The sequence below is a fragment of the Glaciecola nitratireducens FR1064 genome (genome assembly GCF_000226565.1).
Taxonomy (GTDB): Bacteria; Pseudomonadota; Gammaproteobacteria; order Enterobacterales; family Alteromonadaceae; genus Glaciecola; species Glaciecola nitratireducens.
In genome coordinates this window covers 3,690,978-4,134,229 of sequence record NC_016041.1, presented here as the reverse complement: position 1 = coordinate 4,134,229, position 443,252 = coordinate 3,690,978, and the positions used below count along the sequence as shown (strand labels likewise).

The 443,252-nt window shown below is 42.7% G+C and carries 380 protein-coding genes; 216 read left to right on the top strand and 164 right to left on the bottom strand.

Annotated elements, in window-relative coordinates; translation table 11 throughout:
- The first annotated feature begins 638 nt into the window (after positions 1-638).
- The 22 genes from rpmH (at position 639) to GNIT_RS17485 (ending at position 20,191) form a co-directional block, all read left to right on the top strand.
- On the top strand, positions 639-773 hold the full coding sequence (gene rpmH, locus GNIT_RS17985) for a 50S ribosomal protein L34 (protein ID WP_014110684.1): 135 nt from the start codon (positions 639-641) through the stop codon (positions 771-773).
- A 55-nt stretch (positions 774-828) separates the two neighbouring features.
- Entirely contained in the window at positions 829-1,161 is a 333-nt protein-coding gene (rnpA, locus tag GNIT_RS17580; RefSeq protein ID WP_014110683.1) for a ribonuclease P protein component, read from the top strand.
- Positions 1,161-1,487, top strand: a complete 327-nt coding sequence (gene yidD, locus GNIT_RS17980) for a membrane protein insertion efficiency factor YidD (RefSeq protein ID WP_085948150.1) — start codon at positions 1,161-1,163, stop codon at positions 1,485-1,487. The genes rnpA and yidD overlap by 1 nt, the downstream gene beginning before the upstream one ends.
- A 12-nt stretch (positions 1,488-1,499) precedes the next feature.
- Positions 1,500-3,203, top strand: a complete 1,704-nt coding sequence (yidC, locus tag GNIT_RS17575; RefSeq protein ID WP_014110681.1) for a membrane protein insertase YidC — start codon at positions 1,500-1,502, stop codon at positions 3,201-3,203.
- A gap of 162 nt (positions 3,204-3,365) precedes the next feature.
- Positions 3,366-3,848: a YajQ family cyclic di-GMP-binding protein gene (locus GNIT_RS17570; protein ID WP_014110680.1), complete on the top strand. Its 483-nt coding sequence runs from the start codon at positions 3,366-3,368 to the stop codon at positions 3,846-3,848.
- Positions 3,849-3,878: 30 nt separating this feature from the next.
- Positions 3,879-5,246, top strand: a complete 1,368-nt coding sequence (gene mnmE / locus GNIT_RS17565) for a tRNA uridine-5-carboxymethylaminomethyl(34) synthesis GTPase MnmE (RefSeq protein ID WP_014110679.1) — start codon at positions 3,879-3,881, stop codon at positions 5,244-5,246.
- Positions 5,247-5,390: 144 nt separating this feature from the next.
- Positions 5,391-5,822: a flavodoxin domain-containing protein gene (locus GNIT_RS17560; RefSeq protein WP_014110677.1), complete on the top strand. Its 432-nt coding sequence runs from the start codon at positions 5,391-5,393 to the stop codon at positions 5,820-5,822.
- Positions 5,823-5,839: 17 nt separating this feature from the next.
- Positions 5,840-6,490 (top strand): DnaT-like ssDNA-binding domain-containing protein, encoded by a 651-nt coding sequence (locus tag GNIT_RS17555; RefSeq protein WP_014110676.1) that lies wholly within the window; start codon positions 5,840-5,842, stop codon positions 6,488-6,490.
- The gene (locus GNIT_RS17550; RefSeq protein ID WP_014110675.1) at positions 6,487-7,302 is read left to right on the top strand and encodes a DnaA ATPase domain-containing protein; all 816 of its coding nucleotides are present in this window, start codon (positions 6,487-6,489) and stop codon (positions 7,300-7,302) included. The genes GNIT_RS17555 and GNIT_RS17550 overlap by 4 nt, the downstream gene beginning before the upstream one ends.
- A gap of 1,221 nt (positions 7,303-8,523) precedes the next feature.
- Positions 8,524-10,425, top strand: coding sequence for a tRNA uridine-5-carboxymethylaminomethyl(34) synthesis enzyme MnmG (gene mnmG, locus GNIT_RS17545; RefSeq protein ID WP_014110673.1), 1,902 nt, complete (start codon positions 8,524-8,526; stop codon positions 10,423-10,425).
- On the top strand, positions 10,425-11,087 hold the full coding sequence (rsmG, locus tag GNIT_RS17540) for a 16S rRNA (guanine(527)-N(7))-methyltransferase RsmG (protein ID WP_014110672.1): 663 nt from the start codon (positions 10,425-10,427) through the stop codon (positions 11,085-11,087). Before mnmG ends, rsmG begins: the two co-directional genes overlap by 1 nt.
- Positions 11,088-11,208: 121 nt before the next feature.
- Positions 11,209-11,979 (top strand): ParA family protein, encoded by a 771-nt coding sequence (locus GNIT_RS17535; RefSeq protein WP_014110671.1) that lies wholly within the window; start codon positions 11,209-11,211, stop codon positions 11,977-11,979.
- A gap of 105 nt (positions 11,980-12,084) precedes the next feature.
- On the top strand, positions 12,085-12,996 hold the full coding sequence (locus GNIT_RS17530) for a ParB/RepB/Spo0J family partition protein (RefSeq protein WP_014110670.1): 912 nt from the start codon (positions 12,085-12,087) through the stop codon (positions 12,994-12,996).
- A gap of 177 nt (positions 12,997-13,173) precedes the next feature.
- Complete coding sequence (locus tag GNIT_RS17525; RefSeq protein ID WP_041246507.1) at positions 13,174-13,557, top strand: ATP synthase subunit I; 384 nt, start codon at positions 13,174-13,176, stop codon at positions 13,555-13,557.
- A gap of 56 nt (positions 13,558-13,613) precedes the next feature.
- The gene (atpB, locus tag GNIT_RS17520) at positions 13,614-14,447 is read left to right on the top strand and encodes a F0F1 ATP synthase subunit A (protein WP_014110668.1); all 834 of its coding nucleotides are present in this window, start codon (positions 13,614-13,616) and stop codon (positions 14,445-14,447) included.
- 65 nt (positions 14,448-14,512) lie between these two features.
- The gene (gene atpE, locus GNIT_RS17515) at positions 14,513-14,737 is read left to right on the top strand and encodes a F0F1 ATP synthase subunit C (RefSeq protein ID WP_014110667.1); all 225 of its coding nucleotides are present in this window, start codon (positions 14,513-14,515) and stop codon (positions 14,735-14,737) included.
- Between the two features lie 46 nt (positions 14,738-14,783).
- Positions 14,784-15,254 carry a F0F1 ATP synthase subunit B gene (gene atpF, locus GNIT_RS17510; protein WP_014110666.1) on the top strand — a complete coding sequence of 157 codons (471 nt, stop codon included), beginning with the start codon at positions 14,784-14,786 and terminating at the stop codon, positions 15,252-15,254.
- A gap of 12 nt (positions 15,255-15,266) precedes the next feature.
- Positions 15,267-15,800, top strand: a complete 534-nt coding sequence (gene atpH, locus GNIT_RS17505; RefSeq protein ID WP_014110665.1) for a F0F1 ATP synthase subunit delta — start codon at positions 15,267-15,269, stop codon at positions 15,798-15,800.
- A 14-nt stretch (positions 15,801-15,814) separates the two neighbouring features.
- Positions 15,815-17,356 carry a F0F1 ATP synthase subunit alpha gene (gene atpA / locus GNIT_RS17500; RefSeq protein ID WP_014110664.1) on the top strand — a complete coding sequence of 514 codons (1,542 nt, stop codon included), beginning with the start codon at positions 15,815-15,817 and terminating at the stop codon, positions 17,354-17,356.
- 69 nt (positions 17,357-17,425) lie between these two features.
- Positions 17,426-18,286, top strand: a complete 861-nt coding sequence (gene atpG, locus GNIT_RS17495) for a F0F1 ATP synthase subunit gamma (RefSeq protein WP_014110663.1) — start codon at positions 17,426-17,428, stop codon at positions 18,284-18,286.
- 56 nt (positions 18,287-18,342) lie between these two features.
- Entirely contained in the window at positions 18,343-19,725 is a 1,383-nt protein-coding gene (gene atpD, locus GNIT_RS17490) for a F0F1 ATP synthase subunit beta (RefSeq protein WP_014110662.1), read from the top strand.
- A 52-nt stretch (positions 19,726-19,777) separates the two neighbouring features.
- A complete protein-coding gene (locus tag GNIT_RS17485; protein ID WP_014110661.1) occupies positions 19,778-20,191 on the top strand; it encodes a F0F1 ATP synthase subunit epsilon in 414 nt (137 codons plus the stop codon).
- A gap of 103 nt (positions 20,192-20,294) precedes the next feature.
- Here the strand turns inward: GNIT_RS17485 and GNIT_RS18140 are convergent, their stop codons facing one another.
- Positions 20,295-20,408 carry a hypothetical protein gene (locus GNIT_RS18140; RefSeq protein ID WP_274377744.1) on the bottom strand — a complete coding sequence of 38 codons (114 nt, stop codon included), beginning with the start codon at positions 20,406-20,408 and terminating at the stop codon, positions 20,295-20,297.
- Positions 20,409-20,418: 10 nt separating this feature from the next.
- Positions 20,419-20,832: a site-specific integrase gene (locus GNIT_RS18135; protein ID WP_148261736.1), complete on the bottom strand. Its 414-nt coding sequence runs from the start codon at positions 20,830-20,832 to the stop codon at positions 20,419-20,421.
- A gap of 681 nt (positions 20,833-21,513) precedes the next feature.
- Here GNIT_RS18135 and GNIT_RS17475 point away from each other — a divergent pair.
- From GNIT_RS17475 to GNIT_RS17410, 13 genes are all read left to right on the top strand, one after another.
- The gene (locus tag GNIT_RS17475; RefSeq protein WP_014110659.1) at positions 21,514-22,746 is read left to right on the top strand and encodes a tyrosine-type recombinase/integrase; all 1,233 of its coding nucleotides are present in this window, start codon (positions 21,514-21,516) and stop codon (positions 22,744-22,746) included.
- Entirely contained in the window at positions 22,724-23,548 is an 825-nt protein-coding gene (locus GNIT_RS17470; RefSeq protein WP_014110658.1) for a hypothetical protein, read from the top strand. Before GNIT_RS17475 ends, GNIT_RS17470 begins: the two co-directional genes overlap by 23 nt.
- A 131-nt stretch (positions 23,549-23,679) precedes the next feature.
- Entirely contained in the window at positions 23,680-23,877 is a 198-nt protein-coding gene (locus tag GNIT_RS17465; RefSeq protein WP_014110657.1) for a helix-turn-helix domain-containing protein, read from the top strand.
- The gene (locus GNIT_RS17460; protein WP_014110656.1) at positions 23,878-24,165 is read left to right on the top strand and encodes a hypothetical protein; all 288 of its coding nucleotides are present in this window, start codon (positions 23,878-23,880) and stop codon (positions 24,163-24,165) included.
- Complete coding sequence (locus GNIT_RS17455) at positions 24,152-25,951, top strand: replication endonuclease (RefSeq protein ID WP_014110655.1); 1,800 nt, start codon at positions 24,152-24,154, stop codon at positions 25,949-25,951. Before GNIT_RS17460 ends, GNIT_RS17455 begins: the two co-directional genes overlap by 14 nt.
- Positions 25,952-26,232: 281 nt before the next feature.
- Positions 26,233-26,619 carry a hypothetical protein gene (locus GNIT_RS17450; protein ID WP_041246506.1) on the top strand — a complete coding sequence of 129 codons (387 nt, stop codon included), beginning with the start codon at positions 26,233-26,235 and terminating at the stop codon, positions 26,617-26,619.
- A 1-nt stretch (position 26,620) separates the two neighbouring features.
- Positions 26,621-28,363 (top strand): glycosyl hydrolase family 28-related protein, encoded by a 1,743-nt coding sequence (locus GNIT_RS17445; protein WP_041246505.1) that lies wholly within the window; start codon positions 26,621-26,623, stop codon positions 28,361-28,363.
- A 555-nt stretch (positions 28,364-28,918) separates the two neighbouring features.
- On the top strand, positions 28,919-29,101 hold the full coding sequence (locus GNIT_RS18565; protein ID WP_083822469.1) for a CPBP family glutamic-type intramembrane protease: 183 nt from the start codon (positions 28,919-28,921) through the stop codon (positions 29,099-29,101).
- 136 nt (positions 29,102-29,237) lie between these two features.
- A complete protein-coding gene (locus GNIT_RS18225) occupies positions 29,238-29,411 on the top strand; it encodes a hypothetical protein (protein ID WP_014110651.1) in 174 nt (57 codons plus the stop codon).
- A gap of 1,104 nt (positions 29,412-30,515) precedes the next feature.
- Positions 30,516-30,815: a DUF2845 domain-containing protein gene (locus tag GNIT_RS17435; protein WP_041246504.1), complete on the top strand. Its 300-nt coding sequence runs from the start codon at positions 30,516-30,518 to the stop codon at positions 30,813-30,815.
- A gap of 759 nt (positions 30,816-31,574) precedes the next feature.
- Positions 31,575-31,928 (top strand): hypothetical protein, encoded by a 354-nt coding sequence (locus GNIT_RS17425; RefSeq protein WP_014110647.1) that lies wholly within the window; start codon positions 31,575-31,577, stop codon positions 31,926-31,928.
- Positions 31,929-32,740: 812 nt separating this feature from the next.
- A complete protein-coding gene (locus GNIT_RS17415) occupies positions 32,741-33,019 on the top strand; it encodes a hypothetical protein (protein ID WP_014110646.1) in 279 nt (92 codons plus the stop codon).
- A gap of 90 nt (positions 33,020-33,109) precedes the next feature.
- Complete coding sequence (locus GNIT_RS17410; protein ID WP_014110645.1) at positions 33,110-33,394, top strand: hypothetical protein; 285 nt, start codon at positions 33,110-33,112, stop codon at positions 33,392-33,394.
- 244 nt (positions 33,395-33,638) lie between these two features.
- Here the strand turns inward: GNIT_RS17410 and GNIT_RS17405 are convergent, their stop codons facing one another.
- Positions 33,639-34,589 (bottom strand): IS110 family RNA-guided transposase, encoded by a 951-nt coding sequence (locus GNIT_RS17405; protein WP_014110643.1) that lies wholly within the window; start codon positions 34,587-34,589, stop codon positions 33,639-33,641.
- 349 nt (positions 34,590-34,938) lie between these two features.
- Between GNIT_RS17405 and GNIT_RS17395 the strand changes: the two genes are divergently transcribed.
- From GNIT_RS17395 to GNIT_RS17330, 13 genes are all read left to right on the top strand, one after another.
- The gene (locus GNIT_RS17395; protein ID WP_014110641.1) at positions 34,939-35,208 is read left to right on the top strand and encodes a hypothetical protein; all 270 of its coding nucleotides are present in this window, start codon (positions 34,939-34,941) and stop codon (positions 35,206-35,208) included.
- A 170-nt stretch (positions 35,209-35,378) separates the two neighbouring features.
- Positions 35,379-35,861 carry a GNAT family N-acetyltransferase gene (locus tag GNIT_RS17390; protein WP_014110640.1) on the top strand — a complete coding sequence of 161 codons (483 nt, stop codon included), beginning with the start codon at positions 35,379-35,381 and terminating at the stop codon, positions 35,859-35,861.
- Positions 35,862-36,762: 901 nt separating this feature from the next.
- A complete protein-coding gene (locus GNIT_RS17380) occupies positions 36,763-37,278 on the top strand; it encodes a GNAT family N-acetyltransferase (protein WP_041247012.1) in 516 nt (171 codons plus the stop codon).
- 56 nt (positions 37,279-37,334) lie between these two features.
- Complete coding sequence (locus GNIT_RS17375; RefSeq protein ID WP_014110637.1) at positions 37,335-37,718, top strand: DUF4870 domain-containing protein; 384 nt, start codon at positions 37,335-37,337, stop codon at positions 37,716-37,718.
- The gene (locus GNIT_RS17370) at positions 37,708-38,253 is read left to right on the top strand and encodes a DUF7010 family protein (protein ID WP_014110636.1); all 546 of its coding nucleotides are present in this window, start codon (positions 37,708-37,710) and stop codon (positions 38,251-38,253) included. The genes GNIT_RS17375 and GNIT_RS17370 overlap by 11 nt, the downstream gene beginning before the upstream one ends.
- 385 nt (positions 38,254-38,638) lie before the next feature.
- Complete coding sequence (locus tag GNIT_RS17365) at positions 38,639-38,824, top strand: hypothetical protein (RefSeq protein WP_014110635.1); 186 nt, start codon at positions 38,639-38,641, stop codon at positions 38,822-38,824.
- Between the two features lie 82 nt (positions 38,825-38,906).
- A complete protein-coding gene (locus tag GNIT_RS17360; RefSeq protein ID WP_014110634.1) occupies positions 38,907-39,122 on the top strand; it encodes a TIGR02450 family Trp-rich protein in 216 nt (71 codons plus the stop codon).
- A gap of 65 nt (positions 39,123-39,187) precedes the next feature.
- Positions 39,188-39,490, top strand: coding sequence for a hypothetical protein (locus tag GNIT_RS17355; protein ID WP_238526919.1), 303 nt, complete (start codon positions 39,188-39,190; stop codon positions 39,488-39,490).
- 73 nt (positions 39,491-39,563) lie between these two features.
- Complete coding sequence (locus GNIT_RS17350; protein ID WP_014110632.1) at positions 39,564-39,923, top strand: hypothetical protein; 360 nt, start codon at positions 39,564-39,566, stop codon at positions 39,921-39,923.
- A gap of 109 nt (positions 39,924-40,032) precedes the next feature.
- A complete protein-coding gene (locus GNIT_RS17345; RefSeq protein WP_014110631.1) occupies positions 40,033-40,725 on the top strand; it encodes a pirin family protein in 693 nt (230 codons plus the stop codon).
- A gap of 159 nt (positions 40,726-40,884) precedes the next feature.
- The gene (locus tag GNIT_RS17340; RefSeq protein WP_014110630.1) at positions 40,885-41,091 is read left to right on the top strand and encodes a hypothetical protein; all 207 of its coding nucleotides are present in this window, start codon (positions 40,885-40,887) and stop codon (positions 41,089-41,091) included.
- Positions 41,092-41,168: 77 nt separating this feature from the next.
- Positions 41,169-41,435, top strand: a complete 267-nt coding sequence (locus GNIT_RS17335; RefSeq protein WP_014110629.1) for a hypothetical protein — start codon at positions 41,169-41,171, stop codon at positions 41,433-41,435.
- A 23-nt stretch (positions 41,436-41,458) separates the two neighbouring features.
- Positions 41,459-42,433, top strand: a complete 975-nt coding sequence (locus tag GNIT_RS17330) for an FAD:protein FMN transferase (protein ID WP_014110628.1) — start codon at positions 41,459-41,461, stop codon at positions 42,431-42,433.
- A 151-nt stretch (positions 42,434-42,584) separates the two neighbouring features.
- Here GNIT_RS17330 and GNIT_RS17325 read toward each other — a convergent pair whose 3' ends face one another.
- Genes GNIT_RS17325 through GNIT_RS17315 form a run of 3 tightly spaced genes read right to left on the bottom strand, consistent with a single transcriptional unit; the run spans position 42,585 to position 48,078 of the window.
- Positions 42,585-44,252, bottom strand: coding sequence for a hypothetical protein (locus GNIT_RS17325; protein WP_014110626.1), 1,668 nt, complete (start codon positions 44,250-44,252; stop codon positions 42,585-42,587).
- A gap of 22 nt (positions 44,253-44,274) precedes the next feature.
- Positions 44,275-46,815, bottom strand: a complete 2,541-nt coding sequence (locus tag GNIT_RS17320) for a LamG domain-containing protein (protein ID WP_014110625.1) — start codon at positions 46,813-46,815, stop codon at positions 44,275-44,277.
- Positions 46,816-46,818: 3 nt separating this feature from the next.
- Entirely contained in the window at positions 46,819-48,078 is a 1,260-nt protein-coding gene (locus tag GNIT_RS17315) for a hypothetical protein (RefSeq protein WP_014110624.1), read from the bottom strand.
- Between the two features lie 753 nt (positions 48,079-48,831).
- Here GNIT_RS17315 and GNIT_RS17310 point away from each other — a divergent pair.
- From GNIT_RS17310 to GNIT_RS17230, 17 genes are all read left to right on the top strand, one after another.
- Positions 48,832-51,558: an HzsA-related protein gene (locus tag GNIT_RS17310; protein ID WP_014110623.1), complete on the top strand. Its 2,727-nt coding sequence runs from the start codon at positions 48,832-48,834 to the stop codon at positions 51,556-51,558.
- A complete protein-coding gene (locus GNIT_RS17305) occupies positions 51,558-52,307 on the top strand; it encodes an SH3 domain-containing protein (protein ID WP_014110622.1) in 750 nt (249 codons plus the stop codon). Before GNIT_RS17310 ends, GNIT_RS17305 begins: the two co-directional genes overlap by 1 nt.
- A 144-nt stretch (positions 52,308-52,451) precedes the next feature.
- Positions 52,452-53,153, top strand: a complete 702-nt coding sequence (locus GNIT_RS17300) for an outer membrane beta-barrel domain-containing protein (protein ID WP_014110621.1) — start codon at positions 52,452-52,454, stop codon at positions 53,151-53,153.
- A gap of 16 nt (positions 53,154-53,169) precedes the next feature.
- Positions 53,170-53,733, top strand: coding sequence for a TlpA disulfide reductase family protein (locus GNIT_RS17295; RefSeq protein ID WP_014110620.1), 564 nt, complete (start codon positions 53,170-53,172; stop codon positions 53,731-53,733).
- Positions 53,734-53,738: 5 nt separating this feature from the next.
- Positions 53,739-54,011, top strand: a complete 273-nt coding sequence (locus GNIT_RS17290) for a DUF4266 domain-containing protein (protein WP_014110619.1) — start codon at positions 53,739-53,741, stop codon at positions 54,009-54,011.
- Positions 53,998-55,188 carry a DUF3570 domain-containing protein gene (locus tag GNIT_RS17285; RefSeq protein ID WP_014110618.1) on the top strand — a complete coding sequence of 397 codons (1,191 nt, stop codon included), beginning with the start codon at positions 53,998-54,000 and terminating at the stop codon, positions 55,186-55,188. The genes GNIT_RS17290 and GNIT_RS17285 overlap by 14 nt, the downstream gene beginning before the upstream one ends.
- Positions 55,189-55,190: 2 nt before the next feature.
- Positions 55,191-55,865 (top strand): hypothetical protein, encoded by a 675-nt coding sequence (locus GNIT_RS17280; RefSeq protein ID WP_014110617.1) that lies wholly within the window; start codon positions 55,191-55,193, stop codon positions 55,863-55,865.
- A gap of 12 nt (positions 55,866-55,877) precedes the next feature.
- A complete protein-coding gene (locus tag GNIT_RS17275) occupies positions 55,878-57,875 on the top strand; it encodes an FAD-binding oxidoreductase/lyase (protein ID WP_014110616.1) in 1,998 nt (665 codons plus the stop codon).
- Between the two features lies 1 nt (position 57,876).
- Positions 57,877-61,170: a tetratricopeptide repeat protein gene (locus tag GNIT_RS17270; protein ID WP_014110615.1), complete on the top strand. Its 3,294-nt coding sequence runs from the start codon at positions 57,877-57,879 to the stop codon at positions 61,168-61,170.
- Positions 61,157-62,029 (top strand): tetratricopeptide repeat protein, encoded by an 873-nt coding sequence (locus GNIT_RS17265; RefSeq protein WP_041246501.1) that lies wholly within the window; start codon positions 61,157-61,159, stop codon positions 62,027-62,029. Before GNIT_RS17270 ends, GNIT_RS17265 begins: the two co-directional genes overlap by 14 nt.
- Positions 62,022-62,513 (top strand): hypothetical protein, encoded by a 492-nt coding sequence (locus GNIT_RS17260; RefSeq protein WP_083822468.1) that lies wholly within the window; start codon positions 62,022-62,024, stop codon positions 62,511-62,513. Before GNIT_RS17265 ends, GNIT_RS17260 begins: the two co-directional genes overlap by 8 nt.
- Positions 62,514-62,674: 161 nt before the next feature.
- Positions 62,675-63,331: a MotA/TolQ/ExbB proton channel family protein gene (locus GNIT_RS17255; RefSeq protein ID WP_014110612.1), complete on the top strand. Its 657-nt coding sequence runs from the start codon at positions 62,675-62,677 to the stop codon at positions 63,329-63,331.
- Positions 63,332-63,342: 11 nt separating this feature from the next.
- Entirely contained in the window at positions 63,343-63,933 is a 591-nt protein-coding gene (locus tag GNIT_RS17250) for an ExbD/TolR family protein (RefSeq protein ID WP_014110611.1), read from the top strand.
- A complete protein-coding gene (locus tag GNIT_RS17245; RefSeq protein WP_014110610.1) occupies positions 63,930-64,514 on the top strand; it encodes an ExbD/TolR family protein in 585 nt (194 codons plus the stop codon). Before GNIT_RS17250 ends, GNIT_RS17245 begins: the two co-directional genes overlap by 4 nt.
- Positions 64,511-65,536, top strand: coding sequence for an AgmX/PglI C-terminal domain-containing protein (locus tag GNIT_RS18130; protein ID WP_041246500.1), 1,026 nt, complete (start codon positions 64,511-64,513; stop codon positions 65,534-65,536). Before GNIT_RS17245 ends, GNIT_RS18130 begins: the two co-directional genes overlap by 4 nt.
- Positions 65,537-65,559: 23 nt before the next feature.
- Positions 65,560-66,036 (top strand): VF530 family protein, encoded by a 477-nt coding sequence (locus GNIT_RS18560; RefSeq protein WP_014110607.1) that lies wholly within the window; start codon positions 65,560-65,562, stop codon positions 66,034-66,036.
- 17 nt (positions 66,037-66,053) lie between these two features.
- A complete protein-coding gene (locus tag GNIT_RS17230) occupies positions 66,054-66,800 on the top strand; it encodes a DUF4919 domain-containing protein (RefSeq protein WP_238526918.1) in 747 nt (248 codons plus the stop codon).
- Positions 66,801-66,900: 100 nt separating this feature from the next.
- Here GNIT_RS17230 and GNIT_RS17225 read toward each other — a convergent pair whose 3' ends face one another.
- The 4 genes from GNIT_RS17225 to GNIT_RS17210 all read right to left on the bottom strand — a co-directional run bounded on the left by GNIT_RS17225 (position 66,901) and on the right by GNIT_RS17210 (position 70,531).
- Positions 66,901-67,188, bottom strand: coding sequence for a TIGR03643 family protein (locus tag GNIT_RS17225; protein WP_238526917.1), 288 nt, complete (start codon positions 67,186-67,188; stop codon positions 66,901-66,903).
- Positions 67,189-67,246: 58 nt separating this feature from the next.
- Positions 67,247-67,708, bottom strand: coding sequence for a hypothetical protein (locus GNIT_RS17220; RefSeq protein WP_014110605.1), 462 nt, complete (start codon positions 67,706-67,708; stop codon positions 67,247-67,249).
- Positions 67,709-67,829: 121 nt separating this feature from the next.
- Positions 67,830-70,064: an exonuclease domain-containing protein gene (locus GNIT_RS17215; RefSeq protein ID WP_337999074.1), complete on the bottom strand. Its 2,235-nt coding sequence runs from the start codon at positions 70,062-70,064 to the stop codon at positions 67,830-67,832.
- 230 nt (positions 70,065-70,294) lie between these two features.
- A complete protein-coding gene (locus GNIT_RS17210; protein ID WP_238526915.1) occupies positions 70,295-70,531 on the bottom strand; it encodes a hypothetical protein in 237 nt (78 codons plus the stop codon).
- Positions 70,532-70,784: 253 nt separating this feature from the next.
- Between GNIT_RS17210 and GNIT_RS17205 the strand changes: the two genes are divergently transcribed.
- The 3 genes from GNIT_RS17205 (at position 70,785) to GNIT_RS17195 (ending at position 72,316) form a co-directional block, all read left to right on the top strand.
- Positions 70,785-70,976: a zinc ribbon domain-containing protein gene (locus GNIT_RS17205; RefSeq protein ID WP_014110600.1), complete on the top strand. Its 192-nt coding sequence runs from the start codon at positions 70,785-70,787 to the stop codon at positions 70,974-70,976.
- A 1-nt stretch (position 70,977) separates the two neighbouring features.
- Complete coding sequence (locus GNIT_RS17200; protein WP_014110599.1) at positions 70,978-71,670, top strand: flavin reductase family protein; 693 nt, start codon at positions 70,978-70,980, stop codon at positions 71,668-71,670.
- A 352-nt stretch (positions 71,671-72,022) separates the two neighbouring features.
- Positions 72,023-72,316 (top strand): high-potential iron-sulfur protein, encoded by a 294-nt coding sequence (locus tag GNIT_RS17195; RefSeq protein ID WP_014110597.1) that lies wholly within the window; start codon positions 72,023-72,025, stop codon positions 72,314-72,316.
- A gap of 167 nt (positions 72,317-72,483) precedes the next feature.
- On the opposite strand, the gene GNIT_RS17190 is transcribed toward GNIT_RS17195, so the two are convergent.
- Positions 72,484-74,223, bottom strand: coding sequence for an amidase (locus GNIT_RS17190; protein ID WP_014110595.1), 1,740 nt, complete (start codon positions 74,221-74,223; stop codon positions 72,484-72,486).
- A 269-nt stretch (positions 74,224-74,492) separates the two neighbouring features.
- Between GNIT_RS17190 and GNIT_RS17185 the strand changes: the two genes are divergently transcribed.
- Entirely contained in the window at positions 74,493-74,876 is a 384-nt protein-coding gene (locus tag GNIT_RS17185) for a VOC family protein (protein WP_014110594.1), read from the top strand.
- 16 nt (positions 74,877-74,892) lie between these two features.
- Here GNIT_RS17185 and GNIT_RS17180 read toward each other — a convergent pair whose 3' ends face one another.
- Positions 74,893-75,582 carry a tRNA-uridine aminocarboxypropyltransferase gene (locus tag GNIT_RS17180; protein ID WP_014110593.1) on the bottom strand — a complete coding sequence of 230 codons (690 nt, stop codon included), beginning with the start codon at positions 75,580-75,582 and terminating at the stop codon, positions 74,893-74,895.
- A 131-nt stretch (positions 75,583-75,713) separates the two neighbouring features.
- Between GNIT_RS17180 and moaB the strand changes: the two genes are divergently transcribed.
- Positions 75,714-76,226 carry a molybdenum cofactor biosynthesis protein B gene (moaB, locus tag GNIT_RS17175; protein ID WP_014110592.1) on the top strand — a complete coding sequence of 171 codons (513 nt, stop codon included), beginning with the start codon at positions 75,714-75,716 and terminating at the stop codon, positions 76,224-76,226.
- A gap of 162 nt (positions 76,227-76,388) precedes the next feature.
- On the opposite strand, the gene GNIT_RS17170 is transcribed toward moaB, so the two are convergent.
- From GNIT_RS17170 to GNIT_RS17145, 6 genes are all read right to left on the bottom strand, one after another.
- Positions 76,389-77,699: a sensor histidine kinase gene (locus GNIT_RS17170; RefSeq protein WP_014110591.1), complete on the bottom strand. Its 1,311-nt coding sequence runs from the start codon at positions 77,697-77,699 to the stop codon at positions 76,389-76,391.
- Positions 77,699-79,057 (bottom strand): sigma-54-dependent transcriptional regulator, encoded by a 1,359-nt coding sequence (locus tag GNIT_RS17165; protein WP_014110590.1) that lies wholly within the window; start codon positions 79,055-79,057, stop codon positions 77,699-77,701. Before GNIT_RS17165 ends, GNIT_RS17170 begins: the two co-directional genes overlap by 1 nt.
- 94 nt (positions 79,058-79,151) lie before the next feature.
- Positions 79,152-80,357, bottom strand: a complete 1,206-nt coding sequence (locus tag GNIT_RS17160; RefSeq protein ID WP_014110589.1) for an ABC transporter permease — start codon at positions 80,355-80,357, stop codon at positions 79,152-79,154.
- Positions 80,358-80,365: 8 nt separating this feature from the next.
- Positions 80,366-81,679 (bottom strand): ABC transporter permease, encoded by a 1,314-nt coding sequence (locus GNIT_RS17155; protein ID WP_014110588.1) that lies wholly within the window; start codon positions 81,677-81,679, stop codon positions 80,366-80,368.
- A 1-nt stretch (position 81,680) separates the two neighbouring features.
- Positions 81,681-82,412: an ABC transporter ATP-binding protein gene (locus GNIT_RS17150; protein WP_014110587.1), complete on the bottom strand. Its 732-nt coding sequence runs from the start codon at positions 82,410-82,412 to the stop codon at positions 81,681-81,683.
- Between the two features lie 54 nt (positions 82,413-82,466).
- A complete protein-coding gene (locus GNIT_RS17145) occupies positions 82,467-83,723 on the bottom strand; it encodes an efflux RND transporter periplasmic adaptor subunit (protein WP_014110586.1) in 1,257 nt (418 codons plus the stop codon).
- 391 nt (positions 83,724-84,114) lie between these two features.
- Between GNIT_RS17145 and GNIT_RS17140 the strand changes: the two genes are divergently transcribed.
- Both GNIT_RS17140 and GNIT_RS17135 read left to right on the top strand, forming a co-directional pair.
- Positions 84,115-85,059, top strand: a complete 945-nt coding sequence (locus tag GNIT_RS17140) for an MBL fold metallo-hydrolase (RefSeq protein WP_041246498.1) — start codon at positions 84,115-84,117, stop codon at positions 85,057-85,059.
- A 106-nt stretch (positions 85,060-85,165) separates the two neighbouring features.
- Complete coding sequence (locus GNIT_RS17135) at positions 85,166-85,636, top strand: BamJ family beta-barrel-assembly machinery protein (protein WP_014110582.1); 471 nt, start codon at positions 85,166-85,168, stop codon at positions 85,634-85,636.
- Positions 85,637-85,668: 32 nt separating this feature from the next.
- Here GNIT_RS17135 and GNIT_RS17130 read toward each other — a convergent pair whose 3' ends face one another.
- The gene (locus tag GNIT_RS17130; RefSeq protein WP_014110581.1) at positions 85,669-86,505 is read right to left on the bottom strand and encodes a phytanoyl-CoA dioxygenase family protein; all 837 of its coding nucleotides are present in this window, start codon (positions 86,503-86,505) and stop codon (positions 85,669-85,671) included.
- A gap of 110 nt (positions 86,506-86,615) precedes the next feature.
- Between GNIT_RS17130 and GNIT_RS17125 the strand changes: the two genes are divergently transcribed.
- The 3 genes from GNIT_RS17125 to tmpT all read left to right on the top strand — a co-directional run bounded on the left by GNIT_RS17125 (position 86,616) and on the right by tmpT (position 88,446).
- Positions 86,616-87,050: a DUF1294 domain-containing protein gene (locus GNIT_RS17125; protein ID WP_014110580.1), complete on the top strand. Its 435-nt coding sequence runs from the start codon at positions 86,616-86,618 to the stop codon at positions 87,048-87,050.
- 59 nt (positions 87,051-87,109) lie between these two features.
- Positions 87,110-87,718, top strand: a complete 609-nt coding sequence (locus GNIT_RS17120) for an acyl carrier protein phosphodiesterase (RefSeq protein ID WP_014110579.1) — start codon at positions 87,110-87,112, stop codon at positions 87,716-87,718.
- Positions 87,719-87,804: 86 nt separating this feature from the next.
- Entirely contained in the window at positions 87,805-88,446 is a 642-nt protein-coding gene (gene tmpT / locus GNIT_RS17115) for a thiopurine S-methyltransferase (RefSeq protein ID WP_014110578.1), read from the top strand.
- Here tmpT and GNIT_RS17110 read toward each other — a convergent pair.
- The 4 genes from GNIT_RS17110 to GNIT_RS17095 form a co-directional block, all read right to left on the bottom strand.
- Complete coding sequence (locus GNIT_RS17110; protein ID WP_420492364.1) at positions 88,432-88,797, bottom strand: acyl-CoA thioesterase; 366 nt, start codon at positions 88,795-88,797, stop codon at positions 88,432-88,434. The genes tmpT and GNIT_RS17110 overlap by 15 nt on opposite strands.
- Before the next feature lie 112 nt (positions 88,798-88,909).
- Positions 88,910-90,088, bottom strand: a complete 1,179-nt coding sequence (locus GNIT_RS17105) for an iron-containing alcohol dehydrogenase (protein ID WP_014110576.1) — start codon at positions 90,086-90,088, stop codon at positions 88,910-88,912.
- Between the two features lie 97 nt (positions 90,089-90,185).
- Entirely contained in the window at positions 90,186-90,866 is a 681-nt protein-coding gene (locus GNIT_RS17100) for a Fe2+-dependent dioxygenase (protein ID WP_014110575.1), read from the bottom strand.
- 19 nt (positions 90,867-90,885) lie between these two features.
- A complete protein-coding gene (locus GNIT_RS17095) occupies positions 90,886-93,186 on the bottom strand; it encodes a TonB-dependent receptor (protein ID WP_014110574.1) in 2,301 nt (766 codons plus the stop codon).
- Between the two features lie 282 nt (positions 93,187-93,468).
- Between GNIT_RS17095 and GNIT_RS17090 the strand changes: the two genes are divergently transcribed.
- Positions 93,469-93,789 carry a DUF3703 domain-containing protein gene (locus GNIT_RS17090; protein ID WP_049787022.1) on the top strand — a complete coding sequence of 107 codons (321 nt, stop codon included), beginning with the start codon at positions 93,469-93,471 and terminating at the stop codon, positions 93,787-93,789.
- Positions 93,790-93,860: 71 nt separating this feature from the next.
- On the opposite strand, the gene GNIT_RS17085 is transcribed toward GNIT_RS17090, so the two are convergent.
- Positions 93,861-94,724, bottom strand: coding sequence for a YicC/YloC family endoribonuclease (locus GNIT_RS17085; RefSeq protein ID WP_014110572.1), 864 nt, complete (start codon positions 94,722-94,724; stop codon positions 93,861-93,863).
- 382 nt (positions 94,725-95,106) lie between these two features.
- On the opposite strand from GNIT_RS17085, the gene rph reads away from it, so the two are divergent.
- The 3 genes from rph to tusA all read left to right on the top strand — a co-directional run bounded on the left by rph (position 95,107) and on the right by tusA (position 96,883).
- A complete protein-coding gene (gene rph / locus GNIT_RS17080) occupies positions 95,107-95,820 on the top strand; it encodes a ribonuclease PH (RefSeq protein ID WP_014110571.1) in 714 nt (237 codons plus the stop codon).
- Positions 95,821-95,946: 126 nt separating this feature from the next.
- Positions 95,947-96,603: an orotate phosphoribosyltransferase gene (pyrE, locus tag GNIT_RS17075; RefSeq protein WP_014110570.1), complete on the top strand. Its 657-nt coding sequence runs from the start codon at positions 95,947-95,949 to the stop codon at positions 96,601-96,603.
- A gap of 28 nt (positions 96,604-96,631) precedes the next feature.
- Positions 96,632-96,883: a sulfurtransferase TusA gene (gene tusA / locus GNIT_RS17070; protein WP_014110569.1), complete on the top strand. Its 252-nt coding sequence runs from the start codon at positions 96,632-96,634 to the stop codon at positions 96,881-96,883.
- A gap of 38 nt (positions 96,884-96,921) precedes the next feature.
- Here the strand turns inward: tusA and GNIT_RS17065 are convergent, their stop codons facing one another.
- From GNIT_RS17065 to GNIT_RS17040, 6 genes are all read right to left on the bottom strand, one after another.
- Positions 96,922-98,073, bottom strand: a complete 1,152-nt coding sequence (locus GNIT_RS17065; RefSeq protein ID WP_014110568.1) for an alkaline phosphatase D family protein — start codon at positions 98,071-98,073, stop codon at positions 96,922-96,924.
- Positions 98,066-99,286 carry an alkaline phosphatase family protein gene (locus GNIT_RS17060; protein WP_014110567.1) on the bottom strand — a complete coding sequence of 407 codons (1,221 nt, stop codon included), beginning with the start codon at positions 99,284-99,286 and terminating at the stop codon, positions 98,066-98,068. Before GNIT_RS17060 ends, GNIT_RS17065 begins: the two co-directional genes overlap by 8 nt.
- Before the next feature lie 102 nt (positions 99,287-99,388).
- On the bottom strand, positions 99,389-101,740 hold the full coding sequence (locus tag GNIT_RS17055) for a TonB-dependent receptor (protein ID WP_014110566.1): 2,352 nt from the start codon (positions 101,738-101,740) through the stop codon (positions 99,389-99,391).
- A gap of 286 nt (positions 101,741-102,026) precedes the next feature.
- Entirely contained in the window at positions 102,027-102,785 is a 759-nt protein-coding gene (locus tag GNIT_RS17050) for a class I SAM-dependent methyltransferase (RefSeq protein WP_014110565.1), read from the bottom strand.
- Between the two features lie 70 nt (positions 102,786-102,855).
- Entirely contained in the window at positions 102,856-103,401 is a 546-nt protein-coding gene (locus tag GNIT_RS17045) for a YqaA family protein (protein WP_014110564.1), read from the bottom strand.
- Positions 103,402-103,610: 209 nt separating this feature from the next.
- Positions 103,611-104,921, bottom strand: a complete 1,311-nt coding sequence (locus GNIT_RS17040) for a metal-dependent hydrolase family protein (RefSeq protein WP_014110563.1) — start codon at positions 104,919-104,921, stop codon at positions 103,611-103,613.
- Between the two features lie 164 nt (positions 104,922-105,085).
- Between GNIT_RS17040 and GNIT_RS17035 the strand changes: the two genes are divergently transcribed.
- Positions 105,086-106,636 carry a methyl-accepting chemotaxis protein gene (locus GNIT_RS17035; RefSeq protein WP_014110562.1) on the top strand — a complete coding sequence of 517 codons (1,551 nt, stop codon included), beginning with the start codon at positions 105,086-105,088 and terminating at the stop codon, positions 106,634-106,636.
- Between the two features lie 20 nt (positions 106,637-106,656).
- On the opposite strand, the gene GNIT_RS17030 is transcribed toward GNIT_RS17035, so the two are convergent.
- Positions 106,657-107,220, bottom strand: coding sequence for a DUF1285 domain-containing protein (locus GNIT_RS17030; protein WP_014110561.1), 564 nt, complete (start codon positions 107,218-107,220; stop codon positions 106,657-106,659).
- Position 107,221: 1 nt separating this feature from the next.
- Complete coding sequence (locus tag GNIT_RS17025; RefSeq protein ID WP_014110560.1) at positions 107,222-108,109, bottom strand: DUF3014 domain-containing protein; 888 nt, start codon at positions 108,107-108,109, stop codon at positions 107,222-107,224.
- A gap of 309 nt (positions 108,110-108,418) precedes the next feature.
- On the opposite strand from GNIT_RS17025, the gene GNIT_RS17020 reads away from it, so the two are divergent.
- Positions 108,419-108,730 (top strand): DUF6482 family protein, encoded by a 312-nt coding sequence (locus tag GNIT_RS17020; protein ID WP_238526914.1) that lies wholly within the window; start codon positions 108,419-108,421, stop codon positions 108,728-108,730.
- A 36-nt stretch (positions 108,731-108,766) separates the two neighbouring features.
- Here GNIT_RS17020 and GNIT_RS17015 read toward each other — a convergent pair whose 3' ends face one another.
- From GNIT_RS17015 to GNIT_RS16990, 6 genes are all read right to left on the bottom strand, one after another.
- Entirely contained in the window at positions 108,767-109,237 is a 471-nt protein-coding gene (locus GNIT_RS17015; RefSeq protein ID WP_014110558.1) for an EVE domain-containing protein, read from the bottom strand.
- Positions 109,234-110,271 (bottom strand): mechanosensitive ion channel family protein, encoded by a 1,038-nt coding sequence (locus GNIT_RS17010; protein WP_014110557.1) that lies wholly within the window; start codon positions 110,269-110,271, stop codon positions 109,234-109,236. Before GNIT_RS17010 ends, GNIT_RS17015 begins: the two co-directional genes overlap by 4 nt.
- 74 nt (positions 110,272-110,345) lie before the next feature.
- The gene (locus GNIT_RS17005; RefSeq protein ID WP_014110556.1) at positions 110,346-111,677 is read right to left on the bottom strand and encodes an ABC1 kinase family protein; all 1,332 of its coding nucleotides are present in this window, start codon (positions 111,675-111,677) and stop codon (positions 110,346-110,348) included.
- A gap of 25 nt (positions 111,678-111,702) precedes the next feature.
- Positions 111,703-111,978 (bottom strand): hypothetical protein, encoded by a 276-nt coding sequence (locus GNIT_RS17000; RefSeq protein ID WP_014110555.1) that lies wholly within the window; start codon positions 111,976-111,978, stop codon positions 111,703-111,705.
- A 64-nt stretch (positions 111,979-112,042) separates the two neighbouring features.
- Positions 112,043-112,660, bottom strand: coding sequence for a DUF6702 family protein (locus tag GNIT_RS16995; protein WP_014110554.1), 618 nt, complete (start codon positions 112,658-112,660; stop codon positions 112,043-112,045).
- A gap of 8 nt (positions 112,661-112,668) precedes the next feature.
- Complete coding sequence (locus GNIT_RS16990) at positions 112,669-115,152, bottom strand: M1 family metallopeptidase (RefSeq protein WP_014110553.1); 2,484 nt, start codon at positions 115,150-115,152, stop codon at positions 112,669-112,671.
- 313 nt (positions 115,153-115,465) lie between these two features.
- Between GNIT_RS16990 and proB the strand changes: the two genes are divergently transcribed.
- From proB to GNIT_RS16960, 6 genes are all read left to right on the top strand, one after another.
- Positions 115,466-116,578: a glutamate 5-kinase gene (gene proB, locus GNIT_RS16985; protein WP_014110552.1), complete on the top strand. Its 1,113-nt coding sequence runs from the start codon at positions 115,466-115,468 to the stop codon at positions 116,576-116,578.
- 55 nt (positions 116,579-116,633) lie between these two features.
- On the top strand, positions 116,634-117,884 hold the full coding sequence (locus GNIT_RS16980; RefSeq protein WP_014110551.1) for a glutamate-5-semialdehyde dehydrogenase: 1,251 nt from the start codon (positions 116,634-116,636) through the stop codon (positions 117,882-117,884).
- 64 nt (positions 117,885-117,948) lie between these two features.
- A complete protein-coding gene (locus tag GNIT_RS16975; protein WP_148261734.1) occupies positions 117,949-119,283 on the top strand; it encodes an energy transducer TonB family protein in 1,335 nt (444 codons plus the stop codon).
- Positions 119,284-119,308: 25 nt separating this feature from the next.
- The gene (can, locus tag GNIT_RS16970; protein ID WP_041246493.1) at positions 119,309-119,899 is read left to right on the top strand and encodes a carbonate dehydratase; all 591 of its coding nucleotides are present in this window, start codon (positions 119,309-119,311) and stop codon (positions 119,897-119,899) included.
- Between the two features lie 130 nt (positions 119,900-120,029).
- Positions 120,030-121,949 carry an alpha/beta hydrolase family protein gene (locus tag GNIT_RS16965; RefSeq protein ID WP_014110548.1) on the top strand — a complete coding sequence of 640 codons (1,920 nt, stop codon included), beginning with the start codon at positions 120,030-120,032 and terminating at the stop codon, positions 121,947-121,949.
- Positions 121,950-122,021: 72 nt separating this feature from the next.
- A complete protein-coding gene (locus tag GNIT_RS16960) occupies positions 122,022-123,242 on the top strand; it encodes a multidrug effflux MFS transporter (protein ID WP_014110547.1) in 1,221 nt (406 codons plus the stop codon).
- A gap of 75 nt (positions 123,243-123,317) precedes the next feature.
- On the opposite strand, the gene GNIT_RS16955 is transcribed toward GNIT_RS16960, so the two are convergent.
- Positions 123,318-123,656: a hypothetical protein gene (locus GNIT_RS16955; protein ID WP_014110546.1), complete on the bottom strand. Its 339-nt coding sequence runs from the start codon at positions 123,654-123,656 to the stop codon at positions 123,318-123,320.
- Positions 123,657-124,048: 392 nt separating this feature from the next.
- Complete coding sequence (gene ilvC / locus GNIT_RS16950; RefSeq protein WP_014110545.1) at positions 124,049-125,533, bottom strand: ketol-acid reductoisomerase; 1,485 nt, start codon at positions 125,531-125,533, stop codon at positions 124,049-124,051.
- A gap of 232 nt (positions 125,534-125,765) precedes the next feature.
- Between ilvC and ilvY the strand changes: the two genes are divergently transcribed.
- The 3 genes from ilvY to GNIT_RS16935 all read left to right on the top strand — a co-directional run bounded on the left by ilvY (position 125,766) and on the right by GNIT_RS16935 (position 127,430).
- On the top strand, positions 125,766-126,629 hold the full coding sequence (ilvY, locus tag GNIT_RS16945) for an HTH-type transcriptional activator IlvY (protein ID WP_014110544.1): 864 nt from the start codon (positions 125,766-125,768) through the stop codon (positions 126,627-126,629).
- Between the two features lie 175 nt (positions 126,630-126,804).
- On the top strand, positions 126,805-127,233 hold the full coding sequence (locus GNIT_RS16940; RefSeq protein ID WP_014110543.1) for a hypothetical protein: 429 nt from the start codon (positions 126,805-126,807) through the stop codon (positions 127,231-127,233).
- Positions 127,230-127,430, top strand: coding sequence for a helix-turn-helix transcriptional regulator (locus GNIT_RS16935; RefSeq protein ID WP_014110542.1), 201 nt, complete (start codon positions 127,230-127,232; stop codon positions 127,428-127,430). The genes GNIT_RS16940 and GNIT_RS16935 overlap by 4 nt, the downstream gene beginning before the upstream one ends.
- Position 127,431: 1 nt before the next feature.
- Here GNIT_RS16935 and GNIT_RS16930 read toward each other — a convergent pair whose 3' ends face one another.
- A complete protein-coding gene (locus GNIT_RS16930) occupies positions 127,432-129,003 on the bottom strand; it encodes a YifB family Mg chelatase-like AAA ATPase (RefSeq protein WP_014110541.1) in 1,572 nt (523 codons plus the stop codon).
- Between the two features lie 344 nt (positions 129,004-129,347).
- Here GNIT_RS16930 and ilvD (GNIT_RS16925) point away from each other — a divergent pair, with 344 nt between their 5' ends.
- Positions 129,348-131,195 carry a dihydroxy-acid dehydratase gene (gene ilvD / locus GNIT_RS16925; RefSeq protein WP_014110540.1) on the top strand — a complete coding sequence of 616 codons (1,848 nt, stop codon included), beginning with the start codon at positions 129,348-129,350 and terminating at the stop codon, positions 131,193-131,195.
- 20 nt (positions 131,196-131,215) lie between these two features.
- Entirely contained in the window at positions 131,216-132,790 is a 1,575-nt protein-coding gene (ilvA, locus tag GNIT_RS16920; RefSeq protein WP_041247003.1) for a threonine ammonia-lyase, biosynthetic, read from the top strand.
- A gap of 12 nt (positions 132,791-132,802) precedes the next feature.
- Here the strand turns inward: ilvA and plsB are convergent, their stop codons facing one another.
- Together plsB and GNIT_RS16910 are read right to left on the bottom strand one after the other, a co-directional pair.
- Positions 132,803-135,238 carry a glycerol-3-phosphate 1-O-acyltransferase PlsB gene (plsB, locus tag GNIT_RS16915; protein ID WP_041247002.1) on the bottom strand — a complete coding sequence of 812 codons (2,436 nt, stop codon included), beginning with the start codon at positions 135,236-135,238 and terminating at the stop codon, positions 132,803-132,805.
- A gap of 451 nt (positions 135,239-135,689) precedes the next feature.
- Positions 135,690-139,634 carry a S8 family serine peptidase gene (locus tag GNIT_RS16910; protein WP_014110537.1) on the bottom strand — a complete coding sequence of 1,315 codons (3,945 nt, stop codon included), beginning with the start codon at positions 139,632-139,634 and terminating at the stop codon, positions 135,690-135,692.
- A 703-nt stretch (positions 139,635-140,337) separates the two neighbouring features.
- Here GNIT_RS16910 and lexA point away from each other — a divergent pair.
- From lexA to GNIT_RS16880, 5 genes are all read left to right on the top strand, one after another.
- Entirely contained in the window at positions 140,338-140,958 is a 621-nt protein-coding gene (gene lexA / locus GNIT_RS16905) for a transcriptional repressor LexA (protein WP_041246492.1), read from the top strand.
- Positions 140,959-141,405: 447 nt separating this feature from the next.
- On the top strand, positions 141,406-142,530 hold the full coding sequence (gene coxB / locus GNIT_RS16895) for a cytochrome c oxidase subunit II (RefSeq protein ID WP_238526981.1): 1,125 nt from the start codon (positions 141,406-141,408) through the stop codon (positions 142,528-142,530).
- A gap of 12 nt (positions 142,531-142,542) precedes the next feature.
- Positions 142,543-144,153, top strand: coding sequence for a cytochrome c oxidase subunit I (gene ctaD, locus GNIT_RS16890; RefSeq protein WP_014110532.1), 1,611 nt, complete (start codon positions 142,543-142,545; stop codon positions 144,151-144,153).
- A gap of 18 nt (positions 144,154-144,171) precedes the next feature.
- Positions 144,172-144,831 carry a cytochrome c oxidase assembly protein gene (locus GNIT_RS16885; protein ID WP_014110531.1) on the top strand — a complete coding sequence of 220 codons (660 nt, stop codon included), beginning with the start codon at positions 144,172-144,174 and terminating at the stop codon, positions 144,829-144,831.
- 11 nt (positions 144,832-144,842) lie between these two features.
- On the top strand, positions 144,843-145,742 hold the full coding sequence (locus GNIT_RS16880; RefSeq protein WP_014110530.1) for a cytochrome c oxidase subunit 3: 900 nt from the start codon (positions 144,843-144,845) through the stop codon (positions 145,740-145,742).
- 82 nt (positions 145,743-145,824) lie between these two features.
- Here the strand turns inward: GNIT_RS16880 and GNIT_RS16875 are convergent, their stop codons facing one another.
- Positions 145,825-145,992 carry a DUF2909 domain-containing protein gene (locus GNIT_RS16875; protein WP_238526980.1) on the bottom strand — a complete coding sequence of 56 codons (168 nt, stop codon included), beginning with the start codon at positions 145,990-145,992 and terminating at the stop codon, positions 145,825-145,827.
- A 114-nt stretch (positions 145,993-146,106) separates the two neighbouring features.
- On the opposite strand from GNIT_RS16875, the gene GNIT_RS16870 reads away from it, so the two are divergent.
- From GNIT_RS16870 to GNIT_RS16845, 6 genes are all read left to right on the top strand, one after another.
- Positions 146,107-146,928, top strand: coding sequence for an SURF1 family protein (locus tag GNIT_RS16870; RefSeq protein WP_014110528.1), 822 nt, complete (start codon positions 146,107-146,109; stop codon positions 146,926-146,928).
- Between the two features lies 1 nt (position 146,929).
- A complete protein-coding gene (locus GNIT_RS16865) occupies positions 146,930-147,493 on the top strand; it encodes a hypothetical protein (RefSeq protein ID WP_014110527.1) in 564 nt (187 codons plus the stop codon).
- Positions 147,494-147,510: 17 nt separating this feature from the next.
- Positions 147,511-148,494 (top strand): COX15/CtaA family protein, encoded by a 984-nt coding sequence (locus GNIT_RS16860; RefSeq protein WP_014110526.1) that lies wholly within the window; start codon positions 147,511-147,513, stop codon positions 148,492-148,494.
- A 42-nt stretch (positions 148,495-148,536) separates the two neighbouring features.
- Positions 148,537-149,439: a heme o synthase gene (cyoE, locus tag GNIT_RS16855; RefSeq protein WP_014110525.1), complete on the top strand. Its 903-nt coding sequence runs from the start codon at positions 148,537-148,539 to the stop codon at positions 149,437-149,439.
- Between the two features lie 67 nt (positions 149,440-149,506).
- Positions 149,507-150,166: an SCO family protein gene (locus GNIT_RS16850; RefSeq protein WP_014110524.1), complete on the top strand. Its 660-nt coding sequence runs from the start codon at positions 149,507-149,509 to the stop codon at positions 150,164-150,166.
- A 14-nt stretch (positions 150,167-150,180) separates the two neighbouring features.
- Positions 150,181-150,777, top strand: a complete 597-nt coding sequence (locus GNIT_RS16845) for a GNAT family N-acetyltransferase (protein WP_014110523.1) — start codon at positions 150,181-150,183, stop codon at positions 150,775-150,777.
- Between the two features lie 66 nt (positions 150,778-150,843).
- On the opposite strand, the gene GNIT_RS16840 is transcribed toward GNIT_RS16845, so the two are convergent.
- Complete coding sequence (locus tag GNIT_RS16840; RefSeq protein WP_014110521.1) at positions 150,844-151,992, bottom strand: polysaccharide deacetylase family protein; 1,149 nt, start codon at positions 151,990-151,992, stop codon at positions 150,844-150,846.
- Positions 151,993-152,088: 96 nt separating this feature from the next.
- On the opposite strand from GNIT_RS16840, the gene GNIT_RS16835 reads away from it, so the two are divergent.
- Together GNIT_RS16835 and rhlP are read left to right on the top strand one after the other, a co-directional pair.
- The gene (locus GNIT_RS16835; protein ID WP_014110520.1) at positions 152,089-153,465 is read left to right on the top strand and encodes an MATE family efflux transporter; all 1,377 of its coding nucleotides are present in this window, start codon (positions 152,089-152,091) and stop codon (positions 153,463-153,465) included.
- Positions 153,466-153,699: 234 nt separating this feature from the next.
- The gene (gene rhlP / locus GNIT_RS16830; RefSeq protein WP_014110519.1) at positions 153,700-154,524 is read left to right on the top strand and encodes a rhombotarget lipoprotein; all 825 of its coding nucleotides are present in this window, start codon (positions 153,700-153,702) and stop codon (positions 154,522-154,524) included.
- A 113-nt stretch (positions 154,525-154,637) separates the two neighbouring features.
- Here the strand turns inward: rhlP and GNIT_RS16825 are convergent, their stop codons facing one another.
- Both GNIT_RS16825 and nfuA read right to left on the bottom strand, forming a co-directional pair.
- Entirely contained in the window at positions 154,638-154,922 is a 285-nt protein-coding gene (locus GNIT_RS16825; RefSeq protein WP_014110518.1) for a hypothetical protein, read from the bottom strand.
- A gap of 96 nt (positions 154,923-155,018) precedes the next feature.
- Positions 155,019-155,597 (bottom strand): Fe-S biogenesis protein NfuA, encoded by a 579-nt coding sequence (gene nfuA, locus GNIT_RS16820; protein WP_014110517.1) that lies wholly within the window; start codon positions 155,595-155,597, stop codon positions 155,019-155,021.
- Positions 155,598-155,850: 253 nt separating this feature from the next.
- On the opposite strand from nfuA, the gene GNIT_RS16815 reads away from it, so the two are divergent.
- Positions 155,851-158,478: a M14 metallopeptidase family protein gene (locus tag GNIT_RS16815; protein WP_014110516.1), complete on the top strand. Its 2,628-nt coding sequence runs from the start codon at positions 155,851-155,853 to the stop codon at positions 158,476-158,478.
- A gap of 97 nt (positions 158,479-158,575) precedes the next feature.
- Here the strand turns inward: GNIT_RS16815 and GNIT_RS16810 are convergent, their stop codons facing one another.
- Positions 158,576-159,415 (bottom strand): ComF family protein, encoded by an 840-nt coding sequence (locus GNIT_RS16810; protein ID WP_238526913.1) that lies wholly within the window; start codon positions 159,413-159,415, stop codon positions 158,576-158,578.
- 89 nt (positions 159,416-159,504) lie between these two features.
- On the opposite strand from GNIT_RS16810, the gene bioH reads away from it, so the two are divergent.
- The 7 genes from bioH to GNIT_RS16775 all read left to right on the top strand — a co-directional run bounded on the left by bioH (position 159,505) and on the right by GNIT_RS16775 (position 165,842).
- Complete coding sequence (gene bioH / locus GNIT_RS16805; protein WP_148261732.1) at positions 159,505-160,323, top strand: pimeloyl-ACP methyl ester esterase BioH; 819 nt, start codon at positions 159,505-159,507, stop codon at positions 160,321-160,323.
- Between the two features lie 175 nt (positions 160,324-160,498).
- Positions 160,499-160,756 (top strand): hypothetical protein, encoded by a 258-nt coding sequence (locus GNIT_RS16800; protein WP_014110512.1) that lies wholly within the window; start codon positions 160,499-160,501, stop codon positions 160,754-160,756.
- Between the two features lie 69 nt (positions 160,757-160,825).
- A complete protein-coding gene (locus GNIT_RS16795) occupies positions 160,826-161,695 on the top strand; it encodes a putative metalloprotease CJM1_0395 family protein (RefSeq protein WP_014110511.1) in 870 nt (289 codons plus the stop codon).
- Between the two features lie 222 nt (positions 161,696-161,917).
- Positions 161,918-162,316, top strand: a complete 399-nt coding sequence (locus tag GNIT_RS16790) for a type 2 periplasmic-binding domain-containing protein (protein WP_014110510.1) — start codon at positions 161,918-161,920, stop codon at positions 162,314-162,316.
- Entirely contained in the window at positions 162,303-163,574 is a 1,272-nt protein-coding gene (locus GNIT_RS16785) for a porin (protein ID WP_014110509.1), read from the top strand. The genes GNIT_RS16790 and GNIT_RS16785 overlap by 14 nt, the downstream gene beginning before the upstream one ends.
- 18 nt (positions 163,575-163,592) lie before the next feature.
- Positions 163,593-165,245, top strand: a complete 1,653-nt coding sequence (locus tag GNIT_RS16780) for a GGDEF domain-containing protein (protein WP_014110508.1) — start codon at positions 163,593-163,595, stop codon at positions 165,243-165,245.
- Between the two features lie 114 nt (positions 165,246-165,359).
- A complete protein-coding gene (locus GNIT_RS16775) occupies positions 165,360-165,842 on the top strand; it encodes a P-loop NTPase family protein (RefSeq protein WP_014110507.1) in 483 nt (160 codons plus the stop codon).
- A gap of 65 nt (positions 165,843-165,907) precedes the next feature.
- Here GNIT_RS16775 and GNIT_RS16770 read toward each other — a convergent pair whose 3' ends face one another.
- Together GNIT_RS16770 and GNIT_RS16765 are read right to left on the bottom strand one after the other, a co-directional pair.
- Positions 165,908-167,113, bottom strand: a complete 1,206-nt coding sequence (locus GNIT_RS16770; protein WP_014110506.1) for an MFS transporter — start codon at positions 167,111-167,113, stop codon at positions 165,908-165,910.
- A gap of 84 nt (positions 167,114-167,197) precedes the next feature.
- Complete coding sequence (locus GNIT_RS16765) at positions 167,198-167,779, bottom strand: acyloxyacyl hydrolase (RefSeq protein ID WP_014110505.1); 582 nt, start codon at positions 167,777-167,779, stop codon at positions 167,198-167,200.
- Positions 167,780-168,039: 260 nt separating this feature from the next.
- Here GNIT_RS16765 and GNIT_RS16760 point away from each other — a divergent pair, with 260 nt between their 5' ends.
- Positions 168,040-169,221, top strand: a complete 1,182-nt coding sequence (locus GNIT_RS16760; protein WP_014110504.1) for a JmjC domain-containing protein — start codon at positions 168,040-168,042, stop codon at positions 169,219-169,221.
- A 205-nt stretch (positions 169,222-169,426) separates the two neighbouring features.
- On the opposite strand, the gene GNIT_RS16755 is transcribed toward GNIT_RS16760, so the two are convergent.
- Together GNIT_RS16755 and GNIT_RS16750 are read right to left on the bottom strand one after the other, a co-directional pair.
- Positions 169,427-170,269, bottom strand: a complete 843-nt coding sequence (locus GNIT_RS16755; RefSeq protein WP_014110503.1) for a YiiX/YebB-like N1pC/P60 family cysteine hydrolase — start codon at positions 170,267-170,269, stop codon at positions 169,427-169,429.
- A 2-nt stretch (positions 170,270-170,271) separates the two neighbouring features.
- Positions 170,272-172,608, bottom strand: coding sequence for a Tex family protein (locus tag GNIT_RS16750; protein WP_014110502.1), 2,337 nt, complete (start codon positions 172,606-172,608; stop codon positions 170,272-170,274).
- 286 nt (positions 172,609-172,894) lie between these two features.
- On the opposite strand from GNIT_RS16750, the gene greB reads away from it, so the two are divergent.
- Both greB and GNIT_RS16735 read left to right on the top strand, forming a co-directional pair.
- Complete coding sequence (greB, locus tag GNIT_RS16745; RefSeq protein WP_014110500.1) at positions 172,895-173,374, top strand: transcription elongation factor GreB; 480 nt, start codon at positions 172,895-172,897, stop codon at positions 173,372-173,374.
- A gap of 197 nt (positions 173,375-173,571) precedes the next feature.
- Entirely contained in the window at positions 173,572-174,123 is a 552-nt protein-coding gene (locus GNIT_RS16735; RefSeq protein WP_014110498.1) for a BON domain-containing protein, read from the top strand.
- Positions 174,124-174,238: 115 nt separating this feature from the next.
- Here GNIT_RS16735 and GNIT_RS16730 read toward each other — a convergent pair whose 3' ends face one another.
- A complete protein-coding gene (locus tag GNIT_RS16730) occupies positions 174,239-175,885 on the bottom strand; it encodes an amidohydrolase (RefSeq protein ID WP_238526912.1) in 1,647 nt (548 codons plus the stop codon).
- 523 nt (positions 175,886-176,408) lie between these two features.
- On the opposite strand from GNIT_RS16730, the gene GNIT_RS16725 reads away from it, so the two are divergent.
- On the top strand, positions 176,409-179,129 hold the full coding sequence (locus GNIT_RS16725) for a TonB-dependent receptor plug domain-containing protein (protein WP_014110495.1): 2,721 nt from the start codon (positions 176,409-176,411) through the stop codon (positions 179,127-179,129).
- Positions 179,130-179,241: 112 nt separating this feature from the next.
- Here GNIT_RS16725 and GNIT_RS16720 read toward each other — a convergent pair whose 3' ends face one another.
- From GNIT_RS16720 to GNIT_RS16685, 9 genes are all read right to left on the bottom strand, one after another.
- Positions 179,242-179,775 carry a hypothetical protein gene (locus tag GNIT_RS16720; RefSeq protein WP_014110494.1) on the bottom strand — a complete coding sequence of 178 codons (534 nt, stop codon included), beginning with the start codon at positions 179,773-179,775 and terminating at the stop codon, positions 179,242-179,244.
- Positions 179,776-179,855: 80 nt separating this feature from the next.
- The gene (locus GNIT_RS16715; RefSeq protein ID WP_014110493.1) at positions 179,856-180,284 is read right to left on the bottom strand and encodes a hemerythrin domain-containing protein; all 429 of its coding nucleotides are present in this window, start codon (positions 180,282-180,284) and stop codon (positions 179,856-179,858) included.
- 46 nt (positions 180,285-180,330) lie between these two features.
- A complete protein-coding gene (gene gdhA, locus GNIT_RS16710) occupies positions 180,331-181,665 on the bottom strand; it encodes an NADP-specific glutamate dehydrogenase (protein WP_014110492.1) in 1,335 nt (444 codons plus the stop codon).
- 212 nt (positions 181,666-181,877) lie between these two features.
- Entirely contained in the window at positions 181,878-183,545 is a 1,668-nt protein-coding gene (locus tag GNIT_RS16705) for a response regulator (RefSeq protein ID WP_049786955.1), read from the bottom strand.
- Positions 183,526-183,864 (bottom strand): response regulator, encoded by a 339-nt coding sequence (locus tag GNIT_RS17780; RefSeq protein ID WP_049786954.1) that lies wholly within the window; start codon positions 183,862-183,864, stop codon positions 183,526-183,528. Before GNIT_RS17780 ends, GNIT_RS16705 begins: the two co-directional genes overlap by 20 nt.
- Before the next feature lie 26 nt (positions 183,865-183,890).
- Positions 183,891-184,373, bottom strand: coding sequence for a response regulator (locus GNIT_RS16700; protein ID WP_014110491.1), 483 nt, complete (start codon positions 184,371-184,373; stop codon positions 183,891-183,893).
- A gap of 15 nt (positions 184,374-184,388) precedes the next feature.
- On the bottom strand, positions 184,389-185,879 hold the full coding sequence (locus GNIT_RS16695) for a sensor histidine kinase (RefSeq protein ID WP_014110490.1): 1,491 nt from the start codon (positions 185,877-185,879) through the stop codon (positions 184,389-184,391).
- Positions 185,876-186,121: a histidine kinase dimerization/phospho-acceptor domain-containing protein gene (locus GNIT_RS16690; RefSeq protein ID WP_014110489.1), complete on the bottom strand. Its 246-nt coding sequence runs from the start codon at positions 186,119-186,121 to the stop codon at positions 185,876-185,878. The genes GNIT_RS16695 and GNIT_RS16690 overlap by 4 nt, the downstream gene beginning before the upstream one ends.
- Positions 186,118-187,455: a sigma-54-dependent transcriptional regulator gene (locus tag GNIT_RS16685; RefSeq protein WP_014110488.1), complete on the bottom strand. Its 1,338-nt coding sequence runs from the start codon at positions 187,453-187,455 to the stop codon at positions 186,118-186,120. The genes GNIT_RS16690 and GNIT_RS16685 overlap by 4 nt, the downstream gene beginning before the upstream one ends.
- A gap of 285 nt (positions 187,456-187,740) precedes the next feature.
- On the opposite strand from GNIT_RS16685, the gene GNIT_RS16680 reads away from it, so the two are divergent.
- Positions 187,741-188,184, top strand: coding sequence for a DUF2177 family protein (locus tag GNIT_RS16680; protein ID WP_014110487.1), 444 nt, complete (start codon positions 187,741-187,743; stop codon positions 188,182-188,184).
- A 73-nt stretch (positions 188,185-188,257) separates the two neighbouring features.
- On the opposite strand, the gene GNIT_RS16675 is transcribed toward GNIT_RS16680, so the two are convergent.
- The 5 genes from GNIT_RS16675 to GNIT_RS17950 form a co-directional block, all read right to left on the bottom strand.
- Positions 188,258-189,619 (bottom strand): DUF2254 domain-containing protein, encoded by a 1,362-nt coding sequence (locus tag GNIT_RS16675; RefSeq protein WP_014110486.1) that lies wholly within the window; start codon positions 189,617-189,619, stop codon positions 188,258-188,260.
- 145 nt (positions 189,620-189,764) lie between these two features.
- Positions 189,765-190,664, bottom strand: a complete 900-nt coding sequence (locus tag GNIT_RS16670) for a mechanosensitive ion channel family protein (RefSeq protein WP_014110485.1) — start codon at positions 190,662-190,664, stop codon at positions 189,765-189,767.
- Positions 190,665-190,708: 44 nt separating this feature from the next.
- Positions 190,709-190,855, bottom strand: coding sequence for an entericidin A/B family lipoprotein (locus GNIT_RS17955; RefSeq protein ID WP_014110484.1), 147 nt, complete (start codon positions 190,853-190,855; stop codon positions 190,709-190,711).
- Between the two features lie 61 nt (positions 190,856-190,916).
- Positions 190,917-191,114: a hypothetical protein gene (locus tag GNIT_RS16665; RefSeq protein ID WP_014110483.1), complete on the bottom strand. Its 198-nt coding sequence runs from the start codon at positions 191,112-191,114 to the stop codon at positions 190,917-190,919.
- A 92-nt stretch (positions 191,115-191,206) separates the two neighbouring features.
- Positions 191,207-191,383, bottom strand: a complete 177-nt coding sequence (locus GNIT_RS17950; protein ID WP_014110482.1) for a DUF1328 domain-containing protein — start codon at positions 191,381-191,383, stop codon at positions 191,207-191,209.
- Between the two features lie 344 nt (positions 191,384-191,727).
- On the opposite strand from GNIT_RS17950, the gene GNIT_RS16655 reads away from it, so the two are divergent.
- Complete coding sequence (locus GNIT_RS16655) at positions 191,728-192,780, top strand: mechanosensitive ion channel family protein (RefSeq protein WP_014110481.1); 1,053 nt, start codon at positions 191,728-191,730, stop codon at positions 192,778-192,780.
- 76 nt (positions 192,781-192,856) lie between these two features.
- The gene (locus tag GNIT_RS16650; protein WP_014110480.1) at positions 192,857-193,450 is read left to right on the top strand and encodes a DUF502 domain-containing protein; all 594 of its coding nucleotides are present in this window, start codon (positions 192,857-192,859) and stop codon (positions 193,448-193,450) included.
- 84 nt (positions 193,451-193,534) lie between these two features.
- Here GNIT_RS16650 and GNIT_RS16645 read toward each other — a convergent pair whose 3' ends face one another.
- Complete coding sequence (locus GNIT_RS16645) at positions 193,535-195,073, bottom strand: DUF3612 domain-containing protein (protein ID WP_041246488.1); 1,539 nt, start codon at positions 195,071-195,073, stop codon at positions 193,535-193,537.
- Between the two features lie 175 nt (positions 195,074-195,248).
- Between GNIT_RS16645 and GNIT_RS16640 the strand changes: the two genes are divergently transcribed.
- Both GNIT_RS16640 and GNIT_RS16635 read left to right on the top strand, forming a co-directional pair.
- Positions 195,249-196,253 (top strand): aldolase/citrate lyase/malate synthase family protein, encoded by a 1,005-nt coding sequence (locus GNIT_RS16640; RefSeq protein WP_014110477.1) that lies wholly within the window; start codon positions 195,249-195,251, stop codon positions 196,251-196,253.
- Between the two features lie 255 nt (positions 196,254-196,508).
- The gene (locus tag GNIT_RS16635; RefSeq protein ID WP_014110476.1) at positions 196,509-197,036 is read left to right on the top strand and encodes a prepilin-type N-terminal cleavage/methylation domain-containing protein; all 528 of its coding nucleotides are present in this window, start codon (positions 196,509-196,511) and stop codon (positions 197,034-197,036) included.
- 1 nt (position 197,037) lies between these two features.
- Here the strand turns inward: GNIT_RS16635 and GNIT_RS16630 are convergent, their stop codons facing one another.
- Complete coding sequence (locus tag GNIT_RS16630; RefSeq protein ID WP_014110475.1) at positions 197,038-197,253, bottom strand: hypothetical protein; 216 nt, start codon at positions 197,251-197,253, stop codon at positions 197,038-197,040.
- A gap of 1,089 nt (positions 197,254-198,342) precedes the next feature.
- Here GNIT_RS16630 and GNIT_RS16625 point away from each other — a divergent pair.
- On the top strand, positions 198,343-198,582 hold the full coding sequence (locus GNIT_RS16625; protein ID WP_014110474.1) for a hypothetical protein: 240 nt from the start codon (positions 198,343-198,345) through the stop codon (positions 198,580-198,582).
- 122 nt (positions 198,583-198,704) lie between these two features.
- Here GNIT_RS16625 and fkpA read toward each other — a convergent pair whose 3' ends face one another.
- A complete protein-coding gene (gene fkpA / locus GNIT_RS16620; protein WP_014110473.1) occupies positions 198,705-199,493 on the bottom strand; it encodes an FKBP-type peptidyl-prolyl cis-trans isomerase in 789 nt (262 codons plus the stop codon).
- Between the two features lie 99 nt (positions 199,494-199,592).
- Here fkpA and GNIT_RS16615 point away from each other — a divergent pair, with 99 nt between their 5' ends.
- Positions 199,593-200,570 (top strand): WD40 repeat domain-containing protein, encoded by a 978-nt coding sequence (locus GNIT_RS16615; protein ID WP_014110472.1) that lies wholly within the window; start codon positions 199,593-199,595, stop codon positions 200,568-200,570.
- Positions 200,571-200,612: 42 nt separating this feature from the next.
- A complete protein-coding gene (locus GNIT_RS16610) occupies positions 200,613-200,864 on the top strand; it encodes a SlyX family protein (RefSeq protein WP_014110471.1) in 252 nt (83 codons plus the stop codon).
- Here the strand turns inward: GNIT_RS16610 and GNIT_RS16605 are convergent.
- From GNIT_RS16605 to GNIT_RS16585, 5 genes are all read right to left on the bottom strand, one after another.
- Positions 200,861-201,340, bottom strand: coding sequence for an acyl-CoA thioesterase (locus tag GNIT_RS16605; RefSeq protein WP_014110470.1), 480 nt, complete (start codon positions 201,338-201,340; stop codon positions 200,861-200,863). The genes GNIT_RS16610 and GNIT_RS16605 overlap by 4 nt on opposite strands.
- Position 201,341: 1 nt before the next feature.
- A complete protein-coding gene (locus GNIT_RS16600; RefSeq protein WP_014110469.1) occupies positions 201,342-202,037 on the bottom strand; it encodes a rhomboid family intramembrane serine protease in 696 nt (231 codons plus the stop codon).
- A gap of 77 nt (positions 202,038-202,114) precedes the next feature.
- Positions 202,115-202,792, bottom strand: a complete 678-nt coding sequence (locus tag GNIT_RS16595; protein WP_014110468.1) for a spermidine synthase — start codon at positions 202,790-202,792, stop codon at positions 202,115-202,117.
- A gap of 184 nt (positions 202,793-202,976) precedes the next feature.
- Positions 202,977-203,801, bottom strand: a complete 825-nt coding sequence (locus GNIT_RS16590; protein WP_158307657.1) for a substrate-binding periplasmic protein — start codon at positions 203,799-203,801, stop codon at positions 202,977-202,979.
- A gap of 100 nt (positions 203,802-203,901) precedes the next feature.
- On the bottom strand, positions 203,902-204,105 hold the full coding sequence (locus GNIT_RS16585; protein ID WP_014110466.1) for a YheV family putative zinc ribbon protein: 204 nt from the start codon (positions 204,103-204,105) through the stop codon (positions 203,902-203,904).
- Positions 204,106-204,309: 204 nt separating this feature from the next.
- On the opposite strand from GNIT_RS16585, the gene GNIT_RS16580 reads away from it, so the two are divergent.
- The 5 genes from GNIT_RS16580 to GNIT_RS18500 all read left to right on the top strand — a co-directional run bounded on the left by GNIT_RS16580 (position 204,310) and on the right by GNIT_RS18500 (position 211,053).
- The gene (locus tag GNIT_RS16580; protein ID WP_014110465.1) at positions 204,310-206,280 is read left to right on the top strand and encodes an ATP-binding cassette domain-containing protein; all 1,971 of its coding nucleotides are present in this window, start codon (positions 204,310-204,312) and stop codon (positions 206,278-206,280) included.
- Between the two features lie 100 nt (positions 206,281-206,380).
- Positions 206,381-207,436 carry a hydrolase gene (locus GNIT_RS16575; RefSeq protein ID WP_014110464.1) on the top strand — a complete coding sequence of 352 codons (1,056 nt, stop codon included), beginning with the start codon at positions 206,381-206,383 and terminating at the stop codon, positions 207,434-207,436.
- Positions 207,433-207,639: a YheU family protein gene (locus GNIT_RS16570; protein ID WP_014110463.1), complete on the top strand. Its 207-nt coding sequence runs from the start codon at positions 207,433-207,435 to the stop codon at positions 207,637-207,639. Before GNIT_RS16575 ends, GNIT_RS16570 begins: the two co-directional genes overlap by 4 nt.
- Positions 207,640-207,761: 122 nt before the next feature.
- Positions 207,762-209,129, top strand: a complete 1,368-nt coding sequence (locus tag GNIT_RS16565) for an MFS transporter (RefSeq protein WP_014110462.1) — start codon at positions 207,762-207,764, stop codon at positions 209,127-209,129.
- A gap of 220 nt (positions 209,130-209,349) precedes the next feature.
- Positions 209,350-211,053 (top strand): alpha/beta fold hydrolase, encoded by a 1,704-nt coding sequence (locus tag GNIT_RS18500; protein ID WP_337999073.1) that lies wholly within the window; start codon positions 209,350-209,352, stop codon positions 211,051-211,053.
- Between the two features lie 76 nt (positions 211,054-211,129).
- On the opposite strand, the gene GNIT_RS16550 is transcribed toward GNIT_RS18500, so the two are convergent.
- The 4 genes from GNIT_RS16550 to GNIT_RS16535 all read right to left on the bottom strand — a co-directional run bounded on the left by GNIT_RS16550 (position 211,130) and on the right by GNIT_RS16535 (position 216,767).
- Complete coding sequence (locus GNIT_RS16550) at positions 211,130-212,257, bottom strand: patatin-like phospholipase family protein (RefSeq protein WP_014110460.1); 1,128 nt, start codon at positions 212,255-212,257, stop codon at positions 211,130-211,132.
- A 130-nt stretch (positions 212,258-212,387) separates the two neighbouring features.
- Positions 212,388-212,972 carry a YceI family protein gene (locus GNIT_RS16545; protein ID WP_014110459.1) on the bottom strand — a complete coding sequence of 195 codons (585 nt, stop codon included), beginning with the start codon at positions 212,970-212,972 and terminating at the stop codon, positions 212,388-212,390.
- Between the two features lie 121 nt (positions 212,973-213,093).
- On the bottom strand, positions 213,094-215,205 hold the full coding sequence (gene mdoH / locus GNIT_RS16540; protein WP_083822463.1) for a glucans biosynthesis glucosyltransferase MdoH: 2,112 nt from the start codon (positions 215,203-215,205) through the stop codon (positions 213,094-213,096).
- The gene (locus GNIT_RS16535; RefSeq protein ID WP_014110457.1) at positions 215,181-216,767 is read right to left on the bottom strand and encodes an OpgD/OpgG family glucan biosynthesis protein; all 1,587 of its coding nucleotides are present in this window, start codon (positions 216,765-216,767) and stop codon (positions 215,181-215,183) included. Before GNIT_RS16535 ends, mdoH begins: the two co-directional genes overlap by 25 nt.
- Before the next feature lie 837 nt (positions 216,768-217,604).
- Between GNIT_RS16535 and GNIT_RS16530 the strand changes: the two genes are divergently transcribed.
- The 5 genes from GNIT_RS16530 (at position 217,605) to GNIT_RS16510 (ending at position 225,448) form a co-directional block, all read left to right on the top strand.
- Entirely contained in the window at positions 217,605-218,285 is a 681-nt protein-coding gene (locus GNIT_RS16530) for an SDR family oxidoreductase (RefSeq protein WP_014110455.1), read from the top strand.
- 233 nt (positions 218,286-218,518) lie between these two features.
- On the top strand, positions 218,519-218,911 hold the full coding sequence (locus tag GNIT_RS16525) for a hypothetical protein (protein ID WP_014110454.1): 393 nt from the start codon (positions 218,519-218,521) through the stop codon (positions 218,909-218,911).
- A gap of 182 nt (positions 218,912-219,093) precedes the next feature.
- Complete coding sequence (locus tag GNIT_RS16520; RefSeq protein WP_014110453.1) at positions 219,094-220,581, top strand: TolC family protein; 1,488 nt, start codon at positions 219,094-219,096, stop codon at positions 220,579-220,581.
- Between the two features lie 116 nt (positions 220,582-220,697).
- A complete protein-coding gene (locus GNIT_RS16515) occupies positions 220,698-222,308 on the top strand; it encodes a copper-binding protein (RefSeq protein ID WP_420492362.1) in 1,611 nt (536 codons plus the stop codon).
- Positions 222,305-225,448 carry an efflux RND transporter permease subunit gene (locus GNIT_RS16510; protein WP_014110451.1) on the top strand — a complete coding sequence of 1,048 codons (3,144 nt, stop codon included), beginning with the start codon at positions 222,305-222,307 and terminating at the stop codon, positions 225,446-225,448. Before GNIT_RS16515 ends, GNIT_RS16510 begins: the two co-directional genes overlap by 4 nt.
- Positions 225,449-225,591: 143 nt before the next feature.
- On the opposite strand, the gene GNIT_RS16505 is transcribed toward GNIT_RS16510, so the two are convergent.
- On the bottom strand, positions 225,592-226,143 hold the full coding sequence (locus GNIT_RS16505) for a YkvA family protein (RefSeq protein ID WP_014110450.1): 552 nt from the start codon (positions 226,141-226,143) through the stop codon (positions 225,592-225,594).
- A 213-nt stretch (positions 226,144-226,356) separates the two neighbouring features.
- Between GNIT_RS16505 and GNIT_RS16500 the strand changes: the two genes are divergently transcribed.
- Positions 226,357-227,118: a PepSY domain-containing protein gene (locus tag GNIT_RS16500; protein ID WP_049786951.1), complete on the top strand. Its 762-nt coding sequence runs from the start codon at positions 226,357-226,359 to the stop codon at positions 227,116-227,118.
- Positions 227,115-228,233 carry a 2Fe-2S iron-sulfur cluster-binding protein gene (locus tag GNIT_RS16495; RefSeq protein ID WP_014110448.1) on the top strand — a complete coding sequence of 373 codons (1,119 nt, stop codon included), beginning with the start codon at positions 227,115-227,117 and terminating at the stop codon, positions 228,231-228,233. The genes GNIT_RS16500 and GNIT_RS16495 overlap by 4 nt, the downstream gene beginning before the upstream one ends.
- A gap of 230 nt (positions 228,234-228,463) precedes the next feature.
- Here GNIT_RS16495 and cysQ read toward each other — a convergent pair whose 3' ends face one another.
- Both cysQ and nudE read right to left on the bottom strand, forming a co-directional pair.
- Positions 228,464-229,279 carry a 3'(2'),5'-bisphosphate nucleotidase CysQ gene (cysQ, locus tag GNIT_RS16490; protein ID WP_014110447.1) on the bottom strand — a complete coding sequence of 272 codons (816 nt, stop codon included), beginning with the start codon at positions 229,277-229,279 and terminating at the stop codon, positions 228,464-228,466.
- The gene (nudE, locus tag GNIT_RS16485) at positions 229,280-229,846 is read right to left on the bottom strand and encodes an ADP compounds hydrolase NudE (RefSeq protein ID WP_014110446.1); all 567 of its coding nucleotides are present in this window, start codon (positions 229,844-229,846) and stop codon (positions 229,280-229,282) included.
- A gap of 69 nt (positions 229,847-229,915) precedes the next feature.
- Here nudE and yrfG point away from each other — a divergent pair, with 69 nt between their 5' ends.
- Both yrfG and yjjX read left to right on the top strand, forming a co-directional pair.
- Complete coding sequence (gene yrfG, locus GNIT_RS16480) at positions 229,916-230,581, top strand: GMP/IMP nucleotidase (RefSeq protein WP_014110445.1); 666 nt, start codon at positions 229,916-229,918, stop codon at positions 230,579-230,581.
- 78 nt (positions 230,582-230,659) lie between these two features.
- A complete protein-coding gene (gene yjjX / locus GNIT_RS16475; RefSeq protein WP_014110444.1) occupies positions 230,660-231,181 on the top strand; it encodes an inosine/xanthosine triphosphatase in 522 nt (173 codons plus the stop codon).
- Positions 231,182-231,198: 17 nt separating this feature from the next.
- Here the strand turns inward: yjjX and GNIT_RS16470 are convergent, their stop codons facing one another.
- The 13 genes from GNIT_RS16470 to gspC form a co-directional block, all read right to left on the bottom strand.
- Positions 231,199-232,152, bottom strand: a complete 954-nt coding sequence (locus tag GNIT_RS16470) for a GGDEF domain-containing response regulator (RefSeq protein WP_014110443.1) — start codon at positions 232,150-232,152, stop codon at positions 231,199-231,201.
- Between the two features lie 132 nt (positions 232,153-232,284).
- Positions 232,285-233,052: a type II secretion system protein N gene (locus GNIT_RS16465; protein WP_014110442.1), complete on the bottom strand. Its 768-nt coding sequence runs from the start codon at positions 233,050-233,052 to the stop codon at positions 232,285-232,287.
- Positions 233,053-233,529, bottom strand: a complete 477-nt coding sequence (gene gspM, locus GNIT_RS16460; RefSeq protein ID WP_014110441.1) for a type II secretion system protein GspM — start codon at positions 233,527-233,529, stop codon at positions 233,053-233,055.
- Positions 233,530-233,566: 37 nt separating this feature from the next.
- On the bottom strand, positions 233,567-234,820 hold the full coding sequence (gene gspL, locus GNIT_RS16455; protein ID WP_014110440.1) for a type II secretion system protein GspL: 1,254 nt from the start codon (positions 234,818-234,820) through the stop codon (positions 233,567-233,569).
- Positions 234,820-235,869 (bottom strand): type II secretion system minor pseudopilin GspK, encoded by a 1,050-nt coding sequence (gene gspK, locus GNIT_RS16450; protein WP_014110439.1) that lies wholly within the window; start codon positions 235,867-235,869, stop codon positions 234,820-234,822. The genes gspL and gspK overlap by 1 nt, the downstream gene beginning before the upstream one ends.
- Positions 235,866-236,498 (bottom strand): type II secretion system minor pseudopilin GspJ, encoded by a 633-nt coding sequence (gene gspJ, locus GNIT_RS16445; protein WP_014110438.1) that lies wholly within the window; start codon positions 236,496-236,498, stop codon positions 235,866-235,868. Before gspJ ends, gspK begins: the two co-directional genes overlap by 4 nt.
- Complete coding sequence (gspI, locus tag GNIT_RS16440) at positions 236,491-236,895, bottom strand: type II secretion system minor pseudopilin GspI (protein WP_014110437.1); 405 nt, start codon at positions 236,893-236,895, stop codon at positions 236,491-236,493. The genes gspJ and gspI overlap by 8 nt, the downstream gene beginning before the upstream one ends.
- Entirely contained in the window at positions 236,892-237,503 is a 612-nt protein-coding gene (gene gspH, locus GNIT_RS16435; protein ID WP_014110436.1) for a type II secretion system minor pseudopilin GspH, read from the bottom strand. The genes gspI and gspH overlap by 4 nt, the downstream gene beginning before the upstream one ends.
- Positions 237,504-237,526: 23 nt before the next feature.
- On the bottom strand, positions 237,527-237,967 hold the full coding sequence (gene gspG / locus GNIT_RS16430; RefSeq protein WP_041246981.1) for a type II secretion system major pseudopilin GspG: 441 nt from the start codon (positions 237,965-237,967) through the stop codon (positions 237,527-237,529).
- 60 nt (positions 237,968-238,027) lie between these two features.
- Positions 238,028-239,242, bottom strand: coding sequence for a type II secretion system inner membrane protein GspF (gene gspF, locus GNIT_RS16425; RefSeq protein WP_014110434.1), 1,215 nt, complete (start codon positions 239,240-239,242; stop codon positions 238,028-238,030).
- Position 239,243: 1 nt separating this feature from the next.
- Positions 239,244-240,818: a type II secretion system ATPase GspE gene (gene gspE, locus GNIT_RS16420; RefSeq protein ID WP_014110433.1), complete on the bottom strand. Its 1,575-nt coding sequence runs from the start codon at positions 240,816-240,818 to the stop codon at positions 239,244-239,246.
- Between the two features lie 2 nt (positions 240,819-240,820).
- On the bottom strand, positions 240,821-242,893 hold the full coding sequence (gspD, locus tag GNIT_RS16415) for a type II secretion system secretin GspD (protein ID WP_014110432.1): 2,073 nt from the start codon (positions 242,891-242,893) through the stop codon (positions 240,821-240,823).
- 16 nt (positions 242,894-242,909) lie between these two features.
- On the bottom strand, positions 242,910-243,917 hold the full coding sequence (gspC, locus tag GNIT_RS16410; protein WP_014110431.1) for a type II secretion system protein GspC: 1,008 nt from the start codon (positions 243,915-243,917) through the stop codon (positions 242,910-242,912).
- Positions 243,918-244,020: 103 nt separating this feature from the next.
- Between gspC and hslR the strand changes: the two genes are divergently transcribed.
- The 3 genes from hslR to GNIT_RS16395 all read left to right on the top strand — a co-directional run bounded on the left by hslR (position 244,021) and on the right by GNIT_RS16395 (position 246,481).
- Positions 244,021-244,473: a ribosome-associated heat shock protein Hsp15 gene (hslR, locus tag GNIT_RS16405; RefSeq protein WP_014110430.1), complete on the top strand. Its 453-nt coding sequence runs from the start codon at positions 244,021-244,023 to the stop codon at positions 244,471-244,473.
- A 27-nt stretch (positions 244,474-244,500) separates the two neighbouring features.
- Positions 244,501-245,397, top strand: a complete 897-nt coding sequence (gene hslO, locus GNIT_RS16400; RefSeq protein ID WP_014110429.1) for an Hsp33 family molecular chaperone HslO — start codon at positions 244,501-244,503, stop codon at positions 245,395-245,397.
- A gap of 133 nt (positions 245,398-245,530) precedes the next feature.
- Positions 245,531-246,481 carry a DUF808 domain-containing protein gene (locus GNIT_RS16395; protein WP_041246486.1) on the top strand — a complete coding sequence of 317 codons (951 nt, stop codon included), beginning with the start codon at positions 245,531-245,533 and terminating at the stop codon, positions 246,479-246,481.
- Between the two features lie 2 nt (positions 246,482-246,483).
- Here GNIT_RS16395 and envZ read toward each other — a convergent pair whose 3' ends face one another.
- The 5 genes from envZ to purH form a co-directional block, all read right to left on the bottom strand.
- A complete protein-coding gene (envZ, locus tag GNIT_RS16390) occupies positions 246,484-247,779 on the bottom strand; it encodes a two-component system sensor histidine kinase EnvZ (RefSeq protein WP_041246485.1) in 1,296 nt (431 codons plus the stop codon).
- 5 nt (positions 247,780-247,784) lie between these two features.
- Entirely contained in the window at positions 247,785-248,510 is a 726-nt protein-coding gene (gene ompR / locus GNIT_RS16385; RefSeq protein ID WP_014110426.1) for an osmolarity response regulator transcription factor OmpR, read from the bottom strand.
- Positions 248,511-248,864: 354 nt separating this feature from the next.
- The gene (locus tag GNIT_RS16380) at positions 248,865-249,770 is read right to left on the bottom strand and encodes a phosphoribulokinase (protein ID WP_014110425.1); all 906 of its coding nucleotides are present in this window, start codon (positions 249,768-249,770) and stop codon (positions 248,865-248,867) included.
- A 65-nt stretch (positions 249,771-249,835) separates the two neighbouring features.
- Complete coding sequence (purD, locus tag GNIT_RS16375) at positions 249,836-251,128, bottom strand: phosphoribosylamine--glycine ligase (RefSeq protein ID WP_014110424.1); 1,293 nt, start codon at positions 251,126-251,128, stop codon at positions 249,836-249,838.
- Between the two features lie 138 nt (positions 251,129-251,266).
- Positions 251,267-252,871 (bottom strand): bifunctional phosphoribosylaminoimidazolecarboxamide formyltransferase/IMP cyclohydrolase, encoded by a 1,605-nt coding sequence (gene purH / locus GNIT_RS16370; RefSeq protein ID WP_014110423.1) that lies wholly within the window; start codon positions 252,869-252,871, stop codon positions 251,267-251,269.
- Between the two features lie 245 nt (positions 252,872-253,116).
- Between purH and GNIT_RS16365 the strand changes: the two genes are divergently transcribed.
- Entirely contained in the window at positions 253,117-253,752 is a 636-nt protein-coding gene (locus GNIT_RS16365) for a DUF2799 domain-containing protein (RefSeq protein WP_014110421.1), read from the top strand.
- Between the two features lie 258 nt (positions 253,753-254,010).
- Here GNIT_RS16365 and fis read toward each other — a convergent pair whose 3' ends face one another.
- The 9 genes from fis to aroQ form a co-directional block, all read right to left on the bottom strand.
- On the bottom strand, positions 254,011-254,304 hold the full coding sequence (gene fis / locus GNIT_RS16360; RefSeq protein ID WP_014110420.1) for a DNA-binding transcriptional regulator Fis: 294 nt from the start codon (positions 254,302-254,304) through the stop codon (positions 254,011-254,013).
- A 31-nt stretch (positions 254,305-254,335) separates the two neighbouring features.
- On the bottom strand, positions 254,336-255,334 hold the full coding sequence (gene dusB / locus GNIT_RS16355; RefSeq protein ID WP_014110419.1) for a tRNA dihydrouridine synthase DusB: 999 nt from the start codon (positions 255,332-255,334) through the stop codon (positions 254,336-254,338).
- 258 nt (positions 255,335-255,592) lie between these two features.
- Positions 255,593-256,492, bottom strand: a complete 900-nt coding sequence (gene prmA / locus GNIT_RS16350; protein ID WP_014110417.1) for a 50S ribosomal protein L11 methyltransferase — start codon at positions 256,490-256,492, stop codon at positions 255,593-255,595.
- A gap of 173 nt (positions 256,493-256,665) precedes the next feature.
- The gene (locus tag GNIT_RS16345) at positions 256,666-256,965 is read right to left on the bottom strand and encodes a hypothetical protein (RefSeq protein ID WP_041246484.1); all 300 of its coding nucleotides are present in this window, start codon (positions 256,963-256,965) and stop codon (positions 256,666-256,668) included.
- A gap of 217 nt (positions 256,966-257,182) precedes the next feature.
- Positions 257,183-257,359 carry a DUF6435 family protein gene (locus tag GNIT_RS18125; RefSeq protein ID WP_014110415.1) on the bottom strand — a complete coding sequence of 59 codons (177 nt, stop codon included), beginning with the start codon at positions 257,357-257,359 and terminating at the stop codon, positions 257,183-257,185.
- A 68-nt stretch (positions 257,360-257,427) separates the two neighbouring features.
- On the bottom strand, positions 257,428-257,934 hold the full coding sequence (locus tag GNIT_RS16340; protein WP_014110414.1) for a hypothetical protein: 507 nt from the start codon (positions 257,932-257,934) through the stop codon (positions 257,428-257,430).
- Positions 257,935-258,206: 272 nt separating this feature from the next.
- Positions 258,207-259,553 carry an acetyl-CoA carboxylase biotin carboxylase subunit gene (gene accC / locus GNIT_RS16335; RefSeq protein ID WP_014110413.1) on the bottom strand — a complete coding sequence of 449 codons (1,347 nt, stop codon included), beginning with the start codon at positions 259,551-259,553 and terminating at the stop codon, positions 258,207-258,209.
- Positions 259,554-259,563: 10 nt separating this feature from the next.
- Positions 259,564-260,019 carry an acetyl-CoA carboxylase biotin carboxyl carrier protein gene (gene accB / locus GNIT_RS16330; RefSeq protein ID WP_014110412.1) on the bottom strand — a complete coding sequence of 152 codons (456 nt, stop codon included), beginning with the start codon at positions 260,017-260,019 and terminating at the stop codon, positions 259,564-259,566.
- Between the two features lie 64 nt (positions 260,020-260,083).
- On the bottom strand, positions 260,084-260,542 hold the full coding sequence (aroQ, locus tag GNIT_RS16325; protein WP_014110411.1) for a type II 3-dehydroquinate dehydratase: 459 nt from the start codon (positions 260,540-260,542) through the stop codon (positions 260,084-260,086).
- A gap of 612 nt (positions 260,543-261,154) precedes the next feature.
- Between aroQ and GNIT_RS16320 the strand changes: the two genes are divergently transcribed.
- On the top strand, positions 261,155-262,693 hold the full coding sequence (locus GNIT_RS16320) for a GGDEF domain-containing response regulator (RefSeq protein ID WP_014110410.1): 1,539 nt from the start codon (positions 261,155-261,157) through the stop codon (positions 262,691-262,693).
- Between the two features lie 85 nt (positions 262,694-262,778).
- On the opposite strand, the gene GNIT_RS16315 is transcribed toward GNIT_RS16320, so the two are convergent.
- Together GNIT_RS16315 and dsbD are read right to left on the bottom strand one after the other, a co-directional pair.
- Complete coding sequence (locus tag GNIT_RS16315; protein WP_014110408.1) at positions 262,779-263,060, bottom strand: STAS domain-containing protein; 282 nt, start codon at positions 263,058-263,060, stop codon at positions 262,779-262,781.
- A gap of 87 nt (positions 263,061-263,147) precedes the next feature.
- Positions 263,148-265,439 (bottom strand): protein-disulfide reductase DsbD, encoded by a 2,292-nt coding sequence (dsbD, locus tag GNIT_RS16310; protein WP_041246978.1) that lies wholly within the window; start codon positions 265,437-265,439, stop codon positions 263,148-263,150.
- A 256-nt stretch (positions 265,440-265,695) separates the two neighbouring features.
- Here dsbD and GNIT_RS16305 point away from each other — a divergent pair, with 256 nt between their 5' ends.
- The 4 genes from GNIT_RS16305 to GNIT_RS16290 all read left to right on the top strand — a co-directional run bounded on the left by GNIT_RS16305 (position 265,696) and on the right by GNIT_RS16290 (position 270,318).
- Complete coding sequence (locus tag GNIT_RS16305) at positions 265,696-266,319, top strand: FxsA family protein (RefSeq protein WP_014110406.1); 624 nt, start codon at positions 265,696-265,698, stop codon at positions 266,317-266,319.
- A gap of 164 nt (positions 266,320-266,483) precedes the next feature.
- Positions 266,484-266,774 carry a co-chaperone GroES gene (locus GNIT_RS16300; RefSeq protein WP_014110405.1) on the top strand — a complete coding sequence of 97 codons (291 nt, stop codon included), beginning with the start codon at positions 266,484-266,486 and terminating at the stop codon, positions 266,772-266,774.
- A 121-nt stretch (positions 266,775-266,895) separates the two neighbouring features.
- A complete protein-coding gene (groL, locus tag GNIT_RS16295; protein ID WP_014110404.1) occupies positions 266,896-268,533 on the top strand; it encodes a chaperonin GroEL in 1,638 nt (545 codons plus the stop codon).
- 342 nt (positions 268,534-268,875) lie between these two features.
- The gene (locus tag GNIT_RS16290; RefSeq protein WP_014110403.1) at positions 268,876-270,318 is read left to right on the top strand and encodes a diguanylate cyclase; all 1,443 of its coding nucleotides are present in this window, start codon (positions 268,876-268,878) and stop codon (positions 270,316-270,318) included.
- A gap of 64 nt (positions 270,319-270,382) precedes the next feature.
- Here the strand turns inward: GNIT_RS16290 and GNIT_RS16285 are convergent, their stop codons facing one another.
- On the bottom strand, positions 270,383-271,564 hold the full coding sequence (locus tag GNIT_RS16285; RefSeq protein ID WP_014110402.1) for a serine hydrolase domain-containing protein: 1,182 nt from the start codon (positions 271,562-271,564) through the stop codon (positions 270,383-270,385).
- 431 nt (positions 271,565-271,995) lie between these two features.
- Between GNIT_RS16285 and GNIT_RS16280 the strand changes: the two genes are divergently transcribed.
- Together GNIT_RS16280 and GNIT_RS16275 are read left to right on the top strand one after the other, a co-directional pair.
- Complete coding sequence (locus tag GNIT_RS16280; protein ID WP_014110401.1) at positions 271,996-272,559, top strand: HD domain-containing protein; 564 nt, start codon at positions 271,996-271,998, stop codon at positions 272,557-272,559.
- Between the two features lie 270 nt (positions 272,560-272,829).
- Positions 272,830-274,500 carry an acyl-CoA dehydrogenase family protein gene (locus tag GNIT_RS16275; RefSeq protein WP_014110400.1) on the top strand — a complete coding sequence of 557 codons (1,671 nt, stop codon included), beginning with the start codon at positions 272,830-272,832 and terminating at the stop codon, positions 274,498-274,500.
- Positions 274,501-274,640: 140 nt separating this feature from the next.
- On the opposite strand, the gene GNIT_RS17775 is transcribed toward GNIT_RS16275, so the two are convergent.
- From GNIT_RS17775 to GNIT_RS16250, 5 genes are all read right to left on the bottom strand, one after another.
- Positions 274,641-275,471: an alpha/beta fold hydrolase gene (locus tag GNIT_RS17775; RefSeq protein WP_014110399.1), complete on the bottom strand. Its 831-nt coding sequence runs from the start codon at positions 275,469-275,471 to the stop codon at positions 274,641-274,643.
- 15 nt (positions 275,472-275,486) lie between these two features.
- Positions 275,487-276,083: a VOC family protein gene (locus tag GNIT_RS16265; protein WP_014110398.1), complete on the bottom strand. Its 597-nt coding sequence runs from the start codon at positions 276,081-276,083 to the stop codon at positions 275,487-275,489.
- A gap of 89 nt (positions 276,084-276,172) precedes the next feature.
- Positions 276,173-278,398 (bottom strand): TonB-dependent receptor, encoded by a 2,226-nt coding sequence (locus GNIT_RS16260; RefSeq protein ID WP_014110397.1) that lies wholly within the window; start codon positions 278,396-278,398, stop codon positions 276,173-276,175.
- Positions 278,399-278,597: 199 nt separating this feature from the next.
- Positions 278,598-279,401, bottom strand: coding sequence for an IclR family transcriptional regulator domain-containing protein (locus tag GNIT_RS16255; protein WP_014110396.1), 804 nt, complete (start codon positions 279,399-279,401; stop codon positions 278,598-278,600).
- Between the two features lie 69 nt (positions 279,402-279,470).
- Positions 279,471-280,592: a CaiB/BaiF CoA transferase family protein gene (locus GNIT_RS16250; RefSeq protein WP_041246483.1), complete on the bottom strand. Its 1,122-nt coding sequence runs from the start codon at positions 280,590-280,592 to the stop codon at positions 279,471-279,473.
- A gap of 178 nt (positions 280,593-280,770) precedes the next feature.
- Here GNIT_RS16250 and GNIT_RS16245 point away from each other — a divergent pair, with 178 nt between their 5' ends.
- The 4 genes from GNIT_RS16245 (at position 280,771) to leuD (ending at position 284,229) form a co-directional block, all read left to right on the top strand.
- Positions 280,771-281,565 carry a citryl-CoA lyase gene (locus GNIT_RS16245; protein WP_014110394.1) on the top strand — a complete coding sequence of 265 codons (795 nt, stop codon included), beginning with the start codon at positions 280,771-280,773 and terminating at the stop codon, positions 281,563-281,565.
- 13 nt (positions 281,566-281,578) lie between these two features.
- Entirely contained in the window at positions 281,579-282,187 is a 609-nt protein-coding gene (gene wrbA, locus GNIT_RS16240; RefSeq protein ID WP_014110393.1) for an NAD(P)H:quinone oxidoreductase, read from the top strand.
- A 75-nt stretch (positions 282,188-282,262) separates the two neighbouring features.
- On the top strand, positions 282,263-283,645 hold the full coding sequence (gene leuC, locus GNIT_RS16235; RefSeq protein WP_041246481.1) for a 3-isopropylmalate dehydratase large subunit: 1,383 nt from the start codon (positions 282,263-282,265) through the stop codon (positions 283,643-283,645).
- Positions 283,645-284,229, top strand: coding sequence for a 3-isopropylmalate dehydratase small subunit (gene leuD, locus GNIT_RS16230; protein ID WP_014110391.1), 585 nt, complete (start codon positions 283,645-283,647; stop codon positions 284,227-284,229). The genes leuC and leuD overlap by 1 nt, the downstream gene beginning before the upstream one ends.
- Positions 284,230-284,471: 242 nt before the next feature.
- Here leuD and GNIT_RS16225 read toward each other — a convergent pair whose 3' ends face one another.
- Positions 284,472-285,047: a YceI family protein gene (locus GNIT_RS16225; RefSeq protein ID WP_014110390.1), complete on the bottom strand. Its 576-nt coding sequence runs from the start codon at positions 285,045-285,047 to the stop codon at positions 284,472-284,474.
- 286 nt (positions 285,048-285,333) lie between these two features.
- Between GNIT_RS16225 and GNIT_RS16220 the strand changes: the two genes are divergently transcribed.
- Positions 285,334-286,299, top strand: a complete 966-nt coding sequence (locus tag GNIT_RS16220) for a DUF4350 domain-containing protein (RefSeq protein ID WP_014110389.1) — start codon at positions 285,334-285,336, stop codon at positions 286,297-286,299.
- Between the two features lie 134 nt (positions 286,300-286,433).
- On the opposite strand, the gene GNIT_RS16215 is transcribed toward GNIT_RS16220, so the two are convergent.
- On the bottom strand, positions 286,434-286,976 hold the full coding sequence (locus GNIT_RS16215; RefSeq protein WP_014110388.1) for a manganese efflux pump MntP: 543 nt from the start codon (positions 286,974-286,976) through the stop codon (positions 286,434-286,436).
- Between the two features lie 276 nt (positions 286,977-287,252).
- Here GNIT_RS16215 and GNIT_RS16210 point away from each other — a divergent pair, with 276 nt between their 5' ends.
- From GNIT_RS16210 to GNIT_RS16200, 3 genes are all read left to right on the top strand, one after another.
- A complete protein-coding gene (locus GNIT_RS16210) occupies positions 287,253-289,607 on the top strand; it encodes a heavy metal translocating P-type ATPase (protein WP_014110387.1) in 2,355 nt (784 codons plus the stop codon).
- A 12-nt stretch (positions 289,608-289,619) separates the two neighbouring features.
- Positions 289,620-289,973 carry a cupredoxin domain-containing protein gene (locus tag GNIT_RS16205; protein ID WP_014110386.1) on the top strand — a complete coding sequence of 118 codons (354 nt, stop codon included), beginning with the start codon at positions 289,620-289,622 and terminating at the stop codon, positions 289,971-289,973.
- 95 nt (positions 289,974-290,068) lie between these two features.
- Positions 290,069-292,627: an excinuclease ABC subunit UvrA gene (locus GNIT_RS16200; RefSeq protein ID WP_014110385.1), complete on the top strand. Its 2,559-nt coding sequence runs from the start codon at positions 290,069-290,071 to the stop codon at positions 292,625-292,627.
- 70 nt (positions 292,628-292,697) lie between these two features.
- On the opposite strand, the gene GNIT_RS16195 is transcribed toward GNIT_RS16200, so the two are convergent.
- The 4 genes from GNIT_RS16195 to GNIT_RS16180 form a co-directional block, all read right to left on the bottom strand.
- A complete protein-coding gene (locus GNIT_RS16195; protein ID WP_014110384.1) occupies positions 292,698-293,909 on the bottom strand; it encodes a M24 family metallopeptidase in 1,212 nt (403 codons plus the stop codon).
- Between the two features lie 52 nt (positions 293,910-293,961).
- Positions 293,962-294,870, bottom strand: a complete 909-nt coding sequence (locus tag GNIT_RS16190) for a cation diffusion facilitator family transporter (RefSeq protein WP_014110383.1) — start codon at positions 294,868-294,870, stop codon at positions 293,962-293,964.
- Between the two features lie 158 nt (positions 294,871-295,028).
- Positions 295,029-296,108 (bottom strand): NADH:flavin oxidoreductase, encoded by a 1,080-nt coding sequence (locus GNIT_RS16185; RefSeq protein ID WP_014110382.1) that lies wholly within the window; start codon positions 296,106-296,108, stop codon positions 295,029-295,031.
- A 52-nt stretch (positions 296,109-296,160) separates the two neighbouring features.
- On the bottom strand, positions 296,161-300,462 hold the full coding sequence (locus tag GNIT_RS16180; RefSeq protein ID WP_014110381.1) for a DEAD/DEAH box helicase: 4,302 nt from the start codon (positions 300,460-300,462) through the stop codon (positions 296,161-296,163).
- A 435-nt stretch (positions 300,463-300,897) separates the two neighbouring features.
- Between GNIT_RS16180 and GNIT_RS16175 the strand changes: the two genes are divergently transcribed.
- Complete coding sequence (locus tag GNIT_RS16175) at positions 300,898-302,508, top strand: PAS domain-containing sensor histidine kinase (protein WP_014110380.1); 1,611 nt, start codon at positions 300,898-300,900, stop codon at positions 302,506-302,508.
- 175 nt (positions 302,509-302,683) lie between these two features.
- A complete protein-coding gene (locus tag GNIT_RS16170; protein ID WP_014110379.1) occupies positions 302,684-303,208 on the top strand; it encodes a GNAT family N-acetyltransferase in 525 nt (174 codons plus the stop codon).
- A gap of 44 nt (positions 303,209-303,252) precedes the next feature.
- Here GNIT_RS16170 and GNIT_RS16165 read toward each other — a convergent pair whose 3' ends face one another.
- Genes GNIT_RS16165 through GNIT_RS16155 form a run of 3 tightly spaced genes read right to left on the bottom strand, consistent with a single transcriptional unit; the run spans position 303,253 to position 307,600 of the window.
- Entirely contained in the window at positions 303,253-304,440 is a 1,188-nt protein-coding gene (locus GNIT_RS16165; protein WP_014110378.1) for an acetate/propionate family kinase, read from the bottom strand.
- The gene (locus tag GNIT_RS16160; RefSeq protein WP_014110377.1) at positions 304,437-305,849 is read right to left on the bottom strand and encodes a bifunctional enoyl-CoA hydratase/phosphate acetyltransferase; all 1,413 of its coding nucleotides are present in this window, start codon (positions 305,847-305,849) and stop codon (positions 304,437-304,439) included. Before GNIT_RS16160 ends, GNIT_RS16165 begins: the two co-directional genes overlap by 4 nt.
- Positions 305,850-305,866: 17 nt before the next feature.
- On the bottom strand, positions 305,867-307,600 hold the full coding sequence (locus GNIT_RS16155) for a PHA/PHB synthase family protein (RefSeq protein WP_014110376.1): 1,734 nt from the start codon (positions 307,598-307,600) through the stop codon (positions 305,867-305,869).
- Positions 307,601-307,944: 344 nt separating this feature from the next.
- Here GNIT_RS16155 and GNIT_RS16150 point away from each other — a divergent pair, with 344 nt between their 5' ends.
- The 7 genes from GNIT_RS16150 to GNIT_RS16120 all read left to right on the top strand — a co-directional run bounded on the left by GNIT_RS16150 (position 307,945) and on the right by GNIT_RS16120 (position 314,608).
- The gene (locus GNIT_RS16150; RefSeq protein ID WP_014110375.1) at positions 307,945-308,565 is read left to right on the top strand and encodes a response regulator transcription factor; all 621 of its coding nucleotides are present in this window, start codon (positions 307,945-307,947) and stop codon (positions 308,563-308,565) included.
- 98 nt (positions 308,566-308,663) lie between these two features.
- Complete coding sequence (locus GNIT_RS16145; protein WP_014110374.1) at positions 308,664-310,151, top strand: bifunctional 2-methylcitrate dehydratase/aconitate hydratase; 1,488 nt, start codon at positions 308,664-308,666, stop codon at positions 310,149-310,151.
- Positions 310,152-310,267: 116 nt separating this feature from the next.
- A complete protein-coding gene (locus GNIT_RS16140; RefSeq protein ID WP_014110373.1) occupies positions 310,268-310,471 on the top strand; it encodes a hypothetical protein in 204 nt (67 codons plus the stop codon).
- 115 nt (positions 310,472-310,586) lie between these two features.
- Positions 310,587-312,266, top strand: coding sequence for a dihydroxy-acid dehydratase (gene ilvD, locus GNIT_RS16135; protein WP_014110372.1), 1,680 nt, complete (start codon positions 310,587-310,589; stop codon positions 312,264-312,266).
- A gap of 163 nt (positions 312,267-312,429) precedes the next feature.
- A complete protein-coding gene (locus tag GNIT_RS16130; protein WP_014110371.1) occupies positions 312,430-313,236 on the top strand; it encodes an alpha/beta fold hydrolase in 807 nt (268 codons plus the stop codon).
- Positions 313,237-313,242: 6 nt separating this feature from the next.
- Entirely contained in the window at positions 313,243-314,187 is a 945-nt protein-coding gene (locus tag GNIT_RS16125) for a sensor domain-containing diguanylate cyclase (protein ID WP_014110370.1), read from the top strand.
- 211 nt (positions 314,188-314,398) lie between these two features.
- Positions 314,399-314,608, top strand: a complete 210-nt coding sequence (locus GNIT_RS16120) for a cold-shock protein (protein ID WP_014110369.1) — start codon at positions 314,399-314,401, stop codon at positions 314,606-314,608.
- A 104-nt stretch (positions 314,609-314,712) separates the two neighbouring features.
- Here GNIT_RS16120 and GNIT_RS16115 read toward each other — a convergent pair whose 3' ends face one another.
- The 6 genes from GNIT_RS16115 to GNIT_RS16090 form a co-directional block, all read right to left on the bottom strand.
- Positions 314,713-316,314: a GMC family oxidoreductase gene (locus tag GNIT_RS16115; protein WP_014110368.1), complete on the bottom strand. Its 1,602-nt coding sequence runs from the start codon at positions 316,312-316,314 to the stop codon at positions 314,713-314,715.
- Positions 316,315-316,396: 82 nt separating this feature from the next.
- Positions 316,397-317,953 carry an AMP-binding protein gene (locus tag GNIT_RS16110; RefSeq protein WP_014110367.1) on the bottom strand — a complete coding sequence of 519 codons (1,557 nt, stop codon included), beginning with the start codon at positions 317,951-317,953 and terminating at the stop codon, positions 316,397-316,399.
- A gap of 20 nt (positions 317,954-317,973) precedes the next feature.
- On the bottom strand, positions 317,974-319,392 hold the full coding sequence (locus GNIT_RS16105) for a coniferyl aldehyde dehydrogenase (protein WP_014110366.1): 1,419 nt from the start codon (positions 319,390-319,392) through the stop codon (positions 317,974-317,976).
- Complete coding sequence (locus GNIT_RS16100; RefSeq protein WP_014110365.1) at positions 319,385-321,766, bottom strand: efflux RND transporter permease subunit; 2,382 nt, start codon at positions 321,764-321,766, stop codon at positions 319,385-319,387. The genes GNIT_RS16105 and GNIT_RS16100 overlap by 8 nt, the downstream gene beginning before the upstream one ends.
- Before the next feature lie 9 nt (positions 321,767-321,775).
- Complete coding sequence (locus tag GNIT_RS16095) at positions 321,776-322,930, bottom strand: WD40/YVTN/BNR-like repeat-containing protein (RefSeq protein ID WP_014110364.1); 1,155 nt, start codon at positions 322,928-322,930, stop codon at positions 321,776-321,778.
- Between the two features lie 152 nt (positions 322,931-323,082).
- A complete protein-coding gene (locus GNIT_RS16090; RefSeq protein WP_014110362.1) occupies positions 323,083-324,105 on the bottom strand; it encodes an AraC family transcriptional regulator in 1,023 nt (340 codons plus the stop codon).
- A 167-nt stretch (positions 324,106-324,272) separates the two neighbouring features.
- Here GNIT_RS16090 and GNIT_RS16085 point away from each other — a divergent pair, with 167 nt between their 5' ends.
- The 4 genes from GNIT_RS16085 (at position 324,273) to GNIT_RS16070 (ending at position 330,027) form a co-directional block, all read left to right on the top strand.
- Positions 324,273-326,132, top strand: a complete 1,860-nt coding sequence (locus GNIT_RS16085; RefSeq protein ID WP_014110361.1) for a DUF1302 domain-containing protein — start codon at positions 324,273-324,275, stop codon at positions 326,130-326,132.
- Between the two features lie 16 nt (positions 326,133-326,148).
- Positions 326,149-327,507 (top strand): DUF1329 domain-containing protein, encoded by a 1,359-nt coding sequence (locus GNIT_RS16080; RefSeq protein ID WP_014110360.1) that lies wholly within the window; start codon positions 326,149-326,151, stop codon positions 327,505-327,507.
- A 61-nt stretch (positions 327,508-327,568) separates the two neighbouring features.
- Positions 327,569-329,545 carry an alkyl/aryl-sulfatase gene (locus GNIT_RS16075; protein WP_014110359.1) on the top strand — a complete coding sequence of 659 codons (1,977 nt, stop codon included), beginning with the start codon at positions 327,569-327,571 and terminating at the stop codon, positions 329,543-329,545.
- Between the two features lie 74 nt (positions 329,546-329,619).
- Positions 329,620-330,027 (top strand): hypothetical protein, encoded by a 408-nt coding sequence (locus GNIT_RS16070; RefSeq protein WP_014110358.1) that lies wholly within the window; start codon positions 329,620-329,622, stop codon positions 330,025-330,027.
- A gap of 270 nt (positions 330,028-330,297) precedes the next feature.
- Here the strand turns inward: GNIT_RS16070 and GNIT_RS16065 are convergent, their stop codons facing one another.
- Together GNIT_RS16065 and GNIT_RS16060 are read right to left on the bottom strand one after the other, a co-directional pair.
- A complete protein-coding gene (locus GNIT_RS16065; protein WP_014110357.1) occupies positions 330,298-331,344 on the bottom strand; it encodes an NAD(P)-dependent alcohol dehydrogenase in 1,047 nt (348 codons plus the stop codon).
- A gap of 250 nt (positions 331,345-331,594) precedes the next feature.
- Complete coding sequence (locus GNIT_RS16060; protein WP_014110356.1) at positions 331,595-333,625, bottom strand: TonB-dependent receptor plug domain-containing protein; 2,031 nt, start codon at positions 333,623-333,625, stop codon at positions 331,595-331,597.
- Between the two features lie 118 nt (positions 333,626-333,743).
- Between GNIT_RS16060 and GNIT_RS16055 the strand changes: the two genes are divergently transcribed.
- From GNIT_RS16055 to GNIT_RS16040, 4 genes are all read left to right on the top strand, one after another.
- Positions 333,744-334,136 carry a MerR family transcriptional regulator gene (locus GNIT_RS16055; RefSeq protein WP_014110355.1) on the top strand — a complete coding sequence of 131 codons (393 nt, stop codon included), beginning with the start codon at positions 333,744-333,746 and terminating at the stop codon, positions 334,134-334,136.
- A gap of 155 nt (positions 334,137-334,291) precedes the next feature.
- Positions 334,292-335,572, top strand: a complete 1,281-nt coding sequence (locus tag GNIT_RS16050) for an MATE family efflux transporter (protein WP_148261731.1) — start codon at positions 334,292-334,294, stop codon at positions 335,570-335,572.
- A gap of 288 nt (positions 335,573-335,860) precedes the next feature.
- Positions 335,861-336,091: a ribbon-helix-helix domain-containing protein gene (locus GNIT_RS16045; protein WP_014110353.1), complete on the top strand. Its 231-nt coding sequence runs from the start codon at positions 335,861-335,863 to the stop codon at positions 336,089-336,091.
- Positions 336,092-336,379 carry a type II toxin-antitoxin system RelE/ParE family toxin gene (locus GNIT_RS16040; protein WP_014110352.1) on the top strand — a complete coding sequence of 96 codons (288 nt, stop codon included), beginning with the start codon at positions 336,092-336,094 and terminating at the stop codon, positions 336,377-336,379. It begins immediately after the preceding gene.
- A gap of 440 nt (positions 336,380-336,819) precedes the next feature.
- On the opposite strand, the gene GNIT_RS16035 is transcribed toward GNIT_RS16040, so the two are convergent.
- Together GNIT_RS16035 and GNIT_RS16030 are read right to left on the bottom strand one after the other, a co-directional pair.
- Complete coding sequence (locus GNIT_RS16035; protein ID WP_014110351.1) at positions 336,820-338,169, bottom strand: sensor histidine kinase; 1,350 nt, start codon at positions 338,167-338,169, stop codon at positions 336,820-336,822.
- Positions 338,166-339,560, bottom strand: a complete 1,395-nt coding sequence (locus GNIT_RS16030; protein WP_041246966.1) for a sigma-54-dependent transcriptional regulator — start codon at positions 339,558-339,560, stop codon at positions 338,166-338,168. Before GNIT_RS16030 ends, GNIT_RS16035 begins: the two co-directional genes overlap by 4 nt.
- Before the next feature lie 212 nt (positions 339,561-339,772).
- On the opposite strand from GNIT_RS16030, the gene GNIT_RS16025 reads away from it, so the two are divergent.
- From GNIT_RS16025 to GNIT_RS16015, 3 genes are read left to right on the top strand one after another with little or no spacing between them, the layout of a single operon-like run.
- Positions 339,773-341,035: an efflux RND transporter periplasmic adaptor subunit gene (locus tag GNIT_RS16025; protein ID WP_041246965.1), complete on the top strand. Its 1,263-nt coding sequence runs from the start codon at positions 339,773-339,775 to the stop codon at positions 341,033-341,035.
- Positions 341,036-341,060: 25 nt separating this feature from the next.
- Positions 341,061-341,768, top strand: coding sequence for an ABC transporter ATP-binding protein (locus GNIT_RS16020; RefSeq protein ID WP_041246964.1), 708 nt, complete (start codon positions 341,061-341,063; stop codon positions 341,766-341,768).
- Positions 341,761-344,154 (top strand): FtsX-like permease family protein, encoded by a 2,394-nt coding sequence (locus GNIT_RS16015; protein WP_014110346.1) that lies wholly within the window; start codon positions 341,761-341,763, stop codon positions 344,152-344,154. The genes GNIT_RS16020 and GNIT_RS16015 overlap by 8 nt, the downstream gene beginning before the upstream one ends.
- A 354-nt stretch (positions 344,155-344,508) precedes the next feature.
- Here the strand turns inward: GNIT_RS16015 and GNIT_RS16010 are convergent, their stop codons facing one another.
- Both GNIT_RS16010 and GNIT_RS16005 read right to left on the bottom strand, forming a co-directional pair.
- The gene (locus GNIT_RS16010; protein WP_014110345.1) at positions 344,509-346,599 is read right to left on the bottom strand and encodes a S8 family serine peptidase; all 2,091 of its coding nucleotides are present in this window, start codon (positions 346,597-346,599) and stop codon (positions 344,509-344,511) included.
- A 190-nt stretch (positions 346,600-346,789) separates the two neighbouring features.
- Positions 346,790-348,676: a hypothetical protein gene (locus tag GNIT_RS16005; protein ID WP_148261730.1), complete on the bottom strand. Its 1,887-nt coding sequence runs from the start codon at positions 348,674-348,676 to the stop codon at positions 346,790-346,792.
- Between the two features lie 584 nt (positions 348,677-349,260).
- On the opposite strand from GNIT_RS16005, the gene GNIT_RS16000 reads away from it, so the two are divergent.
- The 5 genes from GNIT_RS16000 to ppsA all read left to right on the top strand — a co-directional run bounded on the left by GNIT_RS16000 (position 349,261) and on the right by ppsA (position 357,571).
- On the top strand, positions 349,261-350,244 hold the full coding sequence (locus GNIT_RS16000; RefSeq protein ID WP_014110342.1) for a permease: 984 nt from the start codon (positions 349,261-349,263) through the stop codon (positions 350,242-350,244).
- Between the two features lie 9 nt (positions 350,245-350,253).
- A complete protein-coding gene (locus tag GNIT_RS15995; RefSeq protein WP_014110341.1) occupies positions 350,254-350,487 on the top strand; it encodes a thioredoxin family protein in 234 nt (77 codons plus the stop codon).
- Positions 350,488-350,643: 156 nt separating this feature from the next.
- Positions 350,644-351,702: an efflux RND transporter periplasmic adaptor subunit gene (locus GNIT_RS15990; RefSeq protein WP_014110340.1), complete on the top strand. Its 1,059-nt coding sequence runs from the start codon at positions 350,644-350,646 to the stop codon at positions 351,700-351,702.
- Positions 351,699-355,016 (top strand): efflux RND transporter permease subunit, encoded by a 3,318-nt coding sequence (locus GNIT_RS15985; protein ID WP_041246478.1) that lies wholly within the window; start codon positions 351,699-351,701, stop codon positions 355,014-355,016. The genes GNIT_RS15990 and GNIT_RS15985 overlap by 4 nt, the downstream gene beginning before the upstream one ends.
- A gap of 131 nt (positions 355,017-355,147) precedes the next feature.
- The gene (gene ppsA, locus GNIT_RS15980; protein ID WP_041246477.1) at positions 355,148-357,571 is read left to right on the top strand and encodes a phosphoenolpyruvate synthase; all 2,424 of its coding nucleotides are present in this window, start codon (positions 355,148-355,150) and stop codon (positions 357,569-357,571) included.
- A 117-nt stretch (positions 357,572-357,688) separates the two neighbouring features.
- On the opposite strand, the gene GNIT_RS15975 is transcribed toward ppsA, so the two are convergent.
- On the bottom strand, positions 357,689-359,767 hold the full coding sequence (locus tag GNIT_RS15975; RefSeq protein WP_014110336.1) for a sensor domain-containing protein: 2,079 nt from the start codon (positions 359,765-359,767) through the stop codon (positions 357,689-357,691).
- Between the two features lie 474 nt (positions 359,768-360,241).
- Here GNIT_RS15975 and GNIT_RS15970 point away from each other — a divergent pair, with 474 nt between their 5' ends.
- Positions 360,242-363,592, top strand: coding sequence for a TonB-dependent receptor domain-containing protein (locus GNIT_RS15970; RefSeq protein ID WP_014110335.1), 3,351 nt, complete (start codon positions 360,242-360,244; stop codon positions 363,590-363,592).
- Positions 363,593-363,674: 82 nt separating this feature from the next.
- Here the strand turns inward: GNIT_RS15970 and GNIT_RS15965 are convergent, their stop codons facing one another.
- Positions 363,675-372,542, bottom strand: a complete 8,868-nt coding sequence (locus GNIT_RS15965; protein ID WP_014110334.1) for a glycoside hydrolase family 94 protein — start codon at positions 372,540-372,542, stop codon at positions 363,675-363,677.
- Between the two features lie 275 nt (positions 372,543-372,817).
- On the opposite strand from GNIT_RS15965, the gene GNIT_RS18020 reads away from it, so the two are divergent.
- The 10 genes from GNIT_RS18020 (at position 372,818) to GNIT_RS15910 (ending at position 380,387) form a co-directional block, all read left to right on the top strand.
- Positions 372,818-373,258 carry a universal stress protein gene (locus GNIT_RS18020; protein WP_014110333.1) on the top strand — a complete coding sequence of 147 codons (441 nt, stop codon included), beginning with the start codon at positions 372,818-372,820 and terminating at the stop codon, positions 373,256-373,258.
- Between the two features lie 21 nt (positions 373,259-373,279).
- The gene (gene atpD / locus GNIT_RS15950) at positions 373,280-374,734 is read left to right on the top strand and encodes a F0F1 ATP synthase subunit beta (protein WP_202945466.1); all 1,455 of its coding nucleotides are present in this window, start codon (positions 373,280-373,282) and stop codon (positions 374,732-374,734) included.
- Positions 374,727-375,131, top strand: coding sequence for a F0F1 ATP synthase subunit epsilon (locus GNIT_RS15945; RefSeq protein ID WP_041246475.1), 405 nt, complete (start codon positions 374,727-374,729; stop codon positions 375,129-375,131). Before atpD (GNIT_RS15950) ends, GNIT_RS15945 begins: the two co-directional genes overlap by 8 nt.
- A gap of 148 nt (positions 375,132-375,279) precedes the next feature.
- A complete protein-coding gene (locus tag GNIT_RS15940; protein WP_014110330.1) occupies positions 375,280-375,729 on the top strand; it encodes an AtpZ/AtpI family protein in 450 nt (149 codons plus the stop codon).
- 11 nt (positions 375,730-375,740) lie between these two features.
- Positions 375,741-376,082, top strand: a complete 342-nt coding sequence (locus tag GNIT_RS15935) for an ATP synthase subunit I (protein WP_014110329.1) — start codon at positions 375,741-375,743, stop codon at positions 376,080-376,082.
- Complete coding sequence (locus tag GNIT_RS15930; protein ID WP_041246474.1) at positions 376,072-376,758, top strand: F0F1 ATP synthase subunit A; 687 nt, start codon at positions 376,072-376,074, stop codon at positions 376,756-376,758. The genes GNIT_RS15935 and GNIT_RS15930 overlap by 11 nt, the downstream gene beginning before the upstream one ends.
- Positions 376,759-376,841: 83 nt before the next feature.
- On the top strand, positions 376,842-377,123 hold the full coding sequence (locus GNIT_RS15925; RefSeq protein ID WP_014110327.1) for a F0F1 ATP synthase subunit C: 282 nt from the start codon (positions 376,842-376,844) through the stop codon (positions 377,121-377,123).
- Between the two features lie 3 nt (positions 377,124-377,126).
- The gene (locus GNIT_RS15920) at positions 377,127-377,930 is read left to right on the top strand and encodes a F0F1 ATP synthase subunit B family protein (protein WP_014110326.1); all 804 of its coding nucleotides are present in this window, start codon (positions 377,127-377,129) and stop codon (positions 377,928-377,930) included.
- Positions 377,927-379,474 (top strand): alternate F1F0 ATPase, F1 subunit alpha, encoded by a 1,548-nt coding sequence (locus GNIT_RS15915; RefSeq protein WP_014110325.1) that lies wholly within the window; start codon positions 377,927-377,929, stop codon positions 379,472-379,474. Before GNIT_RS15920 ends, GNIT_RS15915 begins: the two co-directional genes overlap by 4 nt.
- A gap of 10 nt (positions 379,475-379,484) precedes the next feature.
- On the top strand, positions 379,485-380,387 hold the full coding sequence (locus tag GNIT_RS15910; protein WP_014110324.1) for a F0F1 ATP synthase subunit gamma: 903 nt from the start codon (positions 379,485-379,487) through the stop codon (positions 380,385-380,387).
- 32 nt (positions 380,388-380,419) lie between these two features.
- Here GNIT_RS15910 and GNIT_RS15905 read toward each other — a convergent pair whose 3' ends face one another.
- The 4 genes from GNIT_RS15905 to GNIT_RS15890 all read right to left on the bottom strand — a co-directional run bounded on the left by GNIT_RS15905 (position 380,420) and on the right by GNIT_RS15890 (position 387,796).
- Complete coding sequence (locus GNIT_RS15905; protein WP_014110323.1) at positions 380,420-382,135, bottom strand: two-component system response regulator; 1,716 nt, start codon at positions 382,133-382,135, stop codon at positions 380,420-380,422.
- 247 nt (positions 382,136-382,382) lie between these two features.
- Entirely contained in the window at positions 382,383-382,817 is a 435-nt protein-coding gene (locus tag GNIT_RS15900) for a response regulator (protein ID WP_049786948.1), read from the bottom strand.
- Positions 382,814-385,510 carry a PAS domain S-box protein gene (locus GNIT_RS15895; protein ID WP_014110321.1) on the bottom strand — a complete coding sequence of 899 codons (2,697 nt, stop codon included), beginning with the start codon at positions 385,508-385,510 and terminating at the stop codon, positions 382,814-382,816. Before GNIT_RS15895 ends, GNIT_RS15900 begins: the two co-directional genes overlap by 4 nt.
- A gap of 204 nt (positions 385,511-385,714) precedes the next feature.
- Positions 385,715-387,796, bottom strand: coding sequence for an EAL domain-containing protein (locus GNIT_RS15890; RefSeq protein WP_014110320.1), 2,082 nt, complete (start codon positions 387,794-387,796; stop codon positions 385,715-385,717).
- Between the two features lie 277 nt (positions 387,797-388,073).
- Here GNIT_RS15890 and GNIT_RS15885 point away from each other — a divergent pair, with 277 nt between their 5' ends.
- Positions 388,074-389,057 carry an LLM class flavin-dependent oxidoreductase gene (locus tag GNIT_RS15885; protein ID WP_014110319.1) on the top strand — a complete coding sequence of 328 codons (984 nt, stop codon included), beginning with the start codon at positions 388,074-388,076 and terminating at the stop codon, positions 389,055-389,057.
- Positions 389,058-389,145: 88 nt separating this feature from the next.
- On the opposite strand, the gene GNIT_RS15880 is transcribed toward GNIT_RS15885, so the two are convergent.
- Both GNIT_RS15880 and GNIT_RS15875 read right to left on the bottom strand, forming a co-directional pair.
- Positions 389,146-390,783 (bottom strand): methyl-accepting chemotaxis protein, encoded by a 1,638-nt coding sequence (locus GNIT_RS15880; protein ID WP_014110318.1) that lies wholly within the window; start codon positions 390,781-390,783, stop codon positions 389,146-389,148.
- 373 nt (positions 390,784-391,156) lie between these two features.
- Positions 391,157-393,061, bottom strand: a complete 1,905-nt coding sequence (locus GNIT_RS15875) for a propionyl-CoA synthetase (RefSeq protein ID WP_014110316.1) — start codon at positions 393,059-393,061, stop codon at positions 391,157-391,159.
- A gap of 242 nt (positions 393,062-393,303) precedes the next feature.
- Between GNIT_RS15875 and GNIT_RS15870 the strand changes: the two genes are divergently transcribed.
- The 6 genes from GNIT_RS15870 (at position 393,304) to GNIT_RS15845 (ending at position 400,506) form a co-directional block, all read left to right on the top strand.
- Positions 393,304-394,146: a DMT family transporter gene (locus tag GNIT_RS15870; RefSeq protein WP_049786947.1), complete on the top strand. Its 843-nt coding sequence runs from the start codon at positions 393,304-393,306 to the stop codon at positions 394,144-394,146.
- A gap of 148 nt (positions 394,147-394,294) precedes the next feature.
- Entirely contained in the window at positions 394,295-394,642 is a 348-nt protein-coding gene (locus GNIT_RS15865; RefSeq protein WP_148261729.1) for a hypothetical protein, read from the top strand.
- Between the two features lie 161 nt (positions 394,643-394,803).
- Positions 394,804-397,053, top strand: a complete 2,250-nt coding sequence (locus GNIT_RS17770) for an ABC transporter substrate-binding protein (protein WP_158307656.1) — start codon at positions 394,804-394,806, stop codon at positions 397,051-397,053.
- Positions 397,054-397,266: 213 nt separating this feature from the next.
- Positions 397,267-398,499, top strand: a complete 1,233-nt coding sequence (gene moeA / locus GNIT_RS15855; protein ID WP_014110312.1) for a molybdopterin molybdotransferase MoeA — start codon at positions 397,267-397,269, stop codon at positions 398,497-398,499.
- A 6-nt stretch (positions 398,500-398,505) separates the two neighbouring features.
- Entirely contained in the window at positions 398,506-399,264 is a 759-nt protein-coding gene (gene moeB / locus GNIT_RS15850) for a molybdopterin-synthase adenylyltransferase MoeB (RefSeq protein ID WP_014110311.1), read from the top strand.
- Between the two features lie 111 nt (positions 399,265-399,375).
- Complete coding sequence (locus tag GNIT_RS15845) at positions 399,376-400,506, top strand: aminotransferase class V-fold PLP-dependent enzyme (protein WP_014110310.1); 1,131 nt, start codon at positions 399,376-399,378, stop codon at positions 400,504-400,506.
- A 94-nt stretch (positions 400,507-400,600) separates the two neighbouring features.
- Here the strand turns inward: GNIT_RS15845 and GNIT_RS15840 are convergent, their stop codons facing one another.
- A complete protein-coding gene (locus GNIT_RS15840; RefSeq protein ID WP_014110309.1) occupies positions 400,601-401,548 on the bottom strand; it encodes a GGDEF domain-containing response regulator in 948 nt (315 codons plus the stop codon).
- A gap of 272 nt (positions 401,549-401,820) precedes the next feature.
- Between GNIT_RS15840 and speA the strand changes: the two genes are divergently transcribed.
- Positions 401,821-403,746 (top strand): biosynthetic arginine decarboxylase, encoded by a 1,926-nt coding sequence (speA, locus tag GNIT_RS15835; RefSeq protein ID WP_014110308.1) that lies wholly within the window; start codon positions 401,821-401,823, stop codon positions 403,744-403,746.
- A 108-nt stretch (positions 403,747-403,854) separates the two neighbouring features.
- On the opposite strand, the gene GNIT_RS15830 is transcribed toward speA, so the two are convergent.
- The gene (locus tag GNIT_RS15830) at positions 403,855-404,997 is read right to left on the bottom strand and encodes a serine hydrolase domain-containing protein (RefSeq protein WP_014110307.1); all 1,143 of its coding nucleotides are present in this window, start codon (positions 404,995-404,997) and stop codon (positions 403,855-403,857) included.
- Positions 404,998-405,202: 205 nt separating this feature from the next.
- Between GNIT_RS15830 and GNIT_RS15825 the strand changes: the two genes are divergently transcribed.
- Genes GNIT_RS15825 through GNIT_RS15815 form a run of 3 tightly spaced genes read left to right on the top strand, consistent with a single transcriptional unit; the run spans position 405,203 to position 408,180 of the window.
- The gene (locus GNIT_RS15825; RefSeq protein ID WP_014110306.1) at positions 405,203-406,705 is read left to right on the top strand and encodes a DNA-3-methyladenine glycosylase 2 family protein; all 1,503 of its coding nucleotides are present in this window, start codon (positions 405,203-405,205) and stop codon (positions 406,703-406,705) included.
- Positions 406,698-407,321: a methylated-DNA--[protein]-cysteine S-methyltransferase gene (locus tag GNIT_RS15820; protein ID WP_014110305.1), complete on the top strand. Its 624-nt coding sequence runs from the start codon at positions 406,698-406,700 to the stop codon at positions 407,319-407,321. The genes GNIT_RS15825 and GNIT_RS15820 overlap by 8 nt, the downstream gene beginning before the upstream one ends.
- Entirely contained in the window at positions 407,293-408,180 is an 888-nt protein-coding gene (locus tag GNIT_RS15815) for a DMT family transporter (RefSeq protein ID WP_041246473.1), read from the top strand. The genes GNIT_RS15820 and GNIT_RS15815 overlap by 29 nt, the downstream gene beginning before the upstream one ends.
- A gap of 24 nt (positions 408,181-408,204) precedes the next feature.
- On the opposite strand, the gene GNIT_RS15810 is transcribed toward GNIT_RS15815, so the two are convergent.
- A complete protein-coding gene (locus GNIT_RS15810) occupies positions 408,205-409,677 on the bottom strand; it encodes a cache domain-containing protein (protein WP_238526911.1) in 1,473 nt (490 codons plus the stop codon).
- A 123-nt stretch (positions 409,678-409,800) separates the two neighbouring features.
- Between GNIT_RS15810 and glmU the strand changes: the two genes are divergently transcribed.
- From glmU to glmS, 3 genes are all read left to right on the top strand, one after another.
- Positions 409,801-411,159, top strand: a complete 1,359-nt coding sequence (gene glmU / locus GNIT_RS15805; protein ID WP_014110302.1) for a bifunctional UDP-N-acetylglucosamine diphosphorylase/glucosamine-1-phosphate N-acetyltransferase GlmU — start codon at positions 409,801-409,803, stop codon at positions 411,157-411,159.
- A gap of 86 nt (positions 411,160-411,245) precedes the next feature.
- Positions 411,246-412,016, top strand: a complete 771-nt coding sequence (locus GNIT_RS15800; protein ID WP_014110300.1) for a DeoR/GlpR family DNA-binding transcription regulator — start codon at positions 411,246-411,248, stop codon at positions 412,014-412,016.
- Between the two features lie 118 nt (positions 412,017-412,134).
- A complete protein-coding gene (glmS, locus tag GNIT_RS15795) occupies positions 412,135-413,967 on the top strand; it encodes a glutamine--fructose-6-phosphate transaminase (isomerizing) (RefSeq protein ID WP_014110299.1) in 1,833 nt (610 codons plus the stop codon).
- A gap of 329 nt (positions 413,968-414,296) precedes the next feature.
- On the opposite strand, the gene GNIT_RS15790 is transcribed toward glmS, so the two are convergent.
- The 3 genes from GNIT_RS15790 to GNIT_RS15780 all read right to left on the bottom strand — a co-directional run bounded on the left by GNIT_RS15790 (position 414,297) and on the right by GNIT_RS15780 (position 416,678).
- Positions 414,297-414,506, bottom strand: coding sequence for a hypothetical protein (locus GNIT_RS15790; RefSeq protein ID WP_014110298.1), 210 nt, complete (start codon positions 414,504-414,506; stop codon positions 414,297-414,299).
- A 196-nt stretch (positions 414,507-414,702) separates the two neighbouring features.
- Positions 414,703-416,199, bottom strand: coding sequence for an amidohydrolase family protein (locus tag GNIT_RS15785; protein WP_014110297.1), 1,497 nt, complete (start codon positions 416,197-416,199; stop codon positions 414,703-414,705).
- A 23-nt stretch (positions 416,200-416,222) separates the two neighbouring features.
- A complete protein-coding gene (locus tag GNIT_RS15780; protein WP_014110296.1) occupies positions 416,223-416,678 on the bottom strand; it encodes a GNAT family N-acetyltransferase in 456 nt (151 codons plus the stop codon).
- A 122-nt stretch (positions 416,679-416,800) separates the two neighbouring features.
- Between GNIT_RS15780 and GNIT_RS15775 the strand changes: the two genes are divergently transcribed.
- Positions 416,801-417,643, top strand: a complete 843-nt coding sequence (locus tag GNIT_RS15775) for an AraC family transcriptional regulator (protein WP_337999072.1) — start codon at positions 416,801-416,803, stop codon at positions 417,641-417,643.
- 80 nt (positions 417,644-417,723) lie between these two features.
- On the opposite strand, the gene GNIT_RS15770 is transcribed toward GNIT_RS15775, so the two are convergent.
- The 3 genes from GNIT_RS15770 to GNIT_RS15760 form a co-directional block, all read right to left on the bottom strand.
- Positions 417,724-417,993 carry a hypothetical protein gene (locus GNIT_RS15770; RefSeq protein WP_041246472.1) on the bottom strand — a complete coding sequence of 90 codons (270 nt, stop codon included), beginning with the start codon at positions 417,991-417,993 and terminating at the stop codon, positions 417,724-417,726.
- Positions 417,994-418,083: 90 nt separating this feature from the next.
- The gene (locus tag GNIT_RS15765) at positions 418,084-418,788 is read right to left on the bottom strand and encodes a phytanoyl-CoA dioxygenase family protein (RefSeq protein WP_014110293.1); all 705 of its coding nucleotides are present in this window, start codon (positions 418,786-418,788) and stop codon (positions 418,084-418,086) included.
- 83 nt (positions 418,789-418,871) lie between these two features.
- A complete protein-coding gene (locus tag GNIT_RS15760) occupies positions 418,872-419,780 on the bottom strand; it encodes a GGDEF domain-containing protein (RefSeq protein WP_014110292.1) in 909 nt (302 codons plus the stop codon).
- Positions 419,781-420,160: 380 nt separating this feature from the next.
- On the opposite strand from GNIT_RS15760, the gene moaA reads away from it, so the two are divergent.
- Positions 420,161-421,135 (top strand): GTP 3',8-cyclase MoaA, encoded by a 975-nt coding sequence (moaA, locus tag GNIT_RS15755; RefSeq protein ID WP_041246950.1) that lies wholly within the window; start codon positions 420,161-420,163, stop codon positions 421,133-421,135.
- A 101-nt stretch (positions 421,136-421,236) separates the two neighbouring features.
- Here moaA and GNIT_RS15750 read toward each other — a convergent pair whose 3' ends face one another.
- From GNIT_RS15750 to GNIT_RS15730, 5 genes are read right to left on the bottom strand one after another with little or no spacing between them, the layout of a single operon-like run.
- Entirely contained in the window at positions 421,237-421,452 is a 216-nt protein-coding gene (locus GNIT_RS15750; RefSeq protein ID WP_014110290.1) for a formate dehydrogenase subunit delta, read from the bottom strand.
- Positions 421,445-422,287, bottom strand: a complete 843-nt coding sequence (gene fdhD, locus GNIT_RS15745; RefSeq protein ID WP_014110289.1) for a formate dehydrogenase accessory sulfurtransferase FdhD — start codon at positions 422,285-422,287, stop codon at positions 421,445-421,447. Before fdhD ends, GNIT_RS15750 begins: the two co-directional genes overlap by 8 nt.
- Before the next feature lie 2 nt (positions 422,288-422,289).
- Positions 422,290-425,196, bottom strand: a complete 2,907-nt coding sequence (gene fdhF, locus GNIT_RS15740) for a formate dehydrogenase subunit alpha (RefSeq protein ID WP_014110288.1) — start codon at positions 425,194-425,196, stop codon at positions 422,290-422,292.
- Entirely contained in the window at positions 425,189-426,775 is a 1,587-nt protein-coding gene (locus GNIT_RS15735) for a formate dehydrogenase beta subunit (RefSeq protein WP_014110287.1), read from the bottom strand. Before GNIT_RS15735 ends, fdhF begins: the two co-directional genes overlap by 8 nt.
- 2 nt (positions 426,776-426,777) lie before the next feature.
- The gene (locus GNIT_RS15730) at positions 426,778-427,266 is read right to left on the bottom strand and encodes a formate dehydrogenase subunit gamma (RefSeq protein ID WP_014110286.1); all 489 of its coding nucleotides are present in this window, start codon (positions 427,264-427,266) and stop codon (positions 426,778-426,780) included.
- Between the two features lie 213 nt (positions 427,267-427,479).
- Here GNIT_RS15730 and GNIT_RS15725 point away from each other — a divergent pair, with 213 nt between their 5' ends.
- Positions 427,480-428,562: a substrate-binding domain-containing protein gene (locus GNIT_RS15725; RefSeq protein ID WP_014110285.1), complete on the top strand. Its 1,083-nt coding sequence runs from the start codon at positions 427,480-427,482 to the stop codon at positions 428,560-428,562.
- Between the two features lie 193 nt (positions 428,563-428,755).
- On the opposite strand, the gene GNIT_RS15720 is transcribed toward GNIT_RS15725, so the two are convergent.
- Positions 428,756-430,501, bottom strand: a complete 1,746-nt coding sequence (locus GNIT_RS15720; RefSeq protein ID WP_014110284.1) for an OFA family MFS transporter — start codon at positions 430,499-430,501, stop codon at positions 428,756-428,758.
- Positions 430,502-431,227: 726 nt separating this feature from the next.
- Between GNIT_RS15720 and GNIT_RS15715 the strand changes: the two genes are divergently transcribed.
- Positions 431,228-433,024, top strand: a complete 1,797-nt coding sequence (locus GNIT_RS15715; RefSeq protein ID WP_014110281.1) for a methyl-accepting chemotaxis protein — start codon at positions 431,228-431,230, stop codon at positions 433,022-433,024.
- A 329-nt stretch (positions 433,025-433,353) separates the two neighbouring features.
- Here GNIT_RS15715 and GNIT_RS15710 read toward each other — a convergent pair whose 3' ends face one another.
- Positions 433,354-434,130, bottom strand: a complete 777-nt coding sequence (locus GNIT_RS15710; protein WP_014110279.1) for an EAL domain-containing protein — start codon at positions 434,128-434,130, stop codon at positions 433,354-433,356.
- A gap of 357 nt (positions 434,131-434,487) precedes the next feature.
- Between GNIT_RS15710 and GNIT_RS15705 the strand changes: the two genes are divergently transcribed.
- The 4 genes from GNIT_RS15705 (at position 434,488) to GNIT_RS15690 (ending at position 440,366) form a co-directional block, all read left to right on the top strand.
- Positions 434,488-436,326 carry a S8 family serine peptidase gene (locus GNIT_RS15705; protein WP_041246949.1) on the top strand — a complete coding sequence of 613 codons (1,839 nt, stop codon included), beginning with the start codon at positions 434,488-434,490 and terminating at the stop codon, positions 436,324-436,326.
- A gap of 398 nt (positions 436,327-436,724) precedes the next feature.
- Positions 436,725-437,933: a PQQ-dependent sugar dehydrogenase gene (locus GNIT_RS15700; RefSeq protein ID WP_014110276.1), complete on the top strand. Its 1,209-nt coding sequence runs from the start codon at positions 436,725-436,727 to the stop codon at positions 437,931-437,933.
- A gap of 431 nt (positions 437,934-438,364) precedes the next feature.
- Entirely contained in the window at positions 438,365-439,585 is a 1,221-nt protein-coding gene (locus tag GNIT_RS15695; RefSeq protein WP_014110275.1) for an NfeD family protein, read from the top strand.
- A 34-nt stretch (positions 439,586-439,619) separates the two neighbouring features.
- Positions 439,620-440,366: a slipin family protein gene (locus GNIT_RS15690; protein ID WP_148261823.1), complete on the top strand. Its 747-nt coding sequence runs from the start codon at positions 439,620-439,622 to the stop codon at positions 440,364-440,366.
- Positions 440,367-440,404: 38 nt separating this feature from the next.
- Here the strand turns inward: GNIT_RS15690 and GNIT_RS15685 are convergent, their stop codons facing one another.
- The gene (locus GNIT_RS15685; RefSeq protein ID WP_014110273.1) at positions 440,405-441,355 is read right to left on the bottom strand and encodes an alpha/beta hydrolase fold domain-containing protein; all 951 of its coding nucleotides are present in this window, start codon (positions 441,353-441,355) and stop codon (positions 440,405-440,407) included.
- Between the two features lie 10 nt (positions 441,356-441,365).
- Positions 441,366-443,144 (bottom strand): GMC family oxidoreductase, encoded by a 1,779-nt coding sequence (locus tag GNIT_RS15680; protein WP_014110272.1) that lies wholly within the window; start codon positions 443,142-443,144, stop codon positions 441,366-441,368.
- Positions 443,145-443,252 lie beyond the last annotated feature (108 nt).

Here is a 443,252-nt window from a genome sequence, read left to right as displayed (position 1 = left end):
TCAACTGACTATCTCCATTATACGTCTACCATAAAAGCTAACTGCGTCCGTGTGATAAAAAATGTAACCAAAACCTTGAGCAACAAACTCGTATTCGTGGATTACTAACCTGAACTTGAACGTAAATTAAATGTACTCATGTTCATTCTGCATATATTGGAAGAATCAGCACATTTTTATCCGTTCAAAAGCGCACCCGCTTTGTTAGCCTTTAAAAAAAGGGCGATAAGAATAGGGGATTTTCATTTATTTATCCACAGATAATTGGCAATTCTTTTAGTACAATTACCTCTATACAGTGTTGAAATGCTAAACAACTGTTATATAACAACTTTATCTGGGGATAACCTTATGTATTCATTCAATTAAATGAATTGTTTAGGCCGTTATGCTGAAAATTTGCGCATATATCATGCCAGAATGGCGTACCTACAATACAAAATACACAGCAAAATGTGGATAAAAGCAAGCAATGCGCAATATTTATGCACAATTCAAATAAATAGCGCTTTTAAAGCCGATAAACGTTGACAATGACTATTTTGATCTCTATCATTCCGCGTCCATTTCCAAGCAAGGTTTCATTTTAGTTGAAACTCATGCTTCAACGTTAAACTGAAACAAGTAGAGATTAGGCCATGAAAAGAACTTTTCAACCAAGCAATTTAAAGCGTAAGCGCTCTCACGGATTTCGTGCTCGTATGGCCACTAAAAACGGTCGTAAAGTACTAGCAAACCGCAGAGCAAAAGGAAGAGCTAAATTATCAGCTTAATGTGTGAGTAAAGCATATTAAACCGGTAGATAACTCATTTCCCAGGGAGTCACGTTTGTTGACTCCCAAAAACTTCTCCTTTGTATTCGATAAAGCTATTCCCGCAGTTTCTAATCACATCACCATACTAGCAAGACACAACGAACTCGAAACAGCTCGTCTAGGTATTACTGTGCCTAAGAAAAAAGTCAAAAATGCGACCGATCGCAACACAATAAAAAGAATTATACGAGAAAGCTTCCGATTACGGAGACATCAGCTACCAAATGTTGATATTATCGTGATCGCGAAACAAGGTATAGGTCAACTGGACAACCAAGAGATGGTCGTTCAACTAGAGAAATTATGGCGAAAACTAACCAATCGATGCAATCAAAGCGCAAGTTAATGACACAAAATAAGGCTTCAACCCCTTTTTCTTTGTTAACCCTGCCCTTTCGACTGTTGATAAAAGGTTATCAAGTCTTCATATCTCCCATGTTAGGCCAAAACTGTCGTTTTCATCCAACTTGCTCTTGTTACGCACATCAAGCTTTGGAACGACATGGATTAGTTAAGGGAACTTGGCTTTCTATAAAAAGAATAATGAAATGTAACCCAATGCATCCGGGTGGGTTTGATTACGTACCCGGAACAAGTGAAGATAACGTAACGCATTCACATAATGTGAACAACGAAGCATCGTCATTAGCAACACCTAAAAATAAACTTTAAAACGAGAAAAATATGGAATCCCAAAGAAGTCTCTTAGTTATCGGCTTATTGTTAGTCAGTTATCTATTATGGGTTGAATATCAGGACGCATATGGCCCTAAACCAGCTACACCACCTGTTCAACAAACTACGGCAAGTCAAGGTATACCAAGTGTATCCTCTGCCGATGGCGAAATCCCGAGCAATTCTTCAGTTCCCGCTATTGGAAATAATACCGCTTCGGATGTTCCGGTAAGCCAAACCGCTGTGCCACAAATTAGCACATTGGAAACTAACAGCGATCGTTTCATTAATGTCACCACTGACACTCTGGACCTTACCATTGACCTTGTAGGCGGCGACGTCGTTAGAGCTGATTTGGTAAAATACCCAGTAACTCAAGGTGCAGACGACTCGTATCAGTTACTAAAACCTGATATTGGCAGACTGCATATTGCCCAAAGCGGCTTGGTCGGTAAATCCGGTCCAGACTCAAATCCAAAAGGGCGTCCTCTATATAGCACCTCAAAGGCTGACTTTACATTGGACGGCGATACCTTAAACGTTCCTTTAACGTGGTCATCCGCTGAAGGTTTAAGCGTTACAAAAACCTTCGTATTTAGACGCGATCAACACGTTGTTGACGTTACCTATGACGTAAAAAATAACACTAACGCTGCCGTTACTATGGCGCAGTTTGCACAGTTAAAGCAAACTACTTTAGACCAGCCAGGCGGCAGTATGTTTATGCCTATTTATCGCGGTGGAGCTTACTCTACTCAAGATGACAAATACGAAAAATTTGGTTTCGGTGACTTTGAAGACGAAAAACTAAATGCCGTCACCATTGGTGGTTGGGCTGGCATGATTGAGCATTATTTTGTGACTGCTTGGGTACCACCACAGGAACAAACCAATACTATTACGAGTCGTATTGTTGATAACACCTTCGCCATTATTGGCTATACAGGCAAACCTGTAACAATAGCAGCAAACGGTGAAGACACTATATCTAGCCAATTATACATGGGACCTAAAACGCAAAGCGTATTAGCTGCAATTGCACCAGGCCTTGACCTTACCGTTGATTACGGTTTCTTATGGATGATTTCACAACCGTTATTTTCTCTATTAACCTGGATTCAAGGCATTGTTATTAACTGGGGTTTAGCGATTATTTGTGTGACGATTGTCGTGAAGGGTGCAATGTATTGGCTAACTAAAAAGCAATATGAGTCAATGGCGAAAATGCGTAATCTTCAGCCAAAAATGGCCCAATTAAAAGAACGTTTCGGTGATGACCGCCAGAAAATGTCTCAAGCAATGATGGAAATGTACAAGAAAGAGAAGGTAAACCCTATGGGTGGTTGCTTCCCGCTTCTTTTACAAATGCCAATTTTCTTAGCGTTATACTGGGTTCTACTGGAAAGCGTTGAATTACGTCATGCAAGCTTCATTTTCTGGATCACTGACTTGTCAGTTGCCGACCCGTACTATGTGTTGCCAATTCTTACAGGTGCAAGTATGTTCCTGCTGCAGCGTTTACAGCCGATGACAATCACTGACCCGTTACAGCAAAAGATAATGACGTATATGCCGGTTGCTATGAGTATTTTCTTCTTCTTCTTCCCTGCTGGATTAGTTTTGTACTGGTTAATAAGTAACGTTATTACACTTGTTCAAGCAAAAATAATTTATGCGTCAATGGAAAGAAGAGGCATAAGTAGCAAAGCATAGATATACACTATTAAGGCTGTTATTCAGTTTCAATAGCACCCTTTTGAAAAGCCTGCTAACTGCGGGCTTTTTTGTCTACACAATTTAAGATTTACTAAACTGTGTAGAACTTACGAGATACAATCAAATCTCTAACGTAAAATAACTTTAGGAAGAACGCCCATGCCTACATTTGATATTGTTTCAGAATTAAACGAAGAAGAAGTAAAAAATGCAACTGAGAATGCTAACCGTGAATTATCAACGCGATTCGATTTCAGAAACGTTGAAGCCTCATTTGAATTCAAAGACGCATCGGTGATCATGAGCGCACAGGATGACTTCCAACTTAAACAGATGATGGATATATTACGTAACGCTTTGGTTAAGCGCGGTGTAAATACATCGGCAATGGATCGTAATGATAGTAGCCACACAGGAAAAACACATCGCCAAACCGTTGGCTTCAAGCAAGGTATTGATCAGCCCTTAGCTAAAAAAATAGTGAAACTAATAAAAGATAAGAAGCTGAAAGTTCAAGCTTCTATTCAAGGTGAACAGCTTCGCGTTACCGGTAAAAAGCGTGACGATTTGCAGGACGTGATGGCAATGTTGAAACAAGAAGACTTAGGCCAGCCGCTGCAGTTTAATAACTTTCGTGACTAATCTCTTGCTTAAATAGGTTATTAATTAAAAATGTCGTTGAATAAAGAAACCATCGTTGCACAAGCCACCGCACCCGGTAGAGGCGGTGTTGGTATTGTGCGTGTGTCTGGTCCTAAAGCAAAGGAAGTGGCATTGCGTTTATTGGGTGAATGCCCTGCCGTGCGCCAAGCTCGCTATTTGCCCTTTAAAGACCAACACAGCAACGTAATTGACCAAGGCATTGCACTGTACTTTCAAGCGCCTCATTCATTTACGGGAGAGGACGTATTAGAACTGCAGGGCCACGGCGGCCAAGTTGTTATGGAACTCTTGCTCGACGCTTGTGTTGCTAAATCAGACGTTCGATTAGCCCGACCGGGTGAGTTCAGTGAGCAAGCTTTCTTAAATGACAAGCTAGATTTAACACAAGCAGAAGCCATTGCCGATTTAATCAACGCTACTTCTAAACAAGCTGCCAAAAGTGCTCTTCGTTCACTGCAGGGTGAATTTTCACAGCAAATCAATATGCTGGTTGAACAAGTTATTCACTTGCGCATGTACGTTGAGGCTGCCATTGATTTTCCGGAAGAAGAAATCGACTTTTTGAGTGATGGTAAAGTGCAGGGTGACCTACTAAAAATTTGCGAACAACTCGACAAAATAAAGCACCAAGCCAAGCAAGGTAGTTTATTGCGCGATGGCATGTCGGTAGTAATTGTCGGTAGGCCAAATGCGGGTAAATCTAGTCTACTTAACGCGCTTTCAGGTAAAGAGTCTGCAATTGTTACCGAAATAGCTGGTACTACACGAGATGTACTAAAAGAACATATTCACATAGATGGTATGCCTTTGCATATTATCGATACTGCTGGCCTGCGCGAAAGCACCGATGAAGTTGAAAAAATTGGTATAGAAAGAGCTTGGAGCGAAATTGAAAAAGCCGACCGTATTTTGTTTATGGTTGACAGTAACGAAGAAAAAGCCGACCAGCCTGGCGATATTTGGCCAGACTTTTATGCTCGCTTGCCAGCAAATGCAAATATTACTGTTATTCGCAACAAGTGTGATGAGAGTGGTGAAACGATAGGATTGTCGAGCACTTCTACCTATCCTGTATTGCGTATATCAGCAAAACAACAGCTTGGTATTAATGAACTTCGAGATCATTTAAAACAATGCATGGGCTTTGAGCAAGCAGGCGAAGACCAAGTTATAGCGCGCCAACGACATATCATCGCGCTGCAACAAGCAGACGAACATATCAATCAAGGCAAAGCGCAACTTGAAGACAATATGGCCGGTGAGCTACTTGCAGAAGAATTACGAATTGCACAACAATACCTAAATGAAATAACCGGTGAATTTAGCTCTGACGATTTATTGGGTAAGATATTTTCATCGTTTTGTATTGGTAAGTAATTCGATTTTTATTTGTTCAACGGAACGTTTATTTATTAAGGTTTGAACATTGATAAACTGAACAATTAGCGCGATCAGACGTAAAACGGTAATAACAGCTTGCAAACTAACTCTACGAAATTATTACTAATTTAAGGTAACTTTATGCATTTTGATATTATGGTTGGTTCCGTACTAGGTGCTTCAGAATATGTCGCTGAAGCATTATTGGCGGCTATTAAAGAAGCTGGTCATGACGGCAATTGTCATTTCGACCCTTCAATATCGACATTAAATAAAGACAACGTTTTGTTGATATGCACATCAACCCATGGTGCTGGTGATTTACCCGACAACATAGAGTCGTATGCAAAATCACTTGAAAACCAAGATCTACAGGGTGTAAACGCTATTATAGTTGGCCTGGGTGACAGCAGCTATGATACTTATTGTGGTGCTGCTATGAAAATGGAAACTCTTATCGTGAACCAAGGCGCGACCCTATTAACAGAGCCTTTACACATAGATGTATTGAACCACCCTATTCCTGAAGATATTGCTGTAGACTGGTTTACTGCACAACTAGAAAAACTATAGGGAAAATAGCCTAAACCATGAATAGCCTAGAAATAGATGCACTTCAATTATCCATGAGTAATCATGCGAGAGCCCTCTATAGCATCTACTTAGCGCCAAAAGGCTACGCTTCAAAAGGCAAGCTAACGCTTTCTTATCAAGATATTATGCAGTTTCTCAACAGCAAAGAAGAGATCGTGACTCTAGGACGACAAGTCAATTCACTTCTTAAAGAGTTAGATAATGTTGGGCTAATTAGAATTGAAGATGATCAATCGTATAAACGCAGCTTAAACAAACAGGTTATCCATTTACCTTTGAGTGTCAGTAAGGAAATTTCAAGTATTGCCACCGACAAACACCAAAGTTTTGTTAAGATGAATGTTAGCTGGCGTCCAGACGCCGATTTATTTGAGCAGCTTTGTCAGCTTGTTGGTGTTATCGACAAAGGGTATTCTGCTGACGAGCTCGGAGAGTACATAGCTTACTGGTTAGGTTATCCTGAGAAACAGTTTACTGATTATCAATGGACACAAAAATTTGTGTTAAACATAAAACAGCGCCGTCAGAGACAGCCTGTGAATAAAGAACAAACTAAGATTGGCCATCAATGGATAACACCCCAAGCAGGTCTTGAAATAGATGATAATGTTAAACAACTAGTTGAAAAATACAGCGGAAAATCATGAAAAGTTTAAACGATAGAATTAATGAATTGGCAAAGTCATTGGGAAAAGATCCTGAGCCTGAAGCGCAATTTAACTATAAAGAGCGCCGCGAGGAATTCGATCGTTTAGCTAATCAGGATGTTCAAAAACTGCAGCAAGAAACGCGACTTCAGCGAGTTCAACAAATACACGGTAAATCTGAGCTTAATCCAAAATGGACCTTTCACAACCTCGTTGAAGATGCACAAGACGTTGTTGAAGCAATTAATATCGCAAAATCGTTTATTGCTGCCCATGCCGATCCTAGCTGGCGCAACAGTCGTGCTCATATGATGATTTTTTACGGTGACTATGGTCGCGGTAAGTCACATATAGCCGGTGCCATTGCGCATCAATTAATTGACCAGTACGAAACAACCGTCATGTATCGTCAATTACAGACCCTGCTTGAAATGCGTTTTTCCTCATATGATTTTCAATCAAATGATAGCGCACCTGAAAAATTCAGAGAAATAAACAAACAGCTGCAAGATGTTGATTTACTAATATTAGATGAAGTTTGCGTGAATGAAACCATGCTGAAAAAAACGACTCAAAGCTGGTTAGGTAGTCTGTTAAGACAACGTCTAATTGAAAATAAAAACTGTATTCTTATTACTAACCACAATCTGAAAGACTTAGAAACCGCGCTAGGTAGATATTGTTTCGAGTCGATAAAAGAATACGATACTTACAAAGTCAGATTCCAAGGCCCTAGCAGACGCAAGCAGGTTGTTCCTGACTATGCTGAACCCAGCAGCGGCAACCAATACCAACCTAATCAGGTTCGCTAGACGCAACTAGACAACCTTCGTTGCGTTAGCCCAACAATGGCAAGCGCAAATTCAATAAACTGGTATCTAGTACACTAGTATGTAGTCTCATTATGTTTATCATTTGTGTATCCGGAAATTATTTCAACGATGCTTTGGCATCATGAAGCTTGCAACAGTCAGCCTACTAGAAACGCACAATTTAAAAAAATGACCTAGTTAACAATATAATATTCTCCTTTCTCACCATAATTGTCTTTAGTGTCTATAGCAAAGTAGGCCAAATTGAATGGATTTAGATGTTAATTATGGCTGTTTCTTCTGCAGTGGGAGCTTATACAGACCCTGGAACTGGCTATAAAATCAAAGATAAATGGCTTATTTAGGCTGTTTTATCTGCGAGTTTCTTTTTATTCTCTACTTTATTTAGCACATCCCATTCTGTGTGTAATTCAGACACCTTTCAAAATGTGCATAAGTAGCATGAAAGTTGATCATAGTGTGTAGCTGATATATTAAAAGCAACAAAGTAAGATACTTACAGTGAATAACTTAACAAATATTTCTATTTAATGTACAAGTTATACACAATATCCACACCTGATCTTCAGTGCTGTGGATAAGATCGATCCTAAACTGTACGAAAGTTATGATCACTCACTGGACAGTTTTTACGATTATTTTGCCTGTGGATAAAAGGCCTACTTATACCGAGTATATACCGATGTTACACCTTCTTGTTAACAGGGTTTGAAGTGATATAAATTATTGTTATTTATATTAAAAAAAGGCTTATCAACAGAAAACGGCTTGCTTAATAATAATAATAATAACCTATATATCTAAGATCTCTATATTTATAAGGAAATCGAAACACCTAAATTTATCCACTTTTTTTTAAGGCCCAAATTAACCTAAAAACACAAACTACGATCAAATTTACCAACAAAGCGAAAATGTATTCATGCTTATCAAATATGAACGTGTTTTGCTGAACAACAATATCTTCTAAAAGTTTAACCAAGCAAAGTTAATGTTCAAATAATAAGCATTCCAAAAAGACCTAAACTCGTATAACATATGCGCCCCGTTTTTTAAGGGATGTTTTAAGCAAATATTTGTTAGTATCTACGAGTTACGTTTAGACTTTGCGATTCAAACCCTAAAGAAATTATCGATTTTAGGGTAATAGTTATCAGCAAGGTGAAAAGTTGACCCTGGTTTAAATTGAGGCAAGTGCAAATGTTTTATCAACAAGATTTTGATGTCATTGTTGTCGGTGGTGGGCATGCAGGTACAGAAGCTGCAACTGCAGCCGCACGCATGGGCGCAAATACACTATTGCTGACGCACAGTATTGAAACACTTGGACAAATGTCATGTAACCCTGCGATAGGTGGCATTGGTAAAGGTCATTTGGTAAAAGAAATTGATGCTCTCGGCGGTGTTATGGCCAAAGCAGCCGATAAAGCTGGCATTCAATTTAGAACATTAAACTCAAGCAAAGGACCTGCGGTAAGAGCGACTCGCGCTCAAGCTGATAGAAGTTTATATCGTATCGCTGTTCGACAAGTACTTGAAAACCAACCTAACTTAACCTTATTCCAACAGTCTTGTGACGATATCATCGTTGAAAATGATCGTGTTGTTGGCGTAGTTACTCAAATGGGTTTGAAGTTTAGAGCAAAAACCGTTGTACTCACTGTAGGTACCTTCCTTGGCGGCACCATTCACATTGGTATGGAAAATTACAAGGGTGGAAGAGCCGGTGATCCTCCCTCAATCGCCTTAGCACAAAGACTACGCGCGCTTCCATTTAGAGTTGATAGACTCAAAACAGGTACGCCAGCGCGATTAGATACGCGGTCATTAGATTATTCAAAAATGCAGGAACAACCTGGCGATACTCCACTACCTGTATTTTCGTTTATGGGAAAAGTAGAGGACCATCCTCGTCAAATTCCTTGTCACATTACGCATACAAATGAAAAAACGCATGACATTATTCGTTCTGGCCTAGATCGCTCACCAATGTACACCGGTGTCATTGAGGGAATTGGACCAAGATATTGTCCGTCAATTGAAGACAAGATAATGCGTTTTGCAGATAAGAATTCGCATCAAATTTTTGTTGAGCCTGAGGGCTTAACTAGCGTAGAAGTTTATCCAAATGGTATATCGACTAGTTTGCCGTTTGATATTCAAATGGCGCTAGTGCGCTCAATCAACGGGTTTGAAAATGCACACATTATTCGCCCAGGCTATGCAATTGAATATGATTTCTTTGACCCACGCGATCTAAAACAAACGCTGGAGACAAAGTTTATATCGGGTTTATTTTTTGCCGGTCAAATTAATGGAACCACTGGATACGAAGAAGCCGGTGCACAAGGTTTAATTGCCGGTGCTAATGCGGCTTTACAGTGCCAAGAAAAAGATGGTTTTGAATTACGCAGAGATGAAGCGTATATGGGCGTGCTGATTGATGATCTAGCCACCATGGGTACAAAAGAACCATATCGAATGTTTACTAGTCGCGCGGAATATCGTTTGTTGTTGCGCGAAGATAACGCTGACGTTCGTTTAACTGAAAAGGGTCGAGCAATTGGTTTGGTCAATGACGAACAGTGGGCCTATTTCCAAGAAAAAATGAATAGTGTAGAACTCGAAAAGCAACGTTTAAAATCGCAGTGGGTGCATACCAAACATGAAGCATTGGATGAACTCAACAGCATGTTGAAAACGCCTATTAGCCGCGAGCACTCGTTAGAAGAATTAATTAGACGACCAGAAATGACTTACGCGAAACTAACTAGCATTAAGAGTTTTGGGCCGAGCATCAGTGATCCTAAAGCGGCTGAACAAGTTGAGATTCAAATAAAATATGCGGGTTACATTGAACGCCAGAAAGATGAAATAGCAAAATCGTTACGACATGAAAACGCTTTATTACCGATGGATTTTGACTTCTCTCAAATTTCAGGCCTTTCGAATGAAGTTGTATCAAAATTAAAAGATGCTCGTCCAGAAACTATTGGTAAGGCGTCGCGTATTTCAGGCATTACACCGGCTGCAATTTCTTTGTTATTGGTATATTTGAAGAAACACAATATGTTGTTCAAAGCAGAGAAACAATCAGCCTAATGAATTTGACTAATACATCATCGCCGCTATTTGATGCGTTGTCAGCTTCGTTTGACAAAGTAGCTGTAAATTTAGAATTTTCTATTTCTGAATTACAAAAACAGCAACTCATCAATTATGTGCTGCTCATCGACAAGTGGAATAAAACGTATAATTTAACCTCCGTAAGAAACCCGCAAGATATGTTGATTAAACATATTTTTGATTCAATTGTTGTTTCGCCACACTTACAGGGTAGTCACTTTGTCGATGTAGGCACAGGACCCGGTTTACCCGGTATTCCCTTAGCAATAATGAACCCAGATAAAACGTTTTTACTGATAGATAGTTTGGGTAAACGCGTTCGCTTTATAAAACAAAGTTTGTATGAACTAAAAATGAGCAACGTGACTGCAATGCAGATTCGTGTCGAAGATCTTGAAATAGCCGAACCATTTGACGGCGTATTGAGTAGAGCCTTTGCATCACTTAAAGATATGCTGCATTGGTGCCAAAATATGACAGATGAAAATGGATTATTTTTGGCATTAAAAGGGCAAGTTAATCAACTTGAACTTGACGAAATTCCTACAGGCTTTACAGTGGTAGATTGTGTTAACCTTGCGGTGCCAAATTTGCAAGGTGAGCGACACTTGATTAAAGTAAAAAAAATATCTAACTAGCTTAATTCCCCACTAGCTACCAAGAAATATTATTTTTATAAAAAACAAGTATGTAAAATAATCTAAAATGAAATGTGGCTTAATCACAGTCGTTTTCAACTCATAACTAACGGAATTTATTTTGGCGAAAGTCATTTCTATCGCGAATCAAAAAGGTGGTGTTGGTAAAACAACAACTGCGGTTAACGTTGCTGCGTCGATGGCGGCGACAAAACGTAGAGTACTGCTCATTGACCTTGATCCACAAGGCAACGCTACGATGGGTAGCGGAGTTGACAAGTACGATGTTGAAAATACCTGCTATGAATTGCTCATTGAGGATGTACCAGCCAAAGACGTCATTATCAAGAACACTGCTGGGAAATACGATTTAATTGCAGGCAATTCAGACATCACCGCTGCTGAGATTAAATTAATGGAAGTATTTGCACGCGAGCTAAGATTGCGCAGAGCGCTTGAAAGCGTCCAAGATGACTATGATTATATTTTTATTGACTGCCCACCTTCCTTGAACCAACTTACGGTCAATGCAATGGCCGCTTCAGATTCAGTCCTTGTGCCCATGCAGTGCGAGTATTATGCGCTGGAAGGTTTAACTGCGCTGATGGATACAATCCAAAAACTAGCGTCGGTAGTTAATCCCAATTTGAAAATTGAAGGCGTACTTCGAACGATGTACGACCCGCGAAATAGATTAGCCAATGATGTATCAGAACAATTGAAACGTCATTTTGGTGACCAAGTTTACCGCACCGTGATCCCGCGTAATGTTCGCTTGGCCGAGGCACCCAGTTTTGGTACTCCCGCCATGTATTACGATAAATCTTCAACGGGTGCTAAGGCTTATTTGGCTTTGGCCGGTGAGATTTTGCGTCGACGAGTTGCTAAGTAGTAAATATAAGTAAGTGAGAACTCACTTACGCTTAGTGTCCCGACATTAAAAACATTAAATTTAGAGTGGCGTCAATTAGGCCACAAAGAAATATCAGAGGTTAGGATGTCACCAAAGAATAAAGGCTTAGGTAGAGGCTTAGATGCGCTACTCGCAACGAGTCGCAGCCATGCAGACAAGCAAAGGCAGGATGCGGATAACACCTCAGGTGAACAAAGTGAATTAAAAAATATTCCCATCGAATTTATGCAGCCAGGCAAATATCAACCTAGAAAAGATATGTCACCTGAAGCGCTTGAAGAACTGGCTGCTTCCATTCGTTCACAAGGCATTATTCAACCTATCGTTGTGCGTCAAATTGACAATAAAAAATACGAAATTATCGCGGGCGAACGCAGATGGAGAGCGGCTCAGATAGCCAAGCTTGAAGTTATGCCCTGTTTGATCAAAGACGTTCCTGATGATGCCGCTGTAGCAATAGCGCTAATAGAAAATATTCAGCGTGAAGACCTTAATGCAATGGAAGAGGCACAAGCCTTAGACCGTCTCATGGTTGAATTTAATTTAACTCATCAGCAAGTAGCCGATGCGGTCGGTAAATCAAGAACGACTGTTACCAATTTAATGCGTTTGAACAGCTTACAAGACGATGTTAAACGTTTGCTTGAATATGGTGATATCGATATGGGTCACGCACGAGCATTGTTATCATTAGACGGAAATGTTCAATCAGACACCGCAAAACTGGTTGCTGATAAAGGCCTAACGGTCAGAGAAACAGAAAATTTGGTGAAAAAGACGCAATCTGAAATTGACAATCCACAGCCAGAAAAAGATAAAAAAGAAACAAAAATCGACCCAGACGTTAAACGGTTAGAAACGTCACTTTCAGAAAATTTCGGTACACATGTTCAGATTGCACATAATCACAAAGGTAAGGGAAAACTAGTCATCAACTTTAGTGACTTAGAACAACTCGATGGGATATTGCAAAAAATGGCCTTGGAACAACAGTAAAAACTGACAATCAGTTCGGTTTTTTTTGCGATGTTCAACATGTTGCCCATTTCGGTGCTAAAAGTGCACCACGAAAGGGAAAAAATTGCGAATTAGTTGAATTTTTCTGTCATAACAGTATACTCATGCCGCCTTTCATTAGGTATGTATTTTTATGATCGACTGACGCCTGTGAGAATGCTTTTGAATTTGGCCGACAACGGAAAAAAAGTAGCCAAAAAAGGGATTTTTGCGCAATGTATATCATCACTTGTTTTAGTAGTGATAGTGTTAATTTTAAAACCTGAATATACAGTAGCAACAGTTTTCGGCGCACTATCATTTATAATACCGCATAGTTTTTTTGCTTATTGGTCATTCCGATATGCAGGCGCAACGAAAAGTAAGCTCGTTGTGCAGAGTTTTAGCCAAGGTTTAAAAATAAAACTGGCTTTAACTGCTATATTTTTTGCTATTGCATTTTCTCAACTAAATGCACCGCCTTTTCCTTTGATGGGTGCGTATGCAGTAGCAATGGTAAGCCAATGGTTTGCCATGTACCGTCTAAGCCGAATGTCTTAAAGACCGGCAGGCGTTACCATGTAACAATTTTTAAATTATACAATTTGGGTTGAACAATGGCTTCTGAATATACTACTACAGAATATATCCAACACCATTTAGCGAATGCGACGATGTGCAATACCGACACTGGTGTTGCTTTCAACAAGGCATGTGCTGACGCTGGTTTTTGGGCTATACACATTGATACTATGGCTTGGTCGATAGGTCTTGGTATTTTGTTTCTTTACTTCTTCCGTCGCGTTGCTAAAAAAGCATCGACTGGCGTGCCTTCTAAAACTCAAGCGTTTGTTGAGTTAGTTGTTGGCTTCGTTAACGATAACGTTGTTAGTACATTCCACGGTAGGAGTGCGCTAATTGCGCCATTGGCACTAACCATATTTGTATGGGTGTTGCTAATGAACTTGATGGATCTAGTACCCGTTGACGTTATACCGACAATTGCCGGTTGGATAGGTCAATATGGCTTCGGCATGGACCCACATGATGTTTACATCAAAGCGGTTCCAACAACCGATTTGAATTTAACGTTAGCGTTAGCGCTAGGTGTTTTCGCTCTCATTATATTCTATTCAATTAAAATGAAGGGCGTGCTTGGTTTTGCAAAAGAGCTTAGCTTCACGCCATTCAATCATTGGGCATTTATTCCAGTTAACTTAATTCTTGAATTAGTGACTTTATTCGCACGCCCACTTTCACTTGCACTTCGTTTATTCGGAAACCTGTACGCCAGTGAATTGATATTTATTCTTATCGCTACTATCGGTCTATGGCAGTTGCCATTGCACTTTATGTGGGCGGTTTTCCATATTCTAGTTCTTCCATTACAAGCCTTTATCTTCATGATGTTGACTATCGTGTATTTAAGTTTGGCTAGCGAAGACCACTAGGAAAAGCGTTTAACAACATTTTATTTTTTTAACTTTAAACTTTAACTAAAACTCGGAGATAAGTAATGATCGCTATCGCAGTTGCTATATTAATCGGTATGGGTGCCCTAGGTACTGCTATTGGTTTCGGTATTCTTGGTGGTAAATTTCTAGAATCTGCTGCACGTCAGCCAGAGCTAGCACCTCAACTACAGGTCAAAATGTTCATCGTAGCAGGTCTAATCGATGCAATCGCAATGATCGGTGTTGGTATCGCTCTATATCTATTATTCGCTGTTGGCTTAGGCTAATTAATACTAATTTTAGTTTAGCGAATTTAATAGAGGAGGAGTCGAAATGAACATGAATTTCACTCTTATAGGTCAGTTAGTCGCATTTGCTGTGTTTGTGTGGTTCTGCATGAAATATGTATGGCCGCCGTTGATGGCAGCAATTGAAGAACGCCAAAAAATCATCGCTGATGGTTTAGCCGCTTCTGAACGCGCAGCTAAAGACCTAGAACTGGCTCAAGCGAAAGCGACTGACCAGTTAAAAGAGGCGAAAGCACAGGCTGCTGAAATTGTAGACCAGGCAAAGAAACGCGCGAATCAACTTGTTGAGGAAGAAACACAGCGTGGACATGCGGAGCGTGAGAAAATCATCGCTCAAGGTCATACAGAAATCGAAGCTGAGCGTAATCGCGTTAAAGAAGATTTACGTAAACAGGTGGCTATTTTAGCTATATCTGGTGCCGAAAAAATTCTAGGACGTGAAATCGATGCACAGGCACAGAACGACATTGTTGAAAAACTTGTCGCTGAGCTATAAGGGAGATGAGCAATGTCTGAATTGACAACCGTAGCTCGCCCTTACGCCAAAGCCGCTTTTGATTTCGCGGTTGAGAACACGGACATCGCAAATTGGCAAGAAATGTTGGCCTTTGCAGGTGAGGTCGCAGTAAACGACACCATCCGCAGCGTGTTAACCAGCGCGTTAGCTGCTGAGAAACTTGCTGAAGTATTTGTAGGCGTTTGTGGTGAACAACTCAACACTCATGGTCAGAACTTTATAAGAGTTTTGGCTGAAAATAATCGTCTATCGGTTCTGCCTGATATATCGAAACAGTTTAACGTCTTTAAGGCGGACTACGACAAAGAGATTGATGTAGATGTTACTTCTGCCATTGAACTGTCGAGTGAACAGCTAGATAAAATGAGTGCGGCGCTAGAGAAAAGATTAGCACGTAAAGTGAAGCTTATATGTAACGTGGATCCTGCATTGGTCGCTGGTGTCATTATAAAGGCCGGCGATACAGTGATAGATGGTTCCGTAAATTCTAAATTGAACCGTCTTTCAGACGCGTTGCAAGCATAAAGGGGATAAAGAGCATGCAACTTAATTCCACTGAAATTGCAGAACTGATCAAGAGTCGTATTGAACAGTTTAGTGTAGTAAGTGAAGCTCGAAATGAAGGAACGATCGTTAGTGTATCTGACGGCATCATTCGCGTACACGGCCTAGCCGATGTTATGCAAGGTGAGATGATCGAACTTCCAGGCAGTCGTTACGCAATCGCATTGAACCTTGAACGAGATTCAGTTGGTGCGGTAGTAATGGGTCCATACGCCGATTTGCAAGAAGGCATGAAAGTGCAGTCTTCTGGTCGTATCTTAGAAGTACCAGTAGGCCCAGGTCTATTAGGTCGTGTTGTAAACACGCTAGGTGCACCAATCGATGGTAAAGGCGCAATTGAAGCGGCAGGTTATGAACCTGTTGAGAAAATTGCACCAGGCGTTATCGAGCGTCAATCAGTAGATCAACCAGTACAAACGGGCTATAAGTCAGTTGACTCAATGATCCCAATCGGTCGCGGCCAGCGTGAGTTGGTTATCGGTGACCGTCAGACAGGTAAAACTGCACTTGCGATTGATGCAATCATCAATCAAAAAGGTACGGGCATTAAATGCGTATACGTAGCAATCGGTCAGAAAGCATCGACTATCGCTAACGTGGTTCGTAAGTTAGAAGAGCACGGCGCGATGGCTCACACCATTATCGTTGCAGCCTCTGCTTCAGAATCAGCAGCATTACAATACTTGGCACCTTATTCAGGTTGTACAATGGGTGAATATTTCCGTGACCGCGGTGAAGATGCACTTATCGTATATGATGACTTGTCAAAGCAAGCCGTAGCATACCGTCAAGTATCACTACTATTGAAGCGTCCACCAGGTCGTGAAGCATATCCAGGTGACGTATTCTATTTGCACTCAAGATTGTTAGAGCGCGCAGCACGTGTAAACGCCAACTATGTTGAAAAATACACAAATGGTGAAGTGAAGGGTAAAACAGGTTCATTAACTGCATTACCAATCATTGAAACACAAGCTGGTGACGTTTCGGCATTCGTACCAACTAACGTAATCTCAATTACCGATGGTCAGATTTTCTTAGAAAGTGACTTGTTTAACGCGGGTATTCGCCCAGCTGTTAACGCCGGTATTTCAGTATCTCGTGTTGGTGGTGCTGCTCAAACCAAGATTGTTAAAAAGCTAGGCGGCGGTATTCGTTTAGCACTTGCACAATACCGTGAATTAGCGGCGTTCTCTCAGTTTGCATCTGATCTTGATGATGCTACTCGTGAGCAGCTAGAACATGGTGAACGTGTAATGGAGCTTATGAAGCAGAACCAGTATGCACCGTTATCGGTTGCAGAAATGGCTGTTTCTTTGTTCGCAGCTGAAAAAGGTTTCTTGAAAGATATAGAACTAAACAAGGTTCTTGATTTTGAAGCAGCCCTTCACTCGTACATGACCAGCGAAAAAACCGAGCTCATGAACACAATCAATGAAACTGGTAACTACAACGATGATATTGAATCACAGTTGAAACAAGCGTTTGATACGTTTAAATCAACACAAACGTGGTAATCAATATGCCTCAACAGGTTTTAATTAACCAAAGTTGGGGCACATCGTTTAGTAATTGGAGAAAGTGTCATGGCTAGCGGAAAAGAGATAAAAGGTAAGATTGGGAGTATTAAAAATACTCAAAAAATTACCAGTGCTATGGAAATGGTAGCGGCTTCGAAAATGAAGAAGGCCCAGGAACGTATGGCCACAGGCCGTCCATATGCACAAAATATGCTAAAAGTGATTGGTCACATTGCTAACGGTAATTTGGAATATCGCCATCCCTATTTGGAAGAGCGAGAAGTCAAAAATGTAGGGTACATTGTTATTTCTACAGATCGTGGTCTTTGTGGTGGGTTAAATACCAATGAATTTAAAGTGGTCGCAAAAGACGCGAAGAAATGGAAAGAGAAAGACGTAAATATCCATTTTGCAGCGTTGGGTGCTAAAGCTTGTGCCTTTTTTGGTCGTTTTGGCGGTAACGTCATGGCAGCCGAATCAGGTATAGGTGATAAACCAAGTGTTCAAGACGTAGTTGGTATTGTGCGTGTTATGCTAAATGCATACGACGAAGGTAAGCTAGATAGAGTTTTCTTAGTTTACAATGATTTCGTTAACACCATGACTCAAGAACCCGTGGTCAATCAATTGTTGCCTTTGCCTAAATCAGAAGATAAAGCATTAAAACATCGTTGGGATTACATTTACGAACCCGATCCAAAGCAGATTTTGGAACAATTAATGGTTCGCTACATTGAATCTCAGGTCTATCAAGGTGTTGTTGAAAACGTAGCATCAGAGCAAGCCGCAAGAATGGTTGCAATGAAAGCTGCTACAGACAATGCCGGAGACCTAATTGATGATTTGCAATTGGTATACAACAAGGCTCGTCAAGCAGCGATTACGCAAGAAATTAGTGAGATTGTTGGCGGTGCCGCTGCAGTTTAAGCGCGCTACGAGCTATTTAGGTAAAGAACATATTTTAGGAATTAAGAGGACAAATTATGAGTCAAGGTAAGGTCGTCCAAATCATTGGTGCTGTCGTGGATATCGAATTTCCACAAGATTCAGTTCCAAGAGTGTATGACGCACTAAAAGTGACCGAAGGTGGCTTAAAGGGCTTAACTCTAGAAGTACAACAACAATTGGGTGGCGGCGTAGTTCGTACCATCGCAATGGGTAGTACTGACGGTTTACGTCGTGGTTTACTAGTTGATAACAGCGGTGAAGCAATCCAAGTACCTGTAGGTACAGCTACTTTGGGTCGTATCATGGATGTTCTTGGTAACCCAATCGACGAAGCAGGCCCTATTGGTGAAGAAGAGCGTATGTCTATTCACCGTGAAGCGCCTAGTTATGAAGATCAATCAAGCTCTGTAGAACTATTAGAAACTGGTATCAAAGTAATCGACCTCGTTTGTCCATTCGCTAAGGGTGGTAAAGTAGGTTTGTTCGGTGGTGCTGGTGTTGGTAAAACAGTAAACATGATGGAACTTATCCGTAACATCGCAATCGAGCACAGCGGTTATTCTGTATTCGCTGGTGTTGGTGAGCGTACTCGTGAAGGTAACGATTTCTATCACGAAATGAACGAATCAAACGTACTTGATAAAGTATCGCTTGTATACGGACAGATGAATGAGCCTCCAGGTAACCGTTTACGTGTTGCTTTGACAGGTTTGACAATGGCTGAGAAGTTCCGTGATGAAGGTCGCGACGTACTTTTCTTCGTTGATAACATCTATCGTTATACGCTAGCCGGAACAGAAGTATCTGCACTTCTTGGTCGTATGCCATCAGCGGTAGGTTACCAACCTACTCTTGCTGAAGAAATGGGTGTACTACAAGAGCGTATTACCTCAACTAAGACTGGTTCAATCACATCTATCCAAGCGGTATACGTACCTGCGGATGATTTGACGGATCCATCACCTGCAACTACCTTTGCTCACTTAGATGCAACGGTTGTATTGTCTCGTGATATCGCTTCGTTAGGTATTTACCCTGCTGTTGACCCACTTGATTCAACATCTCGTCAACTTGACCCATTAGTTATTGGTCAAGAACATTACGATGTTGCACGTGGCGTTCAAACGGTACTTCAACGTTATAAAGAACTTAAAGACATCATTGCTATCCTAGGTATGGATGAGCTATCTGAAGAAGACAGACAAGTAGTATCACGCGCTCGTAAAATTCAGCGTTTCTTGTCACAGCCTTTCTTCGTAGCAGAAGTCTTCACCGGTTCTCCTGGTAAGTATGTTTCATTGAAGGACACCATTAGTGGCTTTAAAGGCATTTTGGATGGCGAGTACGACAGCCTACCAGAACAGGCTTTCTACATGGTTGGTTCAATAGAAGAAGCACAAGAAAAAGCGAAGAAGTAAGCTTCTAGCTTATTACTTATAGTGCAGCGAAAGCTGCCTTAAAGGAGACCCCATGGCAATGACAGTACATTTGGATGTAGTAAGCGCAGAAGTAGAGATTTTCTCTGGTCTCGTTGAAACAGTTCAAATCACAGGTAGCGAAGGTGAGCTAGGTATTCATCCTGGTCACGCTCCTTTGATAACTGGCTTACGACCTGGCATGGTTAGAGTAGTTAAACAGTATGGTGATGAAGAGCTGATTTATATCGCTGGCGGCATTTTAGAAGTGCAACCTGGCAGTATTACAGTTCTAGCTGACACCGCTGTTCGTGCAGAAGATTTGGACGAACAAGCGGCTGAAGATGCTAAGAAGCATGCGGAAGAAACCATCGCTAAAGGCGGTGCAGACTTCGACTACGCTGAAGCAGCTATTGAGCTTGCAGAAGCTATTGCACAGTTAAGATTGATTCAAAAATTGCGCAAGTAAAGTAAGTTAGTATTACAATGATTTAAAAACCCAGCTTAGCGCTGGGTTTTTTGTTTCATGTGAAACACTTTTGCCATACCTCTAAAACCTTTGATCTAAATGTTTACTGTAAAAAAAGATTCTTCAAAGGACTGGTCACTGCATTCCCTCCTCGCTGTAAAATATGTGTATAAATCTGAGTCGTGCGCAAATCTGCATGGCCTAATTGATCTTGCACCGGTCTTATATCAGAGCCATTTCGTAGAAGATGAGTCGCAAACGAGAGTATTAAGGTGTTGACCAATCTTCTTATCGATTTTTGCTGCTATTTGAGCCGCTGTTGTAGCCTTCCTTAAGCTCGACTCATCTATATGTTGCCCTGATATAAATTTGGATTCTGAGTCAACAGAAAGCGTTTTAGACGGGAATAGATAGTGCCAACCAATTGTGAATCGACTATTTGGAGACTTATTACGCAAACCTAAGGGCACATATACGCCATCGTAAGTTGAATTGCCGCAGTCAAGGGATGGATAATGATTAATCAATTGATTTTGGGAACGCAAAGGACTCATTAATTCTTCAGCCAAGGTTACTATGCGGTGCCTATCCCCCTTTCCTATCCCAAACACGAATGTTTTTGAAATAAAAATCAATGTCAAGGGCTCTTCGTCGCAAACATTCCATTATGTGTAGTCCACTCCCATACAACAAGGCTGCCGGTAATTTATAATGTATGTTTATTGGTGCAAACAACTGATGTATTTCAGGGACGGTTAATACAGTTGGGAGTTTCGCTTGCCAATCACTTTTAACAAACTTCAAATTAAGTGAAAGGGGGTGTTTAATGATCTCTTTATACAAGGAGCTTATCGCATTTAATGCAATAGATTGAGTATTAGCAGCGACCTTTTTGCATAACGCTTGATATACATATGTTCTTCAACAAACGCGAAAAATTGTTTATTCATGCAATATTCCTTTACAGCAAAAGTGACTGTTGATGTTTACAGTAAAGCGACAATTCCGGTAAAGACCAATACTTTGCAAAAATTCCGTACTTTGGTACAGTGAGTGAATAAGGAAAATTCAACGGCAATCAATTTGGTCGCGTTCTGGAGCCAAACTAAAGGGATTTTAGATATGGATTATAATAGGTATAACGAGCCAAATACGTCATCATCATACCTGGAAGTTTGTTGGGTAATAGGTTGTTTTATTTCTATCTGTTTTAACAAGTTTGACTAACTTTTAAAATACCCTTAAATCCTTATTTTAATTGACATTAAACCCCTTTCTCGTTTTAATCTGTTTCACCTTGTTTTAACTTTCGTGACTACATAGTGTCTACATTTAAAATAACTAAATCGTTTGTTGACCACGTTTCGCTACCTGAAAAAGGGCAGGCGTTTTATCGAGACAGCGTGTTAAAAGGTTTTGCTTTGCGCGTGACTCAGGGAGGTAGCAGAGCATTTATCCTTGAGAAGCGCATTCACAAAAAGCTTAAACGCATAACGCTTGGAAGATATCCAGAAATTACCGTTGAGATGGCACGTAAAGAAGCTTTGAAGTATTTAGGCGAGATTGCGACAGGAGAGGATCCAATTGCGAATCGACAACGTGATGCCGTTTCTCAATTAACCTTGCATGATGCATATCAGGATTATAAGCGCGTCAAATGCAATCTTAACCCCAATACATACCAACAATATGAAATGTACTTTAAGGGTGAGCTTAAGGATTGGATGAATAAAAGGCTGTCAGACATTAATAAAGACATGGTACTGGCAAAGCACAATGATATTTTAAGTCGAAAGAGTCCATCTTATGCAAATGTTTGTCTACGCGTAGTCAGCGCTATTTTTAAGTTTGCAAAATTTAACTATGAAGATTCAAATGGTCATAGCTTGTTTCCTGTTAACCCTATTGAGCGACTAGGACACATGAAGGCGTGGGCGAAAGAGCCAAGAAGACAAAATATCATCAACGACAGTCAGCTACCGTTGCTATACGCCACTATTCAAGGAGTAAAACACGAAACTATCTCAGATAAAAAAACTGTGTTTATGGACTACTGTGTATTTTTGTTGCTCACAGGGCTTCGTAAGAATGAAGCAGCAACGCTAAAGTGGGAATACGTCAATTTTGATGAGCGCACTTTCCATATTGTAGATACAAAGAACAAAGACCCTCTCACATTGCCTATGAGCGATATCGTGTATGCAATCCTTAAAGAGCGACATGCAGAACGTATGAATGACTATGTGTTTTACACGAAGAAATCAGGATATTTAAAACATACTGATCTTCTTTTAAAAGAGCTCGTGGATGCGTCAAAGGTTCAATTTTCATGTCACGACTTAAGGCGAACATTTATCACCGTGGCAGAGTCATTGGATATCTCAATGTATGCCATCAAAAAACTAGTGAATCATCGAGGCGGTAACGATGTGACGCAGGGTTATGTGATTACCACACATGAACGACTGCGAGCGCCGATGCAAAAAATTACCGATTACTTTAAAAACAAAGCTAATATAAAGCTTGAACATTATGGTGCAGACAAAGCTCATTGAACTTACTAATAAATCATCAAGTGAAAAAACACCGATTGATCCCTTGCGTAAAAATGTGTTTGAACGTAATGAGTTATGCCCGTTTAGCTTTGAACCAAATGAAGACGATATTGAGGCAGTACTAATAGCGCGTCATGTACTAAGTAAGCGTAACGATAAAGATGTCTCGAGCATTTCCTCTCTTATTTCAAGGCTTATCGATTTTGGTGAAGAATTTTCGGCAGAAATGACGCGCAATAGACTCAAGTCAATGCATGCGTTAAACAGTGTTCGTCTTCTTGAAGCCAGAACACTTTTTACGTTGCGTCAATACTTCACCCTAGAATATGCATCCATCAAACGTTTGTTATGGTCTGAAGTTTTTGCTGTATTGGTGTTAACGCAAGCAGCTGAAAAAATTACATTGTCAAAACGCATTGAGCCAAAAGACAAAGATGATGTTGTAGCGCAGTCTATTTGGCATGCAGGCACATCGTTTCTAAACGAATTGCCAGATGAGCTAGTAGACAGTTTAGCCAGGCTTGAATGCATTTATGAGTTTGAGAGGGATACCATCAAGCGAGTGAGTAAAGGAGGAAAAGCTAAGTCTGAATATATTGAGCCATTACGACAAGATGTTTTTAAAGCCTTTATCGAACATTACTCCAATTTGCCTGCAAAAAAAGCAGCGCTAAAAATAAAGGCTGATTTTGAGCGAGACAATAACAACAATTTGTTAAGAAGCGCTGCAGAAGACCTTCATCTTCAATTTGCCAAATGGATAAATGCGCTCAAGCAAGGCAAGATGAAATATAACGCTTAATCTTCAAAAAAGTTCCAGTGCTTAGCACTGGAATTCTTTTGCTTAGCACAAGAACATACATTCAGACGCACATCCGCATAATTCCTATTACTGCAAAGAGCAGCTTAAAAGATAAATAGGAATTAATATCCATGAACACAAAGCTACTAACCACTAAAGAAACTGCAAACATCTTAAGCGTGAGCGAAGCCTTTCTTGAGCGAGACAGATGGGCAGGTGCGCGCATTCCCTTTATCAAAGTAGGTACAAGAGCCATCCGATATCGCATGCAAGATATTGAACGCTATTTAAATGAAAACTTGTGTTGGTCTACCAGTGAGGGCGCATAAATGAAGCCATCATTAAGTAAAGCAAACATTGATCATCTTGAATACTTTTACCAAGGCGCAAAAGCCTATCTATGTGTCGACACGTGCAATCAGTTTGGCGAGGTCATTATTAAACGAAACGGCATACTGATTAATCTTGATTTAAAAGTGGGTACTTTGGGGCAGTTAAAAGCAAAAGGTGTCATAGAGGTCAGTTCATTAATGATTTATGGCGTGGCTTATCACGTGTTTCAAATCTCATCATTGGGTAACGAATTGATGGACGGAGGTATGCGTGATATCTCCTAATAACCGAGTGCGTGAAACGATAGACGATTTACATAATGCGTCTTCGTCTTTTCTGTTCGCCAATGTCGAACAACATACGAACAGAGTCGCAAGAGATAATGCTAGATTTATTAAAGCGCAAGTATCACCTTTACCTGTCAAATTACAAAAGGCAGTGCTGCAAGGTGCAGAGAAAATAGCGGACGAGGTTGAGCGCAATGTATTTGTGCGCCAAACGGTTAAACGTATTAATGAAAGCTTTCCAGAAGAACTGCGGCATATATCAATTGAAGACGATGACGATATTATGCGTGTTGCCAAGAATTGCGCAGCAAGCGTGACGCGAATTCGTAACAACGAATATCATTGGTTATATAAGCGAAAGTCAGCAAATAAATGCGTAAAAAGGCAAGCCGTTAACGCAAACACACACAATGAACCGTTAACGAATGTCCCAAGGTCAATGCGCGACCAAAATGCGCAACAAAGCGAATCTACGCCTATTATTGCGTTAACGGATGTATGTGACGCAAAGCGAGAGAAAGTGCTACTTGCGGCGCAACCATTTTTAGCTGACTACGGGCTAGCCGTTCCGTATGACGGCGTAACGCTTGAAGGCGCAGTTAAACGCATTTGTGACAAAACATGGTGGAAGCGAAAATTAAGTAAAATAATCAAGCAGTGTTATGAAGCGTGTTTTATTCAATTAGGTCAAGTCAGTAAGCACAGACAAATTTATGCCAGTGACTTCACCACTAAAAATAGACAAGCGCAAAAGCTTAGAAACGACAACTTATTAAATTCAATGTATGTCACTAATGATATTGGGCAGCAATTCACGTTAAAAGAGCTGTCCGATTTAAATGTATCGAATCCCAAGATAAGAAAAGCGGAGTTGATGGTCAGGATGCGCGGTTTTGAAGAGTTATCAAAACAAGCAGGCGACCAAGGTATATTCATCACCATCACCTGTCCCTCAAAATATCATGCTGTATACGCAAAATCAGGTCAACCCAACCCTAGATATGAAGGCTTTACGCCGTTTCAGGGCAATCAATACCTAGGTGGCTTATTTGCCAAAATACGCGCCGCTTGGCAAAAAAAAGACCTTGCACCTTATGGTTTCAGAGTGGCAGAGCCGCAACATGACGGGACACCGCATTGGCACATTCTATTGTTCACTAAACCAGAAGATATAGAGTCTGTTCAATCTATCGTTCGTCACTATGCGCTATTGGAAGACCCAGGCGAACAAGGCGCGCAAGAAAACCGGTGTGACTTTAAGTTAATCGACCCTAAAAAAGGCAGTGCAACAGGGTATATTGCAAAATATGTGTCTAAAAACATCGATGGTGAGGGATTAGATAAAGGTATCTACGGAGAAGACCCCATCACTGCCGCACAACGTGTTGATGCGTGGGCTTCATGCTGGTGTATCCGCCAGTTTCAGCAATTCGGGGGGGCGCCTGTCTCAATATATCGAGAATTAAGACGTTTAAGAGAGCCATTAGCGAAAGACAGTCCGATAGAACAAGCCAGACAAGCGGCAGACGAATCAAACTGGGCTGCATACAATGAGGCATTAGGTGGTCTTAATATTAAACGCAAAGACCGCCCAGTATCGATTGCCTATGAAGCATCATTTAATGATGAAACAGGAGAGTGCAAAACGGGCTACTTCGACGGTGAAATCATCATGAAAATTAAAGGATTGGTTTATCTGGGGCAAACTTACGTCACTCGTTTTTATAATTGGACAGTTATGCGCGCAGCGCAAAAGCCCTTTAACTTGGAGTTCTGTAAATAACTGTACTGACCTTCAATATTTCAATAGCAAGGAGGTGCTTCGATAAAATAATGGTTTGAAAAGTCATGAAAACAATAAATTTGATTTAAAAATCTCGTACCAATCAAATAATAGGCGCAGCAATTGCCCACAAAGGAAAATCTAGAAGTACCTTTTGATTGAATATTGAGAGGTTTTGTATTGATTGATATTTTTAAGATTTGCTTGTACCAAAGACATTCTATAACATATCGTTTTGGTTAATATAAGAGCAATTGAAAGCATTAAGGGAGTAATGTCAAATGAATAACTTTTCAATTATCAGATCTGGGTCATGCGCTGCTTGCCTGATGAGTTTACTAGTTGGATGTGGTGGCGGTTCGTCTGATAGCTCACCTGCTCCTGTTAATCAAAATCCCCCAGTATTATATTCAACTAACCTAAATTGGGTAGCTCCAGAAAATAGAATGGATGGCAGCTCGATTTCATTTAGTGAAGTTGCTGGATATAAAGTTTACATGGGGCAATCAAGAGCAAAGCTAAATTTAGTTAAAACAATTGATGATCCACAAGTGCTTTCTACTGAGATAATCGATATCACCAAAGGAAAGTATTATTTCGCTATTGCAGTTTATGACTCGGAAAATTTAACGAGTCCTTTATCCAAAACGATAGTTAGAGAATTTTAAAATGAATTGGATAATCTCCCGCTTACTATTGATTATGGGTCTAATCTTTTCATCCAATTTAGTTATAGCTGAAACAGCAGATATAATGTGGCAAAAATTTGTTGATGAGGGACCAGTCGACTCTAATATCCCTGACTTTTCTTATACTGGCTTTTTCGCAAAAAATAGCGCGGTTAATGCCCCTCCAGAAATGATATTTAATGTGTTAGATTTTAATGCAATACCAGACGATGGAATAGATGATAGTCAGTCTATTCAGGCTGCCATTGATGCTGCAAATGAAAATGGCGAAGGGATAGTCTTTTTACCCAAAGGTAGATACCTAATAACAGGGGGGGAAGCAGCCAACATATTGAAGATTTCTTCTTCTAATATCATCATCCGAGGGGAAAGCGATAGAGGAGAAAATGCATCAGTTTTATTTCTCAAAAACCCGAGTAGTGGTAAAGAGTTTGGCTTGATCGGCCAAAATAACGCTGATTTAAGAAGCATCGCTGCAATCTCTATAGAAGGAGAACAAGACAATACTGTGTTAGCGAGCTTTACAGATAAGGACTTTTCCAGAGGGACGCGAATTATAGAAGTAGGCAGCACTGCAAATTTTCGCCCTCATCAAACTATTAGAGTTCTCTTATCTGAGGCGCAGGATGATGCAACATCGCCTAGTCAAGATAACGATAGCTTAGTTAACTTGCTAACGTATCCGTTTGAGTTTACCGAAGAACAAAGCCTCACATTAGGACGCTATGGACAAACTGTAGAGTATATTACTAAGATCAGAAAAGTTGTTGACGATACTCACATTGAACTCTATCAACCATTGAGGTTTGACCATTTAAAACAGCATTCACCAACCATTATGGCATTCACAGGGCTAACAAATGTAGGTATTGAACACATACGTTTTGAGAGTGCATGGCTTGGTCAGTATATACATCATGCCCCTTATCCAGCAGATTCAGTTGGTTCAGATATAATACGTTCAGAGCGAGAGCAAGACTACGGTTGGGTTGCATTATGGGGAACTTGGCTTAGCGATAGTTGGATCAGTAACGTGACGTTTAACAACTTTACTCAAAACATAATTTTATCCAATAGTTCGTTCACTGATATTAATGATATAACGCTTCAAGGTAACGGTGGCCACGCGGGTATTACATATTCCAGTGCCTATAATATTTTGACAACAAACGTTCATATACAAGGAGATTTTGTTCACCCATTATCCATTCGGGCTTGGACAAGTGGCTGTGTATTCAAAGATATTTCGATTGATACAACTAAGTTTAACGCGCTCGATAGAACTGGTCCTTTCATTGATTTGCATGGCCTTTATCCATATGAAAACCTTTTTGAGAATTTAACTGGTTTTTACGTTCACTCTGGAGGTGATTTAGGAGTTCTTCCTCATTCAGGAGTAAGAAATACATTCTGGAATATTCAAGCACCGGACGAAATTGAACGCTTCGACTATGCAATTGGAGAATTTTTTAATACCGCAGCAACTCAAGTCAACAAGATGTACCAATATTACCCATCATCAATAGTAGTAGGTGTTTATCGCGTTAGTGGCGGAGAGGTTACAATTAATCGAAATCCTAATGATAGGGTTGAGCCGTTTATGCAAATTTATAACCTTAATCAAAGAGTTGTCTCTGTGGAATCTTTATTTAATTCTCAAGTATTACTACGGCAGGCTGCATATCCTCTGCTGCCAGAGCCTCCTATTTTACTTTTAAATTAAACGTAAAGATTGCCAGTTTATAATGCAAATTATGTGTCAAGGAGTGCGTGTCAAATAAACCCCGATGACGCCTGATTAGCTTTAAATTAGGGAGCTGAAACACTGCGACGTCAGAGCCGATGAAACATCTGCTATATTCCGAGTTTTTACAAAGTCTGTGCCCAAAGGCGACCCAGAATTATTAAGTTTTGATATCCAATTCATGCGTATTAAAATCATGTTTGCTACTTTGGATTAATTTTAAGATTCTCTTATATTTATGACAAAATTCTAGCGTCGAAAAGTCGCGCGCTCGCAGGCGGTAAACTGTGGGTCTTTGCTTTAGAAGTGTTGTGATCATATTAAAAGTGTTCTTTCATAGCTCATACTAGAAATACTGATTATTCGATGAAAATACATTTATACGACTACATATAGTCTACATATAAAATTAATAAAGCTTTAAAATACTGAATTTTATTAAGTTTATATACTTTTCAAATATAATAGGTTGTTAGTTCTACACAAGGATGATTACCATGCAAACGTTGGAGATTACTTTACTGCCGATGGCACATATACCTTGGTTGGAAGCATGTTATTAAAACCGCCTTTGTTGGTGTTTTACTATGTGGTATATATTTGTATTTCGAAAGCATTGTTGTTGTTATATTGGCACATATATTTATGGATGTTTACTCAGGTTCAGTCGCATTTGTTGCGAGGAGAGCGCAAGATGCAAAGCTAACAAACGCATAAACTGGCTCGCGGGCTCGCAGGGACAATAACACGTAGGTTCAGTCGCTTCGCTCCAATTTTAGCCTACGTGTTATTGCCCTTTATGCGAGTGTTATCTGTAACACGAGCAACTAAGTCAATTCAGCAAGGAAGGTGTATGAATACAATCACGAAATGGTTAATTCTTTTGGCGTTAATTTTTACTGCTATTAGTTTCTATAGTTACGGAAACTCAACAGGCATGTTTATTTTTATTATTTTAGGCTTTCTTTTTGAGGCCGCGTTTTGGCTAAAGCTAATTAATCGTAAAAAGAAACGAAGTAGCACGTAACAGCATTATTTGTTAGATAGTCCCTTCGGGTTCGCGAGCGCATGATGCCTATTCGCGCTGGCATATTAACTATAGCGCTGACTCTATCGTTAATACAGTAAACTCATCTCAAGTGGATAACTGTTTCAATGTTCGCGAGCATTTGTAGTTTGGTTTCCGCTAAATAGCATCTGTTGTCGTCGCGAAAGTTCTGTTGATGCTCGCCCTTTTAAGACTGACTCTTAATTGTTTTTAACTAGCTATTTTTGGGTGCGCGCGCAATTGCTGTTTGGTCTTCGTCACGATAATTCAGTTGTTGTTTTAATCAAAGTTGGGTAATGTTTACATTGAAACAAAGCATCAAATAACAACATCAAAGGAGTGAGGCTTGTTAATTCAAAATCGTGTAAAGCCTGTCAATTATGACAAACGCATCAGTTCACTCTCTTCGGTCTCTGGGACAAGCTTACGGGCGCATTTCCCTTCGCTCAGGAGCTGCATCCATAAACTTGCCCTCTATGCGTGGTGTTATGTGTCTACAAATGGAGAGTAAAAAGCAATGAATATCAATGCAACATTAGCAGGTCAATTTATAGTTTTTTTAGCAATAGTAATGGCAATAATTTGTTTCTATCTGGGTAAGCGAAAAACGGAGAATCCGGTATTAGCCTCGTTAATAGGATTCTTCTCTGCATTAATTCCCCCAATAGCATTGGTCTATCTAATAGTCTTAGTTTTAAGGAAAGACATTACTCCAAATAACGATGTTGCTGACTCCTCTAGTAGATAAAAATTAGACGGTTGCTCCCTCTCTCAAGAGTTCCGTTTATGTGTTTTTAAAACGCTTTTTTCGGGTTCGCGAGCTCTAGCTGTATGGTTTCTGCCAATTAACATCACTTGCTGTATCAGATTCAAACGAGTATTGTTTTACTTAAATGGTTAACGCAAAGGGGCATGGAATGTTTAGTCAAAACCGTAAAACATTGGGCAGCATAACAAACGCGTCAGTTCACTCCCTTCGGTCGCTCGAACAAACTTACGGGGGCATTTCACTACGTTCAAAAGCTGCACCCATAAACTTGCCCTCTATGCGGGGTGTTATATATATTTATTGGGAAGATTAATATGAAACTTAAAAGTAGCACTATTCTAACGGCGTTAATAATTGCATTTTACACAAGTCCTGCCCATGCACTCAGGTGCAAGAATGGTAGTCTTGTTCTTAAAGGTGATACAACTTTCGAAGTTAAGGCAAGTTGTGGGCAACCTGATGATGAAGAGTACGTGGGCTCAGTAAAAAAGGGAGGTAAATATGTTAACGTAGAACGTTATTTGTATATTCCACCAAAAGGACAATTTTTAAAAATTGTAGAGTTTCACGACGGTGTCGTAGCTGAAATAATCAATGGTAGCAGGGTTCAGTAGTCGCATTGTATGTGCTCGTTCTTTCAAGAGTCACTCTCATCTGCTTTTAATGCGCCATCCTCGGGTTCGCGAGCATTGGTTGTTTGGTCTTCGCTGATTAACGTCAGTTGTTGTTTTGAGTTCAAACGAGTATATTTTTACCTAAATGGTTAACGCAAGGAGACAAGGATTGTTTTATAAAAACCTAGTTGAATCAACCAAATATAACAAACGCATCAGTTCACTCCCTTCGGTCGCCGAGACAAGCTTCCGGCGCATTTCCCTTCGCTCAAGAGCTGCACCCACAAACTTGCCCTCTATGCGGGGTGTTAGGTGTCATGGGTAGTTTAGCTGATTATTTTAATAGAAATCCTATCACTAGAAACATATTGATATTTAGTGGGCTATTCGTTTTGTTAATAGCAGTATTTTCTTTTAAAGGGTTTGAACAGGTTAGGCTTTACGGAGAAATTTTATCAACGAATCAGAAAATTTATGGTGGAAGAAGCATTGGGGTCGAGGATAGGGCAAAAGCTTTATTGTCAAACGGAAACATTGTGATAGTGACATGCGATCAGCCTTGCCCTGTTGGTAAGAATGTAGAGCTCGTTCAATATTTAACTGTATTCGGCAAAAAAGTGTATTCGTATGAGGGCATCTAACAAAAACTGAACGCACTCCCTTCGGTCGCTGGGACACATACATGGCGCGCCTTCGGCATTTTGCGCGCCATGTATGCGCCCGTTAGTTAGGTGTTATGCTCATTGATAAGGAACTGATTTGAGAAAAGCAATATGGGTTTTTGGGATTGTAGTTTTAGTGACGTATATCATTTATCAGGCATACTTCGTTTTTATGCCTAGAGTCGTTGTAGAAAACATTTCAGGCGAAGAAATTAAGCTGGTTGAAGTGAAGTTGCCAAATAATAAGCTTGTTTTTGATTCAATTGCAGTGCCAAGCGTACACACAATATACTACTCACTAAATCAAGGCGATGGTGTCTATAAGTATCGTGTCGTTTATATGGATGGGAAAATTAGAATGGGTGAGTGTGGTTATGTTACCGCCAATGAGTTTGGTAAATCGTATCGGTTTGTATTGCGTCCGAATCGAGTAATTACCTGTAATCATTGATAAGGTAGTAAGTCACTCTTGTGGGAGCTCTTTCTTTCAATAGTCACTCTCATCTGTTGTTAATAAGTTAATTTAGGGTTCGCGAGCATTTGTTATTTGGTTCTCGCTGGTCAGCATCAGTTGTTGTTTGAGCGCCAAACGAGTATATTTTTACCTAAATGGATAACGCAGGGAGACATGGATTGTTTTATCAGAATAGTAGTAATTCAACCAAGTATAACAAGCGCATCAGTTCACTCCCTTCGGTCGCCTGGACAAGCTTACGGGCGCATTTCTCTTCGCTCAAGAGCTGCACCCATAAACTTGCCCTCTATGCGGGGTGTTATGTCAGAGTGGATTTTAAGCTCAAAATAAAGCGCGATCATCATGTGATTTGCACATAGGAAAATGATTTGAAACACATTATATTATTTTTATTTTTTTTGGTATTCATACAAGGTTGTCAGGCAAACCATGATCTAACTGATAAATATAGGAAAGATGGGGCTCCACCCAGGGTTGAATTTGGAGCTACTTGTAATCTGAATTACAGTAGCGAATCTCGGGTTAGAACTTGCCCAATCGGTGGTCAAGATCTATTAGGAGCGACTTGCTCATGCAACACTGAAAATGGTATCCAATATGGGGTTGTGGGTCGATGATGTAAAAGACTAGCAAGGGGAGGCTCGTTCTTTCAAGAGTCACCCTTATCTGCTTTAATTGAGCAATTTTCGGGTTCGCGCGCATTTCGCGTTGCTCAAAAGCTGCACCCATAAACTTGCCCTCTATGTGGGTTGTTATGTTTCTCAGAAAATTGATAAAAAGGAGTTTAAATGAAGCCATATAAAAGAATTTCGTCGCAAAACTTAAGGTTATTGCTTCTTCTGGCCAGAATCACAGCAGTATTGGGGATCATACTTTTTGTAATCTCTATTATTGCTATTGTATTCATGTTTATTGGGTCGGGCTTTCACGCGCTAACAACAAGCCTTGTCTTTATTCCAATGTCAGTAAGTATCCTTTTTATTTCTGGGATAATGGCAGCTATTGTTGCATTTGAAGAAAATTACAGAATTAGAACCGAGTACCTTGTACGTGAAGATGAAACATGACAAAAACATAAACATAAAGACGGATTTGTTGGAAGAACCCCGCGAAACCGCTGATGCAAAGTCAAAGTGTTATTCATAAAAGGATAAATCATGAGTATTAAAAATTCTCAAGATGTTGATGGTTTAATTTCTCTTCAGAAAAATAAAAGAATCGTCAAAATTGAGAAAGAAATTATTAGACTATATTACATGCCTGCATTTTCCTTTTTTTGTATGCTTACCTATATCGGATTTGTTTACTTCATTGATGGTGGAAGTTCTTGGCTGTTAACTTCCATTTTTTTTGCTGGATTTATTGCGGGTATTGGTCAAGCCGCGATGAGAAGAGTTGATTTATCAATCGAGCTGTCTGAGTTAAAATCAAGTGGCCGTTGAGTATAGCAAACCACTATGGCGCAAACCGTTCTCTCAAGAGTCACTCTCATCTGTTTTTAATACGCTATTTACGGGTTCCGAACATTTGTTGTTTGTTTCTCGCTGGTCAACATCAGTTGTTGTTTGAGCGTAAAACGAGTATATCTTTACCTAAATGGTTAACGCAGGGAGACATGGATTGTTTAGTCAAAACCGTACTAACATTAAGCAACATAACAAACGACTATGGCGTCAATAACTAAATTTACGCCATATTTTCTTCCCATTTTTTCCCATCTCGAACCATCGAATTCAAGATAACCACCATCTTTCTCACGCAGGCAATAATCGCCACTTTTTTAGGTTTCCCTGCGGCAAGAAGGGCTTGATAGGTGCGCTTAAAAACGGAGTTGCACTGCATGGCTGACATCATCGCCATGTACAAAACGGTTCTCACCTGAGGACGTCCACCTTTGATTGTTCGTTTGCCTTGGTAGCGTCCACTTTCTCTGTTCATAGGGGCGACACCGACAAGCGCAGCGGCTTGTTTGTTGCTCACATAACCTAACTCAGGAAAGTAGCCGATGAGTGCAGCTGCAGAGACTTTTCCAATGCCAGGCATGCTTTGTACAATGTCATTTTTTTCCTGATAGTCGGGACAGCTTTCGATGAGCTTAACGAGTTGCTTTTCAATTTTAGCAAGCTGGTTTTTGTAAGCAGTTAAGATGGGGTTGATGGTCGAATGCAGCCCTTTGGGCATAATCTGTAATCGATTCTTCTCCATGGTTTGCATGTTGAGTATTTGGTTTCGTCGCGCGACCAAATCGGCCATCAGGCGCATGCTTTCTGGTTTTAGCGTGGATAGCTTAGGTTGTATCGCTTCACCGTAATGCGCAATCAACTGGGCATCTAACTTGTCTGTTTTTGCATTCAAACCGATAGCCCCAGCGAAACGGCGCACGTGAACCGGATTGGCAACCACAAAAGGTAAATTGGCTTTTGCACATGCCATCACGAACAGCAGTTCAAGGCGGCCAGTTGCTTCAATCACAATGCGCTGTGGGCAATGTTTCTTGATTAGACTGATTGCTTCTTTAACGCCTTTTTCATCGTTTGTGACGGTGAAATAAACGTCCAGCGGGCGAATGAATATATCGAGGGATTGCTTGCCGGTATCGACACCGACATTAATGTTTTGCGAAGTGACTGTTTTCATAATAAGCTAACTCTTGTTTGCGTAATGCGAGCTTGAGGCCCAGTAGACTATTCGAGTCTTGTGCTTGGAGTTCTGTGAAGCGCTCATGTTTGTTATCGGTCTCTCAATTGAGGAGCCTTGCATCAGGCGAACTGCTTCACAGAAGAATATTGGTTGCAGCCAATATCTGGGTCTCACTTTACCACTTTGGAGAAAGGATCTTGCCATACAAACGCATCAGTTCACCCCCTTCGGTCGCTGGGACAAATTTACGGGCGCATTTCGCGTTGCTCAAAAGCTGCATCTATAAACTTGCACTCTTTGCCGGTTGTTATGCGTGCTAGATGGATTATTTAAAGGGAAATTAGAAATGAAAATTAAGCTGTGCGCGCTGCTATCATTGATATTAGTTTCAGGTTGTGTGGTTTTACCTACTGATGACCTTTCATCGGTAAATAAGTGTGAAATTTCAACTGATCGCAAAACTCTTAAAATTGTAAATGGTTTCGAGGAAACCAATACATACTATTCAATAAGCGGGGTATTATTGATCCCAATTACAGGCGTTGTTTCTGGCACTTATGTAGCAATCAATAATATCTACCATATTGGAGAAGAAGCAATTGTTTGTGGAAGATGAGCATTAAAAATGGTTATGAAGAACGCTCATTCTTTCAAGAGTCCCTTTCATCAGTTTTTAATGAATAAATGTTCGTATAACAAACATCATGCTGGGAATTTTACTCGCTGAAATGGCGCTCCTAAGTTCTCCATATGTTAAACGTTATGTCTCAGGTAGATTTATGTCTAATGAAGATTAGAGAAATAGACAAGTCGGAATTCGAAGCCATATGGCCTATTTTTAAAATAGTCGCCAGAGCGGGCGAAACTTACGCTTTTCCAAGGGATATCTCGGAAAGTGCGGCTAAGAAAATTTGGGTTGATACGCCACGCAAAACCTTTGTTGCTGAAGCAGATGGGCAGATTATAGGAACTTACTACCTTAAAACTAACCAAGCAGGTCCTGGGATGCATGTTTGTAATTGTGGTTACATGGTTTCACCTTCGGCGCAAGGCAAAGGGGTAGCCACTGCCATGTGCAAGCATTCTCAGCAGGTAGCAATAGGTTTAGGATATAAAGCAATGCAATTTAACTATGTCGCATCAAGCAACGATGGAGCTATTCGGCTATGGTTAAAACTCGGTTTTGATATCGTAGGACGTTTACCACGGGCTTTTAATCATCCAACAAAAGGATATGTAGATGCATTGGTTATGTACAAATGGCTTTAGACAAAAAAATAACATTAATTGGACACTGGCGAGAGTGGCCAGCGCCGGTTATGTAAGGAGTTGGTAATCGGTATGAATAGGCTTGAACTTTCACAATCTAAATACCAAGGCGTCTTTTGTCGCTTCTATGAAATGATCTCTAATTTGCTTTGGTATATTGTTTTAGCGGCCGTCATTTCAGTTTTATTCTCAACAAAATTTGACCCGTTAATCTTAGTTCTTACTACGTTTGTTTGCACATTTATGTTTGCCGCTTACATATGGTTTTTTTATTCTGGTCGCTCTAAGAGGATTGTGTTTTTAAAAGATGGTTTTGAGTTTTATAACTACGAAAATAAAAGAACAGTAAACTGGTCCGAATATGAAGGTTACAAAATCACGAAATCAATACCCTCTGAAATTCGTATTAAGGTTCACGACCGCACAGATGTAGTTTTTAGTTACTATACCTTTTCTTCAGCTCAGCGGACGAAATTGTTCGACATACTTGACGAGTGTCGAGAGTAAGTCATTGTGCTCTTTTTATGTTTCAATATCAAACATAGTCAGGGAGCGACTCGTGGTTAATTCCAATTAAAACAACTGAAAAAATATAGTGTATTGAAATACACATCACAAATGACTGTGGTTCAGGCTCGTTCTGCCAAGGATCACTTTCAACTCTTTCTAGTTTTCCACCTGAAATCGAAAGGCACAGTAGAATTGTGGTTGTTGGAAAGTTCCAATATTGCCAAAGTTAAAGATAGGGAAAAAAGAATGCTAACAAGAACTTCAAACGGACAAAATACAGTTGCTTGCTTCCACTCGATTCATCAGTATAACCAACCGCATTCACTCTGGACCAAAAAATGCCGTTTCGCCCCAGGCAGACTTTGATTCAACCTTAGGTGCTTTTAGAGCTATGAAACTTATTAATCCTAATACCGACCTCCAAAAAAGCTACGTTTCATATATTGAAGAGTTAGGAGATGAAGAACGGTATCCATATCCACTCGATTTGAAGCACAAAGATTTTAAAGCGTTGGTTCGCAAACTAGAATTATACTCAAAGGGTTTACATCTTCCTGATTGGTTAGTTCCGAATACAACATTTTGGCTGGTTGAGGGTAATAAAATCCTCGGCTGTTCGCACTTGCGTCATTGTCTAAATGCTGAACTTGAGAAGGCAGGAGGGCACATAGGTCTTGGCATAAGACCGAGTGCAAGAGGCAAAGGACTTGGTAAAATACTGCTTAATGCTACAATTGATAAGGCAGTAAAAATGGGTATCGAAAAAATTCATATTCATTGCTACGCTGACAATATGCAATCAAGACGAATGATAGAATCCATCGGTGCAGTTTTAGAATCGGCAATTAATTTGGACTTACCTCAAAAGACAGTGATGAGGTATGTTCATGACGGCAGCAGCTACTAAAAAAATCTAGCTCCTTATTTGGGGTTTTTAGTTTCAGCTAATACATGGAGAGTTATATGAACGAAAATAGAGAAGAATATTGGGGAATGCCCTTAAACACGTACTGCATGCTAATTCACCTAAGCCAGTTGAGCAGCATTGTCATTCCTGGATTAGGGTTTATCTTACCTATTGTCATGTGGGCTACCAATAAGGATAAAAATGTCGCAATTGATAATCATGGGAAAGCGACAGTTAATTGGCTTATTAGTCTTTTTATTTATTCTATCGTTTGCGGTGTTTTAGTGTTTTTAGTTATCGGTATATTTGGTCTCATTCTCTTGGGAATACTTAACTTTATCTTTGCCATTATCGCAGCAATCAAGGCTAACGACGGTCAAGTGTGGGTCTATCCTCTTAGTATTCAATTTCTTAAGTTAAGGAATATTCATGATATTTAAAGACGCCCAACAAGATATGAATTTTTCGTATTTTGGCGGTGGAGCGGGTGTTTTAGTTTCTGGTTTAATTTGGTGTGCTGCAGGTATCGTTGCGCTACTGTATTCAAACCAAGCAAGTATGTTGACTCTTTTTTTTGGTGGTATGTTTATTCATCCGCTAGCTGTACTACTATCAAAAACGCTTAAACGTTCAGGTAATCATGCTCCTAAAAACCCTTTGGGTAAACTTGCTTTAGAAAGCACAATTATACTCTTTGTAGGTTTGTTTTTAGCTTTCTATGTCGCAAAGTTGAAAATTGAATGGTTTTATCCAATTATGCTAATGATTATCGGTGTCCGTTACCTAGCTTTTAACACCCTATATGGTGTAAAAACATATTGGGTTTTAGGAGGTGTTCTGATACTTTCTGGTATGTTGTGCATACTTTTAGGCGGTAATTTTGTTATTGGTGCATTCGTTGGTGGCATAACAGAAATTATATTTTCATTAGTCATTTTTATGCAATCCAAAGGCTTGGTTTTAAAAGCCGTTTAAGTAAGCAATCGAAATCTTAAATCAACGATTAAAAATGAGAAACGATAATCTTAGTTTGCGTCACGAGGACAAAATTACTCGCTAGCGCGCCTATTTTCCTGTCTTCGATAGCGTTATATTATGCAAATGCATGAGACTTATGCCTTTAGATTAGTTTAATCTCGCTCCGTTGGAACCATTTCATACTTTTGCTATAGTTGTTATAAAGCACCATAGACACTTGTGAGTGCTTCTCTTTATAAAAGGGCGTATCACCTCGGCTCTGTTTGGGGTTTTCTGATATTTATGGTTATATGAAGCACACGCTGGTTAAAATTTTAGAGTAACTAGTCGAGCCTTATTTTGGTTTTTAATTACCAATAAGTAAAAGTGAAAGGAGTTTTAAATGTCAGATATAGTATTTAACAATGGTTCATTTTTTGTCGGCTGGGGCACACTCGCTCTGATCAATGCAGGCTTGGCGCAAGGGAAGGGGCGAACCGGGCTGCTGTGGTTTTTCATATCGTTATTTTTAGGCCCAGTTGCAACCTTCCTTTTGGTTGTAATGCCTGATGCTAGTTGGCATTCTTAACGAACGGAATGTTTACCTAAATCAAGCGAATAGCCTCGACGTTGGGTCATGTCCTGCGTTGGCACCTTTTAATTGAGTCATAATGAATAAAATAAATCCTAAAAAATTACTCAATAGTAAGTGGACAGCCGTTACGCCTGTTAACAAAGAAAAGCATTTTATTATTTCTGACCTTGAATTTGATGAGGAAGGGATTGTTGTCGCTTGCTGCATAGAACCTGTTATGTCTAAACGCCCTACCCCGATTAATTGGCTCGATCTGAAAGATGATAATCGTTGGCTGCAAGGCTGGAAGTAACGTTTAAATATTTGCAATTCCACTATGAGGGAAATATGACTCTTTTTGCTTTGATAAGAAAAAAGTTGACTGAATTTAAGTATCAATACTATGGACTTAATATCATTCAAGAGGTTTCGGCTGAGCGTTTCCACCTCATTATTTCTCAATATATCGAACGCGGCTGGGAATTAAGCGGCGAATATAATGAACTCGGAGCCGGCCTAAGTCATTGGTCGTGTAGGCTAAGGAAAGGCACCAGTACCCTAAACTGTGAATGGCATGAAGCGACCCAAGGCAATTTCATTGGCCCTCAACGAATTGTTTTTGGTTTAGGACAAGAGTTTGGTTTTACAGCAAACAAAGTACCTCAGTTGCTGGATAGTTAAACACTAGTGGGCAATTGTAATTAAATTTACAGTTCAATAAAACGATAGTTCAATTTTTCAAGGAAGTTCACCTATGTTCTACATCGCGCTTGCGGGCTTTATATTATTCGGTGTGTACAAGCTGTTTGATAAGCACTACGGAAAAAAAGACACGTTCCATGTTGATATGGACTGGTACGTTAGTTTTGCTATATTTATTACCTGTTACTTTTCAGTGATTCTTTTGGGGATTGCGATTGCTAGTATGAATATTCCTCCCTCTTTATCACTTGCCCTTGGCGGTTACATACTCTATCTAATTCTGCCGTTTTTGATCATAAAATTGATGTTAAGTTATTCAGCTAAGAAAGCGATTATTTACTCTTCTGTTGTTCCCTTAGTCGCTATTTTAGCTGAGATTCCTTTTGTCTTGATTAGAGGCGCAATGGGCTAGTGAGTACTTTGATGATTAAAGAGTTGCTTGGATACATACCGTTCAACCTCACTATGTTTTGTTTGCACCAAGCGACTCTTGGTCAATGAATTAACACAGAGCTCAATGTATGCAATATATTAGAAAATCAGAAGACCGAGGCGCAGCGAACTTTGGTTGGTTACAAAGTAAACATAGTTTCTCGTTTGGCAACTACTATGACCCTAAACACATGGGTGTGTCAGTGCTACGCGTTATTAATGACGACATGGTTATGCCTGGGCAAGGTTTTGGTACGCATGGTCACCGCGATATGGAAATTATTTCGTACGTCACTGAGGGGGCTCTTAAGCACGATGACAGCACCGGCAATAGCTATGTTGTTCCCGCTGGTGATGTTCAGCGTATGAGCGCAGGCCGCGGCGTAACACACTCTGAATTCAACGCTTCAAGCACTGACAAAGTGAAGTTCCTACAAATCTGGATCCAACCAAACGTGAAGGGCATTGAACCTAGCTACGAGCAAAAAAGCTTGCCACAACAAGGCGCATTAACAACCTTAGTAGCACCTAATGGCGAGAATGGGGCTTTATTAATCAATCAAGATGCAAGTATCTCGCGCTTAGTCTTGGGAAAAGACGAAAGCATTCACTTGGCTATCGAAAAGCGTTTAGGTTACTTACACATTATAAAGGGCCAAGTAACGATTGATGGGCAGACGTTCAAAGAAGGTGACGCAATTGGTATTGAGCCAGAACAAACGTTAGCTATAAAAGCCGAGCTAGCACTTGAAGCGCTGTGGTTTGATTTACCAGCATCGTAGATAAGGCATGGGAGATAGTTAAAATAGCGCCAACAGTGACGATTGCCTTTTTACAACGCTTGCCGAAAAGAGCTCAAGCTGTTTTACTAATTACAGAATAATAATTTATCCCCTAGCTCATGATGACAAGCATATGAGATTGTAAAAAGAGAAAATACATTGCTACTAAAAGAAAAAGGAAAGCTGTCTTTAACCGTGCGAATTATTGTGGGTTTGCTTGCACTTCCCTCATTGCTTCTCGCTTTTATGTTGATCTCAGAAGCTATTAACGGCCGCTATGACGGAATAGGCATATTTGAGCTTGTTTATTCGGTAGTGGGCTTTTTTGCTATTTATATAGCGTTAACAGGTAAGAAGTTTTTTTAATATACTTTCATGCAGCGCTTACTTATCGAGACTAGATAGTTTCATTCTCAAGAAATTACCAAAAAGGTTTAGTATTAGTGGAATTAGCAGCAAATGTCATTTTGATCATATTAATAGGGATCGGTGCGGCCTTGTTCTTCGTTGGTTCGCTTATTGTTGTCGTGACAGCGTTTGGTCACAAACAGTATGCCTACGGTGTGCTTTCGCTATTGTTTTTCCCTTTAAGTATTGCTTACTGTGTGCAGTATCGAGAAAAAGGGGCTTATGCGTCTAAGTTTCTGATTAGTGGAGTACTGCTCGTTGCTGTCTCCTATGGTTTGGCCACCCTATTCTACAAATTTTAATTATTTACTACAGGCAGCTTTTCATGAATATACGTGCCATCAACAGCATTCTGCTTTTTCTAATATTGGCTTTTTCTGCCTCTCTTAAAGCTGAGTGGTATTCTGATAGTGCAGGTATTATGGGCACTAATATCTATGTTGAAGTGTGGGCAGAAACCCCGGTGCAAGGGCAACTTGCGTTGAAAGCTGTTATGGCAGAAATGGAGCGCATTAACCAACTCATGAGCCCTTACATTGAGACCAGTGAGCTTAGTCTGATTAATGCATCAGCAGGCAAACAAGCAATGGTGATCAGCGATGAAATGTTTGAGCTACTCGATAAGTCTATTAAAATTTCCGACTTAACCAAAGGCGCGTTTGATATTACTTTTGCAAGTGTTGGTTATTTATATAATTACAAAGAAAATAAACGTCCAGATGAAGCAACCATCGCCTCTTTGTTAGACGCCGTTAACTACAAGCACATTGTCCTCAAGAAGGAGAATAAGACGGTCGCGTTTAGCAATGAAAAAGTCAAAATTGATTTGGGCGGAATTGCAAAGGGTCACGCGGTTGATAATTCCATCTCACTGTTAGAGCGTATGGGAATATTACATGGATTAGTTACTGCCGGTGGCGATACTCGTCTCATCGGTGACAGACGTGGCAAACCATGGATTGTGGGAATACGCGACCCGAGAAATAAAGAGAAACAAGCGGTAGTCATGCCTTTACAAAACTCTGCTATGTCCACATCCGGTGATTACGAGCGTTACTTTGAAGAAGATGGTAAACGCTATCATCATATTCTATCGCCTAAAACGGGTAAGTCGACTTACGATGTGCAATCGGTGTCTATTATCGGGCCCAGTAGCACATTTAATGATGCGCTTTCTACCGCAGTTTTTGTGATGGGTTTGCGAGAAGGCTTGGGTATGATTAATCGTATTGATGGTTATGACGCAGTAGTAATGGATAACCAGCGCAAAATGCATTATTCGAATGGATTGCAGCAGTAATGGTGAGGCAGCAAAAAGCGCTCGATGGTTTCCAACGTGAAGAAGTTAACATCCCTGTTTGCCATTCATCCCTGACTGGCGTTCCATTTCGAAATCGTCGAGCATTTTAACCTAATAGGCTTTGAGTTGGGTTAGTGCAAGCTAGCATTCGCTAGGCACCAATCACACCGTTAACTATTGGCTCAAACGCCGTCAGAGAATCCATTAAAGCAGCGTTACCTAAACCCGTTTGCGGAAATAAGGTGCGCATGCGGCCTTGCTCACCGTGCAGCGCTAGGTAATTCAGAATTACCGTTTCAACGAGTAGGTTGACGTTATTGGCTGCCGGTGTCGCTGATGTTTCAACGGAGCCATCGCTACGCATATAACCAATTTGCTGGCTAACGGCTTGCTCTTCTGGCGTACCGCCAATTAATTGAGGCGTACCGTTAGGATTATAAACCATAAAGAAGGAGGCAGCGGTGGACGAGTTATCACCCGTCCATACGCCTTTACCGCGACCAAACTCAGAGTCGTCAATCATACCGTTACTGGCAACCGAGCCATCACTGACAACATACATCATTACAGGAACGCCAACGCGAGCGGCATATTCCAATACCGCGCCCATGCATTTACCTGCACGTAAATCTCTTACTTCACCTGACGAGCGGTTACCCGTATGGTAATCGTAACCGCCCATAGCGATTGTGCCCGCTCCTGCGAAACCGTTCATGACTAATTTCATCACAGACGCGGTTTTTTGGAATTCGCGATCGCCGTCAAATTCTTCCTGAGTGAAAATTCCATTTTCGCCCACAATATTCGGGTCAAGCTCTGGATTCAAAGAAGAAGGGTCGCCGAAGCGATCAGCGATATCTGCACTTTTAACGTAGCCGCAGCGCACCAGTTCTTTGAGGTCTGCGTCGCTATTAATTTTGGTATCAACGCGATTAAGCTTCATGTCACTGATGCGCTGTACCGATTCCATTACTGAGACTGCATCTTCTTGACTTAGTAGGCCAACGAGATCGCCAGTATCAACCAAACCTGTGACGTCTGAGGGACGGTCTACTTTAGTTGGGCGTTTGCCTGGATCAATCAACATGGCAGGAGCCATAGAGCTGCCGCCGCTATCAGAATTTCTTGAACCAATTAGGGTCAATAACGAGCCGTCGGAACCTGCACGATTAATACCGTACATGGGATTGTGAGGGTTGTTACCCGTGTCATTTTCTGAACGAGCTGGGATAACGGCGCCATTCACGTTGGCTCTATTGCCGACCGCTAGCTTTTCCTGAATACCGCGTAAAAAAGCACTGTCAGCATGAAATGCTAGGCCGAGTTCATTGTTGATAAAGTCAGACATACCGGCCATCGGATTAGCAATACTCGGTACCATGTCACCTGGTAAACCTTGACGGCTGTAGCCCTGGGTGCTCAAAAAGTCCATTTGTCCGCCGCGTCCACCGATCAATACGTTTGAACCTGCAATGTTGGCTCCGCCGGCTAGATCGAAAACGATAAAGGGAATTTTCCCAGCGCCTTGCGTGGCAATGCCACAGCCAGCTTTTAATGCTTCTAAATCAGACGACAGTGATGCGTGCGCTTTGCTAGAACCGGCTAGCATGCTCAATACTGAACCGCCAACTACTGCGCCCATACCAGCTGTAAAACCTTGAGCTAGGAAGTCGCGCCGCGTTACTGGTCTGCCGTGGTCCTGATGAAATAAGGGAGCGTCTGCATCAGCACCATTTTTTCCGCCCATACCGCCATGGTCTGTTTTAGCGCTAGCGCCGACGGTGTATTTCTTTGAGAATGTACGTATTGTCTTTTTCATTTTAATCACCTATTCGCATCTGCTATTGCATAACAACAGCAGCACTGGCGAGCACGGCTGCGCAAGTTGCTTTTGCTACTGTGGGTGTAGTTTGCGCTGAACATGAATTGTTACTTGAACAAGTCGTTGTTAAGCGATCGATTAAGTTGTTTAGTTCGGTTGCCACATCTGCTGATGCTGGCTGGCTGCTTAAGCCACTGCCGATCATGCGATCAATCAGAGGGTTGACGAGTGCCGCGCGGTCATTGCTATCAAATCCGCTGTTTGCTGACTTGCCGAAGTCAAAGCTTGGGAAGTAGCTTGCTCTTAAGCTGCTGTCCTCAATCAGCGCATCGCAATAGCGAATTGCCATTTGCGTAATTGCCATTTGATTTGATGCCAAGAAGCTTTGCATTTCAGTCACGCTCGGCAATTGTTGACGCAGCTGCAGGTAGGTATTGTTTACCGCAGTTTGCGAAGAAGGAACTCCTGTCAACGCCGACATACTTGCATTCACTTCTGCAAAGTTTCTGATACCAATATCAGACTGAGGTTCTAAATCGACAGGCTGCGCTGCTACTGGAGCCTCATCCTCTTGCCGCACCGATACGGCATCTCCTAGCACTTCGAAAGTGAGGAAGAATTCGTCTTGAACCGGTCCTTTTTGTACAGGAATGATAGTACCTTGTGATGAAAGCTGCTGACCTAATTCATTGCTAGCTGCTTCTACGCCATCAACCGTTAAATTTAATGTCGCGAACACCTGACCACCCTCCGATTCACGGCCATTTACGCCGATACGAATGCCAGTCAATGTAATGCCATCGAGGTTTGCACCTTCATCAAGGCTGATCATTGAGGGTTCAGTGAACAAGTAGCTATAGGTATCGAACTGACTCACTTCGAACACAACATAGCTTTGCGGTACATTAATGATTTCTGAAATACCAAATAGTAGGAAGAACTTTTCGCCCACACCGGCATCAAAGTTCTTGACGATTTGCTCTGCTGTTAACACTCGATTGTGCATTGCCGCCATTCTGATTGTACCCGCCCATGGCACATCGCCTGAAACTTCATTACCGAGCACAAACGCAAAGCTATCATCCCAATCACTTAGACCCGCTGCCTCAACGTCGTCTTCATCGTCAGTAAATTCACCGTTTACATAAATTTGACGACCGCCAACACCGTCATAGTTAACCACGACGTGCTGCAGAGCGGCTTGTAAATCCTCGTCGGCGTCACGGGTGCTTAGCATTGGCATGCCGTTGGTATCTGTGTTGCCATGGCGCAACAACATGTCGTAGTTATATAACGATTGACCCAAAGTAAAGTTGCGTCTGTCACGGCCACCTGAGTAACTAACGATACGCGCTGGGCCTTCTTGCGTAACGTTAGCTGGAGCAACCCATGCCTCTATGGCAAATTCGCCAGTAGAAACAATTAAGTCATGAATTTTTTTGCTGTCGGTGGTTGAGCCTTGAGCCTTACCGTCAGTAAGTTGAATACCGTTACCGCCTACCCATTCGTAACCGCCGCTGAGGGTAAGATTGAGCGCAGGCTCTATGCCGCTGGTGTCAAAAGCAATATTGCCTGAAGCTGTTTTAAACTCCCATTTAGCTATAAGGTTAGACTCAAAACGGCCGCCGCCTGTCGCTAGCGTGCCATCATACAAGGTGAGCGCGTGAGAGCTCACGAGGTTGGTGTCTAACTCGGTTACGTCAATCGCTTCTGACATTGCGCGGATAGCGTCAGCTAGGGCTTGACCATCGGCTCTACAATTATCTGTCCAGCAGTTGTGGAATTCATCTCTAAGCCTTGCCACTAATCTTGAGTCTTCAGGGAGGTCTAGGTTCATCTTCGCAGTTGCAGCGGCGTACGCTTCAGCAATATCGGATGATGCTAAGTAAGGTGAAATAGGGATGGCTGCACTTGACTGATGGCAGTCAGCGCAATGCTCACGAAGCGTTGGGTAAACGTTTGATTCGAATAGACCTGAGTCGGACGGAAAGTTTTTGTTGGCTCCAGGAATTTTCACAACTGGCGCGTTTAACTCGATGGTTGTCGCAACTTCTTCGTTACTTGCCCAATTACCTATCCACGTAGTAAGAATGTCGGCACATGCTTCAGGACTGCTCAACCAGCAGTTGTGTCCGCCGGCAACTTTGGTGACCAGTTCAGATTCACTGATACGAGAACTGTTGATTAGATTGTTTACTTCAGCATAGGCAAGATTGATATCATCGAAGCGAGCAAAAGGCGGTGACTGTTGACCTTGAATGTGACAAGCCCCGCAGCGATCTGGCTTTGCCAGATTATCCCAAACTGATAATTTAAAATTTTGTACGTCGGGAGTCGCTGGTGCAGGTCCCGTATAATTGACCACTGGTTGCTGAACCGGTGGTGGTAAAGGCGTTGATTCTACTTGTGCATCACTACCACCACCGCAGTTAGCAAGCAGCAAAACGGCCATACTTGCAGCACCTAAACGACGAAAGGCTTTCAGAAAGGCTGAAGATTGTGTGTTAACAGTGTCGATTGATACTGATTGCAAAATCGAATATGGAGTTGAAGTAAACATGTTCTATTCTCCCTTGCAGTAGTCTGCAGTAGCGGCAAACACGTTTTTAATGTTGTAGTTGTCACCCATGAATTCAGATTGAATCTGAGCGATGGCTGTTCGATCCGTTTGATCTTGCGGCGCGCGTAGGCATACGTTCTTAAATACTTTTGTAACTTGGCAACTCGCAAAGGTTTGGCTGTTGGCAAGCTCTTGGCCCATTGATTTAGCGCCGCTGCCAGAGCCAGGAAGTTCGGATGACCAACCAATCGTTTGGTTCTGGCCTTCACGCCAATAGTTATCCCAGTCATCGTTGGGGGTGACATAGCCGAAGGGAAAGTTATTCGAATTTATCCAATACTTTGCTTGTACTCTTAGCTGCGTTTCGGGGTCAATTTGGCCTTCTGCGTTATACACAATCCTACCGTTGACGCCATCGGGGTCGCCTTCAACGTCGTAGTCGTAGTTGTAATAAGCAAAAGCTTGAGTTAGCGGGTCCATGCCTGAATGGCATCCAGAGCATGAGTTGGTAAAAATACGGCTATCGCCGCCGGGGCTGCGACTTAAATCTTGACGAATTCTATCTGGTGGAAGACTGGTATCCTTGAATGCTTCAAGGTCAGCACACATGTGATTCATCAGAGTAAAACGAAACATGGCGCGATTAGTGCCATCTTTAAAAAAGGATTTTGCGGCGCCTCTAGTTGTCATTACGCCAGCAGTTGCTTCTGCGGGTATGCCGGTAAGTGAGGATTGCGTAGTAGCAATTAACACTGAAGATAGGTCGGCACCTTCCCCTTCTAGTGCTTCATAATGATTATTGTTATTTGTGCTGTAGGCAGGTACTCCTGCACTTGAATCTGCTACATACAGAATGTCGCCGCTTAACACTTGGCGAAAATCAACGTCATCTCTCACCATACCGATAACGGTTGCGGTGTAATCATTGAGTGGCGCGAATACGTCAAACTCTTCATTCGTCCAAGGTGTAACCCAGTTTTTTACGGTAATGTTATAAAAACTTGGTGACTGCATCGCTATTTGTGCAGCGCCTCGAGCATCACCCGCATCTATTAAGTCAGCCATTTGTTGAATGACAGCCGTTGTGCCGGGGACGCCAGCTAAACGGTCATGCATACGCTTGGCTTGTTCTAACGGTCCGGCTGCGGCCAATGCACTCGCTATAAGGAGAGGAGCTGATAAGCAGATTATCTTTAGTGTCTGCTTGATGGTCATGGATACGTTATTAATTGGGCTTCTTGATTCATTTGTTAACAAGCGCATCGAATCAACTCCTTTTTTGAATGTGACCTACGTTATACCTGTGATTTACGTATCATTAGTTATTCTCTACTAACAATAAGTGTTCGCCTGTATACCGATTAACCAGTACTAAAACCGATAGTCGAAATACAAAAGGCAATTGGGCGCGTAACCCTTCTGCCTATCAAAAAGCGTGCCGCTGATTTTAAGTGTATGTTTTAAAACGGTTTAATATCGTACGTGACTCTTTTTTAAGGAGCTTACATGAATAAATAGCTTGAAAAGTGTTGCTCATACGCAACAGTTGATAAGTATCTTTTTCAATTATTTAGCAAGGATATGTCAGCTTTGAAGGCGGCCTTTCCGATGCTTGACGGGCTAGCGGGCGTATTTCCTAATACTCTTGATATTAATGTGCTTACGAAAATTGCCGACAAAGAATGAGTGACTCAATAAATTCATATATCAATTGGTTATTTAAAGGTCGTATATTTGTTTTTTTAGTTATACGTTGTCGCGATTGCGGGGAGAGATAAGTATACTTAAACAGTCGGTATAATAATTAATCCTTACATATACATAACGAGATTGTTGTATAAACCGCATGGTGTCACGCTGTCATTCTAACGTAAAAGTGCGCATAGCCTAGGTGCAAATAAATATACCTTTAGCGTCCAGCCAATAAAGGCGTTGCACTTCAGTGACAGTATAAATATGTAGGCTAACTAGGTATTGTAATGATGCCGATTTAATCTTCAAAATGAGCAGAGTAATATGATGACTCGCAGGCCAAACATTGACTATTTTTTAACGAAGTCACTAAAAAATGTGATGTTGTGCTCATGTGTCTTAGTACTTGCTGCTTGTGGTGGTGAAAATATAACAGGCGAAGAACAAGCACCGGACCCAGTTGTTATTGACGTTCCCATTGCGGTTATTAAGCGCGATTTAAGTATTGAAGATGCCGATATGCAGCGTTCTATTACTGAACCTTCGCTATTTATTCCCGGCGCTTCATTAATACTAAAGGCACGCGCGAATGCAAGTGCCGTGGAAGTTGATATAAGCGCAAGCGCATTTACTGATCGACTTGATGACGAAGGTAATCGCCTCCCCATTGATATTAAAGATTTAGAAAGTTCCTACGATGGCTCTCGCCTTATTTTTAGCATGCGTGCTCCGGCAGATGAAGATGCCGATGACAATGAACAACCCACTTGGAATATTTGGGAATACATTGTTGAAACACAGGAGTTACGCCGCGTTATTTCCTCTGACATCGTAGCTGAAACTGGTGAAGATACAGGTCCTGTCTATTTGGCAGATGGTCGCATCTTATTTAGTTCAACACGCCAGCGCGGTAACCAAGCTCGATTGCTGGATGAGGGTAAGCCTCAATACGCAGGCTTAGAAGAAGGCCGAGACGTACATGCCTCTGTGCTTCACGTAATGGATGCAAATGGCGAGAATATTGAGCAAATTTCGTATAACCAAAGTCACGACCTCGATCCTTTAGTCATGCCTAATGGAAAAATTATATTCAGTCGTTGGGACCAATTTGGGGGGAGCAAGGGTGTCCACCTCTATCAAATGAATCCAGATGGCAGTGATCTGGAAATATTATACGGTCGTCATAGCCATATCGATTCTGAGGGCAACAACGCTGATATTCACTTTACGCAAACCCGTGTTACGCCTGATAATCGCATCCTGGTTGCGCTTACGCCTTTTGAAAAAGAAGAGTTAGGAACTGATTTTGTTGCGATTGATGTGGCTAATTACATTGATAACTTTACGCCCATCGCATCCGCAAATTCGTTAACCGGCCCAGCACAAGAAAAAGCGCTATTTGAGAATATTGATATAGAAGTTGAGATTTCGCCGGGGGGTTATATTGCTGCCCTGTATCCTTTATTTGATGGCAGTGGTCGCCAGTTGTTTAGTTGGAGCCAGTGCCGTTTATTAGCACCACTGCCTGAAAACTCGGCGGATGACGCTGCGCCTTCAGTCGTGCCGTGTAGCGCAGAGAGTCTAGTGGACCCTACTTATGAGAAAGCGCCGCCGCTATATGGTTTGTGGATGTTTGATCCAGCCGAAGGCACACAGCTTCCTTTAGTTGTGCCACAAGAAAATGTGTCTTACTCAGAAGTGGTTGCGCTTGAAAGTCGTCCATTTCCAGCTAACCCTTCATCGACTATTGATACTAGCAAGACAGCATTAATCGATGCCAATATGGGCGTTATTCATATTCGCAGCGTGTATGATTTTGCCGGAGATGATTTGAGTCCTCAGGGTATCGTAAATATGGCAGACCCAACTGTAGTTGCAGTCGAACAACGACCCGCTCGCTTCCTGAGAATCATAAAAAGTGTATCTCTTCCGGATGAAGATACTTTGGATATCGAAAATGAAGCATTTGGGCGTTCAAGAAACCAGTTAATGCGTGAAGTGCTAGGGTATACGCCGATCCAACCTGACGGCTCAGTGAAAGTTGCCGTGCCCGCGAAAGTCCCTTTCGGTATCAGTATTGTTGATGCGCAAGGCAGACGTATTTCTGCACGCCATGAGAATTGGCTACAGGTTGCGCCTGGAGAAACCAAAACATGTAACGGTTGCCACGACGGCAGCAATAATTCGGCTATTACACTGCAACCGCACGGCAGAGCGGATGCTGAATATGCCTCCATCAACACAGGCGCGCCAAGTACAGGCGTTCCGTTTCCGAATACTAATCCTGTGCTTTTCGCTGATTTAGGCGAAACTATGGCTGAAACGTTTACTCGTATTAATGGCGTACCTGACTTAACGCTCGATATTTTGTTTGAAGACGTGTGGTCTGATCCTGCTGTGCAAATCCCGGCGGATAATATTGAATATCGCTATGCTGATTTGCAAACAAGCCTGCCTATTACACAAAGTTGTGCGCAAAACTGGACGTCAATTTGCCGGGCCGTGATTAATTTTCCAGACCATATTCAACCCTTATTTGAACTCGACCGTTCAACGCTTGATGCCGAGGGAATGGTGGTCGCGGACAACACCTGTATAGCTTGCCATAATCGTTTTGATGCTGAAAATCAACTGCAAGTGCCTGTCGCGCAACTAGAATTAACTGGTAATCCGTCGCCAGTCAATGCAGACTTGTTAACGAGTTACCGCGAACTCATGTTTAATGATGTTGAATTGGAATTAGTTGATGGTGCGCTATTGCCACGACTAGTGCTTGTTTTCGATAATAACGGTAATCCCGTATATGAGCTCGATGAAGAAGGTGAACCTATTCTTGATCCAGAAGGCAACCCAATTCAGGTAACACAGCAAGTTGGTGTGGGTAGTACAATGAGCGTCAATGGTGCGCGCAGTAGCGCAGGTTTTTTTGCACCATTTGAAACCGGTAGTCACCAAGGTTGGTTGAGTCCAGCCGAATTGAAAATGATAAGCGAATGGCTCGATGTCGGTGGCCAAAACTACAATAACCCATTTGATGCACCAACAAATTAATGAAATTAAACACCTACTTTTTATTCGTCGTTGTTATTGTCTTTGTCTTATTTAGCCAGTCAGCTAAGGGCGAGTATCTTCTGGTTAATATTGTTGAACCCTACGTTGATTTCCGAACAGGTCCCGCTAGCGAATATCCTATTTTTCACGTTGCTGAGCAAGGTGAAAGCATCACCATACTGAAAAAGAAAACCGGCTGGTACAAAGCGATCACTCAAAAAGGCCAAGAAGGCTGGGTGTCAGCTGAACAGCTTGGTAAAACGTTGAAACCTAATGGTGAACAACTTTATGTGCCCACAGGTAGTTTTGAAGACTACACCAATAGAACTTTTGAAGTCAGTGCGTTTGGCGGTTTACTGGAGAGTGTAAATGCCCTCTCGGTAGCAGCTGCATGGAACGTTACTGGTAACTTAATCGCTGAAGCAACTTATACTCAAGCACTCGGCGATTTCTCTGAAAACAAATTATGGTCAATTCGATTGCAGCACCATACGTTCCCTGAGTGGAAAGTAAGTCCTTACTTGACGATAGGCGCTGGCGGCATTAATACTCGTCCTCGCTCCAACCTAGTACAAAGTGGCGACGAAGTTCGCAAGAGTGATTTTTACGAAGTGGGTGCAGGCCTGCGTTATCACTTTGCGCGTAACACCCTTATTAAACTTGAGTACCGAAATATTATTGCGTTGACTGATCGCGATGAGCAAGAGCGAATTGAAGAGTTTAGGTTAGGCTTTTCTGTATTTTTTTAGTGGGTCAAATGCGTTTCGAAAAACATTTCGAACGCAAGAATTACTGCAAAAAAAGACTAGAAAGACAGTTACATGAAATAAAAAATTGATGGGCGGTAGCGAACAGTATCGTATAAGCACGAACCCCATACTATGGTGAAATGAATGAAAGTTAATAAGAATGTAATATTAAGCGTATTGGCCGTATTGAATATTGTGTTATTCAACGGTTCGGCGTTTGCGCAAGGCTCGTTAATAGAAAGTGCTTTTGCAAAGAAAGCGGCAAACCCGATGCAAGAAAACACAGAACAGCCTCCCGCATTGATCGACCCAAATATAGAACGCCGTGAAATTAGTGAGTCCGATATTGATACCGAAGATATCGAAATAGGTATTTTTGGCGGATTTATTAGCATTGAAGATTTTGAGTCAAGCGAGCTTATTGGTGTGTCCTTGGCTTATCATATTAATGAGAACTTATTCCTTGAAGCTCGCTACGCCCAAGCTACTGCAGGGCAAACTAGTTTCGAAAAACTGTCGGGCGGTGCGCCCTTTTTAACCGATGATGAACGTGACTATACGTATTATAACTTATCACTAGGTTACAACATCAATGGTGAAACCTTCTTCACAGATAACTTAGTCTTTAACTCAGATTTTTACTTCACCTTGGGCGCCGGAAGCACAAATTTTGGTGGTGACGAGCGTTTTACGGTAAGTGCGGGTGCAGGCTATCGACTGCTATTGACCGATTTTTGGGCATTGAAAGTAGACGTGCGCGATCACGTTTTCACCAGTGACATTATCGGCGTTGAAAAGGACGTGCATAACTTAGCGATTACGCTGGGGACAACGTTCTTCTTTTAAATAACGAGACCATATAATGACAGACATAAATACGACTTTAGCAACAATAAAATCAGTAAAAAATATATCAGCCGTGGGTCTGCGTCAGTATTTAGTAACAAGCGTTGCCGCTATCGCTCTGAGTTTCGCCAGCGTTGCCGCCATAGCAAAACCGACATCGGGTGAAAAGTCGCCAGACTTCACTTTAAAAAGCCGAGACGGTGGAAACATCAAATTATCAGAGCAGCGCGGTAACATAGTCCTGGTAAATTTTTGGGCTTCATGGTGTGGTCCTTGTCGCGAAGAGCTTCCAGCATTTGAAGAACTATATCAAGAATACCAAGACATGGGTGTAGAGATACTAGCGGTAAATGTGGACGATGAAGCGGAAAAAGCCAACGTACTGTTGCAAGATATTGAGGTAAGTTTTCCAGTATTGTTCGACACTTCGGGCGACGTCAGTCAGCTCTATGACGTCAGCGCGATGCCCACGACGGTGTTAGTTGATCGTGACGGCAACGTGCGTTTGATCCATCCAGGTTATCGCTCGGGTGACGAAAAGAAATATGAAAAAGCCATTAAAATGTTAATGCGGGAGTAGTGCTAATGAAATTATTCAATAAAGCCTCTGTTCGATTATTACTTGTGTGCTGCGTCGCTACATTAGGCAGTGGTTGCGCAAGTACCTTTGAAAGCATCAATCCACTGGCTAATCTCGAGCCTTGGGTCAAGCCTTATGAGCGCAGCAATCTAGCCGATCCGATTATGAGCATGAATCGCAACCCAGTCGCTTTGGCATATGCGAAGCACGTGTTTGAATCACGTGAAGGTGCGCGCGGTGCTGACGGTGGTGCAGGTGGTGGTTGTGGCTGTAACTAAACGTCAGGCTGCTAAGGCCATTCGACAAAAACTGAATTCGCTCAAGGTTACCTTATGCACCTTGGGTCTCGTCGTCAGCACATTATTTATTGGTGCTGCTAAGGGCGCTGTTTTGCCGATTGAACGCGCTGACGTGCTGTATCATTCCTACGAAGGCGACGGTGTGACTATTGACGGCCCTTCAGTGTTGCTGCGTAAAAATATAGGCGGCAAAGTGTCGGTATCAGCAAACTATTATGTTGATACGGTTTCTGGCGCGTCAATCGATGTGCGAGCAACGGCAAGTCCTTACGAAGAAGTACGCAAAGAAAAAACCGTTGGCGTTGATTACCTTAATAACAAAACCTTGTTAAGTACGAGTTTCACCAACAGCAGTGAAAACGACTTTGAAGCAAATTCGGTTTATGTGGGTATTAGCCAAGACTTTTTTGGCGACTTAAGCACTATTTCCCTGAGTTATTCGAAAGGTTGGGATGTTGTCGGTCGCCGCGGTGATGAAAGCTTTGAGGAAGAAGCGGATCGTCAAAAATACGGCTTAGGCTTTAGCCAAGTGGCGACAAAAAGCTTAATTGTTGGTTTCAATATTGAACACATTTCAGATGAAGGTTATTTAAATAACCCCTATCGCTCTGTGCGTTTTTTGGATGCTAGCACCGATCGTGGATTTAGTTTTGCGACGGAAAAATATCCGAATACCCGCTCTAGTACCGCTTACTCTATAAACGCAAATTATTATCTGCCTTATCGCGCTGCGATTTATGGTGATGCAAGAACATATAGTGACACTTGGGGCATAAAAGCACAAAACTTCAAGGTAGGCTATATTCATCCAATTAAAGACGATTGGATTTTTGAAGTTTTTGTACGTCATTATAAGCAAGATAAAGCTGATTTTTATCAAGATTTATTTAGTCGCCCCGATGAATTTAACTTCATGGCGCGCGACAAAGAAATGAGCTCATATACAGGCCTAACAGCCGGTATTAGTGTGGCTTACGAATGGCAATTCTCTCAAACCGCTACTTTCAAAAAGAGCGCGGTGCATTTTGAATGGGATTACATGAAATTTGATTACGATGACTTCAGAGATGCCACAGCAGAAGCGCCTGTGGGTGAAGAGCCATTGTTTGGATTCTCGGCAAATGTGTTACGCATCTTTGCATCAATTTGGTACTAGATATGACAATTACAAATGTATCGGGCGCTACAGCTCCTAGCCTACACAGCACTGCACGGGTGGTCGCTGTGCCGATCTTTAAGAATGTATTGGTGCAGGCTGGTTTAGCTATCGTTTTGCTGGTTACAGCGACGATATTTACAACGGCGTCAAACCCCGCACACGCGCAAGAAGCCGACAACAATCAACAAACACCAGCATTATCTGAGGTTAAAAACGAATCGCCGGTTCCTGATAGTGATCTAGCTGCTGAAATGGAAACGCTAAAGCAAGCACTGGTTAATTTGAATCGTGATTTGTTTATTTTGGAAGAAGACTTATTGTTTCCATCAAGCACTCAGGTTGCGGTTTACTTATCCATGGACGTGGGTGAGTACTTCAAACTTGATGCCGTTGAATTAAAAATTGACGGTAAATTAGCCACAAATTATTTGTATACCGATCGTCAAGTGAATGCTTTATACAAAGGCGGAGTACAACGCTTGTTCGTTGGTAATATAAACCAGGGTAGCAGAGAACTAACCGCTTTCTTCATCGGCACAGGTCCAGAAAATAGACCTTACAAACGAGCGGTGACTTTGGAATTCGAAAAAGATGACGAAGCCGCCACGGTAGAACTTAAAATTGTTGATTCGACGTCAAAGCAACAACCTACTTTCTCAGCCACATTACTTTAGGTCGCATTGCTTTTGTTAATAAATCAATTCAAGGCCACTAAATTTGTTTGTGTTGCCATCGTTTCGGTAGCACTCAACGGCTGCGTTTCAACATCAGAGCCGCCTGCAGTTGCTGAAGATACACGCAGCGCTGAACAAATTTTAGCGCAAAAACGCCAAGACCTTGCCTTTGGTCAGGTGGTTTACAGTTATTTTCAAGACGCACCGGATCAAACGCTGCTACAGGGGGCACTTACGCGCCTGAACCAAGAGACCGCGCAAACACCTTATTCAAATGAAAACCAAGACAGACTAGACCTAATGAAAGGTGCTGTGAGCCTGCAACTAGGTATGACGCAACAAGCTGAAAGTATTTTTAGACGCCTATTAGCGCAATCAGCTGATCCTTATATTCAAGCAAATACATGGTTTTGGCTGGCTAAGTCAAGCTTTGCACAAAAGCGCAGAGGCGTGAGCGAACGCGCGTATGCCGCAATTCTCGAAAATGATTTAGAAGATGAATTAAGTGAAGAGTATTGGGAAGAGCTTATCTACCAAGTTAGTCATGAACGCATGAGCAATGGCGGTGATTGGGAAACACTCGCGGAAGAATTAAACAGCGATTCTATTTATCAAACCTACCTCATCGCAAATCAAGCGGTTATACAGCACAACCAACAGGATTATGACGCTGCGAGCGACGCGTTTATTGCTGCGAAATTACAGCTTAATGACACGCCAGCTGAAAAATCAATACAAGAAGACGTCAGCGCAAGCTGGTGGTCTTGGTTTAACTGGTTTGGAAACGGTTTGACCGATAGCCAGGAAGAGCGTGCATTTTTAGAACGTAATGCGTTATTTGACCGCTTAAACTATGGTTTAGGCGTGACATTGTTGGAACAAAAAGATTACACAAATGCGCTTATAGCACTTAAGTTGATTGGCCGTGAGTCGCTGCACGCCGAGCAAGCAATGTTGACCTACGGTTGGACGCTTGCAAAGGAGAACAGATGGCCTTTGGCAATGGCAGCTTGGCAATATTTACGTGACAATAGTCAAGGCATTTACGCAATGCAGGCAAGTCACGGTTTAGCTTATGGCTATGAGCAACAGGGAGCTTTGGCCGAGGCTTTCCATTCGCTGCGAGATTCTTCTCGGCAACTGGATTCCGCAATTGCCTCGTTGAGCGAATTCGGTTTAAAGGTTGAGCAGGCCGATTTTTTGGATACTGTGGCTAATGGGAATTGGCCAATTGAACATCGCGATCTGCACGTGTTGTTACTGAGTGGCGATGAACAAATTGATAGCGCATACCTTCTTGAAGTTCGACGCCAAGCCAAACAGCTGCTGAATACGCTGGATGACAATTTGGTGCAAATTGACAGTATGTATCGGCTACTGGATGAACGCGAACAAGCTTTTTCGCGTCGAGTGAATGCTCTATCGCTTACCGATGCGCAGGCAATATTGGATAGCACCGAGACACGCATCCAGAGTTTTGAAGCTGCGCTAAATTCAGACCAGATATCTGACAAGTTGTTCGCAACCAGTGAGCAAGTATCGGCTATGGAGCGTTTAGAGAAGGCCGAGCAAAGAATTGAACGGATCAATGCCGAGCGAGCGCGCAAGTTACCTAAAAAATATGCGCAGCGTGTTGCTCGCTTGAAAGGATTGCTGCAGTGGGAATTATCGGAGGCTTTTCCAGAAACTCGTTGGCAACATCAAAAACAGTTATCAAAGCTGAAAGTTGCGTACGCGGATGCCAATGAACAATATCAACGTCTTAAAAAGCTGCAGAGTGATACCCAAATAATTGCTGAACAGCGCGCGCGTGTCGACGCTATGGCCTTAAGCGCAAAAGCTGACTATGCACGCACCAAAATCCTAGTTGATTCAATAACCCGACGTTTAACTGAGTTCCTACAAGTCAACATGGCCTTGAGAATGCAAGAATTGTCGGAACAGCAGGTGGCTACAAGGCTCGCGATCATTCGTATACAAGATTTAGCGCAACCGGGAAGTGGTCGATAAGATGAAAAAAATCCTTATACTTTCTCTTTCTATCGTGCTGACCAGCTGCAGTATGTTTAGCGCTGAAGAAGAAACGTCGATAATTAACGAAGGTATCAGTAACCGACCTACTTTAGCGGAGCTGGATCTTCAGCCTTTAAAAGTTGAACCCTCAATTGCGCCTCGACTTTCACTCAAGGAAACTCGCGATGAATATGCGGCGTTATTGCCGTTTTTAAAAGATGAAAAGCAGCGTCAACAGGTGTCATTTAGACTAGCTGATATTGAAATGCAGCTCGCCGAAAAAGCGCAAGAGGAAGGTATTCCATTGGAGGCTTTGCAGGCTAGCAAGCCAAACAACAATAGCGTTGTCGGTTCAACAGTCAGCAGCACCGCTGCAGGTATTGGCCAACTGCAGCCCGCAAGTTATTTCAATCAAGCTATTTCGCGTTACCGAGAAGTATTAGCGCAGCAGGCTCAGCTTGTTGCACAAGCCGACTTATTGTCTGATGACCCTGCAATAGTCGCGGATGCGAAACGCACAGAAACAAAGTACATGGACGCAATGTATCAACTGTCGCGGGCCCTTGATTTAGATGGTAAACCAGACGAGTCAGTTGAGATAGCACAACGTTTTCTAGCCACATTTCCGACCGACACTAACGCCGTAACAAACTATCATATTGAACTGTATTTTCGTATTGGTGAATACTATTTTAATCGACAAAAATACGATAAGGCCGTAGTTAACTATGGCCAAGTGCTCGCATTGTCGGAACAAACAGCCAACATAGCGTCGAATAACTTTTATGGAATTTCCGCGTACATGCAGGGTTGGAGCTACTTTAAGCAAGAAGAACATGGCAGTGCGTTGGTGTCATTTTCTAAAATGCTAGATGAAACCTTAGATCAAAATAGCTACACACAATCACACATTAAAATAAGCACACTGCCTTTAGGTCAGCAAAAACTAGTGCAGGATACGCTTCGTATAATGGCGCTGCTGTTCTCTTACCAAGGCAACGGCGAAGCAATTAAAGACTTTTTTATCGTCAACGGTCAGCGAGCTTACGAAAATCTTATTTACGAAGAGCTCGCGCAGCAGCATTTGAACGATGGTCGGTATAAAGATAGCGCTGATACTCTGCTCGTTTTTGCGAATACCTATCCTCAGCATGAGCGTGCGGTCGAGTTCTATGTAAAGCACATTGACGCTTACATCCTAGGAAACTTCCCGCCATTGGTATTAGAAGGTAAGCAGAGTTTTGTCGAAGCTTATGGCGTTGATGGGCCTCATTATTCGGGACTTCAAAGCTTGATTGGCTTACAAACAGCTTCGTACTTAAGACAGTATCTAAAAGAACTGGCACAAAACGAACATAGCATTGCCCAAACTGTTGAGAATATGCTCGCATCGAATGCTGAATTGCTTGATGGCGAGACGGCGGAAGGGGCTTTTGTAGGATCGTCGATATCTGATGCTCAGAGTGCTTCTTGGAGCACGGCGTCAGTCAGTGACTTAAATAATATTAAACAAACCGCTTTTGAAAATGCTGCAGGCTATTACGACCAGTTTATTCGTACTTTTTCACCAGATGACGAAGTGCCACAAATGCGCTTTTATCTCGCTGAAGCTTTAAGTTCTGCGAATAAATTCAACCTAGCTATTGAAAGCTTTGAAATTTATGCGTATCAAGATATTCCTAACCCATTAGCCAGCGAGGCAGCGTATGCAGCGTTATTGTTGTTTGAAAAGTTAAGCGAAAATGCGCTTAACCGCGATGCTGACTTTAAGCAAAAGTTAGAAACCAGAAAGATGTTCAGCCAACGCTTGTTTGTTAATACATTTGCTGCCGACTCGCGTACCGTAAATGTGGCGCAGTCACTCATGCAACGTTTGTTTGAACAGCAACAATATCGAGATGCCATGGAGTGGAGTGACTGGCTGCTGTCCAGCGATAAACTCAAGGGCTTGGCCTACGCTGAAGCAAATCTGCCCCAAGCAAGCTTAGTTGATAAGCACATTGCGGTGCACGATGTCAGCGCCGAGGCTTTAATTTCAGCCAGATTAGTTTTCGCGCACGGTAATTTCGCGTTGGAAAATTATCAAGTTGCACAAGCTGGTTATGAAACATTGTTAAACATCCTTCCAGCAGACGATGAGCGTGTTCAAGAGTTGACGAATCGCTTAGCCGCCACCTTTTTCCAACAGTCAGAACAGTTGTTAGCCAGAGCAAAAGTAAAGCAAACCTTAGATGCGCCCCTACCTGAAGGTAGAGACTTTGCGCAGCTAAGTGAAACCCAGCGCTTGGCTATGCTGGAAAGTGTGGCCCTACTGCGACGCATTCTTCAGGAGACGCCATCTTCAACCTTCAGAGCAGCTGCACAATATGATGCAGCTACGTACCTACTAGCGCTTGAAGATTTTAGCCAAGCACTGCCCCTGCTGCTTGATTTTCAAACTCGTTTCGCAAACAACCCATTAACGAAGACTATCCCTGGAAAGCTGTTGCTAGCTTATGAAAAGTCGGAACAATGGCAGCCAGCCGCAGCATTATTAATGGCTCAGCATCAGGCTCAACCTGATACTGAATTAGGTAGAGAGTCTCTTTATGTGGCGGCGGATTATTACTTAAAAGCAGGCGACAAAGAAACATCGTTAAACACCTACAGAAGCTACGCTCATCGCTATCCGAGACCGCTAGCCGATGCAAATGAAGCGCACTTTAAACTGACCGAATTTTACAGTGAAAGAGGGGATGCAACGAAGCGTCGTTTCTGGCTTAACAAGCTGATTGAAGCAGATCAAAAAGCAGGCAGTGAACGCTCAGCTCGCTCTCGTTATTTAGCCGCAATGGCATCAATGGTATTTGCCACCGACGCCGATACTGCATATCAGAAAATTAAACTCACCTTACCATTGAACAAGAGTCTGCAGCGTAAGCAAAATGCCCTTAAAAATGCCATTTCTCGATATGATGGCGTTATGGCATATGGCATCGCTGAATACACGACACAAGCAAATTATTCATTGGCTAATTTGTACTCGGTATTGGCAAAAGACTTGATGGAATCGAGCCGTCCAAATGGGCTTTCTGCACTAGAGTTAGACCAGTATGAGTTGTTATTAGAAGAACAAGCCTTTCCGTTTGAGGAAACCTCAATTACCTTGCATGAAAACAATGCTAAACGCGCCCACGGTGGTTTATACGACGACTGGGTAAAAGAGAGCTTGAAGAAACTCGAAAACTTATTGCCCGTGCGTTACCGCAAACCGGAACAAATTCAGGAGTTGAGCGCTAATGATTTTGAATAATACCAAATTACGGCTTTTGGCTGTTATGGTTGTTCTTTCTGCTAGCTTGTCGGGTTGTTCGAGTATGCCTACCTTCCCCGTCTTTTCGAGCGGGGAAGATGAGAAAACACAAACGAATGAAACGTCACCTAGTGTGACAGCGCAATCAGAAGAAAGTGGCGTTGAGACTGAAGGTCTTAAAGGGGCAACGCCGCCCGTTCCACTTACAGCCGAGGAGCTAGAAGAACAAGCGCTTGCAGCTAAGGCGCGGGCCTTAATGGGCACCATGAATGCTTTTAAATTGGACAAAGAAAAACAAGCGAAACTCAATTCAGGTCAGTTACGCGATGTGCAAAGTGCGATTACTCAACTCGCTAATGGAGAACCAGATCTAGCGCTAGTTGCTGTGCAGCGGGTTCTTGACGACCCTGATTTTATTGCATCACCGAACACCGCAGTGTGGGTTTTGCGCGGTGATGTTTATCGTGGGAAGGAGCAAAACGAAAAAGCGATAGTTGACTATGAAACGGCCCTCAAGCTAGTGGGCAGTAATTACCACGCGCACAATCGACTTGGGCTGATATATCGCAATGCCGGTAAATTTAACTTAGCCAAAGCTCACTACACACAGGCAATAGATGCATGGCCTGGAAACGCGGATAGTTATCGAAATCGAGGTATTTTATACGACCTATATGTCGGCGATAAAGCTGCAGCACTAGACGATTACAAGATATATAAAGCTTTGCTTGATTTCCAAATTCAAAGTGTTGAAGCCGCGCCAAAATCGTTGGTGAAGGAGCAAAAGCTGACTAGTCAGTGGATACTAGATATCGAGCGCCAAATAAAAACCCTCGAGCGGGAGCAAGCGAATGGATAATTCTCTATTACTAAAAGCTACTTGTCAGAAATTGACGTTTCAAACACTCATCATACAAAGAAAACCAATAGTGAAGCGTTTTGCCGCGCTTAGCGTGCTTTTATTTTGCGCACACACTCAGTTATATGCTCAAGTTCCTGCAGCGCAAGCTCAAGAGTTAACACAAAAGCCAGTACAAGAAACAGTGCAAGAACAAACCCCATTAGACATAACCGTCGCATCTGACGGAAATGCTTCCGCTACAGACGATATTTTGCGCTTAGAAGAAACCATCCGTGGAAATAAAGAGCAGCCAAAGGTATTGTCAATTGTACCTTGGCAATTACCTTTGTATCAGCGTATCGATCGAAATGAACAACGATGGGCGCCCGTTAAAACTAAGCTTAAACCTATGGAAAGAAACAGTTTTTTAAAGGAAATAAAACTTCTTAAAGGGATTCAAAATAACCAGGCTAGTATGAAGGCCGAAACATCAATTAATTGATTGGGTATAAATTCAACAACAGGTAGATGTTTCACAATACATAATATTAAAACGTATTCGAATAGACTACTAACAACCTATTTTTTAGCGCTCAACTGCTGTGTTCATCCTGAACTATTGAGACTAGATTACTAAATAATTACTATTTTAAAGAGGATATCATGGATACTATCGTTCGCTTTTTCCAAGAAGGGGGCTCGTTTATGTTCCCTATCTCAATTGTATTAGCTATAGGACTGGCTATTGCGCTGGAACGGTATTGGTTTTTGGGTGCGGCAAAACGCACCAATAAGAAGGCATTCCGTGAAATCGAGCCTTTGTTAGCGAGCTCAAACTTCGACAGAATTATTCAAGTAACGCAGAACAGCACAGCGCCGATTGCACGTGTTATTGGTGCCGGTATTACACGCTTAGGCGTTAGTCCGCGGCGTGAAGATATTGAATATGCAATGGAAGAAGGATTGATGGAAACCATTCCTCGTCTCGAAAAACGCACACAGTATTTGGGTATGCTAGCAAATATTTCTACGCTGCTTGGTCTACTCGGTACGATTATCGGTTTGATCGCCGCATTCTCCGCGGTTGCAAACGCAGATCCATCAGAGAAAGCGAGCTTGCTGTCACAAAGTATCTCCGTGGCGATGAACACGACTGCATTCGGTCTAATAGCTGCAATTCCATTACTGTTACTACATTCTCTGTTGAATACAAAAACGGCTGAAATTGTGGACAGCATGGAAATGGCAGGCGTGAAATGTTTAAACACGCTGATTGCTAAAGAGAATTTAGGCCCTAAAACGCGCCATTCAGACGAGTAGGAAGACTTCCCATGATTGGACGACGCCACGGGCGTAACGCCAAGAAAGAAGACGCTGAATTAGACATCACCTCTTTCATGAACTTGATGATTGTACTGGTGCCTGTTTTGTTAATGATGATGGTGTTCTCAAGAATTACAGTTGTGGAGCTAAGGCTCCCCGGCATTGAGGCACTTGGGGCTGATGAATCTGTTGAAGATCAACGCTTGGAGATTTTGGTTTCTGATGAGTCATTAAACATCTTTTTTCCACAGGGTTATTTGGTAAAAACAATTACCAAAATACCTGCTGTGGATGACGACGGCGAGCCTCTTGTTTCCACTGGCGCAGAACCTGCTTTGCAGCACGACTTTACAGGCTTGCAGAATACCTTGAAGTTAGTGAAGCAAACACTTTTAGCCAAGGCAGTAGATAAAAAAGACATTATCTTAATGCTGCCCGATAGTACCGACTATCAAACCATTATTAGCTTGATTGATGCAACGCGCTCTTATAAAGACGTGGTCGCAGCATCGGTTGTTGATGCTGAACTTTTTCCGGAAGTGTCGCTAGCAGAAGCGCCAGCGCGATACGAACTGAAAAATGCGGGGGGTGCTGAATGAAGAAGTCAGCCCGAGCTAAACGAATGGATCGCAACCACAAACGCGGCACCACTAAGCTTAGTCTAGTGTCGCTGATGGATATTTTTACTATCTTGGTTTTCTTCCTGATGCTTAACGCTTCAGATGTGCAGGTATTGCAGCGTGACGACTCGGTAGAATTACCCAAGTCGACCGTAAAAACACCGGCCAAAGAAACCTTGTTATTGATGATCAACGCCAACAATATTTTACTGCAAGGTAAACCCGTTGCCAAAACAGCGGATTTGTATGCGCAACAAGATTATACAATTCAAGCATTAAAAGAAGAGCTGCTTTACCAAGCGTCTCGCACCGTGAGAACGCCAGTAAAATCAACAGATGACAATACTGAAGACCTTGGCGACGACGATCCTGGTTTATCGATCACCATAATGGGTGATAAGTCGGTGCCGTATGAAATTCTTAAAAAAATCATGCAAACCAGTGCTGAAGCTGGGTACACCAATATTGCACTTGCAGTAGAGAACCAACTGGAAGCGAATAGCGATATTGCGCCTGCTGATGCAGAGGCTGACGTTAACGTCGATGGTGATGGCTCATGAGTACCTCTAACTTGTCATCAACGTATTTTCATTCTCAGCTTCCTTGGGAAAGCAGTAGCAAAGAAAATACGATATTTACGGGCATTACTATTTTTGTATTGCTCTGTACTTTGGCTATTGCGATTTTTGTGAAAATAACTGAATTACCAGAGGTGCCGAGAGCTGAACGTGAGCAGTTGCCGCCCCAGTTGGCAAAGGTCATCAAGGCGAAAGAGCCTCCTCCACCACCAAAAGTGATTGAGCCAGAACCTAAACCAGAGCCCGTGCTTGAACCTGAAAAGCCAAAGGAGGAGCCTAAGCCTGAGCCGAAGCCAGAACCAAAACCTGAGCCTAAGCCCGAGCCTAAACCCGAGCCTAAACCGAAGCCCAAACCCAAGCCGAAAGAACCAACGCTGGAAGAAAAGACCAAGCAGGCGCGTGAATCAGCTAAAAGTAAAGGCGTATTGGCATTACAAGACCAGCTTGCGAGTATGCGAGAGGCCGCTAATTTGAATAATTTAGCCAATACTGAGCAAACTCAAGGTGGTGGACAAACCGACACATCTCAGCGCAAAATTTTGGGCAGAGAAACGAATAAAACCAGTGGTGGTATTAAGCTGGGAAGTTTAAGTTCAGACGTTGGTGCTGCTGGTGAGCTTGAAGGGCGTCGGAATACGGAATTTGTTGCCGCTGAAATGGGTGAAGCGTCATTGGCTACTCAGCAACGCATTGAAGAAACACAAGAAGTGATTGGTAGCCGCGACTTGGATAGTATTAGGCAAACCTTAGATGCCAACAAAGGCGCTGTGTATTCTTTATATCGTCGTGCGTTGCGTCAAGATCCGTCTATCGAAGGCAAGCTAACAGTGCGCCTAACCATTGAGCCTGACGGGACATTATCATCAGTGAAATTGATTAACAGCGAATTAGAAGCCCCCGACTTAGTCGAGAAATTGATAGGCAGAATAGGATTAATTAACTTTGGGGCTCAAAATGTCACCACAACTGAGTTAGAATACGCGTTTAATTTCTTACCTTTTTAATTAACGCTAGGTTGTGTGCCGATATGAGTGACAAAGAAAGCGATAAGCAGCGCGACATAAAATGCGATAAAACACCAAAGGTTGAGGCGGATGACGCTTCAACCTTTTCTGCCTCAACTAAACCCCGTGATAATGCAGTTGATGCCGAAGCTGAGGGCCTAGTGGGCAAAAACATAGAAGAAGCTGCACCTGTCGATAACGATGCATCTCAAGCAGCGAACTCGCCGAGTAGCAGTATGACCAACATTGCCCCTGAAACTAAACCGACTCAAGCAAATAACCCACTACACGGCGTTAAGCTGCAGACTATTGTTGAGGAGTTAGAGGCTGAATATAGTTGGGATGGTTTAGCCTATCGTATCAACATTAATTGCTTTAAATCTGATGCTTCTGTGAAGAGTAGCCTAAAATTTTTACGCAGAACTCCTTGGGCTCGTGAAAAAGTAGAGCGGCTTTATTTAAAAACATTTCACAAGAAGTATCGCCCGGAGTCATATTAAGCATGAAGGCACCCTGTTTGCTCTTTAAGATGGCTATTACACTCTTTGCTATTTTCATTATTGCTGCTTGCGGCTCAACCGGTAATCAAGCAACTGAGTCTGTTGGTGCAAATAAAGCGCTAACTGCCTCAAAGACCGAAAAAAATGACGGCAAGCGTGACGATAAACAGCAAATTCTTAACTACGATAAAGCAGACAATGATTACATCGCGCTTGTGGCTAAATTCAAACGCGAAGAAGGCTCGAACCTCGACTTCGATGCGATTGTTCGAATTTATCCACTCACTTCGAATTACAGTCCCTATGCGAACGTGGAACAAGCACAAAAGCTGCTCGCATTTGAAAGTATGGAACAACAAAATTGGGAAGCTTGCTTAACAGCAACCTCGTTAATATTGGAAGAGAACTACACAAGCCTAACTGGGCACTATGGGGCTATGGTCTGTCACAGCGAGCTAGGCCAAAGTGACCTGAGTCAGTATCATAATGTTATGTTGGATGGCTTCATGGACGCTATATGGCGCTCTGGCGATGGCAAAACACCTGCGACAGCATTTTATATTACTAGCAGCAACGATCTGTATGCGTTTGTGCAACTGAACGGCTTAATGACCACAAGCCAGTCGCTAGTTTATTACGAGCAAAGGCCGATTGACGCGATTCAAGTTGAAGATCCTCAAACTATGCAAGAAAGCACGTGGTACTTTGACGTTACCGCTCAATTTCGCCGCGGTATTTTTGACGACATCGAAAGCCGTCAATAGCAGTTTGTCCAGTTACTCTTCGCAAGGATGAAGGAAGATATAGTTGGGAGGTCCTTGCCTCCGCAAGGATGACGGACGATGTGTCAATGACCTTAGGTATTTAGCGTTTGCGCACGGGTTTGTACTGGGTTGAACAGTAACCACGGCTGACGTCGGGGCTTCGGAGTTTTAGATGCTTTGTTTTGCGCCCGCTCACCCTCGCACGCCAATTGTTGAACGTTTTACGCTTAATATTGCGGCGCATAATTTCGATGACTTCTGGCTCACCTACTCCGAATAGTCTCTCTATCGCTTCAAAAGGAGTACGGTCTTCCCAGGCCATCTCAATAATGCGTGAGGTTTCCTCTTCGGTGAACTGATTCATTTTTTGCTTAAAGTTTGTTTTCATGGTGTTTATTACTGTGTTTGTGATGGTTTGGATTCATTGAATACCCGCTTGATGCAGTTTACCTAGCGGATTTACGGAGGTGATAAAGCCACTGAGGTGTTACCACTAAGAAAATAAGTAAGATGAAAGGCGCTAATATTGATGCAGAAACGCTGAATAACATGTAACTCATAACGTATCCATGCTCCGGATATTCTTTGGCGTAAGAAACCAGCATTTTTTCGCCTGTGTTAAGCATTCCCATAGCAGAATAAGCGTGTGAATTTACTAAAATCCAGTAGGGTTGGTCATTTACCGCGTACTCAACTAGTATCTCGTGACGCTCTGGCGTTCTATCTGAAGCCGTGTAATAACTCGGTCTATCACGTGCTACGGTATACTCAACAATTTCACCATAAGTGCTTTGTCCGAATAAATACGCTGATATTGCGTTGTAACTGAGCGCGGCGAATACTAGCAAACACAATAGGCCAATTAGCATGCTGATGCTGAGTTCTTTTAGCTTATTTCTTTGCTGCATAGGAATTCCCTTAATCCTTTGGTTTGCTAGTAAAGCACGCATTAAATGAATGTTCTAGCAAATTAATAGCAGGCTTATCGCTTATGTAAATTAGACCGATTTTGTTTAGTCTAAGCCGTTGTCAGCGTTCATTGTCTTTTGCTAATCGTTTTTCATTTACCATATTTAGCAGCTCACCAGCGGCCACGGCATCCGACATTGCTCTGTGATGGCGCTGCATATCAATGCCAAAATGCTTGGTAAGGTTGGCCAACGAATACGAAGATAAGCCTTTGTAGTGCTTGCGCATTTCTCTTACCGTACACAGCTTTGGTCGGCGATAGTGTCGCTCTAGTCGGTTAAATTCCTCTTTGATAAAGCCGTAATCGAAATTAACGTTGTGTGCCACGAATACACAGCCATCGGTGAATTCATCGATATCATCGGCCACTTCCGCAAACAGTGGCGCATCGGCAACCATGTCGTTGTCGATACCCGTTAATGAGGTAATATTATGCGGAATGCGTCGCTCAGGATTAATTAGCGATTGCCATTCGGCAACAACTTCGCCGCCGATCATTTTAACTATTCCTACTTCTGTAATACGATGATGTTGTGCTCGCCCGCCGGTGGTTTCAATATCAATCACAGCGTATGGCTGAAGAGGGTCGATAGTCCAAGTTACATTGGTAATTCGCACATCAAAACCCAAGCTTTGCAGCTTTTGAATGCTGAGCAACTGATTGCGTCGAAGTTGATCACCTTCAGATTTCACCTCTTCAAAACGCAGTTTATCGTTTTCAATCAGCATTAGGTCTGGAAATCCGTCGCTTAAATTTTTCCAGTCTTGTGTCATCGCTTTCAATAAAGCCAACATGGCATCGAGCTTACTATGATTAATCAAGAGTATAAGGCGTTCTAATATGTTCTTTCGCCATCTAAAAACAATATTGCCTTGGCCGTAGTACTTGGCTGCGGACATAGATAGCTGCTGAATTAGAGTCGCCTTTGTATCCGTAGTGCTTAAGCGAGCTTCAATTTGCTCTGAAGCGAACTCATAGAACTGGTTGGTTTTTAGAGATGTTGGAACATGCTCAAACTCGTTGCTGAGTCCTAGGCCATCTAGCTCATAGATTTCACGCCAAAAGTACAGTCCGAAAAGTGCTCGCCAAATTTCGTTTTCGGTTCGAAATGCACGGCATTCTCGCTGCTCATAATAAGCTACTACACCGCGTTCGACAGCGCCCTTGTGCATTTCATCGATTTGGATAGTTTGGCTGTTTTCACGCAGCATATCGGTTAACACACTCGTGCGTTTTTTGTGATATTTACGTGCTAAAAAGTCTTCAGCGAAAGCCAATAAATCTTCTGATAGAGGGGACTGTATAATGCGCTCTAGTTCAGTCTCTACCTGTTCTGTTAAGCCAAGTTTGTAGGCTTCTCGTACCCATTTTTCTTGTGCGGCGTCAGTGTTTATGGATTTTAAAAGTTGAACAGCATAGGCTGCGTCGAGGCTCAGCAGTTCACTTGCTAATAAAAACTGTAGTTTTGCGTCTAAATCAAGCGCTTTGGCTCCAATTGCCTCAGGCAGATTGCTTATGTGGGACAATATGAAAACGTGTTTTTCGGATTGTCCATTGTCAGGATTGAGTGCAGTGCCTGAAGAGGAATATGCCTGTATTATTTGCTCTTCAACGACCACAGGCGTTGGCTCTTCCACTACATTTGCAGCGCTGCTTAACAAAGGAAGTTGAATGCGTATTTCATTGAGCAGAGAGTGCAGAGAAAATGCTGATTTAGCGCTTTCTATGTCTGCAAATCTAGCCATGACTTGAGCTTGTTCTTTGCGTGTGCGCATTACACCAAGATCGCGCATCGAAAATTGATTCAATTTTGAGTGAAAATTGCCAAAATATAAATACAGGAAATAGCTGATGTGTTTATCAAAACTTCCTTGCCAATAGCTTTTTGCAAGCTCAGTTTTGACGATGTCTTTGCTGCTAGCCCCAGTTAAAAGGCAGTCAATTAGCGCTGCTTTTGCTTGTGATTTCTTGTAAACCAACTGATTAGAACTGGCGTTGCTGTGCGCCTTTACATCATCGATTATTTGAATGATCTCGTCTTTTGTCAGGTGCTCAACAAATGCAGCCGCGTTTTTTGGTTTGAGGGGGGAAAACCATTCTGCGTGAAATAGAAAATCGAAATTATCAGCGATGTTTTCAATTTCTTCATAAATATAAGAAGCGGGTTTAACGAAAATTGACTTGCGATTAATGAAGCGCACAATTAAGCACTTTTGAGGCTTGGAAAGTGACATGAATCTTTCTATGAATAGCCTGTCGTTGGAGTCTAATAAGCTCTCACAGGGGCCAGTCACAAATTTTAAAAACTCATGAAAGTGGCTTAAGTAATAGTAAGTTGGTAACGGTCGCAATATTTGTGTGCTCTTCTCTTTATCGTAGTTTTCACATCAATTGGGCTAATGCAATCAGTCGGCGCGCCCGTTGGGCAAGGATGTGACTTAGCCGCAGCTTGTGGTGAATATTCAGTGATAGCAAGCATACTAAATAACTGTTTGCATATACAGTATTTTGTTTTGTTGTTCATCTATTGGACTTTTTGTTTACTCACCCAGTTAAAGTATTCAGCCAGTGCAGGTTCATTTTGAATAGCGTCGATGTTATTAAGCTGTTTGGCTAGCTCCATTTCTGAAAAGCGCTTGTGTAAACCGGTGTGACACTGCCTGCAAATATCAATGCCAGCTGCGAGTTCAGGTTTGCTGTAGTGCTTTTTGAAAAACGTACGGCGATGCATTTTCTTTGGGATCAAATGATGAAAGGTCAAAAACGTTTTTCGTTTGCATAGTAAGCAAACACCGAAATCGGACCTTCTTGGAAATTTTCTAGTAAGCAATACGTCCAACTTAGTTTTATATTCGTAACACAACAGGTAAAGATGAATTAATATCAACTGCCGGCAATATACAAATGAGCGCTGCAGCAGAGTAGACCAATATTCTTTACGCCGGCAAAGTCAAAAAAGTGCAGTGTTTTTTTGAGTAAAGTATTTAAGAGATACATATTAACAAGGTAGAGAAATGAGTCTAACTAATGCTGAGAAATTTGAATGTCCGTATTGTATGACATACAACGATTTGGAGATTGATGAAGCGAACGACGTTGGTCAACAGCAAATAGTTGATTGCCAGATTTGCTGCTCTCCTATCGAGTTAAGCATCATAGATAACGGATTTGGAATTGAAATTATCGCCAAAAGGGACGATGACTGAGATGAATAAAAAGTTGGTTAATGCACAAGCAAAACACTTTAATGCGAGTGACATCGATAATATGGTACAGCGCGTTAGAGCCAATTTTATCAATTCATTATCCGGCTTTAAGAGCGGTAACTTGATAGGCACTCGTTCTGCTAGCAAAAAAGACGGTACAAAAGGCGTCGATAATCTTGCCGTGGTGAGCTCGGTATTTCACATTGGGGCGCACCCGCCCCTTTTGGGCATGATAATGCGCCCGCACACTGTGCCTCGCGATACGCTGCAAAATATTAAAGATACCGGCGAATATACAATCAACCATATTTGCGCTTCAATGGTTGAAAAGGCGCATCAGACGTCAGCCAGGTACGATTTCGAAGAAAGTGAATTCGAAAAAATAGGGTTAACGCCGCAAATGACTGACCAAGTGAAGGCGCCTTATGTCTTAGAGTCACACATTAAACTGGGCATGCAGGTGCAGGATATACAGCTTCTGGCAATTAACCAGACAGAGCTTGTGATTGGGCAGATTGTTGAGGTAATTGTTGAACCTCAATGGGTGAGTGATGATGGCTATGTTGATATTGAAGCTGCTGGTTCGGTGGCAATTTCTTCATTGGACTCGTATCATTCCACTCAACGGATCGCTCGGTATGGATATGCTAAAGCGAATGAGAAATTACATACCATTCCGGTAAAGAAGACCTAACGGGAGCATCAGCATGATACCAAATTTAGATCAGTTATTATTAGTTTGCGGCATTGCTATCGGCGTTGTCGCGCTCATCGTTTGGTTACTCGTCAAGCTACCCAGCGACGAAAGCTCTGTTGATGATGAATAGTTATTTGTTGCACAATTAGAAACACAAATTGACGTATTCGCAGCAATTAACTTTTTATTTAACTAGATCGATCCGGATTGTTTGTGTATAAGTATATATAGAAGTAATTAACAACTTCGTTAGACTCACGAACTCGCCTTTATTGGCGAGTTTTTGCATTTTAGGGCTAACGTAAAAGAGAATCATTATTATTTTCGTCTACAAATTGGGATACGCACTATGAACAATGTTAATCGTCGCGACTTTTTAAAATTATCAGGCTCAACTCTTATCGGTTTAACTTTAGGCGGCGTTGCACTTCGCGCGAACGCACAAGAACAAGTTAAATTAGATGACCCAACTGCTGTTGCTTTAAAGTACGTGCATGAGTCAAAAGTAGAAGGCAACAACTGTGCAAATTGCCAATACATACAGGGTGAAGCAGGCCAAGAATGGCGTCCATGCGGTATCTTCCCAGGTAAAGTAGTGAACGCGAAAGGCTGGTGTTCTGCTTGGATGAAAAAAGCAGGCTAATTTGCGAAACGCAAACCGCTAGCTCCAATGATAAGAAAGGCTGCTTTATTACAAAGCAGCCTTTTTTGTTTCTATTTGACGAGATAACGAGTCATACAGCTAAAACGTAAGCAGCGAGCTCGCAAATAATGAGCTCGACGCTGAGCGCTTGAACTGCTTTATCAATTTTACTTCAAAGGACGCATCGCCTCTTTAAAATACGGTGTTTCATATGCGCCACTCGCAAAGCTAGGCTTCACCATCGCTTTGGTTTCTTTTTCATACTGATGCGCTAAGTTCAATAGTAATGCCTCGTCCCACGCTTTGCCTATAAAGCTCAGGTTAATCGGCAGCCCTTTCATTGTTCCCATAGGGACACTTACATGAGGGTAACCTGCAACCGCTGCCAACCAACCTGCCCCGGCAGAGCCGCCAGCAAAACTATCACCATAAACTGGGTCAATTAAGAATGCAGCTGTTTGGCTAGGCATTATTATCGCATCTACTTTGTATTTTGAGAGCAGTAAGTCAATACCTTCCTTTCTAGTCGCGTTTTGCAAAAAAGCCACGTTTTCTTGATATTCATCATCGTAACCTGTGGTCGCTTGCGAACGGACAAACAAGCTTTGGTCAAAAATAACCAACTCACGCTTGCTATTATCATTGAAGGTAATGAGGTCGGCTAATGAGCGCGTTTTAACTGCAGGCGCTGCATTTTCCAAATACAAATTTAGCTCATGCTTAAATTCAGTTAATAGTACGTTTAGTGCTTTGCCCCAAAAACCTTCCGGCGTCTCGAACTTGTCGATGGTTACCAATTCGGCACCCAATGCTTCCATGGTCTTTGCTGAAGATTCGAAAGCGTTGATAATCGCAGGGTGATTACCTTGCACCGCCGTAAATACACCAATACGCTTGCCCTTTAGTGGTTTGTCTAAGCCAATTGTATAGTCGCTCTTGCGCTCGTCAGCTAAGCTTGTATAAGGGTCTGCTTTATCCGTGCCGGCCATGATTGACAGCATAAGTGCGGCATCTGCAACAGAACGCGTCATTGGGCCCGCTGTATCTTGCGTGACAGAAATCGGCACGATATGGGTGCGCGACAACAATCCCACGGTTGGCTTCACGCCCACTATGCCATTCATTGCTGATGGGCAAATGATAGAGCCGTTGGTTTCTGTACCAATTGCTAGTGAGGCGAACTGAGCGGCCATTGCAGCACCCGAGCCAGACGATGAGCCACATGGTGTGCGATCAAGGCTGTGAGGGTTGCGTGTTTGGCCGCCGATGGCGCTCCAACCACTTACCGAATCGTTCGAGCGAAAGTTTGCCCACTGTGACAAATTAGTTTTACCTAAGATTATTGCGCCTTCTGCTTTTAAACGAGCAATGATCGGTGCGTCGCGCTGGGTATTATTGTCAGTCAAAGCAGTAGAACCTGCGGTTGTGGGCAGCTCACTGGTTTCAATATTGTCTTTAACTACTATTGGAATGCCGTGCAGTCGACCTACGGGTTTACCTGCCGCTAGGTCAGCGTCTTTCTGTTTTGCTTCTGCTTGTGCGTTAGGATTTAGCGATAATATCGACTGAACATTTGGCCCCTGTCTGTCCATAGCGTCGATGCGAGCTAAATAAGCCGAAACAAGTGCGCTTGAGCTAAGTTTGCCCTCCCTGATTAGTTTTGCCTGTTCGCTTGCGCTAAGTTCTAAAATTAAGCGTGTATCCACAGTATCAGCGTTAATCATGTCTGTAACGTTTGGCGCAATTTGAGCACTCATTGGGGCACCAATAAATTGCTGTTGTTCGTTATTTAATGCGAGAGCGTTCATTGAGAATAAGCTCGTTGAACTTAACAAGCAAAACAGCAGTGTTGGCTTATTTAAGCGAAAACTACCATTCTCTTTCAATATATTGGCTAATGGATTCATCCATATTCCTTATTATAGTTTTTTGTATGGGCCTTTTTGGCGATTTATTGTGACTTGCGTAATTTCGTGACTCACGTAATGTAATCGAATCTGGTGGCGCGGGCTACCACTAGAAGATTATAAATAAGTGTAAATAAAAGCAAGCATATAGAAAAACTCCGCACCGGACAGTGTCAACCACAAAGGCAGTCCCAGCAGTTATTTGTGGCACAATAGCTGATTTCAAGACTGTGTTTTGACGGTATAAAAAAGGGCAAGGAAGAAGCACTATGACTAAAACAACGAATCAAGATAAGCATGAAAAACTCAACTATGTTGAGTTTGCGGCAAAGGATCTAAAAGCCACAAGCGGCTTTTTTCAAAAGGCCTTCGCATGGCAATTAACTTGGTATGGTGATGATTATGTCTCATTTAGTAACGAAGGGCTTGATGGGGGCTTCTATTGTGCAGATTTGCAAACGCGCGAAGATCAGGGCGGAGCTCTTCTCATTTTTTATTCTAATGACTTAGAGTCTACGATGCAGAAAGTTGAAAATGCGGGTGGGGAAATTACTAAACCCATATTTGCTTTCCCAGGAGGCCGACGTTTTCATTTTCATGAGCCAAGTGGCAATGAGTTTGCAGTATGGTCTGATCTCGGCTTAGAAGATTAATTTCTGTGTGCAGGGATCAGCTTTCTGGCCAGTGCGACTGCATTTTTTCAAATAAGTCATGCAGTGCTTGTACATTGGCATCATCGGTTTTTGATAATACGTAGGCCACGGCTTCAAGTGTAGAGAGGCCATTTTTTACACTGGTTTTGCGAATACGATACTGTCTTGGTATTGACTCGTCGAAATGATAATTGGGTAAACGCTGCAGCCAATCATGACTCAAATAAAGACGCTTGGCTTTGCGCCAAGTGCCATCAATGAAAAATACATGTTTGATTGAGCAAGTGGTTTCCGGCGCTTTTTCCTGTACCTCATTTAAAGCTGTTTCTGAATTTGACGAAACATGGATTTCAAATGCGCTGCTGCTGTTTGATGGAAAGAACAGGGCAAAGTCGGCTGGATTTTTAATGCAGGCTGTTTCAAGCTTGCGCATACTTTCGATATCGTCGCTTTTCACAATGGATATCTTGCTCAAACTTAATGCCAATAGACGGGCCGTATTCTTCGCATTATTAACTTCATTTTTATCTTGCAGGATAATCACGTTCGTCTCATTTTCAATATGAGTCAATACCGAACAAACACAGGTTTTGAGTGGGTATTGGCAATTACCGCAAACTTTTCGCCTGCTAGGCTCTTTTTGTCCACCAAGTGAATCTGGTGTTCGGCCCGTTGTTTCTTGAGGGCAAATTGTGGGTTTGGACAAAGTATAGGTATCCTTATGACCTGATCGCTTGTTTGGCATTGATGGCGATTTCTGCATAAAACCGTTGTAGAAAAAGCCGATGGCATTTAGGCTATGCTTATCGTAACAATCACAGTATATAGAATTAGATAATGACAGAACAAACCTATTTAAATATTGCGGTGCTGACTATTTCAGATACTCGCAGTGAAGAAACCGATACGTCAGGTCACTACTTGGTTGAAGCCGTGACCGACGCTGGCCATCGCATCGCAGACAAACAAATTGTGGTTGATGATGTGTATAAAATTCGCGCGGTCACCTCAGCTTGGATTGCGGACGAAAATATTCACGCTATTGTAACGACCGGTGGCACTGGGTTTTCAGGTCGCGACTCAACACCTGAAGCTATGTCCGTGTTATTCGACAAGCACGTTGAAGGTTTCGGTGAAGTGTTTAGAGCTATTTCTTTAGAAGAAATTGGTGTGTCGACTATTCAGTCCCGAGCTCTAGCTGGATTAGCCAATAACACCGTGATTTTTTGCGTTCCTGGTTCAACGGGCGCGTGTAAAACTGCATGGAATAATATTATTGAAAAACAATTGAACAGCGCGTATCGACCTTGTAATTTCGTTGGTCACTTAACTGAGAAGTGGACTAAATAAGCGAAACACCGTGTCTTATTTATGCGTGAATGAAGAACGCTGAGTAAGAACGCGGAGTAAGAACGCGGAGTAAGAGTGCTGCTTAAATGCAGAAAGTCGCTTATGTGTAGAGCGTAGCTTAGGTGTAGAGTTCGAAAGGTGCAGCTTAAATCGTTTGTCGGCTTAGTGAAACGGCAACACAACTCTCACGGCTAAACCGCCTTCATCTTGATTGTACAAACCTATTTGGCCGTGATGCGCGTCGGTGATTTCGCGACAAAGCGCAAGGCCGAGGCCGCTACCGGCTGGTTTGGTCGAATAAAAGGGAATCAGCGCATTGGCCATAACAGCATCGGATATGCCTTTACCCTTGTCTATAACGGTAATACACGACTCTGATTTTCGTTGTTCAAGTTTAATGCTTATCTCATCTGGATTTGAACCTGATTCGTACGCATTTTTAAGTAAATTTATCAGGAGTTGCTCTAATTGAACTGGATCAGCATAAACAGTCTCTGCATAAACAGTCTCATCTTGCTCTGACAAGTCGATAAACTGCCACTGTGACTTAAGTTTACTCAACACCGTGTGCCAGTCGTTCGCCTGAATTTTGGGTTCAGGTAACTTTGCAAACTTGCCGTAGCCTTGTACAAAGTCACTCAAGTGCTTAATCCGTTCATCGATTGTCGAAAACACCCTCGCTAAGCGAGCTTCTTCAAGATTTTCGCTGAGTATTTTTCCGCTGTGCAGCATTGAGGAAATCGGGCCAAGTGAGTTATTTAATTCGTGACTGATCACGCGGATGACTTTCTTCCAAACAGCAACCTCTTGTCGGCTAAGCTCTCGCGTCATCTGCTTTATGATAAAAAGTGTGTGTGACTGGTTGTTTAGTGAAAAGCTGCCTAACGACATATGCCATGTTTGAGGTTCATTGGCGTCAACCACTACTGTGAATAAGCCTTCTCTACGGCTATCAATAGCTACTTCAGCACCTCTAGGCGCGTTTTCTAGTAATGTCGCCAAGAGTTCTCCATCAATGCCCTTTGGACGCTTGAAGAAGCGTCGCGCGGCGATATTACTGAAGATAACTTGCTGAGTGTCGTTAACTAAAAACAAAACCTCTGGCGAGCTTTGAGTGACTTTATCTAATAGAAGCTCTCGTTGATATAGCCAGTGTTTTTCTGCTCGAAGCTGAAGTGCGGTGCTATTGTAAAGCTCACAGAGCTTTCCTAGCTCATCTTTGTTTTGATAAGAAAGTGTGGTCGCATATTCACCGTCTTTTAAATTTAGCATTCCCAGCTCAAGAGCGGATAAGCCTTCGCGAATATCTCTTAACAAAAAACGAGCGAAAACAACGCTAAACATCACCATTCCTAATGCAATGGCTATTTTCGCATTCAATGGCAGCACGCTAATAAAGAACAAGGGAATGGTGCAAATGGCACTTACGATGGCAACAATCGCTAAAATTCGAGGTAGAACATTTGCAAACATTAGTAAGGGATACCGTATTTGTCTAAACGTCGATAGAGGGCTTGTCTACTCATGCCGAATTTCCTAGCAACACGAGCAATCACGCCTTGAAGTTCACGCATTGCGGTTTCCAGATCTTCTTTTGTCGGTTCTGCAGCGATAGTTTGTGGGCTGCGAGCCTCATTCGCAGTATTTGAAGAGCTTTGCTGATGCATTGAAAACGCAAAATCATTCGCTTCAATTACACCTGTTGGTTTTAAAACTGCCACTCTCTTGCACGTGTTTTCGATTTCTCTGACGTTACCCTGCCAACTGTGTTTTTTTAATTCATTTTCAGCCGACAAGCTTAATTTACGACTAGGTAAAAAATGGCTTACCAAAGGCATGATGTCATCGATTCTTTCTGCCATAGACGGCACTTGTAATTCAATAACGTTGAGTCGGTAATATAAGTCTTCGCGGAATTCACCAACGGCAATTGCGTCTTGTAAATTACTGTTAGTTGCTGAAATGACGCGTACTTTGGTTTTTATCGTGTTAACCGAGCCGAGGCGCTGAAATTCGCCAGTTTGAATTACGCGTAACAATTTAGTTTGACCAGAATAAGGTAAATTACCTATTTCATCTAAAAATAAAGTACCGCCATCAGCGGCTTCGAATAAGCCTATACGCTTTTTATTCGCTCCCGTGTATGCCCCGGCTTCTGCGCCAAATAGCTCAGCTTCGATTAGGTCAGCGGGCAAAGCGCCGCAATTGATTTTTATGAATGGGCCACTGGCTATTTGTGAGTGAGCTTGTATTACCTCTGCTATTTTTTCTTTACCGCTGCCATTCGCACCGGTAATGAGCACGGAAATATCCGACTTAGCCACTTGAACAGCCATATCAACAACGCGCTGCATCGCTGAACTTGCGTAAATAAGGCCAATGTTGTTGGCTGCAGTTTGAGTATTCGCGGTTGCATCCTGCTGGCGCTTTAACTTTTCGGTCGCTTGATTTGCTTTGCCCAGTGCAACGAGATTGGCAATTGTATTAAGCAGCTTTTGATCGTCCCAAGGTTTGGCAATGTAATCCACCGCGCCAGCCTTCACTAATTCAATGGCTTGCTCTAGGTCGGTCCAAGCCGTAATTAAGATAACCGGTAAATGCGGGTCAAGTTCGCGCACCTTATAGAATAAACTTTTTCCTTCTTCACCTGATGTGGTGTCCCCAGTAAAGTTCATGTCTTGTATTACAAGTGATACGCGTAACTGATTGACATACTGTATTGCTTGTTCTGGGGAGGTGGTTGTGACGACGTCATAGCCATGAATTTCAAGCAATAAAGATAAGGCTTGAAGCACTGCAGGCGTGTCATCAACAATTAATATCTTGTCCATTTTCCACTCATTGTTTTAGTTACGTCCTTTGTTGAAAAAGTTAGCGTTTATCAGCAAAACCCTAACTTATTCGAGAGCCTACCAACTTCGTTAATCAAATACTACGAGTTGCAATGCTCGGGGATATATTTGCCGCTCTGTTGGCTGGCATAATTACTGACAATATACTAATAATCACGACGAAAACCACCGTAAACACAATGTACAAAATATCGAGCGCCGGCAGCGAATAAAAATTAAGCAAGCTCTGTCCTAAAAATATAGCGGCTATTGATCCTACCGCGGTACCAGCTGAGCAGATGATAATGTTTTCGACTAAAAAATAATTAATGATAGCCGATTTTCGAGCACCTAGGGCCCGGCGAGTTCCAATCTGTTTTGTACGCTTATTGATGTTGAATACAGTCAAACCAAAAATACCTAAGGCTGTGACGGATAGCAATACTACAATGAGCACCACTAGCATGCGTAACATAAGAGTGTCGGCAGCATTATACATTTCCTTTGCTTCATCCATGCCGCGTAAGCCGACGATAACTCGCTTGTTTTGGTCCTCCAACATAATATCTTCAATTTGACGCATAATGGCAGCGCGCTGGTCTGGATCGGTTCTTACAATTATCTTTTGAAAAGTTGATGCACCCACAAAAGGAATAATAGCAACATTGTCGGGACGACTATCTTTTAGCCAAGGACCCATCATTTTTTCAGTTATGCCGATGATTTCTAGTGGTGTGTCTCCAAAATATACAGTTTGTCCAAGCGCGTCTCCAGAGGGAAATAATTCGTCAGCTAGCGTTTTCGTTAGCAATACGACCTTGGGAAAGACTTCTCGAGTTTGTGATTCGATAACTTCGTCAGCTCGAATGTTACGACCTTCAATCAAACTAATGCCCAGCGTGTCTAATGCATTCTCGTCAGCCATATAATAAGCTGCTCTCGAATCTTGTCCGCGCTCGTTTGCTGGCTGCAAGCCAAGGCCTGTTGCCGAGCCACTGCCCGAAACAGGTACGGCATTAAATAGGCCTGCGTTTTTAACTCCAGTAATGTTTCTTAACATTGTTTCGGTTTCTTCAAACTTCTGCGTTAAATCGAGTGTTTTATCAAAAGACATGACGCTAAAACTGAATATCTCATCCTCCGGATAACCAGTTTCTTGAGAAAGATACTGAATGCGATCAAATATGATAGATGCGGCATTGCTGACGATCATGGTGGTCAATGCAATCTGAACTAGCAGCATCAGAGCGCCCGCTTTTGAGCGCAGCAGTGAATTAAATATCGGTTTAATTTCCAACATGATAGCTCCTATTGTGTTTTGAGGTAGATTGCGGGTTGCGTTCTACAGACTAACCAAGCGGGATATAGCCCAGCAATAATACAAGCGCTGATGGCAATCGTTGGTGCGGCTAATAACATACTTAAGTCCATTGTAGCCAATGCATTGTACTCGTTGCTGGTTGAGCGAACTCCCCACAAACCAAGCTGGGCAATGGCAATACCAAGTAAACCACCTAAGAATCCTAGGAGAGAGACTTCAACTAAATGCTGTAGAAAAATCTGTCTCTTGCTTGCCCCTAATGCGCGGCGTACACCAATTTCGGGTGCTCGGCGTAAAAACTTTCCTAATAAAAGTCCTAATATGTTTGCTAAACAGACTGCAAGGAAAAGAAAGCTGAGACCTAGAAGCACTTTATTGTCGGTAGTTACAACATTGTTGTATTCCATCCACTCATTCACATTTTGAAGATTAAATTCAGGGACCGCGCGATTGAATCTGCCTAATTGTCCCTGCTCTTCTAAATAAGCCTGTAAGTAATTTCTGTAACTCTGCACTTCGGCTGTTGTATTGAGTTCTGCCCAGAACTGCAGCCAAAATATTTCAGACTGGAGTTGGCCTTCGAACGTGGTAACGGCTTCGTGCTTCCATCCGTTGTTGTTACCCCAACTTGCTATTTGCATCGGGGCAACCAGCGTAATTGGAATAAACATCGGCTCCGGCGAGTCAAACGCACCATTGTTTAGATCGTAATACTTGGTATGCGAGTCCCACTGCTTCATAACGCCAACTATGGTGAAAACGGTGTCATCAAGATAAACCTGTTTACCGACTGAGCTTACACCACCGAACAAACGGTCGTTAAGCTCTTCGTTTATCACGACAACCGGGGCTGAGGAGTTCTCTTGCTCTAGTGTCCAGGCACTGCCGTATACAAAGTCGCGCTCAAACATTGGGAAGAAGTCGCGGCCAATAAGGCGAGCATCCGAAAGAAATGGCTTTAATTCCTGATTATTTAAATGCACGGTAAAACCGGAACGCATGGAGGCTGTTTTACGTGTTGGCGTTTCTGCGTTATGCAGTGCCATTGCGTCTTTGTATGTCAGCTGCAAAGGGACATTATCTTCTGTCCACCAGTTAGTGCCATCATCTGTGGTGTTAAGCTGCACGGCAAAAAGCTGTTTGCTTTTTTGCGGAATAGGATCCATCGACATCATGTGATATACCGACAGGCTGGTCATCGTAATACCAATACCGACAGCAATTGCTAGTATCATTAAAAATGACACCAAGGGAGTGCGCTTTAAACTGCGCCAGCTCAAATCAATGTAATGTAGTAGCATGTTACACCTCAACTGCAGGATGGCCTGCTTGGGCAGCAATAGTATCCATAGTTTTATTTTGATAAAGCGTAAAGTCAGCCAACTGTCCGTCAACCACCTGTATATTTCTTGGTGCACGGCGAGCTAACTCTTGGTCATGCGTAACCATGATGATAGTAGAACCTTCACGGTTAATATCTTCCAGTAGCTCCATCACTTGGCGGGCCATCAAGCTATCAAGGTTTCCGGTTGGTTCATCGGCAAGTAAAAAACGTGGTTCGCCGGCAAGTGCTCTAGCAATCGCAACACGCTGCTGCTGTCCGCCCGAAAGCTGCTGTGGTAAATGCTTGGCTCTACTGGCTAATCCAACTTTCTCTAGGCACTGTTCAATACGGCGTTTTCTCTCTGCGGACTTAATGCCGCGATAGCGAAGAGGCACTTCAATATTCTCATATAAATTTAAGTCAGGAATTAGGTTGAAACCTTGAAAGATGAAGCCTATTTTTTGATTGCGCAAATCGGCGCGCTGGTTGTCTGAAAGCGAACCTACATTAACGTCGTCGAGCATGTAGTCGCCGCCAGTGAAAGGCTCAAGCATGCCAGCAATATTCAGAAAAGTTGTTTTACCCGAGCCAGATGGACCAGTAACCGCGATAAACTCACCTTCTTGTACCTCTAAGTCGAAGTCACGTAAAGCGTGTGTTTGCACCTTTTCAGTTTGATAAACCTTGCTTATATTTTTCATGCTTAACATTGTTATTTTCCTTGCCTATTTTTGTTCTGTTTGGGCTTGTACCGCGTTTTGCTCTTAATTGAGTAAGAAAGTCTCGGTACCAATAAATTCATCGTAATTTGAGATAATAATTTGGTCATTCGGGCTCAGTCCGGCAAGCACTTCTACTTCACGCATGCTTGTTGCACCTAGCTGAATATCGATTTTTTTCGCAATATTGCCATCCAGTTTGTAAGCAAAAAAACCGCCTGCCTGCATGAAGCTGCCGCGACGAACTTTCACAACTTGCGATTTGTTTTCTAGCAAAACTCGCGCGGATACTTGCTGGTTTTGACGAATACCGGATAACTGCCGCTGATCGAAGCGAACACGCGTTGTGACTTGGCGTTCCTTAACTTCTGGAGAAATGGAGGACAATTTGCCCATCAGCTTTTCACCTGCAATCGTAATTTCTGCCTGCATGCCGATAGCGAGATCGTTGGCATAGCTTTCTGCCACGTTCAGCTCTACTTCGTAAGCACTCAAATCGACGAGGGTCATTAATGCATCGTTTTTATTTACTAATGCGCGAGGTTGAACCAAGAGGTTGCCGACAACACCATTAACGGTCGCTAAAATATTTAACTCGGAAATTTTACGTTCGAGTTCTTCAACAACCAGTGTTTGACGTAATACTGTGCTTTTTGCGCTTTCTAGTTCAAAGGCTAGGCGGTCCTTTGCAATCGCAACTTCTTCCTCTGCATGTTTTTGCGTGAGCGTTGCTCTTGCTAGGTCGTCAACGGCTTTTTCGAAATCGATTTGGCTAATCAGATTGTTTTTCATTGATGCATTAGCGCGACGGTTTTCGCGTTGCGCTGCTTCCAAGTCAACTTGCGCAATATCGAGTAGCTTGGTCAGTTGCAGTGTTTGACTGCGTGCATCGAGCTTTTGTCTCGCTAATTCGCCTTTAAGACGATCCATTTCCGATACTTGCTGCTTGAGTTGGTTGGCAAGCTCAGGGCTATCAACTATCGCAACAACTTGGTCAACAAAAACTTCATCACCCGCTTTTACATTTAAGTTAACGAAGCCTTGCTCTGGGCTATACACTTGGGGTGCATTGGCTGCAACGATGCGCCCATTGGCAACAATATCTCTCACTAAGTCACCTACTTCAACCCTTGCTATTTGCACTGAAGAACGGTCGAAGGAGCGGCTAGCAGACGATTGCCCAAAGAACGCATTAGCAGCTAACGCTATGAACAAGATGCCCACTACCGCAATAACAACCATTTTCTTTGAGTTAGTTTTGGTATCAACGGCAACATCTTGAGCACTGGTATCTTTAATCATGCTCAGCACCTAAATCGTTATTCTCAAAACGTGAAACCAATGCACTGAATATGCTGGCTAACACGAGTACGCAAACTGGAGAAATGAACATATACATCGCTAACATTGTAATACTCCCTAAATTCGTTAGATTTGCAGACTTATACTTAGCTTGTTGCGAGTATTGTGCCAAAAGTTAAGGTCATGATAAGTAAAAGGAATATTTTTATTCACTCTATTGATAAATGTCCGCGGACAGGTAAAGTGTCCGTCGCGGACACTTTTAAATAAAAATCGTTAATATAATAAAACCTATCCAAAAGACCCGATCCTAATTTATTGTGCTTAAGACGGTACTTGCCGATAAATTAACGCTATTATTGCCTCTGAGTATTGTTGTTTTGAGGCATTGATGAAATCACCTGAATTAAGCGTCGCTCTGAAGCGAGCCTGCATGTTTGTTTACCTAATAGTTATTTTGATACCGCTACAAGTGATTGCTCATGATAAAGAAACTACAGCGACCTACTTGGCTAATGAAGGTGTGATGATTTCTGCTGGCGATGTGAAGGTGTTGTTTGACCCATTCTTTCACAATGACTACGGCACATATCAACTCGTTCCAGAGAAAATAATTAATGCAATTATGAACAATACAGCGCCTTACGATAACATCAGCGCTATTTTTGTGAGTCACGCGCATGGTGATCACTTTGCCGAGCAAGATATGCTGGTCTATATGTTGAAGCACCCTGCCGTTAAATTAGTTGCCCCTACTCAAGCTATTGCTGAAATGCAAAAGTTGGCGCAGTTTGACAACATTAAAGACCGGATCACGGCAATCGATTTAGCTTACAAAGACAAGCCGATCAGCTTCGAACTGGATGTAGGTAAAGCGAATAGCGCAAATGATACCGAGATAAATGGCACTGAAATAAACAGTATTGCGGTAGACAGCATTCAAGTTGATGCAGTGCGCATTCCTCATGCCGGCTGGCCAGGCAGAGCGGAGGTAAGCAATATTGTTTATCGGGTAACGATGCCAACAAATGCTGAAGATGATAAACACGAAAGACCCACCTTTATGCATATGGGCGATGCCGATCCGAACGATTCGCATTTCAGGCCCTTGGCTGACTTTTGGGATCAGCAAAAAACGACTGTCGCATTTCCACCATATTGGTTTTTTTTAGACAGCATGGGAAACTACATTTTAGATTACCGAATCAATGCTAATAAAAGTATAGGTGTGCACGTTCCCAAACAGGTTCCGCCAGCTTTGATTCGGTCTGGAAAAGCCTATTTTTCTGCCCCTGGAACGGTGCTTGAAGTGCAAAGTAATGAGCATAAGCACTGATAATCGAATTCAACGAAGCATAAATAGCATGCGTACAGGATTTAGTTTTATCATGCGAAGAATCGAATGCTAGAATACCAACCTATTTACATCATCAGGATAAGATATGAAATTTATTGTGTTAGCCGTAGTCATTGGATTGGCGATATTTTACTTCACCAGAAACTCCAGTAATAAGAAATTAGCAATTGAAAATGTTGCGGCGGGAAAAGCGTTTTTAGAAACCAATAAAGCTAAAGAAGGTGTAGAAGAAACGGCGTCTGGTTTGCAGTATGAAATATTACAAAAAGGCGATGGAAATGATCACCCAAGTGCAAGTTCAATGGTCAATGTGCACTACCACGGTATGTTGCTGGACGGCACTGTATTTGATAGCTCAGTAGATCGCGGTGAGCCGATTAGCTTTCCCTTAAATCAAGTGATTAGAGGCTGGACCGAGGGCGTTCAATTAATGGTTGTTGGCGATAAATTTAGATTCTTTATTCCCGCAGAGTTAGCGTACGGCAACAGAGCAACTGGGAAAATAAAGCCAGGTGCTTTGCTTATTTTTGAAGTTGAATTGTTAGAAATTCAATAACAAAGGAAAGCCGTTTTTCGTCACAATCGGATCTATGAATGGATCCGAACCGGCGCTGCACGCAGCCAGTTATGCTCATCGTATTTAGCTTCGGCAGAGGTAATGTGCAGCGTAAATGCATGACGTGATTTATTCGAACGATTGGCTGCACTGAAATGCGGTAAGGCGCCGTTGAATACAACCAGCGAGCCAGCTTTTACCTCAAGTGGTAAAGCGCGGTCTTGCGTTGGCCAGTCGATGTTTTCAAGAGTAAGTAATTCGGTTTGGTCATCGGCATAGCGCTTGAACTGCTCTTTAAGCACAAAGTCAGCGCCTTGTTTATCAACTTGTAAGCAACCGTTCTCTATCGTTGCGTCTTCTATCGCAAACCAAAATGTAACTACCGATTGCGGCGCAGTGAAAAAATAGCTCGCATCTTGGTGCCATCGAATAACACCACCAATTTTGGGTTGTTTGAATATGTACATCGACTGACGAATTTCAGGTGAAACAACGCCTAAGTCTTCGGCTATTTTCGCAATGGTTTTTGACTGACTAAATGCGGCAAACTCAGGTGATAAGACATGCAAAGCATGCCCTATTTTATTGATGCTGAGTGCTTTTGCTTGCTGTAATTCGCCGCTGGAAGAGAATGCATCTTCTTCAAAAAAGCACCGCACTTTATCGTCGGAACTTAAAAAGTAGTCGTCTCGATTGGTGTTAGATTCGGTTTCAGTTGAGAATATAGAGCGCGTCGATTCCGGGTCGAAATCGTCAACAATTTTTAAAGCGGCGGCTTTCAAGGTGTTAATTTGTTGATGGCTAAATAACTCAGAAAGAACTACATAGCCTTGCTGTTGAAAGTCTTGCTTTTGCTGATTGTTGAGCATCGTTGGTCTCTTGTGTCATTGCCTATTTTTGGCGCTTTTAGTTTGCCGTATTCAAATTTACATTGCCAAGCTATTTTTTACATTTAACTTACTATCAAAAAAAGGAAAATATGGCGTACGCTGGCGAAAAACTCAAAAAGAAGCAGAAATCAAACGTCAGTACGTTCTCAATCGTGCTGGCCATTGGGTTTCTCATAGCAATGACGTTAGCGTCATACATGGGCTATTTGCCAAAACAGATTAAATACGCCTATTATGCCTTAAGTGTTATTACTTTTTTCATTTACGCTTATGACAAGTTCAAAGCTCAACGAAATAAATGGCGAACATCAGAAAGCACGCTGCAGATTTTGGCAATGCTGGGCGGTTGGCCCGGAGCTGCCTTAGCGCAGCAGTTGTTGCGGCACAAATCATCTAAAAAAGACTTTAGGCAGATATTTTGGTTAACTGTGGTTATTAATTTGTCAGTGTTAGTCTGGTTGCTTTCGCCTTATGGTGCGGATATTCTGGCCTTAATAGTCAACGCCATGGGTTTGCTTCAATAACCACGATCGTTATGGCATTCATATTTATGAGTTCATTGATTTTAGGGATGCATTGAAACATGAATTACTTAGCGCACATTCACCTCGCTCACATTACTGATACGAGTATGCTGGGCAATTTTTTTGGTGATTTTGTGAAAGGTAGCGATTTGTCGCATCTGAATGATGAACATCAGCTAGGTATTCAGCTTCACCGCAGGATTGACAGCTACACCGACAGTCATGCGCAGGTAAAAGCGCTGAGGGCCTTGTTTCCTAAATCGATTAGGCGAATGTCTGGCATTGTCATCGATATCTACTTCGACCACTTGTTGTGTGCCAATTGGGCTCAATTCACCGATAGGGAACTAGACAAACTACTCGGACATTTTTATGCTGAAGTTGAACAATATCCTCATAGTATTAGTGAGCGCTTTCAACAAGTTCGCGAGGGTTTATTAACTCACCGTTGGTTGTCTGATTATCAGTATGCAGAAAGCTGTGAACGCTCATTCTTACAGATTGAAAGACGCCTAGGTCATAGAGTATTATTTGCAAACGAAGCGATTGAATTTATTCAACACAATGAGCAAGAATTACAGTCTAGTTTTCTTGCTTTTTATCCTGAGTTAATCGAGTTTAGTCATGCTAAGGTTGAAGAGCTGGTGCATAAGCAAAGTCGTATTTGAATTTCTACACTAAGTACGCGTATTGCTTCTATGAATAGAGCGCTAGATAAATCCTGTTAAATACAAAGAAGAAAAAGGCAGACTTAATGGAACCTGATTTTTGGCATCGCCGCTGGAAAAAGAATGAGATAGGCTTTCATGAAAATGAAGGCAATACTTTATTAAAAGCGTATTTTGAGCAATGGCAGCTGCCTGAGAATGGTCGGGTGTTTGTGCCTTTGTGTGGCAAAACTAAAGACATTGGCTGGTTTCTAGCGAAAGGCTTGTCGGTTGTGGCAATTGAGCTTAACGAAAGCGCAGTGAAAGCATTATTCGAAGACTTAGGTGTAGAGCCTCACATTGAATCGCACGGCAGCTTAAGCAAATACTCAGTGGCGAATTTGATTGTCTACGTAGGTGACTTTTTTACTCTATCTGCAGAAGATGTTGGCAGCATTGATGGCGTGTTCGATAGAGGCGCATTGGTCGCTTTGCCTGAACCCCTGCGAAATCGTTACAGTCAACATTTACGCATGATAAGCAAGGCCTGCAAACAGTTTGTTGTGACCTACGACTATGACCAATCCCTATTCGCCGGCCCACCGTTTAGCGTACCGAGCGAAACTGTTCATGAGGTTTACCAGCAGTACTTCAACATCACTCAACTGTATCGAGGTAAAGTGGCTGGTGGATTTCGTGGCCAAGACGAGGTTTACGAAAGCGTGTTTTTACTCTTAGACAAGTGCTAAGGTCATTGCCTCAAGTAGCTTTCCTGTTATCGGCATGGGTTTTTGAGTGCTGCGGTCAACAAAAACATGAGTTAGGTAGCCGATAGCAGAGAGTATATTGTCTTCGTTGAAGATGCCTACCGCGTAATCGACTGAACTAGTGCCAACGCGCATCACTTTGAATGCACCCGTTAGCTTTTGTGGGTAAGCAACCGGACGAAGATATTCGCAGCTCGACTTCACGATAAACCCTATTTGCTTGCTGGTGACAGGATCAAAATCGGCTTTTTCGATTAGAAACTGATTTATGACCGTATCAAAGTAGGAGTAGTAGTTAACGTTGTTAACGTGGCCATACATGTCATTGTCCATCCACCTTGTGGTTATTGGCAGATGGTAAGCAAAATCATTTAAGTGTTTACTGTCCAATTTATTCTCCATTGTGCTTTCTATTTTACTCTTTATTTCACTGTCTATTTAACGGTTAATTGCGTTGGCCACTCAGCGCATTGTGATAAATCTGTTTCGCGTCCTCTAATGAAACTGCTTTAGGATTATTGATAAGTAAACGCTGTTGCTCTAGTGCGTCATTGGCTAATGAGTCGATGTGCTTTTCTTCAATACCTAATTCAGCTAATGATTGAGGCAGCTGCAGTTTAGCTATTAATTCATGCAAATAGTGAATGAGACTATCAGTGGTTTTTTCAATATCAGCATCATCGTCATTGTTAATGCTAGGCACAATGTGAACAGCGAGCTGTGCATATAAATCGGCACAATGGCTTTTATTAAAGGTCATAACATGCGGCAACACTAAGGCATTACTTAAACCATGCGCAATATGGAACTGTCCGCCTAATGGATAGGCCAGCGCATGCACAGCACCAACGGGCGCATTTGCAAATGCCTGCCCAGCCAAACAAGAGCCGAGCAGCATGGCTTGGCGAGCTTGTAAATTTTCGCCGTTAAACGTAGCTTCAACAATGTTTTTAGAAAGCAAATCCAACGCGCTTTTCGCTAACATATCAGACAATACATTCTTTTTAATCACGCTGGTGAAGGCTTCGATAGCATGCACCATGGCATCAATGCCGGTGGCAGCGGTTATATGAGGCGGTAGGCTGACCGTTAAACTGGCATCCAGTAAAGCAATGTCGGGTAATAGTTCAGCTGAAACAATGCCGGCTTTGGTTGTTTCACCGGTTGTTACAATGGAAATAGGCGTGACTTCTGAGCCTGTTCCCGCGGTGGTTGGAATGAGTATTAAGGGTAAGCGTTTGCCTTTAATATTGTCGACGCCGTAGATATCAGCAATGCTTTCTTCTGAGTTTGCGAGCAGTGCAACTAGCTTTGCCGTATCGAGTGAACTACCGCCGCCAAGGCCAATAACACCATCGACTTTAGCTTGTTTGGCATAGTCTACTGTTTCAATTACGATTGCTTCGGGTGGATCGGCAACAACCTTATCAAAACACCAATACTGCATTTGGGCATTATTAAACGCATTGGCGATAGGCGCTATGAGGCCTAGATCAACAATGCCTTTATCGGTGACGATGAGTGGTCTTGTGATATTCAATGAATGGCATAGTTCAGCAATTCTAGCTGTAACGCCTATTTCACCAATTATCGACTTGGTGGTAGAAAATATAAAGGGCTTCATTGTTAATCCTTATCAAACGACCATGCTATATTTTCACAATCAAACCTTGGTGTCACTATCTTACGGCAATATCCATCATGTATTCGTTCTCTCTGCTCTATACTTGCGATTGCTGACGGATCAAATTGTGATAAACATGATGTAGCCGATCGAGCTCCTCCCGAGTAACCGCAGGGTTTGCCAGCAAGCCTTGAATGCTTTGGTCGAGTGAATATAAGGTTTCTCGCATGTGTGCATTGGGCACTAGGCTTTGCATCCAGGTTATTGCCGCCACTCTGATACCGCTGCTTACCGGCGTAACTTTATGTAAACTGCTGGATGGATAAAGAACAGCATCACCCGCATTGAGCTTAATTTTTTGTTCACCAAACTCGGTTTGAATGATCAGTTCGCCGCCTTCATATTCATCCGCTTCTGACAAAAAAGTGGTCATCGACATATCTGAACGCAGTACTTCATTGCTATTGGGTATACGCATAATCGCGGCATCGACATGAAAACCATAGGTTTCACCTTCTAAATACCGGTTAAAACAAGGTGGAAAAATGCGATGCGGAAGTGCAGCGGAAATCAGTTTGGGCGTACTCCCAAATTTTGCTAACAGCTTATTTGTTAGGTCCTGAACTTGAGGGTGGTTTGCATCAGCTTGACCGTTTAGCTTAACTGATGCAGCCATACCCATGGCAGTTCCTTTGCCATCATTCCATGGCACTTGATCAAGCGTTTGCCGATACTCATGTACTTCTTTTTTTGATAATAGCTGCTCAATCAAGACCATTAAAATAGCTCCTGTTTAGTTAGAACTCGTAGGTTAAGGTGGCTCGTGCTGAACGTGCATCGCCTAAATACATGAATGCTCCAGATCTGTAAGCAGCGGTCCAGTATTCAGTATCAGCAACGTTGCCAATGTTCACGCGAACGGTGGTATTTTCAGACACGGTATAATTGGCGAATAAATTAACCACGCTGTAATTTGGCACAATAATGCTGTACTCATTTCTTGTTGCATCATATGACGCGGCGGTATCGGGTTGTCCGCCATACATTTCACCCTTGTAGGTAAAGTCACCACCAAAAGCGAATGTGTCAGTTAACTGGTAGCGAAGCTGCATATAAAAACTATCACCCGCAAAGTTACTTAATTCAAGACCAACATTGCTTTCATCCACTGAAGTGAGCACTTCCGAACGCATTTTAGCAGCACTGATTTGAACACTAAGTTGCTCGGTTAAATTACCGTTCATCGCTAATTCGATACCATCAACACGGTTCTTACCGGTATTTAAGGTGCCTAAGGTTGAATAAGCATCGCCTACACTTTCCATCACGTCGTATTTGGTTAATTGAAACCATGCTGCGGCAATGAATAGCTTCTCGTCTAAGACTGACCACTTCGTTCCAAATTCAATATTTTCAACGGTTTCCGGATCGGCCATTGCTGCTTGATCTGGGTCACCGCATAATCCACCATACCCGCAGTTTGCGCCTAAGTCCGACTCGCCACCGTTGATATTCGTTGCTGTGGAGTAAGTTGCGTAAATATTAGCGTCGTCAAAAATACTGTATACCAAGCCTAAATGTCCGTTGTAGAAATCATCTTTATACGCATAGTCAATTGCATCACCTCTACTAACAACATCGTTGCTGTAGTCGATTGTGTCTTGGCGTAAACCAAAGAACACCTGCCAGTGCTCGTTGATTGTAGCGGTGTCCATGACGTAAGCAGCTATGGTTTTAGCTGAAAATAAGGCGTCGGAGTCACCTTTTTCAAATGAACGCCCAATAATGTTACTCGCATTTGGATAAACCTCACCAGACTCATCAAGTAAACAGTAGCCCGCGCTAACGCCTCTGCGACCTGAGGTGAAGCAGTTAGTTTCGTTGTTATAGCTGACGTCATAGAATCCGTTGTCGACTTTTTCGTCGGTAAATTCAAGGCCAAGCAGTACTTTGTGATCGATACTGCCGGTGCTCACATCCCAAAATAAGTTGAACTGAGTGGCGAAGTATTTTACTTCCTGCCAGCCTTGATGCGTACTTAGCACAATTGTATTTCCGCCGGGTGCGAAGGGGTCTTCATCAGCGCGCACACTGCCGTTAGCACCGGTTGATAAATAGCCATTGGTGGTTTCACCGTATCGGGTAGCATTGAAAAACTTGAGATTATCGTTAATGTCATATTCTGTGCGAAGCGTAAAAGCAAACACTTCAGAATCAAGGAAGTCGTTGCTTTGTGCGTAAACTGGAATGTCTTCAACCGGAGTTTTTGTATCGCTGTCGAGGTAACTGCCTAGGTCGGGCGTATCCTCGGCTTTTAAGTAATAAAAATCGGAGTAAACGCGCAAATCATCGGTATTATCATAGAGACCTGATAGCAATGCACCCTGTCTGCTGCGGCCAATACCATTTCTATTTGGAGCGTCTTCTTCGGTACTTAATAAGTTGATTCGGGTGGCTAAATTAGTTGCGATAGGCGTGTTGTAGTCCACCACTATTCTGTGGTGATCATCAGTGCCAACACTCAAGTCAACGCGCCCAAAGTCATAGGCCGTTGAGGCTTTTTTGGTAATGCTATTCACGGCGCCGCCCGATGATCCTCTGCCGGCGAAAGTGGAGCTGGGGCCTTTAGTAATTTCAACTTGCTGCGTTGCAAAGCTTTCGCGGGTGGTCATGCCTGGGTCACGCAAACCATCAACGAAAACGTCCGAGCGCGCCTCGTGACCACGAATAATATAACGGTCACCAAAGGCGTTACCATTCTCACCCGTACCTAATGTTACCCCAGCTTGCGCCGCTAGGATTTCCTTTAAGTCTGTTTTACCCGACTCTTCAATTTGGTCTTTGGTTAATACTGTAATGGTTTGTGGGGTATCGACTAAGTCTGCAACTCTTCGCAAGTCACCCGACTCTTTGACGTTATATACGGAGTAACGCACACCGTGCACTTTGATTAATTCGATAGCCTGCTGACTGCACTCTTTGTCAGTTTCATCGCACTGAGGCGTTTCAGTTGCGTAGGCTTGGCCCATTGTAAGGGCGAGAGTTGTTAACAGTGCATGAGAGCCAAGATTTGTGCGCTTGTTTTGGGGAGAAGACATAATCGGCAACGTTCCTTTTTAATTATTGATGTGTTGTTGAGGTTGGCGATCATAAAGTGATTAAATTGATTTGTAAATACAAATGATAATGATTCTCAATTAGATCTCGAGAGGGTAAGCCTGTTTTGAATGTTGACCTTAGAGTTACTTTAAGCTCTATATTCAACACTGGGTGTTAATATTATGTAGTTGCGTTGTGCTTTAACATTCCATAATCAGCAGAAAAAGCGGAGAAAAAACGTGAAAAATAAAAAGCTAACTAGGCACTTCATCAAGCAAAAAATGAATCAATATGAGCTCGCTTTAGCGCAAGGTGAGCATAAAAAAGCCTTTTCGATGCTTGAGGATGCTCATGTGATTGGGCAGCGTTCAACCTACTTTCATTGTTTGGTTCATTACAAAATGCTGCGACATGGCTTGCGCTATCGTGATTTTAGGGAAGTGTTTGGGCAGGTTGTTAGATTAGTGGGCGCTTTTACTAAAACGGCGATTGGTTTGGTGCCTATTGGGAATACTGGTGGGGCGAATGTTAGTCCCTTTAAGAGGCTGCCGGTGAGTAAGGCTAATCAGGAGGTTTTGGATGAGATTGAGGGTGTTGGTTAAGTTTGTGTGGGTTACGTAAGTGCCTTGATGGCTTGGCACTTACGTTTTGATGGGAGATGTGTCGTTTAGGTTTATTCAATATTCTGGATCTGCTCGCGCATCTGCTCAATCAACACCTTCAACTCAACCGCCGACTGCGTTATCTCAGTATTAATCGACTTCGACCCCAACGTATTCGCTTCACGATTAAACTCTTGCATCATAAAGTCCAAACGACGACCAACAGCTCCGCCTTTTTTCAAAATCGACATAGTTTCAGTCACATGAGAATTCAAACGATCCAGCTCTTCAGCAACATCCATCTTCTGTGCTAACAACACCATTTCTTGCTCAACACGCGTTGCGTCTAACTCAATCTGCGCTTCTGTGAATTTGGTGCGAATACGGTCTTTTTGCCATTCAATGACGCTTGGCATATGTTCAGTCACTTTATTTGCTTCGCTTTGAATTGCTTCTAAGCGCGTCTGAATAAGCACCTTCATATTGTCGCCTTCACTTGCGCGTGCAGCCACAAAGTCTTTGAATGTGTCGTCGAAGGCCTTCAACATGTCGGCTTGGATCGTATCCATGTCAGCTTCTTGCGCGGCAATAACGCCAGGCCAGCGTAAAATCTCAATCGGATTAGTTTGTGCAACGTCACCTTGTTTCTGCACCCATGCGGCGGCAGCTAGCACTTGTTTGGCTAAGTCTTCATTGACGTTAATGGCGCTTACATTTGCGTCATTCATGCTAAAGCGTAATGCGCATTCAACTTTACCGCGCTGCAGGCCTTTGCGAAAACGTTCGCGTAGAATCGGCTCTAGGCTGCGAAACTGCTCAGGCAGTCTGAAAAAAGTTTCGAGGTAACGTTGGTTAACCGAGCGAATTTCCCACACGGCGCTGCCCCATTCGGCTTTAATTTCACGGCGAGCGAAGCCAGTCATACTGTAAATCATAGGTGTTCCTTAATGACACTTTCAGTAATGCATGCGCAAATAAGCGCACGCCAACAAAAGTGATACAAATTGAATGAAATGCTCGACTGGTTGAATAGTGTCGTTTCAACCTTTACTAACCAGCAACAAGCTTGCGTATAATAACAGGCTTTCATAAATTGGCCGAATATTCGTCGAAAGTTCGCTCTGCCTTTAAGCTTAAATTGAGCAACAATGTTCGTTCATTGTTAATAAGCTAGTTGACGCAAACCTCATGCAGTTTGCCTATATTTGCCGTTAGGAAACGACCCTTGCGCAACTTTTTTTCGATAAGCTTGTTTTACATCTCCCGATCATTGCTTAACTACGCTATAATTCGCGCCTGAATTTTAAGGAGTTAAACATGCGTCCAAGCGGCAGAACTGCTAGTCAAATCCGTCCCGTCACTATTACCCGTAACTTTACTTGTCATGCAGAAGGGTCTGTATTGATTGAGTTTGGAAACACCAAAGTGCTTTGTAATGCCACGGTTGTTGAGGGTGTGCCTCGTTTTATGAAAGGCCAAGGTAAAGGTTGGGTTACTGCTGAATACAGCATGTTGCCACGTGCAACCCATACTCGTTCTGATCGCGAAGCAGCTCGCGGCAAACAAGGTGGTCGTACATTAGAAATTCAACGGCTAATTGCGCGCTCACTGCGTGCAGCGGTTGATTTGAAGCTACTAGGTGAAAATACCATTACCGTTGATTGTGATGTTATACAAGCTGACGGCGGCACTCGCACGGCATCAATTACCGGCGCTTGTGTTGCGCTAGTTGACGCATTAACGTGGATGCGCGCTAAAGGTATTTTGAAAGCAAACCCAATGAAGCATATGATTGCTGCAGTTTCTGTTGGTATTTATAAAGGCAGCCCAATTGCCGACCTTGAATACCTTGAAGACTCTGCTGCCGACACCGACATGAACGTTGTAATGACTGAAACAGGTAAGCTTATTGAAGTGCAAGGGACTGCTGAAGCTGAACCGTTTAGTTTAGAAGAAATGAACGAAATGTTAGGCCTAGCGAAAGACGGCATTATGGAATTATTTGATGCTCAAAAAAGTGCGCTAGCGTAAGTTTTTTACGCAGACACAGGCAAGCGAACAAAAACAAAGGTCTCAATTGAGGCCTTTTACTTATTTATAATTTGAAATATCTCTATTTTAACTTAACGTTACCGGATTCAAGATAAAGGCCGAAAAATGCAGACAACTCAACTTCAAGATTACAAAAAAGAATTCATTGAATTTGCGATTGAGCGCAAGGTATTGCGTTTTGGTGAGTTTACGTTGAAGTCGGGCCGCGTTAGTCCGTACTTTTTCAATGCAGGCTTGTTCAATACGGGTGGAGACTTAGCTAAACTAGGTCGTTACTACGCTGCCGCTTTGCAGGCCGCGGGTGTTGAGTTTGATGTGTTGTTTGGCCCTGCATACAAAGGCATTCCTATTGCGACCACAACGGCGGTTGCCTTGTCTAACGATTACGATCTCGATGTGCCATATTGCTTTAACCGTAAAGAAGCCAAAACCCACGGTGAAGGTGGCAACTTGGTAGGAAGTCCGCTTCAAGGCAAAATCATGCTGGTGGACGATGTGATTACCGCAGGAACCGCCATTCGTGAATCGATGCAGTTAATTAAACAACACGATGCTAGTTTGGCGGGTGTGTTAATTGCCCTTGATCGCCAAGAGCGCGGACAAGGCGAATTGTCAGCTATTCAAGAAGTGGAACGTGACTTCGATACCCAGGTTATCGCAATCGTGACACTAGCCGATGTAGTGGCTTATTTGAGTGCACAAGAAAGCAATGCTGAGGCTGTCGCTAGTATTAATCAATACCGCGAGAATTACGGTATTTAGCTTTACGCTAAACCGTTGAATTGCTGCCATGACTGATATATTTGAAGAAGCGGATTACCAACTCGACGCCATGGGCCTTCGTTGTCCAGAGCCAGTGATGATGATCCGCCTACAAATTCGCAAGATGCAGGATGGCGAAACCCTCGCTATTTGCGCAGATGATCATTCCACAACCAGAGACGTGCCCAGCTTTTGCCGCTTTATGCAGCATACTTTAGTGGCCAGCGATGTTGATGAAGTACCCTACCGATATTTAGTGAAAAAAGGCTTAAGGGATTAAGCCTTTTTAAACAAATAAACGCACCGTTGCGCGCGAGCTTAGTAAGGCGATAAGCTTGATAACGATATGTTTTGCTGCATCACAACCGCACCCTTTACGTCTTTTAAGCCGAAGTGAATGCTAGGATCTTTTTCCGCCCAGTCCACGCTAAAAAAGCCATAATTAACCTCATCAGTATAGTTTGCAACACGATGTTTGTTAGGGCTTACTTGCTTCCATTCTTCAGTTAAACCTGAGCTAGTGACGTCCCAAAGTGGATAATCCATGTCGGTGTCATACTTCGATATTTCTCCCCAGTGAGTGTCGCCACTAATAATAAATACGCCGTTTACTTTGTGCTTCTTGATCAAATCGAACAGGCGCTGACGGTCGTCGAAGTTGGCCCACGATTCCCAACCTGTAAAATCCGCGACGAGCTGCAGGCTTGAAGCGATAATCTTAATTCTTTCTGGTTGTTGTAACTCATCTTCCAACCACTGCCACTGCTGCTCGCTAAGCATCGAGCCCTTTGAATGTTTATAAGGCCCCATATCTTTAAGCTTACGGTCAGTGTAATAAGTAACTTGCCCAACTGATTCGAGATCGTCTCGCATGTATCTTAAGTCGGGTAAAATCACTCTAATTGCGTTTGTCTTTTCAATCTTATCGCTTTGAGAGTTAGCATCTTGGTTTGCTATAACGTAGCTACCGTAAATACCATCTTCTCTTGATCTTCTGGGGCTGTCTTTTGGAACCTTCCAGAAATCCAGCATAATTTCTTTCGACTCAGCTTTGAACGGATATTGCTTTCCAGCATCGTTTTCGCCAAAGTCATGGTCATCCCAAATAGCGTAAACCGGTACTTTACTAATCAAAGCTTTGACACCGGGGTTATTCCCTAGCTTTTTATATTTTTCAGCGAGGCTTTGCATATCTTCCGTGTCACCATAGATATTGTCTCCCAGAAATATAAAGCCGTCGGCAGGCTCTTGCAAAATGGCATCAAAAATAGGCATGGCCTTATCTTGATGCGAGCAGGAACCGAATAAGACATGTGTAATCTTTGAAGCGGGCGTTGAACTTGATTGCATCGACGAAGGATTAACTTCGCTAGCAGCGACCATTGAGCCAATAAAAGCGCTAATAAATAAGAGAACAAACCCGCTTGAAACCAATAAGGTTTTTATAGCGTAACGGCGAAAACTATTCATAAATAACTCCTGTTAAAGACGCTGCAGCCTTAGCATCATAATGACTCACTTCAATGCCAAGTAGGGCTAGTGCCGTTGCAGCAAATTGCGACTGTGTTAATTCGTCCTGTGTTTTTAATAGTCCTTGGCTTTTTATATTTGGCCCTATTGCGGCGAACCAAATATGCTCCGAACCAACAATGCCCTCTTTAAACTTGTCCAGTGCAGTCATATAATTTTGCACTGCTAGTTTTGATGCATGGTGTTGCCAGTCATCTGCATGACTGCCGCGCCCATGGTCGGTGATTATGATCATGTTGGTGTTATCTTTATATTCAGGCATGCTTTGCAAGGTGGTCCATAGATCACGCAAATAATCATCGCTCTGTTTTGCGCTGTCTAAGTAAGCATCATATTTTCCATTATGCGCAAAATCATCCGTTTCGCCCAAATTAATCACCAGTACTTTTGGTTTCACGGTTTGCAGGTATATTTTGGCGAAGCCATAGGTGAATGCGTCGTGTCTAACAGCTTCCCAAGGGCTAGGTATTTGTGCTTGTAACTGATTCATTTTCTCTATTTGGGCAGCGATTTTTTCGTCTTTTTTACCTTCTGGCGAAGCTTCTGATTGCATATGTGGATATGACATTGACTCAAAGCCTGCATTGATAAATAAGCCACTGCGCTCTCGGTTAAAAATGAACGGGAATACATCCCAACCTGAGAAGATGCCAATTTGACCGTTGTTTGAATACCGCTTATTCAACCATTCTAAAAAAGTGATATTTGGGTTTGGAATTTTTGCATTGGAATTAAGGTTGTCATCAACTCGGCCGGTGAATATTTCATTATAGCCAGGGTAGGAGAAGCGTTGCTTGTTGGTCAAAGACATCATAGAGCCGTTATTACGATCGCCAATCAACGTGCCTTGTTTGCCAATCACGTCATTTAAAAAAGGCATCAGTCGCCTTTTACGCTCTTCTTTGTCTTGATGCCAAAAGCGTGTTTTAAGTGCATCAATGTTCTCGACAAAATCTTTATTATTTAACAATTTTGCATCAGCGCCACCAAAAGCTTCCTGCCAACGCAATCCATCAATGGTGACAATCACTAACTTCGATGTATCGCCATTAGCTAAAGCCGCTGCGTGGGCCAGACAAAGTATGCTGCTAAACAACAGCACTAAGATAGAAGCGGCGATATTTTTAATAAAATCTGACGTTGAATTTAGCATTATTGCTATTCCTAAAATCAATAAAAAAACCCTGACCAATGCGGCCAGGGTGTATAAAGTGCCTCTGTAAGGAGACTGGGAAACAACCTTTTACTCGCTAAATTAAAAGCTAAACTGTAAATTTACTGCAGCAGTTCTAGGTGCGCCAATCCATGCCGACTGCCCTGCTATACCGCCTAAATAACTTTCGTCAGTTAGGTTGTTCAAGGTAAATCTAACCTGCATGTTTTGAATGCCTTCAACCGCTAAGTCGACGTTCACGCCAGCATATAAATCTGTCACGGTGTAAGCATCTGCAACAACCGAGTTTGCTGCATCGATAAAGCGGTCACCTACGTGCTTAACCGACAAGCCTGCGCTGTAATTGCCTTTGTTATAATCCAAAGAGCCAACCCACATGTCTTCTACCGAACCAAATACGGTGTTACCGGCTTGTATATTCAAGCCCAACTCGCTAGGGACATCTTTGTATGTCGATTCATTGCTGGTAAATGAGCCATAAAAGCTGAAGTATTCTGATAACTGAATGCTCACTGATGCTTCAATACCTTCAGACTCAATACCACCAACGTTTATATAAGAACCGTTAGTTCCAATATTAAAATCGATACCTTGTTCAGGTGAATCAGGTGGTAAAAAGGTGACGCGGTTTTCGAAATCAATTTTGTAAAAGGTGACACTTGCGTCAATCACATCTGAGTTATAGCGAAAGCCAACATCGAAGTTATCAGCAGTTTCTGGCTTAATTTCGGTTAGCGTTGATGCGTCTCTTTCTAAAACGGTATCTTTAATCGCAGCGAAGTTTTCAGCATAACCGGCGAACAGTTCTAAACCGTCAAACGGCATATTGGCAACAAATCCGGCTGAAATGAGTACGTCAGAATCAGAATTCACATTATCAACGTCTTTGCTGTCGTCGAAGTTGTCATTCTTGCTTAGATCTACGATGAATTTTTTAGCCCCGATACGCGCTTTAATCCAGTCAAAATCTGTTTCGTTTTCGACATAAAGCATTGTTGTATCAACAGCAAAACTGTTGTCGTATTGGATCCAGTAGGGGGTGTTGTCAAATTCGAAGCTAGATGCTGAATCGATAATTTTATGCCAATCACGATATTCATCGCGGCTGTAATCTTCATACCAAATGCCAGCACGAGTAGTGTTTTCTAGCGACTCAGTTTGAATGGTATAAGCAAGGTCAGCGTTCAAGCCAAAGCGCTGTTTAGCGTAGTGAGAGTGACGGTATGAACCCACCGGAATCGCTTCTGGGCCAAAGCAGTCGGCGTCAAATGCAGCGCCTGCTCCGCCATACGGGAAGGTGATTGAGCTAACGCAACCATCAGTAGGAGACAGAGCAATACCGTCGCGATTAACGAATGTGATAATGCCATTCGAACTGCCGCCCCTGAAGGTAGTTTCTGAAGACAGCTCCGTTTCGGCTCTACCAGTGTCATCTGTTAAATCATTTAGATATGGAGGAACCCAATCGCCGCGACCTTCATTGTCATGGTAGTAAACGTTGCTTGAAAAACTCAGGCTGTCATTGGTGTAATCGAGGGCTAAGTAGGTGAAAAAGTTTTCGCGTAAAGTAGACCATCCTTTTCTATATAGCTGGTCAATGTGAGGAACACCGGTCCATTCTGAGGTAAGTCCATCCGAGTCAGGATTCGTCTCAAACTGGCTTTTGCTAACTCGCTGATAATTGTCTTCGTGCGAGTCATCATAGGAAGCGTAAGCTGTTAAGCCCCAGTTTTCGTTTAAGTCAGAGATTAGCTTTGCGGCCAAATGGTCTTTTTTATTTTCAGCTGACTGATTGACCCAATCTGTATTGCTGCTGCTCGATACACTAATCCAGGCGAAGGTGTCTCTGGCAATCTCACCTGTGTTGTAACGCAAAAAGTATTTTTGTGCCTCAAAGTCACCAAATGACAAACTGGTTAAAAAGCCCTCTTCTTGGGTGGGGTCGATGGTGGTGAAATTAAGCGTACCACCTAATGCTTCGTTCGAACGCGATGCAATATCTGCGGTACCCTGAGACACTTCAACAAGGTAAAGGTTTTCGGTATCAATGTAGCGGTTCGCTTTTGCGCCGCCACCATAGTTTGAGTTACCGTTTGCAATGCCATCAACGGTAATCCCTATTTGTTGTTCATCTAAACTTACTTGAAAACCACGAATAGAGATTGTTGTGGACCAATCATCTGAACCAAAGGTGTCACCTTCGTTGATCAAAACACCGGGCAAGTTATCAATAGAAGCGAGCACGCTAGTAAGGTTGCTTTGCTGCTTTAGCATCGAGTCTGTGGTTTCGTTATTTGCATAAGAAACACTTTTGCCAATGACCTGAATTTTTTCAACAGCAGAATCCGCTAGCTCAGCGCTTTCTTCTGCTTTTACTTGGGTATTGAGTGCGGCTAGACAAGCCAAGGTGATGTAACTTAGTTTGGTGTTCATAAAGCGTCCCTATTAGAATTATTGTGTTCAATTGACTGTGCGGGAACACTTTAGGGCGTTTTAATGGCAGTTATCTTGCAGAATAATGAATAAATGCAGACAGTTACGTGACGGAGGTGTTGCATTAATATGACCAAAAAAAGACAGCCTGCACTAACAGTACGCTAAAGCCGAATAGAAAAAAGTGCCGATGCTGAAAAGTTGACTTACAGCTTAAGCTCAACAATTCAGCACCGACACTATTTACTTTATTTCTGGGTGCTTTATTTACTGCTAGATTTTTATATTAGCTTTTAGGCTTCATGAACTTCATTGTCCAGCGGTCAGTGTTTCCAGATACTGAGCGAGCGCCTACTTCATACTCTAACTCGTCATCTTCTCTGTAGTGTAAGTTGCTGTAGTCAACTAAGACAAAACCAGCTTCTTGAATTTCTTTAATCGCTAAAACCGGGTCAATACGACGACGATTGCTGCTGTTTGATGGCTCCATATGACGCGCTGTATGATCTACTACACCATAGATACCACCGGGTCTTAGTGCGTCAAATGCAAGTTCGTTCATCTTTTTGCGACCTTGCTCACCAAAGTTGTGATAGTTACGGAAGGTCAGCACCATATCAACATCGCTTACGCCCAAGGTTGTCGCCTTGAGAGAATAGTTGCGAGCGCCTTCTTCACGGTAGCTGCTTGCGTCTTCAGCAATGACTTTCATTTTGTCAAAACCCGCTACGCCGGCCATGTTTTCTTTAACTCGTCCAGCGCCAATCGCGATATAGAATTCGCCATTTTCGCTTAGTGCAGGTGCTAGTAATTTAGTATACCAACCGCCGCCTGGAATTAGCTCGACTACGCTCATGTTGTCTTCAAGGCCGAAAAACTCTAATGTTTGCACTGGTCTGCGGTTTCTGTCGCGTTCAACTTCTGCAGCGCTTCGAATGTCTGACGCCATTGCTGTTTTAATTTTGTCACCAATCGGTGCAGCAGTTGATAACGCTGAAGCACTCAACAGAGCACAAGCTAAACTAAGTGAAAGTAATTTTTTCATGATTTTTCCTTTATCGTTTTCATTCATTATTGTTATTAATTTATGCGTCGCGGCACAGGCGTAAATGCGATCATTTAAAAATAATTAGCCACCAGACCAGCACAACAATGCACGAGGCCAATGCCACAGCTTGCCATTTATACCTTTTTATTAGCTTTTCGGTTTTGTTACCGAAATAATATACGAGTACTGCAAGCCCAAAGTAGCGAATGACGCGTCCCATTGCTGTTGCTAATAGAAATAGTGGAATGGAATACGCGGTAACTCCTGCCGCTAACATCGCTATTTGTAATGGTATTGGTGTTATACCTGTACTAAATATAAACCAAAATCCGTCTGTTTCCATGCGCTTTTGAAACCTGGAGAATTGTTCTTCAGTAGTTAGGTACTGCATGATGATATCGCGCATCAAGTCAAATAAGAAATGGCCGAATAAATACCCCAACATTGCGCCAATGAGACAACCTATTGTTGCCATTAATGCAATTAACCAAAGCTTTTCACGTCTTTTTTGCATGAGCGGAACAAGCAGGGCCTCTAGCGGAATTGGCACAATCGTAGATTCTAATAAGGATGCTAGCGTGATGCTTGGCAGCATGTGTTTAGAGTTGATCATTCCCTGAATTTTCGTTTTTATGGACACAGCATCTCAGCTTATAAAAAGAAGAATTTTTACTTAGCGAACGTCAGACATAATTTATTCGCCCTACAAAAAACAAGCAGCCTAATTAGGCTGCTTGTTCAAAACTATTGTTAACACTTCAATGTTTAGTGAACGTGCTGATGCTGCTTATATCATACATTCGTGTCAGCAATTACATTGGCTTAGCTTTTAATGATTTTTCCGTCTTTCATCACAAAATCGATTTTTTCCATCAGCGTAATATCCTCAAGAGGATTGCCTTTCACCGCAACCAAGTCAGCTAATTTACCTTGGGTCACCGTACCTAACTCTTTGTCTATTTTTAGCAGTTTTGCTGCGTTGAGCGTGGCCGAACGAATAGCATCCATTTCTGACATACCGGCTTCCACCATTAGCGCAAATTCTTGCGCGTTATCGCCGTGGGCAGAAACGCCAGAGTCAGTACCAAAGGCAATCAACACACCATTTTCATGTGCTCTTGCGAATGTCTTTTGAATCAGCGGACCAATGGCGAGTGCCTTGGGGCGCACTAGTTCAGGAAAATAACCGTCTATTTTTGCTTTTTGAGCAACAAAATTACCTGCCAAAATAGTAGGAACATAATACACGTCATGTTTGCGCATTAGCTTGATAATTTCTTTGTCCATGTAAGTACCATGCTCAATGGAGTCAACGCCTGCAAGAATAGCGCGTCTCATGCCTTCCTTTCCGTGAGCGTGAACTGCGACGGTCATGCCATAATCCTTGGCCGTTTGTACAATGGCTTCAAGCTCATCGGTCATGAACTGTGGGTTTTGTCCACTTTTTGCAACGCTTAATACGCCGCCTGTTGCCGTAATCTTAATTAAATCTGCGCCGTCTTTATAGCGTTGACGAACCGCTTTTCTAGCTTCGGCAATACCGTTTATAACACCATCTCTTGGGCCCGGGTCACCCATAATTTCTGTGCTGCTGCCATTTGTTGGATCGGCATGACCGCCCGTTGTAGCGATTGATTTCGCTGCCGTGTAAATGCGTGGGCCAACGCTGACGCCTTCGTTAATTGATTTGCGCAGCGCAACAGTCTCATTGTTACTATCGCCCAGATTGCGAACAGTTGTAAAACCCGCCATGATTGTTTTGTGTGCATAATCGACAGCGGCAATAGCATAATCAGCTTCGTTGTCAGTAAAGCGCTTCATGTACGAACTAGGGCCTTCGTTCTGTGAAGACAAATGCACGTGCATATCCATAAGGCCAGGCATCAATGTACTGCCGGTTAGATCGATAAAAATATCGCCTTCACCACCCTGATCAATTCCGTCAACAATACTAATGATTTTGTTATTTTCGACGATAACAGTCTTATCATTCTGCATTTTTGAGTCTTCAGAAGTGATTAGATTACTCGCAAAAATATGCGTTGCTGCTTGAGCGTGAGTTGCTACTAGTATAGCTGCAGACACAAGCGCTACTTTCGCTATGTGTGATTGATGGAATAGATTCTTGATCATTCTATTTATTTTCATCCTAGTTTGTGTGCGATGTCGTATGGGTACACATTAGGATAAAATAATGAGCAAATCAAAGCATTATGTACTAAATGCATAAATATATATGTTAATTCTGTAGGAACAGCGGGCTACGGCTTTGCCGTAAATCTAAAAAGGTTGAGTTTATGCGTCGCGGACAAGCCATCAATAATAAAGAAGTCACTTTTTCAAGTTCAGTTGAATTGGTTTCAACAACCGACACTCGGGGCATCATCACCTATGCAAACAGCGTGTTTTGCGAGGTAGCTGGCTTTACATCAGAAGAGCTTGTTGGTAAAAATCACAACATTGTGCGCCACCCAGATATGCCAAAAGCCGCCTACAAAGATCTCTGGGAGCATCTTAAAAAAGGCGAATCGTGGCATGGTATTGTTAAAAACCTATGCAAAGACGGCAGCTACTATTGGGTTGACGCTTTTATTACGCCAATCTATGAGAATGACAAACTTGTTGGTTATCAATCAGTCAGAGTCAAACCAAAAGCAGAGCAAGTGTCTCGAGCAAGCGAGTTCTACAAACGTATCAATGAAGGTAAAAAGATACAAAGGGTTGACCTGAGCTATACACAAAAAGCGCTACTTTTTCTCACAATATTGATCATTGCTGCCGGTTTTACTTCCCTGATGTCTGATTGGTACGCAGGCTTGCCAATTATCGCCTTGGCCATAATAGGTTTATTTATCTTCAAAACTGAGCTAATTGATGTTCCTAAAATGGCGAGCGATTTAAAACAAGAATATGACAGCGTCAGCCGCCACGTGCTTTCTGGTCACGGTATATCAGGAGTCGTTAAATTTCATCTGGGTATTCAAAAAGCAATGCGAAGGACGATATTAGGTCGCACATTAGACGCAACTCGAGAGTTAAACATCATTGCGCAAAGTACGCTTGCCATGGTTGAGAGAACCACTAGAGGTATTCAGCGACAACAAGTTGAAATGAAGCAGATTTCTGAAGCAATAAAGCAAATGTCTGCCGGCAGTCAAACGGTGATGGCAAGTACAGAAGAGACCAATCAGCAGGTTAAACAAGCAAATGAGCGATGCGCAAGCGCCAAGGAGCTTATTGTCAAAGGTCGTGATGGCGTGAGTGGTCTAGCTGGCATAGTAGAGCAGGCTTCGGTCACTGCCGATGATTTAATGAATGCGTCTGATAATGTGTCGCAAACGATCGGTGAGATCGATTCTATCGCGGATCAAACCAATTTATTGGCATTGAATGCGGCTATTGAAGCAGCGCGAGCGGGAGAATCGGGACGTGGTTTCTCGGTTGTAGCAGATGAAGTAAGAGCGCTTTCAACGCGCACTCAAGAGTCTGCGGCTAATACGATGAACAGTCTTGCGCAAATGCGCACCACCTTGCAAGAATGGGTGCACAAAATGCATGAAAGCCGCGACAATGCGGTGACTAGTGCTGAGCAGGCAAATCAGTCGGCGGATTCAATTCAAGATATCTACACAATGATAGAGGGTATTTCTGACCATCTAACGGGGATTGTAAGTGCAACAGAGACGCAGGACGGCATGTGCACCAATATCGAAAACAATATTTCGGCTATCCAAACAGTAGCGGACGATAACGCCTTTCTTGCTCAGGAAATGGAAGATAATGCGAGAGCATTGAGCGACAACATACAGCGTATGGTGGGTATGACAAATGCCTTTGGTAGCAAATAGTTGATTTACAAAAACGGGGGCTAAAACACACCCAAACTGAACGTATATTGCTTACTTTTTATCAGCAATTCATTGCCTTTTTCTGTGCTTGTTGGCGTCGCAATTTCTGCCCATTGGTACATGACATTCTGGTGCAGCCTTGCCCATAAATTACGTCTAATCAGGCAGTATGGAACGAGGGGTGTAGCGCCTTCTGCGTCAGCATTCTCTGCAGCAAATGGCCGTAATTCTATGGGGTGATCTGGGCCAATTTCTACTTCGTCGCCAATTTGGGTTTTTACTATTAACGCTTCTTTTTCAAAACGCCAATCAACAATAACAAAAGGAACGTCTTCTACTTGAATGCCAATTTTCTCGACGGGGGTGACAAGAAAATATGCATCTCCCTCTTTTTTAAGTACGCTGGAAAATAAGCTAACCAGCTTGGCGCGAGTGAAGGGAGTCCCTTCGTGCCACCACTGTCCGCTGCTTTTAATCACCAAGTTCATGTCGCCACAAAAAGGTGGATCCCATTTATCTACAGGCGGTAATTGCCTTGTAGGAGAAGCGTCGGTGAGTTGCTGCGTTAGCTTACCTAAATCCATATTACTCTTTTAACGCGTCTTGTAAGTTGCGTAATACATCTTTAATTCTGCGGGTATTTTCTGGCCCTGTTCTGATCAATTGTTTTTGCGGAGCAGATAAAGACTCAAGCTTCTCGTCTTTAAATTTGAACATAACGCTATCCGAATATACTTCAATAGGTAAAGGCACAATTGGCGTATCTAACAGTTCATCGATGGCGTTCAATAACGCATCATTGAACGTGGTATTGGGTGCTGAGATTTCGGCAAACTTAGCTTCTAAGGTTGGACGATACGTGTTCATGATTTCAATTAAATCATCTGTACTCATCGATTCAAGTGCATCTATGTAGGGGTTGTAGCGTTTAAAGCTGTCTGCGTCTATCCACTGGCGATCTGCTTGCTGATAAACGCTGAACTTTTCTTCAGGTGGCGCTATTAGGCTGTGATTTCGCGACATCTCCTGGTTTGCAATGCTGTTAACGTTGATCACGAATTTTTGCAGTAAACTATCGTCAACAAGATATTCAGCAACCAGTGGCGAACTCGCTATGGCAACAAATGCACTTTTCACTGCGTCATCACTTTCATCTAAAGGTTCAGGTGCAACAATTTCAGGCAGTGGCTCAATGTCTTGGCCCGTTTCTATTTCAAGCGGCTGTATTTCAGGCGTACCTTCAAAAACATCTGACTCATCTTGCGTATTTTCAAGCTCGTCTGCGGCTGCAATCTCATTAAGGGTCGGTTGTACTGATGTGACCGGAACAGGCGCAGAAATCACCGGCACCTCTTCATCCGATCCGGACCAAAAGAATGCCACGACTAAGATCACGACTAAGACACCAGCGGCAATTAAATACGGTTTCATTTGCGTCATTTGATTCGGTGATTGAGTTTCCTGGTCTGACATTCTTACCTCTCTATTTATATAATAAAATGTAACTGATGTTGAATGCTGTTCCTAAGCGCTGCTATTCATAAGCGCTCATCATTTATTCTGTAACGATCTGTTCTGTCGGTTTGTTATTAAGAACTTTATGGTAAGCTGCTGCTACGCGTTTTCGTTAACGACTAATGTAAAGTATAGCTCAACTTTTGAACTTCAAGCATAACAGTTTTGACACATGCATACTTGGAAGGTTCCTGAAATTTTTTGAAATGAACTTTTACTGCATAATTCGGTATTTATATTAAGCCATCCAGCAATAATTAGTCGAGTATGAACACAAAATATCCTATGTCCCAGTTAGCAAGGAAGCCTCATCATATTGAACGGATAGAGGTACAGTCCTTTGAAATGAATGTTTATTTAGTTAAAGTGACAATCGCTGGTGAAACGGGTTTTGTCACTGACAAAAAAGGCAGTCCGATGCGCTTTCACAACTCCCAAATGGTTCGAGATTTGTTCGAACATTGTAAAGTTGACAATGCAGTAATGACGCACGATTCTCCATATGATGAAATGATTGGCAACCCGATGAAAGCAAGCGATGTCACTGAAATGCCGTTTTCCATGGAGCAGCCATACTAAGCGCTCTTATTGCTTGAGTTTGGTGTTCGGCTAGCACTAACTGCGTTTTGCGTGCGCCAACAGTACATCAAATTCACTTGCATTCACTGGCATTATTGACAGTCGACTGCCCTTCTTAACTAAGCCTAGTTCGGTGATATCGGGTATTTGTTTAATGTCAGCCAAAGGCAAAATCTCAGTGAAAGTTTCTATATGTTCTAGTTCAACCATCCACCATCGTGGCTTATCGGGCGTTGATTTAGGGTCAAAATAGCGGCTTTCAGGATTAAATTGGGCGTTATCAACTAAACCAGTTCTGCTGATTTTGGCTAAGCCAGCAATGCCAATATGCTTGCAGCTAGAGTGATAAATAAACGCAAGATCATCCACCTTCATATCGTCTCGCATGAAGTTGCGAGCCTGATAATTGCGAACACCGTCCCAGCCTTCCCGCTTTTTTGGACGACTCGCTAAGTCACTGATGCTAAAGGCGTCAGGTTCAGTTTTAAACAACCAATGTTGTGTCATGTTTCGTCACTCTTAACTTTTTTGCTCTGCAGCTCATCAATAGTTTCCTTTAGCGCCGCAAATTCAGCTTGTTTTTGTGCTTTTCTGTCGCCCTCGGCTGCTTTTATGTCTATTTCTAACTGCGCCAACTGCTCTAGTAAGTCTTTCACGGTGCGGTCTTTTGTTTGCGCTTCTTCTGCTTTATCAAATATGACGTCCTCTGGCGTACCTTCTGCTAGTGGTTTTTTGCGGGAAGTTGCTTTAACTGGCAGCACAGACAGATCATCTGGTAATTTGCGTTGGTTCATGAAGCCAGGCGACACAATTTCTATATTGTCATCATGCAAACAATCCATAATGTTCACATAAAGAGTAGAACGCGATGAAATCATACTTTTTATTTCTGTGAGTAAACCAGAAATTCGATAGGTAATGGCATGATCACCCAGTTCTAAAACTTGCACAAATGGACCTTCCAAACCACTTTGCTCTGCCGCCTTAATAAGCAAAGGCTCAACGCGCGCATGATGAACATCGTAACCGAGAGACAGGCTTGCTGAAATAATAGTGCCCGAAGAGCGCACGACTTGAAGAGGGTGCGAAATTAAAAACGAGTTTGTAAACGCAATAAGGTCACGCTGTTCAGTTTGGATCTCGGTATCAAAAAGTCCTTTTTCAGTTACTCTTCCGAAAAAACCATCGACTCGAATGAAGTCGCCAATATGAAATGGCATAGTGAAACGCATGACGATGCCTGCCATTACATTTGCCACAATCGTGGTGGAAGAGAAGGCGATAACGCCCGATAGCAATATACCAATTAAACTGATCACCTGATTCCGAGTGCTTTCAGTGACCGGCAGTGCTATTGCAATTCCAATAAGCCCTACTATGTAGAGAACCAGCAAAATTAACTGTCGCGGCAGTTTCGCTTCCTGCTGTAGACTCTTATTTCCAAGCAAAACTTTATGCGAAGCAATTAAAAACAGCACCACAATCAAAATAGTAAAAATAAAGGGGACCAGTGCCTTTCCTAACGCTAACAATTCGTCCATATAATGTTCCAGAATAAGTGATTCAGTGTTGCAAAGTTAAATGACAAAAAATGAAATAAAGTCTTAATGCTAACTTAACTATCATCTCTTCGCGCTAAGTAAGGAGCGAGTACACCTTTGAAATCTAGCGTCGCACCGAGTTTATTTGCCAGTAGTATCATGCCTGTAATTTTTCGATTTACCAAGGCGACATCAAATACCGGAGACGCTACGGCGGTCTTATCCATAACCAACGGCATACTGACTTCTTGAATTCGCTTAATTAATTGTTCTTGTTTTAGGTTGTAACCATGCTCACTTTGCAGACAAGCACTGGCTTCTAAACAAGCATTAAGGACAGTATCGATAGCGGAATAACTCATGCCATTATCAACTAATCCTAGCGCAAATAATGCACTCTGCATGTCTTTTTTATCTTGGCGCTGCATTGCATGAGCCATGGCAAGATAATGAAAGGATGTGTTTTGTGAGATATTTCGGCAAGCACCAAAGTCCAGCAGCACAATTTTTTTGCTATCGGCCTGATACAAATAATTTGCAAAATTAGGATCGCTCTGCATGAGTTTGTGCTGGAACAGTTCTTCATAAGTTAAGCGCATTAATTGAGTGCACACAGCATCAATGACATCAGATGTCATATTGCTAACATCCGTGATTGGCAATCCCTCAATGTACTCCATAGCGAGTATATTCTGGTCAGTTAGCTCATCGACTACGTAAGGTACGACAAAGTGGGGGTCGTTAGCTAGATTTGCCCGATAGGCACTTAAAAACCCAGCCTCTTGCAAATAGTCAGCTTCATTTTTAAGCTGCGCTTTTGCTTCACTGAGCAAGTCGGTTAAATCGATATGCTTTGGCAGTGCACCGGTGAGTTTGATTAAACTCACCACGTTATCAATGTCGCTGTCGATGCTTTCGCGCACGCCCGGATACTGCACTTTAATCGCCAGTTCGCGCCCGTCTTTCAGCGTTGCTCTGTGAACTTGACCAATACTGGCGGCAGCAATGGGGTCAAATGAAAAATAGCTAAACTGTTGATGCCAGTCTTTTGACCATGCCGCCTCTAAGGTTTGCAGCAATTGCGCTTTCGGCATCGGGTCGGCCTCTTGGCGCAGACGAGAGAGTATGGGCTCCCATTCAGCGGGCAGTAGTTCGCCAGCGTCCATAGAGAGTAGCTGACCGAGCTTCATCGCTGCGCCACGCATATGCGCTAGGCGCTTTGTAATAGACACTGCGTTGTCGGTATTCAGTAAGGATTGATTTAATGAAGGGCGTTGGCCACTGAGAATTTGCCGTGTTGTGCCTTTAACGATGTTTCCTGCGACAGCTGACGCGAGCCCGCCAAACTTAGCCAAACGGGAGAAGCGACCGGACGGTACTTTCCGGCCGTTGCGTTTATCTGTCATAGTGACACAGAAGGTAGAGTGGTAGTTAAGAAATGAGCGGCGCGAGGATAAAGCAAAGCATGCCGAACACACTGCCGATACCGAAACCTAACCAACCATTCTTATCGATGTAGCGTGCAATGATGCCGCCGAAAATACCGCACCAGAGCATGACGCTATAAACTGAATCAATAACGCCGACATCTGCACCACTAAACAATACGAACAAAATGAAAATACACATGGAGGCTGACATAAGAACCCAAACAATGTTTTTCTTATTTTTGAATTCGTCTAAGGGATTGTATTGTTTATCTGACATAGGTTTCTCTCATTGTTGCAGTATAGCGTTGAAGCTACGTTAGTCTAAACTGTCGATTACAGCACTAATGGTGCGTAAACTCTACACTTAATAACTCAGTGCTGTCAGTAAAAGTTAATGTTTGAATGTCACCCATGCCTTCGACGTTGATCGTATTAGTCTGTTTATGCCAGATATCTCTAAGTGCATTGTGCTGAATGTACATCCCTTCCAAGTCGCCAGGCGCAGGTGTTTCTTGATACACCCAAAAATGTTGACCCTCGAGCTCTGTTCCAACAAAAGTAAGCGGTAACTCTTCTTTTTGCATGTTGTATATGGCAAAACGCTTTACTACGTAGTTAGCAAAATCGGATTGCGTCTTTTTGCTCTGCATAATATCTGCATCGCCATCAAAGATTTCCTTTACAGCGTGCTCGGCATCGTGCAAATCGAATCGGTGCATGATTTCGAGGTTGTTAGTTCGAGGATTAAAAAGCACGGTAGTAATTGCCATTTTTTGCTGATGAGCGCCGGCACTATCAATGTTAAATACACTGATACCCACAGAGGCAGTGAAAAAACAAGTGATAGCAACTGAACCAAGCGTTGCCGCCGTGATGGTTTTAAAACGCGTTAGAAACGAAAACACAAGTGACAAAAATGTCACTTGTGTCGTCGTTTTTGATGAGTTTCTTAAGTTCATATTAGTAACTATTTCTCATCGTCTTTTTTTTCGTCTTTTTCCAATTCTTCATCAGACTTTAGCTTAGTTTTGCTGTCTTGCATCAGGTCACGTCTGATACCTTTTTTGCTGCTGTCAGACTTGTAAGCTTCTATGCGTGAAGGAATGATACGGCGAGGATAGTGATTATTCTCAACGTCAACATCTGCTGTTTCCCAACGAGGATCAACAGTTACTGACTTCAACACTTTTTCTTTTTCAGTCACAACAAGCTTTGATACAGCTTTAGGAGTGCGGCGCCAAATTTCAGCTGGAATATACATATTGTCTTTCGTGCCATCTTCAAACTCTAGTTCGAGGATAATCGGCATGACCAAACCACCGTGGTTAGAGAAATCTAAAACATAGTAGTTTTTGTCTTCTTTAACTGCGCGTTCAAACACACGTTTTTCCCAAGGGTCTAAATCCTTGAGGAATGAACGATATTTGTTACGCTCTTTATTCGTTACAGTGAAGCGATCGTTTTCGTCATAAAAATCACTGACGTCTTTGTTGCGGTCAACCCACAGTTCTTTACCTTCAGCTTTGTTACGCTCGTCAGTAAGAGACAATGGTTTTTCCATTTCAGCGTCACGCTGGCGAGAAAAGTCGATGTCTGGATCTTGGGTATCTAAACGTAATTTGTAAACGCGATCCAAAGAGATATCAACGTGATCAGTTGAGTAGAACCAACCGCGCCAGAACCAATCTAAATCAACACCAGAAGCTTCTTCCATGGTGCGGAAAAAATCAGCAGGTGTAGGGCGCTTGTATTTCCAACGCTGGGCATATTCTTTGAATGCGAAATCGAACAAGTCGCGACCCAGAATAGTCTCACGTAAAATATTGAGTGCAGCCGCTGGCTTGGTATAAGCATTTGGACCTAAACGTAGAACAGAATCTGATTGCGTCATGATGGGAACTTGAGTGCTCGACTTCATGTAGCCTGTGATATCACGTGGCTCAACACCCCAAGGAATAGTTGGATCCCACTCACGACCCGCAACACCGTCTAAGAAGCTATTTAAACCTTCATCCATCCACGTCCACTGGCGTTCATCGGAGTTAACGATCATTGGGAAGTAAATGTGACCTACTTCGTGAATGACAACGCCGATTAAAAAGCGTTTTTCAGCCAAAGAATATGTACGGTCGCCGTCATCTTGCAGCTCGGTGCGCGGGCCATTGAAGGTGATCATAGGATATTCCATGCCGCCTACTGGACCGTTTACAGATTGTGCAACCGGATACGGGTAGTCAAACGAGAAACGGCTGTAAACTTCCATGGTATGAATAACAGACTCGGTGCTGTACTTCTTCCATAAATCGCCACCCTCTTTTGGATAGAAAGACATCGCCATTACTAATGGACGCTCGTCTCCGCCTTGATTATATCCTTTTGCATCCCACATGAATTTACGTGAACTTGCCCAAGCAAAATCTCTCACGTTTTCGGCTTTAAAACGCCACGTTTTTGATTTTGAAGTGCCTTCTTTTTCGTTTTCTAAGGCTTCGTCTGCAGTAACGATGAATACCGGACGCTCAGCTGTTTCAGCTTCTTTCAAACGCTTGCGCTGTGTGCTGGTTAACACGTCACTTGCGTTATCTAATGCGCCTGTTGATGACACAATGTGGTCAGCAGGAACGGTTATACTGACATCATAGTTACCAAATTCTAAGGTAAACTCGCCGCGACCAATAAACTCTTTGTTGGTCCATGCTTCGTAGTCAGTGTAAGCCGCTAAACGCGGAAACCATTGCGCAAGCAAAAAGATATCGTTGCCGCCTTCGCGTTCGTCATCAGGGAAATGTTCGTATCCAGCGCGTGCTGATACCGCATCTTCTTCGACAATATTGAATGCAAAGTCGATGTTCAGTTTTGTGCTAGCATTTGGCTTAAGAGGTGTTGGAAGGTCAACTCTCATTAAGGTACCAACAACCACATATTTAAGCGCATTGCCTTTGCTGTCAGTCACTTTTTGTAAGTCGTAGCCTAATTCTGTGTCTTCAACAAACTGTTGGCTACGCAGTGCACTTAGGCTTAATCGTGCAGGAGAGTCACCGTCGGCGCTTTGTGTCGCTGGACCTCGGTTACCAATTCCACCAAAGGTATTTGTAAGAGCAGACATGGAATCTGCGCGGTATTTGTTTTGATCTAATTGGATCCACAAATACTTTAATGTGTCAGGTGAGTTATTCTTGTAAGTAATTACCTGAGAAGCAGATAAGCGTCTTTTTGCTTCATCAAGTTTTACATCAATGACGTAATCGACTTTTTGCTGCCAATACATATGGCCTGGCTCACCCGCAGCATTTCGGTATACGTTAGGCGTAGGCAATACTTCGTCAAGCTGACGGAATTTGTCTTCGAAATCGCCTTTAGTTTGTTGAATGGCAGAACTTGCGTTGCTATTTACAGAAAGAAAGCCGGTTACACATAAAAGTGCAACAAGCGAGACTTGCTTTAATGACATGTTTGTTTCCCCGTTACCGATTGGTCGATGGTTTGATAGTGCCTCTGATATAGAGCATTGGTGAGTTCATTGTGTCAATGACTTCCCCAACAGATTTTGCGCTTGCAGATCTCGCTTGCAAAAAGCTACTACGTGTTTATCTTATTATTTTGGGCTGTATTGTAACCACTTCAAGCATAAATAATAGTCGTGACATTCAATCCCTCATAAATTGTGTGCTTTATTTAAGCGTGTAATGGCCGTTTTTGCTTGTTTATTGGGTCAATTTTAGTATTCTCGGTGCTTAAAAATATTTTGTAACAAAATACGAATGATGACCCCTTTCTCATGGCAACGGGCCGTAATAAAAATCGGCAGCGCCTTAATTTCTCCAAACGGCAACGGTTGCAGCGCCGAATATCTTTTATCGATCGCAAAATTTATAACAGCAAGTCGTCAACAGGGTAAAGAGGTCATCGTTGTTTCTAGTGGAAGTATTGCTGCAGGACGGCGCTCAATAAAAGCTGGGCAACAAGCTTCGATTGCAGAAAAGCAAGCCATGGCTTCTATTGGACAAACGCAAATGATGGCCAATTGGGCGCGATTTTTTGACTTTCCGTGTGCTCAAATCTTACTAACACTTGACGACCTGCACGACCGTCGTCGCTATATTAATGTCAAAAATACTTTACGCGAACTGCTGATTAATCACGCTTTGCCTATCGTAAACGAAAATGACACTGTGGCGGTGGACGAGATTAAGGTAGGTGACAATGACAATCTTGCTGCTCATACAGCACTGGTTGCACAGGCCGATACGCTGATTATCTGCACCGATGTTGATGGTTTGTTTGATGCCGATCCAAGAAAGAATTTGTCCGCAAAACTCATATCTAGTGTGGCAATGATTACACCGGATATTACTGCGCTCGCTGGTGGCGCAGGCAGTGCAGTTGGCACCGGCGGTATGATTACCAAACTACAAGCGGCACAAAAATGCTGTGAGAGCGGGGTGCAAACACTGTTGGTGAATGGCAAAAAATCAGAGGTTTTTGATGCATTGGCACAAGGCTTATGTCCAGGCACTTTGTTTAGTGCGGCATATAGCGGACGTTCTGCAAGACATCATTGGTTGTCGCATACGGTAAAATCAAAAGGCGCGCTAACACTCGATTTAGGTGCCTTTGTCGCGATAACTGAAAAAGGTGCGTCACTGCTTGCAGTGGGTATAACGGAAGTAAGTGGTAACTTTAAAAGTAACGAAGCCGTTGACGTTATATATCAAGGTAACATTATTGCTAAAGGCATTAGCCTGTATTCGCACATGGAGTTACAGTCAATAAAAGGGCTCAATAGTAGTCGGATAATGTCCGTACTTGGCTTTAGCTACGGAGAGGAAGCGATACACCGCGATCATATGGTACTGATTAAGACAAACACACTCTAACGAATAAAACTGCATCAAATTGATGACGACGATAGATAATGGAAGCGATAAATATATGACATTCGATATTCAAATGACTGCAAAAAAAGCGTCTGCTGCAAAGCATCAAATCGCTTCTTTAAGTAATGCTAAACGTAAAAACTTACTGACCTTGATTGGCAATAACCTCATTGCGGCGACACCAGCTATTTTAGAAGCAAATCGGCTCGATATCGATCATGCCAAGAGCTCGGGCCTCAGTGCCGCAATGCTGGACCGATTACTTCTGGATGAAAGCGCGATAAAAAATATAGCCGATGCGGTCTTTCAGATTGCAGCACAACCTGATTTCTTAGGCGCGATTAGTCATATGCAGCCGCAGCCTTCCGGTATCCAAGTGGGTAAAATGCGAATTCCATTGGGCGTCATTGCAATGATTTATGAATCGCGCCCTAACGTGACGATTGATGCTGCGGTGCTTTGCTTGAAGTCGGGTAATGCCGTTATTTTACGCGGTGGCAAAGAGGCTCAACATAGTAATCAAGCACTGGCGCAGGTATTAAAGACCTCTCTGAATAGTTTGCAGTTAAGTGAAGATATCGTCACCGTTATACCTATCGCAGATCGCGAAGTAATGGCGACCATGTTGACTTTAAGTGAGAGTATCGACCTTGTTATTCCGCGTGGTGGTGAAGGCTTAATCAATTACGTTACTGCCAATAGTCGCATCCCAGTTATCCAACACTTCAAAGGCGTTTGTCATTTATACGTCGACAAAGCGGCGCAGTTGGATAAAGCATTAGCCATACTAGAGAATGGAAAGACACAGCGCACTGGGGTATGTAATGCGCTAGAAACACTGCTGGTGCATGAAAGTATTGCCGCCGCATTTCTGCCCTTAGCGGCAAAAATGTTTGAGTCTAAGTCGGTTGTCGTGCATGCTTGTGCTAAGTCATTGACATATTTTAAGGATGCAACGCCTGCTACCGACAGTGATTGGCACGCGGAATACCTTGCTTTAGAAATTGCAGTAAGAATAGTTAACGATGCTGAACATGCGTTTGAGCATATTCGTGAATATGCTTCTGGTCACACGGAAGTGATTGTTACAGAAGATTTTTCTCTAGCACAGCGCTTTATGCGAGAGATTGATTCATCAGTAGTTATGGTCAATGCATCCTCTCGGTTTTCAGATGGTGGTGAGTTAGGTTTAGGTGCCGAAATTGGCATTTCAACCAGTAAACTCCACGCTTACGGGCCGATGGGTGCTGAGTCGTTAACAACAGAAAAGTTTGTAGTCATCGGAGATGGTTCAGTAAGAGAATGAACTAGCTTTGCAGGTAAAATAATAACAATAACGGGTCTTCAGGCCCGACGATGTAAACTCAATTATGATAAATATTCATACCATGGAAGATGAGGGACTAATGACCAGCTTCAGCCGGCGCCACAAGGTGCTCGCGGCTGCGTTAGCGACGGTATTTGTTGGTTCTGGAACCGCAACAGCCAAAGCGATGACGGAACTTGACGAAAGTGAGCCTCTAACAACATTTAGGCAAGCATATAAAGAATATATAACGTTTATTAAAACCGAAAAATATTCACCATACGACTTAGTTCAAGTAGCAAAACAGACTTACCAGCTAGGCAAGGTAAAGTTCGGGTCGCGTCACCCAAAAACTTTTATGCTACAGCAAAATTTAGCGAATGCTTATTTAGAAGCTGGCGAGTATTCCTTATCCGCTTTTAATTATGAAGCTGTTCTTAATTACCTCGAAGAAACCCAAGGTGATGAAAGCCAAGCGTATTACTTTGCCCTACTCGATATTATCAATTTACTTCAAAGTGCGAATAACACAAAAAAATTGACGGCGCGCGATTTGGGTATTGCTCAATTTGGTAATCATCAATTTTTAGGGTCCGCTTTCAAGAACTCTGACCCCTTGAAAATCAAGGGGCCAGAGTTCTTGAATTTTGGAGCTGCGAGCGGCAGTGCTTTGTGCCCTTGCGCTCGTGCGATTGACAAGTTGCTTGAAGTGACCGAAGAGCTGGTGACTCAAATGCCTGAGAATAGTTTGATGTTTCGTGGACATACGGTCAGAACCGCAGTGTCAAACAGCTGGACTCCAACAGATTATCGCTTAATTAATGTGGCAAAAAGATTCAACCTAGATGCTAAAAAAATCGAAGGTGAAGACACAATAGTTTACATTGAGTCTTTAACTTACTTAGGGCAGGCTTATTTTTGGAAGCAGAAAAATAAAGAGGCAATGGCGGCTTTCGACAAAGTATTGGCACTACTTAACTCTCAAAAACTAGAGACGCATCCTATTGCCATAATTGCGCATGCTCATCTTGTATCTCTGAATGCCAGTAAAAAAGAAATAAAAAAAGCGGTTTTTCACAGCCAAGAGCTCGCCAAAAATAAAGCGTGGGTTGTTAAGCAAACCCTTTTACATCGAGTCTCTCCTAAATTTCCTTCAAGCAAGTTGCTTGTCCAAAATAAATTAAGTGTGGACACTAAAAGCGCATCCGTCAGTTTGACAATTGATATCAGCGCAAAGGGACAGCCTGTTAATATCCGCGTCAAAAAGAGCACACATTGCGGTTTCGAGAAGTTTGCTAGTGACGCAGTCAAGCAGTGGTTTTTCGTGCCAAAGTTTACTAACGACGAGTTTGTGGTAGTCACAGACTTCGATGTTACAATCGACTTCATTAGAGCTTAGTCAACGCAAATTAAAACGAGATCTTATGCCAGAAATTAAGAAGCTATTGGATAACAATTTACGTTGGGCTGAAGAAACAAATCGAGCTGATCCCGAGTTTTTCAACAAATTATCGAAACAACAAAAACCAGTTTATTTATGGATTGGTTGCTCCGATAGCCGAGTTCCTGCCAATCAGATTGTTGACTTGTTGCCAGGCGATATTTTTGTTCACCGTAATGTAGCGAACATGGTCATTCATACCGACTTCAACTGTCTGTCAGTATTGCAATACGCTATTGATGTACTGCAAGTAAAGCATGTTATTGTTTGTGGTCATTACGGCTGCGGCGGGGTCGAGGCAGCAATGAGTAGTGATAGTTTGGGATTAATCGACAATTGGCTGGCACACATAAAAGATACAGCGGATGAGAATAAAGCTCTATTAGAACCTCTTTCACGAGAAGACAGAGCCGCCAAACTTTGTGAACTCAATGTGATGCAACAAGCTGAAAATGTGCGTCGCACATCTGTTTATAAAGACGCGATGAAGCGTCAGCAAGACGTGAAAATTCACAGTTGGATCTATAGCCTGCGAAATGGCAAAATCAAAGTGCTTAACGAGAGTTCTTTATAAGAGACATGTACAAGAGACATGTATAAGAGCCATTTATAATAACACTCAATAATGGCCCTTAATAAAAATGCAGTAGGCATGCTCTAGTAAGCTAAACAAAACGACGTTACAAGACATAAAAGGATTTATGATGCGCTATTGGATAACGCTGTGCCTAGCTTTAAGCTCTTTCTGCGTTTTTGCTGTTGAGCAATTACCGTCAACATATTTTGGTGCTTTACCTGAATTTAGCCGACCTATGCTGTCTCCTGATGGCAAAAAAATAGCCTTTGTTCGCAATATTTCAGAACCTCATCATTTAGCCTTACTGACTACCTATGATATTGAAAAAGATAAAACTTATCTGATTTTGAGGTCAGACAACGACGAGACAAAGTTGAATTGGTTTCGTTGGGTAAATAATGAGGATCTTATCATTAGCGCCAAGTTTGGTTCTAAATGCCGTAGTACGCGATACTATCAAACTCGTTTATTATCAATGCGTTACGATGCAGTGGGCGTTCAACCAAAAGAGATGCTTAAGCGTGATAACAGGAGCGGATACCGTGCTTCGCAATTTCAAGACAACGTCATTGATTATTTGCGTGACGACCCAGAGCATATATTGGTCGCGGTTGATCTCGAAAAGCCTAATCTTCCTTCTGTGTACAAAATCAATATACATACGGGCAGAAAGACTCGAGTTATTAAAGGTAAACGTGAAATTCGTGACTGGATAACTGATCGCCAAAGCCAAGTGCGTATTGGCAAAGCTTATGACTATGATTCTGGTGACGTTGTCATTTTTGAACGCAAAAATGAAGACACTGATTTGCGCGCTATATTTGAATACAACAGTTGGAAAGAAAACGGAATTACCGTTCTTGGTTTCGATTTAGATCCCAACATCATGTACTTTCGCACTTACAAAGGCGACAAGCTTGCGCTGTATAGCATGGATTTGACGACAATGGTAAAAACACTGGTTTTTGAAGATGAAAACTATGATGTTGATGGCGACTTAGTTTATTCGAGTAAAACCAACGACGTTATTGGTGTTTCGCATGCGCAAGCTGACTATGGCATACACTACTTCAAAGACAGCCGCTTACCTTTTCATCAGGCCTTAGATAATGCGTTGCCCGAAACACATAACTTTCTGCAAAGCTTTGATCGGGAAGAGAACCGCTATCTGCTATACGCAGAAAACGATAATATTCCAGGCATTTATTTATTGGGTGACCGTGCAGAAGGCGCACTAAGCGTGTTGCTCGAAACTTACCCGCAGCTTCCTTCTGACTCTCTCGCTAAAAACAAACTGGTGACCTATAAAACGCGGGACGGTCTTGAGATAGAAGGGTATTTAACGCTGCCTGTTTTTGGTAAACCACCATACTCAACTGTTGTTCACCCCCATGGCGGCCCTGGCGCTCGTGACTATCATGGCTTTGATTATTGGACTGCGTTTATGAGTCACAGAGGATACGCTGTGTTTCGGCCCAACTTCCGTGGTTCATCAGGCTATGGGAAAGCGTTTTCTGAAGCACAGATGAAGCGTTGGGGCCTTGAGATGCAGGACGATATAACTGACGCGACACATTGGCTTATTAAGGAGGGCATCGCAAAAGAAGAAAAGATTTGTATTGTTGGAGCGAGCTATGGCGGATATGCAGCAACGATGGCCACGGTCAAAACCCCCGATCTTTTTGCTTGTGCAGTTAGCTTTGCTGGCGTTACGCATCTGCCGAAATTGGCACACCGACAGCGTCGCTTCTTAGGCGGTGACCTGGTCGCAGAAAATCAAATAGGCGACGACAGTTCGGATATGCAAGCTCGGTCACCCTACTATAATGTAGCAAAGGTCAAAACACCTACGCTGCTGGTGCATGGAAAAGAAGATAGAGTGGTGCACGTAGAACAGTCACAGTTGTATGCCGATGAGCTTGAGGATTACGATAAACCTTTCAAATACCTTGAGTTGGAAAGTGCTGATCATTATCTAACAATGGGCTCTAATCGAATGCGTTTCTTTGAAGAATTAGATGCATTTTTAGCGACATATTTGCAATAATTGCGCAAGCATCAGAAATGTGGAACAATCCGCGCCTATTTTTTGTGCATTTCTGTTTAGGTTAGCTATTCCATGACAACAACGACGGCAAACATAGCCGTGAAACCTCCATTACCGTTATTGGAATTTATTGCACTAATGGCGCTTTTGACTTCGCTCGTTGCGCTAAGTATCGATGCAATGTTGCCAGCGCTAAATCAAATTGGCGATGACTTAAATAGCCAAAGTGCCCAGCAAACTTACCTTGTTATCTCTCTTTTTTTTGGTGGAATGGCCCTAGGCCAAATATTCTTCGGACCATTTTCTGATGCGCGTGGTCGCCGACTGACTATATTAGTCGGTTTGATTATATTTATTATAGGCACTTTTGTTTGCTATTTTGCCCAGTCGATTGAAGTGTTACTTCTTGGTCGCTTGATCCAAGCCTTTGGTGTATCTGGACCGAGAATTGCCTCGATGGCAGTTATTCGCGATCAGTATTCAGGTGACGCAATGGCGAGGGTAATGTCATTTATTACCGTGATATTCATCCTAGTACCAATGGTCGCCCCGCTCGTTGGGCAAGCTGTTATGCAGCACTTCCATTGGCGTCAAATATTTACGGTCTTTTGGATTGTAGCGTTAATTTCGGGAGCCTGGTTTTTTATACGGCAACCTGAAACCTTGATACGGGTTAATCGCAAAAAATTTGCTTGGCATCATTTCTTCCGGTCTTGCCTATGGTTGTTAAAACAACGACAAGTAATGGGGTATTCCATTGCTATGGGGTTTATATTTGGGGCTTTTTTAGCCTACCTGAGTGGTTCACAAACTATCTTTCAAGAGATTTATGATACCGGTGAGTGGTTTCCACTAGTCTTTGCAACCCTAGCCTTTTCTATCGGCCTTGCGTCTCTATTTAATGGCATTATGGTGATGCGCTGGGGTATGCACTCTATTTGCGACCGTGCACTATTTTTCTCTATGGTTTATGGTATCGGCTTAACAGTGATAACACTTTACTATGACGGTGTTCCACCGCTTTGGCTATTTATCAGCACGATGTTTTTTGGGTTCTTTTTTATTGGTATGCTGTTTGGTAATTTGAATGCCTTAGCTATGCTACCTGTTGGGCACATGGCAGGTTTAGGGGCCGCCTTTATTGGCTCTTTTACCAGCCTAATTGCTGTGCCTATTGCTACTACAATTAATCTATTTTTGACTAACGATCTAATACCAATAGCATTCGGATTTTTGATATTTTCGGTGTTGTCATTTTTTGCTGTGCAATATGCAAAAAAAGTTCAAGAATAAGAAGTTTAGGTTAAGAAACTTAGGAGAGAGAAGCTTAGGGAAGGAGCACTTTGGAGATAGCACACGAACAGTAGCTTATTTAGAATAAGCTACTGTTAGGTGTGAATGTCGTAAACGGCTGTCAGCTATTTCAACTGTTTTAGATACTCGTTGTCCGTTTCTAATCTTATCGTAATTCATTTGTTTCAATTCTAGCATTTGGCAAAACTTGTAAAATGCCAAAGAATCTACTCGAGAAAAATTATCACCATCCTTGGTCATTTGTGTATCTATGTAAACCGAGTCACCTGTAAGTGTCAGATTAGCCGTACCTGTGTAGGGGTCACCGTAATTCTTAACTCGTAACGCTCTCACCATTTTTACTTCAAATATCCAATCACCTATTTGAGTATATCTTGATGTCATGGTTTCCATTAAACATTTCCAAATGTATAGTTAGTAATAACCTACCTTCGCATTTTATACGTGAGGAAGAGTCAAGCATAAGGATATATGCTTATTTATCGCATGCAATAGTAGAAAAAGGTTTTTCTACGTTAAATTACCTCTTAAACCGCTTTCTTAACAAAATTTAATCGAAAGTTCCATTTTGTATCTTTTTTGCTACAGGGCATTTGCGACTGTTGGTATTTTTTACAGCTTGCCTTCATCTAGAAAGAAAAAGCCCGACCAAAAGGCCGGGCAAAAGGGGCTTAGTTAAAGCACCTAACGACAGAAAAGGTATCAAACAAGCATAAAGTGCTGTTTATATTTAAAAGTGCTACCGCCAACTTTCGAAGCTTAGCAAGCTGACAGCCTGTTCTTCTCTAAGCAGACGCCACAATCGCCTTCATATCAGTCATATATCCGCGAAGCTTTTCGCCAACACTTTCAACGCCATGAGATCGAATCGCTTTATTGACGTTTACTAACTTCATGTTGTCCACGCCCATAGACTGAGTGGTCAAGCCACCACCAATATGTTCAGCAGTGATTTTTGGCATTAATTCTTTCTGCAGCAACGGTACAGCCGCATTAGCAAATAAGTAGTTTCCGTATTCGGCAGTATCCGAAATAACCACGTTCATTTCATATAAGCGTTTTCTCGCAATTGTATTTGAAATGAGTGGTGTTTCGTGCAGCGATTCGTAATAGGCGGACTCTGGCAATATGCCTGCTTCAACCATGACATCGAACGCAAGCTCAACGCCGGCCTTTATCATTGCTACTAGCAAAATGCCTTTGTCGAAGAATTCTTGATCTGAAATTTTACCGCTATACAAGGGGGCATTTTCAAACCCTGATTGACCGGTTTCTTCGCGCCACTTGAATAAGTTTGCGTCGCCGTTAGCCCAGTCTTCCATCATAGTTGTTGAAAAATAACCGCTAATAATGTCGTCCTGATGCTTTTCAAAGAGCGGACGCATTAGTGTTGTTAGTTCTACTGAAAGTTCGTGAGCAACAATTTTAGCCGGATTAGATAGTCGGTCCATCATGTTCGTCACGCCACCGATTTTAAGCGCTTCGGTAATAGCCTCTAAGCCATATTGGACCAATGCACCTGCGTAGGCTGCGTCAACGCCATCGGCCACCATTTTATCAAAGGCTAATATTGCGCCTGCTTGCTGCATGCCACACAAAATGGTTTGTTCGCCCATTAGGTCCGACTTAACTTCCGCTACAAATGAACTTTCAAGGACACCGGCTCTATCACCGCCGGTTGCGCTAGCTAGCGCTTTGGCTATTGCCCACCCTTTGTTTTCAGGATCGTTTTCTGGATGCACAGCAATGAGAGTTGGTACACCGAATCCGCGCTTATATTCTTCGCGAACTTCGGTTCCAGGGCATTTGGGTGCGCACATAACAACAGTAATGTCAGCGCGTATCTGTTGACCTTCTTCTACTATGTTAAAACCATGCGAATAACTCAACGTTGCGCCTTTCTTCATAAGAGGCATAACCGCTTCAACTACGCTTGAATGTTGTTTGTCAGGCGTCAAGTTGTAGACTAAATCAGCTCCTGGTATTAAGTCTTGATAAGTACCGACGATAAAACCATTTGATGACGCTCTCTCGAACGAGTCGCGCTTTTCGTCGATAGCTGCCTGACGTAATGCATAGCTTATATTTAAACCTGAGTCACGCATGTTCAAACCTTGGTTCAAACCTTGCGCACCGCAACCTACGATGACGATAGTTTGTCCTTTCAGGTAATCACAACCATCGGCAAATTCGTTTCTGTGCATAAATCTGCAGCGACCTAATTGGTCTAACTGTTTACGTAACGGCAATGTGTTGAAGTAATTTGTCATTATTTTCTCAGTAATTTTTGAATCTGCTTTTCAAGCATCTCACTCAAACAACGGAATTATTAAACGGTGTTTGAGTGTAATTTTTGTGTCTGTGACGACATGGGTTGATGATAAGAGAGATAATTTATTTTATAAAGTGATATATTTGAAATCTAATGTTTCATAAAATGAAATATTAAATTTAATGGTCTTAATTACTCTTCTGAAAAAAATGGCAAATAGGTGATTAAAAATGGAATTAAAAGCACTACAAATGTTCCGTCATTTAGCAAAAACCCTGCACTTTAGCAAAACGGCGGGGGCTATGTTTGTTTCCCCGCCAACTTTGTCGCGCGCTATCAACCGGCTTGAGCAAGAGTGCGGGGCTGCGCTGTTCGTACGTAATAACCGCAGTGTTCAATTGACCGCTGCTGGACAGCGATTTTTAGAGTTTGCTGAACTCACTTTACAGGCATGGCTGGAAGTTCGTGCAGATATAGGTCAGCAGGAAGCACAATTGAGCGGCACGCTGTCGTTATACTGCTCGGTTACCGCGAGCCAGAGTCATTTGCCAAGATTGTTAGATAAGCTGCAGGCGCAATATCCACAAATTGAACTTAAACTGGACACTGGCGACCATTCGCTTGCTGTCGGCAACGTCGAACAGCACAAGACTGATATCGCTATTGCTATCTATACACCTGAGTTCCCCGCTCATTTGTCATTCAAAAAAATCGATGAAGTGCCCCTAGTTCTGATCGTCCCTAAAACACTGCAAGTGTCAAATATTGAAGACATAAAGTGGCATGAACACAGTGTAGTTATGCCAGCTGGTGGGCCATCGAAACGAACGATAAATCATTGGTTTGCAGAACATGGGGTTAAGCCAAGAGTCTACGCGAGCGTTTCTGGCAACGAGGCGATCGTAAGTATGGTCGCTCTCGGCTTGGGCATTGGGTTTGTTCCACAAATTGTGTTAGACAACTCGGTGGCGAAAGCAAAAGTCACCAGTATCGAGGCAAAAGATATTGAGGCTTATTCTCTTGGATTGTGTTTTTTGAAAGAAAGAGAAAACGATGCATTGATTCGTGCCATGGTCGATCTGTTTGACAGTTAATGTTAGAAAACCTGAACAAATAGTAAAGCTCGCTTGACATAAATGTAAAGTAAGCTTAACCTATCAAAAAGTAAAGGACGCTTTACCTTTCGATGGAGTATATTTATATACTTTTGATACTACACCTGCTCAAGCGCAGCTACTAGCGCGTGATGAAAAATAAGAAGGTAACAATATGAAAGATATAAAAAGTAAATCAAGCCTAAATAGTATTTCAGACAGAAACAAAAAGAACACAAAATCACTGGCGATTTGGACGAGCGCTTGGTTGCTCAGTTTGGCACTGGTCGCGTTTGGTCCAGTCCTGCTTTGGGAATACAACAAAGTCATCTCATTGTGCGCCATTGCCATCAACTTATTGATGGGTTACAAAATGATTATGGCGAACAAGCAGCACCTAGAAGATTTAGATGAACTACAGCAGCGGATTCATTTTGTTGCAATGGCTTTATCTCTCGGTGTAAGCATGGTGTTTGGTGCTGTTTTTGGTCTACTAGAAGCCGTCCGTTTAGTTGAATTTCAACCGAACCCTTCAAGCGTACTGTTCGTAATGGGGATTTCCTACGGCGTTGGCATGCTCTTAGCCCATAGGAAGTATTCATGAAAAATCGATTTAAAGTATTGCGAGCCGAACGAGATTGGACACAAGCCGATCTTGCTGCGGCGTTAGATGTTTCGCGGCAAACTATTATAGCGATTGAAAAAGGCAAATATGACCCTAGTTTGTCACTTGCCTTCAAGGCGGCGAAGCTATTTGATTTGCAAATTGAAGCGATTTTTCAGGCAGATGAAGACAGTTAGTTTATTCGCTTAATTCATTGAGCATTCGGTCGAAGCTTCTAAAACTCAGCGCTTCGGCCAAATGCCGTTGATTTACGCGCTCAAGGCATTCCAAGTCGGCAATAGTGCGAGCAACACGCATCGTTCGATGATAGGCGCGCATCGACAGGTTCATACTCTGCATTGCTTTGCTTAAGAATAGACTTTCTGTTTCGCTTAACGGGCAATACTGCTCAATTTCTTTACCGCTTAAGCTTTTGTTTAACTTGCCCTGACGCTTTAATTGCCTCTCTTGCGCTGCCATCACTCTGCATTTCACAATCTCACTTGTTTCAATTTGCCGGCCTGATTGCATTATATCGTGCACACTTGCTTGCGAGTGGCTAACACCAAGCTCACCTCGATGCTTAATTTTTAAGGCTTTGCTTAAATCGATTCGGGGCACATTAACCTGCAGGTCAATTCGGTCAAGGAAAGGACCGGATATGCGATTCAAGTAGCGTAATACTTGATCTGGGTTGGCGCGTTGATCATCAATATCCCCAGTTGGACTCGGATTCATCGCACATACCAGTTGGAAATCTGCTGGATACACTACTTTTTGTGCAGCGCGGGAAATATTGATCACACCGGTTTCCATTGGCTCGCGAAGAACATCTAGTATATGTCTACCGAACTCGGGTAGTTCGTCCAAGAACAGAATGCCCTTGTGTGCGAGTGAAATCTCTCCCGGTTTTGGATAACTGCCACCGCCAACTAGGGCTGCAGCTGAACTGGTATGATGCGGTTGTCTAAAAGCACGATTGCGCCATGTGGATAAACAAATTTTGTCTCCCGAAATTGAGCGAATAGAAGCCGATGTCAGGGCTGATTCGTCATCTAACTCAGGCATTATTGACAGCAGCCTGTTTGCCAGCATGCTTTTTCCGGTCCCTGCTGGTCCAAAGAAAAGGATGTTATGCGCACCTGCTGCAGCAATTTCTAGGGCTCGTTTAGCATGCTGTTGTTCAACAATATCCGACATATCACCATAAGATGAAGGTTGGGGTTTTGTCTTCTTTGCTATGTGAGCAGATATTTTTTGCTTATTACACAAATGCAAATAAACCTCAGTCAGTGAATTTGCCGCAATAATTTGTGCGGCGCTTACTAGGCTTGCCTCATCACCATTTTGCTTTGGTAGAACGAGTTGCCGATTCGATTTTGATGCAGCAAACGCCATGGGTAAAGCTCCCTGTATCGGGCGCAAATTTCCTGAAAGTGCTAATTCACCCACAAACTCATATTGATTTAAATCGACTCTTTTAAGCTGCTCACTAGCAGCAATAATGCCAATCGCGATTGCTAAATCGAAGCGACTTCCTCCTTTAGGTAAGTCGGCAGGCGCCATGTTCACGGTGATGCGTTTTGATGGGAATTCAAAATCTGAGTTTATGATTGCGCTGCGAACACGATCTCTTGACTCTTTCACCGTCGTCTCGGGCAGACCAACTAAGTTAAACGCGGGTAATCCATTCGACAAATGCACCTCAATAGTGACGAGCGGAGCATCAACACCCAAATTTGCGCGGGTGTAGACAATAGATAAAGACATTATTAAATCCTGCTGCTTTTTATTGTTCAAGCCTATTTGAAGATCGGGCTAATAACAGCTGTCCTTAGTGTGTATTTTTGCGATGCTATTGTTAAGAAGTGCTTGCAGAGCACTTTGAATTAAGGCACATTGACGATGTGACGACAATTTGAATCAACATTTTCAAGCATCTTCGCGACTCCAGCCTTTATCAAACATCGATAAAGGAGGCAGTTGAGCGAGGGCGCAGTGCATTCTTAGAATCCACAAAACCCTCTTTTGACGAGGGTTTTTTCGTTTTTAACGCCCTCATTTTTCATACTCTTAGTTAATAGAAGAACAAATTCAAAAGCAGGAAACGCAACATGCCAAAACTACGTTCAGCAACAAGTACTCAAGGTCGGAACATGGCAGGTGCCAGAGCATTATGGCGAGCTACGGGAATGAAGGATGGCGATTTTGGAAAACCAATTATTGCTGTTTCAAATTCATTTACGCAGTTTGTACCTGGCCATGTACATCTTAAAGACATGGGACAATTGGTCGCTCGCAGCATTGAAGCTGCTGGTGGTGTGGCAAAAGAATTCAATACTATTGCAGTCGATGACGGCATCGCAATGGGACACAGCGGCATGCTTTATAGTTTGCCGTCGCGAGAAATAATTGCTGATTCGGTAGAGTACATGGTCAATGCGCATTGTGCTGACGCGATAGTGTGTATATCAAATTGCGACAAAATCACTCCAGGTATGCTGATGGCGGCGATGCGCTTGAACGTGCCGGTTATTTTTGTCTCTGGTGGCCCTATGGAAGCCGGAAAAACGAAGCTGAGTGATCAAATAATAAAACTTGATTTGGTTGATGCTATGGTTGCTGCGGCGGACGATAAGGTATCACAAGAAGATGCCGATGCCATCGAACGCTCGGCCTGCCCTACCTGCGGTTCATGCTCTGGTATGTTTACCGCAAACTCAATGAACTGCTTAACGGAAGCTTTGGGTTTGTCTTTGCCTGGCAATGGCTCAATGCTTGCCACCCATGCGGATCGAGAAGGCTTGTTCAAGCAAGCAGGCGTTGAGATCGTCAATTTGTGTAAACGCTGGTACGGCGACAACGATCCGCTAGCGCTGCCTCGAAATATTGCAAACTTTAAGGCCTTTGAAAATGCAATGAGCCTCGATATCGCAATGGGCGGTTCTACCAATACTATTCTGCATTTGCTTGCCGCTGCAATTGAAGGTGAAGTTGAATTCACCATGGACGACATAGATCGCTTATCACGGAAAGTGCCGCATTTATGCAAAGTCGCACCCGCCACGCCGCAGTATCATATGGAAGATGTGCACCGAGCGGGCGGGGTTATGGGCATTCTGAACGAGTTAAATAAAGCTGGCTTGCTGCATGGTGATAACCCACATGTATTGGGTAAAAGCATTCAAGAAGTGATCGCTGATTGGGACATCACGAATCCGGAAAATGAAAAGGCCCTGACTTTCTACAAGGCTGGACCTGCAGGTATTCGAACCACTAAAGCATTTAGTCAAAGCTGTCGCTACCCGACCGCCGATGTCGATCGTGAGGGCGGCTGTATTCGAAATATCGATAATGCCTTTAGCAAAGAAGGTGGTTTAGCCGTCCTATTTGGCAATTTGGCCGAAAATGGCTGTATAGTAAAAACCGCTGGCGTTGATGAATCGATTCATAAGTTTACCGGTCCTGCGCGGGTTTACGAAAGTCAAGATGATGCCGTTGCCGGTATATTAAAAGATGAAGTTAAATCGGGCGAAGTTGTCGTTATTCGTTATGAAGGGCCAAAAGGTGGTCCAGGAATGCAAGAAATGCTGTATCCAACGTCTTATTTAAAATCCAAAGGCCTCGGTAAAGAATGTGCATTAATTACCGATGGTCGTTTTTCTGGAGGCACTTCTGGTTTATCAATCGGGCATTGCTCACCAGAAGCTGCGGCCGGTGGCGGCATTGCTCTGGTACAAAATGGCGATATTATTGCCATCGACATTCCCAATCGTTCAATGAATTTAGTGATTGATGATGCCGAGTATGCAGCTAGATTAGGTGCCATGAATAAGTCTACTAAGCCATGGAAACCGGTAAATAGAAAACGCGAAGTCAGTACAGCTTTGAAAGTATTTGCTATGTTAGCAACCAGCGCAGATAAAGGTGCGGTGCGTGACCCATCAAAATTGGATTATTAATGTCATCAAATAATACAGAAATGACTACGGCCGCGTCAGGCGGCAAATTAGTCACGAGCGAACAGACACCCTATCAATATTTAACCAAAATATTGTGCGCACCTGTTTACGAAGCAGCGATAAATTCTGAGCTAAATTACCTAGCAAGCTTGTCGACTGAGCTGAAAAATAAAGTGTATTTAAAACGCGAAGATCAGCAGCCTGTTAAGTCCTTTAAAATAAGAGGGGCCTACAACTGTATTCGCCAACTCAGCGAGAAGCAGAAGGCGGCGGGTATTGTTGCTGCTTCAGCCGGAAATCATGCGCAAGGTGTTGCTTATGCAGCGAAAAAGCTCAACATCAAAGCAACGATAGTAATGCCTGAAACCACCCCTGATATTAAGGTCGAGGCTGTAAAACGCTTTGGTGGTAGTAACGTTACAGTCGTGCAATCGGGAACGAGTTTCGATCAAGCTAGTGATCTAGCTAAATCACTGTGTGCTGAGCACGGCTATTCAATGATACCGCCTTTTGATCACCCCGACGTTATCGCGGGCCAAGGCACCATAGCGAAAGAAATGCTTGAACAAAACCCTAATCTGGAATATCTGTTTGTTGCTGTTGGGGGCGGTGGTTTGGCCGCAGGTATCGCTATTTACATGAAACAAATACGTCCTGACATTAAGATTATTGGTGTTGAGTCAGTAGAGTCGGCGTGCTTGACCGCTGCAATAGAAAAAGGTGTGCCAGTGACCTTGCCAACCGTCGGCATTTTCGCAGATGGCGTTGCCGTTAAAACCATCGGCAGTGAGACCTTTAGAATATGCCAAGAATACTTAGATGACGTGATCACGGTAACTAACGACGAAATTTGTGCTGCAATTAAAGATATCTTTGACGACACACGTGTTATTGCAGAACCAGCAGGGGCGTTATCAGTAGCCGCTATTCGTAAGTACACAAAGCAATACAAGCTGCAGGGCGCTGTCATTGGTGGCATCTTATGTGGTGCTAATATTAACTTTCATACACTACGTTATGTGTCTGAGCGTTGTGAATTAGGTGAACAGAAAGAAGCAGTTTTCGCGGTGAAAATACCCGAAGCAAAAGGCTCATTTAAGGCCTTTTGTGAGATGTTAGGTGGTATAACAATTACGGAATTTAACTATCGCTATGCAAAAAGTGATGAAGCCCATATTTTTGTTGGGGTTAAATTGAAGCGCGGGCTAGCGGAACTGCAGGCACTCTTAAAGCGACTCAATAAGAATGGCTATGAATGTTTTGACATGTCAGATAATGAACTAGCAAAACTGCACGTTCGGCACATGGTTGGAGGTAAACCGCAAGAATATATTAATGAACATATATTCTCATTCGCCTTCCCTGAATACCCAGGTGCGTTAATGCACTTTTTAACTAAGTTGGGTGAGCAGTGGAATATTACCTTGTTCCACTATCGTAACCATGGGGCGGCGGAAGGGCTGGTGTTAGCTGGTTTTGACATTGATGACGATAAGCGCGAATTGTTTGATTCACATGTTAGCGAACTTGGTTTTGATGTGCATGAACACCAAGATAACCCCGCATATAGATTGTTTTTATCTGGGCAGAAGTAATCTGCCCAACGTTTAAATCTTATCTAAATGCTGCGCTATTTCTGGCCAAACTAATTCCATAATCGCTTTTTTGAGCACCAAACTGTCTTCTGAAAACTCTAAACTACCGCTATCGAGATTTTTCAGTAAGTTATTTTCACGCAATGCATACACGAAAGAGCCTAAAACATTTTTATCGTAAAACTCAGGTGAGCTCATGCCAAACAGTGTTGAAAGGCGTTCAGCAATAACGCAACTTTGTTTCTCTAAGTTTGAGCGAGCAACCGTTTTTTCTTTTTCCAATACTCGCAGCACTACCGCATAGCGCTGCCAGGTTTCTTGCATCGCACGACTTAATAGCCACGCAGAGTGGAAGGTGTCATCGCTTGCCGAAGGAGAAGTTAACTCATCGCCAGTTTTCATCAACAAGCCTTGCTCTGTCATTTGTACAATGAGTGCTTCGGCGTGTTCAAGGGCTTGCTCTAATGAATAATGCATAAAAAACTCACGCTTTAACAAGGGATAAAGCTTGCTAACCATATCCAAAACAGCGGCTTTGTCTGTTTTCCTAGCGCTGAACACCACCGCCATAATTAAACTAGGCAAAGCAAAAACATGCAAAATATTGTTGCGGTAATAAGTTAGCAGCACTGCATTGTTGTCTTTTGTCGCGATCATTTTGCCGTATTCGTCTTCTGACTGCTCGAATCGATTCAGCGCTAGTGTGTTTGTAATCAGTTCCTCGACTTCAACTTCTGGAAGGGTGAAGTCGCTGCTAAAGGGGACTTTAGATAAGAGCAGCAAATAGTCTTTTAGTGCTGTGGTCAATTCAGATCTACTCATGATTTGCGTTTTAGACGACAATAAACACAATGCAACCAGCGCAGTACCGTTCAAAGCCGCGGCACGATTGATGCGCGTCATTATGGTATCGGCCAGCGTATTAACTGCAGGTGTTAACCACGTCGGCTTTTTATCTGGGTCGTCTGGCGTTGTTTCACGCCAGTTTTCAACGTGCTTATCTAAAAATTGATTAATTTGTAGTGGTTCACCGAAATTAACAAACCCATGGCCATAGTTTTTGAGTTTTCGAATGGCCGAAAATATTTGCGTGGGTGATTCTTTTTTCTTGGTCTTCCCTTTGAGCTCTTTTTGGTAGCTCTTCACTTCCATCACGTGCTCATAGCCTATATATACTGGCACGATTGAGACGGGTCTGTTTATGCCCTTGAGGGCAGCTTGCAGCGTCATTGCTAGCATACCTGTCTTCGGCGGCAGCAGACGGCCTGTTCTCGATCGCCCGCCCTCTGGATAATACTTCACTGAGTACCCTTTATTAAAAAGAAGCTCTAAGTACTCTCTGAAAGTAGCCGTGTAAAGCTTATTGCCCGCAAAACTGCGGCGTAAGAAAAATGCGCCGCAGCGTCTAAATATCTTCCCTACGGGCCAAAAATTTAAATTGATACCGGCTGCTATGTGCGGAGTGACTAGTCCCTCGTGATGAATTACATAGGTGAGCAACAAATAGTCCATGTGTGAACGATGACAGGGAACGTAAATAATTTCATGGCCATTTTGGGCAAGTTCACGCACCCGATATGCATGGCCGACATGGATGCCGTTATAGATCTTATTCCAAATGCGCCCCAATATGCGTTCGCCTATGCGTATTAGGCCTACTCTATAGTCCGCTGCAATTTCATCAATGTACTCAATTGCTAATTTTTTGGCCTCTTGCGAACTGATGTTTTTCTGGCGCATATCTTCAAGCATAGCTTGCTTAACTGACTCGGAGCCTAATAAGGAATTGTATAAGGTTGAGCGCTCAAGGAGTGTTGGGCCGCTTAGTGCTTGGCGCTTACGCTGAAAGTGAGTCCTTGCTACACGAACTAATTTATGGGATATCTGTTGGTTTGAACCATGTAGCTGTCCCATTTGTTTGGTTGATACCGCTTTACTGTAACTGACCACGTTGTCTCGTCCTAAAAACAACACAATAAATAGCTTCCTCAACCAACTTGGTGAGGCTCTGTCTGCCAATAATTGTGCAAATCCAGTGGACTTTTTACTGGCTGCTCTGCCCCAGGAAATAAACACAGGAACCACTTGAAGATCGAGTTCAGGATTCTCCCGATGCAGATGGAACATATTGGTGAAAACATCTTCAATCGTGGTCTTCTTTACTTTTCTAGACAGGAGACTTTGAGGACGACTTAGAAAGTAACAGCGCTTATGCTCGCTATTTAAGAACTCGATGGGAGACGTTGGGTCAGGCAAACCTAAACCTGCAGTTGATTTTTGCAGAGCAAGTAAATCAGTAATCGACTCGGTTTGCAGGAGGTACATGATTGGCTTCTTTTTATCTATGCCTAATTCAGCTTCGATATTCGCTGGGACACTGTTTACTGAGATAAGCCAACGGATTGGCGAAGTCACTATTTTACGAACAAACGCGCGCACGCTACTCATGTAGTCTTCCTGATATGAACCAATACCACGCAATAATAACATGAGAATTCAACAATGCTGCAATTCCTTTTATTACGGGTTGATCGTCATAAGTATCTGTTGTTCATAGGATAGTTTTTAAACAATTGTTAATTTTTGGGACTAGGTTTATTTTGCAAACACCTCGGTTTGATTAAGTTTTTTCAGAAATAGGATCACTCTTCAAAGCTGCATACAAAGTAACTTTTAAGCCAATCCTTGATCAGACAATGGCGAGTGAGTTGTATCCAACGATAGATCAACTGTAGTAAGCCTATATTAAGTCTAAGATTACAATCTATCGGCTCAGTAATTCAATGCTCATCATCGATTACTGTCAGACTGCGTTGGCCGAGTAACAAGTCAACTAATGCTTGTGTGCTGCGGGTGACGAAAACGCCACCCACTAGATACTTCAGAAATCAACATTGAGTTATCGCGATTTTTGAGCGCGCCTTCTCCATGCTAAACAGATTAAAAGCAACATGTACGGTGAAAGGCTACCGCCACCGCCACCGCCGTTAGATCCTTGTTGCGTAGCTGTCGGAGTAGAGCGTGAAGGATCGAGAGGGAACGCATCACTGTTATCTGGAACACCATCATTGTCGTCATCGCTATCAGCATTATTACCGATCCCATCACCGTCAGTATCCACTTGCTCGGTACTATCGAGAGGGAATGCGTCATTCACATCAGCAGTGCCGTCGTTATCGTCATCACTGTCAGCATTATTGCCGATACCATCACTATCTGTGTCTAATGACTCAGTTGGATCAAGAGGAAATGCATCGTTATTATCAGCTACGCCATCATTATCATCATCAGTGTCGCTGTTATTGCCAATGCCGTCATTGTCGGTATCGACAGACTCCGCAGCATCCAGAGGAAAGGCATCATCCCCATCAGCGACACCGTCGTTGTCATCGTCATTATCAGCATTATTACCTAAACCATCCGCATCAGTGTCTAACCACTCAGCAGGGTTAAGCGGAAATGCGTCACTGTTATCAATAAACCCATCGTTATCGTTATCATCATCTTGTTCATTGGCAATGCCATCACCATCAACGTCATTGCCGCCGCCAGCTTCGCTGCCTAAGGTCGTAAAGTGATCCAATGTTTGTACTGTGCCCGATTGAGTTGTAATACGCAGCGACGCAATGTGCTCACCAAATAGCATGGGTAAATCGAACAAGATAATGGATTCGCCATACCATATGTCGGCGACTGCTAACGGATACCAGCTTGGGTCATCGCCAAGACGTATTTCAGCAGCAACATCTTCAATGATTTCTGAATTAACCTCGATGGCTAGTAAACTTTGCAATTGGTTTATCGCTGATTTAGCTAACAGGGTATTATCAATCATGATACCGAGATCACGAATAGTCTCGATTTTTTGATAGCCTGATGTTTCAACCTCAAAAGTCAGGGTAGACCGATGTGTTTGATTGTTGAGTACCGTCGGAAAGGTTAGTTTCCCCACCGGTGCTGTGCAAGATTCGGGCAAAGGATATTCATTGGTACGTAAGTACCTTTCAATAGCAACTGATTGCCCATCACACAGCCATTCCAGTTCTAAGTCAAGTCCATCACCATAGGTGTTACCAACCGCGTCACGCAGCATCGGAAAATCAAAATTCCAAGCCCAACTCCAATCCCATAGATTTTTTAACACACTATTTTCAATCGAAAGTGGATGATGCCAGTATGTTCCTTGACCGTCTAAATATAACGATTCAGTTGCTTCCCTTTGCAGCGTGCGTCGATTTAATCCATCACGCTCAAACAACCCTTGTTGATTGATTGTAAAAAGCTCAGCGCTTGCAACTAATTTGCCTTCATAAGGATCTTCAGTGGTTTTTTGGCGGAAACTTAGTTCAATTTTGCCTTGTCGTGCATCCTCGTCTGGAATATACAATTTAGCATATACAACATCATCAATTGTATCCGTGAAACCGCCACTATTTGGGCCTTGTAACGTGATTTTCAGTTGATCTACTTTTGTTTTAAGGGGTTCGGAGGCGAAATGCTCGTAGTTTGCTCGCTGCTGCATGTTTAAGTTAATGAAAACGCTTTCCGTTAGACCCCCTTGATATTGCTTAAATGGGTTGTAGATTGCAGCGCCACCACCTTCAAGCGACCGGGTTACGAGAGTGCCGACTTGCAATGTTGTGTCGCTCGGTATCGTATTGAACGCATAGTATTTGTTGGTATTTCCACCCGCAGTGTTGCTTGAAAAAAGCCTATCATCGAACGCAAGTTCGAAGGCGCTGGTGGGATTTTCATAGTCGTCTTGAGCGAGCTCCGTGCCATTATCATCCAGCACTTGGCCAACACCGAAAACGAACTGAAGCTGACTAATATCAGCGCGGTAGGTATCGTTGCCGTTGACTGTGAATCTTTCTAAGGCTTGTCCTATAAGCATTGCTGATTCAACTGGGTTGGGCATCCCAATATCGCTGAATCTTATCCAACCATAATCGATTAACAGTGTCTTTTCTCCGGTCGGAATTTTGACGATAGCCGTTTCACCTGCGCGCACGCTGACTCGGCGGTAAAAACTGTTTTCACCGTAAATATTAAATTGAGTATCGCTGTTTGCATTGTGTTCAAACTGAATTTCAAAGGCTTTTTGAAAAGTTACGGGTACGCGTAATCGTGATTCGCCAGATTCAAATAAAAGACTGTCAACAAACGTAAGGTTGTCGAGCGTTGAAGCGTCGAGGCTACCAACTTCGTCAATGATTAGCGAGACCTGAACGGAAACCTTAGCTCTCGCGGCGATGCTGATCGTTTCAGGAACCTCAATCAGTACGCCATTTGGGAATGTTTGCTCACTGTCTACAGCAAGAACAACGGGTTGATTAGACAAATTATGCAGGGTGAGACTTAAATCCGATTGGTACGAGCCTGTTTGTTGCGTAATATTTCCAAAATCAACGATACCCTCTGCTGACGCTAACGATACATCCAATGCGTCAATGATATCCAATCGACCAGCGCCTTGAGCATGCGGCAAAAATCCAATATCTCTTGCAGATGCCATCAATCGTTGTTTAACCTCTGCCGCAGTTAGTTCAGGGAATTGTTGCAGCAGAATAGCTGCTGCTCCGGCAACGTGCGGCGCTGCCATACTGGTACCACTTAAAGAAATTATGTTTTCTCCAGGCGAGGCAGAAAAAATATCATCGCCGGGTGCTGATAGCTCTGGTTTAAGTGGTGCATCTGCTTGGCTATCACCCTTTGAGCTGAAACTTGAGAGCTGATCTGATTTGGTTGAGGAGGCTACTGTAATAGCAGTTCGTGCTGATGATGGAGATAGATTAGCAATGTCATTGAAATTACCATTGTTACCAGCTGACACAACGACCACGATGCCGGCTTGCGTAGCGCGATCAACAGCTTGACTTAATGGGCCTTCGGCATTGCCATTACCACCTAAACTCATATTGATGACATCAACGCGATCTTCTGTATCCGCATTTTGATCGGGGTCGATGGCTCTTTCGATACCAGCAAGAATGTTCGAGGTATATCCAAAACCTTCATCACCGAGGACTTTGTAAGCGTGTAATTTTGCATCAGGAGCAACCCCACGAAGGCTTTCGCTGTTGCCTGCAACAATACCTGCTACGTGAGTACCATGACCATCGATATCCATTGGGTCGTCATCGTCATAGTGGAAGTCGTATCCAGCTATGACTTTACACCCTTCGCCAAAGCAGCCACCCAATGCTGAGTGGGTATAATCAATACCGGTGTCTAACACCGCTACAACTATTCCATTACCAGTAAGGGTTGCTCCAGCATTATCAAGCCGCAACCAAGCGTCATTTGCTCGCACTAGAGAAACACTTTCACTTAGTTGACGTGACATCACTTGGTCGGCTACCACTCTTTTGACATTAGGAAGCGAACGGATCTTATCAACCTCGTTGGGTGATGCTTCCACAACGATGGCGTTTATCGTGTGAGTAAATTGGTAAGTAGGGAGAATTTTTTGGTTAATCGTACCAATATAGCTAAGAAGTGTTTGATGTTCTTGCTGCAACGCACTTTGATAGTTGCGAAGTTCAGCAGAGAGTCTTGTGTTCAGCCTGTTTACTGACGGATTTTCTGCTGCTAGAAGTTGCTGTTGCTCGATTAAGCCTGGTGATGTTAACTCTACGATGTAGCGCTGTGGTCCAGCCGGATAGTACTTTACAGTCGACAACCCATCAGATCGTGTCGTTGTCACCGTTAGTGTATCGTCTGAAACTGACGGAAGTGTTTTTTCGGAAATTGTACTATCTGCGTTTGCGAACGAAGAAAAACAAAATTGCAGCAATGCGGTCAGTATTAAGCCGCGACGGAGTGGGCGTGAAAATACAATCATAAAACATCCTTGTTATTACTACTTTGATTTAGATCTTTGAGTTTATCTCAGTTCACTTCGAGCACCAATATGCAATTTCATATTGTGTTATAAATACTCAAACTCATCACCGAGTCATTGCTCGTTAGGCAAGTCAAGCGCGGAGAAGTCATAATGGGTCACTTTTACCTTTTGGAACATGCCAGCGACATATGCATCATAGCGGCGAAGACTTAAAATTTTTCAATAACCGCTTTATGTATCCATCCTGCTGCTGTTTTACTCTCCAGAATAAGTCGATGAAGCCATGCAGATTTGGTGACGGTACATTCTGAAAAAAGCATTGACTGACGCAAATCCAGTGCCACCTGCAAGGAGAATAATTCGCCGTTCCCATATCCTCAAATTGCTCAAAGTAAGCGAACTTATCAAGATTATATTATGAGCTAAAACCTTTAATTAGCCTGTGTTATCTGAGTGCGCCTCGGATGCTAATCTTATAAATCATCAATCACGCGCCAGCTAATATACAAGAAATGATTTTTCTCCGATTTAGGAGCGTCTTAAAAGTTAACTTGTATTCTACTTTGACGAATGCCTCCTATTCTGAGGTTTAATCAAACAGGATTTTTTGCAAAATAAACCGGATCCCACAATTTGATCGTTGCCATTTGCCTTTTCCTGTATATACTTACATCTAACTGTATAGAAAAACAGGCTGTTTATGCGTCCACTAACTCCCAGGCAACAAGAAGTACTCGACCTTATTAAAAGTACAATGATTGATACGGGCATGCCGCCCACTCGTGCTGAAATTGCGCGTCACTTAGGTTTCAAGTCGGCGAATGCCGCTGAGGAGCATTTGAAAGCCCTCGCAAAGAAAGGGGTGATCGATATCATTCCTGGCACATCGCGTGGTATTAAACTGAATTGCGCATTAGATGACGAGGCTGACGAAGGTTTACCACTGATCGGCCGAGTAGCTGCAGGTGAGCCGATTTTGGCAACAGAGCATGTAGAATGTCATTATAAAATCGATCCCGACCTATTCAAACCAAACGCTGATTTTTTGCTTAGAGTTCACGGCATGAGTATGAAGGATATCGGGATTATGGACGGTGATATTTTGGCGGTGCATCGCACGACTGATGTTCATAACGGCCAAGTTGTCGTCGCTCGAGTTGATGAAGACGTTACGGTGAAGCGTTTTGAAAAACGAGGTAGCCAAGTTTTACTACATGCAGAAAACGACGCGTTCGCGCCTATTAAAGTCGATTTAGCCTCACAGCCTTTTAACATTGAAGGTATTGCCGTTGGCGTCATTCGTAATTCAGATTGGATGTAGCGTCAGATAGAGTTATTTGTAGCTTATTAAAAACTTAAAATAGCCGCTTCATGAGCGGCTTTTTTATGTCGTATTTCCCCTCAAACAGCAGTTTCAAAGTGCAAACCTCAATTTCATTTAATGTTGAAGTTCTGAAGTGTTATATCGACTACCGCTGTCTAATCCCGTCAAAAATGCACTGTTTCAATGTGACTAATGTAGCCGCCAACGTATATGAGCTTCTAAAAGATCATAAAAAGCGCAGTACAAATTTTAATCATTACCAAGATATTCAATCTATTTTCAAGAAAACACTAGACTATGCAGGTACTTTGTTTAATCATTAGGCATTGATTTACATCAAAATAACAAATTAAACAGAATCTTCACATCAGAGCGTAAAAATTCACAACCTGAAGAAGAAGATTGGAAAGGAGTATCAGAGTGAATCGAGTAACTTCATTGCTTATTGGCGCGTTACTAGCGTTTAGTAATTCAGCAATAGCCTCAACGGCTGCAGAACGGTCTGACCTAAACCTACGTCAAGGTGTAAGCGATATCAGCTTAGAAGTGTATGACTTACACATGCTGATGTTTTGGATATGTGTTGTTATCGGTGCCGTCGTATTTGGTGTGATGTTTTATTCGATGGTAATGCACCGTAAATCTACCGGAGCTAAGCCAGCTAATTTTCATGAAAACGTGAAAGTAGAAGTACTGTGGACGGTTATTCCTTTTGTCATTCTTATTGCGATGGCGTGGCCAGCGGCCACAACTCTCATCGCTATGGAAGATACTAGTGAGGCTGACGTTACTATAATAGTGACGGGCTCGCAGTGGAAATGGCACTACAAATACAAAGACAATCCAGATGTCGAATTCTTTTCCTTACTTGCCACTCAAAGAGAGCAAATAAACAACAAATTCACCAAGGGCGAAAACTATCTGTTAGAAGTAGATAGACCTCTCGTCATTCCAACGGGTAAGAAAGTTCGTTTCTTGATAACTTCTGATGACGTTATCCATTCTTGGTGGGTTCCAGATTTCGCGATCAAAAAAGACGCCAACCCTGGTTTCATCAATGAAGCATGGACCAATGTTAATGAGCCTGGTATCTACCGCGGCCAATGCGCAGAATTATGCGGACAAGACCACGGCTTTATGCCTGTCGTTGTTATTGCTAAAGACCCCGCTGAATATGAAGCATGGCTGAAGGCAGAAGAATCAACCGCGATGAGAGCGAAAGAAGAGGAGCAGCGTCTGCTTTCCATGAACATGAGTATGGAAGAGTTAATGACGCAAGGTAAGAAAATATATGACACTGCCTGTATCGCTTGCCATCAAGCTAACGGTGGTGGCTTGCCACCTATGTTCCCAGCGTTGAAAGGCAGTAAAGTTGCCTTAGAAAAACAAAATATTCCGTTACATATTAGTATGATCATCAACGGTAAAAATAACATGCCGGCGTTTGGTAAGCAGTTATCTATGTCTGAAATAGCCGCAGTCGTTACTTATGAGCGAAATGCTTGGGGTAATAACACGGGCGACATGGTGCAAGCTAAAGATGTTAACGCAATAATTAACGGTAAATAGAAGGTCATCAACATGAATACAGAAACCGTAAACGAAGCACATGATTCGCATGATGGCCACGATGCCCATCACGAACATCACATACCCAAAGGCATTTTAAGATGGTTGTTCACCACGAACCATAAAGATATCGGCACGCTTTATCTTTGGTTCGCGTTCATCATGTTCTTAATAGGCGGCGCAATGGCAATGGTCATTCGCGCGGAGCTGTTTCAACCAGGTCTGCAAATCGTAGAACCACATTTCTTTAACCAAATGACCACAGTACACGGTCTTATTATGGTATTTGGTGCTGTTATGCCCGCCTTTACTGGTTTGGCAAACTGGCTCGTTCCAATGATGATTGGCGCGCCTGATATGGCACTACCGCGAATGAATAACTGGAGTTTTTGGATCCTACCATTTGCCTTCCTTATTTTGCTTTCGTCTCTATTTATGGATGGCGGCGGTCCTGCATTTGGTTGGACGTTCTACGCCCCTCTATCAACACAGTACAGTGGCGACAGCACCGCTTTGTTCGTGTTTTCCGTCCACATCATGGGTATTTCATCTATCATGGGCGCAATTAACGTGGTTGTGACCATATTAAATATGCGTGCACCAGGTATGACCTATATGAAAATGCCTTTGTTTGTATGGACTTGGTTGATTACGGCCTTCCTGCTTATAGCGGTTATGCCTGTGCTAGCAGGCGCGGTAACGATGGTTCTGACTGATAAGTTTTTCGGCACCAGTTTCTTTGATGCCGCAGGTGGTGGTGACCCCGTTATGTTCCAGCATATATTTTGGTTCTTCGGGCACCCTGAAGTTTACATAATGATTTTGCCTGCTTTCGGCATTATCTCGGCTATTGTTCCTACCTTCTCGCGTAAAAAGCTATTTGGCTATGCGTCTATGGTTTATGCAACGGCATCTATTGCTTTGTTGTCGTTCATTGTTTGGGCGCACCACATGTTTACAACCGGCATGCCGGTGGCCGCTGAGATGTTCTTTATGTTTGCGACCATGTTAATTTCCGTACCGACAGGTGTGAAAGTGTTTAACTGGGTAGCCACAATGTGGCGCGGTTCTTTAACCTTTGAAGTGCCGATGATGTTCGCTATCGCCTTTATCGTGTTATTTACTATTGGTGGTTTATCAGGCCTGATGCTGGCAATCACACCAGTGGATTTCCAATACCATGATACTTACTTCGTGGTTGCTCACTTCCACTATGTACTCGTTACTGGTGCCGTGTTCTCCATTATGGCCGCTGTTTATTACTGGTTGCCAAAATGGACCGGTAAAATGTTTGATATCACATTAGCTAAATGGCATTTCTGGTGTTCATTGATTTCAGTAAACGTTCTATTTTTCCCTATGCATTTTGTTGGACTAGCTGGCATGCCTCGTCGTATTCCTGACTACGCACTTCAGTTTGCAGACTTTAACAAATGGATAAGCATCGGCGGTTTTGCCTTCGGTCTGTCTCAATTGATTTTCTTGGTGCTTATTATCAAAGCGTGCAGAAAAATAGGTGAACCAGTGTCTGACCAAGTTTGGGAAGGTGCTGAAGGCTTGGAGTGGGAAATTCCATCACCAGCGCCGTATCACACTTTTGAAACACCACCGGTTATAAGATAAAAAGAGGATAGTGTAGGTATGTCTGAACTACCTGGTTCTAAGGACAAAACTGAAAAAGCTGACGCTTCGCTAGAGAGTGGGCGAGCGTCGGAAACTCAAATACCAAAAACCCGCGCGGAGACTGCTGCGGAAAATGCAAAAACCGTGAGAACACTGGTATTTGTAGTCATTGGTATGTTGGGATTCAGCTTTGCCCTAGTGCCTTTATATGATGTTTTTTGTGACCTTACGGGCATAAATGGCAAAACATCAAATGAGGCAGCTGTTTACGAATCAGTGATAATAGACGAATCTCGAACCATTAAAGTTGAGTTTATAACGCGCACGCACTCTGGAATGCCTTGGGAGTTTAGAGCCCAAACAGCAGAAGTTGCGGTGCATCCAGGCGAAATGAGTGAAGTCGCTTTTTATGTTCGAAATCCAACAGATCGGGACATCATTGCTCAAGCTATACCGTCGGTGTCTCCTGGCACGGCGGCATTGTTTGTGAATAAGACAGAATGCTTCTGTTTCAAGCATCAGCCGCTAAAAGCGGGTGAAGAAGCCTTAATGCCAATGAAGTTTTACGTTGACCCACAGCTTCCAAAAGATATCACCGTTTTTACATTGCAGTACACGCTTTATGACATATCTGCAAAAGTACAACCCGCTGTTGACGTTGCCATGAACAACAGCTAATGGAGAATAAAATGGCCCAAGAACAATACGAAAAATATTATGTCCCTGAACAAAGTATCTGGCCCATTGTTGGTGCGGTTGCTCTGTTTTTAATTGCTGTTGGTGCAGGTAACTTTGTGATCGAAAGCACTCGCGATAAAACTGGCTATGGCTTTTATATCCTAATGGCGGGCATTGCCCTCCTTCTCATTATGATTACAGGCTGGTTTAAAAATCAAATTGATGAATCTATGAGTGGACTTTACAGTGCTCAACTAGGCCGCTCTTACCGACAGGGGATGGCGTGGTTTATATTTTCTGAAGTGATGTTTTTTATGGCATTCTTTGGTGCGCTATTTTACGCAAGAACGATTAGTATTCCTTGGTTAGGTGGTGCTTCTAATAACGCTAGTACAAATGAAGTGTTGTGGAATGGTTTTCAAGCTACCTGGCCCCTATTGACTACACCTGCAGACGCTATTTCAACGGGTGAACCATCGACTCAAGCGATGCCTTGGACTGGCTTGCCGCTAATTAACACTGCATTGTTATTAGCCTCATCTGTTACCCTGCATTATGCGCATGTAGGTTTAGAAAAAGTGAAACGTACTCAACTTATAAGCTTGTTAAGCCTTACTATTTTGCTCGGTGCAATATTTTTAGTCTTGCAAGTACAAGAATACGTTCACGCGTATCGTGATCTTGGACTCACTTTGGATTCGGGTGTTTATGGAAATACCTTCTTTTTACTAACGGGCTTCCATGGAATGCACGTTACTTTAGGTACTATCATTCTCATTGTACTATTGGGTCGATGTTTGAAAGGGCACTTTACACCAAAAGAACATTTTGCATTTCAAGCCGGTAGCTGGTACTGGCACTTTGTTGACGTGGTTTGGGTTATGCTATTCTTCTTCGTATACATATTGTAGAGACGAAAAAAGCCATCTCAAAAGAGGTGGCTTTTACATTTGAGCTCTAAGAATTATTATTTATTGAAAGTAAGCAAATAAACTAGTGGGGCGTTGGGTTGGGCTGAATGATACCCGTTGCAACTGCAATAAGGATGATTCCTATAATCACAGCCGATGCAAGAACTCGTCTACCGATATACTTACTCATATTTTGGTTTTGGTCATTTTTCAGCATGACCATCATGGCTTGAAAGAGACTAAAAACCATGAATATGAGTAGTCCGCCAATAACTAATTTTACGAATAACACTTGCACGCTCCTGATGTATTAGTTAACTCTGTAATAGAGTTTAAAAGGATTTGGAAAGGTCATTATACAAATATGTGGATTCGAAAACTCCCTCTACTGCCTACCATAGTCACTTTATTGTGCGTTGTCATCATGTTTGGTTTGGGTATATGGCAGTTAGAACGAAAAGCCCAGAAAGATATTCGCTTAATGCAAATTGAGGAGCGGCAGTCCAACAGGCCATATAAGCTTGAAGAACTGGTGTTTGAGCGTGGCGTGAATATTAACAGCAACAACGATACTAACAATAATACCTCGGATAGCAAAAATTTAGATATTCAGGACTTTCCGGTGAGCTTTGTAGGCACTGCGCAACTGGAAAACTTATTTTTTATCGACAATAAAATAGTGTCAGGTAGAACGGGTTATCAAGTCGTGGTCCCAGTAGCGACTTTGGATAAGGATATCGTACTCGCCAATTTGGGTTGGCTTCGGGGTAATGGCATTCGCGGCCAATTACCTTTGATATCGGATAATCTGAGATCTGAACTTACAGAGCGTTCTGCACAATTTACTGGTGTGGTGAGCTACCCGTCTATCAATGCAATGGTGTCTGAAACCAATACGGCATTTGGTCAATTCCCAGCGTTATTGCAACAAACGGACATGGCACAAATGAAACAGCATCTGCGTGCAGCCGGACTGCTTAGTCAGGGCAAACTTTACCCTTTTATTGTCAATCTAACACCTGATGAAAGTTCTGAATTCATACGCAACTGGCAGCCCGTGGTAATGAGCCCAGAAAAACACTTGGGTTATGCTGTGCAGTGGTTCGGCCTAGGTATTGCCGCGTTGACTATTTATCTCCTCAGCTTGATGAAGCTATTTCAAACTAAAAATAATAAAGAGAATTAACATGCAGCAAAAATCTAAAAAACTGACCGCGTTGGCACTTATCCTTGTTTTTACCCTTCCCGTTATACTTGCCAAGCTCGCACTAGACAATGAGTGGTTCAATAAAGGCTCAACCAACAAAGGACAATTGTTAAATCCAATTATTGAAGCTGGAGACTTGTTCTTAGTAGAAGGTGAGGAACCGCATTGGCGCCTAACCTACGTTATTCCTAACGACTGCGATCTCGCTTGTGAAAATGCGATATTCAGTATTAGTCAGGTGCGCACCGCCGTTGGTCGCGAAATGGATAGAGTCGATGCGGTTTTTATTGTGACCGAAAATAGTGACTTGAAGGCGGTTAAAAACTTAGAAGAGAATGATTTTGGCAAGTTGTTAAAATCAGATGCAAATAATGTTAATAATTTGTTTAAAGAAACCGGCAATAATGGTATTTTTATCGTAGATACTTTGGGTAATGTGATACTCAAATTTAATAGCACGCTTGATCGTGAACAAGCAATAATGGACAGTCGAGACATTTTGGCGGACCTTCGCAAGTTATTGAAATTGTCTCGAATCGGTTAGAACAGGATACACAAATAATGAAGAAGTTGGTGCTTGCGAGTATTTTTTTAGCACTATTGGTTATTGTCCTTGGCGCATACACTCGCTTAACGGACGCAGGACTTGGTTGTCCAGATTGGCCCGGTTGCTATGGCACATTGTTAGTTCCTCAGTCTGAACAACACGTTGAGCTAGCAAATCAAGCTTTTCCTGAGCGACCTGTCGAGGCTGAAAAAGCGTGGAACGAAATGATCCACCGCTACTTCGCAGCCGGCCTAGGGTTTTTCATTCTCGTTATATTTTTTACGTCATTAGTTAAAAAGATGCGTGGTTCGCATGGTCCGGTAAAACTCCCATTTTTACTATTGGTTTTAGTCTGTTTCCAAGGCGCTTTGGGCATGTGGACCGTGACGCTTAATTTGCTTCCCGTTGTGGTTATGGGGCACTTATTGGGCGGCTTCACCGTGCTATCGTGTTTGTTTTTACTTTATTTGCGACTAACCCCTTACCGTATACCCGGTGGCGATTCACAAATCAGACACTATGCGAAATTTGGCGCGCTTGGTATTGCAATCGTTGTGTGGCAGATAGCCTTGGGCGGCTGGACAAGCGCAAATTATGCATCGCTTGCATGTACTGAACTGCCTATTTGCGAAGGTGATTGGTTTAGTAATTTAGATATTGCTGGCGCGTTTAGCGTCCCCGTTGCTGAAAATTATGAATTTGGTGTGCATGATTATCAAGAGCGCGCCACTATGCACATAATGCATAGAATTGGTGCAATTGTGACCTTTATTTATTTATGCTGGTTTGCTATTACGCTCTATAAACGTTCATCTTCAGGCTTAATGAAAAGATTAGCGACAACAATGACGCTTGTGCTTGGCGCTCAAGTATTGTTGGGCGTAAGCAACGTTGTTTATAGCTTACCTTTGACAGTGGCTGTGTTGCATAACGCGGTTGCCGCTTGTTTATTACTCGTCATGGTTCTTATCACCTACACAATGTATCGGAAATACTAACGTGAATGAGTCTACTGTATTCAATTTTTTAAGGAGAAGCGCATGAGCCAACAAGCTATTGCTTCAAAGTCCATTCGCAGTCAAGCTACATGGCGAGACTATTATGAAATGACCAAGCCACGTGTGGTCATGCTGTTATTGCTGACAGCGCTGGTTGGCATGTGCCTTGCCACAGAAACGTGGATTGATCCGCAAGTGCTGGTTTTTGGCATGTTAGGCATTGGTTTACTGTCTTCTTCTGCTGCCGTCATCAATCATGTTGTTGACTATAAAATTGACAGCTTAATGGCTCGCACGTTTAACCGCCCTGTTGCCACAGGTAAAGTGTCGCCAAAACGCGCGCTTATTTTCGCCTTCGTTATTGGTGCGATTGGTTTTGTTTTCTTAGCACTCTTTGTCAACATGCTTACGGCCTGGTTAACTTTAGCTAGCCTTGTCGGATATGCCGTCATTTATACTTCCTACCTTAAACGCGCGACACCACAAAATATCGTGATTGGTGGTTTAGCTGGTGCGGCACCTCCCTTGTTAGGTTGGACTGCGGTAACTGGCGATATTCATGCCTATGCACTATTGTTGGTGCTGATTGTATTTACTTGGACACCTCCGCATTTTTGGGCTTTAGCCATTCACCGCGAAAAAGATTACGCTAAAGCTGAAATTCCAATGTTGCCGGTGACTCATGGCGTTGATTTCACCAAAACCTGCGTGTTGTTGTATACCGTTCTACTATGCTTAGTGTGTGCATTGCCTTACTTGGTTGATATGAGCGGATTGATTTATCTCTTTGGATCTACCGTATTGAACGCTGGTTTTATGTATTACGCTATCAAGCTTAAATACAATCCAACGTCTACTACTGCAATGGATACATTTAAGTACTCGATATACCATCTCATGATTTTATTCGTTGTACTGCTGGCCGATCATTACATTCCTTTGTAAACTATCCTGCGAATTTAAGGTCTATGCAAATAGGCCTTTTCTTTTCCTCAAATGAGAATTTATCGATATGAATCAAAATAAGTGGGTGGGTGTTGTTGCCGTTGTTTCTCTGATCCTCGGAATTTACTTGGCAATCACCATAGCGCCTCCCGATATTAGTAAAAAACCACTCAGCGAACAGACTGAATTCATGAGTTGGTATCCGCAGGCGCGCGCACTGAACGACTTCGTACTTACAAACCACAACAAGCAAACAATGACTAACGCCGATCTCAAGGGAAAATGGACATTGGCGTTCGTCGGCTATACGTTTTGTCCCGATATTTGCCCAGTTACACTTGCTGAAATAAACAAAATTTACCCTGAGCTTGCACAACAGGCTTCATCAACACCCTTGCAAGTTTGGTTTTTATCAGTCGATCCGAGAAGAGACACAACCGAACGTTTGAATGAATACATTCAATACTTTAATGAAGATTTTATTGCAAGCACCGGCCCTCATGACCAGTTGTTCCCGCTGGTTCGCAGTATGGGTATGATGTACGCCATGAGCGATGATATGAGCAACCCAAATTATCTTGTTGACCACAGCGCTTCAATCGTTGTGATCAATCCCGACGGTAATGTGGTTGGCCGATTTAAGCCAAAGCAAGAGTTGGGCAAGCTTTCTATTAGTGATATGGACGAATTGAAGGTAGATGTTCCTATATTGTTGAAGCAAGGCTAAAAGGAAAAGTGTAGTTGGATATTCAGCGTGGTGACCTATCGCAGTCTGCTGCTATCGCTCAACTCATATACGCATCTGAACCCACGCTGCTTAGTTTTTTGTTTGGAGGCGTTACGCAAACCCAAGATTATTTGCAACAGGCTTGCAGCGAAGCTCATGGTCAGTTTAGTGCGAATTATCATTGGGTTGCGCTTGAGCATGCAAATGCAGTAGAGGGAATATGCGCCAATTGGCTTTCTGTCATGCCTGCCGAGTTTCAGTTGGGAACGATTTCTTCGCTGCGTGAATTTTTGAGCCCTGAACAAATCATTCATCTCTTGGCTTATAAAGAAAGCGTCGATGCCTGTTTTGTTGCGCCACAAAGCCACCAAGTTTGTCTTGGTCATGTCTCTGTTTTTAGCGGTAGCAAACACAAGGGAATTGCGAGCGCCTTAATTGCTCATACCGTTGAATATACCAAAGAAAGCGCGAAGCGAGAGATTGTGCTAGATGTGGAAGCAACTAACGTTGGTGCAATAAAGTGTTACTTAAAAGCCGGATTTACCGAATTAAAACACAACAAATTTGAGCCAACGCAGCAAACTTTTATCAGGATGGCTTTGCGCGTCTAACAGCGAAATGGGGCGTCAAGTCTCACATACTGCGCATTAGAGTTATTCAGACGCCCTGTAATGCGTTTAATCTAAGTAGGTACCGTCTTCTTTTTGCGTAAAAAATGGAATCGAATACCAATAGAAGCGATCACTCTCTTTTATGCTAGGTGCGGTGCAGTTTACTCTCGTTCTGCCGGGATAAAACGGCTTTTTAATATTGATGCTAAAACCATTATCGGTTTTTGTGATGGGCAGGGAGTCACTGGCAAAGTAACAGGCAATGCGGTTGAGGCTAATATCATCCTGCAATACGTCGAATTCGATTTTACCGAGTACTTCCTCTATATTCATCGCGTAACGTTCGGGTCTTACTTCAACAACGGGCATAGCCAAGCTGTTGATTTTAGTCAACAAGGTGTCGAGATTAGCGAAGCGCCCAGCCGCTGGGAAACGCGGAAGCGACTGCATATCGCTAAATTGGCCAACGGCTCCTGAGTGCTGCCCAAAACCTACGTAGCCCATTTCTTTAAGCATCGCCTTTACGTCTAGGTCAAACTCACCAAATGGGTATGCTATCCATTTCTTAGAGTATCCCAGCTGTTCACTTAAGGCTTCTTCTGCCATGGTGATGTTTCTCTTAATTCGAGTTATCCAATTGGCCTTATCTTCATTTGGATATCTGTCGAGTAAGTGCAGGTGATCGAGGGTATGGTTGGCGAAGGTAACGCCCTCTTTACTCATTTTTTTCACGTCATCCCAAGATAGCTGCGAATTTAGTATGTCAATTTGAGATGGATTGATAAAAATAGTGTATTCAAAACCGTATTTTTTAAGAATAGGATGTCCGTTTTCTAGAATGTTTTTGTAACCATCGTCAAATGTAATCACCACCGCGCGCTCAGGAAGTGGCGTTTTATTTTTAATGCTACTCAATGCCGTTTGTAATGAAACAACTTGATGGTATTCGGCCAAATATGCCATATGTTGCTCAAGTTCTTCTGGTGAAATTGAAGTGCTTCTTGGTGTGTCGCTGCTGACATGATGATACTGCAGAATAACAAAGCTATGCTTGCTACCAGGCGTTGCCTTCACTTTAGCCGACTCAGCAGTCTCTTGATTAAGCGCTTCACTCGCTTCGATTTGAAAAGCGTGTGTTGAAAATGATAAGCCAATTATTAGCAGGCACGCTAATGTCGATGCTAAAGTTTGGTATTTGTTCAAAAAAGTGTTCATTGTTGCTCGCTCCGGTTAAACATTGCTCGCGTAAGATAATGGCGTTACTCTTCTATGCTATCAGCAGTTCAGCGAAGCTAAAAGGTAATTAGTAACATGGCGCAACAAATCCAATCTGGCGGAAGCAAGCCGCAAGTTTGGCACCTCTTATTTTTAGCGTTCCCGTTAATCTTAGCTAATATTACCACGCCTTTGTTAGGCTTGGTGGATACTGCAATTTTAGGTCACATGGATGCGACTCACTATTTGGCTGGCGCATCCATTGGTACCTTAATTCTAACTCAGCTTTACTGGATTTGTGGTTTTCTCAAAATGTCGATTACGGGTTTAAGCGCCCAAGCGGGTCGGGGCAACGTGGAAATTGACGAGCAAAAACGCCGAACGAAGGTATTAGTTCAAGGTGTTTCTTTTGGACTCGTGCTTGGCATCTGTTTCATCGCTCTGCAATCTCCGATCCTGAACGCTGGACTGTATTTTGCACAATCCTCAGAGCTGCTAGCCGAAAGCACGCAGGCTTATTTTGGTGTAAGAATATGGGGTGCTCCTGCAGCACTTGCCAATATGGCTTTAGTGGGGTGGTTAATAGGCCAACAAAAAACAAAGACCGTGCTTATTCTTCAAGTTGCCGTGAACCTTATTAATATCGTATTTAGCCTGTTGTTTGTATTTGTTCTTGGATGGGGAGTGAAGGGAGTTGCTGCGGCGACTGTTGTGGCGGAGTTCGCACTTCTTGGCTTTTCGCTGTTGGCAACAAAAAGCCTAATAAACATAACGCTATTTCAAAGTGCGTGGCTAAACTGGCTCTCGCTAAAACCGTTGTTAACACTCAATTCTGATATTTTATTTCGTAATTTAGCGCTGCAACTCACGCTGGCTTTTATCACTTTTAAAGGCGCAAGTATGGGGGCGCAAGTTGCCGCGACTAACGCGATATTAATGCAATTTTTTGCATTGATCGCCTTAGGTTTGGACGGTGTGGCAAACGCAGTTGAGGCTTTGGTTGGCGAGGAGAAGGGTAAAAAAAATGAAACCGCGCTGGCGTATCACGTCAAAGTTGGCTTGTGGTGGTCTAGCCTATTTGCGGTGATATACACCTTTGTGTTCTGGCAATTTGGCGCGCAGATTATCCAGCTACTGACAGATCAAGTTGCTTTACAAAAAGAAGCCTCGAGCTATCTTGGTCTCATGGTCCTTATGCCTCTAATTGCGCACTGGTGTTTCTTGTTTGATGGCGTATTTGTTGGTTTAAGCAAAGGCAAAGCAATGCGTGATTCAATGATTCTCAGTGCAGCATTTGGCTTTTTCTTGATCTGGTGGTTTATTTCAGATTTAGGTAATGTTGGCTTGTGGATTGCCCTTCTCAGCTTTCTTGCATTCAGAGGTGGAATTCTGGGCGCATGGTACTTATTCTTGATGAACAAACCGCAGCAGCGCATATTTGGCGTTCATATATTTAATGACGGTGCGAAGTAACAATCTCCAATGATTTAAGCGGGCGCTTCGTGCGTTGCCTTCAATGAACTATTTGCGCGATTGATTAGTCTTATTGCTTAATCTAGTATCAGCGGAGTATTTTTTGACTAGATTTTAAGTTCATTTCAGTTAGTGTTTTGTATTACTGTCTTAAACACTAATAGGCTTTGCAACGCCGGTTTACACCACTGAAAACCCTGTCAGGTTAATCGATAACTTTAGTAAGGATACGCAATGAAATTTAAATTAATGATCGTATTTGTTAGCCTGCTTGTATTGAGCGCATGTAGTTCATTACTTAGTCTTAATGGTAATAAAAATACAGTATCTAGCAGTCTTATCGACTTCTTATATCCAGAAGAAAGCAGCCGAAAGGAGCTCTCAGCAGAAATTCCAGTACTCACCTTGCCAGTCAAAGTGGGGCTCGCTTTTGTCCCATCCAAAAACTGGAATCAAAATGGCATTAACAGAAGTAGCCAAGTTGAACTGCTCGAAAAAGTAAAGCAATCATTTTTACAATACGATTACATAGACAAAATTGAAATAATCCCCAGTGATTATTTGAAAGGTGGTGAAGGTTTTACTACTTTGGAGCAAGTTTCTCGGCTGTATGATGTGGACGTAATGGCCTTGGTCTCATATGACCAAGTGACTCAGTCACTAGAGAAAAAAGGTGCATTGTTGTATTGGACAATTGTGGGCATGTACCTCATACCCGCGAATGACAATTCGGTGCAAACCTTTGTCGACACAGCTGTTTTTGATGTAAAGAGCAAAAAAATGTTGTTTAGAGCTCCTGGTATCAATAAATTATCAGAAAGTTCTACGGCAATTAAGATTGATGCCGTTTTGGCTGAAAAGTCGATGGAAAGTTACGCCTTAGCTGTAGCCGATATGAGTAAAAATCTTGATATTGAACTCGCTAATTTTAAAGCTCGCGTGAAAGAAGAAAAAGTTGCTACAGTTGAGCGACGTGAAGGCTATGGCGGAGGGAGCGTGATGTGGTTAACTTTGCTGGTGTTGGGTTCGACTATCGTGTTGAGAAAACGTAAGCAATAAACAAAGGTTCAATTCAATTGCGGCTTAATATTCGCTGAGTTTGTTTTGATTACTTGATGCTCAGGTCGCAATTGACAAACGTCTCATTCAATTGTTTTTTGCGAGTCTTAACTTTACTGGCCGTTGTTGAGCTTAACTTTGCTTGGTAATAAACGGCAAACAAGTATTTGCACATAGCCGATAATCGAGATGATTGTTCCGCATGTTAAAAACACTAGCGCTATAATCTTTGATGGGTCACTGTAAATATCAACGGCTTTGTCAGAAATTCCGTAGTGAATCAATGCGAGTTCTGAATACCACAACGCAACGCCGACCATAAAAATGGCAAAGCCTTTCAAGAACCGCTGCCAGTGCCGCAAAGGCTCTTTAGTTATGTTATTTATCCAGCTTTTCATTTGGCGCACACCTCGATTTTAGCACTAGCAATAAACTCCACTGACCTTATCAGGTTAATGAAGTTTATTGCGTATGGCTACTAATATCTAATATGTTTAGTAGTAAGAATGCTCGCCGGCTTCATGCTCAGTCGCGTCTTTTACCGCTGTTATCTCGCCTGCAAACTGCGCTAACATTTGTTTTTCAATGCCGTCTTTTAAAGTAACGTCTACCATAGAGCAGCCGTTACAACCGCCACCAAACTGCAGCACTGCAGTGCCATTTTCAGTCACTTCAACTAAAGCAACTTTACCGCCATGACTTGCAAGCCCAGGATTAACATCAGTTTCAATCATATAATTGATACGTTCAACCAAGTTTGCATCATCACTCAGCTTTTTCGCTTTGGCATTGGGCGCCTTGAGCGTCAGCTGAGAACCCATTTGGTCGGTAACAAAATCAATTTCTGCTTCTTCTAAATAAGGCGCACTTTCTTGATCGACAACGGCGTTAAAGCCATTAAACGGAAGTGTGACGTCTGTGCTTTCTACGGCCTCTGGTGGGCAATATGAAACGCCGCACTCAGCCGTTGAGGTGCCCGGATTTACGACAAATACGCGGATATTCGTGCCTTCTCCTTGCTGCGATAAAAGCTTACCGAAGTGTGTTTGTGCTGATTCGGATATCTGGATCATAGTGACCTCCCCAAGTGGAATTAAGTTATGACCGCTATAATAGCAAAATTACCTGAGTAAAACAGTCGGGTATTCGTGTTTTTACAACTATTTTATAATAAATTGGTTTATAGATTAGGAATAGAGGCCTCTTACGTATTAGGATATAGCCTGGCAAATTGATACTTTATGAAAATACTTTACAAATTCTATGCTTATTTGATTGTCACTGCAGTTTATAAGTATGACAACGAGCAGTACTAAAGGGATAAATATGTTTAATCTGCAATACTTTAAAAGTCGCCGTCTGATGGCCAGCATGCTCATCATGTTTTGTATTTCGCTTCCGATGCATTCATATGCAGCGAGCGACGGCGCGAATGAGATTGTTAGCAGCCAAAAGAATAGCGACATCGATTACCTTCCCAAGGACCAAAATTACGATAGTGCTATACCGCTTCCTGCTGAAGTGCTCGGTTATCCGGTCGGCACGTGGCATGTGCGTCATGATCAATTGGTCAACTACATGTATGCGTTAGCTGAAGCATCAGACAGAGTCACGATAAAGGAAATTGGTCGTACTCATGAGCATCGTCCTCTATTACATCTAACGATTACTAGCCCTGCGAATCATGCAAACATTGAGCAACTAAAAGCAGATCACATTGCAAGAATAGACTCTGGAAAATCTGCTCCTGCCGACGCCCCGCTAATTATAAACATGGGTTATAGCGTGCATGGTAACGAACCATCAGGCGCAAATGCGTCCATGCTAGTGGCGTATTATTTAGCCGCATCCAACGGTCCAGAAGTGCAGAAGCTGTTAAGTGAAAACATTATTTTACTTGACCCTTCATTGAATCCAGACGGTCTTTCGCGCTTTGCACAATGGGCAAATTCACACAAAGGCAAAACCTTAGTCAGTGACAAATTGCATAGAGAGCACAGAGAGCATTGGCCTTCAGGTAGAACTAACCACTATTGGTTTGACTTGAATCGTGATTGGTTATTACTCACTCACCCAGAAAGTCGTGCTCGTATTGCTGAGTTTCATCAGTGGCGCCCTCATGTATTAACAGACTTTCATGAAATGGGGACGGACAGCACTTACTTTTTCCAACCGGGCATTTCTTCTCGTAAAAACCCATGGACACCAGACACTAACGTGACCTTAACGGCCGCTTTAGGTGACTTTCATGCACAAGCATTAGATGGCCAAAAGCAGCTGTATTTTACGCAAGAAAGTTTTGATGATTTTTACTACGGAAAAGGTTCAACTTACCCAGACGCGCACGGCAGCATTGGTATCCTATTTGAGCAGGCAAGCAGCCGCGGGCATTTGCAAGATTCTGTTAATGGTTTATTAAGCTTCCCTGACACGATTCAAAATCAAGTGACAACGTCGCTGTCTACGTTCGCCGGGTCATTAGCTAATAAAAGTGCAATTTTGGCGTATCAAAAGCAGTTTTATTCTGACACACAAAAGCTGATCAACGATGACAAGATCAGCGCCTTTGTGATCCAAGGGAATTTAGACCAAAGCAGATTTGAACGCGTACAGGAAATTTTGACATCGCACCAAATTGTCTTCTCTATTGTGACAAAAAACGCAGATGTGGATGGCTTGGAGTTAGCGGCGAATAATGCATTAGTTGTGCCTGTCGACCAAACACAATACCGCCTCATTCGTTCTTTATTTTCTGAACGTCAGCGTTTTACCGACAATACTTTTTATGACGTTTCGAATTGGAACTTGCCTTTGGCGTTTAATTTAAATTATTCGAGCTTGAGCAAGTCAGATATGCGTAAACTATCAACTGAAAAATCAGCTGCAAGAAAGGTTGCACAAACAACGCTTGATGCAAATATGTACGCATTCGCCTTCGAATGGCACGATTATGACTCTCCAGCTCTACTCCAGTATTTGTTGACACATAAAGTACAAGTGCGAGTTGCGGGTGCTGATTTTACCGCCCAAGTTGCGGCTGCTGGTTCAACCTTATCTAGAGACTTTTCCAAAGGTGCAATCGTTGTTCCTATGGCACTGGAACAGCCAAGCAATTTAGTGGATATCTTGTCTGCGAAAGCGAAAGAACTCAACATTGATGTATACAATGTCGCTTCTGGTCTCACGTCGAAAGGAATCGATTTAGGCAGTAGACAATTTGCGCCTGTTGCTTTGCCAAAATTATTATTGATTGGCGGCAAAGGAACGTCGCAGTATGAAGTTGGCGAAATTTGGCACTATTTGGATACCCGCTTAGGTTTGCCCGCAACCCTGTTGGACTTATCTGATTTAAATGGCAGAGATATTTCGCAATACACGCACATTGTTTTTGCTTCAGGCACTTACACCTCGGTTAATGACGAAACTGCTGAAGCCATGAAAGAGTGGGTGAAAAAGGGTGGAGTGCTAATTGGTCAGAAATCCGCAGTTCGCTGGTTTAGTCAGAAGAAGTGGATTGATAATGAGGTTATCGCGAGTAGTAAAGTAGACGAAGCGTTCAGCACAGATGGTTTAGGTTTTGGTGACAAAGACGCTCTAGAGGCCAAGAAATTAATTGCAGGCTCGGTTTATCGAGCTGACGTTGATCTAAGCCATCCTCTAATGTTTGGTTTTGAAGACAGTAAGTTGCCGCTATTTAAAACATCTAATATGGTAATGAAGGCGTCTGATAACCCTTTCAATGAAGTTGCCACTTACCAAGAGAAGCCTCTGGTAGCAGGTTATACCGCTGATGAGCTTCAAAAACTCATTGGTAAAACGTCGGCAATTGTCGTTAAGCCTGTAGGCAAAGGAGCGGTAATTGGCTTTGTGGATAATATCCATTTCCGTGGCTATTGGGATGGCACAAACAAGCTTATGGCAAATAGTATATACATGGCGCCGCTTATCAACTAAGACGCTTAACAACAATTTACTATTAGCTCCCTAAGCAAGCACTCTAGTCATTGCATGTTATATACTGCAACTGGAGTGCTTTTTTATTTCTCTTGGTTTATTTTAGTAACGTAATCGCCATCGTCCAAATCGTAATTCTCACCTTCGGATTATGCTTTTTAATTGCTTGGCAGACGGCGTTGATAGTCACTCCAGTGGTAATGACATCGTCTATAAGCGCGATGTGTTCGACACTGATGACCGAATCACATCTAAATGCATTGTCTACATTTGCAATACGTTGCTCTTTATCTAGCTTAGACTGCGCTTTAGTATGTTTGACTCGTTGCACAATTGCTTGATTGGGGATAAGTGTCGCTTTGCTTAACCATTCACAGAGCAACTGAGCTTGATTATATTGCCTTTGCCAATAACGTTTGTTTGATAGCGGCACAGGAACAAGCAACTGTGGAATATGGGTTGTCTTGGCCGTATCTTGCAAAGCGTCGGCGAGTACTTCTAATGTTTCTTTACCTGTTTGAGTACCTAGGCGTGAATACACAAAGTGAACAAATAAAGATGTTAGTGCGCGAGCCGCAACTGATTTTTGACCGAACTTCATATCTAAGACTAGCTTGTTGAGGGGCCAAACGTAATTGTCGATGGCATACAAATGATCGTAATTCGGGGTATCTAAGTTTTTTAATGCAGCAGGATTGCGTAATAAATCCAACGTGGCCGATCGGTGTTGACCAAACCCTTCTTCTGCCATTCTATCAAAGCAGTAGCGACAGACTATTGCATAAGAGTATTGGTGGCATAAATAACAGTGTTGGTGCCCAAAGATGCTTTTTACTCGTGGCGTAATTCGCTTGGTAAAGATAGATGAAATGCGCTGCGTTAATCGTGTTAGCTGTGATAGCCTAAATCTCAGCGCAGTGCTTGGCGTATGGTTCATGCTTAACAACTATTATCTCATTCTGAAAATTTCATCCTTATGGATATAAGACTAACATGACTCTCACTTCTAACAATCTGGCCAAAAGCATGGAAATCAAAAGTACGGAAATCAAGAGTACAGAAATCAATGTTGGATTTATGCACGGTTGGGGCATGAATTCAGGCGCTTTTACGCAGTTAATTGATACGCTGAAGGCGCAACTTACTGAGCGTTCTTTAAACGACAAACTTTGCTTTAATTTTTACACCATAAGTTTGCCGGGGCATGGAGAAAAGCATGATCTCATGCCTGAACCCTTCGACTTGCATAGCGTCGCAAATGCCATGAGTTCAGAGCTTAAAACAAACACGATTTTGGTCGGGTGGTCGTTAGGCGGTCTGGTAGCGCAATATCTAGCGAGTAAACACCATCCAAATTTGCGTGGTTTGATGACCGTGGCTTCTACACCTAAGTTTCAGATGACTGACGATTGGTATGGCATAAAACCAGATGTTTTATCCATGTTTATGAGTCAATTAGAACAAAATCATCATAAGACGCTGACACGATTTTTGGCAATTCAAATGATGGGCGTTGCAAATGCGAAAACCTTGATCAAGGAAATCACAAGCGCAATTGATATTTACCCAGCACCGAATATCAGGGCACTGTCCTGTGGCTTAAAAATTCTGCAAAATGCAGATATTAGGCAAAACCTCAAGGATATAAAAATACCAACGCTGCGCACTTATGGAAGATTGGACAGCCTCGTGCCTTACAAAGCGATTAATGAGATACATCATTTGCAACCAGAAAGCCGACATTTGATATTTAAACATGCGTCCCATGCCCCTTTTCTAACTGACGCGGCTGAGTTTTCGAAACATGTTATCGATTTTGTTTGTGACGTACATACTTTAACTTGATGATTACGCTGCTAAAATAAAATTTAAAAAATTGCTAAAGTAATTCAGGAACATGCCGATAACTTGGATACGGCAAGTTGTATAGCAATGTTTTTTTAGTTCATCGCGGTGCAATAAAAGAATTAGAGAAGCAGAAAATGGACACCTGTATCCCTTAGCAAAGAGGTTCTAACAAATGACAAATGGTATTGATACTGGCAATTTATCAAGTGCCTTATATTCTGGCGTTCAGGGCTACAATCAAGGGGCTGAGCAAGTCAAGAAGGCAGCTGTTGATTTGTCATCAGCGAATAATCCGGATCGTGAAAAGCCAATAAATATTAATCAGAGTGCCGTAGAACTAATTTCGGGTAACTTACAGGCGGAAGCCTCAGCGCGCGTGATTAAAACTGCGGATGAAACCTTAGGCACGATTATAGACACCTTTGCCTAAGCCGTAGATTATGCAGTTCATTAACTACTGATAGTTAGTTATTAAAAAGACGAGAAAACAAAAGAAAAAATGAATATTGTAACGCCTATCCCAAACAGCTTTGGCTATCCTACCAACAGTGTAGGAACGGATAGTGTGCGTCGTGAAAATGTTCTGCGTGAAGCTATTCCCTCGGTAACGCAGGGTGATAAAAGTGCCGCCGAAAAAGGCCTTGGTAACGATGGCGACCGCAATAATCAAACTGCGAATCAAGCAAACTTATTGCAGAACCCTACTTATGAGCGCCCAACAGCAAATCAATCCTTAGCCGAAAACTTTAATGGAGAAGCTAGTAAAGATAATGCGAATGAAGAGAGTGCGGGCAAAGAAAGCGCGGAGTCAAAACAGGAACAACAGCAACAACAAAGCGAAGATAAGAAAGTTGCAGAACTGAAAGACCGCGATCGCGAGGTGCGAGTGCATGAGCAGGCGCACGCTGCAACGGGGGGGCAGTATGCAGGAGCTCCAACATACGAATATGAAACAGGTCCGGACAATAAGCGTTATGCGGTTGGTGGTGAAGTATCAATAGATGTTTCAAATGAAAACACACCAACAGAAACAATCCGTAAAATGCAGCAAGTTAAGGCCGCGGCATTAGCACCTGCAGAGCCTTCACCACAAGATTACAAAGTGGCTAGCGATGCAGCTCAAAAAGAGCAAAATGCACGCAGTGAATTAGCCAAGGAGCAAAGCGCGGGTATCTCGTCCGCGTCAGCCGGTGAGTCCCCTCAAAGCATAAAAAGTCGAAGTGATTCAACGGACACTGGCGAAGGCCAACAGGTCTTGAAAGCCGGTTCTAGATTGAGTGAGCAGGCACAGAAGACAGCAGCAGTGGTGAGTGGTTTTTATGCTGGTATATCAATGCAATCAGAAAGCAGTATTAATTTTTCAGTATAATTCCAGATAACATTCAGTATGATTTGATACCATTGTTGCAAAGCACTCCATGTACTATTGAAAAATCCCCTAAACAACTCGTCAATGGTGTATTTTAAAATATGCTAGTTAAGTCAATTGATCCCCTATTGGACTGATCTGGAGCTAAATATAAGCGTTCAACAGAAATCCCCGCGATGGCAAGGAATAACTCTGACACTGTATTGTGCGTTCGCACTTTATGTGGGTTTAGTCACACCTTCTTATTCGCAAAGCGCTGATTCATTGGTGGTGGTTGTTAATTCAAAAAGCTCGACAGGCTCATTGTCAAAAAAAGAATTAACAGATATCTATATGGGGCGCTTCAATAAATTTCCGAATGGCGAGTCCGTAGTACCCATTGATTTCAGTTCAGGAAATGGTAATCGCGAAGCTTTTTACGAGTTACTGGTGGGTAAAAGCGAAAGAAAAATCAACGCGTATTGGTCGAGACTGCTTTTTTCTGGACGCGCAACGCCACCTCAGAAGGTTGATTCAACCGCTGAAGTAGCTTCTATCATAAAAAATGACACCCATGCACTGGCTTATTTACTAGCGAGTGACGTGCAACCGGGGATGAAAATTGTCTATGAATTTAAATAGCACCCAATTGTACCTTCTCTTTTGTTTCTTTTTAGTGAATTTAGGTTTAAGCCAGAACAGTGCAGCACAAGAAGTTGAAGTGAGTGGTTTCGCTACAATAGGCTTGACGCACTCGGGTGGCGATACCGTTAGTTTTAGAAGTTCACTGTTAAACAAAGGTAGAGAGGACTTCTCATTTGCGCCAGATTCTGTGCTAGGACTTCAGGCAAACGTTAGATTCTCAGAGAATCTTGATGCGGTTGGACAAATTATCGTGCAAGACCGAACCGACACGAATCTAAACAATTACGTTGAGCTAGCATTTTTACGTTATCAAATAAATCGAAACTGGTCGGCTAAAATAGGTCGTTTCAGTACCAACAGTTACCTTTTCACTGACTACCGCTATGTAGGCCATCTGCTGACTTGGGCTCGACCGCCAGTTGAAATGTATTCTACCGCAGGTTCGCTGGGCAATATGGATGGTTTGCAAACTAGCTATATTCATGATGTCGATTTCGGCGCTATTAAATTTTCTCTCTCATACGGCGAAAGTATACTGCATAATGGCGGCGAAGCCGGCGATGTGAGGGTAGATTATGAAGATTTCACTGTGTTTAACGTTGAGTTTCAAGCTACTGAGTGGCGAATTCACGCTGCTTATTTGTCGGCGAAATTAGATAACTTTGTTTTTCCCGATGCTGATGAATTTGTCTCTGCGATTGGTTTGGTTCCTAGCATATTTAAGCCTTATGCAGAACAAATCCAATTCTCAATTATTCCAGATGGGCGTCGAGTTACCTACGCTTCAATTGGTGGTCAATATACCTTAAATGACGTCGAATTTATCGCTGAATTGTCTGACTACGACGGTGATTGGGGTTTAGCTAGTAGCGCTCGCTCTGGCTATGCAACGGCAAGCTATCGTATTGCCTCTCTTACGCCTTATATGACGCTGGCTTTTTATAATCGGGGCGAACAACCAGAAGTTATTGATTTTGCTGCTGCGCAGGCAGCGCTTCCTAGTCCAGTATATCAGCAACTCTTATTTCTCACTGCTGACTCTAACGAAACTATTCGCGGTGCTTCAATTCAGCAGCGCTCCATTTCGCTTGGTATGAAGTGGGACTTTTCTGATAGTTGGTCGTTCAAAGCTCAATTTGATCATTATCGAATCGACTCGTTTGGCAGTGGCTTCTTCGGAGAATTAACAGCGCTTACACCTTCAGAGAAATTCACCTATAATGTAGCCAATATTAGCCTGACCACTACTTTTTAAATAGTAGGGAAATCGTCTATGAAGCTGTCGTTAAGAATAAGCTTGGTGATTGGCTTATTGTCTTTGGCAATATCCAGCATATTCGCGAGCTTAAATTACAGCTACCAGTTGCAACAAGTTACCACTCAAAATCAACAGCTTGTGCAACAACTTTCTGATACTGCTAAAAGCACTAGCGCTATTGCTGCCTATTTAGTGGATGAGGAGCTGGGCCAAGATGTTGTTGATGGCTTAGCTAACAACGATTTGATTATGTCAGCGACTATTCGCACTGAAAGTGACGGCATTGTTATCACATCGGGTAAAAGTACCAATGCAATTTCATCCATAAACATAAAACTCTACAATCCGTTTAGTCCAGAAGAAGTGATTGGCACACTTGAAGTTGTTCCCAATCTCGACTTTATCAAAGCTCAAGCGACGAGTACAAGTTTACAGAATGCATTTTTATTAGTCGGTTTGAGTGTGATAATCGCAGTGGCGGTTGGCTTTTACGTTCGCTCTAAGCTAACTAAACCAATAAAAAAGCTGTCTCAAGCCGTTGAAGCTATCGATACTGAGGCGCCTGAGTTTATTCTGCCGATTGATATTGGTTATAAGCAAAAAAATGAAATCTCATCTTTATCAAACAAGACCAATTTATTGATAGCTGCTTTAAAACAGCAGTTTTTATCTGAAAGGCAATTACGCGAAAGTACCGAAGAGTTACAACGGCGTTTTCGATTGCTGTTCGAACAAGCTACTGCGGGTATAGGTTTGCTTACAGCGGATGGAAAAATTAACATCGCAAACCCTGCACTGAGTCAATTGTTTGGAAAGGAGCTTGATGGGCAAGACTTCCCTGCGCTATTTGATTCGCCAGGCGTCATTCAAGATCAAATCAAACTCTTATTTACCGCAACGGGTGTGTCTCAAACTGACCTTGATGTTGAATTAACAGTTGGTATAGAGACGCGCTTTTTACACTGTATATTTTCGAGTATTAAAGACGTTCGTACTGAGTCTCGTGAAGATTCAGAACAGCTAGTGGAAGTCATCATTTACGATATTACGCATCGCAAAAAGCGCGAAGAAAAAGCGCGTTATGAAGCGGATCATGATTCCCTTACCGGGCTGCTAAGTCGTCGGGCTGGACTGGAACGTTTGAGTCAAAAGTTAGGCCGACAAACCGAAGAAACACTGGGTAATAGTCAGACAGTGTTCGCCTTGATGATGATCGACTTGGATAAGTTTAAACCTGTAAATGATACTTATGGGCATGATGTGGGTGACGTGGTTTTAAAGCAAGTTAGCCAGCGAATTATAGCGTCTAATATTGATGCTAGTGCGGTTAACATACGCTGGGGTGGCGATGAGTTTTTATTAGGAATGAGTTTCAATTTAGGCGACTTGGTAGATGATGCAGAACTATCTGATCCTGAATTACTTGAGAGTGCGCTAATTGATGCAAATGAAATAAAAAACCAAGTAGAGCGCCTTATCGAAGCTATCTCAGGCGAAGTTGTCATTGATGTCGAGCTATCAGTAAAAGTTGGAGCGAGCGTTGGTGTTGTCATCTTGGCACCAAACAAAGCTGCAGATATTGATAGTTTAATTACACGCGCCGATGGACTTATGTACCTTACCAAGAAACAAAAAACTAAACAGTATACTATTGTGAATTATGCTTAACTTTCAACGCAGTTAGATTTTTGAAGTAAGATAGAGGCTTACCCTAGATTTATTGCGCTTTCAGATCACATACCTGAAAAATCTGCGGTGTTTAATTTAAGATTGAGAGGCTCTGTGAGAAAAGTCATCATTTTTGGAAATTCAGGCTCAGGTAAGTCTACGTTAGCTGCAAAACTTCGCGACCAAGGCCTTGCTCATCTTGATTTGGACGTTTTAGCTTGGCTTCCCACAAGTCCCCCTGAGCGAAGCTCCCTAGAGGACGCACACCATAAAATTCAAACTTTTATCCGAGAAACGGATGAATGGGTCGTGGAAGGCTGTTATTCGGACCTATTAGAGTTAGTAAAACCGTTTGCAAACAAAGCTATATTTATGAATCTGCCGGCTAAACTTTGTATGGAGAATGCCAGCAAGCGGCCATGGGAACCACATAAATATGAATCAAAAGAAGCTCAAGATGAGAATTTAGCAATGTTGTTAGACTGGATCGCTCAGTATACAAGCAGAAAGGATGCTCTTTCATATACAGCCCACAGAGCGCTGTACGATTCCTTCACAGGAGAAAAGGCAGAGATTCTTTGCAATCAAGACATTTAATCAAGTGCTCTGATCAGATAGTATCAAAAAACGATGTTTAACAACTTGCTCTCGCAGAACTCAAGTCACGCTACTTTACTTTTTCTAGCATTAATACCAAACGCGATCAGCGATATTAACGGCATGATTGCTGCGACTATCGCTACGCTGCTCCATCCGCCAGATTCGTATAGCGGGCTAGCGATAAGAGAGCCAAGCGCACCTCCCAAAAATATACTGGTCATGTAAATAGCATTTAAGCGAGCTCTACTCTCTGGGACAAGTTCATATACAGCACGCTGACCTAGCACCATATTTGCCTGGACGGCAAAATCGATTAATACGCCAGTTAATGCCAATACAATTACTCCATGCGGCAGTTCATACAAGGTCGGTAAAAAACACACTACAGCCATTACTTTTGCGACGAGGGATACTTGATGAGTGTATCCCATATCGGCTAAGCGGCCAGCGATGGGAGCAGCTATCGCACCTGCGGCACCTACTAATGCAAACACGGCGATTTCAGTTTGTGATAATCCATACTCTCTAGCAAGTACAACAGGGACGCTGGTCCAAAATAGGCTAAAAGAAGCAAACATGAGCGCTTGATAAAAAGCACGCTGACGCAATACTGCTTGACTAACGATAAGCTGCTTCAAGGACTTCAGTAACGCAAAGTAACTGGTTTTATGGCTTGGTTGCCTAATCGGAATTGCAAAATAAATAACCGCTGCAATAAAAACCATACACCCAGCAGCAAAATAAAACACCGCACGCCAACCAAAGTGATCAGCTATCAAGCTCGAAATGGGTCTGGCGAGCAAAATGCCTAACAACAATCCGGCCATAATATTGCCGAGAACTTGCCCGCGTTTTGCATCGGAGGATAAATGTGCCGCTAGCGGGATCAGTATCTGAACAGACACCGAACTGATTCCTACCGTTAAGCATAAAATCAGCAAGACACTTGGGGAGTCTGCCAGTGCGATGGCTATAAGACTCAAAAACGAAATTAACAAGGTGAGCAACATTAGTCGCTTGTTTTCGATTAAATCGGCCAAGGGAACTAAAAAAAACAGTCCTAAGGCATAACCTATTTGCGTTAACGATACGATGAGGCTCGCGCTGTGAGTGCTTAGCCCCACATCGGGCGCTAACAATTCTATAATCGGCTGTGCGTAGTAAATATTAGCAACAATTAAGCCGCAACATAGCGCGATAACTGTTACTAATGAATTACTGAGTGGTTGCGATCGGCCTGCTTGCGTGACTTCGACTGTTTGTTTCATGCTCTCTCTAATGTATGAGTTAATCAGTAGGCATCAATAGGTCGTTGATTCAAATAGCGCCTATGCTTACATTATAAGTACTTGTTAAAACTGGTAGCTATACGCCATATTTAAGAAATCCATACCGGGATTTTTACTGTTTAAGCCACCATTGCTGTAATGCATATATCTGATTGACGCCATTTGTCGCAAATCTTCACCGAAGGATAATGATAAACCGAGCCGATCCTCAAACTGGTAGTGGGAACCGATATCCTTACCAGCAAATCTGGTGTCATCTACGAGCGACACTCCGATCCCAAACTCCCATCGTAATGGATACTTGTCGGCCACTTGATAGAATACTTTGCTGACTACGGGGCTGAGCGCTAATACATAATTTGTCTGATGTTGATTGTTATCACCGTATTCCCAAAAGTTGATGCTCAACTCCCAATATACGTCTAAAGTATCGAAATAAGGGATATTTTTTACTTGATGAGTAAGCGGACGGTAAGACAACCTAAGGCCTGATACATCGTCTTCTCCTATCAGTACATCCGCTGCTATTGATTGTTTCCGTGCTTCAGTATTTTGGTTTGCCGCTTGAGCAATTTGTATTGTTAATAATCCACATATCAAAACTGACATTGAGGCTGTAAGTGAATAAGATGATAAAAGTTTCATGATTTTCTCGGTTTGAAATTTTGCTTAACTGAGTTATGGGGGCTTTTCCTTATAATCAAATTGAAAGAAATCGATTGTAATCATCGAAAAAATTCATAAGAGAGCAGGTTTTCAAGGCTCTTGCTTGAGCAGGAGTTGCTATGGAGTATTAATATTTCTCTAATAGCGTTAGAGTTTGTTCACATTTAGTAGAGTGTTTGAGTAAAGGTCTAATTTCGTTTATCCTTTTTCTAACATTGAAGTAAAGAAGCACTTTCAACATGTTAGACCCTAAAGAATCTATCAAACACATACTAAGCCCGACGTCTTACGATGAATTTTTCAGTCACATTTTGTCAAAAAAAATATTAATACAAAGAGGCGAAGGAGCAAAAGCACGGGTTGCTATAGGTGGAAGGGATCCGAAAGCAGCACTTTTAGCAGGTTATGCTAAATATGCACCGGAGTTAACTTGTCATTCGCATGCGCCTAATTCTCCCCCTCCCAAGGCCCGAAATGTTGAAAATGAAGACGAATTTTTGGCTTTAATTAAGCAATATCATGAATTAGGATATACCGTTCGGTTTCCTGATGTTACAGAACTATCACCCCCTCTGAGCGAGTTTACTCGCGCACTTGAGAAGCAAATTGGCAATCCTGTTGGGGTCGTCGTTTTTTGGAGCGCGCCAACTAATGCAGCACCTGTGCATTATGACGAAGTTGATGTGATTGTGATTCAATTAGTCGGGACGAAGCAGTGGTACATTTCAAATACTCCTACTACTTACCCTAATAAATGGAAAAATACGGGAGAGGGCGCGCCACCGTTCAACGATTACCAAACGGTAGACGTGGCGCCTGGCGACTTTATTTATTTACCCAGAGGCACGGCGCACACCGTAAAATCTACAAGCGAATCAATTCACCTATCGATTGGTTTTGTACCCGTTACCGTGCGCGAAGGCATGAACGCCGTGCTTGACCACTTATCTGATTTAGATATAGGACTTCGGCAAAATATTGGTCAACGAGCCGACGATATTATTAACGATGATAAACACGCTACGATCCATCAGCAAATTCGCCAAGGCTTAAAGCAACTTTTAGCCCAGAGTCAATCCGATGACTTTATTGAGGATGCACTAAAGCGAAGACAAGCGCATATGATTGCAGAGTTGCCAAAACTTAAGCCCACGATTATAACGTCGCCATTGCAAGCAAATACGATAATAGAACACAGCCCACATGCCATGGTAGAGATGATTGCGACGACTGATACTGTTGATTTTTGTCAACCGGGTGAGCACATTTTAGTGCATAAAGGGGCGGAAGAGAGTCTAAGGTTTATTATCAATACACCGCGTTTCCTTGTATCAGATATTCCTGGAGGCTTAGGTCTTGATGTTCAAGTTGCGCTGGTGAGTCGACTTCTTAGCAGCGGTTTTTTAAAGTTGGCAGATTAACGCCCTCCGTCTTTACTGCGCATGCAGTAAGCTCCTAAACCCACAGGAGAGTTAAAAAATGAGCACTATTTTTGAATTTACCGCAGATAGTGGGAGGTTCCTGCCTGCGCAGGAATGACCTAGGGGGTATCAGCATTTTAAACTAAGTGAACGGCAGGTAAGAGCCAATTTGTGGTATGCATAAAAAGCAAAGTACGTAAGTACACTATTCGCTTTCAGACCACTGTATGGCTCGATAGTCGAATCCACTGGTCAAAGTGGGTTTAATCACTTCAAAGTAAGGGGATAAATCAAAATCTCTTGGCGTAAAATGACTGAAATGGCGTTTGGCAAGCAGCAGTTCGTCGCTTAAGTGAACACTCTTTGCTTGATTCGTTACAAGAGGTTTTTCTGCATCATTCTCCTGCTTAATAACGCAACTTTCAGCACTCAAGCCAGTGTCCGCAGCAGGATTGGTCTGCATCAGCGCATCATATTCGTCCTTTTGCATAGGTAAGATAGGATAACGAATTGACTGAAATGCTTGTGCGATTAATGTCGAACAAATCGCTTTTGTTGGGTCACCACTGCCGAAGGCCAGCATTCTGCGGCGAAAACGCTGAGGAATAGGAGGCGTTGGTAGTAAATAACGCATTAAATCGAAGATGTTTTTGGTGTCGTATTGATGTCCTAAACGTTCAATAAGAAAACTCAAAAGCTTGACCGTATCTTCTTTTGTGAGACCAACTGGACGACAAATACGTAGGTTAAATCCATCATATTTGTTTAAAGGTACGGTGATTACGCCTTCAATCAAATCGGCTTCTAAAATCGGCTGCAAGCCAGGCTGCTCACCAATATAAATACACACATGCGACCATGTCGACTGCGTGAGGTACTTTATGGCTGAGCTAATGCGACTATCACCCTCAACTAACAATAGATCGCCAGGGCGAAGATTAGCTTGTAGCTGGTCTTGGCTGAAAACTGAAAACGTTTTGTAATACGCAGTGGGCTTAGACAGAAACCTAGCTAAGCCATCGCCGATATAGGACATCACTGCGCCCATGCTTATTTTTTCGCTTTATTAAATGCGTCAGCAAACGCATTGCCCATTATCGCGTTTCCAAAACTTTGCTTGGCTGCAGGCTTTTGGCCTCTTGGCGCAGCGGTATTACTTTGCGATTTGGGTTTAGACGAACGCTCCGGCTTTCCTTTCGCTGCATTACTTGATGGCGAAGGCGTGTCGTCCATGCGCATTGATAACGAAATACGTTTACGCGCGACATCCACTTCCATCACTTTTACTTTTACTACGTCGCCGGTTTTCACTACTTCACGAGGGTCACTAATGAAAGTGTTTGTCATTGATGAAATATGAACTAGTCCATCTTGATGCACACCGATATCCACGAAGGCACCAAAATTTGCTACGTTACTAACAACACCTTCTAAGATCATTCCTTCCTTGAGGTCCTTCATGGTCTCAACGCCCTCTTTAAAGCTGGCTGTTTTAAACTCTGGGCGTGGGTCACGTCCTGGTTTATCCAGTTCTTTTAAGATGTCTTTAAGCGTTGGTAAGCCAAATTCGGCAGTCACAAAGTCTTCAGGATTAAGCTGCTTTAAAAGCTCTGTGTTGCCTACGATATCATTCACCGCAACATTGGCTTTGGATGCAATAATATCAACAACTGGGTAAGCCTCAGGGTGAACTGATGATGCATCTAGTGCATTCTTGCCATTCATTACCCTAAGGAAACCAGCAGCTTGCTCATATGCTTTAGGCCCTAATCGTTCAACCTTTTTCAGCGCTTTTCGATCAACAAACGCACCGTTGGTATCGCGAAACATAACAATATTGTTTGCTAGGGTTTTGTTCAAACCAGACACGTGTGACAATAATGCTGGGCTTGCTGTGTTGAGGTCAACGCCTACAGCGTTTACACAATCTTCAATGACCGTGTCCAAGGATTTTCCTAGCTGACTCTGGCTAACGTCATGTTGATATTGGCCTACACCAATCGCTTTTGGCTCAATTTTCACAAGCTCTGCCAATGGGTCCTGCAGCCGACGAGCAATGGAAACAGCGCCGCGCAATGACACATCCATGCCAGGTAATTCGTTAGAGGCAAGCTCAGACGCTGAGTAAACGGATGCGCCAGCTTCACTGATTACGATGCGCTGCACGTTCAATTCTGGTTCGGCTTTCATCATTTCGCCAACCAATTTATCCGTTTCACGTGAGCCCGTGCCGTTGCCTATGCTGATTAAATCCACTTTATGCTGCTTGCATAACATAGCTAAAGTGCGCTTAGACTTATCCCACTGATTTTGTGGCGCGTGTGGGAAGAAGGTTGTGGTGTATATGACTTTGCCCGTTGCATCAACAATAGCAAGTTTCACACCTGTACGAATGCCGGGATCTAGTCCCATTGTGACCTTTGGACCTGCTGGAGCCGCCATTAATAAATCGTTGAGGTTTTTCGCAAATACGCTTATTGCTTCCGTTTCAGCCTGTTCACGTAAAGTGCCAAACAGTTCTGTTTCCATGTGCAAAAGAATTTTGATTTTCCACGTCCACTGAACGACTGAGCTAAGCCACTTATCGCGTGCAGAGTCGGTCAGACGTAAATTTAACGATTGTTCTATCAAGTCTTCGCCATGCGAGCGACGAGTGCCTTCTTCTTGCTGAGGGTCGGCATCAATATTTATTTGCAGAATGCCTTCATTACGGCCTCTAAACATGGCGAGTGCGCGGTGTGATGGAATTTTTGCGTATTTCTCTGTGTAGTCAAAATAGTCTTTATATTTTTGACCTTCTGTTTCTTTGCCCGGAGCCACAACACTCTTCACATGCGCGTTGCGAATGAGATATTGACGAACGCTTTGCAGTAAATCGGCATTTTCCGAAAAACGCTCCATTAAAATAAATTTGGCGCCATCCAGTGCTGCTTTGGCGTCAGTAATATTATTCTCGGCGTTAATATACTGCTCTGCTAGTGTTTCCGGTTGTGCATCTGAATTCGTGTACAGTTCATCTGCGAGCGGCTCTAAACCAGCTTCAATGGCTATTTGGCCTTTAGTACGTCTGCGTGGTTTATACGGTAAATATAAATCTTCAAGCGTGGTTTTGTTGTCTGCTGCAAGCAATTTTGCTTTTAATCCGTCTTCTAGCTTGCCTTGTTCGTCAATCGATTTAAGAATGACTTTGCGACGTGCTTCTAACTCACGCAAATAACCCAAACGTTGTTCTAAGTTACGTAGTTGAGTGTCGTCTAGCCCTTGCGTTGCCTCTTTGCGGTAACGAGCAATAAAAGGTACGGTAGACCCCTCGTCTAGTAGAGCCACAGCGGCTTGAATTTGTTTTGGCGACGCGTTTAACTCGGAAGCAATTTTCTCGATGATCATGAACAACTCAATAATTGAAATAGACGATTTGATTAAATAAGGCGCTCTGCATACTTACTTGTCACTCGTATTGAAATAAATGCTTCGTCGGCAACTAGCACTATTATCGCTAGCAAACACTTGCTAACTTGCTGGAGCTGATTTTGCATTAGTTAGTGATACGTTGCGAAGCACAGAGGCTTACTGTTTATGAGCGTGATTATAGCATTCAGTGATAGCGGTTAAAGTACTTTATGCATTAATATGTAGTAATAGAAATTAACACTCGTTTACTTTGGATAACTATTTGAAAACTAAACTGATCACACGTGAAGGTTACACAAAGCTAAAAGATGAGCATGATTACCTTTGGTACACCAAACGACCAGAAATTACTAAAATTGTCACGTGGGCGGCTAGTTTAGGCGACCGCTCCGAAAACGCGGACTACACGTTTAACAAACGGGTTTTGAGGCAAATTGATCGCCGGGTACGATTTTTACGAAAGCTATTGCCTGAATTATCAATCGTGGAATACCGCCCAGAACAAGCAGGTAAGGTGTTTTTTGGCGCTTGGGTAGAAATAGAAAATGAGGCAGGCGATTCGAAGCGCTTCAGGATTGTTGGGCCGGAAGAAATTTATGGGGATGTGAAGGACTATATTTCTATCGACTCTCCAATGGCTAGAGCCTTACTGAAAAAGGAGGTAGACGACTCTTTTACAGTAAAAACACCCAGCGGCACAAGCGAATGGTACGTCAATTCGATTGAGTATCAGCAAAACTAATTGCCTCAGCGGCTAATTCCCAAAGTGCCCGATACACTAAAAGACATAAAGCGCAAAAAGAGAAAATACTACAAAAATATCGGAATATTTTTCAAAACCCAATTACGATTTGAGTTTTTATTTAACCTTTTCAGTCGCTTAGTTTTTGGCATGTTAATCGCATTATTGAAAGTGAACTTCAATCAAAGGAGAGAATTATGAAACGTTCATTAATTGCATTAACTTTATTAACCGGTTTAAGCACATCAGCTATGGCATCAACAAATAGCTGGGAAAAGGAAGCGATGGATGCTTGGATAGATGGTAAAGCGGAAGCTACTCTGCTATTTAACGGCAACTTGAATTCATTTGACATCAACACTGACGTTAAAATGGGTACGGTAACACTGACCGGTAGCGTAGAAAACGATATTGAAAAAGAATTAGCTGAAGAGCTGGTGTTAGGCATTAAAGGTGTGAAAACAGTCGATAATCAATTGACTGTTTTAAACATGGACATGGACACGAAATCTGAGAAAGCGTCACAGTTTACTGATGCAAAAATCAGTACGGTAATCAGTAGTCGCTTGTTGTTTGATTCCGAAGTGTCTGGTCTGAAAATTGATGTAGACGTGGACAACCGGAAGGTCACCTTGAACGGCACCGTGGCGACTGCAGCAGAACGAGATTTAGCAGTAAATATTGCCAAAAACACGAAAGATGTGGATTCGGTGATGAGTAAGCTAGTTATCAAAAAAGCTGAAAAGTAAGACTTATTAAGAAGGATCAGGGCGCATCCGCTAGCGCCCAATTAACTACTCTTATTATTGAGAGCGACGCCGAGGCACGAGTGCTTCGGCGTTTTTTTGAGTAAGACTTATCCCTTTATTTTCCGTAACTTTGATACGTTATCTTCCCACCGACGATGGTCATCACATTTTCTGACCTTAAGATATCGGCTTCTGGAACGCTAAGCCAATCTCGATCAAATATTGTAAAGTCTGCATATTTACCAACTTCTACAGACCCACGAATATCCTCTTGAAATGCGCCATAAGCAGGCCAAATGGTAAACATTTTAAGCGCGGTTTTACGGTTTACCGCAAGCTCGGGATGCCAACCTTCGCCGGCAGTACCATCAAGCCTTTTACGACTGATAGCGGCGTAAAATTCAATCCGAGGATCACCAAGTTCTACTGGTGCATCAGATCCACCCAGTATCATTAAACCGCGATCAACCAATTGCTGCCACGGGTATGCGTAAGCAAGGCGGTCAGGGCCAAGTCTATCTGGTGCAAAGTTGAGATCACCTATTCCGTGGCTTGGCTGCATAGATGGTAAAACCCCAAGACTCACAAGTCGTTCCTGGTCTTGTGCCGGGATAATTTGTGCGTGCTCGAGTCTCCATCTCGGCTCAGCCACCGCCCATTCGGATTTTGGTACAGCATTGAACGCTTCCTCATACCAATTTAAAAGAGATCTTACTGCTCGATCCCCAATCACATGTGTCTCGATCTGGATACCTTTGCGCAGTGCTTCTCGTAAAATAGGGTCAAGCTCCTCTTTCGTGGTGCGATTCATAAAACCATTATGATCAGCGTCTGCATAATTTTCCAAAAGAGCTGCGCCGCGCGAACCCAGCGTACCGTCGATATAAACCTTAATACCGCGTAATTCAAACATGTTGTCGGCTGTTGCTTCAGGGCCACGCTCCAGCATTGTTGCCGCTTCTGCAACATTTGCTGCTGCGTAAATGCGGGTGGACATATTTCCTTCGTCGTGGATCTCCTTCATGATGTCGACGTTAACGTAAGGCATTCCGGCGTCTTGAGTATTCGTCCAACCAAGCTTAGCGTTTTCGTACATACCTTGTACAAGGCTGTCTTTTTTATATGCACGTGTTTTTGCTGGGATAATATTTCTAAAAATATCCATTGCGGTCGCTAGTATATAGCCGCTCGGATTGCCGTCTGCATCACGCTCAAATTTACCGCCAAGTGGGTCAGGAGAATCTTTATTTATACCTGCAAGTTCCAGTGCTTTCGAATTGACCAGCGCAGAAACACCGTCCGCACGAGGCATAAATAAGGGTTTATCCGCTGTAAATGGATCAACATCTTGTTTGCTAAGAAATCTTTTTTCGTCCGTCCATTCTCGTTCAATCCAGCCGCGCCCTTGCACCCATTCATTTGCAGGTACACCTTCTGAAAACGCTTTAATGGCATCAACCGTTTCTGCTAGTGTTGCGATACCAAAGAGGCTTAACGTTTTTGGGCGCTGGCCAACACCTTCCACGTGCTGGTGACTGTCGGTAAAACCTGCATATACATACTTTCCGTTCATATCCATTATTTGGGCATCACCGCACATATATTGGGCTGCATCGGCGTTTGACCCGACAAATATAATTTTGTCACCAAGCACCGCTGTGGCTTCAGCAGTCCACTGAGCCTCGTTCGCGGTATAAATTTTTGTGTTATGAATGACCATATCCGCGCTAAGGCACTCTGCTGACATTACAGCTTCAGGCATTTCCCCCTTGCTGCACGACAACAACATCAAGCTAAGCCCCAGCGCACCTAATATTTTAGAATTATTTTGAGTAAACAAATTTTCCTCACCCCCCTATATTTTTAAATAACAATAATCGGATATAAAAAACATGCAACTAGAAATAAGTGGCTAGCAGATTAAAATTCTCATAATTTGAGACACAAACGGTCGAACGGGCAACTGAGGAGTTGGACACCTTAAATTTCCAAACAGAGCTTTTGTTCGTTATTGGTGCAATTGCGATATAGCAGTGCATTTAACTAAGTTCAACATACTGAAACCAAGCTTTAAAATTCTTTAAATTATTGATTTATAGACTATAAATAAAAATTGAAACCTTGGCAAAAATCATGCTTCTGTACATACCTAAGCCTTTCATTTTCGTGGATACATCATTTGCAATGAGGTCTTCGATTTAAAAATATAACATTATTGACCATACATTTAGCTTGGCAGTCTGCAATGGCTTTTCGGCTTATTAGTAAAATAAATGGAGAAAAACGTGAAAATAAAAAACGCGAAATTAAATTGCCATAAAAAAAATAAGTTTAGCAAAAAGACCGCGATTGCTATGGCGATCTCATTACCATTGATGACAACAACGTCAATTCAATCATTCGCACAAGAACAAAAAGCAGAAGATACCGTAGAGAAAGTTATCGTCACCGGTACTCGAATGATGAATCGTTCTGCCGCTGACTCCCCCGTTCCTGTTGATATCATTAGCGGCGATGAATTTCGCCAGAACTCCTCTGCGGATGTTCAAGATATGTTGCGTACCGCGGTTCCTTCATTCAACGTGAATAGTCAACCAATCAGTGATGCTGCAACGATTGTAAGACCGGCAAATTTACGTGGACTTTCTCCAGATAACGTATTGGTATTAGTGAATGGTAAGCGTCGCCACAGAGGCTCGATCATTTCATTCCTTGGCGGTGGTATTTCTGATGGTGCTCAAGGGGTAGATATTTCTGCAATTCCATCAATGGCGTTGAAACAGGTTGAAGTTTTACGAGATGGTGCGTCTTCACAATATGGTTCAGACGCCATCGCCGGTGTGCTTAACTTTATTCTCAAAGACGAGTCAGAGGGTTTTGAAGTCGTAGCCCGCTATGGTTCGACTTATGAAGGTGACGGAGATAACTATACTATTGCGGCAAATGCAGGATTACCGCTTGGTGATTCTGGTTTCGTAAACCTAACCGCAGAAATAAAAGACGTTGAAGGTACTGTCAGGTCAGTTGTCAGAAGCGATGTTGCCGGTATGATTGACGGTGGCTATTTGCAAAGCTCTGATTTTCTGGAAATTAATTCTTATACAGGCGAAGTCCCGCAGTACTGGGGAACGCCAGATGTAGAAGGCGATGTAAAGCTATTTATCAACTCGGCATATGAGATCAATGATAAAGCGGAACTTTACTTGTTCGGTAATTATGGTGAAAGAGAAGTCACCGGTGGTTTCTTCTATCGTAACCCTGTCACTGAAGGTAGCCAGCGTGGAGGCGTTTACGCAGGCCCGAAGGTAAACCCTGCAACGGGTCTTTTAGATCCTAACGGTGTTCACTCTGTACTAGTTGGAGACCTTGATGGAGGTAGCTCATGTATCGATGGTATACCTATCAATGGTGTCATCCCAGACGCAGGTTTTCTTGCTGACGTAGCAGCCTCTGACAATTGTTTCTCGTTTATCACTGATATTCCAAACGGTTTTGTGCCTCGGTTCGGCGGTAACAACGAAGATCAAGCAATTACTGTCGGTGTTCGTGGCGAACTCAGTGTTGGTACAGGTCTATCGTATGACCTCAGCGCGCAGCGAGGCTCTAACAAAACAGAATTCTTTATTCGCAACACCATTAATGCTTCGCTTGGCCCTGCTACACCAAGAGATTTTGTACCAGGTGGTCAGGAGCAAACGGAAACTCAGTTTAACGTAGACTTTGTGTATAGAGTGGATGCTGGTTTTGAATCTGAACTCAACATCGCTTTTGGTGCAGAGTACCGGGAAGAAGAGTTTGACCTATTTGCTGGAGACGCCGCCTCTTTCGCACTTGGTCCGCTAGCCAGTCAAGGTTTCTCATCAAGCTCAAATGGCTTTGGTGGCTTCCCGAGAGACACTTCAGCATCTCAAGACAGTACGGCTTTTTATGTGGATGTTGAAACTGATATAACAGAACAATTGACGCTTGCAGTAGCAGTAAGAACGGAAGAATTCAGTGAATTTGGAAACACGACAGATTTTAAAGTCGCCAGTATTTTCCATGTAAGTGATGATTTTAGAATTCGCGGTGCAATCTCTACTGGATTCCATGCTCCGACAGCGGGTCAGGCTAACATAACCAATGTAACCACCCAGAACGTTCAAGGTGTGCTTGTTGACCAAGGTACCTTGCCGCTTTCTTCTGCAGCAGGTCAGTTAGGTGCTGATTTCATCGCGAGTGCCGGAAACGGTCGTCCTTCGCTTGGTCCTGAGGAGGCTAACAACTTCTCAATTGGGGTTGGCTTTGATGTCGCAGGTTCTGTTTGGACAATTGATTACTACAATATTGAGTTAACTGACCGCGTTTCACTTGGTGCTAATGTCGATTTTCTTGACGCACTGAATTTTACTGGCGGCGCAGGTTCTAACTTTGCAACGGTATCTGAGGCGTTAACAACTTTAGATGCGCAGGGTGTTATCGACCGTCAGCAATTCGTTGGCTTAGATGATCTATCAGAATTTAGATTTTTCTCTAACAGCTTTAGCACAACCACCACGGGAATAGACATTGTTGGTAACTATTCATTTGATATGTGGGGTGGGGACTCTAGGCTGACTGTTGCAGCAAACTACAACAAAACTGAAGTAGACAGTGTTGGTACGATTAATCCTATTAGTGCAGGGCGAGTTGCAGCAATCGAAGACTTGCTGCCGACTACACGAGCTAATATATCGTGGTCGCACACGGAAGGTCAAATCAGAACCTTGTTACGTGCCAATTACTACGGCGGGTGGGATGATACTGGAAATGGTGTTAACGGAATTGGTGCTGAAGTATTAATTGATGCACAAGTCGCTTATCAATTTAACGACCAGCTCGAGTTTGTCGTTGGTGTTGATAACCTTCTTGACGCCTACCCTGAAGAAAATCCTGGTGCTGGCGGTTCGGGCCAATTGTATTCTGAGTCAAGTCCATTTGGTTTTAATGGCGGCACTTGGTACCTTCAAGCCCGTTACACTTACTAAAAAAGGTAGTGATCTTATAATAAAGCCACTCGCCTAAGATCGAGTGGCTTATATGCTTATAGCCATCTTTGAACGCCCACTTTTGACTTACACCTTTTCAAACTATTTTGCATTAGATTGACTCTGATTTTAATTCAACACACTTTGTATGTTCTATTTCTTCGCAAATTGCATCCTTGCTGATATCCATGTCTTTAGTTTCTATCAACAGCGTCCAGTAATTTTTTTGCTGTGCCTTTACTGCATGCTGGTTAATTATGTCGTGCTCTGGTTTTAGAGAGCGGAAACCTGCGAAAAACATGCCGATAAAAATACCGGGACTAATCAGTGCAATGTAAGTAAACATTGGATTATTCTGGGTAAGAGCGGGCCCATATTGTACAAGCAAAAACGCAACTATCATTCCTATCACGAACCCTAAAAGCGTGTTGCGAACATGCGACATCAGCATATTACTGCCTACCTTTTGGCTTTTGCCCTCCAGCTTTGCGCTTTCCATATTGTCGCTCGGTGCGATAATTTTGACCTTACTTTCTCGAAGCCCCAGCTTTCGAGTTAATACAATCTTTGCCTGATTGATGTCGTCTTTCGTTTTGTAGGTTGCAGCAACTCTGTCGTCGAGCATATTATTGATAATTGCCGTCATAAATGCCTCTCATCTTCAGTTGTGTTTCTCTCGGCGGTATCTTAAGAAACTAAGAATACCGCCGAGCAAAGGTTTCGCTATTAAGAACCCATTTCTGCTAAGTATTCTTCTGCTAGGTCATGCTTTTCCTTTTCTGACAACGCTTTGCCAGCCATCTGGAAAAACTCACGCTCCTCTTCAGCTAAATGGTGTTCCACTTTTTCGGTGAGCTGTTTAAAAGCTGCTAGCCATGCTGGTGAGCTCATTTCCGTGTCGTCTAACTTTGCAATTAACTTATCTATTTGATGATGTTCTGCAACGCCATGTCGAGATAGGGCGATGGTTTCGTCTGCCTGCATCAAAGGCGCATAGAAATATCGTTCTTCTGCGATGGCGTGAGTTGCCAGCGCGTCCTTGAGCTGCTGGTAATATTCTTGCCTTGTAGGTGACTCCCCCTGTGTTTCTAATAATATTTTTAGCAGGGCTCGCTGTTTATCGTGGTCTTTGCGTAGTGCTTCGAAAATTTTCATTACTGTCTCCTAGTAAGTATATTTAAAAATAGGGATGAAATTTATGCTAAAAGCCTGATGCAACAAGGGCGTCGGCTAATTTTCTGAATCCAGCAACGTTGGCGCCCTGAACGTAGTCTATATCCGCGTTGCCCAAGTGATTGCTCTCTGTTACGCACGCTTTATGTATTTCGTGCATTCTTTGTTGGAGTCTTTCATCTAAGGTTTCTTCGGAGTCGTAGCGCATGGCGGAGTTTTGCTGCATTTCAAATGCAGATAGAATAACGCCGCCTGCATTTGCCGCCTTGCCTGGTGCATACAGCAGGCTACTCGCTGTTAGCTTGTCAATTGCAGGCTTAGTGCAAGGCATATTTGCTCCCTCGACCAAGGCAATACGCGTATTTTTTACAATTTGCTGCGCGTCAATCTCATCTATTTCATTTTGAGTGGCACAGGGCAGCGCAATATCAGCTTTCATGGTCCATGGCGCGCCTTTTTGGTACTCGCCATCGTGCTCCTTGGCAAGTTCCTGTAGTGCATTTTCAACTTTTCCTTTATTGTCTTTCAACCAGTTGATATGCGCCTGAGTCAGCCCTTGATCGCAAATGAATACGCCACGACTGTTTGATAGAGTGAGTACTTTGGCATTCATTGCTATGGCTTTTTCGGCTGCATGAATCGCAACATTCCCAGCGCCCGATATAGTGACCGTCTTATCTTCCATAGACTCATCGATTTGCTCAAGCATATTGGCTACAAAATAGAGGAGTCCGTAACCCGTGGCTTCGACTCTTAACTTGCTTCCTCCCAAGCTGAGAGGCTTTCCTGAAAAATCGCCTGCGAACGAACCTGTCGCTCGCAATTGTTCAGCGAACATGTAGCCTAATTCTTTGGCGGATACATTGATGTCACCGGCTGGAACATCAGTAGTGGGACCAATATGAGAATAGAGACCTTTGGCATACGCTTTTGAAAATCGTCTTATTTCATTTTCTGAACGCAGCGTAGGGTCAAAGTCTGCACCACCCTTTCCTGCGCCTAAGGAAAGCCCGGTAAGCGAATTTTTGAAGCTCTGCTCAAGAGCTAGAAATTTTAGTATCGAAAGGTTCAGCTGTGGATGAAAGCGCGTGCCTCCCTTGTGTGGGCCTAGAACGTTACTGTGCTGAACGCGCCACCCAGTATTAACTTGACATTGATGCTTGTCGTCCTCCCATTCAACCGCAAATTGGATTACGCGTTGTGGCACCAGTATGCGCTGCAACACATTGTTTGCTTTATAAGCTTCGTTGCTATTAACGATAGGAACAATGTATTCACAAATTTCCTCAGCTGCTTGTAAGTATTCGTTTTCGTGTGGCGAGCTCGCTTCAATCCAATTCAGTGTTTCATTAAAAAGTGACATTACTACCCTCTTTTGCTGCTAAAACGTCGAACATATTCTGTGTAAATAGCTAATAATTAGTTTGTGTTTTAACTCATGGTATCAATAACTATGCCAAAGGATTTTAAATCTTAACTATATGAAATTTATAGTTAATTTTTGATACTGGGAGAGGGTGGCGCGGTTAACTAGAAATAGTTACAGTGTGAAAGGGAAATTATTACAATTCGAATTTATGAGACAAAATCGCTAGGATCACAATTTTTTTGAAGCCATTCGCAAAGCATGTCTTTACTAACGGGCTTAATTAAATGATCGACAATGGGAAAGCGCTCGAGCAAAGCCGAGTCAGGCTGACTGCCGCTTAAAATTGATACTTTTCCTGCTATTTGTTTGTCAAAAAATGCGCTAATAAATGCTTCCCCCTTCAAGTCAGGAAGTCCTAAATCGAGTAAATGCAGCGCAATCGTATCGCCACTTTTTCCATCTGCGTTAGCTATGGCTTGCTTTGCAGTTGAAGAGTGTAATACCCGATAGTCGAGTTGTTCTAGCATCATTTGCATTATGTTAGCGCTGTCCATATCGTCTTCGACCAAATGGATGAGCGGCTTAGTTTGAGTTTTGTGTATGGCTTGCCCTTTATTTTGAGCTACCGTTTGCGAAAACTCATTCTCTAAAACTTTCCAGATTTCGAGTTTATCAATGGGTTTTGCTATCAACGCGTCAAACCCGAGTTGAGTTAAGTCCTTGTAGAGGCCTTTATTCAAAGCTGCAGTCATGGCAACTACGTTTGCCTTATTTCCTTCTTTCCTCAGGATCTGAACAGTTTCTTCACCAGTGAGGACGGGCATATGCAGATCCATAAAAATAACGTCGAAGGGGCTATTTTCGCGCTGCGCTTGAGCTACTTTTAACAGTGCTTGCTCGCCATTGCTGGCAAACTCAACTTTGACGCCTGTCTTTTTAACAAAGTAACCAGCCAATTCTCGAATTTCAAAAACGTCGTCTACAACTAAAGCGCGGCCTGTTAATTTGGGTAATTTGGTCTCTATTTCCCTTTTGTAGTCAACATTAAAGTCGTAATCAATCAATGAGTCACCAAGCAATTTACAAGGCACGCTCAGGGTAAATATAGAGCCGTTTCCTATCTCTGATTTCACCTCAAGTTTGCCGCCCATTTGCTTTACTATTTCAGCCGTGATGGATAAACCTAAACCAGCCCCGCCAGCCTTGCGATTGTAGACGTCTTCTACTTGTTTGAAGGGCACAAATATACTGTTAATCTGCTGTTCAGCCATTCCGATCCCGGTGTCTACAATCTGAAATTTCAGTATATTCTCAGTATCAACAGTCATAAGCGAAATGTTAACGCTGACGCCTCCTACATCGGTAAACTTAATTGCATTGCCAATGAGATTAACGAGTATTTGTTTAAAACGGAGATCGTCTAAACTAATGTTTTCCGGTAACTTTGTTTGGCTGTGAAATGCTAATGCTAAACCTTTATCAATGGCGCTGACGGTTAATAAACTGTTCACCTCAATGAGCAGCTCTTGCAAATTTGTTGGCTTTTCTCTTAATTCAAATTTGTCGGCGGCTATTTTTGATAGGTCGAGTACATCATTAAGTAAATTAAGTAGATGTTTGCCGTTATTGGAGATGACTTTGAGTTCATTTTGAAAAGGAATGGTTTTGTCATTTTCTAACAGTATTGATGTATAGCCTAAAATAGATGTTAGCGGTGTTCGTAATTCGTGACTCAAATGCGCTATAAATTTATCTTTTGCCGTATTTTCTGCTGCATTGCGTTGACTCATTGCGCGCGCAAATTCGAGCTCTTTCCGTGAAACAGCGTAACGCACAGATTTTTCAAAAACATCCTCATCTATTGAAGATTTCATGACAAAATCTTGAGCACCACTTTTTTATTGCTCTTTTTGCAACTTCATCGTCGTTTTGTCCGGTTAGCATAATAATAGGCGTCGCTAGTTCTGCATTTGCAACAGCGTCTAGTATTTCTAAACCTTCGTAACCTGCAAGTCTATAGTCTAATATACAGAGATCGAAGGTTCGTTCCTTCAAAAAATCTATGGCTTCCTGTTTTTCAGAGCAAGAGACAAAGTGACATTCGCCAGGCAACATTTGACAAAGACGATCTTCGATCAAAAACACATCGTCGCTGTCGTCATCGATTATTAAAACTGATCTAACGTTTTCCAATAGTCACTTCCAAGATACAAATGTAATTAGTTATTTGGCGAAGTATTGCTGATAAGGTGCGGAATTGAGGCATAGTCGAACCAATACTTGTTGAAGCATTTCATCATCTCTACCAAGGTACTAAAATCATTTGGTTTCACCATATAAGAAGCAGCACCTAAACCGTAACCTTCACTGATATCCTCATCAGCAGCGCTAGTAGACAGAATAACCACCGGAATGTTGGAGAATCCAGGATCCTCTTTGAGTAAACGTAAGGTTTCTCTTCCGTCTAGTATTGGCATGTTTAAATCGAGCAAAATCACGCTTGGTCGATTGCTCACTGGCTTATCTTTGTATTTGCCAGTGCAGCGCAAATAGTCGAGTAGTTCTTGCCCATCACATACGGTATGACATTGATAGGTTGCGCCAGCAGCTTCCATTGCGTCTTGTGCAAGCAGTCTATCGTCTTCATCGTCATCCGCCAAAATGATCGTAAACGGGACTTGAATGTTATTGCGCGTTTGCATCTTATTTCCTTTAAGTTATGGCTTCAAACTGAATAAAAAATTATCAGCGGGCAAAGTCACACAGAAAACAGCGCCCTTATCAGTTTCACCTTGTGCGTCTATTGTTCCATTATGACGTTCTACAATTCGTCGACATATGGCTAATCCGATCCCCGTGCCTTTAAAGCTATCGCGACTGTGTAAACGTTGGAAGGGTGCGAAGATCTTGTTTGCATATTCTTGCTCAAATCCAATACCATTATCGGCAACAGTAAGACGAAACCATCCTGTTAAGCCTTCAATATCTATCGCCTCTGGCTGTTCGACAGTTTCGACCGAAATCTTAACCATAGGCTGCGATTCGTTTTGAGAAAACTTAATTGCATTGGCAATAAGATTAAACAGCAACTGCTGCATTTGTGTTGGATCAGCGACGATCGATGGTAAAGTTTCAACGTTGATTGAGCAATTGCTTTCTTCTATGAGCACCTGTAAATCATCAATGCAGTCTTGAACGACTATATTTAGATCGACTGACTGGAAAGGTCGACCTCTTGTTGTGATTCTAGAAAATTCCAAAAGGTCACTAATTAGCACGCTCATTCTGCCGGCAGCGCTCCGCATCCGCTTTAAGAAATCACGTTGTTTGTCGCTTAGATTTTCTGACTGTGTTTCTAGTCTGTCGCCAAAGGCCATAATTTTGCGTAAAGGTTCCTGCAGATCATGGGAAGCTACAAACGCAAAATCTTCAAGCTCCCTATTGCTCCTACTGAGTTCATCTGAAAATAATGACAGCTCTTTTGTGCGTTCATCTACCGCGAGTTTGAGCCGATCATTCTGCGCCTCCATCTCTTGTTCACGCTGAGATTGATTTCGAATATTCACTAAGGCGAGCATAAACACACCGACAACTAAAACGAGACTCGTAAAAAATGAAATTGTTAAGTTTTTGCTAGATACAACGGTAGCGTTCTGAAGCTGATCAACCTGTTTCTTGCCTAGTGCACTTTCAGCGAGTTTTATTCGTTCAAATAAGCTGTGTATTTCATCATAGAGAATACGGCCTTCATCTGTTTCAGCAATGCGGAATGCTTGAGATAAATAATTTTCTTGGGCATGCGCGACGGTGATGTCCAATTCCTTAACTTTTTTCTCAATCAGACTCCTTAGCTTTTCAATCGCGGCGGTTTGTCCTGTGACTTTTGGATTTAGCGTAAGAGATTCTTCCAATAGCTTACGAACGCGGCGAACAGCTTCTCGATAATGGGTCAAATAGCGCTCGTCGTCGGTAAGCAAAAAACCACGCTGACCAGATTCTGCTGTGAGTAAGTTTACATGCATCTCTTCTAAGAGTGCGACAACTTCTGATGTTTGGCTTATATCTTGATGTAACTCGGTGAGCTCATTGATAGTAATGCGACTCACATAAGTGTTGCTGGCAATGAGTACTAGAAGAAGTAGAGATATAAATATCCACGTACCGGTTGAATAGGGAGAAAGAAGTTTCGACACTTTATTCAAGGTCATTCACCCTTGTGTTTTTCATTTAGTGTCGCTTTGTCACCTTGCTGCTCAGCAGATATGCTCTCAAATAAGTGCTGCAATAGCTCACTGCAGTGTTTCGAGTTTTGAATAATTTTGTTTGCTGACGCTTCTAACTTAGCGCTATTTTCACTCGACTCAGTGAGCATTTTGATTAGCTCTGCCTGCATGCTAATAATGTTCAATGGTTTGCGGATATCGTGAATTTGTTGGTTGAGATCGCTCATATTTTATCTCCGTATGCATGTAAACGGTTATAAAGCGTTTTAGTTGAAATACCCAGCATCTCGGCGGCCATTGTTTTATTGCCGTCAACCTCATCAAGCGTCGCGTAAATCAATGCTTTTTCTACTTCTTCAATCGTTTTCCCCGCACTCATAGAAGAGGACACTTTTCCCTTCTGTGAAAATGGCGAATCGAATGTAGCGGGCAAGTCTAATGAGCTTGAGCCGGGCTCACTCATAATAAACGCTCGGTGCAGGGTGTGTCTTAACTCACGTACATTGCCCGGCCAGTCGTGCGCTGCTAACTTGTCTAATTGAGCTGAAGTGATTACGAAGTTTTCGCCGTGCTCTTTATTTAGTTGATCTAAGAAGCTACTTACTAACAGCGGCATGTCTTCAATACGGTCGCGTAGCGGTGGTATTTCGATTGGAAAGACAGCAAGACGAAAATATATATCTTCTCTGAGTATGTTTTCGTTCGCAATTTGTTCTAGGGTTCTATTGGTGGCACTTATGACTCGACAATTAACAGGGATTTCTTGTGTTCCACCAACGCGATTAACCCGGCGCGTTTCAAGCACGCGCAGTAAGTTAGGCTGCATGTCGATCGGCATTTCGGTGACTTCATCTAAAAACAAACTGCCGTCAACTGCGCGCTCAAATACGCCTTTCTTTTGTCCAATAGCGCCGGTGAATGCCCCTTTTTCATGCCCAAACAACTCGCTACCAATGAGTTCTTTTGATAAGCCACCGCAGTTTGTTGCTATTAGATCACCATTAGAATCACTGGCGTTATGAATGGCTTGTGCTACTAATTCTTTGCCTACGCCACTTTCACCCATCAACATAACGTTGGCATCACTGGCAGCAACACGCTCTATCATTTTGTACAACTTTTGCATTGACGCTGACTCGCCAATTAAGCAGTTAAAATGAGCCTGTGATAATTTAGCGCTAGTTTTCTTTTGCGCTTTAATTGCCTCTGCTTTCTTAGGGTTAAGAATTTTTTCTAAATCTTCTCGCTCAATGGGCTTCATTATATAATTTACAGAAGGCCCAACGATGTGACTGATTGCTGATTTAATTTTTGGGTTACCTGTGATGAAGGTAACTCGAGGCTGTCTGGGTTTTGTTTGCAAATGCTCGTAAACGTGCAATCCACTGCCATCAGGCAACATGAAGTCAATAAGGAGATGATCAAATTCGTTGTGTTCTAACCATTCTTTAGCTTCCGCTACGCTATCCGCGACTGAAACCATATGGCCTAGGAACTCGATAATGTGAGTTGCGACTTGTGTGAATTCAACGTCATCATCGATTAGTAAAATAGATTTCACTGGTGCTCCCTTTTGGTAGTGAAATTATGAACTTACAAAATATTTTCAGAGCGGCAATAATGCGATGAAAGTGCCAGTAAAAAACCCTGTAATTGTTACACGCTAAAGCCGGTGATTATATCTCAATCATAAAAAATATGCATAGCTTTCATTGCCTTACTGCATATGATGCGATTGGCTCGATTTGTGCTCTATTTTTTAGTCCGTATGCTAACTTTTCATTATAGGAGATTTACATGAAATATAGCTTTTTATTTTCGCCAGACAGAAAAAGGAGGGTGGCTCATGAACAATAGCAAAACAATAGGGATTGCTTATCTCGGTATTTTACTTACTTATGTGATTGCAGATGCCATATGGCTTGGGGTAGTGACTCGCAGTGATTATACATCAAGCATTGGTCACTTGATGCGTGAGAGCGTAAATCTGTGGCCTTGGGTTGTTTTTTACATAGGCTATTCTGCGTGTATTTTACGCTTAGCAATTTTTAATGGAAGCAAGCCAACTTACCTTCGGGTGTTTGTTAATGCGTTTACTCTCGGGCTAGCGAGCTATGGTGCATACAATCTAACTAACTACGCTTTGCTCGAAGCATGGCCGATTGGAATTACGTTACAAGATTGGATGTGGGGAACATCAATTACTACTATTTCAGCAATGGTTGGATTCATCGCCATGAAATGGGATGCATACAAAGAGTCAAAGCATAAAAAAGAATCTGTAATGTAAAAACGCACTTAGACCTTGCAGTGGTTATGTCATTATAGCCACTCAGTTTTTTCTTAATCTTACTACTTCGCAATTAACAGTCGCTTTCTTCCATGAGTACTTCAAGCTCGGCAATGCGCTCATCGAACTGTGCATTGTCTTCTTCGTTGTAGAAGATACTGTTTTGATCTTGATACTGCTTGATTGATTTTACCTGCGTGCTAACTGCCTCACACATATGGGCTTGACTGTCGCAGGCTTTCAGTAGCGTGATAAAGGTGTCTAATAGATGTATAACAACAAATGTATGACTGACGCTATTCTGTCGGATTTGATTGAAAGCACCTTTGAACAAATCGTGAAAAGTTGCTTCGTTAGTGATCATACGTAATTCGTTATTGTCGTCGACTATTGATGTTTTTGGTAAGTTTTCCTCGGTAAATGAAGCCAATCCTGAAGCGAGTCTATCAATGCAATTTATTGCAGTGAAAGGGTCATTCATGCTTGGTGATAGGGCCCGGAGAGCCATTTCAACCAGTTGGTTAATCGCGTACAAGGTGTCTTGTAATGACGTTCTTTCTTGACCAATAACCAAGGCACTATCTAGCGAGATTGAGCTGGGTATTCCTGAATTATTGTATAAAACTGCAATTGGTGTTCCCGGCACTATATATTGGCCCGCTCTGCGCTGCATTATAATAAGCCCATCGAACTGTATAGCAGTATCCAGAATTTGGTGATATTCGACTGCCTGAATATAGCCATCGCATTTTGAAATGATGTTCAGCTTATATGTATAGTTTTCTAATTCTATTATCGACTTAAATGCGTGAACACGCTTACTTTCGCATTGTAAGGTGCGAATGTCGTTCATCATTGAGGAGGATATTTGTTTAACGACGTTGTCAGCACGAATTGAGGTTGCGACATGGTGAATAAAAAAGATGAGCACGAATACACAAATGACGGCGAGTATGACGGCGATTACGATCGCAAACTGCGGATAATAAGGTGCTTCGCTGCTGACGTTAATTTTGCTGATAACAACCAAACAGAAAACAAAAGTGGAAGTAAAAATCCCAAGGACCAACTGGGTCCACTTGTTTTGCATGAAGTTTTCTATTAGCCGAGGACCGAATTGATTAGACGCCATGACTAAGGCCACAACCGTCATAGAAAAGGCGATGCTGGTAATAGTAATTGTGGAGGACGCAATAAGCTTCACTACTTCCAGAGAGTCTTCTAAATCGACAATAACGAAGAGATGGTCAAGCGCTGTTGTAAAGAATTCCGGCAAGGGGATTTTTGGCAATATCACGCCGGCGATAGCTGCTATCGAGATTAGGATGGATGGAATAAACCAAAAACTGCCGCCGATTATGCTAGCTATTTTTTGTAAGTTGATCAGCCAAAAGCGAAAATGCCAAGCTGAATACTGCTGTTTCGATTCATTCACGGCTGAGTTCGTGCGTATTTAGCGTTCATTTTATTCAGTCCGCTTTGGCTTTTAATATTCATATCATACACATAATTTATTGGATAATAGTTATTTTCCAAAAGCCGAGGCAAACTGTATCGACTTTCTAAGTTGAACCCTGACTCTAATCATCTTTTTGTGACAACATGGTATTTAACTTCTCACCGCCCTTCGCACCAAAATCAAGCGTACGTATTGGGAACGGAATTAAAATATCGTTCTCCATTAGGGTTTGGTGAATGAGGTGGACAGCCTCATGTCTTGCCTTCATAAACCCAGTGTGTCCCGGGTATTTTATCCAGAACCAGATCACCAGATTCACACTGCTGTCGCCAAAGCCTTCGGCAAATACGTTTAAGTCATCTTTTTTAGTTACAAATTTTTGTTCACTCAATGCGCTTTTGATAACCTCAGCGGCGTGCATGACATCGTCCGCGTATGAGATACCTACAGGAATTTCAATACGCCTTTCGCCAGTAGTAGTGTAATTAGTCACTATATTTCTGAACAGTATTTTATTTGGAATAATTTCTAGCTGACCAAAAAACGTTTCTACAACCGTGTTTCTGAGATTGATCGATTTGACAGTGCCGAAAACCCCCTCCGCTTCGAGCACATCGCCAATTTGAAATGGTTTTCGGATGCCCATAGCAATGCCCGCTATGAGGTTTTCCGTCATGTCTTGGAATGCAAAGCCGATAGCTAAACCGAGAATTCCTGCGCCAGCTAATAGGGATGTAACTGTCCCAGTGAGACCCAAAAACTCGAGCGCGATAAAAACGCCTGCAACAAAAACAACCACTTTGGACATTGCACTGAGTAAGTCAGCAATCTGTCTCGATTCAAACGCACCATGCAAAATTTTGGATACAATTCGGGATGTGAGTCTAGCAAAAATTGCAAAAGCAAGGACTACGACAAGAGCAACTACTATATTAGGTAGAATTTTAATGCCCGTTTCTAGCCATGAGTCAACTTTGCCATTTATCAGCGTCCAAAAGTTGTTAATCGCTCCGAATTCCAAAACATATCCTCTCTTTGATCCTGTTTTTACCGTTACGGTCCATCTTAATTATTATTTTCTGCTGACTCTTGAATGATTTCGCCCACTGACTCAATGTCTTCACCCGCGCCTTCGATAGTTGCGCAACCGGCTAAACATAAAAATAGTAGCGAAATTGATAATTGAGTGAGTGTTTTTAACTTGTCTAACATTGTGATTCTCCTGAAAGTAAAATGCCCCGCATCTTTAATAAAAGTGCAGGGCGTATTTTAATTAGCAATCTTTGTCTTTCGCTTCAGTTGCTTCTTTAACATCTTCGCAAGCATCTTCGACTGCATTCCCTGCATCTTCAGCTATTTCGTCTAGCTTTTCGCCTGCTTCTTCGGCCGGTCCCTCTGAACACGCAGATAGTGTGAATGCAAAAACTGCTGCGAGTAACAATGTGCCTAACTGTTTAAATGAAATTTTCATAATTTATCCTTATACGTTTTATTGAGTGTTTGTTTAATATACTGCTGTTAATCCAATCGCTTTATGAATCTTTGCGACGTGTTTGTGTCACTTTATACAGATGGGTCTTTCCCTCTCAGAGCGTTTACCACCAAAGAGATGACAAGTAGCGCTAGAAAGATGAAAAACAATATTTGAGCGATACCGGATGCTGCTCCAGCGATACCACCAAATCCCAATACACCCGCAATAATAGCGATGATGAAAAATAGAATTGCCCAACTCAACATGATATTTCTCCTTGTGAATCTATAGACGTTCATTAAGTAGTATGCGAATAAGATGCCAAAATTTAAGTCATTGATTGCATTGACTTATATGTTCAATTTAAATTTTTAGAGCGGGTGTTCAGAATTTTTTACAGAGTAACTCAGAAAAATTTACCTGCTCTTTTGTGTAAGTTGGCAGAGCTTTCGTGTCAGGATTTGGTTAAATTGAGTTATCGAGCGGATTTTCTTATGTTGCTAGAAGTAATAGCAATCATCAGCACTAAGAATTAGTATGTAGAGCCACGTCGTCAGCAAATCCGGTAAGCTTATTCAAGGACGGCCTAAGTGATAAGGATTAGTCTCGCATGATTTTAGAAAACCCGGTAAGTGAAACGCAGATTCTAGTGCAAGATATGCAAACATATTACGCCGAATTCATTGCGAATCTCCCACAAATTGCCTTGGGTATTATTCTGTTATTCGGCTTTTATTTTTTATCAGCACCGATATCAAAGTGGCTTGTGAAGCCGCTTACCTACGCGCATTCTAGTGCCTTAATTCAACTCGTGATTCGTCGAATAATCAGTGCAATTGTTATCTTGTTTGGTTTTTATTTGTTTTTACGCTTGGTTGGATTAAGCGCTTTTGCTATTGCACTACTGAGCGGTACTGGCGTGGCGGGCTTAATAATCGGGTTTGCTTTCAAAGATATAGCAGAAAACTTTATGTCTAGTCTGTTATTAAATATTCAGAAGCCTTTCAAGTTAGGGGAAGTAATAGAGGTAAGCGGCCATTTGGGCATTGTTAAACAAGTGACGGCTCGCGCAACCACGCTGGTAGATTTTGATGGAAACCACATCCAAATTCCAAATGCGACAGTGTATAAGAACACCATCCGCAACTTAACGGCAAACCCAAACACCCGAGGTAAGTTTATTATAGGTATTGGCTATGACAACGATCCTTCAGTGGCGCAGGATATTGGTTTGCAAGTATTAACAAAAATGGATGTTATTCTTGCTGAGCCAGAACCGCAGGTGCTTGTTCAAGAACTTGGCTCATCAACGTACAATTTAGCCGTGTATTTTTGGGCTAATACGCATAAGCACAGCTTATTGAAAGTGCGCTCACTCGCAATCAAAAACATGATGAAGGCTTTTTCACAGGCAAATATTAGTATGCCAGACGACGCGAGGGAGATTATTTTTCCAGAAGGAATTACGATTAATCGGGATGCTGATAATCGTGGCGCCAGCAGCGCAAAGAGTGCGCCACATAACAACTCTATAAAACAACAGTCCGACACAAACAGCCGCGACAGCGCGTCTCATGACGAAGACCTGACTAGCGACAATGATGATATCCGCAAACAAGCGGACCAAGCGAGAGCCCCAGAGCAAGGCGATAATATCTTGTAAACATCTTTTATCTCGGCTTTTCAACGTATTCGCGCTAGCATACCGCGGCAAATACTAATTGGGCTACCGTAACGCTATGTTTAACAAAATCTTCATACTGGTTATTAAAGGACTACTCACTGTACTCCCTTTCGTAATCACAATTTATTTATTGACTTGGCTTATCAATACTACAGAGAGTTTACTGTCTCCTCTTATACCTAATGCCTACTATTTTCCCGGGCTAGGCATTGGACTTGCATTGTTGGTATTGGCATCAATCGGCATAGTGGTGAACCTATATGTGGTGAGGCTGGTTATCGAACATGCAAACACCTTGTTTGATAGAGTGCCGTTGATTAAAACCTTATTTGGTGCCATTAAAGATGCGGTCGATTTGTTTCAAATTAAGAAAGACCAAAATACAAAAAAAGCGGTTTCGGTAGAAATATCCGACGGTGTACATTTAATTGGCTTTATTACCGGTGATTCCGTTGCTGAGGTCTTATTTCCAAAACAAAGCAAGATTGCTGTTTATATTCCTTTCAGTTACCAAATAGGCGGTTATACCTTGTATTTGGATGCCAATAAAATAACTGAACTGTCAGTTGATGTTGAAACAGCCATGCGCATCGCAGTTACCGGAGGTAACTCGATTAAGCCAAGCAAGTCATCAACAAAAACGAGCTAAGAACGGTAACCTGAATACATGCTAACGCTCCGTCTCTTTTAAAACGCTTGTTTGTTGCTAGAACAGGTGAGTCGTTGCTATCAATCAGCCGCTGCACTTGCTGTAACAGCTTGGCTTTCTGGGGCACACTGCGCCTCGAGCACAGATAAGCCGCGCGTCAGTTTCAATGCCGCGTTCAACCCAGTTGATATTTAAAATTCGAGCCACACTAGATAATTGCGACTTAATACTGTTGGGGATCGCGGACGAACCTCCGCCTTTCACACAGGCTTGTTTCAAGTCCTCTGCAATAGACGCTGAATCGCCGCCTTGGGCATCAATAGCAGGATTTAAGTCAATACCTGTACACAACACGTGATTGTTGTCTGCCATGTCTTTTACATTGGTTGATTCGCAACAGTAAATTCTGGGTTCGTCGCCCACATTTAGAATCGATATTTGTGCACTGCTGCCAGCAACCGGTGCATTTATCATGCGAAATACAGCCCAGTGTTGACAAGGGTCTTCAACTTCTCGCATGTTTCCCCACGGGAGTGGGATCCCATTACCACGATATACCGCTTTGAGTTTCCCGGGCGCGTAAGCATCAAAATAGTGCCAATGGCGATAAGAGGAAACGGCCGTCATTCGGCGCATAGCAACGGAAGCCGATACCCCAACTTGCTCATGCGTTTTGATTTCGTAACCGTGGCGATCAAGCAATTGTCTAAAAGGAACTTTCGGGCAAAGAAGTGCTCCTGCAAAAAAGCTCGATTCAAAGTCACGCCATGCATGCAATATATCTTGTGCATTCAAAGTGGAAGACTGCTTTGAATAACTGTCATCGTCTGACAGCGTATTGTTGGGGTTAAGGCCCGTTAATAATACGCTTTTTAAACCGTCTTTGTTATGTAGGACACTGTGCCCAATATGCACGGCAAGATCGTATTTTAAACGGTTGGTAAACGACTTTAATATTTGATTAATATAAATGGTACCAGGAGAATCAAAAAAGCTGGTGACTAAACCGTTATTGCTGTTGGATGTTGTAGCGCCGAGTTCTTTCGCTATCGCGGCGGGTAATTTTTTAAACCACTTTATCGTTAAGCCCTGCTGTTTGACAATTTCAAATAAATCATCGACGCTCAGCGGCATGCGTTTCAAACCCACTTCTTCAGCCGCTCGTTCTAAATCTGGAAAATGATTTTGATGGTGCTCTTGGTGCGCACGAATAAGTAAATGGGCAAATTGGCGTCCACTCGTGCCGGTTTGTGACAACATTTCAGGGATAGCAATTTGCAAGATTTCATTTGAAAAAAGAAAACTCGGTTCAAGCGCTATGCCACTGATACCACCGCGGCTGCCCTTCACCGGTGTAATAGATTTTTCTTCAGGAACATCATCTAAAAACCAATCCATGGGTTTTTGAAATACAGAGGCGATGACCGTCAACATATCTTCGCTCGGAACGCGTTTACCGCGCTCAATCATTGATAAATAGGATACCGAGGGAGCAATTTCTGCGTTTACTCTAATACAACGGGCAGATAAGTCTTCCATTGTTAGATTGTTACGCTTTCGCAAGTTGCGAATTTTTGTCCCCATCAAATGCGATTTTCGAATCAATGATTTTGTATTTTTCACTTTTTATACTCCACCCAATTTGTAAAATTAACACTGTATAATTTTAATTGTGAAATTTTATAAATATTTACCTTATGCTCTATAACAAGTCAAGTAAAGAGACTTTTTAAGCGTTACTTGCTTCACCATAGATCAACAGGTCTGGGTTACTTGTCAAAAATTAGGGGATATACACATGAACATGCCAGCTTTGAAATACAGTCAAATTCATCAGGGCTTTCACACCTTCATCAATGAAGATGTGTTGCCAACGTGCGGCATTGAGGCAAATGTCTTCTGGCAAGCACTGGAAAAACTGATTTGTGACTATGCAAGCCAGCCGAATGCTTTTATAAATGAAGCAGAGGATAATGTTTTGGCGGCAAACACAAGAATTGCACCTGTAATCGATCGCCAGCAACTTATTCAAGCTGCTAACAGCCAATGGAGCAGTTTATTTGAGTCTGAAGGCGCATCTTCTGAATCAAAAGCATATTTGGATAGGCACTTCGCATTGGCTTCGGGCTCACATTCAGATGTAAAAAATTATGTTGTTTATTATCATCACTTGCTTGCGTTTTTTGATGATGGGAGCCAAGCAGGTCTAGCTAATCCTAGTCAGTTTGTGGCCTTGTGTGGCCATAAATGTTCACCAGACTCTGTTGTGCTCCAGCAATCTCCAGAGGGTTTGCACGTTGAGCTTATCTTTGACCGAAATGGTGAGCGCGGTGCAACAGACAGCGCTGGTATTCAAGACATTTTAGTTGAAACGAACGATCCAATTGTTGTTGACTTTAATGCAGTGCAGATTGATGGTGAAAGTAAAATCCAAGCTTATAGAAACCTCCAGTCGTTTTTGCGTGGCGATTTGCAAACGGTCACAATTGTAAAAGGACAGCAAACCAGCTGTAAAATGCATAATGATGCAACGTTTACCGACTTAAATGGCGATGACTACTGCATCAACAACCAACTACCAGTGCAGGTCCGTTGTGCTAATCAATTCTTGGTGACAGAGCTTATGCGGGATAATAAGAGTGCGCTGGCTCCACAAGTGATCGTGGATGCTGTTGTAACGAGCTTGATAACTCGCAATTCCGCAATCACTGAAAAGCAAAACAAACAAACTTCATTGCTACTCGAAAATGGCAGCTTTACGCCAAAAATGATGAAGCGTATTGAAGAGATCATTACTGCCTAGTCAAGTTTGCAAAATCGCTAATGAAATATTAGTTATTATGCTAAGGCAGATCGAGTTTCTTTTGGTCTGCTTTTTTTTAAAAATTTGTTATTTTCAGCCTATAATTATTGTTTCTTATAACAACGTGCTCTTGTCGCTGTAATAATGATCATTTCCTTTCTGTTATTATCTCTAAACTGGTAGCTAAATTAGTTGGGGGCAGCGGCTATCAATCTATCAACAGTATTTAAATACAAAGCAAGGAAAGCACCGTACATGCAGAAAAACCAGCAAAAAAACAAGAATAAAGGCTTTACCCTAATCGAACTTATCATTGTTATTGTCATTTTAGGTATTTTGGCTGTAGTCGCAGCTCCGCGTTTTATTAACGTGAGTAGTGACGCGAAAATTGCAGCACTTAAAGGTATGGGTGGCGCAATTACTTCGGCAAGTCAGCTAGTGTATGCCAAAGCGATAGTTCAAGGTGTAGATAATTTAGCTACTGGATTTGTTGATTTAGACGGAGATGGCGTAACAGATATTGAAACCAGATTCGGTTACCCGAGTGGGTCACGCGAAAATGGAGTATCTAAGGTAATGGACAGTTCTTTCATCACTGAATGGACGTGGTCTACTAATTTTGCACGCACACGATTTTATCTTACGACAGCGGCCATTGGAGGAAGGTCTAATGTATACGTTAATTTTACGCATATTTCGCCCACAAACTGTTATTTAATTTACGACAGAGCAACTAGCTTGGGAGCATCGCCGAGCATTGAGTATGTAACATCAGGTTGTTAGTTTAAATTTCAGTACCTTCATGCTGACTCGCTAAGTCATCAAGGTCGGAACAAGTATAATCAAATTTTCCGAGCTCATATTCATAAGAGACTGAAACAGAATTGGACGCTTTGAATAGTTTGGCCTGCACATCAGCCTTTGACCAGTGCTTTAGTTCGTTTAAAAACCGATTAGCGACCGAAGCGGAGGCAAATTGATAGCGAATTTCATTAATCATAGAACAAAATATTCTCGTGCTTGAAAGGGTTGCCTATCTTCGTCATTTTGGCTCTTGAGTCAAGCTAAGAAGTTATATCAAAAGTGCAGATTATTTCAGGCTCTTGAATCTGTTACCTTTAGATTGATATCGCTAATATCCCATTTGTTAAACTATAGATATAGTGTTGAAAAAGTCTGCAGTCTCGCGCTCTTTGCCTCCATAAGACCTTTTCCCTAATCGTAATTGAGGATCACTTGGTCTACCCTTTCGCCTCAACGCTAGTAAATCCAGCTTTTGTATTACTTACCGGCGTGATGGCGATGGTTGGCATGCTGCCGAGCATACCGGTACTTCTATCCAATTTTAGACACTAGTATTGTTAACAGGCATATACGATTTTGATTAATTAAGTTTGATTGGGCAATATTTAGCAAGTGTGAAATGGAATAAAAAATGAAGCGTTAATTAGGGTTCAAAAGAACCATACTCATAACTATAGTTCATGGTCATTAAATCTTTTAACAATGTGCAAATCGACACAATGATAGACCCTGACAACATCCTCATTATTTGCTAAGGCAGAAAACGTTACTGCAACGTCAATTCCGTTATCGCTTTTCCTTTTAGCATTTGTTGACTTTTCGCGGCAGACACACTTAAAGCAACAACTTAAAGCGTCGCCGTACTTAAACTATCAGCTTATGATTTTTTATACGTGTACTTTTAACGTTACATTTAAAAAATGTTAGTAAGATGTGATTAAAAATGAATCTTGACATTTAGTTTGTTAGACTTGTTGTGGAAAACGGTGGCTAAACGTGCGGACTAAAAATTATCAACTTAAACAAGAAGTTATTTGTTATTTTGGCGGTGGTTAGTCTGTTTGTTTTAAAATTATAGCGACACACACCTCTTAAGGTCTGGTTATAAATTGACCACTTAAGTTGAACTAAACAAAGAATTTGTAAACTAATACATAAGAGTGTCCGTAGATTAGTATAATAAGAAATACTTAAAAGGATTTTTGCAAAACGAAAAAGAGATTTTATCATCGCCAAACAGCAAAGCTTTTAGCAAAGCACCTACAAGAAACGGAGTAACACAATAATGCATATAAACGATCAAAACAGAGAGCAACTTCAGCCGATGTCTTCGGCAGAGCAAGTGGTTCTGGTCATCGGGTTCGTCATTTTTATCACGAGCTTGTTTTCGATCGGATACGCATTACTGGCGTCATTCTTACTGCCTGCTTCAAACAGCACTCTACTCGTCGCTGTGTTTGGCCTCTTGGGTGCGTACTTGGGTAGAAAGATACTTAGGCGCGGTAGAAAAGAAATAACCCTCTAAGAATACGATACTGCATTCAAGAAGAGGGTTATTTTTTACTACAGCCACAATGTGTGGCTGTTAACAGTTATGCTATCTCGAACGCTGCAATTTTTAATTGTGTAGCGAACGATCTATCCCGATTACTGTGCTTCTGCTTCAGGCTCAATTACTTCCAATAACTCTACATCAAAAATAAGCGTTGAGTTTGGCGTGATGTTACCCGTTGCGCGCTCTCCGTATGCTAAGTCTGATGGGATTGTAAAGCGATACGTAGACCCTTCTTTCATTAGCTGAACGCCTTCAGTCCAACCCGGAATTACTCTATTTAATGGGAAAGTAGCAGGTTCGCCACGGCTATAAGATGAATCAAATTCAGTGCCGTCTAACAACGTACCTTTGTAATGTACTTTCACTGTTGATGTTTCCGACGCAGGGCTTTTGCCCTCGCCTTGAGTTAGCACTTCATACTGAAGGCCTGAAGCCGTTGTAGTAACACCTTCTTTCTTCGCATTTTCAGCTAAATAAGCTGCCCCTTCGGCCACGTTGGTAACAGAAGCTGCGTTTGCCTTTTCGTCCTGCGCCGTCTTAAGTTTCATGTCCGAAGCACGAGTTAGTTCTTGTAACTCAGGAACTGTATATTGCGTTGTGTTTGCAAGACCATCTTTAAAACCGGCCATCAAGGCTGCTTCATCATAATCGATGCCAAGATCTTTTTGTTGACCAAGTCTATTCTGAGCAAACAAACCCATGCTCGCACCTAATGCGTAAGAGTGCTGCTCTTTTTCAGTAGTGTAAGTTTTTGCAGTTGAAGCTTCAGCTTTTACTTCTGTCGTCGCTTCAGTTGCAGTTTTGTCAGTTGCTTCTTGTTTCTGACAAGCAGTTAAAGCCAGTGCTGACAATACTGCTAGGGCTAATGTAGCCTTCTTCATTCCATTTTCTCCATAATCAGCGTTATGCTGTTAGTTGTGATTCAAGATATACTCTGCTAATAGTAAACGTGTGAAACTAAAAGCGAAACCCATTTTTAAATGAATAAGACAGTCTTTTTTCCGTTTGGTTGCCTTTTTGTACTTATTTGTGCAGGTTGCTCTGTTCCTGAAACCGAACCTGACACTAAATTACCTATTTCAGACAGCGGAGTTTATGCTGCCGATATTAGTAACTCGGGTGACTTCGCCGTTATTTCAAGGGTCAATGCCGATATTTCTGTTTGGTCGCTAGCGCAAAACAAAACCTTATTCAGTTGGCGGCACCAAGAAGAAGGCCGCAATATTGTTGCCAACATTCATATTTCGGCTGACGAATCCCACGTAGTTACGGCAGACAATGAGAACTTTGCTCTGTGGAATAAGGCCAGTGGCGACCCTTTGGGCTTTTGGCGCATAGATGAATCCACCATCCGAGACATCGCTGTCAGTAATCAGGGTAGAGGGATTTTGGTAGGAAAGGCAAACGGCAACGTGATGTTTTTTGAGCCAGAAACCGGAAGAAGTCTCGAGTTTTTAGGACATGAAGAAAAAGTAAATACCGTTGATATTTCACCCAACGGAAAATATGCGCTGACAGGAAGCAACGATTACAAAGCCTATTTATGGGATACCGACAGCGGACAGATAGTTCATGTTTTTAACCATGCTAACCGAGTTACAAAGGTTGCGATTGATGATGAGGCTCGGTTCTTGTTTACTTCGGACAGCCTAGATGACAGTCAAATTTGGGATGCACAAACGGGGAAGGCCATTAGCCAACTGCATTTTATTGAGCGGCAGTGGGTTTTTACGAGTGCTAGATTTTCGAATGATGGTAAATACTTACTAACTGGTTCTCCTGCAAAGCGATTGGCGCTTTGGAATGTTCAAACAGGAGAGTTAATCAAAGAATGGCGAGTTGCGCCTTCGGACGGTCCTGCTCCACAGTCTGCAGTTGTTTACGGCGTTGGCTTTCTTGATAACGAAGTATTGTCAATTTCAAGCAGCGGTAACTTAGAGTATTGGGCTTATAAATAGCAGTATTAATACAACAATAAATTAAGTAAAAGAGAAAATTAAGTGACGGATAAAACAGGCAACAACACCGCCGATGATACTATTGAGCAAATGAAAGCTGCCATAGAGCAGCTTGAATTTAAAATAGCGTATCAAGAGGATAATTTTGATCAACTAAATGAGATAGTTACCAGCCAGCAATACATGCTTGACCGTCAAGCACACCTGCTAAAAGGTTTAGTCGACAAAATAAAAACACTGCAAGTAGCTGATTCTGACACCGATCAGGGGGATGATTTACCGCCCCATTATTAAGTATCTATATGAATTCCGGCTAAATTTGTGCGCTTTCCTGGCGCTCCCTTTAGCAGCTGCTCTTTGATTATCTGGGGGACGGGTATTTTAGTAAAACTCGCCGAAGATAGCATCACATAGACAATTTCTGCGGTTGCGATGGCTCGCTTGCTTAGCCAATCACTCATTGTGATCTGCATTGTGAATGAGGTGTTACCAACGTGAGTGGTATGCACCGACAAACACAAAACATCGTCGAATTTAGCGGAGTTTTGCCAGCTGATTTGTAAATTTACTACTTGGTTGTCGAGCCCTTGACCTATCATGGCTTGGTAACCACCGATGACTTCACGCATAAATTCCGTAGCTGCTAAGTCTGCATAGTCAGCGTATCTTGCGTTAAACACGACTTCTTGAGCATCGCATTCTGAATATCTAACTCGCAATAATAATTCAAAGGGAGGTAGGCTTGTTACTTCCGTGTTTGCTCGGTCCATACTAATGTTTTTCCTTATGGCTGCTGTGAGAGTGTCCTTGGATGTTCGGATCTATGGATTGTTCATTTATTTGCCATGCGTCGCCAATAATCGGATCATCGCTTTCTGGTTGTTTTTCCCATTCATAGGTTTTCATTTTTGGCTTAGGGTCAAGCGAGTGCCAAAGTACAGCGCTAAACGCACCAGCAAGGGCACCAAAGAAATGATATTCAAACGAAATACCTTCTTCTCTAGGAAAAATAGTCATTGTCATACCACCATACAGAAAGAATGCTGTCATCATTATAGCTACTGAGCGTTTATCGCGACGAAACATACTGACTACCAGTAAGTAGAAAAATACACCATGGGTTAATCCACTTGCACCTATGTGATAGCTTTCTCGACCAAACAGCCAAACCCCAACTCCAGAGAGTATCCATATTGTCGCCAAAACGCGCCAGCGACTTTTGGGGTAACCATATAGCAGTAAAGTACCTAATACGAGCATTGGTAAGGTATTGTTGAAAATATGTTCTAAGGAGCCGTGAATGAGCGGTGCCGCTAATATTCCTAATAAACCATGTATAGTTTGAGGGTAAACGCCGAGCCAAGAGAGATCTATATGAAATATAAATTCAGAGGATTTGATGCACCAGATAATGCCGACAGTGAAAGCGGTTATTAAGATACTATTTTTGAGCGATAGTTTTTTCATTTGTATAATTTGAGGGCAAATAAAAAAATAGCAAGCTACCTTTATTTGATTTTACCGACTTTCCACAGAGGACCTTTCTAGCGCTTCTTTGCGAGAAAAATGGTGTGTTTGCTGCCTTTTCCCGGGCGCGCTCTCACAACCTGTGTGCTTACCTCAAACCCCGCTTTTTTTAGTCTTAAAGAGAACAAACGATCTGGACCTGCCGACCATATCGCTAATACGCCTTTCGGTCGCAGCATCTTATAGATATCTTGCAGACCGGCTGGTGAATAAATCCAATTATTGTCGGATTGAGTTAAGCCTTCTGGGCCGTTATCGACATCAAGTAGGACGGCATCAAAGGTGGGTTGATGGGATATTAACTGCTCTTTAACGTCGCCAACGTGCACTTTTGTGCGTGGGTCATTTAGTGGGTTTCCTGCGCAATTACCTAGTGGGCCCTGATTCCAAGTAACAACTTCAGGAATGAGTTCAGCCACGGTAACTTGGGCACTGTCATTAACCATATTAAGTGCAGCAGCTAAGGTATATCCCATACCTAAACCGCCTACTAACACGTGCGCCTTGTTCGTTGACTTCAAATGAGCACAACCGAGTCGAGAAAGCTCTTTCTCTGAATTGTAAACGCGACTATTCATCAATTCGCCGCGAATACCTGACAGTCGAATAGAAAACTCCTCACCACGCTGTGAAAATTTTAACTCACCGCCATTGTTCGGAATTTGCGCTTTACCTAGTTCAACCCACGGGACCATAATTTGCCTTTGTAAATATTTATTTTGCGTGACGCTACGCGTGTTAATCAGATTAGCACAGTTCACCTTACTTGCCTCCAACAAGCAAGATATAAAACGAAATCAAGGGGTCAGGTTACTTGAAACGATGGCGTTTCAAGTAACCTGACCCCTTGATTTTTTCCCTTGATTTTCGCTTGATTTATTATTGGATGCTCAACGGTTGACGTTCTTTCATGCAAGAATTCCAAAGAGCAGAGTTCTCGTTAGTCGGTGAACCGGCGGCAATAGGTTTTACAAATTCAAGTTCAAATTTGCCTGCTGTACCGGAGGTAATAAGGCGTTCTAGCGATGACTGAAGTTTGTCGATGACGTCTTTATCGATTGCTGGGTGTAGTGCCAGATAATTCCTGTGATGCAAATTACTATCAATTTTTGCGACTGGAATTATCTCTTCTAATTCTAGCTCTCCATGACTAAGTTGCAATTGGATACTGGTAGCTGAGCCAATAATTAAGTCTACTCTTTGCGCTGCGAACGGGCGCAATTGACTATATTTCCCTTGATATAAATTAAGGTTCTTGCCTTCTTTAAAGCCCAAACTCGCCAGTGTTTCTTTATAGGCTGAGTCTGTTGAGGCCCCCATGATATAGTTTTTTGCAGCATCAATATTTGGAATATCAATGTCGGTTCTACTGGCTAACTTATAAATGCAGTTTTGGCCTGATATGAATGGCCCCACCCATTGAAACAAATCCTCACGCTCTGCGGTTCTAGCGGTCGATACTAGGGCTGTGTTGGGCCCTTCTAAGGCCATTCTCATTGCTCTGTTCCATGGTAGTATTTGAAAAACACATTTAATTTGTGCTTCTTCGCAAGCGGCTTTCACCAGAAGTATATTGATTCCGGTTATTTCGTTATTTACTGAGAAGTTATAAGGGGGGAACTCTTCGGTGTATATCACCAGTGCCCGTTCACTTGCGAACAGGTCAAACGAGATTATGAAAAATAACAAAGTACGAGTCAGCAAGCGTATTACCTTGAAAGTAGAGCCGCATTCGTCCTTGAATCACATATTTCTCAAAAAAATAACACTTTAATCATGGCTGAGCAAGAAAACTTCATTGCACCTAGGGTTTAAAAACACCGATGACACTCTCGGACGCTCTGGTAGCAGAGGTCACATTTTTATCTGTTTGTGTTTCTTTATAATCGCATTTCACACAAGCTAATTTCTCAACGTTGTTTTCGAAAAATAACATCAATGAATCGAGGCTTTTACATGATGGGCACGTAGCACCAGCAATGAATCTTTTACGGTTTTTATTACTCATAACCCTCTCTAGTTTTCAGGAGATTTGCCTAGTATACGCGGATGACTCAGGAACAGTGCAAAAACTTATCTATTTATCTTTGTACTAGTCCATCCTGTGCCAAGCTATTCAGCGTTTTTATTGTTCTTTTGACCCAGACTGTTGAATGGTATCCTATAGCCATGAGCCTTTCTGTATAACTCGTTAAGAAGCCGTAACTAATAAATGATTCAAATACAAAACTTGTCGCTACAGCGCGGTGTTAAAGAACTAATCAAGCAAGCCAATGTAGAAATTTATCCGGGCCACAAAGTAGGCGTGATCGGTGCGAATGGATGTGGAAAGTCAACCTTATTCGGATTGCTTCGCGGCGAACTTCAGGCTGACATGGGTGACTGCTTAGTACCCAAAGGGTGGCATATTGTGTCGGTGGCACAAGAAACGCCGGGTACTAAACGTTCAGCAATCGATTATGCTATTGATGGCGATACAAGGCTGCGTCAATTGCAGGCTGAACTTGCAGAAGCCGAAATTGCCCATGATGGCGATAAAATCGGCCATTTACATGATTTGCTTGCCCAACTTGGCGCTTATGATGTTGAAGCGAGAGCCTCAACCATTTTGTCAGGACTAGGCTTTAAAAACGAACAGCTTCAATTGCCTGTCAGTAGCTTTTCTGGTGGATGGAGAATGCGCTTAAATTTGGCGCAAGCTCTGCTGTGTGATTCGGATTTATTGCTTCTGGATGAACCCACTAACCACCTCGATTTAGATGCCGTAATTTGGCTCGAAACTTGGATACAGCGCTACAAAGGCACCTTGCTACTCATCTCCCACGACAAATCCTTTATTGATGCCTGCGTGAATACGATTATCAGTTTTGAGCAGCAGAATTTAATCAGCTACTCGGGGAATTATTCGAGCTATGAGAGACAACGTGCTGAGCGTATGCGTCTGCAAGCCAGCGAATATGAGAAGCAAGAGCGCAAAAAAGCGCACTTAAATTCTTTCATAACTCGTTTTAAAGCCAAAGCAAGTAAAGCTAAACAAGCTCAAAGCAGAATGAAACAACTTGAAAAAATGCAGGATATTTTACCCGTGCATCAAACCTCAGGATTTCAGTTTTCATTTAAACCGCCGGAAAAGCTGCCTAATCCATTAGTGCGAATGGAAGAAGTGCAGGTGGGTTATGCTGATAATGTCATTTTAAAACAGGTGAAAATGAACTTGGTTCCCGGTAGTCGCATCGGTTTATTGGGTAAAAACGGCGCGGGTAAGTCAACTTTCATTAAATTATTAGCTGAAGAGTTGACACCTTTACGAGGTGAATACGAAACATCGGCAGGCTTGACCATTGGCTATTTTGCGCAGCATCAAGTTGAATTGTTACACTTACAAAGTTCGGCTTATGATCATATTTTTCGCTTGGATAAAACCCTAACAGAACAGCAAATAAGAGACTATTTAGGTGGCTTTGGCTTTCACGGTGACGAGGCCTTAAAGCCCGTTGCGCCTATGTCCGGTGGTGAAAAAGCAAGATTAGTACTAGCCTTAGTTGTTTTCCAAAAGCCGAACTTATTACTGCTCGATGAACCAACTAACCACTTAGATATGGAAATGCGGCATGCCCTAACCTTCGCGCTGCAAGCTTTTGAAGGCGCGATGGTATTGGTCTCACACGATAGGTTTTTGCTGTCCTCGGTATGCGATGAGTTCTACTTGGTGGATAGTGGTGCAGTGAGCACATTTGATGGCGATCTCGATGACTACAAAAAATGGTTGTTTAGCAGTGCCAACAGCAATAAAACAAATGACAAATTGAGCACTGGCGCAAGCAATAGTTCTGCCGCAGGTAATGATTCAAATTCAGGTGCTACACCTCAAAAAGCGGCGAGTGAAGTTGACAGAAAAACGCGTAAGCGAATGGAAGCTGAGTTTCGACATGCCACTAAGCAATTTCGTGATGTTATTAGTAAAGAAGAAAAGCGCATGGAAAATTGCACTCAGCAATTGACTGAGTTGGAAGTAGAATTAAGTGATACTACTTTATACGATGCTGAAAACAAAAATAGACTCACTGACGTATTAAGTAAGCAGGCGAGTTACAAAGCGCAGTTAGAGGAAGCTGAATTGTTGTGGCTTGATGCGCAAGAAAAATTAGAAGTAGCTTCAACTGAATTTGAAAAAAGTTTATAAGTATAAAGGGGATATAGTTGCACAAGAAAATCGTGACGACAGTGCATTCGGACGCAGGAATAAAGCAAGGCAAAACAGTTTATTAAGGTAACGGAGAAGCATGTTTAGGAGTAAATTCGGTAAGGTTGTGTCATCCACATTTAAGGCACCAAGTTGGGCTCGCAATGCGAATATCCAAACTATTTGGCCGCGTTACATGATGAAAAAACCAGATTTAAACACCACGAATGAACGTATCAGCACGCCGGACGGCGATTTTCTTGATATTGCGTGGTGTTTGCCTGACAGTCTTTCTCCTAAAGTTGCTAAGGGCGTTGTGGTTGTATTCCATGGTCTTGAGGGCTCGGTAAATTCGCATTATGCAAGACATCTTATTAATCGTATGAAAAATGACGGTTTTATCGTTGCCCTGATGCATTTCAGAAGCTGTAGCCATGAAGTTAATATAACCCCTCGTGCATATCATTCAGGCGAAACAGGAGACCCAATGCAGACTATCGCGCATGTTAAACAGCGCTATCCAAACCTGCCTGTGTTTGCGGTTGGTTACTCGCTAGGCGGCAATATGCTGCTAAAACTGTTAAGTGAAACCGCTGGACAAAAAGTGCTTTGCGCAGCTGTAGCGGTATCAGCGCCATTATTGTTGGCTGAATGCGCACTGCGAATGCAGCGCGGATTTTCACGTTTGTATCAACATTACCTGCTTAATAGCATGAAACAAAACTTACTTGAAAAAATGCGGCGCATGGATATGCGGCATTTGCTAAGCATTAATTCTAATGAGGTAAAAGCACTATCAACGTTCAGAGAATTTGATCAGGAGGTTACTTCGCAGCTTCATGGGTTCGATGGCGCAGATGACTACTATGAGCAATGCAGCGCAATGCCAATGCTGAAAAATATCACCACCAACACGCTGGTGTTGCACGCAAAGGACGACCCTTTTATGACAGAGTCTGTCGTTCCGAGCGATAATCAGTTATCTAAGTCAGTGGCTTATGAATTGAGTGAGAAAGGCGGGCATGTAGGATTTTTACATGGAACACCTTTCACCCCAAAACTGTGGCTTCAGGACCGTATATCTCAGTTTTTTGAAGAACAGTATCAACGAATTTCGTCCACCGAAACAGCAAACAAAACTGAGATAAACGTATGATCATTCCCTTTGACTCGATTGATGAGGAAACACTTCAGAGCCTAGTTGAAAGCTTTGTATTACGTGAGGGCACAGACTACGGCGAAGTTGAAATAGGTTTGCAGGAAAAAGTAGAGCAAATTATAGAACAGCTAAGGTCTGGCGATATTGTGATTGAATATTCGGAAGAGCATGAAAGTGTGAATATTATTGAAAAACCATAGCCCCATATTTACATAAAGTGCTGAACATAAACGTGTAGCTACCTATCAGCGTCAATTGCTCCAGCTAGGATAGGATGTTACCGCTTTCAACATCCATTAATTTTTTAATCTAGGATCTTTCTTTGTCTCGTTTTCCCGTTACCACTGTTGCACTCATAGCCGTCTGCATCGGTTACCTTATTGCGCCCATGGGCATGGCGGCAGTGAATGTCGCTATTCCAGTGTTAGCTGAGGATTTACAAGCAAGTGCTATAAAGGTGTCTTGGTTGCCTACCTTATACATCTTGGCTAATGTTGCGTTTATGCTTCCGTTTGGCAAGTTAGCTGATAATTACGGAAGAAAGCGTGTCTATGCTTACGGGCTTTTGCTTAACGCGCTCAGTGCATTAATGTGCGCAATTGGGACTGACATTGATTGGATATTGTTCTGGCGCTTTATGCAGGGCGCAGCAGGCGCCATGATTTTCAGCACAGGTGTGGCGATCATTACCTCGGTTACGCCCTCCCATAAGCGCGGTGCTGCGCTCGGTGTGCTGGCTGCGTGCGTCTATATTGGCTTGACCCTTGCTCCCGCGGTAGGCGGTTGGCTGACAGAATTATTGGGGTGGCGCGCCGTGTTCTATTTTCAAATTCCACTGGTGATTGCGCTGCTCATATTGATGAAGTTAAAGCTGCATGGAGAATGGAAAAACGAGCATCACTCACGGTTTGATTGGATAGGGTCCGCTATTTTTATCACCTTTGCATGCACCTTGGTTTATGGTTTGAGTAAGCTACCGAGTTTGCTAGGTTTTGCTTTGCTGCTTGTTTCGTTGTTAAGTTTAGTTGGGTTTATTGTGCATCAGAGTCGAGACCGGCAGCCTTTGATTCGGGTACAAATGTTTCGAGAGAGCCGAGTCTTTAGCTTATCACTATCAACCTCTTTTCTAATGTATGGCAGCAACTTTGCGATTATTTTTTTACTTAGTTTGTATCTACAATATATCAAAGGTTTTAGTCCCGCTTATGCAGGTCAGATTTTGCTGATGCAGGCGCTTTGTATGGCAATTGTTGCACCCTTCGCAGGGAAGTTAGCAGACCGTTTTCAGCCTCGAATTATCGCCACAATCGGTTGCTCGATCGTTGCCGTCGGCTTTTTATTTCTTATCCAAATTAGTCCGGATACAACGGCATTTTATATCGGCGGGTCATTGGGCTTAGTGGGTTTAGGTTTCGGTTTATTTTCAACACCTAACAACAGCGCAATCATGGGGGCAGTGAAAGAGCAAGAAGTCGGTGTTGCCTCTGCATCTATGAATTTATCGCGTACCATCGGTAATTTAGTGGGTATGAGCTTGGTGAACCTGATGATGCACTATTACATTGGAGACGCTAACTTTGGTCCTGAAAGTAACCCAGCACTGATGAGCACTATTTCTTTAGCGCTACTGATGTCTTTATCATTCGTGATTATCGCCAGCGTAATCTCCGCCGTACGCGGCAAACAGTAACAGGTTGTTCTGAGCGTTCAGGAGACGGTCAGTAACGACTCTTATTGCAAGTTTACTGAGTTAAGAGATAATTCAGTATTTTATCACTGTTGCTTTTTCATCCAAACTACCTATACTTTAGTGGTATATAATTACGACATTAGGACAACTGAATGTGGGCGTTTAACCCGAGTTAGTGTTCAGTACTGAATGTTCCAACACCGACGGAATTATAAGTAATGTGAAGGTACGAAATAATGTCAATGTTCTAGGAGATCCAAAAGCTCCAAGTGTGGTCCTAGCACATGGTTTTGGTTGCGACCAAACTATGTGGCGTTTTCTAGTGCCTGACCTTGTTAAAACTCACCAAGTCATTCTTTTCGATTACACAGGCTCTGGCCAATCAACTATCACAGACTTTTCTACTAAAAAGTATTCTCGGCTAGAGGGCTATGCGCAAGATATCGTCGATATTATTGATTTTTTGTCATTAAAAGATGTTGTTGTTATAGGCCACTCTGTAAGTGCCATCATTGCTGCACTTGCGTCAATAAAAATCCCCGATGTTATCAGTAAAATTGTGATGATATGTCCCTCACCCTGCTTTGCAAATGATCTACCAGGCTATGAAGGAGGGTTTGAGCGGCACGATTTAGAAAATCTTTTAACCTTGATGGACAAAAACCACGTCGATTGGGCAAATTACTTAGCTCCTCTAGTGTTGGGAGAGTCTAATTCTGAAGAGTTGAGCGATGAGCTTTTAGCCAGCTTTTACAAACTTGAGCCTTTGGTCGCAAAGACGTTTGCCAGAGCTACTTTTTTATCGGACTATCGCGAAATGCTGCCCAAAATAAGCGCTAAAACACTTATATTGCAAAGCTCTTCCGATAAGCTAGTGACGGAAGATGTTACTAAATATATGCACCAACACATAGCCAATAGTAAGTTGGTCGTCGTTGATGCCGTTGGTCATTGTTTGCATATGACTCATTCGGAAACGATAATTCGGCCTATACTGAACTTTCTACAAGTGAATAATCAAAACCCAAACAATACCAATATAGAGGTTTTGAATGATTATTGTTCTGGACATTTTATTGTCGACAAAAATAAACAGTTTGTTATGGCAAACACATACATGAATAGGCTATTTGATGCGGACTCAGGAAACCTGGTTGGTCAACCAATTTCCAAATATCTTACCCATGCGGCAAACTTTTACTTAAACACACACATTTACCCCTTATTAGCAGTCAAACGAGAGATTGAGGAAACACATTTATCTTGGCTCAATCAGCATGCTGAAGAAATTCCCGTGGTGGTTAATATCAGCTTAGCCGCAGATGGCTTATCGTATTGGTCACTATTTAAAGGTACAAATCATCACAAGCTATACTCTGAACTAATGGAAACCAAAGAGCAGCTTGTTACCCAAAATAAAAGTTTACTTATATTAGCATCAACCGATTTTTTAACGGGTCTTCTAAATCGTCGAGAACTATTGCGCCAAGCTACTATCATTGATAGCCAAATGAGACGAAGCGCCTCGTCTTATGCAGTTCTTACGCTGGACATTGATTTTTTTAAAAAAGTTAACGATACACATGGGCATCAAGCCGGCGATAAAGTGTTGAAACACGTTGCTAGACAACTGTTACAAGGACGCAGAACAAATGACTTGGTAGCAAGAGTTGGAGGCGAGGAATTTGTTCTTATACTTCCTGATGTCGAAGAAGAAGATGCGTTTATCATTGCAGAAAATATACGCGAAAGAGTCGCATCTCAAGCTGTTGATGGTATTTTAGTTACCGTCAGCATTGGTTTAGTGGTAAGCAAGGTGAGTACGCGCGCTGATATTGACCGTTTGTTATTGATGTCTGACAATGGGCTTCTTGAATCAAAGCGTACAGGCAGAAATAAAACGGTCGTGGTTAACGCTCCTTAATTACATATTCTCGAATTTGCTGGCATACTTTATCTATCCAACCTAACACACCCTACGTCGAATAAAGGTCTGTTATTCAGTGCTCTATGTCTAAAAAGCTTCTTATCTCATCGGCTTGTCGCATGGCATCTTGGTATCCGCTTTCAATAAGCGCTTGGCAATACGCTTTTTCAAACAATATGTAGCTCGCTAAACTAGTGCCGCTACCCTTACGATTTGCACCAATAATCGATAATAAAAAACGCATTGATTGCGGTAGTAAGTGCTCGTATTGCTGGGCCAATTGGTCAAATTTTATGGTCGGTTTGATAATAAGCACATCGACGGGGGCAATATTTAACGCTTTGCGCTGCTCGGGTGCCATGTTGCGTGCTAATTTATTGAATCGTTCCAATATACTTAAATCTTCATCCATCGCATCTATGAATGCACTGTTAAGCATATGCCCGAAGACTTGCGCAATAGAAGGTGAATGAACAGTCGGTAATCGTTCGATTTCATCCTCGTTACCGCTTACCCCAATAACCAGTATTTTTTCTGCACCCATTTCTAGGGGAGCACTTAGCGGAGCAGACTGACGGACAGCACCGTCCCCAAAATATTCACGGTTGATTCTAATGGACGGAAAAACAGCAGGTATGGCCGATGAAGCCATTAAATGTTTATGTTGAAGTGATGTCGGTAGACCTAATCTGCGGGCCTTTTTCCAGCTTTCAATTGAGGGGTGCCCTTGAAAAAATGAAATATTCTGCCCAGAAGTATAGCCGAGTGCGTTGATACACAGTGCATGCAGATGCTCTTGCGTAATCATTGTATTCAATCGCGACATATCTATAGTGCGCTTTAGCAAATAAAAAAGAGGCCGATTGTCGAACAGAGAAAGAGGCTTGCCTTGAGCGATGCCACTATGAAAAAAAGACCCGAGAATTTTTACGATACTTTTAAGCACCGTAAAATAGTCGACGCGGTGGACGCTTTCAGACGTAAGATTGGTCCAGATATCTTCTAGTCCGCTAATAGCTTTTGGAAAGTCGTCAATCTCAGTGGCTAGTTTCGCTGCGTTAATAGCGCCTGCGGAAGTGCCGCAAATAATAGTGAAAGGATTGGGCGTATTTTCAGGCAAGAGTTCAGCCAGTGCTTTTAACACACCGACCTGATAAGCCGCGCGGGCACCGCCACCTGATAAAATTAATGCTGTTCTCATTTATCTACTGTAGTCAACTTAAACAAGCTTGTATATTAATAATGTTGATTTACGCATTAATTTATTAGGTGGCTGCAGGTACCCTTATGCTTCGCTCAGCATTTAGGGGGGTAGTATCAGTTAAAGAATCCTAGCGACTGAATGTAGCGCTAAAACTTAGCGGCACCGATTTTGAAATACTCTTCAAATTCGCTACTTTTTGCAATGCCGCGACTCCCTCATCAAGATTGAATTCACTTGCGCTCAGGATAGTTGGCGTTGCGGTTGTTGCGTTTATGCTGCCATCTTTCAAACCAGTTAACATCACCTCAAATGAAATTGGTGCTTTGTTTCCTGCAATCATCATCTCGCCCGCAACGGTGACTCGCTTCATTTCGCCTGCTTCAAGCTTGGTTAAAGCTGGATCAACTTGTGCAGTGAAGGTTGCTGAACTGTAATCGCTCATATTAAAAAGCATCTTTTGCATGCGTTCGTTTCTAATCGGTACTAGTGTCTCAACAGATGCTATATCGATAGTGATTGTTAACTTACCTTGCTCGCTAAGTTCACCTGAGAAATTATCAAAGGTATGAGTTTCTGATACATGCTCGTTTTTTGTCGATATAAAATTTACTGTCGACTGTGCTTTGTCTAATGTTAGTTGCGCAAGCGTGTTGAAGCTGCTGACCGACAGTGCGATAGATAGAACAACTGAGCTTAAGATTGATTTTGACATGGTGTCTCCCGTTTATTAGTTTAAATTTATATGACTTATACAGCATAGTGAGAAAAATAGTTTGCTCATTATGCTGACTGAGGACATTTACTGCGAGCTTTCTATTTTAGAGAAAACTCAATTATACACTTGTTAATCTAGCCAAAGCTGACATGTCGTCCATGTTTTCCAACAATGCTATTTTTTCTTTATTACTCATCCATCCAAGTGCCTCTTCTCTGTTATTAGCGTCAGCAATTTTGTACCTTGCACTAATATAATCAATTGGCGGATGACCTCGTTGTGGTTTTGGTGCCGGCGCCACTAGACTGAAATGAGAATGGCGAATATTAGCGTCGGCTATGACTGAGCTAACGTTAACATATTGCAAATAATCATTTAGCTTTTTCGAAAAATCATCTCGTTGGCGAATAATGTCAAGTTCGTTGACCTCTTCTGGTATGTTTAATATACCCAAAAATCGCAAGGCCTTGGCCAGACTTCTACTGCCACTTAGCGCTGACAATGGGATTGAGAATATCAAACCAATAAGCGTAGGAGACAACCAAGCAAGCAACATGGGCGAATAGTAATAGCAAACAAAGGCTAAGCCCAAGCCAATACAGGTATGCCAGAAGTGCTGTTTGCTCAACTGTAGCCAAGGTGTTCCAGCGTATTGTCTTTGTTGAGTCGACCATCCAGAATCGCGTCCTCTGAATATATCGATAATGTGCTTACTGTGTATCAACATAAAAATAGGGGCGTACAAGACGGAGAAAAAAGTCTCTACCAGCATGCCCAGGGTCATTCGAATAATACCGAGGGGTTTGCGCAGAGGCGAATGAAAGTAAGCGCGAATGACACCCAAGACCTTGGGAACTAATAAAATACCCATGGTAAAAATAAACAAATAAATCATGCGTTCGGAATCAAAAACCGGCCAGTTAGGTAACAAACTAATTTGATCAGAAAAGTATTCGACGTTGACGTAGTGTATTTGAATGGCCATCGCCACCCCAATTAGGATTAAAGCAAACCAAAAAGGGGATGCCATGTAGCCCATTACGCCCGTGATCATATGGAAGCGGTTTGGCCATCTTAAGCCCTTTGCTTTGAGCACGGCCAAGTGTTGAATGTTGCCTTGAGCCCATCTTCTGTCACGAACCGCTACTTCAGAAAGACTCGGTGGGCTCTCTTCCCACGATCCCTTTAGTGCGGGAAGCATTCTTACTGACCAACCAGCACGTCGCATTAACGCAGCTTCCACAAAATCGTGGGACAAAATATCGCCAGAAAAGGGCTTTATGCCACCCAGCGTTGGCAAACCTGCAGAATCTGCAAATGCCTTCACTCTGATAATCGCGTTGTGTCCCCAATAGTTGCCATCATTGCCTTGCCATGCAGTGATACCTCGGGCGACGATGGGTCCGTAAATAGAGCCAGCAAACTGCTGTAGCCTTGCAAAGAGCGTTTCACCGCGATACAAACAGGGCAAGGTTTGGATAATGCCGCTCTTGGGGTCACTGGCCATTTCTTGCATCAGTGTGTGTAGGGTAGAGGAAGACAGTAAACTGTCGGCATCAAGCACCAACATAAAATCGTAACGCGCTCCCCATCGGCTGACGAATTCATGTACATTTCCTGCTTTCTTTGCTTTATTGTCGTGGCGGCGGCGATACCAAACCTTGATGTCAGGTGTGAGCGCTTCTCGCAGTTTCACAACAGCCGCTGTTTCTTTCACCCAAACTTCTGGGTTGTTTGAATCCGAGATGATGAAAATTTCAAACTGCTCGCTAAGATTTGCTTTGATCAGCTCCTTGCCCATACTGAATAATGCAGCACAGGTTTCAGCGGGGTCTTCGTTATAGGTCGGCATCAACAATACCGTTTTCTTATTGTCGATATCCGTTTTGTTAATTTGTTGCTTTGATTCTCCGGAGAATAGGAAGCCGACGACCGCAGCACAAGCTGCAAGAGCTATCCAAACAAAGGTGATACAAAAAAGTCCGACCATCATCCACTGCAAAACAGTCACTTCGCCTTGCGATACGATCAAGACCATTTGGTAGGTTGCGTAGGCCGTCATGCCCAGCGCACCACCGAATGTCATTACTCTTGCAACTAGCGCTCTCCATCCTTGCCAGAAGTGTCTAACATTAGGCTTCTTCTTAAAGTCCTGCGGCGGCATTAGTAGAGGAGCTTCCCTTGGGGTTGCCCTTTCTAGCGTACTTATCTTGTCCATCGGTACAGCCATGTTTCACCCCATTTTTTTGGTTCATCAGATTTTTTATCGTCATATAAAGAAACACGAAGCTCAGAAAGGTCAGCGTCATCTGCTTGAAACTTAACGATTACCCTCAACTTTCCTGTTTGCGGAATAATCTTACTTATTGTTCCCGTAATTTTACCCGTTGAACTGCTTGCATCTATTCTAAGGTTGTTAGGAAAATCAGTGCCTGAGAAATCAATCACAAAATCGCGCTCCGTTTCAGAACCTAAGGTCAAACCTGAGGCGGTCGAGACTATTTGTCCTTCGATATTGTTCTGCGGGGCGAAGGAGCCGAATGAAAGTGTGTATGCAAATTTGTATTCTTGACCCGCTTTTAATGGTTCTTCAGGTTGCCAAAACGCAACGATATTGTCGTGAATTTCTTGCTTTGTCGGTATTTCTAGCAACTCAACATGACCAGGTCCCCAGTCACCAATAGGGGTGACCCAAGCGGAGGGCCGATCTTGATAATGCGCTTCGATATCCTCGAAATTTTGAAATTGACGAGTACGCTGCATTAATCCAAAGCCTTGAATTGCTTCGTCCTTAAATACTGATACTTGAAGCTTTGATGGATTAGATAGCGGGCGCCATAGTCTCTCACCATTTTGTTTTATCATCGCTAATCCATCTGAATCGTGAACCGCAGGTCTGAAGTCGTCAAAACGATTACTGTTAACTGGATTAAACAAAAACATGGAGGTAAGAGGAGCGATGCCAAACGCGTTAATGTCTTTTCGCGGATAAAGAGTACTAACAACCTTTATTTCAGTATTCTCGCCAGGCGTAGCGGTAAACGTATAAGCACCTGTCGCAGATTTGCTCTCCATTAGCGCATGCACGACTAGGCTTTCGGAATTCTCCGATGGCCGCTCAACCCAAAAATCGGTAAATACAGGAAATTCTTCTCCCGACGGACGACCGGTATTAATCGCCAAGCCGCGAGCTGATAGCCCGTACCAGTTTGTTTGCCCTACTGCTCTAAAGTACGTGCCTCCTTGGAATACTAAAAACTCGTCCCATTTTTCGGCGTTGTTGATAGGGTTCGTGACGCTAAAGCCTGAGTAACCTTGAGCGTTAGATGCTTTGTCTTTTGCTTGCTGATCATCATAAGCAAATATTTCACTGGTATATAGTATACGGCGTGAGGTGCCCGCGACGACAAGGTTAAGATTAACTGGGGTCTTAAATAGGAAGCCAGGGTGCAGTGGATTTATTCGAAACCGGCGGTCTTCCTTTGACCAAATCGTTGCGGCACGTCTAAATTGTATTTTCTTGTAGTCATCATAGCTCATTTGGCTAAGCGGGTTGTCATCAGGAATGAGCGGTAATTTATAATCAGAAGTGGCAAGTTCCTTTGCTTTGTTTTCGAGCCATTTGCGATCGAAACGATGTGTCAGTCTTTGAGGTTCAGCTTCGCTTTTAGCGATCTGCGTCATTTGCTCAGCAGAATCGTTTTTATTCTCCGCTACTTTCTGCGCAAAGCCGAATGTTGAGAAGTAAAAAATGAAGGCGACTACAACCAAAATAGAAGATTGCTTTAACAAAATGATATTCCTTATACAGTGTAAAATGGCATTGCCATAAAAGCATTATTTGACATTTGAGCGTCTTAGATAATGATGAGCTTTGCTATAAAAAACGTGACTGAGAAGAGCTCGCTACAAAAAGTTTTGCTATATAGAGCTTCGCTATAAAAAGCTTCGCTATGAAGAGCTCGGCGGCAAATGCAATATTGAAAATGGTCTATTCAGCGTGATCTTTTGCTAATAGGCCATGGCTCTTAGTTTGAAACAACAGCAACGAACAATAGCTACTAGGCTTTCTGCAAACCGCAGGCCAAGTCGTTTGGTGCTTCGATTTTTCAGATATTTGCTTTTTTCGTAAAGATAAAGCTGACTAACTCACTGAAATTAATGTAAATCTACGCATCAATGTTAGCACTGAAAAAAATCAAGATGAACGTGTGTTGCTCAAGCAAAAGCACTTTATGTTGAAAAATTTGCAAAGAATGGGCAGGTATTACGGAATTTCCTCAGAAACGACAATGTTGTCTCCTTTTTGCAACACTAATTTAAGCATAAATGACTGGTTTTACTAACTTATTTTTAATATTTGATGAGATTATGTCGCTTCATGCAGACACTTGTTCATTTTGTACGGTGGACGGCGTGAAAATTTTACAATGAGTCTAAAAATGTTAGTCATACCGCTAAGGTTTATTCTGTGAAAATGTATGTATACACGCTTAACTTTATGTTTTATATAGCTTTAATTGGTTCTATCTAATTGGTACAAAGTTTGCTGCTGCTATTATTGTTTAGGCTAGCAGTCAGCGGTCATAAAATTAGCCCTTAGCGGTATTATTATTAGAGGAAGCATAAATGGAAGAGCAAAAAGTTGTTTTGATCACAGGTGCATCGAGTGGAATTGGTGCTGCAACAGTTAAGAAATTGTTGGGTGCTGGCCATAAGGCCATTATCACTGCCCGTCGCAAAGATAAATTAGATGCTATAGCACAACAGTGGGGAACTGATCGCGTTTTAGCTGTCGCTGCAGATGCTTCTAATTTTGCTGAGTTGGAAAACGTAGTGCTTAAAGGAAAGGAAAAGTTTGGTCGGATCGACGTTGTTTTTGCGAATGCTGGAACAGGGGTTAATACACCCAGCATAGAAGGTGGCGATCCAGAAGAATGGAAAACGATGATAGACGTTAATATTAACGCCCTACTTTATACCGCCAAAGCGAGTATGAAGGCCTTGAAGGAAACCAAAGGCCACTTCATTCTTACAAGCTCGATTGCTGGAAAAATTACTCTCAAGGGCTCAGTTTACGGCGCTACAAAGTGGTTTGCCTATGGTTTTGGCCAGAACCTAGCAGCTGAAATGGCAGAGTGGGAAGGTCGCTGCACAACCATTTGTCCAGGCATGGTGAATACCCCATTTTTCGATGAAGCTAAGCCCGATAAGCTTGATCCAGAGGATATTGCCGACGCGGTGCTTTTCGCTATTTCTGCCGAGCCAAGATGCGCGGTGAGGGAAATCACACTGATGCCTACTAAGTAGTATATTGTCGAAATTTAAAAATCTGCACGAAGCAATCCGGATTTAATTTCTATGATTTTTACAATTTTAAAAAAAAGCACTATACTCAGACCACACGTTAACAGTTCTTTGCATTTTATTTGCGAGAGTGATTTATCAACGTCGTATGTGCTAGACTGAAATGTGTCGTAAAAAAACTGACCAGCTTTACATGTAAGCTGGTTTCATCTGTTTACTAAGGTGTACTCAACTTCGTGTTTAATCGCTTAATCAGCTTCATCATGATCATGTTTTTGCTCGTTGCGCAGGCAGGAGAAGCTTTTGCAGTTTCTTCAATGGCTTGCTTCAACAGCGAGAGTAGTACGATGATGTCTGAAAATATGGCACCACGCTTAATGGTCAGTAAAGTAACAGAAAATGCCGTGCAAACAGCACAAAGCATGCAGATGATGAACCATGACTGCTGCCAACAAGACTGTGACTGCCCGCTTGGCATGCTGTCTTTGGCAGTGCTAATTGACATAAATGTACAAGTGGCTACTCATCAAAGCGACGAGCAGTTAGCCGACACTGACGGTAGTCTCGTTTACACCTTTATTCCCAGTCAGCAACGCCCTCCTAAATACCTCTCTAATTTTGCAGGCTAGATCTGTCTGATGATTGTAAGAGGTTCATTTCGTCCTAGTATGACGTTGTGAAGCGTTAAACTTTCACTTCCCAAAAACCAACAGACCTAACCTGCTCCAAATAGAGATCCACTCAAAAGGTGGCATTCAGGCGTAAGCCAAAAAAAGACAACAAGCTCAACATTAGTCATAAAGAGTCGAAAATGAGATTTTTAAAATCGGGTTATTTTCCTTCACTGAAAACTGCGATGGTTTCCATTGTATTATTTAATTTTGCAGCGCCAGTTAGCCATGCCAACGCTAATCAACGGGCCAAGCAAGGCGTTGATACCAAGGAAAAAGGTATGCAATCACTGACCTTGCCTCAGGCTATATCGCTCGCGATTGCTAATGATCCATGGTTAGTACGCAGCGAGATCAGCGAGCAAGCTATGTTGGATAGAAGTGACGCCGTTGATACTTTGCCCAATCCGGTTGTTTCTATTGGTTTGGCAAATCTACCTACCGATGGATTTGTGTTCGATCAAGAGCCCATGACGCAATTAAAAGCTGGCGTTGCGCAGCAGTTTACGCGCGGAAACAGCCGTGGTATCCAACGGAAACAACTGCAAGAATTGGCTTATCAATATCCATTGCTGCGCCAAGACAGAATGGCGAAAACCGAGGTAATGGTTTCATCGCTGTGGCTGGAAGTTTACCGAGCGCAGCAGATTGTTGCGTTGATAGAAAACGACAAAGCATTGTTTCAGCAATTGGCCGAAATAGTGCAAGCTAGTTATTCGTCAGCCGTTGGCAACGTGCGCCAGCAAGACATCGTGCGAGCACAACTCGAGCTCACGCGACTTGAAGACCGACTGAATACACTGATGTCGCAAAAAGAACAAGCAGGTAGCCAGTTACTTGAGTGGTTTAATAATGGTAATCCACAACCTTTGGCTTCTGTCGATTTCGCACAATACAAACGCGTCTCTGTTGAGCGCCCTAGCATAGAAAGTCTCGCGCAGTCCAAAGTAGAGTTGCTGGCCGGGTTCGATCAGCAGGCGTTAGCGCAAGTGCTAAATGCCCATCCGTCAATTCTAGCAATTGAGCAGCGCATTGATGCGGGTGAAACTGGTATCAAATTAGCTAAGCAAGCTTATAAGCCGCAGTGGGGAGTCAACGCTAGTTATGCTTACAGAGCTGATGATCAGCTCGGTCGCAGCCGCGCCGATTTCTTTTCTGTTGGCTTGTCGTTCGATTTACCTCTTTTCACGCAAAGTTCGCAAGACAAAAAAGTATCTGCAGCAGTTCGCGAAGCAGAGGCGATAAAGACAGACAAACTACTGGCATTAAGAGGACTGGTTTCACAGCTACAATCAACGTGGTCGCGTTATCAACGTTTGCTTAAAAGGCAAACCTTATTCGATGACAATATCTTGGTTCAAACAAGAGAACAGGCAGAAGCGTCGTTGACTGCCTACACCAATGATGACGGTGATTTTTCTGAAGTCGTTCGGGCTCGCATTGACGACTTGAACGCTCGAATAGACATGCTCAACATTGAGGTTGATTTGTTAAAGGCGCAAGTTGAGTTGAACTATTATTTTACGACACAAGAAAGTACTTTTAATACTGCCAGAGCTTTTGATTCTATTGAGCGCTTTGACCAACAATCACAACCCGCAACTGCAGTTAAGGTAGGGGAATACTAATGAACAGCACACAAGAAACCACCTCTGGTAAAAAAAGTTCTTCAGCATCCAAAATTGTATTGCTCGGCATTGGTTTAGTTATAGGGGTTATTGTCACCCTTATTAGTTATAAGTTTATGCTAGGAGAAACGGCTTCATCATCTGCTAGCATGCAAGCTACCGAGAGCGAACCTCTTTATTGGGTTGCGCCTATGGATCCTAATTTCAAAAGAGATAAACCAGGCTTGTCACCCATGGGAATGGATCTGGTACCGGTTTATGCCGATGATGAAAATGGTGGCGGGAAAGACAGTCCAGGCACAATCAGAATCGACCCAAATGTGGTCAATAATTTAGGTGTTAAAACTGCTAAAGTTCAGCGTAGGGCGCTTGATGTTACTATAAAAACAGTCGGTTACGTTCAATATAATGAAGATACGCTCGTGCACGTTCATCCTAGAGTCGAGGGTTGGATTGAAGTGCTGAATGTTAAAGCAGCCGGTGAATATGTTAAAAAAGGCGAGCCCTTGTTTGCGCTGTATTCTCCTGAATTAGTGAATGCACAGGAGGAATTTCTCTTGGCGGTAAAGCGCGCTAACAGAAACTTGATGGCGGCAGCGAAATCGCGTTTACAAGCCTTACAAATGCCAAAAATAGCCATCGACAAACTTGTCGAATCTGAAAAAGTGCAGCAGACCGTTGTGTTCACCGCGTCGCAAACTGGCTTTGTTGATAACCTGAATATTCGCGAAGGCTTTTATGTAAAGCCGGGCATGACGCTCATGTCCATTGCTGCTTTAGATGAAGTCTGGGTTGATGCAGAAATTTTTGAACGCCAATCGAATTTAGTCAAATTGGGTTTGCCGGTCGTCATGACTATGGAATACTTACCCGGAAAAACCTGGGAAGGCCAAGTTGATTATATCTATCCTACAATGGATGCCAGTACTCGTACCTTGAGAGCACGCTTGAGATTTAGCAATGAAGACTATTTCTTAAAGCCCAATATGTTCGCACAAGTGAGCATTTTTACTGGAAAATCAGCTATGCATAAGAGCAGTGATGAAAATATGCATGAGCTTATGCAAGAATCTCAAGTTGATGAACTTAACATTGTTGTACCTTCTGAAGCGGTCATTCGCACCGGAACGCAAAACCGTGTAGTGCTGGCCTTAGGCGACGGAAAATTTAAGTCAGTGGAAGTCAACATTGGCAATGTTGTAGAAATAGTGACAGACCCAAATGCGCCTCACTCTGGTCATACAACAATGAAGGCTGCATTGAAATCAGGTAATTACACTGAAGTTTTATCTGGCCTGATGGATGGCGATACAGTGGTAACTTCGGCTCAATTTTTATTGGATTCCGAAAGCAGTATTAGCTCTGACTTTATTCGTATAGGAGGCGAGCTTGACCGGTCAAAGACTGCGCTTGCTGAAGGCGAAGACGAAAAAATGAACGACATGAGCAACATGAGCAACATGAGCGACATGGGTGGAATGAGTGGAATGGGCGGTATGAATGAGCCTGTGTGGGTTGAGGCTACGGTAGATGACGCCATGCCAGAGGAAAGAATGGTGCGACTAACGCATGGGGATATTGATGATTGGGGCATGCCCGGTATGACCATGAATTTTGTTGTTGCAGAGGATGTCGACTTCACTCAATTAGCAGAGGGACAAACTCTACAGGTGTTATTGCAAAAACCTGAATCAGGTATGTTTGAAGTGGTAGGTGTGAAGCCATGATTGCAGCGATTATTAGATGGTCGGTACACAACCGATTCTTCGTACTATTATGCACCTTTATCATCGTAGGCGGTGGCTTAGTTTCGCTGAAAAACACCCCTGTAGATGCCATTCCAGATTTGTCCGATGTGCAGGTAATCATTAAAACCAGCTATCCAGGACAAGCGCCACAAGTAGTTGAAGATCAGGTTACTTACCCGCTAACGACGGCAATGCTCTCAGTGCCCGGCGCTAAAACGGTGAGAGGCTTCTCGTTCTTTGGTGATTCTTATGTCTACATCATTTTTGACGATGACACGGATTTGTATTGGGCAAGAAGCCGTGTGCTTGAGTATTTGTCCCAAGTGGCACCGAGCTTACCGGAAAATGCGAGACCTCAATTAGGGCCTGATGCCACCGGTGTGGGTTGGGTTTATATCTACGCATTAACCGATAGAACCGGACAGCACGATATTAGCGAACTGCGCAGCCTACAAGACTGGTTTCTAAAGTATGAATTACAAACTGTGGCCGGTGTATCCGAAGTTGCGTCTGCCGGCGGTATGGTTAAGCAATATCAAGTACAGGTTGACCCAGAAAAATTGCGTGCTTATGGCATTCCACTATCGCATGTACAAACTGCAATACAACGAGGCAATCAAGAAATTGGCGCATCGGTCATTGAACTTGCCGAGGCTGAATACATGGTGCGAGCAACAGGTTATATTCAAAATAGACAGGACATTGAGAATATTCCACTAGGTGCAAGCACTACCGACAAAGGCACTACGCTGTTGATTAAAGATATTGCGGAAGTGGTTGTTGGTCCGCAAATGCGCCGTGGCGTGACAGAGCTGAATGGTGAAGGCGAAGCTGTTGGCGGAATTGTGGTCATGCGCTTTGGTGAAAATGCCCAGCAAACTATCGACGCGGTGAAGTTAAAACTAGAAGAACTGAAGAAGGGTTTACCGGATGGCGTTGAGATAGTGCCGGTTTATGACCGCTCAGCATTGATTGAGCGAGCGGTGAATAATCTAAGCTCTAAGCTACTTGAAGAATTTATTGTCGTCGCGCTCGTTTGTATTGCGTTTTTATTTCACGTTCGCTCATCGTTAGTTGCCATTATAAGTCTGCCGGTCGGGATCCTTACCGCCTTTATCATCATGCATTTACAGGGCATTAATGCCAATATTATGTCATTGGGGGGCATTGCAATTGCAATAGGTGCGATGATCGATGGTGCTATTGTCATGATAGAAAACATGCATAAGCATATCGAAAAAACGCCACTGACAGACGAAAACCGATGGCAAATCGTCATAGATTCAGCCACGGAAGTTGGGCCTGCTTTGTTTTCAAGCCTACTGATCATCACCGTGAGTTTTTTGCCCGTATTCACACTTGAGGCACAAGAAGGACGGATGTTTGCGCCCTTGGCCTACACTAAAACTTATGCGATGGCGGCAGCCGCTGCACTTGCCATTACTTTAGTGCCAGTATTAATGGGCTATTTTATTCGAGGTAAAATACTACCGGAGCATAAAAATCCGGTTAATAAATTTTTGTCTTGGTTATATTTGCCAGCACTTAGAACCGTCATGAGCTTTCCGAAAAGCACCTTGTTGGCTGCTTTAGTCATACTCTTTGTCGGTTTTTGGCCTATTAATAAAATAGGCAGTGAATTTATTCCGCCTCTCGACGAAGGCGACTTGATGTATATGCCCACAACTTACGCGGGCGTGTCTGTTGGTAAAGCGCGACAAATTCTGCAACAAACAAATAAGCTGATTTACACGGTCCCAGAAGTACAGACCGTATTTGGTAAAATAGGACGTGCTGAAACAGCAACGGATCCTGCGCCATTAACTATGATCGAAAGCTTTATTCAGTTAAAGCCTAGAGACGAATGGCGGGAAGGCTTGACGACGGAATCGCTAATCAAAGAGTTAGATGACTTATTAGATATTCCTGGCCTTACAAACGCCTTTGTTATGCCCATAAAAACGCGTATAGACATGTTAGCGACCGGCATCAAAACACCTGTTGGTATCAAAATAGGCGGGCGTGACCTGAAAGAAATTCAACAAATTGGCCAACAAATTGAGCAAATTCTAAGTCAGGTTGAAGGCACAGCATCTGTCTATTCTGAACGGGTAGCCGGTGGCCGCTACATTAAAGTGGATATCCAGCGAGAAAAGGCTGCGCGCTATGGTTTGAATATTGCTGACGTACAGTCGGTTGTTGCCAGCGCTGTGGGCGGCATGAAGGTGACGCAAAGTGTTGAAGGGCTGGAACGATACCCAGTCAATATCCGTTATCCGCAATCTTATCGCGCCTCCCCTGAGGCCTTGGGTTTATTGCCGATTGTTACGCCTCAAGGAAAACGTATTGCGCTGGCGGATGTTGCCAATGTGTTCATTGAAGATGGTCCGCCTGGCATTAAAAGCGAAAATGCACGACCCAACGGTTGGGTTTTTATCGATATCGAAAATACCGACTTGGGCAGCTATGTTGCCTTAGCCCAGGCTGCCGTAAATGAGCAACTTGAGTTACCGGCAGGGTATTCCATAACGTGGTCAGGGCAATATGAGTATATGCAAAGAGCACAAGAGAAGCTCTCCTACGTGCTTCCTTTAACCCTAATGATCATCATTATATTGCTGTATTTAAACTTCAGAAATATCACTGAAGTCGCGATGATTATAGGAACGCTGCCGTTGGCAATGGTCGGCAGTATTTGGCTCATTTATCTGGAAGGCTTCAACTTTTCAGTTGCGGTAGGTGTTGGCTTTATAGCCCTAGCCGGTGTGGCGGTAGAAATAGGCGTTATCATGCTGGTGTATCTCAATCAGTCTTTTAATAGCATGCTTGAAAACTGCAAAGAGCAAGGCAAACAACCTACTCAAGATAGCCTTTTCTCAGCTGTGTTACATGGTGCTGCGCTGAGAGTGAGGCCTGTCATGATGACCGCTGCAACGATAATCATTGGTCTATTACCTATATTATATGGAGTAGGAACTGGGTCTGAAGTGATGAGTAGGATCGCTGCGCCGATGGTTGGTGGTATGGTCAGCGTATTATTGTTAACCCTGCTAATTCTGCCGGTCATTTATTTACTATGGAAACGACTGCAGTTGAAGAAGCAGTTTAATGAGTTTTAAATACTTATCAGGTTCGTCTATGTCGCAAATAGATGATGCGCTTGACTGCCAAGCATGACAGGGTAAGAAAATATAAGGTGGAAGGCTTTTGTTAAACAGGTTTTCATAGGGTGAATTAAAAACTCACCCTTGAATTATTTAACTTACATGATCCTTGAGAACAAGCGTGTTCCGCCTCCTGAACTTCGATTGCGTCGAGCATTGGAACGAAGTTCGCTTCTTTTACTTGCCAACCAACTGTCCCTATTTGTGTTTGCTTGGTCACCGCGACGATTCACCTCAGTTGTTCTAAAACTGCAGAACTGCATGTATGCGTTTAAATCTTCGGATAATTCTTGAATAACGAGCTCAATCATTATTGCATCGTCTACGTAACCTAAACCCGGGATATTATCTGGAACGAGATCTTCCGGTTCAGTGAAATATGCAAGTGAGGTCAGGATCTCATTTTTTTCATCTTCGGGCATTTGCCACTCAGGGTCTTCTAATGCCGATATGAGTGTTTCTAATGAATCTAGTCTTTGCTTTACAAAGTCAGGGAGATTGGCTTGCTCCATTTCTGCACAAACGGCACGGGCTTTTTCCAACACCTCAGATGGCGGGTATGCGCGAGCTTTTTCCATAGCGAGCCTCATCATCGCTCGGAAGTGCTCTAAATCGGTGTCAGACAGTTTAAAAGTAATTTCAATAGGCATTGTCGCAATCCTTGTTTTATTGTTGAGATCCTTAATTAATAAACAGCAACATTTTATTAATTAATTGTACAATTAGTATACACACTCATTGTGCGATTGATAATCAATTTGAGCATAATTAACGCGGCGACGAATTTGAGTTTGCTAATTTTGTCGATCATCTATTTAATATGGAAACGGACCTACTTGAGTAAGCATATTAATGAGTTTTAAATGGTAACAGCAGTTCGCCGATATCATCGATGGCTTATGTTGTTCGTCGGACTGCAGTTTCTGATATGGTCTTTTAGTGGCCTTTATATGGTGCTTATAGATATTCACAGTATTCATGGTGAGGACTTACTTAGCGCTAAGCAACCAGTCCTCGTCTACGCAGATGACACTCGTCAAAATGAGCATAACAGTTCAGGTCAAAAAGCCTCTCAAGAAACACGACGGTCTATTAGTGTCGATATTAATGAAGTCGTTCTTCTCTACCCTGATGCCAAAAATATCACCCTAGGTTGGTTGGGTATAACCCCAGTTTATCGGTTTACTGATAATGGACAGATGATCTTGGATGCGAGCACCGGAACGCTAATCGACAGCATCTCAGAATCGCTCGCACTTGAGCTTGCTATTGGTAGTTTGAAAGAATCTAAAGAAGTAAAACAGATTGAATTAATTACTGAAAACCCACCCAGTGAAATTGCGTTTCGTCCACTACCGCTTTGGCGGATTGACTTTTTTGGCGTCAACTCGCCTACCCTTTATGTGAGCAGCACAAACGGCGAGATAGTCACGGTGAGAAAAAATACTTGGCGTATTTTTGATTTACTGTGGCGGCTTCACATCATGGACTACTATGAAGGTGAAGATATAAACAATCTGTTGTTAAATGTATTTAGCGTTAGTGGTTTTCTCGCCGCATTATCTGGCCTTGTATTGCTCTGGTTTCGCTTGTTTAAGAATAAGTTGGAAGGCGCTACCTCATGATGTTTAAACGGGTGCATAAGTGGCTATCCCTAGCTGTTTTCATACAGCTATTTATCTGGCTTGGTTCAGGCTTTTTGCTGGGTAAGCTTGATATGGATAAGGCTGCTGGTCGCGACACTTTGGTGCGTAATAATCCGACTTCTTTTGCTCGCTTTTATGAAAATACTGACGACAATTCAGGCGCTGTAAATACACCTTTTGTTAGCGTTAAATCATTATTAAAAAACTATCCCATGACAAGCGAAATTGAGCTTAGTCGTCTATTTGATCAAGTAATCTATAAGTTAAAAATAAATGCAGGGCAGCATGACTACCAAGCGTCGCACTATAAACTCGTGGATGCGATAAGCGGTGAATTAATTGATTTAAGCGCAGAGGAATTAGCACCTACTGATAAAAAATTAATCTATCAGATAGCTCGCTTTTCGTATAAAGATAGCGCGTTTGGATCTTCTCAGACCCAAAATCCTAATCTATCAGCAGACCAATCAGAGAAAATGTCTGTAGCAGGCTTGTTATACCCGCCTATAGAAGACCTACCCCGTGAGCGCAATGCCGTTTGGCAAATTAACGTTGATGATGTCAGTCAAACGAGTATTTATATCCGAGCACAAACCGGTGATGTGATTGCACATGTGAATGACGAAACACGCTGGCGTGATCTTTTGCTGATGCTGCACTTCATGGATTATGCTGAAGAAGGGAGTTTTAACAATTGGTTTATTAAGATATTTGCCGTAATGACGCTTTTATTGTCGGGCACTGGGGCATGGGGGCTGTACCGACTTTTTAGCGACGGGCGCATCAAAATAACGTGGTTTGATCGAAATAAAATGTTGCTCGTTCATAGCGAAAAGCTCCCAAAAGCGGTGACACTATCAGCAAGCGCAAATAGTTCTATTCTTGACGCACTCAGCGCCAGTAATATCGAGATTAGATCAATATGCGGTGGCGGTGGCCTTTGCGGTACTTGCAAATTTAAAGGTGAACCTGAATTGTTGATTACAGCCGCTGATCGTGAGCGTTTGACGCCAGATGAATTAGCGCTCGGTTATAGGCTTGCTTGCCAGCATGTCATGAAGGAAGTGTCGAACATCGAACTGAATCAACATTAACTAAGTGTTGTGACTAAGCCGTCTTCCTTCAAAAAGTTTTTTATCAAACGTTTGCAGCCACCGAAATCTCCTAATCAACCCACCTAAATCCCAGTTCATCGTATTTTTTAATAATAGTTAACATTTATATTTCATCTCAATCACGGTATTTGCGATGTGCAAATGTTGAACAATTAGAGGTAGCATCGGGGAGATTCCTGCCTCCGCAAGAAAGACGGGGTTTAAGACCGTTAATACTGAATGACGCTTTCCCAATGTACGCGCTGATCACCTAGTACCACGAAATCTGGGTTTTCAACTGAATCGCGCTGGTTATAGCTGAGTTCATCAAATGTGGCGGCGACAATTCTGCCGCCGGCTTCGTTAATAATGCATTGAGAGGCACCAGTATCCCATTCACCCGTAACACCTAAACGCATGAATACGTCAGCCTTACCTTCGGCAATGAAACAGGCTTTTAACGAGCAACTGCCCGCCGGTAGCGTTTGGTACACGCGTTTATCTGACATTTTATTGAACACTTTTTCACGCGATTGTCGACGACTAATTGCAATCATGATCACGTCTTCGCTAGGTACTTTGAACTCTCTCACCGCGATTCTTTTGGTTTCAACATTGCAGCGTTTATATGCACCTTGGTCTTTACTTGCAAAATACAGCGTTTCACCGGTGGGCCAATAAATAACCCCAATAACGGGTTCATTATTCTCAATCAGTGCAATGTTGACAGCAAAATCACCTGAGCGCGCAATAAACTCTTGCGTGCCGTCAATAGGATCTATAAGCCAATAACGGGTCCATTTTGCGCGCTCCTCAAGAGGCACTTGCGGTGTTTCTTCAGACATCACTGGAATATCAGGCGTCTGCTCTTGCAAGATGCTCATAATGATATCGTTCGCTCGGTAGTCTGCGCTGGTGACTGGCGATTCGTCATCTTTTGCGTATTCTTCGAAAACGCCTTTGTCGTAGATATCTAAGACTTCTTGTCCTGCAGTACAGGCGGCTTCTTTAGCTATTTCTAGTAACTCTGCAATGGAATGGTGCACTTAGTTATTTTCCTTCTTCCATTTTTGCAATAACAGCAATGCTGCCACGCTTCGGGCTTCGACAAAGTCGTCTCTTGCGAGTAGCTCATCTACTTTGGCCACAGGCCATTCAATCACCTCTAATGGCTCTGGCTCATCGCCTTCTAATGACTGCGGCGTTAAGTGTTCGGCAATCAGGATATGCATCTTTGCATCAAAAAATGTGGGGGCCATATGCACCGTATGCAGCGCATGAAGTGTGTCGGCTTTGTAGCCAACCTCTTCTTGTAACTCTCTATTGGCCGCTTGCTCCGATGTCTCTCCAGGATCAATTAGGCCTTTGGGGAAACCTAACTGGTAGGAGTGGGTTCCGCAAGCGTACTCACGAATGAGCAACATCGTATCAGCATCTTTCAATGGCACAATCATAACGGCGCCGCGTCCCGCGCCCACCATTCTTTCGAACTCTCGGGTTGCGCCATTGCTAAATTCAAGGTTCAGCTTTTCAACTTTAAAAAACTTAGATTTAGCGACGATTTCTGCGCTGTGGATCGTTGGTAACTCTTTTTTATTGTCTATTTTACTCATTCCTAATTCACGATAAGCTATTGATACTTTAGAATCCTATATTGCTTACATTATCACAAGGAAAATCGCTTGGCACTTTTACCATGGCATAACATAGAAACTGTTTTATTGGATATGGATGGAACCTTACTTGATTTGCATTTCGACAATCAATTTTGGTTAGAGCATATTCCTCAAAAGATGTCCGAGAAGCAGGGTAAAAGTATAGAGCAGTGCAAGCAAGAAATGCGCGACTCTTATGCTAAAGTTCAGGGCCAAATACAGTGGTACTGTCTTGACTATTGGGCTGAGCAGCTTGATTTGGATATTATTGTGGCAAAGCAGGAAATATCGCATTTAATTAGCCTTCGTCCCGATACTTTACCCTTTTTAGATGCGCTCAAAGCAAGTCAGAAAAAAGTGGTATTGGTTACCAACGCGCACCCTGGAAGTTTGTCTTTAAAAGTAGAGAAGACACAATTGGACGAGCATATTGATGAACTTATTTCTACTCATCAGTTTGGGGTAACCAAAGAATCGCAGTTGCTATGGCAGAAGCTGCAGGCCCATCTTAATTTTGACCCGGCAAAAACTCTATTTGTAGATGACAGCCAGGTGATATTAGATGCTGCAAAGGAATATGGGATTGCGTACACCCTAGGTATTACAAACCCTGATAGTAAGCTGCCAGAAAATGAGATCCACGGGCACATGACTACTAATGATTACTTGAGTCTTTTGCACGATATTAATTAACGTAGCGCATTCATCACTGCGAAATAAAGACTACATAAAGAGTCAAAGAGAAACGATTTGAGGAATGAATAATTAACCATGAAAATCATTGTTGCGTCTAAAAACCCAGTAAAAATTGAAGCTGCCAGAAAGAGCTTTGCGACCGCGTTTGCCGATCATGAAATTGAAGTGCTTGCCGTCGATGCTCCATCCTTGGTTAGCGAGCAACCGATGAGCACGCAAGAAACCAGAGATGGTGCAGTTAATCGAGTGAGGTACTGCCAACAGCATCATAGCGCTGACTACTTCGTCAGCTACGAAGGCGGAGTGGATGTTTTGGATGATATTCCTAGTACCTATGCTGTGGTGTGTATTGCAGACGCATCCAGACTGCAAACAGGCAGAACAGCAACGTTGCCACTACCCAATCAAATATATCAAAAACTGAAGTTAGGCGAAGAGCTTGGCCCTGCGATGGACGACATGTTCAACACGGTGAATATCAAGCAAAAGGGGGGCGCCATTGGTCAGTTAACCAATGGCTTAGAAACCCGCAGCAGTATTTATATCAGCGCAACATTATTGACCTTGAGCGCCTTCTTCTATCCCGATCTATTTTAGTAGACCCGGGTTTAGCTCTACCGCTCTGCTAGGGCGTACTTGTCTCGGCCGGAGTTTTTGGCATTATACAGCGCCTCGTCTGCCGCTTGAAATAGTGAGAGGGGTTCTTCTGATACTTTTGGTTTTGCCACTGCAATGCCCACGCTGACAGTCACTCGGTCATGATTAGGTGCGCCTTGATTAGCGATGTTTAATTGGGAAACAGTCTCAATGACTTCTTCTGCTTTGTTAACTGCACCGAGTTCATCACAATCACTTAGGATCAATACGAACTCTTCGCCACCAATTCGTGCAAATAAGTCACCAGGACGGCGGCTTAATGAGTGCAAATGATAAGCGACTTTAATTAAGCAATCGTCACCAACGCCGTGCCCATAAAAGTTATTAAATTGCTTAAAAAAATCAATGTCGATGAGTATCATGGCAATGGGTTGCGCATAACGGATACTGCGCGACCATTCCCTCTGAATGGTTTCATTGTACTGACGTCGATTAGGCACTTGTGTTAATGGATCCAAGTATGCCAAAGACTCCAATAAGTGCGCTTGGCGCGCGAGCTTCAAATGAGTCGAGATGCGAGCATTCATTTCTGGAACGAGAACCGGCTTGGTGATGTAGTCTACGCAACCTAAGTCAAAGCCGCGTACCTTAACGTCGATATCTTCAATTCCACTAGCAAATATTACGGGAATATTTGAGGTTAGTGGGTCACATTTTAATAATCGACAAATTTCAAATCCGCCGAGATCTGGCATAACAACGTCGAGAATAATTAAGTCGGGCTGAGGGAATTGGCGGGCACAACTTATCGCATCGTGAGCAGTCCTAGCGAACTGACAATAATACAGCTTGCTCAAGCCGTGAAGGTAAAATCGAAGCTGATTTGGGTCATCGTCGACCACAAGTAAGCGCGATTTTTTCGCAACATCAAGCTCGCTGATGTGAGGTGTTGTTATTTCTTTTAGCTGCATATTTCGTCAACCACAAATACGTCGCAGGTTTGCGACATGGCTAGTTAAAATAGATTAAAAATCGTACAAATTAAAGGGTGTTTTTATTCAAAAATATTTAACTAACTGAATTTATTGATAAAATAATTAAAGCTACAGGTTTATTTTGCGGAATCCTTCGTTGTCAGCGGCTCCAAAAAAGTTTGCTGCCTGCTGCACTTCTTTGGGCATGGTATCAGAAGGCTTGAAACGACCTTTAATGTTGTACTTTCCAGCAACCGACAGTAGCACTTTTGCATCAAGGTTTAACATGTTGTCAGGCTGTATTTGTATGGCAAATTGTTCGCCTTCACAAACAAGGTTAGCGTCGAAATTACCAAAATCAATAACGCCGCTAGGCCCACTAACAGAGCCATTCAACCAACTCCCTCTTCCCGCTAAGTTGACGCAGGCTTTGTTAAACTCAAATTCTTTAATTTCAACTCTAAAGCGACCATCAGCAGTCACGGGCACTGGGAGCGGTAGCTGCGCCATAACGCTACGAGCAGGTAAAAATAACCTGAATTCTTCAGCGCTTACATTTTGTAAATTAAACAGCGAAGCACTGACATTGCCTTTCACATATGCTTGTTCGCTTCCTCTAATTTTACCGCCGTTAAGGTCCACACTGGCGTTGCCTATTAATAAAGACCAAGGAGATAGCTCCCACTTCAGATTATTAATTACGATACCTTGTGCAATAAGCTTGTCGACCTTACCGGTCCACAGTGTGCCTTCAACCTTACCTATACTTACCGGCAAATTCGGATTATTCGTTTGTATAAATTTAACAATGTGTACTGCAGGCAAATAGGCGACCAGCAGAATCAGATAGGTAAAAATAGCCAGTACGATCCATTTCCAAGGCTTCATCTTTATCATTTAACGCTTTCCTAATTGCAGGCGACGTACCTGTACGTAGCCGGGATTATTTGTTTCAGTAATATCGGACTGAATGGCGACAACGCCTCGGCGCTCCATTACATCGAGCCATGTCACTAAATCAGAAAACAAAACTTCGTCGATACTAATCTGCAGGTTTTCGCCGACGGGCTGCATGCGGGCAACTTGAATGTTGCTGGTACGAGTCGTTTGGTTAACAAGCTGTGTAAGCGAGCCGGTGAAACTAGCTCCAGAGGCTGATTGTCTTAATTTTTCTGCTCTTATAGCTTGTTCGTCAACCCATGAGGCGAACGTAGTTTGATTTTCAAGCAAAACTTGTTGTTGAACAAGCGAGTTGTTCAACGGCGCCCATAATGCGAAGTAGAAAATGCCAATGACGGAAACTGTTGCGGCTAAACTCACCATTTTTTGCTCGCGCTCTGACAGCGCATAAAACCATCCAAAATACTTTTTCATACTGTTACCTTAATAACGCTTTGACCGAGATTCTCCCTCAGCCTTTGATAATGATCGTGCCAACGACTTGTTCGCCTTTATTATTAATCGCGCCTTGGTCTACTTCAAAGCCCAGCGCCTGAACTTCGCGACGAAATTTTTCGAGCGACTCAAAGTTGCTGGCTACCGACTGCATGCGCAATTCTGTGCGTGTTGCGTCGTAACGAATGGACTGTGGTTTAACACCGGTGTTGGCAAAAGACGGACTCATTTGGGTAAGCATGACTAACATTGAAATACCGCCGCCTCCTTGCTCAAGGCGCACCATTTCATTTCTAATCGCGGTTTCTTTATTTCTCGATTTAGGTAAATTTGGGAAACCTTCATTGATACTTGCTTGTAACCTATTTTCAACCACTTGGCGTTGGCTTTTAATTGAATTTAACTCAACTGTTTTGCTGGCTAAGTTAACGCACAAGGCTACGGCGGCGAGCACTGCCGCTAAGCGCCACTTTTCCCACTGTGCATTGGTTTTACGTTTTACGACGAAATCGCCCTGTAGCAAATTAAAATTCGCCTCTAACGCGCCATCAAGCAATAGCTGCATTGGTAACTTGTCGTAATTTGCGGTGAGTGTTGCTGGATCGCTAGGAGATTCCTCACTATCGCCCTTATGTTCTTGCGCAAAAAATGCCTGCAGCTGCTCAGCATGCATTAACTCTGAATAAGCCACGACAGACTGACTGTTTTTGCTGAGTTGTTTTTCAAAAAGTGGAAACGTCCAGCTTTGTTCTCCTTGATAACCATCCCATTCACCTGCTCTAACTATTAGCGGTGATTGGTCGTGATTGCCTAAACTCAATAAGCTTAGAGTGTCAGGTAAATAAGGCAGTGCAAGTGTATCGGGAACTATGAGGTCGCAATGTAAGTCGGATTGTTTCAGTATTTCTTGCCAAAACGTTAGTTTTTCGCGTGAAACGATCGCCACTTGCTGTAAGTCGCCGCTGCGTTTGCCGAAAGCGAAAAATGACTTGCTGATGTCTGAGGCAACTTCGTCTTCAAGCATAAAAGGAATTGCATTCAGCACTTTTCGGTTTGCTCTTAATGGCAACTGAACAGTTTTTAGGACAACATCACAACCAGGTACGATACCGATAACTTCGGCATTCGGTGCGCGTTCTCTAAGTTGTCTTAAACCCTCTACGTCGGGCAGTTCACCAGAGGCAATGATTTCCTTTTCAGTGTCAGACCACACTAGCCAATGAACTGGATCGTGCGGAGTTGAGCCCAAGCGTATCGCTAGTTTTTCCATCAGTTAGTGCCTCCAAATTCTCTACTTAACACGCTCACACCCTCTCCCTCGCTATCGAGTTTAAAAATACTTGTCATTTTAAACGATGAGTTATTGTAGCGGGTTTTAGTGTATAGCATGAAATAATTTGTTTTTATAACGAACCACGCTTTTTGTTCCGCGCTTAAGTTCAATGCAACAATTTCCGGCTCGGAAAAGAACTCTTCAGTATCTCCATATCCATCGAGTGGACGTGAGGCGATGATGCGCTGTGTGTTTTCAACTGTCAGATTCAACATTGCGGCGAGCACGTGTGCATTCTCTTCCTTAACCGTATTGATATTCACCTGCAGGGCATTAAATGCGATATCGGGCACCACACAAACATGCGGCAGTAATTCGCGTAGATAACTCAGTTCAATGCCGTTTATTAAACGCAGTTCCGATTTATTCGTCATCGGTGCATTTGCTGCAACGTATGGGAATCGCAATGACTCATAGTCTGCGTCTTCAGCCCCGTAGCCTGTAATATTGCCGTCTTTGTCGAGCCAGTCGACAAGCGAGTCGCGTACGGTTTCGGCGGTAAAAGAGTCAACGTTTTCGCTGCTCAAACGCATCAGATTAGAAAACGCGAGCGCCGGGGTTGTTGGTGCTTTATTGGGGTCCTGCGTGGGCGGATTCTCAAGAGGTGGGAGCGTCAATGAATTTAGATTGAAACAAGACTGTAAGTCAGTCAATTCGGCTTGAATGCCGCCACTATCGATTGGGTATTCAAATACCTGCGCCCAAGGTTGACCTAGATTCATATTGTCTGGTGACAAGGTTTTGAGTTCGTTTAGCGATTTTTTGGCAAACTGTTCAGCGCCCATGGCGTACCAAAATGCTTGATTGTTGTCTTTAATATTGACCGTTCTTGCAACATTCAGCTGCAGTCGAGCCATCATTTCTGTAGCAAGAATGCTAACAATAGCCACAATCAGTAATATCACTAGCAGGGCGATACCTCTCTGAGATTTGGCGTGTGGCTTTTTTAAAAGAAGCCGCTTGTTTGTTGGTTTATTTGGCCTCATCGACGCACCTTAAATTCGCGTCGAATTTCGCCGTAAGCTTCTGATTCTATTATGATGGCAACGGCGATAGGCAGCTCTTCAACCGATTCCGCTTGCTTCCATTCAAATTTTTTACTGTCGAATTTCTCTAAAAATTCAAAGCTAATTGATTCAACGCCTTCTAACAAGACTCGTGCTTTGGGCTCAACGCCAATGGCGTTATCGACATAGGTTGAAAACAAGCGTTCAAGTTTTTTGTCCTGTGTTCTATACGCAACAGACTGCATAGTGCTTCTGCGCAGTGTTAACTGCGGGTTATGCCAACCGGAGCGCACAAAGCCGATGCTGCCGCTGTCGCTTTCAAAAGAAAAGTTCCCAGCAAAAACTAAGGTGTCAGATACTTCGCCCTCGACCCGCGTTTTACGCGGCACCATTTGCAGAAAATCGCGTTCAATAATGAGCATTGCGCGCTGCATGTCCTGTAGTGCTTTCATTCGTTCATCAGACAGCTCATTTTGGGTCGTTACTGCACTGAGCATGGTTACTGAACCAACCGCAATTAATGCAAAAATAGCCATAGCGACAAGAATTTCAACGAGCGTAAAGCCCGACTGATTGCGAGCTATTTTGCGGAAAATAAGTTTACCCATTCGACTTTGCTACATAGGTAGTCACTGAGGTTATCGAGCCTATATATTCGGGATCGTTGCCTACAGTAATGATAATCGCTTTGAGGTCTTCGTCGGCAGTGGCCTGTACTTCTTGTTGCCAATACCAAGTTCGGTCGAGCATTTCGACGCTGCCGCGCTCTTTGTTTTTCGGAGGCCAAGTTTTTTCAGACAGTAACGACGCTCGCATCAGTTGGTTATTCGCAACCCAAGTGGCGAAGGTAATTTCTTCAAGCTTGCCGACAGAGTTGATGTGCTCAGAGGTGGTTTTAATAATGGCTGCGCCAGCCACTGCGAATATAAACATCGCGACCATAACTTCGAGTAAGGTGAAGCCACCTTGCTGTCGGTTAAATGTTGCGTTTATTACTTTCGTCATAGCTCCCGGTCCTCGGGCGCAATGCGTTCAATAGGCGTTACTTCTTTAGCGCGCAATGCGAAGGTAATTGGCTCATCATTGCTAAAGGGGTCTTCAAACGTCATGCTTAATTCAAAAGGGGTAATGTCTCCGCTAGACAGTAAAAAGATTTGCGGTGGGGGCGGAGGAATATCCTCTTCTTTACCTATTTCAACCCCTTCATCGCTAATGCTTAACTGTTCGTCGAATACACCACGGTCAAACAGCTGCTCTTCCTGCTGCCAGGGTAAGTCTTCGAGTTCAAGTTGCAGCGTCATATATTCGGGTAATTCATAGCTAGCGAAAAGCTTCTGGTCACCTAGCTCAACCCATTTGTCTTCATCGTCGAGCACCACATAGGTATAGGTGTTTTTCTCTTCATCAATACGAATACCCAACTGTGCTTGATTTAGCACCGCATAGTCGCTGGCCATATCAAAAACTACTTGAAATCGCTTGGCTTGCTCGTTGACTTTGTCGTAGTGATTGGTGCCAAGGGCTGTGTACGAAACAACAGATATCATAAGACCCATGAGCGCTAGCACTAGCATGATCTCGATGAGTGTAAAACCTGCTTGTTGCTTGCGCACTCTAGCCCTCGCTTTTATTAGGTTTATTGTAGGTATTCGTTGATATTCCAAGTGCCAATATCATCGTCTGTCCCTTCTTCCATATCTGGTCCGAAAGAATAAATATCGATACTGTCAATTTCGCCAGGACTTAGAAGTTGGTATGGATTTCCCCACGGGTCAAGCGGTAAACGTTTAATAAACCCTTCGTTTGGATAGTTGCGCGGAATAGGGTCTATAGTAGGCATCGTTACCAGTGCTTCTAAACCTTGCTCTGTGGTCGGGAAACGATTGGTGCGTAGTTTGTACATTTCCAATTGTCCTTCGAGGGTTTGGATATCAACCGCCGCTTTTTTAATTTGCGCAGTACCTTGGTTTTCGAAAATTTGCGGCGCGACGAAAGCGGCCATCATGCCGATAATAAAAAGTACGACCATGATTTCAATTAAGCTGAAGCCGAACTGCTTTGCTTTGCTATTAGCCATTGCGTGTTTGCGTTTGCTGAGCGCAAAAGCCTGTGTCTGATTGCTCATAAAAATTACCTCCTAGACTAAACTGTTTAATGCCAATATCGGCATTAATATTGCCAATACTATAAATAGGACAACACCCGCCATACTGACAATCAGCACGGGTTCAAATATTTTCAGAGAAATGCTTACTGTTGACTCAAATTCTCTGTCTTGGTTGTCAGCAGCTCGCGCTAACATCTGTTGTAACTCACCAGAGCGCTCACCGGATGCAATCATATGCATCATCATTGGTGGGAACATTTTGGTTTTTTCCAATGCATTTCGAAGGCTTGACCCTTCTTTTACTTTTGACGCTGCTTCTTTGACCGCTTCTTTAAGGTGAAGGTTCTCTAAAACATTCCCTGCAATGCGCATTGACTCTAATAAAGGTACCGCGCTGGCGGTTAAAATGCTCAAAGTCCGAGCGAATCGTGCGGTGTTTGTGCTTCTTGTTAATCGGCCAACAAAGGGCATGCGCAGTAATTTTTTGTGGTATTTCATGCGCATACGAGGAATCGCTAATAATCGTGCTATTAAGAATATTATTACTGCAAGTGCGATAGCCGCATACACACCGTAATTTTGCACACCGTCACTAATTGCAATTAATATATTTGTAATGGTGGGTAAATCTTGGCCCATTTGATCAAATTGGCCAACAATGGTCGGTACGACTTTCACCAAAAGCATAATGACTACACCAACCGCCACTACCATCATGATTAACGGATATACCAATGCTTGGATAATTTGATTACGTGTGCGTTCTCTGTTTTCGGTGTAGTCAGCGAGTCGGTTTAGCACGGTATCTAAATGACCTGATTTTTCGCCAGCAGCTACCATGGCACGAAATAGGTTGTCGAACACATAGGGAAATTCAGACAAAGCGTCGGCAAAACCATGGCCTTCGACTACCTTACTGCGAACCGCCATCATCATGTTTTTATGGCGTGGTTTTTCGCATTGTTCGGCAACGGCAAGCAATGCTTCTTCAATAGGTAGAGCTGACTCAATTAGAGTGGCCATCTGGCGTGTTAAGAGAGCAAGCTCACCGGCAGAAATCTTGGCTTTAAAGAGCGAGAACGAGGCTTGTGTTTTTTTCTCTTGTTCAGCCACTTGCTCAAGTTCAAGCGGAATTAAACCTTGTTCACGAATTTGTTGGCGAATTTGCCGCGCGTTATCGCCTTCAAGTACGCCACTTTTGGATTTTCCATTGGCATCCATGGCCTTGTATGCAAAGGCTGCCATATTATTCTTCTCTGGTAACTCGTAGAACTTCTTCTAAAGAGGTAACGCCGAGCAACACTTTGTCACACCCGTCTTGACGAATAGAAGGCGTGTTTTTGCGCATATATTTTTCTATCACTTGCTCTCCCTTTCCTTCGTGCATCATTTCGCGAATATGTTCATCCACAATTAGCTGCTCATGAATACCGGTGCGTCCGCGGTAACCAGTGTGGTTACATGCAGTGCAGCCAACGGGACGATAAATGACCACTTGTTCGCCTTCAGCAACGCTTAATGTTTCGCGTTCTGCACTATTTGGTTCGTGTGGCTTTTTGCACTCTTTACACAGCTTACGTACCAGACGTTGTGAAAGCACCGAGAGCAAGCTGCTTGATAGCAAGAAGGGTTCAATGCCCATGTCCTCTAAACGCGTAATTGCGCCCGCGGCTGTATTGGTATGCAGGGTCGATAATACCAAGTGGCCAGTTAAACTGGCCTGAACTGCAATTTGTGCTGTTTCAATATCTCGAATTTCACCCACCATCACGACATCCGGATCCTGACGTAATATAGCCCGTAATCCTCTCGCGAAGGTCATATCGACGCGCGGGTTTACTTGTGTTTGTCCAATACCCTCTAAGTCAAATTCGATAGGATCTTCAACGGTCAGAATATTACGGTCTTTGGAATTTATTTCGCTCAAACCTGCATACAGTGTCGTACTTTTCCCCGAGCCCGTCGGGCCGGTAACCAGCATGATGCCATGTGGCTTGCGAATTAAGCTTGAAAAGTGGTTTCTGTTGTCCAGCGTCATGCCTAAATCTTTCAAATCAAGGCGGGCGTTATTTTTGTCGAGCAAACGCAATACAACACGCTCTCCGTGGCTCGATGGCATGGTGGATACACGCACGTCAACCGCTCGGCCTGCGATACGCAAGCTAATGCGGCCATCCTGCGGCACGCGTTTCTCAGCAATATCCATTTTGGACATGACCTTAATACGCGAGACTAACATGGATGACATTTTGCGATTTGGGCGCAGTATTTCACGCAACACGCCGTCAACGCGGAAGCGCACAACAAGCTGGTTTTCAAAGGTTTCAATGTGAATATCTGAGGCACCCTCTTTAATCGCTTCACCCAACATGGCATTAATTAAGCGAATAATAGGTGCGTCGCCTTCACTTTCGAGCAAGTCTTCGGTATCGGGTAGGTCTTCGGCTAATGACAGCAGGTCGCTTTCGTTACCTAAGTCTTCCATCAACTGCTTCGCTGCGCTTGAATCACGCTGGAAGCTGCTGGTGAGCAGTTCTTCAAAGCGGTTTTCAGCTATTTCTTCAAGTACAAAGGTTTGGTCTAAAAAGCGTCTCACTTCCGCAAATACGGAAAAGTCGGTGCTTGGCGTGTGATAAACCTTTACCGGTTCGTGCGCCGACTCAACCAATACTTTATGACGCTTGGCAAAGCTAAAAGGAAGCTGTAAGGCAGCTAAGGGCTCGGCTTCCTCAGGCACACCATCGGTGACCTCGTCGGTAACGAGCGCTTCGGTTTCTTCTAAACTAAGATCAGTCGCTGCTTTGTCAATAGCTTCAGTCATCGCTAATCGTTACCTTCTTTCGCTTTCTTCTCTTTGTCGAGCAAGTATTCATCAAACGAAGGTGGTAATACCATGGCATCATTCCATTCCGGCAACGAAGGCCCTTCTTTAAACGGCATTAATGGGATCCCTTCAGACTGACGCTTCAACTGTTGCGCTCGAATGTAGTTGTATTTACGTAAGCTGATTTTGTTTGAGGTAATGCCATCACGGATGATTGTAGGACGGATAAATACCATCAAATTACGCTTGCGCTTGCTTGTTGTTGTCGATTTAAACAAATGACCAACAAATGGGATATCGCCTAACAGCGGTACCTTAGATACACTTTCTTGCACGTCTTCATCAATCAAGCCACCTAATACGATTGTGCCGCCGTCATCCACAATGACCGTAGTTTTAATTTCGCGTTTATTGATGGAAATATCCACCGAGGTTGCGCCTGATACACTCGATACTTCTTGTTCAATTTGCAGTTGTATCGCGTCGCCTTCGTTGATTTGTGGTGTGACTTTGAGTTTGATACCTACGTCTTGTCGTTCAACCTGCTGGAACGGGTTGCCGTTGTTCGAGCCAGTTGTAGAGCCAGTAATAATCGGCACTTCTTGACCGACGATAAAGAAGGCTTCTTCGTTATCCATGGTGGTTAAGTGCGGAGTTGCTAATATGTTTGAGTTAGTGTCGGTGCTGACCGCTTGCACAACTGCGCCCCAGCCGTTTCTAATGACACCAGCAATGAGACCATTAGCGCCGCCGAGCAGGGCAGCGAGTGGGGTTAGGTTGCCTTCACTCGTCGTTGTGGTAGGTACAACGTCGCCATTAGGGCCTATTGCTGTTCCGGTAATAACGGTATCTTCAGCTTCACGCAACGCAACACCCAATGAACCAACACCAATGACACCATTCGTAAATTGCGTTCCGCCGCCTTCTTCAGAAACCCACTGCACACCTAAAGTCGTGCCGTCGCCTTCGAACACTTCCACGATAATCGCTTCAACCTGCACTTGCGCGCGACGCACATCAAGCTGACGAATAACGTCTTCAAGCGAGCGCATCATGTCGGGTTCAGCGGTGATCACCAAGGAGTTAGAGTCTTCGTGCGAATCGATACTGATGTCGCGGTTACTATTTCCACCACGGCGCTGTGTAGTCGCGCCGCCTTGACTTTCAGCCTGAATGCCAGCGCTGACGCCCTGCAGCACTTTGACTAGATCTTCTGCTTTCGCGTAGTTTAGGTTAATGACTCGCGTGTTGCCGTTAGTTTCTAGCTCTTGGTCCATGCGCGTAACAAGGTTAATTAAGCGCTGACGTGCTTTCACATCGCCGCTCACTATGATGCTGTTAGTGCGATCATCTGCCACTACGCGCGGTTCTGATTTACCGGCACCGGCCGTGCCTTGGTTTTTGTTGATGCTTTCGATAATTCGCACCATTTCCGTTGCCGAAGCGTGCTTGAGTTTAATAACCTCAACTTCTTCATCGCCGGCGCGGTCAACGCTTTCTATGATTTTGACCAGACGATTTACCACCGCTGCGCGGCCGGTCAACATCATAACGTTTGAAGGGTCGTGACTCACTACGTTACCGCCGCCCGCTTGGTCATTCAATTGACGAAGAATTGGAGCAAGCTCGCGCACTGGAACATTATAGACTGGAAGCACACGCGTAATCATTTCATCGCCGTTAAGCATATCGCCGTCGACAACAGGGATATTTGACGTTTTCGCATCTTTCGAACGGACTATTTTTAGAATGCCGCTGGGCATCTCAACAACAGCAAAGTCATACACTTGCAGCACGTTCAGGAAGAATTGATAATATTGTTCTTCGGTTAATAAGTCGTAGCTACGAACAGTAATTTTACCGCGTACGTTGGGATCCACGATAATAGTTCGTTTTAGATTTTTACCGACGATATTGATGAATTCGGTTATTTCGGTATTTTTAAAGTTGGGGCTATATTCTGTAGCGTATGCTCCCGCTGTGGCAAATAAGCCTGCGGCGATACTTGCCGCAATAACAGATGTCTTTAAAAATTGACGAAAGCTTGTGATTCTTTGGCTGTCCAGCCTCATAGTACGACCCTTTTATTTATTCTTCAGACGACGGAATGTCGATATCTAATGACAAAGCCTCATCGCCCCTTAGCACTTCCAATTGCAAAGACTGTGCTTCTCGTAGAACGTTTATTGCTTCTAATGACTGTGCTGGATCAGATAAATCTAATCCGTTTATTTGGGTAACAATGTCACCAGAGCGCAATCCGACATCACGAAAAAAGTCCGGCTGTTTGCCTGGTGAAACTTGATAACCAACCAACTGCCCATTGGAAGTGTGCGGTTTAATCGCAATGAAATCCGTAAAGCTAGTTGGGGATTGACTAATTTGTTCGCGCATCTCCCTAGCGCTGTCTGATGCTTCCTCGGGATCGAACTCTGGATCATTTTCAGACAATTTATATTCGTCGGCCGCTTGCGGTGAATTATATTGTGGTGTTAGCTGTCGTGCTTCTTGTTTGCGCGTTTGATTCGCTTCATCGTAATCAATGCCATCTAGCATCAAAGTTTCGCGGGTGAGGCTATTTTTAATAATTACACGGTCTATGTACAGTTCATCCAAGGTTACATTAGTTCCGTCTATTTTATCACCTACGCCATAAGTATTCTGTTTCCCATTGTTTTCTACAATGGCTGCCCCCACTTTAGGATCAGCGCTTGAAACAACGCCTGTTAGCGTGAGATTCAATTTGGTTTCGGGTGCGTCGGTAACCTCAGCTTTGACGGTGGTCAGGGGTTTTGCTTCCGGGTTGCCAAATAAATTGAGTTTGATGAGGGGCGATATGTCTACACGAGATGTTGACTTAGACGCTTGCGTGTTAGAGTTGTTAAATGAACTAGATAGCAAGGTTTCAGGCTGAGGAATAATTTGCCACGTAAGCTTAGCTGCAAATGCAATGAGATACAGCGAGAGCAACACAACAATCAACATGATGATTTTGTTTTGGTGCTGCCTATACATTCTCGCCGCGGGTTGCAATGATAAATTGGTGACTGTCATTTTCTCAGTAATATTATTATTATGAACTTCATCGGCACCCATCATATCTAGTCATTACGGTGTGGACAATAGCAAAGAGCATAAGTGATACGATTTTTATAATTAAACGGCGCAATTCTAAAAGTTAAGTTGTAAACAAAAGACAATGAAAAAACAAAAAAGTGCAAATACGAATAAAAAAAGTGCTGGGCAAAGTAAAGCGGGTAAGACCGAGCACGACGCAAACGATGTGCGAATTGATAAGTGGCTTTGGGCTGCTCGCTTCTGTAAAACGCGTGCCATTGCTAGAGAATTGGTCCAATCGGGTAAGGTTCAGTATAATAAGCAGCGTTGTAAACCGAGCAAAGTTGTTGAGCTTGATGCAATAATTCAAGTACCAGCAGGCTTTGACCAAAAAACGGTAGTCGTCAAAGACGTTATTGGGCAACGTAGAAGCGCCCAATTAGCACAACTTCTGTATGAAGAGACAAGTGAGAGCCTTGCACTTCGTGAAAAAAATGCAGCGGCCAGAAAATTAAGTATTTTTCATAGCCCAAGACCAGACGGCAGGCCTGATAAGAAACAGCGCCGACAAATTATTCAATTTAAGCATCAATAGATGTTTTACTAGTTAAAGAAGAGATTTATGACCGTTGAGAAAGACCAATTAGATAGATTTTTATTTGAAGACCGCAATGTTCGCGGGGAAGTCGTTAAATTGCATGATAGCTATCAGGGCATTTTGGACTCATATGATTACCCTCCTATTATTCAAGATTTGCTGGGCGAATTGATGGTGGCAGCATGCTTGTTAACCGCTACGCTAAAATTTGAAGGTGAAGTGTCGCTGCAAATTCAAAGCGAAGGCTTGGTAAAATACGTCGTAATTAATGGCACGCACGATCAAAAACTGCGTGGTGTTGCAAGATGGAACGAAGAATTTAAATTACCGTCTAGTTTTTCTGAGTTGTTTAGAAAAGGTTATTTGGCTATTACACTCGCCCCGAAAGACGGTGAACGTTATCAAGGTATTGTCGCGCTAGACAAACCTACTTTAGCCGAATGCTTAGAAGACTATTTTTTACAGTCAGAGCAATTGCTGACAAAAGTGAGTTTGCGCACTCAGCGTGACAACACTAGCAATGTTGCTGGTGGTATGTTACTGCAAGTCGTGCCTGAAAATAGTGAAACTTCTCAGTCTCATGAAAATCCTGATTTTGACCATTTGGGTCACTTGATGAATACGCTGAAAAATGAAGAATTATTTAGTTTACCAACGGCAGAAGTCTTGCACCGTTTGTATCACGAAGAAAAAATTCGTTTGTTCGACGCTCAGCCAGTAACGTTTAAATGTGACTGTTCAAAAGAGCGCAGCGCAATTGCCTTACAAAACGTATCAAAAGCTGATTTGCTGGAAATAGTAGCAGAGGAAGGCGCGGTTGTGATGAACTGCCAATTCTGCCATCAAGAATATCGTTTTGACGCTATCGATGTTGAAAATATTCATGCAGACAACGTGGTTGCTGACCAAAAAATACACTAAGGTCTGTTTTGTATTGGATTCCTTTGAACTTTGCTGTTGGAGTTTTAAACTGCAGAGCGCAACAAGCTCTAGTGTCAATGGATGTACGTTGCTAAGATTCTAAATCACTTGTTATCTCTAAAGGAGAAGGGCTATTCCTGCTGCAAATTTACTCACGTTATTGGACGATATAGCGACTGTATTAGATGACGTCGCGATTTTGTCAAAAGTGGCGGCAAAAAAAACAGCCGGCGTGTTGGGTGACGATTTAGCCTTAAATGCAGAACAAGTTTCTGGCGTGAAAGCAGACCGCGAGCTTCCGGTGGTTTGGGCTGTTGCGAAGGGCTCTTTTCTTAATAAGTTGATTTTAGTACCTAGCGCTTTGGTAATTAGCTTTTTTGCGCCATGGATGGTCATGTACCTGCTGATTATCGGCGGCTTATATTTGTGCTTTGAAGGCGTTGAGAAGTTACTTCACAAGTTCATTGTTAGTAAGCAAGAAGATGAGCAAGCGCATGCAGAAAAGCTAAAAGCCTTAGCTGACCCTTCAATTAATTTAGCCGATATCGAAAAAGACAAAATCAAAGGCGCGATCCGCACGGACTTTGTGCTGAGCGCTGAGATAATCGTCATTATTTTAGGCACCGTTGCTGCTGAACCTTTCACGACACAAATAACGGTGTTGTCGTTGATGAGCATTATTTTCACGATAGGTGTTTACGGCTTTGTCGCACTGATTGTAAAAATTGATGATTTGGGGCTTTATCTGCTGCGTAAATCAGTGTCAGGAAGCTTTGATAAACTGCAGCGTTTTACCGGTCGCGCTCTACTGAGATTCGCCCCTATTCTAATGAAAACGCTAGCAGTAGTCGGCACCGCTGCAATGTTCCTTGTCGGCGGCGGCATCATTGCCCACGGCGTACCGTTTTTACATCATTTTGTTGAGCACTCAGTTGATGTGGTGTCAGTCTTCCCAACCGTTGGCACCATAGCGGGCTCGCTTACAGGGATTGCCTTGAACGGCGTTATTGGCATAGCAGCCGGTTTGCTAACCCTGGTAACCCTAACCACCGCCCGCAAAATAAAAGGGGCCCTTGTTAATTAATTTTAGGTGCTGTAGGGAAGGGTGAAACCGGCCGAGAGGCCGCCGGAGGCTTGGTTGGTGAAGAGCATTTTGCCGCCGTGGCTTTCGACGATACGTTTAGTGATTGCGAGGCCGAGTCCTGAGCCAACTGAGCCGCGGGCCTTGTCACCTTGTGCAAAGGGTGAGAATAATACTGGAATTTCTGATTCTGGAATGCCCTTACCATAGTCACGTACATTACAAATTAGTGATTTTGAATGATGGTCAACTTTGGTAATAATACAGATGTCGGCGCTGCCGTAGCGAAAGGCATTTTCGATTAAGTTATCCAATACACGTTTAATGCCAATAACGCGTAACTTTGCATTCGGTAACGGCGCAAGTTGCAGTTCAATATGGTGTCCCTGCTCGAGCAATCTTCCCTTAATTAACTCTTTAATGACGTTGTTCAAATCAACGTTTTCAGATGCCTCTTGCTGATCTTGTCTGGCGTAATCAATAAATTGGTCAATGATGGCATTCATGTCTTCGATATCATGCTCGATACCGTCTTTTACCCATGCTTGGTCTTCTGGCAGCATTTCACTAGCTAAACGAATACGGGTTAGCGGCGTACGCAGGTCGTGTGATATCCCTGCAGTCATTAGTACTCGATCACTTTCTAGTTGATGAATACCCTGCGACATCTTATTGAAGGCATTGGTTACCGCCACCATTTCACTACTTCCTTCAAGTGGCAGTGGCTCTGGAAATTGTCCCTTACCTACTTTGCGTGCTGCTTTTTGCAGCGCTTGCAGTGGCCTGTTTAACCGTCTCACAAATAACCACCCCCCCGCGACGCTCAAGATACTGATAACAATGAGGTAGATGGTGAGTGGCGAAAAGTCGCTCTCTTCCATACCCTGCATTGGAATAGATATCCAAATATTCGGATCTTGCGGTGGACGTATCCAAATTAAGTAATTCACGCCACCAGAGGTTCTAACATCAGTTTTGCCGCCAAGTTGCTTTGAGATGTCAACGGACAAAGTCTTATAGTAAGTCGCATCGCGCAAACCTGCATGCATAGCTGATTCTATCGTATGAAAACGCGTGCCGGTGGTTTCCATAAATTTTTCATGCAGCGGATTTTCAGGAGAATTCAGGCCTTGCAAAAATATCTGCTCAACCTGTGTGGCAATGAGTGAGTTTATTTGTTGATAGCTAGGACGAATAAAATAATTAATGACAGATAAATAAGTCACAATTTGGTTGATCAGCAGTAAACCCGCTATTAACACGACCGTTTGGCCAAAGGTGCTTTTAGGAAGAAATCTCACTTGGATTAAGCGTCTACTGCACCGTCGGGTACAAATACGTAGCCTAAGCCCCAAACCGTCTGAATGTAGCGTGGGTTAGCAGGGTCTTCTTCTAGCATTCTGCGCAGTCGAGAAACCTGAACGTCGATGCTTCTCTCAAGTGCACTGTAATCTCTACCACGCGCCAAATTCATTAATTTATCGCGAGAAAGTGGCTCGCGAGCGTGCGTGACCAGTGATTTTAACACTGCAAATTCACCGCTGGTGAGTGTTAAGGGCTTGCCATTGTCGGACATTTCTCGGGTGGCTAAATTAAGTTTATAACTACCAAAGGAAACAACTTGTTCGGATTGCGAGGGTGCTCCTGGGGCCTCTGTTGTTTTACGACGCAAAACAGCTTTTGCTCTAGCCAATAACTCTCTTGGGTTAAAGGGCTTTGGCAAATAGTCATCAGCGCCCATTTCAAGGCCAATAATGCGATCTACTTCATCGCCTTTTGCAGTAAGCATAATAATGGGAATTTGATTTTCTTGTTGACGTAAGCGTCTGCAAATAGACAGACCGTCTTCATCAGGAAGCATAAGGTCTAAGACCATTAAATGAAAATTTTCGCGTTCCAATAAGCGGTCCATTTGTTCACCGTTGGCGGCTGTGCGGACTTGGTAGCCCTGCTCTACTAAATACCGCTCTAGCAATGAACGTAAACGCATATCGTCATCAACAACCAGAATTTTCGAGGTTTCCTGTCCCATGAATATCACTCAACTCTTTATTTATTAAAGCACACTATATGTCATCAGTGCCGAAGTCGGAAGAGGGGATGTGTCGATGATTGTTACAAATAATGTCAGATTCACAAATGTGCGTAATGAACGCCTATCGGATACTAAGAAAATAACAAAGTGACTGAATTTTTGACAAAAAAAACCGCCGATAAACGGCGGTACAACTAATCCACGCAATCAACGAATTAGCTGTTTTTTCTTCACTACCTTTACAAGATAGCATTTCGCCGATTTTATTCAATAGTTAAGAACAGAAAAAGATTAAATTTTAAGCTAACTTGTTGTCCGAATACGCTTTTTATTTTAGCAATTTTTTTACCACTATTTGTTCTCTGCTAACCAATCCATTTGGTAACCTGCCCGCCGCTTTTGGTCGAGTAGCTCTTCAATCAGTGGTGTTAAAATTAACTCCATTGCTAAGCCCATTTTTCCGCCGGGTACAACAATGGTATTGATACGTGACATAAATGCACCGTCAATCATTTTAAGCAGGTAAGGATAGTCGACGCTTTTCATTTCACGGCGGAAACGCACCACAACAAAACTTTCATCTTGTGTCGGGATTTCGCGTGCACTGAAGGGGTTAGAGGTATCAACAGTAGGCACTCGCTGAAAGTTGACGTGAGTGCGTGAAAATTGCGGTGTAATATAGTGAAAGTAGTCGTCTAGGCTGCGCACGATGCTGCTCATCACAGCGTCACGTGAGTGGCCTCTATCAGTGGTATCGCGCACAATTTTCTGGATCCACTCCAAGTTCACAATGGGCACCATTCCCACTAGTAAGTCTACGTGAGAAGCAACATCGGCCTCATCGGTTTTAACACCGCCATGCAATCCTTCGTAAAATAATAAATCGGTATTTTCAGGAAGGTCTTGCCAAGGGGTGAAGGTACCGGGCATTTGGTTGAACGGCACCGCTTCGTCGAAAGTATGCAGGTATTGTCTATGCTGACCTTTGCCTGTCGCGCCATATTCAGTAAATAGTTTTGCGAGTAACTCAAAATCGTTAGCGTGAGGGCCAAAGTAGCTTATGTGTCGCCCCTGTTCCTGCGCTTTGCGTATTTCCACTTCCATTTCTGGCCGTGTAAAGCGATGAAAGCTATCACCGCCAACAGAGGCTGAATCTACCTTCAGGTTGCGAAATATGTGCCTGATAGCATTAGTCGTTGTCGTTGTTCCAGCGCCGGATGAACCGGTAATTGCAATAATGGGATGTTTTACAGACATAGGCTTCTAGGGTAATTGAATTACCCTAGTTATAAGCAACCAAACACAAGCGGTCAAGGTGTTTCTCAGTTCTCGGTGTTTTCTCGAGCAATAGCGCGATAAGCAATGTCGGTTCTAAACATCACACCTTGCCAGTCAATAGCATCAACCAAAGCATAGGCATTTTGCTGTGCTTCAGTAACTGTTTTACCTAAACCTGTTGCACATAAAACGCGTCCGCCGTTGGTAAGCACTTTATCACCATCTATTTTGGTGCCTGCATGGAATACTTTTCCCGGTAATGCTGCAGCATCATCTAGGCCATGTATTTCATCGCCTTTCGGATAAGCGCCAGGGTAGCCTTCTGCAGCGAGCACAACACCTACAGCTGCACGATCATCGAATTTTATGTCTGCGGTATCGAGTTTTTGCTCACACGCTAGCATGCACAAATTGACCAAGTCAGATTGCAAACGCATCATTATGGGTTGAGTTTCGGGATCACCAAAGCGGCAGTTATATTCTATTACTTTTGGCGTGCCGGAAGCATCAATCATTAAACCTGCATATAAGAAGCCAGAATAGGGATGACCTTCACTAGCCATGCCAGTGACTGTCGGTTCGATAACTTCTTTCATTACGCGCTCGAATATCTCCGGAGTCACAACGGGCGCCGGAGAATAGGCACCCATACCGCCGGTGTTAGGCCCTTGGTCTTTGTTATAAGCGCGTTTATGATCTTGGCTAGTTGCAAATGGGAGGATATTTTTACCGTCTACCATGACGATAAAACTAGCTTCTTCGCCATCCAAAAACTCTTCAATGACCACGCGACTTCCAGCGTCCCCAAAAGCATTACCAGCAAGCATATCTTTAATTGCATCTTCAGCCTGACGCAAGGTCATGGCTACAATAACGCCTTTACCAGCCGCGAGCCCATCGGCTTTAACAACAATTGGAGCACCCTTTTCGCGCACATACGCCAAGGCAGGCTCTATCTCAGTAAAGTTTGCATAGTCGCCGGTTGGAATTTTATGCCGAGCTAAGAAGTCTTTCGTAAATGCTTTTGAGCCTTCTAGTTGGGCTGCAGCTTTCGATGGTCCAAAAATAGCGAGCTTATGGGATTGAAATAAATCGACAATTCCTGAAACAAGCGGAGCTTCGGGACCAACAATAGTGAGACCGATTTGCTCTGATAAGGCAAAGTCGAGCAGTGCTTGATTATCTTCAGCCGCTATCGCAACGTTTGTAAGTTTAGGTTCAAGTGCTGTCCCTGCATTGCCAGGTGCAACAAAAACATCGGTAACCAATGTCGATTCTGCTGCTTTAAACGCCAACGCATGCTCTCTACCACCACCACCGATAACCAATACTTTCATTTGCTTTCTCTATTAATCTGAATGTTGTTAACTTGGGCTAGACGAGATTTTTCAAAATATAATAATGAATCACCAAGCCTTCCCATCGAATCACTTTCTTACCGAGCTCGGGTTTATATTAAACATTAGCAGTTTGCACTAATGCCTAAAGTGTCTCATGCCCGTGAATACCATCGCAATACCATGTTCGTTAGCCGCAGCGATAACTTCGTTGTCACGCATTGAGCCACCTGGTTGAATAACGGCTTTAATACCTGCCGCAGCTGCTGCATCAATGCCATCTCGGAATGGGAAGAAGGCGTCAGACGCCATTACGCAGCCTTCAACCTGAAGGCCTTCATCAGCTGCTTTTATACCGGCTACTTTTGCTGAGTAAACACGGCTCATTTGACCGGCACCTACGCCAATAGTCATACCGTCGCGGCAATACACAATAGCGTTTGATTTTACGTACTTTGCGACTTTCCATGTAAAGAGTAAGTCGTCTAATTGCTTCTCAGTTGGCTGCACTTCTGTGACTACGGTCAAGTCCTCTTTTTCGACCATGCCGAAGTCTCTTTCTTGCACCAATAGACCACCATTAACACGTTTAAAATCGTAACCTTCGGTTAATTGCCCGCGCCAATCACCACAAACAAGAAGGCGAACGTTTTGTTTTGCCGACACAACTTTTTGTGCTTCAGCGCTTACAGACGGCGCAATAATGACTTCGACGAATTGACGATCGATAATCGCTTGCGCTGTTTTTGCATCAAGTTCGCGGTTAAACGCAATAATACCTCCGAATGCAGATGTAGGGTCTGTCTTATAAGCGTTGTCATAGGCCAAATAAATATCGTCGGCAATCGACACGCCACATGGGTTTGCATGCTTTACAATAACACAGGCCGGTTCTTCAAATTCTTTCACGCACTCAAGCGCCGAGTCGGTGTCGGCAATATTGTTGAAAGATAATTCTTTACCCTGTAGCTGAACGGCAGTTGCAACTGAGGCTTCTTGTATTTGGTTTTCAACATAGAAAGCCGCTTCTTGATGACTATTTTCGCCGTAGCGAAGATCTTGCTTTTTAGTCATTTGAAGATTGAATGTGCGCGGGAACTCACTGTGATCATGTCCACATTCGTCCTCGCATGATTGACTTACAGCTTCAATTTTAGCGCCGAAATAATTGGCAATCATGCCGTCATATTCTGCAGTATGTTCGAATGCTTTGATAGCTAAATCGAAACGCGTAGCGAAAGTCACGCTGCCACCATTGTCATGCATTTCCTGCATTACTTTAGCGTAATCGTTAGCATTTACTACGATAGTCACATCGTTATGATTTTTCGCTGCAGCGCGCACCATGGTTGGTCCGCCAATATCGATATTTTCAACGGCGTCTTCAATGCTGCAATCAGGGGTAGCAACAGTCGCTGCAAATGGATACAGATTAACCACCACTAAATCGATAGGCGCAATATTCTGTTCCTGCATTACCGCTTGGTCTAAATCGCGACGGCCTAAAATACCACCGTGAATTTTTGGGTGTAATGTCTTTACGCGACCATCCATGATTTCTGCTTGGCCTGTGTGCTCAGACACATCTTTAACAGGTATGCCGTTTTCTCTCAATAATTTGGCTGTGCCGCCAGTTGAGAGGAGCTCTACGCCTTGGTCAGCCAATGCTGATGCGAAGTCGATGATACCAGTTTTGTCAGAAACGCTTAATAAGGCTCGTTGGATAGGTTTAGCTTTTTGCATTATATTCTCTAAGGTTATTGGCTTTAGGGCTAACAAATTGAGGGATTTAACAATCTTTGGATGGGCGCAGATTATACTCAGTTTTGCTGTTTTTAGCATCAAAAATATTGGTTGATGTGGCTGAATTTAATACCTTGCGCTCCGATCACCTTGTTATACTGAGATTAACACGATGCCAAATAGCCTATGCATTTTGGTACGAATAAAATTATTAAAATAGTATTGCTATACCAAAGGACATCTCTATGAGAAATAAACCGTACTTGTTAGTTTCGATGTTAACCCTTGCTGCCGTTGGCTTAAGCGGCTGTGCAAATATGAATCAAGCGCAGTGCGAAACTGCTAACTGGCAAGCAATTGGTTATGAAGATGGTGTTGCAGGAGTTCGCGATTCACAGTTTTCACAGCACCGTCAAGAGTGCGCAGCGCACGGCGTGACTGCCAATATTGATGATTATTTAAGGGGCCATAATGAAGGCTCCCAAAAGTATTGCACTCGAAGTAACGGCTTTTTTCTTGGTATGAAAGGGCAAAGTTATAATAGAAACTGTCCTGAAGAACTGGTTCCTCTATTTTTAAACGGCTTAACTGATGGTAAACAGATTTATTCTGCGCGACGTGAATTGGATTCTAAAGATGATGCCTTGGAGCGTCTTTATGCGAGGATAGAAAATTTTGAAGAAACCATTGCGGATAAAAACAATGAGATGATTGCTGATGGGCTGCTGCGCTCTGAAAGGCTTGAAATTCGTCAGCAAATTGAGTCTTTAGAACTCGAGATGCTAGGGTTGATTGAGCTTATTCCGGAATATCAAGATGAGCAAGCACAGGCTGTTCAAAAATACGAGAGTGTGAAGGAGACGTTTGCTAACTATTTTTAATAGTTAACGTTGCTACCAATCTATTATAAGCGGTAAATAAGGTAGTTCAGTAAGCCAGACTTGCACTTCTTGCCTGAGCTTAAATGAGAGATTAAAAAAGCCGATATATAATATTTAAAGTTCTCGTCGAAGTTTATGTCTAATTCTCGGGGCAATTTAAATTACATATCGGCTTTCGTTTTGAATGAGGTCAAACTTAACCATTAATATTCGAACTAAAGGATAGCCTAAAGCGCCAATACCATAGTTAGCGTTTAATTAGTTCATTCCATACTGTTTTAGCTTTTTACGCAAAGTACCACGGTTGATGCCCATCAAGTTGGCAGCTCTCGTTTGGTTACCACGAGTGTATGTCATTACTTCTTCCAACAACGGCGCTTCAATTTCCGCTAGAACTAAGTCATACAAGTTATCAATGTCTTGATTGTCTAATTCCTTTAGATACTTATTAACCGCTTGCTTTACAGAAGCTCTAAGTGGTTTTTGAGTTTGTGCTTGAGTCGGTGTTGTAACCGTTGTTGTAAACGGTGATGTTAAGTTTTGATCGAACATAATACTTTTACTGCTCTTATTGATTGAAAAATTATGCTGCAGGTGAAATAGACAAATTGTCTTGATCTGACAGCGACGAAAAATAAGCGATTAAGGCCTCAATTTGGTTTTCACCATCCTCGATAGCATTAAATGCGCGACGAAAGCGTTTATCAGAGTCATATTTATCAACGTACCAACCAACATGTTTTCTAGCAATACGTACTCCCATAGTATCGCCATAAAATTGCTGAACATTTTGAACATGCTGTGTAAGCACCTCTAATTTTTCAGCGATTGATGGTTCTGATAAATACTCGCCGGTACTCAAAAAATAACTAATTTGACGAAAAATCCAAGGGTTGCCTTGGGCTCCTCTGCCAATCATTATTCCATCTGCACCGGTATATCTGAGAACTTCTTTCGCGTCATCAACGGACAATATATCTCCGTTAGCGATGACTGGAATACTGATAGTCTCTTTGATCTTTTTGATCGTATCGTATTCCGCATTCCCTTTATACATACAGGCTCGCGTTCTTCCATGTACTGCCAGTGACTGGATCCCATTAGCCTCAGCAATTTGAGCAATCTGGACACCATTTCTGTTATCAGTGTCCCATCCTGTACGGATTTTTAACGTGACCGGCACTTGCACTGCGTCTACTACCGCTTTCACGATAGATTCAACCAATTCAGGTTGTTGCAGCAGTGCAGAACCTGCCAACTTTTTATTCACTTTTTTAGCCGGGCAACCCATGTTGATATCGATGATTTGCGCACCATTCTCAACATTAAACTGCGCCGCTTGAGCCATTAAGTGAGGCTCCGAACCAGCGATTTGAACCGAGCGAACACCCGATTCTCCTTCATGATTCATTCTCAGTTGCGATTTCACCGTATTCCATACTTTCGGATTACTCGAGAGCATTTCGGACACAACTAATCCTGCACCCATTTTTTTACACAACTGCCTAAATGGCCTGTCAGTCACTCCAGCCATTGGAGCAAGCATCAAATTGTTATCTAAGATGTAAGGACCAATTTTCACTTCATACTCCTATCTTTCTGCGCGCCCTAACTGATGCGAATACCGCAGAATTGCTGTGCAACTGGTCTGACTTGAATTGCAAGGGGCGCCATATTACTTATTTTTTGTACAAATAAAAAGCAAAAATTGTATAAAATGGTCAAAAAAACAGCTTGCAAAAAAATATTATGATTCACGTCAACTAGTTAAGTAGTGAGGCCGCGGTGAAATTTTTCTGCGCTGCAGCTCAGGAAAAATCTGCTCTTGGCAGATTAAGAACTATTTCTCTCCTGCGCCTGTTTTATTTTTCTGCGCACTTAGGCGAACCCATTCACCCTCTACTTCTACTGCTTCAAAAGTAAACTGCTTTGCATAGTGGGACATTACTTCATCAGCTTGTTCGACCAAAATACCAGACATAATGAGTTGCCCGTTGTCTGCACAATAGTTTGATATCACAGCACTTAATTCTTTTAGAGGGGCAGCTAAAATATTCGCCATTACAATGTCAGCTTTTAATTCTGGCTGGTTGGCGGGTAAAAATACGGATAGCCTATCTTCTACTTTGTTGCGAGTTGCATTGTCTATAGTTGCTTCTAATGCCTGTGGGTCAATGTCAATGCCAATGACCTTTGCCGCATCTAATTTGAGCGCCGCAATGGCCAATATGCCAGAACCGCAGCCAAAATCGACGACGGTTTTTCCTTCTACATCGGCTTTGTCTAACCACTGTAAACATAATGATGTTGTTGGATGAGTACCCGTTCCGAAAGCTAAACCTGGGTCGAGCAATATATTAACCGCATTAGGGTCAGGAGCGTCCAACCAACTCGGACAAATCCAAAGACGTTCGCCAAACTGCATTGGATGAAAACTTTCCATCCACTCACGTACCCAATCTTTGTCTTCCAATTGATCGACAACATGAACAAAATCTTTACCAAGGGCTTTGGCTTTTTCTAAGCGCTTAATAACGAAGCTTAGGTCGTCAGCTGCGTCGAACAAGCCCACAACTTGTGTGTCTGGCCACAGCATGATTTCGCCGGGTTTAGGCTCGTACATGGGAGTGTCTTTAGCATCGACAAAAGTAACCGCTAAGGCTTTATTTGCTGTAAGCATGTCGCCGACCGCTTCCGCATGTTCCGCTTTTACGTTGATTTTAAGCTGCTGCCAAGCCATTTTCTACCCTTTATTCATGGTTAAGACTTTGTTGATATCTACCTCGCTGCATGGATTATAGCAAGCGTATTGCCTGGTTGTTCAGCGAAGGGGGGGAATATACATCATATGGGCTGTAGGGCAAAACCTCTTATTAGTATTTTTAACAATAAGAGGTAGGCGTGAACCATTTATTAGGTTTGGGAGTTTTTCTTACTAATGTAAGGTACAGGTCGAGCGATAAGATACATTGCGACAGCGATAACTAATGCAACCACTCCGATGGAGAGTACACTTTTGCCAACAAAATCGAATTGTTGCAGTGCAAATGTAACAATGAAGACTGAAACTAAACCAATGAGCGCGGCCGTTAACATTTGTAGAAAACTACCAAAAGCGCACTCTTTCTTGCATAAGTGGCAAGTTATTACGCCTTTTAGTAGAACATCCTTGTTATTCATTGCTGCTTTGCAATGAGGACATGAATACTTCATAAACTGTCTCCTTTGTACTGTTCGCGATAAATGACCTACATGTCAATCCTTGATAGGTTTTTTTGTCGATGGCACTATTTTCGAAATGTAGCAGAGAGACGGTTTGTTGAACAGTTAAGACAGTATTCGGTTTGGTACCGATTTATTTTAGCGGATACTTAAAGAAGTAAGAGCAATGAATGTGTCATTGCTCACTCATCATGTTGCCACAAGAGCCCTATTTGTTTTTGGCTTCAATAGCTTCAATTTCAGCCCAGATAGCTTCAGCTTCAGCCGTTATCATGGAGTATGTTTTAATATCCCCTTTGCGCTGCGCTTGCATGGCTTGTTCTAGTTTTGTGTCATAAGTTTTACGTAATTTCTTGCTAGGGTTAGATTTAAATAGGCCGAACATATTTTTCTCCAATGGGTGTCATTTGATAGTATATACGCACGCTTGGTCTTTTAGCGCATTTCTTTATTCTATTTAATAAAACGCTCAATCTTTCTTTGTTGTTCACTTTTGAGAAGCGCGATGTCGCTGTGCAAGACTTTTTCAATGACGCAAAGTTGTTCGAACTGTTTGTTGAACTCATCGCTTTGTTGCATTGCCTTGATGCGTAACCTTAAACTAGTCAAAATCTCAGTGTTCTCACTATGCCCATTCTCAGCATTAAGCGCATCATTTTCGTCAGAAGCGTCTATTAAAAATAAACACTCCTGCTGACTAATCTGCTTTAGCCCCAGTTTGCTAAGCCTTTTTTTACAAAAAACAATCCATTCGTCTTGATAGCTTGCGGTTAGCCTCTCGGGAAAGAAGGGCAAGTCCTCTATGTCTTTTTTAAGATTGACGATGTCGTTGGCTTCGTCTAATAGGTAGCGAAAAACAAAAAGGTTGCGCAGGTTCAAATCAGTGTTTATTGAATTGTATAGACCCGAAACTTCAATTTTCGTTAGTACACTCTGAATTGTTTTAGATTTTTCGCTCATTTGGCTCTCACTGATCTAGGTTCCGCTCATTCGAACTTCTATGCTGTTTCGACTGCGATGGGTAGTCTTGAAGGTTTTAGTACGCTAGTCATATAGATTTGATCAAGAGTATTTTTGTAACGTGGAGTTAACTACGCAGCTTGCAAATGACAATGCCCTGTATGAAATTTGTAAAATAAAGAATTTGAAACAAAAACGCCCAGATACCATTGGATAAACTGGGCGTTTAGTAATGTCCGAGCTAAATTAACTTAGCCATCATCCATTTTAGCTTACTTAGATAAACCTAATTTTTTCTCTAAGTAGTGAATGTTGGTGCCACCATTAAAAAAGTTTTCGTCTGCCATAATCAGTTGTTGTAGCGGCACGTTGGTTTTTATTCCCTCAATTACTAGCTCGCTCAAGGCGTGACGCATTTTAGCAATAGCTTCATCGCGACTGTCGCCATAAGTAATCAGCTTACCTATCATCGAGTCGTAATATGGAGGAACGGTGTAACCAGTGTATATATGAGACTCCCAACGAACGCCCAAGCCACCAGGGGCGTGGAACATAGTTATTTTTCCAGCACAAGGAATAAACGTTTTTGGGTCTTCAGCGTTAATACGACATTCAATGGCGTGACCACGCACCTGCACTTGTGACTGCTCGATAGACAAGGGTTGGCCTGCAGCTATGCGCAACTGCTCTTTAATCAAATCAACGCCTGTAATCATTTCTGACACAGGATGTTCAACCTGAATACGCGTATTCATTTCAATGAAGTAAAACTCACCATTTTCATACAAGAACTCAAACGTACCTGCACCGCGATAGTTAATTTCAATACAGGCCCGTCTGCAGCGTTCCCCGATTTTCTCACGCATTTGCGCAGAAATACCAGGTGCGGGTGCTTCTTCTACTACTTTTTGATGACGGCGCTGCATGGAGCAATCACGTTCACCTAAATGAATTGCGTTCCCTTGACCATCAGCAAGTACTTGAATTTCAATATGGCGTGGGTTTTCAAGGAATTTTTCCATGTAAACTACATCATTATTGAAAGCCGCGCCCGCTTCAGCCTTGGTCATAGCAATCGATTCTTCTAGTTCAGCTTCGCTACGCACTACTCGCATGCCGCGACCACCACCACCGCCAGCCGCTTTCACGATCATTGGGTAACCAATGCGTTTTGCGATAGTTTTGTTCTTTTCGATATCATCACTTAATGGGCCGTCAGAGCCTGGAACGCATGGAACCCCAGCTTTGCGCATTGCAGCAATGGCTGATACTTTGTCACCCATCAAACTGATGGTCTCAGCAGTGGGCCCGATAAAAACAAAACCACTCTTTTCTACTGCTTCAGCAAATTCAGCACTTTCAGCTAAAAAGCCATAGCCAGGATGAATAGCTACCGAGTTTGTCACTTCAGCCGCGGCAATGAGTCGTGGAATGTTGAGGTAGCTCTCGTTAGCAGCGGGCTTACCGATACAGATTGATTCATCTGCCAGTAATACGTGTTTCAAATTGCGGTCAGCAGTAGAGTGCACTGCCACCGTTTTTATGCCGAGCTCTTTGCAGGCGCGCATAATACGCAGTGCAATTTCGCCTCTATTGGCTATGAGTACTTTATCAAGCATAGTTGCCGCCTTATTCGATAACGAACATCGGTTGATCGAACTCAACAGGTTCTTGGTTATCCACTAGGATCTCTTTTACCACACCTGCTTTATCAGCTTCGATTTGGTTCATCATTTTCATCGCTTCAACGATGCATAGGGTGTCGCCTACATTTACACTTTGGCCAATTTCAACGAAGGCTTTTGACTCAGGAGAAGAGGAGCGATAAAAAGTGCCAACCATTGGCGACTTCACCACATGTCCTGTTTGCGCCGGAGCGGCAGTTTCAACAACTGCAGCCGCAGGAGCTTGCGCAGCAGGAGCATGCATCATTGGCGCTTGCATCATTTGAGGTGCGTATTGAACTGATGAAGAAGAGCCCCCACGATGAATGCGTACTGATTCTTCACCCTCAGTAATTTCAAGTTCAGATATGCCTGATTCTTCAACAAGCTCGATAAGTTTTTTTATTTTTCTAATGTCCATACTCTGTCTCTTTTTATAAATTGATAGTTGTGTGACGAGCCCTTTTTTAACTGGGCTAGTTTTATTATTTGTTTCTCAACTTGGTTATTAGTGCATCTAAGGCAAATTTGTAGCCCTGTTCACCCAAGCCAACAATCACGCCTAATGCAATATCTGAAAAATAGGAGTGGTGGCGAAAGCTTTCGCGCTGATGCACGTTTGAAAGATGCACTTCAATGAACGGAATATTCACCGCCAGTAAAGCATCTCTGAGGGCCACGCTGGTATGGGTGAAGGCTGCCGGATTAATGATTATACCGTCAATCGCTTGGTTAGATTCTGAGCTCTCTAGCAGTACCGATTGAATACGGGCAATAAGCTCGTGCTCTGCATTTGATTGAAAGTGAAAAAGCATCGCATCCCGGCTATTCGCATAGTCAGTTAGCTCATTTAATATAGTGTCTAACGTTTTTGAACCATATATTTCAGGCTCGCGCTTTCCTAGCAAGTTCAGGTTGGGTCCATTTAAAACTAAAATATTCATTAAAATGCTTATATTTTCGGTGAACAAGTCGTTAAGTTGACTTTATTTTGACATCTTAGTTCCTAAAGTGCCAACAAGCAGTCAATTACTTCAAAAAATTGTTCTTAAATTCTCTAATAAGTGAAATATACACAGATCGCTACAAAGATTCAGTAAATTACTGGTCTAATCAGCGAAGTTAGCCGTATATTTTCGCACATGTTTGAGCCTTGGCCCACACCTGAAGATAGGAATGAATGCTTTAGCTTACTTAGAGAGTACAAATCATTCTTTAGGCTGCGTTATAAAGAGTTATTGAGTTTTTATACGTATGTAATACTATAGTCTAAATGGAACAAGGTTTGGTTATAGTTTCTCAAGAAGAAATGCAATCTGTTTACTCGGCTACAGTACGTTAAAGAACCAGTAAACCCCAGCCCTATGGAAAAGTACTTCAATAAACTACAATGCGACAGCAGCTAAATCATCTGTGTGCATTCGACGTTAAAGTTTAATTTATCTAAGGCTGTCAGGAGATTTGTCATTACTATACCCAGTGACTTTGATACTAAATTTAAAGCGGAACTGAAAATTATAATCAGGCTTTGGGCAGATGCGCGTAAGCAACAAAGCGTGGCGCTGTTGGAACCTTTGCGTGTTTGTGTTGAAGAACTCAATGAGTCTGTGTCTGACTTAGCTCTGCCTTCCTTGCAGAGCATACTGTCTAGGATCACCAAAGCGTGCTCAGACATTCTCTGTGAAAAAGAAAATTTTGGCCAAGTAGCTACTGAGGTTGATCAGTTGCTTAGTCAACTTATCTCTAGCACTCAAAAAGTATCTAACCCCCTGCTAATTGAAACTAGCGCCGCTGTTAGCGACGGAGCGGTGGAGCAAAACTTGAGTCTTGCCGCAAAGCAAAACAGACGAATGAGCATTGCTATTGTTGACGATGAAAAGGTCTCGGGAATGGCGCTTGCGGAATTGGTTTCGGAATTTAATTTTAATGTTGAATATTTTGAAAGCATAGGGGAGCTCAAGAAAAAGCAGCCTAAGCGTCAGTTTGATTTAGTATTGTTAGACATCTTGATGCCTGAAGTATCAACTGCACAAGTATTCGAGTTTGCTGCTGAGTTAACTCATCTAGGCACTAAAGTCATTTCTCACTCAGGACTATTTAATTTTGAAATGCGCTTGGCAGCGGTCCGCGCAGGTGTCGTCGACTTTATTGTAAAACCGACATCGATATTAGGCGTTATTGAAAAAATAAATCGTGTTTTGAATCTACAAAAAGCACGCGATTATCGAATCGTGTTTATCGATGATCACAAATTGATGGGTGAGTTTTATCAGACACTTTTGGAAGACGCTCAGTGTGAGGTTTACTTCATGGATTCAGTCGAACAAATGTTCTCTTGCTTAGATGATATTTACCCAGATTTGTTTCTTTTAGATATGAATATGCCAGGAGTGAGCGGGCTCGATGCAGCAAAAATGATCCGTCAGCAGAAGCAGTTCGATTTTACTCCCATCGTATTTTTAACGGGTGATGAACAGCTAGAGACTAAATTGGCTGCTTTGCAAGGTGGAGCCGAAGATGTTATTTCAAAAAGCACCCCCCCTGCTCTAGTTATCGATCTTTTGCTTACTCGATTAAAACGCTCATTGGGTGTTCGAGAGTTCGTATCAAAAGATAGCTTAACCGGTTTGCTGAATCACGGGCAAATTATGGAAGCGGCGATGAACAGCTTTCGTTTGGCCCATCGTCAGAAGAGTAATGCCTCTATCGCAATGTTAGATCTTGATCATTTTAAGAGTGTGAACGATACCTATGGTCATGCTGCTGGAGATAAAGTTTTAAGCGGGCTAGGGCAACTGTTATCGCGTTCTTTACGCACAACTGACTACATTGGTCGTTATGGTGGTGAAGAATTCATGATTGTCTTAGTGGGTGCTAGTCCAGAAGAATCTGTTGAAAAACTCAATGCCATTAAAGACGCATTCGCTGCAATCGACTTTGAATTTAAGGACACAGTATTTCGTGCTACTTTTAGCATTGGTTTAGCTGATTTAGCAGAAAACGACAGCTTGCCGCATGCAATCAATCAGGCGGACCAAGCCCTATATGCATCTAAGGTAGGTGGTCGTAATAAGATAAGCATTTTTAAAGAGTAGAGTGCTGCATCTGTGGTTACAAGATGTTAGCTGTCAGTTTCGCTGCGATCTGACTGAGGTTTTATTTATTTGTATTCACGCTGACTTATACAATATTGAAAAGGCGATCGAAATTAGCTATCTGTAAAATGTCTTTCGCACTGTCTTTTGCTCCTTTAATTTTCACGGGCACGTTTTTACTCTTAGCTTTCTTTTGAAACATCACCATCATGCCTAGAGCTGAACTGTCTAAATACCCCACGCGACTAAAGTCCAAAGTAATTTCAGTCACACTTTCGTCAGCCAGTCTTGCTTGGTATTGCTCAGTAAATTCACTGTGATACCCAAAATCGAATCGCTCTGGAAGTTGTAAGGTTTTTTCGCTCATGGTGGTCTCGTTATATACGTTCGGCGCTGTAACTAGTGCGAATGATGATTCACTATAGATAAGTTATTGCGCCGAAATTAACAATTTTTAGCCCTGATTTAGCAATTGTTCAACATGCTTTGCAAAGGGTTCTGCTTTCATGAAGCCCGTAACTCGTCCTCTGGGTAACTCATAACCATTCTTATCAAAGAAAAGTATCGTGGGTAATCCCGTAATATTAAATTGCTCTTGAAACTCAAGTCCTTCTGGCGTGTTGTCAGTAAGATCAATCTGCATCCAGACTGTGTTTTCAAGCGCCTTGATTACTTGGGGATCCGGGAAAGTGCGAGATTCAAACTCTTTGCAGGCAACGCACCAATCTGCGTATAAGTCGACCATAACTGACTTTCCGTCAGCGCTAGCTGCAGCAACCTTGCCATAAAGGTCTTCTAAGTTTTTTACGACCATGAACTCGGGGTGGCCTTTTGTATTAATGTCATATTGAGAACTTTGCACCTGCGCGGTAGATCCTAAAAGTGAGAAACTGTGCAAACCAAGTTTTGCAGTGCTATTCATACCAGCAATAATAGACAGCACCAAGCCGACCATAATTACCAGCGTACGGACGCCTTTAAGAAAGGTTGTTTTAGAGTCAAGGTTTACCACAAACCAATAGCTAAACAAGGCTAAACCAAGAGCAACCCAAAGCAACATTGTCCAGTCAGCAATAATGAATCGCTCAACAAACAGAATGGCCACACTGAGCATCATGAAACCGAAACTTGCTTTCACAACATTCATCCATTGGCCCGCTTTTGGTAGTAATTTACCGCCTGTCATGCCAAACAATATCAGCGGAATACCCATACCAATGCTCAACGCATAAAGAGCAGTGAAGCCTAGCGTCAGGTCACCGCTTTGTGCGATGACCAGCAGAATTGCCGTTAACGGCGCAGTAGTGCACGGAGATGCAACTAAACCTGAGATAACGCCCATAATGAATACGCCGATGGGGTTACCTGCTTTTTGGCTGTTGCTTACGCCATTTAGTTTTTCTTGCCATTTTGACGGCAATTGAATTTCATATCCGCCAAACATAGCAATTGCTAATGCGACGAACAAAATGATGAAGATGATTAGTATCGTCGGCGATTGCAATGCTGCTTGAAATTGCACGCCAGCAGAGGCAACCACTAAGCCCAATAGAGAATAGGTTATCGCCATTCCTTGTACGTATACAAACGAGAGGAAGAAGGCCCTTGATGTGGTTAATTTGTTTTTTCCTGCGCCAACGATAATGCTAGAGAGGATTGGGTACATTGGAAATACGCAGGGTGTGAATGCAAGACCGAGCCCTAGTAAAACGAAGAGACCTAATGTGATTAGAAAGCTGTCGTTTGATAGCAGACGATCCGCTAGTTGGAACTGTTCAGACTGTGGAGCTGAGTTATTATCTGCTGAGGATCCATTTGCATTAGCAGCAGTTAAAACGGGCTCTCCAACGGCATTTAAATAAATAACCTTAGTGGTTGGCGGATAACATAAACCCGCTGTCGCGCAGCCTTGAAAACGGAGTTTGACCGCGGCGTCTTGCTTTGCCCAGACAATTTGATATTCAACGGTCATATCTTCAAAAAAGACATCAGAAATACCAAAGAATTCATCTTCAATTTGCGTAGCAGCTGGATAAACTGGCTCGCTTAATTCGCCGTTATTTATGACTGTTTTGAATTGTTTTTTATAAAGGTAATAGCCATCTTCAATGTCCCAATTGACGATGAGTTTTCCGTCTACCTGCTCAAATGAAAATCCAAAGGCTTCTTCTACTTTTACGAATGTCGGTTGTTCATCAAATAAATCTTGTAAGGAATCTTTGCTGTCAGATTTATTAATCTTGCTAGCATCATCAAACGGATTGGACTCACCTTCTTGTATTGGATTGTTCATTGCTACGGCGGTCAGATAAATATCGTTTTGCTTTGGCGGATAGCATAGTCCCGCTTCTGCACAGCCTTGAAATCTTACTTTAATAACCGCATCCGCATCTGCTTTTATTATCGGATAAACGACTTCAATATCTTGTTTAAACACTTCAGATAAACCAAAGTATTCATCTTCAATTTCGCTTGCTTCTGGGTAAATTGGTTCGCCTAAAAGTGCACCATCGGCTTCAATGCTGAACTGCTTCTTATATAAATAATACCCTTCTGCCACGTCCCATTTTACGATGAGTTGATTGCCCGATTGTTCAAAATCCATTTGAAACGCTTGATCTACTTTTAGAAAGCTCGGCATGTCTTGAAATAGAGTTTGAGGTGATACATCAATTTGGGCTTTGCATGCTTGCGGATAGGCAATGAGAACAGCCATTGCGACTAGCGCCCACGATCTAAGTGACATTTTAAATTGCTGAAAAAACTTCATAAAACGGTATAACCTCTTATCCAAGTGGGTGCAGTATGTATTGTAATGGCCGTTGCATGCAACAAGACCTGCGGTAACCTTATCTTCTTTCATATACGTTTGACTATTTTTACTCGTTGTACAGAGCAAATCGACTTACTCTTGAAATAAGCTCGTTAGCCCAAACATAGTAATGATATTAGAAGTTTATTAAAAGAAACTTAAGACACTACTTAAGACACTAGGAGACGGCATGTTTGGTCGCTTATTTTTACTTTTTGCAATACTGCCTATTCTCGAGATTATGTTGCTGCTGAATGTGAGTGACAATATTGGTGGCTGGAATACTTTCGCAATAGTGCTTATCACCGCTTTTTTCGGCGCTTATTTTGTGCGCAGGGAGGGCGCGAATACGCTGCGTGATGTGCAACTGAAAATGGCAGAAGGTCAACTGCCGGGGAAAGAACTCAGTGAAGGCTTATTGTTACTGGTAGCAGGTGTGCTGCTAGTCACTCCCGGTTTTATCACAGACATTGTCGGCTTACTTTTTACTATCCCCTTCACCCGCGCACCCATTGCTGCAGCTTTGGTTAAGTCATTTATGAAGTCGGGCAATGTACAAGGCGGGTTTACATTTCATCAGCAGGGCTTCAATGCTAATACTTCCTCAGGATTTACTCAAAATAACGACGATGGCAGTGTATTTGATGCCGAGTATGAAGATAGAACCAATGCATCAAAAACAAGCGAGGAAACACCCGCTATTGATAGTAAAGATGACAGAAAATCTGAGGAGCCTGAGTCTATATCTTCTTCAAATACGCAAAGTAAAAAAGATACAGCAGAGAGCGATGAAGAAAAAAATCGTCCAAATTGATATTTTTTTATAAAAAGCCCTTGAGTTATTTAGGGACAACCCCATTTTACACGCAATCCAGATACTAATAGCAGCAAAGCTGCTAAAAAATCGCGGCTGCTTATTCAGTAATAAGTAGTTGTTTCACTTAAACCAAAACATTGGAATTTTCAGGAGATTTGAAAATGGCAATTCGTCCTTTACACGACCGCGTCATCATTAAACGCGAAGAGCAAGAAAGTAAATCAGCCGGTGGCATCGTATTAACGGGTTCCGCTGCTGAAAAATCAACTCGCGGCAAAGTAATTGCAGTGGGCAATGGTCGCGTTTTAGACAACGGCGACGTTAAAGCACTAGACGTAAAGGTAGGTGACATGGTCATCTTTAGTGACGGCTACGGCGTAAAAACTGAAAAATTAGACGGCGAAGAAGTTCTTATCCTTAGCGAAAGCGATATTTTGGCAATTGTTGAATAAGAAATCACTGCACAATAGTCCAGTTTTAATTATTAACGTTTAATTCGAACTGTTTGTTCCGGTGAGTTTTGTCCCGACTAAAACAAACAGTTGATAGCAATAAATTTAGAGGAAATTAATCATGGCAGCAAAAGAAGTACGTTTCGGTATTGATGCTCGCAATAAAATGCTAAATGGCGTAAACATTCTAGCAAATGCAGTTAAAGTTACTTTAGGCCCAAAAGGTCGTAACGTTATTTTAGAAAAGTCTTTTGGTTCTCCAACCATTACTAAAGATGGTGTGTCAGTTGCGAAAGAAATCGAATTAGAAGATAGATTCGAAAACATGGGCGCACAGATGGTAAAAGAAGTTGCGTCTAAAGCAAATGACGAAGCTGGTGACGGCACAACAACAGCCACTGTTTTAGCGCAAGCTATCGTAGTAGAAGGTTTGAAATCAGTTGCTGCTGGTATGAACCCAATGGATCTTAAGCGCGGCATCGACAAAGCGGTTATCGCAGCTGTTGCAGAGCTCAAAAAGCTTTCTACAGAATGTGCTGACAGTAAAGCAATTGCACAAGTAGGTACTATTTCTGCTAACTCTGACGAAATTGTTGGTCAAATCATTGCTGAAGCAATGGAAAAAGTCGGCAAAGAAGGCGTTATTACCGTTGAAGAAGGCCAAGCACTTCATAACGAATTAGACGTTGTTGAAGGTATGCAGTTTGACCGCGGTTACCTCTCTCCTTACTTCATGAACAACCAAGAGAACGGTACGGTAGAACTTGATGCACCGTATATTCTATTAGTAGACAAAAAAGTCACCAACATTCGTGAGTTGTTGCCTACGCTTGAAGCTGTAGCGAAAGCATCTAAGCCATTGCTTCTGATTGCTGAAGACGTTGAAGGCGAAGCGCTAGCAACTTTAGTTGTTAACAACATGCGCGGAATCGTTAAAATTGCTGCTGTTAAGGCACCTGGCTTTGGCGACCGTCGTAAAGCAATGCTGCAAGACATCGCTACACTAACTGGCGGTACGGTTATTTCTGAAGAAATCGGCTTAGAGCTTGAAAAAGTTCAGCTTGAAGACTTAGGTACAGCAAAACGTGTTGTGATCACTAAAGATAATACAACGATTGTTGACGGTGCTGGCGATCAAGAAAGCATCGAAGGTCGTTGTAACCAAATTCGTGCACAAATTGAAGATTCGTCTTCAGACTACGACAAAGAAAAGCTTCAAGAGCGTTTAGCTAAATTAGCAGGCGGTGTTGCGGTAATTAAAGTAGGTGCAGCGACTGAAGTTGAAATGAAAGAGAAAAAAGCACGCGTTGAAGATGCACTTCATGCAACACGCGCAGCCGTAGAAGAAGGTGTTGTGCCTGGTGGTGGTGTTGCATTAGTTCGTGCTGCAGCTGCGTTGGTTAATCTAACTGGCGATAACGAAGACCAAACCTTAGGTATTAAACTCGCACTACGTGCGATGGAAGCTCCTTTACGTCAAATCGCATCTAACGCTGGTGCTGAAGCTTCTGTTGTTACTAATGCTGTTAAAAATGGTGAAGGTAACTTCGGTTACAACGCTGCAAATGACACATACGGTGACATGCTAGAGATGGGTATTCTTGACCCAACTAAAGTAGCTCGTTCTGCATTACAGTTTGCAGCATCAATTGCTAGCTTAATGATCACAACCGAAGCAATGGTTGCTGAAGCGCCGAAAGAAGATGCTCCTGCTATGCCTGATATGGGCGGTATGGGTGGAATGGGCGGCATGATGTAAGCCAAAATATATTTTTAAGTTACTTATAAATTAATAGATTAAAATCTAAGTACACTTCAAAAATTATAGTAATCGAGGCACTAAGTTTAATCGCTTAGTGCTTTTTTTGTGCTTAATTGTTCGTAGTGAAGTCAAGAAAACATAAAGATTGTTCAACACAAAAAAAATGATTTTTCTCAATATATACCTGCAATGAACTTTCGGTAGCAATCGTTAAAATTAATAATAACATGGCCTGTTGCATAGAATAGCCTTATAGTTTATTTTATCACCAATTATTGTTGAATTATCGCTCAGTGTGCGAGCGTAACTCAAAATATAAAAAGGTTATCGATTCAACGTATGAAGCTTTCATTAAGGCAGTTTAGCCAGTTCGTAATGCCTATAATTATCGGCCTAGCCTTAATTGTTTCTTTATCGATGACTTTCAGTGCTTCAGCCCAGCAGAGCGATGCGAACACCTTAAACTTGTGCGTCGATCCAGACTGGATGCCTTTTGAGGGGTTAATAGATGGGAAGCACACAGGTATAGCCAGCGATTATTTAAGCTTGTTTTCCGAACTAACACCCTACTCATTTAATATACTGCCAACAAAATCTTGGAAAGATACGACCGACAGACTCAAAGCTGGAGATTGCGATCTTACGTTGATGTTGAACAGCTCAGCCGAGCGCGAAAAATACCTGAGCTTTACCCTTCCTTACTTTTTTGGTCCCAATGTGCTAGTGAGCAAAAATGATATCCCGTTTATGCAAGATGTCAGCGCTATAGGTGATTTGAGTTTAGGTGTGGTTTCTGGTTATCGATTGCTAGAAGAAATACCGCTGTATTATCCGGGCGTTAACATTCAAGTAGTGCCTTCTGAAGAGGCGGGCCTCGTAGCAGTCGAACAAGGAGTTCTCGATGTCTATGTTGGCTCTTTGTACTCCACAAATTTACTCATACAGCAACTCGAGCTCACATCTCTTAGAATAAATGGTTGGATTTCTATCCAAGATAAATTGCGCATTGGTTTTACCAAGCCTAACGAGGCTTTGGTGCCTATCTTTAATCAGGCGATTGATAAAATCACGACCGCTCAGCATAATGAAACCCTATACAGGTGGAGTAACGTTCAAGTCATTAAGGAAACGGACTATACACTGCTTTATTATTTCCTTGCAGGCGGCAGCCTCATTATCTTGATGCTTTTGTGGCGCTATGTTGTTTCCGCGAAAGTAATGACCGTACTAAGTAACAAAAATGAAGAGCTTGAGCAGGTTAAACAAGCACTAACAAGCGCAAACAAAAATCTAGAGTACGTGTCTTTTCATGATGATTTAACCGCGCTTTACAATCGTCACTATTTTATGTCTGCGTTAAAAACACAATTCGCTCGTCTCTCGAGAGAGCAAATCAATTCTGTCATTATGATGGTTGATCTCGATTTCTTTAAAAAAATTAACGATCAACATGGACATATGACCGGCGATAAAGTGTTAAAGGAATTTGCTGGCGTTTTGACAGCAGCTTTGCGTGCTGGCGATATTGCGGCAAGGTGGGGAGGCGAAGAATTTATAGTATTACTGCCTGAAGCAAATAAAACACAGTCTCTGTCCTTCGCTAAAAGACTCATGAAGGCAGTTGAGCAACAATCCTTTGAAGCGGATATTCAACTAACGATCAGCATTGGCATGTCTCAACATAAAATAGGCGATAGCATTGAGTCTTGGATTGAACGCGCCGATACCGCGCTTTATCAAGCAAAAAATGAAGGCCGAAACTGTATTAAAGAATTAGCTTAGGAAAACTTCGGCAATACCTTGTTGCAATGGCATGAGTTCAGACGCGCACTGCTGATGAGTAAGCTTATTTAACACTCTGTAGAACTAAGTCTACAAACTCACCAATCTTATTAGGCTCTAACCAACGCGTCACAATAACCATGTCGTGCTGTTTGTCGATAACCACAAAATTACCGCCAAATCCCGCTGCATAATAAATAGACTCATCAGCAACTTGCTCCCACTTTCGCGGCCCTTTATTGAGCCACCACATATAGCCGTAGCTCTCATTAGCCGGTGACGACTGGGTTGCCCGAGTAATCCATTCAGAAGAAATGATTTGTTGGCCATCCCATTGACCGTCACGTGCAAACAATAAACCGAATCTAGCTTGGTCTACAGTATTTACAAATATCCCGCCACCACTGTGACCGCCTCCGGTAACAGATTTCATTTGCATGCCGTCTACAGTAACCCAAGCGTGGTCATATCCGAACCAGCGCCAAGTAGTTGAAGCACCTATAGCATCCATCAGGTTTTCTTTAAGCACCATGGGTAATGGTTTACGCCACGTTTGCAATAAAGAGTACGCTAATAAATTAACGCGTACATCGTTATATTCCATCACGGTACCGGGTTCGTTTAACGCTCGATTTTTCCAATCGTCTATATCGCCCTCACGAGGCGGACGGTCTGCCCAATCTTTGATACCAAACAAATCACCCGACCAATCCGAAGACTGATTCAATAAATGTTCCCAAGTCACTTTACTATTGTGACGACCTTCAAACTCACCGGACCAAACATAATTAGCAACGGGATCAGACACGTTCTTAATCAACTGTTTGTCTACTGCTAATCCGGCTATTGTCGACAAGTAGCTTTTGGTAACACTGAACGTCATATCTACTCGCTCAGGATTGCCCCACTGTGCCGCAATGTATCCATTTTTAATAATCAATCCCGTCGGGCCGCCTCGTTTTTTAGTCGGTCCTAAAACTTCATGAAAAGGCTCTCGTTCAAAGCCTTTTAAAATGGCAATACGCAAGTCTCTTGAACCACTGTACTCATTGCTTTTGGCAAAGTTAATGGCTTCGTTTAGCTTGCTCTGATCAAAACCCAATGCCTCAGAAGGCTTTGTTTGCCATTGATTGGTTTCGGGGAAATAGGCTTTGTCGCTAGTCTCTTTAGCTTGCATTGCATATGCGCTGCTTGAGAGAAATATTGCAATGAAGCTTGAGGTAATAGCAGATTGGATTAAGCGCATGAGATTCCTTTTAAAGAAGCTAGTAATTTAAATTCAGCGACAAAGGGCGCCGTTGAAAATGGCTGCAGCTTTAGGGACCTATAATTCGATTATAAACAAGCTGCCTTCATTATCTAAATCTATCATCGATAAGCGATGAAGAATAATAAAATGTTCGCCTACCGAACCCTTGTTAGTTAAACATTATACTGGTCAGTAAATTAAGCTGACTAAATTCAGCTTTATCCGCATCAAAATCAATACTCGTTGAATAGAACAAGAATGTCGTTTATTCTTTTTACTCTCAATTTAGTCAACTTCAATTCCCCGCGCGCTTTCAATACGACTGTACAGCTTTGATTGAGTTGTTAGTTGGGAACAAATCGCAATGACTATTTGAATCTTGTATGTGATTTAAGCACTCGGGTATAAAAGTTTAAAGGCGGCAAAATATGAATACACCATCGGCATCATTCACAAGAATGCAAGACGGAACGAAAGACGATTGGATGAAGATCGCAGCGGCGCACAAACTCGATTTTACGAAAACAGCCGACCGATTCATTGCGATGTTGCAGCAATTGGACGGTGTAACGTTAGGCTTTGCATGTGATCAGCTTCACCATGCATTGATGACGGCAACATTGGCTCGAAGAGCGGGCGCGACCGATGAGCAAATTGTCGTTGCGTTGTGTCATGATATTGCTAAAACCATAAACGTACCTAACCATGGCGCAATTGCTGCAGAAATGTTTCGCCCTTATGTATCTGACGATTGTTATTATGTGTTAAAGCATCACCAAGATTTTCAGGGTGAGCACTATTACGCCTATTTGGGCGCGCCAACTGACCTTCGCTTAAAGTATAAAGATGAGCCCTGGTACGAGCTAGCAGTAAAGCTCGTTGATGAATGGGATGCAGAGGGATTTGATCCTAACTTTGAAGTAGACAGTCTGGAAAGTTTCATCCCATTGGTTCGTAAAGTGGTTCACGATCAACCAATGTCATTGGGATAGATTTACAAGTTGGGTAATCCATCACGCGTTTATTTCTCTTCATGTACACGATGCCTAGCAAACTGGCGCAACAAAGAATGAAATTGCAGAGACTGTGGTTGTTGCCATATTAATGGGTGGGGCTCCGTTTGTGGTTTGTAACAGGGAAGCTGTCCTTGTATAAAAATAATCTGTCACTTATATTGAATCACGAGGCGTAACTTAAAACATAAAAAAACGCCATGCTACTCAATTATCAATGATTTAATTTATGTATCAACAAGGTTTACCATGGCCAAACAATCAACTTTCTCTCCTACCATTTCAGATACCCATGAGGTCACCAATCAAGCCAGCCCATTAGAAAACTATAACGCCTACGAAAGTGATCAAGTATTACAACAGTGGATTGATAAATTTGGTGGTAGCTGGGGCAAAGAAAAATTATCAAAATATGGTGAGTTAGTCGGAGGAAAATTACTTTCTGACGGCTTTGAAGCAAATAAACATAAACCAGAATTTGTTTCACACAACCGGTTTGGCCATCGCGTCGATTTAGTTACGTTCCATCCTTCTTACCACAGCTTGATGCACGAGGCGATAAGTGCTGAACACCATTCTTTGCCTTGGACTAATGATAAAAAAGGGGCGCATGTGGTGCGAGCGGGATTAGAATTCTTGCATACTCAAGCAGATCCAGGAAGCGGTTGTCCATTAACGATGACATTTGCTGCAGTGCCTGCAATAAAGCACCAACCTACCTTGGCCAAAGAATGGCTTTCTAAAATCACAAGTACTACTTATGACCCTCGAAATATTCCTTTTTATGAAAAGTCGGGCCTAACAATAGGTATGGCGATGACCGAAAAGCAAGGTGGTTCGGATGTTAGAGCTAATACAACACGTGCGGTGCAGATTGGTGAAGACCAAGGCGTGGCTACCTTTGAAATTGTTGGCCATAAATGGTTTTGTTCTGCACCAATGTGTGATGCATTTTTTGTATTAGCTTATACAGAAATCGGATTGAGCTGCTTTTTATTGCCGCGTTGGAAGCCTGATGGCACTAAAAACCCAATGCATATTCAACGACTAAAAAATAAAATTGCCAATGTCTCCAATGCATCATCAGAGGTTGAGTTTAGAGGTGCTTTTGCTTGGCTCGTTGGTGAACAAGGCCGTGGTATCAATACCATATTAGACATGGTTTCGATGACGCGTTTTGACTGCATGGTGGGCTCGTCTTCTATTATGTCTTTGGCTATACAGCAAGCTCTACATCACACTGGTGAGCGCAGCGTTTTTGGTAAAAACCTTCATGAACAACCTCTTATGCAAAACGTTTTAGCAGACTTAGCCATTGAGGCAGAAGCTGCCCTCGCTATTTCGATGAGAATGGCAAAAGCATTAGACGATGATGAACATGACTTTGTTAGAATTGGAACGGCAATAGGAAAGTATTGGATTTGCAAGCGGGCTCCTCAACACACCTATGAATGCATGGAGTCGATTGGTGCTGTTGCATTAATTGCCGACAACGTGTTAGCTAGACTGTATACCGAATCACCCGTTAACGCTATTTGGGAGGGCTCAGGTAATGTGCAGTGTTTAGATGTGCTACGGACTCTGCAAAAAGAGCCTTTAGCCGTTAAAGCGTTTATCCAAGAATTAGGGCAAGCTAGAAATATAAATGAATTATATGATGATTATTTTATCAAGCTTGAAGCATCGTTAAGTAACAAGAAAGATTTAGAATTTAGAGCGCGCCGGATAGTCGAAAAAATGGCATTGGCTTGGCAAGCAGCCACTTTGCTTTTGTATGGTGATACGCTTATCGCTAACAGTTTTATTAAATCACGACTAAGCGATTCAGGTGGTCATATGTATGGAACACTCGATACCTCTGTGAATGTTGCAGAAATAATAGCGAGAGCAAAACCTAAACTAAACACAAATACGGCTTAATTCAAGTAAGTTAAAGTGCATTCAATATCAATCCGGGATCTACGATTCAGCAATAACACGCAGCGCAATCGTTATGGAAAGGCTAGCTTTGTAAGTGAGCGTTTCCGTTTTACCAGATAAAAACCAACAAATACTCATTTTTACAATGTGGATGCCTTTAGCACAAATGCTAATAATTCCTCATTAAAGCGTGTCGGGCATGTCAAAAAAGGTAAATGGCCTTCTTCGTCATACCAAGATACAACGGAGTTAGGTATATGCGCACTGAGTAATTCGGTTAATAACGGAAGAGAATAGTCGTCTTTCTTTCCGTGTGTTAACAACACTGGTATCGAAAGGTCTGCAAGCACATTTTCATAATTCATTTCCCTATCTCGCATCGAAACGCGAGTATTGAAACTGGTTTTTTGTATGTCTTCTATCACTTGATTAAAGAATACCGTGGACTCATTTCCACCGCATAATTCTGTGGCAAATTGTGTCTCAGCTTCTTGTCGCACTGAGGGGCTGTCACTGAAAAGTTGAGCTAAAAGTTCATACTTCGGGCCCTTAACGGAATTTATAGATAGAGTGCCGGCAGCAATAAAATTGATGCCCGCAATTTTATCTTGTCCATAGCACAAAAGGTAATCGTTAATTACTCGGCCGCCATATGACCAAGCGACGACAACAACATGTTCTAGCCCAAAATAATCTAAGATACTTTTTAAATCGTCAGCCCAAAACTGTGATTGTGCATATGAGAGGCTATCGTTGGGTTTATCGGAGTCTCCATGGCCTCGTAAGTCAGGCGCAATAATTCTGCATGCATTAGCTAATGCAGCGCTATGCAGTTGCGACTTCCAAATATGATGGCTACAGCAGGTGCCATGCAGAAGTAAAACAGGGAATCCATTCGGATTCCCTGTTTCAGTTACGGCAAGGTTAACACCATCAATACTTTTAACAGTGTGCACTTTAGAGAATGCCATGTTTACTTATGCCTACTATGCTTTTTCAGGATAATGCTCAGCTCTGACTTTTAACCAATGTTCCATATCCTGTTTTACATCGCGCGCTTTATCGTGAAAGTATCGTTCGGTTTCATCTACATTGTGAGTAAATTCAACAACAAGACCATTTGGGTCAAAAAAATAGACGGAATTGCAGTATTCATGATCGATATTCATATATTCGATGCCATGGTCATCCAAATTTTTTCGATGCGCAATCAACGTAGCTTCGTCAGGAACTTCAAGAGCGATATGGTGAGTCCATACATCAGTCTTATCAAAACCGCATTCTAGTTCTTCGTACTTAGACGGAAAATCAAAAAACGCTAACCAGCTACCATCTGCTAATTCAAAATAAAGATGAGCATACGGTGTTTCAGCACCTGTGATTGGGTCTGAGGGTTCAACAATAGCGCACACCAAAGGCATTTTGAGTATATCTTCGTAAAAAACTCTGGTTTCTTCTGCATTCTTACACTTAAAAGCGTGGTGGTGAAGCTTCAGAACAGAATTGGCGTTCTGCCTAGTGCGTTGCGTTGCTCTTAAAGTTTGAATCGGTGTATCCGATTTGTTCCATAAAGCTAAAGACATAATTATTCTCCAAGATCATTACCAAATTCGTATCGTAAATTTTAATTTATCGACGTTAAACTTATTGACGATAAATATACAAGCATTAATTACAGGTCAAAATTATAAGTATAGGTTAAGCCATAAACTCGCGGGCGCGCTCTATAGATAAAACCGCCGGGGGACCATTCTGAATTATATTGCTCATCCGTCAGGTTGTTCGCCCATAACGCTAAGGTCCAATTTTCTGCTTCATATGTAACTCTGGCATTCACTAAGTTAACAGGTTCACGCTCTGTAGACTCGTAGATATCGAAATTTGTTTTACCAATCTGCTGATAATCAATTCGCCAAACCACACTGTCAATACCATCGTTAACATCCATTCGATATTGCGTACCCAAGTTTACGGTTGTCTTCGATACGGCGGGTGTTCTATTACCGATAACGGTAGGGTCGCCAAAGTCTTTAATCTCGCTATCAACATAACCAAGGGCTGCGTTGAAACGCAAACCGGGTAGAGGGTTAGCAGTCATTTCAAATTCAAATCCTTGAAACTTAGCTTCTGGAATAACCCCAATATTTTGAGTTGAGTTTTCCTGTAAAAATACAAAAAACGGGGAGTTTTCGCTGTCTGTTGAGTAGAGAGCAAAGCCACCTCTAATACTCGCCACAGGTAGCTTAAATTTACCACCAACTTCAAATGTTTTGGCTGTTTCAGCATCATAAAACTCTTTGATGCCAATTATGCCAGCACTTCCAGCAATTGCATCAGAACCGGTCTGATTGAAACCGCCAGAACGGAAGCCGACGCTATAGCCACCATATAGGGTGAGTTCGTCCATGGGTTCATAGGTAAGTGTAAACTTAGGCTGGAGTTGACTAAAACTTTTCTTACGAACTTCTCCCTCTGTACCAACAGGGAAGCCTGGCACGTTTGGTATAAAAGCTTGTGGAGTTTGGGTTAAGTTTTCTCTATCGTCTTTGTCATAACGAAGAGATGCGTCAACTGTCCACATATCGTCAACTTCATAAGACGCGTTGCCAAAAAATGCCCAAGCAAAGTTATTTCTTACATCCGATAGAAAGTTCAGCTGAAAGTTATTTGGATCCGTGCTGATCCCGTCAAGCGGATCAGAAAATCCTAAACCAAAGTCTGCACGGGCTCCATTTTGTTGAAGTTGCTCCGTATCAACAATATAAGCCCCGTATATGTATTTAAATCTTTCATCGTCAGACGAGGTAAAACGAAGTTCTTGGCTCCAAGACCGAGAACCGAAATTTGAAATTTGACTTTGGTCAAAGGGAAGCCCCAGCACACTGACTAAGAGAGACTCTTCTACCGGTAGAAAATCAAAAGCATCACCCGCTATTAATTCTTTACTTCTGTCCCAAGCTGTTATGGATGTCCATTCACCGCCGTCAGCTGTTTCATAACTAACTTTAACGGAGGCACCATATAAGTCGCGATCATTAATACCTGGATTGTTAGTACGAATATCCAAAATGGTATTCACATCAGGCGTAATTCTATAATTGAACGGTTGGGTTTCTAGCGCGCTGTAATAACCACGGAAGTCAATTTCTAACTGATCGTTTACGAACCATAATGCTTTTCCGCGGAGAGATATATCACGCAGGGGGTCCGATTCTTCATTTAAGAAGGTATTTTCAATATAACCATCAGTATCATAGTAGGAACCGGAAATTCGGTATGCCCAATCTTCTCCCGCTGGACCACTTAAGCCTGCCTCTACCTTGTAGCCGGGTCCATTATCTATGCCGACCTTAACTCTGCCTTCAACATTTTCTGATGGATCTTTAGTAGTAATAACAATCGCGCCACCAATAGCGTTTCTGCCATATAACCCGCCTTGTGGGCCTTTTAGCACTTCGATTTGTTGTATATCAAATAGCTCTTGTTGAAACTGCCCTGCATCAGTTTGCTCTACACCATCAATAATGACAGCCACTGAAGGTTGCGTATCGCGGTTTTGTGATATCCCCCTGACGGTGATAAAAGCCATCCCAGCATTTTGAGTTTCAATTAGCGTTACGTTAGGAGTCAGGCCGATAAAGTCGGCTGGTCTTTCAATTCCTGCTCCATCGATATCTTCCGCAGTAAAAGCCGTTAGAGCGACAGGTGCATCCTGCAGTTCTTGGGTGCGTCGAGTACCCTTTACCATAATAAGCTCAACAGCTTTTGTATCGGCTGTGGACGAATCATCTTTTTCCACAGTTGCTTCTTGGGCTGACACTACACCGCTCAAAACAGCTGATATTGATACCGCTAGCATTGTTTTTCGAATTGCTGATATTTCAAAAGACGAATTCATAGTTTTCTCCTGCGTCTTATTGATGGAGGCAGGTAAATAGATACACCTGTCATTAACTTATCGTTAACAATATATACTTCGCCTATCGAAGTCAAGTACGATATGCGAATTAAATTAAATGTTAGCAGATCTAACGACGAGGGATTTTGGGCAAAAAAAAGCACTCTCTTGAGTGCTTGTTGTTAATTACTTGATTTGCTTAGTTGCCGAGTAATGCGTGTCGAAGAATTGGCCACTTACTCAAGGAAAACTGAATATCTCTTGCTGCATTAAGTAAAATCGGCAGTCTCGTTCTCACCATTTCTTCTTGTGCGATCCGCGAGGAACCCGTGGAGCAGTTTATAGCGGCTAGTATATTTCCCGACTCATCAAAGATAGGAACTGCGGTTGAAACAAGACCATAGTCTAATTCGTTAAGCGAAGACGCGTATCCTTGTTCTCTGACTATTTTAAGTTTATCGCGCAGTGTGTCTGGGTTAGTAATGGTTTGGTCGGTTAGTCTATCTAATTGCGCTGTTGCCAAATAGTTTTCTAGCGTATCGGTTTTCTGATGCGCTAATAACACTTTACCCATGGATGTAGCGTGTGCGGGAAATCGAGTTCCAATGCCAGCATTCAAGCGTATATGACGCTGCGTGGTTATATGCGCTAAGTATAAGATATCAGAGCCTGATAATACCGTCATAGAAGCACTATCGCCAGTCTCATCTCTAAGCCTTTGCAAATGCTCACTGACAACCGTGTCGATGCTTGCAGATGCTAAAAACGCAGAACCGAATACTAATACTTCGGGCTTGAGTAAGAACTTTCTTCCTACTTTGCCAACGTAACCAAGCTTAACCAAAGTATTTAAGCATCTTCGAGCCACCGCGGGGCTTAACCCCGTAGCAACTGCAACTTCGCTAAGCTGCATCTCTGGTCGAGATTGATCGAATACTCGAAGCACCGTTAGGCCTCGCTCCAAGGTATGCAGATACTCTGGATCTTTTTCTATTGTTGACACGACGTTACCTTAGTAAAGTTTTTGTAGACGGTAAACTATCAGAATTGACCAAAAATTCAATAAATTCGATTATCGAAAACGTTCTCCATTATGTTCTCCAAGTAAAGGCGGAGCAGTTACAGAAGTGGTTATTTCACCGTCAAAACGTAAAGGTGGTCTTACTGTTTTGTATTTACCCAAGACAGGATGTGGCGCTTCGACAAGCATTTGCATGTGTTTAGCTTGCGGTGTCTCTAAGGCATCCTTGGAGTTATACACAGGTGAATGTGGAACTTCTATTTCTATTAGTCTATTACACCAATACTCCAAAGGCTTGCTGAGAAAGATGGGCTTTAAATGAGCGAGTACTTTATCATAGTTGTCTATCCTCGATTCCCGTGAGCTAAACTCGGGTCTTGATAACATATCAGGCTCACCAACTGCATTAGCTAAACCAGACCAAAACTTCTCGGGTGAAGACATATGTAACGCAATCCATTCGGCGTCTTGACATTCAAAAACATAAGATTGGGATACATTTGGCCGGCTCTCCGGTCCCATTATTTGACCTGCAGAAAAATAATGAGTGAAATCATCTAGATTAAAATGACTCATTGCTTCGAACATTGAAATTTCAACAAGTTTACCCTGCCCCGTTTTTTCTCTGCTATATAAAGCGGCAAGTGCACCTTGCGAAGCGTAAAATCCAGTTATTGCATCAGCAATCGCTGGGCCAACAACTCTCGGGTTTTTTGGATTAAGTAGTAATCTTAAGAATCCAGTTGCTGCTTGCGCTACGGTATCAAAAGCGGGCTTCATTGCGTCCGGACCATCAGAACCAAACCCAGAAATCGAACAGTAAATAAGTTTTGGATTGATAGCTCGCAAACGTTCTGCATCAATATTTAATTTTTTAGCAACGCCAGGCCTAAAGTTTTCGATGAAAACATCAGCATCTTTTATTAGCTCATCAAAATATTCTAGGTCTTTTTGCTGCCTAGTATCGAGCTCTATGCTTCGTTTGTTTCTATTATATGTTTGAAAGTGGGGACTATATAGCTCACCTTTAAATGCTCGAAAGGGATCCCCTGAATCTGGACGTTCAATTTTTATAACGTCAGCTCCCATGTCAGCTAAAAACATACCGCATGCGGGTCCGGTAATAAAGGTGCCCATCTCTAGAACTTTAACATCAGATAATATGCTTGCCACTTGTCGCTCCCCAACTTAACCTAGAATTTATTGAAACTTTACATCTCTGTGTTTTGAATATACTATACTCTTCGGAAATCGAATACAAGTTCGAATATCGAATATTCAGGTGGTGCAGTTAAAAGAACAATACCACGTGATTCACATTTCGCTTACAACGATACAGGAGTTATTTCATATGAGAATAGGTAAGCAAGACAAGGCTCACTCTGCCATTTGCACCTCAACTGCCGAAAATATTACGGTCAGGGGACATGATCTGGTCGAAGATATCATGGGCAAAATGGACTTCACTTCATATTTTTGGCTTCTGGTTTGTGGTGATGTGCCAAATGAAAAGCAAAAATTCTTTGCTAATGTAGTATTAACCGCGATAGCGGAGCATGGTCTTGTACCAAGTGTTGTCGCAGCGAGAATGACTCTTGCCGCAGCGCCCGAAGCTTTTCAAGGAGCAGTTGCTGCCGGTTTGAACGGCTGTGGTTCAGTCGTGTTAGGTAGCGCGGAAATCGCCGGCCAGTTTTTACACGAGATAGTAGCAAATGAAGAACAGTACGGTTCGATTGATGAATCTGCAAAGGCGTCTCTCAACAAATTGAAAGCTGCTAGGGAAAAAGTACCAGGATTCGGTCATCCGCTTCACTCTACCGGCGACCCTAGAGCGAACAGAATACTCAAATTGGCTTACGAACATCAAGTTGACGGGAAATATATTGCAGCATCGAAGGCAATTGAAAAATATGTACCAGAGATAATGAATAGACAGCTACCGGTGAATGTAAACGGAGCGATTCCTGCGGTAATGCTTGATGTAGGATTCCCACTTGGCGCGCTGAAAGGAATATCTTTATTAGCGAGAACAGCAAGTTTAGTAGGGCACTTACAAGAAGAAACAGAAAATCCAATCGGCTTTATTCTTTCCGGCAAAGCTGCAGAAAGTATCAGCTACAACGGTGTAGAACCAAAACACAAATAATAGGAATAATATTATGACCAAAACTCTTATTTTATACTACTCAACATATGGGCATATCGAAGCATTGGCGAACGCAATTGCCGAGGGTGTTACTTCTGTTGAAAATAGCGAAGTTGTTATTAAGCGAGTTCCTGAACTTATGTCGGACGAAGTGGCTAAGCAAGCTGGAGCAAAGCTTGACCAAAGTGCACCGATTGCAACCGTTGAAGAACTCCCTGAATATGATGCAATTATTATTGGTACGCCTACTCGTTATGGTCGTATGGCTGCACAAATGGCAAATTTCCTTGATCAAACTGGTGGTCTTTGGTTCCAAGATGCATTGGTCGGCAAAGTGGGAAGCGTATTTACTTCTACCGCCAGCCAGCACGGTGGTCAGGAAACTACACTGATCTCAACTATTGTGAATCTCATGCACTTAGGAATGACGATTGTTGGTACTCCTTACACAGAGAAAAGACTCGTTAATATTGATGAGGTTTCCGGTGGAACGCCTTATGGTGCGTCTACGATCGCCGGTGGCGACGGTAGCCGAATGCCTTCTGAAAACGAATTAGAAATAGCTAAAAGTCAGGGGCGCCATGTTGCTTCGGTAACTCGCGCAATAAAACGCGGACAGTAATTTTAGTCCCCTTCAACTAACAGTAGCGCTAAAAAATAAGATGTATTTTAGCGCTACTTTTTATGTGTATTTTATATTATGAAAACCTTGCTTGATAAAATTTGGGGTTTGCATGCAGTGTGTGAACTTCCTAACGATGAAACGCTGCTTTATATCGATACGCATTTGATTCATGAGGTTACATCTCCTCAAGCTTTTTCAGGACTGCGCGATAAAAATCGCACCGTATTCAGACCACAAAATACCTTCGCCGTTGTCGATCACAACGTGCCAACAGTCAACCAGTCGTTGGGTATCCAAAATATCTCTGACGATGATTCTCGTATTCAGATAACCACACTCGAAAGTAACCGCAAAGAATTTAATATTCCCGGCTATTCTATGGGTGACAAGGAAAATGGCATCGTACACATTGTTGCGCCTGAGCGCGGCTTAACGTTGCCTGGTATGACAATTGTTTGTGGTGACAGCCATACTAGTACCCATGGCGCATTTGGTGCATTGGGTTTTGGTATTGGTACAACGGAAGTAGAGCATGTATTAGCAACCCAAACATTAAGAATAAAAAAGCCTAAATCTTTGAAAATAACGTTAACCGGTGAACCGTCAACATGGACGTCCGCAAAGGATGTTGCGCTACATGTGATCGCAACCATTGGTGCAAGTGGCGGAGTGGGTTACGTTATTGAATACTGCGGCGACTATATTACGGCGTTATCAATGGAAGGCAGGATGACTCTTTGTAATATGGCAATCGAAGCTGGCGCTAGGTCTGGCATGGTAGCTGTAGATCAGACAACCATAGATTACTTAAACAAAACAGCAAACGCTAATGCTAAATACCCCATCTTAAAGTCTGACCCAGATGCCGTTTATGATAAATTGGTAGTGATAGACATTGATGGTTTAGAGCCAAGAGTGACTTGGGGAACAAGTCCAGATCAAGTATGCGGAATTCATGATCGAATCCCGGCACTGGCTAGTGATTCGACAAAAGCTGAAGAGCTGAAATATAAGCGAGTTCTAGAATATATGGGTATGTATTCTGGTGAGGAGCTTTTATCTATGACAATCCATAAGGTTTTTCTCGGTTCTTGTACAAATTCAAGAATTGAGGACTTGCGCCTAGCCGCATCAATTTTGAAAGGGAAACGGATCAAAGTAGGTTTATCAATGATGGTTGTTCCCGGCTCCGGTGCAGTCGCAAGACTTGCAGAGGAAGAGGGTTTAAAAGACATTTTTGTGAAAGCGGGATGTGATTGGAGAGAACCTGGCTGTTCAATGTGCCTTGCTATGAACGAGGATAAACTGTTACCTGAAGAGCGTTGCGCGTCTACATCAAACAGAAATTTTGAAGGTCGACAAGGAAGAGGAGGCCGTACTCATCTTGTATCGCCGGCTGTCGCTGCAGCCACAGCAATAAAGGGACGAATTGCTCATCCAATGGAGGTTCTGTAATGTTTACTACAATTAAAGGATCGGCTATTTCTTTATTAGAATCTGATATCAATACTGACGATATATTACCTAAGCAGTTCATGAAATCGATTACCCAAAAGGGTTTAAAGAGAGGCTTATTTTATAACAGGCGATACTCTCAAAGTGGCGAGCAGGAGAGTGATTCAATTTTTGATAAAGCGCCGTATGACAAAGCTAAAGTGATCGTTTCAGGAGCTAACTTTGGCTGTGGCTCATCTCGTGAACATGCTGTTTGGGCCATCAAAGACTTTGGCGTAGACTGCGTAATAGCCGAAAGTTTTGCCGATATTTTTTTTAATAACGCGATAAAAAATAATCTCCTCCTGATTAAGGTAAACGCCGCGTTTCTTACAAAGTACCGAGAGTATTACCAAGGTGGTTGTGAGGATCTAACGATTGACTTAGTTGAGCAAACCATCAGTGCTGATTTACTTGGTAAACATGACTTCGATATACCAAAATACCTGAAAGAAAGATTGATTAATGGCCTTGACGAAATTTCAGATACCCAGAGATACATGAATCAAATACTTACTTATGAAGCTAAACGTAACTTAAATTAATCATCCACGAATCCTTTTGATTATTTTCTTTGGCTTTCATTTAAAACCACACTCGGCTTTTATGCGCACTAGTTGGCTTCGGAATATCAACTAAAAAAGCCCCAAAAGCATAGTTATACTTTGGGGCTAAGGGAGTCACACTAGCTGTTGATATTAGATTTCGACTTGTTCTGATGTTATTAAGTGTACCTACTACACTTACACACCTTACGAAGAGCTTTTATCAACCGTTTCGTTAATGATTAGTTTGCTTGCGCTTCAGTAGTGATGGTCAACGTTACTTCATCGCTAACATTTGGTACATACTGGTCTATCCCAAAGTCAGAACGTTTGATTGTTGTACTTGCGTCAAAGCCAATTGCTGCTTTTTGAGTCATCGGATGCGGGCCTTTACCGTTCAACGTTGCTTTAAACACTACGAGCTTCGTGGTTCCCTTTATGGTTAGCCTACCTGCAACATCATAGGTATTTTCACCAGTTGAGGTAACTTTAGTGCTCTCAAAAGTTGCTGTTGGATAAGTGCTGACATCAAAGTACGCTTCAGCCATAAACTCATCAGTTAGTTTAGGAACAAAAGTATCGACTGTTTTTACAGGGATTGATACGGAGATAGTTGATGCGGAAGGCTTGTCTGCGTCATAAGTAATAGAACCCGATACATCAGAAAACGCGGCCGTTGGATTAGAAAAACCGAAATGATTCCAAGTAGCAATAACGGAAGTGTGCGTCGGGTCAATGGTATAAGTAGTATTTGCCATAGTATTGACACTAAGCATTGCGGTAGAAACGAGTAGAAGCGATTTTAATTTGCCGATCATAGTTAAGTTTCCTATTGTTTAGGGTTTTGTTGAGCAACAAGAATACCATCAAAAATTTTCACTACAATGTACATTTAGCGAGCAAAACGTTCTAATTTTTCGAAGTGTTTGCGCGCTTAGCAGATAAAACTGGTCCGCTAATGTGAAACCGACAGAGGTAACTCGAATTTTAGTGGTGCTGTTTGCAAACGAATTTAGCCTGATGCATATTGTTAATCGTCGACGTATGAGCTCTGTATAGCAATTCTCATAAAGCGACCTTCCTAAGCAATTATACGGAAATTATATGAAACCACTTTTACGAATATTATTGCTTAGCTCTACAGTAGTGCTCACTTTTGCTTGCTCGGATAACCATAGATTGCCTCAGCAGGCCGACCCGGATTTCCAGCCTCAAAATACGACAAGAAGCTTTTCTAAACTTAACAGTCCAGTCGTATTTATTGATGAGGCTCACAATAACTTTCATACTGCGAATGGTCGATTTAGTGCATTTGCAAAAGTTCTGGCCAGCGACGGCTACACGGTTAAAAGTAGCACAAAAGCTTTTACATTAGCCGGTTTGGAACAGGCTGATATTTTGGTTATCGCCAATGCTCTTGACGCAGGCAGACAAGACTGGACACCGCCATTTCGCGACGCGTTTGATGCTAAAGAAGTTCAAGTGATTAAACAGTGGGTATCTGAAGGAGGCTCTCTATTCCTAATTGCAGACCACATACCCTTCCCAAAAGCTGCAGAGTCCTTATCCCTTGCTTTTGGCTTTGAGTTTAGCAATGGTCACGTAGATAAAGCGATCTTTCGTATTGATGATGAAAGCCTTGCTCAACACTCAATAACAAAAGGGATGAAGTCCAGTCAGCAGTATAATAATGGAGCAGATACCTTTAATGGCCTTATTGAACCCGTGACAAAATCAATAAGACAGGTACGGACATTTGGCGGTTCAGCTTTTCAAGCACCAAACGACGCCAAAGCACTATTGATTTTAGGCAAAGGTTCTACTTCACTTTTACCCGAGATACCTTTTCAGATTAATTCCGAAACTCCAAGGGTATCAATGGAGGGCTGGTCTCAGGGTGCTGTATTAGAAGTTGGTGACGGTCGAGTTGCAGTGTTCTCCGAGGCCATGATGTTTACCTCACAAATCTATATTCCTACTGGAGAAAAACATGGATTGGTATCGGAAGGTGCCCAGCAGAATGAGCAGTTCTTACTTAATGTTATGCATTGGCTGAGCAAGAAGATTTAGATGAGCGCTAGCGAAATATTCGAGTCTAAGAATGGTTGCAGAAAAGAAGATATCACACTCGCCTCTTTTTCAAGTTTGCAAAATTGGTGCGAGACTTAGCATAGAATGTTGTAGTTAGCGCCATGTCAGGTTACTTAAATTAACACTTTAAAACCTAAAAATATCAGCACCACACCACCAAAAATTTCAGCTTTATTACCCAACCAAACGGATGAGCTCCGACCCATAAGGACACCTGAGTAGCTGAATAAAAATGTGATAATAGCAATGATAATGCAGGCATAAATGCCGTTTATACTCATCAAGGTTAAAGTGAAACCTGCAGCGAGTGCGTCGATGCTAGTCGCAATTGCAAGCATCAATAATGCATGGTGTGAGTATTTTTTCGATGTTACGCCTTTTTCGGGTGGAGATGTAAGCGCTTCGTATACCATTTTGATACCAATAATAAGCAGTAAGATAAACGCTATCCATTGCGTATACTCACCAAGCCATCCGAATATTGCAACGCCTCCCAGATAGCCAAACAAGGGCATTAAGCCTTGGGCAATGCCGAAGTATAAACCCGCTAAAAGCGCCATTTTTTGAATTTGCTTTGGATTGCTAACGCCGATTGTTAAGGACACTGCAAATGCATCCATGCTCAAGGCTATTGCGAGGAATATTATTTCAATCATGGGGACTACTTATTGGTTCAACTTGGGTACGTTCAGGCTAGTAAAGAGGCCGTATATTGTATGCACATGATCGTTTATTTAATGTCATTTTAACTGCAGAAATAAGTGCTTGACCTTTGAGCGGCTGCAAGGTTTATGATGGTAAAAAGAAAATGATACTGCACGTGGTGTATATTAACACGCAAAAAGTAACTTTATACAGTTCTATAAAAAGAAGTGCACGAAAAGGACGCGCAATACATTGTCATATATGCAACCTTCGATAAGGAGAGTTTTATGAATAACGTCAGCAAAAGTAACACCGTCGAAGCTAAGCATGCGTGTTGCAAGCCAAAAAATACTACACAGCCAGATGCATCAGACGACAAAATCACGAATAATCTAGCAAGTAACGATCGACAATCAGAACACCATCTCATCGTGGACGGCGCAAGCTGTGCCAGTTGCGTAAGTAAAATTGAAAAAGCACTTAACTCCGTTGAAGGCGTCCAGAGCGCAGAAATGAATTTTGCACAGCGAACCGTGGTAGTTGTCGGCAACGTGGCGGATGCCTCTCTGATTTCAGCGGTTGAAATAGCCGGGTATAACGCAAAAATTGACACAAGCGAATCAGAAGAAGAGGCGGTTGATGAAAAAGACAAGGCTGATGCGAAATACTATAAAAAGTTAATACGCGATATGTCTATTGCTTTGCTGATTGGTGTCCCACTCATGATTTATGGGCTGGCAATTGGTGAAATGACCGTGACGACAAGCACAGAAAGGTTGGTATGGTTCTCCGTAGGGCTATTGACGCTGGGCGTCATGATATTTTCGGGTAAGCATTTTTACATTGGCGCGTGGCACTCTTTTAAAAATCATTCTGCCAACATGGATACCTTAATTGCATTAGGTACAGGCACCGCTTGGATATATTCCATGGTGGTAGTCGCGGTGCCTGACTTACTCCCTCTCATGGCAAGGCACATTTATTTTGAGGCGACTGCGATGATTATCGGTTTAATTAACCTTGGTTTAGCCTTGGAAGTGAAAGCCCGTGGCAAAACCTCTGAAGCGATTAAAAGACTGATTGGTTTGCAGTCTAAAACCGCTAGGGTAATTCGAGACAATAAAGACATTGATATTCCCATTGAAAATGTCCTGCTTGATGATTTGGTGAGAGTGCGCCCGGGTGAAAAAATATCCGTCGATGGTGTGGTGACTGAAGGGCACACAGCGATAGATGAGTCGATGCTAACGGGCGAACCTATGCCTGTCGAGAAAACGCAAGGTGATAAAGTCGTTGCTGGTACTATTAACAAATCTGGCTCGATAGTGTTCAAAGCAACGCGAGTAGGCAAAGATACCGCATTAGCGCAAATCATCAATATGGTGAAGCGAGCTCAAAACTCTAAGCCCCCTATTGGTCGAATGGCAGACGTGATTTCTGCCTATTTTGTGCCGGTTATTATGATCATTGCGGTGTTGAGTGCACTCGCTTGGTTAAATTTTGGACCCACTCCAAGTATTGCTTTTGCCATTGTATCGGCCACGACTGTGTTGATCATTGCCTGCCCCTGTGCACTTGGTTTGGCTACGCCAATGTCGGTCATGGTGGGTGTAGGTAAAGCGGCTGAAGCTGGTGTATTAATAAGAAACGGCGAAGCATTGCAAAGCGCATCAACAATAACAACGATGATTTTAGACAAAACCGGCACGATCACTGAAGGTGCGCCAAAAGTCACCGATGTACTTGTTGCAAATAAGCTAACGCGAGAAGAAGTATTGATGTTCGCCGCGAGCATAGAAGCAGGCTCTGAGCATCCACTGGCAATGGCGATAGTGGAGAGTGCCAAGGAGCAGGGGATCGAGCCTAAAAAGGTCACTGGGTTTGCGTCGATTGCAGGGCAAGGTGTTGAAGCTAAGTTAGATGACAGCGTGCTGTTGTTTGGTAACGAAAAGCTAATGGCTAAGCGCGGCATCAACATAGAAGCGTTCATCGACAAAGCACAAGCATTCGCTGAAGAAGCAAAAACGCCTATGTACTTCGCGGTCAACAATGAGTTAGCGGCGGTAATTGCGGTTGCTGACCCAATTAAAAGTGACTCTATCGAAGCGATTAAACGCTTACAGAACAGCGGTATCCGAGTTGTGATGTTGACAGGTGACAATAGACTCACAGCAAAGGCGATAGCAGAAAAAGTCGGTATCAGTGAATACGTTGCTGAAGTCTTGCCTGAGGACAAAGCAAAGAAAGTCGTTGAGTTGCAAAGTGATGGGGAAATAGTAGGCATGACCGGTGACGGTATCAATGACGCGCCGGCTTTAGCTCAAGCAAATGTTGGCTTTGCTATCGGAACAGGCACTGATGTAGCGATAGAAAGCGCCGATATCACCCTCATGCGGGGTTCTTTGCATGGATTAGCTGATGCAATCGCTGTGAGCAAAGCGACGCTAAGCAATATTAGGCAAAACTTGTTTGGCGCATTTATCTATAACGTGGCTGGCGTGCCCATTGCGGCTGGCGTGCTTTATCCGTTTTTTGGCTTGTTATTGAGCCCAGTGATTGCGGGTGCTGCAATGGCATTTTCCTCACTCACCGTGGTGACAAACGCCAATCGCCTGCGTTTTTTTAAAGCAAAAGAACATTAGGAGTATTGAGTTATGTTATGGATAAATTTAATCGGCGTGGCCCTTATCGCCATTATTGTTTGGTGGTTTTGGCTTTATAAATCGTCAAGTGTTGCGCTGCAAGAAGGCCGTGTTGAGGTGATTGTCAAAGATGGCGTATACCAGCCGTCCAAAATCAAAATACCTGCAAATAAAGAGACTGTGCTTATGTTTACAAGGCGCGACCTGTCATCTTGCGCGGAAACTCTACTCATTCCTGATTTAGAGATTAATGCAACGCTGCCGCTGAACAAGCAAGAGAGTGTGACAATACCCGCTTCACCGTCTGGTCACTATGCGTTTCACTGTCAAATGAAAATGTACGTAGGTGAGTTAATCATCGAGTAATTAAGACAGCCTATGCCGGTGAGAACGACCAAGCTTGCATTTTGAATGAGCTCACTCATTACGTATGTGGGCTGGATAGGTTATTATTAATTTTTATGTCTACTGTTACGGGAGAACCAACCATCGTCGAAAAGAAAACTAATAGCGTCCTCTGCGATGCTGAAAACTGCATTCAAGTGCGCGGAGCGCGCGTACACAACTTAAAGAATATCGACATAGATTTACCTCGCAACGCACTCGTCGTTTTCACCGGCATTTCCGGCTCTGGAAAATCGTCACTCGCTTTTGGAACATTATTTGCCGAATCACAGCGGCGCTATCTTGATTCAGTCTCTCCTTTTGCGCGCCGACTCATTGATCAAGTAGAAGAACCTGACGTTGATTCGATCGAAGGCTTGCCGCCAGCGGTCGCAATGCAGCAACAAAGAGGCGCGCCTTCGGTTCGTTCATCTGTAGGCAGTGTCACCACAATTTCAAATGGGCTGCGCATGCTTTACTCCCGCGCCGGAGAGTATCCGCAAGGACAAGGAATACTTTACGCCGATTCCTTTTCTCCGAATACACCAGACGGTGCTTGTCCTAAATGCCATGGAATAGGGCGAGTTTTTGAAGTGACCGAAAAGATGCTTGTGCCTGATGCGACAAAAACAATTCGTGAGGGCGCTATTGCTGCTTGGCCGCCCGCGTGGCAGGGTAAAAACCTTAGCCGTATACTGGTTTCACTGGGGCACGACATTGATGTGCCGTGGAAACTGTTACCGAAGAAAACGCGAGACTGGATCTTGTTTACGGAAGAAACCCCGACCGTGCCGGTTTTCCCCGAATACGACTCCGCACGCACGCTTGAAGCTATCGAAAATGGCGAAGAGCCGCGTTACATGGGCACATTTGCGAGCGCAAAGCACTTCATCCTCAATTCATTCGCTACTACTCAAAGTCAAAGAACCAAAAAGCGTGTTTCTCAATTTATGCAAATATCTGAATGTCCAGACTGTGAAGGGAAGAAACTCAAGCAAGCGTCTTTGCAGGTGAAGTTTGCTGGGCTCGACATTGGAGAACTGTCGCGCTTAACGCTTAGTGAGCTTGCTGAGCGGCTGCGTGAAGCCGAAAGTAAAGCTCATACGGCGGATGGGTTGCATAGCTCGCATAAAGAAAAAAACATCGTTGCACAACGAATTACGCGTGATATTTTGGCGCGTGTTGATGCACTCACAACGCTTGGCTTAGGTTATCTGTCGTTAGAGCGAGGCACTCCCACCTTATCTGGCGGTGAACTGCAGCGTCTGCGCCTAGCAACTCAAATTCGCTCAAAGCTGTTTGGCGTTGTTTATGTACTAGACGAACCGTCTGCAGGTTTGCACCCCGCCGACACTCAGGCCTTATTAGGCGCATTAGATGAACTGATACGCGCTGGCAATTCATTATTTGTGGTTGAACATGACGTAAGCGTTATTCAACACGCAGACTGGATAGTAGACATTGGCCCTAATGCGGGCAGCCATGGTGGTGAAGTTGTCTACAATGGTCCGATAGAGGGCTTGCGTGACGTTACCGAATCGCATACTAGGAGCCACATTTTCGCAGCCACGGCTAGCGCCAAAAAGGCACAGCGAGCGCCTGCAGCTTGGTTGAAGTTAGCGGGAGTAGAACGCAATAATCTTCAGGGGCTGAACGTTGATTTTCCACTCGGTGTGATGTCGACGGTTACCGGCGTATCGGGTTCTGGCAAATCTAGTCTTGTGAGTCAGGCACTGGTTGAACTGGTTTACGATGCGCTTGGCCAAAAAAAGACGGTCGATGAGCCTAATGGTGAGGCGGACTTACTCGAGCGGGAGTTAGACACTTCAACTCGCGGACAAATTGTTGCGGGAATGGAGCATGTGAAGCGCTTAGTTAGTGTTGATCAGAAGCCAATTGGCCGCACTCCGCGCTCTAATCTTGCCACATATACCGGCTTGTTTGATCACGTGCGTAAGCTGTTTGCTTCAACGCGTGAATCAAAAGCGCGACGCTATGATGCTGGGCGCTTCTCGTTTAACGTAGCAAAGGGGCGCTGTTCGAATTGTGACGGGGTTGGATTTGTTAGTGTCGAGCTACTGTTTCTGCCAAGCGTTTATTCACCATGTTCCGTGTGCCAAGGGCAGCGTTACAACGACAAGACGCTGGAGATAAGCTATCGCGACAAGAATATCGCCGAAGTGTTAGATTTAACCGTAGAGTCTGCGCGCGCATTCTTTGAAAGTGAACCTTTAGTGGCGCGTGCATTGGATGCCTTGCTTCAGGTTGGTCTCGGCTATTTGAGACTCGGCCAGCCTGCCACAGAGTTATCAGGCGGTGAGGCTCAGCGCATCAAACTTGCAACAGAATTACAGAGGTCACAGCGCGGTGATACGCTTTATGTGCTCGATGAGCCAACGACTGGCTTGCACCCAGCCGATGTCTCGATGTTAATGCTGCAATTGAATGGGCTGGTTGACGCAGGTAATACCGTCATCATGGTCGAGCATGATATGCAGGTTGCTAGCAACAGCGATTGGGTTATTGACATCGGTCCCGGCGCTGGCGATGAAGGTGGATTAGTTGTCGCGCAGGGGTCACCTGCGCACGTTGCAAGGTCGAAGAGCAGTCGAACGGCTCCGTTCATGCTGCCTTAATTGTATGAGAAACGACTAAGCGCCTCAAACTTGGCAAATAAACGGAGTTGTTACGCTTGGCGCGCTGTTATCATCCAAACGGATTATCGATGCTGTTACTTGGCTCCGTGAACCAACGAGGGCCGCTGTCGGTCATGTAAAAATGATCTTCTAAGCGGATCCCAAATTCGTCAGGTATCACCAGCATCGGTTCGTTACTAAAGCACATGCCTGTGGCTAGCGGTGTTTTATTCCCGCCCACTAAGTATGGCCATTCATGAATATCCAAACCGATTCCGTGGCCTGTGCGATGCGGGCAGCCCGGTGTTTGATATTCAGGGCCTAAACCTTGTGAGGCTAAATAGTCACGAGCGGCGCCATCGACAGCTTCGCAAGGCACACCAATTTGGGCTGCATCGAAGGCGGCGATTTGTGCCGCTTTTTCCATATCCCAAAACTGCCGTTGCCGAGTTGTGGGTTCACCAAAAACGTATGTGCGGGTAATATCGGATAGATAATCGTGCACTCTACAGCCGGTATCTATTAACACCATATCGCCCTTCTTTAGCACTTGTGCATCTTTAACGCCGTGTGGAAAAGAGGTGGCAACGCCAAATAAAACGATACAAAAATAGTTACCTGGCGCACCCACTTTTTGGTGTGCCTGCTTTATAAACGCTTCTACTTCAGTGGTGCTGATACCCTCGTAAAGCATGCTTGCCGTTGCTTGATGCACTGCCAGTGTCATGTTCATTGCGCCCTGCATTAATGCAATTTCGTTATCGGATTTATGCATTCTGCAGTGAGCGGTCACTTCCTTCGCGTTGACAAGTTTCAAGCCGGTTTGCGCTTTATTTATCCCGTCGAATATAAAAAACTGCGCGCTTTCGTCAATGCCGATAGTTGCCGTGTCGCTAATCGCTAATTGATTTAATATTGTGACAAATAAGGCGTAAGGGCTTTCGTGTTCCTGCCAACCGTGGATTGGTCCTTCAATCACTTTAAAGCCGTTTAATGTGCCAATCTCAAAATAAGGTGCGATATATTGCACATCACCCGTGGCGGGTAATATCGCGCCAACCATACGCTCACTTGCATACCATTTCATGCCTGTGAAATAGGTGAGGTTGCTGCCGGCGTTAAGATAAATCGCGTCGATATTGTTTGCGTGCATATATGCTTGGGCTTTAGCAATACGCGCTAGGTGCTCTTCAGTTTTAATTGGTTTAAGCGCAGTTGTCATATCGCTGAGTGTTCCAAGCGCCTGCTCTGGTGTTTGTGTGCCGATACCAATAGTTGTCATTTTTTCTCCTTTGAGTGATTTTTAATGAGATTGCGTCAGCTAGATCCGCTTTTTAGTTGTGCTTATCGTTATCTCGGCACTGCTCATCAGCAAACTCTAATTCGATAGTGGTGTGAGCAAATTCAAATGTAGCTAGTTCTTCTTGAAGCTGAAGTTTGAGGTTTTTTATTTGCGCTACGCTCACCTCTGCGTTTAATACGAGGTGTGCGGTCATGACGCTGTTTTCGCCATCAAGTGACCAAATGTGAAAGTGATGTAGGTCGCTCACTTCGGGTTTTGTTACAAGCACGTTTCTCACTTCTTCAACCTGCTTCTCGTCAGGCGTGGCCTGCAAAAACAGTAGGATAGTTTCTTTCAAATTGCGCCCAACATTAAATAGGATAAACAGCGTAAAACCAATAGATAAGATAGGATCCAATATAGGCCACGGTTTAAACATTAGGACGATTGAAACAATTAGAACAGCTACCCATCCGAGCACATCTTCAATTAAATGCCAGTTGAGAACACGCTCATTTAGTGAGTCGCCATCACTTAATTTATAGGCTGCAAAGCCGTTTACTGCAATGCCAAAAATGGACAGTAGCAACATCCCTTCAGCCTGCGGCATTTCTGGCGCTGTTAGCCTTGGTATAGCTTCAAGTAAGATCCAAACGGAGCCAATTGTGAGGACGATGCCATTAATTAACGCACCCAATAAGGAAAAGCGTTTAAAGCCATAGGAAAAAGTGTTGTTTGCCTCTTTATCGCTGAGTTTATTAAGTACCCAAGCCGTGCCTATGGACAAACTGTCCCCTAAATCATGCACGGCATCAGCCATAATGGCGGTGCTGTTAGTTAGCCATCCACCAATAAATTCGATGATTGTGAAAATGACGTTGAGAAAAAATGCCCAGCCGATCCGTTTAGAGGCACTTTCGCCGCTTCCGTGATGATGGTGGTGGTGATTGTGACTGTGCATACTTGATTCTCTGTGCGGCTGATATAGAGTTGAATTTATCATTCAAGATTAACAGATAAGGCCTTTCTAACAAGGCTAAGGCGCTCGCAAAAACAAGTTCTTTCGATCTCGCCTCAGCAAACGCTTACTAACGTTTATCCGAAGGATACTTAGTTCGGTTATTCTACTTTTACAAAACCGTCCCAACTTTTCATATAGGTCAGAAACTTCTCACTTAGGCCTTCTTTCACTAAATGCGCTTCGGATACTGGAAGTTCTGCAGGCGTAAAGTCAGGGTTAGCAATGACTAGCTTGGGGAAGTCGTGATGTAAAATAGCAGAGCGACCAATGGTGACAAAATCAACGCCGGTGTCTAAAACTGCCTGCACTTCAGCGCCTGTCGTTATTTTTCCAGCCACTGTCAGTTTTACATTTTTGTAGTCTATGTCGGTAAAGTGCTGCAGCAAGCTTTTGTCTTGGAAAGCCTTATCTTCGGGTTGTTTAAAAACGTCCCAAAGTGAAATATCTAAAAAGTCGATATCGTGCTCATTAATTAACTGTTCGCAAACGGTTTTTACTTCGTCTAGCTGCATACCAAATCGTTCTGGAGACAAGCGCACACCTAATAAAAAGTCGGGGCCGCAAGTGCTTCGGATGCCATCGACGATTTCAAAAAGCAAGCGTGAACGGTTTTCTAAACTGCCACCGTATTGGTCATCGCGTTTATTGATCTCGGCGCTTAGAAACTGGGTCAAGATATAGCCGTGAGCGCCATGCACTTCCACGCCATTGTAGCCACTTTTTTGTGAACGCACCGCAGCTGCAATGAAATCATCGCGCAGTTGCTGAACTTCCTGCAGAGACAAGCCGCGTGCATTTTGTTTTTCAACATCCGATGCAGAAACAGGCTGTTGTCCAATTTGATCTTCTGGAGAACGCAAACCAGCATGATGCAATTGTAAAATAGCTAAACTATTGTTCGCTTTAATCGCGCTCGCTAAACGTGTGTGACCTTCAGTATGTGCATCATCATAAATACCCAATTGGCCAGGAAAGCCTTTGCCAACAAACTGGACGTGTGAAGCGCAGGTCATGGTTAAGCCAAAGCCACCTTCTGCTCGCATGGTTAACCAATGAAACTCTTCATCAGAGAGTTTGCCGTCAGCATGGCTTTGGGTATTGGTTAATGGAGCAAGCATAAATCGATTAGGCATACTCATACCATTTTTAAATGTCACAGGGGAATTCATTTTTTGCATAGAGTTATTTTCTTTTGTTTAATGTTAATACGTAAATTGACGAATTTGATACTTACAGCGTGTCTTTCAGAAGATTCAGCATGTCGTCTACCGAAAGCTTCGTGGCTGCCTCGTTACCTGACAGTAGCTTATCCGCCAAATCACGTTTATGTTGGTGTAAGGCGACAATCTTTTCCTCTATCGTATTTTGGGTAATTAATCGATAAATGGTCACTGGGCGTTTTTGTCCCATGCGATGGGCGCGATCAGAGGCTTGTTCTTCTACGGCAGGATTCCACCAAGGATCCATATGTATTACATAGTCTGCAGCAGTCAGGTTTAAACCTGAACCACCGGCTTTTAAGCTGATTAAAAATATATCGCCTTCGCCGGCCTGAAATGCATTAACGCGTTTTTGTCGCTCTTTTTGTGGCGTCGAACCATCTAAATACTGGTAGCTAAACCCTTTGGCTTCTAAGTGCTGTTTTATTATCTTTAAGTGTCCCACAAACTGACTAAAAATGAGAGCTTTGTGATTGTTCAGTGTTAACTCGTCTAGTAATTCGTTGAGAGCAGCTAGTTTAGCGCTTGAAATGTCGGTTTCTGCCATAACGAGTTTAGGGTGGCAGCAGGCTTGGCGCAGTTTCACTAACTCGGCAAGCATTCGTATGCGCTGCTCACCCGCATTCACCTGTTGGCCTGCTTGGCTAATATTGTCTATGGCATTTAGTCGTAGGGCCTCATAAAAGTCACGCTCTTTCTGGCTCATTTCTACTTGAATAGTAATGTCTGTGCGTGACGGCAATTCAGTTAACACTTGGTTTTTCATTCGGCGCAAAATAAAAGGTTGGATTAAGGCTTTTAGCCCTTGGCTCGCTTTTCGTGCCGCTAGCTTATCTTCTTTAGCGTTTTCAATGGGCGTTGAGAATCGTTGACCGAAGCGCTTCAAGTTGCCAAGCAAGCCGGGATTAATGAAACGGAATAAGCTCCAAAGTTCAGTCAAATCATTTTCAATAGGCGTGCCGGTGGTGATCATTTTGAAGTCACCCTTCAATGCAATCGCGGCTTTAGTGCGCTTGGTTAATGGGTTTTTTAGCGCTTGGGCTTCGTCGGCAACAATGCTGTGCCAGCGCACTTCTTTGAGTATGTCAGTTTCCCGCTGCAATAGGCCGTAACTGATAATCACGCAGTCGAAGGGCTTTAAATCGTTTAATAGCTCGATGCGTTGCAAGGTGCTAGGCGCATCAGCAAATAGCTTTATGTTCAGTGTAGGCGCAAACTTTAATGCCTCTTGCTGCCAGTTGAAGCAAACTGATGTTGGGGCAATGACCAAACTTGGACCTTGGCTCGCTCTAGTCAATAGAACAGCGAGGGCTTGCAAGGTTTTGCCCAAACCCATGTCGTCTGCTAAACAGGCACCTGCGCCCCAATGCGCTAAACGTGATGCCCAGTCGAAACCTGCTATTTGGTATTCCCGTAACTGCGCTTGAAAGGTGGACGGAATTTTTGGCTCAATGGTATTTGCTTGATGCATTTTTTGAGTTTGCTCGTCCCACGCATGGATAGTTTTCATGCGCATACCGGTTGTTGCTTCCTCCATTTGCAAGCTAGCAAGCGGGTGAAACTTACCGTCATCGGTAAGTTGGTTAATTTGCTCGAGTTTGTGGCGTAAATCGTCAGATAGCGCAAGTATTTGGTCAGCGCCCAGCTCAATAAAACGACCGTTGCTGGTTCTAACAAGTTCCAGTAATTTACGCAATTCAATCACTTGTTCGTTATTAACTTGCAGATTGCCGGTAATATCAAACCACTCACTTTTTTTACCAACCGCGAGCTGCAGGTGCTCGCTGTCTAACTTTTTCGTTAGGCTAATCTTTTTGCCTTTGGGCCAGCGCAAAAGTAAGTCAAAGTCTGTCTGGGCAATGGCCGCTTCTAGCTGCTCAAGAGCTGCAAGGGCCGTTTGTAAGTCGTCTAACAACAATACGTTGTCGGGCATATCCAAAAAAGCGGGGCAAGCTTGGTCGAGTTGGTCCAGCAGTGTTTCTTCACGCAATAAGTCGCGCTGAGTGGCAATTCGTTTGCCCTTAATGTCGGTGCTTAAGCTGGCGTTACCAGTGCCGGGTTTATACATAGGACCATTTTCACCAAACGGCATCACCACGCAGGTAAATGCTAGGCCGCTTTGCGTCGGCTGGATATTCACGACCAAATTACGATCACATTCATGTGTTTCTAGGCCAGTATCGAGCTCAGCAATATCAGATTGAATATTTAAAAAAGGCGCAATGGCGGAGATACCCTCTAGCGCTTTTTGTTTTGCACTAATGGGAATGAGTAGACCACCTTCTCCAATAATTTTAGCCACCTTAATATGATCAGGTGAAAACACGGTGAGTTGATACTGATCATCAGAAATGGGTTTTAGCTTGTATGTGCTGTGCGCTCTATGATCATCAAATTGTTCTTCGAATTCATCGTCGATATCGTCCGATAAATCGGCAATGCTCAAACACAGTTGATCGCCTTGCTGACTAACTAGCAATTCAGGTTCACGCTTTATTAGCTCAATAGGGTGCTCAAGAATGTCAGCTTTATATAAATTTTCAATCCCAACTGCCGCATTTAAGGCTGGCAATCCCTGCAGCGAATATTCAACTTTTGAGTAGTATCCCCAACTTTGTTGTGCGGTAATAGTAGCGCAAATTTTCTTATCGCTTTCGCTTAGGTAATCAAACAGCTCGGTTTCTTCCTTCAGCCGCTTCAGCGATATTATTCGGCCTTTAGTCCAACCTGCTTTATTCAACTTTTGCTCTCGTGCTACCAAGCTGTTTCCATAATCCTGCACTAGCTCCCAAATTAAGCGAATGGGTTTGGCTTCTGCCTCAGGGGCTGGCGCTAACGCGGTTTCAGCGTTTGGATTAAGTGCAATTAACTTGTCGAGGGCTAAATCCCACTGAGATTTTGTTTTCACAAGGGCGGTAATATCCAGCAACTTTGGTTCAATACGTGGTTCTTTATTACTAAAACTCGCCGCTAACTGTTCGCACAATTGGGCGAATAAGGGATAGGCAAGTTGCTCAAAATTAGCCTGGTACTTTAACGCCAATTGGGCTAACGCGGGGTCTTTGCTTTGGTTACACCAAACTTGCGCCAGTAAATAATTGAAGTAACCGAGTTGGTGTCCAAGAAAGTCAATCTCGGCATCGGCACAGCTATACTTAACGTTAACGCTGTATTTTTCGCCAGTGGATAAGCTCTGAATAGGTTTCAAAACACTGCGGCCAACACTATAAAAATCGCTGTTCACTTTGCGATCACTCTCTTCAAATTCAACCTGCTGTATGGCTTTTGAAAAGTAACTAACATCATGCTGATTAGCTTCAACCATGAGCGCTAGTTTATAGAAATATCCGAGAACCTCATTCAAATACTGCTTCTTACGTTTAGTGATTTTGTTTTTTGCTATCAAGGCTTTTTCAAAATAGACGATGGCTTGCTGGTTATCGCCGGTTAAAAAGGAATATGCGCCTTGTAACTGCAATCCATAGCTGCTGTTATCCTCAGGATCTTGTAGGCGTTCAAAATCGTCAAAGCGCATTTGATATAAATATTGTTCTGCGAGTAAATGATGGCAGTGCGAATTGAATGATGGGCTTGTTTTATCGCTGTGTGCTGCGCAAACTTGCTCTAGCAATTGGATAGGGTAGTCGCAAGCTTCTCCCTGTATTTGAAAGGTTCGAATGAGTGTAGCGAACGCTTGATATTGCATCATCGCTGGAAGTTGTAAAAAAGTCCCCAAATTAAAGGGTAAAAATAAAATTTCTACCAAAATGCCATTTTTAACATGATCAATAATTTGAGAGTTTTTATTGAACGCCAATTCACTTTCAAATTGTTCTATTAGGCCCATATAAAAAAGGTCTCGAATAACCCTGCGTTTATCGACCGCTTTTTTCTGCCATATATGGCTATTAATTACCGGCACAACCTCTTCCGCAGTCATGATGATTTCAATGAGTTTTTCTTGTGCTGTGCAGGCAAATGAGGTTTGTAGTTGGTTAATTTCAGACGTTAATTTGTTAGCTAATAGTCGATTGACCTGTAAGCCATCTCTCGTCGATATTAAGAGAGAATGCTTAATCAAATGGTCTTTTTGCTCTGCGCTTAAACGCCGTTCTTTTTTTGTATTTAGGACGAAGCCTCTACTGTCTAATAAATCGACTATTTGGTCGAGTTTTATAATGCCAATCGGTTTGTAGATCACAGCTAAAACCAGTAGTAGGAATTGTTCAGATTCACTCAACCCAGAGAAAACTTTGTATAAAGATTCAATTTTTTGTTGGGTTTGTGGCTGAATTAAGGCAGCAAGATTCATTGTAGTGCGATTCTTAAAGTCGGAAAGATGTTGTTGCCCTGAAACTAACAAAAATATTGTGTGTAAACAATCATTCCTATACTCCACCCGTAAACTAAGCAAGCCAAGGGCTCAGAGCAAACCAAAAACCAAGGGGCCAGAGTACATGAAACAGATAAGTTTCATGTGCTATGGCCCCTTGGTTTTTGACCTCTTGGTTTTTGTGCCTATTCGTCCGGCATTGACTCCGGTGGAATTATGGCAAGCTTTGTAACGAAAAAAATTAAGTTAGAAGCGTTAAACCTGCAGTGATATTGCATAGCTTCATTATGCAGTCTATTGTTAGATTAGCAGAAGCAGGGTGGCGTATAAATAACGTTAATTTCAAACTGAAGTTTTCAACATTATTTGCAAGTTGTTATGTAAAGGTGCAACTGACATGGAGCTTATTATCGAATGCTGATTATTTTGAGCGCGTTGGTTGCGCTGTTAGTCATTTCCGTGAGTTTAGCAATATACCTGACGGTAGTTGCACGGAATAAAGCAAGACTAATACTAGATGACCGGAATAATGTAAGACACTTACTCAATAATCTACCGGGCATGGCTTATCAAGCTCATAACCTGCCAGACTGGCCGATAATTTTAGTGAGCGAAGGCTGTGAGGACCTCACTGGCTGGTCTCAAGACGCGTTTGAGTCGAGTGACGTGTTATGGGGAAAGTTAATTCACCCTGATGACTACGCACATGTATGTGAGGTCGTTGAACGAGCGCTAAGCAATAAGACGATTTTTGAACTTGAATATCGCATCATTACGAAAAACAAAGATGTTCGGCTTGTTTGGGAAAGAGGTGAAGCTGTTTTCTCTATGTTGCACAATAAATTGATTGTAGAAGGATTCATTACCGACATTACGACAGTTAAACTGGTGGAAAAAGAAGTTTTAAGTATTCACGCATTCTCTGATGCAATTGTCAGCTCAGTTTCAGAGGGCGTTGTCACTATTGATCACACCGGTTTGATCAAAAGCTTCAATAATGCTGCGCAAGCAATGTTTGGATATACCTTTGATGAGGTTAAAAACAAAAACATTAAATCACTTATGCCAAGCTCCTACGCAGATCATCATGACCAATATTTATCCAACTATTTACGCAATCACCAAGCGAATATCATTGGTGTTGGGCGAGAGCTTCAAGCGAAGCGCAAAGATGGAAGCGTGTTTGCCATTCACTTATCAATTAGTGAAATTCAATCCCATGAAAAGACGATGTTTGTTGGATTAATTAGAGACATTACTCTACAAAGAGCTGCAGCAGAGCAAGCACGAAAGCACATCGAACAAATGGCGCATGTTGAAAGGCTCAATTCTTTGGGGGAGATGGCGGCCGGTATTGCGCATGAAGTAAGTCAGCCTTTGACCGCGATATCCTTATTCTCTCAATCGGGTAAAAGTTTATGTAATAGCGGCAAGTTTGAACGGCTCCCTGAAATATTTGAAAAGGTAAGTCAGCATGCTCGGCGAGCAGGTGCAGTGCTTGAGCGCATGCAAGTTATGACTAAGCAAGGTGATAGGCAAAAAGAACTGGTTGATTGTAATGTATTGATTGACGATGTCGTTAAATTGGCAGAATCCGATGCTAAAATACGAAACATCAGTATTAAAACTAGCCGCTGTAAAAGCGGTACTCACGTGTTCGTTGATATTGTTCAAATGCAGCAAGTGATGCTTAATTTATTGCGTAATGGTATGGAAGCGATGGAAGTTTCCAAATTGAAGAACGGAAGTACTATAGAGCTAAGAGCCGATCTTATATCACAAACACCTCACCGCCCAAATCGCCAAACAGCAGTTAAAATCGCCGTTATTGACAGTGGCTGCGGCCTTTCTAATAAAATGACAGATAAGCTATTCACCGCATTTTCTTCAACTAAAGAAAACGGAATGGGTATTGGGTTGTCTATTTCAAAAAGTATTCTTCAGGAGCACGGTGGTCGTATTCACTATTCAAGTAATAGTCCCGCGGGAACGGTGTTCTTTTTTATATTGCCCGTAGTGGATTAGATGACCCACTGTTCACTTTCCTAACAAAGTTTGATGCACCATTATTTGCTACCTGCCCCAGTGAAATGTGGCTATCCCTAATTGCTGTTCAAAACTGGCGCTCCTATGATGGAAAAATCATAAGAGAATATTCAATATAACGACAACTATGCACCGAGGTATAAGGAGAAATAGCATGACTGAGCAACTCGTAAGCGATCACCAACATGTTAATATTGGTGAGCTTGAGGTTACCATTCGCCCGATTACGCCTGAGGATAAGGAAATCGAAGCCTCTTTTGTTCACAACCTCTCGCTACAAACAAAATATGAGCGCTTTTTTGAAGGAATAAAAGATTTATCACCGTCCATGGTAACTGTGTTGTGTAACATCGATTATATAAATACCATGGCATATATTGCTACAGTAGATAGTCCGGATGGCGAAAAAGAGGTGGGTGTTTGTCGCTACGCTGCCAGCGACAAGCCGGGTGAATGTGAAATGGCAATCACCGTTGCAGATGAATATCCATATGAAGAAATTGCGACTGTGTTGTTAAATGCGTTAGTAAAACATGCTAAAAGTAACAACGTTAAAAAACTTTTTTCGACCGACTTAAGCACCAATTACAGAATGCACAAGTTGGCTAAGCATTTTGGAATGACGGCAAAAATACATCCGGAGGATAGCGCTTTGACTACTTATACATTGCACCTATAGTCACTGATTTTTTTGTAACTACTCGGGGGCCCGGTTATTTATACTTACTGCGTTGTTATCAACGATTGGGTTTCCTGTGCGATAATAAGTTCTTCATTGGTTGGAATGATAAGTACTTTCACAAGCGAATCTGGGTGACTAATAACATGTTGGTGAGTTGTATTTGCGCCAGTGTCAAGGCTGACGCCTAGCCAGGTTAGACGGTCACAAATTTGTTGCCGTATTTGCGCTGAATTTTCACCGATACCCGCTGTGAAAACGATAGCGTCAATACCATTTATGGTACTCACCAACGACGATAACTCTTGAACGGCTTTATAGCAAAATAATTCAATAGCCTGCTTTGCGTGTGGATGACTGCTGTTTTGCAATACCTGCATATTGTTGCTAATGCCCGAAACACCGAGTAGTCCTGAATCGTTGTAAAGCATGTGTTCTATTTCTTCAATACTCATCTTATAGTGGCGCACAAGGTGGACAACAACACCCGGATCGAGGCTTCCGCAACGTTGGCCCATCATCAAGCCATCGAGTGCAGTAAATCCCATACTGGTGGCAACACTTTGTCTTTTTTTCATAGCACACATGCTGGCACCGTTACCCAGGTGAGCAACAATCACTCTGCCTTCAGCTAGCTCCCCTAAGTAACACGGTAAGCTATTGGCAATATATTGGTATGAAAGGCCGTGGAAACCATATCGGATTATACCTCTGTCATACCATTCTCGAGGAAGCGCAAAAAATCGAGCAAGCGGCTCTTGCGTATAATGATAACTGGTGTCAAAACAAGCTACTTGGGGTAATTTAGGCGCCCACTTGGACACGGCCGCAATGGCAGATAAGCTATGTGGCTGATGCAGTGGAGCTAATGGAACGAGTGCTTTTAGTTGTGAAATTATGCTGGTGGTCAGCAGGATCGGCTTCGCATAGTCACGCCCTCCGTGCACAACGCGATGCCCAACACACCTGATAGTGTATCCCTGATTTTCATGCTCAACCCAGCCAAGTAGCCACGATACAATATTTTCATGAGTTGTCGTTTCGTCAAACGTCATCATATTTTTTTGAGGCAATGGTCTGCCATCGACTCCATTGGCTAAAAACTGAGGGGTATGGCTAAGGTTAATAACTTTACCGCTCATTAATGCCGGTGATCTAACATTTGTGTGAGCGTAGATAGCAAATTTAATACTTGAAGAACCCGCGTTTAGGACCAGTATTGCATCGGTCATAACAGTATCTGCTTGGTATAGGTAGGAGGTTCATTTCCGCCATATTTATCAATAGGCAGTTGAATAGCGTGTTTTTCGATGGACCGATGGTGAACATAAAGTTGCGCTAATACACAAGAAGCGAGCCTTGACAATATGCCGTCGGAGCGGCTGGTTAATATGATAGGAACCGTTGCTCCTAAAACAATACCTGCTGATTCTGCACCGGCTAAATATATGAGCTGTTTTGCTAACATATTCGCGGCCTCAAGGTCGGGGGCAAGCAGTATATCTGCATCGCCCGCTACTTCAGATACAAGTTCTTTGCTTGCCGCAGAAGCTTTTGAAATGGCATTATCAAAAGCTAATGGGCCATCAAGAATACCACCAGTAATTTGCATTCGTTCTGCCATTTTACATAAGGCTGCAGCATCTATAGTGGAAAGCATTTTGGCATTAATCGTTTCTACCGCCGATAAAATGGCGACTTTAGGTGACGAGTTACCCAAGGTGTGAAGTAATTCAATTGCGTTTTGAACGATATCGCGTTTTGTTGTCAAATCGGGCGCAATATTAATGGCCGCATCGGTAATAAATAGTGCTTTGTGATAAGTGGGCACATCTAAGGCGAATATGTGGCTCATTCTTCGCTCAGTACGCAAGCCGTTCTTTGCATCTACAATAGGGCTCATCAGCTCGTCAGTATGCAATTTCCCTTTCATGATGGCATCTACGTGGTTCGCGCGAACTTCTTCAACTGCTGCTGCAGCCGCCGCATGACTGTGAGGGACGTTTATTATTTTGATGCCATCCAAGTTACACGAAGCTTTTTCAGCGGTAGCTATAATTTTTGCTTTTGGACCTATTAATATTGGCTCAATTATGCCTTTATCTTTTGCTTCTATGGCACCAAGCAAGGACACTTCGTCACAAGGGTGAACGACGGCTACCCTAATAGGATCGATGTTTTTAGTTTTTTCAATTAATTGTTGATAGTGCGCAGCATGCTCATGTAAATGTACTTCGGGTATTGCTGCTCGTGGACGGCGAATTTTGACGGTAGGGGCGATGACTTTGGCCTCGCCTTTGATAACGAGTTCACCGTCTTGATTAAAGCATTCGCAATCGAATACAAGCTGATTTTTGCTAGCGATTTTTTCTCTTACTGTTACTCGCACTAATACTTCGTCGCCAAGCTCAACCGGCAGGAAAAAGTTTAATGATTGCGTTAAATAGACAGTACCTGGGCCAGGCAACTGCGTGCCTAATACCGACGATATTAACGCACCACCCCACATGCTATGAGCGGGGTTTTCATCGCCTGAGATTACGGCGAATAATTCAATGTCTCTTGTGTTTAGTTCTCGGCTTAGTTCTGCTTTGTCGCCTACTGATATTTCATCAAAAGTCAGATTTTCTATATATTCCATGTCTGTCCTTCACCGCCTTAATCTTGCATCACATAAGTGCCGGGCGCATCACACAGTATGCTTAACTTTTTCTTGGGGTTCCCCATTGTCGGTGGAGGTATATATTTGCCAGAGTGGCTGTGTAACCATTTTGCTAATTCTGGCCACCACGATCCGTCATGCTCCTCTTGTGTCGCCACCCAGCTGTCAGGGTCGATATAAGTTGCTTCCTTCTTAGTGGTCGCAATCTGATATGTTCTGTGGGGATGTTCTGGCTCACTCACAATGCCTGCGTTGTGTCCGCCGCTGGTTAGCAAAAAAGTGACGTCGGTATCGCTTTCTAAATGAAATTTATATACAGACTTCCAAGGAGCAACGTGGTCTTTTTGGGTACCAACAATAAATGTGGGGACACGAATATCCGATAAATAAATTGGCTTTCCGTCAACAATGTACTGCCCCTCTGACAGTTCGTTATTTAAAAACAGTTGACGCAAGTATTGGGAATGCATTTTATAGGGCATTCTTGTTGTATCAAAATTCCACGCCATTAAGTCGTTCAGGGGAGCGCGTTCACCCATCAAGTAATCGTGCACAATGCGTGACCAAATCAAATCATTTGAACGAAGTAGTTGAAAAGCGCCCGACATTTGCTTAGCGTCTAAATAGCCCTTTTCCCACATCATGTCTTCTAAAAAAGTGACCTGACTTTCATTAATAAACAGCATCAGCTCGCCTGCTTCAGTAAAATCTACCTGAGCAGCAAACAGCGACAAACTTTGGAGTCTATTATCGCCTTCTCTCGCCATAGTGGCCGCGGCAATAGACAGCAATGTGCCACCTAAACAATATCCCATTGCGTGAATTTTTGCGTTATTGGTGATTTTTTCGATTGCATCGATGGCGTCCATTACACCCATGTTACGGTAGTCATCCATACCTAAATCACGATCGCTTGCGTCTGGATTTTTCCATGACACCATAAATACGGTGAAACCTTGTTCCGTAAGGTACTTCACTAGTGAGTTGCTTGGTGATAAATCAAGAATGTAGTATTTCATTATCCACGCGGGCACAATCAATATTGGCTGAGACCGAACTTCATCGGTAGTCGACGTATACTGAATTAGCTCAATAAGATGATTACGGTATATTATTTTACCTGGCGTTATGGCTAACTGCTTGCCGACCACAAACTTTGCGCCTGCCTTGGGCTTTTTGTTGGCTATCGTTTGCTGCAAATCATCTAAAAAATTCTGCGCTCCACGCACCAAATTCTGACCAGCCTCTTTTTCCGTTTGTTCCAGTAATTGCGGATTAGTTAGCAGATAGTTTGATGGTGAAAATACATCTAATATTTGTCGTGTTGCGAATTCCATCACGTTTTCATGTTGCTGAGTAACTCCGCGTACATCTGTCGTGGCGTTTGACCACCATTGCTGATTGAGCAAGAAAGACTGATATAACAGGTTAAAAGGCCATTTCTGCCAACTGTCTTCACTGAAGCGTTTGTCAATGGGTAAAGGTTCTATACAGGGGGAGTTTTCGCCCAGCGTTGCGCTACATTCACTTAGGTAACCAGCTAATCGAGCAAACTTTCTAGCGGCTTTTTCAATTAACTGTGACTGTTTCCCGGGTGACGAGGCTAAATGCACAGCCCAATCAGCATAAGCAGCCATAAGTGCGCTAGGTGATAGTCCTGAGGTGATTTTAGCCATTGATGCATGCAGTATTTTATCTATTATCTGCGGCTGTGAATCATCACTCTTCATTTTACATACCCTTCGTTGATGCTGTTGAATAGCGCGCTTATGTGCGTGAATGTGAATGAAAACACTTAATCTATCAACGAATAGCGATAGTCAACAATCAGTGATTGCCCTACGTTAATGTGGCTAACCACAGTTAAGGAATAAAAACCAAGGGGCCAGAGTACATGAAACCAAGAGGTTTCATGTACTCTGGCCCCTTGGTTTTTATTATTTTATGCTTTGGTTGGCTCATTTGGTTAGATTGACTATTATTTACTATGAAGAGCTTACGGTCGGCAGCAATTGGCGAAGCTGGTTGAGAATCGAAATATGTGGATTAACTAAACATACGCGAGATAGCTAATATGCAACAAGAGCAAATAATATATGTGGTTGATGACGATGAGGGAATTAGAGAGGGCTTGAGCCTGCTGCTGGAAACTACAGGGCAGCGCGTGAAATTATACAGCAGTGCTGTCGACTTTTTAGATGACTACAACGATAAAATATACGGCTGTCTTATTTTAGACATACGCATGCCCCGCATGAGTGGCTTAGATTTGCAAGAAAGGCTGAATGCACTAGGCACCACTTTACCTATCATTTTTATTACGGGTCATGGTGATATACCGATGGCTGTTGAGGCAATGCGAAAAGGCGCATTGGACTTCATACGCAAGCCATTTAGAGAGCAAGATTTGTTAGATCGAATCAACCAAGCGCTATCAATTGATGTAGGTAGAAGCAAACACGACCGCAAATGCGACGATATATTAAATAAATTAGCGTTATTGTCAGAGCGCGAACGGCAGATCTTTGAGCGTGTAGCAAAAGGTGACATGAATAAAGTTATCGCTCATGACTTGTGTATAAGCGAGAGAACGGTTGAAGTGCATCGTTCACAAGTAATGAAAAAGTTAGCGGTAAAAACCTTGGCTGAACTTGTGCGCTTCAAACTGCAAGAGGAAAGTCTTGCTTTAGAATAGGTCATGTTGCTCAGCTGTAGCCAAGCTAAGAAATTGAATTTTTGAAAGGATTTATCTACCAACTTTGTTGACTCAGATGAAAAAGCTAAGGATTACAAATGAACAGTAATGTAGATATTAATAATCGCCCGGATTACGATCATGTCATCCAAGATATCGCTAATTACGTGGTAAATTTCGAGGTCTTTAGTGAAGAAGCCCTCAATACCGCACGCAACTGTTTAATGGATACTTTAGGTTGCGGCCTTTTGGCGCTGCGCTTTCCAGAATGTACAAAACACCTCGGGCCCATTGTTCAAGGCACAGTTGTGCCAAATGGTGCAAGAGTACCGGGCACGTCACTGAGCCTTGACCCGGTAAAAGCTGCTTGGGATATAGGCTGCATCATCCGTTGGCTCGATTATAACGATACTTGGTTAGCCGCTGAATGGGGACATCCATCTGATAATTTAGGGGGCATTCTGGCGGTGGCTGATCACTTGTCTCAGGTCAGAATATCGAGGGGCGAACAGCCTTTTACCATGCGAGAAGTGCTTGAAGGCATGATCATGGCGCATGAAATTCAAGGTGTCATCGCGCTAGAAAATTCTTTCAATCGTGTTGGTTTGTGCCATGTGCTGTTAGTTCGAGTTGCTTCAACCGCGGTTGTTACAAAAATGATGGGCGGCAACAGAGAGCAAATCATGGCAGCAATATCGCAAGCGTGGGTCGATGGCTCTGCGCTGCGCACCTACCGTCACGCACCCAATGCAGGTTCTCGTAAATCATGGGCGGCGGGCGATGCTACCTCAAGAGCCGTACGATTAGCCGATATGTCGATGCGCGGTGAAATGGGCATACCCAGTGTATTAACGGCTCCACAGTGGGGCTTTTACGACGTTTCTTTTTCGAAAACGAACAAAGATCAAGCGCTGAAACCTGAGGATGAACGTCAGTTTTCGTTTTCTCAGAATTATGGTACTTACGTGATGGAAAACATCTTGTTTAAGATTTCTTTTCCTGCGGAGTTTCATGCGCAGACCGCCGCGGAGGCATCGGTTATCCTACATCCTAAAGTGAAAGATCGCTTAGCCGACATTGAGAAAATCGTTATTCGTACCCACGAATCGGCTATTCGCATTATTTCTAAGACAGGGGCACTCGCTAATGCTGCAGATCGTGATCACTGTCTGCAGTATATGGTTGCAGTGCCGCTGGCGTTTGGGGATCTTACCGCGGAACACTATGAAGACGACTTTCACCATGGGCACCCGATCATTGATGAACTGCGCGATAAAATGCAAGTTGTCGAAGATAAACGCTTTACTGCAGAGTATTTAGAACCAGATAAACGGGCTATCGCCAACGCTATTCAGATTTTCTTCAAAGATGGCAGCAGCACTGAAGAAGTGCTGGTGGAATATCCTGTTGGTCACCGTCGTCGCCGCGAAGAGGGAATTCCGTTACTGGAGAAAAAGTTTAAAGCTAACTTAGCCACACGTTTTCCAAGTCAGCAGTGCAAAACAATTTTCAGGCTGTGCAAAGATCAAGCGGCGCTCGAGTCTATTGCAGTAAACCGCTTTATGGACTTGTTCGTTATTGCTTAAGTTTGAGCACTCGCTTATGCCACACTGGCGCATTGCAAAAAATACATCGATATTGCTAACAGCAAGCGATATCTCTGGAACGAAAAATTAATGAAAGATGACAAACGGGATATAACATGACGGATAAAAACGAACAAGGTATAGCCAATTTTGCAGCCTTGAAAACGGCCATAGTAAACGGTGAGGAAAAGTTGATAAAAGAATTATTATCGAAGCAACCAATGCAAGAACTTGAAAAAGGCTACTTGCTCGACTTAGCCAAAATGAATGATAACCGCGACATCATCAAGCTAATAGAGGATATTCCCGAACAGAAATAACGCTATAAGGTGCAGGTATATTGTTTAATCAGTATTACCTGCCTTAACTTGTATTGTTTATTTACCCATTCAATTCTATAGTGACTGCATCGATGTCGAAAATTAAGAACACGCAATGCCTATAGATAAACCACGTAAATATTCACATAAAATCGTAGACGGGGCCGCTCAGGCTCCTAGCCGTTCTATGCTGCGGGCCGTCGGCTTTGGCGACGAAGATTTCAAAAAATCTCAAGTAGGTATTGCTTCAACGTGGTCAATGGTGACGCCATGCAATATGCACATCAATACGCTTGCGGAAGAGGTTGGCAAGGGCGTTGATAGCGCCGGTGCCAAAAGCATAATTTACAATACTATTACCATATCTGACGGTATCTCTATGGGTACTGAGGGGATGAAGTATTCTTTAGTATCACGTGAGGTTATTTGCGACTCTATTGAAGCGGTGTCGGCCGGAATGGGGCACGACGGCATTATCGCTATTGGTGGCTGTGACAAAAACATGCCGGGATGTTTGATGGGCCTAGCGCGCTTAAACCGTCCCTCAATATTTGTCTATGGTGGTACGATTTTACCGGGTGAAAATCACACTGATATTGTGTCTGTATTTGAAGCTGTCGGTAGTCATGCTGCAGGTGATATTCCAATTACTCAACTAGAACATATTGAAAAAACAGCCATACCTGGCCCGGGCTCATGCGGTGGAATGTACACTGCAAATACTTTAGCGTCAGCCATCGAAGCGCTGGGCATGAGCATGCCCAATAGCTCTGCACAAAATGCCGTGTCACAGAACAAAAAACAAGACTGTATTGATGCGGGTAAAGCCATTGTTTATTTATTGGAACATGACATAAAGCCCTCTGACATTATGACCAAAAAGGCATTTGAAAATGCGATCACGCTCATTATCACTTTAGGCGGGTCGACCAATGCCGTGCTGCATTTGATTGCTATGGCTGATGCGATAGGCGTGGAAGTGACCTTAGATGATTTTGTGCGCATCGGTGATAAAACGCCGGTCATTGCCGACCTTCGCCCAAGCGGTCAATATCTGATGTCTGAATTGATTGAAATAGGCGGTATTCAGCCTCTAATGAAACGTTTGTTAGATGCTGGCATGTTGCACGGTGATTGCCTGACTGTCACTGGTAAAACCATGGCTGAAAACTTGGCGAACGTAGCAGATTACCCTGACGGTCAAAGCATTATTCTACCCTTCGATAAGCCGATTAAAAAAGACAGTCATTTGGTGATATTAGGCGGTAATTTAGCACCCGAAGGCGCGGTTTCAAAAATCACTGGCAAAGAAGGCTTAGCTTTTACTGGCACAGCTAAAGTGTACGATTCGGAAGAGCAAGGTTTTGCTGCCATCATCGATGGTCAAGTAGTGGCAGGGGATGTGATTGTAATCCGCTATGAAGGACCTAAAGGCGGGCCTGGTATGCGCGAAATGCTGAGCCCTACTTCTGCAATTATGGGGCGTGGTTTAGGCAACGATGTTGCGTTAATTACCGACGGCCGTTTTTCTGGTGGCAGCAGAGGCTTTGTTGTCGGTCACGTTACCCCTGAAGCTTTCGAAGGCGGCCCGATCGCACTTGTGGAAAACGGCGATAGCATCACAATTGATGCGCAAAGTCGTGAGATGACGCTTAATATCAGTGAACAAGAAATGGCGAAGCGAAAACTCAGCTGGCAAAAACCGGCGCCTAAATATACGAGAGGACTGCTTGCAAAGTATGCGAAAACAGTGAGCTCTGCTTCAACGGGGGCTGTGACCGATAAGCCCGACTGAGCAAGTAGCAAAAAACACTCCGATCAGTGAATAAGCGACCTGGCAACGTTCGGAGTGCTCAGCATGGATTAAGTACAAGAGATAATAGCGATGTTAGTGTCTTTATCGTATTTATGTATGTATATTGAACAAATGTCAAAATTCAGTCTAACATTAGGCCATAATGCGCTTGAGCGATATCCAGTTACGAAATAATGTGAATGTGTTAGGCAAAGCTGACGCGCCTATATTGATGCTTGCTCATGGCTTTGGTTGCGATCAAAACATGTGGCGATTTATATTGCCCGCCTTGCTTGAAAACTACCAAATTATTTTGTTTGATTACGTTGGGTCGGGTCACTCTATTCTTGCTCATTACTCCACTAAAAAATATGCAAAATTAGAGGGCTATGCCCAAGATATTGTTGATATTATTGATGATATGTCACTTAAAAATGTGACGATTATTGGCCACTCGGTCAGTACTACCATCGCGTCAATTGCGTCACTGCAGCGACCAGAGATAATAGAAAAAATTGTGATGGTATGTCCTTCTCCTTGTTTTTTAAATCGTCCTCCAGACTACAAAGGTGGTTTTGAGCAGAGTGATTTTGAAGAACTCTTTAGCTTGATGGATAAAAACTATATCGGTTGGGCTGATTACTTAGCGCCTCTCATAATGGGCGACTCGAATTCTTCAGAACTCATAGGCGAACTTTCAGGGAGCTTTTGTAGCACAGACCCTATCGTTGCAAAGACTTTTGCTAGAACGACGTTTTTTTCTGATTACCGACACATTCTACCAAGCTTGACCTGCAAGACCTTAATTTTGCAAAGTGCGTCCGACAGCCTAGCGGCTGTTGAGGTAGGGCAGTATATGCAGCGCAATATAAGCAATAGTCAAATGGTGGTTGTCGATGCACAAGGCCATTGTCTTCACATGACTCACTTTCACGAAATTAGTCCGCTGATATTAGCCTTCCTTGAGTGATGTACGATGAATGATCAAGACTCTGATTTCCAACATCCCGTTGACCATACCTTAAGCCATACATTCCTAAATGAATTTTCTTCGGGTCATTTGGTGCTTGATAGCCATAGAAAAATTGTTTATTGCAATGCATACATTGGCTCTCTCAGCAAAATATCGCAAGAAGCCCTTATTGGAGAGTCTATTTCCACATTTTTCACCAAAGCTTCAAACATCTTTTTAGACACCTATGTTTATCCTATATTACTTCACGAAAAGCTTGTTACAGAAAGCCAAATGTCATGGCTTAGTGGCGATGGCGAGGTTGTGCCAGTGATGATTAACATTAAGTTAGGTCAAAACGGTATGTCGTATTGGTCTCTATATATATGCGCTAAAAGAGACAAACTTCACACGGAGTTGATTAATACAAAAGAAGAGTTAAAAGCGCAGTCAGAAAACTTGTATGAATTAGCCACTACGGATCCTTTAACTGGCTTGTTGAATCGTCGCGAGTTATTGGTGCAAGCAGAGAATGTCGCGAGTCAAATGGACCGTAATTCGTCTACCTACGCAGTACTAACCCTGGACGTAGACTTTTTTAAACAAGTCAACGATACCCATGGACACCAAACGGGTGATAAAGTACTGATCCAATTGGCAAAAGTGCTTTTGCAAGAGCGCAGAGCTAACGACTTAGTGGCAAGAGTGGGAGGCGAAGAATTTGTAATCGTACTGCCTGATGTTGATGAAGAAAGCGCTTTTTTGGTAGCCGAAAAAATACGAATTAAGGTTGCTGAACAAGAAGTTGACGGCATTAGCATAACAATGAGTATTGGAGTTGTGGTGAGTGAACAAGGCATGGAGCTTAACTTTGATAATTTACTTGCTCTGTCTGATAATGCACTTCTGTCAGCTAAAAAAACAGGCCGTAATAAAACCACTATGGGAAGCGCTTCAAAATCTTTTTAGAAATATAGCTTGACGACTAGCTACTTATTGAGTTACTTTGCGCTCCAAGGTTTGAGAGAAGACCTGATTTTTGTGTATACCCACGTTGTTTTTTATTCATAGCATCTATTAGTAATACTTCGCGTTATCCTCAGTTAAATATTCGTTTTCTTCATGCTCAATCGCCCATTTTGTGGCGCACTTTTATTAATTAATTTTTAGGATATCTATTATGTCTACTACAACAACTGGTTCAGTAAAATGGTTTAACGAAGCGAAAGGTTTTGGTTTCATCGAACAAGAATCTGGTCCTGACGTTTTCGCTCATTTCAGCGCAATCGTTAGCGAAGGTTACAAAACTTTAGCTGAAGGTCAACGTGTACAGTTTGCTGTTTCTCAAGGTCAAAAAGGCCCGCAAGCAGAAAATATCGTTTGTATCTAAACAGTATTAATTGATGCATTCCAGTAATGCATCAATGTTTCGCTCATATGCAAATATGAGCGAGACCATTTCAAGATTACACTCCAACATTATATTTCACTATTTCAACCAGCCAATATCATATCAGCGACTTTTTCTGCAATCGCGATAGTCGGTGCGTTTGTATTACCGCTAGTTAAGGTCGGCATCACCGATGCGTCAATCACTCTAAGCGCTTCAATTCCATGTACTCTCAATGCAGTATCGACGACGGCAAGTTCATCGTGCCCCATTTTGCATGTACCAACGGGATGATAAACTAAACCAAGACGCTCTTTTGCTTTGGCCAGAATGCTTTCGTCTGATTCATTTTCGAAGCCCGGATGCATTTCATCTATTCGATAATCATCAAATGCAGGCGCTGCCATGATTTTACGTACTTGGCGCATACCATCGATCATGACTTTTCGGTCCTTTCCGTGTTCATCTGAAAGAAAGTTGAAGTCAATAATTGGGTCGTCTAAATAACTATCAGATTTAAGCTGAATGCTGCCTCGACTTTCTGGTCGCAATACGCAGATATGACAAGAGTAACCGTGGCCGCCCATAAGCTTTATGTCGCGTCCGTTGTCGTCATATAACAATGGCACCATGTGCAGTTGAATATCAGGTCTGGTAAGTTCATCGGACGATTTTAAAAAGGCACCCGCTTCCAACATGCTGTTGGCTAATTTGCCTTTCTTTTTAAACATGTATTCTAAGGTGTCTGGCAGCATCTTTAACATACTCATAGGTGAGCTGGTAAAACCATCGCGCTTTTTACTGCGCACTAAGATGCATGAATCAACATGTTCTTGCAGATTTTTGCCAACGCCAGGCAGATGTTTTGCAACAGTAATATTATGCTTTTCTAATTCCGCTTTATCGCCAATACCTGAAAGCATCAGAATTTGAGGAGATTGAATAGCACCAGCACTTAAAATCACTTCCTTGTTCGCCATGATTGTTTGCGTGTTACCACTTATCTCAACTTCAACACCAACGGCTTTGCTATCTTTGATGATAATACGCTTAACACGAGCGCTGGTTTTTACGTCCAAATTAGGTCGCGACATAACGGGAGTAAGATAAGCCCTAGCAGCACTGCAGCGTTGGCCGCCTTTTATCGTGCATTGATAATAACCCACACCTTCTTGATCTGCGCCGTTGAAGTCGTCTGTGTATTTAAATCCTGCTTGCTGACCTGCTTCAATGAAGCGTTTGCTTATTTCGTAGTTAACAGGTCGGGTCGATACATTTAAAGGTCCGCCTTTACCATGTAGCTCATCTGATAAATCTTCATTATTTTCAGATTTTTTGAAGTAAGGTAACATTTCATCAAATGACCATCCCTCATTACCTAAAGCTGCCCAATGATTGTAATCGTCGGCTTGTCCACGAATATATAGCATGGCGTTGGTTGCTGAACTGCCGCCAAGTCCTCTGCCGCGAGGAATAAACATGGGTTCACCCTTGCGTATGTCGGACTTCACTTCAGCATTGAAACTCCAGTTATATTTTTTGAGGAACATAAAGGCGGCAAAGGCGCCTGGTGTGTTAACTAAAAAACTGTTGTTATCAGAACCTGCTTCCAGCACACAAACATTATTTTGCGTCGACTCTGTCAGTCTATTTGCTAATACACAGCCAGCGGAGCCAGCACCAATTATTATGTAGTCAAAATTCATGAATTTTCTCCAATGCCAATTAATGATGGTTAATTAACGATTGCCAAGGGTTTTTGTTTATAAAAACGCTAAATTAAAGCTGCTATTTACGTAATTCACGGCGCAAAATTTTACCTACCGTAGACTTCGGCAATTCGTCTACGACAACTACCTTTTTAGGCACTTTGTAAGCGGTTAAAAACTCGCGACAGTGCGCAATTAGGTCCGCCTCGCTTATGTCGTTCTGAACGGTAATATAGGCACAAACCTTTTCACCTGAATGCTCGCATGGTTCGCCAATCACAGCTGCTTCAGCGACATCTGCATGCTGTGTAATAACTTGCTCTACTTCGTTGGGATAGACGTTAAATCCAGACACAATGATCATGTCTTTTAATCTATCGACAATCTTTATATGGCCGGTTGGTAAAGCTAAGCCAATGTCACCCGTTTTGAAAAAACCATCGGGAGTGATTGATTTTGCTGTTTCGTCGGCGCGTTGCCAGTAACCTTTCATCACCTGCGGACCGCTAACGAGTAGCTCACCTTCTTCGCCCTCGGCAACTTCTTCGCCCTCAGGGTTAATAAACTTAATAATGGTATCTGGCAATGGTAATCCCACTGTTCCCATGACTTCTTTGCCTGGTTCGTTCATGCACACAACCGGAGAAGTTTCTGAAAGGCCATAACCTTCTGAAATTGTGCATCCTGTCACCTTCATCCATACATCGGCTGCTGAAGATGTGAGTGCCGTTCCGCCTGAGATAGTCACCTTTAACGCGGAAAAGTCCAGCTTGTGAAAATCGGGCTGACTGCATAAACCAATGAAAAGCGTATTTAAACCTGCAAAACCGGTAAATTTAAACGGTTTAATTGCGTCTATAAAGGCATTCATGTCGCGCGGATTTGGGATTAATATATTCATGTTGCCGCTGCAAGCGAGCATCACCATATTTACTGTGAAGGCGTATATGTGATAAAGCGGAAGTGGGCACACAAAAATTTCGTTGCCAACTTCAGGATCAATGCCAAGTCGAGGTGCAGTTTGCAGTGCGTTGTTAATAATGCTGTCGTTAGTTAGCATTGCGCCTTTTGATACACCTGTTGTGCCGCCGGTGTACTGCAAAACACATACATCGTCTAGCGCTTGATTTTGACGCGGTGTGAGGGACGCCTCGCTTTCTGCATTTAGGATGTCGAGCAGTTGATGCGTGCCTGCTGGTGCTGCGGGTGTTTCACCTGTTGAAATTAGATCCCCAGCTTGCGTCACAATCACCTGTTGAATGTCCGTTTGCGATTGAATTTCAGCTAATTTAGGGTATAAATCGGCTAATATTATAATCGCTTTTGCACCAGAATCTTTGAACTGATGCTGCATTTCACGTGTTGTGTAAAGTGGGTTGGTGTTTACTAACACAAGCCCAGCTCGCAGTGCAGCATAAGCCGCAATCGGATATTGAATAAGGTTGGGTAACTGAATAACAATTCGATCACCTTGCTTAAGTCCTGAGTGCTGCTGCAACCAAACCGCCAATGCATGCGACTTTTGATCAATTTCAGCAAAGCTTAGCGTTTGTCCTAAACAATTGAATGCGGGTTTGTCTGCGTATTTTGTTAGCCTTTCTTCGATCAAATCGGCCAAGCTATTTATTGTTGTCATATTTATTTCCCTGCACGTATTTATCGAATAAAAAATTTATAAACTAAATTATGTACTGCTTTGCCATAAGGAGGAAACAAGAGGCTAGCGAAGGATATCTTACCTCGCTTCAGTATTGACTTAGCATGTGAAAATCTAATAAAGCCTTCTTCGCCATGATAATTCCCCATACCTGAGGCGCCAACGCCGCCAAAAGGTAGGTCATCATTCGCAACGTGGAATGCCGCATCGTTTACACAAACACCGCCAGCAATTGTTTCTTCTAATATTTTGCGCTGAACATTTTTATTAAAACTGTAAATGTATAGGGATAGGGGGCGCGGCCTCGCATTGATGTAGGTGATGGCATCCTCGAGGTTTTTATATTCTTTAATTGGAAGCAAAGGACCAAAGATTTCTTCCTGCATAATTTGCATATCGTCGGTCACGTTAGTCACAATGGTCAACGGGATCTTTCGCTTCGAGGTATCAGTTTGTTCGTCCGCCAAGGGAATAATTGTCGCACCTTTTTGCACGGCGTCGTCTAGCAAACTCTGAATTCGATCGTACTGGCGCTGATTGATAATGCTGGTGTAATCATTATTTTCTTGGACACATGGAAACATGGACGTAAATCGCGTTTGCAGCTCTGAAACCAATTGTTCTACTTTTCCCTGTGGGCAAAAGATGTAATCTGGTGCAACGCAGGTTTGTCCACAGTTGAGTGTTTTGCCAAAAATAAAGCGTTCAACGGCGGTGCCTAGATTCATATCATCTGCAATGATGGCGGGTGACTTTCCACCTAGCTCTAAGGTAACAGGCACCAGATTTTTCGCGGCTGCTTGCATCACCAGCTTTCCTACATGCGTTGAACCAGTAAAGAATAGGTGGTCAAACTGCATTGAGGAAAAAGCCGCTGCGACATCAGCTTCGCCTCCTATGACGGCAATTTCATCATTTGAAAATCCGCTAGCCAACAAATCAGCGAGCAATTGATTGGTATTCGGCGTGAACTCTGACATTTTCAGCATGGCGCGATTGCCTGCGGCTAATGCTGTGGTTAATGGTCCCATCGATAAAAATACTGGATAATTCCAAGGCACAATGATGCCAATAACACCGAGAGGTTGACACATAACATGCCCAGATGCAGGTTGAAACAAGATGCCAATGTGTTTGCGCTTAGGCTTCATCCACTTTTTCAATTGTTTGATAGTGTAGTTGATGCCCGAAACCGTGGTTAGCAGGTCGCCAATTAATGAGTCATCCGCACTGCGCTGACCAAAATCCAATCGCAACGCTTCTATCAGCGCTTCTTGATTGTCCAACATCAAATTCTTCAATTTTTTCAAATTGTTAATTCGAGTCGCATAATCAGGAAATGGATCTGCATTAAACGCTAATTTTTGCTTTTCATGAATGGGGGTTAACTCCCCTATTTGAGTAATTAAATTAGACACGATTAGGCTCCTCTGATGGATTTTCTGATTCAGTATTATTGTTGGCACCAATTCTGAGTAGCCATGCAATCGCTGGAATTAAGGTGAGCGCGCCAACCATGTTTAATATGAACATAAAGGTTAACAACAAGCCCATATCTGCTTGGAACTTAATGGGTGAAAATACCCAAGTAGCCACGCCGATAGCAAGGGTTAGGCCAGTAAAGGCAACTGCTTTACCGGTTTGATTCAAGGCAAACAAGTAGCTGTCATACAAGGACTTACGCTGTGCTAAAGCTTCATTTATTTTGCTGAAAATATAAATACCGTAGTCAACACCAATACCTACCCCAAGGGCAATCACAGGAAGGGTTGCCACTTTTACGCCGATACCTAATTTTGCCATCAGGGCTTGGCTTAATAATGAAGTTAACATTAACGGTAAAATGATGGCGATAACGGTTCTAACTGAACGGAAGGTAATTAAACAGAGCGCGATAACCACTGAATATACCCAAATCAGCATTTCGGTTTGCGCATCTTCGATAACCATATTCGTTACGGCTTCAACACCCGCATTACCGGCGGCGAGCAAAAATTCCACATCGCCCGAATCATACTTTCCTTTGAACGCTTGTACTTTGGCAACAACAGCTTCTAAAGTATCTGCTTTGTGATCGTCCAAGAAGATAAGAATAGGGACCATTGAGCAGTCTTGATTGATTAATCCTGGTGGTGTTCTTGAAACCGATGCATTGGTCATAAACTGATTTCGATTTAAGCCATACCATTTCAAAGAACCTTCATTCATGCCAAACATGCCGAACTTGGAGACGTTAGCTACCGACTTAACATCCTGTACACCGTTAACGTTTTTTACTTCCCACTGTAGTTTATCTATCCATGTGAGATTGTCGTAGGTAATGCAGGTATCGGGCGTGGTTTTTGCCATCACCACAAATACGTCTGTGCTCGTACTGTAATTTTCGACCACGTAAGCGTTGTCTAAGTTATAGCGAGAGTCTGCGCGCAACTCAGGCGCGCCTGCGTCAAGATCGCCAATTTTCAGGAACTGTGAATAATACAAACCTAACATGCTTAGCAGTACGGCAACTACCAAGGCATATTTCGCTTTTGGTGGACGCGCAAAGCCTGCGATTGAAGCCGCTAATTTGTTTGCTGACGCTGCATCACCTGCGCTTGCGCTGTTGGTGTGTCGAGCTCTTCCACCGGTCGATACGCCAATGAAACTGATAACAATCGGCAGAGCGACTAGGTTGGTAATGATAATAACCGCAACACCAATACTGGCAGCAATAGCGAGTTCTCGTATAACGCCTATATCAATTACCATCAGTGTTGTAAAACCGATAGCGTCGCTGACTAATGCTGTAATACCGGCCAGATAGAGAGAACGGAATGCTAACTTGGATGCGTTGAATTTATCGGAGCCGGTTTTTACATGTTGAATAATGCCGGTGATAATCTGCACACCATGACTGACACCAATGGCGAACACCAAAAATGGCACTAGCATACTGTAAGGATTCACCCCAAAGCCTAGTAAATTAAGTATGCCGAGTTGACTAATAACCGCCAGTATTGAAAACACGAGGACAACGATCGTACTGCGCAAACAGCGAGAGTATAAAAGCAATAAAACGAAGGTGATCACGACAGCCAAGCCGAAGAAAATGACAACTTGAACTGCGCCGTCTATCAGGTCGCCAACGACTTTTGCAAAGCCAACGATGCGAATATTGATTGTGTCGTCGTCATACTTATCGCGAATGTCTTGCTCGAGCTTTTCTGACAGCTCGCGATAATCGAGAGGCAGACCTGTTTCTGGGTTTTTCTCCTGCAGTGGGGCGAGCACAATCGCCGATTTGAAGTCATTACCAACCAGCACGCCAACTTGACCAGACTTAAATACGTTAGTTTTAAGTTGTTCTAGCATACTGTCGGAACCGTCATAGCCATCGGGCACAACAGCGCCGCCTACAAAGCCTTCTTCTGTCACTTCCTGCCAGCGTACGCTAGGTGTCCAAAGACTCTTTAAGGCGTTACGATTTACACCGGGGATAAAGAAGACATCGTCAGTGACTTGTCTTAGCGTTTGTTGAAACTCCTGTGTGAAAATGTCGCCTTCTTCGGTTTCAACAATGACACGAATGACATTTCCTAAGTCGGCTAATTCGCTTTGATAGGCTTTATAGTTATTAATGAACTCATGATCACCCGGCACCATTTTGCTAAAACTGGCTTCTGGTTTTACTTGAATCGCTTCAGTAGCTAAAAAAGCAAAGATAATCGTGAGGATGAAAAGAATCAGTTTGCGGTTTGCAAACATCATTTTTTCAATAATTCGCTCGGTAGATAAGTGTGTTGAAGACATGTTGATTCCTTAGTTACCGATGGTCCATCGTTTTATACCAAGTTGACCAGCCAGCACGAGTTGCTTATCGCTTGTCAACATTACAGAAGCGAAGGTGCTTCCAGACGGATGTTTGTAAATGCTTTGATTTTCAGGGTTTGTTAGAGGGAAGGTTAGGATAAGTCCGCCATGCCCAACTAGATAGGCAGTGCCGTTTTCGTCAATGGTTCCACCCAAAAAGGAAATCGAAAGCGATTTTGGAAGTAAAACCCAGTTCTCGCCGCTATCGTCTGATACGGCGATATGCCCTTGTAAGCCAAAAGCGACGAGATGATCAGAATTAGGCGATGCCTCGATACCAAAAAAGCTGCCGTTGTATGACAAATCCATTCTTTCCCAGCTTTCACCGTTATCGCTTGATTTTGCGGCCACTGCATTTTCACCCACGATAAAAAGATTACCATTGGCGTCTTTTGTAATTGCGTTGAGATGAAATTTACTTTCGTTGTCGACCCTGTTGTTTATGAATTCCCAGGTTTGCCCATTGTCTTTGCTTTGCAATAGAGTGCCGTAAGCGCCGGTCGCAAAAACAGTACCGTTATCTGCTGTTATGACGGAGAGAAGGGGTTTGTTAGGGCCTGCTTCTTTTTCCTTTTGCGCATCTTCGAGCGCAAACTGTAAATCTTCTAAATAATATTCTTCGTCATACTTACTCGCATCAGGCGGCAAACTTTCTAAGCGTAGCTCTTGCGCCTCAATTTGTTTGCCTAATGATGTTATTAGTAAGTCGGTTAAGCTGTAGCCGTCGAATACTTTTATCCATTCTTGGCTTTCTTGTTTGAAGAGTAAGATAACGGCATCGTGGCCAACTGCAACCAAGTCACCGTTTGCAAGCTTGCTGACATCGGTGATAGTAACGCTAACGGGAACAGCGAATTGTGACCACTGCTCAGGTGTCTTCCAATCAATGATATGACCACGCTCGCCAACGGCGATGTAACCGCCGTCGTGCGCAATCATGTTGAGTAAAACGCTTTTACTCGCCAGTTGGCTTTCGAGAGCCGGCTCGTTTAATAGCTCTAACTTATTTTGCGCGTACAGCCCTGAGCTGAATAAGAGCCCTGAGCTGAATAGCAGCCCCGAACAGCATAAAAGGGAAAGACACCCACTAATGATTTTTTTCAATGACAATTCCAAAACACATTAAAACTTTGAGTAACACAAATTTAACAAAATTAACAAATATGTCTTGTTTTTACATGCCAAATGCTTATCTCAGCATTCACATTTTATTGGGGTATTTTTGCTTGTGAAAATAGAATAGGTCGTTACCTATTCTACATTTCAGAACTTCTATATTCGGTAGGTGTTTTATTCGTCCAGCGTTTGAATGCTCTATTGAAGTTACTTACGCTAGCAAACCCAACCAAGTAACCTGTTTCACTGAATGAAATATGCTGCTGACGAATATAGTCCAATGCCAGCTTTTTTCTCGTTGTGTCTAACAGGTCTTTGTAAGTTGTGCCCTTATCAACGAGTTTTCGCTGTAAGTTGCGTAAGCTCATGCCGAGCTGTTTTGCTATGTCATTTTGAGAGGGGGCGCCCATTGGGAGCTCTCTGTATATAATTGTTTTAACTAAGTAGATTAAGTCGTCTTTATCAATTCTGTTAAGCAACTCATCCAATATTTTTTCATGTATTTGAGTAATGATCGTGTTACCAACCATTAACTTAGTGTCCGCAACTTCACGACTGAAAGTAAGTGAGTTACTTTCACAAGCATATTCGACTGGGCAGTTAAAAAACGCTTCCAAATACTCATCATCAATATCAGGCTTAGCTGCCGTCAATTTCACCATTTTTGGCGACATATTTGAGCCCACAAGCTCCCGAGAGAAAGTCACAATAGTGGCTAAAAAAGTTTCTACTAAACAGGCTTCAAGAACTGGACGTTTGGAATCTGGATAGGTATCAATGTGCATTTCAAACAGCAGATCATTATCGTGCTCGGTCATTTCTATTGTGCAAGTATTCGAAACCACGCGTTTGTAGCGCGCTAAGCGCTCTAATGCATCGTGTAAAGAAGACGAAGACATCATCGCATACCCTAAGGCATGAAACATCGAAGGATGAAAATGTTTGGCCACTTCAGTTGCAAAGTCGCGACGATTCAATTTTTGATTACAATGGCGCATCAATGTTGCGAGTTTGTCGGCAGCAAGGCGCGACTCTAAATTGTTTAAATCGGTTAACGATATCTGGCACTCAGTGCATTCAGCCTGAAAATTGAGGCCATTACTCTCCATTGCTCTTGAAAACGGTATTAACCAACCACTTAACGTCGAATAGTAATTTGGCAAACTAAAAAGCCCTATGAGTTATATTAAAGAAAGGAGACTAGAGTAGAGATTATAAATAATTTGCATGAAATGACAATCAATTGGCACAGATAGCTTAACGTTTATGCTAGTTTAATTATATGTTACAAATGTAAACGAACTGTAAATACTCCCATAGAGGAAGGTATATGAACAAAAACTTAAATAAAACCATGGTAGCGTCGCTTGTTTGCGGAGCTCTCTATGCTGGTGCGGCGAATGGCGCAGATTTCTATTTTGGCGAAGATGATGGCATTCATCTGCAGGTGACTTCGCAACTTTCTATGGGTGCAAGCTGGCGATTGAAAGACGCCAATCCCCGCTTTATTGGTGAGCTTAATGGCGGCACAGGCGGCACGACAACTACGGATGACGGCAACCTAAACTTTGGTAAAAATGATACATTTTCAAAAATTATCAAAGGCTCTCACGATATACAGCTTTCGAAAGACAATTATGGCTTTTTTGCTCGCGTTAAATATTGGTATGACAAAGAACTAAAAGATGAGTCTCGACCGCATGGGCATTCGCCAAATGGTTATACTCCTGGCGCACCACTAAATGATGATGGTTTTGCTGATTTTGCAAAATTTTCAGGCATCGAATTAATGGATGCTTATTTTTACAGCAGTTTCGATGTTGGTCAGGCACCCGTTGAATTTAGACTGGGTCGTCAAGTAATCAGCTGGGGTGAAAGTACATTTATCCAAGGTGGATTGAATTCGACAAATCCATTCGATGTTAATGCGCTTCGTCGTCCTGGCGCAGAATTGAAAGAAGGTCTTCTTCCTGTAGGCATGGCTTACATTAACGCTGGCGTTTCTGCAAACCTAACGATTGAAGCTTTCTATCAATACGAGTGGGAAAAAACTCAAATTGATGGATGCGGCACGTATTTTTCTGGCGCTGACTTTGCAGCAGACGGCTGTTTTGCTGTAACGATTGCGGTTCCAGATAGGCAGGCGCTAGCGGGTGGTTTCTTTGCGGACCGTCGTGCTTATGATAATGCTCCAGACACGTCAAGAAGAGGTGATGATGAGCCTGATGACGGTGGCCAATATGGTTTTGCTTTCCGTTACTATGCGGCAGAGTTAAATGATACAGAATTCGGTCTGTATTTCATGAACCTGCACTCGAGATTGCCACTAATTAATTCGATTAGAACTGCAATACCAGAAGCCGTGGGTTCAGTATTTATACCATCAGCCCTCGATCCCACTGGTGGCGCGTTGTCATCACTAAACCCATCATACCGTATCGTCTTTCCTGAAGATCTTCAGTATTATGGAGCTAGCTTTGCAACCAATATAGGTGGTACGGCTGTCTCAGGTGAGATTTCATATAAGCCGGATACGCCCATACAAATCAATGGTCCTGAACTACTTAATGGTGTGCTCTCTGAGAGCCCACTCTTCCCTTACTCCTCTCGCGTAGTTGCTGCTGGTCGTGGCGAAGAAATTCGTGGATATGATGAGTTTGACGTTACTCAAATGCAAGTCACGGCACTACATTTCTTCGAGCGTGTATTAGGCGCTTCGCGTTTAACGGTTATCGGAGAAGCCGGTATCATCTTCACTGATGGTATCGAAGATGCTGATCAGCGTTATGGACGTAACTCCGTATTTGGATTAGGCGACTTTGATTTGGGTGGCGGTACGAATTGTACAAACCTTGAGGCTGCGGGTGCTATAGGCGGTGATTGTGAAGCCGACGGTTATGTTACCGACACAGCTTGGGGTTACCGTATTAGAGGCGTGTTAGAGTATACCAACGTCTTTGCCGGTATTAGCTTAAAACCTACGATAGATTGGCAGCATGACGTCAATGGGTATTCTCCAGATCCAGGTCAGCAGTTCAACGAAGGTGCCAAATCTTTCGGCGTATCGTTAGAAGCTTTGTATCAACAGAAATACAGTATGACGCTTGGTTATCGTGCATTTTCTGGCGGCAGTCACAACATACTAGAAGATAAAGACTTCTTGTCTTTAAACTTCGCTGTTTCATATTAATTTAAGGAGTAATCAAATGAAAAATCAATTACTAATTGCAGGGATTTTCTCTCTGTCGTTTCTATCTTCTTCGGTAATTGCAAAAGTGACTCCTGAAGAGGCACAGAAATTGGGTACGTCACTCACGCCAATGGGCGCAGAAATGGCGGGTAATGCTGCGGGTACTATTCCTGCTTGGACAGGCGGTTTAAACAGCAAAAGCGGGATGAAAAGTGAAGATTCCGGCCGACCTAATAATCCTTTCGCCGACGAAAAGCCGAAGTTTGTTATAGACAGCAGTAACCTTGCTCAATATAAAGATAACTTGAGCCCTGGTCAGTTGGAAATGTTTAAGAAATATCCAAACTACAAGATGCCGGTGTATGAAACTAAGAGAACGTCTGCTTATCCGAGTGATATGTATGACATTATCAAGAAAAACGCATTAAACACTGAGCTAGTTGCAGGTGGAAATGGATTAAGTAACTTTGATACATCCATTCCGTTTCCGATCCCAGCTACTGCTCTTGAGGTAATTTGGAACCACATCACGCGTTATCGCGGCGGTTCTGCGGAACGTCAGCTTACAGCCATACCAGTGCAAGCAGATGGCTCTTTTGTTGAAGTTAAACTGAATGACCAACTCGTTTGGCCTGAATTTTTGGCTACTGGACGTGAAGCTGAAGATGACAACGTATTGTTCTACTATCTTCAGGTAATCACTGCACCATCGAGATTAACGGGTACAGCTCTACTAGTACACGATACCATTGACCAAGTTAAAGAAGCGCGCAGAGCGTGGGTTTATAACTCTGGCCAGCGTCGTGTTCGTCGTGCACCGAATGTTGCTTACGATGGACCTGCAGCAGGAACAGACGGTTTAAGAACGACCGATAACTATGACATGTACAATGGTGCGCCAGATCGTTATGAGTGGAAGTTGATAGGCAAAAAAGAAGTCTATATGCCTTACAATTCATACAAGCTAATGGATACCTCTGCTAAATACGGTGACATCGTACAAGAAGGACATTTAAACCCAGATTTCTTGCGTTATGAACTGCATCGCTCTTGGGTGCTTGAAGCTACCGTAAAAGACGACGCTCGCCATATTTATGCGAAGCGTGTTTTCTACATAGACGAAGATACATGGCAGGCATCAATCATTGATCATTACGATGGTCGTGGTGATTTATGGCGTGTATCAGAAGCACACAACATTATGTTCTACGATGTTGATACGCCTTGGATGGTAGCTGAGACACTATACGATCTTAACTCTGGTCGATATCTAGTGACAGGTTTGTCGAACGAAGAGCCAAAGTTCATGACTTGGGGCAAGAAAGTAGACCGTCGTGACTTCTCTTCTTCTGCATTGCGTCGTTTAGGTCGTTAAAATAGTAAAGTTATAAGTAATGATGGCTCCTTTATTGGGGCCATTTTTTTAAGGACACGATATGAAGTTACTCCAGCTCTGCCTCACTATTAGCGTTTTTTTTGGATTTCAAATAAGCGCAAATCAAGATGCTACTCAACCGACAGCTCCTCAAAAAGCATCTGATGCCACCTTGGAGTATCAAAAAACAGTTAAAAATACACTGCCATTTGCAGATAGAAGAGATTTTGAACTGGCTGAAAAAGGGCTGATCAAGCGTCCCGAAAAAGTAGAGATCCGTGATGAAAATGGTGAAGTTGTTTGGGAGCTTGGTAATTATAAATTTTTATTAGCTGAAAAATACCACGACAGCATTAATCCATCATTGGAACGCCAAGCAAGGCTGAATATGCTATATGGCCTGTTCAAAGTTAGTGACCGCATCTATCAAGTGCGAGGCTACGATTTGGCCAATATGACCTTAATAAAAGGCGACACAGGCTGGATAATCTTCGATACATTATTGACGCCACCTACGGCCAAAGCCGCATTTGCACTTGTAAGCCAAGAGCTTGGCGAGTTTCCCATAAAGGCAGTGGTTTATAGCCACGCCCACGCCGACCACTTTGGTGGCATAAGAGGCATAGTATCTCAAGCGCAGGCCGACAGTGGCGAAGTGAAAATAATAGCGCCGCGAGATTTTATGGAGCACGCCATAAAAGAAAACGTGCTGGCAGGAAATGCCATGACACGCAGAGCCAGCTATCAATATGGCAATGTACTGCCTAAATCCGAATTTGGCCTAGTTGACGCTGCAATCGGGAAAGGTCTTTCGAACGGTGCGATTGGACTTATAGCACCGACAATGATTATTGAAGATGATGAAGAGACCTTAACAATAGATGGTATAGAAATGGTGTTTCAAAACACACCAGATACCGAATCACCGTCGGAAATGAATACTTATTTTCCACAGTTTAAAGCACTTTGGACGGCAGAAAACGTGATCGGCACAATGCACAACGTGTATACGCTGCGCGGCGCAGCGGTTAGAGACGCGCAAGGTTGGAGTAAGTACATTAATAAACTTATTCATAATTACGCAAAAGACACTGAAGTCATGTTTGCTTCACATAGCTGGCCTCGTTGGGGTAATGAATACTTAATTAGTGTGCTAGAAAAACAGCGTGACCTTTATGGCTACTTGCACGACAAGACGCTTAACTTGGCGAATAAGGGCGTTACGATAAATGAAATTCACAATGAGTTAAATGTACCTGATGTACTTGCTCATGAATGGTATAACCGAGGTTACCATGGCTCATATTCGCATAATGTCAGAGGTGTGTTGAATCGCTATTTAGGCTTTTTTGACATGAATCCGGCTAATCTCAATAAGCTAAGTCCGGCTGATTCAGCACCTAAATATGTCGCAGCAATGGGCGGTGCTGAGAATATTATAACGATGGCAAAGGAAGCGTATGACGCTGGTGAATATCGCTGGGCCGCTGAGCTTTTGAACAATGTTATATTTGCTCAACCTGACAACATACCTGCAAAACTATTGCAGGCGAATATTTTTGAGCAAATGGGATATCAAGCTGAAAGCGCGGGCTGGCGTAATACTTATCTTGCTGGTGCGTTTGAGTTGAGAAATGGATTACCTGATCAAATAAACGCAGCGAAGGTAGGTCCTGACCTCATCATTGCGATGAGTTCTGAGCTTATCTTTGACTTTTTAGGCGTAAGGCTCAATAGCGAGCTAGCACTTGGCAAAACAGTTTCAGTGAATATTGTCTTCCCGGACAAAGATGAAAAATTCCTGCTTGAATTAAAGAATGCGCACCTTAATAACATCGCAGGAGTGCAATCGAAGAGCGCCGACGTAACCGTTACAATGAACCGAAGCGACTTAAACTTAATGCTAATGAAGGCAAAAAGTTTTCCTGAGCTAGTGAAAAGTGGCGCGATTACCTATGAGGGAGACATCAATGCATTTGTTTCTATTTTACAAATGTTAGAAGAGTTTCCTTTCTGGTTCAATATTGTCACGCCTTAGCGAGATTGGTGAATTCATTAGAAATCGAAAAAGCATGAGCGGCAATTAATCCTTGATAAGAGATGAGCAAAAACATGAATATAAATAGCAAAACGATTACGCAAGGCTTTATAGTTGCCGGCTTAATGAATTCTTCGGTTCTGGTTTTCTCACGTTTTTTCACCAACCCTACAATTGCCGAATTTGACCCTGTGGTAATGTCGAATTTCGGATTATTAATGATTTTAATATGGGGGTTCGCTTATATATCAGCTGCAAAAAATTACGCCAAAGTAAAATGGCTCGTTGGCGTTTTTGCTGTTGAAAAGCTGATTTATGGCTGCGTTTGGATAAACTGGTTTCTTAACAATAATATTTCTGATGTTTATGAGAAGGATACAATGGCGGGGCTATTTTACTCAATCTATGGCATCAATGATTGGCTGTTTTTTGTCTTCTTTTCTTATGTTTTCGTGCGTGTAATCAAAAACCAAGATCAGTAGCATGTTCGAATGTAAGTTTAGATTGGTTGGGCGAGCAGCAAGGCTTTTGAATTAGCGAGTAATATGTTTAAGGATTCGGTTTAAGGGCAATATTGGCAGGTGCTCTCTTCTTAGCTAAAAACCGAAGTAGTTAAGAAGTATGGGGCATATCGTCACTACCAAAGCTTGGTTCGCTGGCATTGATAGAATTGGAGGCACTGAGAATTATTAATAAATTTCAGTGCCTCCCATGTTTCTCTGAATAATCTGCTTAATACAAAATGATGTCGTTTATTCGGACATTGACGCCATATCAATCACAAAACGATGTGCGACATCGCCTTTTGCTAAGTGTTTAAAAGCTTCATTAATTTCATTGGCGTTGATTATCTTACATTCAGGATGAATGTCGTGCTCAGCACAAAAGTCTAATACTTCTTGCGTCTCTTTAATGCCGCCAATCAATGAACCAGCAATACGGCGTCTACCCGTGACCAGTGGAATGGTCATTGGCTCTTCAAGCGGTCCAATCTGACCCACAATCACCAAGGTTCCATCAACATCCAATAGACGTGTGTAAGCATCAACATTGTGTTTTACCGGAACAGTATCGAGTATTAAATCGAATGATGAAGCCGCTTTTTTCATCGCCTCTTTGTCGGTTGAAACTAATAAACTTGTAGCGCCGCTGCTTTTAGCTTCTTTTTCCTTTGCATTGGAACGGCTAATTACGGTGACTTCTGCGCCCATTGCCGCAGCGATTTTTACGCCCATATGACCAAGACCACCAAGCCCCACAACACCCACACGGGTGCCTTTCGTAACATTCCACGTTCGTAACGGCGAGTAAGTCGTTATACCTGCGCATAGGATAGGTGCTGCTCGCGACATATCGAGTGTCTCTGGCACGCTTAGTACGAATTCTTCACGCACCACAATATGCTTTGAATAACCACCTTGAGTAATGTCACCCGAGATACGATCTGGCGCTCCATAAGTTGGCGTCATACCATTTTCACAATATTGTTCTTCATGATTATCGCACTGACGGCATTGCTTGCAGCTGTCGACCATGCAACCTACCGCGACAGAATCACCTACTTTGTAATGCTTTACATCCGCTCCTACTTCCAAGACGCGGCCAATAATTTCATGCCCCGGCACTAGCGGATAACTTTGCGGGCCCCAGTCTCCGTTGACAGTGTGCAAGTCAGAGTGACAAATGCCACTGTAGAGGATTTCAATTGCGACGTCGTTGCTTCGAAGTGCTCGTCGCTCGAAGTGGTAAGGCACCATATGAGCATCTGATGAGTGCGCTGCGTATCCAATTGTTTTCATTATTACCTCTTGGTTCTTGGGTGAAAAGTGTATGTCTATTACTGTATATTGCAACGGGACCACAAATAAACAACCATTAACGGTAAACTTTTTTGAGTTTGGCCTTTACGCGCAGTGAATATCTTATGTAACAGTAACAGCCGTTTTAATTTTTTTCGTAACAGCTATCCATCTGCTTATTTCCGTTTTCATCAGTAAACCAGTCTGTCCTTCTTATATTTTCTCGATGCAGGCAAGATTTAACTAGTGCTTAAGCACCAAACTTAAACCGAACTCCTCCATTGACGATGAAGCCGTCATTGCGAGACCAGATATCGGTTGTCCATTGGCCACTAGGGGCTCGATTTGGGAGAATCATTGGGTGCTCATCTGTTTGTTTAACATTGAGTAAGTTTTCAAGGTTGATAAACCAACTGAATTTTCCGATCGCAATTTCACCCATCAAACCAAGATGCCAGTATGGTTCCGAATAATCCGTGAATGGGTTATCGTTTAAACGCTGCTTACCCGTATAGTATGCTTCAAATCCGGCTCTGAAGTTGCCGTGTTGCTCCCACATTGCAACAAAGCCCGCCGAATGTTTGGGCGTCAGCGCAATCTTCCGGCGCTGCGATATATCTGGTGTCAACTCCGTGGCATCAAGATAAAGGTAGCTGGCGGTCAATTTTATATCCCCCCAGTAATAACGCAGCATGAGTTCCGAGCCGCGTACTTTACTCTCACCTTCAGCATTTACTAAGCGTACTCGGTCCGGTAAACCAACGTCACTAGATGCGAAGGCTTCCAAGCCCGTTACATTGTCAACATTCGAGCCGAATAAAGTTAAGCTACTTTCGATATTGTCATAGGTGTAGGTGAAATCCAGTGAGGCAGTTTGGGCAGACTCTTCAGAAATATCACTGATAGTTTCTAGTCTAGACAACCCAGCGGCTTCAATTTCCTCAACAAAGGGGGTAGGCGCAAAATAGCCGCGGCCATAGGATGCCCTGATGGTCAAATCACCTGGTCGATAAAGCATTGATATTCTTGGACTGAATTGCGTACCAAATTCACTGTGTTTTTCTAAACGAGTACTTAACGATGTCGTGATCTCCGCGTTTAACTCATAGTCTAACTGTGAAAATAAGCCAGGCACCTCATAAGAGTAATCAAATTGAGGAAAGGTCTCAGACACAAATTGATCGGATTGGTATGCCACGCCTATTACCCAATCAGTATTTTCGCTATACCCCGTCAGACTAGATTCCAGCAAATAACTCTCATGTTGGTCCTCCTCTAGCACAAGCCCAAAACCATGCTCGTGCTTTTGCAGCATAGCTGATGCGCGAGTATTTAGGGTCAGTTCGTTAAACACCGGCATAGTAAAAACCAAGCCACTATCCAACCTCTCTGAATCTTGTGTCTGTACAAAAGGATTGCCATCAGAAACAGTGCCTCCGGACATAGTACCGCCGTCCCGACGCTCTGACATTAGTCCCACTGTCGTATACAGTGTTTGACCATCATCGCCCTGCCAGTAAAGCCTTGGACGCGCGGTGTAACGCTCATAACCTGGAAGATCAATCCAACCATCGCTATCCACATCCGTAATAGCCTGGTGATGCACTCCCGCAGTTATTGAGCCCTTTAATGAAGAAGTTAGTGGCGTTTCGATATAGGTCGTTAAATCTTGGCCATCTTTGCTTGTAAAATTCAGTGATGTTTCACCTTTCAAGGTATCGCCTGGCTTTCTTGATACCAGATTGATTACCCCTCCCAGAGCTGAACCGCCATACAACGATGAGGCTGAGCCCTTAATGATTTCAACCCGCCCAAGATCTGTTGGTGGAATTTGCAGTAAACCAATCGACGCGGCCTGGTTGCCATAAAGTGGTAAACCATCGGCCAACAATTGCGTGTAGCGACCATATAAACCCTGCAGTCGAATATTGGCGCTGCCCAATGCCGGTGATGTCGTTTGTACACGAATGCCACCTGTTTCTGCTAACAACATAGAAATATTGCCCGGTCGCATGGCGGCCTTCTCCTCAATCTCCTCTCGGTTTATTAGCTCCACTCTGATAGGTTGGTCATCTGCAATTCGTCCGGAACGGGTGGCCTGTACAACGATTTTTTCTACGCTGTCATGGTGATCCTCGCCGTCATCACTATGTTCATCTTCCTGAGACGCATGCGCTGCAGTCGCCATTGGGTCTGTTGAAATTGACATTTCTGCAGACTGGCAAATTGAATAAAAACCAAGCAATAGGATCAAGGTTGTTGCATGTGATGTTTTTGACATTGAGTTGCCTTATCTTACAAAAGAGTCTTATCTAACTAGTAGCGGGATCAACTTGTGTTTAATACTGTTGATGCATGGTAACTTACACAATAAAGCTTACAGCAACTGGAAGGTCAAGATGAAAATAGGTGAGTTGGCAAAAGCAACCCAGGTTTCAGCCAAAACAATTCGCTATTACGAAAGTATCGGCTTGTTGATCAGTCCAACTCGTGAAGCTAATGGTTATCGCTATTACAGGTTAAGCGATTTAGAAACGTTGATATTCATTAAGCGTTGTCGTGAGCTAAATATACCTATTAAAGATATAAAGCAGTTAGTGATGGTTCAGCATAATCCGCAAGCCTCTTGTTCGACAGTCGACACTATTATCGCCGAGCAGCTTGCAAGAGTCCGGCAAATGCAGCAAGACCTTAATCAGTTAGAGCAAACACTCTCTTCGCTGTTCACCTCTTGTAGCAGCAAGCAGATCCAAGATTGCTTTATCTTGCAAACACTTAAGTCTACTGAATAACAGTCTGTTCATCTCATATATCATTGGAACGAGTATCGCCTTTTTACTCTCATTAACATTGTCTACTAAGGAATTTTGCCATCAAACCAGCGACACCAGCGCTTAAAACGAGGTCTTCTGACCCCTCTCTTACCAGTGGTTCGATTTTATCGCATATGGTCCGACTAGCTATACCTGCGTCAATGGGCATGTTGTTTAACACGTTATACAATCTAACTGACATTTGGTTTGCGGGTTATTTGTCGGCCGATGCGCTAGCCGGTATGTCGATTGCCTCAAGCGTATTTTTCTTACTCTTGTCGATTGGTATTGGGATCCAGTCAGGTGCTTCAGCCATGATTGCTCCTGGCGCTGGACGAAACGACACGAGCGGAGTAAAAGACTGGGTGAATAATGTCTGCGGTATGGCCATTGGCTTTAGTGCGATATCATTTGCTATTGGTTATTTTACCGCTCAACCTTTGGTGGTTTTACTTGGTGCCGAAGCTCATATCGAACCTTTGGCGATGGAGTATTTGTGGGTAACGTTGGCCGGCTCTGTTGGCTTTATCTTATCGTTTGGTGCTGCAGGTGCTTTGATGGCGCTTGGTGATACCAAATCAAATCGCAACGCTTTGGTCATCGGTTTTTTTGCTAACTTTATCTTAAATCCGTTTTTTACTTTTGCCCTAGGTCTAGGTGTCAGTGGCATTGCCTTGGCAACTGTTGTGATAAAGTTTGCGACGGCTTTTTATTTGTTGCGGGTGTTAGCTAAGCGCTTAGAGATACGTATCAGGCCCAGATTTAATTGGCAACGGCATAAGGCTTTGTTGAGGCAAGTGCTCCCAGCAAGTTTTAATATGTTGACTATTGTCTTGGGTAGCTTCATTACAGTGGCCTTAATAGGTCAATTTCGCAGTGAACATGTTGCGGGTTACACCGTTGGTTTGCGTCTTGAGCAAGTACTTTTGTTGCCTGCGCTGGGCCTAAATAGCGCTGTTATGGCTATCGTAGGTCAAAATATGGGGGCGGGCAAAAACGAACGCATCGTAGATGCCTTTCAAAAAAGTTTACTGATTGGGCTGGCGATGGCGGCGTTATCCATTCCGTTGATGTGGTTTTTATCCCCCTTTACCGTTGGCTTATTTACCGATAGCGAGAGCATCAAAAGCACGGGCATAACCTACCTTCGAATTGATACATTAGCGTTTTATGCTTATGTAGTACTGTTTCAAAGCGTCGCGGTTCTGCAGGCCATTCAAAAGCCTATGTTTCCCTTATATTTGGGAATTGCGCGTCAGCTTGTCATTCCTGGATCGATTAATTATGTGTTGATTATGGTGTATGATTTTCCCATGATATCAATGTTTTATACGATTGTGATTGTGGTTATCCTTAGTGCTCTTGTGGCCTATTTTTACACAAAGCGTGAGATTGATTTACTACCTAATCGTTGATGAATCAAATGGAATCGCTAGGTTGCTCAACTCGGTCTTCATGACGGCCAAAGCCGTCGTACGCCATTCAAAACTGTACGGGTAGAATGTGAAGCGGACCTAGGAACATCAATCCTTGAACTGGCGCTTTTGCATGAAGCCGACAGTCAGTGTTTCAATCAATATGACTGCTGTGCCTACGATAACCGGTCATTTCATAATTCTTAAAAATAAATCCTTAAAGCTGTCATTTGTTGCGAACTGAATATGCCTGGTGTAATATCGCACCAGATACATATGGAGAATAACATGCCTAGACAAAGTGTCACATTGACAGAAAAAAATAACAGTTGGCTTAACGCTCATATTGAAAAGATTGGGGATTATGCGAATAAGAGCGAGTTGATCAATGATTTAATAAGACGCGCAAGGCGAGCCGAGTTTATAAATGAGAAGTTATCAAAAGCAGAAAAAAGTAACTTCGTTTTACAGTCACCCGATGAAATTCTTGCTGAATTTAAAACGGGTCTAAGAAAGTAAATGCTCAAATACCGCTTAACGGAAGAAGCAAAAGAAGATTTGCGCAGAATCTATGAATATGGATACAAGGAGTTTGGAGAAAACCTAGCGGATGAATATTTTCACAGCTTTTTCGAAGCCTTTATCAAGATTGCAGAATCGCCTTTAATATATCAGTCTGTTGACAATATTCGACTAGGTTATAAACGCTGTCCACATCGTTCGGATGTTATTTACTATCGAATAAATCAAGACACAATTGAGATTATGGCTATTATTGGCGGTCAAGATACTGACGTTTGGCTTTGATTAATAAATTTACGATAGACTCAGTTTAAGTTCTATTTGTAATTGACTGCTATTCCCTCGGTTAGGAATCACTTCATGAATTTTGTTTGTGATACACTAGACCGGTCATTGAGCCTTGCTTACCTCACTGGCCCTTCCACGGCAAAAGGAGACGTACGTCGTTAATATTTGTGTGAGAATTTTGTGCTTTTATGGAAGAAACTGTGGCTTGAAAAAAATGGCTGTAGCACTCCTGTTTTCGACCATAGCGGACAGTCGAGTACTCATGATTTCAGGAGGTCCTACATAACTGAATAAAACAATGTCGAATTTTCATTCCATCAATTATTTTTGACTGCTTGGAGCGGTTAGCGGTAACTCATAATACCTTCGATGAACGAATGTAAAGTCCTAACGGCCGTAGATTTTTCTTCGAATCAGAAGCTATTGTGTCTTATCAATTAGAAGAGCAAACGAAAGCAAGCACCATTTGATGGGGCTGATTTATTTGCTCGCTCCTCGCTAGTTATATAAATAAGGTCGCCGCCATGCTGAACCATGATTGTCTTCGCTAGCGCCAGTCCTATTCCTGAACCATTGGATTTTGTAGTAAAAAACGGTACAAATATGTTTGCAATGGCTGACGCTGATATACCAGTACCGCTGTCTTTTAAATCTATATATGCTCGCCCATCTGAAAGGTGACCAGACTCCAATGTAATTTGCTTTATTTGTTCAATATCATCATGCGCATCTATAAGCGAGATCGCCTCAAGCGCATTAGTAATAAGGTTTATTAATACTTGCTCAATTTGACTTCTATCAACCATCAGTAGTTGAGAGTAAACTACTTTGTTATTGAATGTTATCTCGTTATCTAGAATGCTTTGCCGCATTAATTGGTAAACGTTGTCAGTTAAATCATGTAGGTGGCAGGGCTTTCGATTAGGCGGTGGCAATCCGCTAAAGGTTCGAAAGCGAGTAATGAACTGATTAAGATGAATCGCTCTACTCGATATCGCTGATAGTGCCACTGCTAAATCATCTTTGTCATCATCACATTCAAATTCAAGTTCATGCGGTAGCCTATCTAATGCAGTCTCCGCTAGAGATGAAAGAGGAAGTATTGAATTTGCCACTTCGTGAGTAAGTACTTGGGTAAGTTGCTTGAACGCTTCTTGTTCTTTTAATTTTAACTCTTCGTAAATTGATTGAAAGGTTATAGAAACTAGGATTTTACCGTTAAGTTCAAGCTTAATTATGGACACAGAAAATATGTCTTGGTGCTCATTTTTTTGCCAAGGTAAGGTGATTCGAGATAACTTGGAGCTAGGCTCAAAAAGTGCTTTTCTGTAGTAGCCGTAAAATGGATGAAATGCTTGTATATGTCCTAGTTTTTCACCTACTAAGCGAATAGCCGCTGAATTTTGTTGCTTAATTATGCCGCTATCATTAACAACGATGACTCCTACATTTATTTGCTGAATTAGAACTTGGAAATAATTGGCTTGCTCAACTGCATCTAACCTAACAGATTTGAGCTTCGCTGATACTTCAATGAGCTGATTTCTCAAAGGGTGTGTTTGAGTTAGCCCTAGGCTTGTATCCCCGTTGGCAATCGCTTTTAGTACCATTAAAGGTTCTCTACTCGCTTTCTTTTGCTGTGAGATAAACCATGCAATAACCAATGATAATGCCAACGCAATTAGTATACTCGTTGAAGATATGCCACTTCGAAATATCGAGACTCCCAAACTCATACTCAAGAGCACAACACCTGCAATTGCAAAACAAAGCTTTATCTGGTTCATTGTTTGATCCCATACTTTTCGAGCCTTCGATACAACGCACCTCTGGTGATCCCAAGCGCTTTAGAGGTTTTGCTAACATTACCTTGAAAGAATGTTAGAGCAGATAGAATTGTCTGATTTTCAACGGTTTCTAAATTAAACTCGGCAACGGTCTCCTCTGCACTTTTTGGTTGCGTTGATAATTTTGTTGAATTGTTTAAAACACTGGCAATATCAAGGTATTTGCCTTCTGATAAAATTACCGCTCTTTCGATTGAATGGGCTAACTCTCTTACGTTGCCCGGCCATTTATATTCACAGAGGTTATCAATGTCACGGTCACTCACTTCCAGAAAGCGTTTATACTTTGTATTGTAATGTTGCAAGTAATGTTCGACTAAAAGAGGAATATCTTGTTTTCTTTCACGCAAAGGCGGCAAGGTAATTTCAATTGTATTTAAGCGATATAGTAAATCTTGGCGGAACTCTCCTACATTCACTGCATGATGCAGATCGCTATTGGTCGCGGCTATGAGTCTGATATCAATTTGAATTGTTTTATTGGCACCAACAGGCATGATTTCGCGATTTTGCAATGCACTTAGTAACTTTGCCTGTTCCTGCAAGGGTAAGTTTCCAAGCTCATCTAAAAATAAAGTCCCTTTGTCGGCTAACTCAAAACGGCCCACACGGTCTCTATTAGCGTTTGTAAAAGCACCTTTTCTATGACCAAACAACTCACTTTCGAACAGCTCTGTGCTAATTGCTCCCATATCAAGATTGACGAACGCTTCATCAGCTCTTTGGCTAGATAGGTGGATAGCACGTGCAATCAGTTCTTTCCCAGTGCCACTCTCACCGAGGATGAGTACGTTTGCATTTGTTTTAGCTGCTTTTTCGACAGTTGCTAAAATAGTTTTCATGGTGCCGCTTCGCCCTATTATAGGCGCGTCGCTACCTTGATTTAGCTGATTTAATGCGGTGTTTCTTCTATTTAACTGCGTCACTTGCTGTCGTGTTTCGACATGTTTAAATGCACTGGCAACCATGCCTAGTAGTTCGGCATTCTGCCAAGGTTTAGCAATAAAATTAATTGCGCCTGCTTGAATAGCACTAATCGCCAATTGAATATCTGCATAGGCAGTCATCATGACCACCACCACTTCAGGAAACGTTTCAGTCACTTCATGTAGTATCGAAAACCCTTCTTGCCCCGATATTGAATCTTGTCGGAAATTCATATCCAACAGAACTAAATCAATATCGTTTTGTGAGATCAACTTGCACACTTGAGAAGGATCATCGCAGCAAATAACACCTGTATAATGCTTTTTTAAAAGTAATCGAGTTGCAGTTAACACGTCTAAATTGTCATCAACAATAAGCACATTGCCGGCATATCTGTTTGTCATTGCTTTGTTCACTAAACGTCATTAGAGGATTACGGTTACCTTACCAAAATACTTTAGAATGTCCATTATTGGACACTAAATAATACTATAAATGGACAGTGTCCGAATATGTACATGTTTAAAATTCATAACTACATGTATTTATTAGTGAAAATATTTGGCATTAATTTTGATAACAGCGCATACAGGTATGTAAATTATTGAAGTATGTTTTGGACAGAAAAATATCAAAATCGAAGATTCGAATCTTAATTGAACGATACGCAAAGCTTTTAGGCATTCTACTTTTTGTTACCTTTGTTTTTGTTCTTTTTAGTTTTGCCAACTTGGCCGGAAGTAATGTAGTCAAAGTGGATTTTTCACAGCTCACTATAAGTAAGGTCGAAACGGGTACCTTTTCAGATTTACTCAATACACGGGGATTTGTAGAGGCAAACACAACTGTGTTTTTAAACACTGAGACAGGTGGCATCGTTGAAGAGAAAATGGTCTCACAAGGCGCCTTTGTTGAAAAAGGCCAGCCATTGGCGAGGTTTACAAACACAAGTTTACAATTAGATGTGATGAGTCGTGAAGCCCAAGTTACTGAGCAGCTAAATTTTCTGAGAAATACGCAAATGAGCATTGAGACCAACAGGCTTAATCTTAGCCGTGATTTACTCGAAATTGAGTTGGAAATATCCCACCTTGAAAGAAGATTCAAACAAGCTTCAGTGCTGGCGAGCAGTAACACAATTGCCAAAGATACTGTAGAGGCAATAAACGCCGATTTGCACTATTTTAAGGCCCGCAAGGTGTTGAACTTAGAAAGACAAGCACAGGAGAGTAGTATTCGCAACGTTCAACTGACGCAACTTGAGGACAGCGCAGCAATGTTGAATAGGAATTTGGCGTACGCACGAGCAAACTTAAACAAATTAACGGTTAAGAGTCCTGTTACAGGATACCTCAGTGAGTTCAATCTAGAGCTAGGTGAGTCGAAGAATAGCGGAGATAGGCTAGGCCAAGTAGATATTCCAGACCAATATAAGCTCAGAATTATGCTAGACGAATTTTATTTAAACCAAGTATCGGTTGGTATGCAGGCACGAGTTCAGATTAATGAAAAGACTCATGGTATCACTGTATCTAAGATAGATAGCCAAGTTGAAAATGCTCAGTTTTCATTGGAAGCTGAATTGCCGCAGTCATCACAATCTATCAAGCGAGGTCAATCCCTTAATGTGGTAATTGTTTTGAGTGATGATGATCAAAATGCCTTTTTACTTCCAAGAGGGGCTTTTTTTTCGACTAGCGGCGGCAATTGGGTGTTTGTTTTGCAAGCTGATGGCAATACAGCTGAGCGTCGAAACATTCGCTTGGGTAAAAAGAATCGAGATTATTATCAGGTGCTGGATGGCTTAGACGCAGGCGAACAAGTCATCATTTCTAGTTACTCGTCATTCGATAATGCACAAACTTTAAAAATTAAATAAAACGGAAGTCGTTGTTATGTCAAAAATGATAAACCTCAAAAACGTGTCACGGATATTCCGGACTGGAGATATCGAAACAAGTGCGTTGAGCAATGTTAGCTTTACCATCAAGCAGGGGGAGTTTATTGCTATCATGGGGCCTTCTGGTTGCGGAAAATCCACTCTGTTGTCGATTCTTGGCATGCTTGATTCTCCTTCATCAGGGACATACGAATTCGAAGACGCAGACATCTCCCGCCATTCTGAAAAAGAGCTTGCCTCTATCCGTAAAGCTTCGTTAGGTTTCATATTTCAAAACTTTAATTTGATCAATGAATTGAACGTATCTGAGAACGTAGAGTTACCCTTGCAGTATTTGAAAATATCAAAGAAAGAACGTGCTCTTCGGCTGGACAAAATCTTAAAGCGCGTCGCAATAGATCATCGAGCCTATCATATGCCTCATCAGCTTTCGGGCGGTCAGCAGCAACGTGTTGCAATTGCGCGTGCGCTTATCATAAATCCAAAACTTATTCTCGCTGACGAACCTACAGGCAATTTAGATTCTAAAAACGGCGAAGAAGTCATGTTGCTCCTAAAAGAGCTTAACAAAAGCGGCACAACTGTGATTATGGTGACGCATTCTGAAAAAGAGGGTAACTTCGCTGACCGAGTCTTGCGAATGATGGATGGGCAGCTTATTTGGGATAGAAGCAATGATTTGAATACACCATTGGTGAATGAAAATGTTTAATCACTACCTTAAAATTGCTTATCGCGCCAATCTTAATCACAAGCGTCATAGTATTCTTAACATCTTTGGTTTAGCGTTGGGTTTGTCTGCTGCGCTAGTTGTTGGTTTGTTTGTTCAACATGAATTGTCCTACGACAAATGGCAACCAAACGTCGATACTACTTATCGAGTGGACTTGGATTTTTCCAGTTTTGGCTTTGACGTGCAGCCGAGCGCTAACCTAAATCGCTCCCAAAAATTTAAAACTCGCTCTGGCGTTGAGGATGTTTTTGGGCTGGTAAGAGCTTCAGACATAGACTCTAGCTTAACTAATGTAAATTATGGTGGAAACAGTTTTCAATTAGCGTCATTGTTTGTTGCTACTGAAAACATCGAAAGCTTCATCAAGCTTAAGATCGTAGATGGTGACATCCGCGAAGCATTGGATCAGCCATGGCAGTTAGCGCTTAGCCAAAAAGAGGCAACGCGTATTTTTGGTCAAGATAGGGCGTTGGGTAAAGTGCTCAATACGCAAAAAGGTGTTTATACAGTAGCGGCTGTGTTTGAGGATTTACCCGAAAACACTCACTTTGCTTTCACTAGCTTGACTTATAACGACAGTTATATAAGTGATTTACGAACACATATGCATTACGTCTATGTGCGCCTTGCCAGCAATGTTGATTTGAATGCATTGGAGTTATCCCTATCACACGCTTACACAATAGGTGATGAGATTGACCGCCTTAAAGTAAAACTAACTCCGATTAAAGATATCCATCTTCACCATATTTCAGACTTAAAACTAGGTGGCTCATGGGAAACGGTTTTACTTTGTTTTTTATTAAGCGGCCTGCTGGTTGCGGTTTCTTGCATTAACTTCGTCAATATGAGTATTGCGCAAGTAGCGAGAAGGGCAAAAGAGGCTGGTATACGTAAAACACTGGGGGCAAGTCAATCACAACTCATTTTTCAATATCTATTAGAAGCTTGGCTGCTGACCGTGGTAGCGCTTTTTGTAGCATGTATTTTCATCGATTTGAGTATGCCATTTGTAGAGACGCTCCTACAGCGCAAATTGCCTATAAGCTACGGCCCTTTTGAAGTTTTCCTACTTTTTAGTTTTAGTGTCCTAATCACTTTATTTGCCGGTACATATCCTGCTGTGTTTCTTTCTTCTTTTTCTGCGCATAGAACACTTTCAGGAGAGCTCGTACATGGCAGAACAGCCATATATATTCGAAAGAGTTTATTAGTTTTTCAAGCTGCAATATCTATTGGCTTAGTGACTTCAATATTAATCTTCAATACTCAATTAAAGGCACTGGAAGACCTAGACACGGGTTTTGATACAAAATCCTCCATTATGGTTGAAGGGCTTGAGCAATCAGCTGTCTTTACAAAGGGGGTTAGTTCAGTTTTAGAACGCATAGAGCGCGAAGATGGCGTGATGTCAGCAATGCCAATAGATACAAAATTGACTGACGGTTTCTTATATAGCTTTGAGCTGTTATTCCCAAATGGGACCCAATCAGAAAGCTACATCCCCGCTATCGGCACAGGCTATCAACCTGTCAAAAATTTAGGTTTGAATTTGCTTGCGGGCAGAGAGTTTAACGTTAACTACGCAAGTGATTGGTTTCAAGCAAGTGACGATAGTGCGCAAGCTAGCATCATCATCACAAAGTCGCTCGCATTATTGGCCGGATATAAGACTCCCCAAGACGCTATTGGACAGACTTTTTTGCGCGATGGCTTAAGCCTTCTGGTAGTGGGTGTGGTGGACGACATCATATTAGGCAACAACAGAGAGAGCTATTCACAAGTCTTATTTATATGTGGATTCTCTCTCAATACAGATACAAATGTGATTGTCAATATTGAGTCAGATTTGTCGATACTTAAGCAAGCGCAAATTACCAACAAGCTTCAAAATATTCTTGCAAATGAATTGGAGATGTTCGAGCCACGTATCAGCCTTGTTAGTGATGCTATTCAAAACAATCTTAATGCTGACAAGCGGGTGTTGAAAATTGTCAGTCTATTTGGAGTGCTTGCAATTGTTATTGCTTGTATAGGAATATTTGGGCTGGCGTCATTTACCATCCATCAAAAACGAAGGGAAATCGCACTGAGAAAGGTACTAGGTGCGACACCTATAAGTATCATTAATTTAGTGGCCAAAGAGTTTGTTTTATTGGTTTTGATAAGCGCATTACTTGCATGGCCAATAACGTATTTTCTCATGAGTCAATGGTTGCAAGAGTTCAATACACAGATAAACCAAGCTATTTGGATGTATTTGAGCGCTACATCGTTAGTGCTAGCTGTTACTTGGTCAACTGTTACGTGCATCGTTTTCATAGCAGCAGGCAAAAGCCCCGCTGAAGTGTTAAGGGCTGAGTAGCTCGCTGTTAACCCATACTATTCTATGGATGTTTTGAGGGGGCAACGGCCCTGCGTATTGGCTAAGTCGTATGACAAGTTCACGGCAATAGGGGCCGTTCGACAATGAGAATGTACGGAGAGTCTGTGCCGGTAGCTGCCGTTAACAATTTACATCATGTACAACAACTGTGTACTTATCAGAACATTTAACTTTTCGTTATTCGACTTAAGGCTAATCAGTCTTACCCATATTGGAGAAACTTCAAAAACTAAGCGATATCTAGAAAACTAGTAGCGATTCTGTCCCCTAAACTTAAAACCACAAAGCCTCAAAAGTACCCGAGGCTTGGGACATGGTGCTTACTCGTTTTATTTATATACAGAATGTCGGCCTGGATGCTCTACTTAAATCTACCTCGAATATTTCTCCAGCTTGTCCATTAACATAGCTAACTATACCAACTCGGTTGAAATCTATAATATTGAATGTCATATCAGTAGCCTCAACGCCTGAACTTAGTAATGAAGAATTATTAAAATCCATTACTTCATCACTTGAATTGCTACCGAATAAAAAGTATTCAACACTGTCAATTGGACTCTTATAATTACCCCAAGTGAAGCTGTACGTTGCACAAACAGCTTCTTTAGATGCTATATTGCTTAAACTAGATAGATAAAGTTCGTCTGTTGCACCTTCAAAATTCTTAAAATTATGCTCTGCTTTAATGTTTTCTACAGTGCTTAAATCTAGATCCATATTTAACGCATTAACAACGTTTCCATTGCCGGCATTAGGCATTAAAGAGCTTCTAATTGTTTGATTGCCTAATCTATTAAAATCATACTTGCCAGCACTTAAAGAAACTAACGCTCTCAATTCACTTTCAGACATACCAGAGTGAACCATTTTCATCATTGCAAGTGCCGCTGATGCTAGTGGTGCAGAAAAGCTTGTTCCACTTACACTTGAATAACAGCTATCATTACTAGGTGTACCTTCATCAAGATTACAAAAAGAACTGTTTTCAGGATTAATATAAATACCAGTGTTAACATAAGCAACATTTACATCATTGCCAAAAAATGTAACATCTAAATCTTCACCGTAATTACTAAACAATGATTTTTCACCAAGTATTGTATTAGAACCAACAGCTAGAACTCCCTCACAAGATGCAGGTGCAAAATCAGTCATATCAATGTTTCCATTTCCAGCAGAGGCAACCACTACGACACCTTGTGAAATAGCAAATTCAACAGCATCAAAATATTCAGAATTCTGATTACAAATACCGCCACCACCTAAAGATAAGTTAATAATATCAACAGGCTCATTAATATTTTCAACTCCAGGTACAGCACCACCTGAAGCCCAAACAATTGCATCTGCTGAATCTGAAGCCCATCCACCATCACATCCTAAAGTTCTAATTGGAATAAGAGTTACATCATTACTATCAATAGCACCAACTACACCTTTACTATTGTTTCTTACTGTTGCAATAGTAGATGCAACACTTAAACCATGCCCTTGAACACATACAGAACCATCACCTGTGACATTTCCATTAGAATCATAAGGGAAAAACCAGCTTTTATCAGTAGGATCTGAATCTCTTGTATCTTCAACAAAATTTTCTTGAGAACAAGTTGCATCATCTCCACTCTTGGTTGAATCTGAAGATGTGCAGTCTCCGTATCCACGAAAATCAAAATTTGAAACAAAATCATAACCTTCATCAGCAGAGTAATCTACATCAGCATGTTCCCAAAAACCTGTATCAATTATACCAATACGAACTTTTCTACCCAAATTATTATTTTCCTTAGCAAAATCTCCAGCCTTTAAAAAAGAATGAGCACCCATGAGACCTTCAACTTGTTCATCTAAGTATAAAGAAAGTAAATAAGCAGGATCATTAAACGCATTTTTATCTAATGAAGTATTTGTAACTCTTTTTTGTAAAGGCTTACTAGTTGCACTATTTACTTCAATTTTTTTATTAATGTTAACTAACGCAAATTGACCAGTGGACATCAACTTATCAATAAGTTGTTCTTCGGATAAGGATGTTTTAGCCATAAATACATCATTATTTAAGGACATTGTTCTCAAATGCTTCAATTGAATTCCAGTTTTACTATAAACTTGTTCAATAGATTCAAGCCCAAGATCTCTATTTAACACTTCAGGAAGATTCAGTGATGAACGGCTAATAGACTTAGCCATATATTTTGGGGATGATTTTAATTCCAATTCAGGAACCATAGTTAAGTTGCTATGAATTGAACTATCCTTCCACTTAACAATAATTATTTTATGGGCATTTTTTAATGTGAATTGATTTACGCTCATCTTATCAACGAGTTTAGCGGTTTGTTTTTCAGCATAAGCGCTAAAAGCGACGAGGTTACTTAACGCTACAGTTGTTAACGTTAAAGCTATAGCTAATTTATTCATTTTTCAAATCCTTTGATTTCAAGTGGTTACCGCACCATGCAACGTCATAACAATAAAACTTGCGCGCACTACTGTGGGTGTCGCTCCAATGCGCTAATTAATAAATGAACACGTTATGTTGGTTTAGTTGCAAAGCCGTTTTAGGTTTTGTTTAACATGTATTTTTACGGGAGGCATCTGCGTCCCATTTCTAATTCCGATTAATGCGGCCCTGAAGCTTCCTTATTACTGGTTCAATGATCTGATATTCTTCATTAAAATTCCAAATGCCTTCAGTATTATAAGAACCATATTTACTATTACCCACAAATCTTGAAGGATATTCAGCGTTTAAATCAAAAAAATCTTCCTCTAAAAATATAGGAAATAAATTATTGGGGTCTTGCGAAATCAAATTATTAAGCACTTCAACGATTAAAAATAATTGTAATTGGTCAATTCTAGCAATCTCTCGTTCAATAGAATTAAATGCTTTTTGATACTCTGCATCAACAGATAACTCGTCACTAAGAGCTAATTTCTCTCTCAATAGTTCTACAAGACCAAATCCACCGGCATACCAAATTTCTCTTTTAAGAAATATATTTTCTTTATTTATTTCATACTCATTGTTGTCTATGCGGTTGCTCAAATATAAATAACTATTAACAAAATACGCTACTTCTTCATATTCCGAACCAAGAGAGGTTATTTTATATAAAGTATTAATTTTGTCTTCAATGTTAATTTCATTCTGAGAAATAGCTTCTCTAATATTTACTGTAAACGTTTTTGTATAGCTTTTACCTAAAACGTCATTTTCAGCATACTCTAATCGTAACGCTATTGAATTATTACCATCAGACCTAAAAGAACCAGGTTTAGCTATAACAGTAATAGTTTGAGTTTCAATATCTATAGAAAAATCAAGTCTATTATCTTCTAAATCGGGTTCATTAAGATAATAAAAATCTAAAACTCTGTATCCATCTAGAGCGCCTGTCATATTATAGCTAACGTTTTTTTGATTACCTTGAACTATAAAAACACTAGGACTTTCTAATTCAAGCAGTAAAAGTTCATTTGTACCAATAACGTCAAAAACAAAGCTTGCACTGGTTAAATTAACGCCATCTGAAACATTTAAGGTTAATGTGTAATCCGCAGGTATATAGTTATTATTATCATCCACACCTATAATTTCAGGTCTTCCAACATCTATTCTTAGTATTTTATTTTCAACATCAATTGTAGTTTCAAAACCTACAGGTTCTTGATTGGTCATAAAATTAGGTTCTAAAACAGCATCCAAAATCAAATCAGTAATGGATGTATCTGGATCACTAACTTCAAATGGCATTGTAAAAAAAGTTCTCTCTACGATTTGATATTCTGCAGTATCAGTAAACCTGACAGACGGAGGGTCATTTTTTGTTACAGTGACCAATAACTCAGCTTCATCTGTTCCTCCATTAACGTCGGTAGCTATTATGATTATAGAAAATACTTGCTCCTCGGTTACTTCAGGTGCCTCAATAATAATGGCGCTATTCGTTTCTGAATAGTTCACAGTAATATCGCTTGCATCGATAGTCACGCTGACCTCATCACCATCAGCGTCAGAGATTTGAATTCCAACGCTTCTACTGGTCTTCTCTGCTATCGACAAAGATGTAGAGTCCAATAATATCTCTGGTTTTATATTTACGTTCTGTACAGTAACGTTAATTTGTTGCGATGTAGACGCGCCTTTATCATCAGTTGCTGTCACGTTTACCGCAAAAATTTGCTCTGCAGCTACGTTAGGCGCTTCTACAATTATTGCACTCTCTGATTCGGAATAATTGGCAACAATATCGATAGCATTTACAGTTACGGTTACGGTATCACCATCAGCATCAGAAATTTGAATCCCAAAAGTGCCAACCGTGTTCTCAGGAAGCGTGAAAGCGCTTTGTTGTAAGCTAATCACAGGTGCTCGATTTGTTGGAGTCGTAGGAGTCGGCGTTGGACTGGAAGAGGAATCGCCGGAACCTCCACCACAACCTGATAAAAAAGTTATAAATAAAAAAGCAAGAATTAGTTTAGCTATATTCACTAGTAGTCCCTTATGCATGCCACAGAGTATCTGTAGCTCCTTTTACACGTTTCAGAGTATCTGATGGAAAATCGCTTACGTCAATGATTTATAAACGAAATATATTGTGATTAATTGCTATTGATTTGCGCCATGCTCCTAAAATAGAGGAATTGGGGTGAAAAACACAAAAAACAACTGACGTAAAAAGTACAATTTTTTCATAAAAAACCTCTCCCAAATATTCAAACACTTGGACTTAACGAGTTATTCAATTACTTTCGAAGAACGGGTACATGCTTTAAGCTCGCTGTTAATTATTGGATAAAACAACTTCTGCTTCTTGCTTATACGGGAAGTAATTTAAAAACATCTACGTCTCCTTACTGATCTGAGCCACTCTTTAATCTATGTTTACGACAGTCTCCTAACTGCCCGAAGCAGACGAATTCAGAGCACAAAATACTCCTTTTACTAATCGACTTCTGTTCTAAGCTCTAATCGCGAGTTTCAAAATTATTCCGCTTTATTGACGCAGAGCAACGTTTACCTTTTGAAAATCCACTATCTTGTTACAAGCCTAATCAAAAAATGCGCTAAATATCATGCTCTCAATCTTCACCAAACTAGCTGACTGGTTGGTCTACTCTCTATTTGCTTTAGATCCTGGCACGAAGCTCGCAGATGCGCTCCACTTCTTTATTGAAGACACGACCAAGATATTTTTTCTCATCGTTTTAATGATTTATGTCATTGCGCTCATTCGCGCATCTCTCAATATTGAGAGAGTGCGAGATTATTTAGCTAAAAATAACAAGTTTTTTGGCTATCTCATGGGGTCAACGTTCGGAGCAATAACGCCGTTTTGCTCGTGCTCAAGTATTCCGGTTTTTCTTGGCTTTACCTCGGCTGGCATTCCTGTCGGCATAACAATGTCATTTCTGTTAACTTCGCCGCTTATTAATGAAGTTGCGGTATTACTGCTGTTGAGTTTGGTAGGGTGGGAAATAACCTTAGTCTATGTAGTAGTGGGCATGTCGATAGGAATAGCCGGCGGTATATTCCTTGATCTCATTCATGCTGAAAAACTATTACAACCCTTCGCGCTTAAGGCATATCAAACAGCAGCACTACCCGATGGTGAGCAAAACTCTACAGTTAAACTTTCCCTTAAGGAGCGACATGACTTTGCCAAAGTAGAGTTATTGGATATTTTGAGTCGTATTTGGATCTGGGTTTTTGTTGGCGTGGGACTAGGCGCGGCGTTGCATGGTTTTGTGCCTGAATCGTGGTTTGAAGAAAATTTAGGGAGTGGCCAATGGTGGTCTGTGCCGATGGCGGTTTTAGCAGGCATTCCGCTCTATTCAAATGCAACTGGCGTTATCCCCATTATGGAAAGTTTAATTGTAAAGGGCTTACCTCTTGGGACAACACTGGCATTTTGCATGAGCACTGTTGCCGCAAGTTTTCCAGAATTCATTTTGTTGAAGCAGGTAATGACGTGGAAGTTGCTCGCTATTATTTTTACACTTTTACTGATGTCATTCACGCTAGTTGGATGGTTAATTAATATAATCTACGCGTTATAAGGGGAAGTCATGAAAGATATTAAAGTACTTGGCAGTGGATGCACTAAATGCGTGAAAACCGCTGAGCTTATTCAGAAAATTGCTGATGAGTATAAGATTCCGGTACATGTTACTAAAGAATCCGCACCCGAAATCATGCTTAAATATGGCGTTATGAGCACGCCTGCAGTGGTTGTTAATAATAAGCTAATGCATTCAGGCTCAATTCCGGATAGAAAAAAAATAGAAGCATGGTTAGATTAAGGAGTAACATGCTATGGCGCTTCAGTTAACTTCCGTACAGACAGCATCGAAGCGCTCTATCAGACTGAGGTGGTCATAGCAATTCCTGCCTTTAGTAAATAGCACTTGGCAATTGGGTTCTTAAAAAAACATTTGAACCGAGATAAGGAGAGTTTGATGAAGGGCAAATTAGCTGCAGCAGCTATTTTATTTTCGGTGTTGTGTTTGTCTTGCTCCGCAAATGCGGAACTAGTGTCAGTCACTGCTAATTTTCAAACGATGCCAGAACAGCGAAGCTTTGATGGCCGAATACAGGCGGTTAATCAAGCAACAATTTCTGCTGAAACACGCGGACGAATTGAAGAAATCAATGCAGACATTGGTGATACAGTCGTCCCCGGCGCTGTCATTCTGACGATTACTAGCACTGAACAAAGGGCCGGCCTGTCGCAAGCAGAGGCAAACTTTGCCGAGGCAAAATCTAATTTTGCAGCTGAGATATTAGAGTTCAATAGAATTAAAGATCTGTATGCTAGAGAGTTTATTGCCAAAACAGAAATGGACAAAGCAAACGCGCGGGTAAGTGCGGCCACTGCAAAAGTCGATAGTGCGCAAGCCGCGATCAATACCGCTAAAGAAGAATTATCTTACACCGCTGTTAGAGCGCCTTATTCTGGTATCGTTAGTGCGCGCTTTGTTGAGCCTGGTGAACTCGTTCAGCCAGGAACGGTGTTAATGTCAGGCTATGATCCCAATGCACTGAGAGTTGAAGTCGACTTACCGCAAAATATTGCTGAGAAAGTACGTGAATTAGGCATTGCGAGCGTCGTACCTGCAACTGGCAATACGATCACCGATGCGATAGTGCCTACTAAATTAATCTTATACCCCACTGCAGATTCAGCTACCAGTACCGTTCGTGTTCGCTTAGAGTTATCACAACAAGCCAATCAATTTCGTCCGGGTGAATTTGTTAAGGTGCTGTTTAAGATTGGCGAAACTCAGCGCTTATTGATCCCACTTGATAGCGTTGTTTATCGTTCAGAAGTTACGGGTGTTTATGTCATCAAAGAGGGCAAGCCACAGCTGCGACAAATTCGACCAGGTGCGGTGTTTGCTGATCAACTGGAGGTGCTAGCGGGGCTTCGTGATGGTGAGATTGTTGCTGTCGATCCAGTTGCTGCGGCCAGTGAGCTAACGACTGGACATGCAGCCAAAATTGAGGCAAAACTTTGAGCACTCAATCTAATTTTTCAGGAGCAATTGCGCTAGGCGCATCGCGCTCACAGTTGACCGCTTTGTTAGCACTGTTCGGCTTGATATTGGGTGTCTTCGCAGCACTGGTAACGCCGCGTGAAGAGGAGCCGCAAATTGACGTCACCATGGCCAATGTTTTTATCCCTTTTGCCGGTGCGTCAGCAAAAGATGTGGCAAGTTTAGTCACAACACCCATGGAACAAGTACTCGCTGAAATAGGTGATGTTGAGCATATATTTTCTATCTCGCGCCCTGGAATGGCGGTGTTGACCGTGCAGTTTGAGGTTGGTATTCCGAGAACAGAGGCATTGGTACGATTGTACAACGCAGTGCATTCTAATAACGATTGGCGGCCAGCTAATCTAGGTATTGGTCCGGTGCTTGTTAAACCAAAAAGTATTGACGATGTCCCTGTCGTTTCGTTAACTCTTTGGACAGAGAAACCATCCGCTGGTGCGCTCGAATTAACGCAAATTGCGCATGCCTTAGAAACTGAATTAAAACGGATTCCTGGCACACGTGACATAGATACCATTGGCGTTGTGCAGCCAACAGTGCGTGTCCTTCTTTCTCCAGAAAAACTCTCTGCGCACGGCATCGCAATAGCAGAGTTACGCAGCGCATTGCAAATAAACAGTGCGGTGAGCCATGCGGGTAATTTGGTCAATCATGATCAGTCTATACCCGTTCAGGCTGGGACATTTTTTTCGCGTCCTGAAGAACTTGGCGACTTAATAGTTGGCCTTCATGATGGGCGACCGGTTTATCTTAGCGCGGTCGCGAGTATTGAGTTTGGCGCACCCGAAAATAGTCAGTATGTTAGATATGCTCGCAGTAGTGATCAACTTATTGCTCCGGCAGTGACTGTTGAAATTAGCAAAAAAGCGGGTGAAAACGCTGTCGATATAGCGGAGCAAATCATTCAGCGAACCGAGCTTCTAAAAGGCGTTTTGATCCCAAGCGATGTTAATGTAAGTGTGACGCGTAACTATGGCGAAACTGCAAATGACAAAGCTAATAAACTCATTCAGAAATTAGTTTTTGCGAGCCTCTCGGTCGTCGTTTTGGTGGCACTAACTATGGGCATCCGAGAAGCCATTGTTGTGGGGGCAGCGGTTGTGCTTACACTTGCTATTACTTTATTTGCGTCTTGGGCTTATGGGTTTACCTTAAATCGCGTGTCGCTGTTCGCGTTAATTTTCTCCATTGGTATTTTAGTTGATGACGCCATTGTGATTGTTGAAAATATTCACCGTCACCTAAGCTTGGGTGGGAAAAAGCTCATTGACGTTATTCCTATTGCAGTCAGCGAAGTTGGCGGTCCCACTATTCTGGCAACGTTTACAGTCATTGCGGCATTGCTGCCAATGGCGTTTGTAAGCGGTCTAATGGGCCCATATATGAGTCCAATTCCAATAAACGCATCCATGGGCATGTTTATTTCACTTGTGGTGGCATTTACGTTTACCCCATGGCTGACCAACAAATTATTAATTGATCACGGGCAAGATAAAAATGAAGCCCAAAGCAATGACTCAACTTCCCCAGATCCTGTTTCAAATGCCAGCAAGCCTGACAAATTAACTCTCGCCACACACTCCTTTTTTGACAGGCTTATGCGTCCATTTTTAGGCGATAAAAAACGCCGCAACCGCTATGGCCTTATAGGTGTTTTAGTGCTCCTTATTGTGCTTGCATGCTCGCTCGCTGTTTTCAAATTAGTTGTTTTGAAAATGCTGCCTTTTGACAATAAGAGTGAGTTTCAAATTGTGGTTGATTTGCCTGAAGGAAGTTCCTTAGAGCGGACTAATGCAGTGCTAAGCGAATTGAGTACGTATTTATTGAGCGTAGATGAAGTCACCGACTTACAAACATACGCAGGTACAGCATCGCCCATCGGATTTAATGGTTTGGTGCGCCAATACTATTTGCGTCAGGCGCCAAACTTAGGTGATATTCAGGTAAATTTGCTCGATAAACATGAACGAGATCGCACTAGCCACGAAATCGCGCGCTCAGTTCGCCCCGATCTAGTCGCGATTGCTGAACGTCATCACGCTGTGATCAAGGTAGTTGAACCACCACCGGGCCCGCCGGTTTACGCGCCACTAGTTGCTGAAGTATATGGGCCTGACTATGCTGGACAAATAGATCTTGCCAGAAAATTACGGGTGCAGTTTGTCAATACTGATGATGTTGTTGATGTTGATGATAGCATTGACCAGAGCATTGACCAGAGCATTGACCAGAGCATTGACCAGAGCATTGACCAGAGCATTGACCAGAGCGCTGAGCAAGGCCCGAATGACTATCTAAATCAAAACGTTTCACGTTACATTGTGCATGTTGATCGCGAACGTGCTGCACATTTAGGCATTGGCCAACAACAGTTTACGGATGCGCTTAACGTGGCATTGAGCGGCGAAGATATTGCCTACTTGCACACGGGTCATGCTAAATATCCGATCCCGATCCAACTCGACTTTGCACCAGCGAATAAAGCAAAAATAGAGGATCTGTTGCAAATCGAAGTGCGTAATCAAAGCGGTGTTTTAATTCCGCTATCTAGTTTCACGCATATCGAGTTATCGCCATGGCAACAAACGATTTACCATAAAGATTTATTACCAGTGGTCTATGTAACGGGTGATGTTGCTGGCGATTTAGATAGTCCCTTATACGGCATGTTCGATTTGGTCAGCCAGCTTGGCGACTCGCTAACGCAGTATTTTATTCAACAACCCGATACGCCCTTCGCCTATAGCATCAAATGGGATGGTGAATGGCAAATTACATATGAAACGTTTCGTGATATGGGAGCGGCGTATGCTGTAGGGCTATTACTCATTTACATGTTGGTTGTTAGTCAATTTCATTCTTATATGGTGCCGCTGGTGATTATGGCCCCTATACCGCTGACACTCATTGGGATTATGCCGGGTCATGCCTTACTTGGGGCGCAATTTACGGCAACCTCTATGATCGGCATGATTGCGCTAGCTGGAATTTTGGTGCGCAATTCAATCTTGTTGGTAGATTTCATTAATCAATCTATTGCTTCGGGTATGGCTTTAGAGGAGGCAATCGTAAAGTCAGCCAGTGTGCGCGCAAAACCTATCGTCTTGACCGCAATAGCAGCTATGCTAGGTGCCTTTTTTATTCTGGATGATCCTATTTTTAACGGTCTCGCGGTCAGTCTGATATTTGGTATTTTGGTATCAACAATGCTGACATTACTTGTCATTCCTTTACTGTATTACGCTCTCTTGCGTCGCCAGAGTTTACCGTCCTAGCTTGCTTATTTATAGCGTCAACTGTGCGCCAACGCACCGAAAGCCGCGATGACTAACGGTAGAATGCAATCAAGCTTGGTCGACTCCATCCTCAGCCAACACTGCATTCAACTTATAAATCAGGTAACGAGATGTCAAATACATATACCCGCTGGTTCGAAGAAATGGGCATGGACGATGTCGCACAAGTAGGCGGAAAGAACGCTTCGCTAGGTGAGATGTACCAAAAATTGACGGCTCAGGGCGTGCGAGTGCCGAATGGTTTTGCGGTTACAGCCGAGGCTTATCGCATGGTATTGGATGATAACGATGCTTGGTCGCAACTGCACGAAGCGCTTGACGAGCTAGATCCTGACAATCTCAAGGACTTGCAAACGCGCGGAGCCAAGGCAAGAGCAATAATAGCAAAGAGTAAGTTACCGGAAACGTTACAATCAGAGATCATCAATCAGTATGCCAAGCTAAAGGCGCAATATGGTGATGATGTTTCTTTGGCAGTAAGATCTTCGGCTACGGCTGAAGACTCTCCCGAGGCCTCATTTGCTGGCCAAAACGACACCTATTTAAATATTGGCGACGAAGACGCTCTGTTAAATGCTTATCTTCGCTGTTTAATTTCTAATTTTACCGATCGTTCTATTCATTATAAATATGACAACGGCTTTGACTATTTCAAAGTTGATTTATGTGTTGTGATTATGAAAATGGTTCGCAGCGATATTAGCGCGAGTGGCGTTATGTTCTCGATAGATACTGAAACCGGTTTCAAAGATGTTATGTTCATCAATTCCGCCTTAGGCTTGGGTGAAAATATTGTGCAGGGCACAATCGACCCTGATACTTTTTATGTGCACAAACCAAGCTTTGAAAAGGGGTTTCGTGCAGTGCTAAAGCGTCGTTTGGGACAAAAAGAGCAAAAGATGATTTTTACCGATACCCTCAACACTGACAATATTGCGGTTGAGTACACTGCTAATATTGCTACCACAAGTGCGGAACAAAACCATTTTTCTATTTCAGACGAAGATGTCATGGTACTTGCTGATTATGCCATCAAGGTTGAAAAGCACTATTCCAAGCAAAAAGGTAAACATAAACCGATGGATATGGAGTGGGCGAAAGACGGCCTTGATGGCCATATTTATATGGTTCAAGCGAGGCCAGAAACGGTAGAGTCACAGAAAATAGACAATGTGCTTAAACTGTACCACCTCAAAAAAAGTGCTCCCGTTCTTGCTAAAGGGCAGGCTGTTGGCACACGAATTGGTGCGGGTAAAGTGCGAGTTATTAACGACGTGAAACAGTTAAGCACCTTTAACGCTGGTGAAGTGTTGGTTACGGATACGACAACCCCAGATTGGGAGCCGGTAATGAAAATTGCCGCTGCTATCGTGACTAATCATGGTGGTCGCACTTGCCACGCCGCCATCGTCTCTCGCGAATTGGGTATTCCTGCAATTGTCGGTAGCAATGATGGCGCAGAGGTACTTGTTGATGGTCAAGAAGTTACGGTTAGCTGCGCTGAGGGTGAAATTGGTAAGGTGTATGAAGGCTTAGTCGAGTTTAGCGTTGAAGAAACTGACCTTAGCAATCTTGTGCGCCCAAAGACCAAAATTATGATGAATTTAGGTAATCCTGATCAAGCCTTTGGTTTTGCTTCTTTACCGGTTGATGGAATAGGCCTAGCGCGCATGGAGTTCATCATTAACGAATACATAAAAACGCACCCTATGGCACTAATACATCCAGAAAAACTTGACCAAAAAACACGCCAATCGATTGCTGATCTTAGTGCTGCATATGCCGACCCCAAGGATTTCTTTATCAAGACGCTTTCCGAGGGTGTTGCCACTATCGCTGCTGCCGTTTACCCCAAACCCTGCGTAGTGCGAATGAGCGATTTTAAAAGCAACGAATACGCAACTCTGTTAGGCGGGTCTCCCTTTGAACCCGTTGAGGCAAACCCGATGATCGGTTTTCGCGGCGCTGCACGCTACAGTCATCCAGCTTACGCCGAAGGGTTTGGTTTGGAGTGCGCCGCGATGAAAAGAGTGCGCGACGAAATGGGCTTCACTAATGTTATCTTGATGATCCCTTTTTGCCGTCGTATACAGGAAGCTGAAAAGGTCCTAACGGTAATGGCAGAGAACGGTCTTAAACGCGGCGAGAACGATCTGCAAATTTACGTCATGTGTGAAATCCCAAACAATGTCATCTTGATTGACGAATTTGCGAAATTATTCGATGGTTTTTCTATCGGCTCCAACGACTTGACTCAACTGACTTTGGGAGTCGATCGAGATTCTGAAATCGTCTCCTTTGATTTCGATGAACGCGATGCTGGCGTTAAACAAATGATTAAGATGGCGGTAGAAGGGGCTAAACGTAACGGGCGACATTCTGGCCTCTGTGGCCAGGCTCCTTCCGACTATTTGGAAATAGCTGAGTTCTTAGTTGAGATTGGCATCGACTCTATGAGCCTTACCCCTGACGCCGTGCTTAAGACTCTTCGCCAAGTGCTTAACGTTGAAAAAGCGCTAAATAAATCTAAATAAACACAATAATCGCTTTTTACTAAAGCGACCACTTGATGGCCGTTACAGCTACCTAGGCGCTTTCTATGCTTGCTCATACTGAATCGATGCCCTTAATATCACAGCGGTAAATTGATGCTACTTGGTATGTAAAAGACGCGAAAAGGCATTTGCATTGAGTGGATAACTGAATTGATAACCTTGCCCAATATTGCAATGATGATCAAGCAAAAAATCCACTTGAGCTTGAGACTCCACGCCTTCTGCAACAATGCGTTGATTTAAATTTATGCCCATACTAATAGCTGCACTGACAACCGCAGTATCCTTGTCACTGGTATTGATGTTGCGAACAATAGAGCGATCAAGTTTTAAAATATCGATAGGGAAACGACGCAAATAACTTAAACTGGAAAAGCCTGTTCCAAAGCCATCCATTGCTAAATGCACACCTAGTTCACTAAGTGCGTCTAAATTTAACTTTGATGTTGCAAAATCTTGGGATAACACATTTTCGGTGAGTTCGATTTCTAAATACTTTGGATCAAGCCCAGTTTCTAAAAGTATCTTTTCTACACCTGAGGCATACCCCAAGTTCCGTAACTCTAGTGCGGAAACATTAACTGCAATTGGCACCGCATCTAGGCCAATATCCAACCATTTCCTGATTTGTGTGCAGATATCGCGCATAACCCATTTTCCTATACTTTCAATGAGTCCGCACTCTTCAGCAACATCAATAAATTGATTTGGGTAGACAAGACCAAGTAGAGGATCTTTCCAGCGCAAAAGCGCCTCTGCACCTGACAGTCGGCCTGTTGATAAGTCAATTTGCGGCTGGTAGTGGATTACAAACTCATTATGCTCAATTGCCCTTCTTAAATTGCAGGCAACCAACTGACGTTGAGCTGCACGAATATTCATTTCAGTATGAAAAAATTCAAAATTGCTACGACCATTAGCTTTGGCGTGATACATGGCAATGTCGGCGCTCTGCATTAATTGGTCAACGGTGTGTCCATCGTGAGGAAAAATACTAATACCGATGCTGATAGAAACGTAAATTTCATTGCCATCAATATGATGGGGAGGAGCAAGCGCAGCGAACAATTTATTTGCAACATGCACAGCATCTTGGGGTTCATCAATGGTTCTGAGCAGTATTACAAACTCATCACCGCCCTGTCGGCATACGGTGTCAGTAGTACGAATACAAGAAGCTAGTCGCGAAGCAACTGAAACTAACAATCGGTCGCCCATAGAATGACCTAAAGAGTCATTAATATGCTTGAAAAAATCGAGGTCAAGAAACATTAGTGCAAGTTGCGTTTGATTACGCAGAGCAGCTCCTATTGCTTGGGTCAATCTCTCTTTTAAAAGCAATCGATTGGGTAGACCAGTTAAAGCATCGTGCTGAGCCAGATGCGCCATTTTGTTTGCCATCGTTTGTGATTGAGAGATATCTCGAAAAACAATGACCGCACCTGTCACCTGATTGTCGCGGTTATGGATGGGAGCAGATGAATCTTCAATCGGAAATTCTATACCGTCTCGCCGAATTAATGAGCTATTTGCTGATATGGAAACGGTTTTATTTTCAGAGATAGCCTGCATAGCTGGGTTGTTCGATGACGGATGACTTTTGTTCTCAACCAAGTGAAATACCACGTCAGATGGCATTCCAACGGCCTCCTCGTTGCTCCAGCCCGTCATTTGTTCTGCCATAGAATTGAGGTAGCTTACGTTGCCCTCGTTGTCAGTAACGAGAACGGCATCAGCAATTGAATTGAGGGTAACTTGTGCGCGCTCTTTTTCCTCAAAAAGCTCCTCTTCCAATCGACGCAAACCATTTATTGAGGATTTTTGTGCATTAACATAATTTAGAATGTGACGAAGTTGAGTAGTCGATTCATTGGTTGAATAATAGGTTAATTTATTATCGAAGGTTGATGTTTGCATGAATAAGATTAATGTATTTGGGGCGGCTTCTAGCACTAAATTAAAGGTGCTTTCGCCTCTGTGTTGAGAGAAATGACTTGATAGTAAGACAACGTCTATTTCGTTGTTGCTAAGATAGCTTAGTCCCTCCGGGAGCTCATCAAACCATATTAATCTATTTGGGATCGCACAGTCCTGTTTCAGCCTTTGCTGGACGTATTGAGCTTCAAAACTATCTTTTTCTAGCAACAATATGCTCAATGGCTCTTTATTTTTCATGTGCATCATTCCTAATGACGTGCTTTTACTAAATTTATCGCACTAATTTGAGCGCGAAACATCCACCTTTTGTCTCAGAATGCGGCATATAATCACGCGCGTCTGTTCGTTAAACCACAAAGCTATGGTTTAAACCAAAAACAAAAAATAAATATTTCTTCCTACTAATCAAAAGAACCATTCATTGCACCTAATTAGGGCGAAAAATTTAAATTGCATTAAATTGGGGCAAAACTCAGTGTGTTTCATGTTTTAAATAAAGTTATAATAATAAAAGTCTATTAAATACATATACTTATGTTTTTATCATGAGTAGTTATCTAGGAATAGAAATTGCTTGGTTTTGTTGTGAATAGTGCACGTTATGCACTAACTAATGCAGGTTTTGACATAGTTTGAGCTCTGGATTTCGAACAACACATTCAAATAACGAAATAGATTTTACCTGAGCGCTTAAGTAAATAGGGGTTATAAATGCACAACAAACATAGATTTTTTAAATATTCCACATTAGCGCTTGCGGTAACTTATTCGTTAGGTTCAATTGCACAAGAAAGCGCAGATGAGGCGGCGAATGAAACAACAGTTGAAAAAATTCAGGTAACAGGCTCTCGCATAGCACGTGATCCTAACTTAGCTGCACCATCTCCTGTACAAAGTATTTCCGCTCAAGAAATTCAGGTCTCTGGTGAGTTTTCGATTACCGACGTCATCAACGATATTCCAGCATTATTTTCATCAACGACAGCAGAAAGCTCAATAGATTCTGGCTTTGCTGACGGCGCGAACATTCTTAACTTGCGCGGTCTAGGCAGTGCAAGAACACTGACTATCGTAAACGGACGTCGCCATGTAGGCGGCGTTGGCGGCAGTGCAGCGGTGGATGTTGGTTCAATTCCAATGGCGCTGATTGAAAGCGTAGATGTACTCACGGGTGGGGCTTCAGCAGTATATGGCGCTGACGCGGTAACCGGCGTTGTGAATTTTAATTTACGAGATGACTTTGAAGGCTTTGAAGTTGATATTCAAACCGGACGCTCTGGCGAAAACGATGCTGAACAAGTAAGTATTTCAAGCGTTTGGGGCACTAACTTCGACAATGACAGAGGAAACTTTGCTGTTTCTGTTGAATACCAAGACGATAAAGGGTTGCGCGTCAGTGAAAGAGACGACGGACTCATACGAGGCTCAGCGAGAGATTGGACAAACCCTGCATTGCGCTTCCAGCAAGGGGACTTGGGCGCAAGTACGCCAAACTTAAGCCAATATTATGACTTTGCTAACACCGGATTGTTTCCTTTTGGTTTGTCTATTCCTTCAATGGCTACTTTTATCAACAACTATACAAGTGAATTTGGCTCAGCGCCTAATTTGACCGACGCTGAAATGGCACTATTTAATCAAGCGTCAACGGCTGCTCCACGTGCAGTATTACCTTACAGAACGTTTCCGTTTACGTCTGGGTATGGTTATATCATTCCCGGTAACCCTTATACTTTCGATGGATTTGATCCCAATACGCCAATTGATTTAGACGGAAACGGAACACCAGATTGTTTGGATTCTTTTTCAGGTTATAACTCAGTATTTGGCGCTGCTTCATTTGGCGTGCTCGGTGGTTGCTGGAATGTGAATGAAGATGGTTCCTATCGACCGATTAGGGATGGCTTGGTATCGGGTAACTTTGAAGGTTTTGGTGGCGATTCATATAATACTTTGCAACAGCAAAGAGGTTATATAATCACACCCAACGACAAAGTTGCCGTTAACTTCTTATTTAACTATGACCTTACGGACGATATGCGTGCGTTTGCTGAAGCAAAGTATGTGTTGCAGACCACTGAAAACGAATCTCAACCTACAGCGTTCTGGGATTTATTATTCGGTGCTCCTGACAACCCTTACCTACCCGAGTTCATTCAACCTATCGCAAATGCAACCGGTGGTGTTGCTATTACCGCCGACCCAATAGGTATTGGTTCGGGCAGATTAGAGCAAGAACGTGAGACTGTTCGCATAGTTGCCGGCTTGGAAGGCACGCTAGCTCACGAATATGATTATGAAGTTTACGTCAATTACGGGAAGTTTACTCGTGAAGCAAGGGGTACGGAAGATCTTGTCATTGTGGATAGATTCTTCTCAGCAATTGATGCCGTTTCTAACAATGGTACACCTGATTGTCGCGTCAACGTTGACGCTTCAGCGCCTCAGATATCGACACCCTTCAATATTCCTACATACGATCCAGGCTACTTTACGTTTACGCCTGGCGATGGCTCTTGTGTCCCTCTAAATATATGGGCTGGACGACCTGGCATAGACCAAGCAGCGGTAGATTGGATAACCGAAGACAGTTTTACAAAGGTAGAAATTGACCAACTTGTCATTGCTGCAAACTTGGCGGGTGACAGTTCAAATTGGTTTGAGATGCCTTATGGCCCGATATATTGGGCAGTAGGTACTGAATATCGTGAAGAGTCGTCGGATTCTAGCATTGATGATTTCCGCCAAGGACTGATTCCTGCTGGTTCTCCGTTTGCAGAGGGTACGAACATTGCGGATTATTCTAGCAACAATTCAATTGTATTCAGACCTGCATTACGTAGCCGTAACCAAGGCGGTGAGTATGATGTATGGGAAGCCTTTGTTGAAACCAGCATTCCTTTAATAGAAGGTGAAGCGTTTGTTGAAGAATTAACCTTAGATGTCGCCGCACGTTATTCGGATTACTCCACCGTGGGTGAAACGTTTACGTGGCGAACTAATCTTATGTATTCGCCGATCACCGATTTGCGAATTCGCTACTCCTTATCAAAAGCGGTGCGTGCTCCAAATATTAGTGAGTTGTTTGCGCCAGAGACAGGCACCACTTTCCGCCCCACTGACACGTGTAATGCGAGTGTTATTCAAGGTATTGCTGGTAATGATGCAGCAGCTGCAGCGCAAATTCAGGCTAACTGCGTGGCTGAATTTAGCACGTTTGGATTAAACCCATTTGATACCGATGGAAACTATGTTTATACCGATCCGCTGTCGGCTGCATTTGGCGGTGTCACAGGTGGTAACCCAGACCTTCTTGAAGAAGAAGCAGATACAACAACGATTGGATTTGTTTACGATTCTAGCGTTGTTGATGGTTTAACTGTCACTGTGGATTATTGGTCGATTTCAATTGATCAAGCCATCTCAGCAGTATCAGCTGATGACATTGTGAACGGTTGTTATAGTGGAGCGCAGTTGAACGATAACTTCTGTAGTTTGTTTACACGTAACACTGATTCAGCTTCACCACAGTTTGGTGGCTTGAATTTCTTAAGAACCACAGATATTAACTTCGCTAAATTAGAAACCTCGGGTGTCGATTTCACTATTGGCTACGAGCATGATGTATTTGACGGTAATCTAAGAAGTACATTATCAGGCTCTAAAGTAAACGAACTAGACCAGTTTACAAACCCGAACGATTTATCTGAAGTGAATCCTGAACTAGGTGAAATTCAGCGTCCTGAATATGCAGGAAACTTAGCGTTCAACTGGTCAAACGATGTATTTAGTATCGGTTTACAAAACCAGTATATTGGCAAGCAGCTGCTTGGCTTTGTTGAAATAGAAGAGTTTGAGCGCGGTGATTATGATTCATCTGTACAAATGGATGCAATGTGGCTGCATGATATCAATGCGAGCTATAAAATCGATGAAGTATTCACTGTTTATGGCGGTATCAATAACCTAAGCGATGAGCAACCCTTCCTGACTAACTTTGCTTATCCGGTTGGACCGAGAGGGAGATTCTTCTTCTTAGGTGTAGATATGAAGTTTGAATAATGAGTGACTGTTAGAGACTCATAGAAGTAAATATTGAAAAGGCAGGTGACTGGTATTCAGTCCCTGCCTTTGTCTTGCCTTTTCATCTATTCTGTTCTTGGCGCAAAGTTAGCATTACTTCATGGTCGACTTGATCATCCATTAAAGGGACATAAGGTGGTGTAATGGTATGTCCATCAAGTGTCATAGTTATTTCGGCCGGTTTTTTATCAGACTGATTTTGCTTGATAATAATATGATATTGAGTACTACCAAAAGTATAGTCGACAGAATAAGTAGTCCAAGCTTTTGGAATACACGGCACAATTTTCAATCGTTCTCCTTCTAGTGTTATCCCCAGCAAGGACTCTACTATCAGGCGGTACATCCAACCAGCTGAACCTGTGTACCAAGTCCAACCGCCGCGACCAATGTGAGGCTCCACGGCGTAGACATCAGCTGCGACAACGTAGGGCTCCGCTTTATAAGTAGCCACTTGCTCGGCACTGAGGCCGTGATTAAGAGGATTAATGATATTCATTAATTCCCAAGCGCGTTTACTATCGCCCATTTGCGCAAAAGCCATGGTCGCCCAAATTGCCGCATGTGTATATTGTCCTCCATTTTCTCGCACTCCGGGCACATAACCTTTTATGTAACCAGGATTCATCTCTGACTTGTCAAATGGTGGCTCTAACAGTTGTATTATTTTTTCGTCTCGCCGAACTAAGTGTTCATCGAGTGAATTCATGGCCTGAATTGTTCTTTCTTTATCCCCTGCACCAGAAAGCACTGACCAACTTTGGGCAATAGAATCGATAGTGCATTCAGGGCTAATTGATGAACCTAAAGGCGTGCCGTCATCAAACCATGCTCGACGATACCAAGCACCATCCCAGCCGTGTTTAGCTAAATTCTTTTGAAGCTTGTCAGCTTCGTTTCTGCAGTGTTCCGAAAAGGCATCGTCTTTATATAAATCTGCAACATCTGCAAATTCTTGCAGTATTTTATACAAGAAGAAACCCAGCCACACACTCTCACCTTTACCCTCTATGCCGACCGTACTCATACCATCGTTCCAGTCACCAGAGCCCATTAAGGGCAGGCCTTTTTCACCAAAACGTAAACCATGCAGTATTGATAGCACACAATGTTGATATAAAGTCGATTTCTCATGTGTGGTTGTTGGCAAGTCGTAATAAGATTCTTCATCGTCGTTCAGCTCTCGTCCCGCAATGAAAGGCGCCAGTTCATCAAGTACTTCAATATCACCTGTGCCGATAACGTAGCGACAAGTTGCCAATGGCAGCCATAAGTAATCGTCTGAACAGCGAGTACGCACTCCGCGTCCAACCGGCGGGTGCCACCAATGCTGAACATCACCCTCCAGATATTGTCGAGAAGCGCTAGTGAGCAGATGTTCTCTTAATAGTTTGGGTTGAGTATGCAGTAGTGCCATAGCGTCTTGTAACTGGTCGCGAAAACCAAAAGCACCGCCAGATTGGTAAAAACCGCTGCGCGCCCAAAAGCGGCAAGCTAAGGTTTGGTAAACTAGCCAACCGTTGGTCATTATGTTGATTGCCGGATCGGGGGTTGTGACTTGAACCGTATTTAAGGTTTTTTGCCAAAAATGGTGAACGTTTTCGAGGGCTCGGCGAGCAGAGCCGGTTTCCCGTAATTTCAACGCTAAAGAGCGTGCCTTGTGCAGATTTTTCCCCGCACCGAGTCGGAAAATAATGCGTTTTTCTTCACCATTTGCTAGTTCAAACGGCACTTGGATTGCTCCGCAAGGATCGAGAGCGGCTCCCAAACGGCCAGGTAATCGTTCTCTGGTCATTGCGTCGGGGCGTTGTAACGTGCCATTGCGGCCGATGAATTCGCTGCGATCACCACTTAAACTGCGGGACATATTGTCCACATCAAAGAAAGCCACTCGATCACCAAACTCTGAATTATAGGCGTTACGGGCAAATAGTGCTCCGCTTTGAGCGTCAATTTCTGTCACTACATGCATTGCAGATTTGGCACGTTGTTCATCTAACACCCACTCTACATAACCTGTGGCGGTTAATCGTCTTTTCGAGCCTGAATGATTACGAATTTTAAGCACCGAAAATTTAACGGCTTCGTTTAGATCTACAAATACACATAGTTCAGACTCGATACCGTCTTCAGTGTGTTCAAAAATACTGTAGCCAAAACCGTGTCGAGTAACATAAGGTGTTGTTCCAGTGCAGGGCATTGGCGTGGGTGACCAGAAATAACCACTGTCTTCGTCACGCAAGTAAAACGCCTCTCCTCCGCTCGCCCCAACACTGTCCTCGCTCCACGGTGTTAGCCGATACTCGTGAGCATTTTCGCTCCACGTATACGCTTGTCCACTTTCAGCAACTACCGTACCGAACTGCGAATTGGCGAGCACATTTACCCAAGGTAAGGGGGTTTTATTAGTTGCGCTAGTAGTAATGACATATTCTCTGCCATCACTGCTGAATCCGCCAAGCCCATTGTTTAATTGAAGGTTTTGCTCTGGTGCACGCTGCGGCTCAGGCTTTTTAAGTCTGAAAGTATTGCTGGGTTTTAGTGATGCAACTCGTTTTTCTGTTAAAACACGTCGGTTTATTTGGTCGGCCAGCGTACCTTGAGTATCGATAATCACAGCACGTGCTACAGCTTGTAAAAGGATTCTATCTTCACTTGATATTTGTTCACCAGAGCGCACAAATATGCCGCCTCGACGATTAATATACTTGGCTTCCGTCCCCGAAGTTATAAGACCCATGATATGGTCTTGCAGAAGTTGACGGTAACCCATTTGTTCTTCATTCCATATTACCAAATCGACTACCAGCCCTCTTAGCCGCCAATAAGAGTGGCATTGAATTAACTGACGCACCAACTCAATGTGTTGGCTACTAGAAATTTTGAGTAAGACTATAGGAAGGTCGCCAGATATAGAATGAGCCCATAGCCCAGATTGACCACGTCGATTTTGAGCTAATATTGCGGCATCTGCTCGTAGCGAGATGTTAGGATAAATAATGGAGCCCGCAAGGCGGCGATAAAGCAAAACATCAGATTCATTCACATTGATTTGATGAAGTGCAACGCTGCTATGCGTCCAGGCTAAATCAAGCACTCTATCGGTCAGGTGGCGATCTTGATATTTACCGATAAGCGCAAGACATTCTTCACGGCTATTAGCCATGCCGGTGACTAAATCTAGGGTGGCGGTTAAGCCAGAATCTAATGATAATGGACAACGAATGGACACGATTGGGTCGAGCACCGAGCCATCACTTCCTGATAAATCACCCGACGCTAGCAGCGCTTGTGGTGACACTAGTGAACGACCACGACCTATAAACTCTAAGCGATCTGTTGTGCTTGAAACCTTACCAATGCTTACGCCGTCACCATTGCCATGAGGCACTAATAGGTGGAACATCCAAGGTGTCTCTTCGTCTGCAGCACGTGCTCGTCGGGAACATAAAATGGCCTGACCGTTTGCAATGATTTCTGTTTGGACAAAAAGGTTACTAAAAGAAGGATGCGTATTATCTGATGAGGGTAAAGCCATCACCACTTCTGCATAAGTAGTGAGGTCTAGTTCACAGTGCGTGTTGGTATGATTACAAATGCGAATACGGCGCAGTTCAATGTCGTCTTCCGGCGAAACGACTATTTCACTATAAGTTTCGATATCATGATCGCAGCGTCTAAATTCAGCCCGTCCTCCTGAAAATAAAGCGTCATATGATTGCGCTGGTTTCAGCGTAGGTTGATACGTTGCAGACCAAAAGTGATTACTGCTTGTATTTCTAACATAGATAAAGGTTCCCCAATTCTCGCACGTTGCATCTTCGCGCCAACGTGTGACGGCCAAATCATGCCAGCGACTATAACCTGAACCAGTATTGGTTAACATCACATGATAATTACCATTTGAAAGCAACTGTACTTCGGGCGCTGAAGTTTGAGCTGTAATCGGAGTATTAACCGACACTTCTGGGTGCTCAAAAAGTACGCCGCTTTCGGCATGTTGTTCAATATGTGGTTGAAAAATTGAAGTTTTTGGTATGCGTTCCTGCAATAGTAACAAAGCAGATTTAAACATTGGATCAGATTCAAATCGCCGCTGCATAGGGCGTTTTAGCAAATGATAAGAAAGTGCTAATAAGCTCATACCCTGATGATGAGCCATGAAAGAGGGGATAATGGCGCTGGTTTGATCATGCAGCAAACGTGCTTTCGTATAATCAATTGCCTCATAAAAGCCATACTGACCGAGCATGCCGTTTGCAGCTAGTTTTTGTAGGTTTTCACAGGCAGCTTCTGGCGCTACCATTAACGCTAAAACGGATGAATAGGGGGCAACGACTAAATCTTCCGATAGCCCTCTTTTGAGTCCTAAACCAGGTACCCCAAAAGCGCTATATTGATAGTTTAAACTGGCGTCGACGGTATTGTAACCTGATTCGGAAACACCCCACGGCACTGCTCGCATTTTTCCGTAGGCAATTTGGCGGGCAACGGCAGCACGACATGTTTGCTCAAGTAAGGTGCCAGGGTATGTCGGCATAACCAGCATAGGCATAAGATACTCAAACATGGAACCGCTCCATGAAACCAATACAGGCTCGCCGCCCGCGCTGGTTTGCAACCGGCTCAAAGCAAACCAGCTTTCTTGAGGCAGCTGACCTTGTGCAATGGCAACAAAACTGCCTAATCGTACTTCTGACGCTAGTAAATCATAATAACTCGTATCGCGTCTTTGGTCGTCAACGTTGTAGCCGATAGCCAGAAGATTTCTTGTATCGTCGTATAAAAATGCAAATTCCATATCAGCAAATTTGCTTGCTCTCTCTGCTAGCTGTTCGCTTGTTGTAATACGTTGTTTAGCAACTTCTAAACCGACCGTGACGTGTTCCCGAAGGGCCTTCAGCCATTGACGATCTTGTTCAGTTATCTCTAATGCAAGCTGTAAATCGATAGTGAGTATGTACTTACTGCAAGCTTCACTAAGCTGGCGCATAGTACATATTTTACTCTCTTGCATAAATGGTTTGGCAAAGGATGCTAAGTTACGAGGAGCATGTTGTAGGCTGAGCCAAGGAGTAAGTAAACGCAATTCTTGTAGTGCTGAGAGACACTGTTGATGAAGATCTTCCGCCCAACGCTTACTTTGTGAAAGCGTTACATTATGCAATCCGCTTTGCAGACTAGTTTTGATTGTTTCTGCAGCATCAGAGAGGGTTATTAGGTGTAAAACAACTTGCTGAATGCTAAATGCTTTTTGCGGTCTAATGGAGTTTAGTAATTTGCGCATCGCCAGTATTGCATCTGACGGGAAATTGAAGTCTTCATTCGAATTTGACGCAGACTTGAAATGCTGCTGTTCATCAGAATATGAGTTTTCCACAATATCGAGAGTTGTACTGATACCCGAATAAACCCGTGGATGAAATATGCTTTGGTCGGGGAGTTCTAGCAGTGCCAAGCGTAAGGTTAATAAATGTCCGGCTAGGTTCCCACTGTCTACCGATGAAATATATCTTGGCGGCAGCACCTCCAATGACTGTGTATCGTACCAATTATAGAAATGTCCTTTGTGGCGATCTAATTTATCTAAGGTGGTAAAACAGTCAGTGCATCGTTGTAGCAAGACTCCTGCAGGAATAAAACCAAAATCATAGGCACTTACGCTTGCCAACAATGATAATCCAATATTAGTAGGTGAAGTACGATGTGCTGTTACTGGACCGGGTTGTTCTTGAAAATTATCAGGGATTAACCAATTGTCGTCAATTGAACTGAAGTGGTCAAAAAAAGCCCATGTTTTGCGCGCGATATTATGCAAAAAAGCAGTTTGTTCCGGTTCGAGCGTGGTTTCAAGGCGAAACTGAGGAAGGCTAAGCCACCAAGCTACAGCTGGAGAAAAAAACCACAGTAGTAATATAGGAAAAAGTGCGACTAGGTTGCTTATACTATCAGTGGACCAAACAAAGCCGCTGTCGGTTTTTTGCGTGTATACACTAATGATAATGAAGGCACTGAAAATCGCAATAGTTGGCGCTGCCCACATTGTGCGGAAGCTCCTCAAAAGCTCATTGCTTCCTTGCTTGGGCTGTTCTTCACTTAGTTGCCATTCTAGTAAACGACGACGAGTAAACAGCATCCGCCAAATACTGCGCAAAATCGCGGAGACATTAAAAACGGCTTCGTGGGGGAGGCAAGCTATTCTAAATCCAGCTTGCGCAAGTTGATGCACAAAATCACGCAAAACGGAATGTAAATGGTGACTAATTCGCATTTCATTCGGCTTTCTATAAGCAGCGATTAAGGCAGTAAAAACAGGTGGCAAGAAAAAAATGGCAAGAACGGCAAATGTCCAAGTTGTGGCGTTCGGCACTAGCCACCAGCCCATTAACAAGGTCAGCATGATAGCCAATGGCTCGATACTGCGACGCAAATTGTCGAATATCTTCCAGCGAGATAACGGTGACAAGGGATTATGAATGCTATTTCCAGTGGCGTCAGGCACCCAAGGTAATAACCAATGTGCTATCTGCCAGTCACCTCTTATCCAGCGCTCTCTTCGGCACATGTCAACGTCATAGCGACTGGGATATTCTTCATACATATGTACGTCGCTCAGCAAGCCTGAACGGGTATAGCAACCTTCTAGTAAGTCATGACTGAGTATTTGATTTTCTGGTAAACGATTGTTGAGCGAGCTTTCAAATGCATCTAGATCATAGATACCCTTGCCAATATAAGACCCCTCCCCGAATAGATCCTGATAAACGTCAGATATTGAACGGGTGTAGGGATCAATCCCGGGCTCTTCACCGCATAGTTGCGAATAGCGCGATGGGTTTTTTCCAGAAATACTGGCCGCCATGCGCGGTTGTAAAATACCATAGCCACCAATGACACACTGTTTTTGACTATCAAAACGAGGTTGATTGAGCGGGTGCGCCATTGCTCCTACTAACTGATGGGCGCAGTCTCTTGGAAGTAGTGTGTCGGTATCCAGCGTGATGACATATTTGACTTGCGTAAGTGCGCTAATATTACCAACAATTAAACTGAATCGTTCCCTGTGTTTTCCGCGCAGCAACGCGTTTAAGTCCCCTAATTTACCTCGTTTACGTTCGCAGCCCATCCACGACTTTTCTTGCTTATTCCAAGTGCGTGGACGATGCAAAAGAAAGAAGCGCTCGGCTTGATCAGGCAATGACGGTGTCGACACCGGATATTTTGCGTTCAGTTGCTCTATGCCCGCCCGCGCTTGTTGCAGCAATGCTTGGTCTGACGCTTGAGTTTTTTCAGGTGCATCATGGAAGTCGGTTAGCAGAGCAAAATGTAAATGTTGGTCGCGATTTCCTAAAAACCTGACTTCCAGTATTTCTAACAATGATTCAATGCCTTGGGCGCTGCTCAGCATACTTGGAATAACGACCAATGTTTGCATTGCTGGTGGTAAGCCTTTGGAGTAGTCCATGCGCGGCATCCGCTTGGGCTCTACCAAGATTGTAGCAAGCCAATTAACGAGTGCTGATGCTAGTTGACTAGCGGACAATAATGAAACGAATCCCAATAACAGAAACCGCCAATCGGTAATATCTATTTGGCCAGCAAGAGCAAACAAAGCAATGCTCGATAACCCAGTTAAACCTGCAATAGAACCGAGATAAAGAATGAGTGGCATACCGCGAACAAAGAAGCGTATGCGAGTCCTTATACTTTTCTTTACTTTAATTTCACTTTCTAACTGAGTAATGCCGCGGTCAACCAAGTAATAACCCACATGCCCAGTTGGCTCTTTGGCACCTTTGACTTCACTCGTATCTTCCTGTGTTAATGCTAATGCTTTTTTGGCTATTTCAATTTCAGAATATGAACATCGCTTGGCTAATCTATCGACTACTTGACGGTAGCTGTCACGTGTAGCAAAGTCCATTGCACTATAATGCCCAGATTGGTCTTGTCGTAAAATTTGTTCAACTCTACTATTGGCTTCAACAAAGTCTCGCCAATCCATCGCAGTTAGCCACCGCAGACTACCAATTGTGTTGCTAACTGATACTTGGTCTGCTGCCTGCTGTTGGGTTTCTATTTGAATCATTTGTTCGATGGTTAAACTTGATTCTGCCAGTTTTTGCTCAATCCACGTTAGAGGTAGTGCAAGAGCCGAGCCGTGTCCCTGCAGTTTTCGCGTTAACTCAGCCACGAAAGCGCTGCTTAATAGGGGCTTAGAACGAGCCATATCGGCAATCACTAAAATCAAGTTTTGAGGGTCGTTTTCTGCCATTTCAAGCATTTTATGAGCCCATTGCTGAGCCAAATTCACATACTGACGAGACGTTGTAATTCGAACACTCGCGCGCCGCAAATTCTCAATTAATGCCAACCTTAACATGATCGGAATTGCCCATAACTCACCTAACTTCAGCGGTGTAACTGTTTGGTAAGCTTCAACAAAATGAGCAAAAATTTCTGCATCTACACGTCCATCACCATGGGAAATAACATTAAGCGCAATATCGTAGACACGAGGTAGGCCGGATGAATTTCCTTTTGCCAATCGTGGAAGTTCTTTGCTATAGCCTTTGGGCAGATGCAAGCGAGCAGTGCGGATTTGCTCCTCAATGAGATAAAAATTATCTAATAACCATTCGCCAGAGGGAGCGATAGTTTGCTTAGACTTTATGGCATTCGCCAATAAATGATTGGTGTCGATGAGAACTTGTTCATTTGAATCTAGACGGCTCAAAAGCTGATCACGAGTATTAAAGCGGTCAATTTCATGCCTTTTCGCCAAAGCTATTGCATGCTTTTTCATTTGCTCTGTATTGAGTAACTCTGCTCTCATTGGCGTCTGCTGAACTGGCAGAGGTGATTTTGGCTTCCATCGCAATTGCGTGAAACGACGAAATATTTTATTGAGAGAAGTTTTTACATTCATATGATTTGCTTATGTTTAATGGCTAAATACACGTAGGTCGCTATTAGAGCGCTTTGCCTAGCGTTTTTGTGCCGATTCTTCTGAGCGTATCTGTTAGTTTGCTTGGAAGCTTGCCAATTGTCTGTGCGAATGCGCACATTAGATAGCAAGGTTACTTTTGTAGGCTGGGCTTGACTTTGCGCGCTACCGCACAGAACGGTCATCTTGAATGCATTATGATCTGCTGATAGTAACGAATACTTTTTAATCAGTCTTTTTGCTTAGAGGATAAGGCCATGAGTAACTATAGAAAAATACTAATCGCTATCGATTTCCATACAGAATATGAAAACGTGATCCACCGCGCATTAAAAATAGCGGAATCGAAGGACGATTTGAATTTGCTTTTTGTTACGCTTCCATCTGTTTATGTTCAGCCTTACTTATATGGCATGAGTACGAAAGAACTGAGTGATGCAGACAATATGAAAAAAGCGATGAAGCGGCTTCAGCAGATTGCCAAAAAATTTGGTATTCCTGCGCAAAATGTCCACGTTAAATTGGGTGATATTGCAGAGCAAATTAAGAAGTTTGCAAATGAAGAACACGCTGATTTAATTGTTATTGGTACGCATGGACGCAGCGGTATCAAACTCCTGCTTGGTTCAACCGCAAATGCAGTTTTACATGGGGTTAAGCAGGACGTGCTAGCAGTGCGCATGCATGACAATATTTAATACGAGCTTTTAAGCACCAAAATGAGCTCTCAAAATATGACTTTAACGACGGTAAAGGCGAGTGATAGCCAACTCAATAATGGTGTGGTCGTGGCAATACGCGGCAGCGTCGTTGATGTCAGGTTTGAAACTCAACTGCCGACTATTCACTCTATGCTCACTATGGGTAACGGTCAGAAGATCGTTATTGAAGTATTAGAGCAACGAGATTCAAAGCATGTGCGTGGTATAGCACTTACATCAACTCAAGGGCTGTCACGCGGAACAACCGTGCAATTTAGTTGCCAACCACTACTGGCCCCTGTTGGCAGAGGTATCCTGTCACGTATGTTTGATGTGTTTGGTAACACTATTGACCGCGAGGGTGAGTTAACTAACGTAAAATGGCGTTCAGTTTATGGTCTGCCACCGACATTGGCCCAACGCTCAACAAACTCAGAAATATTTGAAACCGGCATTAAAATTATTGATGTGCTGGTACCGCTTGAACGCGGCGGAAAAGCCGGGTTGTTCGGTGGAGCCGGGGTGGGGAAAACTGTGCTGTTAACGGAAATGATCCACAACATGATTGGTAAGCACAAAGGCGTGAGTATTTTTTGCGGTATCGGTGAGCGTTGTCGTGAAGGAGAAGAGCTTTATAGGGAAATGAAAGAAGCTGATGTTCTGCCCAATATGGTGATGCTATTTGGCCAAATGAACGAACCCCCAGGCAGTCGTTTTCGAATTGGGCAGGTAGCGCTGACCATGGCAGAATATTTTCGAGATGATGAACAGCGTGATGTACTGCTGCTCATTGACAATATTTTTCGTTTTATTCAAGCAGGTTCGGAAGTTTCTGGATTGATGGGACAAATGCCGTCTCGACTTGGCTATCAACCTACCATGGGCACTGAGTTAGCGGGGCTAGAAGAAAGGATTGCTAACACTGACAAAGCGGCTATTACCTCAATTCAAGCCGTGTATGTGCCCGCAGATGATTTTACTGATCCAGCCGCGGTACATACCTTTTCGCACCTTTCCGCGTCAATTGTACTGTCGCGTAAACGAGCTAGTGAGGGGCTCTTTCCGGCCATCGATCCTTTGCAGTCGAACTCAAAAATGGCGACGCCCAGTGTTGTTGGCGAACGTCACTATGAATTAGCTCAGAAAGTCCGTAAAACGCTAGCGCAATACGCTGAACTTAAAGACATTATTGCTATGCTGGGGCTTGAGCAACTCTCCGTTGAGGACCGCGCAGTGGTGGGTCGAGCGCGCCGTTTGGAGCGATTTTTTACACAACCTTTTTATACGACCGAGCGATTTACCGGTAAAGAAGGGAAATTAGTTAGCCTCGCTGATGCACTCGACGGTTGTGAGCGGATACTAAACGATGAGTTTAAAGATTATTCAGAGAGCTCTCTTTATATGATAGGCACCATTGCTGAAGCCAAAAAAAAGGTCGAAGCATCATCAAACAAAGCGTCAGCTGATGCCTGAAGTGTACATGCACCTTAAGCTGCTTTTGCCTCATCATATCTTGCTAGACAGACAAGATGTTACTCACATCGAGGTCGAAACATATGAAGGAGCGTATGGCTTTTTACCACATAGACTTGACTGCGTGGCACCCTTGCCACCTGGTATTTTGGCTTTTACAACAGAAAAAAAAGATGAAGTATTTGTAGCACTAGATGAGGGCGTGTTAGTTAAAACAGGTGCCGATGTGCTGGTGTCGGTGCGTAATGCCATGATGGATGCTGATCTAGAAAAACTGCGCGACGTGGTAGAAAAAGAATTTTTGGCAATGGATGAGCAAGCGCTGCAAGTGCGCAGAGTCATGGCGAAATTGGAAAGCAGCTTTTTGCATCGATTCGCCAAGATAAACAAGCCTTAATCTAACTAAAGTAAGCAAAAATAGGGGTAACAAACTAGTAAAGATTGATAGCCATTGCCCACTGTTAGCATTCTTAGCCAATATTAGTGAGGCCAAAACTATGACACAAGAAAAACATGACACAAGAAAAACATGACATAAGAAAAACATGACGGAAGAAAAACAACAAGAACCGAAGAATACGCCACGGACGATGACTACAGAAGTGGGTGTAAAAGCAGCGCGAAAGCTGCATGCACGGCGCCAACCAGAGCAAAAGGTTTGGCTCGGTTTAGGGATGATGGGTTTAATTGGCTGGTCGGTTGCCGTACCGACACTATTGGGCGCTGGTTTAGGCATCTACATTGATACATACCATCCGAGTGAAAGATCGTGGACTTTGGCCCTTTTGGTCGCTGGACTGGCAATGGGTTGCTTCAATGCATGGCATTGGGTCTCAAAAGAAGAGAGGGCGATCCATGCTCCTGAAAATGAAGTTAGCAATAGCAATGCGACCAGTTCTGATAAAAGCACTACAGAGCAAACCAGCGCTGAAGAACATGAGCAGGACTCAGTGAATAAAGAAGCCAGTCAAGAGAAGAAAACAACGAAAAAGTAGAGGAAAAAAGCATGAGCGAACTGTATCAAACAATAACAGCTTTGTTGGTCATATGGTGTATTGGTGTTGGATTAGGTGTTTTTTTCTTTGGTGGCTTATGGTGGACGGTTCGCAAAGGCTTATTTTCTGCTCACCCTGCATTATGGATGTTAAGCAGTTTGCTACTGCGCATGGGACTAACCGTAGGCGGCTTTTACTTGGTCCTTTCAAGTGACTTAGTTGGCGCAGCATGGCAGCGTTTACTCTTGTGTTTGCTTGGTTTTCTGACTGCACGCTTGTTGATTACTCAGGGTACTCGTTCGATTGAAGCAAAATCGTCGGTCTCAAGTAAGGGGGTCCAAGATGGATCTTAGTCCTGACATGATCGTTTATTGGCAGTTCGGATTTCTCAAATTGAACGCCACAATTGTTTTCACTTGGGGCTTAATGCTTCTATTGACGATTAGCTCCCTGCTCATCACCCGGAAACTTTCCAAGGAATTAGCGCGTTCACGTTGGCAGAATTTTCTAGAAATTATTGTCACGGGTATCGAACAACAAATAAAAGATGTTGGTTTGCATGAGGCTAATAAATATTTAGGTTTTTTAGGGACTTTATTTTTGTTTCTAGTGGCAGCCAGCGTTTGTACTATTATTCCTGGCTATGAGCCCCCTACAGCGTCCTTGTCGACAACAATGGCCCTAGCCTTAACCGTGTTTATTGCGGTACCGATTTTTGGTATCGCTGAGCGCGGACTCGGCAAATACCTTAATTCCTATATGCAACCCACGGTGCTGATGCTGCCCTTTAACGTTATTAGTGAACTGTCGCGCACCTTAGCTCTGGCTGTGCGTTTATTTGGCAATATGATGAGTGGCGCAATGATTATCGGTATTTTGTTAACCATCACACCATTTATTTTCCCAATAGTCATGACGGCACTCGGGCTGCTGACCGGTATGGTACAAGCATATATCTTTAGTATTTTGGCTGCGGTCTATATTGCAGCTGCCACTCGTTCGCGCTTAGCCGAGGAGCTAAAGACATAGAAGGTTTAAGCAAGTAGCACTATTAATTAAGTCGGGTTTCGACACAAAAGAAAAAATATTTAACGTTTAATTGAGGAAACAATATGGACAGCATGACAATGATAGCGGTGGCTTCAATCGTTATATCAGGCATTACTATTTGTTTTGGTTCCCTTGGTCCGGCATTGGGTGAGGGACGCGCGGTAGCAACCGCATTGAGCGCGTTAGCACAGCAGCCTGATGCATCGGCTACCATTACACGAACATTGTTCGTGGGTTTAGCGATGATTGAATCTACGGCCATTTACTGTTTCGTAGTGTCGATGATCCTGATTTTTGCGAATCCTTTCTGGAATCATGCGATTGCGCAAAGCGCAGGAAACTAACAAATGTTAATTGATTGGTTTACGGTTGCAGCTCAAGCAATTAATTTTTTCTTATTGGTATGGCTGCTAAAGCGATATTTATATAAACCCATATTACATGCTATTGATGCTCGTGAGCAACGCATTAAGGCGCAGCTTGCTGATGGCGCCGCGCAACAAGAAAAGGCAGAAAGCGAGCGTGAAAAATTTCACAGTAAAAATGAAAAATTTGAACAAGAGCGCGCCAAACTGATGCACAAAGCGATAGCTGAGGCTGATAACGAGCATCAGCGTTTAGTTGAAAAAGCGAGACAAGATGCGCAAGCTGAGCGACTTAAATATGAGCAGAACTTAGCGTTAGATGCACACAAGCTGAAACACACACTGAGTTCAAAAGCCGCACAAGAAGTTTTGGCTATCACTCGAAAAACATTGAAGGACTTAGCCAGCGCAAATTTAGAAGAGCAAGTGGTCGCAGTTTTTATAAAAACGCTGAATGAATTAACAGCACCAGTGAAAGCTGGCATAACACAGGCATTAAAAGCAACATCAGGAACTGAGCCTGCGCTTGTTCGAAGCGCATTTGATGTGCCGCAGAAGCTGCGAATAAAAATCCAAGAAGCAATTAAGACAATGTTTCATGCTGACATGGATCTGCAGTTCGAAACTAAACAGGACTTAATCTGTGGGATTGAACTGATTGCCAGTGGTCAAAAGCTAGCGTGGAGTATCGACGATTATTTGTTAACACTTGAGAAAAATATCGATACTTTGTTAGAGGCAGACAAACAATCCCCCAGAGAAAGTGACGAAGCAAGGAAAATATGAACAGCGAAGCTCACGGTTTGGACGCGATTTTTGACACTACCTTTGCACGTATTCAGCAGGGGCGAGAGGCGCATGCTCCGCATTTAGAGTTATGTGAAATTGGTATCATAAGCAAAGTCTCTACCGGTATTGCTACGGTTACGGGGCTTCCTGGAGTGGGATTTGAAGAATTAATTATTTTTCCTGGTAATGTGCTTGGTATCGCATTCAATGTTGATGAGTTCGAAATTGGGGTTGTTTTACTTGGCGATTATTCAAAGTTGCAGGCGGGTGATGAAGTGCGTCGCAGTGGGCGGGTTATGGACGTCGCCGTAGGAGATGAACTGCTTGGAAGAGTTATCAGTCCTCTAGGAGAGCCTTTAGATGAAGGCGCTGTGATTGACACTGGTTTGCGGTCCCCAATCGAGCGACCGGCAGCTCCTATTATGGATCGTGTTCCGGTTACTAATCCACTGCAAACTGGTCTTATTGTCATTGACGCGATGATCCCGATTGGGCGTGGGCAGCGCGAACTTATCCTTGGCGATCGCCAGACAGGAAAAACTGCCATCGCCATCGATACGATTCTAAATCAGCGTGACCAGGATGTTATTTGTGTGTATTGCGCTATTGGCCAACGCGCTGCAACGGTTGCAAAAACGATTAACGTTTTACGTAAACATAATGCAATGGCCTATACGGTGGTCATAGTAACAGAAGGAAATGAGCCGCCGGGATTACAGTATATTGCGCCATACGCTGCCACAAGCATTGCTGAATACTTTATGGAGCAAGGGCGTAATGTGCTAATTGTGTATGACGACTTAACCAAGCATGCACGGGCATATCGAGAGTTGTCGCTGTTGCTGCGTCGTCCTCCAGGGCGTGAGGCTTTTCCTGGCGATATCTTCTATATTCACTCTCGTTTATTGGAGCGCGCCACGCATTTGTGTGAAGCTCGCGGCGGCGGTTCGCTTACTGCGCTACCTATTATCGAAACAGAGGCGCAAAACATTTCTGCTTACATTCCTACAAACCTCATCTCTATTACGGATGGCCAAATTTATTTGTCGCCGTCACTCTTTAAATTGGGGGTTTTACCCGCAATTGACGTGGGTAGGTCAGTTTCAAGAGTTGGCGGGAAAGCGCAAAGGGCCGCATTTCGTGCTGTCACCGGAGACCTTAAACTTGCTTACGCACAGTTTGAAGAGCTCGAGACGTTCGCGCGCTTTGGTGCTCGTTTGGATGACGACTCGCGCCAAACTATTGAGCATGGCAGACGCATTCGCGCATGCTTAAAGCAGGCTGAATCATCGCCCATGTTAGTCGCGACCCAGATCACAGTATTGCTTGCTTTGAGTTCGGGGCTATTTGATAAGGTACCACTCACACAAATGCGAGCGGCGCAAAGCGCATTAAGTAAAGCGATTATTCAACTGCCCGAAGACTTAAGGGCACGATTCGAAACGGCTTCAACTTTGAGTCAGGATGATCGAAAAAGTATCATTGAGTTAGCAACAAAGATACTTGCCGACTTTCAGAATGAACCAGAGTTGCCAGTGTGATGAGAAGTATATGAGCAATACTGCAGCCAACATTCAGCGCAAAATAAATAGTGCGAGCGATCTCAAGGGCGTTGTTCGAACCATGAAGGCAGTTGCTGCTTCGAGTATCAGCCAGTACGAAAATTCAGTCAGTGCGTTGGCCGATTATTATCGCACGGTGGAATTAGGTTTAAGTGCAAGTTTGCGTGGGAGTCGGTCGAATATGCCTCTTTTGGCACCTGCTTTCCATCAACCTGCCGCAGATAGCCAAGTCATCGGTGCTATTGTATTCGGTTCAGATCAAGGTTTGGTTGGTCAATTCAATGAGGACCTTGCAGATTTCGCGATTAACATACTGAGAAAATTAGGTGAAAAACCGCGCGTATGGGCAATTGGTGAAAGAGTTCAGGCACGTATTGCTGACTCAGGTGTGGCAATTGAAAAAGGGTTTAGCGTGCCTACGAGCGTGAATGCCATTGCTGATTTGGTCAGACAAATTCAAATTGAAAGCGATACGCAAGGAACAAGCGCGATTAACGCAGTAGTCTATGTATTTCACAACCGGCCTGTGTCTGCTTCACTTTATCAGCCTGTGTCGCAACGTTTGTTGCCGCTCGATCATCAATGGTATCACCACCTTATTCAGGTTCAGTGGCCGACAAAAATGCCGCCAGAATTTCTGTGCAGCAGCAGCACGACGATCGCGGCTTTAATTCGTGAATACGTGTTTATTTCGCTATATCGTGCTTGCGCTGAGTCACTCGCTAGTGAAAACGCGAGTCGCCTCGCTGCAATGCAGCGAGCGGAAAAAAACATTGATGAACTATTGGAAAACCTAACTAGAGATTTCGACCGAGTGCGGCAGAGCTCAATTGATGAGGAGCTGAGCGATGTCTTGGCTGGCTATGAGTTGCTCAATACAAACCAAAAGTAATTGAAATGCAAAATAGAACCAAATTTAGTTGATCAAATATATGGTCCTTTTGCGCTTTCCAGCAGAAACGTTTCCCAACTGCCACTCGGAATCGCTGGGTATCCTAAATGAAAGCCTTGTAAATAGTCACACTCAAGCTCAAGTGCGGATTTGCAAAGCACTTCATTTTCGATGCCTTCTGCGATGACTCGCATATCCAAGCCGTGAGCAAGTCCGCAAATAGCTTCAATGATTTTAGCGTTACGTTGATTTTGCTCGAGCTCTAAAAAGAATTTTTTATCAATTTTCAGAATGTTACAGGGTAAATCCGCAATGTATTCCATTGAGCTGTAACCGGTGCCAAAATCATCAATGGCAACTTGAAATTTAGCTTCTACTAAACGCAGTAAGCATTCCTTTGCCTTTTCTGGATAGATCATTAAATGAGTTTCAGTGACTTCTAAAATAACGTTGCTGGGAGCAACCTGATATTGCGATGTTAACTTAATAACAAGCTCCGAAAATTTAAGATTATGACAAACGTTCGCAGGCAGATTTAAGCAAAGTTGAAGATTAGGCTGAGTAAGCTGAAACTCTTTGAATTTGGTAAATGACTGCTTCAGCAACCAATCATGGAACTCTATATCAAGGCCCAGCTCCATTACTAAATTAATCGTTTCTATTGGATTAATCCATTTATCGTAATGTTGCCAGCGAGTTAAAGCCTCAATCGCCACAACCTGCTTATTATCATGAGCTGAAAATATGGGTTGGAACGCGACCTGAAGTTTACCTTCTGCTAGCGCCATCGGTAATGCATCTTTTAACAGCTCTCTTTCGTCCTCAAGTCGCTTTTCATTTTCATTGTAAGTGACATATTGAGCTCTTCCTTTGGCTTTAGCTCGATAGAGAGCAACGTCGGCTTGTCGCATTAGCTTCTTACTATCGTCTGCTAAACTCGGATAAACTGTCAGCCCAATTGACGCCGTAATAGGAATAACCGAATTTCTATATACAATATCGACCGTCAGTGAAGAGAGTAATTTTTCAGCAACTAAACGAGACGAATCTTCGTCTGTTTCAGGCAGTAAAATGGCAAACTCATCTCCACCAAGTCTACCTGCCGTATCTGTTTTTCGAATAAAATTTTCTAGCTTTTTACCCACGACACTAAGCACGTAATCGCCCGCTTCATGTCCATAAATATCGTTAATAGATTTGAATCTGTCGAGGTCTAGCATTATCAAGCCAAAGCGGTGACTGTACCTCACTGATTCGTTAAATGTTTGCTCTAGCTTTTCGAGGAAAAGCCCTCTATTGGTTAAGCCGGTCAGAGAATCGTAAAGGGCGAGCTGCTCTAACTGTTTGGTCAGTTTCCAAGTTTGCACTGCGTTTTGTATTGTTCGAATCAGCGTATTTGGGCTTAAATCATCTTTCACTATATAATCTTGCACACCAAGTTTTAGAAGTCGTACCGCATTTTTGGTATCTTCTTGGCCTGTGATGATAACGATTGGGCAAGGCGCGAGTTTCTGATTATTTTCGAATGACTCAAGTAAGTTTAACGCGCTGCCATCGGGCAAGTTAAAGTCTAATAAACAGCAAGCATGTTTTGAATTACTCCCAAGGCAATCAGATGCCGCTTTAATAGTCGACACACACTCTATGTGTTCAAACCCATGATCAACTTCTTCGAGTAATCGAAGATAAAGAGTCATATCTGCAGGATTGTCTTCTACAATAAGTAACGACGATGTTTCTAAGGCCATACTATTTAACCTTTGCTCGCTGCTTCGAGAACTTTATGGCGAGGGTTGTGGGTTCGTATTGATGAGAGCGTGCGAATCTGTGTTCACATAATTAGCCCTCACTTCGCTCTTAATACTTTATCGACAAAAAGTAGGTTAAGAGTAGATAACATTCGCTTACCCTTAATTTAAACTAAAGTCTACATCAAGAAATTGACTTGTCTAGCATTTAAAAAAATACTTTGAATGCCCACTTTTAAGTACATATCTATTTTATTTTGTTGGGCAATACCACAAGTTCAAACCAAAAATTTTCCAGCTGCTGAATCGTTTTAATGAACTGAGAATCTAGGACGGGTTTGGTTAAGTAAGCATTCACACCTAGCCGATAGCTTTCTATTACGTCCTTCTCACGATTAGAAGTCGTTAACATCACCACAGGTAAGTGTTTCAATTCAAGATCGGCTCTTATCTCCTGAAGCGTTTGCTTTCCGTCCATTACCGGCATATTGATGTCCATCAGCACAAGATCAGGCAATGAATCTGATAACAGCATGTCTCTAAGGCTTTCTAAGGCTTTTTGTCCATTTGGCAAAATGGTTAAATCACAGGCAATTTTGCCATCTTCCAAGGCTCGTTCTACCATTACTTGGTCTGAATGGTTGTCTTCAACCAGCATAATATGGGCCTTTCTTCTCATCATAACCTCCCCGTTTGATTGTAAGGAATGTGTAGCGTAAATGTCGAGCCTTGGCCCGGTGTTGAGACTACTGATATGTCGCCAGATAAACTGTGCATTATTTTTTTAACGATGGCTAGGCCTAACCCCGTGCCTTGGTACTCGGTATCGCCATGTAACTTTTTAAATAAACCAAATATTTGAGCCTGATTTGAAGGTTCGATACCGATGCCATTATCCTTCACATGAATTTTTAAGAATTGATTGTCACTTTGTTCAACGGATATTGAAATAAATGGCAGCCCTTCTTTGCTAGAGAACTTAATGGCGTTTTGAATCAAATTCTGCAATGCAAGCCTAAGTTGCGCAGGATCAGTAATGACGTTTGGTAAGTCTTTGTCAAATTCAAGGGTTGTTTGTGTTTCGCTTATTTTTGTTTGAAGATCGTCTACTACCTGTTGTATGACCCTGCTTAAGTTTGTATCGACAAGATGAACTTCGGCGTTACCGACTCTTGAGAACTGCAGCAAATCATCAATCAACGATGTCATTCTTTTGGAAGCATTATCAATAAATTCTTTATCCTGCTTTATTCTCTCAGTTTTGTTCGCTTTTAGGTCGGCGATTAAATACGAGGTATAAGTTTGCATTGTGCGCAGTGGCTCTTTCAAATCGTGCGAAGCCACGTAGGCAAACTGCTCAAGCTCCTCATTAGATTTTAACAAGTCACTTTCTAAACTTTTTTGTTGATTAATATCTTCGATCACAGAAATAAGGTGATTGTTAGTACCATCATCATGGCGAACTATCGATACAGTTAACCTTGTCCAAACAATAGAGGTATCTTTACGAATATATCGTTTCTCCATTGTGTAATGATTTATTTCGCCGTCTAGTAGAGTTTGTAGCAAGCTCTCATCGCGGCTTAAATCATCTGGATACGTGATTTTTTGAAAATTGAGAGCTAAGAGGGCATCACGCTCATAACCTAAGATTTCACATATTTTATTATTAACCTTTAACCAACTGCCGTCTAATCCAACGTGCGCTATGCCTACTGCAGCTTGTTCGAAAGTATCTAAAAACTCTTTCGCTAAACGTTTATTACTTTCTTCTCGTTCCTTAATATTTGATACATCAACCGCAGAGCCTAAGATTTCACGGGGATTGCCTTGTAATTCCGTCGAGTAAGTTGCATTACTAAATAATGACCATACCCAGTGTCCTTGTTTATGTAAAACTCTAGTCTCAAATGTAATTTTTTCATGTAACTTTGAGGTTCTTAGCGTCGCTATATGGCGCTCTAAGGGCGCAAGATCCTCGGGATGAATTAGTGTCGAAAGACGTCGTTCATGAAGCAATTCCTCAAGTTCCTCGTTTGTATATCCCCATAACGAAGTCACCTGCTTGTTTGCAAATTTTAAGTGATTAGTTTTAATATCAACAATAAATATGGCTGAGTTTGACTGCGCTAATACGGCATCCAAGAACTGATTATTGTCCTCTAATTCGGTTTGTAATACTTTTAATTGATTGACGTTCGTCAACGTACCTGACATCAAAAGAGGCTTACCAGATTGATCAAAAATAGAGTCGCCTACAGTTCGATACCATATATACTCGTTGTTACTATTTTTACCTCTGTATAACACATCATAGCCACCCTTGCCTTCAAGGTGGGCCTCTAAAGAAGTCTGTACTCTAGAGACATCTTCGGGATGGACATGTGATAACCAATCATCAAAGACCATCTCTTCTTCGCGTTTATTGGTGTTAAGAAATGAAATGAATTTTGGACTAAACCACACTTGATTAGTCAATACGTTCCATTCCCAAATACCCACATCGGTAGCATCAACAGCGCGTTGCAAACGTTTTGAACTCTCTAAGAATTGCTTCTTCTGAACACCAACTTCACTAACGCTGACAACCGAAGCAAAAGTATATCGTTCATTTTCGAACTCGTGCACTGACAAAGTCACTTCGACCGGTATTGAATCGCCAGACTTTGTAAGACCCCAAACTAATCTTCCTTCTCCCATCTGCCTTTCACTAGACAGTTGTTCCATATAGCTGTTAACCAATGTTTTGTGACTTTCGGCGTGCTTATCTTGCAGTAATATACTGATATCTTGATGTATTAATTCATGTTTTTTATATCCAAACGTTTCTTCCAATAATTTATTAGTAATTTGAATATTCTGATTTTTATCTATGACCAGCACGCCGGTGGGAAATAGCTCAATAGAAAACTGAAATATAGAATTAGCGCGAGATTCAACCTCAAGCCGCATTCTCTTAACTTCTTCTTCAGCCGCTTTTGCCTGTGCGGCTTTTAATTCAGCAGGAGTTGGTATAGCAATTAATTTGTCTAAATTTAGAAATAACACCGCTGCGGTTAATGCTGACACAACGGCCGTTATGGCTTTTAGTATGCCATGCGTTCCATAGCTACCGTTCCATATAGTATAGACAGAGAAGAGGTGGGTGAGGCCGCAAGACAAAATAAATAAGGCAAACAAGATAAAAACGCCTTTAAATTTCTGGTCCTTGCGTTGTTGCACCATGTAAAGGAGTACAAAGGGGATGGAAAAATAGGAGAATGCGATAACCAGATCGGATATAACATTGGTCCAAAGGATACCCGGTTGCCACAAATAACAATGCCCATGAGGCATATAGTCCCCGCGGAAAAACTCAGTCCAAAATCCTTGCATAAGCGGTAGTCCTTAATAATTGTGGCAGCCTAGAAAATTTAATTTGTACTTAACGTATACAGAAATAAAGTATAAAAACACTATCGCCTTGCAACCATGCATCAGCATTGGTAAAACAGCAATCCGTTAGCTCATTAATTTTTCAGACAGGCAATACGTTTGTATCGTAAGAATTTTGCGCTATTACGAGCCAAAGCAGCAAAACTAAGAATTTTTCGTGTGCTTAAATTCGAGAAGTTCTCTAGCGGGTATTGGTTTGCTGAAATAATAGCCCTGCACGTAATCACAGCCTAAATCCTCTAATAAGGTAAGCTGTTCTCGCATCTCGACGCCTTCAGCAACAACAACCAAGCCTAGGCTGTGAGCCATAGCTATGGTTGCTTTTACTAAGTCACAGTCTTCTTTCTTCAGAGTGATGCCGTTGATAAAGCTTCGATCGATCTTTAGAACGTCAAAGGCATATTGCCGCAAATAACTCAAAGAGGAATAGCCTGTTCCAAAGTCATCCATAGATAACTTTATTCCCAGCTTATGTAATTCAAGTAAGGCCTCGTCTATATACGATTTGCCAATCATCAATACGCCTTCCGTGATCTCAAACTCCAAATGGTCTGGATTGATATTTGTATCACTTAGTGCTTTTTTGATGAATTCGATTAAGTCATTGTCTCTAAATTGACGAGGCGATAAGTTTACCGCAATCATATAGTCCTGTTGACTCGCAGTTTGCCATTCACTTAAAAAGCTAAGCGACTGCTCAATGACATATTTTCCTATGGGTACGATTAACCCCGTCTGTTCAGCAATAGGAATAAATTCATCAGGCGTGACGTTTCCCAACATTGGGTTGCGCCAGCGAAGCAAAGCTTCTGCACCCATTATGCTGCCATCTTTCACATTCAATTGCGGCTGATAATAAACTTCAAATTCATTGCGCTCTAGCGCACCATGCAGTTGCCCTTCAATTTCAAAACGCCGTGTCATAACGATGTTCATTTCTTTAGTAAAAAATGAATAAGCGTTACGTCCCATGGCCTTTGCTTGATACATAGCTGTGTCGGCGTTGCGTAATAGGTCAGACGCGCAATCACCGTTTTCAGGATAAATTGCGATACCGATACTCAAGGTCAATATGAGTTCTCTGCCGTCTATTTGAAAAGGTTCTCTAAAAATTTTGAGTAGGTTTTCAGAAATATCTATCGCACTAGTATTATTGGCCAAGGCGCGTAGCAAAACGATAAATTCATCACCTCCTAAACGACCGACGGTGTCTTCTTTGCGCAATGCGAGTTGCAGCCTGCTGGCGGCCTCAATCAGGAGTTTGTCTCCAACCTCGTGACCTAATGAATCATTTACTTTTTTAAAATCATCCAAATCTAAAAACAGCACAGCCGTTTTCTCGTTGTTTCTTTCAGCCTCGTTAAGCATTTGTGATAAACGGTCGAGCGATAGAAAGCGGTTGGGTAATGACGTTAACGTGTCAAAATAAGCATGCTGGCGAATGACTTCAGCGGTTTTATGCTGTTCTGTAATATCTCTAACGATGACGACAACTTGACTGGATGATTGTAAAAGGCTAATTCTGGCTTCAAAATAGTGCAAGCCGCTTGGTACATCTAACTCATATTCGAAACTGGCTACGCCTTTCTGTTTTAGTACTTTAGCAATATGAATTTTGAATTTGTCACAAACGCCTTCCGGAAGCACGCTGGTTATCTGCTTACCAATAAAATGCTCGGGTGGAACATAGAGTTTTGACGTATTGCTGGCGTGATAATCAACAATGGTTCCATCTTCTTCCATTAAGAAAAATAGGTCAGGAGTCGCCTCAAACACGGCTTTCAGCATATTCGCTTTGAACATCGCCTGTTCTTGAGCTTGAATCACATCAGCCAAATTAATATCAATACAATACATTTGCTTTTGATTGTATTGGTTTGTGAACATTACATGGCTTGAATATACGCTGACATCATCACCGTCTTTATTGCACAGGGTAATTTCTGCGGCAGGGATTTCAATTTCTTTTGTTATCCAATCATTGTGAGCGCTGACGACTAAATGGCGCATAGACTCAGGAACAATCAGTTCCTCTATCTTTTTCCCTAGGGCTTCTGCTTCGGTAAACCCATAAAGTAATTCGCTGCCGACGTTCCAATAAATAACTCTACGCTGTTCATCGTATCCTTGAACAGAGATAACATCCACGGCATCGAAAAGCTGATGAATGGAGCCATTTAGGGCTGTTTGATGGGCTAATTTAGTGCTGATTGTTTTTGCATCCACGTTAAACTAAAAAAATATTAAGCTATTTACATAATAGACCTTAAAGAGTGAATTTGCCGTTTTAAATTGCTTGATTTGAAATACGCTATTGTAAGCCTTTAAAAAGGACTATTTTACTTCAACGTCCCGCTGCTTAACTCGATTTCTATATTACCTTCTATCGAACAATCTAAAAGTATCTAAAGTTATAATTACATGATAAATCAAAAACTGTAAAGCACCCTGATTGTCATTCATATATGATGATGTCAAATTCGCGTTATTTTTCAGGTTGTCTATGAAACTTCCATTCTCCTTGTTAGATCTTGCCCCAATAGGCGAAGGCACGAGCATTGCTGACGCGCTTGATAGTTCTCGGCAACTGGCGGTTCAAGCAGAAAAAAGTGGCTATCATCGTATTTGGTTAGCCGAGCATCATGGTATGCATGGTGTAGCGAGTTCTGCCACTGCCGTTGTACTTGGGCATATTGCAGCTGCCACGAAAACAATAAGAATTGGTTCAGGTGGCGTGATGCTACCTAATCATTCGCCGTTAGTAATAGCTGAGCAATTTGGTACCTTAGCGACTTTGTTTCCAGGTAGAGTCGATCTGGGCCTAGGTCGTGCTCCTGGTACTGATATGGCTACGGCTAATGCGTTAAGACGCAATCTGCAATCTGATGTGGATAGTTACCCAGCGGATATTCGCGAACTACAGCATTATTTGGGAACACCAAAAGATGGGCAGCGCATTGTTGCTGTTCCGGGGGCTAATACACATATACCGCTTTGGTTATTGGGTTCCAGTTTATACAGCGCGCAACTTGCTGGTAAATTCGGTTTGCCGTATTCCTTCGCATCGCATTTTGCGCCGGATCAGTTATTTGATGCAATTAGCTTATACCGTTCAATGTTCGAAGCGTCGGAACAAAGCGAGAAACCGTATATCATGGCCGGTGTGATGGCAGTGGTTGCGGATACTGACGAAGAAGCTAGATATTTGTTTACCTCTGTACAACAGCAATTCATGAATATGCGACAAGGCGCAAATCGACCATTCGCCAAACCTGTAGACGACCTATCGCAAATATGCACTAATGCAGATCAAGCGATGCTTTCACACATATTGCGTTATGCCTTGGTCGGCTCTCCACAGACAGTCTCAGATAAACTACATAAATTTATCGATGCAACAGAGGTCGACGAGTTGATAGTGTCGATGCCGATACATGACATAAAGGCCAGATTGAAGAGTGCTGAAATGTTCGCCAAGTTAATGTAATACTTCTCGCGTTGATACATGTGCTCACACTTTCCAATGCAAGCAATGAAAATATAGTGTGAAGTTGTTTACCATAATGAATTCAACATTAGCTGGATAGGGTCCGCACTTCTAATTCAAGATCTGACTTAATCTCGGATAAAATAGTGTTATCTTTTTGCAGATCTTGCGCCTCCTTATGATTTAGTTCGGATACTTCACGCAAGGACTCAATCGTTTCATTAATTTCTTTACTAGCTTGTGCTTGAATAGCCATAGCCTGAGATACTTTTTGATTTAACTCGGTTATGTGAAAAACTGATGTATCCACTGTGCGCAAAATGCTGTCTGCTTGCTGCACTTTTTCTTCACTGAGTTGCACATTTTGGCTTCCAATTCGAATGGCTTCAACGGCATTTAGGGCTCCTTGCTGCAGCTTCGCGATGATCGTTTGAATTTCTTCTGTAGATTTTTGCGTTCTTGAGGCTAATGTCCTAACTTCATCTGCTACTACAGCAAATCCCCGACCCTGCTCACCCGCACGCGCGGCTTCAATTGCTGCGTTTAGGGCGAGTAAGTTAGTTTGTTCAGCGATACTATTGATAACATCAACAACGCTGCCAACATTTTTAGCATCATCGTCGAGATGTTCAATGACGTTAGCAGTCTCTTTTATCTGCGTGGACGACATGCGTATTGTTTCTATCGTTTCTTGCATCACTTTTTGGCTTGAGCTTGCGGATTCTTTAGCTTTTATTGCGAGTTCAGTGGCCTGATTAATATCGCTTGCTACTTGAGCCGACATTAGCGTCATTTTTGCAGTCGCGGCTGACGCATCCATTGTTTGTGTATTTTGCTGTTCAGAACTAGAAACTAACTTGTTAGAACCTTGAGTTATTCCACTACTTACTTCGGCAAGCTTTTCCTGTATCTCTTGTAAGTGCTCACAAACATTGCGCAATTTATGACTTAAAACTTGAATTGCGAAAGACATTTCACCAATTTCATCCTCTCTATTAGCAATCGCTGCGGCATTAAAATCTCCTTGGCTTAGCGCTTTTAACTGTTTTATGAGGGAAACAATTGGCTTAATGACTCTTTTGTTCATGTATAGGTTTGCAAAGATTATACTAATGACAACAGAAGCAAATATAGCGAAAATGGCCATCCATTTGCTTTGATTGGCCTGCGATTCGAGCACTGCATTTTTATTATTAAGCTGCTTTTGAATGTCCTTTACCAATGTTTCTAAAGTTTTAGTAGGTGCTCGATCAATTCCTCTTACGGCAGAGTCCCCTTTTTTGTGATCAAAATTAGCGTCGACAAACGCTTGTCTGCCAATTTCATATTTTGATAACAATGAAGCGTGTATTTGCCTAAACTCTCTTACTTGGTTTTCTATTGAAGCACTTAAATTCAGGGATAAAATGTCAGTTGCCAATTGCTGCACTAGTTCGTGTTGTTGAACGAATTTAGCCCAATATTTCTCTCGATCTTCCGCTTGATGACCACGAAGCAATACGTTTTTCCATTCCTGAACTTGCGTTTTAAACTGTAAATTCACAGCCCCAATTTGTGAAGCTGCGCTGTTTTCTACTTCTATGAGTTTCTGATACCGATTTATTTGCGAGGAGAGCATGACATTAGAAATAACGGCAATAACACCGATAATCAGAAGCGCTATGGTAATAAGCGTCAAAATTTTGGTTTTGAGCGTCTTAAATTTTGAAGTGGTGGTATTAAGCATGTATTTGCGGGTGCCTTTTAGAGTAATCAGTTTTAACACTGTCAGAAATAGTTTGGCTTCGGCTGATTTCGTTTTTCGACTAGATTTATATCGATAGACTCAATGCTATTTGTAGCAGGAATATTTAAAAGTGTATTTTAATTGTATGACAGTTTTATTGCGTTAGCGGATTATTGTTTAAAAGCCTTATAGTTGAACGATTGTTATTTTGTTTGATGTTTCATTTTTGCGTTTTAAAAAGATGGCAAAGTATAAATCCAACGTGTCTTTTTTCCTGCAATGCAGGCAAGCTTGGCAAGAGATTAGTGAGACGGCAGAACTTACTCACTAATCTAAAGCCAGCTTAATAAATTTATGTGTGACGTAAATACAGCTAACAATTCACCGATGGTTTCACCAGATCGTTATCTTGCATGATCGCTTTAATTTCATCGATACTGGCTGGATCATCTATAGTGGAAGGTATCACGAAGGTCTGATCTTCCGCTATTTGTCGCAACAGTTTGCGCAATATTTTGCCCGAACGTGTTTTCGGCAAACGAGGCACAACGAGTACTTGCTTCAAACATGCTAAAGGACCAATTTCATTACGAACCATGGCAACTAACTCCGACTGTAAGTCGACATCACTTATAGTGGAACCATCCTTTAGCAACACTAAACCTACTGGAACTTGACCTTTAAGGCTATCGTAAACGCCAATGACGGTGCACTCCGCTACAGCATCATGGGCGGCTAAAATCTCTTCCATTTCACCGGTAGATAAGCGATGGCCCGCAACATTAATGACATCGTCGGTGCGACCCATGACGAATAGGTAGCCATCCTCGTCTATGTATCCGCCATCTCCAGAACAGTAGTAGCCTGGGTATTCGCTCAGATAACCGGAAGCAAAGCGGTCAAAATCACCCCAAATAGTGGCGAGGCAGCTTGGTGGTAAAGGCAACTTTATTGCAATCGCGCCTTGCGTATTTGGCGGAACTGGGTGCCCGAGAGCATCAAGTATCTGTATGTTAAAACCAGGAACAGGTTTGGTTGCCGAGCCTGGCTTAGTAGGCAATGTTTCAATACCAATTAAGTTTGAAGCAATGGCCCAACCGGTTTCAGTTTGCCACCAATGATCAATAACTGGTTTTCCGGTTTTTTCTTTCGTCCATTCGTAGGTTGGCGGATCGAGCCGCTCACCGGCCATAAACACACTTTCTAAACAGGATAGGTCATATTTTTCGAGTAATTGAGCCTCCGGATCTTCTTTACGAATGGCTCTAAACGCTGTAGGTGCGGCAAAAATGGCTTTTACTTTATACTCTTCAATAACGCGCCAAAATGCACCGGCATCAGGAGTTCTTACCGGCTTACCTTCATAAACTATTGTTGTGCAACCGTGTAATAGTGGGGCATATACAATGTAGGAGTGGCCAACTACCCAGCCCACATCTGATGCCGCCCAGAATACATCGCCGGGCTGCATATTATAGACGGCAGACATTGAGTACTTTAAAGCAACGGCATGTCCACCATTGTCGCGCACCACGCCTTTAGGTTTGCCGGTGGTTCCTGATGTGTACAGCACGTATAAAGGATCTGTTCCACTAACGCTTACGCACTCAGCCGGTTGTGCCGTTTTCATGGCTTCAGCCCAATCAATGTCGCGGCCTTCATGCATGTTCGCAATACACTGCTTGCGTTGCAACAAGACAACTTTTGCTGGTTTATAAGCAGCGAGTTCAATGGCCTTATCGATCATGGGCTTGTATTCGATGATACGGTTTATTTCGATGCCGCACGATGCTGTGATTAACATCTTGGGTTGAGCATCATCAATGCGCACAGCTAGCTCGTGAGCTGAAAATCCACCAAATACGACTGAATGCACCGCTCCGATTCGAGCTGCGGCTAACATCGCTATAACGGCCTCACTGATCATTGGCATGTAGACGACAACGCGATCGCCTTTGCTAACGCCATTGGCTTGTAACAAGCCAGCAAAACGTGAGACTTTGTCTAACAATTCGTTGTAGGTAAGCTGCATTTTTGTGTCAGTAACAGGCGAATCATAGATAAGAGCGGCTTGGTCGCCTCGGCCTTCAGCAACATGATGGTCTAGTGCCATATAGCAAGTATTCATCTCACCGTCGGCAAACCATCGTTTAATACCGTTTTCGTCATCAGACAGTATTTTTTCGGGTGCTTTAAACCAAGGTAGCTGTTTCGCTTTGTCAGCCCAAAACGCTTCTGGATCGTCAATTGATGCTTGATATTCTGTTGCATAAGACATAACTGTTTACCTTCTTAAATTGTTGTCTATGACGGCCTGTGAACTTCGGCTAGCGTCTTAACCTATGGATAACCATAATGCAAAGTTGAAATTAGGGATATGCGACTTCAGTTGGATTTGACGATATTTAATTGCATGCTAGCATCAACACACTAATTCTTGTCGGCAAGACGCTTGTGCTCTCAATACTCAAACCTTTTTATCCTGTCCTATTTTTGCTCGTTTGGAGTGCGGGTTATGCTATGGGAAAACTTGCACTGGTATACACAGAGCCCCTTAATTTGCTGGCTTTTCGTTTCGCAGGTGCGTTCTTAGCGCTCACGCCGTTGGTTATATTATTGCGTTTGCCTATTCCCAATTTTCGAAAATCGTACGCTCTTATGGGAACAGGACTGTTTCTGCACATAGGCCATTTTGGGAGTATTTATGTGGGCATGAAGTTAGGAGCAAGTGCAAGCATTATGGCCTTGTTTGCGGCTTCGCAGCCGGTATTAGTGATTATAGCAAGCGCTCTGCTTGCTCGAAAAATACCTGCTTGGAATGTATGGGCTAGTCTGACGCTAGGACTGTTGGGGGCAACATTAATTATTGGCGTAAATATGCAAGGAAATGAGGGTTACTTGTTAGGCGCCATTCTTGGGTTTACAGCCGTTGTTGGCCTATCTATAGGTCAGGTAATTGAAAAACAGCGTAAATTGGGCGTACATCCGATTGTCGCCACGTGGGTGCAATATGCTTTTGCTTCTGCCATTTCTATACCATTCGCATTTGCCTTTGAAGGACTCGTGTTTGAAAACGCGCTGCCTTTCTGGGGAGCGATGGCATTTTTGATATTTGGTAATTCAATTGTGGGCATCCTTTTGATGTTCACCATGGTAAGACAGGGTTCGATCGCTAAAGTGGCTTCGATTATGTTTATGGTGCCCGCGGTTGGTGCACTCGTAGCGTGGCTGGTTGCCGACGAAGTACCAAAGCTAATAGCAATCCCCGGCTTCATACTCGCAATGCTAGGCGCACTCTGGACGAATAAAATAGCAAACAAGTCCTTAACAGAACCAAAGAAACCAAGGGGCCAGGTTTCTTGAAATAACCACAAATAACAAGGGGCCAGGTTCTTTGATAGCCTCGTTTAATAGCCTTATTCAAAGAACCTGGTCCCTTGTTATTCATGTTACAGCTTCTAAAGAAGTAGCCGATAAATTCAATACCCTAATGATCTTATTGGACATGGCGATGAAACTTCTCTTACTAACCTGCGCTTTATTATTTATAGGAGGCATAGTACCTTCTTACGCTGCGGTTGAGCACCAGAACAATGAGTCGAATGCTGTTGCTGAAAGGCTCGCCTCCAAAGATATTAATGAAGTTGTAGTGATTGCAATGCAGCTGCAGTTGGAGTGTCAAGAACTCAACAGTCAAGACGTCTGCGAAGGTGTAGGAAACATTCTAGCTGTACTTGAAACACGTTTATCTACTTTGCCTGCTGATCATGACAATTCAGTCTTCTTTTTAAAGGGTCTCATGGAGGGCGTTAACGATGCGAATCAAGCTGTAATCGCTCGATTGAAGAAAGCGCCATAGAATGAATTGATGTATTCTTGAGAATATATCGTTAAGCTATGCCTTGAGTTTTGCGGTTCAACGAACCCGGCCCCTTGTTATGGTTCAAGAAACCTGACCCCTTGTTATTTGCTTTTTGGTTATAGATGGACTCAGTGTTGAAGAGATTTTTGGTTTGCCTTTTGATTTTATTTTGTTCTGTTCCGTCGTGGGGGCAGGAGAAAATTGTCCTACAACTAAAGTGGTTTCATCAATTTCAGTTTGCTGGGTATTATGCGGCAAAACAACAGGGTTATTATCGTGATGTTGGGTTAGATGTAGAAATTCGTGAACGTGATCGGTCTACGTCAGCAATAGATGATGTCATCAATGGCATTGCAAGTTATGGCATAGCCGATTCCAGTATTGTTGTGCAACGTATGGAAGGAAAGCCGGTTGTAATAGCCAGTACCATCTACCAAGCCAGCCCTTTAATCTTTCTGTCTTTAGCAGACAAAGCAATCACAAACCCATATGACTTAGCTGGAAAACGCATCATGTTTCAACGTAGCGTTGATGATGCACCGTTGTTAGCTATATTAGAAATGTATGGTATTGATACCTCTGATTACACTTATGTTGAGCATAACTTTGACGATGACTCTTTAATTAACGACGTCACAGATGTCATGTCAGGCTATCGCTCAAACCAACCAATAAAGTATGCGGCAAAAGGTCAAAACATCAATATTATTGACCCAAGTAGCTACGGTGTCGACTTTTATGGTGACTTGATTTTCACTACAGAAAACGAAGTTGAATCAAATTTACCACGCGTTAAAAAGTTTGTTTCAGCCTCAATTAAGGGCTGGATTTATGCGTTGGAAAATCAAGAAGAAATAGCAGATTTATTGATTAATGAATATAAAGTGGAAACCGACAGAGCAGTCATCTTGGCGGAAGCAAAAGAAACCGCCAACATGCTTAAGCATAAAATTGTTGAAATAGGCACCGTGTTCCCCGAACGTTTTGAAAGTATTGCACAAACCTATCGTGACTTAGGCATGGTCGATAAGAAATCCAATATTGATGGGCTTTTTTTAACTGATTATGAAGCATCATCTTTCGAGTTAGATCAGCGCTATATATATGTATTATTAATTTTCTTCATTGCTATCGTGATCTACTCATCACAGCAATATTACTTTAATCGTCGCTTAAGCAAAAAGGTTCATGAACAAACAGTCGCTTTGGGTAACACTAATGAGCAACTTTTGCACAACTTGAAACTGTTAGGGCGAAAGAACAAAGAGCTCGCAATAGCAAAGAATACTGCGGATAACGCAAGTTCAGCAAAATCACTGTTTTTGGCAAATATGAGTCACGAAATACGAACCCCAATGAATGGTATTTTAGGCACGCTGCAATTGTTAAATCAACAACCACAATCTGAAGAAAGCCGCGAGTTTTTGGCTAATGCGGAATTTTCCTCGCGTGCACTCATGACAATCATCAACGACATCCTGGATTTTTCAAAAATTGAAGCAGGAAAGTTAAGTTTAGAAAGCACCCCATTTGACTTAGACAGGATAATAAAAAGTATCGAACAATCGGTGCAAATACAGCTACAAGAGTTGGCTAATACATTGGAAGTGGACCGAAAAGAAAACTATCACCCTTTTTGGGAAGGCGATCCAGTTCGGATCAAACAAATACTGCTGAACCTAGTGTCTAACGCAGCCAAGTTTACAGAACAAGGTAAGGTAAGCATTACGCTAGGACAATCATCAAATGCTAGCTTGGAAATAACAGTGTCAGATACCGGTATTGGTATGTCGGAAGATTATTTACTGAGCCTATTTAGTCGATTTGAACAAGCCGACAGGTCAACCACGAGAAAATATGGCGGTACCGGACTCGGTATGGCAATCACAAAAAGTTTGGTTGATATGATGGGTGGGGATATTCAAGTAAAAAGTGAGTTGGGGAAAGGCTCTACTTTTATGATTCAGTTGCCATTAAAAAAAGAACGTCAGAGTAATATCTCATCCTCAAAAGCGCGAATTATCGACACGCCAAACTTACAAGGCATGAAGGCAGTTTTGGCAGAAGATAATATAATTAATCAGACGGTATTCCTGTCGATGATGAAAGATACGGGCATTGAAATGATGGTTGCTAATAATGGCCGAGAGGCTGTGCTCTTAACCGGGAAATTTCAGCCTGATGTCGTTTTCATGGATATCCAAATGCCAATTATGGATGGCATCGAAGCCTGTACATTAATCAAAAAAATCTATCCTGACATTACCATGATTGCAGTTACAGCGAATGTAATGGATGAAGATATTGAACTCTATAAAGCAACTGGTTTCGAACACTATTTAGCTAAACCGATCGAAATTCCGCTGTTATATCAGTTGTGTTTGCAGCTAAAAGGATCGATGGCTTAGCTTTAAAACGTTTGTTATTCAATATTAGTTGCATGGCTACATATATAAAAATTACGTACCTTAGACTATTAAGCTGCATTTCAGCAAACGACTATTTTTTACCTGTTGAATTCAGTTTCAGTAGCTGTCGAAACATATTCATTTTTTTATCAACATTATCTTAGTGTATAGTAATTACTAGATCTAAAGACTACGTTAACCATAGGCTGAATAATGAATTCTGGATGTGATGCACCGGGCTTAATGCCAATAGAGCAGGCAATGCGCATAATTGCTGACACTATTTCACCGATTACCGATATAACTTTATGTGATTTAGGCGAAGCACTAGATCGTGTCATTGCAAAAGACATTGTTTCCCCTATTAACGTGCCGGCCTATGATAATTCAGCAATGGACGGTTACGCGCTTCGATTTAACGATTACTTGGCATCTAAAACCTTAACATTGGTAGGCAAAAGCTTCGCTGGAACCAAGTTTACAGGGGCGATGCAAGAAGGGGAATGCGTACGTATTATGACCGGGGCTGAAATTCCTGAAGGTGCCGATACTGTTGTAATGCAAGAAAATGCCGTAGCGAATGACAAACAAATTACCTTTAATTCAGCTGGCAAAGGAGATGCAATAAGGCCAGCTGGAGACGACATAAAACAAGGCGATACTATTTTAAAGGTTGGTGATCGCATTAATGCTATCGATATTGGTTTGTTAGCATCCCTCGGGGTTAGCAGTGTTCCGGTTTATCGAAAATTACGTGTTGCGGTTTTTTCAACCGGTGATGAGTTATTGGCCGTAGGTGAGCAGCCACGCAGCGACCGCATATTTGACACCAACCGCCCAATGCTTCTTGCAATGCTTTCAAAGATGGGCGTTGATACCATCGACATGGGGATTATTGAAGATGATAAAGCACAAATAAAAGCCGCATTTGAATATGCGAATCAGCAGGCCGATTGCGTTATTACAAGCGGGGGAGTATCGGTTGGTGAGGCTGACTACACACGTGAAATTTTGGAAGAATATGGCAGTGTCGATTTTTGGAAACTGGCTATAAAACCTGGGAAGCCGCTGGCTTTTGGTCGCCTCCCTAACAGCGTATTTTTTGGTTTGCCTGGCAACCCTGTGTCATCGGCTGTCACCTTCGATCAAATAGCTGCGCCAGCCTTAGCGATCTTAGCAGGGTGTAAAATTCAGGCGCCAGTGCTGCTGCCTGCAATTGCGGCAAGCATATTTAAGAAGCGGCCCGGACGAACGGATTACCAAAGAGCGCATTACTTTATTGATGAAGATGGGCAAGTGAGTGTTGAAACGCTGGGCTCCCAGAGTTCGGGTGTTTTATCTTGCTTTCGAAAAAGTAACTGCTATGCCGTGTTAGAAAGTGAACGAGGTCGCGTTTCTGCAGGAGAAAGCGTTCATATACTCCCTTTTAGTTCGATAGTGAGTTAGTTTTTCATGAAAGATAAAGTGATTACCACTGAGCAGGCCCTTAGGTACAGTCGCCAAATATTGTTATCCGGCTTCGATCTCGACAAGCAAGAAGTGCTTATCAATAGTCGCGTTCTGATAATTGGTGTGGGCGGTTTGGGCTGTGCTGCAGCTCAATACTTAGTTGCGGCGGGTGTTGGTCAATTAACGCTGGTTGACGATGACGTTGTTGAAACCACCAACTTACAGCGGCAAGTATTGCATTTTGAGGAGAACATTGGCGCGAAAAAGGTTGATTCTGCTGTGTCTACCTTAAGCAAAATTAATCACCACGTTGTCCTAAAGGCAATTGACAGTAGGCAAAGCGCTGATGAACTTGAACGGCTAATAGCGGAGCATGATATCGTATTGGATTGTAGCGATAATATAGATACGCGCAATACGCTTAACGACGTCTGTTACACAACAAATATACCCCTTGTATCGGGCGCCGCAATAAGAATGGAAGGTCAAGTATTCTGTGTAATTCCAAAATTAAAGTCGGCCTGCTATCGCTGTGTTAGCCATTTTTTCGGCGAGCAGAATCTGAGCTGCGTAGAATCAGGCGTTATGTCGCCTGTGGTAGGAATTATTGGTGCTACTCAAGCCAATGAAGCAATAAAAATACTAACGGGTTATGGCAACGCTGCAATCAACAAGCTTCAGGTGTTCGACGCAATGGAATCAAGGTGGGAAAGCTTTAAAGTCAATCCGCTACGAGGTTGTAAAGCCTGCTGGCCAAATTAAAGCATACATTTTATGCATTATTTAGGGAGGTAATTTTTTTCCGTTAAGATAAACTCCTATATTTAGTGCGTGCTATTTAACTTTCAAACAATCTAATCTAAGGAGCACCTTTTGCCCGGATTACTTCCCAATATAGATCCCGACGGACTATTAGAATACTCGGTTGTTTATTCTGATCGTTCTTTAAACCATATGTCTAAATCTTTTCAGTCAGTTATGAAGACTATTTCACATGATTTGAAAGGCGTATATAACGCCCACTCAGTTGCAGTGATACCCGGCAGCGGTACTTTTGGTATGGAAGCGGTTGCTCGCCAGTTTGCGACTAACAAAAAAGTACTGGTAGTCCGCAATGGCTGGTTCAGCTACCGGTGGACGCAAATATTTGAAATGGGCAACATTCCCGCCAGTGAAACCGTGCTCAAAGCGAGAACTAGCTCAGCCGATCCGCAGGCGCCATTCGCTCCGCCGCCAATCGATGAAGTTGTCGCTAGTATTCATCAGAATAAGCCTGACGTAGTTTTCGCGCCGCATGTTGAAACTTCGGCCGGCATTATACTTCCAGACGATTATCTACGAGAAATAGCAAAAGCCGTGCACGAAGTGGGCGGACTGTTTGTGCTTGATTGCATTGCCTCAGGCACTGTTTGGGTTGATATGCAGGCGACAGGCGTTGATTTGTTAATTAGTGCCCCACAAAAAGGTTGGAGCGCATCTCCGTGTTGTGCACTTGTTATGTTAAGTGAGCTAGCACGACAGCGCATAGAAAATACGACTAGCAGCAGCTTTGCGTGTGACCTGAAAAAATGGTTGCAGATTATGGAAACTTACGAGAATGGTGGACACGCATATCATGCAACGATGCCAACAGACAGCCTCACACGCTTCAGTGAAATTATGCAAGAAACCAAACACTATGGTTTTGAAAAAGTGTGTAATGAACAGTTGGACTTAGGTAAGCAAGTGCGGGCTTTATTGTCGAAAAAAGGATTCAAAAGTGTTGCAGCCGAAGGCTATGAGGCACCGGGTGTGGTTGTAAGTTATACGCAAGACTCGGAATTTCAAAATGGCAAAAAATTCGCAGATGTTGGCTTGCAAATAGCAGCAGGTGTGCCACTTCAGTGCGACGAGCCTGCAGATTTTAAGACTTTCCGCATTGGCCTCTTTGGCTTGGAGAAGCTGCATAATACGGCGCTCACGCTAAAAAATCTTGAGCAAGCTTTAGATAAAATAATGTCATGATCGTTGATTGGGATCCTCAATTGCGCTGAGGGTTCCTCTTATCTTTAGTTACGTATCATATTTGGCTGCTCGCCTTTTAGCGGAATGAAACGACTTATTCTGTGACCCCAATAATGCCCTTTACTGCGCATATCTTACCTTTTCCGTTTTCTTGCGCTTCAAACATGGCATTTTCTACCGCCCAAAATAAAGCTTCAGACGAACCGCCGCCAGCAGGAGCCGCAACTGCATAACCAATGGTACAACTCAAGTGAGTTCCCGTGGTTACCACTTTATCGTTCTCGAATTGACTCATTATCTGTTTAGCTTTGAGTGTTGCACCTTCGTGACCGCAATCAGACAGCAAAATAGCAAACTTGTCATTGGCCAGTGTAGCGACCAAATCACCCGGTCGATTTCCTGCCGACGTTAAACCATCAGCAACGGCTGCTATTGTTGCAAAATACTTATCACTGCCGCCGACCTCTCGAATCTTTTCAAGATTGTCTAAGCGTATTACTAATAGAGTCACATGATGCCAATACCTAGCGCAACGTGCCCACTCAACTATTAACACTTCTTGAAATTTGGAGGCATTCGGTAAATGAGTCAGTGGGTCAATAAAAATAAGAGACTCGAGCTTTTTAGTTTTGCGATACAAAGCCATATGTCTACGTAAGCGCGCAATCAGCTCACTCATTACCGGTGGTTTTGAAATGAAGTCTGCGCCACCGTGTTCGAATGCTTGAGATTTTATGGTTGGCCCGGTTAATGATGAAACAAAAATGATGGGAACATCCTGAATAAACTGGGTTTCTTTAATTCTGGTGCAAAGCTGCAATCCGTCTTCGTTAGGTGTCATAATATCGAGTATGATTGCGTCGGGAAGCGGCGCGCTATTGAGCAGCTCCCAAGCTGTGCGTGCATTAGAAGAAAAAGAGACATCAAATTCTTGACCCAAGCTATTCAGATAGAGCTTTAACTCAATCTCGCTGTCATTAATAACGAGCACTCTATAGTTGGATTGCTCGACTATATTTTCTTTATACAATGCGTTGCCCATTTGAATACTTATACCAATTTTATACGGTTAGCTTAAGCAATGACGGCTAACAACTTCTCGTGTCTAGTAGAAGTTTTTACTATTACCTGACTTTTTGCAATATAACATTCTTTTAACAATATATTTACACTTTAATCTTTACGCAACAAGAACAAATAAAACAGTAAAAAAATTAGTAACACAGCCAAACTTCATTATAATACGCGCCCTACCTTTTTTAGGGATTGGGATTTCTTTTTTGTTTATTTTGATTTTGATGGGGTAACGCTGTTATGACAACAAATAATGTTGAATGGTCGATTGAAGATGCTGAGCGCGTCTACGGCGTATCCAGTTGGGGTGGTGGCTATTTTAAAATAGGCGAAAATGGCAACATCCAGGTTTCCCCTGATCCCAAAAATCCAAATATTCGAATTGACTTTAAGTCAGTGGTTGATGAGATTGCTCAAGAGGGTATTCAATTTCCAGTCGTTATTCGTTTCCACGACATTTTGCGCTCGCAGGTTGTCGGCATTAACGAGTGCTTTAACCAAGTTATTGCTGATGCGAAGTATAAAGGCAAATACAACGGTGTTTACCCAATCAAAGTTAACCAAACACGAGAAGTCGTTGAAGAGATTGTAGACGCTGGCGCACCCTATGATTATGGCCTTGAAGCAGGATCGAAATCTGAACTATTAGCCGTGCTCGCCTACAACACGAATGCTAACTCGCTCACCATTCTAAATGGTTATAAAGACGAAGAGTTCATTCGCTTATCGCTACTCGGTAGAAAGTTAGGCCGTAAAGTGGTCGTCGTTATCGAAAAGTATTCCGAACTACACTTGTTGATCAGAATATCAAAAGAATTAAACATTGAACCTATCATTGGTTTGCGTTCAAAAATGACCGCGCTAGGCAAAGGTAAGTGGCAGGGTTCGAGCGGTGATAGAGCTAAGTTTGGGCTTACTATTCCCGAAATCATCAATGCCGCAAAGCTTCTTGAAAAAGAAGGCATGGCCCATACTCTTAAGTTGTTGCACTTCCACATTGGCAGTCAGCTGACAGATATCCGTGCAATCAAAGACGCGGTGAACGAAAGTGCACGTATTTACGCCGAACTGCATAAAATGGGTTTTGCCCTTGAGTATGTAGACGTTGGTGGTGGTTTGGGCATAGATTACGATGGTAGTAAGTCAACCAACGATTCGTCTCGCAACTACAGCTTGCATGAATATGTCGCTGATGTTGTATACGGTATGAAGGAAGTATGTGACCTTGAAGGTGTACCGCATCCTAATTTGGTAACGGAAAGTGGACGAGCAATTACCGCTCACCATAGCTGTGTTGTAACTGAAATTGTTGGTGAAATTAAAGCTGATGGCGCAATGCTGGATACATCAAAGACCGAAGGTGAGCATGTATTGCTAAAGAATATGCGCGAACTACTGGAGTACTGGAATGACGAACAAAATCTTCAAGAAGTCTATAACGATGCGTCTGAATGGAAAGAAAAGGCGGTCAGTGCGTTTAAACTTCGCGTTGTATCATTAGAAGAACTTGGCAAGATTGAAACTTTGTACTGGCAAGTTATGCGCCGCTTGCAAGTATTCTATCGTGACGTTGAATTTGTACCAGAAGGCTTGCAGCATTTAGATTTTTCATTGTCGTCTCAGTACTTGTGTAACTTTTCAATTTTTCAATCGGCAGCAGATACATGGGCCATTGACCAATTAATTCCTGTTGTACCGATAGCAGGCATGCATAAAAAACCCGATATCAACTGCTCGATAGTTGACATTACTTGCGATAGCGACGGCAAAATTGATCAGTTTATTGTTGACCGTCAATTGCAAAACATCATGCCGATTAGCTCATTAGAGCCAGGCGAAAAAGCGCATTTGGGCTTGTTCTTAACAGGCGCTTATCAAGACGTTATGGGCGACATGCACAACTTGTTTGGTCGTGTGAATGAAGTGCATATCTTCAGTGACGACGATGATCCAGAAGATTTCTATATTGAAGAATTCGTTGCAGGTTCATCGGTACAAGATGTATTAACGATTATGCAGTATCACCCAAGTGCAATGGCAATTGATGTGAAAAAACAGATCGATAAAGAAGTTGCTAATGGCCAAATTCCGCCGCGCGAAGGCGTTAAATGGACTGACTTCTATGAGAATTGCTTGAAGGGATACACCTACCTGAAAACGTCGTAATAGACTCTTAGCAAGAACTCGGGGTTTCTGAGTTCTTGCTAACAATTTCTCACTCAATAACGACTGATGTCACCATCGACAAACAGCTCATTGAAGCTACTGCGTCAATCAATCCACTCCTACTAATGCATCAGACTGATGCGCTTCTATCTGTTTCTTCCAAAACGTCGCTGTTAGCTCATTGATTGCATTGGATTCTGCATTCATCAGCAAAGCATAGCCAACACCTAACTCTGGTGAGAAGGCGACATCAGCACGGTAACCTTGCACCCAGCCACCGTGATAAATAATTTCAATATCATCAACGTTATAAATGCGCCATCCCAAACCGTAGTGAGCATCTTTTAATTGCTTCTTCCATTCTCGGCGATACATTTCGCGCTTTGTTTTAACTCTTGTTTTGATTAGCGAATCAACCATGCTCTTATCGATAATATCGGGGTATTCTAGCAGCATCGCCTTGAGCCAAATTTCCATGTCGGCGGCACTTGCATTAACACCGGCGGCAGGAGAATATTTGTAATAGTTGTTTTTAACGCGAACGCTCACCCATTTGTTTTTATCGATAGCGGCATGCGGCTTCGCCCACTTCTTTGACGCCATCAACGCTTTGCGGCCTACGCTTGCGGTAGGCATTTTTAGAGGCGTAATAATGCTATTGGTTATTTCCTCTGCAAACGTGGTTTTTTGCTGGCGATAATACTCTTCAAGCACCCCGAAAAATGTATTTTGATAGGTGTAGCAAATACCTGGCTTACATAACGAATCTAGCTTTTCCAGATGGTGCAGCACGCGCGGCAGTTTATAATTAGCTTCAATTAAATTATCGTAGGCATTGGGGATGAAACCAGTAGACTGACCAATGATGTGCTGCAATAGAATAGGAGTGTCGGTGTAATTATCAAACTTATAATCGGGCAGCAATTCCTGCAAAGAGTTTTGCCAAGTTAGCTTCTTCTCTTTAACTTGCTTCGCCATAAATACAGCGGTAAATGTTTTTGAGACTGAAGCTAAGCGAAACACCGTCTCTTTATCGATTAAGGTGCCTGACTTTTCGGTTTTGCCGTAAAACTCAAATCGCGTCGGTTCATTTGGCGCAACCATCACAAACGCAAGACCTGGTAGCTTTTTTTTCTTTGCTGTCGCTTTCATTTCTTTAGCAAAATCGTCCACCCAAGTGTCAGCCCAAACAGGCAGAGAGAGTAGCGTAAATAGGGATGTTAAGATGAGCGCCGATTTAGAAAATTGCAAACTTTACCACTTTTATTATTTTTGAGAGTCTATTATCGGCTAATAGACACTTCGAATTCAACCTAAGTTCAATTTATGAACAAATCAAGGCTCTAAGCCTATGACTTGTTCCGAAAACAACGTGTTTTAATTCATATTCTCGGTAAACTGTAGGCATATCTGAATAAAACAATTGAATGCTATATTCTTCAAGAGCATGGAAATTATGTTGAACCTACCTATTCCTATTATTCAAAAAGCGCGTATCGCGAGAGATCCGCGTTTTGATGGATTATTTTTTATCGGAGTAAAGACAACAGGTATTTTCTGCCGTCCAATTTGCAAAGCGCGTATGCCTTTAGAGAAAAACGTCGCGTATTATAATAATGCGATCACTGCTATGAATGCTGGGTTTCGACCTTGTTTAATGTGTCGTCCCGACAGTGCCCCAGGTTCTTATGCTTGGAAGGGCGTTGAAACTACGGTTGAACGCGGTGTGAAATTGCTCAGCGCACACCTTTCACTAAGTATTGCTGAAATTGCTGATAAGCTTGGTATTAGCACCCGCTATTTTACCAAGTTGTTCGAACAGCATTTACAGATTTCGCCCAAGCGCTATCAGTTACTTACTCGCTTACTTTTTGCCAAGCAGTTGCTGCACGAGTCAAGTTTACCGATAGAGCAGGTTGCGCAGGCCTGTGGATTCAATGCAGCTAAGCCCTTGCAGCATCACATGAAGCTAAATACAGGCCTTACGCCAAGTCAAATTAGGCGCTCCAACAGGGCAAAAGCAGAGACAGAAGCAAGTAAGGTAACGATTCACCTATCTTACAGGCCGCCCTATCAATGGCAGCATATTCGAGATTTTTTTAAACTGAGACAAATTGAATCGAATGAAAAAGTAGAAAACGATAGTATTTGCAAAGTGCTTCGCTTTGGAGAAAGTCGCGTTTTGTTTCACGCTGTCCATCAGCCTGAGAAAAACCGCTTTGAAGTTACTTTCTCACTAACAGATTTACGTTTACTCAAGACCGGCATTGCGTCCTTGAAAAAAATGCTAGATTTGAACTGCGAACCAAACGCAATTCATGACGCATTAATACAAGCAGGAATGCCACCGCAGAATGTTTTAAATGGCCTTCGATTACCAGGCATCATCGATAAGTTCGAGGCAGGATGTCGAGCGATTGTCGGACAACAAGTCAGTGTAAAAGCCGCCATCGGACAATTAAACCTACTACAAAACACCCTCAACAAAAACCAAAAAAACAAGGGGCCAGGTTCCTTGAAAAATGCTCCGCACCCGGATAGCAATCAAGTAGCCTTCGAATCGCTGGGACTCATTGGTTTTGTCACGGCAAAACAAGTTGCTGAGGCAGATTTGTCTTTTTTGAAAATGCCCAATGCTCGCAAGGAGACCCTCAAGGCCTTTGCGCAGTTTATGTTAGAACAACCTGAAGCAAGCATAGATGAGTGGCTGCATATTAAAGGCATCGGCGCATGGACCGTTAATTACGTTACGATGCGCACTAGCGACAGTCCAGACACCTTTTTAGCAACGGACTTAGTGGTTAAAAACCAAATTAAACAATTAGCCGATAGGCAGGTTGGCGTGAAACAGGAATTGGCTGCCCCATGGCGAAGCTACCTTACTTTGAGCCTTTGGAATTTATCTAATGGTGCGCCAACTCCTTCAGAAAACGTAAAAAAGGAAGCGCTATATGAATAAGAAGAGGATGGGTAATCCGCAGCTAAGTGCTATCAATGCGCGTGATTTGCAAACGCGTGATTTGCAAACGCGTGATTTACAAACGCAGCATAGTCAAACAAACTATCCTCAATATGCTCATCTATATAAAAGCATCGTAGAGACGCCGCATGGTTTTCTAAGCGTTTTTGCCACTGAGAATGCGGTAAAAGCAATTGATTTTAATGATACTCATCCGTTTTGTAATGAAAATAAAATATCAAAGCTTGCAGCCAAACAGCTATCAGAATACATTGCTCATCAGCGCGAATGTTTTGATTTGCCGCTCGACCCTGATGGCACCGATTTTCAAAAAAATGTTTGGCAAGCTTTGCTCGATGTTCCGTTCGGAGCGACCGCAAGTTATCTCGATATTGCAATAGCCGTAGGCAACAAAAAAGCCTGCCGCGCAGTTGGGGCAGCAAACGGAAAAAATCCAATACCCATTGTTATTCCTTGTCATCGAATAATTGGAACAAATGGTAAACTCACTGGGTATGCCGGTGGTTTAACACGCAAAACATATTTACTTGCTCTTGAAGCTGAGACAAGTTCGTTAAAGCAAAAGGATGAAATTGAAAACTTCTCACTTAATTGAATTGCTAGTTTTAGGCGCAATTTGGGGCGCTTCATTTATGTTAATGAAGTCGACAGTGCCGGCTTTCGGTGTTTTCGCTCTGGTTGAAGTGCGGGCAACCTTAGCTGCTTTATTTTTGCTGCCAGTCGTTTATTTTACTCGCCAGTGGGCTGACCTTTCTGGCAATTGGGCGAAGCTACTTTTCGTTGGCGCAATCAATACCGCCATTCCATTTAGTTTATTTGCTTATACCAGCGTGCATTTGGATGCCGGTTTAACTTCAATACTCAACGCTACAGCACCAATGTTTGGCGCTGTCATAGCCTATTTCTATTTGCAGGATCGGATTGGTGTACACGGCGTTATCGGCACTTTTCTGGGCTTCTTAGGTGTGGTGATTATCAGTCAAGATACGCAATCTGCAAGCCCAGTAACACTACTGCCCGTGTTAACTGCATTAGCCGCCACTTGCTGCTATGGAATAGCAGCTTGTTTTATGAAAAAACATTTAAGCGGCGTAAAACCTTTTGCGATTGCCGCAGGAAGTCAGGTTTTCGCTGCATTATTACTATTTCCTTTCGCTCTATACGCTTGGCCTGACGTTAACCCAGATGCCGGTACTTGGGGTGCCGCTTTGGTTTTAGCTCTGGTTTGTACCGGGGTTGCTTACATTATGTACTTTGACTTGATTGCTAAAGTTGGAGCATCGCAAGCTATGACGGTTGGCTATCTGGTGCCTATGTTTGGTATTTTGTGGGGCATGGTTGTATTGGGCGAGGTGCTTTCAAATTACGCCATGATAGGCGGAAGCTTGATTATTATTGGGGTGATGATTACCACGGGTATTTTGAAACGCCGGCGTGCAAAGATCAATCTATGAGTTGCCTTTGCGCTTCCTGTTCAATTAAAAGTCGACAACATTATTTAACTTGCCGACGGTTTTCAGATTATCCAACGCAGGTTTCAAGCGCAAAATTGCCGAAATAAAACTGTCCTCTTCGCTCAGTTTCACCTTGCAGGTAGAAAACTTTAGCACCTCTTGCTGTTTCTCACATTCGGTTTGAATGGTGGCTAAACCATGGCGGATGTTTTCCATAAATCTTTTGCTTTCATCGTCATTTGTTTTTTGTAGCAAGATAAGCCACTGGCTTTCATTCACCTTTCCAAACTCACTTTCAGTATTGAGTTTTTGTACTGATTCCAGCAAAAACTCTGAAATTTTAGTTCCCACACCGGTTAGCACCGGCAAATTTTTCGTGGTAATTGGCCGCTGATAAAAGTCATTGAGTTGAATAAGCAATAAATATGCATCGTCCTCATACGCCCTAGAGTCGATGACGTATTTTATTTTTTCATCAGAAGGCATCTTGCAATAGGGCAAAACGAGTTCGTCGGTCTGTATGTCTTTTCGGAAGTAATATAAAAGATTATATATAATTAAGAACAATATAAAGATAACCGCTAGAACAGTAATAGCGGAGAACATAAAACCGCTGCTAATTTCAATCTGCTTTTCATTCAACGGTGACATTAAGAGCATTGTCCAGTTGAATAAATCAAGATTAACCTGAGCGACTAAAATATCTTGCTCATTGATATTCACTAACTCATTGTTAATGTCCTCAACTGGGGCATCTTTCGTCAACGCAAGCTTGGAATCAACACCCATTTTTTTGATTGTTTGTTGATACCATGGGGTATCTTTGAGGTTATTGAATTTCGAGTTGCTAGCGTTAAGCGCGGGATCAGATGAAAGCATCACTCTGCCTGTTGGATCAACAAAAATGAAGTCGTTGCCATATGTTGCTTTATGCTTTTCAAATACGTCGATGAACTGTGCCAGACTTTTTGCTACGCCGAAGAATCCAATGAATTGATTATTTTCATCAAATATTTTGATGTCGATATAAAAGTGTGTGTCTTCCCACTTGCCGATATCTCCGACTGACGTTTCAGGACGGTCGCGAAATTTAAAGTACCAATTTACGTCGCCTTCAACGAGATTAATGCTAGTACCGTCGGAGTTATATTGCGTGCGCTGCTTTTCGAGTGCAACGAAAAATCCCATATTAAACTCTTGCTCGAGTCGTTTGAGCGTTGCAAATATCTTTTTCTCATTGAAGCTAGCATCATTAGCAGCAGAAAACTGCATGATTTCACGAAGCTCTTGAGATTTGCTTAATGTTTCAGCGACATGCAGCGGTTCAATTACCTGTTTAATAACAAGTTTAACTGCTGGTGATAGGGATTCTTGATGTGAGCGACTTTGTTCAGCGACTATTTTAGTAATACTGAAGTGAATCAGTGTCACCAAAGAGACAACGACAACAGCAAACAAAACTAAGATACTACGATGAAGTGTTCGAAAAATATTCATTATTTTAGCGTAAGTTAACATCCTGTTAGTTGCTCAGTAGCATAGTCCAAATAGTGAGCAAAGTCTACTGACAAGCCGTTTTCAGTTAGATACACTATGCGCCAAATTAGAAAGGAATTAGCTATGTCACTGAGCATTATCATCCTTGCAGCAGGCAAGGGAACAAGAATGAAGTCGTCGTTACCTAAAGTATTGCACCCGATTGCGGGCAAGCCTATGGTTGAGCATATTATTAATGCAGCGAAAGAGCTTGATTGCTCCAATATCAACCTTGTTTATGGACATGGCGCAGATTTGCTCGAAAAAGCGCTTGGCCATCACCAAGTCAACTGGTGCTTGCAGGCTGAACAACTTGGCACGGGCCATGCGGTAAAGCAGGCGGCAGGGCATATTCAAGATGATGAGGACGTGATGATCCTTGTTGGCGATGCTCCGCTTATCAGCAGTGAAACGTTAAAACGCCTCGTTGAAGCAAAGGCACATGCTGATTTGGCTTTATTGACCGTGCACTTGGATGATCCAACAGGCATGGGGCGCATCATTCGTGAGGGTGACAACATTACCGCTATTGTTGAACATAAAGATGCCAGCGATGCACAGCGCGAAATTACCGAAATCAATACAGGTATGATGCTGATGTCTGGCAAAGATCTAAAACGTTGGTTAGGCAATTTGTCCAACAACAATTCCCAAGGCGAATATTACCTGACTGACGTTATCGAAATGGCAGCTAAAGAAGGTAAGACTATACGCGCAGCCCACCCAGTTTGGGAGCGCGAAGTAGAAGGTGTGAATAATCGCGTTCAGCTATCGTCTTTAGAATCGGCGTATCAATTTCGTAATGCAGAACTGTTGATGACAGCTGGCGTAAGTTTAGCGGATCCACGCCGCATTGATGTGCGCGGTAAGTTGACCGTTGGTCAAGATGTCAGTATCGACATTAACGCGATATTTGAAGGCGAAGTTGAGATTGGCAACAATGTGGTTATTGGTCCTAATTGCGTATTTAAAAACTGTAAAATTGGTGATGGCACTCGCATTGAAGCGTTTTCTTTAGTGGAAGATGCTGTTGTTTCTCAAAACTGCAATGTTGGCCCTTATGCGCGACTTCGCCCTGGCGCTGATTTGCACAACGGCGCAAAAGTAGGCAACTTCTGTGAAGTGAAAAAATCCGTTATTGGTGAAGGTTCAAAAGTGAACCACTTAACTTACATTGGCGACGCCCATATTGGTAAAGGCGTAAACATAGGTGCAGGCACTATTACCTGTAACTACGATGGGGTGAATAAATTCAAAACCAACATTGCTGACGGCGTATTTGTGGGCAGCAATAGCTCTCTGGTTGCCCCCGTTAGTATCGGCGAAAATGCGACCATAGGGGCTGGCTCTGTTGTCACCAAGGACGTCAATGCCGATGAACTTGCTATTGCGAGGGGCAAGCAGCGCGCAATAACGGGTTGGGAACGCCCCAAGAAAAAGTAAAATAGACTATTAAATAGCCTTAAAGTTTGCAAATCGAAATTTAATTAATATAATACCTTTCGGTTTGAAACTTAAGGCTTCCGATTTTGCAGAAACGAAACACACAGCAACGCCGTCGCGCGATAATAGAAACACTGAATGAGCGTGGTGAAGTTGCTGTCGATGCCCTAGCCAAAGTATTTTCAACGTCAGAAGTTACGATTAGAAAAGACCTCGCGGAGCTTGAAAACAACGGATTGCTGTTGCGCAGGTTTGGTGGCGCCGTTTTACTTCCCAAAGAATCTTCTGAACTTTCATCTGAAAAGCTTTCGAGTCGAAAGTTGGCTATTTCCGCTCTAGCAGCAACACTCATTCAAGATCATAACCGAATTATTATCGATGGCGGCAGCACAACCTCAGCTTTATTGCCGCATTTACCCAAAAAGATGGGGCTGCTGGTCATGACCAACTCACTGCATGTTGCGAACACCTTACTTGAAGGTGAAAACGAACCCCAGGTATTGATGACCGGTGGCACTTGGGATGCACAGTCTCACTCGTTCCAAGGACAAATGGCGGAGAACATGCTTAGGGCTTATAATTTTGACCAAGCATTTTTAGGCGCCGCAGGCCTCGATATTAGGCGTGGCTCGACTACGTTCAATGAATTAACTTCCTTGAGCAGAACAATGGCCGAAGTATCAAAGCAAGTTATCGTGCTGGCTGAATCTGAAAAATTAGAAAGAAAAATACCCAATGTGGAATTGCCATGGTCGCACATATCCATTTTGGTGACCGATGAAGGCCTCGATAAAGAAGCCAAGCAAGAGATAGAAAAACAGGGCGTGACAGTAATGTGTGCGTCTTATACCGATTAAACTATTTTATTTAAAACTTTTATACAAAACTTTTATACAAGAGCTGCGCTTCTTGTCGTTGTTTTCAAACATTCGATGAATAACGAAGAAGACAGCAAAGACTAATTAGGATACCAATATGTGTGGAATTGTAGGCGCAATCGCTGAACGTAATGTTGTAGAAATTTTATTAGAGGGTTTACGCCGTCTTGAGTACCGTGGCTATGATTCAGCGGGCGTTGCTTTGCTTGATGGTGAAGGTAATTTGAAGCGTGAGCGACAAGTTGGCAAGGTAAAAGCATTGAGCGATGCCATTATTGCTAAGCCAATAAAAGGCGCTACGGGGATTGCTCACACACGTTGGGCAACACATGGCGGCGTGAATGAAAAGAACGCGCATCCACATTTTTCTAATGAGCGTATTGCAGTTGTACACAACGGTATTATTGAAAACTATGAAGCGCTGAGACGCGATCTTCAAGCCAAGGGTTACACTTTCGGCTCTGACACAGACACCGAAACCATCGCACACACTGTTCACGAAGAAGTGAAAAAAGGCAAAGATTTGTTGCTAGCTGTACAAGATTCTGTGAAACAGTTTCATGGCGCTTACGGTACGGTAATTATGGACAAAGAAGACGCAAACCGCGTTGTCGTTGCTCGCTCAGGTAGCCCACTTGTCATTGGTCTAGGCATCGGAGAGAACTTCATCGCTTCAGACCAAATGGCATTGTTACCAGTCACGCGTCGCTTTATCTTTTTAGAAGAAGGCGATGTAGCTGAAATTACACGTACTTCTGTGACTATATACGATCACAACGGCGACAAAGTAGAGCGTGAAGTTTTTGATTCAGAATTAGAGCATGATGCGGGTGACAAAGGCGGTTATCGCCACTACATGCTTAAAGAAATTCATGAGCAACCAACCGTAGTACGTAATACATTGCAAGGCCGTTTAGGTGAAACTGACTTGGTAGAAGGCATATTTGGTGCCGGCTCGGAAGATATTCTAAAAGACATTAAACACGTGCAAATTATTGCGTGTGGCACCAGTTATCATTCAGGCATGACAGCGCGTTATTGGTTAGAGCAATATGCTAATGTGTCGTGCAATGTCGAGATTGCGTCTGAGTTCAGATATCGCAAATCAGTAGTACACCCAAACAGTTTGATCGTGACCATTTCACAATCAGGTGAAACTGCAGATACTTTAGCAGCGTTACGTTTAGCCAAACAAAACGGCTACAAATCAAGTTTAACGATTTGTAACGTGCCGGGTTCTTCGCTTGTGCGTGAGTCGGACATGGCATTTATGACCTTAGCCGGCGCTGAAATCGGTGTGGCATCCACTAAAGCTTTTACTACACAATTAACGGCTTTCTTAATGTTGACCCTAGCGATAGGTAAATACAATGGCATGCTAGCCGCAGACAAAAAAGCCATTATTGACGGCTTACACAGTTTACCAACCAAGCTTGAAGAAACGCTCACGTTAACCAACGGCATAGAGCAGTTGGCAGAAGAGTTTGCTGACAAACAGCACAGTTTATTCTTAGGCCGAGGCGACCAATATCCAATCGCAATGGAAGGCGCGTTGAAACTTAAAGAGATTTCGTATATTCACGCCGAAGCTTACGCTTCAGGCGAATTGAAGCATGGTCCTTTAGCACTTATTGATGAAGAAATGCCGGTTATTGTCGTTGCACCAAACAACGAATTACTTGAAAAACTAAAGTCGAACGTTGAAGAGGTAAGAGCTCGTGGAGGCATCATGTATGTATTCGCTGATAAAGAAGCTCAATTTGCTAGTGACGAAACCATGCGCGTTATAAACGTACCGCATTGTGAAGCGCCAATTGCTCCGATTGTCTACACTTTGCCACTGCAGTTGTTGTCATATTATGTGGCGGTGATAAAGGGCACTGATGTTGATCAGCCGAGGAATTTGGCGAAGTCGGTTACTGTTGAATAAAAATAGCCTGTAAAAAGTTTTTTTGGGTTTAGAAATAATGTTGGAAAGTGACTAAGCGTTAGTCGAGGTCACTTTCCGTTTAAAAAACTTGCGGGTGACGGACCTACGGGGTTTAGTAGTTAGCGAATTTTAGAGCGACAATAAAGCATCATCTCCGACAACATCGTTTTATATTTCACAAAAATGTATCATCCTTTCAAGCTCTGAATTCGTATATTTTCTAATGGCAAGATTACGGCAGTTTTTGTCTTGTTTACTCAGCCTTAAATAGGCCAATAGCGTTTACTGCCATTTGCTTTATATGACAGCGCAGGAATGATTACTGAGCTTTAATAGCATGAATTCGGCGTTGACCCCGGATTGATCTCGCCACCAAGCTCGTCAGGGTCTATTTCTAATTCAAACAGCACCGCGCGAACAAATTCAATTTGTTCAAGTACTCGTTTGTAGTCCTCACCATACTCATACTTGTTTACTTCTATTGATTGAGGCATAAATGTATATGCGATTTTGAGGGCTTGAAGCTGATCGTCGGTCATGTTGGTAGTACTTTTTGTTTGGTGTTTTAAAGAAGCATAAGCATAGCACAGCAAAATTAATAAGGGACCAGTTTGCGGACGCAAACTAAGAGCGCGTTATTTGCATCCGTTAATATCAATTACTGTCGTCAGTGTCGCGGCATTAGTCGCTGAAATTACCACTATGTTTAAGTCAGTATTGGTGACAAACAAATGCTCACTGTTCTTGAGCTGATAATGTTTCTCGCTGAATGGCAGTGCCAGCTAGAAACACAATATCAATTTCATTGTAAGCTGAAAGCGTCGCCAGAGGATTACTTCTTAACAATAATAGGTTGGCCTTTTTACCCTCTTCAACGGTGCCATATTGCTTATCTAAATTGAACGCTTTGGCATTGCCAATGGTTGCTGCTTTTAAAATTTTATCTAGTGGAACACCAAACTTGTACCAAGCCTGCATTTCTTCAAAACCACTGTAGCCCGGCGCATTGGCATATGATTGTCCAATAATCGTATCAGTGCCTAATAGCAGATTGCCCTCATGTTGCGACATAACTTCCAATGCCTTGCCGGTATGAGTCAAAAAACCATCAAAAAGTTTGTATAGCGTTTCATGGTCATAGTTTTGCATGTGTGAAGGTAAATATTTCTTAATGTATTCTTTAAACCATCCTCCTTCTTCGGTTTTATACCAGGATAAAAGCTCGCTAGGATAAGCGTTAACTAGCAACGGATTGTTCAAGTATTTAGGATCAAATAGTGCTCTTTGAGATGCGATTACATGCATTGTGGGTTGATAGCCGATTTGGCGTTTGGCTATTTCTTGCAAGGTTGCTTGGATGGCAGTGGGAACCTCAGTGTCATGACGGTATTCCCCCCAATGCCAAAGACCATGGCCTAAAATATCGACGTTAGCGAGCAAGGCAAAACGATAACTTTCCCAAGAATTCGCATGGAGGACGACGGGTAAATTGCGTTTTTTTGCTTCGCTCACCACCTCCCTTATTATTTGGTATGACGGTATATCGTAGTCAGCTACTTCACTGCCACCATATCCATTTTCGTAGTACGTTTTTACGCAAATGGCATTATCAGCCTTTAGCGCTGCAACTGTTGCTGCGGGTGTATGTTTAGTTAAATCAAAATTATCAGGAATGATCTGTTTTTGGTGATGGTCATAAAGAAAGTTAGGATTATCGACTAGCCGGGTTTCAACTGGCTCTTCAAACATCCCATGTCCGTTAGCAATATCTAAATGCTGACCACAGGTAAACACATCAGGATGCAAGGGCGTTTGTTTAAAGCGATTAATCAGCGAGGGTGAAAACACGTTGAGGTCGATTAAAGTTGTGTAGCCAAAGTACAAATAACTTCTCGGCTGCTGATCTATGTACGACTCGACTAATTGCGGATGCATCTTCTGCTGACGCCGATTCATCCCCGGAACTTTGGCTAAATGAACATGAGAATCGATTAAGCCTGGTATCAAGTATCTGTCTTTTGCATCTATAAGCTTAGCGGCGGCGCTTGCAATAATAGGGGTCTTCGAAATCTTTTTAATCAAACCATCTTGCAATAAGACATGTCTATGCTGAAGTATGCGCGCCTCGGTAGTAGAGACAATATTAACGTTATTAATAATAACGGTATCAGCCAGCAAATTTAAGCTTACTGAATATAAAAGAACTAAAACTATAGTGATTTTGATTTGCATGAAATGTCTCATTATTGATTTTGTTAGGTATCAGTGTTTGATGGCTTAGCTTTATATTTTAAGCGAATAACGTTTTGTCCGGTTGGCTCATGCAAGGTTTCCTCAAAATACTCAAAACCGTATTTAGAATAGAAATGGCGACCTACCGTATTTTCTTTGAAAACATCTACCTCCACGTCACCATGCAGCTCTCGCGCTTTATCCATTAACAATCTACCAATACCCATTCCATGCAAAGATGGTTGCAAAAACAGTGCGCCTACTTCGTTACCCATTAACGCAATAAAGCCTTTTACCTTACCGTTTATTTCAGCTACCCATGTATCAGTGTTGGGCAAGTAAATTTCGGCGGTATTGTTGCGTTCTTGCGCGATAAAAACTTCCGTCATGAATGGATGTGCGAATCGAGTTGCAACTTCCCACGAGTCTAGCACAGCGTTTAGGTCTGCAGAATTGTATTGGCGGATTGTGATGTTCATCTTTTCTTGCTCTAATCAAATTATGCGACTCATTATATTGGGTCTTCATCGATATTGATTGAACAAAAACGACAGTCTGAGTCCAAGTGCACAGATAGATAACAGGACGTTCTTCGGAGTAAATGATGATACGTTGGCTGAACCCTCCGAAATTACTGGAGCTAAAAAAATATATTGAAACTTATTGGTACCTTGAAAAATCATCGAATGTTGATGGTTTTGAACAGCCCAAATTAAATCCTGATCCATCAGCCCATTTAATTTTGTTATTGGCAAATCAAGTTTATCAGTACCATTTTGAGGGTAAATCCTTCACAGGAAAAGGCTCTCACTGGATTTATCCTCACACTCATACTTTCGAATTAGATCATTCACAGTCGTTTTCTTGCTTAGGCATTAAGTTCAAAGTAGGTGCTTTATATTCGTTGAATAAACTAAATTTTAGCCAAGCATTACTAGACACCGTTGCTGAACAAAATATTGATGTATTGCTTGATAAAAAAGTAGTTAGTGAAAAGGTGCTATTTAATATCGCTAAGAGTAATCGTGAGCTATGTATTGAAAAATTAGACGCCTTATTTTTGCCATTAATCTCTAAATGTTACGAAGATAAACACAGTGAAATCACCAGACAAATTATTCCTTTGCTAACCAACAAGCCAATTAAGCAATTAGGTAAAGAGTTAAGCTGCTCGCAACGCACCCTAGAACGCAGTTTTAGAAAAGTCACAGGTTTAACACTTAAACAATGTCAATCAATCAATAAACTAGAGTCAATTTTAGAATACCTTTATCAGCGTAAACAGGTCGATATAGATTGGGCTGATATTGCCTACCAGTTTGGCTTTAGTGACCAACCCCACCTTATTCGTTATCTAAAACAACACATTCAATTAACGCCAAATAGTTATGCTGAGCAGCGTGGCTTTACAATCGATGTTTATGGCGGTGTTGCATCAAAATAAACGTGACTAAGGAATTCGGCATTAAAGATTGTTTTTTCACTATCAAGCTCATCAAGAATGTTACTAATACTTTTAATTAACTATTTGCTGTTTTGCACTGGGGTAGGCTCAATTCTTTCGATAACGTAGTCTAACAGTTGGCAGTTCTCATCAAGTTCAATATTGATGGCATCGCCAGCTGTAGTAACATTTTTCGGGCCAACGTAAATCATATAACCATCCTCTAACTTCTCAATGATTACATGGGTGTATCGAAGGTCAACAGTTTTACTAACTAGTCCATTGGGTAGACTATCAATCCACGCAGTCGAGCAAATATGCTCGCTAAAGTCGTACATTTGTATATCCACGTTTACTCTTCCTGCAGAACTCTATTATTGATATCAGGTTGGCGTCGGATTACTGCCGGATTACTGCCAATAACCAATTAAACCAAAGCGCTAACCAACAACTTTAGCTTTTGAAAACTGATAACGCATATTTCGATACACGCAAATATCAGTAATATCAGCAGCGGCACTTTGTGGAGCTGCTCTATAATTTGTAGATATGCGAGAGTTTCTTTTTTGCTCACCTATACGATGCCAACAATGACCATGTAACAAAATCAGGCTCCCTTTTTTTGGTAACACAACCACTTGGTCTTCAAAATCTTCAAATAAAGGCCCCTTGCTGAGTGCACCATTAAGATGAGAATGCGGACGGATATAGACTTCTCCACCGTCGCCATCATTAATATCCTTGGTATAAACCAGTCGGTTTAAATTGTATTGCGTGGCGTCTTCAGGCGGACAGTCCTGATGCCAAGCTTGTCCTACGCTACCTTGCTTTGAAAACATCACCATGCAATATTGACTATACCAACTGGCGCCTAAAATTGCTTCGCTTAGCGCAATTAGACGTGGGTCTTGTTCGATGATATCAAAGTGATGCTCACCTTCTCGCTGGGGAAACCAAGGCACAACTTCAGCTTTCGATAATTGAATAAATTGTTCATCATGAGCATATGCTGGGGACTCGCCAAAGTGAGACATAATGATTGACTGGCTAGTAGACATTAGATTTTCATCAAAAAAGTCGTCAATTACAACATAGCCCTGCTTCCAAAAGGTTTTTGCTACGGCTTTATAATCATTTGCTGTCATTTTTTAAGCCTATTTTTTATGAAAAGACTAGAATTACCTTACTCACTTGGCAGCGTTTTTCACATTCGACAATACCCCTTTAATCAATCAGACGAGCGTGTAGTATTCTTTCCACCAGACTTCGCTTGGTACAGACAATGGTCTGCTTTTTTCAACAGTATTTCTTTTTCTTCGCTGCTAGTCGGGCAAATGCTGCATACGCCTATGCTAACTGTCACATATTTATCTGGCAGCTCTTGGTTTTGAATAATATGTAAATCTTCGATTGAGCTGTGAATTTTGTCAGATAATTCTAATGCTATATGGAGATTGGTGTTTCCTAGGATATATATAAATTCCTCGCCGCCATACCGGCAAAATATATCACTAGGTCGATGCACTAAATTCTTTAATGCTTGAGATATCTTCTTAAGGCAGTCATCGCCTTTTAAGTGGCCGTTGATATCATTAAATTGTTTAAAGTCGTCTATATCAATCATCAGCGCACTAATGGGTTGTCTCAATCGAGAGCATCTTCGCCACTCATGGTCTAAAAACTCATCTAATGCTCTTCTATTTCCGACTAAGGTGAGTGCATCAGTGTGAGAGTTAATTTGGGCTTTGATTTTTTGCGTTACATTAGAGTGTTTTACTAAAATAAGTCTGCTATTTTCAAATTCAAACGCAGTGCAAAATAATACAAACCACCTCTGCATGTTGGGGCTATGGCAGGGATATTCTATTTTAAAAAAAGGTGCTTTTTTGTTTATAACCGCTCTAATGCCATGACCCGCTTTTTCAGCAAATTGTGAACCGTCTCCAATAGATTTATCACAAACATCAAGGTAGTTAACGCTGAGCCAATCAGTTAAATCGTTGCTCGAATTGTTTCTCTCAAAATCAACCCAAGCGTTATTCACAAACAAAATGTTGCCTTGTATATCCATAATACAAATGTGGTCTTGAAATGCGTTTAATACTGAACTGACTAAACTACCATCATCTATCAACATCACTTTTCTATAAATCACTTGTGTAGTTATAGAATAAAAAAAGAATAGACGATAAAGAAAACGTAATCAATGAATATTCATTTTTAGGGCGTTAAGTTATCAAAACGGGATTGTATTTTCCTTATTTCATATGTCTCCAGCCAATTGTTTTTTCGGTGCGTTTCGATGTCAGTTTTTTTGTCACTTAATGAGGAATATCACGCATAACATGATATATTTAGGCATCAATTAACTGATGTTTATATGCAGTTTTTTCGCTAGTAAAAATCACTTATCTTGAAACCTAAATTGGAAACGCAGACTTTATGAATATCTACAATGCGAACGCCGTGTCTCAAGTCATCCCAGTAAAAAATGTGGGAGAACAAGCGCCGCCATTAATGGATAAGTTTGGAAGACGATTTGAGTATCTTCGCTTGTCAATTACTGATGTTTGCAACTTTAGTTGCCAGTATTGTTTGCCCGATGGTTATCAATGTGACACACCACGCAACTTCATGTCCGCACCTGAACTTAATATGGTGGTGCAGGCTTTCGCTAAAATGGGAACCAAAAAGGTTCGCATCACTGGCGGTGAGCCCTCGTTACGCAATGACTTAACAAAGATCATTGAACAAACAGCGAATGTAGAAGGTATTGAGCAGGTAGCCATTACCACAAATGGTTACAAGCTGGAGAAGGATTTAAGAAAGTGGGTCGATGCTGGATTAACGTCACTAAACGTTAGTATCGATAGTCTGGATCCCCGTCAGTTTGAACAAATTACCGGCGATGGTCGTTTGCAAAGTATTCTTAAAGGACTCGAGCTTGCTGTTGAGTTGGGGCTGCAGGTTAAGGTTAACGCCGTACTATTAAAAGAGTTTACTGACCCTCAGCTGTCCCTGTTTTTTGACTTCGTGAAATCGAACAACATCACACTGCGTTTCATTGAGCTTATGCAAACCGGTGATAACGAAGCGTTCTTTAATGCTCAGCATGTGAGTGGTGAGAGTATTGAAAATAAACTAATCGATTTAGGTTGGACGCGCAAACACAAGGCTCAATGGGCGGGGCCAGCGAAGGTTTATCGGCATGATGATTATTTAGGGCGTATAGGTTTAATAATGCCTTACAGCAAAGATTTTTGTGCTGATTGCAATCGCTTACGAATTTCTGCATTAGGCAAATTACATTTGTGTTTATTTGCTGAAAAGGGGATTGAGCTGAGAGATACAATTGCAAAAAGCTTAGAGCATGACAATCCCGCTTACTTGATGACTGAAATTCAGAATATGTTAGGACAAAAAGAAGCCACTCACTATTTGGACAAAGGATTTACTGGCGCGACCCAACATTTGGCTATGTTAGGTGGTTAGACTGTTTCAATCGGATTAACTTTTATCCTTCTTCATTCTAGTTTTTGGAAACATCGAAAGCGATTGAACTAAACACCTGCTGAAAAGCAGGCGTTTGATGTCTATAATTTAGCGATGGCTAATTTTGCTGCTTCAGACAATTCGGCCTCATCTGTCGCCGCATACTCTACGATCTTCTCTCGCATTGATGGCGCCCAGAACTTATTGAGATGGTTAACGACAATGGTTGCCGTTTCTTCATCCGTTTTTTTATAGCTGTTATTATCAACGATTTGGTGGAGCATACTCACTAAGTTTTGAATTTGAGACTTACTCATCAATGGGTTTTCCTATATGTTGATTGGCCTTGTTGTAAATAACATGTCGACCAGAGCGCGCAAAACCAATCAAGTTTAAATTAGCTGTGTTTGCTAGTTTTATTGCTAATACGGTGGGAGCTGAAACAGCAACTAATGTGGCTATGTTCATACTGCTTGCTTTTTGCACCATTTCATAGCTTGCTCTACTAGAGATCAATACAAAGCCACTATTTTTATCTATATTTTTTGTCGCTAGAGCGCCTATCAGTTTGTCCAAGGCATTGTGCCTTCCGACGTCTTCACGCAGTAAGGTAATGTTACCTGAATCATTACACCATGCTGCACCATGCACCGCGCCAGTTAATGCCTGCAGTTTTTGGTGGTCACGCAACTGAGATAAAGCATGCTGAATAACGCTAGAGCTTTGAATTGCTTTTGCAGTAACCTGTTTTATTGGGCGAATTGCTTTTTCAAGTGATTCGCTACCACATAAACCACAGCCGGTGCGACCTGTTAGATTGCGCCGGTGTGATTTTAGTAACATCATCCGTTGAGAACTAATCTCAATTCGGATTTCTATTCCTTTGTCACTTGAGTCTAGTTCAATATCATACATTTCAGAAGCGCTGGTAATGATACCTTCAGACAAGCTGAAACCTAAGGCAAATTCCTGCAGGTTGGCAGGCGACGCCATCATTACTGCATGTGAAATACCGTTGTACACTAAAGCAACGGCAATCTCTTCTGCAATATTGTCCTGCATTTCTTGCTCTTCAGCATTGCCGGCTAGCCAAAACTTGACCGGCAATGTCTGATAGCTCGCTTGCAGATTTGTTTCCTCTTCCAATATCAAGCTTAGCTTCCTATGGTTTTGGATTCTGCTTCAGTGGATTGATTAAAAGGACCTTTCTGTTTCTTAGTGAAATCCTTATAACGAGTCTGCCATGCAGAAGGTGAAGATACCTTCTCAACTTGAACCGCCGTTACCTTATATTCAGGACAATTGGTCGCCCAATCAGAACTGTCAGTCGTGATTACATTAGCACCACTGATCGGATGGTGGAAGGTTGTAAATACCACGCCATTTTTCATTCGGTCACTGACTTTGGCTCGCAGCACGGTGTCACCCGCTCGACTCGTAATGCCCAACCAATCTCCATCTTTAATGCCTCTCTCGTCAGCGTCATTAGGGTGGATTTCGAGTAAATCTTCCTGATGCCAACTTTGGTTTGCAGTACGCCTTGTTTGTGCACCTACGTTATATTGGCTGAGTATTCGACCAGTGGTTAATAACAACGGGAAGCGTCTATTGGCGCGGTCTTCACTGCCCAAATAAGGCGTAATTGCGAATCTGCCATTGCCGATAGGGAAATGTTCTACGTGCATAATTGGCGAGCCGTCAGGGAACTCATCGTTACAAGGCCACTGGATACTGCCTTGTTCATCCAGTTTTTTATAGTTCACTCTGCTGAAAGTAGGCACCAAAGAAGCTATTTCATCCATTATTTCAGAAGGATGTTGATAGTTCATCGGGTAGCCCAAGGCATTTGAAAGCATTTGAGTGACTTCCCAGTCAGCATACTTTGCAAGAGGCTTCATTACCTTTCGTACTCGGTTTATGCGTCTTTCGGCGTTGGTAAAGGTGCCGTCTTTTTCCAAGAATGAAGAGCCCGGTAAAAACACATGTGCATACATGGCTGTTTCATTAAGGAATATGTCTTGTACAATCAAACACTCGAGCGAACTCAATGCAGCCTGAACGTGCTGTGTGTTTGGATCGGATTGTAATATATCCTCACCTTGCACATACATTGCTTTGAATGTGCCTTCAATCGCGGCATCAAACATATTGGGAATACGGAACCCGGGTTCATTATCTAAGGTAACTCCCCAGCTTTTTTCAAATTTAGCACGTAGGGCATTATCACTAACATGTTGATACCCTGGAAGTTCTTGTGGGAAAGATCCCATGTCGCACGATCCCTGAACATTGTTCTGTCCGCGCAGTGGGTTTATACCTACGCCTTCGCGGCCAATGTTGCCGGTAGCTAACGCTAGGTTAGCGATACCCATTACCATTGTTGAGCCTTGGCTATGTTCAGTAACGCCCAGACCGTAATAAATCGCACCGTTTTTGGCTTTAGCGAAAATACGAGCTGCTTTGCGAATTTCTTCCGCGTCTACCGTTGTTATTTCAGCCATCGCTTCGGGTGAATTAATATCATCAAGGATAAATTCACGCCATGCATTATATTCATCAGTGCGGTTCTCAATAAACTGCTTATCTTCAAGGCCTTCACTGATAACAACGTGTGCTATGGCATTTATCATTGCAACGTTGGTACCTGGACGCAATGCAAGATGGTGGTTTGCGCTAATATGCGCTGTATTGAGTAAATCGATGCTTCTTGGGTCGACTACGATTAATTCCGCACCTTGGCGCAAACGTTTACGCAAGAGCGACGCAAAAACAGGATGTGCGTCAGTTGGGTTTGCACCGATGACCATAATGACGTCGGACTTCATAACTGATTCGAACGTTTGTGTTCCGGCTGATTCACCAATTGTCGCTTTCAATCCATAGCCCGTAGGGGAATGACAGACGCGAGCGCAGGTGTCGGTATTATTATTGCCAAATGCGGCACGTATCAGCTTTTGTACCAGATAAGTTTCTTCATTAGTACAACGTGAAGACGTAATACCACCAACACTGTCACGTCCGTATTTAGCCTGAATTCCTTTAATTTTGTCGGCTGAGAAAGCAATCGCTTCTTCCCAGCTAACTTCTCGCCATGGTTGATCAATGCTGTCGCGGATCATCGGTTCAGTTATACGATCTTTATGGGTAGCGTAACCAAAGGCAAAGCGGCCTTTTACGCAGGAGTGACCTTGGTTTGCTTTACCGCCTTTGTAAGGCACCATACGTATCACTTCTTCGCCTTTCATTTCGGCTTTAAAGGAACAACCTACACCGCAATATGCGCAAGTAGTGATAACACTGTGTTCAGGTTGGCCTTTGTCAATGACTGATTTCTCCATCAGCGTAGCTGTTGGGCAAGCTTGAACACAGGCGCCACAAGAAACACAATCTGATGATATAAAGTTTTCTTCGCTGGTCCCTGCACTTACCTTTGATTTGAATCCTCGGCCTTCAATCGTTAAAGCAAAGGTGCCCTGAACTTCTTCACATGCGCGAACGCATCGAGAGCAGGTAATACATTTACTCGGTTCAAATGTGAAGTAAGGGTTAGAGTCATCGATTTTAGCATCAAGATGGTTATCGCCATCAAAACCATAGCGCACTTCACGCAAACCAACGGCACCGGCCATATCTTGTAATTCACAATCACCGTTGCTGGAACAAGTTAAGCAGTCGAGTGGGTGGTCGGAAATGTAGAGCTCCATGATGTTACGACGTAATTTTCCAATATCATCATTCTGCGTGGTGACCACCATACCTTCTTTTACCGGCGTGGTGCATGAGGCTGGATAACCTCGCATTCCCTCAATTTGCACCGCACATAAGCGGCAAGAGCCGAATGCGGTCAAGTTGTCGCTGGCACACAATTTTGGAATATTAATATCAGCTAAAGCGGCAGCGCGCAGAACAGAGGTTCCCTCGGCTACTGTGATAGTTACACCGTCCACTTGAATATTCACCGTTTCGGTCGATTCGCTAGGCGGCGTACCATAATCCTTATTCACATCAAACTTTGGTTGAGGTGCCACGATGTCAGTTGCTGGATTGAAATAATTAACCATGATTAGTCTCCTGTGAAACTGTTTGGCTTGCAGGTAATTGGAAATCTTCAGGGAAGTCCCTATAAGCGCTCGTAACTGGAATTGGCGTCATGCTGCCCATTGCGCATAATGAGCCATTTATCATGGTGTCGCACAAATCAGTGAGCAATACCATGTTAGCGGCGCGGTCATCATCATCTCTAATACGGTCTAGCACCTCAACGCCACGCGTTGAACCAATTCGACAAGGGGTACATTTACCGCAAGATTCGTCCACGCAAAACTCCATTGAAAAGCGAGCTTGTTCGAGCATGTTAACAGTGTCATCAAAAATAACGATACCACCATGCCCAAGAACTGCAGAAGCTTTCGAGAACTCTTCGTAGTCCAAGGAAAGTGTAAACTTCGATGGTGGTAGATAGGCGCCTAAGGGGCCTCCTACCTGAATAGCTCTTATGGGGCGACCGCTTTGAGTGCCTCCAGAAAAGTTATCCAATAGGTCTTGCAAGCTAGCACCAAAAGGCAATTCAATTAATCCGCCTTGCTTAACGTTTCCAGCCAATTGAAAAGGCAAGGTTCCGCGTGAGCGATTAGCGCCATATTGTTGATAGGCTTGCCCACCCTTGCTAAGTATATAAGGGATAGCTGACAGGGATAAAACGTTGTTGACGATAGTGGGTTTACCAAATAAACCTTCAATGGCGGGCAACGGTGGCTTGAAGCGAACAACACCGCGTTTACCTTCTAAAGATTCTAATAGTGAAGTTTCTTCTCCACAAATGTAGGCTTCTGCACCTAACCTAACCTCTAGATTAAATGTTTTACCACTGCCGCAAACATCGTTACCTAAATAACCCGCTTGTGTGGCGATAACAATAGCTTCTTGTAAAATCTCATCGGCAACCGGATATTCAGAGCGCAAGTAAATATAGCCCTGGTCAGCACCCACAGCAAGAGCGGCTATTATCATGCCTTCAATTAGCATAAAGGGGTCGCATTCCATCACCAATTTATCAGCGAAGGTTCCTGAATCGCCTTCATCGGCATTGCAAACAATATATTTTTTTTCTGACGGTGCATCATGCACTGTTTGCCATTTGATGCCTGTAGGAAAGGCTGCGCCTCCGCGGCCTCTTAAGCCAGAATCTACCACTGTGGTGACGATTTCTTGACTAGAGTAGGCCAACGCTTTATGCAGGCCGCTGAAGCCATCCATTGCGATATAATCTTCAAGAGATAAGGGGTCGGTGATGCCGGCGCGCGCGAAGGTCAAGCGTGTCTGTTTTTTAAGGTAGCTCAACTCATCGGTTAAGCCTAATGCTAATGTGTGTTTTTGTGCCTGACCGTTGAGTAGGTTGTCCACAATGTCTTGCATGACGGCTGCGACGTCTGATTCTTCCACGGGTCCGTAGGCAAATCTTCCCTGCGAAGTTTCCACTTCAACTAAAGGCTCCAACCAAAACAAACCGCGAGAACCATTTCTAACTAATGTGAGGTCAATAGTGTGCTCAGTTGCATAAGCGCTGATTGCGTTTGCTACGTCGTGCGCACCCAATGACAAGGCGGTACTTTCTCTTGGCACAAACATTTTAAAAGTCATGTTTATATCCCCTTGCTTGTTGTTTTATATTTGGAAAGAAGTGTGTCGAACTTATCATTACTCACACGGCCAAATAATTCATCGTTGATCCTGACATTAGGGCCAGTTGCGCAGTTACCTAAGCAGTACACCATATCGAGACTAAAGTTTTTGTCTTCTGTGGTGCCATGATAGTCAATTTCCAATCGTTCTTTTGCATGTGTTTCGAGGCTTCGGCTACCGCGAGCTTGGCAAGCTTCCGAACGACAGATTTGAATTTTATGTTGTCCAGGAACGGAAGTTCTAAATTGATGATAAAAACTAATGACACCGTGAATTTCTGCCGGTGTTTGATGTAGTTTTTTTGCGATTATATCTATCGTTTTCAGGGGTATATAACCAATTTCTTTTTGAATTTTATGCAAGATAGGTAGCAAAGCACCTTCTTTGTGCTTTAATGTGTCAATAATATTAACCACATTTGATAAATCGGAAGAAAAATCTATTTGCATGGTGTCTCCTAGGCGACTAACTCATCTTTTAAATATGAAATAAATTGCATATATAAATCTTGTATTTAGCAAAAATGTCATACACTATCTAACATGTTATAAAATTGTAACACCGATGCTGAATTATAAGAATATGAAATATATTTCTTATGTCTTTTGTCCGGTAAAATGCTTAAACCATAGCCAAATGACCCATAAACAGAGTATTAAAGCGTGCATGATAAAGTTGTAATAGCTAAGAGAATTTTTATAAAAGCCGCATGGCAGTTTTACGATGACCACGGTGAAACGGTCGACCCGCGTATATTTGTTCTGCTAAATACGATCCATGAATCTGGTAAGTTAACGAAAGCAGCAGATAAGATGGGCATGTCGTATCGCCATGTGTGGAATATATTAAAAAAGTGGACTGACTTTTTTGGATCTGAGTTAGTTGAATTGCAAAAAGGGAAAGGTGCAATATTGACGCCTTTAGGGGAAAAGCTGTTATGGGCAGAGCAACTCGTTAATGCCCGCTTTGAACCGCAATTAATTAGTCTTGCCTCTGAATTGAATCTGGAAATACACAGGAACTTAACTTTTAAAGAACCGCTGCTAAAAATCGCGGCGAGTCACGGTTATGCGGTTGCACTGCTGCCTGAATATACAAATAAATTTAAATTAAGTTTGCAGTATAGAACGACAGAAGAGGCGCTTAAAGCCCTATCAAACAGAGAGTGCGACATTGCTGCTTTCCATTTGCCAACTGAGATTGTTAACCCGCATTTAATTGAAATACATAATAAGTATTTTAAGGCAAATACCTATAAGGTCATACGATTTGTAACGCGTACCCAAGGTCTAATGCTACAACGTAATAATCCAAAGGGCATAACAGGAGTTCAAGATCTGTTAGGTAAAGGCATAAAGTTTATTAACCGTCAGGAGACTTCGGGTACTCGTTTACTCATAGATGAATTGTTTAAAAGAGCTAAAGTAAACACAACGGAAATTGCTGGCTTCGAGGACGTCGAGTTTACACATTCGGCTATTGCCGCATACGTTGCGTCTGGTATGGCCGATGCTGGAATAGGAGTGGAAACGGCAGCTCGACACTTTGGTTTGGATTTTTTACCTCTAACCACAGAGAACTATGTGTTGGTTTGCCACCAAAAATCCCTTAAAAAATTTGCTGTTCAGCAATTAATTGCCGAATTAAAAACCGAAAAATTTCAGAATGCAGTGCTGGGATTAGCTGGTTATAAGCCTTTTCATTGCGGCGAAGTTATCGATTTAGAAGACATCCTACCTTGGTGAAATTTAATCTGAAGGCTTTCAAAACTGCGCTAATTTAGTTCAGTACATTTCAGTGCAAGTCAATATCTTGAAAAGTAACTAGCGTGACGCTCATGTATGGTTGCGATAAAAGAAAGGGTTGATACGATTTTCACAAATAAAAAAAGCCGCTTTAGTCATTTTAAAGCGGCTTTTTCAGTTAATTGAAGGTGACTTAAATTGAGCTTTTCCCTTCAGCCGTTTCAGGATGAGTATTGTGAACGTGGTGTTTTGCGTCTACTGGGCGAACCGTTAGGTTAGCGAAGAAGGCAATTACCAACAAGGCGGCCATGGCATACATGGTCGTATTGTACAAACTCGGCGTTGGGTCGACAGTACCAGGAGGTACTAACTCCATTAACTTGCTTACGGTGACTGTTTTAGCTGCTACCAATTCATTTAGCTGACTGACGGCGGAGCCAAATTTTTCTTGGAACGCAACCGGATCAATCTTAGAAACTAAATCATTAATGGCATCATTCAGTGACATATTCCTCAGGTACGTTATCGCGAACGGACCTAATACACCCGCAGTTGCCCACGCTGTTAACAAACGACCGTGGATACCACCAACATGTAGAGTGCCAAATATATCGGCTAAGTATGCAGGTATGGTTGCAAAACCACCGCCGTACATTGTGAAAATGATCATCGTTGCACCATAGAACATCACCAACCACATAACGGATGGATCTGCGCTTACCTGTGACGCAGCGTAAGGTATTGATAAGTAGAGGGCTGTGCCAAGTACAAAGAAGCAGTGATAGGTGTTTTTTCTGCCAATAAAGTCAGAGATAGACGCCCAAAAGAATCGACCGCACATGTTAAAGACTGAAATCATTAGTACATAGGTGCCAGCAAAAGCTGCCGTTGCAACAGTGGGTAAGGTTGAGCCAAAAATATCTACCATCATAGTTTTAGCTACACCGATTACGCCGATACCAGCGGTCACGTTGAAGCATAATACTATCCACAATTTCCAAAACTGAGGTGTTTTTATCGCTTGGTCGATGTGCACGTCGTGGTCGCTAATCATGCTTTTAGCCGATTCATCTTTAGCTGGCGGGTTCCAACCCTCTGGCTTCCAACCTTCAGCAGGTACACGGTAAGAAAATGAAGCGATAATCATGACGACGAAGTAAGCAATACCAAGCGTTAAGAATGTACCAGCCGCGCCCGTGTTTCCACTTCCGACAACATAAATACCTGCGTCGCCTGGGAAGGCCATTGCTGAGGCTTCACCGGCGGTTGCGACTACAACTTCGACGAGACCAGTCGACGTTTCTGCAAAACGTTTGCCTGCTTCAGTAATTAACTTAACTGAACCTTCTGCACCCAAATAGGTTGGAGCAACTGCAAATAACTTTAATAAAAAAGCAATTAATGGAGCACCTATCATAGCACCGCCACCAAAACCCATAATTGCCATGCCTGTAGCCATGCCGCGTTTATCAGGGAACCAGCGTAAGAGAGTCGAAACAGGTGAAACATAGCCAAGCCCTAAGCCACAACCACCGAGTGCGCCATAGCCTAGGTATATCAACCATAATTGATGGGTGGCTATACCAATACTGCCAATTATAAATCCACCACCCCACAAAAATGCTGCGGTTACGCCTACACAGCGCGGTCCGACTTTTTCTAACCATTTACCCGCTATCGCCGCCGCTAAACCAAGAAACACGATGGCTACGGAGAATATCCAAACTACACTGCTCAGCGTCCAATCACCTGCAGAGCCTGTAACAACACCCAATTCTTTAATTAGTGCAGGGTTAAATATACTCCATGCATAAACAGAACCTATACAAAGGTGGATAGCAATAGATGCTGGTGGGACTAGCCAACGATTAAACCCCGGTTTAGCAATAATTTTATCTTTCATTAAGAAAGAAAAAAATCCGCTGCTTGATGTAGACATGTGCTCTTACCTCGTAGTAATAACTATATAAAAATTGTTAAACGCTCAATTCGTCTTTTTAGAGCGCTCACATTTGGCTAACGTTATTCATATTTGATGTAAAAGATATCTACATTAAATATGTTTCAAACAACGATGTTCGCTCGTTCTAACGTATCCGCTTGTGTGAACTTTTTGTGGATAAAAGAGAGAATAAAGATTTTGCACATTCTCATAAAAGCGCGTGTTAAATACATGCATTGCTATTATTTGTTTATTGGCCTAACAAAGTATGAAGTTAAATTCATATCTGTCACGTCTTTATTATTCGTTTACAAATAGTTTACATAAAAACTATATCACTGGAACAAGTAGATACAAATATGAAAAATAGTGCCTATTTGTTTAGTTGAAAAACTATGCTAAAAATTTGAACGATTAACAATCAATAAAATAAGTGTTTATGCCTGCTATCGCTTTCCAAAATGACGATAAATCGCATTTTATATTGGTTTCGACTCAAACCAGTAGTTTGTGTCTACTTGGTCAGTTTGACGTTTCACAAAGAGCTAAATAGGTGATTTACTATCATTTGTTAGTGTTTTTAACAAATAATGATCTTTAGTAACAATTTACAGGGTTTGGCCGATATCATTTAAATTGTGTTCAGATTTATTGCTTAATTTACAGCTGCCCATTTAGTTTGACAGCGAATCGATTCAGATATTTATTTACGGGGAATTCTTTATGGGGCTGTTTGCAACGTTACATGAGCGGGTTGAATTATCGTTCTTCAATAGTTTGAGCCGAAAGCTGGCGAGCTTATATGTTTTTGTGTTATTCGGCGTCGCACTTATTTTTTTAACTACATGGCAGACCGATATCATTCAGGACGCCCTTAGCGACACTAGCCTGTCTCCGGAGGTGATGGCGAAAGTCGAGCAAGCCCTATCTAATTTACGCAATACTCAAATTTTTATCACCTTGTTAATGTTAGGCTTTATTTCTTTTATGGTGTGGTACCTTCGCTTTTTGATAGTACGTCCGCTAAATCAAATGGTCGATTTGCTGTCAGAAGTTGCTGAGGGAGAAGGTGATCTTTCCAAGAATATGCCTGTGCTTACCCATGATGAAATTGGTAAATTAGCTCGTACGTATAATCTTTTCTTGTCTGGGCAGAGGTCTATTATCGCTAACGTACAGTCGCTTACCATGGGGATTGCAATGGATTCAGCGAAGGCACTGAAAAGTATTGACGGTTCTCGTGTTATCACTCTTGAGCAGACGCGCGTTGCTGAAGAGGTCATGGACCAAAGTAGTGCTTCTGTTGTGCGTATTGCTGAAGTTGCAGACCAGACCCAAGCGATTTCAGGCACGATAAGCGACAATCTCGGCATGGCTCGAAGTTCTTACACGGAACTGGAGGACGTTAGTCACAAGATAAGCACAATTTCAGACCGTTTGGGCGAATTCAAGGGTTTGGTGGCAGGTCTTAATGAACGTTCAACCAGCATTAAGTCGATCGTCGGGATTATTCAAGACATCTCTGCGCAGACTAATTTGTTGGCTTTGAACGCCGCTATTGAAGCGGCAAGGGCAGGGGAAAGCGGTCGTGGGTTCGCAGTCGTTGCCGACGAAGTGCGCAAACTAGCCCAAAAAGTCCATCTAGCTACAGATGATATCTCTGAAAATATTGTGGCTATGTTGAAACTAGTGGGTGATACCCACGCACAAACCCTCGTTATTAGTGAAAGTACAGAAACTACAAGAGATGTTGTCATAAAAGCGTCGGATAACTTTGCGCAACTCGTAAGTGATTTTGAAACGACAACGAACAGTCTTTCAGGCATTGCTCAGCATATGGAACATGTCGCTACTAGTAATAGCGACATTAACTCACTTATGACTCAGATACACGAGGCGAGTCAACTGACGGATAACAATATGCAGGCTTCCTCAAAAGCGACCCGTGATTTAAGCGCAGTCGCAGAAAAGGTGCAGGGTACAATCGGCCGTTTTGTCCTGGGGCATGGTGAGTTAGATGCGTCGATTACTCGTGCAGGGCTTTGTCGAGATAAAATACAGTCTTCACTGAATAACCTGCAGGCGCAAGGCACAAAAATATTTGATAAATCTTACAGCTTGATTGCCGGTACAAATCCTCAGCAATATGGCACTGCTTACACCGATAAACTCATAGCAGCAGTGCAGAATGATTGTGATCAATTAGTCAAAGCCACTCCCGGCGGTAAGGTCGCATTTGTGGTTGATCAACAAGGCTATTGCCCGGTTAACAATAGTTGGTTTTCTAAAAAGCCAACGGGAGATCCATCTGTGGATCTGTTGAGCAGTCGTGACAAGCGTATTTTTAATGATCCTTCTGGAATGCGCGCTGCTGCCAACTCAGAGCGTTTTTTACTGCATACTTACGTGCGCGATACTGGCGAAATTATGACCGAAATAGACTCGCCCATTTTTGTAGATGGTCTTTTATGGGGCAACCTTCGCTTAGGCTTTGACGCAAGCAAAATGCTAGAGAGCTAATGAAAAAGTCGGTGGTATTTGTGGCGCCTAATGCCGCTCTTGGCTAAACAGATTAGGTAAGCACAACCACAGCGCATCTATCTCTAGGGCTGGGTCAGTCTTGCTATCGGTAATAATCGTCTCAATACCAACTGCTCAGCTACCCTCATCTAGTTACTATGTTTCGCTAAGTTTGCTAACAAGCTATTACCGCTTGGATACCCCTAAATTGTCGCAACATCATTGATGCCATCGGAAACAATATTTAGGTTTGAGGTTGCATCGTTGACTGATTGATTTTTCCATTATTAATAAAATCGATGGGAATAAGGCATAAAATACTCTTCAAGCTAGAGGCTATAAGCAGATTGGTCAACGTCAGGCAATGCTTCAAACGCAGGTTTTGCGAAATAGTATCCTTGGAACAAATTGATCCCTAACTCACGCAAAACTCTCAATTCATCTATGCTCTCAACGCCTTCTGCTAAAGTGGTAATACCTAACTCGCAGTTCAACTCATGCATTTTGCGCACAATGGTTAATTTTATTGGATGAATATGAATGTCCCGAATTAACGCCATGTCTAATTTAACGATATTAGGCTGAAACTCGGCTAGTAGATTAAGACCTGCATAACCGGCCCCGAAATCATCTAGCGCTGTTTTAAACCCTTTGCTCTGGTAATAATTGATAATTTCACTTAAATGCTCATTGCTAGCGACTCTTTCAACTTCGGTCACCTCAAATAAAATCTTATCGATAGGGAAACCAAACTCTTGTGCTGCATTCAATGTTGTTTGAATACACAACTCGGGACGATACACAGCATTAGGTAGAAAGTTGATACTGACGTAAGAACGAATATCGAGCCTGGCCGCTAAGGCAATCGCCTTGACACGACAGCATTGATCAAAACGATATAGATTTTCATCGTTGACCTGACTGATTACTTCAAACGCAGATTGATTTTCCAGACCACGGACAAGTGCTTCATAACCAAAAATACACTTGTTATCAAAATCTACAATTGGCTGAAACGCCATTGTAAAATCAAAATTTAAGACATCTGCGTTCCTGCATTGTTGGCATGCTAACGATTGATAATCCTTAGGACCATCTTTATTCAAAGTTATTCTCCCAGCGAAACCTATTGGCAGATAATGAATGATATGCCAAAAGAAGTAAACATTACTCCAACTCACGTGCACTATAAAGTATTGTTTTCATGAAAAATTTAGCCTATCGAGGCTGGATAGGTTCAAGCACTAACTGCTTGTTATATAGTCTAATTACCACCTTTTCTGTAGTCAGTAAGCAATTTTTATTAATGAATAACTGTATTAATATTTTCTTTACATGCAATAAACTTTTGGAGTAGGTTAATAAATCGAGTTTATATATTCGAATTCATAGCGCTAATGATAATTAAAATAACAAACATTGAAATACGCGCTTTTAAAAACAACAAGATTTTTGGAAATCCTATGAAAAAACTGATCGAAAGCAAGCTAACTCCGTTGGCAGCAGCCTGCATCATGGCAATGAGCGCAACAGTTGTGCAAGCTCAAGAACGTTATGTCATTCAAATAGATAATAACGGCAAAGGCATTGTAAAAGCACTAACCCAACAAAACGGCGGCCGTATTAAAGTTGAAGGCGATGGTTTTATCGCCGCAGAATTTGATGGCTTCAGTCTCGAGCAAGTAAAAGGCGTGTTAAACAACCCCCATGTCAAACTAGTCGAAGTTGACCAGATTCGTAAATCGATGGCGGTATACAATGACGATGCGGGTAATCCGATGACCACTCAGGTAACGCCGTATGCGGTCTATCAGTCAGAGGCGAATCAAGTCACTTTTAATCCTAATGCAGGCATAAAGGTTTGCGTTATTGACTCAGGCTTGGATTCATCAAATTCTGATTTTGTCTGGAATAACATCACAGGTGATAATGACTCAGGTACAGGTAACTGGTTTGATGCAGGCGGTGAGCACGGCACTCACGTTGCCGGAACGATAGGCGCTGCGGACAATGGCTTTGGTGTTGTTGGTATGGCGCCTGGCGTCGAAATGCATATTATTAAAGTGTTTAACGCCGAGGGTTATGGTTATTCATCGGATTTATCGAAAGCTGCTCAACTATGTTCAGCAGCAGGTGCTGATATCATCAATATGAGTTTAGGTGGTGGCGGCGCAAACAGCACAGAAGAAAACGCATTTAAAGCATTTAGAGATGCTGGCGGACTTGTTGTAGCTGCAGCTGGAAATGACGGTAATACAACGCGTTCTTATCCTGCTGGCTATTCAGCCATAATGATGATCGGCGCTAATGATGCTGACAATAATATTGCTAGCTTTTCACAGTTTCCGAGTTGTGCAACGGGTCGTGGTAAACAAACAACTACCGATGAAACGATTTGTGTAGAAGTAACTGCGGGTGGTGTTAATACTTTGTCTACTTTCCCTGCTGGCTTAGCCACTTCTTCGGGCTTATCTGCCGATAGCACCAATTATGTTTCATCTTCAATGGAAAACACAGGGAGCGCTGCAGGACAAACTTTCTTTATGGGCACAGCTGAAGCTACAAATGCCGGCGCTGACGGGAAGATTTGCGTTATTGATCGCGGCGTGATTTCGTTTTTCGATAAAGTGAATAACTGTGAGCTGTCCGGCGGTATTGGTGCGGTTATTATTAATAATGAACCCGGAATTCTGAGCGGTACGCTAGGCACAACCAATACTACGAGTATTCCTGCTGTAGGTGCTGCACTAGAAGACAGAAGTGCTTTATTAGCTGCGGCAAATATGAATATTTCGATCACCTCTAGTGACTATGGATTTTTGAGCGGAACTTCAATGGCAACACCTGCTGTCGCTGGATTAGCTGCTCTAGTTTGGTCAAATCATCCTAGCTGCACAGGTGAAGATATTCGTGCTGCATTCAAGGCAACAGCCGAGGATGGTGGAGCCGGAGGTAAGGACGTTTACTTTGGCTATGGCATCGTGAAAGCTTCAGCCGCTGACGCCTATTTAACGGCCAACCCATGTGGTGGTACTGAGCCACCACCACCGCCACCATCAGGCGATTTTAGTCTTTCGGCTAATGGCTACAAAAGTAGAGGCACTCAGGTAGTTGACCTTAGTTGGTCTGGCGCAACCACAAGTAATGTTGATGTCTATCGGAATGGACAATTTATTGCGGTTACGGCAAATGATGGTTCTTATACGGATGCATTAAATATAAAAGGCGGCGGTTCATACACATATCTAGTGTGTGAAGAAAGCTCATCAACCTGTACTTCAAGCGTGCAAGTTGTGTTCTAAACTTGAGCGAGTGGTATGAACGCCAGACGGTTGTTTAATTTGGCGTGTTTAGACCTCTCCTTACGCTTTTTCATCAATGGTGATGAATAAACAAATATAGAGTTGTAAAAAAAAGAACCTTCATCAAGGTTCTTTTTTATTGGGTTTAAGATTTATATTAGTATTGGCTTACTGTTAGCAGGCGTTCGCTTAAAAATCGTTTCACAATCATATTTATTCTTATAATGTTAACAAAATAAAAATCGCTTCTTTATAATTTAGATAGCGCCGTTTTTTTAAGAAAGTATTCACATTTCTAAGTCAATATCGCTAGATTTCAGTGGCTTGAAGTCCTTCTTCTGAGGTAAGCTTATATTCGTGAAGAACAGGTTTTAAAATAGCGTTGTATGAACTGTTTTATGCAAAAATTCGTAAATATTGGAATTTATAAACCTATTAAGGGGAATACTATTAACTTACTAACAAAATTTTCGCTAAGCGTTGCATTGACGGCATTGTGCGCAACAGCTTTGGCACAAGAAAAAATCACTATGAAAGGAAGTGACAACAGCACTATTTATGCTGATGTTCTCGAAACCTTTGAAACACCATGGGCAATGGCATTTTTACCGGACGGACACGCTTTAGTGACTGAAAAAACGGGTAAGCTTTGGGTAATCGATAAGGCAGGCAAAAAGCGCTTTACGGTAGACAACGTGCCAAATACGACGGCCCGCGGGCAAGGCGGTTTGGGAGATATTATTGTTCATCCAGATTTTGCTAACAACGGCACCGTATTTTTATCGATGGTTGAGCGCGATAGCAAAGATGACAGCTTGAGTGGGGCCATTGTGGAACGCGCTAAGCTTTCTATAACGTCGAGCGGAGCATCGCTAAGCGAACGTAAGGTAATTTGGCGTCAAGCTCCTAAAATGACGGGTAACGGGCATTATTCTCATCGCCTCGCATTATCGCCTGATGGTTACTTGTTTATTACATCCGGAGATAGACAAAAATTCACGCCAGCGCAAAATATGGCAATGAATTTAGGAAAAATACTCAGAATCAACCAAGATGGAAGTTCTCCTGAAGATAACCCGTTTTATGGAAATGGCGAAGTTGCTAATCAAGTATGGACGCTTGGGCATCGCAACCCCTTGGGGATCGATTTCGACGCCGATGGCAATTTATGGGCGCACGAAATGGGACCACGACACGGTGATGAACTCAATTTGATTGAGCGCGCTAGAAACTATGGATACCCCATCGTATCTCAAGGCGAGCACTACTCTGGCGTGAAAATCCCTAATCATGAAACTAACCCTGTATTTTACGCGCCAAAAGTCGCCTGGGTTCCCGCAATTAGCCCTGCTGGTTTTATTATTTATAAGGGCGATAAGTTCAAAGATTGGACTGGCAATGGATTCATTGGTGGCTTGTCGTCTGAAGCACTTGTGCGCGTGAGCTTTGCTGTACAAGAAGACCGGCCTGTCTTAGTTGCAGAAGAATCGGCTCGTTACGAGTGGGGTGAAAGAGTCAGAGAAGTCGAGCAGAGCACGGACGGTAATATTTATGTGCTCGAAGATGGCAGTACTGGCCGTTTGCTTAGATTGAGTTTACAAAAATAATTCAACTATACGTTTAGCCTGTTTTGCAATTTAGAATTTAATCGTAAAAAATCAGGTGTAAAAGGAAGGTCGTTATTCAAAGAAAAGGTTTAACCTGAGTAACGACTTTCTTCAATTAGCGTATCCTTTTCGGCTCGCTAGACATTTGCGGTGTTAAATCAACCTCGGCACTGACATTTTATATTCATCCCTCGCTATATCTCTACCAATTTCCTTTCTATTCAAGTTTTGATCTGCGTCAAGTCGTTAAGATGAGTATCGGTAAGATATTGCTTACCTGTCCACTGCTTCACTATTTGTTAATTTGAGTAAAAAATATGTTTTGTTCGCGTATTTGGATGTTTTTAATACTTCTGTGTATTTCTAGGCTTACCTTCGCGGCAAACGTTGTATGGACGCTTGACGTTCGGGGTCCTATTGGGGTTGCTACTATGGAATATGTCGTTTCCTCGATTGATTTAGCGCACAGTGAGACTGCCTCTAACAAGCCATCGATAATTATTTTGCAGTTAGATACTCCGGGAGGTTTAGATAATGCGATGCGCGGTATTATCAAGCGCATATTGTCTTCAGATATTCCAATAGTAGGTTACGTTTACCCTAAAGGCGCCAGAGCCGCGAGCGCTGGTACTTACATCTTGTATGCAACTCACATTGCAGCTATGTCGCCCGCGACTAATCTTGGTGCGGCAACGCCCGTTCAAATAGGTCTACCTCAGACACCGTCCGATCCTGATACTCAAAATAACGAAGCAAATACAAACAGTGCGATGGAACGGAAAATTATTAACGATGCAACCGCTTATATTGAGGGGCTTGCCGATCTTAGGGAACGAAATCGTGAATGGGCATCTGAAGCTGTTTTGGGGGGAGCTAGTTTGTCGGCGATAGATGCTCTGGAAGCTAATGTCGTCAACATTATTGCTGACGACATTGATGATTTATTGAAGCAGTTAAATGGCTATTCTTTCATGAGCAACGGGCAACAAATTACGTTCAACACAAATGACGCTACCATAGTTGAGGTATCAGCAAATTGGCGTCAAGAACTTCTTTCGGTCGTCGGAAACCCGAGTATTGCCTATATTCTTATACTGGCCGGAATATATGGCTTAATTTTCGAGTTTTCAAATCCTGGAGGAGGGGTGATTGGTGTTGTCGGTGCCGTTTGTATTTTAACTGCATTATATGGGTTTCAAGTATTACCAATAAACTACGCTGGTTTAGCGCTTATTTTGTTTGGCTTAGGGTTGATGATAACCGAAGCTTTTTCGCCGAGTTTTGGAGTATTTGGTGTGATTGGCGCCGTTAGTCTGAGCATCGGTTCAGTCATACTTGTGGATACTCCAGAGCCTGCATTTCAAATTGCTTGGCCAATTATTGTTTCTGTGGCCATTGTCAGTATCGCCTTTGTGTTTTTGACATTTAGCATGTTGTTCAAGTCGCGCCAACAAAAAATAGTGAGCGGTGTCGAAACTTTATTGGGTGAAACGGCTGAAATTGAATCAATTCAAGAAGAAACTATTCTAGCGCGACTGCATGGGGAGTTGTGGCAGGTGAAAGCGAAAGCACCTTTAAAGCTTGGCGACAAAGTTGTCGTGTCGTCAATTAGCGGGCTCATGCTAAATGTAATAAAAAAATCGGAGCATTAAAATGGATACTACCTTAACGTTTGAATATGTTTGGATGCCATTGGCATTTTTTGTTATTTTTTTCATTTTCTCAATATTTAGAATATTGAGAGAGTATGAGAGAGGTGTCATTTTTTTCCTTGGTCGATTTCAAAAAGTGAAGGGACCTGGGCTGATTATAGTCATCCCGCTAATACAGCAAATGGTTCGAGTCGATTTACGAACTATTGTGATGGATGTGCCCACCCAGGATGTCATATCTAGAGATAATGTTTCTGTAAAAGTAAACGCAGTGGTTTACTTCAAAGTGGTTGACCCAGAGAAGTCGATTATTCAAGTCGAGGACTTCTTAGAAGCTACAAGCCAACTTTCACAAACTACCTTACGATCTGTTTTAGGCCAGCACGAACTAGACGATATGTTAGCGGAAAGAGACCAACTAAACGCCGATATTCAAAGTATTTTGGATAAACAAACCGATGCATGGGGTATAAAGGTCTCTAACGTGGAAATTAAACATGTGGATCTGGATGAGAGTATGATCCGCGCGATTGCTCAGCAGGCGGAGGCTGAAAGAACTCGTCGTGCAAAAGTCATACATGCATTGGGCGAAAATGAGGCCTCTGAACAATTGTTAAGCGCTGCAACCACCTTGGCCAAACAACCTCAGGCTCTTCAACTAAGATACCTGCAGACATTAACCGAAATTGCAGGAGATAAAAGTAACACTGTTATTTTCCCTGTACCTATGGATTTCATGCAAGGACTAAAACACTTGCTTGATAACAATGCCGCTAAATAAACAGCGGCCCATGAGTGTGCAGAGAATAGTTTGGCGAATTAATTGCGTGCAAACGCTACTAAACTGGCTAGCGCGCGTTTCGAATCTTCAAAGTGGAGCGCGATAGTTTGAAAAACATGGAATTGTGAAGCAAACACCTCTGTGGAAGTGGGTACATTTTCTGCTTTTGCACGCTCAGAAAACTTCATAATTTGATCAAAAAACACCTCCCCCCCAGCAATTTGAATTTGCATTGGTGGAAGCTTTCCGAGTTGCGCTTGTGAGAAATTCACTCTTGTGTCCATTGGGTCTGCGCCTTGTATATGTTGCGCGTAACCTTTGGCCAATATATCTAAGGTGAACATGTCGTTGGGCTGGTTGCTTATCATTGTGCCCGATGACGAGATTGGGTCAACCCAAGGAGAAATCAAACCTAGTCCGTGGATCCTCGAGCGCAGGCTGTCATCTCCATGTAAGCAGGTTGAAATACAGAGTGCGCCGCCGGCAGAGTCGCCCATTAATATGAGCTGTTGGTTTGGGTGCCGCATCGCAATTTCACTTATTGCAGCGTAGCAGTCTTCTTGCGGTGTCGGGAATGGAAACTCTGGACTGAGCCGATAGTCCAACGAATAAGTGAGTAATTGACTCTTATCAGCCACGCTAGCTACGAAAGCGAGGTAGGCTTTTGCGCTACCTGTAACATATCCACCGCCGTGAATGTATACAATGACCCGTGATACCTCAGTGTCGAGGGCATGCGGAGTGATTTTCTGTGCAGGTACCTTAGCCAGTTCGATTTCTTCAACAGTAATGCGCTTCATCGCTGAGCTTTTGGAGGGAACTGACTCAATTACTTTGCGAGACCACTGAGGTCCTTTCTTACCAGCTGCTAGAAAGAATCGTTTAAACAAGCGCGCGTAAAACTCCGTTTTCCAGTCGCGGCCAGGCATGCGTTTTCTAAAAAACAGCATGGAAATTAGGGTAATGAAACTTAAATACAGCATTGCCATGGGTGTTCCCTTATGAATTGCGGATCATATCCGCGCATTTTTCACCAATCATAATAGAAGGTGCATTGGTGTTGGCGTTGATAATTGTTGGCATAATTGAGGCATCAGCTACACGTAAACCGTCAACACCATGTACACGCAGCTCGTGATCGACCACCGCCATGTCATCATTGCCCATTTTGCACGTTCCTACCGGATGATATATGGTCTGAACATACTTATTGATGAAGGTTTTTATTTCTTCATCAGTTTGTACATCTGGGCCAGGTAAAAATTCTTTTCCGCGCAGTTCATTAAGGGCTGGTGAGGCTATGATTTTACGGGCAATTTTCACACCTGCTATTAGGGTGTCATAATCACTTTCATTTTGAAAAATGTTGTGATCAATTAGCGGTTTAACGCTTGGATCTGCCGAGGCTAATTTAACCGTTCCAGTGCCTTTGCTCTGCACGAGAGAAGGCAGAATAGTGAAGCCATCAGAACCATCTGTAGGATTGCCTGCACCATCCAAAATAAAGTAACCTGGAGCAAAGTGGAACTGTAGATCGGGAGCCGGCGACTGAGGATTAATTTTTAAAAAACCACCCGCCTCAGCAATATTAGACGTTAGCATGCCTTTGCCTTTTGCATAAAGTGCGGCTTGTTGTTCGCTCCCAGCTTGGGAAAGACTGATAGTTTGCGTGCAGCGATATGCCACAGGCATCATAAAGTGGTCTTGAAGGTTTTGACCAACGCCAGGTAAATCTTTAAGCACGTTAATGCCATGCTCTTTCAAATGAGCTTTAGGACCGATACCTGAAACCATTAAAACTTGCGGTGAGTTGATAGTGCCGCCCGACAGGATAATTTCTTTACGCGCTGTTACGGTATGCTCTTTTCCGTTGGCAAGAAACTTAACAGCCGTCGCACGACCATCAGTGATTATTATTTTGAGCACCATTGCTTCTGCTTGGGCCGTGAGGCGACCGGCATCAATTGCTGGATGCAAATAACTGACTGCTGCCGACTCTCGGCGTCCATTTTTCTGGGTAACCTGATACATCCCAATACCTTCTTGGTCGCCATCATTGAAGTCGAAGTTCATTGCGTATCCGGCTTGTTTGGATGCTTCGAGCATGGCAATGGTAATGGGATTGGGGTCATTAAGGTCACATACATTGAGAGGGCCACTTCCACCGTGGGCAGCAGACTCTCCGCGAGAATTACTTTCGGATCTTTTGAACATTGGCAGTAAGTCAGCATAGCTCCATCCAGGATTTGTTTCGCCCCAGGTATCATAGGTTGATGCATGCCCGCGCTGATAAATCATCGCATTTATTGAGGAGCTACCGCCAAATACCTTGCCTCGTGGAACATAGAGCGTGCCGCCGTTCAACGCAGTTTGTGGTTCAGATGTATAGTTCCAATCCAGCGGTGTTTTGAACAAAAAAGGGAAGGTCGCTGGGATATGAATGTAGTCATTGCTGTCGGCAGGACCTGCTTCCAACACCAACACTTTATTCGCAGGATCTTCTGAGAGACGAGCAGCTACGGCGCATCCAGCGGAACCAGCACCAATCACAATATAGTCATACTCTTCGGATGATGTTGCTTGCGCATGAGCCGCGCTTAAGAAAAGAGGAGCCTGTGCCGCCATACCGATTGCTGCTGCTATTTTTAAAAATTCGCGGCGTGAAACCCTACCTGAGTTGAAGTCGCGCTGTAGCTGTATCTCTTTGGTATTTCTGATATTGCCTTTAGCGGATACGTTTTTAAAAAATTGTCTTCGCTTATTATCGTTATTTGACATAGTGGCTTTCCTAATTTATTCCTAACTTACTTGGATAGAAAATAGCACGTTATATGTCAAAGTTAAATTTTTGTTAATATATTGAAATGGATAGGTTTATTTCATGAA

What these genes read in the sequence shown, in the direction of transcription:
- rpmH (WP_014110684.1), top strand. Translation starts at nt 639, where the DNA reads ATGAAAAGAACTTTTCAACCAAGCAATTTAAAGCGTAAGCGCTCTCAC.
- yidD (WP_085948150.1), top strand. Translation starts at nt 1,161, where the DNA reads ATGACACAAAATAAGGCTTCAACCCCTTTTTCTTTGTTAACCCTGCCC.
- yidC (WP_014110681.1), top strand. Translation starts at nt 1,500, where the DNA reads ATGGAATCCCAAAGAAGTCTCTTAGTTATCGGCTTATTGTTAGTCAGT.
- GNIT_RS17570 (WP_014110680.1), top strand. Translation starts at nt 3,366, where the DNA reads ATGCCTACATTTGATATTGTTTCAGAATTAAACGAAGAAGAAGTAAAA.
- mnmE (WP_014110679.1), top strand. Translation starts at nt 3,879, where the DNA reads ATGTCGTTGAATAAAGAAACCATCGTTGCACAAGCCACCGCACCCGGT.
- GNIT_RS17560 (WP_014110677.1), top strand. Translation starts at nt 5,391, where the DNA reads ATGCATTTTGATATTATGGTTGGTTCCGTACTAGGTGCTTCAGAATAT.
- GNIT_RS17555 (WP_014110676.1), top strand. Translation starts at nt 5,840, where the DNA reads ATGAATAGCCTAGAAATAGATGCACTTCAATTATCCATGAGTAATCAT.
- GNIT_RS17550 (WP_014110675.1), top strand. Translation starts at nt 6,487, where the DNA reads ATGAAAAGTTTAAACGATAGAATTAATGAATTGGCAAAGTCATTGGGA.
- mnmG (WP_014110673.1), top strand. Translation starts at nt 8,524, where the DNA reads ATGTTTTATCAACAAGATTTTGATGTCATTGTTGTCGGTGGTGGGCAT.
- rsmG (WP_014110672.1), top strand. Translation starts at nt 10,425, where the DNA reads ATGAATTTGACTAATACATCATCGCCGCTATTTGATGCGTTGTCAGCT.
- GNIT_RS17530 (WP_014110670.1), top strand. Translation starts at nt 12,085, where the DNA reads ATGTCACCAAAGAATAAAGGCTTAGGTAGAGGCTTAGATGCGCTACTC.
- GNIT_RS17525 (WP_041246507.1), top strand. Translation starts at nt 13,174, where the DNA reads ATGCTTTTGAATTTGGCCGACAACGGAAAAAAAGTAGCCAAAAAAGGG.
- atpB (WP_014110668.1), top strand. Translation starts at nt 13,614, where the DNA reads ATGGCTTCTGAATATACTACTACAGAATATATCCAACACCATTTAGCG.
- atpE (WP_014110667.1), top strand. Translation starts at nt 14,513, where the DNA reads ATGATCGCTATCGCAGTTGCTATATTAATCGGTATGGGTGCCCTAGGT.
- atpF (WP_014110666.1), top strand. Translation starts at nt 14,784, where the DNA reads ATGAACATGAATTTCACTCTTATAGGTCAGTTAGTCGCATTTGCTGTG.
- atpH (WP_014110665.1), top strand. Translation starts at nt 15,267, where the DNA reads ATGTCTGAATTGACAACCGTAGCTCGCCCTTACGCCAAAGCCGCTTTT.
- atpA (WP_014110664.1), top strand. Translation starts at nt 15,815, where the DNA reads ATGCAACTTAATTCCACTGAAATTGCAGAACTGATCAAGAGTCGTATT.
- atpG (WP_014110663.1), top strand. Translation starts at nt 17,426, where the DNA reads ATGGCTAGCGGAAAAGAGATAAAAGGTAAGATTGGGAGTATTAAAAAT.
- atpD (WP_014110662.1), top strand. Translation starts at nt 18,343, where the DNA reads ATGAGTCAAGGTAAGGTCGTCCAAATCATTGGTGCTGTCGTGGATATC.
- GNIT_RS17485 (WP_014110661.1), top strand. Translation starts at nt 19,778, where the DNA reads ATGGCAATGACAGTACATTTGGATGTAGTAAGCGCAGAAGTAGAGATT.
- GNIT_RS17470 (WP_014110658.1), top strand. Translation starts at nt 22,724, where the DNA reads ATGGTGCAGACAAAGCTCATTGAACTTACTAATAAATCATCAAGTGAA.
- GNIT_RS17465 (WP_014110657.1), top strand. Translation starts at nt 23,680, where the DNA reads ATGAACACAAAGCTACTAACCACTAAAGAAACTGCAAACATCTTAAGC.
- GNIT_RS17460 (WP_014110656.1), top strand. Translation starts at nt 23,878, where the DNA reads ATGAAGCCATCATTAAGTAAAGCAAACATTGATCATCTTGAATACTTT.
- GNIT_RS17450 (WP_041246506.1), top strand. Translation starts at nt 26,233, where the DNA reads ATGAATAACTTTTCAATTATCAGATCTGGGTCATGCGCTGCTTGCCTG.
- GNIT_RS17445 (WP_041246505.1), top strand. Translation starts at nt 26,621, where the DNA reads ATGAATTGGATAATCTCCCGCTTACTATTGATTATGGGTCTAATCTTT.
- GNIT_RS18225 (WP_014110651.1), top strand. Translation starts at nt 29,238, where the DNA reads ATGAATACAATCACGAAATGGTTAATTCTTTTGGCGTTAATTTTTACT.
- GNIT_RS17435 (WP_041246504.1), top strand. Translation starts at nt 30,516, where the DNA reads ATGAAACTTAAAAGTAGCACTATTCTAACGGCGTTAATAATTGCATTT.
- GNIT_RS17415 (WP_014110646.1), top strand. Translation starts at nt 32,741, where the DNA reads ATGAAGCCATATAAAAGAATTTCGTCGCAAAACTTAAGGTTATTGCTT.
- GNIT_RS17410 (WP_014110645.1), top strand. Translation starts at nt 33,110, where the DNA reads ATGAGTATTAAAAATTCTCAAGATGTTGATGGTTTAATTTCTCTTCAG.
- GNIT_RS17405 (WP_014110643.1), bottom strand. Translation starts at nt 34,589, where the DNA reads ATGAAAACAGTCACTTCGCAAAACATTAATGTCGGTGTCGATACCGGC.
- GNIT_RS17395 (WP_014110641.1), top strand. Translation starts at nt 34,939, where the DNA reads ATGAAAATTAAGCTGTGCGCGCTGCTATCATTGATATTAGTTTCAGGT.
- GNIT_RS17390 (WP_014110640.1), top strand. Translation starts at nt 35,379, where the DNA reads ATGAAGATTAGAGAAATAGACAAGTCGGAATTCGAAGCCATATGGCCT.
- GNIT_RS17380 (WP_041247012.1), top strand. Translation starts at nt 36,763, where the DNA reads ATGAAACTTATTAATCCTAATACCGACCTCCAAAAAAGCTACGTTTCA.
- GNIT_RS17375 (WP_014110637.1), top strand. Translation starts at nt 37,335, where the DNA reads ATGAACGAAAATAGAGAAGAATATTGGGGAATGCCCTTAAACACGTAC.
- GNIT_RS17370 (WP_014110636.1), top strand. Translation starts at nt 37,708, where the DNA reads ATGATATTTAAAGACGCCCAACAAGATATGAATTTTTCGTATTTTGGC.
- GNIT_RS17365 (WP_014110635.1), top strand. Translation starts at nt 38,639, where the DNA reads ATGTCAGATATAGTATTTAACAATGGTTCATTTTTTGTCGGCTGGGGC.
- GNIT_RS17360 (WP_014110634.1), top strand. Translation starts at nt 38,907, where the DNA reads ATGAATAAAATAAATCCTAAAAAATTACTCAATAGTAAGTGGACAGCC.
- GNIT_RS17350 (WP_014110632.1), top strand. Translation starts at nt 39,564, where the DNA reads ATGTTCTACATCGCGCTTGCGGGCTTTATATTATTCGGTGTGTACAAG.
- GNIT_RS17345 (WP_014110631.1), top strand. Translation starts at nt 40,033, where the DNA reads ATGCAATATATTAGAAAATCAGAAGACCGAGGCGCAGCGAACTTTGGT.
- GNIT_RS17330 (WP_014110628.1), top strand. Translation starts at nt 41,459, where the DNA reads ATGAATATACGTGCCATCAACAGCATTCTGCTTTTTCTAATATTGGCT.
- GNIT_RS17325 (WP_014110626.1), bottom strand. Translation starts at nt 44,252, where the DNA reads ATGAAAAAGACAATACGTACATTCTCAAAGAAATACACCGTCGGCGCT.
- GNIT_RS17320 (WP_014110625.1), bottom strand. Translation starts at nt 46,815, where the DNA reads ATGTTTACTTCAACTCCATATTCGATTTTGCAATCAGTATCAATCGAC.
- GNIT_RS17315 (WP_014110624.1), bottom strand. Translation starts at nt 48,078, where the DNA reads ATGCGCTTGTTAACAAATGAATCAAGAAGCCCAATTAATAACGTATCC.
- GNIT_RS17310 (WP_014110623.1), top strand. Translation starts at nt 48,832, where the DNA reads ATGATGACTCGCAGGCCAAACATTGACTATTTTTTAACGAAGTCACTA.
- GNIT_RS17305 (WP_014110622.1), top strand. Translation starts at nt 51,558, where the DNA reads ATGAAATTAAACACCTACTTTTTATTCGTCGTTGTTATTGTCTTTGTC.
- GNIT_RS17300 (WP_014110621.1), top strand. Translation starts at nt 52,452, where the DNA reads ATGAAAGTTAATAAGAATGTAATATTAAGCGTATTGGCCGTATTGAAT.
- GNIT_RS17295 (WP_014110620.1), top strand. Translation starts at nt 53,170, where the DNA reads ATGACAGACATAAATACGACTTTAGCAACAATAAAATCAGTAAAAAAT.
- GNIT_RS17290 (WP_014110619.1), top strand. Translation starts at nt 53,739, where the DNA reads ATGAAATTATTCAATAAAGCCTCTGTTCGATTATTACTTGTGTGCTGC.
- GNIT_RS17280 (WP_014110617.1), top strand. Translation starts at nt 55,191, where the DNA reads ATGACAATTACAAATGTATCGGGCGCTACAGCTCCTAGCCTACACAGC.
- GNIT_RS17270 (WP_014110615.1), top strand. Translation starts at nt 57,877, where the DNA reads ATGAAAAAAATCCTTATACTTTCTCTTTCTATCGTGCTGACCAGCTGC.
- GNIT_RS17265 (WP_041246501.1), top strand. Translation starts at nt 61,157, where the DNA reads ATGATTTTGAATAATACCAAATTACGGCTTTTGGCTGTTATGGTTGTT.
- GNIT_RS17260 (WP_083822468.1), top strand. Translation starts at nt 62,022, where the DNA reads ATGGATAATTCTCTATTACTAAAAGCTACTTGTCAGAAATTGACGTTT.
- GNIT_RS17255 (WP_014110612.1), top strand. Translation starts at nt 62,675, where the DNA reads ATGGATACTATCGTTCGCTTTTTCCAAGAAGGGGGCTCGTTTATGTTC.
- GNIT_RS17250 (WP_014110611.1), top strand. Translation starts at nt 63,343, where the DNA reads ATGATTGGACGACGCCACGGGCGTAACGCCAAGAAAGAAGACGCTGAA.
- GNIT_RS17245 (WP_014110610.1), top strand. Translation starts at nt 63,930, where the DNA reads ATGAAGAAGTCAGCCCGAGCTAAACGAATGGATCGCAACCACAAACGC.
- GNIT_RS18130 (WP_041246500.1), top strand. Translation starts at nt 64,511, where the DNA reads ATGAGTACCTCTAACTTGTCATCAACGTATTTTCATTCTCAGCTTCCT.
- GNIT_RS18560 (WP_014110607.1), top strand. Translation starts at nt 65,560, where the DNA reads ATGAGTGACAAAGAAAGCGATAAGCAGCGCGACATAAAATGCGATAAA.
- GNIT_RS17225 (WP_238526917.1), bottom strand. Translation starts at nt 67,188, where the DNA reads ATGAAAACAAACTTTAAGCAAAAAATGAATCAGTTCACCGAAGAGGAA.
- GNIT_RS17220 (WP_014110605.1), bottom strand. Translation starts at nt 67,708, where the DNA reads ATGCAGCAAAGAAATAAGCTAAAAGAACTCAGCATCAGCATGCTAATT.
- GNIT_RS17205 (WP_014110600.1), top strand. Translation starts at nt 70,785, where the DNA reads ATGAGTCTAACTAATGCTGAGAAATTTGAATGTCCGTATTGTATGACA.
- GNIT_RS17200 (WP_014110599.1), top strand. Translation starts at nt 70,978, where the DNA reads ATGAATAAAAAGTTGGTTAATGCACAAGCAAAACACTTTAATGCGAGT.
- GNIT_RS17195 (WP_014110597.1), top strand. Translation starts at nt 72,023, where the DNA reads ATGAACAATGTTAATCGTCGCGACTTTTTAAAATTATCAGGCTCAACT.
- GNIT_RS17190 (WP_014110595.1), bottom strand. Translation starts at nt 74,223, where the DNA reads ATGAATCCATTAGCCAATATATTGAAAGAGAATGGTAGTTTTCGCTTA.
- GNIT_RS17185 (WP_014110594.1), top strand. Translation starts at nt 74,493, where the DNA reads ATGACTAAAACAACGAATCAAGATAAGCATGAAAAACTCAACTATGTT.
- moaB (WP_014110592.1), top strand. Translation starts at nt 75,714, where the DNA reads ATGACAGAACAAACCTATTTAAATATTGCGGTGCTGACTATTTCAGAT.
- GNIT_RS17170 (WP_014110591.1), bottom strand. Translation starts at nt 77,699, where the DNA reads ATGTTTGCAAATGTTCTACCTCGAATTTTAGCGATTGTTGCCATCGTA.
- GNIT_RS17165 (WP_014110590.1), bottom strand. Translation starts at nt 79,057, where the DNA reads ATGGACAAGATATTAATTGTTGATGACACGCCTGCAGTGCTTCAAGCC.
- GNIT_RS17160 (WP_014110589.1), bottom strand. Translation starts at nt 80,357, where the DNA reads ATGTTGGAAATTAAACCGATATTTAATTCACTGCTGCGCTCAAAAGCG.
- GNIT_RS17155 (WP_014110588.1), bottom strand. Translation starts at nt 81,679, where the DNA reads ATGCTACTACATTACATTGATTTGAGCTGGCGCAGTTTAAAGCGCACT.
- GNIT_RS17150 (WP_014110587.1), bottom strand. Translation starts at nt 82,412, where the DNA reads ATGTTAAGCATGAAAAATATAAGCAAGGTTTATCAAACTGAAAAGGTG.
- GNIT_RS17145 (WP_014110586.1), bottom strand. Translation starts at nt 83,723, where the DNA reads ATGATTAAAGATACCAGTGCTCAAGATGTTGCCGTTGATACCAAAACT.
- GNIT_RS17140 (WP_041246498.1), top strand. Translation starts at nt 84,115, where the DNA reads ATGAAATCACCTGAATTAAGCGTCGCTCTGAAGCGAGCCTGCATGTTT.
- GNIT_RS17135 (WP_014110582.1), top strand. Translation starts at nt 85,166, where the DNA reads ATGAAATTTATTGTGTTAGCCGTAGTCATTGGATTGGCGATATTTTAC.
- GNIT_RS17130 (WP_014110581.1), bottom strand. Translation starts at nt 86,505, where the DNA reads ATGCTCAACAATCAGCAAAAGCAAGACTTTCAACAGCAAGGCTATGTA.
- GNIT_RS17125 (WP_014110580.1), top strand. Translation starts at nt 86,616, where the DNA reads ATGGCGTACGCTGGCGAAAAACTCAAAAAGAAGCAGAAATCAAACGTC.
- GNIT_RS17120 (WP_014110579.1), top strand. Translation starts at nt 87,110, where the DNA reads ATGAATTACTTAGCGCACATTCACCTCGCTCACATTACTGATACGAGT.
- tmpT (WP_014110578.1), top strand. Translation starts at nt 87,805, where the DNA reads ATGGAACCTGATTTTTGGCATCGCCGCTGGAAAAAGAATGAGATAGGC.
- GNIT_RS17110 (WP_420492364.1), bottom strand. Translation starts at nt 88,797, where the DNA reads ATGGACAATGACATGTATGGCCACGTTAACAACGTTAACTACTACTCC.
- GNIT_RS17105 (WP_014110576.1), bottom strand. Translation starts at nt 90,088, where the DNA reads ATGAAGCCCTTTATATTTTCTACCACCAAGTCGATAATTGGTGAAATA.
- GNIT_RS17100 (WP_014110575.1), bottom strand. Translation starts at nt 90,866, where the DNA reads ATGGTCTTGATTGAGCAGCTATTATCAAAAAAAGAAGTACATGAGTAT.
- GNIT_RS17095 (WP_014110574.1), bottom strand. Translation starts at nt 93,186, where the DNA reads ATGTCTTCTCCCCAAAACAAGCGCACAAATCTTGGCTCTCATGCACTG.
- GNIT_RS17090 (WP_049787022.1), top strand. Translation starts at nt 93,469, where the DNA reads ATGAATCAATATGAGCTCGCTTTAGCGCAAGGTGAGCATAAAAAAGCC.
- GNIT_RS17085 (WP_014110572.1), bottom strand. Translation starts at nt 94,724, where the DNA reads ATGATTTACAGTATGACTGGCTTCGCTCGCCGTGAAATTAAAGCCGAA.
- rph (WP_014110571.1), top strand. Translation starts at nt 95,107, where the DNA reads ATGCGTCCAAGCGGCAGAACTGCTAGTCAAATCCGTCCCGTCACTATT.
- pyrE (WP_014110570.1), top strand. Translation starts at nt 95,947, where the DNA reads ATGCAGACAACTCAACTTCAAGATTACAAAAAAGAATTCATTGAATTT.
- tusA (WP_014110569.1), top strand. Translation starts at nt 96,632, where the DNA reads ATGACTGATATATTTGAAGAAGCGGATTACCAACTCGACGCCATGGGC.
- GNIT_RS17065 (WP_014110568.1), bottom strand. Translation starts at nt 98,073, where the DNA reads ATGAATAGTTTTCGCCGTTACGCTATAAAAACCTTATTGGTTTCAAGC.
- GNIT_RS17060 (WP_014110567.1), bottom strand. Translation starts at nt 99,286, where the DNA reads ATGCTAAATTCAACGTCAGATTTTATTAAAAATATCGCCGCTTCTATC.
- GNIT_RS17055 (WP_014110566.1), bottom strand. Translation starts at nt 101,740, where the DNA reads ATGAACACCAAACTAAGTTACATCACCTTGGCTTGTCTAGCCGCACTC.
- GNIT_RS17050 (WP_014110565.1), bottom strand. Translation starts at nt 102,785, where the DNA reads ATGAAAAAATTACTTTCACTTAGTTTAGCTTGTGCTCTGTTGAGTGCT.
- GNIT_RS17045 (WP_014110564.1), bottom strand. Translation starts at nt 103,401, where the DNA reads ATGATCAACTCTAAACACATGCTGCCAAGCATCACGCTAGCATCCTTA.
- GNIT_RS17040 (WP_014110563.1), bottom strand. Translation starts at nt 104,921, where the DNA reads ATGATCAAGAATCTATTCCATCAATCACACATAGCGAAAGTAGCGCTT.
- GNIT_RS17035 (WP_014110562.1), top strand. Translation starts at nt 105,086, where the DNA reads ATGCGTCGCGGACAAGCCATCAATAATAAAGAAGTCACTTTTTCAAGT.
- GNIT_RS17030 (WP_014110561.1), bottom strand. Translation starts at nt 107,220, where the DNA reads ATGGATTTAGGTAAGCTAACGCAGCAACTCACCGACGCTTCTCCTACA.
- GNIT_RS17025 (WP_014110560.1), bottom strand. Translation starts at nt 108,109, where the DNA reads ATGTCAGACCAGGAAACTCAATCACCGAATCAAATGACGCAAATGAAA.
- GNIT_RS17020 (WP_238526914.1), top strand. Translation starts at nt 108,419, where the DNA reads ATGAACACAAAATATCCTATGTCCCAGTTAGCAAGGAAGCCTCATCAT.
- GNIT_RS17015 (WP_014110558.1), bottom strand. Translation starts at nt 109,237, where the DNA reads ATGACACAACATTGGTTGTTTAAAACTGAACCTGACGCCTTTAGCATC.
- GNIT_RS17010 (WP_014110557.1), bottom strand. Translation starts at nt 110,271, where the DNA reads ATGGACGAATTGTTAGCGTTAGGAAAGGCACTGGTCCCCTTTATTTTT.
- GNIT_RS17005 (WP_014110556.1), bottom strand. Translation starts at nt 111,677, where the DNA reads ATGACAGATAAACGCAACGGCCGGAAAGTACCGTCCGGTCGCTTCTCC.
- GNIT_RS17000 (WP_014110555.1), bottom strand. Translation starts at nt 111,978, where the DNA reads ATGTCAGATAAACAATACAATCCCTTAGACGAATTCAAAAATAAGAAA.
- GNIT_RS16995 (WP_014110554.1), bottom strand. Translation starts at nt 112,660, where the DNA reads ATGAACTTAAGAAACTCATCAAAAACGACGACACAAGTGACATTTTTG.
- GNIT_RS16990 (WP_014110553.1), bottom strand. Translation starts at nt 115,152, where the DNA reads ATGTCATTAAAGCAAGTCTCGCTTGTTGCACTTTTATGTGTAACCGGC.
- proB (WP_014110552.1), top strand. Translation starts at nt 115,466, where the DNA reads ATGACCCCTTTCTCATGGCAACGGGCCGTAATAAAAATCGGCAGCGCC.
- GNIT_RS16980 (WP_014110551.1), top strand. Translation starts at nt 116,634, where the DNA reads ATGACATTCGATATTCAAATGACTGCAAAAAAAGCGTCTGCTGCAAAG.
- GNIT_RS16975 (WP_148261734.1), top strand. Translation starts at nt 117,949, where the DNA reads ATGATAAATATTCATACCATGGAAGATGAGGGACTAATGACCAGCTTC.
- can (WP_041246493.1), top strand. Translation starts at nt 119,309, where the DNA reads ATGCCAGAAATTAAGAAGCTATTGGATAACAATTTACGTTGGGCTGAA.
- GNIT_RS16965 (WP_014110548.1), top strand. Translation starts at nt 120,030, where the DNA reads ATGCGCTATTGGATAACGCTGTGCCTAGCTTTAAGCTCTTTCTGCGTT.
- GNIT_RS16960 (WP_014110547.1), top strand. Translation starts at nt 122,022, where the DNA reads ATGACAACAACGACGGCAAACATAGCCGTGAAACCTCCATTACCGTTA.
- GNIT_RS16955 (WP_014110546.1), bottom strand. Translation starts at nt 123,656, where the DNA reads ATGGAAACCATGACATCAAGATATACTCAAATAGGTGATTGGATATTT.
- ilvC (WP_014110545.1), bottom strand. Translation starts at nt 125,533, where the DNA reads ATGACAAATTACTTCAACACATTGCCGTTACGTAAACAGTTAGACCAA.
- ilvY (WP_014110544.1), top strand. Translation starts at nt 125,766, where the DNA reads ATGGAATTAAAAGCACTACAAATGTTCCGTCATTTAGCAAAAACCCTG.
- GNIT_RS16940 (WP_014110543.1), top strand. Translation starts at nt 126,805, where the DNA reads ATGAAAGATATAAAAAGTAAATCAAGCCTAAATAGTATTTCAGACAGA.
- GNIT_RS16935 (WP_014110542.1), top strand. Translation starts at nt 127,230, where the DNA reads ATGAAAAATCGATTTAAAGTATTGCGAGCCGAACGAGATTGGACACAA.
- GNIT_RS16930 (WP_014110541.1), bottom strand. Translation starts at nt 129,003, where the DNA reads ATGTCTTTATCTATTGTCTACACCCGCGCAAATTTGGGTGTTGATGCT.
- ilvD (WP_014110540.1), top strand. Translation starts at nt 129,348, where the DNA reads ATGCCAAAACTACGTTCAGCAACAAGTACTCAAGGTCGGAACATGGCA.
- ilvA (WP_041247003.1), top strand. Translation starts at nt 131,216, where the DNA reads ATGACTACGGCCGCGTCAGGCGGCAAATTAGTCACGAGCGAACAGACA.
- plsB (WP_041247002.1), bottom strand. Translation starts at nt 135,238, where the DNA reads ATGAGTAGCGTGCGCGCGTTTGTTCGTAAAATAGTGACTTCGCCAATC.
- GNIT_RS16910 (WP_014110537.1), bottom strand. Translation starts at nt 139,634, where the DNA reads ATGATTGTATTTTCACGCCCACTCCGTCGCGGCTTAATACTGACCGCA.
- lexA (WP_041246492.1), top strand. Translation starts at nt 140,338, where the DNA reads ATGCGTCCACTAACTCCCAGGCAACAAGAAGTACTCGACCTTATTAAA.
- ctaD (WP_014110532.1), top strand. Translation starts at nt 142,543, where the DNA reads ATGAATACAGAAACCGTAAACGAAGCACATGATTCGCATGATGGCCAC.
- GNIT_RS16885 (WP_014110531.1), top strand. Translation starts at nt 144,172, where the DNA reads ATGTCTGAACTACCTGGTTCTAAGGACAAAACTGAAAAAGCTGACGCT.
- GNIT_RS16880 (WP_014110530.1), top strand. Translation starts at nt 144,843, where the DNA reads ATGGCCCAAGAACAATACGAAAAATATTATGTCCCTGAACAAAGTATC.
- GNIT_RS16875 (WP_238526980.1), bottom strand. Translation starts at nt 145,992, where the DNA reads ATGGTTTTTAGTCTCTTTCAAGCCATGATGGTCATGCTGAAAAATGAC.
- GNIT_RS16870 (WP_014110528.1), top strand. Translation starts at nt 146,107, where the DNA reads ATGTGGATTCGAAAACTCCCTCTACTGCCTACCATAGTCACTTTATTG.
- GNIT_RS16865 (WP_014110527.1), top strand. Translation starts at nt 146,930, where the DNA reads ATGCAGCAAAAATCTAAAAAACTGACCGCGTTGGCACTTATCCTTGTT.
- GNIT_RS16860 (WP_014110526.1), top strand. Translation starts at nt 147,511, where the DNA reads ATGAAGAAGTTGGTGCTTGCGAGTATTTTTTTAGCACTATTGGTTATT.
- cyoE (WP_014110525.1), top strand. Translation starts at nt 148,537, where the DNA reads ATGAGCCAACAAGCTATTGCTTCAAAGTCCATTCGCAGTCAAGCTACA.
- GNIT_RS16850 (WP_014110524.1), top strand. Translation starts at nt 149,507, where the DNA reads ATGAATCAAAATAAGTGGGTGGGTGTTGTTGCCGTTGTTTCTCTGATC.
- GNIT_RS16840 (WP_014110521.1), bottom strand. Translation starts at nt 151,992, where the DNA reads ATGAACACTTTTTTGAACAAATACCAAACTTTAGCATCGACATTAGCG.
- GNIT_RS16835 (WP_014110520.1), top strand. Translation starts at nt 152,089, where the DNA reads ATGGCGCAACAAATCCAATCTGGCGGAAGCAAGCCGCAAGTTTGGCAC.
- rhlP (WP_014110519.1), top strand. Translation starts at nt 153,700, where the DNA reads ATGAAATTTAAATTAATGATCGTATTTGTTAGCCTGCTTGTATTGAGC.
- GNIT_RS16825 (WP_014110518.1), bottom strand. Translation starts at nt 154,922, where the DNA reads ATGAAAAGCTGGATAAATAACATAACTAAAGAGCCTTTGCGGCACTGG.
- nfuA (WP_014110517.1), bottom strand. Translation starts at nt 155,597, where the DNA reads ATGATCCAGATATCCGAATCAGCACAAACACACTTCGGTAAGCTTTTA.
- GNIT_RS16815 (WP_014110516.1), top strand. Translation starts at nt 155,851, where the DNA reads ATGTTTAATCTGCAATACTTTAAAAGTCGCCGTCTGATGGCCAGCATG.
- GNIT_RS16810 (WP_238526913.1), bottom strand. Translation starts at nt 159,415, where the DNA reads ATGAACCATACGCCAAGCACTGCGCTGAGATTTAGGCTATCACAGCTA.
- bioH (WP_148261732.1), top strand. Translation starts at nt 159,505, where the DNA reads ATGGAAATCAAAAGTACGGAAATCAAGAGTACAGAAATCAATGTTGGA.
- GNIT_RS16800 (WP_014110512.1), top strand. Translation starts at nt 160,499, where the DNA reads ATGACAAATGGTATTGATACTGGCAATTTATCAAGTGCCTTATATTCT.
- GNIT_RS16795 (WP_014110511.1), top strand. Translation starts at nt 160,826, where the DNA reads ATGAATATTGTAACGCCTATCCCAAACAGCTTTGGCTATCCTACCAAC.
- GNIT_RS16785 (WP_014110509.1), top strand. Translation starts at nt 162,303, where the DNA reads ATGAATTTAAATAGCACCCAATTGTACCTTCTCTTTTGTTTCTTTTTA.
- GNIT_RS16780 (WP_014110508.1), top strand. Translation starts at nt 163,593, where the DNA reads ATGAAGCTGTCGTTAAGAATAAGCTTGGTGATTGGCTTATTGTCTTTG.
- GNIT_RS16770 (WP_014110506.1), bottom strand. Translation starts at nt 167,113, where the DNA reads ATGAAACAAACAGTCGAAGTCACGCAAGCAGGCCGATCGCAACCACTC.
- GNIT_RS16765 (WP_014110505.1), bottom strand. Translation starts at nt 167,779, where the DNA reads ATGAAACTTTTATCATCTTATTCACTTACAGCCTCAATGTCAGTTTTG.
- GNIT_RS16760 (WP_014110504.1), top strand. Translation starts at nt 168,040, where the DNA reads ATGTTAGACCCTAAAGAATCTATCAAACACATACTAAGCCCGACGTCT.
- GNIT_RS16755 (WP_014110503.1), bottom strand. Translation starts at nt 170,269, where the DNA reads ATGGGCGCAGTGATGTCCTATATCGGCGATGGCTTAGCTAGGTTTCTG.
- GNIT_RS16750 (WP_014110502.1), bottom strand. Translation starts at nt 172,608, where the DNA reads ATGATCATCGAGAAAATTGCTTCCGAGTTAAACGCGTCGCCAAAACAA.
- GNIT_RS16735 (WP_014110498.1), top strand. Translation starts at nt 173,572, where the DNA reads ATGAAACGTTCATTAATTGCATTAACTTTATTAACCGGTTTAAGCACA.
- GNIT_RS16730 (WP_238526912.1), bottom strand. Translation starts at nt 175,885, where the DNA reads ATGCCTGAAGCTGTAATGTCAGCAGAGTGCCTTAGCGCGGATATGGTC.
- GNIT_RS16720 (WP_014110494.1), bottom strand. Translation starts at nt 179,775, where the DNA reads ATGACGGCAATTATCAATAATATGCTCGACGACAGAGTTGCTGCAACC.
- GNIT_RS16715 (WP_014110493.1), bottom strand. Translation starts at nt 180,284, where the DNA reads ATGAAAATTTTCGAAGCACTACGCAAAGACCACGATAAACAGCGAGCC.
- gdhA (WP_014110492.1), bottom strand. Translation starts at nt 181,665, where the DNA reads ATGTCACTTTTTAATGAAACACTGAATTGGATTGAAGCGAGCTCGCCA.
- GNIT_RS16705 (WP_049786955.1), bottom strand. Translation starts at nt 183,545, where the DNA reads ATGAAATCTTCAATAGATGAGGATGTTTTTGAAAAATCTGTGCGTTAC.
- GNIT_RS16700 (WP_014110491.1), bottom strand. Translation starts at nt 184,373, where the DNA reads ATGCAAACGCGCAATAACATTCAAGTCCCGTTTACGATCATTTTGGCG.
- GNIT_RS16695 (WP_014110490.1), bottom strand. Translation starts at nt 185,879, where the DNA reads ATGACCTTGAATAAAGTGTCGAAACTTCTTTCTCCCTATTCAACCGGT.
- GNIT_RS16690 (WP_014110489.1), bottom strand. Translation starts at nt 186,121, where the DNA reads ATGAGCGATCTCAACCAACAAATTCACGATATCCGCAAACCATTGAAC.
- GNIT_RS16680 (WP_014110487.1), top strand. Translation starts at nt 187,741, where the DNA reads ATGAACAATAGCAAAACAATAGGGATTGCTTATCTCGGTATTTTACTT.
- GNIT_RS17955 (WP_014110484.1), bottom strand. Translation starts at nt 190,855, where the DNA reads ATGTTAGACAAGTTAAAAACACTCACTCAATTATCAATTTCGCTACTA.
- GNIT_RS16665 (WP_014110483.1), bottom strand. Translation starts at nt 191,114, where the DNA reads ATGAAAATTTCATTTAAACAGTTAGGCACATTGTTACTCGCAGCAGTT.
- GNIT_RS17950 (WP_014110482.1), bottom strand. Translation starts at nt 191,383, where the DNA reads ATGTTGAGTTGGGCAATTCTATTTTTCATCATCGCTATTATTGCGGGT.
- GNIT_RS16655 (WP_014110481.1), top strand. Translation starts at nt 191,728, where the DNA reads ATGATTTTAGAAAACCCGGTAAGTGAAACGCAGATTCTAGTGCAAGAT.
- GNIT_RS16650 (WP_014110480.1), top strand. Translation starts at nt 192,857, where the DNA reads ATGTTTAACAAAATCTTCATACTGGTTATTAAAGGACTACTCACTGTA.
- GNIT_RS16640 (WP_014110477.1), top strand. Translation starts at nt 195,249, where the DNA reads ATGAACATGCCAGCTTTGAAATACAGTCAAATTCATCAGGGCTTTCAC.
- GNIT_RS16635 (WP_014110476.1), top strand. Translation starts at nt 196,509, where the DNA reads ATGCAGAAAAACCAGCAAAAAAACAAGAATAAAGGCTTTACCCTAATC.
- GNIT_RS16630 (WP_014110475.1), bottom strand. Translation starts at nt 197,253, where the DNA reads ATGATTAATGAAATTCGCTATCAATTTGCCTCCGCTTCGGTCGCTAAT.
- GNIT_RS16625 (WP_014110474.1), top strand. Translation starts at nt 198,343, where the DNA reads ATGCATATAAACGATCAAAACAGAGAGCAACTTCAGCCGATGTCTTCG.
- fkpA (WP_014110473.1), bottom strand. Translation starts at nt 199,493, where the DNA reads ATGAAGAAGGCTACATTAGCCCTAGCAGTATTGTCAGCACTGGCTTTA.
- GNIT_RS16615 (WP_014110472.1), top strand. Translation starts at nt 199,593, where the DNA reads ATGAATAAGACAGTCTTTTTTCCGTTTGGTTGCCTTTTTGTACTTATT.
- GNIT_RS16605 (WP_014110470.1), bottom strand. Translation starts at nt 201,340, where the DNA reads ATGGACCGAGCAAACACGGAAGTAACAAGCCTACCTCCCTTTGAATTA.
- GNIT_RS16600 (WP_014110469.1), bottom strand. Translation starts at nt 202,037, where the DNA reads ATGAAAAAACTATCGCTCAAAAATAGTATCTTAATAACCGCTTTCACT.
- GNIT_RS16595 (WP_014110468.1), bottom strand. Translation starts at nt 202,792, where the DNA reads ATGGTCCCGTGGGTTGAACTAGGTAAAGCGCAAATTCCGAACAATGGC.
- GNIT_RS16585 (WP_014110466.1), bottom strand. Translation starts at nt 204,105, where the DNA reads ATGAGTAATAAAAACCGTAAAAGATTCATTGCTGGTGCTACGTGCCCA.
- GNIT_RS16580 (WP_014110465.1), top strand. Translation starts at nt 204,310, where the DNA reads ATGATTCAAATACAAAACTTGTCGCTACAGCGCGGTGTTAAAGAACTA.
- GNIT_RS16575 (WP_014110464.1), top strand. Translation starts at nt 206,381, where the DNA reads ATGTTTAGGAGTAAATTCGGTAAGGTTGTGTCATCCACATTTAAGGCA.
- GNIT_RS16570 (WP_014110463.1), top strand. Translation starts at nt 207,433, where the DNA reads ATGATCATTCCCTTTGACTCGATTGATGAGGAAACACTTCAGAGCCTA.
- GNIT_RS16550 (WP_014110460.1), bottom strand. Translation starts at nt 212,257, where the DNA reads ATGAGAACAGCATTAATTTTATCAGGTGGCGGTGCCCGCGCGGCTTAT.
- GNIT_RS16545 (WP_014110459.1), bottom strand. Translation starts at nt 212,972, where the DNA reads ATGTCAAAATCAATCTTAAGCTCAGTTGTTCTATCTATCGCACTGTCG.
- mdoH (WP_083822463.1), bottom strand. Translation starts at nt 215,205, where the DNA reads ATGGCTGTACCGATGGACAAGATAAGTACGCTAGAAAGGGCAACCCCA.
- GNIT_RS16530 (WP_014110455.1), top strand. Translation starts at nt 217,605, where the DNA reads ATGGAAGAGCAAAAAGTTGTTTTGATCACAGGTGCATCGAGTGGAATT.
- GNIT_RS16520 (WP_014110453.1), top strand. Translation starts at nt 219,094, where the DNA reads ATGAGATTTTTAAAATCGGGTTATTTTCCTTCACTGAAAACTGCGATG.
- GNIT_RS16515 (WP_420492362.1), top strand. Translation starts at nt 220,698, where the DNA reads ATGCTAGGAGAAACGGCTTCATCATCTGCTAGCATGCAAGCTACCGAG.
- GNIT_RS16510 (WP_014110451.1), top strand. Translation starts at nt 222,305, where the DNA reads ATGATTGCAGCGATTATTAGATGGTCGGTACACAACCGATTCTTCGTA.
- GNIT_RS16505 (WP_014110450.1), bottom strand. Translation starts at nt 226,143, where the DNA reads ATGCCTATTGAAATTACTTTTAAACTGTCTGACACCGATTTAGAGCAC.
- GNIT_RS16500 (WP_049786951.1), top strand. Translation starts at nt 226,357, where the DNA reads ATGGTAACAGCAGTTCGCCGATATCATCGATGGCTTATGTTGTTCGTC.
- GNIT_RS16495 (WP_014110448.1), top strand. Translation starts at nt 227,115, where the DNA reads ATGATGTTTAAACGGGTGCATAAGTGGCTATCCCTAGCTGTTTTCATA.
- nudE (WP_014110446.1), bottom strand. Translation starts at nt 229,846, where the DNA reads ATGAGTAAAATAGACAATAAAAAAGAGTTACCAACGATCCACAGCGCA.
- yjjX (WP_014110444.1), top strand. Translation starts at nt 230,660, where the DNA reads ATGAAAATCATTGTTGCGTCTAAAAACCCAGTAAAAATTGAAGCTGCC.
- GNIT_RS16470 (WP_014110443.1), bottom strand. Translation starts at nt 232,152, where the DNA reads ATGCAGCTAAAAGAAATAACAACACCTCACATCAGCGAGCTTGATGTT.
- GNIT_RS16465 (WP_014110442.1), bottom strand. Translation starts at nt 233,052, where the DNA reads ATGATAAAGATGAAGCCTTGGAAATGGATCGTACTGGCTATTTTTACC.
- gspM (WP_014110441.1), bottom strand. Translation starts at nt 233,529, where the DNA reads ATGAAAAAGTATTTTGGATGGTTTTATGCGCTGTCAGAGCGCGAGCAA.
- gspL (WP_014110440.1), bottom strand. Translation starts at nt 234,820, where the DNA reads ATGGAAAAACTAGCGATACGCTTGGGCTCAACTCCGCACGATCCAGTT.
- gspK (WP_014110439.1), bottom strand. Translation starts at nt 235,869, where the DNA reads ATGAGGCCAAATAAACCAACAAACAAGCGGCTTCTTTTAAAAAAGCCA.
- gspJ (WP_014110438.1), bottom strand. Translation starts at nt 236,498, where the DNA reads ATGGGTAAACTTATTTTCCGCAAAATAGCTCGCAATCAGTCGGGCTTT.
- gspI (WP_014110437.1), bottom strand. Translation starts at nt 236,895, where the DNA reads ATGACGAAAGTAATAAACGCAACATTTAACCGACAGCAAGGTGGCTTC.
- gspG (WP_041246981.1), bottom strand. Translation starts at nt 237,967, where the DNA reads ATGGCTAATAGCAAAGCAAAGCAGTTCGGCTTCAGCTTAATTGAAATC.
- gspF (WP_014110434.1), bottom strand. Translation starts at nt 239,242, where the DNA reads ATGGCAGCCTTTGCATACAAGGCCATGGATGCCAATGGAAAATCCAAA.
- gspE (WP_014110433.1), bottom strand. Translation starts at nt 240,818, where the DNA reads ATGACTGAAGCTATTGACAAAGCAGCGACTGATCTTAGTTTAGAAGAA.
- gspD (WP_014110432.1), bottom strand. Translation starts at nt 242,893, where the DNA reads ATGAGGCTGGACAGCCAAAGAATCACAAGCTTTCGTCAATTTTTAAAG.
- gspC (WP_014110431.1), bottom strand. Translation starts at nt 243,917, where the DNA reads ATGGGTGCCGATGAAGTTCATAATAATAATATTACTGAGAAAATGACA.
- hslR (WP_014110430.1), top strand. Translation starts at nt 244,021, where the DNA reads ATGAAAAAACAAAAAAGTGCAAATACGAATAAAAAAAGTGCTGGGCAA.
- hslO (WP_014110429.1), top strand. Translation starts at nt 244,501, where the DNA reads ATGACCGTTGAGAAAGACCAATTAGATAGATTTTTATTTGAAGACCGC.
- ompR (WP_014110426.1), bottom strand. Translation starts at nt 248,510, where the DNA reads ATGGGACAGGAAACCTCGAAAATTCTGGTTGTTGATGACGATATGCGT.
- GNIT_RS16380 (WP_014110425.1), bottom strand. Translation starts at nt 249,770, where the DNA reads ATGTCTGTAAAACATCCCATTATTGCAATTACCGGTTCATCCGGCGCT.
- purD (WP_014110424.1), bottom strand. Translation starts at nt 251,128, where the DNA reads ATGAAAGTATTGGTTATCGGTGGTGGTGGTAGAGAGCATGCGTTGGCG.
- purH (WP_014110423.1), bottom strand. Translation starts at nt 252,871, where the DNA reads ATGCAAAAAGCTAAACCTATCCAACGAGCCTTATTAAGCGTTTCTGAC.
- GNIT_RS16365 (WP_014110421.1), top strand. Translation starts at nt 253,117, where the DNA reads ATGAGAAATAAACCGTACTTGTTAGTTTCGATGTTAACCCTTGCTGCC.
- fis (WP_014110420.1), bottom strand. Translation starts at nt 254,304, where the DNA reads ATGTTCGATCAAAACTTAACATCACCGTTTACAACAACGGTTACAACA.
- prmA (WP_014110417.1), bottom strand. Translation starts at nt 256,492, where the DNA reads ATGGCTTGGCAGCAGCTTAAAATCAACGTAAAAGCGGAACATGCGGAA.
- GNIT_RS16345 (WP_041246484.1), bottom strand. Translation starts at nt 256,965, where the DNA reads ATGAAGTATTCATGTCCTCATTGCAAAGCAGCAATGAATAACAAGGAT.
- GNIT_RS18125 (WP_014110415.1), bottom strand. Translation starts at nt 257,359, where the DNA reads ATGTTCGGCCTATTTAAATCTAACCCTAGCAAGAAATTACGTAAAACT.
- GNIT_RS16340 (WP_014110414.1), bottom strand. Translation starts at nt 257,934, where the DNA reads ATGAGCGAAAAATCTAAAACAATTCAGAGTGTACTAACGAAAATTGAA.
- accC (WP_014110413.1), bottom strand. Translation starts at nt 259,553, where the DNA reads ATGCTTGATAAAGTACTCATAGCCAATAGAGGCGAAATTGCACTGCGT.
- accB (WP_014110412.1), bottom strand. Translation starts at nt 260,019, where the DNA reads ATGGACATTAGAAAAATAAAAAAACTTATCGAGCTTGTTGAAGAATCA.
- aroQ (WP_014110411.1), bottom strand. Translation starts at nt 260,542, where the DNA reads ATGAATATTTTAGTTTTAAATGGACCCAACCTGAACTTGCTAGGAAAG.
- GNIT_RS16315 (WP_014110408.1), bottom strand. Translation starts at nt 263,060, where the DNA reads ATGAGCGAAAAAACCTTACAACTTCCAGAGCGATTCGATTTTGGGTAT.
- dsbD (WP_041246978.1), bottom strand. Translation starts at nt 265,439, where the DNA reads ATGTCACTTAGATCGTGGGCGCTAGTCGCAATGGCTGTTCTCATTGCC.
- GNIT_RS16305 (WP_014110406.1), top strand. Translation starts at nt 265,696, where the DNA reads ATGTTTGGTCGCTTATTTTTACTTTTTGCAATACTGCCTATTCTCGAG.
- GNIT_RS16300 (WP_014110405.1), top strand. Translation starts at nt 266,484, where the DNA reads ATGGCAATTCGTCCTTTACACGACCGCGTCATCATTAAACGCGAAGAG.
- groL (WP_014110404.1), top strand. Translation starts at nt 266,896, where the DNA reads ATGGCAGCAAAAGAAGTACGTTTCGGTATTGATGCTCGCAATAAAATG.
- GNIT_RS16290 (WP_014110403.1), top strand. Translation starts at nt 268,876, where the DNA reads ATGAAGCTTTCATTAAGGCAGTTTAGCCAGTTCGTAATGCCTATAATT.
- GNIT_RS16285 (WP_014110402.1), bottom strand. Translation starts at nt 271,564, where the DNA reads ATGCGCTTAATCCAATCTGCTATTACCTCAAGCTTCATTGCAATATTT.
- GNIT_RS16280 (WP_014110401.1), top strand. Translation starts at nt 271,996, where the DNA reads ATGAATACACCATCGGCATCATTCACAAGAATGCAAGACGGAACGAAA.
- GNIT_RS16275 (WP_014110400.1), top strand. Translation starts at nt 272,830, where the DNA reads ATGGCCAAACAATCAACTTTCTCTCCTACCATTTCAGATACCCATGAG.
- GNIT_RS17775 (WP_014110399.1), bottom strand. Translation starts at nt 275,471, where the DNA reads ATGGCATTCTCTAAAGTGCACACTGTTAAAAGTATTGATGGTGTTAAC.
- GNIT_RS16265 (WP_014110398.1), bottom strand. Translation starts at nt 276,083, where the DNA reads ATGTCTTTAGCTTTATGGAACAAATCGGATACACCGATTCAAACTTTA.
- GNIT_RS16260 (WP_014110397.1), bottom strand. Translation starts at nt 278,398, where the DNA reads ATGAATTCGTCTTTTGAAATATCAGCAATTCGAAAAACAATGCTAGCG.
- GNIT_RS16245 (WP_014110394.1), top strand. Translation starts at nt 280,771, where the DNA reads ATGAGAATAGGTAAGCAAGACAAGGCTCACTCTGCCATTTGCACCTCA.
- wrbA (WP_014110393.1), top strand. Translation starts at nt 281,579, where the DNA reads ATGACCAAAACTCTTATTTTATACTACTCAACATATGGGCATATCGAA.
- leuD (WP_014110391.1), top strand. Translation starts at nt 283,645, where the DNA reads ATGTTTACTACAATTAAAGGATCGGCTATTTCTTTATTAGAATCTGAT.
- GNIT_RS16225 (WP_014110390.1), bottom strand. Translation starts at nt 285,047, where the DNA reads ATGATCGGCAAATTAAAATCGCTTCTACTCGTTTCTACCGCAATGCTT.
- GNIT_RS16220 (WP_014110389.1), top strand. Translation starts at nt 285,334, where the DNA reads ATGAAACCACTTTTACGAATATTATTGCTTAGCTCTACAGTAGTGCTC.
- GNIT_RS16215 (WP_014110388.1), bottom strand. Translation starts at nt 286,976, where the DNA reads ATGATTGAAATAATATTCCTCGCAATAGCCTTGAGCATGGATGCATTT.
- GNIT_RS16210 (WP_014110387.1), top strand. Translation starts at nt 287,253, where the DNA reads ATGAATAACGTCAGCAAAAGTAACACCGTCGAAGCTAAGCATGCGTGT.
- GNIT_RS16205 (WP_014110386.1), top strand. Translation starts at nt 289,620, where the DNA reads ATGTTATGGATAAATTTAATCGGCGTGGCCCTTATCGCCATTATTGTT.
- GNIT_RS16200 (WP_014110385.1), top strand. Translation starts at nt 290,069, where the DNA reads ATGTCTACTGTTACGGGAGAACCAACCATCGTCGAAAAGAAAACTAAT.
- GNIT_RS16195 (WP_014110384.1), bottom strand. Translation starts at nt 293,909, where the DNA reads ATGACAACTATTGGTATCGGCACACAAACACCAGAGCAGGCGCTTGGA.
- GNIT_RS16190 (WP_014110383.1), bottom strand. Translation starts at nt 294,870, where the DNA reads ATGCACAGTCACAATCACCACCACCATCATCACGGAAGCGGCGAAAGT.
- GNIT_RS16185 (WP_014110382.1), bottom strand. Translation starts at nt 296,108, where the DNA reads ATGCAAAAAATGAATTCCCCTGTGACATTTAAAAATGGTATGAGTATG.
- GNIT_RS16180 (WP_014110381.1), bottom strand. Translation starts at nt 300,462, where the DNA reads ATGAATCTTGCTGCCTTAATTCAGCCACAAACCCAACAAAAAATTGAA.
- GNIT_RS16175 (WP_014110380.1), top strand. Translation starts at nt 300,898, where the DNA reads ATGCTGATTATTTTGAGCGCGTTGGTTGCGCTGTTAGTCATTTCCGTG.
- GNIT_RS16170 (WP_014110379.1), top strand. Translation starts at nt 302,684, where the DNA reads ATGACTGAGCAACTCGTAAGCGATCACCAACATGTTAATATTGGTGAG.
- GNIT_RS16165 (WP_014110378.1), bottom strand. Translation starts at nt 304,440, where the DNA reads ATGACCGATGCAATACTGGTCCTAAACGCGGGTTCTTCAAGTATTAAA.
- GNIT_RS16160 (WP_014110377.1), bottom strand. Translation starts at nt 305,849, where the DNA reads ATGGAATATATAGAAAATCTGACTTTTGATGAAATATCAGTAGGCGAC.
- GNIT_RS16155 (WP_014110376.1), bottom strand. Translation starts at nt 307,600, where the DNA reads ATGAAGAGTGATGATTCACAGCCGCAGATAATAGATAAAATACTGCAT.
- GNIT_RS16150 (WP_014110375.1), top strand. Translation starts at nt 307,945, where the DNA reads ATGCAACAAGAGCAAATAATATATGTGGTTGATGACGATGAGGGAATT.
- GNIT_RS16145 (WP_014110374.1), top strand. Translation starts at nt 308,664, where the DNA reads ATGAACAGTAATGTAGATATTAATAATCGCCCGGATTACGATCATGTC.
- GNIT_RS16140 (WP_014110373.1), top strand. Translation starts at nt 310,268, where the DNA reads ATGACGGATAAAAACGAACAAGGTATAGCCAATTTTGCAGCCTTGAAA.
- ilvD (WP_014110372.1), top strand. Translation starts at nt 310,587, where the DNA reads ATGCCTATAGATAAACCACGTAAATATTCACATAAAATCGTAGACGGG.
- GNIT_RS16130 (WP_014110371.1), top strand. Translation starts at nt 312,430, where the DNA reads ATGCGCTTGAGCGATATCCAGTTACGAAATAATGTGAATGTGTTAGGC.
- GNIT_RS16125 (WP_014110370.1), top strand. Translation starts at nt 313,243, where the DNA reads ATGAATGATCAAGACTCTGATTTCCAACATCCCGTTGACCATACCTTA.
- GNIT_RS16120 (WP_014110369.1), top strand. Translation starts at nt 314,399, where the DNA reads ATGTCTACTACAACAACTGGTTCAGTAAAATGGTTTAACGAAGCGAAA.
- GNIT_RS16115 (WP_014110368.1), bottom strand. Translation starts at nt 316,314, where the DNA reads ATGAATTTTGACTACATAATAATTGGTGCTGGCTCCGCTGGCTGTGTA.
- GNIT_RS16110 (WP_014110367.1), bottom strand. Translation starts at nt 317,953, where the DNA reads ATGACAACAATAAATAGCTTGGCCGATTTGATCGAAGAAAGGCTAACA.
- GNIT_RS16100 (WP_014110365.1), bottom strand. Translation starts at nt 321,766, where the DNA reads ATGTCTTCAACACACTTATCTACCGAGCGAATTATTGAAAAAATGATG.
- GNIT_RS16085 (WP_014110361.1), top strand. Translation starts at nt 324,273, where the DNA reads ATGAACAAAAACTTAAATAAAACCATGGTAGCGTCGCTTGTTTGCGGA.
- GNIT_RS16080 (WP_014110360.1), top strand. Translation starts at nt 326,149, where the DNA reads ATGAAAAATCAATTACTAATTGCAGGGATTTTCTCTCTGTCGTTTCTA.
- GNIT_RS16075 (WP_014110359.1), top strand. Translation starts at nt 327,569, where the DNA reads ATGAAGTTACTCCAGCTCTGCCTCACTATTAGCGTTTTTTTTGGATTT.
- GNIT_RS16070 (WP_014110358.1), top strand. Translation starts at nt 329,620, where the DNA reads ATGAATATAAATAGCAAAACGATTACGCAAGGCTTTATAGTTGCCGGC.
- GNIT_RS16065 (WP_014110357.1), bottom strand. Translation starts at nt 331,344, where the DNA reads ATGAAAACAATTGGATACGCAGCGCACTCATCAGATGCTCATATGGTG.
- GNIT_RS16060 (WP_014110356.1), bottom strand. Translation starts at nt 333,625, where the DNA reads ATGTCAAAAACATCACATGCAACAACCTTGATCCTATTGCTTGGTTTT.
- GNIT_RS16055 (WP_014110355.1), top strand. Translation starts at nt 333,744, where the DNA reads ATGAAAATAGGTGAGTTGGCAAAAGCAACCCAGGTTTCAGCCAAAACA.
- GNIT_RS16050 (WP_148261731.1), top strand. Translation starts at nt 334,292, where the DNA reads ATGGTCCGACTAGCTATACCTGCGTCAATGGGCATGTTGTTTAACACG.
- GNIT_RS16045 (WP_014110353.1), top strand. Translation starts at nt 335,861, where the DNA reads ATGCCTAGACAAAGTGTCACATTGACAGAAAAAAATAACAGTTGGCTT.
- GNIT_RS16040 (WP_014110352.1), top strand. Translation starts at nt 336,092, where the DNA reads ATGCTCAAATACCGCTTAACGGAAGAAGCAAAAGAAGATTTGCGCAGA.
- GNIT_RS16035 (WP_014110351.1), bottom strand. Translation starts at nt 338,169, where the DNA reads ATGAACCAGATAAAGCTTTGTTTTGCAATTGCAGGTGTTGTGCTCTTG.
- GNIT_RS16030 (WP_041246966.1), bottom strand. Translation starts at nt 339,560, where the DNA reads ATGACAAACAGATATGCCGGCAATGTGCTTATTGTTGATGACAATTTA.
- GNIT_RS16020 (WP_041246964.1), top strand. Translation starts at nt 341,061, where the DNA reads ATGATAAACCTCAAAAACGTGTCACGGATATTCCGGACTGGAGATATC.
- GNIT_RS16015 (WP_014110346.1), top strand. Translation starts at nt 341,761, where the DNA reads ATGTTTAATCACTACCTTAAAATTGCTTATCGCGCCAATCTTAATCAC.
- GNIT_RS16010 (WP_014110345.1), bottom strand. Translation starts at nt 346,599, where the DNA reads ATGAATAAATTAGCTATAGCTTTAACGTTAACAACTGTAGCGTTAAGT.
- GNIT_RS16000 (WP_014110342.1), top strand. Translation starts at nt 349,261, where the DNA reads ATGCTCTCAATCTTCACCAAACTAGCTGACTGGTTGGTCTACTCTCTA.
- GNIT_RS15995 (WP_014110341.1), top strand. Translation starts at nt 350,254, where the DNA reads ATGAAAGATATTAAAGTACTTGGCAGTGGATGCACTAAATGCGTGAAA.
- GNIT_RS15990 (WP_014110340.1), top strand. Translation starts at nt 350,644, where the DNA reads ATGAAGGGCAAATTAGCTGCAGCAGCTATTTTATTTTCGGTGTTGTGT.
- ppsA (WP_041246477.1), top strand. Translation starts at nt 355,148, where the DNA reads ATGTCAAATACATATACCCGCTGGTTCGAAGAAATGGGCATGGACGAT.
- GNIT_RS15975 (WP_014110336.1), bottom strand. Translation starts at nt 359,767, where the DNA reads ATGAAAAATAAAGAGCCATTGAGCATATTGTTGCTAGAAAAAGATAGT.
- GNIT_RS15970 (WP_014110335.1), top strand. Translation starts at nt 360,242, where the DNA reads ATGCACAACAAACATAGATTTTTTAAATATTCCACATTAGCGCTTGCG.
- GNIT_RS15965 (WP_014110334.1), bottom strand. Translation starts at nt 372,542, where the DNA reads ATGAATGTAAAAACTTCTCTCAATAAAATATTTCGTCGTTTCACGCAA.
- GNIT_RS18020 (WP_014110333.1), top strand. Translation starts at nt 372,818, where the DNA reads ATGAGTAACTATAGAAAAATACTAATCGCTATCGATTTCCATACAGAA.
- atpD (WP_202945466.1), top strand. Translation starts at nt 373,280, where the DNA reads ATGAGCTCTCAAAATATGACTTTAACGACGGTAAAGGCGAGTGATAGC.
- GNIT_RS15945 (WP_041246475.1), top strand. Translation starts at nt 374,727, where the DNA reads ATGCCTGAAGTGTACATGCACCTTAAGCTGCTTTTGCCTCATCATATC.
- GNIT_RS15940 (WP_014110330.1), top strand. Translation starts at nt 375,280, where the DNA reads ATGACGGAAGAAAAACAACAAGAACCGAAGAATACGCCACGGACGATG.
- GNIT_RS15935 (WP_014110329.1), top strand. Translation starts at nt 375,741, where the DNA reads ATGAGCGAACTGTATCAAACAATAACAGCTTTGTTGGTCATATGGTGT.
- GNIT_RS15930 (WP_041246474.1), top strand. Translation starts at nt 376,072, where the DNA reads ATGGATCTTAGTCCTGACATGATCGTTTATTGGCAGTTCGGATTTCTC.
- GNIT_RS15925 (WP_014110327.1), top strand. Translation starts at nt 376,842, where the DNA reads ATGGACAGCATGACAATGATAGCGGTGGCTTCAATCGTTATATCAGGC.
- GNIT_RS15920 (WP_014110326.1), top strand. Translation starts at nt 377,127, where the DNA reads ATGTTAATTGATTGGTTTACGGTTGCAGCTCAAGCAATTAATTTTTTC.
- GNIT_RS15915 (WP_014110325.1), top strand. Translation starts at nt 377,927, where the DNA reads ATGAACAGCGAAGCTCACGGTTTGGACGCGATTTTTGACACTACCTTT.
- GNIT_RS15910 (WP_014110324.1), top strand. Translation starts at nt 379,485, where the DNA reads ATGAGCAATACTGCAGCCAACATTCAGCGCAAAATAAATAGTGCGAGC.
- GNIT_RS15905 (WP_014110323.1), bottom strand. Translation starts at nt 382,135, where the DNA reads ATGGCCTTAGAAACATCGTCGTTACTTATTGTAGAAGACAATCCTGCA.
- GNIT_RS15900 (WP_049786948.1), bottom strand. Translation starts at nt 382,817, where the DNA reads ATGATGAGAAGAAAGGCCCATATTATGCTGGTTGAAGACAACCATTCA.
- GNIT_RS15895 (WP_014110321.1), bottom strand. Translation starts at nt 385,510, where the DNA reads ATGCAAGGATTTTGGACTGAGTTTTTCCGCGGGGACTATATGCCTCAT.
- GNIT_RS15885 (WP_014110319.1), top strand. Translation starts at nt 388,074, where the DNA reads ATGAAACTTCCATTCTCCTTGTTAGATCTTGCCCCAATAGGCGAAGGC.
- GNIT_RS15880 (WP_014110318.1), bottom strand. Translation starts at nt 390,783, where the DNA reads ATGCTTAATACCACCACTTCAAAATTTAAGACGCTCAAAACCAAAATT.
- GNIT_RS15875 (WP_014110316.1), bottom strand. Translation starts at nt 393,061, where the DNA reads ATGTCTTATGCAACAGAATATCAAGCATCAATTGACGATCCAGAAGCG.
- GNIT_RS15870 (WP_049786947.1), top strand. Translation starts at nt 393,304, where the DNA reads ATGGGAAAACTTGCACTGGTATACACAGAGCCCCTTAATTTGCTGGCT.
- GNIT_RS15865 (WP_148261729.1), top strand. Translation starts at nt 394,295, where the DNA reads ATGAAACTTCTCTTACTAACCTGCGCTTTATTATTTATAGGAGGCATA.
- moeA (WP_014110312.1), top strand. Translation starts at nt 397,267, where the DNA reads ATGAATTCTGGATGTGATGCACCGGGCTTAATGCCAATAGAGCAGGCA.
- moeB (WP_014110311.1), top strand. Translation starts at nt 398,506, where the DNA reads ATGAAAGATAAAGTGATTACCACTGAGCAGGCCCTTAGGTACAGTCGC.
- GNIT_RS15840 (WP_014110309.1), bottom strand. Translation starts at nt 401,548, where the DNA reads ATGGGCAACGCATTGTATAAAGAAAATATAGTCGAGCAATCCAACTAT.
- speA (WP_014110308.1), top strand. Translation starts at nt 401,821, where the DNA reads ATGACAACAAATAATGTTGAATGGTCGATTGAAGATGCTGAGCGCGTC.
- GNIT_RS15825 (WP_014110306.1), top strand. Translation starts at nt 405,203, where the DNA reads ATGTTGAACCTACCTATTCCTATTATTCAAAAAGCGCGTATCGCGAGA.
- GNIT_RS15820 (WP_014110305.1), top strand. Translation starts at nt 406,698, where the DNA reads ATGAATAAGAAGAGGATGGGTAATCCGCAGCTAAGTGCTATCAATGCG.
- GNIT_RS15815 (WP_041246473.1), top strand. Translation starts at nt 407,293, where the DNA reads ATGAAATTGAAAACTTCTCACTTAATTGAATTGCTAGTTTTAGGCGCA.
- GNIT_RS15810 (WP_238526911.1), bottom strand. Translation starts at nt 409,677, where the DNA reads ATGAATATTTTTCGAACACTTCATCGTAGTATCTTAGTTTTGTTTGCT.
- glmU (WP_014110302.1), top strand. Translation starts at nt 409,801, where the DNA reads ATGTCACTGAGCATTATCATCCTTGCAGCAGGCAAGGGAACAAGAATG.
- glmS (WP_014110299.1), top strand. Translation starts at nt 412,135, where the DNA reads ATGTGTGGAATTGTAGGCGCAATCGCTGAACGTAATGTTGTAGAAATT.
- GNIT_RS15790 (WP_014110298.1), bottom strand. Translation starts at nt 414,506, where the DNA reads ATGACCGACGATCAGCTTCAAGCCCTCAAAATCGCATATACATTTATG.
- GNIT_RS15785 (WP_014110297.1), bottom strand. Translation starts at nt 416,199, where the DNA reads ATGCAAATCAAAATCACTATAGTTTTAGTTCTTTTATATTCAGTAAGC.
- GNIT_RS15780 (WP_014110296.1), bottom strand. Translation starts at nt 416,678, where the DNA reads ATGAACATCACAATCCGCCAATACAATTCTGCAGACCTAAACGCTGTG.
- GNIT_RS15775 (WP_337999072.1), top strand. Translation starts at nt 416,801, where the DNA reads ATGATGATACGTTGGCTGAACCCTCCGAAATTACTGGAGCTAAAAAAA.
- GNIT_RS15765 (WP_014110293.1), bottom strand. Translation starts at nt 418,788, where the DNA reads ATGACAGCAAATGATTATAAAGCCGTAGCAAAAACCTTTTGGAAGCAG.
- GNIT_RS15760 (WP_014110292.1), bottom strand. Translation starts at nt 419,780, where the DNA reads ATGTTGATAGATGATGGTAGTTTAGTCAGTTCAGTATTAAACGCATTT.
- moaA (WP_041246950.1), top strand. Translation starts at nt 420,161, where the DNA reads ATGGATAAGTTTGGAAGACGATTTGAGTATCTTCGCTTGTCAATTACT.
- GNIT_RS15750 (WP_014110290.1), bottom strand. Translation starts at nt 421,452, where the DNA reads ATGAGTAAGTCTCAAATTCAAAACTTAGTGAGTATGCTCCACCAAATC.
- fdhF (WP_014110288.1), bottom strand. Translation starts at nt 425,196, where the DNA reads ATGGTTAATTATTTCAATCCAGCAACTGACATCGTGGCACCTCAACCA.
- GNIT_RS15735 (WP_014110287.1), bottom strand. Translation starts at nt 426,775, where the DNA reads ATGACTTTTAAAATGTTTGTGCCAAGAGAAAGTACCGCCTTGTCATTG.
- GNIT_RS15730 (WP_014110286.1), bottom strand. Translation starts at nt 427,266, where the DNA reads ATGCAAATAGATTTTTCTTCCGATTTATCAAATGTGGTTAATATTATT.
- GNIT_RS15720 (WP_014110284.1), bottom strand. Translation starts at nt 430,501, where the DNA reads ATGTCTACATCAAGCAGCGGATTTTTTTCTTTCTTAATGAAAGATAAA.
- GNIT_RS15715 (WP_014110281.1), top strand. Translation starts at nt 431,228, where the DNA reads ATGGGGCTGTTTGCAACGTTACATGAGCGGGTTGAATTATCGTTCTTC.
- GNIT_RS15705 (WP_041246949.1), top strand. Translation starts at nt 434,488, where the DNA reads ATGAAAAAACTGATCGAAAGCAAGCTAACTCCGTTGGCAGCAGCCTGC.
- GNIT_RS15700 (WP_014110276.1), top strand. Translation starts at nt 436,725, where the DNA reads ATGCAAAAATTCGTAAATATTGGAATTTATAAACCTATTAAGGGGAAT.
- GNIT_RS15695 (WP_014110275.1), top strand. Translation starts at nt 438,365, where the DNA reads ATGGAATATGTCGTTTCCTCGATTGATTTAGCGCACAGTGAGACTGCC.
- GNIT_RS15690 (WP_148261823.1), top strand. Translation starts at nt 439,620, where the DNA reads ATGCCATTGGCATTTTTTGTTATTTTTTTCATTTTCTCAATATTTAGA.
- GNIT_RS15685 (WP_014110273.1), bottom strand. Translation starts at nt 441,355, where the DNA reads ATGGCAATGCTGTATTTAAGTTTCATTACCCTAATTTCCATGCTGTTT.
- GNIT_RS15680 (WP_014110272.1), bottom strand. Translation starts at nt 443,144, where the DNA reads ATGTCAAATAACGATAATAAGCGAAGACAATTTTTTAAAAACGTATCC.